Source organism: Achromobacter sp. HZ34 (assembly GCF_002209485.1).
Taxonomy (GTDB): domain Bacteria; phylum Pseudomonadota; class Gammaproteobacteria; order Burkholderiales; family Burkholderiaceae_B; genus Bordetella_C.
On sequence record NZ_NJIX01000005.1, the window covers coordinates 114,037 to 573,371 of the forward strand.

The following is a 459,335-nucleotide window of genomic DNA, read 5'->3' on the forward strand; positions in this document are numbered from 1 at the left end:
CGCAGCATCTGCATGCCCTGGTGGCGCCCTACAAGCCGCATCTGGTGCTGGTCTATGCGGGCGACAACGACCTTGCCGAAGGACGCACGCCCGAGCAGGTGTTGCAGAGCTTCCGCAAGTTCGTCGAAGGGGTGCGCGCGGACCTGCCCCGGACGCGCATCGCCTATATTTCGATCAAGCCCAGCCCGCTGCGGGAATCCCTGATCCCGCAGATCAAGGAAACCAATGCCTTGATCAAGGCCTACACCCTGACGGTCAACAACGCTGACTTCATCGATGTCTATTCGGCGATGCTCGACGACAAGGGCAACCCGCGCACGGAGCTGTTCCGCGAGGACAAGCTACACCTGAACGCGGACGGCTATGCGCTGTGGAAGCGCATCATCACCGCTCACCTCGACTGACGCCGCCCTTGCCCGCCGTGGCGCCCCCTGGGGTGGGGGCTGGGCAGGCGCGTTTCGCTTATACGGTTCCGATCACTGCGCGGGTTTCGATCACTGCGCGGGTTTCGCCTGCTGCGCGGGTTTGGCTTGCTGGCGCGTGGCCGCCGCGGCCTTGCCGGAACGCATGATCACCGCCACGCCATAGAGCACGATGACGCTGCCGATGTACAGCACGGCGTCCACCCAGGATGAGCGCGCGGGCGTCGCCACGCCGACCAGGCACAGCGCCAGCAGCACCAGGACCAAATGGGCGCAAAACACCGACAGTGACGATTGGCCCAAGGTTTCCAGGAACCGCACCCGCGGCAGATGGCGCTTGAGCCACCCGTCGTAGTGCATGGCCAGTACTACCAGGGCAAATACATTGAGCAGGCGCATCGGCGCCAGGTGCCACTTGTCCCACAGGAAGTTGATGGCTTCGCCGTCGGGGAAAGGCGCCTGCCCGGTCAGGTGGCGCCAGATGAAGAACGTGCCGGCAACCAGCGCCGCGCCCCATACCAGCACGCGCGGAAAAGGACGGCGCTGCTCGGCCGGCACGCGCGCATGGGTCGAACCCAGCCACAAGCCGAAGATCCACAACAACTGCCAGCCGAAGGTTTCGAACGCGCCGGTTTCGCTGAACGGCACCGGCAGGCCGGTGGCGTCGACCAGCCAGGAATAGAGGTACTGGGACAGGCCGAACTGCGTGGCGACCCACAGCAGCCCGCTTACCGTGAGGATGGTGCGCCAGCCATGGCGCAGGCCGATGGACAGCACCCACGGGCTTATCAGCATGAACATCACGTAGATAGGCAGGATGTCCAGCAGGGGCGGGTTGTAGATCAGCGCCAGCGCGGACAGCAGCGCGGTGGTCGGCTCCTGCAGGTAGTACCACATCAGATGCTGCACGTCGGGTTGCGGAATGGCCAGCCCCAACACCGCGATGAGGGTGAAGAGAAACAGCAGGCAGGCGGCCTGGCACGCATACACCACCAGCGCCCGGCGCAGGAAGGCCTTGTGCATGGCGGTGATGCCGTCACGCATGTAGCGTTGGGTGTAGACCAGGCCGGCCATATAGGCCGACAACAGGACGAAGCCTTCGGCCGCCGAGACGAAACCGAATGGCTGGGAAGTGGGGATGGCGAATTTGGTCGGCAGATGGGTGGACAGCATCAACACCAGCATCAGGCCACGGACCGCGTCCAGTTCCCACATACGTGGGCGGCCGGTCTTGGCCGCGGTGCGGGGGGGATGAATTGCCGGAGATATCGGATTTGCTGCCATGATCTGCTTCTGCCTTCGATAGCGTCGATCCAGATGAAGGGGCGGGGGCCTGCCACGGGGCTTGCCTGGCCGCCTCGTGAGCGGCGCTTTCCCTAAGCAAACTTCAGGCCCGGGCCAGCGGCGCTATCGTTGATTAATTGATTGATTCGGGTAGCTGCCGGGACACGGCCGCAGGCGCGCGTCCCCTTTTATTTCGTCCCGCTGCGTCGACACAGCGTCTCGGCCTGGTCACGAGATCGGGTAAACCCGAGATTACATCGGTCTGCGGGGGAATTTGTAGAACTTCGACAGCGAAAAGGTAACCAGAAAACTCTGAAGCCCGGGGCCGCGGAACCCGGCCCCGGACGCAGCCGGCCGGCGGTCATGGGCTGTCTAGCGAGCCAGGGCCTTTACCAGCGCGGACGTCACGTAATGCGGCCCGTCGAACAGGTAAGTCTGGTACCCGCCATAGGCCGCCAGCTGCGGGCGCAACTCGTCGGCCGTGGCAGGCCGGAATCCGCCCGGGACTGGCCTGAATGCCTCCACGATGATCCGGACGCGCTCCCTTCCCAGCTTCTTGCGCAAGGCATCCGCGTACTCCCGCGCGACTTTGGGCGTGCGCGCGTACACGCCCACGCCATCCTGGAAGAACACGCCGACGTCCGGCGGCAGCCAGCTCGCCACCCAGTCCGCCGTCTCCCGCGCCCCGATATTCGCGCTGTCATAGACGCTGATCCACAAGGGCCTGGGCAAGTCCTTGAGCAGCGCCGGCAACCGGCGCGCGCCCTCCCATTCCGGGCTGGCCTCCACCGGAAAGTACCAGCCGACCACGTTCAACGGCGTCGGCAGCCGCGCCAGCACGCGGGACTGCTCGGCCAGTTCAGCGATACCCGCGCGCGCCCGCTTCTCGTCGAAGCGCCCGCCCAGCCCCAGGATCACCTGACGCGCCCACGGGGCCTGGGCAATGCGCCGCCAGTCCGGCAACACCGGCGCCTGCGGCAAGCCGCTGCCCGGCACGAAGGCCAGGTCGTCGACGGCGGACCACTGGACCAGCAGCTCGTGCGCGCCCAAGCGCTGCCAATCGCCGGCGATGCCCACGCTGCGGTTATCCACCTGCCAGGCGATGCCCGTGACCGCGGGCGCCCGATAGCGCTGCAGCGCCCACCAGCCCGCGGCGATGGCCCCCACCAGCAATGCCACCACCAGGGCGCCCAACAGCACCGTGGACGCCCGCGGATACCGGCGCAGGCAAGCTCGCGATCCGCGTCTGCTCACGTCACCTCCTAGTAGGAATACGTGAAGCGGGCGAACACACCACGGGCCCGGTCATCGCCGAACACCCGTGCGCGGTACTGCAGCGACAGGTCCCAGTACGATTGCGGCGCATGGTAGCGATCTTCGCGGAACCAGTAACGCAGGCTGACGCCGGCGCCCAGGCCCGCGGCACTGTCCGGCGACCCACGATTGCTTGACTCGAAGTTCATCTGCGTATCGTAGTCATACGCCGCAACCGCATGGGGAAACACGACCAGCTTGGGACTGACGCCATCCAGCCGGTAACTGCGGCCCAGTTGCCATTCGCTGTTGACGTAGGTGCGTGACTGCCGGAAATAATGTCCCGCCTCCGCATACAGCTGCGACGTCCACCAGCTGGGCACATCCACGCGCAGGTCGGTGCCGATGCTGGAGCCATAGCCCAGGCGCGCCAGCCAGTCGGCCTGCACATTCGCTCCGCCCAAGGGAAACACCCGCTCCAGCGCCGCCACCAGGTTGACCTGGGTAAACGGCTTGACGCGCGCGCCCACATCGCCCTGCAGGGCGTCCGCCCCGGTGTCATACACCCCGCCACGGCTCCACAAGGTATCGGTGACGCCGGCGAACAACTCCAGATAGCGCGCGTCTTGATAACCCAATGGCCGCCAGTAGACCTCCGTGCTGTTTTGCACGCTGTCGTTGGGCGTACTTGGCGCGCCGCTGATGCCGCTGGACGCATTGGCGCCGCGATAAGTGGTGGTGTTGGTCAAGCCAAAACGCCGCTCCACGTCCGCCACCGCCCGGCGCGTCTGGAATTTGTCCTGTTCGGACATGGGCAGATTACCCGCCTCGTTGGCGTCGACGCTGCGCTTGAAGTATTTGACCGCGTCCCGGTCATTGCCCACCTGCATGGCGTTGTACGCGGCGTCTTGAACGATATTGGGCGGCAGCCCCTGCTTGCGGTCCAGGTCCGCGAACGCGGCATCGGCGCCGCGCCTGTCGCCAGCCTGCATCAGCGCGTACGGTACCTGCAGGGCTTCGTTCTCACGCTGCTCGCGCATGCGATCACGCAGCGTCAGCAACTGGGGCGCCTGGCCCAGGTCGCGGATGGCGGCGTCGATTTCGGTCTGCGCCAGGTCGCGAGCATTCAAGCGCTGCAGCGACTCGATCAACATCAGGCGATAGTCCAGGTTGCGCGGAGCCTGCCGCACTGCCAGGCGCGACTCGGTCACGGCCAGTTCATAGTCGCCGTCGTTGTACGCCGCCAGCGCGCGCTCGGCGGCCTGGAAGCCTGGCGGCTTGCGCGCGATGAATTCCAGCGGGTGGTCGCGGCGATACCTGTCGCGCTGGGCCAGGCCGATCAGCTTGCGCATGTCCTGGGAGTCCGGCCGCTGCCGCAAGACTTCACGCGCCCGCGCGATCGCCAGGTCGTAGTTCTTGCTGTCATAGGCGCGATAGGCCTCGGCAGCGATGCGTAGCGGCGGGCCGCTCAGTTCCAGCGGCAACAGGTGTTCGCCGCGCTTCGCCACGCCGTTCGCCCCCCCATTGTCCATACGCGTCGCGTCGCCGTTTGCTGCGCCGCTCACCGGTCCGCTTGCCGTTCCGTTTGAAGCAACGGTTTGCGCGCCGGCGGCACTGGCCTGCGCGGGGGCAACGGCCAGCGCCGCGGTGACGGCCAGCGCCACGGCGGCGGGCTCCATGAACCAGTGCTTCATACACCCGCCTCCACGCCATCGAAACGCAATTGCCGCGTCACGGCGCGTTCGATGTCCTCGCGCTTCACCACGCCCTTCTCCACCAGATAGTCGCCCAGGCGCCCGTGCTCGCCCGGCCTGTATTTCATGATGGCGTCCGTCAACGCCGTACGGCTTACCGCGCCCAGGTCGATCAGCGCGTCACCCAGCAAAGGCGCCTGCGCGCGCGGCATTTCCTGTCCATCCAGCATGCGCGCAAGGCGCAGCTGGGCATTGATGTCGCGCTCGCGCGCGATGCACTGCAGCGGCTCCACGCCCAACTCCTGCGCGACCTGCTTCAAACCCTCGTCCGGCAGCGGCTCGGTCACGGCCACCTGCGGCCGGCCATCGACTTCGTCGATGAGGGGCACCACGCGCCAGCGCGTCTTGAATTCATCATCCAGCGCGGAATCGGTGCGTACTTGCGCGGCCAGGTCATGCACCAGCGGCAAGTCGTTCTGGAAGGCAACGGCCTCCGCCAGCGTGCCGTCGTCGAGCCAGCCATGGTTGATCAGGATGCGGCCCAGGGAAAGGTCGCGTTGTTCGAGTTCGGCCAAGGCGATCTCCAGTTCTTCTTCGCTGATGGCGCGCCACGACAGCAGCACGCTTTCCAGCCGCGGCGGTGCGCCCGCGGCCCGGCCGGTGGTGGGAAAGTCGTGCATGGTCTTGTCCCATGCCAGACGCCGATTCAGCAGCTTGCTGGTCAGGTACAGCCGCCATGCGCGCGCGGCCGCCATGGCGTTGACGAAGTTGCCGACGACCATGCGCGGAATGGACAACACCCCGTGCTGCCAGCCATAGATGCGGGTGGTGAAATAGACGCGGTGGACCATGCGCCATACCAGCATGAAGGCGTTGGCCAGCAACAGTGCCCGCACCAGGCTTTCCTGCTCGAACGGGGTAGGCAGGCTGAGATTCCAGTAACCGCTATAGTGGATGACGGCCAATGCCATCACCTGCACCAGCAGCAGATAGGCCAGGATGGCGATGAAGGAAGTGACGATGCTCTTGCGGTCGCGGAACACCAGGTAGCGATTGGCGAATGAGCCCGTCCAGCCCAGCTGCTCCCACCCTTGCAGGCCGATGCCCAAGGTCCAGCGCGCTTTCTGCCGGAAAGCCGTGCGGAACGTATCGGGAAAATACTCCCGCACGCACAAGGGCATGCGTAGTACCGTCTCCCGCGAGGGGGCGAACCACGCATGCCGCGTCACACGGAACTCCACCGGAAAGCGCACGAAGCTGGCCTGCATGCCCGCCCGCGCCAGCCGCGCGCCCACGTCGTAGTCTTCCGTCAAGCTGTCCGTGTTGAACGGGTTGTTCTGCGTCTCCTCGCATAGGGCCAGCAGCGCCCGCCGGGAGAAACACGTGCCGACGCCGGCGGACGGCACCGAATCCGTCATGCTGTCGCGCACTGTGAGGTCCTTGCCGTGCCACTCGGCGAACTCGTCCATGTAGGTGCCGGCCACCCACTCGAACCAGTTGCGCTCCAGCGCCACCACGGGCAGCTGGATCATGTCCCGGTCGGGCAGCAGATAGTTGAACAGCCGCAGCTCCAGCGGATGCAGCACGTCTTCGCTGTCGTGCAGGACGGCGCCGGAGAATTGCACGCCGTTGGTCTGCTCGAACCGGAAAATCGCCTGGACGATCCAGTTCAGGCAATCGGCCTTGCACGTGGGACCGTGGTGCGGCACCTCGACGCGATGCAATTGCCGATAACGGCGCCGCATGCGCTCCACCTCATCGATGGTGCGCTGGTCGTTGACGTAGGTGCCGACGAAGATGGAGTAATTGCGGTAGCTGAGGGTCGCGACCATGCTCTCGATCATGGACGCGATCACGTTGTATTCCAGCCATGCGGGGACCATGATCGCGATGTGCTGCTCGGGCTTGGCGAGCAGCTGCGCCTGCGTCAGGTCGTCGTAGCGGTGCTCGGCACTGCCCTTGACGAACAGGCGCAGCGCCCAGTACCAGAGGTCGATCACCAGGTCGTCCAGGCTGGACACCAGGATGACCGCCCCTACCCACAACATCCCCGTTTCCAGGAAGGTGTAGTACTCCGCGATCTGGTAAGGCAACCAGTTCATATTCACTGCTGCTTACCGCCTTCGATCTGGCGCCGGCGCGCACGGCGGCTGGCGATCACCAGGAACAGCACCAGGATCACGGCGATGGGGATGGCCCACAGCCAAGACGGTTCGCGCCAGGCCTCCAGCCCGGTAGGAGCCGCGCGCGTGACCATGTCGCCGCCACGAGGATCGTCGGGGTCGAACGTGGTCACCGCGCCGGTGTCGTCCAGCATGGCGGCGTTGCCGCGGCCGAGCAACAGGCGCTGGGCCAGCACGGGTTCGTGCGCACCCAGGTTGCGGTAGGTGACGCCCCTCAGTTCGCCGCTCTCGTCCTTTCCGCCCTTTCCGTCCTTGCTGTCGGCGGCGCCGCTGGTGTGGGCCACTTGCAGGACAGCCATGCGATCCAGGGCGTGGATATCGAGCAGGGAGCGGGTTTTCTGGTCTATCTGCAAACGCCCTTGCGCATCGGCCTTGATGGCCTCGCCGCCGCCCTTCAACGGCAGGTCGAAGGCCAGGAAGGCGCGAGACGGAGCGATGGGCGCGGACGCGTCCGCGACGACGTCGAAGCGCGCCTGCGTGGCGGAGATGCCCGTGGCTTCGGAGATGCGGATGACGCGTGGCAAGGTCGTGGCCGCGTGCTCCAGGTAAGCCGGCGGCACCAGCACCTGCGCGCCGGACGCGAAGCGGGCGGCCATGCCGGCGAAGTCGTCGCGCAGTTCCGCCTTCTCCACCGCGATGTAGCTGGAAGGCAGCACGGCCGCCGGGAAACCCTGCGGCGTTTCGGCGCAGCGGTCGCTGACGGGCTGCCGCTGGAACGACACGCGCAAGACGTTGCGCGAGTTGATCGCGTAGGCTGGAATGCGCGCCTCGATGCGTTCGCGGGCGCCATTCGCGGTCAGCTGGCGGGCGCCGATGAGGTAGTCATTGAAGTACAGCGATGCGACGGGCGGCGTCGACGATACGCCGGGCGACGCCGCGACGTCGACCACGGCTTGCGTCGGCACGCGGCCGTCGTAGGCGACGCTGCCGATGGCGAAGGTGGCGGTCCAGTCAGCCTGGGTCTTCAGGTCCATGGTGCCGGGGATGCCGCCCAGGTAGTTCAGCGACACACGCCCGTCCGGATCCGCCGGCACCTCCGCGCGCGCCACCGTCAACTGCCTGCCGCGCGCAAGCTTGCGCCAGTGATTGTCGAGCAGGCCGGCGGACTTGGCCGCCGTGGCCGCGTCGAACATCAGCACGGGGCGGTTGCCCAGCAAGGTCAGGCGGATGCTGTCGCTGCCCAGCGTGCCGGCAGCCAGTTCGCTGCGATGGCTGCGCCATTGCGCATAAGCCTGGGCGGCTTCGGGATCGCGCTCCTGGATCTGCGCCTGCAAGGCGTTCAGGGCCGCCGCGATGGCGTCCAGCAACGGCTTGTCGGCGATGGCCAGGTCCGCTTGCACGGCGTCGGTCTGGCCCAGCATCAGCAAGGCGCCGATTTCCGCGGGGTCCTTGATGCGGTGCTTGTCCTTGCCGGTCAGCGCGGCGAAGGCCGGCACGGCGGCGAGCGCGGCGGGCACTTGCACGTTTTGCAGGTTCACTTCGTCGCCCGGCGCGGGGAAGGCGATAGTGCGTATCTCCTTGCCGGCCTGCTGCAGGACGAGCCCCAGGCGCCACGCGGCGTCGTAGCTGGCCGGCGCCAGGGTGCCCGGCGCCACGAGGATGGCGGGCGTGCCGGACAAAGCGTTCCATGCGGCGTCGATGCTGGTCAGCCTGCGGGCGTCGAAGCTGTAGGCCAGGTTCGACGCGGGGTCCACGCGCAGCAGGTTGCCGATATCGCCTTCGCGCTCGCACAGCGTGCGCGCGACCGACGACGACCAGCGCACGCCGAGGCGCACGACGCCCTGGGGGCGCGCGTCCTTGTCCACGCCGATCCTGACGTTGGCATCGCCGCTTTTGGCGTTGAGGGCCTGCGCCTGCACGGGGTAGCCGTCCAGTGACAGCAGCATGGTGTTGTTGCCGCCGTCGGCGTTCAGGTAGCTCGCGCGGAAATCCAGTGTGGCGTCGGTGAGCGGCACACCTACGGGCACCGGCAGATAGAGTTCGCGGCGGGCGTCGGCACCGCTGAAGACCAGCGCGTTGGCGATGTTCACATCACGCAGCGTGATCTGGCGATGCTGGATGGTGTCTTGGTCGAGGTCGGTGATGGCCTGCGTGAGGGGACTGGCCGCGAAGGCGGACACGGCCGGAAGGGAGGCGATCAGGGTCAGGAACAGGGAACGTTTGAGATATCGCTGGGCGTGAAATGGCATCGTTTATTCGGATCTGGATTTCAGGAAAGGGAGATTCGGGCGCCACTGCTCACGGCGGCTGCGTTGGCCGCATTGGCCGCATTGGCTGCGCTGGCTATGTCGTCGTCCGCGGTGAATTCGTCCACCGGACGATCCAGCAGCGCGTCCACGATGCGGGAACATGCCCGGCCATCGCCATACGGACTGACCGCGCGGGCGCTGCGGCGCCACTGCGCGTCGACGTCGAGAAGTTCGCTGACGCCGCGCACGATGGTGTCGGCGGCGGCGCCGACCAGCCGCACCGTCCCGGCCGCCACCGCCTCGGGCCGTTCCGTCAGGTCCCGCATGACGAGCACGGGCTTGCCCAACGCCGGTGCCTCTTCCTGCACGCCGCCCGAGTCGGTCAGTACGATGTGGGCGCGCTGCATCAGCCTGATGAAGGCCAGGTAGTCCAGCGGCTCGATCAGATGCACGTTCGGAAGACCGCCCAGGGCCGCTCGCACGGGCAACGCCACGGCGGGGTTGAGGTGCACGGCATAGACGATCTGCAGGTCGTCGCGCTGCGACAGGGTGCGCAGGGCCTGGCACAGTTCCATGATGCCGTCGCCCAGGTTCTCGCGACGGTGGCCGGTCACGAGCAGCAGCTTGCGGCCGGGATCGATCATGCCGAATCGTTCGTCGATGCCGCGGCACAGGGCGGTATCGGCGCACAGGCGGCGCGCGGTCATGTGCAGCGCATCGATGCCCGTATTGCCGGTGACGTAGATGTGGCCCTGCAGCCGTTCAGCCAGCAGGTTGTCGCGCGCCTGCGCCGTGGGGGCGAACAGCCACCTGGCGCCCTGGTCTATGCAGCGCCGGTTCATCTCCTCCGGCCAGGGCGTGGCGATGTCGGCGGTGCGCAGGCCGGCTTCCACGTGGCCCACCTGTATACGGCGGTGGAAGGACGCCATGGCGCCCACCAGCGCGGTGGTCGTGTCGCCGTGGACCAGCACGCAATCCGGCGTGGTTTCCTGCAGGACGGGGTCCAGGGCTGCATACAAGGCGGCAGTCAGGCCATTCAATGTCTGCCCTGGTGTCATCACTTCGAGCGAATGATCCGCCTGGATGTCGAACACCGACAACATCTGCTGCAGCATGCTCTGGTGCTGCCCTGTCACGCAGATGCGGGAATCGATTGCCGGTTCCGCGTCCATCGCCTTCAAGAGCGGCGCCATCTTGATGGCTTCCGGCCTGGTACCGAAGATGGATAGAACTTTCAAAGGGGGGTGGTGCCGGCCATGCTGCGTCGATGCCATTACTGCCGTTCTCCTTTATGGTCCGTGTCCTGATCAGCCACATGTCTAGTGCGAATACATGAGGACTTACGCAGAGCAGGTGCCCATGGATGAGTTGGCTTTCCTTGTTTTGCAAAAGATGCTTTTGGATAAATTGCGGCGGCCTTACCGTTTCATCTGACATATCCGTAAAACGCGAGCGCAAGAATTCGAGCGTTTTTGTGATGCAGGGGTAGGCAGCGCTGCGGGCAGCCTCGCCCGAGGGCCCGGGGCGGAGCCCCCGCCGCGCCCCCGCCCAACAGCGCGGCCCAGGGGCATGGCCCCTTGGTATCTCCCCGACAACGGGGTCCAGGGGCGCAGCCCCTGGCGGTCTCCCTGACATACACTCGGGAAAAAATTCCCAGCGACACGAGGCTAAACATGAACAAAGTCATGCTGATCACCGGCGCCAGCCGCGGCATCGGTGCCGCTACCGCCCTGCTGGCGGCGCGGCGCGGCTATACCGTCTGCGTCAATTACAAGAGCAATGAGCAGGCCGCCTTGGGCGTCGTCACGCGTATCCGCGCGGCCGGCGGCCAGGCCGAAGCGTTTTGCGCCGACGTTGGCGAGGAAGCCGACATCGTCAGCCTGTTCGACGCCGTGCACCAGCGCTATGGCCGCCTGGACGGCCTGGTCAACAATGCCGGCATCCTCGAACAGCAGGCCAAGGTGCGGGACATGAATGCCGCGCGCTTGCGCCGCATCCTGGACGTCAACGTGGTGGGCCCCTTCATCTGCTGCCGCGAGGCCGTGCGCCGCATGTCGATCAGCCTGGGGGGCCTGGGCGGGGTGATCGTCAACGTGTCATCGGCCGCGTCGCGGCTGGGTTCGCCCAACGAGTACGTCGACTACGCGGCTTCCAAGGGCGCCCTGGACACCCTGACCATCGGTTTGTCCAAGGAGGTCGCCGACGAGGGCATCCGCGTGAATGCGGTACGGCCAGGCATCATCGACACCGACATCCATGCCAGCGGCGGCGAACCCGGCCGCGTGGACAGGGTCAAGCACATGGTGCCCTTGCGGCGCGGCGGCACGGCCGAAGAAGTGGCCGGCGCCATCATGTGGTTTTTTTCCGAGGAAGCGACGTATTCGACGGGCGCGTTCCTGGACGTGTCCGGCGGCCGCTGAGCGGCGGTTGGTCCCCAGCGCCCGCGCCGAAGAATACCCTTGTCGCGTCGACCCACGCCCGCGCCGCGCGCGAGAGGTGGGCGCTGCGACGCCAGCAGGCCACCAGGCGCCAGCGGATTTCCGGCTGCACGATCGGGATGGACACGAAGCGCCGGCGGTCCAGGCGCTCGCCATAGTTGGCCGGTAGCAGCGCGATGCCCATGCCGCATTCCACCAGCGTCACGATCAGGTCCCACTGGCTGCTGCGGCAGGCCAGGCGCGGGGTGTAGCCCACGCTGCGGCAAGCCTGGGCGATGGTTTCGTTGAGCTGGAAGGTTTCCCCGTACAACAGGAAAGGCTCGTCCGCCAGTTCGGCCAGGCGCACGTCGGCCCGGCCTTGCCAACGGCCCTTGTGCGGCGCCAGCAGATGCAGCGGGTAATCGCAGATCTGGATACCTTCCATATCGTCAGGGACAGGCGCCAGGCAGATGCCTACATCCAGTTCCCCTTCACGCAGCGCCCGTTCCACGGCGCGGGCGCCGGATTCCAGCAGCTTCAGTTCGATGCCTGGCCACTGCTTGTGGAAGTCGGCGATGGCTGGCGCGACCAGCGATGCACCCAAGGGCGGCACGCCTATGGTCAGGCTGCCGCGCGTGAGATCGCCCAGGCCTTCCAGGTCGTCGCGCAAGGAGGTCTCGGTTGCCAGCATTTCCTGCGCGCGGGCATAGACGAGGCGGCCCGCGTCGGTGAGCGTGACGCCCCGCTTGCGGCGGCCTTCGTCGCGCGCCAGCAACGGTACGCCCAATTCTTCTTCCAGCACCTGCACCATTTTGCTGACCGTGGGTTGGGTCACGAATAGTGCATCGGCGGCGGCGGTGAAGCTGCCTTGACGCACCACTTCGGCGAAATATTTCAACGCACGCAGTTCCACGGCGGGTCTCCAAGGCGTGGGCGCGCGCACCGCTACGGTGCAGGGCGCGTTTGATTTTTTATTATGCCAAATTCGAATAATAAAAATAGAAATAATTCACTGGATACATCAGGGGGGCGTCCCTAGACTGCATGTATCGACGGGGCGGGGCGCTCTGACTGCCAAAAGGTAGTTTTTATGGGGGTACCCCCCATCGCCCCCTCTTTCGGGCTATCGCCCCTCGGGCCACGGTCGTGATCAGTCGCGGCGTTGCTTGCGGCGACGAAGGGCCGATGCAGCAGTTTTTGCTATCGCCCTGCAGGCCGTGTCCGTGAGCAATCGTGGCGTGCTTGCGGCGACGATGGGTAGATGTAGCGGGTTTGGGCTATTGCCCATCGGGCCGTGGTCGTGAGCAGTGACAAGCGAGGCGGCGGGGCGGGTGTGCCGCGTTGGCGCGGATTTTGGGCATCAAGTATTTTTCCTGGCAGCAGCAACATGAAGTCTTTCTTTCTTCCCTCGATTGCCCGCGCGCGGCCGGCCATGGCGCGGCTTGGGCAGAGTCTTTTCCTGGTCGTGGCCTTCGCCGTGGCCGCGCAGGTGACCCAGCTGCTGCATCTGCCGCTGGCGCCCGGCGTGGTGGGCTTGCTGACCGTGCTGGCGCTGCTGTTCAGCGGCATCGTCAAGGTCGATTGGATCAAGGGCGGCGCCAACTGGCTGCTCAATAACCTGGTGCTGTTCTTCATCCCCAGCGTCGTCGCGGTGGTGAAGTACTTCGACCTGTTCCGCCGCGAAGGGGTGCAGCTGGTGCTGGCGATCGCCTTGGGCACCCTGCTGGTGATGGCCGCCACCGCCCTGGCCGTCCACCTGGGCCGGCGCCTGGAAGACAGGCTGGCGCGATTCACGCAGCGCGTGCCGCGCGGCAAGACGGCCTGAGGATATCCGGGCGTCCGGGCGTCCGGGCATCCGGCATCCGGCATCTGGCGTCCAGCGTCCAAGGTAACCCCGGCCGCCGACTGCCGAATGTCGAATGCCGGATGCCTGATCGATACCATGAATACACTACTACCTCTCTTCTGCCTGGCCTGGACGCTGTTGCTGTACTTCGTCGCCAAGCCCTTGTACCTGCGCTATCGCAAGCCCTGGCTGTCGCCCGCCATCGTCGTGCCCGCGCTGACGATCCTGCTGATGTTGCTGGCGCACATCCCCTATGCCTCGTATTTCGAGGAAACCCACTGGCTGACCTGGCTGATGGGGCCCGCTACCGTGGCCTTCGCCGTTCCCATCTACGAATACCGCCAGGTGGCGCGGCGCCATGCGCTGTCCTTGGGCATGGGCGTGGCCACTGGCATGGTGGTGGCGATGGTGAGCAGCTGCCTGCTGGCGCGCATGTTCGGCTTCAGCGCCGAAGTGACGCACAGCCTGATGGCGCGTTCCATCTCCACGCCGTTTGCCGTCGCGTTGGCCGAACGCACGGGCGGGTCGGCTGAACTGGTATCGCTGTTCACCATCATCACGGGACTGGTCGGCATGATTGCGGGCGACAGCCTGCTGGCCGTGCTGCGGCTGCGCTCGAAGCTGGCGCATGGCGCATCCTATGGGGCCGGCGCGCATGGCTTCGGCGCCGCCCGCGCGCGGGAACGCGACAGCGAGGAAGGCGTGGTGGCCAGCCTGACCCTGGTCATCGCCGGCATCGGCATGGTGGTCGTCGGCCCGGCGCTCAGTGGGCTGGTCAGCGGCCTATTGGGCGGCTGAAACAACGCATCCGCGCCGCCGCCGGCGGCACGCAGCCTTGTTGCCAGCGCGTCCACAGTGCCCGCTTGCGGGACGCATCTTCGGGCCGCACGGGCGCCGCCGCGTGTCCACCGACCGGACGGGGCGTGCCGCGCGGCAGCGGGCGGGCATCAGTAATCAGTATGATCGGCCGATTCGCCATCCCCTGACTCAACGGGTGCGCGCAACCCGATACGGTTACGGCCGCCACGGGCCGTCGCCCGTGCCTGGAACCTGCCGCCATCATGAAAGCCATTGATATGAAGGACTTCGGCGACGCCGACGTCCTGCAATTGCAAGACGTCGCCGATCCCGCCCTGCGTCCGCACGATCTGCTGGTGCGCAACCGTGCCGCCGGCGTCAATCGCGCCGACCTGAACCAGCGCCGTGGCGCTTACGGCCGTGCCGACTTCGGTGATTCCACCTTGATGGGATTGGAAATCGCCGGCGAGGTGATCGCCGTGGGCGACCAGGTGCAGGGCTACCGGCCGGGCGATCGCGTGATGGGCATCGTCGGCGGCGGCGGCTATGCCGAAGTGGCACGCATCGACTACCGCATGGCCATGCCGGTGCCGTCCAGCCTGGACGACATCCAGGCCGGCGCCATTCCGGAAGTGTTCGTCACTGCCCATGAAGCCTTGTTGCACCTGGGCCGGCTCGAACCCCATGAAAAAGCCTTGATCCATGCGGGCGCCAGCGGCGTCGGCTCGGCCGCCATCCAGCTGGCCCGCGCGCTGGGCGCCACGGTGTATGCCACGGCGGACGGCGCCAAGGCGCAACGTGTGCGCGAGTTCGGCGCCGAACTGGTGATCGACTACAAGAACGAGGACTATGCCGAAGCGGTGGCGCGCGCCACCGGCGGCCGCGGCGTGGATGTGATCGTCGACTTCGTCGGCGGACCGTACCTGGAACGCAATGTCCGCAGCCTGGCCGATGGCGGGCGTCTGGTGCAGGTGGGACTGATGGGCGGCAAGTCCGCGACGCTGCCCATGGACCGGCTGCTGTTCGGCCATCTGCAGATCATGGGCACGGTGATGAAGTCGCGGCCGCCGGAGGTCAAGCAGGCCATGGTGCGGCGCTTCCGCGAGCGCTGGCTGGACGCCTTCGCCCGTGGCGACCTGCAGCCCATCGTCGACAGCGTCTTCCCCTTGGCGCAAGCCGCCGAAGCGCATCGCCGCATGGAATCGAACCAGAATATCGGGAAGATCATTCTGGCCTGTTGAGGGCAGGGCCGGAGGCGGCGTTACTCCGGCCGGATGTTGGCGTCGTGCGCGACCTTCTGCCACTTGACGATTTCAGACTGGATGAAATCGGCGAAGTATTGCGGCGGCTGGGTCACGGGGTCGATCCCCATCTGCGCCAGGGTCTGCTTGACGTCGGGCGCGGACAGGGCCTTGTTGATCTCCGCGTTCAGCTTGACGATGACGGCGGGCGGTGTCCCCGCGGGAGCCAGCACGCCGCCCCAGGTGCTGGTGTCATAGCCGGGCAGGCCGGCTTCCGCCATGGTCGGCACATCCGGATAGGACGCCGCGCGGCGCGTGGTGGTCACCGCCAGCGGCCGCACGGAATGGCCCGAGACGGGAGCATGCAGGGCGGCCAGGGTGTCGAACATCATGGACACGCGGCCGCTGGTCAGGTCCGGATGGGCCGCCGTGCTGCCTTTGTAGGGCACGTGCACCATGTCCAGTCCCGCCATGCTTTTGAACAGTTCACCGGAGAAATGCGGTGCGCCGCCGGGACCGCTGGACGCGAAGGTCAGTTCATGCGGGTGCGCCTTGCCGTAGGCGATCAGCTCCTGCACGTTTTTTACCGGCAGGCTGGGCGTGACCACCAACATCAGCGGCACCGAGTGGGTCATCGCCACTGGCGCGAAGCTTTTGACCGTGTCGTAGGGCAGCTTGAACATGGAGGGGTTGATGGCGTGGGAGCTGGCCGCCAGCACCAGGGTGTAGCCGTCGGGCGCAGCTTTGGCGACGTAGTCTTCGCCGATGGTGCCGGTGGCGCCCGGCTTGTTGGTCACGACAACCGACTGGCCCATCGAAACGCTCATTTTCTGGCCGATCAAGCGGGCCACGATGTCGATGGCGCCGCCCGGTGAGGCGGGGATGATGATGGTGATGGGGTGATCGGGGTAGGCGCCGGCCGCGAGCACCGGCGCGGTTGCCAGGCTGGCCAGCAGCACGGCCATGCCGCGCGACAGTCGCTGCAGCGGTTGGCGGAAGAAGCCGCGGAAGCGCTTGCCGGGCGTGGACGCGGAAGCCGCCTGGCCGGCGGGCGCGGTGACGATGGGCGCGGTGACGATGGGCGCGGTGGCGCTGGGCGCAGGAGCGACACGCGCGGAACGAGCGTAGGCCATGGGTTTGTCTCCTCTATGTCATTGGTATACTAAAATACTAAAATATTAGTTGGCAGACAGCAAGCCGTTCTTTCCCGCCTTCCTGTTGCTGGAGGCGGAGGCAGAAGAAGATAAATCATCAATTCATTAATGAATTAATGAATTGATGATTGAACGGTGAGGGAAAGGATGTAAGGAGGACTACCCTTCATCCTCGCCGCCCGGCATTGCGGTGCCGGATGCCATGCGGCCATGGTCCAGCCACCAGTAGCGTTCCACCGCATCGATGCCGGCAGCAGGCGCGTTGACGCCGATGGCGCGCAGCTGGCTGGCGTAGGCGGCGATTGCCAGGCGTTTGCGTTCGGGATCGCCGCGGCTGGCACATTCGACAGGCGTGGCATGGATGCGCCGGCGCGCCAGGCGTCCCAGCACACGCTGCAACACGCCTTCCCGATAGCGATAGAGCTCATCCTCATAACCCAGCCACAGCAGCCGCGGCCGTTGCGGCAGCAGCAGCAACGCCGCCTCGCGCACCCGTTCATGGTCGCAATGGTGCAGCCCCAGCGGCAACGCAACCACGTCCGGCGCGTAGTCATCGATAACTCGGGCCAGCGCCTTGGCCAGGCGCTCACGTCCCGGCAAGGGTCCGTACTGGCTGTCCAGGAACCCCAGATGGCCAGCCTCCACCCCCAACAACGCCATGGCCCGCGCATCCTCCGCCAGCCGTGCACGCATGGCGGCATCGCTATCCTCGAACCCGCAACCTTTGTCCCATTTGGTCGAGACCGGCTTGCCGGGCATGCCGGTATAGACCGTCACCACGCGCGCATTGGCCGCCGCCGTCAGCAGCAACCCGCAACCCAGTGCCCCATCATCGAGATGCGGTGAAATCACCAGCAGCCTTCCCGCATCGAACATCGCCCGCATACCGTCGACCTCAAGCCGCGGCGCCGGCGGCCGGCCCCGCCAGGCCCGCGACCGCGACATTGCCGGCACTGGCTGCCTCGGCCACGCCACCCGCTTTCGCTGGCCCGGCCAGACTGCCCATGCCGCTCACAGACGCAACAGCAGCCAGACCGACGACGAAGTCCGCGAAGCCGCCCCGCGCGCGCGCCGCCTTGCGGGCGCTGGTCACCACGCGCGGCAAGGCGCTCCACTTGATGGCGACGCCATTGGCCTGCAAGGCCTGCACCAGCGCCACGTCTTCTCCCAGTGCCAAACCGCTGAAGCCACCCGCCGCGGTGTAAGCCCGTGAACTGACGCCCAGATTCGCGCCATGCACATGCCGGTGATCGTCGTGATGCTGGTAATGCGCCAGATAGCGCAGGCGCACCACATCGGTATGTTCCGACCAATCCTCCACCGTCACGCAACCGCACACCGCATCGCATTGCAGGGACAACTGGTCGGCCAGCCAACGCTGGTCCACCACCGAATCGGCATCGGTGAACGCCAGCCAGCGCGCCCCCGCAGCCAGCAAGTGCGCGGCGCCATGGCAACGCGCGACGCCGACGTTGCGCGCCTCGATACGCAATCCGGTCACCACCCTGGCCATGACGATTTCCGCCGACCTGTCCCGGCAATCGTCCAGCACCACCACGATGCGGACTTCCTCGCCGCCCAGGTCGGGATGCGACGCCGCGCGGAGCAGCGCATCCAGGCAGGCCGCGAGAGAGGCCTCTTCATCATGCGCGGGGACGACGACGCCTATCATGATGCCAGGCCCTCCCGGCACGCCAGCGACGCGGGATCACGGCTCCACACCTGCAGCAGGAAGTCCTGCTCCGCATGATCCGCCAGGGGATGAAGCCCCGCCTGCCGCGCGATGGCGCCATGCACCACGTGCGTATGCAAACGGCGCTCGGCGAAATCGTGCAGCCAGTGGCAGGCCACGATGGCGCCGCCGGGCGCCAGGCTGGCGACCGCACGCGCGGCCAGGCGATCCCACGAGCGCGCGTCGAAGTAGTAGCCCAACTCGCTCAGCACGATGAGGTCGAAGGTGTGGTGCTTCTCCACGGGCCACTCGTCCGGCAGCACCGCCCGCGCCAGCGTGACGTTGTGCATGCCCGCGCGGGCACAGCGAGCGCGCGCCGCGTCCACGGCCGGCTGGCTGAGGTCAGTGGCCAGGACGTGATCGGCGCGCTCCGCCAGGGCTTGCGTCAGCACACCGCTGGCACAGCCCGGTTCGAACACGCGGCCCAGGCGCGCGGCGGGCAGGCTGGCCAGCAGCACCGCGCGTTTGCGCGCTTCATACCAATGCGTGGACACGCCCCAGGGGTCTTCCCGCTGCGCGTAAAGTTGCTCGAAGTACGCCGTGTCTACAGCCGCCATGCTTGCTCCGCCGCGGGAAGTTGCGTAACCCCCTGCCCCAGCTGCGCCAGATCGCGCTCGGCGTGGCTCTGGCGCAAGAACACGGGAAGATCCGCGTAGCGGCGCGCCAGCGCGGCATCGCGGCAAAAGGGCGCCGGGCCCATGGCCTTGCCGACCGCGTCGAGCACGCTCAAGGCAGCCGCTTCGGCCGCCGCGCGCACGCGCAGGGCAAGTATCCGCGCATCGCCCTGCGGATCGTCATCGATCGCCTGGGCGGCTGCGCGCAGCAAGGCCGCGGCCTGCTGCAGGATGACATCGGCCCGGCCCAGATGCGCCAGCGCATGCGGTTCAGCGCGGCGCGCCTGCGCGGCCGCCAGCGTGCGCACCAGGGGCAGCGTGGCGCCGTACCAGCAGGCCGCGATGCCGGCGCCGCCCTGCCAGAAGCCGGGGCGCGCGATATACGCGCCCACCGCGCCGACCGGCCACGCAGGTGTGCCGTCGAAACACACATCGACACTGCCGCTGCCCGCCATGCCGACCGCATGCCAGCCCTCATCGGTCACCCGCACACCAGGCGCCTGCAGGCACACCGCGGCCAGCGCCGCCTCGCCCGCTTCATTGAAATACGTCACCAGCGCGTGCGTGACCCAGGCGGCACCCGAGCACCAGGCCTTGCGTCCGCTGAGCGCAATGCCTTCGGCCCGCGCCACGCCCTCGACCCGCGCGTCCGGCGGCTGGGCCGCCCATACCGCCCAGACGGGCGTGCCGTCGACCTGCGCGCGCGCCATCCGCGCGATGCGGCCTTGCGGGTCCAGCTCCGCCAGGATGGCGACGGCATCCGTATGGCCTTCGTATAACTTGATGGCCGCGACATCCAGGGCGGCCACGTCGGCCAGCACGCGCCAGCGCTGCAGCGTCTTGCCGGCGCCGGGCAGCGGCAGGTCGCCGGTCTGGCGGATGACCGCGCGCAGGCTGGCGGCGGGATCGTCCGGCGACCAGGACGGCAAAGACAGCGCTGCGGATGATGGGGCCAATTCTGTTCTCCTCTTCGCGCCTCCCAAGGCAATCTGCGTGCCCACTTTCAGGCGTGCCCGCTTTGTTGATATGCTCGGTTACCAACAGAGCATTTCAGTAATCAAGCCTGCTCAGCCAAGCGGGGCGCGGTTTTCGGGCCATCCCATAGTCCGGGTGTAGTCCTTTTGATGCCATGACGCTGTCACACGCACTACGTATGGGGGACAGCATTGGCATAATCCGACCGCGGCCATGATGCCCGCTACCTTATTGGCCATCGTCTGATGGCCGTCATCCGAGACTCGAACCATGAGATGGTTGCTGGCGTTACTGGGATTTATTTTCGGCGCGGGTCTGGCTGATAGTCTTGGCCTGCCTGTCCTGCAGTTGGCCGTGCTGTGCACGGTCGCCGGCTTCTTCCTGCCCCAACTGGCCAGGCGCAAGAACGGCACGGGCGCCGCCCGCGCCGCGGGCTACGGGCAGCACCCGTCGAATTCGCCGCAGCCGAATGTGCCGCTACAGAATCTGCCGCTGCCGGAACGGGTGCTGCGCCTGGAGCGGGAAGTGGCGCAGCTGCGGGCCGAGATGGCGCAACTGAGGACGCATGGACCGGCGGCGGAAGGCGCCGCTGGCACGCTGCCGCCTGCCCAGGCTGCAACCGCGGCAGCAGGCACGCTGCCCACCAGCGCCGATGCGGAAGTATTCCCTGGTCCGGTGCCCACCAGCGTCGATGCCGACGTGTTCCCTGCTCCGGCAGCCGCGCCACCCCCTACGCCGATCGCCAGCGACGACGCGGCCGATCGGGACGGGTACTTCGATACACCGCCGGTGCAAACGCCGGCGGCAGCGGCGGCGCACGCCAGCGCCGGCGCAAGCGGCCATGCAAGTGCCACTGTCGGCGCGAACGTAAACGCCGGTGCGACCGCCACGGCCAGCGCAGCCAAGCCGCGCCAGCCGGACCCGTTCGAGCGTGGGGTGGCCGCTATTCGCGGCTGGCTGCTGGGCGGCAATACGGTGGTGCGGGTGGGCATGGTCGTGCTGTTCTTCGGCATCGCCTTCCTGCTCAAGTACGCCGCCGACAATGACATGTTCCCGGTCGAATTCCGCCTGGCCGGCGTGGCGGGCGCGGCCATCGTGCTGCTGGCGGCGGGCTGGCGCCTGCGTGCCCGGCGCCATGCCTACGGGCTGGTGCTGCAGGGCGGCGGCATCGGCATTCTCTACCTGACCGTCTTCGCCGCGACTCGGCTCTATGCCTTGCTGCCACCCGGCGCCGCCCTGCCCCTGATGATCGTCATCTGCGTATTCAGCGCCCTGCTGGCGGTACAGCAGAACGCGGCCGTGCTGGCCTTCATGGGCAGCGCCGGCGGTTTCCTGGCTCCCGTGCTGCTGTCCACCGGTGGCGGCAGCCACGTCACGCTGTTCAGCTATTACGCCCTGCTCAATGCCGGCATCCTGGCGGTGGCGTGGTTCAAGGCCTGGCGTTCGCTGAACCTGCTGGGTTTCGCGTTCACCTTCGGCATCGGCGCCTTGTGGGGCGCGTCGGCGTACCAGCCGGCGCTGTTCGCCAGCACCGAGCCCTTCCTGCTGCTGTTCTTCCTGATGTACGTGGGCATCGCCCTGCTCTACGCCCTGCGCCGCGACCTGGCCCTGATGCATTACGTCGACGGCACGCTGGTGTTCGGCACGCCCTTGGTCACCATCCTGCTGCAGGCCGCCCTGGTGCAAGGCAAGGAATTCGCACTGGCCTATAGCGCGCTGGCGCTGTCCGCGTTCTACCTTTTGCTGGCCGCCTGGCTGCGGCGCGGCCACGCCCGCCTGGCACTGCTGTTCGAAGCCATGCTGGCGCTGGCCGTGCTGTTTGCCACGCTGGCCGTGCCCCTGGCCTTCAGCGGTCCGACCACCAGCGCGGTGTGGGCGATCGAAGGCGCCGCCATCGTCTGGGTCAGCGTGCGCCAGCGCCGCCTGCTGGCGCTGGCCTTCGCGCTGCTGCTGCAAGTAGCCGCCGCACTGGCGTTCTTCGGCGTGGAAGCGAAAGCCCTCTTCCTGGGCGGCATGCCGCCAGTGCCGGTGCTCAATGGCAATTACATCGGCAAGGTGCTGATCGCCATCGCGGCCTTGTTCAGCGCATGGCAGTTGAATGCGCGCGGTTCGGCGGGCAAGCCCGCGGCGGCGGCCTGGCGCCCCGAGTTGTCCGGCATCGGCGTGGCGATGGCGGTGTGGGGCTTGCTGTGGTGGACTTGCGCCGGCCTGTACGAGATCTTCTACTATTTCTCGTCCGACCCTTACGGCAGCCCCGGCTGGAAGTACGCCCTGGACGCCGACGTCCTGTTCCTGGTGCTGACGGCGTGGCTGGCGCATGCCCTGCGCCGCGCCCTGGACTGGCCGCTGGCGCGCTGGCCCGGCGTCGCGCTGCCACCCGCGCTGGCCATCATCGGTGCGCTGGCCAGCCTGGCGGGCGCGCCGCTGTCCAATGTCGTGGCGCTACCGCTGGGGCTGCTGCTGTCGTGGCTGCTGCTCTATCGGGAGCGGGATGATCTCCCGCCCCGGCTGCTGGGCGCGCTGCATACCCTGTCGTTCTGGACCCTGTGCGCATTGCTGACGATGGAAGGCTACGTGCGGCTGGGCGACTGGGTACCGGAGGGTACGTGGCAGTGGAGCGCCTGGGCTTACGGCTATGGCCTGATGCTGCTGTTGCTGGCCGGCCCCGGCGCACGCCTGGCGTGGCCGGTGCGGCGGCATGCGCACGCTTACCTGGTCTGGGGCGCCACGCCCTTGGCGCTGCTGCTGTGGGGCTGGAGCCTGCTCAGCGTCTTCAGCGATGGCGACGCCGCGCCGCTGTTCTACCTGCCGCTGCTGAATCCGCTGGACGTCGCGATATTGCTGGCGGCACTGGCCGGCGTCGTGTGGGTGCGGCGCCTGGATGCCCTGGCCTTGCGTCCCGCCGGCACGGCCTGGAGCAAGGGCAGCCCGCTGCCGCGCACGCTGGCCGCGCTGACGGCATTCGTGTGGCTCAATGCCATGCTGCTACGGTCGCTGCATCATTGGACCGGCGTGGCCTACGACCTGGATGCCTTGAGCGCATCGACCCTGGTGCAGGCGGCGGTTTCCGTGTTCTGGACGGTTTGCGCGCTGGCCACCATGATTCTTGCCACGCGCCGCGGCAGCCGGCCCTTGTGGTTCACGGGCGCGGGCCTGCTGGGTATCACGGTGGTCAAGCTGTTCCTGTTCGACCTGTCCTACCTGTCGGGGATCTCGCGTATCGTCGCCTTCATCGGCATCGGGTTGCTGCTACTGCTGATCGGCTATTTTTCGCCCCTGCCGCCGCGCAAGGCCGGGGCCGCGGAGGACGCTTCATGATTTCGTCGCCTGCTGTCCGCAGCGCGGCCGCGACCGTGTTTGCCGCCATTGCTGGCGCCGGCCCCGCAATCGCTGCCAGCGCGGAAACGGCCGCGCCCGCCGCCGTGGTCGTACACCGCTACGCGCTGGAGCCGCTAGGCAGTGCGTCTTATTACCAGGTCACACTGAACGACGCCGTCTACGCGGCCAGCCGCCGTAGCGATCTCAGCGATCTGCGCATCCTGGATGGCGCCGGCGAACCGGTACCTTTCACCTTCGACAATGCCGTCGCCGCGGCCCGCCCCGCGACCTTGCGGCCCGTGCGCTGGTTTCCCCTGCCGGCCACGGGCGGCCAGGGCGCGGAAGACGGCGGCAGCGGAAACGATAACAACAGTGGCACCCTCAGCCTCACCATCGGCCCCGACGGCAGCCTGCACGCCGCACCCAGATCCGCGGCGGTCCCGGCGCGCGGTGGCGACATCATCGACCTGGGCGCGGATGGCGCGCCGCTATCCGCGCTGCTGATCCACCTGCAGGACAAGTCATGGCAAGGCCGGGTCGATGTCGCCGTCAGTGCCGACCTGCGCGCCTGGACGCCCGTGATCCAGGCGCCGCTGCTGAAGACCGGCAGCGGCGATGCGACGCTGGCGCAGGAACGGGTGGAACTGGACGGACTGCGCGCGCGCTATGTGCGGCTGCGCTGGCCGGACGGTGCGCCGACGCTGGCCGGGATCGACGCCGAATCCACGCCCATGGATGCCACGCCCCCCACTCGCGCGTGGCGCGGTGGCATCGCCACGCAGGCCGGTGCCAACGCGGGCGAGTATCGGTTCGACACTGGCGGGGCCTATCCCGTGGACCGTGTCCAATTCGATCTGCCGCAGCCCAATACCGTGGCGCGCGGCCAGCTTTACTCGCGCGCCGATGCCCAGGCGCCCTGGCGCAGGGTGGCCGAAGGGCAGTTGTTGCGGCTGCAGGCCGCGATGCCGAATGGCGCCACCGCCAATGCCGGCAGCGCCGCGGCAGGACAGGGCGAACAGCGCAATCCCCCCTGGGCCGTGCCGGTCGACGCCGACCGGTATTGGCGCCTGTCGGTGGACACGCGCGGCGGCGGCCTGGGCAGCGGCCTGCCCACGGTCTCGCTGGGCTGGCGTCCCACGATCGTCACGTTCGTGGCGCGCGGCACCGGCCCCTTCGTCCTGGCGGTGGGCAATCCCAACTGGCGAGCATCGGCGGTGACGCTGGCCGACCTGATGGCGACGGATGCCGGCGCGCCCGCGCAAGCGCGCATAGGCCGCGAACTGGCACCCATGCCGCCCGCCGTGGTCGCACGGCAAGAAGACCCAGGCGCTGGCCGGCGCTATGTGCTGTGGGGCGCCCTGGTGATTGCCGTCGCCATGTTGGCGGGCATGGCCTGGCGTCTGTCGCGCACCAAGCCGCGCCCTTGATCGCGTCTCGTTGATCGCGCCTCCTTGCCCGCGCCTCCTTGCCTGCATCTCCTTGACCGCGTCCCGTTGACCGCGCTGCGGTGGGCCCCGCAGCGCCGGGCCAGCGCCATGCCGGCCGCGCCGTCGGCAAGAATTCGAACGCCGCCTACGATTTGTCTCATTTACAGGGGCTTTGAATTCTGTTGACATAGCGGGCACCCTCAGCGGCCCATCATCCACCCCCTACCGGAAAACCCGCGTGCCTGAAAGCAAACTATTCAAGCGCAAACTTTGGGGCGCGACGCTGACGGTACTGGGTACCCTGGCGCCCATCATTCTCATCCTGCCCCTGGTCGCCACCGAAGCGCGCCACCAGGCACAGAACGAGGCCGACATCACCGCCACGGTCGTCCTGAACCAGATCGAGAACATCCTGATGCACGCCGAGGATGCCACCCGCACCCTCGCCACCACCAGCCTTGGCCGCCCCTGCAGCGAGGTCAAGAGCAATCTCACCCGCATGGGCACACTGCGGCCCTACTTCCGCTCGCTGAGCCTGGTCAAGGACAACCAGGTCTATTGCTGGTCCATCGATACCGACGTGACCACGCCCTTGTATGCGATCTCCGCGGAAGGCGAGATCGCCCCCGGGCTGGCCATCGCGCCAGTGCCCGGCACCTTGCTGGTGCCGGACCGGCCCGCCGTCCAGGTTTCCTACGGACTGAACACGGGCCAGGGCGCCGTGGCCTGGGTCGACGCCCAATACCTGTACGACCTGAAGACCGCCGCCGCCCGCGACGGACTCTACGACATCGAAATCCTGCTGGGCAAGCGCCGCGTGCCGCTGCTGGATGCCGGTGAACGGGAGCGCCCCGCGCACACCGTCGGCGGCGAGACCCAGGTGGCGGCGTCCGACAGCTATGCGGCAGAAGTGCACGTGACCGTGCTCAAGCACCAGATCGACTCGTTCCGGCGCGATATCTGGCACAAGTACTTCGCTTTCCTGGTCCTGGCCTGCCTGATTTGCGGTTACCTGACACGGCGCTATTTCGACCGCCGCGTGACCCTGGCGTCCGACATGCGCAAAGGCATGCGCAATGGCGAATTTCACCTTGTCTATCAGCCCCTGGTCGACCTGAAGACCGGCGCGTTTGCCGGCGTCGAGGCCTTGGTGCGCTGGAACCATCCGTCCGCGGGGCCGATCCGGCCCGACCTGTTCATTCCCGTGGCCGAAGAGACCGGCATGATCGTGGAACTGACCCGCCACATCTTCGCCATGGCGGCCGCCGATCTGCGTGCGCTGGCCCTGCCCGCGCATGCCCACCTGGGACTGAATGTCTGCGCCCAGCACATGGCCAGGGCCGACTTCATCGACGACGTCGAAGGGTTGCTGCGGCAGTTGCAGCGCCCCGAGCTCGGGGGACCGGTCAACCTGGTGCTGGAAGTCACCGAACGCGCGGCGTTACCGGACGCCGAAGTGGTGCGCAACAATATGCGGCGCTTGCGCGAACAAGGCGTGCAATGGGCCATCGATGATTTCGGCACGGGGCATAGTTCGCTGGCCTACATCGAAAAGCTGGAAGCCGACTATCTGAAGATAGACCGCGCCTTCGTCAACAGCGCGGGGACCGACGCGGTGTCGGCCGTGGTGCTGGAGACCATCATCGGCCTGGCCCGCAAGCTGGACCTGACGATGGTCGCCGAGGGTGTGGAGACCGTGGCGCAGTCCGACTACCTGCGGGCGCACGGGGTGCAGTTCGGCCAGGGCTACTACTATGCCCGGCCGATGCGGGCGCGCGACATCACCGCATGGCGCCAGGGCTTCGTATTGAAGCCGCTCGAGACGGCCGTGGCACCGGCACGCAGTTGAACCGCAGCCGCATGAAGCAAGCGCGATACCGCGCCTAGTTGAAGCGCAACCGCATGAAGCTGGCCACGCTGGCCAGCGCCGCGAAGGCCGCGCCCAGCCACAGCGCCAGCAATGCCCCTTGCGCGGTGGAGGCATGGAAGCAGGCCGCCACCAGCGCCGCGCCGGTGGACTGCCCCAGCAGACGCACCGTACCGACCATGCCGGAGGCGCCGCCGCTGCGGGCCGGCGGGGCCGACGTCATCAACGCGCGCACATTGGGCGACTGGAAGAAGCCGAAGCCGGCGCCGCACAGGGCCATGCGCCAGCAGATGTCGAAGACGCCCGGATTGGCCGGCAGCAGGGCCAACAACATCATGCCCGCGGCCAGCACCGCCAGGCCGACGCCCGCCAGCATGCCGGCCGAATGGCGATCCGACAGGCGCCCGGCCACCGGGCCCAGGGCCGCCACCAGCACGGGCCAGGGCGTGATCAGGAAGCCCGTCTGCACCTGGGTATAGCCCATGGCGTTCTGCAGCAGGAACGGCAGGGACACGAAGGCCAGCGATTGCGTGGCGAAGGTGCATACCGAGGTCGCGGCCGAAAGCGCGAACATCGGGCGCTTGAGCAGGTCCACCGCCAGCAGCGGCGCCGGGTGGCCGGCCTGGCGCCGCAACAGCACCAGCAGGCAGACCAGCGCGGCGATCGCGCTGAACGCGATCATGCGTGGCGGCGCCACGTGGGCGCCCTCGTTCAAGGCGAAGACCAGCAGCGCCAGGAAACCGGCGGCGAACAGCGCGGCGATGCCGTCGAAGCGATGGCCGCTGCCGACGTTGGCGGGCAGGGACTGAAAGCACAAGCGCAAGGCCACCAGGCCCACGGGCACATTGATCAGGAACAGCCAGTGCCAGCTGGCGACCGTCAGGATCAGGGAGGCCACGGTAGGCCCGGCGGCGAAGGAAAATCCCACTACCAGCGAATTCAGTCCGACACCGGCACCCAGCATGCGATCCGAATAGATGTAGCGCAGCATGGCGATATTCGCGCCCATGACGCCCGCGCCGCCCAGCCCCTGCACCACCCGCGCCGCCACCAGCCACGGCAAGGTGGGCGACAGGCCGCAGGCCAGCGATGCGATGGTGAACAGCGCCAGGCCAACCACCATCACACGGCGATAGCCGATGATTTCGCCCAGCGAGGCAAGCGGCAGCAGGGCCGCGACCATGGCCAATTGATAAGCGCTGATGACCCAGACGGAATCGGCCTCGCCCACGCCCAGGTCGCGCGCCATGGCCGGCAGCGCGGTATTGGCGATGGCCGTATCCAGGCTGGCCATGCAGACCCCCAGCATCACCGCCAGCGCGGCGCGGCGCCGGTCTTCGGGCGGCAGGCCCTGTCCTATGGGTAAGTGACTTTGCTGGGAAAACGACAGGCGCGACGCAGGCATGGAGGTGCAGCTTGATGGAATGGCGGTCGGCCCGGCCGCGTTGCACGGCCGGGCATGGAGAACACGTAATAGAAGCGGCTAACTGTGTACTCCCGCAACGCCAAGGCTGTCAAACCTGACGGACACCTTGATACGTCTACACCGCGGGCGCCTGTGGGTCGAAGCCGGTTTCCTCCAGCGGGAACAGGGGCCGCGCGCGCTTGGCATAGGGAAAGATCGAATAGTCCGAAGTGGTGACACCCGGACTGTCGATCTCCACCAGCCCGCCGGAGATGGGCACGAACACCGGCCGGCAATACATGCGCGACTTCAACAGCAGGAAACGCGCGCGGCGCGGGTCCTCGCCCAGGCTCTCGAACACGCCCAGGTCCCACGGCTCATGCGGCAGCTCGGACACGACGACCACGGCGGCCCCCATGTCCAGCACCGCGCTGCGGCCCATGCTCACGCGCATGCCGGTATAAGCCGGCCCCGTGATCACGTACTCGCCGTCGGTAATGGCACGCACGATGCCGCTGGCCTGCATGGGCCGGGCATGGATGCCGATATTGTCCAGCGGCCGCTTGTTGCCCAGGGGCAGCGTGACGCGCGCGCCGACGCCCGCCGCCGTCATGGCGGCCACCGCTTCCGCATCGCACAGCACGCCGGCCAGGATGCCGTCCAGGCCGGCCGCCAACGCGGCTTCCAGCACCGCCGTCGTGTCGCACGTCCCGCCGGAATTACAGTTGTCACCGTGATCCAGCAGCAGCACGGGCTTATCGGTGCCTTGCGCCAGCGCGCCGGCTTCGCGCAGCGAATCCGCCATCGGCGGGCTGCGGTAGACGAAACCGTCGCGATCGTTCCAGATGCCGCCGGCCAGGCGCGCCGCCGTGCGGTCGGCCAGGGCGTGATCGCCGTCCGCCACTACGATGACGCTGATGCAGGGCTTGGCGATATCGGCCAGGCCGAAACCGGCCAGCACCGAGGCCGCCACCACGCCATCGCCGGCCGCCTCGGCGGCCTTGGCGGCGGCCACCGCCGCCTGCATGGCGCCCGCGTCGGTGGCCGAGCGCAAGGTATGCGTCATCAGCGGCAGCCGGCGCCAGGCCATGACCGGGCGGAAGTCGCCGTCCATCATCCGCCACAACAGCCGGCCCGCGTGCTCGCCGGTCTCGTACATGTCGACGTGCGGATAGGTCTTGAAGCTGACGATGACGTCGGCATTGTCGATGATGGCCGGCGTCACGTTGCCGTGCAGGTCCAGCGCCACCGCCAGCGGCACACCCGGCGCCGCCTTGCGCACCCGCGCCAGCAGGTCGCCTTCGCCGTCATCGCTGTTCTGCGCGACCATGGCACCGTGCAGGTCCAGGAAAATTGCCTCGCAGCCGGGTACGGCGGCAAGGATGCGCTCGCACATGGCGTCATAGGCATCGGCGTGGACCGGCCCGCTGGGATTGGCCCAGGCCGACAGCGGCGTGACCATCTGCGCGCCGCGCGCCCGCGCCAGGTCGATGAAGGCCGACATGGCGGTGCGGCCGCCGTCGTTGTCGCGCAGCGCATCGTCGCCATACAGGGGGCCGTTGCGACCGAAGGACGCCAGCGGCGTGGGCACCGGCGAGAACGTATTGGTCTCGTGGTTCATGCGGGCGATGAGGACTTTCATGCGGCGGCCCCGTGGGCCTGGGATTGGCCTGCCGTGCTGGCCGCCGTCTGCGCCACGCCCGCCTTGCTCAGCATGGCCTGCAGCAGCACGTTGCAGCCGGCTTCCAGGTGTTCGGGCTTGGCGTCCTCGATTTCGTTGTGGCTGATGCCATCCTTGCACGGCACGAAAATCATGGCGGTGGGCGCCACGCGCGCCAGGTAGACGGCATCGTGGCCCGCGCCGCTGACCACGTCCATGGCCGACAGCCCGAGGGCGCGCGCGCCCTCGCCCAGCATGCCGATGAGCTCCGGCGCGAAAGCCTGCGGCGGGAAATAGACCACCTCGCGCAGATCCATGGCCACGCCACCGGGAACGGCCGCGATACCTGCACGCAGGGCCGCGGCCATGCGGTCCAGGGTGGCGTCGTCGGCGGCGCGCAGGTCCACCGTCATCTTCACCTGGCCGGGGATCACGTTCCGGGAGTTCGGATAGGTATCCAGGCAGCCCACCGTACCGCGCGCGTGCGGCGCATGGTCCAGTGCGATGCGATTGACCAACTTCACGACATCGGCGGCAGCCAGCAAGGCGTCATGGCGCAAGGCCATGGGCGTGGGGCCGGCATGGGCTTCCATGCCCGTGATGGTGAGGTCGTACCAGCGTTGTCCCAAGGCGCCCTGCACCAGCCCGATGACGATGTCCGCCGCTTCCAGTACGGGGCCCTGCTCGATGTGGGCTTCGAAGTAGGCAGCCACGGCCTGGCCGCCCACGGCGTCGGCGCCGGCATAGCCGATGTCCTGCAAGGCGTTGCGCACGCTGACGCCGTCGCGGTCCACCGCGTCCAGCGCGTGGTCCAGCGTGAAGGCGCCGGCATACACGCCCGAGCCCATCATCACCGGCACGAAGCGCGAGCCTTCCTCATTGGTCCATACCGCCACTTCCACCGGCGCCTCGGTGTGGATGCCGTGGTCGTGCAAGGTACGCAGGACTTCGATGCCTGCCAGCACGCCGTAGTTGCCATCGAACTTGCCACCGGTCGGCTGCGTGTCGATGTGGCTACCGGCCATGACGGGCGGCAGGTCGGCCCGGCGGCCGGCGCGGCGCATGAACATATTGCCGATGGCATCCACGCGTACGCTGCAGCCCAGCTCGCGCGCCCAGCCGGCCACCAGGTCGCGGCCCTGGCGGTCCAGGTCGGTCAGGGCCAGGCGGCGCACGCCGCCCTTGTCCGTGGCGCCGATGCGCGCCAGCGTCATCAGCGACTCCCACAAGCGCGGGCCATTCACGCGCAACGATTTGGTGTCGGGAAGAGAGATATCCATGATGTGCCTTCCAGAGTAAAAGTGAAACAAGGACGTGTTGCGCCAGGCGTACCGGGTGGCGGATACGCCGATCAACCCACGCCCACGCCCAGATAACGGTCCTTGATGCTGGCATCGGCCGCGAAGGCCGCATTATCGCCCTCGTAGACGATGGTCCCCTGTTCAATGATGTAGTGGCGGTCGGCAAGCTGCGTGCAGACCTCCAGGTTCTGCTCCACCAGCAGGATGGGGACACCTTCCTGCCTTATCAGCTTGAGCTGCGCGACGATCTCCTCCACGATGACCGGCGCCAGCCCCTCGACGGGCTCGTCCAGCATCAACAGCCGGGGATGGTTCATCAACGCGCGGCCGATGGCCAGCATCTGCTGCTCGCCGCCCGATAGCTGGGCCCCGCCGTTGCGGCGCCGTTCCTTCAAGCGCGGGAAGATGCGGTAGATGTCAGCCAACTGCCAGGGCGAACGCTTGCGCGCGCCCAGCAACAGGTTTTCCTCCACCGTCAGCAGACGGAATATCCCCCGGTTTTCCGGCACCAGGCACAGCCCGCGGGCCGCCACCTTGTGCGCCGGCAAGCCGCCCACCGCCGTCCCGTCGAACACGATGTCGCCACGCGCGGGCCGCAACGCGCCCGCGATGGTGCGTAGCGTGGTCGACTTGCCTGCGCCGTTACGTCCCAGCAAGGTGACCAGTTCGCCCTCGCCCACTCGCAGCGATACCCCCTGCAGGATATGGCTCTTGCCGTAATAGGCGTGGACGTCGCGCAATTGCAGCTTGGCGTCGGGCGTCATGCGCGGCCTCCGGTAATCATATTGCCCAGGTAGGCCGCGCGCACACGGTCATCGTCGCGGATGGCCGCCGGCGTGCCTTCCACCAGCACCCGGCCCTGCTGCATCACTGTCACCGTGTCGGAGATGTCCATGACGATGTTCATATTGTGTTCGATCAGCAGGACGGTATGGTCGGCCGCCAGGCCGCGGATCAGCGCCTTCATGCCGTCCAGGTCGTCTACGCCCATGCCGGACGTGGGCTCGTCCAGGAAGATGGCGCGCGGTCTTGCGGCCAGCGCCATGCCCACTTCCAGGCGGCGCTGCTGGCCGTGCGACAGGGCCCCGGCCGCCGTATCCGCGCGGGCGGTCAAGCCCAGGCGTTCGAGGATGGTGTCGGCCAGCTCGGCGATCTCGCGGTGCCGGCCGGGCGCGCGCCACATGTCGAAAGCACCGGCGGCGTGCGCGCCTTGCGCGGCCAGGCGCAGGTTTTCCCGGACGTCCAGGTTGGCGAACAGGCTGGTCACCTGGAACGACCGCGCGATGCCGCGGCGCACGCGCACGTTGTCCGGTTCATGCGTGACGTCGTGGCCCGCGAACTGGATGGTGCCGGCCGTGATGGGCACGGTGCCGGTCAGGGTATGGAACAAGGTGGTCTTGCCGGCACCATTCGGGCCGATGACGGAATGCACGGTGCCGGCGCGCACGCGCAGGTCGACGCCGCCCAGCGCGGTGAACTTGCCGTAGCGCTTGACCACGCCACGCGCGTCGAGCAATGGCGCGGCGTTTTGATTACCATTCATCTCTCGCCCTCCGGTGCGCCATCGGGTGCCGCCTCGGCGCGGCCACGCCGCAGCGCGGTCCCGCCCCGTTGCAGCAGTCCCCACAAGCCCTTATGCATGAACAGGCTGACACCGATCAACATCAGGCCCAGCAGCAAAAGCCAGCGCGGCCACAGCGTCGACAGCCAGTCGGACATCAGCACATAGAACGCCGCGCCCAGCACCGACGCGAACAGGTTGCCGGTGCCGCCGATAACCGTCATCACCAGGATCATCTCGCTGGTGTGATACTCGATGTTCGACAGCGGCGCGATACCCGTCATCAAGGCATGGAAGGCGCCGGCCAGGCCCGTCACCGCGCCGGACAAGGCGAAGGCGGCCAGCTTGAAGCGGCGTGTGTCGTAGCCCACCGCGCTGGCACGCGTTTCATTCTCGCGTATCGCCAGCAAGGTGCGGCCGAACACCGATGCCGTGACCCGCTGCAGCAGCCAGAACACCACCAGGAAACACAGCGCCACCAGCGTGTAGAAACGCCAGGGACTGTCCAGCGGCAAGGTCATGCCGAACAGCGACAAGGGCGGCCGCGGGATATTCAGCAGGCCGTTGTCGCCACCGGTCCAGTCCGGCAGGCTGTAGGCCAGGAAATAGAACATCTGGGCAAAGGCCAAGGTCAGCATGACAAAGTAAGTGCCGCGCTGGCGGATGGCGAACCAGCCCACGACAGCCGCCGTAAGCGCGCCGGCCACCAGCGCCAGCAGCACCGCCAGGGGCAGGCCCAGGCCCGCGCGTGTCATCAGGATGCCCAGGGTATAGCTGCCCATGCCGAAGAAGATGCCCTGGCCGAAAGACAGCAGGCCGGTATAACCCAGCAGCAGATTGCAGCCCAGCACCGCCAGCGCGTAGACCAGCACTTCGGTCGCCAGCGTGCCCGAACTCAGGGTCAAAGGCAGGATCAGGACGACGGCCAGGGAAAGCCACCAGCCCGACGAAGCGCTGAACGAAGAAACCGCGCGGCCCAGGAATCCGGTGCGTTGCCGCGTGCCGGCGGCGGGGACCGCACTGCGTTCGGATGTGCTCATCACCCTCTCCCCAGCAAGCCATGCGGGCGCAGCAGCAGCACCGCCGCCATGGCCACGTAGATCATCAGGCGTGCGCCTTCCGGCCACAGCGTGCTCATCACGCTCTGCACGATACCGATCAAGAGCCCTCCCACCAGCGCACCGGCGAAACTGCCCATGCCGCCGACCACCACGATGACAAAGGCCACGCCCAGCGCCTCCAGCCCCATGAAGGGATCGACGCCACGGATGGGGGCCGCCAGCGCGCCCGCCAATGCAGCGGTGCCGGCGCCCAGCGCGAACACCAGGCCGAACACGCGAAAGACATTGATCCCCAGCAAGGACACCATCTCCGCCGACTCGCTGCCGGCCCGCACCGCGCTGCCCAGGCGCGTGCCTTCCAGCAGCCACCACAACAGCAACGCGAACACCGCGGTGAAGGCGATGACGAACAACCGGTACTTGGGATAGATGAAGCCGCCCCACATGACCACGCCCTGCAGCGCGGCCGGCGTGGCGACGTTGTCGCCCAGCGGCCCCCAGATCAGGATCACCACCTCCTGCAGCACCAGCGCCACCCCCACCGTGATGAGGATGTGGAACTCGTGCGGCCGGTCATACACCCGGCGCAACAGCGTGCGCTCGGCCAGCCACGCCAGCACCGCCACCACCAGCGGCACCACGATCAGCGCCAGCCAGAAGTTCAGCCCCCAGGCGACCGCCTGGTAGCAGAAATAGGCGCCCAGGAGATAGAAGGCGCCATGGGCGAAGTTGACGAAGCGCAGCAGCCCGAAAATGATGGACAGGCCGACGGCCAACAGGAAATACAGCATGCCTACGCCGATCCCGTTGACCACCTGCAGCAGGTAGACGTTCACAACTTGCAGCCGGTCTGCGCCACGGGCAGGAAGGATTTGCCAAAGCTGAGAATGTCGGCGTAGTCGTCCTTGTCCTTCATCGCCGACTTGGCCTTGCCCTTCAGCAAGTAGTAATTCTTCAGCACCTGGTGGTCTTCGGGACGGATTTCCTCGTCGCCGGTCAGGCCGGTGAACTTCATGCCTTCCAGCACCGGGATGACCTTGGCGGGATCGTCGGAGCCGGCCTTGATGATGGCGTCGATGAAGATCTTGGTGCAGATGTAGGAACCCGCCAGGCTGTAATTGGGATTGAACTTGAACATCTGCTGCGTGCGCTGGACCAGGTCCTTGTTGCCGGGCGAGTCGATGCCGTGCCAGTACTGTGCGCCGAAATACACGCCTTCGCACAGATCGGCGCCCAGCGATTCGAACTGCTCCAGTCCGGAGGCCCAGGCCATCAGGATGGTGGTGTTCTGCTTCATGCCGAAGCTGACCGCCTGGCGCAGCGCGTCCGAGGACTGCGAGCCGAAGTTCAGCAACAGCAGCACGTCGGGCTTGGCCGCCATGGCGTTGGTCAGATAGCCGCTGAATTCCTTTTCGGCCAGGGAGTGATAGCTGTTGCCGACGTGCTCGATGCCTTTTTCCTTGAAGATGTTCTTCGCGGCGTTCAGCAGGCCGTCGCCGAACACGTATTGCGGCGTGATCGTGTACCAGCGCTTGGCCTTGGGCATCTGCTCGATCAGCGGACGCACCGTGCGTTCGATGGCGCCAAAGGTGGGCACGGACCAGCGAAAGGTCGACTTGTTGCAGTCCGAACCCGTGATCTCGTCGGCACCGGCGGTGGTGATGAACAAAGCGTTGTCCTTCTGCGCCTCCTTGGCCATGGCCAGGGCCTCGGACGACAGGATGCCGCCGGCGAAATAGCGGGCGTTCTTCTGCTGCACCAGTTCCTGCAGCTTGCGCACGGCGGTGGCGGGCTTGGCTTCGGTATCCAGCAGCGTATAGGCCAGCGGCTTGCCCAGCGCCTTGCCGTATTGCTCGATCGCCAGCTTCATGCCCAGGTCCGCGAACTTGCCGTTGGCGGCGAAGGCGCCCGACATCGGAACGGGACAGCCAAACTGGATGGTCTGCCCGGCGGCCTGGGCCAAGGCTGAGCGCATGGAAAGCGTGGCCGGCGCGGCGGCGGCTAAGGCGGCCATTTTCAACAGTTCACGGCGATTCAAGGTATTCCCCTAGGCTGGCGCCGGCGCGATCGGCGACGGCTGTGCTACATGGAAGGACGGGCGCGTCCGTACGTTGCGGCGCGCTCGCGGGCGAGATCCGCCAGGGCCGCGGGTGGAAGCGGCCCTACGCGGAAGGACTTTCGTACCTATCGCTATTTATCATGATAAATACGACGGAATTGATAATATAGAAGCGTCATTTTCGCCGTCAACCAGGCGCGTATCAGGTTAAACCCTGGGCTGCGTATTCCGCCGGCCAGCGCAAATAAAAGGGGAGAAGTAGAACATGGCCCGAGCCGCCCAACGCAGCGCCACCACCACGACCGTCGATGCCGGCGCCGCCGGCGTCGGGAAAGGGCCGCGCCGGACGCCGGGCCGTCCCAAACGCGCCGACCTGGTGGCCGAGGAGATCAAGCGCCTGATCACTGAGCGTGACCTGAGCCCGGGCGACAAGCTGCCGCGTGAAAGCGAATTGCAGGAGATGTTCGCCGTCAGCAAGAGCACCATGCGCGAGGCCTTGAAATCATTGGAAGTGCAGGGGCTGGTCACCATCAGCACGGGGCCCGCCGGCGGCGGACGCATCGTGGAAGTCACGCTGGACCGCACGTTCCAGCTGCTGCAGAACTACCTTTTCTTCAAGGAGGTCAGCATCGATGACATCTACACGGTGCGCAAGCTGCTGGAACCGGAACTGGCGGCGGGGGCGGTGCCGCACCTGACCGATGCGGACTTCGACGCGCTTGAACACAGCATCGAATGCTGCGATCCGGCGTCCGGCCATACCGCGGACGTCATTGCGCAGCGCAAGGAAGATCTCAACTTCCACGACATCCTGGCGCTGGCCAATCCCAATAGTTTCTTGCGTTTCACCTGCCAGCTGATCAACGAGATGCTGCGCCAGTTGACGGTGTTCGAGAACGACACCCCGCTGCGGACCCAGCGGCGCTTCGGCGATGCCAATGCGACCTTGCATCGGCGCATCACCGTGGCCGCGCGGGCGCGCGATGCCGAGACGGTACGTGCGCTGATGGCCGAGCATATGCAGGAAGCGTCCGGCTTCGTGAAGCAGCTCAACGGCAAGCTGCGCGGCCGCCTGCTGCTGGATGCCGACATGTCGCGCCGGGAGACGCCACGGCGCGTGGCGCGCAACACGGCGAAACGGCCGGCCAAGGAGCCGTAGCCGGCGCCGGCGTCATGCCGTTGCGCAGCTGCGTCTTCAGGCCAGTGCGCCGATGCGCCCATGCGCCCATGCGCCAGTGCGCCGGTGCGCCGGTGCGCCGGTGCGCCTTCATGCCTTCCGGCTTTCACGCTTTCGTGCGCAGCTTGCCCAGCTTGGTCGCATACTCGGTGTGCATGCCCTGGCGCACGCCGGCCGGTGCGCGCAGGGCGAGCGTCAAGGCGAGCAGCGCCTGTTCAGCCGCCACGTACTCCGGCTTGGCGCGCAGCCGGGCGTTGGGCTCAGCGGCGTCCGATAGCATCGCGCTGCCGGCGCCGGGCGCGGCAGGCGCCTGGGACCGGTCCGCCGCCACGACGGCATAAGCCCGCATGGCGTCGAAGAAATTCGCCTCACTGTCTTGCAAGGCCTGCGCGGTAGCGGCGTCGGCGTTTGTCAGGGCCTCAAGCACGAACGCACGCACCTGTCGGGTCGCGGCGCTATCGTCACGGCCCAGGTTGGCGAAAATCGCCGGCAGGTCGCGCTTCGTGGGTAGCGATCCCAGAAACTCCCGGGCGGCGCGGTCGCCCTGCTCTCTGCTGGCGGTTTTGCCGTAGCAGTTGTGCAGGGTCATCAACACCGACCTGCTGGCGTTACTGCCCGTGATCGTGCCCAGGGGCCGCACTTCGGCGTTCATCGCGGCATCCAGGCGGGCCAGGACGCGGACGTGCTCCAGTATGAAATCCGGCGCCGCGCTGGCGCTGTCTTGCCGCGCCGCGGCTGGGGCAGCTGCCGCAGTTGCCGCAGTTGCCGCAGTTGCCGCGGTTACCGCGGTTGCCGCGGTTGCCGGAGCGGCCGGAGCAGCCAGAGGCTTGGAGAAATTGAGGTTCAAGATCAGACGGCCTTGGACGCCAAATGCAGGCGAGATGGCAGTCATCGCGTCGCCAGCCAGGGCACCCAGCGTGCTGGCGAAGTCCGCGGGCAGGCCCGCCTGCGACAGCGAGCCGATGGCGCCGCTCAGATGCCCGCCCGCCCATTGCGTGAGGGGCTCGATGAGCTTGCCGATGCCGACACTTCCCCCCAGGCCCACGCTGACGTCCACATCGATGAAGTCGCCCCCCTTCAGCGCAATGAAGTGGTCGACGCGCGTCCCCTTGACCTTGGCGCTGACGTCGGCGCCCACGCCGAACGACGGCAGCTTGACGCCGACATCCGCGCCCAGGTCCATTTCCATACTCCAGGTCTTTATTCGCAGCGTGTCCTTGAAGCCGGTCGCCTGGCGCAGCAGGACATCGTCGTGGCGCATGGCCGGCGCGGCCAGCCGCTCGGTCAGCGCCTGGAAGCCGGCCAACGCGTGCGGCTGCGGTTGCAGTTGCGGCGCCGGTTGCAGTTGCGGCGCCGGTTGCGGTCGCGGTTGCGGTTGCGGTTGCGGTTGCGGTTGCGGTTGCGGTTGCGGTTGCGCCTGCATCTGCGTGTCGCGCGCGTGCTTGTCGATCAAGGCCGCGGTGATGGCGAGCGCGCGCAGATAGCCATAGGCGCCTTCCTTGGGCTGGATGCCCCAGGCCCGTTCGACCGAACGGGCCAGTTCGCGCGCGCGCGGATCGTCATCCGCCACCCGCGCGGCATGGCAATACAAATCCAGTTCGCTTGAGAGCGCTTGCAGCGTGCTGGTCAGGTCGGCGGCGGCCACCGGCGGCTGGCCAGGTTGCCAGCTTGCAATGGCTTGCAGCACGCGCGGAAACTCAGCACGAGACGGAGCCAGCGTTGCGGTGGGCTGCGCTGCGGGGGCCTGCGCTGCGGGGGCCTGCGTTGCGGGGGCCTCCGTTGCGTGGGCCTGCGCTGCGGGGGCCTCCGTTACGGGGGCCGGCCCAGCGTCTAGCCGCGCAGCGCCCGACTGCGTCAGCCCTCCGGGCGGGGCGTGATAACTTTGCAAGGCTCGCAGCATAGGACCAAAGGCCGCGCGCAAATCGTCCAGGCGCTTCTGCGTGACCTCCTCGCCCGCCCGGCCTGCCTCGCCGGCATCCAGCGCTTTCCACACAGGGACGTAGGTCCGCACGCCTGTGCTTGCCTTCGCGCCATCGATCGCGGCCGTACCGTGGACGCCGAGCACGCCCAGCACGCCCGTCTCGCCCGTGGCGCTAAGTGTGGCATCGCCCTGCAGCTTCACGCCGGCCGTGAGCGTCTTGAACGGCGTGCCGGCAGCGGCCATCGTCCGCTGGCTTTGCGCCAGGGGATGCGGCGCGACGTCGGCATGTGGCTGCCGCAGGACGATACCGAACAGTGCCGCCGTCTTGGCGAACTCGTCGTAGTTGGCATGGGCCTTATGGCGCAGTTCATCCAGGGTGTGCAGCGAGAAGGCCTTCGATCCTCCCCACCGCGAGCCGGATGCGGCGCGCTGCAGATCCCGCAACGCCTCTACATCGCGTTCGGCCTCGTACACGCTGCTACCTGGTGCCTGCAGCAGATGCGCCTGATCGGTGTAGCTGCGCCCCGCGGTCCGGCCCAGCCTGCCGGTCAGGCCCAGGTCCAGCTTCAGGAAGAAAGCCTTGATATGCCCCACCACGCCCAGCCGCCCCTCGACGCCACGGCTCTCGCGTACCCACGAATCATCGCTCACGTCCAGGCCGCTGGAATAGGTAGCGCCGACCTTCGGCGTGATGGCCGCGCTCAAGGGTAATTTCGGGATGCCTCGATCGGTCTTGAGGACGAAGGTGCTGGCGGTGCCCGCGTTCTTGTATTGGTTCGACTGCTTGTCCCCACGCGCTACCAGAAGTGGCCGCCCCAGACTGCCGCGCGCCCCCAGCACCTGCTGAGTCAATGCCTTCACCGCCCGCAGTTCAAGGCTGTCGCGCTTGCCCAGCATGCGTTCGGCGCGTTTCAGCTTTTCGGTAAGGCTGTGCAATTCCAGGTCGGTCAAGGTGCCGTCCGTGGGCCGGTTGCCGGCGCCGGCCGATGCAGGCTCGGCCGCTGCACCATTGCCTGCGCCAGCAGCGGGCGGTGCAGCGGCCGTGTTCGCATCGTCCAGCATTCCCAGCGGGGCCGGCAACAGTCGCTCGATGCGCTGCCAGAGTGCCGTGACGACGTCGCGGCGCAGGGAACCGTTGCTGCCGTACAGCGCATCGAAGTTGCGCGGCCCCTCGTCGGACCAGGACTTGAAGATGGCCGCCCTGGTTTCCAGCGGCTGCGATTGCGCTCGGGCCGTCGCATTGGGCCGGGCGAATGCCAATGTCCACCAGCGCGAGCTCAAAGCATCGGGCAGCCAAAGGCGCCCGGACGACGCTCCCTTGCTTGCGCGCGGCATGCCGCCAGGCGCGGCGACCGGGGCGCCGCCGCCGGCGGGGGCGGTTCGGTCAGGTGAGGCCGGAACGGGGACAAGGCCACCGGGGGGGAATTTGTCTGCAGCGTCGATCATTGCTCTCGCCTGTGATTCGCGATTCGAGAAATGAACGATATGAGTGCCCCTGATTCGCCGACATCAGAAAACCGCAGGCGGCACAGGCATGCACCAGCGGACCGGACTGGAACTCCTGCCCTGCCCTGCCTGGAAATTTCCGACTGCCGCTCAATAACCCTGGGTGCGATCCACTTGCCCGATCAGGGGCTGCCCTGCCCGCGCGCGGGCAATGTTGGCCGCCACATGCGCCGCCGCGGTGGCCGGTTGGGTCTGGCTGGCGTTGTGCGGCGTGATGACGATGTCCTCGCGCGCCCAGAACGGATGGCCGGCAGGCAAGGGTTCCTGGCGGAACACGTCCAGCACCGCGCCGCTCAACTGGCCGCGATCGAGCGCATCGAGCAGGTCGGCTTCGACCAGGTGTTCACCACGGCCCGCATGCACCAGGTAGGCACCGCGCGGCAACTGGTCGAAGGTGGCGCGGCCGAGGAAATTCTCCAGTTCGGCCGTCAAGGGCAGCAGGCACACGAGCACGTCGCTACGTGCCAGGAAGGCCGCCAGCTGCGCCTGGCCGCTAAAGGCCTGGACGCCTTCGACCTGCCTGGGGCTGCGGCTCCATCCCGCCACCTCGAAGCCGAGCGCTGCCAGTGCACGGCCGCTGGCCGCGCCCAGTTCGCCCAGGCCCAGGATGCCGACCCGCGTGCCGCCCAGTTCGGGGCGCTGCCATAGCCCGGCGCGCTGGCTGGCGCGCATGGCTTCCCAGCCGCGGCGGTATTGCAGCACCGCCATGGTCACGTATTGCACCATGCCCATGGTCAGCGAACTGTCGACCATGCGCGCGACCGGCAGCGCGGTGGGTACCGTGCCGTCCTTGAGAATATGATCCACCCCCGCGCCCAGCGAGAAGATGGCGCGCAGCTTGGGGAAGCTGGCGATCACGCCGGGATCGGCCGCCCATGTCAGGACGAATTCCACCTCGTCCACCGGACCGGTATCCGGCCATACGCGCACCTCCAGGCCGGGGCAGGCGGCGCGCAAGGCGGCGAGCCAGGCGTCAGTGGGGGCGGTTTTGCGTATCAGCACCAGACTCATGCGGAATTTCCTGTGGCAAGTGGAGCCGTCGTGAAGCGATCGACGGCGTAGGCAGTTGAATACTCGGGCGTCGGCAGGCCCTGGATCAGTTCCGCCAGCATCGCGCCGACGGCGGGCGATATCTGGAAGCCGGCGCCGGAGAAACCGAATGCATGCAGCAGGCGCGGCGCGCGCGGGCTGAAGCCGATGACCGGATTCTTGTCCTCGAAATAGCCTTCGCGGCCGGACCAGAAACGGATGATGTGCGCGTGCGCCAATGCCGGCAGGACTTGCGGCGCGTTACGCCCCAGGGCCGCGATGGCCGGCCGTCCGGGCCGTGAGCGGTCGCCCGGCAGCGGGCTGCCGAAACCGCCGCCCATGACGACATTGCCGCGGGCGACCTGGCGGCCGTAGAAGCCGCCGCCTTCGACGCCGATGGATACCGAGACCAAGGGAGGCAGGGGCTCGGTTACCGCCATGGTGGGGAACTTGACGATCAGCGGAACGTGGTCGCCGAACCAGGCGGCGATCTCCGCGCCCCATGAACCGGCGGCGTTGATGACATGGTCCGCCGTCACCTGCGTGCCGCCCTCGATGTCGATGCGCATGCGTTCGCCGACGGCGCTCACGCCCAGCACGCGCCCGCCCTCGATGAAGTGGGCGCCCGCGCGTGCGGCGGCATGGCCGAAGGCGGGCGCCACCAGGCGGGGATTGGCCTGGCCGTCTTCGGGGCACAGTGAGCCGCCGATGATGTCCGGCCCGAAAGCCGGGAAGCGGCGGCGGAATTCAGCGCCCTCGATGATCTGCAGGCCCAGGTCGAAAGCGCGGGTCTTTTCCTGGTAGGCGCGCAGCGCGTCCAGGTCGCCTGGCGTGCGCGCCACCTTGAGATGGCCGGAGCGTACGTATTCGCCATCGATGCCGATGAGCTCGCGCAGGCGCGGCCAGATGGCGTGGGCGCGCTGTGCCAGCGGCAGTTGGACCAGCCCGCGGCCCTGGCGGCGCACACCGCCGAAGTTGACACCACTGGCCTTGGCGCCGCCCACGTCGCGATCGACCAGGACCACGCGCAGGCCGGCGTGGCGCAAGGCCAGCGCCGCACTCGCGCCGATCAGGCCGGCGCCGATGATGGCGACATCAGTGCTGATGGTATTCATGCGGAACGCTCCGCGTTGCCGTCGACCAGTATCCGGCCTTGGCCTTGCCGCCGGCCCTGGCTCTGGCCCTGGCTCTGGGCTTGAGCTTGGGCTTGGGCTTGGGCGTGGGCGTGGCCCTGGCCTTTGCTCTGGCCTGGGACGCCCACATTGGCCGCGCCGCTGCACGCAGCCGACAGCGGCAGCGGCTTGATCGGCGCCTGTGCACGCAGGCGGCCTACCTGGCTGATATCGCGGCCGCAGGCATGGGCCAGGAACTCGGCCGCGCCGGCCTGGCACATGCGGCCCTGGCACAAGCCCATGCCGACGCGGGACAAGGCCTTCAGGCGGTTCATTTCCTCGATGCCGCAAACCCGTACGGTAGCGTTCGCTTCGACGGTGGAAATTTCCTCGCAGCGGCACAAAAGCACTGCGCGTTGCGCCACCAGGGCGGCCGCATCCGGCAGCGGGAAAGCGCGCTCCAAGGCCTGGCGGAAGCGGCGCGAGCGGTCGAGGCGGCGCGCCAGCCAGCGCTGCCGCGCGGCCGCCACCGGCACGCCGCGATCGGACAGCATGGCCAGGGCGGCAAGCTCGCCAGCCCATTCCGCGTGATCGGCGCCACCGATGCCGGCGCCATCGCCGGCCAGGTAGACACCGGCCACCGAGGCGCGCCCCTCGGCGTCGAGCACGGGCAGCCAGGCACGGTTGAGCGTGTCGTAGCGAAAGTCGCAATCCAGCAGATCGGCCAGTTGCGTTTCCGAACGCAGGCCGAATCCCACGGCCAGGGCGTCACAGGGTATCTCGTGCGAACGGCCGCCCACCGAGTAACGCAGGGCTGCGACTGGCGCTTCGCCCAGCGCGGCTTCCAGGCGCACGCCGTGATGCATGGGCACGCCGTGGGCGCGTAGCCAGGCGGTGTAGTAGATCCCTTTGGCCAGGATGGACGGGCGCGCCAGCATGCCGGGCAGCGCGCTAACCTGTGTGGACAAAGGCGTCGTGTCCAGCACGGCGGCCACCTTGGCGCCGGCCTTGGCATATTGGTAGGCGACCAGATACAGCAACGGCCCGGTGCCGGCGAAGACGATGCGCGGGCCGAGCAAGGTGTCCTGGTACTTCAACGCGACCTGCGCGCCACCCAGGGTGTACACGCCGGGGCGCGTCCAGCCCTCGAAGGGCAACAGGCGATCCGTCGCACCAGTGGCGATCAGCAGGCTGTCGTAGGGCAATTCAACGGCTCGGCCGCCCTGCATCAGGTCCAGGACGCCGCCCTGCGCTGGCGCGGCAGGCGCGCGGCCATTCGCTGCCTGACCATTCCACACCAGAGTCCTGGGCCGGTAATCCGCCTGCACGGCCATCGCGTCGCCGGCCTCATGCAGCGCTACCGCGCGGCGCCATTCGAAACCGTAGCGTTTGCGGGCCAGGACGTCGCGGCCCTGGGGCGGACGGCGATAAATCTGGCCGCCGGCGCGTTCGCCTTCATCGACCACGACAGGCCGCACGCCATGCCGCAACAGCGTCTGCGCGGCGCGCACGCCCGCAGGCCCCGCCCCGACGATGACGGGCTGCCAATCGCTCATGGCCGGCTCCCCGGATCCGGATCCGGGGCCCGCACCGACACCGCAACACTGGCGGCATCAGGCGCCGTCTGCACCGGACACAGCAATTCCATCCCCGCATCCACCAGCGTGCTGCATGCGCGCACGCGCTTGCCGTCGGGGCACAGCACCCAGCAGTCCTGGCAGGCGCCCATCAAGCAGAAGCCGGCGCGCGGCGCCTCGCTGAAGGGGGACAGGCGCAGCCGGTCGCCCTGCAACAGAATGGCGGTGAGCACCGTGTCGCCGCGCCGCGCCGTACAGGGCTCGCCATTCAGATGAAAGGTCAGCGTATCGCCGCTGAACGCCGTCGACGCGGCGGTGCGCGTCAGCAGCGGCCGGGAAAGAACAGTCATGCTGGCAACCAGGATTCAGTGCACGCCATAAAGATGTTCGACCAGCCGCTTGAACGCATCCAGTTCGGCATCGGTCTTCTCTTGCGACCAGCCCAGCGGTATCGCCAGGCGCGCCGCCGTCGCGGCGGCATCGTCCAGGCCCAGGTCGGCATCCCACACCCGGCCGCTACGCCGCGCGAGTTGGTCTTCCAAGGTGACGACATGCTGCGCCAATGGATCGTCGGCGTTGCGCGCGGACGTGGCCGCGGATACCGATGCAGCCAAGGATGCCGGCGCCGATGCCGCGGATGCAGCCGCAGCGGCAGATGCAGCCCCGGCGGCGGCTACCGATCCCGCTGCTGTCGCGCCACCCGCCGCGCCAACCCGCTGCGGCCGGGCCGGCCCGAGCCGATTCGCCAACGCGGCCACCAGATCCTCGCCCGTCTTGCGATGCGCGCCCAGTGAACCATTGGTCAGGGCAAACGCCCCCGGCATGCCTTCCGGCGCCATATCGTAGATACGCCGCGACCGGTGCCCCATCGGCAGGGCCGCGTCGTACGTCAAGGGCCGGATGCCCGCCCACGTCGAGACGATGTCCTTGCGGCCCAGTTGCAGCGTGGGAAACAGATGGTTGACCTCGCCCAGCAGGAAGGCGACGTCCTCGGCGTCGCAATAGACGTCATCGAGATTGCCCTCGTACAAGGTTTCGGTCGGACCGAAGAAGTGCAAGTCACGCCACGGCATGCAATAGAACGGACGGTTCTTGCTCGACATGGCGGCGAAACCCTGGCCCCGGCACGCGGCGGGCAGGCGGAACACCAGATGCGCGCCCTTGGTGCCGGTCACCTTGCGCGCCACCCCCGGTGGATTCAAGGCATTGACCTTGTCGACCCAGGCGCCGCCCAGGTTCAGCACGCTGCGCGCGCGCACCTTGGCGGCCCCGCCTTCCATCGCATCGCTCAAGCCCACGGTCCAGGCATTGTCCTCGAAGTCCAGGGACGTGGCGGGCGTATAGTTGCGCGCCGTCGCGCCCAGGCCCACGGCCTCGAACACCAGGTCGGCCACCACGCGCTCGGGCCAGTCGAACTGGTACTCGGTATAGGACGCGACACTGGCGATGCGTTCCGGCCGCGCCAGGAAGGACAGGAAAGGATTCGCGGCGCGTGCCTGCGCGGCGCTGCTGCGCTTGTAGTCCAGCGGCACCTTGCCGTCGGCCACCGCGCCCAGGATGCCGAACGCCACATCCACCATCCACGGTTTGTACGGGCCGTCGGCAAAGATCGGGTAATGCATGCGCAGCGGCTTCAACCCCGCCTTGTTCCCGCGCACCAGTTCGCTGCGCACCGCCATCGAACGCTTGATGGTCTTGACGGCATCGAGGAAGCGGCCCGGATGCTTCAACCAGGTGGTGATGGGACCACCCGGCATCAGGTAGCGCAGGCCGCAATGCAACAGCCGGCTCGACCGCGCGCTGGACCCGGCGCCATAGTCGCCCTTGTCGATGATGATGACGCGGTAGCCGCTGGCCGCGGCCGCTTGCGCGGCGGCCGCACCGTTGATGCCGGCACCGATGATGGCGATGTCGAATTCGCGTCCGTCCAGGGACGAGAGCGTGGGGCGCATGTTGCGGATCTTCCTTACTTCTTCAACGACGTCTGTTCAGTGATCAGCGGACCGTAGGACAGCGACCCCTGCAGGTCATAGCCGTAGTCCAGCGTCTTGCGGCTGGCCCAGACGATCTTCTGCTCGAACAGCGGAATCGCGCAGACGGCGGCGACGATCTTTTCCTGCGCCTTCTTCCACAATTCCTTGCGCTTGGCCAGGTCCAATTCCAGCGCGGCGGCCTTGATCTCGGCATCGGCCGCATCGCAGTGCGCGAAATTGGCGGCGGCGCCGGGTTGGCCGGGGCTGGCGCTGGACAGGTAGAACTCTTTCAGATAGTTGTCGGCGATGGGAAAGCGCGAGGACGCGTAGATCACCAGGTCGCTCAGGTCCTTGCGGATCTGCTGGTGATACGTGGCATGTTCCACCACGTCCATGTCCATGATGATGCCGGCCTTCCTCAACTGCGCCTGCATGATCTGCGCCGGACCCAGGGTGGCGGCGTTCTGCGTCTGGATGACCTTGAAGGTCAAGCCGTTGGCATAGCCCGCTTCCTTGAGCAGCGCCTTGGCTTTTTCCAGATCCGGCGGCGGCAGCTTGGCATCGAGGTCGGCGCCCAGCGTGGCCTTGGGAATGACGGTGGGCGACTCGGCCGCCACCAGCTTGCCCTTGAAAGCGACGATGCGCTCGGGATCGACGGCATAGGCCACGGCCTGGCGGGCGCGCAGGTCGTTGAACGGCTTGCGCGACGTGTTCAGGTAGGCCAGGCCCTGGTAAGCCGGCTCGATGATGTCCAGCTTGGTGTCGGCGCGGTCTTTCATGCGCTCGGCCCAGCGTTGGTCCTGGCGGCCATACACCAGGTCCAGCTCGCCCGACTCATAGGCCAGGTCGCGGCTGGCGTCGGACCGGATGTAGCGGAACACGATCTGGTCGATCTTGGGCGCGCCGCGGAAATACTGCTTGTTGGCCTTCAGCGTGACCGACTGGCTGGCTTGATAGGCTTCGAATTCGAACGGCCCGGTACCGACCGGCTGCAGGCGGAAGTTGTCGCCGCGCTGCTCCACCGCCTTCTTGCTGACGATGAAGCCGCCCTGGTAGCCGACCAGCAGGTAAGCCAGGTCGGCCGACGGCGCTTTCAGCGTGACGCGCACGGTGCGCGGATCCACCGCTTCGACCTTGTCGATATTGCTGAAGTCCGCCGCGAAGGTGGACGTCTTGGCATCACGGGCGCGGTCCAGGGAGAACACCACGTCGTCGGCGCTCATCTTGCCGAAGCCGGCCTGGAACTGGACGTCGTCGCGCAGCGTGAACGTCCACACCTTCTTGTCGGCGGAGACCTCCCACTTTTGCGCCAGGTCAGGCTCGATGTCGTCCAGCGACACCGAGCCCGGCTTGAAGCGGGTCAGGCCGTTGTAGATCCACGGCATCAGGATTTTTTCCTGCGTGGCCGAGGCGCGATAGGGATCCAGCGTTGCCAGATCGGAAGCCGCCATGCCCACGTTGAGCACCTGGGCGGCGTGTGCCTGGCCGGCCAGCGGCCCCATGGCGGACACCGCCATCAGGGCAGAGAACAAAGCGGCTTTCTTGAAACGAGACAACGACATGATTTCCCCTTCTTGCTTGATACCAAACAGAAAAAATTATGGGCTGGACGGTGCTGCCACCGTCACGGAGGACGGCGGCGCGCTCTCGGCCAGGGGCGTTGCGGCCACCACCCAGATGACCTCGGCGCGTTCGGCGCCGGGATTACGCCAGCGGTGCGGCGCCTTGCTGTGATAGCGGAAGCTGTCGCCCGGATGCAGCGTGAAACTCTTGTCTTCTATCCACAGCTCCAGCGTGCCGGTCAGCACCAGGCCGACCTGCTCGCCGCGCTCGATGGTGAACAGGTCCTCGCCGGTGGAGCCGCCAGGCTCGATGAATGCCCGGTAGACGTTGATGCCCGCCGAGGGCTGCGGCGTGATGATGACTTTCTCTATGCCCTTTTCCGGCGCCTTCAGCGACGGATGGCTGCCGGCGCGCGCCACGATGCCTTTCTCATCGACGACGGGCGAGTCGCCGAATTCCAACAGGGTCGAACTGGGGATCGCCAGCGCGTCCGAGATGACGCGCAGCATGCGCACCGAGGGCGAACTGATGCCCCGCTCCACCTGGCTCAGCAGCCCGACCGAGACCTGGCAGATTTCCGCCAGCTTGGAAATCGACAGCCCCTGCTTCTTGCGCGCCTGGCGGATCTGCTGACCCAGCCAGAGATCGGCAACGCTGCGGGCTTCGTATGTTTGGGCGGGAGACATGGTGCTCCATGAAAAATGCGACAGGACGGATTCTTCCACTCGTGATGGAATCACGCAAGTGAAAATTTCATATTGACGATTCTTTCACGCTGATGCAACATTCACTGCCATGAGGGATGCGGCTACGCGTCCACCGCCGTACATCCTCCGTCCGAGGGGATGCGGCCTTGATTCAGGGGTTTTAATGTGTTCCTGTACGCGCTGAAGCGGCTGCTGCTGGCCATTCCGACGCTGCTGGGCGTGCTGACCATCGTGTTCGTGATCGTCCGCATCGCCCCTGGCGATCCCGCCGTCGTCATCCTCGGCGAAAACGCCACCCGCCAGGCGATCGAGCAATTGCACGCCCAACTGGGGCTGGACGTACCGATCTGGCACCAGTACCTGAATTTCATGGGCCAGGTGCTGACCGGCGACCTGGGCCGGTCCATGATCACCAACCGCCCGGTGCTGGCCGAAGTCTGGCGCGTGCTGCCCTATACCCTCGAACTGACGGCCGCGTCCCTGGTCATCGGCGTGGGGCTGGGCCTGCCGCTGGGCGTGATCGCGGCCCGCTACCGCAACAAGGCCACCGACTTCATCATCCGTTGCCTGTCCTTGCTGGGGCTGTCCTTCCCCGCCTTCATTTCCGCCATCCTGCTGTTGCTGCTGTTCGCCATCCAGCTTAAGTGGCTGCCGGTCATCGGCGAAGCCAGCTACGCGGATCCGGGCAAACGGTTCGCGGCCCTGATCCTGCCGGCGCTGAACCTGGGGCTGATCATGGTGGCGTACATCACCCGCGTCACCCGTTCCAGCATGCTCAACGTGATCGGCGAGGACTTCATCCGCACCGCGCGCGCCAAGGGCGTGCCGGCGCGCTGGGTGATCTGGCGCCATACGCTGCGCAACGCGCTGATTCCCATCGTCACGGTGATCGGCCTTTACCTGGGCGTGTTGATCGGCAACTCGGTCCTCACCGAAATCGTCTTCAACCGGCCCGGCCTGGGCAAGCTGATCGTCATCGCGCTGAACTCGCGCGACTACCCGACCCTGCAAGCGATGCTGGTGATCTACGCCTTCGTCATCGTCCTGGCCAACCTGCTCACCGACCTGATGTACGGCGTCATCGATCCCAAGGTACGCAACCAATGACCGCTATCGCTCTTGCCCGCATCTCGCCGATCCGGCGGCTGGCCCGGCTGTGCTGGCGCCGCAAGGCCGCCAGCTTCGGCGCCATCGTCACCCTGCTGGTCGTGCTGGCCGCCATCTTCGCGCCTCTGCTGGCGCACCAGGATCCCAACGAACAGGACATCCTGGCGCAGTTGTCGCCGCCGTCGGCCGACCACTTCCTGGGCACCGACACGTTCGGCCGCGACGTCTGGTCGCGCATCCTGTACGGCGCCCGCGTCTCGCTGGCCATCGGCCTGGCATCGATCGCCATCGCCATGCTGATCGGCGGCCTGCTGGGCATCCTGGCCGGCTATCGGGGTGGCCGCACCGACCGCATCATCATGTCGTGCATGGACATGCTGCTGTCCTTCCCCAGCCTGGTCATGGGCCTGCTGGTGGTGGCGGTGCTGGGACCGTCGATGGGCAACCTGATCATCGCCATCGCCTTCACGGCCATCGCCCCCTTCGCCCGCATCGCCCGCGCGCCGACGCTGGCCATCAAGCAGCGCGACTTCATCGAGGCCGGCCGCGCGCTGGGCTATTCCGACCTGCGGCTGATGCTGCGCCACATCCTGCCCAACATCCTCGATGAAATCCTGGTGCTGGGTTCCCTGTGGCTGGCCACCGCCATCCGCACCGAGGCCTCGCTCAGCTTCATCGGCCTGGGCGTGCGCCCGCCCACGGCGACCTGGGGCGGCATGATCCGCGACGGCTTCGAGAACATGCTCGACGCGCCGTGGCTGGTGATCTTCCCCAGCATCGCCATCCTGGTCATCATGATTTCGCTCAACCTGCTTGGCGACGGCCTGCGTGACGCCACCGACCCGAAACTGCGCAATGAGTAACTCCACCATGACTCCCGCCGCCGCCCCTGTCCTCGCGGTCGAAAACCTCAGCACCGAGTTCCGCGTCCAGGGCCAGTGGCTGCCCGCCATCCGCGACCTCAGCTTCACGGTGGCGCGCAACGAGACGCTGGCCATCGTCGGCGAATCCGGTTGCGGCAAGAGCATCACCTCGCTGTCGGTGATGCGCCTGATTCCGCCGGCCCAGGGCCGCGTGGCGCAGGGCAGCATCCGGCTCGATGGCGAAGAACTGCTGACGCGTCCCGAAGCGGAAATGGAAAAGATCCGTGGCAACCGCATGGCCATGATCTTCCAGGAACCGATGACCTCGCTCAATCCCGTGATGACGGTGGGCAGCCAGATCGCCGAATCGCTGCGCTACCACCGCCAGGCCTCCCGCGCCGACGCCCGCAAGCGCGCGCTGGAACTGCTGGACTGGGTGCGCATTCCGGCCGCCACGAGCCGCTACGACGACTATCCGCACCAGTTCAGCGGCGGCATGCGGCAGCGGGTGATGATCGCCATGGCGCTGGCTTGTGAACCGCAACTGCTGCTGGCCGATGAGCCGACCACGGCGCTGGACGTCACCATCCAGGTGCAGATCCTGGCGCTGCTGGCCGAACTGAAGCAGACGCGCCAGATGGGCATGGTCTTCATCACCCACAACCTGGGCGTGGTGGCCTCCATCGCCGACCGCGTCGCCGTCATGTACGGCGGCCGCATCATCGAACAGGCCCCGGTCAAGTCCCTGTTCGCGCGTCCCACGCATCCCTATACCGAAGCGTTGCTGCGCTCCATGCCCCGCGTGGACCGTCCCCGTGCCGACCTGCGCCCCATCCCGGGCCAGGTGCCGCCCATCACGATAGAAACGCCGGGCTGCCGCTACGCCGACCGCTGCCCGCTGGTCGAAGCGCGCTGCCGCCAGGCCATGCCGCCGCTGGCACCGGTGGCGGGCGCGCCGGGCCATCTGGCGCGTTGCTGGGTGCGCGCGGAAACCTCCTGTCTGGAAACCTCGCAATGAACCGCCCGCTCCTCGAAGTCAAGAACCTGTCCAAGCGCTTCGTCGTGAAGCAGGGTTTCATGGGCAGCAAGAAGGCTGAACTGCATGCCGTGCACGACGTGTCCTTCAGCGTGGCCGAAGGCGAAGCGTTCGGCATCGTCGGCGAATCCGGCTGCGGCAAGTCCACCGCCGGCCGCAGCCTGCTGCGCCTGACCGAGCCCAGCGCCGGCGAGGTGCGCTACAAGGGTGAAGACATCGTCGGCTTCGATGCCGACCGCCTGCGCGCCTTGCGCCGCGAGATCCAGATCATCTTCCAGGACCCCTACGCGTCGCTGAACCCGCGCATGACGATAGGCCAGACCCTGGCCGAACCCATGCTGCTGCATGGCATCGCCACGCGCGCCAATGTGCGGGAGAAGATCGAAGCCGCGCTGCTGGAAGTCGGCCTGCCGGCGCAGGCCGCGCAGAAATACCCGCACGAGTTCTCCGGCGGCCAGCGCCAGCGCGTGGGCATCGCGCGGGCGCTTTCGCTGAATCCCAAGCTGATCGTGGCCGACGAGCCGGTGTCGGCCCTGGACGTGTCGATCCAGGCCCAGGTGCTGCTATTGATGGAAGACCTGCAGCGCAAGCGCGGCCTGAGCTTCGTCTTCATTTCCCATGACCTGGGCGTGGTGCGGCACTTCTGCGATAACGTGGCGGTGATGTACCTGGGCCGCATCGTGGAGAAAGGCAGCGTGGACACCGTGTTCGAGCAGCCCTTGCATCCCTACACCCAGGCCTTGCGGGCGGCCTCGCCGGTGCCGGATCCGGAGAACCGGATCACCGTGGCCAAGATCGAAGGCGATATCGCCTCGCCCTTGAATCCGCCCACGGGCTGTCATTTCCATCCCCGCTGTCCGAAGGCCATGGCCGTGTGCAAGCGGGAGTATCCCGCCATGCGCCAGGCCGAAGGGCGCGAAGTGGCCTGCCACCTGTACCCGGCCGTGGCGGCCTGAGAAAGACTCCCGCGCCAAGCGCCGCGGCAAACATCCAAAATTTGCTCAGATATTGGGATCCAATAAGCGTTAATCCCTACAAGCTAGAAAAAAATACCCCGGCAAGCACAATTGCCAGTGCTTAATGGCATGGAATTTCAGGCGGCCCCGCGTACTATACCGACTTGAAAACGCGTGACCGCCAGACGGTCGGGCCGGCGCACCTTAGCCGCCGGCCGCGCAACAACCATTGCCAAGAGGGGAAGCGATGCCGCAGCTGCCGCAGTTGCCATTGAGCCTGGACCACACGGGCCTGATCATCCGCGATCTGGAAAAGGCCCGGGTGGCCTTCGAAACGCTGGGTTTCCGCCTGTCGCCCCGCAGCATGCACGCTGGCAGCATCACCCCGGGCGGACCCGTGGTGCCCTGGGGCTCGGGCAATCACTGCGCCATGTTCAAGCACGGCTACTTCGAACTGCTGGGCCTGGTCGACCCCACCCTGCACAGCACGGCCAAGCACATGATCGCCCGCTACGAAGGGCTGCACATCGTGGCCCTGGACTGCGTATCGGCCGACGCGGCCTATCACGCACTGCAGGCACGGCAGATCCCCGCCGCCGCGCCTGCCCGCCTGGAACGCGACGCCACCTTCGGCCCGCAGGACGACCAGGTCCGGCGCGCCCGCTTCAGCAACGTCTACCTGGACGGCGAGCAATATCCGGAAGCGCGCTTCATCGTCATCGAACACGGCACGCGCGACGTGCTGTGGCAGCCTCACCTGCTGTCGCACCCCAACGGCGCCACCGGCCTGGCGGCCATGTATTTCTGCCCCACCGACCTGCCCGCCACGCTGGCCCGCTTCGAACGGCTGGCCGGCGCGCCGACCCGGCATGGACCGGCCTGGCGTTTCGGCCTGGGCCGGGGCGCCTTCTGGGTGCTGAGCCCCGAAGACATGCGCGCCACCTGCCCAGTCTTGAACGATCGAGGCGCCGATCCGATCCACCGCGTGGCGGCAGCCTGCATCGAGGTGGCATCGCTGGCCGCCCTGCAAGACCTGCTGGACGCGCGCGGCATCCGGACCTTCAAGGCCCGCACGCTGGACGACAGCCAGGACGCGTTGTGGGTCCACCCGGCGCAGGCCAGCCACGCGGCCTTGCAGTTCATCGAATCGAAGTGAAATTCCACGAAACCCCACGACCACGCCTTCTTCCAAGGGACAAGAACCAATGAAAGCAGCAGTCATCTATGAACATGGCGGCCCCGGCAGCATCAAGTACGAGACCAATTTCCCCGATCCCGAAGCCAAGGCCGGCGAAGTCATCGTCAAGGTCCACGCCGCCACGCTGAACTACCACGACGTCTTCACCCGCAACGGCATGCCCGGCATCACCGTGCCCATGCCCATCATCATGGGCCTGGACTTCGCGGGCGAAATCGTCGAAGTGGGCGCGGACGTCGAAGGCGGCTGGAAGGTGGGCGATCGCGTCATGATCGATCCGTCCGACCGCAAGACCTTCGGCGGTGTCATCGGCGAAGCACGCCATGGCGGCCTGGCCGAATTCTGCGCCGTGCCCGACCACCACCTGGTCAAGCTGCCCGACGATGTCAGCTACGAGACCGCGGCAGCGCTGCCCGTGGCTTACGGTACCGCCTGGCGCATGATGCTGACCATCGGCCGCATCGCCGCCGGTGAAAAAGTGCTGGTGCTGGGCGCCTCGGGCGGCGTGGGCACCTGCTGCGTGCAGTTGGCCAAGATGGCCGGCGCGGAAGTCATCGCCGCGGCCTCCACGCCGGAGAAGCTGGCGCGCCTGAAGGAACTGGGCGCCGACCACGTGCTGGACTACAAGCAGCACGACTTCATGAAGTGGGTGTTCGAACACTTCGGCAAGCCCCATCGCCGCTTTGCCGAAAAAGGCATGGATGTCGTGGTCAACTTCACCGGTGGCGATACCTGGGTGAAGTCGCTGCGCACCCTGCATCGCGGCGGCCGCATCCTTACCTGCGGCGCGACGGCCGGCTACGATCCCAAGGAAGACCTGCGCTTCATCTGGAGCTACGAGCTGCAGGTGCTGGGTTCCAACGGCTGGCAGCGCGACGAACTGCTGGCCTTGCTGGAACAGGTGCGCCTGGGCAAGCTCAAGCCGGTGATCGACAAGACCTTCGGTTTGTCCGAAGCCAACGAAGCATTCAAGCTGCTCGAAGACCGCCAGGTGTTCGGCAAGGTACTGGTGAAACCATGAGCGACAAGAACGCCGTCAAGGCTGAACCCAAAAAATTGGAACGTGCCGACATCGAGGCGATCTTCAAGCGTTCGCGCTTCATCAGCGCAATGAACCTGGAAATCCTGGAAGTCGACCACGCCGCCTCGCGCTTCTCGGTGCGCATGCCGATGAGCGACAACCTGGAACGCGGCGCCGCGGGATCAGGCCAGTTCCACGGTGGCGCCATCGCGTCGCTGATCGATGTCGTGGGGGATTTCGCCATCGGCATGCTGGTGGGCGGCGGCGTGCCGACCATGAATTTGCGCGTAGACTACCTGCGTCCCGCCATGGCGCCTTATATCGAAGGCGTCGCCGTGGTGCGCAAGGCAGGCCGCAGCGCCGCCGTGGTCGACATCGACATCCTGTCGGCCGACGGCAAGCTGGTCGCGATCGGTCGCGGCACCTACGTCCCCATCACGGGCTGACGCGGGTAAACGTCACAGGAAGGAAGAAGTATGTTGGTCAATCTGGGCAAGTTGTCGGACGCGGCGAAGTCGGCGGACGACATTGCGATCATCGACTGTATCGATGCCGCGCTGCCGCGTATATATACCCACGGCGATATCGACCGGCTGGCGGATGCCTGCGCGCGTGGCCTGCTGCGCAAGGGTCTGCCGCGTGGCGCCAGCATTGCCCTGATGAGCCTGAACCGCGCCGAGTTCATCATCGCGTATCTGGGTATCATGCGCGCCGGCATGGTAGCGGTTCCCGTCAACTACAAGGTGGCCGCCGACACGCTGGCACTGATCCTGGACGACTGCAAGGCGCAACTGGCCTTCGTCGACGCGCCGCGGGCGGCCTTGTTGCCGCCGGGCGTCGCGGCGCAGCGCCTGGACGACGAGCCGGCGTGGCAGGCATTTCTTGACGAAGGGCCGTTCGACACCGTCGTCCCCGCGCCCGACGACTGCGCGATGATCCTCTATACCTCGGGTTCGACGGGACGGCCCAAGGGCGTGCAACTGTCGCACGGCGGCCAGCTGTGGACCTTGCGTTCGCGCCTGGCCACCCGTGCTTCCTTCCTGGGCGAACGCTTCATCGTGGCGGCACCGCTGTTCCACATGAATGCGCTGGCCTCGGTCAAGTTCGCGCTGGCGGGACACGCGTCGGTCGTGCTGCTGCCGCAATTCGAAACGCTGCAGTTCATCGATGCCATCGGACGCCATGGCGTCACCTGGGTCACGTCGGTGCCGACCATGATGGCCATGGTCGTCAAGGAAAAGGAAGCCCTGTCCCGCATCGATACCAGCAAGGTCCACTACGTGCGCATGGGTTCGGCATCGGCGTCCGCCAGCCTGTACGACGCGGTCAAGCAAGCCTTTCCCAATGCCTCGCTGGCCGGCGGTTACGGCACCACCGAAGCGGGACCCATCGTGTTCGGTCCGGTGCCGGGCAAGTCGCTGCCTGGCGGCGGCGGCCTGGGCTGGCCCCTGCCCGGGGTCGAGGTGCGCCTGGTCGACAGCCAGGAACAGGATGTCGGTGCGGACGATGAAGGCGAACTGTGGATGCGCACGCCCGCCAACATGCTGGGCTACCTGAACCTGCCGGAGAAAACGGCACAGGTGCTGACGCCGGACAACTGGTACAAGTCCGGCGACGTGTTCCGGCGCGACGCCGAGGGCTGCTATTACTTCGTCGGACGCGCGGACGACATGTTCAACTGCGGCGGCGAGAACATCTATCCCGGCGAGGTGGAGCAGGTCATCTCCCGCATTCCCGAAGTCATGCAGACCTGCGTGGTGCCGGTGCGCGACGAGATGAAGGGCCAGAAGCCGGTCGCCTTCGTCGTGCGCCATGCCGGCAAGGAATTGAGCGAGCAGCAGGTGAAGGAATTCGTGCTGGCCAACGCACCGGCCTACCAGCATCCCCGCCGCGTCTACTTCGTCGACGCACTGCCGCTGGCGCCGACCAACAAGGTCGACCGCAAGGCCTTGATGAACCTGGCCGAACAGGGTTGAACAGCGCATTGCAGGTGTCAGGAGGGCAGTCCCCAGGGGCTGCCCTGTTTTTTTGCACGGTACCGGGCGACTGATTTCGGCGCGTGAAAAATTCCCAGGAAAACCCTAGGATTGGAAAAAAAATCGCCGAAGCGCACAAAAACCAGAATCAGATGCGAATTTTCCGGACGGCCGAGGACGATAGGAGCACGTAATTCCTGTCCCGCGCACGTACCATGAATCGACGTCGCCAACGTGGCCTGCGACCACGGCGGATGCGACCGCAACCATCGATTTCAAGGGGAATTCCATATGCGTACCACCACGCTATACCGCGCCGGCGCCGCCATCACGCTGGCAGCCAGCATGATGCTGGCCACGGCGGCCGCCCACGCCGAACTGACCAAGCTCCGCTACGGCAACGTCACCGAGATGACGCTTTCCCAGGCCCCCATGGTCGCGGCCAAGCGCCTGGGCTACTTCAAGGATGAAGGGCTGGACGTCGAACTCATGGGCTTCAAGGGTACCGGCATCCTGATTCCACAAATGCTGGCCAAGCGCGTGGACATCGGCTATCCGAATCCGGACACCTTGATACTGTCGCGCGCGCCAGGCGCGGAACGCCTGCCGCTCAAGTTCTTCTACAACGCCACGCGCAGTTCCGGCTGGGAATTCGCGGTGCTGGCCGACTCGCCCATCAAGACCCTGAAGGACCTGGACGGCAAGAGCATCGGCGTGGGCGCCATGACGTTCGGCAACGTACCCATCACCAAGGCGCAGTTCAAGGAAGCCGGCATCAACGCCACCATGGTGCCCGTAGGCATAGGCAGCGCCGCGTTCCTCGCGCTGACCACGCATCGGATCGATGCCCTGAACCTGTTCGATGCGCAACATGCGACCTTGGAAACGCAAGGCACCAGCATCCGCCGCATCGCCCAGATCCCCAGCTTCGCCGCCTTGTTCAGCAATAGCTTCGTCGCCCACGAAGACATGATCCGCGACAAGCCCGAAGTCCTGGCCGGCTTCGGCCGCGCGGTCGCCAAGGCCACGGTTTTCTGTGAAGCGAACCGGGCCGCGTGCGTCAGGATGTTCTGGCAGGAATATCCCAATACCAGGCCGGCCGGCGATGACGCCAAGGTGCTGGCCGACAGCGTGAAGGTCTTCTCCGCCCGCTTCGACAAGATGCTGGACTTCCCCGCGGGACCAGCGCGCCACTGGGGTGAGTTCCCGGCGCAGGCCTGGCAGGATTTCGCCAAGGCGCTGTACGAGGGCGGCCAACTGAGCAGCCCCAAGGTCGACGTCGCCGACTGCTACACGAATGCCCTCGTCGCCAAATTCTCCGACTTCGACGCGGCCAAGGTCGTGGCCGCCGCACACGCCTGGAAGGACTGATATCGTGCTCACGACAACCACGCCAGCCGGCACGGCCAAGGCCGTCTTTCGCGCCGACGACCTGGCGGTCACCTATCGTTCTTCGCGTGGCCCGGTGCCGGCCTTGAGCGGCTTCAGCACCACCTTGCATGAAGGCGAATTCCTGTCGGTGCTGGGCCCATCGGGCTGCGGCAAGTCCACCCTGCTGAAGGTGGCATCGGGGCTGCTCAAGCCCAGCGCCGGCGTGGCGGAACTGGGGGGCACGCGCATACAGGGCCCGCGCAAGGACGTCGGCATCGTGTTCCAGCACGCGACGCTGCTGCCCTGGCAAACCGTACTGGAAAACGTCATGCTGCCCATACGCACGCTGGGGATGGACCGCCAGCGCGGGCTGATACATGCGCGCGAACTGTTGCGCATGATGGGCCTGGAGCAATTCGAGAATCACTATCCGCACGAACTGTCCGGCGGCATGCAGCAACGCGTCGGCATCGCGCGCGGGCTGGTGCACGATCCGAACCTGTTGCTGATGGACGAACCCTTCGCCGCGCTGGACGCCATGACGCGCGAAAGCATGATGGTGGAACTGCAGCGTATCTGGATGGAAACGCGCAAGTCGGTGCTGTTCATCACGCACTCGATTCCGGAAGCCGTCTTTCTTTCGAGCCGCATCATCGTCTTGTCGCCGCGGCCCGCCCGCATCGTCAAGGAGATGCATGTCGACCTGCCCCTGCCCCGCAACGAACAGACGCTGGGCAGTCCGCGCTTCGGCGAACTGTGCGCGGAACTGCGCGCCTTGTTCTCGTCCATTCCCCATTGAGATCCCCGCGTCATGGAAAAACTGAAATCGGTGGTTTATCCCCTGATCCTGCTGGCCTTGCTGCTGGGCCTGTGGGTGGTCGCGGTCAAGTACTGGGCCGTGCCCAACTATGTGCTGCCGCCCTTGGACGGCGTGCTGGCCGCGCTCTACCGCGGCTACGTGCAGGGCGCCTTCTGGGGCGACTTCGGCTACACCCTGGCGTCGATGTCGATCGGCTACGTCGCGGGCTGCTCGATCGCGTTCGTCGTCGGCGTGCTGTTCGCCGAGTTCCGGTCGCTGGAGCGGCTGCTGTACCCCTTCGTGCTGGGCCTGCAATCCATGCCCAAGGTGGCGCTGGCGCCCTTGATCCTGGTGTGGTTCGGCTTCGGCCTTGAGTCCAAGGCGGTGATGGTGGCGCTGGTCTGCTTCTTTCCGATGTTCGTCAACACCGCGGTGGGATTGAAGTCCACCGATCCGGCGCTGATCGATCTGATGCGCGCTTTCTCGGCCAGCCACTGGCATATCCTCACCCGCATCAAGATCCCGTCGGCGGCGGGCCACATCTTCGCGGCGCTGCAGATTTCCATCGTGCTGGGCCTGATCGGCGCCGTGGTGGCGGAGTTCGTTTCCGCCACCAAGGGCCTGGGCTACCTGATCAACGCGGCCACCACCACGCTGGACACCAGCACCATGTTCGCCGCATTGATCAGCCTGGCCGTGCTGGGCATCGCCGGCAGCCAGCTGATCAAGCTGCTGCACCGCCGGCTGGTGTTCTGGGACCGCAGCCTGGCGACGCGGTCCTTGTCGGAGTGAGGGATCGCCGGCTGCGGGATAGCCGGCTGAAGAAATAGCCGCCGGCCCGTCTCGAACGGTCGTCGGCGACGGCCCCGCGCTCAGCCCGCCAGGCCGGCGACCGCGCGGTCGATGATGTCCTCGGACTGCGCCAGGACGCCGGCACGCCAGTCCGGCGCACTGGGATAGAACGCCTCGCGCACATCATTCAACAGGCGTTCGCGCAGGGCCTGATCGGCCGCGGGCGTGGCGGAAGAGGTGGCACCAGAGGTGGCGAACAGCCAGCGCGCCGCCATCGATGCGCGCTGCATGCGCGGGCGCGGCAGCGTACCGAACTCGACCACCACGGCCGTCGTCTCGGTGCGCGGCAACATGGCGACGAAGGCATCGACCAGCAGCCCTTGATAAGTGGCGACGGCCTTGTGGGTTACGCCTTCGCGATTGACGGCGCGTTCGCCCCACCAGGCGCGCGCCCGTTCATACGCGGGGCTGCCCGGGGGATGGAAACACAGGAAGACATGGCCGCGCTCCGGACCGATGCCGGTGTGCAGATCGATGATGGCGGCGGCGTCCGCGTGCGCCAGATGGTCCCCGATGGCGCGGCGAAACGCCGCATTGGCCCACTGCTGGCGCACACCGCCATAGAAGATGCCGTCCGCATGCGTATATTGGCCGCCGTTGAACGCATCGGAATACGCCTGCTCGCCGATGCTTTCGCGCAACGCCGACAGCCGTTCGAAGATGCCGTCCACCGCCCCATCGTCCCAATCCTGCCGCGCGATCAAGGCGTGTACGTCCGGGTACCCGGCATTGGCCGGCAGAGGCTGGTCGAAGTCGATGAAGTTACGGTTCAAATCGACGTTCTCTTCCGTGAACCGCAGCGCGTGGGCGAAGCCCCAGGGATTGTGCGCGTGCAGGAACAGCACGGCGGTGCCGGTGGGCAACGCCTGCCCGGTGCTGGCCAGGCGGCGCAACCAATGGGTCTGCGCCGCCGATCCCGAATATCCTTCGATGCCATGCGTGCCGCAGCCCACCACCAATACCTTCGCCGCGTCGGCGGCGCCCAGCAGCGCGGCATCCAGGTACAGCCGTTCACCCTGGGGGCCACGCTGCGCTTCATGTTCATAACTGGAGATGGCGGCGCCCGCCGCCGTGGCCGCCGCCAGGAATTTGGCACGCGCGTCTGCGTAGGTTTCGGAAAAAGCGCTGAGGTACGTCAAAGTCCTGCTCCCTGATATTCAGTGTCGATCAGGAATCATTCTACGAAGTCCGGCGGGAATCGAATCCTAATCTTGCTCCCCGGTGCCGCGAAACGTAGAAAAGCCTTGCTCACCAGCCGGTCCGCCAAGGTAAATAAGGCACCTTTTTTCCACATCGGCGCGCGTAGCATGAACGTATCCAGAATCAGGGGCTTCGTACATGTTGACCAGCACTACCGCGCCGACCGCGCAATCTACCCGTTCCGCCTTGGGGGACCTGGTGGCCGCGATCGCCCGCGCCATCGACACGACAACGGCGGAGCAGCTGCCGCTGGCCGTATGCGATGCCTTGCGCGACCATCTGCCCGCCGCCGGCCTGCTGAGCGCGGAGCAACGCAAGGGGCAAGCCGAGCGCTACACCCGCCACATTCTGTACGCCCATCCGCAAGGGTTGTTCACCGTCATGGCGCTGGTATGGCGGCCAGGACAGTACACGCCTGTACATGGGCATTTCACCTGGTGCTCCTACTTCATCATGGAAGGGGATATGCACGAAGAGCATTTCGCCTGGAATCCGGCGACCCAGTGCGCGACGCTGCACGGCTACGTCGACCGCCCCCAGGGTGATGCCGCCGCCAGCCATGCGGGCATGGACCAGATCCACAGGTTGCGCAATGCAAGCGACGAGACGGCGATATCCATCCACGTCTACGGCGTGGATGGCCCGCGGGTGGCCACGCACGTCAACCGCATCGCGGAGCTTGCCCCGTCTCAGTCGCAGTAGTCCACCGGCAGGGCCGTGGTGTACTTGATCTGCTCCATCGCGAACGAGGAGCTGACATCGTGCAGGTCCGCGATGCGGATCAGCTTCTTGTACACGGCGTCATACGTGCCGATGTCCGGCACCACCACACGTATCAGGTAGTCGACATCGCCGCTCATGCGGTAGAACTCGATGACCTCGGGGATGTCCTTGACGTGATTGGCGAACTTGTTCAGCCAGGTCTGCGAATGCTGGTTGGTGCGGATCGAGATGAACACGGTCACGCCTACGTTCAGCATGGCCGGATCGCACAGGGCCACCTGCTTCTTGATGACGCCCTGCTCCTTGAGCTTCTGCACCCGGCGCCAGCACGGCGTGGTGGACAGGTTGACGACGTCCGCAATGGCCTGGATAGGCGTTTCCGCGTTTTCCTGCAGGATCGAAATTATCTTCCGGTCTATGGCGTCCATGGTTTTCCTTGGCCGGCGGCCGACATCGGCACACGCGCAATACCGCGATTGTCCGCGTGTGTGCGCGCGGTGACAACCGAAAAGACGGCTGAAACAGAAATAATTAGTCTGATTTTTGCAATTAACGCTAAGTAGAAACCCTGAAACTGGCCAAAGATAGAAAAAAATTCTTAGCGTGGTATAAATGGCCCCCCGCCCGCGCGACTATATTTCCCTCAGCGCGTCGCATAATTCGTCTTGCAGACACACTACAGATTCCAAGGGGAAGATTCATGCAGTATCGCGCGCACACCGGCCTCGCGGCCTGCCTGTTGGGCGTCGCCCTGAGTACCACGACGTTCGGCGTCCTGGCGCAGGACGCGGGCAATTATCCAACCAAACCCGTGACCTTGATCGTGTCCTTCCCGCCGGGAGGCAGTTCCGACTTCTTCACCCGCCTGGTCGCCAATGGCCTGGGCAAGATGTGGAACCAGCCCGTGGTCGTGGAAAACCGTCCGGGGGCGGGCGGCAATATCGGCGCGCAGCTGGCCGCGCGCTCGGCGCCGGATGGTTATACGCTCTATATGAGCTCCATCAACACGCACGGTATCAATCCGGGTTTGTACAAGGACAAGCTGGGCTATGACCCGGTGAAGGACTTCGCGCCCATCTCGCGCATCGCCACCGTCGCCAACGTGCTGGTGGTCAATCCGCAGGTGCCCGCGAAATCCGTCAGCGAACTGCTCGCCTACTTCAAGGCGCATCCCGACAAAGCCTTCTACGCCAGCCCCGGCTCCGGCACCTCGCCGCACCTGTCCTCGGAACTGTTCAAGCGCCTGACGAATACGCCGATCACGCACGTGGCGTACAAGGGCAGCAACGCCGCCCTGACCGATGTCATGTCCGGCATGGTGCCGATGGCCATCGACAACCTGCCCGCCGCCATCGCGCTGATCAAGGCCGGCAAGCTGCGCGCCCTGGCGGTCACGTCGCCCGAACGGTCGGCCGAACTGCCTGACGTGCCCACCATGATAGAAAGCGGCGTCAAGGGCTACGACGTCACGTCCTGGTGGGGCTTGTTCACCCGCGCGGGCACGCCGGCGCCCATCGTCGCCAAGCTCAATCACGACGTGGTGACGCTGCTGCAGGATCCGAAGACCAAGGAAACCATCGCGGCGCAAGGCGCATCGTCGGCCCCCTCCAGCCAGCAGGAACTGGCGCAGTTGGTCGACTCGGAGATCAGCCGCTGGGGCAAGGTCATCGAAGACGCCCATATCACGCTGGAATGACGCAGCGGCCTGGGTGGGGCCGCAGCCACGCCCAGGCAAACAAACGCAAGAAAACGTCAGGAAAAAGTCAGGAAAAAGTCAGGAAAACCTTAGGGAAAGCCCGGAACAAGCGGCAAATCCCTACCCTTCACAGGGTTTTCCCATGGACGAGCATGCCATAAAGTCGGCGGACCGATAACAAATGGCGGTCGCGCGCGCGCGCCGGCCGCCTGCAGTCTAGAGACGCCGTCATGCGCATTAACGTACCCGTTACGCAGCGGGAGTTCCTGTTTTCCGACAATCAACGCCTGGTCTCCGCGACCGACCTGTCCGGCAACATCCGCTACTGCAATCCCGCCTTCGTGGCCGTATCCGGCTATAGCAAGGAAGAACTGATCGGCCAGCCGCACAACATCATCCGCCATCCGGATATGCCCAGTGCCGCCTTCGCCGATATGTGGCACACCATCCAGTCCGGCCGTCCCTGGACCGCCCTGGTGAAAAACCGCCGCAAGAATGGCGATCACTATTGGGTGCGCGCCAATGTCACGCCGGTGGTCGAGCACGGCGTCGAAGTGGGTTACCTGAGCGTGCGCCTGAGCCCTACCCGCGAGGAAGTCGAAGAGGCCGAAGCCTTGTACGCCTCGATGCGCGAGGAAACCTTGCGCGGCCGGCGCCTGCGCGAAGGCGCGCTGGTGCGCACGGGGCTGGCCGGTTGGGTGGGTTCCCTGCGCCGCCAGCCGGTGGGACGCCGCGTCGGCGTGGGCTATGTCGTCACCTTGCTGTTGACGCTGGCGGGCGGCTTTGCCGCATATGCAGGCCTGCCGCCGCAGCCTTTCTGGCTGGCCTGGGGCGCGGGTGTCGTCGGCAGCCTGTTGAGCGGGGCGCTGCTGGCGCGCCAGCTGTCGGCGCCGGTGGATGCCATGTCGGTCTTCGCCACGCAGATGGCGGCGGGCGACCTGACCACGGACATGGAAGTCGAACGGTATGACGACCTGGGCGGCGTGCAGCGCGCCCTCAACCAGCTGCAGGCCAATCTTTCGGCCATCGTGCTGGACGTGCGCGACCAGATCGGCGGCGTGATGGAAGCCGCCCACGAGATCTCCGCGGGCAATATCGATCTGTCGCAGCGCACGGAAGAACAGGCCACGTCGCTGGAGCAGACCGCGGCTGCCATGGACGACCTGACGCAGTCGGTGCAAGGCAATGCCGATGCCACCCAGCGGGTGCTCAGCCTGGTCGATGAAGCCCAGGCCGCGGCCGATGACGGCGGCCGCATCGCCGCGCAGGTCGAGCAGACCATGGCCGGCATCACCACTGCCGCGCAACGCATCGCCGACATCACCGGCGTGATCGACGGCATCGCTTTCCAGACCAACATCCTGGCGCTGAATGCGGCGGTCGAGGCCGCGCGTGCCGGCGAGGTGGGCAAGTCCTTCGCGGTGGTGGCGGCCGAAGTGCGCAACCTGGCGCAGCGTTGCGCCGCGTCCGCGCGTGAAATCAAGACCGTGGTCGACAGCAGCGTCCAGCAGATCGCCGCGGGCACCGAACTGGTGGGACGCACCACCAGCCAAATGCGCGCCATCGACCAGGCCGTGCATCGCGTGGCGGACGTCATACACGGGGTTGCCGATGCCAGCGGCAACCAGGCCAAGGGCATCCGCCAGGTCAACGACGCCGTGGCCCATCTGGACAGCGCCACGCAGCAGAACGCCGCGCTGGTCGAGCAGGCCGCCGCCACCGCGCAGCGCCTGGTCGAGCGCGCGGACGTCCTGGCGGACTCCATGCGCCTGTTTACCGTCGGCGGTGCGCCGCAACAAAGAAGCGCAAGCGGTGTTATCCCTGCCTGGACGGCCGCGCCAGGCATCGCCCACAATGGCGCGGACCACATTTCCGCAACGCGTCATGACCAAAATCGTCTTCTTCGGCAATAGCAGCGACATTCCCAAGCTGGTCCCGCTAGCCCGCGCCCACTACCCGGACCTGCAGGTCTACACGGAAGACGATCCGGGCGCGCTGGATGCCGAAGTCGCCGCCTGCTGGCGGCCCGCGCACGGCGCGCTGGCGCGCTATCCGCGCCTGCGCCTGATCCACGCCATCGCCGCCGGCGTCGACAACATCCTTGAGGATCCCCAACTGCCGCCCTTGCCGATCTGCCGGGTGGTGGCGCCGGATCTGGCGCAAGGCATGAGCGAGTTCGTGCTGTGGAGCGTGCTGCTGTTCCACCGCAACCTGGACCAGGTGCTGATGCGCCAACGCCAGCACCGGTGGCAACGGGTGGACCAGGAGCCGGCGGCCAGCCGCACGGTGGGCATCCTGGGGCTGGGCACCTTGGGCACGCATGTCGCGCAGACGCTTTGCCAGCATGGCTATCGGGTACAGGGTTGGTCGCGCCAGGCCAAGCAGATCGCCAATGTGCGCAGCTATGCGGGCGCGGACCAGCTGGACGATTTCCTGGCGGGCAGCGACATCCTGGTGTGCCTGTTGCCGCTGACCGATGAAACGCAAGGTATCCTCAACCGCCGCCTGCTATCCAGGCTGCCGCGTGGCGCGGCCCTCGTACACTGCGGCCGGGGCGGCCACCTGGTCTCCGACGACGTACTGGCCTTGGTACGTGAAGGCCATTTGCGCGGCGCCGTGCTGGACGTCTTCGAAGTGGAACCGCTGGCGGCCACCAGTCCGCTATGGGATGAGCCGAACATCTATGTCACTCCGCACATCGCGTCGGCCAACAGCCTGCAAAGCATCCTCGACCAGATCTCCGAAAACATCCGCCGCCTGCACGCCGGCGAACCCCTGCAGAATCTCGTCGATGCCCAGCGAGGGTATTGATCAGGCGGGCAGCTTGAGCGTGTGGATGGCCGAGGTCAGGTAGGGTACGGCGATTTCTTCCAGGCCGGACAGCGTGGGTTCGTTGTCGAGCAGGCGCCGCAGTTCCAGGTCCAGGGCGGCGCGGCGTTCGGCGCTCAAGGCGGCGACGAAGCTGATGGAATGCACGCGGTTGAAGATGACGTCTTCCGGTTTGCCGACGTGCAGATGTTCGTAGCGGCGCTCCACCAGCGGGCCGAAGCCCGCATGCGGGAACGCGCCGCGCCACGCGCCAGTGTGGAAGCGCGGCGCATCGCCTTCATAGCGGTTGATCAGCGCGGCCAGCGCGGCTACCCACGGCACCCGCGTATCGGACATGTTCCAGAGCATGGCCAGGCGCCCGCCCGGCTTCAGCACGCGATGAATCTCCGCCAGCGCGGCCGGTCCCGCGAACCAGTGGAAGGACTGGGCACACACCACCGCATCGACTTCGCCATCGGCCAGCGGAATGGCCTGGGCGGCACCGGTCAACGCTTCGACACGCGGATAGGTGGTCGACAGCTTGTCCAGCATCTGCGTGACGGGTTCGATGGCGACGACATCGGCACCGGTGGCCAGCAAACGGGGCGTCATCTTGCCGGTGCCCGCTCCCAGATCGACGACCCGCGCCCCCCGGCCCAGGCCGATTTCTTCGCGCAACCAGTCGGCCAGCTCTTGCGGATACTCCGGACGACCCCGCACGTAGGCCTCGGCTACAGTGGTGTAGCCGCTGGCGGCGTGATGGACGGTGCCGGAAGGATTTTCCACGTAAGGGCGCGCCTTCCGCTGCAGGCCGGCATCAGATTCGGAGCGCAGAGTAGCCGTAAGCATGAGGCGGATCGCGTGATGTCACAACAAATTCACGGACCTCAACTTTATCGCCATGATGTTTGCGGCCGGCTGAATAGCCGCCTACATCCAGCTTAAAGCGGTTCGTTTGTGACAGCCCCGGCGTAGCCGTAGCTGTAGCCGTAGCAGCCCACCCAAGGCCACCCGGCGTACCGCATGCGATGATGCATGCTGTCGTTGCCCGAACCGCGCTTACAGCAGAAGGAGACACTCGCTCATGTCCGGACCCAATCCCGCCTTGCCGGCCGAACCCACCCGCGCGGACGTCGACGCCCTGCGCGCGCCTACCCTGCTGGAGTTCGGCACCGACTGGTGCCCGCACTGCCAGGCCGCGCAGCCGCTGATCAAGGGCGCGTTGGCCGCTCATCCGCAGGTGGGCCACATCAAGGTCGAGGACGGCAAGGGCCGGCCGCTGGGCCGTTCCTACACCGTCAAGCTGTGGCCCACGCTGATCTTCCTGCGGGAAGGCCAGGAAGTGGCCCGTCTGGTGCGCCCGCAAAGCGAGAGCGCGATCCGCGAGGCCCTGGCCCTGCTGTGATGCGCCGGGGGCCATCGCCCCCCGCCCGCCGTCCCAGGTCGGCGAGACGGCGGCCAGAGCGCCGATTTCAGGTCCCCACGCGCAGGGGGCCGCTGAGCTTGCGCAGCACCGCCAGCACGCTCTGCGCCGTGATGCGGCCGGTCTTCGGGTTTTCCGACGGGATATTCTGGATCTCCATCGAAAACGAGGCCGAGTCGGAATCCACCACCACGCGGTGCGTGTTGCGTTCCAGCTTGGGATCGGCCCATATCTCCAGGGTCGTGCGGTCCGGCCCGATGCCGGCCAGCGACACGCTGACCGCCACATTCAGGTTGGCCGGGAACCCCACCGCCGCCTCGCGCGGCGTGCCGCGAAACACCAGCGTCGGCTCGGTCACGCCGGACAGGTCGATATTGTTCGCTTCCAGGTAGGGCGCGCCCAGCAGCCCGCGCACCGGCTTGCGCGTGATCATGGTGACCGAGTGGATGACGCCCTCGGCCGCCGCGGTCAACGCGTCCAACCCCAGGATGGCACCCGACGGCACCAGGATCTGGCCGCCGTTGGCGCGCGCCAGTTCGATCAGGTCGGGATGCGACAGCAAGGCGCCGGAACTGAGCACCACCAGTTTCTTGCCGGTACTGAGGATCGGCCGCGCGATCTGCCCGAACACCGCGGCCGGCGCGCACTCGATCACCACATCGCACAAGGGCTCCAGGCCGTCGATGGTGGTGAACAGCGGTGCCTGCCCCTGCCACGTCGCGCCCGCATGGCGCAAGGGATCGCGCACGGCGATGGCGGCCAGGGTCAGGCCCGGCACCACGCCCGCGTCCAATGACTTCGCCACCGATTGCCCGATGGCGCCAAATCCTGCAATACCGACTCGAATACGGTTCATGTACGTCCTTGAAGAAAAACGGTGAACGGTCCTCGCCGCCCTGCCGCGCACCATCCTAGACGGACGCGGCGGCCAGCGACAAACGATTATTTCTGTGCGTCAGCCAGATCGATACTCATGGGCGCGCGATGTCGCCGGTGCGACCGTTGACGCGGCGGGTGTCGACACGGCTGCCGTTGGCGCGGCCGGCGGGGCCCCGGCGAATTCCCGCGCCTGCGCCAGCACCCACGCACGGAAGGTCTGGATGGCCGGCCGCTCCAGCGCCGCGCCCTGCACCAACAGGTAATACTCGCCCGCGCTCTTGACAGGCCGCGCCGGCCGCCAGGGCACGACCAGATCACCACGGCCGGGATAGCCGTCCAGCAGCACGTCCGGGATCAGGGCGATGCCCTTATGCTCCTGCGCCGCGCGCAAAGCGATATAGAAATGCCCCACCTCCAGGTTGGCACGCCGGCGCGGCAATGCCGCCCCCTGCGCGCGCAGCCAGTCGCGCCACGCATTGGGCCGGCTGGCCGTGTGGATCAGCTCGAAGGTCGCCAAGTCGGCCACGCTGTCGATCGGCCCACCCTGCTCGTACAGGCGCCGCGACATCACCGGCACCATGACGTCATCGAACAGATAGTCCGCGCAGATGCCATCCCAGCGCTGCACCAGCGTCAGGTCTATGCCGGGCAGATCGCGCGCGTAATGGCGTCCGGCCAGCGGCCCGACCCGGATGGCCACATCGACGCCCTCGGCCTGCATGTCCAGCGGGCGGATATCGGAGACCACGCGGACCTCGATGTGCCGATGCGCATCCGTGAAGGACGCCAGCCGGGGCATCAGCCACAGCTGGCCGATGGTGGGAATGGTGCTGATGATCAACAGCTCATTGCGGTCACGGCTGCGCATCCGGCGCGTGGCGTTTTCCAGATCCGCCAGCACCCGGCGGCAGGCCTCGAAATACGCCGTGCCGTCGGCGGTCAGTTCGACCTTGCGGGGATGGCGCAGGAACAGCTTCTTGCCCAGGTACGCTTCCAGCTTGCGCACCTGCAGGCTGACCGCGCCCTGGGTCACCGCCAGCTCGTCGGCGGCCAGCGTGAAGGAACCATGCCGCGCGGCGGCCTCGAAGGAACGCACCGAGGACAAGGGCGGCAGATTACGCGTCACGGCCATGGCCGCATGGGCTCCCAGGAATTACTGCATTTCGATATGGGCGTCGCGGATGACGTCCGCCCACGTCTTGTTTTCGGCCTGCACATAGTCCGTGAACGCGGCCTGCGCCAGGGGCAAGGGATCGATGCCGCGCGAGCGGAAGTCGTTCTGCAAGGCCGGCGAGGCCTGCGCGGCCGCCAATGCCTTGGCCAGTTTGGCGACGACAGGAGCCGGCGTGCCCTTGGCCACGAACAGGCCGAACCAGGTGCTGGCATTGTAGTCGACCCCCAATTCCTTCAAGGTCGGCACGTCGGGCAACGTGGCCGAGCGGACATCGGTGGTGATGGCCAGGGGCCGCACGCGGCCGGCCTTGACGTTGCCCAGGGTGGTGGGCAAGGGATCCACCAGCAGCGCGATCTGGCCGCCGATCAGGTCGACCGTGGCGGGCGCGCCGCCCTTGTAGGGGATATGGCGGAAGTGCGTGCCGGCGCGGATATTCAGCATCTCCGCCTGCATATGATGGCTGGTGCCGAAACCGGCCGAGCCATAGTCCAGGGAACCGGGCTTGGCCTTGTCGGCGGCGACCAGGTCGGCGAATTTCTTGTACGGGGAAGTCTCCGCCACGATGATGACGCTGGGCACCGAGGCAATGCCGCCTACCGCGATCAGGTCCTTGGCCGCATAGCCCGCATTGCGGTACAGGTGCGGCGCGACGGCCATGGTGCTGGCCGCGCCGAGCAGGATGGTGTAGCCGTCGGCCGGGCTGTTGATGGCGCTGACGGTGCCTATGGTGCCGCCGGCGCCGGGCTTGTTCTCGATGACGATATTGGCCTTCATCTCGTCGCCGAGCGCCTTGAACATCTCGCGGGCGACGATGTCGTTGATGCCGCCCGCCGGGAAAGGCACTATCGCGCGGATCGGCCGCGACGGGTAATCGTCGGCTGTCTGCGCCCGTGCCGCGCCGGGCGCGAGCCCCAGCCACGTTGCACACAAAACGGCCATGAGGCCGAGTCTGGATCGTTGCACATCACGCATCTGGTGGACTCCGCAGTGTTGAGACATGCCGGCAAGGCAGCACGGCAGTGGCATAGCGCGAAGTCTAGGAGCGGCGCGAGAGGCTGCGCAAACGATTAATTGCGCGAACAGCCGCGAGTAAAACTCATGCACAGACCTGGTTCATATGCACCATGGCGACGCACGCCGGCGAATTTGCGGCGGCGCCACAATCCACGGGAGCCCGCCGGGAAGCCGGAGCGGAGCGCGGCAGGATCGGCTGGCGGAGCCGGCCCCGCCCAGTCGTTTCTCTCATCGTCGTTGCCATCGGCGATCCCGCTCAGTCGTTCCTCTCATCGTCGTTGATATAGCTGGCATTGCCCAGCCCGGTGCCTATCGTCAGCACCGCCCAGCGCGTGACGTCGCGCATCCAGGGCACTTCGGACAGCCCCTGCACCACGGCGTCATTGTGCAGATGCACATGGGGCGGAATGCCGTTGATCGAAGGCAGCACTTCCATCAGCTTGTGCGGCAGGTGAAAGTTCTCGTCTTCCCAATCGCCCGGCAGGTTCTGCGCGCCACCGGTGATCGAACCGTTGTCGTGGATATGGCCGGGACATGCCACGCCGACCAGGGGAGCCAGCCTCAGGCCTTTCTTGTCCGCCTTGTCGATCAGGCGGGTCAGCATGTCCGCGATGCCTTGCACCAGGTGTTCGCGGTGCGTCATTTCCTTGTCGGCGGCGTGGCCCCACTTGCGCACATCGGTGACGCGCGCTTCATCGGGATTGCCCGGCTTGCGGCCCGCCTTGCCGCCCGGCACACGCACGATGCCGCAACGCACGTTGGTGCCGCCGATGTCGACGGCCAGCATGGCATCGTAGTGGCGCCACACCACGGGGGGCGCCACATGCGCCCACCCTATCAAGCCGCCCTCGTCGGCGTGGTGATGCAGGGCGCGCAAGCGGATCTCCACCTTGGCCTCGCGCAGCAACTGGTCCGCGCGCCGGATGGTGCGGCGGCCCGCCAGGCTTTGCTTGAAGCCGCCGCCGATGGCCACCCGCTGCACGCCTTGCCACGAAGCATGGCGCGCGAAGCGCCGCACGACGCGGGCCAGTTGCGCGGCGTGGTCTTCCATGGCCGACAAAACGACGGCGCCGGCGGGCCCTTCTTCGCGCAGCCATTTGTCCAAGGTGCTTTTGCTGATGTCTTCCGGCGGGATGGCACCGAAGGGATCCTCGCCCAGGATGCGGGTGTACAGCTTGCGCCAGCGTTCGACGCCGGCCCGGAAGGCAGTGCGGCTGGCACGGTCGCCGACGAAACCCTTGCCCTCGCGCAATTCCAGGCTGTAGCTGGCGATGGTCGCGGTAGGCAGACGGGGACTGCCGTGCGGCAGCCGTAACGGGTTCTTCTGCATGTAAGGGGCTCCAGGCCGGCGGGCCTCATCGGCCGAAAGGGACGGTTACCGCTACCGTCCACACGCCGCCGCCGCGGCCTGCGCTGCGGATGAGCACGCCGCGTGCCCGGCGATGGCGATGGCGATGGCGATGGCGATGGCGATGGCGATGGCGATGGCGATGGCGATGGCGATGGCGATGGCGATGGCGATGGCGATGGCGATGGCGTGGCGATCGCGAGGCGATGACTTGGCGGAGCCGTGGCCGGGGACGTGGCGAGGCGGTGGCGGAGATCTGGCGGCAACGTCGCGGAGACGTGCGGGTTGCCGCCGTAGCCCCGTCAATACATTCAGGCCCTGCCCCCTTCGATCAATTCGCGCATGATGCGCACGGTGCGATGCCGTGGGGCGGGCACGTCCAGCTGCCTGGGACGCCAGGCCGAGGCGGCGTCATAGCTGGCCCATGAAACCAGCAAGGCCAGCTTGCCCGGTGTGTAGATGCTGGCGAAGACGCTGTAATCGAGCAGGTCGCCATTGTTCAGGGGCAGGCCCAAGCGTGAGGGCAATTGCTCGCGCCACGCCGCATCGACGGCCAGCGCGCTGTCGGTGAGTTCAGTGAGCGTGGCCCAGCGGCCCATGCTGGTGGCGGGCTCGGCGCGGGTCGCGCGCCCCGGTCGCAGCGCCTGCGGGGCGGCCGCGCATGAAGGGGGATGACTGTCGTAGCAGACGTTGCCGACGCGAACGTGATAGTTGGCCAGGATGGCGGCGCGGCCGCGCGCCTGTGCCGCGTGATGTTCGACCGTGGCCTGCCAGCGCGTCACGGCCTGCTCGTCACGCCAGAGCGAATGGGACAGCAGCCAGCCGGGCCGGCGCGTGTCCTCGAAACGCTCGTTGTCGATAAGCCCATCGACGCGCCGGTCGACACGGGGCTTCAGCGTACTGGCCAGGCGCAGGTAGTCGGCAAATCGATCCTGCCTGGGTTGGACCTCGAAGAGCACTGAATACATGACTGTCTCCATCGAAAGGTGGCAGCCGATGTCGGCAGATAGCGGGGTGATATGGAACCAGAATGCAAGGAAAAGAAAGAAAGGGAAATCCAACGCGAATTCCGACTATAGCGGCAAGTGTGGCGTTTGGGGTTTCTTTTTACGTTTGAGGTACAGCAGCGGCCACCGGGCTGCTGCGATAATCGACGCACCATCGGGCGGCCTCGACCCGGACGGCCGAGGCTCCAGCGCCCGGCCGCGCATGAAGGCGCGGCTGGGAAACAGGCTGAGTAACGTGCTGAGTAATGGGCTTGAAAGCAGGCCGGGAAACGGATCAGGAAACGGCGGGAATGAAAACCATCATCTGGGTGATCTTCGGCTTGCTGGCCATTATCTGGACCGGCATCGTGTCGATGACATTGAAACTGGTGCACTGGCTGCTGGGCAGCATCGGCGACGTGCGGGTGCCGGTGCCCACCGCCCCGCCCACCACGGCCCCCCTGCCCGACTGGATGCCGCCCTGGATAGACGCGAACTGGGTGCACGCCCTGCAGGCCGGCATCGCCGATACGCTGAACCATATCAACCAGGTCCTGCCCATCCTGAACGGTCTGTCCGGCTGGCTGACGGTGCTGGGCTGGTTCACCTGGGGCGTGATCATGGCCCTGTTGCTGGTGCTCGCCCTGCTGCTCCACTGGCTGGCGGGCCGCAACTGGAATCCGCAACAGCCCCCGTCCAGCGGCTCACCTCCCAACGGCCCTCCGCCGTCGCAGGGCAGCGGCGAGCCGCCCCGCCTGCCGTCCAGCTAGGCCGAACCGGCGTTTTTTCTACGCGTACTTGCCCACCAATCCACCGTCCACCACCAGTTCCGTGCCGGTGATGTAGGACGCTTCGTCCGAGGCCAGGAAGGCGACGGCGTTGGCGACTTCCCATGGACTGCCCATGCGGCCCATGGGTACCTGGCGATCGCGGGCGCGGCTGGCGGCCTGGGCGTCGGCCGGGTCGAACATGCGGCCCACCGTGTGGCGCACGCGCGGCGTGTCGATCAGGCCGGGAATGACGGTATTGGCGCGGATGCCGTCGGCGGCGTACTGCTGCGCCAGCATGCGGGCAAAATGGATCACGGCGGCCTTGGTCACGCTGTAGGCCAGATGCGGATAGCCGGTGTAGCGTATGGCGGCGATGGAAGACACCGTGACGATGGCGCCGCCGCCCTGGGACTTCATGATGGGCGCCACCAGGCTGCTGGCGATCAGCAGGCTGGTCACGTTGACGCGCTGGATGCGCTCCCACTCCTCCACGCTGATGTCGCCCGGGCCGCCCACCTTGCCTATGCCGGCATTGGTCTGCAGGATGTCGATGCGGCCGAATTCCGCCATGGCGCTGGCCACGCCCTGGCGCATCGCCGCTTCGTCGCCGACGTCGGCGCACAGAGGCAAGGCGATGCCGCCGGCACGGGCCACTTCCTGCGCGGCATCCTCCGCCGCCGCCGCGTCGCGATCCAGCGCGATGATGCGGGCGCCCTGCCGCGCCAGGGTCACGCAACTGGCCTTGCCTATGCTCCAGCCCGGCCCGCTGGCGCCCGCGCCCGCCACCAGGGCAACCTTGCCCGCCAGGCGCGCCGACGATCCGGGCAAGGGGGGCGGCGGGTCGGCAGCCACGGCCCTTCGATCAGTCGCCGTCATGCCGCCTGCCCCAGGCCGACCGTCATGCCGCCGCAGACATAGAGCACCTGCCCCGTGATGAAGCCGGCGCGAACGTCCAGCAGCGAAGCCACCGCATGCGCGACATCCTCCGGTTGCCCCATGCGCTGCACCGGGATGTTGTCGATGATGCGTTGCGTGGCCGGCGCACCGGGCGGATTGACGCGCGTGAACAGCTCGGTGGCAATCGGGCCCGGACCGATGGCATTGACCGTCACGCCATACGCTCCCGCCTCCAGCGCCCACGTGCGCGTCATCCCCAACAGCCCCGCCTTGGTCGCCGCGTAGACGCTACGCTCGGCCTTGCCCAGCGCGGCGCGGCTGGCGATATTCACCACCCGGCCGAAACGCGCCGCCCGCATACCCGGCAACAGCCCCTGCAGCAACAGCAGGGGCGCCTGCAGATTCAGGGCGCTGACCGCCGCCAGGTCTTCCGGCGTGGCGTCCTGCAAGGGCGCCGGCCGCACGATGCCGGCGTTATTCACCAGGCGCAACACCGGCGCCGCCGCCACCAGTTCCGCCACGGCCTGGCGGGTCGCCGCCGCATCGCTCAGGTCGACCGCCACATGCGTCTCGCCCGGCAGCGTTTCCGCCGGCGCGCGCATATCGAAATTGATCACCCGGGCGCCGTCCGCCAACAGGCGCCGTACCACCGCCCGGCCTATACCCTGGCTGCCGCCCGTGACCAGGACGGCGCGCGCCGCATCGCTGCCCTCCGCTTCCCTGCTTTCCGCTTGCCCGTTTTCCTTGGTCGCCATGGCGCTTCACTCCTGTGCCTGGTGTGTCTTGCCCTTGCCCACATAGGGAATGGCATGGTCGATGGTGTCCCAGATGAAGCGGCCGGACGGGCTTTCCTGCTCCTCGGCCACGTGCGCCACCAGGCCGGCGGCACGCGAGATCACGGCGAAGCCGCGCATCAGCGCGGTGGGGATGCCCAGTTCACCCAGCAAGGCCGCCACCGCGCCCGTGGCGTTGATGGTGATGTGGCGTCCCGCCACCTCGTCCACCGCGGCGGCCAGCGTGCGCAGGGCGCGCACCGAGGTGCCCGCCAGTTCCGGCTCCGCTTCCGCCAGCTCCAGCAGCTTGATCGCGCGCGGGTCGTCGGGCTTGTGCAGATGATGGCCGAAGCCCGGCATGGCGCGCTTCTCCGCGCGATGGGCACGGGCGATGCCCAGCGCTTCGGCGCGCGGATCGGCGGCATCCTTGATGCGGTCCAGCAGGCGCGAGCAGTTCTCCATGGTACCGACGAAGGAACTGCCCACGGCCATCAGGCCGGCCGCCACCGCTCCCTGCAGGTTCTCCGGCGCGCTCATATAGATCAGCCGCGTGGCGATGGCGCTGGGGGTCAGGCCATGCTCCATCAAGGTCACCAGCACCGCATCGACGATGTGCAGGTCGACCGGACGCGCCTTGCGCCCCGTGATCTGCATGAACAGCACCTCGGTGAAGGTGGTCTTGCCGATCAGGTCCTCGACCAGGTCGGCGTCGCGATAGGACATGCCGGTGAGATGATGCGCGCACAGGCGGGTGACGGGGCCTTCGCCCTTGTTGGCGCCCTTGTTGGCGCCCCTGCTGGTGCCCTTGCCGCTGTGCGTGCCATGCGTCTGATCTGCTTGATTCCTGCCGTTCGATGAGCCAGTCATGCGATCTCCTTGAGAGCGGCGTCGCGCACCGCGTTCTTGAGCACCTTGCCCACCGACGATCGGGGCAGGCTCTCGTAGATATGAATCTGCTTGGGGGTATGCACCGGTCCCAGCAGGCCGCGCACATGCAGCTTGAGCGCTTCCGTATCGATGACGGCGCCGGCACGCGGTTGCACGGCGGCATGCACGGCTTCGCCCCATTTGTCGTCGGGCACGCCGAACACCGAGCACTCGTGCACGTCGGGGTGCGAGATCAAGGCGTTCTCCACGTCGACCGGATACACGTTGAAGCCGCCGGTGATGACGACGTCGCGCAGGCGATCCTTGAGAAACAGGTAGCCGCGTTCATCCACCAGGCCGGTATCGCCGGTGCGCAGCCAGCCGTCGACCAGGGTCTCGGCGGTTTTTTCCGGCAGGCGCCAATAGCCCTTCATGACCAGGTCGCCGCGCACGGCCACCTCGCCGATCTCGCCAGGGGGGGCGGGCTGGCCATCCGGCCCCAGGATCGCCAGGTCGGACAGCCAGGTGACGCGGCCGACCGAACCCAGGTTGGCGGCGTCCTCGAAATCGGCGGGGCGCATCAGGGTGACGATCTGCGGGGCCTCGGTCTGGCCGTAGGTGGTGCCGAGCACGGGGCCGAAGAACGCACGCGCCTGCTCGAACTTGCCTACGGGCATGGGAGCGCCGCCGTAGATGAGGTTGCGCAGTTGCGGGAAATCGGCGCGCGACACGCCGTCTTGCGCCATGATCATGTAGATCAGGGTAGGCGGCATGAAGCTGAGCGTGCCGCCGCGTTCGCGGAAGGCGGCGGTGATGGTGGCGGGGCTGGCCGCATCGACCAGCAGCAAGGCGCCGCCCTGGGCCAGCAGCGGCAGCAGGTAGGTGCCCGTGCCGTGGGTGATGGGCGCGGCCACCACGTAGCGGTCCTGCGGGCCCAGGCCCCAGCCGTTGATCTGGTTGATGATGCCGGCGTTCCACGCACGCGCCGGCTGCATCACGCCCTTGGGCAGGCCGGTGGTCCCGCCGGTGAACTTGATGGCCTGCACCGCGTCGCGATCCATGGGATAGACGGCAGGAGCGGCGCCGGCATGACGGGCCAGCAGCGCGGACAGTGCGTGTTCGGTTGAGCGAGTGACCGAGACGGTGTTGCCGGTGACGCCGGCGTTGGCGTTGGCGTTGGCGTTGGCGTTGGCGTTGGCGTTGGCGTTGGCGTTGGCGGTGGCGTTGGCGTTGGCGGTGGCGGTGGCGTTGGCGTTGGCAATATTAGCGACGGCGGCCGGCGCGCTGGACGCTCCATCCAGCCGGATGCGATACGCGATGACCGAAGCGCCGACCAGGGGCGCGCCGACGGCGTCGAGCGCGATGATGGAGGGTTCCGTTGCCTCCAGGATGCGGCCGATCTCGGTGGGGGTGCTGCGATAGTTCAGGGGCACCCATATCTTGCCCGCCGCCAGCGTGGCCAGCAGCGCCAGGATATGTTCGGCCGTATTACCGGCGCAGATGGCAACGCGGGTCTGCGGTGTGGGATCGAAGGACTGCATCGCCGCGGCCAGCGCACGCACACGGTCCGCCAGGTCAGCGTACGAAAGGCTCCCGTCCGGACCATCCAGCGCCGTATTGCCGGGATAGCGCTGCGCCGCGCGAAAAAAGAAATCGATGGGGTACACCAGGAACTCCTTGAATAACAAATGGCAATGGGGGCGCCCGATCCATGCAGAGAGATTCTTTTGATGGGGGGAACCCATCGCCCCCGCACTCGGGCCAGCGCCTCGCCCACACGCCGGGCGGACCACTGGGGCGATAGCCCAAGAAAGAGGGCGATGGGGGCCCCCCCATTAATAAAATATCGCTTCGCCGGCAACCGCCCCCTACTCAGCCTTCAAACCAGCCGTCTTCACGACCTTGGCCCACTTCGTGGTCTCGGCAGCGATGAACGCGCCAAAGGCTTTGGGCGAGTTGTCCTCGGGCGGCAGCACGAACCCGCTCTTTTCGTAAACCGCCCGCAAGTCGGTATCCTTCAACGCCTTGTTCAACGCCGTATTCAGCCGCTCGATCACCGCCGGCGGCGTGCCGGCCGGCGCCATCAGCCCGAACCACGACTCCACCGAAAACCCAGGCAAGCCCGACTCCGCCAACGTCGGCACATCCGGCGCGAAAGGCACGCGCTGTTGCGAAGTCACCCCCAGCGCGCGCAGCTTGCCCGCCCGCACATGAGGCAGGGACGAAGGCATGTTGTCGAACATCGAATCGACCTGCCCGCCCAGCAGATCCGCCACCGCCGGGCCGCTGCCGCGATACGGCACGTGCAGGATGTCGGTGCCGGTCTCCATCTTGAACAGCTCGCAGGAAAGATGGATGGACGACCCGCTGCCCGACGACGCGCAGGTCAGCTTGCCCGGATGGGCCTTGGCATAAGCGATGTATTCCTTGACGGTGTTGATCGGTACCTTGGGATTGACCACCAGGATGTTGGGCACGGAAGCCATCATGCCCACCGGCGCGAAGTCCTTGTTCACGTCGTAATTGAGCTTGCTGTACAGCGTCATGTTGATCGTGTTGGCGATCGAACCCACGTACAGCATGTAGCCGTCCGGCGCGGCGCGCGTCACGGTCTCCGCGCCGATATTGCTATTGGCGCCCGTGCGGTTTTCCACCACGAAGGTCTGCCCCAGCTCCTGCGTCAGGGACTTGGCCAGCAAGCGCGCCACGATGTCGGTGGCGCCGCCGGCGGCATAGCCGACGACCATGGTGACGGGATGGCTGGGATATTTGGACGGGGTTGGCGTCTGGGCCCGGGTCAGCGTGGCAAAGCCCAGGCTCATCGCGCCACCCAGCACGACGGCCGTCAGCGCACGCGCGCAGCGTGTAAGCATCATTTTTCCTGTCTCCGTAAGTTTGTTCAAATTTTGGACAAATCTGTGTTTGCCTGGGCTTATGATGCTTGCACGCAGGGATCACGCAAAGACCGTTTGTCCAAATAATGAACAAGATAGCCACCGAGGAAACCCGGCCACGGGGCCGCCGCCTGGACGAGACCGGGAAAGCCCGCATCGCGCGGGGCGCGGCCAAGGCAGCAAGCACCGCGGCCCCCGACCGCGATGGCGGGCCGCGCACCTTGCGGCGCGGGCTGCATATCCTGGGCGCGTTGCGGCGCGCGGGCAGCACCGGCCTGCACGTGACCGAAATCGCCGCGCAGACCGGCATGCAACGCTCGACCGTATATCGCTTCCTCGACGTCCTGGTGGACGAAGGCTATGCAGTGCGCGATGGCGACAAACCGCGTTATCGCGTGCTGCAGACCGACGCCGACAGTGGCGATCCGCATGAACAGGCGATACGGCGCTGGCGCCCCGCGATGCGCCGCATCAGCGACGCCATCGGTGATTCAGCCTTCCTCATCTGCCGTGCGGGCGACGATTCACTGTGCCTGCATCGCGAGCTGGGCAATTACCCGGTGCAGGTGCTGACCGTCACCGTGGGGCATCGCCAGCCTTTGGGCGTAGGCGCCGCGGGCCTGGCGCTGCTGGCCGCGCTGCCTCCCGCCGAAGCCGCCGCCGTGATCGCTCGCAACGAAACCGCCCTGCGCGGCTACGGCGGCCTGACCGCAGCGCATATCCGTCGTTTGGTGGAGAGCACGCGCGACCGTGGCTGGTCGGTCATCGGCAACACCGCGGTACCCGGCGCGCTCGGGGTGGGCATGGCCTGGTGCGATGCGGAAGGCTATCCGCGTCTGGCCATCAGCGTATCCACCCTGATCGATCGCATGCCCGCCGCGCGCCAGCGCACCATCGCCGAAGTCCTGCGCGCCGAACTGGCGCAACGTTAGCCACGCAAGGCCCCTGAGCGACTGGGACGACTGGGACGACTGACGCCCCGTGAAGCGGCACGGGTCCCGCCGCCAAGGAAATTTCCCTGACGCTTCGCTGCAGGCGCCTACATGCTTGTCCGAGCAGACCGATTCCGCTGCCATCGGTGCGTACCTATGCTTGGCGGACTCCCAGCGCTATGTTGGCCGAGATCGCCAGGACAATCGACATGACAAATCCCATCTCTGCAAGATACCTCATCGATCTATCGCATCTCGCACCGCCAGACGCATCCGAAAGCCGCGAAGGTTCGCGCATCGTCAAGGTAAGCAAAGACGTTGCCCGACGTGCCAGTGACTTCATTGCCGCGCGCCGACGTTTGGCAAGCTGCTTCGAAGCCGCGCTCGCCGCGGAGAAAATGGGGGTGAGGACGGGCCGGGGCGACGCCGGCGGCAAGACGCTGGAGGCAACCGAACAGATGACGCGGGCCTGGAACAAGCTGGCCGAGTGTGTCGCCAAGCGTCCCGCGGGTGGCGACGTGGGGATGATGAATCTGCTTTCCTGGGAAGGCCTGAAGCCAGGCAACTGGGAACTTCAGCACCTGCTCGACAAACTCGATGAACCAGCGCACACGCCGGATCCACGCATCGCAGCGGACGTGCGCCAGCAGGTCCTGGACGAAAACCAGCAACGCATTGAGAGGATTTTCACGCCGCAGCCGGCCGCAACCCTCAGCCGTGGGCAACGTATCAGGCGTGCTGCCCGAAAAGCGCTGATCGTCGTGAAGAAAGGCCTGCGGGCATTGGGCAAGCTGCTTCCCTTCAGGACGAAAGTCCGCGTCGAACCCCTGTTCTCGCGTCCTGTCCAGGAGCCTGATACCCAGGAAGATATCCGATCGGCCTTGCGACAGAATCACCGCGTATCCCCCGGGCCGAGCAGGATGCGGGCGCGCCAGGCATCGAGCGAATCGCTCGGGTCCGAAGTGCTGTCGCACAGCTTCGAAGCGTTGTTGCACAGGCTCCAAGCGTCGCCCGTCAAGGATTCAAGTTGGTCAGCCCAGGCTGCGGTCTTGACCATCGACGCCAGCGCGCCTTCGCACATACGTGCACAGGCGCATCTGTTGATCGCGCGTGCCCGCTACGATGAAGCCCTGGCAGCGGATCGACGACGGGCTGACGAAGTCATGGCAGGCCGGGATGTCGCCGCCCTGGATCATATCGATGTCGCGAACAGGAAGACGACCCTGGCCGCGCAAGCCCTTTACCGGTTGCTGCAAGTGGACGCGACGATGAGCCTGGATGTCGGCGATCCCATCCGGCCGCTGCTCGACCTCGTCCGGGCAGCGCATGCCGACCGGCGCGTCGCGCAGTATGGCATGCACTCCGGCACGGCCTTCGAGGATACGCCGGACATCATAGGCAGCGCGGAGCGCCTGGCGGCATTGGGGCTGATACCCGCCCCGTTGCGGCAGGATGCCACCTGAGCGAGCCCTTCTTCGCATGGCATTGCCGGGAGAGATAATGCAGCGGTTGGCGCCGGCGGACCGGATCCGACCGGCCCTGGCCTGCGCCTGCGTCATCAGTCCAGCTTCGCCCCGGACTGTTCCACGATGGTCTTGTAGCGGCCGATCTCGGACTGGATGAACTGGCTGAACTGCGCCGGCGTCTGCGGCTCGGCCAGCTCCGCGCCCAGCGCGGTCAAGGTCTTGCGCACGTCGGGTTCGGCCAGGATGGCGTTGAGTTCCTTGTTGAGCCGGTCGACGATATCCGCCGGCGTGCCCGCGGGCGCCACCACGCCGTACCAGGCCGATGCATACATGCCCTTCAAGCCCGCTTCATCGAAGGTGGGAACGTCGGGCAATTCCGGCAGGCGCTTGTGCGAAGCGACGGCCAGCGCGCGCAAGGCGCCAGCCTTTACCTGCGCCAGCGAACCGGTGTCCAGCATCATGTCGACCTGCCCCGCCAGCAGGTCCGACACGGCCGGGCCGCTGCCCTTGTAGGGGATGTGGACGATGTTCACGCCGGCCGCGTGATTCAGCATCGAGCCGGCCAGATGCTGCGACGAACCGATGCCGCCCGAACCGTAGTTCAGCTTGCCCGGATTGGCCTTCGCGTAGGCCAGCATTTCCTGCACGGTGTTGAATTGCGACTTCTTCGGAACTTCCAGGATGTTCGGAATGGAAGCGACGAAAGCCACCGGCGCGAAGTCCTTCTCCGCGTCGAAGCCCAGATGGCTGTACAGATGGGGGTTGGCGGCGTTGGTCGAGCTGGTCGCCATGAGCAGCGTGTAGCCGTCGGCGGCTTCGCGCACAAAGGACGCGGTGCCGATGTTGCCGCCGGCGCCGGCCTTGTTGTCGACGATGACGGTCTGCTTCAGCCGGGTGCCCAGTTGCTGCGCCAGGATACGGCCCAGCGCGTCGGTGGCGCCGCCGGGGGGCCATGGCACCACGAGACGGATGGGACGGTCGGGATAACCGGCCGCCAGGACGGTGGGGGCATGGGTGACCAGCAAGGCAGCAGCGGCGCAGGCCGCGACGCCCGAGGCGCGCAACAGGGAAAGCAAACGCATGGAAAAGTCTCCGGTTCGATGAATTATTTTCTGAGGATCAGGCGAGGATCGCGTCGCCGCCCGCGGCGTGGGCGACTGGTCCGGCCTTGTCGGGCCGGGTGAGTCGGGCCGGCCCGCGACAGGCCGGCCCGCGTCAGGCCGGGCCGCGTCAGGCCGGGCCGCGTCAGGCCGCGTCAGGCCAGGCCGCGTCAGGTCAGGCCGCGACAGGTCAGGCCGCGACAGGCCAGGCCGTCAGGCCGGGCCGCGTCAGGCCGGACGGCGGCTGCCAACGACCTGCACGTCAACGGCCCAGGGCGGCGTCGATCCAGCTGTCGTCGTAGTTGCCGGCGGCGATGTCGGCCAGGGTGCGGGTCTCGTCCGCCAGCTTGGCGCGCGCGGCCTTTGCCACGGCGGCGGCCTGGGCGGGCGCCACGAACACCACGCCGTCTTCGTCGCCGATGACGATGTCACCGTGATTGACCACCACGCCGCCCACCGTCACGGCGCAGCGGGTTTCGCCAGGGCCGTTCTTGTAGGGACCGCGATGCGTCACGCCGGCGGCGAAGCACGGGAAGGCGTCGCGGCGGAAAGCGGACTGGTCGCGGATGGCGCCGTCGATGACGAAGCCCGCGCAGCCGCGCTTGCGCGCCACCTGCATCATGATTTCGCCGACGAGGGCGCGTTCGACCGAGCCGCCGCCGTCGACCACCAGTACGTCGCCGGGCTGCAGATGACGCAGCGCTTCGTGGATGTACAGGTTGTCGCCTTGGCGCACGCGCACGGTGTAGGCGGTACCCAGCAGGGGCGCGTCGCCGTGGCGTGCGTCCAGGCCGTGGGAGCCGGCGATGCGCTGCATGCAATCGCTGATGAGCGAGGTGGCCAGGCCTTCGAACAAGGAGGGATCGATTTGGCCAACGCTGACGGCTGTGGACATGCTTTATCTCCGATTATTGATGATTTTGGTAGGCCAGATCCTAAATCCGGCACATGGAGAAAAAAAGCGATAAATTTGCGCCGTTCTCATTAAATTTTATGAATGATGTTCAGATGGCCCTGCGCAGCGCGCAGGCCCGGAACATCCCCGCCCTATGCTGACCCTCAAACAGATCGAAGCTTTCTTCTGGGCCGCCCGGCTGTCCAGTTTCTCGCGGGCGGCGGCCAAGTTGTGCATGACGCAGTCCGCCCTGTCCAAGCGGGTCAGCGAACTGGAAGAAGAACTGAAGACGCCGCTGTTCGATCGATCCGCTTACCGCCCGGTGGTGACCGACGCTGGCCGCGCCGTGCTCGATACCGCGGAACGCATGCTCGAACTGCGGGAGCAGATGTACTCCCGTACCGGCGCCGACGCCGCGCCCGCCGGCCTGGTGTCCTTCGGCGTGACCGAGGTGGTGGCCGGCACCTGGCTGCCACGCTGGGTGGCGGACATGCGCCGCGACTACCCCCACGTGACCCTCGAACCCTACGTCGACGTATCCGCCGCGCTGGCCGCGCGCCTGCGCGTGGGCGAAATCGAAATGGCCGTCATGCCGCAACAATTGCCGGGCCCGGAATTCACCTCCATGCGCCTGGCCGAGGTGGCCTTCTCCATGATGGCGGCGCCCGAAGTCGTGCCCACCGGCTTGCTCACCCGCGAAGCGTTGGCGCGCCTGCCGGTGTTCGCGCAATCGGGCGGCTCCGGCCTGACGGAGGTGTTCGACAGCTGGGCTCGCGTCAACGGCCTGAGCATGCAGCGCGTGCTGGCCAGCAACAGCCTGGTAGCCATCAGCGAACTGGTGTTGGCGGGACTGGGCATCGCCCTGCTGCCCATGGACTATTACCGCGCCCACCTGGACAGCGGCCGCCTGCGCGCCGTGGCCGGCCCCCTGCCCTGGCCGCGCCTGCCCTATTACCTGGTCACCCGAACCGGCCCGGGCAGCGGCCCGCTACGCGCCCTGCAACAGGTGGCGCTGCGCTCAAAGCCCGCCGAACAGGTCGCGCTCGTTCAATAGCGCGTAGGAAATCTCGGGGTGGCGTTCCAGGCAGCGCCGTACCGCTGCCGGTATGGACGAACGGATCTGCCGGCATAGCCCGTCCTGCTCTTCCACCTTGATGATGAAGCCGCGCACGGTGCGCACTTCGTTGGGACCGGGATCGATACGCAGGGTGATGCCAAGCAGCTGGAACAGCTTCTGTTCCATATGGCGCAGGTCCGCCAGTGTCTGCACGGCCTCGAAGCGATCGAGCAGGCGCTTCTCTTCCTGCTTGTTCAGCATCAGCACGCGGCGATCGCGGGAGGCATCCTCCAGCAGGATCTCGCGCCGGCAATCACAGGCGCCCGGCGGGCATTCCTGTCTTAGCGGAATGGTCATCATGTCCATAAGCCGACGATCATAACGGACAGGCATCCGTCCCCGCACGCTTTGTGCGCTGTACCAAACGCGGCCGGGAACACAGATGAGCAGCCGTCTGCATGAACGCAAGCCGGGCGATCGCGGGCATCGGTACAGGTCCGTTCTCGGGCACAGGCATGACTCCGGGGGCGATCTGGCAAGGCGCCACGAAAAAGCCCCCATCATCGCAAGATGATGAGGGCCTCCGCGTATCGTCGGGCGCTAGCCAGCCGCGTTGCTACGTACTTACTTCGCAGCGGGCTTGGCAGCCGTCGGCTGCTTCACCGTTTCCAGGCCCGTCTTGCGCACCGTCGGTTGCGCGGCGCTGGAGGCCAGGTACTTCAGCAACGCAGCGGCTTCTTTCGGGTGCGGCGCATCGACCGGGATGCCAGCGGCGAAGCGCGTGACGGATTGGGCTTCGTTCGGAATGCGGCCCACGAAGGTCACGCCCTTGACCGGCAACAGCTCAGCCACCTGCTGGAAGCCGATCTGGTATTTGCCCTCGGCAACGGTCTCAGCCACGGGCGTCTTTTGCACGCGGGTGGACTTGGGCTTCATCTGGTCTTCGATGCCCATCTTCTTGTACATCTCGGTCTCGATGTACACGCCGCTGGCGCTGTCCGAATACGCCACCGATTGCGCGGCCAGCAGGGTCTTCTTGAACGCATCCATGGTGGCGATGTTCGGCTTGGGCTGGCCCTTGCGCACCACCATGCCGATGGGCGAATCGGCCAGCTCCACACGCGAACCCGGGATCACCTTGCCCTGCTTGATCAGGTCGTCCAGGGCGTAGCCCACCATGATGACGACGTCGATCTTTTCCCCGCGTGCCAGACGATTGGGAATGGCTTCGTCGGACTTGCCCATGGAGGGGCCGAGTTGCGTCTTCAGGGTATTGCCGCTGGTCTTGGCCCACTGCGGGCCCAGTGCCTTGTAGGCGGCGGTGAAGCCACCGGAGGTGACGACGCTGACTTCCGCGGCCAGGGCGGACGACGTGAATGCCGTCGCCACCAGGGACGCAGCGATGAAGCCGGTGAGCTTGGCCGGCAGCATGCGGGGATAGAGCTTCATGGGTAGGTCTCCTCTTTCAAAAAATCTTTTTATCGCTACTGGGATAGTGTTCGCTGGACTACAGCGTAGACTGCCCCGCGCTGGCGCGGAGAAGTGTCTGCTTGAGTACAGCAAACACTACTCCACACTGGCGCAAGGCAGCCGCCGCCGGGATCCAGCTTTACGTCCGGGCCGGGACCGCTTGGGAGGCCCGGGCCTGGCCGCCCTTACGATACACCGCCAGGGTCGCGCACAGGGCGCAGACGGCCGCGAAGGTCATCCAGTAGCCGGGCGCGGCGCGGTCGCCGGTGACGTGGATCAGGTACGTGGAGATTTCCGGCGTAAAGCCGCCGAACAGCGCGGTGGCCAGGCTGTAGGCCAGCGAGAAGCCCGCCACGCGCACCGATGCGGGCATGATCTCGGTCAGCGCCGGAATCATCGCGCCGTTATACATGCCGAAGATGAAGGACAGCCACAGCAGCACGCCCAGCATCTTCAGGAAGGTCGGCGCCGCGGCCAGATACGCCAGGGCGGGATACGCGGTCAGGATGGCCAGGACCGCGATGGTCGTCAACAATGCCTTGCGGCCGATCTTGTCCGACACCGCGCCGCCGATGGGCAGCCAGATGAAATTGGAAATGCCGACGAAGAACGTCACCGTCAGGCTGTCCTCCGTGCTCAGATGCAGCACGGACTTGCCGAAGGTCGGCGCGTACACGGTGATCAGGTAGAAGGTGCACGTCGTCAACGCCACCATCAAGGCGCCCGCCAGCATCAGGCCCCAGTTGCGCAGCAGCGCGGCCCACGATTCACCCAGCGAGGGGCGATGCTGCTGGTTCTTGAACGCCTCGGTTTCCTGCAGGCTGCGACGCAGCACGAAAATCACCGGGATGATCATACAGCCGACGAAGAACGGAATACGCCAGCCCCAGGCCGCGATCGTGTCCTTGGCCATCCACTGGTCCAGCCCGTAACCCAGTGCGGCGGCAACGATGATGGACACCTGTTGGCTGCCCGACTGCCAGGCCGAGAAAAAGCCCTTGCGGCCCGGCGTGGCCATTTCGGCGAGATACACCGATACCCCGCCCAACTCCGCGCCGGCGGAAAAGCCCTGCAGCAGGCGACCGATCAACACCAGGGCCGGCGCCAGCATGCCGATGCTGTTATAGCCAGGCACGAAGGCGATCAGCACGGTGCCGCTGGCCATCAGCAGCAGCGTCACGATGAGACCCTTGCGGCGTCCCACCTTGTCGATATAAGTGCCCAGGAACACGGCGCCCAGCGGTCGCATCAGGAAGCCGGCGCCGAACACGGCGAAGGTCTTCATCAACGCGGCGAAGTCGCTGGAAGACGGAAAGAACACCGCGGAAATCTGGGTGGCGTAAAAGCCGAACAGGAAAAAATCGAACTGTTCGAGAAAGTTGCCCGCGGTCACGCGCAATACGGTTCGCATGAGCGCAAGCGGGGATCCGTGCGTCGTCGGACGCGCGGACTGCGTTGAAGCAGAAGGCTGCATGATGATCGATCCCTAAGACACCATCCGGCGGCGAGACAACGCAGCAGGGCCATCATTGTTTTGTCAGGCGCAGCGCGCTGGCCGGAATATCGGGATCTACGCTAAGGGTTTTTCCTGACGGCGGCATTAATGCGCGGGTCAGAATTTTCTCGATGTCCACGGGGTATTTCGAAGTATGTAGCGTGTGCGCACGCGCGCCTGAAGAAAGCGCCGCAACGGCGCGCACTTAGCAGCGCCGCGCTATTTCGGCACCGCATCATCTCCTAACAAATGGGTTCCGTAATTTCTCCACAATTTTCCTGGTCATCCCCGCCCATGAGGCGCATCATGGCGGCGCGCAATCCCTTCCTCCAGCCGCTCGATGAACGCCAGTTCCCGCCGCAAATTCCTGCGCCATGCCACCCGCGCTGCCGGCGCGTCCGTCGCACTTGGCGCCTTCCCGCCCGCCATCCGCCGCGCCCTGGCCATACCCGCCCACAGCGCGTCCGGCACCATCCAGGACGTGCAGCATGTAGTGCTGCTGATGCTGGAAAACCGGTCCTTCGACAGTTACTTCGGCACCATGCCCGGGGTGCGCGGCTACGGCGACCGCTTCACCATTCCGCTGCCCGATGGCCTTGGCGTGTTCCAGCAAACCGACGCCAATGGCGCGCGCGTGCTGCCTTACCACCTTGACGAAACGCGCGGCAATGCCCAACGCGTCACTGGTACGCCGCACACCTGGGTCGATACGCAGAATGCGTGGGATGGCGGCCGCATGAATCAATGGCCGCGCTACAAGACCACGCGCGCCATGGGCTACTACGAACGGGCCGAAGTGCCTTTCCATCGCGCCCTGGCCGAGGCGTTCACGATCTGCGACGGCTACCATGCCGCCATGCACGCCGGCACCATCCCCAACCGGCTGTTCTTCTTCACGGGCACCAACGGCCCGACCGGCGCCGGTGTAGCGGTGGTGAACAACGCCTTCAACAGCCCCAATATGGGACCGGCAACACAGGGCTGGACCTGGACCACCTATGCCGAGCGCCTGCAAACGGCAGGCGTGTCGTGGAAGGTCTATCAGAATATGCCGGACAACTACGGCTGCAACGAGATGATGAGCTTTCGCCAGTTCCGCGCGGCCAATGAGAAGGCCCCTGCCGAGCGCCGCGTCAGCAGCCAGGTGTCGGTGGTCTCGCCTGCCTACGATGCTGCCATCGACGATCCTGGCAATCCCTTGTTCAAGGGCATCGCCAACACCATGCCGGACGGCGGACTGCTGGGCGCGTTCAAGCAGGACTGCCTGGCCGGTACGCTGCCCCAGGTGTCCTGGCTGATCGCGCCGGCGGCCTATTCGGAACACCCTGGCCCTTCCAGTCCGGTCCAGGGCGGCTGGTATATGCAGGAAGTGCTGGACGCGTTGACCGCCAATCCAGAAGTCTGGGCGAAGACCGTGCTGTTGATCAACTATGACGAGAACGACGGCTTCTTCGACCACGTCCCCTCGCCGTCCGCGCCATCGCTGAACCCCGATGGCAGCATGGCGGGGGCAACCACGCTGGCCGAAACCGACGTCGCATTCGAGCGCTACCATCACGCCCATCCCCCCGGCACCACGAAGCAGCCGCCGCAGGACGGCCGCGTCTACGGACCCGGCCTGCGCGTGCCCATGCTGGTGATATCGCCCTGGAGCCGCGGGGGCTGGGTGGCGTCGCAGGAATTCGACCATACCTCGGTGCTGCGCTTCCTGGAGGCGCGCTTCGGCGTGCGTGAACCGAACATCAGCCCGTACCGCCGCGCGGCGTTGGGCGACCTGACATCGGCCTTCAATTTCGCCAGCCCCAACGACGAGGCCCTGCCTGCGCTGGCCGGGCGGCGACGCAAGGCCGACGCCGATGCGTTGCGCGCAAGGCAGGAAATGCTGGCGCAGATACCTTTGCCCCGGCCGCAGACCTTGCCCACTCAACCGCGTGGCACGCGCAACTCGCGCGCCCTGCCCTATGTCTTGCATACGCACGCACACGCGGACGTGGGGGCCGGCGTGCTAAGGCTACGCTTCACCAACGACGGCAGCGTGGGCGCGGTTTTCCATGTCTACGACAAGCACCATCTGGACCGCCTGCCGCGGCGTTATCTGGTGGAACCCGGCAAATCATTGGAGGGGGTGTGGGCGGCGCAGGCGGACGATGCCGGCAAGTACGATCTATGGGTGTTGGGGGCGAACGGCTATCACCGCGCCTTTCGCGGCGATATGGCCGAAGCGGGTCACGCGGATGCAGCCCGCACTGGCGCGATTGCATCCACCGGCGCGGCCGCCGGTCCTGGCAACGATGCCGCGCTGCCGGAGATACAGGTCGACTACGCGCCTGCCATACGCGCGATCCGCCTTGCCCTGAGCAACGACGGCGCCACAGCCTGCACGTTCACCGTACGTGCCGCTGCCTACCGCCGCGATGGTCCCTGGCGGGTGACGGTGCCGCCCGCGAGCACGAGGGAGCTGCGCTGGAGCGTGGCCGACAGCGGCAACTGGTACGACTTCGAGGTGACGGTAAGCGGACAGCCTTCCTGGTATCGCCGTTACGCCGGCCGCATGGAGACCGGCGCGCATGGGATCAGCGACCCAGCGGTTGGCGCCTGAGGAATCGGCCGGACTGGGCATCCCGCACGGGAGCGCCCCCTCTATAGGACAGCGGCCGGCCAATTCCGCCGGGCAGCAGGCGCCAATCCTGACATGCAGCTTTAATTAGGGATATTCCCTGGAAATCGACGTATTCACGCCGAAAGACTTTATGCGGCGTCGCACAAAAGCTATCGTCACATCGAAGCGCCTTCCGCTTCCACGATATTTATACGATTCCAAGGGACCCGATGAAATCTTTGAAAACCATGGCCAGCGCGTGCGCGCTGATCCTGGGCCTGGCCGCCCACCTGGCACCGGCGCATGCCGATGCCCTTGATGACATCAAGCAGCGCGGCACACTGCGTGTCGCCGTACCGCAGGACTTTCCGCCATTCGGCTCGGTCGACGCGTCCATGCAACTGAAGGGCCTGGACATCGAAGTCTCCAAGCTGATCGCCGCCAAGCTGGGCGTGAAGGTAGAGTTGGTGCCGGTCGTCAGCGCCAATCGCATCCCCTATCTGCAGACGAACAAGGTGGATCTCGTCATCTCCACCCTGGGCAAGAGCGAAGAGCGGGAAAAAGTCATTGCCTTCTCGCAGATCTACGCGCCGTTCAACAATAGCGTGTTCGGCCGCGCCAACGAGAAAGTCGCCAAGCCCGAGGACCTGGCCGGCAAGACCATAGGCGTGGCGCGCGGCACCTTCGAGGACCTGCTGCTGACCAAGTCCGTCCCGACGTCCACCGTCATCAAGCGTTATGACGACAACAACGGCATGATCTCCGCATATCTGTCGGGCCAGGTGCCGCTGATGGGCACGGGCGACTTCGTCGCCAGCGGCATTGCCGATACCTTGCCGGCCGGATCGCCCAACAAGCCGGAGGCCAAGTACGTCATCCACGTATCGTCGTGCCGCGTCGGCCTGAACAAGGACCAGCCCAAGCTGCTGGCCGCCGTCAACGACGCGTTGACCAATGCCAAGAAAAGCGGCGAGTTGAATGGCCTGGTGGAAAAATTCCTGCACGTGCCGATCCCGCCGGACATGCTCAACGACTATAAGTAGGGCGCATCGGTCTGCATGGCGCCTGGCCGCGGGTCGCAGCCAGGCGTCGTGCCGCACCGGTCTCAGCCGCGCTTGCGGTCCAGCGTGCGGCGCACCCGCGCGGCCAGTTGCTGCGTGGTAAACGGCTTTTCCAGCAGGGCCACGCCGGGCATCAGCGCACCGTCGCTGACCAGGGCCTGCGACGCATACGCGGAAGTGAAGATGACGGGCAGGCCAGGCCGCGCCACGTGCACTCTCTCGGCTACCTCGCGGCCATTCATGCCGCCCGGCAGGCCGACGTCGGAGAACACCAGGTCGATGTCCGGATGCTCGTCGACCAGGCGCAAGGCCGTCGGACCGTCCCCCGCCTCCAGCACGCGATAGCCCAGTTCGCGCAGCACTTCGGTGGAGATGCTGCGCACTTCGGCATCGTCCTCCAGCACCAGCACGGTCTCGCCACCCGGCGACCGGTAGTCGATACCGCTGTAATCCGCCGTCGGCATGCCGCGCGCCTCGACGCTACGCGTATCGCGCGGCAACAGCAGATGCACCGCCGCGCCCTGCCCCGGCGGCGACACCAGCTTCACATGGCCGCCGCTTTGCTTGACGAAACCGTAGACCTGGCTCAAGCCCAGCCCGGTGCCGTGGCCTTCCTTCTTCGTCGTGAAGAACGGATCGAAGGCCTTCTCCAACACCTCGGGCGGCATGCCGGGACCAGAGTCCTTGACGACGACCTCGACATAATCGCCAGGCGTCTTTTCCGTGTGCAGGCGGCAATACTCTGCGTCCAGGCTGCGGTTGGACGTGGAGATGGTCAAGCGGCCACCACCCGACGACGCCATGGCGTCGCGCGCGTTGATGGCCAGGTTGATCAGGGCATTCTCCAACTGGTTGGGATCGACGTAAGCTGGCCACAAGCCGTCCGCCAGCTCGGTGTGCAACTGGACATGCGCGCCCAGCGTCTGCGTCAGCAGGCCCACCAGGCGCGTGGTAGTCTCGTTGGCATCGACTGCCTGGGGCGCCAGCGGCTGCTTGCGCGAGTAGGCCAACAGCCCCTTGGTCAACCTGGCGCCACGCTCCACGCCCTTGAGCGCGTTGTCCAGCCAGCGCCGTTCACGCTCGGACGCGTCGTCGCCCAGGGCGCGCTGCAAGGTCTGCAGATTGCCCTGCACGATCATCAGCACATTGTTGAAGTCATGCGCCACGCCCCCCGTCAACTGCCCGATGGATTCGACCTTCTGGGCCTGCCGCAGCTGTGCTTCCAGCTCCAGGCGTTGCGTGATGTCGCGGCCGGTGCCGCAAATGCGGCCGTCGTCGGTACGCACGAAGGTCCAGCTGACCATACGGCCCGCCCGGCCATCGGCGCCCAGCATTTCCAGATCGACGTCCTGCACGTAGGCCTGGCTATGCAGCACCGCCCGCGCGGCGGTCGCACGGTCCAGGCTGCCCGGCGCCACCAGCGATGCCAGGCGCCGCGAAAGCAGTTCGGAATCGGGCCACCCCAGCATTTCCTGCCAGGCCGGATTGCTGTGGTGGATATAGCCTTCGCTATCGCAGATCGCCACCAGGTCATGGGTCATGCGCCACACCAGGTCGCGTTCCTCGGTGCGCGAGCGCACCATGGCTTCCAGCTCGGCGTTCATCTCGACCAGGCTTTGCTCGGCACGCAAGCGCGCCTGGCGCGTCTCGCGTTCGGCCAGCGCGCGCTCGATGGCCGAAGGCAGGCGCTCCTGGCGATGCTTGACGACGTAGTCGGTGGCACCATGCTTGAGCGACTCGATGGCCACTTCCTCGCCCAAGGTGCCGGACACGAAGATGAAAGGCGTCTCCGGGCTCACCTCGCGCGCGATGGCCAGCGCGCTCATGCCATCGAAGCCCGGCAGCACATAGTCGGCCAGAATCACGCCATAGGACTTGGCTCGCAGCGCCGCAAGAAAATCCGCCTCCTGCCATACCCGGTCGATACGGCAATCCAGGCGCGAGCGATCGAGGCGGCGGCGCAGCAGCTCCGCATCCAGGTCATTGTCCTCGAGCAGCAGGATTTCAATCGCGGCGTCGCCAGTATTCACGCTTCAGTAACCTTCATCGGCCCCACCCGCAACTGCCCGGGCGAGGGCTCGTTCAAGATGGCCCAGAACATGCCCAGGCCACGAATGGCATCGAAGAATTCCTGGAAGTCCACCGGCTTGACGACGAAAGCATTGACGCCCAGGTCATAGCTGCGCACCAGATCGGATTCTTCACGCGACGCGGTGAGCATCACCACCGGCACGTGCTTGACGGCCGGATCGCTCTTGATCGCGGCCAGCACTTCCAGGCCATCCATCTTGGGCAGCTTCAGGTCCAGCAGCACCACTGCCGGATCGATCGCCGGCCGGTCCTTGTGGGTGCCGCGGCGCATCAACCAGTCCAGCGCTTCGATACCATCGCGCGCGGTGACGACTTCATTGGCCAGGCGGCTGCGTTCCAGCGCCACCAGCGTAAGCTCCAGGTCTTTGGGATTGTCCTCGACGAGGAGGATGTTTTTAAGCACCGACATTTTCGGCGGTCTCTCGGTTAGGGATCGAAAAATAGAACTTGGCGCCTTCATCGACGACGCCCTCGGCCCAGGCGGACCCGCCATGGCGTTCGGCGATGCGGCGGACATTGGCCAGGCCTATGCCTGTGCCTTCGAAATCTTCCATGCGATGCAGCCGTTGGAACACACCGAACAGCTTGCCTACATAAGCCATGTCGAAGCCCACGCCATTGTCTTGCACCATGAAGACGGTGGCGGCGGGCGAACGGGTGGCGGTGATTTTGATCTTAGCCACGTCGCGGCCATTTGTGTACTTGATCGCATTGCTTAGCAAATTCTGGAATACCTGCCGCAGCATGGTGGGGTCGGCACTGACGCGCCCCAGCGGGCCGACGTCGAACTCCACCTTGCGGCCACGCAATTCCGGCTGCAGCAGATGCCGGCACAGCTCCACCATACGGTCTACGTCGACGTCCTCGCGCGCCAGGCTCATGCGGCCGGCCTGGGAGAAACTCAGCAGGCCATCCACCAGTTTGCCGGCGGTATGGGCGCTTTCGATGATGGTGTCGATGTAACGCAAGGAACGGCCACCAGTGGCATTGTCGGGCGCTGCATCCCCGGTTGCCTGCAGTTCATCCTTCAGCAATTCGGCATAGCCCACGATATGGCGGAAGGGCGCACGCAAGTCGTGCGACACCGAATAGGAGAACGCTTCCAGTTCCCGATTGCTGCGCTTGAGTTCGTCGGTGATGTCGGCCAGTTCCTCGGCCTTGCGCATGACGATGCCGATGATGGCGTTGCGCAGCAAGGCCGCCGTGTCCAGTTGCGGCGCGGTCCAGGGCGCCGAGCGGTCGCGCACGGTTTCCTGCCAGCTTTCGAAGGACAGCCGCGGATGCAAGCGGCCCACGCCGGGCTGCTTGGCCTGGCGCGGATCGCCGCCCCAGCGCACGGTGCGCACCAGTTCGTGACGGAACCACAGCACGTAGCTGCGGTGTATCTGCGAAATCTGCACCGCCAGCAGACCGGCGGCGGCCTCGCCGTCGTGTTCGAAGCGGGCGCCGCCGGGCATGGCCTCGGCCAGGCTGTCCGTGCTGTAGACGTCCTGGTCGCCGTGCTGCTCGGCCAGCCACGTCACGATGCTGCCCACGCCATCTTCATCCGGCGTATCGCCCACGGTGTAACAGACGCCATTGAGCATGACGGCAGCGCCTTGCGCGTCCACCAGCGGCAGGAAATCTTCCGGATGCTTGACCAACCCCTTCACGAAATTCTCTTCCCGCGCCATATAGGCCAGCAGGCGGGCCTGCAAGGCCTGCCGCTCGACTCGCTCGGCCGCATGCGAACTGCGCGTCTGGCCCTCGATCTGCATGGCCATGATCTGCGTCAGGAAGTCGCAGGCGGCGCGTACGTGCTGCGGCACGATGCGAGGTTCCGCATGGTGCGTGGAAATCAGTCCCCATAATTGCCCGCCCACCACGATGGACACCGAGAACGACGACGGCGTGCCCATGTTGCGCATGTATTCCAGGTGCACGGGCGACACGCTGCGCAGCACGGCGAACGACAGGTCGAGCGGGCCCAGGCTGGTGCCCTCGCGTTCCAGGATGGGCACCGGCACGTAGTCCGCATCGGCGATCAGGCGCAGGCGATTCATGCGATACAGCTCGCGCGCCTGCGCCGGAATGTCGCTGGCCGGGAAACGCAGGTCGAAATAGGACGGCAGGCGCTCGTTACGGTCCTCGCCCACCACCGTGCCGTTCCACTGCTCGTCGAAGGCGTAGACCAGGGCGCGGTCGTAACCCGTCAACGCGCGGATGATGCGGGCCGCGCTTTGATAAAGCGCGGCGGGCGTGCGGTCGGCCTGCAAGGCTTCGATCGCCGCCCGCATGTCCGGGTACAGCAGGTCCAGCGAGCCGTCGAAAGCGGGATCGACGTATTCGAACTCGATCACGCGCTCGCCGCCCGACACATGCGAGATGACCAGGAACTTGCCGGCCTTGAGCTTGGCGATGCCATGCGTGCGCGGCGTCTGCGGGCTGGACTCGCGTGCCAGCACCGCCTGCAACAAGGCAGGCGTCAGCAGCGCCGTGGATTCCAACTTGCGGCCGAGCAGCGCCTGGGGATCCACATCGGCGAATTGACCGACGTTGGCGCTGATACGCAACAGTTCGGTAGTCTTTCGGTCAATCGAGAGAAGAAATCCCTGCGGCTGGATGTGTCCTGGTATGCGGATGGGTTCCTGATCGCAAGCTTGCAAGTCGGTGGTCATCGAGTCATGAGGCATTAGGTAGCATTTGATTATATATACCTGTGTTTACCAGGACGGACGCCGCGCAACTGAAACGAAAGATTGAAACTGCCACAGGAATGACGGCGGGCTGCATTGTTGCGCCTTGCGCAACATGGTGCGTCCCCGCAGCCGGCTTCCGGGGCCGGTGCAGTCCGCCTACGATGTGTAGCAAGCGACGCCCTCTGCGCCGCACCCCTCGACCACCTGAACGCCGTTATCCGAACAAGGACACCGTCATGACGCAACGCCTGAACTATCCCCAGCAAGCTCCGGAACTGTTCAAGAAATTCGCTCAATTCAGCACCTTGCTGGCCGACTCCAGCCTGGGCAAGACCTTGCACGACCTGGTGCAGATCCGCGCTTCGCAATTGAACGGCTGCGGTTTCTGCCTGGACATGCATAGCAAGGAAGCAAAGATCCACGGTGAACGCGAGCTGCGCCTGTACCATCTGCCGGTCTGGCGCGAGTCCCCCCTGTTCGACGCCCGCGAGCGCGCCGCCCTGGCCTGGACCGAGGCGCTGACCCGCCTGGACGGCCACCCCGTGTCCGACGCCCTCTATGAAGAAGCGCGCGCGCAGTTCGACGACAAGGAACTGACCGAGCTGACCTGGGTCATCGCCACCATCAACGCGTGGAATCGCCTGGGCGTCGGTTTCCAGGCCGTGCCCGGTTCGGCCGACAAGTTGTTCGGGCTGGACAAGGCTAACCTGAGTTGATTGACTGCCCCACACAATCATGACGCCGCTGCAACCCCCTCCCCTTTCGCTGCTGGACAAATACTACGGCGATGACTTCCATCCGCTCTATACCACCACGGTCACGGCCAGCGGTGGCGAGGCGGGACATGGGCGCGCGTCCGGCGTGGTGCGGTCCGCGGACGGGAACCTGGACCTGGCGCTGCGCCTGCCGCCGGAGTTGGGCGGGCCGGGTGGCGGCACCAATCCGGAACAGCTGTTCGCGGCTGGTTATGCCGCCTGTTTCCATGGCGCGTTGACGCTGCTGGCCACCCGCGCAGGCGTGTCCGTGCCCGATGCCACGGTGTCGGTGTCGGTCTCATTCGGCCGCGATCCGGTCGATGGGCTGTACTCCTTGCGCGCGGATGTCGAAATCCGCCTGCCGGGGATCGATGCCCAGACCGCGGGCGAACTGGTCCGCAGCACCGAACGCTTCTGCCCCTACGCCAAGCTGACCCGCCAGGGCATGACGAGCATCGTCGCCCTGAGAACGTAAGGATTGGGGGCCTGATGATTGAAGCAGCACCCCGACCGCCCTTATTCCGCGCCGCAGCTTTGCTGCGGCACGGAATTATGTGCGGGCGTGGGCCGGGGCGGAGCGTGGCCCTCGGCCATGGCTATTTCAAGGAAACTGCTGGCGCTGGTGGGTCAGGGCTGGAACAAGTCCTGCTGCCTGATGTGGTGGGTCATGAAGTCGATGAACACCCGCATCCGCGCCGGCAGATGCTTGCGGCTCAGATAACACAGGTAATGCCCCCGGTCGTCCGGCATATGCTGCCCCAAGACGCTCACCAGGCGCCCCGCGCGCAGGTCGTCGCAGACCTGGTAGCAAGGCATCTGCGCCAGGCCACGGCCATCGAGCACGGCTTGCCGCAACAGGTCCAGATCGTTGAAGGTGCAGGCCGCCTGCGGCGAATACTTGCGGGCATGGCCGTCCACCTTGAACTCCCAGTCGTAGACGCGGCCCGACGCCAAACGCAGATTGATGCAGCGCTGCACGTCCAGGTCATCGACGGCCCCCGGCGCGCCATGCGCCTGCAGATAGGCAGGCGTGGCGCACAGCAGCATCTGCATGGGAATCAGCTGGCGCGCGATCACCTGGCTATCTTCCATGCGCCCATCGCGGAAGGCGATGTCGACACGGTCGGTGGTGAAGTCCGTGGCGCTGTCGTCCAGGACCAGGTCGATCGTGATGGCCGGATAGGTGTCCTGGAAGGCGGCGATCAGCGGTGCCACCACCTTGCGGCCGAAACCGACGGCGGAACAAATGCGCAGATGCCCTTGCGGCGGCCCTTCCCGCAGATCCCGCATATCGTCCAGCGCCTGCATGATGCGGTCCACGCCAGGCCGGCTGTTGGCGTAGAAGCGTTCGCCCTCCGGGGTCAGGGCCGTGCTGCGCGTCGTGCGCAGGAACAGGCGGGCGTCGAGCTGGGCTTCCAGTTTCTGCACCGCCCGGCTGACCGCCGACCGGCCGATGCCCAGCCGGTCGCCCGCCTTGGCGAAACTGCCCGCGTCGGCGACGGCCAGGAAGGCCACCACGCCGGCATAGGAGGTGGCGAAACTGGCAGCCAGCGTGTCGCTATCGCTCGGCCCCGCGCCGGCAGGACCGGCAGGCGTGACGGCGCCGGGCGGCCGCGGGGGCGCCGGGGACTTGGTGGACGCAGGAGATGCAATAGAGGTAGGCATGGCGGAGACGTGTATGGTTTTTTCCATGCTTGCTAGACGGGCGAAGGCAGGCCGCTGTGACAAGACCGGCCTGAAAAACATGTTTCTTATTGAAACACTTTACCCGGCCGCCTATTGAACCGACCTTTCGAACCGACTTGCTGGCCGATCATCCGAAAACGATCTTCCGAAACGATCTTCCGACCCGACCTCCGGAACCGACTTACTCGAACGACTTGCCGGCGGCCGCCAGCGCATCGAGCAGGCGCGCCAGCTTGTCCGGATTGCGTTGCACCTGCACCGCGACGATGCGCGCGCCATCGGTTTCGTAAGACTGTGCCGACTCCAGCTGGCCTTCCATGAACCGCAACAAAGCCAGCTGGCCGTTCAATTCCACGGTTTCCACGCGCAGCCCGGCCGGCCCCGGGCCCAGCCGGCGGTATGCCGCGAAGAACAGGTGGGCGATGCGATCGCCGCCCACCATGGGTTTGGGGAAACTGGGCACCTTGCCGCCGCCGTCGCCCACCAGGCGGGCGTCCTCGGCCAGCAAGGCGGTAAGCCCGGCCAGGTCGCCCTGCTGCATGGCGTGGGCAAAAGCGCTGACCACGCGGCTATGCGTCTCGCGGGTAACCACGTAGCGGGTGCGCCCTTCGCGCACCTGTACCCGTGCGCGGGCCACCAGCTGGCGGCAGGCTTCTTCCGTCTTGTCGAGGATGCGCGCCACTTCGGCGTAGTCCGCCTCGAACACGTCATGCATCAGGAACGCCGCGCGTGCTTCAGGCGCCAGGCGCTCCAGCACGTTGAGGAAGGCCACGGAAATGTCATCGGCAAAGACGTGCATTTCCTCCGGGGTTGGCGGCGCTTCGGTGAGAAGGGGCTCGGGCAGCCAGAAGCCGAAGTACTGCTCGCGCTGCTGCCTGGCCGCACGCAGCCGGTCGATGGCCAGGCGCGTGGTCACGGTGACCAGCCAGGCCTCGGCGTTTTCCAGCGACGCCTGGTCCGCTGCGTGCCAGCGCAGCCAGGCATCCTGCACCACGTCTTCCGCCTCGGCGACGCTGCCCAGCATGCGATAGGCGATGCCGTGCAGCCGCGGGCGCGCGCGCGTGTAGATGTCGTCGTTATGGTTCATGGTCGCCGGCTCGATATGCGCTGGCGGCAGCGCTTCCCGCCCGGGCGAATGATCGCATTGCCGGCGCCTGCTTACAAGCGGCGCCGGCTCGTCCGTCAGAACTTGATGCTGGCGCTCAGGCTGAAGGTACGTGGATCGCCCGCCTTGACGTAGTCCGCCGACTGGTACAGCCAGTAGCGCTTGTTGGCCACGTTGTTGATGCCGGCACGGAAGGTGGTGTCATAGCCGGAGATGCGGGTGTCGTAGGTCGCACCGATATTGAAGATGGTGTAGTCGTCGACCTTCACGTCATTGGATGCCCCCAGCATGGCCGAGCCCGTGTACTTGGCGTCGGCGCGCAGCTTCAACCCCGGCACGCTGGGTACGGCGTAGGCGATCTGCGCGGCGGCGGTCCAACGCGGTGCGCCGGCCACCCGATTGCCGATGTAGTCCGAACCCTTGCGGTATTCCGTGTCCAGGAGCATCAGGCTGCCGCCCAGGGTCCAGTCGCGGCCCAGGCGCCGGGAACCGGCCAGCTCCACGCCCTGGTACAGCGATTCGCCGTTCTGCACCAGTTCGTTGTTGGCATTGGTGTATTCCGCCTTCTTCTCGATGCGGAACACCGCGGCCGTGGCGGCCCAGTCTTCCTGGCCGGTCTTGATGCCCACTTCATACTGCTTGCTCTTCAGGGGATCGAGCAGCGCGCCGTAGTTCGCATAGGTGATGCCGACCGATGACCCCGGCTCCAGCGCTTCCATATAGCTGGCATAGGCCATGGTGCGCGGCGAGAACTTGTACATCAGGGCAAAGGTGGGCGCGGGCACGCCGTTCTTCTTGTAGCTGGACGATTCCTCGCCCGTCGGTGTGAATCCGCGCTGGCTGTAGTCCGTATAGCGTACGCCGGCCAGCAGCGACCACGGACCGCCCAGGTCCATGGTGTCGCTGGCGAACAGCGACTTCTGCGTGATCTCCGCCGCGCGATACAGGTCCAGCCCGCCGTCGCTGTAATAGGCATTGGTGTTCTGGCGGAACAGGTTGCCGGTGCCCGCCGGGAAATAGACGCCGTCCACGCTGTAGTCGTTCTTCTGCTTGGACCACGACGCGCCCAGCACCACCTGGTGATTCACCGGCCCGGTGCGCAGGCGCCCTTCCACCATGCTTTGCCACTGGTTGTACGCATAGGCTTCGCCGTAATCCGACAGATAGTTGTCGTAGTCGCCCGCCTGGTTGCGCAGGAACAGCACCGATTCATTGCGGCGCGTGCGCGTCGAGCTGTAGCTGTAATTGCTGCTGAAGGTCCAGTCCGTATTCAAGGCGTACTTCAGGCCGGTCGAGTAGTAGCGGAACTCGTTGTCGGCGTACTGGCCCTTGGAGTTCAAGGTCTGGTCGTCATTGCGCACGGCCCGGGGCAAACGGTTGCCGCTCAGTTGTCCGGCATAGATGGTCGGTTCCTGGTTATGCACATCGCGATTCTGTACCAGGGTCTGGAAGTCCCAGGTCAGGCGGTCGGTCAGGCGCGCATCCAGCGCCAGCGACAGGGAGTTGCGGTTCAGGCGGCCATCGTTGTACGTATTGCCGTTCTCGTGGGTGGCGTTCAGGCGGTAGCCAATGGCACCGCTGTCGCCCACGCGGCCACCCAGGTCGACGTGCTGCTGCAGCAAGCCCTTGGACACATAACCGACGCTGAGACTGCGCAAGGTCTCGTCGGTGGGCTTCTTGGTGACGTAGTTGATTAGGCCGCCGGGAGAGCCGAAGCCGTACATGAAAGCCGTAGCGCCCTTGAGCAGATCGATCTGCTCGAAATGCTCATAGGGCAGCAGCGTGACGTAGCTGATGAAGGGCTTGCCATCGATGCGATACGAGTTCTGCCAGTCCAGCGGCAGCCCGCGCACGGACAGGTAGCTGGACCACGCGCCATAGGACGCGCTGTTGTCCGTCACCGAGGCGTCCAGGGCGAAGACGTCGCCCAGCTTGTTGACCTGCCGTTCGCTGAGATCCTGCGCGCTCACCACCGTGCTGGAAAACGGCGTTTCCAGCACGCTGCGCTGGCCCAGCGCGCCGCTGTTGACCGGCGCATCGACATTCACGACGCTCGTGTCGATGGCGCTGCCGGTGACGCTGACCGCGGGCAACGTGGCCTGGGTGCTGGCAGATGCTGCCGGCTGCGGCTGGCTTGAGGTCGATGACGGCTGCGCCTGGCCTGCAGCGGGGACCACGGCCTGGGCATGGGCCGCGGTGGGCGGCAGGCACGCCAGCCCGAATATGGCGGTGGCCGCCGACAGCGGACGGGACGAAAAAAAAGGCCTGTTGGCCCGGCGCTGAACGCGTGACTGGACGTGGCGTGCCACGGAAAACCTCCCGGAAAATCTCTGTTATTTGCGTTTGAGATTCAATCTCACTTGCGAATGATACTGATTTGCTTACTTAAAGGAAAATGAAAGAATCGTGGAGGCCCGCGAATACGATGGGCGGGGCACGTGGCCACAGCCGTGTTTTCTGGCGCCGCGCCGCGCGCGGTGCCAGGGCTGTCCAATGATTTGGAGGCATCCGTAGGCGTACGGCCGGCAGCGAACTTGGCCGTGGGCCGTGGATCGCGTAGCGAGCGTCAGGGACTGCGTCAGAACTTGAAATAGCTGATGAAGGGATTGCCGTCGATGCGATAGCCGTTTTGCCAGTCGACTGGCAAACCGCGCACGGTCAGGTAGCTGCCCCAGACGCCATAGGCGGCGCTGTTGTCGGTCACGGCCGCATCCAGCGCGAACACGTCGCCCAGTTTCCTGGCCTGCCGGTCGCGCAGGTCGGTGGCGGTGACCACGGTGTTTGAGAAGGGTGTGTCCAGCACGCTGCGTTGGCCCAGGGCGCCGCTGTGCAGGCGCTGCCCGCGAGGGCGGACAGCATCGTATGAATCGCGAATAGCGGCCGGCTGGCCTGGCGCTGCGCGCATGCCCGGACGTGGCGTACCACGGTACCCCCAAGTGTTCCCCCGGCTGCGGATGGTACCATCGCCCTCGCACTGGCAGGTGGCGTTACACGCCCGCGTTGCTCCCCAACCGTTGCCCGCAGACATTGCTCTTTCAACGTTGCCGCTCGACGTTGCGACCATGACGACATCGCCCGCCCCCTCCACCTCGACCGCCGCTCCCACCACGCCCGCGCAAGCCTGGCGCGCGGTGCAAGCGTATGTCGACGCCGGCAACGGCGCGGCCGCCGGCCCCATGCTGCACGCGTTCGCCGCCATCGCACCGACCGACACCGCCACCTGCAACGAGCTCGTCGCGGCCTTCAGCCGCTGCGGCCTGAGCGCGCAGTCACTGCCTTATGCCCAGCGCGCCGTCGACCTGCATCCGCGCGACAGCGTCGCTCGCAGCAATCTGTGCGAACTGCTGCGCCGCGCCGGCCACATGGACGACGCCGTGGCGCAGGGCCGCCATGCGGTGGAACTGGATCCGGCACGCGCGGCCAACCATTACCACCTGGGCATGGCCTACGCCGAAACGCTGCGGATGAACGAGGCCATTGCCCATTTGCGCCGCGCCATCGCGCTGGAGCCGCGCTTCGCCCAGGCCCACTTCGAATTGTCCGAAGCCCTGCTGCTGACCGCCCAGTTCCCGGAGGGCTGGCAGGAATACGAGTGGCGCTACGCCATGCCCCACGTCAAGCCGCTGCTGCCGCCGGGCCGCGCGCTGCCGGTCTGGGACGGCCAACCGCTGCCGGACCGCACCCTGCTGGTCATCTGCGACCAGGGCTATGGCGACGTCATGCAGTTCTGCCGCTACATAGAGCACTTGCTGGCGCACTGCCCCAAGCTGGTGATCGCCGCCAGTCCACCGGTGCTGCCGCTAGTGCGGCAGCAGTCGCCCCTGCCCCGCTATTTCTCCCATTGGCAGGACATGGGCCACGTCGATTGCCATATCCCGCTGACCAGCCTGCCACGCATTTTCGCCGCGGGCGCGGGGCCGATTCCGCTGCGCATCCCTTACATCCAGGCCGACGCCGCGCGCGCCGCCTGGTGGCGCGCGCGACTGGATCAGGCGGCACCGGCCGCGCCGCGCCGCCGCGTCGGCGTGGCATGGGCCGGCCGTCCCGAACACGACAACGATGCCCGCCGCTCGCTGACGCTGGCGCAATTGGCGCCGCTGGCGGCCTTGCCGGACACCACGCTGGTCAGCCTGCAGGTGGGCCCCGCGCGGGATCAGGTGCAGCAGTACCGCGCCCGCGCGCCCCTGCTGGACGTGGGTGGCCTGCTCACCGATTACGCCGAGACGGCCGCCGTCATGGCGGGCCTGGATCATGTGGTCTGCGTCGACACGTCGGTCGCTCATCTGGCCGGCGCCATGGGGGTGCCGGTCTCGGTGCTGCTGCCTTATGCGCCCGATTGGCGCTGGATGCTGGGACGCGCCGACAGCCCCTGGTATCCGAGCCTGCGCCTGTACCGGCAGGCGCGGCCCTGCGACTGGAGCGGCGTGGTGGAAGCAGTTGCACGGGATCTGATGCGCGGGAGTTGAACGCGCCATAGACGGAAGCCAGACCGCGGAAGGCGGACCGCGAGCGGCGGCCATGTAGGGCGGCCATGCAGGGCGGACATACCGGCGCGGCCAGCAGCGACGCGGGCCTGACGACGCCGCGCCAGTACATCAGCGGGGACGGCAGCGGGGACCGCGGCAGGGACGAGGGGCTCATCGCGCCATGCCATCCGGAACCGGATGGCATGGTTCGGCGACGAAAGGCTTCGTGGCCTCCAGGCCGCCTCTTTTACAGCGCACCAATACATGACCTGGCTGAGCCCCTATCTTCCCTCGCTGCCTTCCCTGAATTCCCTGCCATCCCTGACCTCCCTGCTCGCATCGCCACGCGCGGATGCGAAACCGGCGCCTTCCCACGCTTCGACAGGGCGGGCAGACAAGCGCCGCTTTTCGTTTTCCTTTCCCTTCCAGAATGAACTGAAGCTGCTATACACCGCCAGGCACGCGACGCGCCGGCGCAATACGGCGCCAGCCGGGTGTCCTGGCACGCGCTCATCGCCGCGGCAAATAAGCCAGCAAGTACGGCAGCAGGGGCAAGGGCAAGCGCAAGTACGACCGGCACCACCCGCCAAGGCGCAGGACCGGATGTGGCAGTGGAAGGCCGTCGACAAGGCGCTGCCCGTCGACCGTCACCCGCGCCTGCTGCTGCTGGCCTGGTACCTGGCGCTGTACGCGGATCTGCCGCGGGCATCGTTGAGCGAACACATGCGGGCCCACGAGACCACATCCTGTTGGCGACAGCGGGATCACGCTGCTACGGGTACGCAGGCGGCAAGCGGAGACATCTGCAAGGACACCCTGGACATGCTCCAAGCGCTGGCGCACAACGCCGGCCGCACAGTCGAGAAAAAGGTCTACACCCATGCGCCGTATGAAGATGTCATCGACGACATCAGGCGCCATACCGACGGCGGCGCGCCTTGCCTGGTGTTGGGGCAAGCCGGTGCCCTGCGCGGCTCGATCGAACCAGGCCGCCAACTGACAGGGCCTGGACCGGCAGCGGCATCGACGCCAGCACTACCGATGCCTCGCCTTGTCTACGGCATCCGCCAGGAGGGCGGCAGCCGGCACATAGAGACGCTGGATCTCGGCCGTGGCCGCTCGTACCTGGCGCAGGACACGCCCGCCTTCTGGTGTGCAACGAAAGGCCACGCCGCTGACGTTGACGATGATGCCGATGCCGATGCCGATGCAGCGGACCGCACCCTGTCATTACAGGTCTGCTTCTTTCCGCGACGGGGACGGACGCAACAGGCGTAAATCCTTCATACAGCCAGCCGTCAGGCAGCGGCACAGGGTTTGCTTGATGAGCACCGACCCGCTGAGCGCGGAATCATCGAGGAGAACGAAATGATCAAGAGCCTGTTCGTAGCATCGCTGATGGCGCTGGCCCTGACGGCCTGCAACAAGTCCAACGACGGCGCACCCGCCGCAGCGGCGGGCGGCGCTACGCCGCCGGCTGGGCTATCGCAGCTGGGCGGCCATACTGGCCCCAATAGCCCCAGCAAGTAAACAGTACCTGATCGAGTACCCGGACTCGGGAGAGGCGACGAAGCCGGCGCACGTGCAGAACATAACTCCACCGCGCGCGCCGCAACGCAGCACCGCCGTTCGGCGCTGGCCAGGAAGGCCGGCGCCGAACGGCAGGGCTGTCTATAGACGGTTCCTTGCAGGACAGCCCTTTGAAGCAGCGCTGTCCCTTCAAAGCAGCGCTGTCCGCGCAGGCCAAGCTGTCCCTTACAACTTCGCCAATTCCTCTGCGTAGGACTTGCGCAGCTTGTCCACGCCATCGCTGATCTTGTCACGTCTACCGGCCAGCGTGCCTATCGTGTTTTCCGAATCCGTCATCATCTGCAGATAACGGCGGCCCAATTCGCTGTCAGGCGGCACCGCGCCCAGGTTCTCGCGCAAGCGTCCCTGGTTGTCGTTTTGCGCCGCCAGCTTGCGGTCGATTTCCTCCAGCGACTGTTCGGCCTCGGCCACCTTGGCGCGCGCCTGCGCCAACTGCTTCAGCTTCGCCGCCAATGCCGGATCCGCCGGCGCATTGGACCAGGCCAGCAAGGCTTGCGCATTGGCGTCGGCCAACGCATACGTCGCCGCGCCCGGCCGCTCGTCGACCACTTCCACCTTGGCGGTCGCTCCCGCCGCCACCTGCACGCGCAGGCGCTGGTGCGTTGGCGTGGTGGAATCCAGTTGCTCCGACTTGGTGGTCCAGCCCGCCAACCGCGGGTGCTCGATGATCACCGTGCGCGGCGCATCCGGTGCGCCCTTGATGGAGTAGGTGGTGACACGGCGCGCCAGGTTTTCCGAGCGCAGCATGCCCTGGCTGACCGAGATCTTCACCGTGCGCTGCTCCGGCTTCATCTCCGACGAGATCTCCACCTTGCGGTCGGCGGCGAAGCTGGCCAGGCGCTGTTCGCTCACCGGCAGCGCGGGCAGTTGCGCATCGCCGACGAAACCGGTGTCGGCGTCATACACCGTAAGAATGCCGGTCGGCAGCGACGCACCGCTGGCGTTCTTCAGCATCACCGCCGAGACCGGATAGCGGCTGCCCGATTCAGGTTGATAGACGGCCAGGCGTTCAGCCGGCACTTCGGCATCGACGAAAGGCATGGACAAGGTCTGCCCGCGCGGCAGGCTGACCGGATGCGACAGATGGAAGCTGACGCTGACCAGGTTCTCCTGCGCCACCGGCCCCTCCGCGGCACCTGCTATCGGCGCGAATCCGCCGGCGGGTTCCGCCAGCGGCGCGGGGGCCATGGCGGCAGCGGGCGCCGGGGGCGGAGCCGGGCGCGCCATCTTGGCGCGCTCCATGGAGTACGCCCTGGGCGCCGCATCTTCCGCCGCGGCTTCATCGGTACGGGGCCGGTCGGCCGCGCCTGCCACCACGGGCAGATCGGGCCGTTCGCGCCAATAACGGTCGTACAGCTTCTGCGACAGGGTCACCGGCGCGCCGGAGGTCAGGGTCAGGTCGACGTTGTTCCAGTCTTCGCCCGTGGCGTTTTCCAGCACGGCCCAGCCTTGCAGCCTGGCCTTGCCCGCCTTGTCCAGCACCAGCCGGAACGCCGGCTTCCATACCGGCGCGGCGCTGACGTATTCCAGTCCCAGCTGGCGCGCGCCGCTGCCCTTCACGGCGATGGCGACGTTACGATAGCGTTCGGCGCCTGCCCGGCCCAGCGCCGCCACCGCGCTGGCGAAACGCTCGCGCATACCGTCGTCCAGCACTTCGACGGAAGTGTCCGCGCCCAGGCGCAGGGTATCGATGCGGCGTTCAGCCGTCAGCACCGACAGCGTGCTTTGCGGCAGGGTCGTGTCGCCCTGCTTGCCGTCCACCGTCTGGGTACCCAGGACGGCGCCCTCGATGGTGCGACCGCCCGACGTGGCGCGCACCCGCGTACCGGGCATCTGTTTCAGCAGGTCGGGCAAGGCGCCCAGCAACCCGGCATCGAAAGGCAGTTGGGCGAAGGCTTCGTCCACCGGCGCGGGGCCGTCCAGCGTGACGGACTCCAGGGCACCCTTGGGGTCGCGCACCAGCAGGCTCTTCAGCACATCATCGATCTGCGCGGCCGGGACGCTGATGCGCACCACGCCATCGCCATCCACCTGCACCTGTCGGTGCACTTGCGCCACGCCCCCGGATGACAAGGTGATCCGATCGATGGGAGCCACGGCGGTTTGCGCCAGCAAGGGCGCGGCGGGGACCAGAAACAGAGCTATAGCCAGCGGAGACAACGCTGCGGAGGGCATGGGCAAAAGTCCTAGGTAGCGAAAATGGAGCCTGACTGTAGCGGAAATCCCCTCCTGAGCGCTGGCGTCAACGGCTACAAAAGATTACCAAAGCCCTGGGGCGGCAGCGTGCCGCCATCGGCACCCGGCGCAGGCCGGCGTTGATGCGCCACGGGCCGCCCCAGCAGATAGCCCTGGAAGTGCGAGCAGCCTTCCTCGGTCAGCCTTGCCAGCTGCGTATTCGTCTCCACGCCTTCCGCCGTGGTGGGAATGTCCAGGCTGCGCCCTATCCCGTTGATGGCACGGATGATGGCCAGCGCCTCGCGATTGGTGGCGATGTCCTGTGTGAAGGACTTGTCGATCTTGATCTTGTCGAACTCGAAAGTGCGCAGATAGCCCAGCGACGAATACCCGGTACCGAAATCGTCCAGCGCCACCTTCACGCCCATCTGCTTGAGCGCGTTCAGGATGGCGATGTTGGCGGCCGAATTGGCCAGCAGCACGGACTCGGTGATCTCCACCTCCAGGCGATGCGCGGGCAAGCCCGACTCCTGCAGCGCCGACGCCACCAGGGAAACCAGCGCGCCGTTGGTGAACTGGCTGGGCGACAGATTGACGGCGACGGTCTCGTGATCCGCCCAGGAGGTGGCTTCGCGGCAGGCTTCGTGCAGGGCAAAGCTGCCCAGTTCGTGGATCAGGCCCGTTTCCTCGGCGATGTGGATGAACTCGCTGGGCATGATGACGCCCTTCTCCGGATGGGTCCAGCGCATCAGCGCCTCGCGGCCGGTGATGGTCACGTGCGTAGCGTCGGTGATCGGCTGGTAATAGAGTTCCAGCTGGCGCGTCATGATGGCCTCGCGCAAGTCCATCTCCAGCTCGCGGCGTTTGCGCGCCGCCTCTTCCATTTCGGGGCGGAAGTAGGCCAGCTGGTTGCGGCCATTGCGCTTGGCCTCGTACAGCGCCATGTCCGCGTAACGCAGCAGGTGATCGGCCGAGATGTCTTCCGCGCCGGCCACCGCGATGCCGATGCTGACGCCCACGCTGACCGTATGGCCGTCGATGACAAACGGGGGCCGCACCACTTCGATCAGGCGTTCGGCCACCACCCGCACGTCGTCATCGTGCTCGATGCCGGGCAGCACAACGGCGAACTCGTCACCGCCCAGGCGTGCCATGGTGTCCTCTTCGCGCAGCGCCTTGGGCAGGCGCTTGGCCAGCATGCGCAGCAACTCGTCGCCGATCTGGTGGCCCAGTGTATCGTTCACGCCTTTGAAGTTGTCGAGGTCCAGGCACAGGACGGCCGTCTTGCGATGCCGTCCCTGCGTCGGCAGGGCCTGCAGCAGCTGTTCGCGGAACAGGCGCCGGTTGGGCATGCCGGTCAGCGTGTCGTGATGCGCCATGTAGCGCACCTTGGCATGGGCGGCGTTCTCGTCGGTGACGTCGTTGGCGATCAGCAGCACATAGCGGGAACGGGGATCGGCACCGTGGAACACCAGGGTGTCCAGGCGCAGGATGCGGCTGCCGCGCGCGGTCTGCCATTCCTCTTCGTCGCGCTTGACGCCGTCGACACGCAAAGCCTCGTCGGTCAGGCGTTCCACGGTGGCGGCGATGGGTGCCGGCAGGCAGTCCTGGGCCGTGCGGCCGACCATCTGTGCACGCGAGTGGCCGAGCAGGGTCTCGGCCTGGCGGTTGACCAGCAGGATGTTGCGCGACAACGCATCCATGACCAGCACCGTGGACGGGATATGCGCGATCACGGCCTCCAGGAAGGTCGACAGCGATCGCATCTCGGCGCTGTAGTGTTCGGCCAGGACCTTGGCCTGCACCAGTTGCCGGTCGCGTTCGCGCCTTTCGGTGATGTCGCGCGTGATCTTGGTGTAACCCAGGAACTCGCCCTGGTCGTCATGGATGGCATCGATCACCACATTGGCCCAGAACAGGCTGCCGTCCTTGCGCACGCGCCAGCCTTCCGATTCGAACTGGCCCTGCTCCCGCGCCGTGGCCAGGCCGCGTTGGGGCAGCCCACGGTCCTGGTCGGCTTGCGTGTAGAAACAGGCGAAATTGCGCCCGACGATTTCCGCCGCGCTGTAGCCCTTGGCCCGCTGCGCCCCCGCGTTCCAGTTCACCACATTGCCCTCTGTATCGAGCATATAGATGGCGTAGTCGACCACGCCTTCGATCAGGCGGCGGTACATGATGTCGGGATTTTCAATGGACATGGACTGAGAATGCAAAAGGCGCGGGCGCTGGGGAAATTCCGTGGACGCGCGGGTGCCGAAGGATCTGGCCGCAGGCGGATTGGGGAGGGCGACGCGCCGTGGCGCGAGGGCGCCTGGCCGGGTGGCGCGATGGTGATCGCTGCAAGCCGGTGCGGGGCGTCCTTGCCCCCCGGGCGGACTATACGAGTTTTGTACCTATATGGATGCATTTAACAAGCGCACTTTTTCACCTTTTTTATGAAAAATGCGCGCATTTCACCGGGATTTCACTTTATTTCGCTTCTATTGCAGGGATTTGACCTGCGTCACGGGGCGGCGCGCCGGGCCGCGTTCGCATGGGGCGGAACGCATGGATGATTGCCCTGCCCGCGCCGGCGCTGGCCGCTTGGGCGGCCCCGGGCCGCAACCCATAAGATAGACCCTGCAACGGCCTCACAAGAATCGGCCGGGTACCCAGGAGACAGGGCCATGAATCTTTCCTTGCGGCATATGCGGGCGTTCGCCGCGCTTGCCGACCTGCGCAATTTCACCCGCGCCGCGGAGCACTGCTGCCTGACGCAGAGTGCCTTCAGCGCGCTGATCGCCAATCTGGAAAGCGATCTGGGCGTGAAGCTCTTTTCCCGCAACACGCGTAACGTCGAGCTGACCACGGAGGGTGAAGTCTTCCAGCACATCGTCACGCATCTGCTGCCGGAAACCGAACGCGCGCTGGCGGAGATGCGCGACCACGTGGAGCGGCGCAAGGGCAAGGTAGCCATGGCCGCCCTGCCCTCGATCTGCGCGGGCATCCTGCCGGCGCTGATCGCCGGCTACAGCGAACGCTACCCTGGCATATCGGTGCAGGTGCAGGACGTCGCCAGCACGGTGTGCCTGGACATGGTGCGCAACCGCCAGGTGGACTTCGCCCTGTGCGCCGCGGTATCGCCCAGCGTGGACCTGGACATCGAAGTCCTGGCGCGCGACACCTTTTACCTGATCTGCCGCGAAGACCATGCGCTGGCCACGCGGCGCAAGGTGAACCTGGGCGATGTGGTGGACTTGCCCCTGATCGGGTTCGAGAGCAACAGCAGCATACGCCAGCACCTGGATGCGGCCATCTATCCGCGCCAATGGCGGCGTGCGCACCAGGTCAACAGCCTGTCCACCGCGGCGGGGTTCATCGCCGCCGGCCTGGGCGTGACGGTGGCGCCAACCTTGGCGCTGTACCAGTTCCGCCTGGCCGGTTTGCGGGCGGTACCGCTGGACCTGCCCATCAACGAACGCGACATCTGCCTGGCCAGGCGCCGCGATGCCACCGACTCCCTGGCCGCCGGGGCTTTCATGGACCTGCTGCGGTCCCGGCTGAAGCCGGCCGTGCGGGCTTTGGCGCCGGTTCCTGTCCCGGCCTGACTCGGTCGCGACTGCTTCGGCGGCGGCTGCGGCGGCTGCGGCTGCGACTACGGCCGTTGCGGCAGGCCTGGCCTATGCCGATGCCGGGGGGCCAGCCATGGCGCCGGCTGCCACTCGTGGCGGCGCGGCGGCTATGATGGCGCGCATGATTCCTGTCGCGTTTCCTTCCGCCGGATTTCTCTTTTTGATGGCCGCCTCGTTTTGCGGCCTGGCAGGCCTGGTCTGCTGGCTGGCCATGTTGGCAGTGAGCAAGCGATGCCGGGCGGCAATGCGTGCGGCGCCCATCAAACAGGGCGTGGGCTTGCTGCTGGTGGTGCTGCTCAGTTTCCCCTCGGCGTCCTTCCTTTACGCCATGTGGAGTATCGACCAGGACAACGCCAGGGAAGCGGCAGCGCGCCGGATGACGCTGGCGCAGGCGGCACGTATCGGCCCCGTCGACATGCCGGCGGGAACGCGGCTGACGCTGAGCGTCGCAGGCAAGCCCGAGACCTTTACCCAGGCCGAGTTCGCGTATCCCGTCCTGATAGGCGGCGTCCTGGCCACGCGGGTCAAGCGGGAGATCACCGACGAATACGATCAAGAGAGCTACGACATCTCGGTGAGCTATCCGACGACGATGGCGGTGACCGGTGCAGGCGTGCAGCAGGTGGACGGCTGGCGCTGCGACGCGGCGCGCGGCGTGACGTTCGATACCGCACGCGACGGGACGCTGGTGAGGATGGCGCACTGTGTGCTGGCGCAGGGCAATACGGTAGCCATGCCTGTTCGCGGTGGGAAGGATCCCGCTGCGCGCGGCGTCGGCGCAACGGACCTTGCGTTGCCGCCCGGCCACGTTGCGGCGGATATTGCCTTGCCTGCGGGCAGCGATCTGCGCGCGAGCAGCGGGAATCGTTATGTCGATGGGTTTACCGACGCGGACCGCTGGGAAGTCGAGCCACCGCAAGGCACGGTGCTACGGATAGCCGGGCTGGCGCTGCTGGATCCCCTGATCCGTCTGGACGGCGAGCGGCGTTACTTCGAGCTGCCGAGCGGGAGACTGCCGTGCGATCTGGTGCTTGGCGAGATGCACTACACGGCCGGCACGCGCGTCCGCTCGGCACCGCGTAGCTGGCGCGACAAGCACCCTGACGCATGGGTATTTTCACCGTGGAGCGGCACACCCGCGCGGCGTGATGGCCATGCGGACATCCGTTTCGACCAGTCGGTGCTGCAAACGCCGGACGCCGCGGTCCTGGCCGTGGTCAACAGCGAATCGATAGGCGTCTTTCGCTATCCCGAGTTGATAGTCGAAGGCGAAGAGGCCAAGCCACCGGCGGTGCAATGTCCGGCGCCGGACGGCATGCGCTGACTTACTCTTTTTCCGCGGGTTCTTTGTCGGCAGGCTTGGCGCGCGTGGACTTGCGAGCGGTCTTGCGGGCGCCGCTGGCAGCCTTGGTAGCGGCGTTGGTAGCGGGTTTGGCGGCGGATTTAGCGGCGGATTTAGCGGCGGATTTGCCGGCCGCCGCCCTGGCTGCGTCACGTTGCGGCAGCGCGGGGACCACCATGGGTTCCAGCCACGACAGCACATCGACGTAAGCCAGGAAGTGCTGCAGATACCCGGGCGCCAGTTCGCGCATCAGGGCCAGCGAGCGGTGCACGAGGTGACTGGAATTCAGCGGGCCGGCATTGTCCGGCACCTGGAACTGCGACTCCTGCACGCGCATGGAGACACTCACCCGGGACCATAGCTGCTGGAATTCGTCCAGCAAGGGTAGCTCAGGATAGTGCGCGGTCCAGGGCAAGGCGGCCTTATGCTTCGCCGCGTTCTCGGCGAGTTCCTTGCTCAGCGCGGTCAGGGTCGTAGCCGGGGCCGTGGCTGCGCCCGCGGCGGCATCGGAGGAAGCGGCTGGAGCACCGAGAGCACCGGGCGCCCCGGCGGCTGTAGCGCCGGCCGCAGCGCCACCGGCCGATGTAGTGCCGCCATCGCACGCCACGGCGTTGCCTGCTTTTTCGATACGCGCCGCGTAATCCTTGATCAGCCCCGCCATGCGGGCATCCAGCCGTTGCCGCGCCTCGCCTTCCTGCAGCGCCGTCCGCCGCGCCAAGGCTTCCATGAAAATGAAGGTGACCGGATCCAGACGCTCCCACCCCTGTTCACGCCAGGCGGCGAGCTGTACGTCGGGCGTCATCTCTGCGTCACTCATCGGTGCGAGGCAGCCGCGTGCGATTTATGCGTCTTCGTCGCGGGCACATTACGGCCGGACTTATGCTTCGATGCCACCGACGAGCCGCCGGTTTTGCCGGCCGACGCGGCGGCCGCCGTGGCTGCAGCGGTTGCCGCAGTCGCTGCGGTTGCAGGCGTCGTTGCGGGGGCTGTCGCAGTTGCCGGCGTCGTTGTGGGGGCAGCTGCAGGCGCAGACGCCGTCGCAGGCGCCGTCGCAGACGCAGGCGCTGCTGCAGGCGCAGCAGCCGTAGCGGCGGGGGCGGCGGGGGCGGCGGGCGCCACTGCCACTCCAGGTGTTGCCGTAGACGCGGCGGGGCTGGGGGTGGGGCCTGCATCGCCATCCTGGGCAGGCTTGCCATCCGCCGTCTGCCGCGGAATCGGCGCGATCTCCACGCGGCGGTTCTTGGCCCGGCCTTCCTCGTCGTCGTTGGACGCCACGGGCTGCTCCGCGCCGAAAGCCGCGGCAAAGATGACCGTGCGTGGCACGCCCGCCTCGATCAGGGCGCGCGTGACCGTCAACGCCCGTTGCGCCGACAAATCCAGGTTGTCGGCAAAGCGCCGGTTGCCCTCATGAATCTGCTGATTGTCCGTGAAGCCGCTGACCATCAGGATCTCCGCATGATTCTGCAGATAACGCGTCAACGGCAGCACCAGACTCTGCAACACTTCGCGCCCTTCCGGCTGCAACTGATCGGAGTTCAGCGCGAACAGCACATTGCCGCTGATGCCGATGCGGCCATTGACCAGCGTGATGCGCCCCTGCGCCAACGGCACCGCCAGCGCTTCCTCCAAGGTCTCGCGGCGCTGCGTTTCCTCCTGCCGCTGCTTGACCTCTTCCTGCAGCTTGCTGCTCAGGTCCAGCTGCATGCCGATCACCCCCAGCAGCACCAGCACGAACGAGCCCAGCAGCACCGACATCAGGTCGCCGAAAACGGCCCAGGTCGGCGCGGCAGCTTCGACGCCGGCGTCGATGTCGTCGCTCATGCCGCCTCGGTACCGTTATCCGCCCGCGCGACCGCAAGCTGTTGCAGGTCATCGATGATCTGCTTCTGCGACATCAGGCTCAGATCGACCACCTCGCGCGCCTGCGCCACGTAGTAAGCCAACTGTTCGTCGCTGCGCGCCAGCGACTTGTCCAGCGCGGCTTCGATACGTTGCAACTGTTCCACCAAGGCGCCGTTGGCCTGCCCGAACAGCTGCACCGCGGCGCCGAAAGCCTCGCCCATGCTGCCGATCTCGGCGGCACTGCCGGTGACCTGGGCGGCAATGCCGGCCAGCTTGCCCGTCTCTGCTTCGACATGCCCAGCCAGCTTGCCGGTTTCCTGTTCGACGTAGGTCGTGAGCTTGCCCGTCTCCTGTTCCACATGCGCCGTGAGCGCATGGGTCTGGCTTTCCACGTGCGTGGTGAAGCTGACGCCGATCTCCTGCAGCAACTCGGCGGAACGCGTGACCAGGGCGTCGACCGCACCGCTCTGCTCGTTGGCCGCATGGTTGACCGCGTCCAGCAGCGTGGCCACGGTTTCCAGCAGACGGCCGCGTTCTTCCAACATCGCGTTGTCGCGTTCCATGCTGGCCGACAGGTTGTCGCGCAGTTCGGCGATCACGGTGGCCGCGGCGCGCGGCGCTTCGGCGGCGGCCTGCAACAGGCCGGCGATCTCGGCGACGGTGTCGCGCGCCTGGTCTTCGGCCTGCGCGGTCATGTCGCGCGCGGCCTGGGCCAGGGTGTCGCTGATTTCTTCCGCACGAGTCGCGGCACGGCGCTCGACCTTGTCCAGTTGCTCCTGCAGCTCGGTGGTCATGCCGGCCAGCGTTTCGCGCCAGGCTTCCAGGCGTTGCTGCTCCTGCGCCGTGGCTTCGGCGCGGGCTTGCGCCTGGTCCTGCGCCAGGGTCTGCAGCAGCGCTTCAGCGCGTTGGGCGCCGGACTGCTCCTGCTTGTCCAGGGCGCTTTGCCACGTCTGCGTGACGCCGGAGGTCACGCTTTCCAGATGCAGGGCGACATCGCCCAGCAGGCGCTCGGTGCGTTCCTCGAAGGCGGCGGCGTAGCGGTCCAGCGTGGCGCCGAGTACCTGGGCCAGTTGTTCGCTGTCCTGTTTGTGCTGTGCCAGCGCGTCGGTCCACACCTTGGCGACGTCGCCCGTGGTGGTCTGAAAATGCACGGCCAGGCCGGCCAGCTGTTCACGCACCGATTCCGTGACGGTAGCGCGCCAGGTGGCGGTTTCGTTTGCCAGGCCGTCCAGCGTGGCCCGCACGGCGGGCTGGATGGCCTCGCCGGCGATGCGGGCACTGATGCCGATGTTTTCCTGCAGGGTGTGTTGAACCGCGGCGGCCAGGTCTTCGTAGGCCGTGGCGGAGCGCTCGTGCAGGGCCTGCTGGCTGGCGGCAAGGCGTTCGGCCAGGGTCTGCTGATGTTGCTCCAGGCGTTGGTGCAAGCCTTCCTGGTCGGCGCCCAGTCGCTCGGCCAGCACCTGCTGGCCGGTGGTCAGCTGCTGCGACAAGGCTTGCTGGTCCGTGGTCAGCTGTTGCGCCAGCGCTTGCTGGCCGTCGGTGAGTGTGCCGTTCAGTGCGTCGAAGCTGGCCGCCAGCTTGTCGCTCAACGTGCCATAACCGCTTTCCAGCTTGCCAGCCAATGCGGCATGGTTGGAAACCAGCCTCTCTTCCAGCGCCGACTGATTGCCGGTGAGCTTATCGTTCAATTCGGCCTGGCCGGCGATCAAGGCCACACGCAGTGCTTCGTGGCGGCTGCCGAGTTGCGCGTTGAGCGCCTCGTGCCCAGCCGCCAACCTGCCGTGCAGCGCTTCCTGTCCTTGGCCGAGACGCGCATTCAAGCTGTCGAAGCCGTCGCCCAGCTTGCCGCCCAGGTCCGCCAGGCTGGCGCCCGTGCTGCGGCCCAATTCGTCCAGGCGTCCGCCCACGCGTTCCGTCAGGCTGTCCAGACCGCCACCGACCCGTTCGCTGAGCTTGTCGAAATTGCCCCCCAAAGTGGTGGTGAGCGTCGTGACACTGCCGCCCAGATCCGCGCTCAGTGTCGTCAGGCCGGCACCCAGGTCGCTGCTCAGCGTGGTCAAGCTGCCGCCCAGGTCGTTGCTCAACGTCGCCAGGCCTGCGCCCAGCTTGGAGCTCAGGGCCTCGAAATCGCCGGTGATGCGGGTATTGAGCGTTTCCAACCCCCCGCCCAAGCGCGTGGCCAGGGCTTCGTGGCTTGCGCCAAGACGTTGTTGCAGGGCTTCCTGGCCAGAACCCAGCCGTTCATTCAAGGCCTGGCTGTCACCGACCAGCCGTTCATTCAAAGCCTGGTGATCGCCAACCAGCCTGGCCGTCAGCGTTTCATGATTGCCCGTCAATTTGGCGCTCAGCGCCGCGTGATCCGCCGCCAGGCGTTCAGTAAGCGTCCTGCTTTGGGTCTCCACGGCTTGCGCCACCGCTTGCAGGCGGTCGACCAGCGCCGGCATCAATTCGGCCTGGCGCTGCATCAGGCGGAACACTTCCTCGCGCTGATGCTGGCGCGAATGGCCGCCCATATTCAGGGCGATGCGGGTATCCAGTTGCTGCGACACCAGGATGCGGTCGCGCCGCGCCAGCGCCGCCAGCAGCCCCAGCGCCGCCGAGGTCGCCACGCCGGCCACGGACGTGCCGAAGGCAAAACCCAGGCCCTTGATCGGCGCCGCCAACGACGCCCGTATTCCTTGCAAATCGGAAGCCGCTTCCAACGCGCCGCCGGTGCCGCGCAGCGTCGCCACCATACCCAGGAAGGTACCCAGCATGCCCAGCAGCACCAGCAGGCCCACCAGGTAAGGTGCCATCGACGGGCCGGGCAGCGCGACACGCTCGCCTTCGACACGCAGGCGCACCGCGTTGCGCAAGCTGGGATGCAGGCGGTCCAGCCACGCGCCGAAATCGGCCGTCGGGCTGGCCAGGTCGCCGATGCCGCGCGCCAGCGTGGAGGTCGCGCGCTGATAACGCTGCAATTCAAACACGCCGGCCAGGTAGAAGGCGCCGATCAGCAGAGTGACCACCAGCGCCAGCGTATTGGTACCGGCATAGCCCGCGCCAACCCAGGCGACAACGGCCAGACCGGCCAGGAACACAACGAAATTGATCAGGTATTTGGACATAGTGTCCCGTTATCAGGTACGAAAGGCGGAAAGCAGCCCATCGACCGGTTGTAGACGAAGCGCCAGTTCGGCGTGCATGACGGCGCGCAGATCCCGGCGGAAAGCATCCAGCCAGGCGCCGGCGCGCACTGGCGCTGGACGCTGGGCGGCCTCCGCTTCGGCCAGCACGCTCTCTTCTCTTTGGCGCAGGTCACGGTAGCGCGTTTCCAGCAAGCCCGGTACGCCCGCCAGCAGATTGTGCTCGCGTGCGCCCAGCACCCGTTCCATGACGGCATCCAGCACCGCCAGGCGTGCCATGTCGGCCGCGCTGGCGGCGAGCATCGTACGCAGACGGACGCGCAGGCTGCCGATGGCGTTTTCCATGGTCTGCTGCAGCGTCAGATAGCGCTGGCGGTAGATGGAAAAATCCGTCGGCTCTTCCACCTGGACACCCCGTCCCGTCGGCGACGCGCGCCGGCGGGGCGCGAAGACGCCCTCGATGGACTTTTCCAGGTAAGCGCGGACGTCAGCACAGGCGCGCGCTTCTTCGCCATCCTCACCGCGCGCGCTGGCCGGAACCGCGGGCGGGTCGCCATCCAGGGCCGCCGACAGCGCAATCGCGTCGGTCCAGGCCTGCCAGGAACCCAGCCGGTCGGTGGGCGACTGCCCCGGCGGGGTCGCTTCGATATCCGTCAAACGCGCGAGCAGGCGGATGAGCGCCGGGCCGCTGAGACCTGTGCGCCGTGGTTGTTGCACCATAGCACCAGAGCCAAAAAAGGACGCAGTTTACAGTAAAGCCCTTGGGAAACAGGACCCTGTGTACTGCGGATCACCCTGGATGGCTGCGGCCTGGCGTTTATTTGATGATACCAATGGTTACCCTGGAGCAGGAATGACCGGGCGCTAGGCTTACTTGCCGCCAACCACCTGCCACCGATCCTGCGTGCCGGCGTAGATCACCCCGTACTTCTCGATCGCCGCGGGATCGAACTTGAAGCCCAGGCCCGGCTCGCGAGGCAACAACACCTGGCCATCGCGGGCTTGCAGCTGGCGGTCGATCAGGCGGCGGAAGTTGACGATGTGGTCGTCGGGCATCCATTCGACATAGGTGCAATTGGGCGAACTGGCCACCAGGTGCGCGTGTACGTCGTGCCAGGCATGCGGCGCCACGGTGACGCCATGGCTGTCGGCCGTGGCGACGATGCGGCGAAACTCCGTGATGCCGCCGCACACGGTGGCGTCCGTCTGCAACAGGGTCGTCGCGTCGCGCGCCAGCAGGTCCTTGAAACGCCAACGGCCGGCCTCGATTTCGCCGGTCGCCACGGTGATGGGGGTGGCGCGCGCCAGGCGCACATGGTTGTCGATGTCGTCCGGCGAGAACGGCTCTTCGATCCAGAACGGCTGATAAGGCTCGAAGGCGCGCATGTATTCCAGCGCGGTGGGCAGGTCGCGCCAGGCATTGTTGGCGTCCAGCATCAAGCGTACGTCAGCGCCGATGGCCTCGCGTACCGCCGCGATGCGCTTGCGTTCGCCCGCCACGCTTTCCAGTCCGACCTTCATCTTGACGGCGCGGAAGCCGTCCTTGACGTGGCCTGCCATTTCCGCGGCCAGCTTGTCGGGCGTCTTGCCGGGCAGGTAATAGCCGCCGCTGGCGTAGGCGGGCACGCGGTCGTCCACCGTGGCGCCCAGGTATTGATAGAGCGGCAGGCCGGCACTGCGCGCGTTCAAGTCCCACAGCGCTATGTCGATGGCCGACAATGCGCGGACCACGCCCCCGGCGCGCCCTAGCAGCAGGGCTTCCTGGTACATCTCGCGCCACAAGCCTTCCACCCGCAACGATTCCTGCCCGACCAGGCGCGGCGCCAGCAGGTCGGTCACCGCCACCGATAGCAGGCGGCCGGCGCTGTTGACCGCATAGCAGTAGCCCAGGCCCTCGTGCCCATCGGTGCTGCGCACGCGCACCAGGCAGTACTCGCGCGCCGTGACCTGGCGCGTGGAAAAGGTGACTGGCTTGTCCAGCGGAACACGGGCGATGCAGACAGAAACGGATTCAATGGTGGGCATGAGGGAAGGAACTCCGATGTGGCTATGGCAGGCACGATGTGGCCGGTGCCGGCGTACGGCTTAGGAAAAACTCACTCGAACTTGATGTTGGCGTCCTGGATCACCTTGGTCCATTTGGTCTTTTCCGTATCGATCAACTGCTGGAACTGGACCGGCGACTCGTCCAGCGGCGTCAGTCCCAACTCGGTCAGGCGCTGGCGCACCCCGGGTTCCTGCAGCACGCGCGAGATTTCCCTGTGCAGGAAGGCGATGGTCTGCGGCGGCGTGCCGGCCGGCGCGATGATGCCGAACCACACATTGGCCTCGTAGCCCGGCACGCCGGACTCGGCCAGCGTGGGCACATTGGGCAACTGCGGCAGGCGTTGGGCCGACGTCACGCCCAGCGCCTTCAGCTTGTGGTCCTTGATGAAAGGCAGGCTTTGCGTGGGCGTGGCGAAAATCAGGGGAATCAGTCCGCCGATGACGTCGGTCTGCGCCGGCGCACCGCCCTTGTAGGGAATGTGGTTCATGCGGATGCCGGCCATCTGGTCGAGCAGTTCCAGCGAAATGTGCTGGGTCGACCCCTGGCCCGGCGTGCCGAAGTCGATGCCCTTCTGCTGCGTCTTGGCCAGGGCGATGAGGTCGTGCACGTTGTCGGGGCCGAACTTGGGATTGGCCACCAGCACGAACGGTGTGTCGGCGATCAGGGATACCGGCGCGAAGTCCCTCAGCGTATAGCTGAGGTTGGGATACAGCAGCGTATTGGTGACGTGGGACGAAATCACCAGCATCAGCGTGTAGCCATCCGGCGTGGCGCGCTTCAGCTCACCCGTGGCGATGGTGCTGTTGGCGCCCGGCTTGTTCTCCACGATGACCGGCTGCGGCCAGCGCTTGCTCAATTCCGCGGCGACCATGCGGGCGACCGTATCGTTGGATCCGCCCGGTGCCATGCCGACCATCAGGCGTACGGGTTTGTCCGGAAAGTCGGCGGCGGCTGACACCATTGCGGTGCCGGCCAGCAGCACACCAAGACTGAGTCCGGCCAGGACGCGGCCGACCCGCCGGCGGGCGCCGGCTTTGGGGGAATAGGACATGCGGGTCTCCTCGCAGGGTTTTTATGTCGTTGTCCCTGCATCCTAGACCCGGCATCTAAGCCGATAAATGGATAATTTGATTGATTGAATCGAGGAAATCGATGAGTTACCTCAGCGCATCCGCAGCCGGCGCGCCCGCCCCAGGCGCACCGGTAATCGGCAGATCCGCACTCAGCGCATCTGCAGGATGATTACCTCGCTGCTGGCCGGATCCGTCCGCTTGCGCAGATCCTTGACCGCGTCCTGCGTCACCGCCCCCCCCTGGTTGCCCCAGGCCGTACGCACGAAGGTCAGCACCTCGGCGATCTCCTTGTCCGACATCTGGTTGCGGAAAGGCGGCATGCGGTAAGCGTCAGGCATGCCGTTGGCCACGATGCGGCCCGAGCCATTCAAGGTGACGTTGATGCTGGACGCGTTCTCCTTGCTCATGGACGACGCCGCGCCCGCCAGCGGCGGAATCCACGGCGCCTGCCCGCGGCCTTCCGCGCCGTGACAGGCACTGCAACGCGCGGCGAAGGCCTGCGCACCGGGAATCTTCACGCGCTGGTCCAGCGCCAGCGTCTGGTTCGAGGACGTGTCGTATTTCCACGGCGGTCCGTCACGTTGCGGGTCACCAGGCAAGGACTTCAAGTAATGGGCGATGGCCTTCAGATCCTCGTCCGTCATGAACTGGGTCGAGTTGTTGATCACGTCCGTCATCGAGCCGAACACCACGGCGTGCTGGTTGCGCCCGGTCTTCAGGAATTGATAAACATCGGCTTCGCTCCAGCGGCCCAGGCCGGTGTTCGGATCGTTGCGCAAGCTGGGGGCGTACCAGCCATCCAGCAAGGCGCCAGCCATATAGTCCGGGCTGCTTTCGTCGAAGGCCTTCTCGTTGAACGCCACGCCGCGCGCCGTATGGCAGCTGCCGCAATGGCCGGCCGATTGCACCAGGTAAGCGCCCCGGTTCCACAAGGTGTTGTTGCCGTCGGCATCCTGCGCGGGCGTGGCGGCGGATGCAGCGGCGGACCCGGCCTGGGGCGCGGGCTTGGGCCGATACGTCCCGGACGGCGCGAAGGCCAGGTTCCACAAGGCCAGGGGCCAGCGCATGTTCAAGGGCCACTCGATGCCATTGGGCCGGTTTTCCTGCCGCACCGGCTGCACCGAATGCATGAAGTAGGCATACAGCGCGCGCACGTCGTCATCGCCGAGCTTCACGTACGACGGATAAGGCATGGCCGGATACAGCCGGTGCCCGTCGCGCGCCACGCCATGGCGCATCGCGCGGTCGAACTGCGCCAGGCTATAGGCGCCTATCCCCGTGGTCTTGTCGGGCGTGATGTTGGTCGTGTAGATCGAGCCGAGCGGCGTGGCCATCGCCAGGCCGCCGCTGAAAGGCGGCCGGTCCGGCACGCTATGACAGGCCACGCAGTCGCTGGCCCGGGCCACGTACTCGCCGCGCTGGATCAGCTGCGCCGAGGTGGTGTCGAGCCCGGGCTTGTCGGCGGCGCCCCCCGGATCGAAAGGCGACGAGGGCGTGTGGGTCACATAAGCGTAGCCGCCGATGACAACCACGACGACGATCGCCACCAAGGTGGCAAGAAAGCGTCCAAACCGGCTCTTCTTCATTTGCTGTCGCTATCCTGGAGGCGTGGATCAGGCTTTGAACGTGAACTTCGACAAAGGCATGCTGCGTATGCGCTGCCCCGTCAACGTGGACACCGCATTGGCCACCGCCGGCGGAATGGCCGGCAACGGCGGCTCGCCGATGCCGCCCATCTTCTCGCCACTCTCGACGATGCGCACGTGCACGCGCGCCATGCGGCCGGGCGGCAGGATGGGGTACATGTCGTAGTTGCGGGCCAGCGGCTTGCCCTGTTCGTAGACCGCTTGTTCCAGCAACACCTGCGACAGGCCCAGCGCGACCGCGCCGTTGACCTGATGTTCGACGATGGCCGGGTTCACGATGGAGCCGGGATCGATGGCCTCCCAGATATCGTGCACCACCACCTGGCCGTCCTTGTCGATCGACACTTCCGCGATGGCCGCCGCCTGCGTACCGAAAGGCGACGCCATGGCCACGCCACGCGCCCGCCGCGTGCCATCCTCGGCCGTATAGGGGCCGCGTTTCCAGCCGCCGGACAACTCGCCCACGGCCTGCAGCAGCCTGGTGAGGCGCTGATTGCCTTGCAGCAGCTTCATGCGCAGCGCATAGGGATCCTGCCCGCCTTTATCGGCCACCTCGTCCAGGAAGGCTTCGTAGAAGAAGTCGTTCATGGAATTGCCCACCGACCGCCAGTAACCCAGCATCATCGGCGTCTTCACATACAGCTGGGCGATGCGCCGGTTCGGAATGGCATAGGCCTTGCCGGCCAGCCCTTCGACCGCGGCCGGGTCGTGCTTGTCGGCCTTCTTGTTGGCGATGCCTTCCGTCGGGCCTTCCGTGGCGCTCACCGCTTCCAGGGCGACAGGCATGCCGTCGGCGTCCAGCGCGGCGCGAAAACGCACTGCCGCCATGGGCCGGCAGACATCGCGCAGGAATTCTTCCTCGCGACTCCAGATGACCTTGACCGGACGGCCCACCGCCTTCGCCAGTTCTATCGCCTGCGGGAAAGGATTGGCAGTGTTGTAGAGAAAATGGCGGCCGAAGAAACCACCCAGCATGGGCGAATGCACGGTGATCTGCTTGGGGTCCAGTCCGGTGCGCTTGACGATGTCCGCGAGGAACACATCCTGCGCCTGATTGGGCATCCACAGTTCGAGCGAGCCATCCGCATTGAAACGTGCCAGCGTCGACGACGGCTCCAGTTGCGCGTGGCGCAGATACTGGCTGTCGTAGGTGGCGCTGACCACGGTCTTGGCGTCCTGGAAGGCCTTGGCCATATCGCCTTCCGTCTCGGCGTCGACACCCGGGCCGCTCTGGCCCGCCAGGCTGTCGCGAAACGCGGCCGTCGAGAAGTCGGCCGGCATCACGCGCAGCGTTGAATCGGCGGCGGCCTCGCGCCAGTCGACCTGCACGGCTTCGACGGCGCGCTTGGCATCCCACCAGCGCTCCGCCACCACCGCCACCGCGCCGGGCAGGCGGTGCACGGAATGCACGCCGGGCATGGCCTTGACCTGGTCTTCGTTGCGTAGCGCGCCCACCGTCATGCCCAGTCGCGGCGCGTGTTGCACGGCCGCGTGCAGCATGTTGTCGACGCGCATGTCGATGGCGTACATCGCCTTGCCCGTGGACTTGTCGTGCACGTCCAGCCGCTGCACCGGTTTGCCTATCCACCGGAACTGCGCCGGGTCGCGCAGCTTCACGCTGCCGGGATCGGGTACGGGCAGGTCCATGGCGGCGCCCGCCAGCTCGCCATAGGTGAACGAGCGGCCGGACGCCGCGTGCTGGACGCGGCCAGGCTGCGTGGTCAGCTCGCTGGCCGGGATGTCCCAGCGATTGGCGGCGGCTTGCAACAGCATCGCGCGCGCCAGGGCGCCCAGGCGGCGCATGTTCGCGTAGCCGAAGCGCACGGACGAGCTACCGCCGGTGATGCGCCGGCCGCTATCCATGACGACGTAATCGCTGCCCGGTGGCGCGCTTTCCACGACGAAGGTCGCGGGGTCGGCATCCAGTTCTTCACCGACGATCTGCGCCATGGCGGTGTAGATGCCCTGGCCGCCTTCGACGAAGGCACTTTGCAGGCGGATGGTGTTGTCCGGGCGGATTTCCAGGAAGGCGGGGACCTTCGTGGCGCGGGCGGGGGCGGCTGCCGCGGCTTGCGCGCGCGCCGTGCCGACGGGCAGGCCAAAGCCCAGCACGAAGGCGCCCGCGGCGGTGCCGGCGGAAGCCAGCAGGAAGCGGCGGCGCGAGATGTTCGTGGCTTGCGCCGTCGGGAACGCATCGTCCGCGACGGTGGGGTTCGAGAGATTGTCCATTACACGCGCTCCGGGGTGCCCGTCGCGGCCACGTCGTGCACGGCGGCGTTGATGGCGTTGTACGTGCCGCAACGACAGAGGTTGATCATGGCGGCGGCAATCTCTTCGTTGGAAGGATTGGGCACTTGCTTGATCAAGGCCGTCGCGGCCATGACCTGGCCGGACTGGCAGTAACCGCATTGCGGTACCTGATGCTTGATCCAGGCGGCGACGACACGCTTGCCGACGCTATCGTCCTCGATGGCTTCGATGGTGGTGATGTGCTTGCCCGCCATGCCGTCGACGGGCGTCACACAGGAACGCATCGCCACACCATCGACCATCACCGTACAGGCGCCGCATTGCGCCAGTCCACAGCCGTATTTGGTGCCGGTCATGCCCAGCTCATCGCGGATCACCCACAACAAAGGCGTATCGGCGCTGGACTGGACCTGATGCAGCTTGCCGTTGATTTCGAGTTCCATGGGTCTTTCCTCGTGACGAAGAGGCCGGCATGCAGTCGTGGCGGCCGGCATTCCGTATTTGCTGTCTGCGGCGGCCACGGCGGAGATAAAACCAGGGGCCGAGCACCGCCAATCGCGGAAACGTTATCACGCGTAATGCTGAGTTGCTGCGGAAAATTGCGCGCTGCTACATAGCTGTGGGCGGTATGCGGGTGGATTGCTGGAGAAACAGGCAAGGGGAAATGAGGCTGGCGGCCAGCGCCAGGATCGGGCTTCATAGAGAAGGGCTATGCAGCGTTTCGCCGTTCCGATATGTATGTCGAAATACAGCGGAAAAGCGGAACAAACTTAGGCAAATTTTTGTGGCTGATTATTTTGATTTCTTGATGCCACTACCAAGGAGGAATCAGGAACCAGACCGGCAGGGTGCGGGACACACGCCTGCACGCACTCGTGCATCACTGCCTGCACTTTGGGAGTTCCCGTCATGACAACGAATATCTCGCACTGGCCGTCCACCTATCCCTGCACCGAGCCTCATATGCCGGCCCTCCCCGGCGCCGAAAGCCGCTACGAGCGCCTGGGCGGCGCATCGTTGGAGCTCGATGCGCACCTGGACGAATACAAGCCCAAACCGCGCGCGCGGCGGGATGAGGCCCGGGAACTGGCCCAGGGCCGGATCATTTTCTCCCACTACGTCAATAGCGACGAACACGAGCCGCCTGAAGAAATCCAGGAACTGCAACGGCAACGGTTCACTTCGCGGGCCGAGGCCGAGGCCGCCTTGGACAAGCTGGATGGCATCGTGTCCTTCTGGGCGTACCCTCACACGAAAGCCGTCCTGAACAGCGTCGCGGCGTTCGCCGAACACGCGGGCCAGAAAATGCGCAGCATCCGCATCACGGTAACGATGGGAATGAACTTCACGAATATCGAGGGTGTCGCGCCGGACGCGGCCGAGCAGATCGTCCTCGGCCGCTTGAAAGAAGCGACGAAGGACATACGCGGCGATATTCTGGTGGAGACGGGCGTCATTCCGCCAGAGAACACCAGGGCGGTGGTCATCAGATGGGACGCCTTCGACGGGCCGATCAGCACCAACGCCACCAGGGCGGCGATTCTTGCCCGCCACAGTGAACTCTGACCCGGCCCCGCCGTTTTCCAGCAGGTCTCTTACCGCACCAGGCAAGGCCTCTTGTTATCGAACTTCCACCCCGGCACCAGGAACTGCATGGCCGTGGCGTCGTCGCGGGCGCCCAGTGCGTACTGCAAGTACAACTGGTGCGCCTGCTCCACCGCATCCATATCCAGTTCGATACCCAGGCCGCCGCGCGTCGGCAGTTGCACGTAGCCATTCTCGATGCGCAGGGGATTGCGCGTCAGGTGCTGGCCGTCCTGCCAGATCCAGTGCGTGTCGATCGCCGTGACGCGGCCCGGCGCGGCGGCGCCGACATGCGTGAACATGGCCAGCGACACATCGAAGTGATTGTTGGAATGCGAACCCCAGGTCAGCCCGAAAGCCTGGCAGGTCTGCGCCACGCGCACCGATCCCTGCATGGTCCAGAAATGCGGATCCGCCAGGGGAATGTCGACAGACTGCAGCGACAAGGCATGCGCCATCTCGCGCCAATCCGTGGCGACCATATTGGTGGCCGTGGGCAGGCCCGTGGCACGGCGGAATTCCGCCATGACCTCGCGGCCGGAATAAACACCCTCGGCACCGCAAGGATCCTCGGCATAGGCCATCACGCCATGCAGGTCGCGGCACAGGCGCACGGCGTCGCGCAGCAACCAGCCGCCATTGGGATCCAGCGTGATACGCGCCCGCGGGAAGCGTTCGTGCAGCGCGCGGATCGCCTCGACTTCTTCCTCGCCACTCAGCACGCCGCCCTTCAGCTTGAAGTCCTCGAAGCCATAGCGCGCATACGCTGCCTCCGCCAGCTTGACGATGGCCTGCGGCGTCAGCGCTTCTTCATGGCGCAGGCGCAGCCAATCGTCCTGCGCCTTGGGCGCGGTCTGGTAGGGCAGATTGGTCTTGCGCCGATCGCCCACGTAGAACAGGTAGCCCAGCATCTGCACGGACGTACGCTGCACGCCCTCCCCCAGCAGCGCCGCCACCGGCACTTCCAGGAACTGGCCCAACAGGTCCAGCAAGGCCGACTCGGCGGCGGTCACCGCATGGATGGTCACGCGCAGATCGAACGTCTGCTGGCCACGGCCGCCGCTGTCGCGGCCGCCGAACTGGCGCCGCATGTCGTTCAAGACGGCCTGGTAATCGCCCAGCGCGCGGCCGAGCAGCAGCGGCCGTGCGTCCTCCAGCGTGGCGCGAATCTTCTCGCCACCGGGGACTTCACCCACGCCCTGGCGGCCCGAACTGTCGGTCAGGATCAGGAGATTGCGCGTGAAGAAAGGGGCGTGCGCGCCGCTCAGGTTGAGCAGCATGGAATCGTGGCCGGCCACCGGCACGACGCGCACATCGGTAATGACGGGCGCGCGGCCCGGAGGTTCGTGGGGGGAGCAAGAAGACATGATCGGATTCCAACTGCTGTGCCGGCCGCCTGCGCGGCCGACGTTCAGAAAGGAGCAACTGCCGGTTGCGGTCTGGGGGCCACGGTGTCCGGCTTGCTGCAAAACGTTTTACTGCACGGATGCCTGCTGCAAAAGGCATTTACTGCAAAGTAGTCAACCACACAGCGGTTGACGACGATCCGCTTACTGCAAAGTGATGTGTCCTGTCTCGATCACCTGCTTCCAGCGCGCGCTTTCCTTGGCCTGGAATTGGGCGAAATCATCCGGCGAGCTGGCGACCACTTCCAGGCCGACATCGGTGAAAGGCTTGCTCACGGCGGGGTCCTTGACCGCATCGATCAAGGCATTGCTGATCTGCTTCTTCAAATCGGCCGGCAAACCCTTGGGCGCGACGATGGCCTGCCATGCGTAGACTTCCAGGCCAGGCATCTTCAGCTCATCGAAGGTCGGTACGTCGGGCAGCACCGCCGCGCGCTTGTTACCCGTGATGGCGATGGCCTTCAACTTGCCGGCCTTGATATGCGCCAGTACCGCGTTGAGGTTCTGGAAGGACATGTCGACCTGGCCGCCCAGCAGATCCGAGATGGCCGGCGCGCCGCCCTTGTAAGGCACGTGCAGGCCCTTGGTGCCGGTCTTCTGCCAGAACAGTTCAGCGGTCAGGTGGTCCGAGGAACCGGCGCCCGACGTGGCGAAGCTGATCTCGCCCGGCTTGGCCTTGAGCAGGGCCAGTACGTCCTGGATCGAATTGATCCTGGGCGCCAGCTTGGGGCTGACGACCAGCACATTGGGCGTCTGCACGGCCACGCTCAGGTAGGTGAAGTCCTTGTCCGGGTTGTATGGAATGGCGGGCATCAAATGCTGGGCCACCACCAGCGGCGCCAGCGAGGACACCATCAACGTGTAGCCGTCCGGAGCCGAACGCGCCACGAAGGACGCACCGATGGTGCCGGTGGCGCCAGCCTTGTTCTCGATGACGAAGGACTGCTTGAACTTGTCGCCCAGCTTGTTGAACACGGCCCGTGCCACGGCGTCGGTGGCGCCGCCCGGCGGAAACGGAACGATGACGTTGACGGTCTTCTCAGGCCAGGCCGCGTGGGCGGCCGTGGATAGGGCGGCCGCGGCGCACAGGCCGAGCGCGAGCATGCATTTCAATGCCTTGGACTTCATGGGTGTTGTCTCCTGATGAATCTTTTAATTGGTGCCGCCGGGAAGACCGCGCCATGCGCCGGCTTACGAGCGCCCGGCGCCCCACCTGCTGCCATGGCCAGGCGCTTGCGCGCAGGGCACGTCGCGGTGGGACCGCTGGCATCCTGCCGCGGATGCCGGGCCTTCCACTAGAACGGTGTTTGCCACGATGTTAACGTTAACATGCGGGACTTGGCGTAGTATTGACCGTCTTTTTCCAAAAATACACCAGGGAATACCCTTAAATGAGCGTCCGCGTCGATCGATCCGCCCCTGCCGTCCGACTATCGGACAAGGGCGGCGTCACCCTGCGGGAGGTGGCCCGCGCCGCCGATGTGTCGATGATCACGGTCTCGCGCGCCATCAATAATCCGCAGCAGGTTTCCCCGCTCACGCTGGAGAAAGTGAATGCGGCCATCCAGGCCTTGGGCTATGTGCCCAACCTCATGGCCGGTGGCCTGCGTTCGGCGCGCAGCTATCTTGTGATGGCCCTGGTGCCCACCATCACCGGCTCCCTGTTCGGCGGCATGCTGCAGGCACTGACCGAATCGCTGGAGGCCAAGGGTTATCAACTGATGGTGGGCCAGATCGGTTACGGACAGGCGCACGGGCAGTCGCGCGAGGACGCGCTGTTGCGCGCCATCATCGGACGCCGCCCCGATGGCATCGTCCTCACCGGCATCATGCATTCGGCGCAGGGTCGCCAGTTGTTGAAGTCGTCCGGCATCCCCGTCGTGGAAACCTGGGACAGCACGCCTACCCCCATCGACATGCTGCTCAGCCTGTCGCATGACGCCATCGGCCGCGCGGTCTGCGACTACTTGCACGACGCTGGCAAGACCCGCTGTGCCATCCTCGGCGGCGACGATGAACGCGCCCAGCGCCGTGCCGAAGGCTACCGCAGCCGCGCGCGCGAGCTGGGCTTGCCGGCGCCCTTGGTGCATCTGGTGCCCGCGCCGACCACCCATGCCGACGGCCGCGCCGGGCTGGGCGCGATCCTGGCCCGGGACGCGTCGATACAAGCCGTGTTCTGCACGTCGGACATGATGGCCATCGGCGTCATCACGGAAGCGCTTGCGCGCGGCTTGTCCGTGCCCGATCGCCTGGCCGTCATGGGATTCGGCGACATGGGCATCGCCGCCTCGATGACACCCAGCCTGACCACGGTGCGCGTGGACGGCGCCGCCATCGGCGCCACGGCGGCCGAGATGATCGCCGCGCGCGCCACCGGCCAGGCCCCCGCGCAAGCGGTCGTGGACATAGGCTTTACCATCGTGCAACGGGACAGCGCCTGACCGGCGGCGCGGCATGGCATGGCATCGTCAGGCGACGCCCGTGGCGAATCAGAACGATCGAATGAACGATCGAATAAAAGATCGAATGAACAACCGAGGAGACCAGTATGAAGGCGGCGTATTACGAAACCCGAGGGCCGGCACGGACGGTCCTGCGCGTGGGCGACATTCCAGCGGATGAACCCGGTCCCGGCATGCTGCGCGTACGCATTGCGTCGTCGGGCATCAATCCGTCGGACGTGAAGACGCGCAGCGGCAACAGCCCCAGGCCGCAGCCCTGGCCGCGCGTCGTTCCCCATCATGACGGCGCCGGCACGGTCGAGGCCGTTGGTAGCGGCGTGGACCCGCAGCGGATCGGCCAGCGCGTGTGGCTGTACGAATGCCAGATCGATCGTGCCGGTGGCACCGCGGCGGAGTATGTCACGGTGCCTGAGGGCCTGGCCGTGCCCTTGCCGGACAACGTGTCCTTCGACATCGGCGCGGCGTTGGGCGTGCCGGCCTTGACCGCATGGTTCTGCGCCGACCGCGCCGGCGCGGCACCCGGCCGCAACGTTCTCGTGCATGGCGCCGTCGGCGCCGTGGGTTTCTATGCGGCGCAGATGGCGCGGCTGCGCGGGGCCCGCGTGCTGGGAACGGTGTCCAACGAGAGCCAGGCGGCCGTGGCCCAGGCCGCCGGCATCGCCACCGTACTACGCGGCGACGATCTGCCCCTTCGCGCGCGCGCGTGGCTGCAGGCCCAGGGGCCGGCCGAGGATGGCAAGCACGGCGGTGTCGCACAGCCAGACGGTCAGGCGGCCAAGGACGCGGCGGGCAACGGGGCAAGCCATGACGGCTTCGACGGCATCATCGATCTGGACTTCGCGGCCAACCTCGCCGCCAATGTGGAACTGGCGGCAGTCAACGGCCGTCTGGCGGTCTACGCGTCCGACACCAACCTGGAGCCCGCCGTACCCGTGCGGGCGCTGATGCGCCGCAATTTGCAGGTGGCCTTCCTGTTGCTCTATACCCTGCCGCTGGCCGAAAAGCACCGCGCCATCGCGGACCTGAGCGGCTGGTTGGCCATGGATGCCTTGAAGCATCCCTCGATCCATGCCTATCCCCTGGACGACATCGCCTCCGCGCACGAAGCGGTGGAAACGCGGCGGCACGTGGGCAAGGTGGTGGTCCGTCCTTGACCTGGTTTCAACGGATTTCATGATTTCCCATCCCGAAATCGATTGAAATAAACGCGTCGCGGCGAGGGCTTCCTGTGCGGTGCATTGCGCAGATAATGCAATCGCACTGTACGCATCCAGTCACGGATGCCAGTTCAAGGAAGGAGCACCGAATATGAAAACCATCGCCAAGATCGCCACATCCACGGGTATCGCGTTGATCGTCAGCCTGGGGGCCATGACGGTGCCAGCCGCCGCGCATGCTGACGTCAGCATAAGTATCGGTGTCGCGCCTCCGCCTCCGCGCGTGGAAGTGGTTCCCGCACCGCGCCCCGGTTATATCTGGGCGCCGGGCCATTGGGAATGGCGCCACAACCATCATGTGTGGATCGCGGGCAGCTGGCTGCGGGCGCGTCCTGGCTATGCCTACCATGCGCCGGAATGGCACCAGGCCAACGGCCGCTGGGTCTATGCCGCGCCGCGCTGGGATCGCGACGGCGACGGCGTGCCCAATCGCCACGACCGCCGTCCCAACGATCCCTATCGCCGTTAAGCCAGGGGGCGCCGTGCCGCCGCCGGCCAAAGCCGGCATATAGCAAAAAGCCCCGCCATATGGCGGGGCTTTTACTTTCGGGCAGACTTAACCGAAGGTGAACGCGTAGGCCGATACGCCCGGGTCCAGGAATTCGATGGCGAAGGTGTGATCGCCCACCGCACCCGGCTGGCGCAGCAGCTGGTAGAGCCGCTGCTCGGTCACCGTGCCGCTGCCATCGGCGGCGACGTCGGCACCGTGCGCAGCGCCAGGTTCCTTGCCGTCCACCGTCACGCGGAAGCGTACGGGCTTGTGGTCCGGTCCCGGTCCCAGCACCAGGTGGAGGTCGCGGGCATGGAAGCGGTAGACGATGCGGCCACCGGACTGCTCCAGGCGCGCCTGTTCATCTTCCACGATCCAGGTGCCGCCCAGGCCCCACTGATTCAGCCGCGGATGGTCCGGCGCGGTGTACGCCGCCGGATCGTCGTGCGTCACGCGGCCCGAGGCGAAGCGCTCCGCACGTGCATAGCCGACATACGTTTCCGGCGATCCCACTTCCGCCATGTCGGGCGCCAACTGCGCACCCTGGCCCTGCACATCGGCCACCTGGGTCGAAACGTCGCGCGCGCCAGCTTCACGCAGCAGCTGCTGGATGACGCGTTCGGACTGGTCGTATTCGCCTTCGCCGAAATGGTGATGGCGGATGCGGCCTTGCGCGTCGATGAAGTAATGGGCGGGCCAGTACTGGTTGTTGAAGGCGCGCCAGATCGCATAGTTGTTGTCGATGGCGATGGGATAGTCCAGGCCCAGCTTGGCGGCGGCGCGCTTGACGTTGTCGGCATCGCGCTCGAAGGCGAATTCGGGGGCATGCACGCCGATGACCACCAGGCCCTGGTCACGGTATTTTTCGGCCCAGGCTTTGACATAAGGCAGGGCGCGCAGGCAGTTGATGCAGGAGTAGGTCCAGAAGTCGACCAGCACCACCTTGCCGCGCAATTGCGCCATGGTAAGCGGCTGCGAATTGAGCCATTGCACCGCGCCGTCCAGGGCGGGAGCCGGGCCTTCGTCTGGCAGGGAGAGCGATTGCGGAGCCTTGGCTTGCATGGCGCCGCCGGTCATGGCGCCAGTCATCGCGCCACCGTTCATGGCACCACCGTTCATGGCGCCACCGTTCATCGCGCCGCCTGACGCAGCGGCATCACCGCTGGGCGCCGCGCCCGGCACCTTGTCGCCCGCCAGGCGGGTCACCAGGGACTGCTCCAGGCTGCCCGTCGATGCCGTCGACACCTGGGCCAGCACGCCCGTGTCCCAGCCCATCGCAATCGCGGCCACGCCCGCCAGCATCAACACGCCCAGGCCACGGCGCACCCACTCACCGGCGCCCAGCGAGCGCTTCATCGCGCTGAAGACACGGCCGCCCGCCAGCAGGGCCAGGCCCAGGGACGTCGCTGCGCCAGCCGCATAGGCCAGCAGCAACACCGTACTGCCCACGTTAGCCCCTTGCAGCGCGGCGCCCGTCAGCACCAGGCCCAGGATCGGGCCCGCGCAAGGCGCCCACAGCAAACCGGTGGCCACGCCCAGCAGCAATGCCGCCCAGGGTCGTCCCTGCCCGTCCTGGGCCGTCTGCGACAGGCGGTTGCCCACCGAAACCAGGGGCTGGGTCAGCCGTTCCGACACATGGGGGAGGAGCAGCGCCAGGGCAAAGCAGGCCATCAGGGCCAGGGCCAGCCAGCGGCCGTACTGGTTGGCCGTCACCACCCACCCGCCGCCGACCGCGGCCAGCGTAGCCACCACCGCGAAGGTCAGCGCCATGCCGATCAGCAGCGGCAGGCCGCTGCGGCGGAAAGGCTGGCTGGCGCTGGAGAAAACGAAGGGGAGGACCGGCAGGATGCAGGGGCTGACGATGGTCAGCGCGCCTCCCAGGTAGGCGAGGAGAATGAGCAGGAACATGGCCGTAACTCCGTGGACATTATCTTATTGATATGAAACCAGGCTTCATGCCCAGTAGATGCCCGAAGCGTAGTCCCCGGTCCCGCTTGAAGTCCTCACGCAAAGTTAAACATTCCGTGAGGAATGGCCCCCCGTACCGCGCGGAACGCGGCCAGGCTTACTTCGTGGCGGGCGCGACGGCGGCGCCTTCGATGTTGTGGCGCTGAAGCGCTTCGGCGACGAAGCCGCTGGCTTTCATCTCCTCGACGAAGGCCGTCAACACGTTGGCGGCATCGTCGCCACGGCCCTTGGGCAGGCCCATGGCCTGGCGGATCACCATGAAGCTGCCCGGCACCATGCGCAAGCCGGGGATACGCTTGAGATCGTGTTCCAGCTGCTGACGCACCCCGGCAGCGACGTCGGCCTTCTCCGCGACGAAGGTGTCCACCACGGCAGGCGACGTGGGCGCACGCAGCAGCGTAGCCTGCTTGATCTCGCGCGTCAGGTACAGATCGTAGGCACTGCCCTTGCCCACCATGACGGTCCGTCCCGCCACATCGACATCGGCGATCTCGCGCACGGGCGAATCCTCGCGCACGGCATACGCACCTTCGATCAGCACATAGGCATCCGTGAAAGCGATACCGGCGCCACGCACCGGATCGATGGCGAAGAAACCGATGTCGGCCTGCTCCGCCGTCACCGCATCCACGGACTTGCCCGCGCTGTCGAAAACCACCAGATCCAGCGGCACGCCCAGGCGCTCGGCAAACGCATGCGCCAGGTCCACCGATACCCCGGCGGCGCCCGTGGCGCCATCCCGGCGCGCCAGGATGGGGTTACCCACGTTGATGGAGGCGCGCAAGCGGCCCGTGGGGGTGAACTTGGCGACGATGGAGGAATCGATGGAAGAAGTCATGGGCTTTCCGTTTCTACGTTCAGGTGAGGCAGGAGTATGAGAGGACGCGGCGCCACCTTGGGCAGCCGCATTGCGGTAAACAGCGGGCGCCACCAAGCCCCCTGCGGCGGTGAAAAGACAGCGCTCCACGAACCTTCTACGCGATACATCGGACATTTTGCCTTCTCCTTATTTTCAGCCAGCTTAATCGGCTTTTCGGGAACTCGACTATCCGCTTGATGCCGCGTATTTTCAACTGTGGCGCCCCCCCTTCACGCGCTATATCGCGCCACTTCGCCGCCACAGCAAAGGTCGACCAGGCCGCCTTCCAGCGTTTCGCCAAACCAGGTGCGGATGGCGGCGCGCCGCTCACCCACGTACTCGGGCTGGCCGTCCGCATCGAGCAGCATGCACAGGTCGTGGCCAGGCACCAGCAGCGTGGCCGGCACGCGTTTCCAGTAATCCCAAATGACCGCCAGGCTGGCACGGCTGGCGTCCAGGTCGGCGGTGTCCGCCACCGTCATGGACAACAGTTCGGCGCGATTCTTGGCGGCATCGCCGGTGAACAGAATGGGACGCTCCGCGGCCACATAGAACACCAGGCAACCAGGCGTATGGCCGGGCGCGTCGATGGCGGTGAAGCCCGGCAGGAAAGCATCGCCATGCCGCACGCGGCGCACGCGGCTGGACGCGGCCAGTTCACGTACGTAGAGTTCGGGCAGCGGATTGAAGCCCGGTGGCTGGGCCGCGGCCCAGTTCAATTCGATGTCGCCTATCCACACCGTCGCATTGGGGAACAGCGTGAAGTTCACCGCATGATCGTAGTGCGCATGCGTCAGCACGACGTCGGTGATGTCCTGCGCCTTTACGCCTAGATCGTCCAGCTGCTTGTGCAGATAATGGCGTACGCCGAACGCGCCGACGTCGACCAGGATCTGGCGGCCCTCGCCGCGCAGCAGCGTGGTGGTGCTCCAGCCCAGCCCGCCGTGGAACAGCGCACGGCCGGGGAAGCCTTGCACCAGTACATCGATGTTGTACATGTCTCGCTCCGTTCTTATTGCGCGGTCACGCCGGCCTGCTGGATCAGCCTGCGAAAGCGTTCCAGGTCATCGCGCATGGTCTGCGTGAATGCCTCGGGCGTGCCCGCCACGATATCGTTACCGCCCTCGGTTTCCAGCTTTTGCACGACGTCCGGCATTTTCACCGCCTTGACCGCCGCATCGTGCAGGCGCGCGATGACGCGGGGATCGGTGCCTGCCGGCGCCAGCAATCCCTGGAACTGAGTGACGTTGAAATCCTTATAACCCAACTCTTCCATGGTGGGCAGGTCCGGCAGTACGCCCGCGCGCCTGGGGCCCGAGACCGCGTAGCCGCGCAGGCGTCCGGCGCGGATATGCGGCACCGAGGTGACCACCGTATCGAAGGTAAATGTCAGCTGGCCGCCGAGGACATCGGTCAGCGCCTGGGCATTGCCCTTGTAGGGGGCGTGGGTCAGCTTGGTGCCCGTCATCACGCCCAGCAGCTCGCCCGCCAGGTGGCCGCCGGAACCGATGCCCGCCGACCCATACGACACCTGGCCCGGATGCGCCTTGGCCTCGCGCACCAGATCGTCCACGCTGTGGATGGGCGACTTGGCCGGCACCACCAGCACGTATTGATAGCTGGTCAGCTGCGAGATGGGCGCCAGGTCCTTCAGGGGATCATAGGGTGTGCTTTTGTACAGCGACGGATTGACCACCAGCGGGCCGCTGGCATCCAGCAGCAGCGTGTAGCCGTCGGGCGCCGCCTTGGCCACCATGTCGGTGCCTATCATGCCATTGGCGCCCGGCTTGTTCTCCACCACCAGGGCGACGCCCAGGTCGATCGACATCTTCTGCGCCACCACGCGCGCGGTGATGTCGGCCGCGCCGCCGGCCACATAGGGCACGATCAGGCGTATGGGACGCTCGGGATAGTCGGCCCGCGCCGGCGCGCTGGCTGCCAGGACCGCCCCGGCCACCACCAGCAGCGCGGCCGCCCGCCGGTAGAGTGATGGGATTGAATACATGATGTCTCCTCGCACGCTGTGCTTTTGTTCTTTAAGACGTTCAGAGAGGAATCGAGGGGGCGGAGCCCCTTCTGGCCCCCGACAAAACTATCTATTGAGCGTCCAAGTCGGGGCCGCCGCCAATCCCGTCAATCAATCCTTTGCATTCGCGGCGTGCTGGCGCAGCAGGGCCACTACCGCGGCATCCAGCTTGATGCCCTGCTCGCGCTGGCGGCGCAGCTTGCCCAGCTCGATCTCGCCCGGCACGATCACCGGCTGTCCGGCCACCGCCGGTTCGCTGCCGTGCAGAATGGCGGCGAAGTCTTTCATCCGCTCGGTCAGCCACTGCGGCGAACCCAACTTGGTGGTGTCGATGAGAATGAAGAAATGCCCCAGGTTCTGCGCCTGCTCCGGTGCATCCGACCACGATTGCACATGCGTCAGGTACGCGGCGTTGGACAACAGGCCGGAGAACAGGTCCACCAGCAGGGCCAGGCCATAGCCCTTGTGCCCGCCGATCGGCAGCAGGAAGCCGTCCAGCGCGGCCTTGGGATCGGTCGTGGGCCTGCCCGCCGCATCCGTGGCCCAGTTGTCGGGAATCGACTGCCCCGCCTTCATCGCATTGCGGATCTTGGCGCGCGCCACCACGCTCATGGCCATGTCCAGCAGGAAGGGATCGCCGCCCGGGTTGGGCACGCCGAAACCCAGCGGGCTGTTGCCCAGCCGCGCATCGCTGCCGCCCCAGGGGGCGATGGTGGTGGTGGCGTTGCTGCCGATGATGCTGGCGAATCCGGCCTGCGCCGCGATCAGGCCATAAGGCGAGATCGGGCCGAAGTGATTGCTGCCCCGTGCAAAGGCCACGCCCACGCCCTGCGTACGCGCCGCCTCCATCGCCGCGCGCAAGGCATGCATGCCGACCAGCGGCCCCACGCCGTTGTCGCCATCGACCAGGCGCAAGGCCGGCGCCGGTGCTTCCACCTTGATGCGGGCATGCGCGTTGATGCCGCCGATCTGCAGGCGTTCGCCATAGGACTCGATGCGCGAGAAGCCATGCGTGGACAAGCCGAACAGATCGGCCAGCAACAGCACTTGCGCGACGTCGGCGGCATCTTCGCGCGACAGGCCCAGGCCCTGGAAGGCACGCGTGCCCAGCTGGGTCAGTTCGGCCTCGTTGAAATGCGGGGTATCTTGCGAAACAGCGGCAGCAGTCGTCATCGTGGTATTTCCCATACGTAAACCATCAATCCGCGTGCAGATGCGCGCGGCGCACCACCTCGCCCCAGCGCTTTTGCTCGCTGGCGATGAAGGCGGAGAACTCCTCGGGACCGGCGCCGGACGGCGTGCTGGAGTCTTGCTCCAGGCGACGCCGCACCGTGTCGGAACGCAAAGCGACCAGCGCGGCCTGGTGCAGGCGAGCGATGGCTTGCGGCGGCGTACCGGCTGGCGCCAGCAGGCCGAACCATTGCACGCTCTCGAACCCCGGATAGCCCATCTCGGCCACCGTGGGCACGTCCGGCACGGCGGCCAGGCGTTGGGCCGAGCCGACCGCCAGCAGATGGATCTTGCCGGTCCGTGCATGCGGCAACAGGCCCGGCAGTCCGGCGGCGGCCGCGTCGATATTGCCGGACAACAGATCCGTCAGCTGGGCACCGGTGCCCTTGTAAGGCACGTGCACCACATCGATATCGGCGGCCGTCTTCAACATCTCGAAGGCCAGGTGGCCGGCGCTGCCGTTGCCCGCCGAGCCGTAGTTCAGCTTGCCCGGCGCGGCCTTGGCCTTGGCCACGAAGGCCGGCAGATCCTTGACGTGCAACTTCTCGTTGACCGCGAACACCATGGGCAGCTTGGCCAGCAGGATGATGGGGGCGAAGTCCTTTCGCGGGTCGTAGGGCAGCTTGGACATCATGGCGGGATTCACCGCCAGCGTGCCGACGTGGCCCAGCAATAGCGTGTACCCGTCGGGGGCGGCGCGCGCCGCTTCCTGCGTCGCGATGGTGCCCTGGCCGCCGCCCTTGTTTTCCACGACCACCTGCTTGCCCAGGTCGCGCGACATTTCCATGGCGATGGCACGGGCGATCACGTCGGAACTGCCACCGGGGCCGTAGGGCACCAGCAGCCGCAGCGCGTGGTCGGGCTGCCAGGCAGCGGGTGCGGCAGCCTGCTGCGCCACGGCGGGGAGCGCCGCGATGGCCAGCGACGAGGCCAGCAGCAATCGCGGCAGCAGTGACCGCGCCAAAAGCGGCGTTGGCGAATGCGGGGCGAACGCGGCCAGGGCATGGCGGGGAAGCGCGACCAGCGCTCGCCGGTAACGCGAGCGCCGGGGGATGGCATTGAGCATCTGTGTCTCCTTTCCCTTTCTTATTGAAGGTATCGGCGACGGCAGCCACGAATGGCTTGCTGTCATCGTGCGGAAAAGATGATGCGGGCGCGCCCTTATCCAGTAAAGTGCAAATATTCGAACGATTAATGCATGAAACACAAGATTTGATCCAAGCCCCTTTTGGCTATGGGCCTGGGCCTGGCCGTGGCCACGACTGGGCCGGGGCCTGGGCCTGGGGCCAGTACCTATATATCAACCAACTCACCAAGCACGAGACTCATGAAATTCGATCTGGCGGATTTACGGGGATTCCTGGCGGTGGCCGACCTGGGCAGTTTCCGCGCGGCTTCGCTTTCCATGCACCTGTCCCAATCGGCCCTGTCGCGCCGCATCGACAAGCTGGAAGACGCCCTGGGCGTGGAACTGTTCAGCCGCAGCACCCGCAAGGTCGAACTCACGACCATCGGCCGCGGCTTCGTACCCCGTGCCCGCAACGTGCTGAACGAACTGGAAAGTGCGCTGGTAGGCATCCAGGATGTGGCCGAACGCATGTCGGGCCTGGTCACCGTCGCCTGCGTGCCGTCGGCCGTGGCCTACTTCCTGCCCGCCGTCATGCTCGAATACCACCAGCAATATCCCCGCATCCGCATACGCGTGATCGACGAATCGTCCTCCGTCGTGCTAACCGCCGTCGCGCGCGGCGATGCGGATTTCGGCCTGACCTACATCGGCACCCAGGACGCCGACATCGATTTCCAGCCGCTACTGGAAGAGCCCTTCGTGGCGGCGGTGCACAAGGACCACCCGCTGGCCCGGCGGCGCCAGGTCAGCTGGAAGGATCTCAGTGACTATGAATACATCAGCCTGGCGCAAGGCAGCGGCAACCGCTTCCTGATCGATCAGGCGCTGGCGCACAGTGAAATCAAGCCCCGTTGGGCTTGCGAGGTGCAGCACGTGCCCGCGCTGGTCAGCATGGTCGAAGCCGGCCTGGGCGTAGGCGTGGTGCCGCGCCTGGCCATGCCGCCGGGGCGCCATGATGCGCTGGTCAGCCTGAAGCTGAATCAACCGGTGGTCAGCCGCACGCTGGGCCTGATCCAGCGCCACGGCCGCGCGCTCAGCCCCGTGGCGCAGCTATTGTTCGACATGGTGGTGAAACGGCCCGGCGGCCTTTGAGAAAGCGCAGCTCACCCATCCCGGCGTTTCGCGTCGCTGCCAGGAAACGCCCGTGCCGCGAGCCATCGGCACCGCCGCCGTTTGCAGGGCTCAGGCCCGCCGCCGATCGTGCACGACCAGTGCCAGGAAAACCAGGCCTGCGGCCAGGCTGGTGCAGCCGCTATAGCTGACCAGGCCCAAGCCCCAGCCCTGGCGGCCGACGATGACCCACAGGGCCAGCAGCAGGCCCGTCCAGCCCAGAATCCGCAGCAGGCGCGTGACGCGGGCCGACAACGCGCGGCCGAACAGGTCTTCCTGATGCCTGTCCATCGCAAAAGCCAGCGCCGCGAAGGCAGCCACGCTGATCAACAACGTCCACAGGTGGATCACGCGCCCTCCCGTGTGACGGCGGCAGGGCGCGCCGCGCCAGTGCCAGTGCCGGCATCCTGCCCCACCCTGTCACCCGCGCGCGGACCCGCCTTGCGCGCCGGCTTCACACGCGGCTTGTGGTGTTGCGCCGTCAACGCCAGCATGACGTGCAGCAACGCCAGCGCCCACGCCATCAGGTCCACACCGGCATACACCCAATCGCCCACGGCAACGCTGCGCCAGAATGGCCGCGAGGTGGTCAAGGCATTGAGCACCGGCAACAACGCCAGCATGGCGGCCGCCAGCCACAACAACTCGATCCAGGCGCGCCGCGCAGGCCGCGCCAAGGCATACAGGAGGGTCCCCGCCCACACGCCGAAAAAGACATTCACTTCCGCGGCGCCGCGCCCGCCGAGATCCACCGGCAACAGGCGATTGCCCCACAGGTAAGCCGTCATGGCGACCGACAACCCGGCAATCGCCGCGATGTTCAGCCGCTCCACCAGTCGAAAACCGAAATAAGGCTTCATTGGATCGGGCAACTGCTGGCGACGCTTGACCGTCCACATCACCAGCCCGGTACCGACCATGGCCGTTCCGGCCAGGCTGACGATGAAATACAGCCAGCGTAACTGCAGATCGCTGAACCGGCCCAGATGCAAGGCATACATCACGCCGCGTGTCTCGGCAGCGGGGCCGACCTGGTCGTGCACCTCGATCAGCTTGCCGCTGACGCCGTCGAACAGCAAATACTGTGGACTCATGGAAACGCGCGCGCCATCGGCCGGCGTCAACGCGACACGGGCGCTGCTGTCGCCAGGATTGGCGACGGTCACCCGGCCGACCTGGTCCTTGCCCCACCGCGCCTGCGCTTGCCTCACCATTTCATCGACGGGCGCCAACGGCGCCGCCACCCCCGTCGCCTTGCCCGGCTGCAGGAACGCATTGACCTGCGTGGTCAACTCCTGCCGCTGCGCCGGCGACTTGTACGCCGCCTGGTCGCCCCAAGGCATGTAGAGAGCCATCAGCGTGACCAGCCCGGTGTAGGTGATCATTGCGTGAAACGGCAGGCCGAACACCGACAGCGCATTGTGCGCGTCGAGCCAGGACCGTTGGCCCTTGCCCCAGCGGAAGGTGAAGAAGTCGACGAAGATCTTCTTGTGCGTGATGACGCCGCTGACGATGGCCACCAGCATGAACATGGCGCAGAAGCCCGCCAGCCATCTCCCCCACAAGACAGGCATGTAGTAGAACTGGAAATGGAAGCGGTAGAAAAACTCGCCCCCCAGGGTATCGCGCGCCTTTATTTCCTCGCCGGTAGCGGGATTGAAGTTGGCGCTGCCGAACGTGCGCCGCCCGCCAGGGGCAGCTTGCGGCATGCGCCAGAACGCCGATGCCGTGTTGCTGCGCACCGTCGGCAGGGTCAGGCTCCATTGGGTGGTACCCGCGGCCACCTGTCCCAGATGATCGGCCACCCGTTGCGCCACTTCGGCCGCGTCCGTCTGCGCCTGCCGCACGACTTCCGGGCGCATCCAGTCCGACAGTTCTTCCTTGAAATAGCTGACCGTGCCGGTGAGGAACATCGCATACAGCAGCCAGCCGACCAGCAGCCCCGACCAGGTGTGCAGGTCGGACATGGTCTGGCGAATGCCGCGCGGCTTGGGCGTGGCCGTCGTGGGGTCGGCCTTCTGCGTGGAGACTCCGTTCTTCACAGTCCCGCCCCTCCCCGCGTCGCCAGGCTCGCCATCAACAACAGCGGTGCCGCGACGACCAGCAGTCCTACCCAGGCCCGCAACGCGCTACGCACGGCGAACACCCACACCACCGCCCCGGCATACAGCGCGAAGCTGGCCAATTGCCCGGTCAGCACCGCTTGCGCGCGCGTCATGGGCAAGGCCAGCACCGCCACGCTGAACAGCGCGGCCAGGCCGTAGCCGCCGACGATGGCGGCCACGATGCGGGACAGCAGAGGAAAAACAACAGGTATCTTCAAAGCCATCACAAGGTCCGCCGCGAAGCGGGCTTAAAACACGCGCCGCCGTCAAGGAGGCTTGAATACAGGACCCGCCGCGCAGCAGGCTCAAAAATCGATCTGGGCCGACAGCAGCACCGTGCGCGGCGCGGCCACGGTGGCGTAGGTACCGCTGGCCAGCCAGTAGGTCTTGTTGAACAGGTTCTCGACCGTGGCCCGCAACACGACGTCCTTGCCCAGCACGCGAGTGCGATAGCGCGCACCCAGGTCGTAACGGGTCCAGCTTGGCATCTTCATCGTGTTGGCGGCATTGAAATACAGCGACGAGGTGTAGATCATGCGGCCGTTCAGGCTCAGCCCCTGCACACCGGGCACGTCCCAGTCCAGGCCCAGATTATAGGTATGGTTGGGCACGCCGTTGGCGTCATTGCCTTCGTTGACGCCGCCGGCGGTCTTCTTCAGCGTGGCATCGTAGAAGGTGCCGCTGGCCATGAAACGCAGGCCTTCGGTGATCTCGCCGAAGCCCGACAGTTCGAAGCCGCGGTTGCGCTGCTCGCCGTCGAAGCTGTAGATATTCGTGGAAGGATCCGTGATCGAGTTGGGACGCGTGATCTGGAAGACGGAAGCCGTGGTCGTCACCGTGCCCCAGTCGACCTTCACACCCGCTTCATATTGCTTGGACTTGAAGGGCGGAAAGACTTCGCCCGCATTGGCGGCGGTGGCCGGCGCGATGCCGCCGCGGGTCAGGCCCGACGTGAAGTTGCCGTACAGCGACACGTTCTGCCAGGGCTTGACCACCAGGCCGGCCACCGGCGAGATGGCATCCTCGTTGTAATAGGAAGTGCGCGCGCCCGTGGCGGTGGAGAAGTTTGTGAGCTGCACGCGCTGCTGGCGCAGGCCGCCGGTCAGCAGGATGCGGTCGTCGAGGAAGGACAGCGTGTCGGTCAAGGCAATGCTGGACAGCACCGTGTCCGATGCCTTGCTGGGCCGTTGGCGCTCGGCGGTGATCGGCGCCAGGGGTTGCGGATCGTAGATATTGGATGCGCGCGTGCCGCCGGTCACGTAGGCGTTCGACTGCTGTTGCTGCAGGCGGGTGAAATCCAGCGACACCGTATGGCCGATCGAGCCGGTACGGAATTTCCCGCGCATGCCCACGTCGGCGGACGTGGTGTTGCTGTTCGAGTCGTAGTAGGCGTTCAGGACGTTCTGGCCGCCCATCTGGTTGGCGGCGCCCGACGGAAAGGTCTGGTTGGCCTCGCCGTAGCGATAGCCCACCGCGCCGTAGACCATCAGGTTGTCCGTGACGTCATATTCCATGCGCGTGGCGACCACGGAATCCTGCAGCTTCAGCTTGGTGCCGGGGTACCAGTTGGCATGCCCGGACGGCGGTGATGGGATATCCGTCACGGACGAGGCGAAGCCGACCTGGGGACGGAAGTTGTCGGTGTCCTCGTACTGCGTGTAGGCATCCAGCGACCAGCGCAACTTGCGGCCGGCGTAGTCCAGGCCCACCGCACCCACGGTGGTCTGCTGGTTGCCGTTGTCGATGGCCGTCGCGCCGTCACGGTACTGGCCGTTGACGCGGATGCCCCATTCGTCGTTGTCACCGAAGCGACGGCCGACGTCGACCTGGGTACCCACCTGGCCGGGGCTCTGGTAGGTGGTGGTCACGCGCGTGAGCGGTTCTTCGCCGGCGCGCTTGGTGACGATGTTGATGTTGCCGCCCACGCTGCCGCTGGGGCCCATGCCGTTCATCAAGGTGCCGGGGCCTTTCAGCACCTCCACGCGTTCCATGATGGCGGCCGGCATGCGGCTGCCCGAGGCCAGGCCGTACAGGCCATTCAGGCCCACATCGGTACTGGACACCGTAAAGCCGCGGATCTGGAAGTCTTCGCCGAAACCGGTACTGGACGTCAGCAGGCGCACCGACGACTCGTTCTGGACGACGTCGGCCAGCGTGCGCGCCTGGGCATCGTCCAAGGCCTGGCGCGTGTAGTTGGTGGTGCTGAACGGCGTATCCATCATGTCCGTCGTGCCCAGGATGCCCAGGCCGCCGCCGCGCGCCACCTGGCCGCCCGCATACGCTTCGGGCAAGGCATTGGCGATGCCGTTGACGGTGACGGTGGGCAGCGTGGTGGTGGCCGCCGCGCCGGCCGCCGGCGCCGGCCGCGTCAACAGATAACTGCCATTGACCTGGCGTTGCGCGTCGATGCCGGTGTTGGCCAGCAAGGCGTCCAGGCCGCCCTGGACCGTATAGCGGCCCTGCAGGCCATTGCTCATCCGGCCGGCGGTCACCTCGGGGCGGAACGACAGCATGATGCCGGACTCGCGGCCGAAACGGCCCAGCACATCCTCCAGCGAGCCGGCCGGGATGGCGAAGCTGCGTCCTTCCGCCTGTGCGTGCGCGGCCGGCGCTGCCAACAACACCGGCGCCGCCATGAGCGCAGCACTGACGGCGCGCTTGAGCGCGCGCGCAAGCGCGGCGTGACGGAAACCCGGATTCGACTGACGCCGCGACGCCCGGAACTGACTCATGACTGACCTTTTTCTTGCGTGGGAAATGGAAGATGAAAAACCGCGTTCTCATCTGCCATGACCCGCGAAATGGAAAAAGGGATCAGGAAGGCATCGATTATTTTGTAACAGGGGTGTCGAGGGCCGAGCGCCCGTACACCAGCCCTAGCTCTTCAGCGCCGCGCCGGATGGCGCGCCAGGCGGCGTCGGCCCCGCCACCAGCCGCACGGAGCGCGCGCCCCAGAAGCGCGTCCGCGTCTTGATGCGCACGCCCAACGTCATGCTCAAGGTATCAAGCACCCGCCCGATGTCGGCCACCGGAAAGGAACCCGACACGCGCAGGTCGGCGATGTCGGGATCACAGGACAGCGGATCCATGCTGTAGCGCGCCAGCTCGTCGATGAAATCCCCCAGGCGCATGCTGCGGGCGACGATATAGCCCTCGCTCCAGGCCACGGCCGTATCGTCGACGGGGACATCGCCCGTCACCGCGGTAGTGCTGTAACGCACGCGATGACCCGCCGGCACCACCCGCGCGTGCGCCGCCGACCGCGCCGGCTGGATGCGCACGGCGCCCAGGAGCACGCTGACATCGGTCGCGCCGTCTTCCAGCCGCACGGCGTAACGTGGGCCCATGGCCAGCGTCGTCCCTTGCGCGGTCTCGACCACGAACGGCGGCGTGCTCGACCAGGCATTGGCGGTGCGCACCAGGATCTCGCCGGCCAGCAGCCGCACCAGGCGCTGTGCATCGTCGAAGCGCACATCGACCGCGCTATCGGTATTCAGGATCAGCTCGCTGCCGTCGGCCAGCACCAGCGTGCGCCGTTCGCCCACCGCGGTGCGGTAGTCGGCCGTCCAGGCCCGCCAGGGTACGTATTCACGCGCGCTCCAGGCCACGCCGCCGGCACCGGCCAGCAACAGCACCGCCTTGAGCGCATGGCGCCGGCCCGCCCCCTCGTGCTGGCGCGACGGCGCCAGCGCCGCGCGCGCGATGGCGGCATTGTGCGGACTGGCCAGATGCGTCAGCCGGCCGTTCACCGATTCGATGCGCTGCCAGGCCAATTCATGGCGGGAATCTTCGGCGCGCCACGCGCGCCATGCGGCCACCGTCGCGGGCGTGACGTCCGGCGCCTGCAATTCCAGCAGCCATTGCACCGCGCGCTCGGCCACCTCGGGCGCAATGCCCGCGGCATCGGCGGTGGTGCTGTACCAGGGAGATGCGGACATAGCCCTTTATGCGGAGGAAGACGCCGGGGCGGACTCGCGGCTTGTGCAGGTTATGCGGGCAGTGCGAGATTCATGCCACGGAAAGATCGGCAAAGTAACACCGTTGCAGTGCCTTGACGATATACCGCTTCACCGTGGGAATGGAAATGTCCAGGGCGGCCGCTACTTCCGCATGGGTCTGGCCGTCCAGTTGGGACAGCAGGAAGGCATGGCGCACGATGGCCGGCAGGCCGTCCAGAAGGCGATCCAGCTCGACCAGCATTTCCAGCAGGATGGCGCGGTCCTCGGGCGACTGCGCATACGCTTCCGGCGCCTGCGCCAGCACGTCCAGGTAAGCCTTTTCCAGCTTCTCGCGGCGCCAGTGGTTGGACACCAGGTGCTGCGCCACAGTGGTCAGGAAGGCGCGCGGCTCCTTCAGCGCCACCGGCACCCGTTCGCTGCTGAGCAGGCGAATGAAAGTGTCATGGGCCAGGTCGGCGGCCTGCTCGGCATTGCCCAGGCGGCGCTGCAGCCAGCCCTTGAGCCAGGAATGATGGTCGCTGTAGAGCGTGGCCACGGTGGTGGGTAGGCAAATTGCCGGGGAATTCACGAGCTGCCTCTTGATCAAGCCACTACCACCTGCAACCGCGGCGACGACGGTCGGGGTTAGCCAGCTGAAAGCGAATGAATAAAAATCGTTCTTATTTAAGAACTTGCGGCCACCGCTTGTCAACCGGGGTGTTGCAGGCTTGCGTCACTGGCGGCGCCGTCTGGGCGGCGCACCTCGCCTATTGCCTGGGAACCTGAAAGAATCGCCCGACCGCTTCCACGATGGTGGCCGACACACCGGTGGCCCATGCGCGGCCTGTCGTAGGCACTTTTTCAGCGGCGGCTGCCTCATCGTCCATTTACCTGTCCTACGGAGCCCCCCGGCGTCGCCATGGAACACCTTCGCACGCACTACACGACGTTGTCCCATGCACGTGCCGATCAGCTGCTGTATTGGCGCGACCGGCTCAGCGCGCTGGTTGACCTGCCGGTCACGCGGGCGGGGATCGCCGAGGGGTTTGCCGGGACTGTCGATGCGTGGCGGGTAGGCGATCTTGCCGTCTCGCGCAGCGACGCCGATCCCATGCGGCAGGACCGCACGATCGCGCGCATCTCGACCGACCCGCTGAATTACTTCGTGTTCCATGTCCTGCTGGAAGGCGAGATGCGTGCCGAATGTGCGCTCGGTCCGCGCGGCCGCTTCGAGCAGCGGCGGCCAGGCATCGTGGCGATGGACAGCAATCAGATTTCGCGGCTGGACCGCGCCAAGTGCCGCGTATTGCTGATGTTCGTGCCGCGCTATCTGGTGCAGTCCGTGATACCGGATGGTGACGCGCTGCATGGGCGCCTGCTTGAGTTCGATGCGCCGGAGGCGGCGCTGATTCCGGCGCAGTTGCTGGCCTTGTGGCGGGCATTGCCGTCCATGGATACCGAGCAGGCCTACTCCGCCATCCGCGATTGCGCGTTGTTGATCCTGGCGGCGTTCGGCAGGACCAGCGGTTTCTGCGGCGACGTGCGGGTGGTGCAGCGCACCGCCCTGTTCGGCCATGTGCGCCGGTACATCGAGACCCATCTTCACGCGCCGCAACTTACGCCGGAGATGGTGCTCGAAGCGTCGGAGATGTCGCGGCCGACCTTGTACCGGCTGTTCGAACATGAAGGCGGGCTGGCTGCCTATATCCGGGGCAGGCGCCTGCGCATGGCGGCCGCGACGCTGTCCAGCCAGCCGGGCCGGCCCGTCAGCGAAGTGGCGTACAGCCTGGGCTTCCAGAGCGCCGCGGCTTTCAACCATGCGTTCCGGCGCGCCTTCGCGTTGTCCCCACGCGAATTCCGCGCCGCCGCCGAGGCAGAAAAAGTTGCCCGCGCCCATCGCCCCCGCCACTGGATGGCGGTCTTTTCGAACGGGTAGTGTGGACGCTTCGCACCGGCTTCAAGAAGGGATAAGCCCGCAACAAATAAATTTGTTGCGGGCCTTTTGCTGTTCCTTGCTTCGCGTCTAAGTACAAACCATGATGCATCCCAGTCCCGGTTGTCGCCTAGAATTGCGGAAACGTTTACGCAAAACAAGACTGGAGACATCGATGAGTTTTCTGCTGGGCGCGGCGCGCCAGGTCGGCTACGTCGTCAAGGACATCGAAAAGGCCATGGCGCAGTGGGCCCGGCTGGGCGTCGGCCCCTGGTTCTACAAGGAAGACGTCGGCACCACCGAGTTCCGTTACTACGGCGACACGTCGGCGCCACCCGCGCTATCGATCGCGCTGGCCAACTCGGGCGACTTGCAGCTGGAATTGATCCAGCAGCGCGACGAGGCCCCCTCCTTGTACCGCGACACCCTGCTGCAGTCCGGCGAGGTGGCCCAGCATGTCGCCTATTGGACGCTGGACCGCTATGACGAACACGTGGCCACCCTGCTCGGCCTGGGCTACGTCGAAGGCCACGGCGGCCGCATGGGCACCCGCGGCCGCTTCGGCTACTTCGTCCACCCGGGTCTGCCCAGTGCCATGATCGAGATTTCCGAACTGACCGGCGGCAAGGGCGAGCACTTCCAACGCGTGCGCGCCGCCAGCGAAGCCTGGGACGGCCGCGATGCCGTCCGCCGCCTGACCGCGACTGGCAGCCCGGCGAAATAGGCGGTCGACAACAGGCCTATGGGCCCACCGTCCAGGGCCCATGCGCCGTTGCCAAGACCGCAGCACAATACACGCACCAACGTATCGACCCAAGCACACCATGCCCCACCCTCCCAAGCCCCGCGCCACCATCCGCGACGTCGCCCGCCAGGCCGGTGTTTCCATCGGCACTGCTTCACGCGCGCTCAATCGCACCGGCCGCGTCAGCGATGAAACCATCGCCCTGGTGGCCAAGGCCGCGCGCCAGCTGGGTTACGCGCCCGACGGCGTCGCGCGCAGCATGCGCACCCGCAGCACGGGCGTGGTGGGCATCCTGGTCTCGGACCTGTCCAATCCCTTGTATGCAGCGATCATCACCGCCGCCGAAACCGCCTTCCAGGCAGCCGGCTATTCCCTGGTGGTGGCGAGCACGCACAACCGCCAGGCCAAGGAGCGCTCGCTCATAGACGTGTTCCGCGGCCGGCGCGTGGATGGCCTGATCCTGGGCGCCTGCGAAACCGAGTCGCCGGAAACGCTCAGCAAACTGGCCGGCGACATACCCATCGTGGCGCTGGATCGCGACTTCGGCCCCGACTGCGCCGGCGTCCACGTGGACCACTACCATGGTGCGCTCAAGGCCACGCAATACCTGCTGAATCTGGGCCACCGCCGTATCGCGCTGTTCACCCCCGGCGCGAACCTGCGGCCGGGCCGCGAACGTATCGCCGGATTCCGCGATGCCTACACCCAGATGGGCCTGACACCCGGTTCCGACCTGGTGCGCATGGAACGCTCGGCGATGGAGTTTGCCTTCAGCGAAGCCCTGGCGCTGCTGTCCGCCCCGACTTCGCCCACGGCCTTCGTCTGCCTGGGCACGCGCATCATGGCCGGCGTGCTGCAGGCGATACGCCATAGCGGACGCAGCATACCGGACGACGTCAGCATGGTGGGCGTGGGCGATAGCGACATCTCGCTGCTGGTCAGCCCCAACATCACCACCCTTACCTGGAACCTGGGCGCCGTCGGCACGGTGGCGGCCGAACTGCTGCTGAAGCAGCTGGACGGCGCCGCGCCCCGGCCCGCGCCCGAACGCGTGCTGATCACCACCGAACTGATGCTGCGCGATTCGTGCGCGCCGCTGAGCGCGTCCGCCAGCGCGCCTGCGCACACGCCCACGGCCAAGGCCAAGGCCGGCCGTACTTCGAAGACACGGACTTGACTCGCACGCCCACGCCTGCGCATCCATCGAAACATTCATCGAAGCGTTCATAGAAGCGCCGCTCGAAGTCCATCAGGACCCACACCCATAAACAGGAGACACGATGCCCAACCCCACTCCCACCACGCAACAGGACCGCCTGCTGTCCGTCAACATCGATGACGGTATCGCGCTGCCCGGCTCCGCCCCCGGCTCGACCATCATCCCCCTGTTCCTCGACCGCGAGAACGGCGTCTGGGTGCTGTACGGCAAATTCGAACCGGGTACGCGCCTGCCCACCCACTTCCATACCGGTGTCGTGCACTTCTACACCACCAAGGGCGAATGGCATTACCTCGAATACCCCCAGGACGTGCAAAAAGCCGGCAGCTACCTGTTCGAACCGGGCGGCTCGGTGCATACCTTCTGTGTGCCCGAAGACGCCAAGCAGGCCGCGGAAGGCTTCATGGTGGTCTTCGGCGCCAACATCAATTTCATCGACGACGAATTCGTCGGCATCCGTGACGCCGGCTTCATCGAGGATGCCATCCTGGAATCCGCGCGCAAGGCCGGCCTGCCTGTCCCCCGCTACATCCGTCCCAAGGGCGGCGCCGAATTCAGCCGCGACTGACGCGCCGACCCGCCCTTTTTTTACCCTGCTGCGTAAACGTTTCCACAACATCTGGCCATCGCCCGAACGCAGCAGTCATCGAAGTCATAGCAGTCATAACAATGAACGAGGAGACACCCCCATGCCTGGATCCCTGCGCAGATCCCTGTTGGCCGCGCTGGCGCTGAGCGCCGGCCTGGCCATCCTGCCCCTGTCCGCCCGCGCGGATGACTATCCCACCCATCCCATCACGCTGGTCCTGCCCTTCGCCGCGGGCGGCGGCGGTGACGTGCTGGGCCGCGTGCTGGCGGAATACTTCGGCAAGCAACTGGGCCAACCGCTCATCGTCGAGAACCGACCCGGCGCGGGCGGCGTCATCGGCACCCAATACGTGGCCCGCGCCAAGCCCGACGGCTACACCATCACCATCGGTGGCATGACCACGCACCTGCTGGCCCCCATCACCAACCCCAGCGTGCAATACAACCCACTGAAGGACTTCGTGCCCATCGGCGGCATCGGCAACTCGCCCATCGTGATGCTGGCCGCCAACGATTTCCCCGCCAACGACATCAAGGAACTCAAGGCCCTGCAGGCCAAGCGCAAGCAGTCGCTGCAGTACGGCAGCTGGGGCCCCGCTTCCACCGGCAATTTCTGTGGCGAGATCCTGGCGCTGAAGTCCGGCTTGCGCCTGGAGCACGTGCCCTATCGCGGCACCACCGAGGTGATCACGGGCTTGATCGGCGGCCAGATCCCGGTGGGCTTCGTCGACATGGCGACCGCCGTGCCGCAAGTCCAGGGCGGCAAGCTCAAGGCACTGGCCTTGTGTACCAAGCCTTCGCCCAGCCTGCCCAAGGTGCGCGGCTACGTCGACCAGGGCATCGATTTCGACCGTCCGCTTACCTGGGTGATGTATGGGCCCGCCGGCCTGCCGGCCCCCGTGCTGAAGAAGCTGTCCGACACGCTGGCCGCGGCGCTGCAGGAACCGTCCATCCAGCAGCGCCTGCTTTCTTTGGGGATAGAGCCCGGCTTCGTCCCCAGCGCCAAACAGCACGACATCCTGGTGCGCGACTACGCCAGCTGGAAACAGATCGCCGACGAGGCGCATATCCAGATGCAGTGATGCCAGCGCGGCGCGGCGGCCGGCACGGTACGCGCGCCGCATTTCGCAAACCGATTCAGACGCCGGCGTGGCGAGGGTTCGCCACGCCTGGCCAAAACGACAGGAAGAGGAATTTCCATGACCGTATCTTTGCAGGAAGCCCGCATCGAAGTGGTGCGGCGGCACATGGCGCTGGAATGCGTCCAGGATTGGGACGGGGTGCTCGACACCTTCGCCCACCCACGCTACGAAATGCACGGCAGCGGCGCTGTCTATGACGGCACCGACGACGTCATGGGCTATTTCGAATCGTCGCGCGCCGCGTTTCCGGACCTCATCAACGACATCATCTGCATCGCCGCCACGGGCGACTCCGTGCTGGTCGAATTCTGGTTGCAGGGTACCCATCTGGGGCCGTTGATCGCGCGCGGACAGCGCTTCGAGCCGACCGGCCGCACGTTTCGCGTGCGCATGGCCGCCAGCTTCGAGTTCGCTCCCGACAGCGACAAGATCATCTGCGAGCGGCCCTACACGTCGGTCGACGCCAAGCTGATCGCCTTGAAACTGCTTTGAAGGAGCACGCATGAAGCTGCTGCAAGACAAGGTCGCCATCATCACGGGCGCCGCGCGGCGCCGCGGCATCGGGCTGGCCACGGCCAGGATGTTTGCCGAACACGGCGCGCGCGTGGCCATCCTCGACCTGGATGCGGAGGAAACCCGCCAGGCCGCCGCCGAGCTTGGCCCTGGACATCTGGGCCTGGTCTGCGACGTCACCAACCGCGCCGACTGCCAGGCGGCCGTGGATGAAGTCGCGCGCCGCCATGGCGGCATCGACATCCTGGTCAACAACGCGGGCATCACGCAAAAGCGCGGGATCATGGAGGTCAGCGACGAGGACTACGCGCGCGTGCTGGATACCAATCTGCGCGGCGTGCTGCACATGTCGCAGGCCGTCATCCCGCATCTGAAGGCGCGTGGCGGCGGCAGCATCACGTGCATCAGTTCGCTGTCCGCCCTGCAAGGGGGCGGCGTCTTCGGCGGCAGCCATTATTGCGCGGCCAAGGCGGGCATTCTTGGCCTGGTGCGCGCCATGGCGCTGGAACTGGGGCCGGACAACATCCGCGCCAACGGCGTCGCGCCCGGCCTGATCCTCACGGACTTCTCGCGCGGCGGCACGTCCGACGACTACAAGCACGACAAGGCCAAGGGCTTCCCGCTGCGGCGGGTGGGCCAGCCCGGCGATATCGCCGGTGCCTGCCTGTACCTGGCCAGTGAACTGGCCGCCTATGTCACCGGCATCACGCTGGACGTCAACGGCGGCGCCTACCTCCGCCCCTAGAGAGCGCAATCATCTCAGCAAGGAACCTCATGAACCACCGTCTACGAGACAAGACCGCCGTGGTGATGGGCGGCGGCGCGTCCGCGCCCGAGGCCGGCATCAGCAACGGCCAGGCCGTCGCACTTACCTATGCCCGGGAGGGCGCGCGCGTCATCGTCGCGGACCAGCACCTGGAAGCCGCCGAGGCCACCGCGGCCATGATCCGCGCCGAGGGCGGCGAAGCCCACGCCCTGCAGGCCGACGTCAGCCGCCACGACGACGTCAAGCGCGTGATCGGCGCCGCCGCCCAGCGCTGGGATCGCCTGGACATCCTGCACAACAACGTCGGCATCGAGTATCTGGGCGGCCCCGTGGACACGCCCGAAGAGGCCTGGGACCGCGTGCACGACGTCAATCTGAAGAGCGTCTTCCTGGCGTGCAAGGAAGCCATCCCGCTGATGGAACGCCATGGCGGCGGCAGCATCATCAATGTCTCGTCCACCGCCAGCCTGCGCTACGCCGGCGTGCCCTACCTGGCGTACAACTCGTCGAAAGCCGCCCTCAACCACGTCTCGCGCATCATCGCCCGCCAATACGCGCCCCAGCAGATCCGCTGCAATGTGGTGGTGCCAGGCTATCTGGACACGCCGCACGTGCGTACCCTGTACCGCCACCTGACGCCGGACCGCTTCGCCGATGTCATGCGGGAACGGGACGCCAAATGCCCGATGGGGCGGCAGGGTACCTGCTGGGACGTGGCACGCGCGGCCCTGTTCCTGGCCTCGGACGATGCCGCCTATGTAACCGGAACGTTGCTGATGGTCGACGGAGGCGCCTCAATTTGACGATTTGACGGCCGCGCGACAGGGTATGATTCCAATCTGCGTTACATTGAGAAATAAACACGTAGAATTTGGAATATCATGAGTTTCGGAAGCAACGTGGGGACCGCTGCCAGTCCCGCCTTGATGTCCGCGTTGCCGCAGCAGATCCAGAACGCCTATACCCGGCTGTCGCTTGCGCCGGGGGCGGACACCGATGCGGTCGAGCGCGCGTATACGCACGCGCTCAAGCAGATCGACCAGGATAGCCAGGGCGAGGCTTTCGGCAACCTGCGCGCCGCGTATGAAGCGGCGCTGGCGTGGGCGCGCGAGCATGGACTGGGGGCCGAGGACGGCGCGGCCCAGGTGGCGGACATAGACCGCGCGGCCCTGGCGGCACAGCCACCTGTGTCGCCCGCCGCGGCGACCGACGCATCCCCGGTGGCCATTGACGCAGTGCTGGACGAGTGGCTGGATCGGCTCAAGGTCCTGCCCACGCACTTGTCCATGCAATTGCCAACCCAGCGCCCCCTGGCCGCTTCCATGAACCCCGCGGCGCCCGATTTCGACGTCGTGCTGGCGCAGGCGCTGCGTGACGAACGCCTGGCGGCGCCGGCCGCGCAGCAGGCTCTCGAAGCGCGCATCGCCAGCGTCCTGGCGCTCGATCCCTGGCAGCGCGTGGGCCTGTTCGAAGCGGCCGTTGCCTGTTTCCATTGGGACACCGACGATTGCGGCCAGTTGGCGGATCGCTGGATCGCATCATGGATCGTGCAGGCCTGCGGCGAATCGCTGCTATGGCGGGGCCAGGCCGATCAGGAACGCGCCCGGCAGCTCGCGGCCATCGATGCCGCCCTGGCGCATCCGGTGCCCACGGTGGCGCTGTTGACGCAGCACTTCTTCGCCATGGATACGCTGATGAGCCACTACGGCTACTGGCTGAGCCTGCGCATGCCCAATCACATCCTGCAGGCCTGGTCACAGGCCTATCACGCTCCCGGCTTCAAGCGCCCTGCCGCCCCCAAGGTCCGCTTGCCGCGCGCCCGCTTCAAGCTCACCGCGCGCATGATGATCATCCTGGCGCTGCTGGTCTTGTCGGTGTTGCGCCTGATCTTCTATCCCAGCGCATCGCCATCGCAGGACTGGCCGACCGGCCAGCAGCAGTCCGGGCAGGAATCGCCACACGACGCCGCCGCACGGTAACTCAACCTGCGCTATGCCAGGGACGCGTGGCACGGCTACTACATCACCGGCAAGACCATACGCAGCAAACAGCCGCGGTCCTTCGAGATCGTCCAGGAACTGCGCCTGAATTATCGCGACACGTCCCAGGATCCCTTGATCGATACCAGCGTCTTCGCGCGCGACCTGGATCATGTGTACTTCTACGGTGCGCGGCTGCGTCAGGGCCGGCGATGCAACTCATGGTGGCCGACTGCCACCTATCCCGCTCCAGCGGGCATGACAGGGGCGAAGGACGCTTATTTTCGCTTTCTTTCACAATATGCTTAAATGTAAGCGATTTTTAGCTCGCCTTTTATCCATCCTTCGTCTGCCGTTTTCATCGCTTCAGGAGCAAGCATCATCATGAATCGCCGATCGGGACTGATCGCCATCCTTGCCGTGACCACCGCAATGCTGGCCGCCTGCGCCAGGCCCAGCTACGACCAGACCGAAGACAGATACGCCACGCTGCCGCCGGGCCTGGGCCGCATCTACATCTATCAGCCCTCCAGCGCGGGCGATCCGACGACGGGCAGTCCGTATGTATTGGTCAACGGCTGGAAAACGGGTCGTACAGAGCCTGGCAACTTCTTCTTCGTGAATCGCCCGGCTGGTCTGTTCAGCATCACCATCCAGTTCAACGAGGGGCCTCCGCTAATGCTGCAACTGGCCGCCGGCGAAACGCGTTACGTCCGCGTGAACAAGGGCGGCTTGAAGCTGACCTATAACGAGGAAGGCAAGGACAAGGCCGAGGCGGAGCTGGCGACGATGAGCTATCACGGCGCGGCATCGCGCGAGCGTCGTAACATCAAGCAGACCACCGCTCCCACGCCCAGGGTGAGGTCCAAGAACTATGCGGCACCGCTGGATCCCTCCCAGGTGCCCACGGGACAGTCCACCCAGGTGCAGTCCATCCCGGTGCCCACGGTTCAATAAGAACTCTTTCTTGCAAAGAGATTGTTTGATGATGGGGCCCCCCATCCCCCCGTCCCGGCTGCGCCGCTTGGCGAAGGGACTAATGATGATGGGGAATGCCCCATCGCCCCCATGCCGGCCGCGTGGCCTGGCAAACCTATCCGGCCGATGGGGGCGTCATCGGGCCGCCAGTTGCGCGGTCAGATAGATCGACTCACGATGGAAGCGCCCCTCCATCGTTGTTCACCGGCTGTGCCGAACAGTGTCCTGGCCGCTTGTTGCGGATCCAGATCGAGGGCGCCGGCGGCTACATGGGCGATGAGCGCATCCAGTGATGCGGTCGGCTTCAGGTCGCGTCCTTCATACAGATCCCCCGCCGCCAGTCCCGGCCAATCGGCCACCACCTGCCCGCCCGCGACCGCGCCGCCCAGCACCATCGCCACCGAACCCTGCCCGTGGTCGGTACCCCCGGTCCCGTTAGCAGCGGCGGTACGGCCAAACTCGGTCGCCACCAGCACCGTCGTCGTGCGCCAGTGCGCACCCAACCCGTCACGCAGGGCCGCCAGCATCGTGTCCAGGCCCTTCAACTGATTAGCCAGCCGCGCGTTCTGCGCGGTATGGGTATCCCAACCGCCCGTTTCTATCATGGCGATGCGAGGCCCATCGTCCCGGCCCAGGAACTGCGCGGCAAGCTGCCCCACATGGGCGGGATCCTGGCGCGCACCGGCCTCACCCGCCAGCCCGCGCGTTCTCATCGCTTCGTTCCACAAAGGCCCTAATTGGGCGTCGTCCGCATAAAGCGCCGACACCCTGGTCAGCAGATCGTCCGGCGCCGGCGGCAAGGACGACGGTGCATAGGACGCCACCTGGACCGCGCCACGCAGGGCCAAGGGAATGACGGGCGCGAACGCGATGGCGTTTTCGCGCGACTTGGGCAGCATGCCGACCAGGCGGTTGAGCCAGCCGTCGCGCAATTGATTGGGCGTGGCGCCGCCGGTTTCCAGGACGTTCTGGCCGTCGAAATGCGAGCGGTCCCGATACGGCGACGCAACGGCGTGGACGAACAGGGCCTGGCGCGCGGCATACAGGGCCGCGGTGCGCGCCAACGCGGGGTGCAAGGCGAAGGTGCCGTTCAGGCGCGTCGCGGCCTGGCTATCGATCGCCAGGCTGCCGCGCAGGCCGGCATAGGCGGGATCCGCATAAGGCACGACGATGTTCAAGCCATCGGCGGCACCGCGCTGGATGACGAAAACGAAACGGCGTTCGGTCTCGACGTTGGCGAAGACGATGCGCGGCGCGGCGATGAGCGAACCCGCCAGCGTGCCGGCAAGCCCGAGAAAATGGCGGCGAGTGGCCATGGTCTTTACCTCCGTTGAAAATCGGGCGCGACGAGCAATAGCGCGACGGCCGTCTGCACGCTTTCGGCACGGCCGACCGCGGCGGCCGTGGCCGGACTCAGCGTGCCCGCCAGCAAGGTCCGGCCCAGGGCCTGGGGATCCACACGATCGCCCTGGCGCGCAGCCAGCCGCTGCGCCAACTCGACGCGCCGCACCAGTGCATCAGGGGCGGCCCAGCTGGCGGCGACGTCGTCATAGCCGGCCGGTGAACCGGGACGCCACACGGCTTGCCCCAACTGTGCCAGCGTGGGCGCGGCGCGCGGCTTGGCCACCGCCTGGTAGCCCAGGCCGCGCAGCGATGAGATCAGCCATTCCCAAGGGGTCTTGAATTTCGCCGGCGCTGGCGACCAGGCCTGCGGCAGGTCGAGCAGTGCGCGATAGACCTGCACCAGTTCGCCGTTGCCACGCAGGTAGGCCTGGGCCAGGTGCTCGACGACCGCGGGCGGGGGTGTGTCGGCGATGAAATGCCGCGCCAACTTGCCCGCCAGGTGGTGCGCCGTGGCCGGCGCCGCGGCCAGGTCGGTCAACACCGCGCGCGCCTGGGCTTCGCCCTGCTGGTCGTAGCGGCGGCCCAGTATGGTGCGCGTGCCGGGCTCGTGCACCCCCGGCCGGAATACGAAGCTGCCTGGTTCCGCGTTGCGGTCCTGTCCTGCCCGCTGCCCCTTGGGCCCGACGATGCTCCAGCCCGTCAAGGCCCGCGCGAACTCGGTGACGTCGGTTTGCGTGTAGCCGCTGCGCGCGCCCAGCGTGTGCAATTCCATGATTTCGCGCGCCAGGTTTTCATTCAGCCCGCGGCGCTGGGAGGGGTTGCGCTGCTCGGCGCGCTGCACGGCCTTGCTGTCCGGCCCGACCGAGCCGGGCTGGTCCAGGAACAGCTGCATGGCCGGGTGGCGTTCGACGGCCACCAGCATGTCTTCGAAGCGCCCCAGCACATGCGGCCTGATCGCCTCGGTCTCGAAAGCGCCCGCCAGCATGGCGACGCCGGGGCCCTTGTCGGTGGACAGGGCGAAATGGTTGGCCCAGAAGTGCACCAGGCGTTCGACGAAAGGCGTCGGAGTGACCAGGGCGCTTTGCACGCGCGCGTCGACGGCGCTCCAGTACGTATCGCGGATGGTCGCGCGCAAGGCCTTCCGCGCAGCGGATTCGTCGGCGTCCGATCGGTCCGCCTTCTCCCCTTTGGCCGCCCTGGCTGCCTGCTGCAGTTGCGTCAGGTTCGCGGCCAGTGCGGCCGAGCCGGGCTGGCCGGCCCAGGCGGCGGGGCATGGGTCGTAGCGATCGAACTGGGCCAGAAGGCTGGCCTTGGGATTGTCCGGCGGCGCCTCGTCAGGGCGCGCGCCCAGGCCGTATCGATTCAATGCGATAGCGGCGGCGGTGCGTGTATCCATCGTCGTGCCCATGGCGCGATCCTCCAACGTTTGGCCTGCCTACTTGCCTTGCGCCGCGCGGGCGGGGGCTGGCGGTTCGCGCCATTGCCCGCGTTCGCGCAGGCCGTCGGCGAAGACCTTGCGTTCCTCCGGCGTCAGCGTTGCCGCGAAACCGGCCACGCCGTTTTCGACGGCAGCGCGCAGCGCGGTGTCGACGGCACGCGTGCGCGCCAGGGCCGCATCCAGGGCCGCGCCATCGAGCTGCGGTGCGGCCAGCAATGCCAGCACCTCGCGGCGCGCCACGCGGCCTTCGCGTGCATATTCCCGGTTGTCACGCCGAGCGGTCCGCAGCGCTTCGAGGAATTGCGCCTGGCGTTGCGCCGACAAACCCTCAGTGGCGAAGCGCAAGGCCACGTGCGGCGCCGGGGCGGCCACATGCATCCGCTGCGCCGTGAACCACTGATACGCACCGCCCGCCAGACCGCCCACCAGAAATGCGTTCAACACCAGCGACCCGACCAGGGCAATTTTCCAGACGCGTCCGTTCATTCTTCACTCCAATCGGCGACCGGGGCACCGAAGCCGGTGGTCATCCAAGGTTCGTCATGGGCCGACGGCAGCGTCGTCGTCACCATGGACAAGGACACCGCGAGGGCACCCGCGTAACCGCCCGCCAGGCCGGCACCAGCCAAGACCACGCTGGACCACCAGACCCGCCCCCGCCGCCAACCCAGCGGCCGCTTGGAGCGCGGACTGGACCGGCCAGCCTGCGCGGCGGGCGTGGCCGATGCGGCTTGCGCGGCTTGCGCACCTTGCGTGGCTTGCGCACCTTGCGCGGCCTGCGTGGCCTGCGTGGCCTGCGGGGCTTGCGGGGCTTGCGGGGCTTGCGGGGCTTGCGGGGCTTGCGGGGCCTGCGCTGCGGGCGCAAGGCACGCGGCGCTGGCCAGCACGCGGTCGAACAATGCTGTGTCCGGTGCGGCCGTCACGTCCTGCGAGAGCCACGCGTCCAGCGGCGCCGCGGCGGCGAGTATCGCGTCCGCCTCGGCGGGATGGGCGGCGACCCAGGCCTGTGCAGCGTCCCGCTCCGTTGCGGGCCAACGCCGTGGCTCGGCGCCGTAAGCGTCCACGATGGTACGAAATCGATCTGGTGTCATGGCCCCGCTCTCCCGGTATCGACAGTCGCCAGTTGCTCGCGCAGACTGCGCCGGGCCCGCGCGAGCAGGCTTTCCAACGCATCCACGCTGATGTCCATGGCGGCCGCGGCCTCTATGTTCGACAGTTCCTGGTAATAGGTCAGGATCACCGCTTCACGCTGGCGCGGCGCCAGCGCGGCCAGCGCTGTCCTGACCCCTTCATCCCGATCGCGTCCCGCAAGATGGTCGGCGGGGCCCGGACGTGGATCGGCATCCTCGGGCGGTTCGGCCATGGCGTCCTCACGCCCGCCGCGCAAGCGGTCGTAGCACAGGTTCAGGGCCACGCGATGCAGCCACGTATCGAATTTCGCTTCGCCCGTACGCCAGCGTGGCGCCTGCTGCCAGATGCGTACGAACGCTTCCTGCGCGACGTCCTCGGCCTCCATCCTGTCACCCAGCATCCGGGTGGCCAGCGCCAGCAGCCGCGGCAACTTACGCTCCACCAATTCGCGCACGGCGGCCGCGTCCTGCCGGCCGACACGAGCGATCAACTCGGCATCGGGGTCGAAGGTCAAGGCGCGCGCTTCCAAGATGTATGGGCATGCATCAGGCGGCCGTACTCCTGTTCATACGCTACGGATCTGACACCGCCAGGCCCCCGCAGCGAAGGAGCCCACGTTCTCGGTTCAATATACGACGACGGCAGGCCGGACATGCACGGGCCGCGCAGGGACCACCACGCAGCCGCTCAAGGTCGCGGCGACCAGCGCCAACATCAAAATGCGTTTCATCATGAGGAAACTCCTGGTGTCTGGTGCAGGATCAAGCCCAGTGGCCCGGTATCCAATGCCAGTTGGGGCCGCGCGCCTGCCAATGCCCGGGCACCCAGCCCCGGCCGGGGCGCACTGGCCGCCAGTAACCGCCGACCCAGACATAGCGTCCGTGGTCCCAGCGCCAATGGCCGTTATCCCAGACGTACCCTGCCCGGGGCGCGGGCACGACTTCCACGCGCGGTGGGGGCGGCGCCATGGGCGCGATGATGACCTGGGCACAGGCGGACGTCGCCGCCGTGGCGACAGCGGCCGCCGCGAAGAATTTCAGCAACGTTACGGATTTCATGCTTGCCTCCCGAGTTCGCCGGCGCTACATGCGCCGTTTCTTCTTGAACGGGGGAAGGGATGGAAATCCGTCGGGGAGAAATGAAATAAAAAATTGCCGGGCACCCCGTCCGGCCGTATGCCTCAATCGGGAATTTCAGGCTCGACCAATTGGGCCAGTTGCAGCAGGGATTCCTGCCAGCCAAGGTAGCAGGCTTCCACGGGGATCACCTCGGGCAAGCCTTCTTGCACGATGTGCAATTCGGTCCCCGTGCTGACCGCCTTCAGCGTGATGGTGGCCAGGATCTCCCCCGGCAGATTGGGGTCGTCAAAACGATCCGTGTAGCAGATCTTTTCATTGGGGACCAACTCGGTGAACACCCCTCCGAAGCCGTGCACACTGCCGCTGCGGAAATTGCGGAAGGACATGCGATAGCTGCCTCCCACCTTGGCGTCCATCTGCTGGACCTCGCAGGTGAAACCATAAGGCGGCAGCCATTTCGCCATCGCCGCGGCATCGAGGAAAGCACGATAGATACGATCGGGCGGGCAGCGCAGGACACGATGGAGTCGAACAGTACCGGTAGCCATGATGATTTGCCTCTCATGTGGTGGTTGGTACTGTACGACGAACGAAGCACCTTCGTTTCGACATCCACCCGGCCACTGATTTCGCGGATGCCGTGGCCGCCACGTCCCTGGGTGGATACCTGCCGGGAGTAGTCCTTCTTCCAATCCAAAAGCCATTGTGCGGCCCGGCTCGTACCCCGTATTTTGCTACGACTCATTGCAACGATTCATCGCCACGGCCCGTCGCCAGGGCTGTACTGCGGCGCCCCTGCCCCCCGCGCCCTTCCTCCCCGTCGCATCCACAACGAGAGCCCGCATGACCAACTCCAGCACTCCCGTGCCCGCCCCCATGCCCAATGAAATCCCGGGCGTCGCCATTCCGCCCGGGCAGGTCGCCGCCGCGACAGGCAAGCTCGACGAACTGGCGCGGGCCCTGCGCGAACGTACCGGCATTCCCGGCATGGCAGTGGCCGTGGTGCTGGAAAACCAGAAGGTCTTCGCCCAGGGCTACGGCGTATGCAACAACCAGGACAAGCACAGCGCCGAGGTGAACGAAGACACCGTGTTCCAGCTGGCCTCCGTGTCGAAGTCGATCGGCGCCACCGTGGTCGCGCACGAGGTCGGCGCCCAGCGCGTGGCGTGGAACGATCGCGTCACGCAATATCTACCCTGGTTCAAATTATCCGACGCCTGGGTCTCCACCCAATTGACCCTGGCCGACCTCTACGCCCATCGCTCCGGGCTGCCCGATCACGGCGGCGACGACCTCGAAGAACTCGGCTACGACCGCGCGCAGATCCTGGAGCGCCTGCGCTACCTGCCGCTGCACCCCTTCCGCTCGACCTACCAATACACCAACTTCGGCGTGACGGCCGCCGCCGAAGCGGTCGCTACCGCCGCCGGCGTCGATTGGGCGACGTTGTCGGAGAAAGTACTGTACCGGCCGCTGCAGATGGATCGCACCAGTTCCCGCCATGCCGACTTCATGAAGCGCGGCAATCGCGCCCACGGCCACATCAGGCACGACGGCGCATACGTGCCCCGGTACCAGCGCCAGCCCGACGCGCAATCGCCCGCTGGCGGGGTCAGCTCCAGCGTCAATGACATGGCGAAATGGCTGGCCGTGCTGATCGAGAACGGCGCCCTGCGGGGCGCGCCCTTCATTCCGGCGGCGGCGCTGCTGCCGGCGATCACGCCGCGGATCGTGTCACGGGCGGCCACCAGCCCCAACGCGCGTGCCGACACCTATGGCTACGGCTTCAACGTCAATGTGCAGGCATCCGGCCGGACCGATTTCAATCATTCCGGCGCGTTCGGCCTGGGCGCGGGCACGGCCTTCGCGGTCATACCCTCGGCCCGCGTCGGCATCGTCGTGCTGACCAATGCCGCCCCGATAGGCGCCGCCGAGGCCCTGATCGCGGAATTCATGGAGCTGGTCCAGTTCGGCCGCATCAGCCGTGACTGGTTCGCCGCTTACCAGCCGCTGTTCGCACCCTATGCCGAACGGGCTGGCACGCTGGTGGACCGGCAGCCGCCCGAGAATGCCGCGCCCAGCCGCGCACCGGGCGCCTACCAGGGAGCCTACGGTAACCCCTATTTCGGCGACGCCCATGTCGTGGAGGGGCAGTCGGGGCTGGAACTGGTGCTCGGTCCCAAGGCCATGCGTTTTGCCATGCGCCACTGGGACGGAGACCGTTACGTGATCGACATGCACGGCGAGAACTACGAAGAGGGTTCCGTATCCGCCATCGACTTCAAATTCGAGGACGGGGAAACCGCGGCGGCGCTGATGGTGGAATTGCTCGACACCAATGGCCTGGGCACTTTCGTGCGGCGTTGAGGCGGCGGACGGCCCCTGCATGCCGGCGCGTCATCCGCCCCGGGCGCACGCGGGCGTCGCCATCCGCCGTGGTGCAAACGATGATGGCGCCCTCGTCCGAGGGCTCCTCCATCATTACTTCGTGGGCTTGGCGCCTACCTTCATTTCGAAGGAACCGACACCGTCCACGCCGCCGGTCACCACATCGCCCGGGCGGATGGCGCCCACGCCGGCCGGGGTACCCGTGAAGATCAGGTCGCCCGGCTGCAAGGCCATCGATTCGGAAATGTAGGAAATGACTTCAGGCACGGACCAGATCAGTTCCGACAGGTCACCCTGCTGGCGCACGTCGCCGTTCACGCTCAGCCAGATGCGGCCGGTCGAAGGATGGCCGACTTCAGAGGCCGGCTTCAGGGGCGTGGACGGGCCGGACACGTCGAAACCCTTGGCCCATTCCCACGGACGGCCCATTTTCTTGGCCGTGGCCTGCAAGTCACGGCGGGTCAGGTCGATACCGACGCTATAGCCCCACACGTGCTCCAGCGCCTGGGCGACCGGAATGTTCTTGCCGCCCTTGCCGATGGCGACGATCAATTCGATCTCATAGTGGAAATCGTCGGTCTGGGGCGGGTATTCGATGGTGCCTTCGGCCGGCACGATGGCGTCGGCAGGCTTGCTGAAGAAGAACGGCGGATCGCGGTCCGGGTCATGGCCCATTTCGCGGGCGTGCTCGGCGTAGTTACGGCCCACGCAGTAGACGCGGCGGACGGGGAAGCGCTTGTCGCTGCCGGCGACGGCCAGCGAGGCCTGCTCGGCCGGGGTGATGACGTAGGAAGACATTTGTGGCTTGCTCCAGACTCCAGGTGAGGACCCATAGTCTAAATGCCTATTCGCCCTGAAACTTGGACAGGCTTGCCGAGGATTTGGAAGATTCCATGCAAATCGAAGCCCGTGGCCCGCGTCTACCCCTGGCGCCGGAACTCCCGCGGCGACACCCCCGCCTGCTGGCGAAACCGCCGCGAAAAATACGCTTCGTCGGCAAAGCCGCAGGCATGCGCCACCTCCGCCACCCGCTTGTCGCTGGTCAGCAGCAGCGACCTGGCACGGTTCATCCGCCGTTCCAGCACCAGGTCCGTAAAAGTCCGGTCCAGCTCTTTGCGCAGCAGATGGGCCAGATAGCTGGGCGACAGATAGGCGGCCGCCGCCGCGCTGTTCAAGGACAGGTCCGCGCTGCTCAGCTGTTGCTCGATGTGCGCCCGCACCCGCGCCAGGGCATCGCGCCGCCCGCTGCGGGGCGCGTCGCGGCGCGCCTGGGCCTGCAGCGCGGCGCCATGGCGCAAGCACACCTCGCCGATCAGTTGCAGCAGGTAGCCGCGCAAAACCTCGGCGGAGCCGAACATCCGCTCCTGATCCGCCTGCCGCATGCGTTCCAGCAAGGCCACCAGGGCGTCCAGATCGCCCTCCGGCACCTGGTAGTCGAGAAATTCCTGGAAACGGAACGGCGCCAGCTCGGGCACTTCGTTCAGCGGCACGTCCTCCAGGTCCAGGGGATCGCAATCCAGCCCCGGACGCAGGAACTGCTGGGAGAAATTGACCACCATGAAGCGGCCCCCTTCAGGATGCGGTATCCGGTGCATGCGATGCGGTAGGATGAAGGCCAGCATCCCCTTGAGGAAAGGCCGGGTCACGCCGCTGATCTGCTGGACCGTATCGCCGCCCAGGTTGACCTGGATCTGGAAGTAATCATGCCGATGCATCTCTTCCAGCGGGCGCCGCACGTCCTGGGCGCGGATATAGAAATCCGCGCGATCGCTGCGTTCGCGCATCGCGTAAGTACGGACGAGACCGGCACGGGACGTTGCCCCGGAGCCGGCGGCGGGATCGACGCTCATGGAGAAGGAAAGAACTCGGCGAAAGAATCTTGGCAAGCTATTAGACCCAAAACCGGTCCCCAGGCAAAATCGGTACCATCATGGCCGGTACCATCGAGGCAGACCAGCCTACAGGAGCTTTCGTGGCGCACATCATTCCAGACGGATGGGAAAACCTCCAACGCAGCGGCCCGGCCCAGCGCGAGCTGGAAACGCTGGCCCGCTTGAAGAAGGCGCTATCGGACGACTACACCGTCTATCACGCCATCCATTGGACCAATATCGAAGGCCGCCATGCCATCCATGGCGAGATCGACTTCGTGGTGGTCAACCGGGCGGGCGACCTGCTGGTCATCGAGCAGAAGGCCGGCGCGCTGGATGAAACCGCCGAAGGCCTGGCCAAGCGCCATGCGGGCAAGGCGCAACTGCTGCCGGTGCAGATGGCGCTGACCGCCGACACCCTGCGCGCCAAGCTGGCCCGCAGCCTGAACGGCGCGGACGTGGGCCTGGACTATCTGCTGTATTGCCCGGATCACCGCGTACTGGCGCCCACCACCGCCGGCCTGTCGCCGGAACGCATCGTCGACGCCAGCCGGCGCGACATGCTGGCCGGCGTCATCCGCGACATCCTGCCGCCGGGCGAACCGTCGCCCCGCCGCGCCCAGGTCGATCATTTCCTGCGCGACATCATCCGCCTGGAAACCGACGTCAGCGCGCTGATCGGCCAGGCCCGCGCCTGGGTTACCCGCCTGGCCGGCGGGCTGGCCCATTGGGCCCGCCAGCTGGACATCACGCCCTATCGCCTGCGCGTCACCGGCACCGCGGGTTCAGGCAAGACCCAGCTGGCGCTGGCCGAGTACCGCGACGCCGTCGAGCAAGGCAAGCGTCCCCTGTACGTGTGCTTCAACCGCCCCTTGGCCGACCATTTCAACCGCATCGCGCCCGAGGGCGGCCTGGCGGTCTCCTTCCATCTGCTGTGCGACCGCCTGCTGCGGCACGTCGGCCGCAGCCCGGACTTTGCGCAGCCCAAGGCCTTCGAGCGCCTGGTCGACGATGCCGAGGCCCTGGCCGTGCCGGCCGATTTCATGTTCGACACCGTCATCGTCGACGAAGGGCAGGACTTCAACGCCCGCTGGGGCGGCATGGTGCTGCGGCTGGCCAAGCCGGACGCGCGCGTGGTCTGGCTGGAAGATCCCATGCAAAACCTCTACGGCCATCTGCCGCCGGAAATGCCGGGCTGGGTCAGGCTGCGCGCGCAGAGCAATTTTCGCAGCCCGCGCCCCGTGGTGAACCTGCTGCAGGCCATCCTGCCGGACGACGTGCGCATCGACGCGCAGGCGCCCATCACCGACAGCGATGTGGAGGTACTGTCGTATCACGACGAGGAAAGCCTGCTGCAGGCGGTCAAGCAAGGCATACGCAAATGCTATTCGGACGGTTTTCGCGCGGACGACATCGCCGTCATCAGCTACCACGGCCACCAGCGTTCCCGCGTGCTGGCGCATGACCGGCTGGGCCCGCACGGCTTGCGCCGCTTCACCGGCCAATACGACTTGCTGGGGCTGCCGGTCTACTCGAATGGCGACGTCCTGGCCGAATCGGTCTACCGCTTCAAGGGCCAGTCGATTCCCGCCGTGATCTTCACCGAGATCGACTTCGAAACGCTGGACGAGCGGGCGATCCGCAAGCTGTTCGTCGGCGCCACGCGAGCCACGCTGAAGCTGATCCTGATCGCCACGGAACCGGCCGCCGCGCTGCTGCGGCAAAAGACGGGCGTCTAGCATCGACGCCCGCGGCAGCGCGCGGGCGTTGCCGTGGGCGGCCCCGCCCTGCCGTCCGCCTCAGATCCAGGCGACGGCCTTGCCCACCTGCTCACGCGCTTCGATGCGCGCATGGCCCAGGGCGATCTCGTTGAAAGCGTAGCGATCCGTGATCTCGATGTGCAGGCTGCCTTCGAGGATCGCGCCGAAGACATCATCGGCGCGACGCTGCACCGTCGCGGCATCGGCCATGTGATCCGCCAGGCGCGGCCGCGTCAGGAACAGCGACCCGGCCTCGCCCAGTTCGTAAGGGTCCAGGTCCTTCACCGATCCCGACACATTGCCGTAGTTGATGACCAGCCCGCGCTTGCGCGTTGCCCGCATGCTGTCGCGTAACGTCGCCTTGCCCAGCGAATCGAACACCACGTCGACGCCACGTTTCGCCGTCAATGCCCGCACCCGGTCCGCGAACGCACCGTCGTCATAAGGCATGGCGACATCGGCGCCACGCGCCAATGCCACGGCGCGCTTGTCTTCCGTGCTCGCGGTGGCATAGACGGTGACGCCCATGCGCTTGGCCATCTGGATCAGAAGCTGGCCGATGCTACCCGACGCCGCATGCACCAGGCAGCTTGCGCCAGCAGCCAACGCCGCCACGTCATGCAGCAGGTAGTGCGCGGTGCAGCCCTGGAACATGGCCGACGCCGCGGTGTCGAACGCGATGGCGTCCGGCAGCACCGCGGCCAGCCTTGCGGGGATGGCGGCGTATTCGGCGAAGCTGCCCCAGGCGACGCACCAGGCCACGCGCTGGCCCACCGCCGGATGCTTGACCCCTTTGCCGGTGGCCACGACCACGCCGGCCCCTTCCATCCCCAATGTGCAGGGGATGCGCACGGGATAGGTAAGCGACTGCGCGTACTTGCCCTGCCGGGTGTGGATGTCCATGAAGTTCACGCCGGCGCAGGCCACCTGCACCAGGATTTCACCTTCACCCGCCACCGGCACGGGCGCATCGTCGCGCACCCGCACGACCTCCGGTCCGCCGTAGCTTTCTATGGTGATCGCCCGCATCGTTCGTGTCATACCTGTCCCCGGTGCTTCGCATGGAAGCGGTAGCCAACGCCAGAATCAAAATCAACACCACAACCGAAGCGGGCAGTTTACCTCCGGCCGGTGAAGCCGGCCCCCCGGACGCACGCCTGCGCGCCGCAAGGAACGCATTCGCACCCTGCTGGGACAGAAGGACAATTTCCACCCAGCAGGAGACCCCACCATGCCATCCCGCCAACTCAAGCTCGGCGCCTTCCTGATGCAGACCGGGCACCATATCGCCGGCTGGCGCCATCCCGCTGCGCAAGCCGACGCGGCCGTCAACTTTCGCCATTACGTGGCCCTTGCCCAGCGCGCCGAGGCCGCGAAATTCGATGCCATCTTCCTGGCGGACGCCGTCGGCGTGCGCAACCGCGACATACCCTCCCTGTCACGCACCGCGCGCAGCGATCATTTCGAACCGCTGACCCTGCTGTCGGCCCTGGCGGCCGTCACCGCACGCATCGGCCTCATCGGCACGGTCTCCACCACCTATAACGAGCCTTACCACGTGGCACGCAAGTTCGCGTCGCTGGACCACATCAGCGGTGGCCGCTCCGGCTGGAACCTGGTGACGTCCAACGGCCAGGGCGAGGCGCAGAACTTCAATGTGGACGAGCACATGGAGCACGCCAGTCGTTATGCCCGCGCGTCCGAGTTCCACGAGGTCGTGCTGGGCCTGTGGGACAGCTGGGAAGACGACGCCTTCGTGCGCGACCGCGCCAGCGGAATCTATTTCGAGCCGGACAAACTGCACCTGCTGCAACATCGCGGCGAACACTTCCAGGTGCGCGGGCCGTTGAACGTGGCGCGCTCGCCGCAAGGCCGGCCCGTCGTCGTGCAGGCCGGCGCCTCGCCCGCGGGCCGCGACCTGGCCGCGCGCACGGCTGAAGTCATCTTCGTGGCGCATCAGACGCTCGATGAAGCGCAGTCCTTCTACCGCGACATCAAGCAACGCGCGCGGCTACTTGGGCGCGATCCGGACAGCATCAAGATCCTGCCGGGCATCTCTCCTTTGGTGGGCCGCACCCAGGCCGAAGCCGACGCGAAATTCGCGCAACTGCAAGACCTGATCCATCCCGCCGTCGGCGTGCAGTTTCTGGCGACCTTGCTGAACGGCTTCGATCTGTCGAAGTATCCGGTGGACGGGCCTTTGCCCGAACTTCCGGAGACCAACGCCGGCAAGAGCCGCCAGCAATTGCTGGTCGACCTGGCCCGGCGCGACAAGCTCAGCATCCGCGAACTCTATCTGCGCGTGGCGGGCGCGCGCGCCCATCATCAGGTAGTGGGAACACCGCGGACCATCGCGGACCGCATGGAACAATGGTTCGAAGAGGAAGGCGCGGACGGCTTCAACATCATGGCGCCGACCCTTCCCGGCGGCCTGGACGACTTCATCGAACTGGTGCTGCCCGAACTGCGCCGGCGCGGCCTGTTCCGCAAGGAATACGAGGGAAGTACGCTGCGCGAGCATCTGGGCCTGGCGCGACCCGCACACCTTAAGCGGGGCTGAACCTAAGGGTAAACACGGCCTCGCAGCGGCTCATCCTTTCAGTACTCTCGGCGTCACCACAACAAAAGATTGAGGAGACAACCGAATGAGCCTGACCCCTACCCTTACCCGTCGCCTCGCGGCGCTGTTCGCCGTGACCGCCGCAGGCACCCTCGCTGCCGTCCCCGTCGTGCAGGCCAAGGATACGTGGCCTGACCACCCGATCACCATCGTTTCGCCCTATGCACCGGGCGGCACGACGGACATCCTGGCGCGGCTGTTGGCGCCGCGCCTGCAGGCCAAGTTCGGCCAGGCCATCGTCGTCGAAAACCGCGCCGGCGCGGGCGGCAATATCGGTACTGCCTATGTCGCCAAGGCCAAGCCGGACGGCTACACCTTCCTGCTGGCGGCCAGCGGTCCCATCGTGATTGCCGGCACCCTCTACAAGACGCTGCCCTATCGTCCCGGCAAGGACTTCACCGCTGTATCGCCCTTGGCCGACACCAACTTCGTGGTGGCGGTGAATACGAAATCCGGCTTGAACTCCATCCAGGACGTGATCGCCAAGGCCAAGACGGGCGACCTGTCCTTCGGTTCGGCCGGCTCGGGCACGCCGCAACACATCATCGGCGAGATGTTCAACGTCGCCACCAAGCAGAAGATCCAGCATATCCCCTACAAGGGCTCGGGTCCGCTGCTGAACGACCTGGTCGGCGGCCAGGTGCCCCTGGCATTCGAGAACCCCTTGCCCATCATGCAGCAGGTCAAGGCCGGCAATCTGAAAGTGCTGGCGGTGACCGGTTCCAAGCGATCGGCGGCCTTGCCCGATGTACCCACGCTGGCGGAGACCGGCGTCCAGGGCGTGGACGCCAAGCCCTGGTACGGCCTGCTCGGCCCGGCCGGCTTGCCCGCCGATATCACCACGCGCATGAACGAAGCGGTGCAGGAAATCCTGGCCTCGCCCGACGTCAAGGCGCAACTCGCCAGCCTGGGAGTCGAGCCCATGGTGATGAAGCCGAAGGAATACCAGGCCTTCATGGACAAGGACATCGTCCGCTGGGGCGCGGCCGTCAAGGCGTCCGGCGCCACGGTGGACTGATAAGCGCGCGCCATTGCAGCAGATCGGGCCTGAGCGCGGTCAGCAGCCGCCTCAGGCTTTTTCTATGCCGTGCAGGAACATGCCGACGAAGCAGTCCATGATTTCCTGCGCGGTTTTCTCGCCGTCAGGGCGATACCAGCGCGACAGCTGGTTCAACGACGACAGCAGGAACTTGGCCGCCAGGCTGACATCGGTATCCGGCTTGAACAGGCCCGCGGCAATGCCGTCACGCACGGCTGCCTTCAACAGCCCCTCGTAGGCGTCGCGCCACTTCACCACCAAGGCGCGATGCGCCTCGCTGTCGGTGGACCAGAACAACAAGGAGCCCGATACCCAGCTGTCGTGGCATTCCTCGTAATACGCGATCGACGCACGCATGAAAGCCCGCAGGCGTTGCGCGGGGTCGGCGCCTTCGTCCTGCATCGCCGTGTGCACCCGATTGAACAAGGTCTCCATGCCGGACGCCACCAGGCTGCGGTACAGCGTCTCCTTGTCCGGAAAGTGGTGGTACAGCGCCGACTTCGATATCCCCACCTCGGCCGCGATCATGTTCAACGACGTGCCCTGGTAGCCATGGCGCGCGAACAGGCGCCGCGCCTCATCGATGATCTGGTCGTAACGCCCGGGATCCCGCGCTGTCATGGTGTTCGATCCTGTCGTCCATAAAGTGGAGGGGGGATGATAAGGGAATATCCCAGGGGTGGACTTTCGTGAGAAAGGGTCTAAGATTCCATCCAACCGACCGGTCGGTCGGTTCGTGTGAATCTACTCGGACCGCCGCTGGAAAACAAGTTTTGCCGCCCCCGGTGTAAGCCAGGGCGCGGACGAGACGATAGATTGGTGGAGACAGGATGCGCAGCGAAACGCGAGTTTTGCTGGTCAGCGGCTTATGCGGCGGTTTGCTTGCCATGGCGTCTTCTTGCCTGGCGGCGGCCCCCTATCCGACCCAGCCCATACGCCTGATCGTTCCCTTCGCGCCCGGCGGCGGCGCCGATGCCAACGCCCGGCGCGTCGCCGAGCCCTGGTCCAAGGCCTTGGGGCAATCCATCGTGGTGGAAAACAAGCCGGGCGCCGGCGGCACGCTGGGCGCCAGCTTCGTAGCGCAAGCGCCGCATGACGGCTACACCTTGCTGTATGCCACGCCGGGCCAGCAGATGACCGCGCCCTATCTGTTCAAGAACCTCGCCTACGATCCGTTCAAGAGCCTGGTTCCGGTGGGCAAGCTGAGCGTGGGCGCCAATGTGCTGGTGGTCACCAAGAGCCTGCCGGTGCACAACGTCCAGGAGTTGATCGACTACGCCCGCGCCCATCCCGGCAAGCTGGGGTTCGCCAGTTCAGGCGTCGGGTCCACCAGCCATCTGGCCGGCGAATTGTTCAAGCAGAAGGCGGGCGTGGATATCTTCCACGTGCCTTATCGCGGCACGGGGCCGGCCCGCACCGACCTGATGAGCGGCCAGGTGCCCATGACCATAGACACGCTCAGCGTCTATCTACCCTTGATCCAGTCGGGCGACGTGCGCGCGCTGGGGGTTTCCACGCTGAAGCGCGATCCCGCTTTTCCCGACCTTCCGGCCATCGCGGAAACCCTGCCGGGCTTCGAGGCGGTGCCGGTCAACTACATCGCCGCGCCCGCCGGCACGCCACGCGCGGTCATCGACAAGCTCAACGCCACCTTGAACCAGGTGATCGCCGACCCGCGCGTGCGCAACAGCTTCGAGAAAGGCACTTCGCTGGAAGGCGGCTCGCCGCAGGAGATGGAACAGTTGATCACCACCGAGCAGGCCAAGTGGAAGGCCTTGATCGAACGGGCGGGCATCAAGCCGGAATAGCTTGGCAAGCCCGAGCTTGCCGCAAGCCCGCAAAAAAAGAGGCGTCCACAGCGACGCCCACGGGGGACTGAACAGCAGGAGATCAGGTATGAGCAAGTGCTTGTATGCGCGCATCGCATCGGTGGCGGTGTTCGCATGGTTGACGGCGGCAGCCGCCGTGGCAGTCGATGCAGTCCCCCCCGTCCATGCCGCCGAGGCCAGATACCCCAGCCAGCCGGTAACCATCATCGTCCCGTATGCGCCGGGCGGCGTCACCGACCTGTACGGCCGGTCCATCGCCGAATACCTGGGCCGTACCTGGAACGTCCCCGTCATCGTCAAGAACGAAGGCGGCGGCGGCACGATGATAGGCACGCAGACCGTGGCCCGCGCCGAGCCCGACGGCAACACCATCCTGTTGACCAGCTACGCCTTCACCTCGAACCCGATCGTGCGCAAGGACATGAGCTACGCACCCGATGCATTGCGGCCGGTCATGCTGCTGGGCAACAGCAGCAATATGCTGGTGGTCTCGGCCCGCTCCGACCTGCACACGCTGGATGACGTATTGGCCAAGGCACGCAAATCCCCGGGCAACCTGCGCCTGGCCTCTTCCGGCGTGGCCTCCAGCCCCCACATCGCGGCGGAACTGTGGGCCCATGCGGTGGGCGTGCAGATCACGCACGTCCCCTATCGCGGCACCGCGCCGGCCATGAATGACGTCCTGGCCGGCCAGGTGGACGGCATCTTCGATGGCCCCTCCTCCATGAGTTCGGTGAAGGCCGGCCGCCTGCGCGCCATCGCCATCGCCAGTGCGCAGCCCCATCCTGGCGCCCCTGGCGTGCCGACCTTCCGCAGCCTGGGCGAGGACCTGGTGTTCGGCAGCTGGTTCGGCTTCTTCGTGCCCAAGGGTACGCCGGACACCATCGTCTCTCGCCTGAATGCCGACCTGCGTCACGCCGTCAACGACCCCAGGACGCGCGCCGCCATCGATACGACCGCGCTGCTGGTGCAGGACGGCACGCCCCAGCAATTCGCCGACTTCCTGGCCAAGGAAAGCTTGCGCTTGAAAGCATTGGTGGAGAGCGGCGCGGACTTCACGCCGCAATGACGCCTGCGCGGTCTGCCGAATACCCCTTCCCATTTTCAGCCGGCCCCCTGCGCCGGCACGCCACAGGAGCGCAAGATGAGCTATGAATGCCTGGAAGTACAGCGCGATGGCCACGTCGCCATCGTTTACCTCAACCGTCCGCCGGTCAACGCGCAGAATGCGCAGATGCGCGCCGAGATCGTCGAGGTCTTCGACAGTTTCAACGATGACGACGACGTGCGCTGCGTCGTCCTGGCCAGCAAGGCCAAGGTGTTCTCCGCCGGCGCCGACGTCTCCGAACGGCCCGCCATCAAGCAGCGTGGCCCGGGCGCCTATTGGAAGCACAACCGGCTGGTGCGCGAATCGTCGCTCTCGATCCAGGAATGCAACAAGCCCGTCATCGCCGCCGTCAACGGCGCGGCTCTGGGCGCGGGCTTCGGCCTGATGGCGTCCTGCGACATCTGGGTGGCCTCGAAGGACGCCTACGTCGCCATGCCCGAGATCAACGTCGGCCTGGCCGGTGGTACCGCCCTGCTGCAACGGGTATTCGGCAAGTCGCGCGCGCGCCGCATGTTCTTCACCGGCATGAAGGTTTCCGCCGACGAGCTGTATCGCCTGGGTTTGATCGAAGCCAGCCTGCCGCCGGAAGAACTGATGCCCTACGTGATGGAACTGGCGCACGAGATCGCCGGCAAGGCGCCCATCGCGCTGCGCTACGCCAAGGAGGCCGCGCAGGTCACCTCGTCCATGCCGCCGCGCGAAGGCTATCGCTACGAGCAGAACATCACCGTGGCCTTGTCGAATACGGAAGACGCCCGCGAAGCGCAACAGGCTTTCCTGGAAAAGCGCGCGCCCGTCTACAAGGGTCGCTGACATGCCGGATATGCTGAACCCCGATTTCCTGTCGCTGCCGTCCAGCGGCCATCGAGAAACCGCCGAGGACGCGGCGTTCCGCGCTGAACTGCATGCCTTCGCGCGCGAGCATTGTCCGCCGGACCTCCGCGCCCTGGTCGCGGCCGGCGGCAAGATCACGCGCAAGACCTATGCGCGCTGGCAGCAGATCCTGCACACGCGCGGCTGGTCGGCGCCCAGCTGGCCGGTGGAACACGGCGGCACGGGCTGGAACCTGCGCCAGCGCACCATCTTCGAAGAAGTGATGGCGGACAACGATTGCCCGCCGCTGTATCACCATGGCCTGGGACACATCGGCCCGGTGATCATGCATTTCGGCACGGCGGAGCAGAAGTCGCACTTCCTGCCGCGCATCCTGGATACCACCGACTGGTGGTGCCAGGGCTATTCCGAACCGGGCGCCGGTTCGGACCTGGCGTCGCTGAAAACCCCGGCCGTGCGCGATGGCGACGCTTACGTCATCAATGGCCAGAAGATCTGGACATCGCATGCCCAGGAAGCCAATCGCATCTATCTGCTGGCACGCACCGCGCGCGGCGAGCGCAAGCAGGACGGCATCTCGCTGTTTCTCATCGACATGGACACCCCGGGCATCAGCGTGCGCCCGATCCGCACCATAGACGGCTGGCACCATGTCAACGAAGTGTTCCTGGACGACGTGCGCGTTCCGGCGGCGCGGCTGCTGGGCGAAGAAGGCAAGGGCTGGGCATGCGCCAAGTACCTGCTGGAACGCGAACGCCTGCCGGCCGCCAGCGTCGCCACGCTGATGCGGCAATGGCGGCAGGTGGCGCGCCTGCTGGAGACGCGCCGGGCGCAAGAGCCCCTGCGCGACTACGGCAGCCTGGACGCCGCGCTGCTGACACAGGCGGCGCGCATCAAGGGCGCTCGCGAGATGCTGGCCTCGGCAACGGAGACGATGATGCGCAAGGAGCCCCTGGACGCGCGCCCCTCGGCCTTGAAGCTCGCCTGCAGCGGCGTGGCGCAGTCGCTCAGCCGCATCGCCTTGATGGCCGTCGGCCCCACGGGCAGCCGCCGCTTCCTGCCTGAGTCCGAGGTTGACTCTGGCGCCGGTATCGACTCCGGCGCCGCGGCCGCACGGGAGTCTGGCATGGCGGTTCAGAACTATCTTTATGGACGATCCAAGACCATCGCCGGCGGCACTACCGAGGTGCAACTCAACGTCGTGGCGCGGTCCTTGTTCGGAGTTTGAAGCATGCCTTTTGAACCCAAGACAGCTTTTCCCGGCCTGTTGGCCGACAGCGCGGCGCGGGTCGCGCAAGACCTGGCCGCGGCGTACCCCAAGCCCGCCGATCCCGCCGTGATCGCGGAGATGGGCTGGAACGCCGTGCTCATCCCTGAAGCCCTGGGCGGCTTCGGCGGTGAATTCGCGGATCTGGCATCCATCGTCGAAGCGCTGGCACTGCAGGCGACCGACCTGCCCATCATCACGCGTTGCGGCGTGGTGCCCGCCATGCTGGCCGCGCTGGCTGACGGCGCACGCGCCCAAGCCTTGCTGACGAGTTGCGCGGAGGGCGCCGTGGTGCTGGAATTGGGCGGACCGTTGTCCGCCAGCGATGCCGTCGCGCCGCTGGCATTGGCGCGGGCTGACTCGGACGGGGGCGCGCATCACGTCACCGGCAAGACGGTGGAGATGCCCTGGACCGAGGACTGCACCCATGTCTTGCTGGTCTGCGCGGATGTCGATGACGGGACGCCGATGCTGGCCTGCGTGGATGCCGATCGCCTGCGCAAGCACGGCGGCGGCGCGGTCTTCCAGACCATGGATGAAGTCCGCGTGTGCGTGTGTGAGGTGCACGATCTGCCGCTTGCCGACGATGACGTCTTGGCCAGCGGCGCCGATGCCAAAGGCGCGCTCGACGCCGGCTGGCGCGTGGCGGTGGCAGCCACCGCCACGGACACGGTCTGCGCCATGAGCAGCGTGCTGGGACGCACCATCACCTATCTGCTGGAACGCCAGCAATTCGGCCAGCCATTGGCGCAATTCCAGGCCCTGCGCCACGATGTCGCGCGGCTATACGTCAGCTATGAGATCTGCCGCAGCCTGCTGCAGGCGACATTGCGGGAGATGGCTGCATCCCCAGCCGTGCAGCACAACGCCGGCGCCTTCGATCTGCTGGGCATGTACACCAGCGAAGCAGCCATCGACTACGCCGAAACCGTGATCCAGTTGCATGGCGGCATGGGCATGACGCGGGAAATGCCCGCGGCCAGGCTGGCCACGCGCCTGCTGGCCAACGCCATGCGCTTCGGCGATACGCTGTCCCATCGCCAAAGCCTGAACCGCCTGCGCACGAGGACCGCCCCATGACCGGCCATTCACATCCCCTGCAGCCCTTCTTCGACCCCGCTTCGGTGGCCATCATAGGGGCGTCATCGGATCCGGACAAACTGGGTGGACGGCCTATCCGCTATCTGCGCGATGCGGGCTACGCCGGCCATATCTATCCCATCAATCCGAAAGCAGACACGGTGCAAGGACTGCGTGCCTATGCCAGCCTGGCGGACGTGCCGGGGCCAGTGGACCAGGCGCTGATCATCGTCCCGGCGGCAGCCGCGCAGCAGGCCTTGCAGGCCTGCATCGACAAGGGCATCCGCCATGTGCAGGTGCTGAGTTCCGGCTTTGCCGAGGAAGACGACGCCGGCCGCCAGCGCCAGGACGACCTGGCCAAGCTGGCCACCGCGCATGGCGTGCGGCTGACGGGGCCCAACTGCCTGGGCATCGTCAGCGTCGCCAACCGCTTCTATGCCACCTTTTCCACCGCGTTGGAGGCCTTGGTGCCGCAAGCCGGCGGCATCAGCTTCGCCACGCAGAGCGGCGCCTTCGGCTCATGCGCCTATGCGCAGGCGATACAGCGCGGCCTGGGCATCGCGCGCATCGTCGCCACCGGCAATGAAGTGGATGTCGACGTAGCGCAATGCATCGACTTCCTGGCGTCCGATCCCCACACACAAGTGATCTGCGCCGCCATCGAGGGCTGCCGTGACGGCGATGTGTTGCGCCGTGCGCTGTTGAAGGCGGCGGCCGCCGCCAAGCCCGTCATCCTGATGAAGGTGGGCGCGTCGGCGCGCGGCCAGCAGGCGGCGGCCACGCACACCGGCGCCGTTGCCGGCAACGACCGGGTCTTCGATGCAGTGGCGCGGGAATGCGGCGCCTGGCGGGCCGGCAGCATCGAGCAGATGCTGGACATCGCCTATCTGTGCACGCATCTGCCGCGGCCCGCCAATGCACGCGCGGGCGTCGTGACGGTATCCGGCGGCATCGGCGTGCTGATGGCGGATGACGCCGAGCGCTGCGGGGTGGACATGCCCGCCCTGCCCGCGGACGTCCAGGCGCATGTGCATGAGCGCGTGCCCTTCGCCATCGGCGCGAATCCGCTGGACACCACGGCGCAGATCGGCGTGATCAAGAACGGCCTGACCGATCTGGTCGGACTGCTGTTGCGCGACACCGACTGGTCCACGCTGTTCGTTTACATGGCGCAGATCCCTTGCGATGAACGGCGTTTTCCGCCCATGCTGGAGGAACTGGCGAAGCTGCGGGAACAGCATCCCGATCGCTTGATCGTGCTGGTGGGGCCGCACAGCGAAGCCATGCGCGCGGCCATCGAAGCACAACGCATGGTGATTTTCGCGGATCCCGGGCGAGCCATGGCCGCCGTGGGCGCGGCCTGCGGGCTGCAGGCGCGCCGGCGCGACTTGCCCGGCGTTGCGACGGTTTCAGACACATCGCGCGCCGATCCGCTGGTGCCTTTGCCCGCGCCCGGCACTCGGCTCGACGAATGGCAGGCCAAGCAGGTCCTGCAGCGTTACGGCCTGCCCATGCTGCGCGAGACCTTATGCGCGGATGCCGATGATGCCGTGCGCGCGGCGCAGGCGGCCGGGTATCCGGTGGCGGCCAAGATCGTCTCGGTGGATGTTCCGCACAAGACGGAGATTGGCGGCGTGCTGTTGAACCTGCGCGACGATCATGCCGTGCGGCAGGCTTTCCATCTGCTGCGTCAACGCGGCCTGGCGCATGCATCGGCGGACCGCATCGCGGGCGTTCTCATCGCGCCCATGAGCGCGCCTGGCACGGAGACCATATTGGGCATACACATGGATCCGCTGTTCGGCCCCATGGTGATGTTCGGCCTGGGCGGCGTGGCCGTCGAACTGTTCCAGGACGTCGCCTTCGCCAGCGCCCCCTTGACGGAAGCACGGGCGGCCGCGTTGATCGAATCGGTCCGCTCGGCGCGCCTGCTGCAAGGTTGGCGCGGCCAGGCAGCCGTCGACATTGCCGCGCTCCGGCAAGCGCTGATGGCGCTATCCCGTTTCGCCCACGACTGGCGCGCAGTCCTGTCCGGCGTCGATGTGAACCCTTTCGTGCTGCGGCCCGATGGCGCGGTGTGCCTGGATGCGTTGATTACGTTGCGGGGAGCAGTCGCACAGGACGGGTCGTAGTGATTTGCGGACTGGAGGAAAACAGAAGGCGCCCGCGGTGGCGGCACCGTGCCGTGAACCGCCACCGGAAACTCCCGGCTATAGGCATGCTCGCGACATGGCGTTACCATGTCAATTAATTCGCCTACCTGTATTACTACTTCGGATCGAGCGAGGTCACCGTGGCCATCTCCCCGTTGAGCGATTTCGCCTACAAGCAAGTCCTGACCATGGTCGAGGCCATGACGCCGGAGCAGCGCTTGCCCAGCGAGGACGATCTGTCACGCCAGCTGGGCGTGTCCAGGCCGGTATTGCGCCAGGCCTTGGCGCGCCTGCGTACGGAAGGCTGGGTCTATGCCCGGCGTGGCGCGGGTAATTTCGTCGGCGAGCCGCCCGCCCTGCAAAGCGCCACCTTCGGCCCTCTGCACAGTATTCCCGACGTACGCAGCTTCCTGGAATTCCGCTGCCTGCTCGAAGCAGAAAGCGCAGCCTGCGCGGCCCGTTGCGGCGATCCCAACCTGCGCGATGAAATCACCCGGCGGCGCCGTCAGCTGGAAAGCGCGCTGGCGCATGGCGAGCTGGGCGTCGAAGAAGATATCGCCTTTCACGCGGCCATCGCGGCGGCCAGCGGCAACCGGTTCTTCAGCCTGACCATGAATGCGCTGGCGGAGCAGACCCGGGTATCGATAAGGCTGATCCGCGAACTGTCTCCTCAGCCCATGGTGCGCCGCTCGGTGGACGTGCGCAATGAACATCGTGCCATCGACGACGCCATCCAGGCGGGGGATGCGGATGCCGCGCGCGAAGCCATGCTGAGTCATCTACGCGGCGGACTGACACGGCTGTTCGGCCGCGCAGCGCCGGTCACCGAGAACGATCAGCACCACGCGCCTTCCTCGGCATCGAGGCATTGAGGGGCCGTTCCGTGGCGGCATGCTGGCTTGAATGCCTATAATGCGATTAATTACTCATATTCTTGCGACGACGTTTTCCGGCCGTTGGCCGGAGCGCGGTGCTGCTTATGGCGCATCATCATGACCACTCGTACCGGCCCCAGGATATCCACCCGCAAACAGCCCAAACAGGCCCGTTCGACCGAGCTCGTCGCGGCCATCCTGCAGGCAGCGGAGCAGGTCCTGGCGGAGGAAGGCGCGACGCGCTTCACGACGGCGCGCGTGGCGGAGAAGGCGGGCGTCAGCATCGGTTCGCTGTACCAGTATTTCCCCAACAAGGCGGCCATCCTGTTTCGGCTGCAAAGCGACGAATGGCGGCAAACCCAGGATATGCTGCGCAATATCCTGGAGGACGCGCGCCATCCGCCGCTTACCCGCCTGCGCAACCTCGTCCATGCGTTTCTCAAGAGCGAGTGCGACGAAGCCGCCATGCGCACCGCCTTGAACGACGCCGCGCCGCTGTATCGTGATGCGCCCGAGACGCGCGAAGTGAAGGCCAATGGCCAGCGCACCATCCAGGCGTTCATCGACGAGGCCCTTCCCCATGCTTCGGCCGCCCAGCGCACCCTGGCCGGCGACGTCATCAACGCCACCCTGGGCGCCGTCGGCAAGCTATACTCAGAACGCCCGCGCAAGGCCGCGGAAATCACCACCTACGCCAACGCCATCGCCGATATGCTGTGCGCCTATATCGAGAAGATTGGTGAAAAGTGAATCCCGGCCCTGTCCTGCCGCCGGCCCTTCGCCAGTCGATAGCAAACCCGTGGCCTCGCCCTGCCTGAATCCCGATCATGTCCATCCAAAAAGAAGCGTTTGAAGTGCGCCGGCTGACCCCCGCGGATGCGGCCGGCTTCCAGGCATTGCGGCTTGCCGCCCTGGAAGAATGTCCCACGGCTTTCGGCGCCAGCCTGGAGGACGAGCGTGCGCTTGAGTTGCAGGCGGTCGCCCAGCGGATTGCGCCGGCGGACCATGGCGATGCGGGCGGGGTAGGTGCATTCGATGGGCCGGACCTGGTGGGTATCGCCTGCGTCTTTCGCGCGCGCGGCCGTAAGGAAAGGCACAAGGCTTACCTGGTGTCGGTCTACGTCGCACCGGCCTGGCGGGGCAAGGGCCTGTCCGGCAAGGTCGTGGACGCTGCCATAGGCCTGGCGCGCGCCATGCCCGGTGTGCGGCGCATCAATCTCACCGTGAATGTGGCGAACCGATCCGCGCTGGCGCTGTATCGCCGGCGCGGTTTCGAGGTGTACGGCCAGGAAGCTGAGGGCTTGTGCGTCGACGGTGTCTATCAGGACGAATACCTGATGTCACTGGTGCTTCATTAGAAAAACTGCATTAGCGATAAACAAAAACTCGATATTCTTTGACGTCTGGAATCGCTAAGATGACCTCCATCCAATATGAGATGACCGGCTGCGGGTAGCGGGTCCAAGAAGAAAGATGGAAGAGACTACGCTCAGCACGGGCGCGCGCGTACGGGACGCTTTGCCGCCCGGCGCCTGCGATTCCCACTTGCACCTGTACGACACGGCGATCATCGACGCGCCGGCCGCGCCCAATCCGCTGGCCGGCTGCACCCCCATCCGCTACCGCGCCCTGCGCGACAGCCTGGGCCTGCAACGCGCGGTCGTCGTCACGCCGGCACCGCATGTCGTCGACAACCGCGTCACCCTGGCCGCCATCCAGACCCTGGGCGCGGCCGCTACGCGTGGCGTGGGCGTGGTCTTTCCCGACGTGACGGACGCCGAATTGCGGCACCTGCACGACGGCGGCATCCGTGGCATACGCTTCACTGTCGCCATCCCGCGCACGGCCGTCACCCGCATCGACATGCTTCCGGCCCTCGGGCCACGGGTGCATGAACTGGGCTGGCATGTGCAGTTGCACATGACGCCCGAGCAAATCGTCGAAAGCCAGTCCATCATCGAGCAACTGCCCTGCGGCATCGTGTTCGACCACATGGCGCGCCTGGCGGACGGGCCCTCGGATGAACGCGCCTGGGCCATCGTCCAGGATCGCCTGCAAGCCGGCAAGACCTGGGTCAAGCTGTCCGGCGAATACCTGGCGGCGGATGCCGCGACGGCGCAGGACGTGGCCAGGAAGCTGGCCGCCGCCGCACCCGAGCGCATGGTCTGGGGCACCGACTGGCCCCATCCGACCGAAATGCCCAATCCGCCTGAAACCGCCAGCACGCTGGACACCCTGGCGGCCTGGGTTCCCGATGCCAAGCACCGGCACCGCATCCTGGTGGACAACCCCGCGCAGCTCTACGGTTTCCAGCAGGACCTGTAGCCGGCGCGGCGCAAGCGCCAGCCACGGCAAACCACTCACCCAAAAACCGGCACCCATAGCCGGACAGGCACACAGCCACAACAAGTATCCGGAGACATTCATGCAAGGCTTCCAACGTATCCGCAGGGGACTGCTTCTGGCCGCCGCGTTCGCGGCCGCGCCGCTGGCCGCCCACGCCGCCTGGCCCGAGCAACCGATCCGTCTGATCGTGCCTTATGCCGCGGGCGGCGGCGCCGACAACGTCGCGCGCGTCATCGCCGGTCCGCTGGGCGAGAAGCTGGGCCAGAGCATCATCATCGAAAATCGCCCGGGCGCGGGCGCCACGATCGCGGAAGGCGTCGTCGCCCGCTCGGCGCCGGACGGCTACACGGTGCTGTACGACACCTTCACCTACGCCGTCAACGCGTCGCTGCGCAAGCTCAACTTCAACCCATCCAAGGACCTGACCCCGGTCGCCATCACGGCCACGGCGCCCCTGATCCTGGTGGTGAACCCCAAGGTGCCGGCGCACAACCTGGCTGAGTTCGTGACCCTGGCCAAGGATCCCAACAACAAGGTGACGTACGCCTCGTATGGCATCGGCAGCGCGGCGCACCTGGCGGCCGAACTGCTGGCCCGCGAGGCCAAGCTCAGCATGCTGCACATCCCCTACAAGGGCGGCGCGCCGGCCCTGGTGGACCTGGTCGGAGGCCAGGTGAACGCGTACTTCGCCAATGCATCATCCGGCTTGCCCTATGTGCGCAACGGCACGCTGCGCGCGCTGGCGGTATCATCGACCAAGCGCCTGGCTACCCTGCCTGACGTTCCCACCGTCGCGGAAAGCGGCTATCCCGGCTTCGATGTGCTGGAATGGCATGGCGTCTTCGTTCCCACCGGCACGCCTCCCGATGTCGCGAAGAAACTCGCCGACGCGCTGCAGGCGGTCATCAGCTCGCCCGACGTGGTGAAGCGGCTGAACAGCCTGGGCATCGATCCCAGCACCATTCCTCCGGCGGGCGCGAAAGCCTACATCGATGACCAGGTGCAGCGCTGGTCCACGCTGATCAAGGACCGCAATATTTCCCTGGAATAGCGCGCGCCACGAGCTGCCCTGGATGACGGCAAGGCCGGTGCGATTGCGCCGGCCTTTTTCGTATTCAACGCAGCACGCAAGGCGTCAATCCACCTTGGCCCCCGATTCCTTGACCGCCTTGGACCATTTCGCCGCGTCTTCCGTCAGCACGGCCAGGAAATCCTTGCTGCTACCCCCGATCACATCACCGCCATCGCTCTGGATGGTCTTCACGACATCGGGCGACTGCAGGGCCTCGTTGGCGACCTTGTTCAGCAGATCGACGACAGCCTGTGGGGTTTTCGCGGGAACGAAGAAGCCGTACCACGTCCCCGCATTGAATCCCGGATAGCCCGCTTCCGCGATGGTCGGCACCTCGGGCAAGGACGTGCTGCGCTTGTCGGCCGACACCGCCACGGCGCGCAACTGGCCGGCCTTGATCTGGCCGAAAGACGTGGGTATCGACGACATCATCAGGTCATCGCGGCCGGCGATGGTGTCCGTGATCGCCGAGTTGGCGCCCTTGTAGGGAATGTGCGATAGCTGGATATGCGCGGCCTGCTGGAACAGCACGCTGGTGAGATGCGAGACCGTGCCGCTGCCGGGCGTGGCCAGGTTCAGGCTCTTGCCCTGCGCATTGGCCTTGCGCGCCGCGGCCACGATGTCGGCCAGCGATTGAAACGGCGACTGCCTGGGTACCACCACCACATTGGGGGCATTGGACAGCCGTACCACCGGTGCGAAGCTCTTGAAGGTGTCGTAGGACACATTGGAATAGAGATAGGGATTGATCACCATCTGCGAGGTTTGCCCCAGCAGGATCGTGTAGCCGTCCGGCGCCGCGTTGGCGACGCGTACCGCACCGATGATGCCGTTGGCGCCCGGCACGTTCTCCACCACGAACGATGTCTTCAACAACTGCCCCATCTTCATGCTGACGACACGCGCCATCAGGTCCATGCCACCCCCCGCGCTGGTCGGCACGATGACGGTGATCGGCGCGTTGGGATAGTCGCCCGCACGGGCGTCACCGGAGAATGCGGCCGCCGCCAGGGGCAATACCGCAAACAGGACCGCGGGTGCACGCCGGGCTCGGCGCACGCCCCATCCTGTGCGCGGCTGGCCGCGTCCGAACCTCTTCCCTGCCTTGGTGGTGTTCATCATTGTCTCCGTCCGTTTGATTTGTTTTGCGGTATCGGTTCGAGCAGGACAGGCTAGCTGGACACCGCCTGCGCCGCGGCCGCCGCCTTGGCCGCCGCTGCCGCGGCCAGGCCATTCTCCGTGCCGGATTCAGGCACCGAACTGCCGTACAGCAGGCCTTCCTTGATCTTGGGTACGGTGCTGCGCGGATCCAGGATGGGCAGCCCGTGCGTGGGCGCGATGACTTTCACGTCCAGGGTGTCCAGCAGCCATTGGAGGCGATCGACATAGATATTCATGTCGGTGAATTTGGTCCAGAACAGCGCACGGTCGGCGAAGACCGCCGAGACCTCGGGAATGTTCAGCGAAATCGCCTCTTCCGCGAAGTGGCCGCAATGGCCATCCTCGTGATAATGGCTGTAGGCAAATCCGTCGCCCGGGAACAGCACGCGTTCCTGATGATCGAAGCCCCACCAGGTGGTGCGCAGATCGCGGATGACGGGTTCCACCAGTTCGAAGCGGCGTCCGCCCAGGTCCAGCTGATCGCCCCCGCGCATCTCGCGCAAGCGATGTGCGTATTGCGGGAAGGCCAGATGGTAGTCGCAGATGTCGCCGCACACGACTGCCTCGGGATAACGATGCAGTACGCGGCCCAGCCCTCCCGAATGCGGCGTTTCCTGGTGCGTCACGAACAGATGCCGCAGCGGTGCCTTGCCGGCCAGCAGCATCTCCATCTGCGCGTTGATCAGCGGAAAGTCCTTGGGATGACCGGTCTCGATCAGCATGGACGCCGTCCGCCCGATCAGCAGGAAGGCGGCGTTATACGTGTGGTAGATCTTGCCGTTGGCTTGCTGCTCCAGGCAATCGCCCAGCCAGAACACGCCGGGCGCCAGCTCGCGCGGCATCTGCTTCTTGCTTACTGTCATTACCTCACCTCATCCCGGTCTACGTATTTCGGTTGAACCATGCGCTTGTCCAGGCCGCGCAGCACGTCGTCCAGCATCTGGTACTGGCGCCGCACCAGCGCCTTGCCGCGCAGGATGCGGCCATAGCCTGGCGCGATGGTCTCGATGTCGTATTTGTCGAACACGTCCGCCAGCTTGCGCCTCAGCGCATCGGTGCTGCCGCCTTCCAGCCACCAGTAGCGTGTGTTCAGCAGGAAGCTGCGGATATGCGCGGCGCTGGTGCGGTTGTCGTCGGCCGTGGTGGTCCAGGGGCCGTCCTCGTCTTGCGACCACTCGTGGGAGAAGGTGTCCGACGTGAACAGGGTGCGGGTGGCGGCGTCGAACATCCAGCGAGTGCTGATCAGGCGGATGGGGGCCTGGAAGGCCACCAGCGGGCGGTTCTCCCCACGGCCGACGTGCAGCGTGGCGGCGCGGCCCACCAGCGTGGTCTTCAAGGCGTAGTCGTCGGAAGCGGTGGCGGCATCCGACCTGCCGCCGAAGTCCACCCACTTGGCGGCGTCCGCATTGCCCGAATAGCACTGCTCGACGTCGAAGGCGGCGGCAATCGCCTCCACGTTGCACACCGACATGTATTCGTTGATGCGCATGGGAAACACCGACAGCGCGGTGCCGGGGGGTAACAGGGAGGCGATCTGCCTGATCAGGGATTGCTGGTGCGCCGTATAGCCGCTGTCCAGCAGCAAGGCACGATCGTCGTGCTGGAGCAGGTAGCAGTTCGAGGGCGCATAGCCCCTTGCCGTCGACGGATAGGCGCTGACGCGCCCCGCCAGTTGCATGACGTTGTGCAGGGCATGGAGCTGCCGGTCGGCCAGGACGGTGATGTGGCTGGCATGGGTTTCAGCTGGACTGCCAGCGGGGGTGCCAGCGGGGGTGCCAGCGGGGCTACCAGATAAGGCGCCGGTGGAGGGTCTGGAGAGTTGAGTTTGCATTCCGGTACTCGCGATGCTGCCGGGCAGCGGGGCTGAGGGTCGGAATGATTATGGGATTGCGCTCCGCTTGCCGCCATCGCTGAGGACGTATGTGGACATGGCTCGCCAGCGATGGAGGAAACCGCCGCGGCCGCGTACTGTGCACAACTATCTGCACACTTGTCCGCACGCCTTCCTGCAGGCCGTATTTGCAAGCCGCTTTCGCAAGCTCCCACGCCCGCTCATGCCATCAATCCTTGACCCGCAACCGCGCTGCAACATCGCGCAACGCCGCCCGCAGCCATTGATGGGCCGGATCCTTGTGCATGCGGTCGTGCCAGTACATGGCGATGTCCACGTCAGGCATGGGGACGGGAGGCGGCAAGACCTGCACCCCCGCGGTGGCTTCGAAGTGGCGCGCCAGGTGCTCCGGCACGGTAGCCAGCATGTCCGACGCGGCGACCACGGCGGCGGAAGACAGGATGGACGGTTGCCAGGCGCCGATCTGCCGCGTCTCGCCGACGGCGCCCAGGGCCTCGTCCACGGTGGTCTCCAGGGTGGCGCTGCCGTCGCGGCCGCGCGTGTAATAGACGTGCGGCCAGCGGATGTACTGCCCCAGATCCACCGTGCCCCGTATGTCTGGATGGTGCCGCGCGGCAATCACCGCCAACTTCTGGCGCAGCAGCAGGGAAACATGCAGGCCCTCGGGTACCGGACGCATGAAACTGATCAACAGGTCGGCGTAGCCTTCTTCCAGCTCGTGGCTGGCCCGCGCGACGTCCGGCACGTGGGTGCGCAGGCGGATGCCGGGCGCGACGCCACGCAGGTGGGCGATCAAGGCGGGGATCAGGACGAAACCAACCGACTCCGTCGCCGCGACATCGAAGCGCTGGTCGGCGTGGGCCGCATCGAACTCGTCCTGGCGCACCAGGGCGTGGTCGATCAGCGCGACGCCCTGGCGCACGCTCTCGGCCAGGGCCAGGGCGCGCGCGGTCGGCACCATGCCTTTTTCAGTGCGCACCAGCAGCGGGTCATTGAACAACACGCGCAGCCGCGCCAGCGTGGCGCTCATCGCGGGTTGCGTCATGCCCATGCGCAATGCCGCGCGGGTGACGTGCGCCTCGCTGATCAATGCCGTGAGGCAGCGCAGCAGGAAGATATCGAGATGCCTGGGTTCCAAACGGGAGACCGGGGGGACCGGTACTGATGTTGTTTTGTCCCGATCATGCCTTAGTCAACTGGAAAGCTCAATGATGGAAACCGTGACCACCCTCCCGCTGGAAAGCATATCCCTGCAGGCCGCCCTGGAAATTGCGCAACGCACCATCGCCTATGCGCGCAGCCAGAACATGACTCCCATCGCGGTATCCGTGCTGGACGTGCGTGGCGCGCTCAAGGCCTATCTGGCGGAGGACGGCACCAGCTTGCTGCGTGCCGACATCTCGCGCGCCAAGGCCTGGGGCAGCCTGGGCATGGGCTTCGGCAGCCGCAAGCTGGCCGACCGCACGCCCCGCAACGCCTACTTCACCACAGCCTTGCAGGCCATGAGCGACGGCAAGGCCGTGCCGGCGCCCGGCGGCATACTCATACGCAACGCCGCCGGAGAGGTGGTGGGCGCCGTCGGCGTCAGTGGCGAGACCTCGGACAACGATGAGTTGTGCGCCATGCAGGGCGTGGAGGCGGTGGGGTTAAGGGGGGATCCCGTCTAGGCCGCGTGCACCAGCGACTTGAAGAAGTACCTGGGCGAGTCCTCGTAGCCCTGGCGCAGATAGAAACGGTGCGCGTCGACCCGGCGGGAATGGCAATGCAGTTCGATGCGGTCGCAGCCCCGTTCGCGGGCAACCTCGACGGCTTTGCCTTCCAGCAGCGCGCCTATACCCTCGCCGCGCGCGCGTTCGGATACGCAGAAGTAGCTGATGCGGCAGAAGTCGCCCGCCAGCGCCAGCTGCGGGATGAAGTGCAGGGAGATGATCCCCAGTACGTCGCCGTCTTTCACCGCCGCCAGCATGACCTCGTCCGGGTGGGCCAGCAGCTGGACGAGGCGTCGCTCGATGAAGGACTCTGTGCCCGGATAACCCAGGGAGGCAAGCAACTGCGCGATGGCGGCCGCGTCCGCCGCGGTGGGGGACCTGACTTCGATGGGGTGCGTCGTGCTCATGCCCGTGTTCATGCCGGTGCCCCTGCCTGTCCACGTGCTTGCAGGCAGGCTTGCAAGCACGTGTGTCCGCCGAACGCCGTGCGATGCGTCATGTTCATACCTCACCTCGCTTTTAAAGATATAGACGATTGGATGAATCATCGCATCATATCGGGAGCGCGTGACACGCAGGTTTCAGGTGGGGGCCATCTCCGCGAAGGCGTCGAACAGTTCGGCTATCAGCGGGTTATGGGCATCGCGCCGGCTGACGCCGTAGGTTTCGGAGCGCGCGTCCACGCCCGCCATCGGGCGGAATACCGCCCCGCGCAGGGCTGAATTCCGCAAGGCTTGCGGCACCAGGCCCACGCCCAGGCCCTGCGCCACCAGCGACACCACGGCCAGCCAATGGCGTACCTCGTGCCTGATCTCGGGGCGGAAGCCCGCCTCGGCGCAGATGGCCAGGATACGGTCGTAGTAGTCCGGCGACACGCTCTGCGAGAACAGCACGAAAGGCTCGCCGGTGAGATCCGCGGGCCTGACCGCCGTGCCGCGCACCAGGCGATGGCGCGCCGGCAGGCAGCAGATGAACGGTTCGGACAGCAGCAGGCGGCTGTCCAGTTCGTCGGGCATGCGGCTGGTGTGGATGAAGCCCAGGTCCAGGCGGTCGTGCATCAGGCCGGTGATCTGGTCGCCGGAGTTCAGTTCCGTCAGCGTTACCTGGACCTTTGGATAGCGTGCCTGGAAATTACGCAGGGCCTGCGGCAGGCCGCGATACAGCATGGCGCCGACGAAGCCCACCCGCAGGCGTCCGGCCAGGCCGGCGGCCACGTTGCGGGCTTCCAGCGCGGCTTCGTCTGCCTGCGCCAGGATCTTGCGCGCGGAGATACGCAGGGCCTGGCCCGCGGCGGTGAGGCGGACTTCCTTGTTGTTGCGCTCGAACAGGCGGGCGCCGACGCTTTCTTCCAACTGCCGGATGGCTACCGACAGCGGCGGCTGCGAAATAGACAACCGCGCCGCCGCCCGGCTGAAATGCAATTCCTCGGCCAGGACAGAGAAATAACGCAGATGCCGCAATTCCATGGTCGATGTTCCTGCTTCAAGGAAGTTAATGCCACACCCCCAATGGGTGTGCCCTGGGGCCCCGGCCCGCGTCGCACCGAGCCGGGCCGCGCCGGCACGGATGGGGCAGCAGCTGCAGGTGCGGCTTTCATTACTATATTCAATTCGAATCGTACGAAACAAAATCAATATTGGATAGCTATCGTATGTCTCCCTAGAATCCTTGGTAAAAATCCAGCCGAGGAGACGCGGCATGCCGCAAGCCGATCGACACCCCATCCCCGACCGCCGGGGCGAGAACTTCTACGCCACCGACCCCGAACTGCAGGCCCTGCTGCCGCTATACCTGCCCGGCGACCTGCTGCGCCACATGGCGCCCCACTTCGCCCGCATGGGTGAACTGGCCGGCGGCAAGGTGGATGACCTGGCCGGCATCGCCGACCATCACCCCCCTACCCTGGAATACCGCTCGCGCACCGGCCTGGACCAGCAACGGGTGCTCAAGCACCCCGCCTACGTCGAACTGGAACGCATCGCGCTCAGCGAATTCGGCCTCGGCGCCATGTCCCACCGCGACGAGACGCTGGGCTGGCGCGGCCCCATGCCCGCCACCGTCAAGTACGTGCTGACCTATCTCTTCGTGCAGTCCGAATTCGGCCTGTGCTGCCCCGTGTCGATGACCGATTCGCTGACCCGCACGCTGCGCAAGTTCGGCAGTGCGGAATTGATCGAACGCTACCTGCCGCGCCTGACCACGCTGGACTTCGATGCGCTGGCCCAGGGCGCCATGTTCATGACCGAACAGGCGGCGGGATCGGACATCGCTGCCACCGAAACCCGCGCTGAACCCGCGGGCGACGGCACCTGGTTGCTGCACGGCGACAAGTGGTTCTGCTCCAACCCGGATGCCGACCTGGCCATGGTGCTGGCACGTCCCGACGGCGCACCGGCCGGCCTGAAGGGGATTTCGCTGTTCCTGCTGCCGCGCCTGCTGCAAGACGGCAGCGCCAACCATTACCGCATCGTGCGCCTGAAGGACAAGCTGGGCACCCGTTCCATGGCCAGCGGCGAGATCCGCCTGGAAGGCGCGGTGGCCTACCTGGTGGGCGAAGCGGGGCGCGGCTTCGTGCAGATCGCCGACATGGTGAACAACTCGCGCCTGTCCAACGGTGTGCGCGCGGCGGGCCTGATGCGGCGCGCGGTGGCGGAAGCCGAGTTCATCGCGCGCGAACGCCGCGCCTTCGGCCGCAGCCTGCGCGACATGCCCTTGATGCGGCGCCAACTCGACAAGCTGCGCGTGCCCGCCGAGCAGGCCCGCACGATGATGTTCCAGACGGCGGCGGCGCTGGCGCGCTCCGATGCGGGCGAAGCCGGCGCCTATGCGCTGTTGCGCATCCTCACCCCGCTGATCAAGTTCCGCGCCTGCCGCGACGCGCGCAAAGTGACGGGCGATGCGATGGAGGTCCGCGGCGGTTGCGGCTACATCGAGGAATGGACCGACCCACGCTTGGTGCGCGACGCCCATCTCGGATCGATCTGGGAAGGCACCAGCAATATCGTCGCCCTGGATGTGATCCGCGCGATCAAGCGCGATGACGCCCTGGCGGCCCTGCGCGCGCATGTGCAAGGCCTGCTTGGCCGCGCGGCTTCCAGGCTGGCCCCGGCCTTCGCCGACGCCCTGCGCGGCGCGCTGGAGGGTGCCTGCGCCTTGGCGACCAGCGCCACGCAGGATGGCGGCGACGTACTGGCCCGCCAGGCCGCCTCGGCCCTGTATCACTGCACCAGCGCGACGGCGATGGCGTGGGAAGCCGTCGAAGGCGGCTCGGCCGATCGCCTGCGCTGGGCCCAGCTGGCCTTGCAACAACGCGTGCTGCCGCGCGACCCTCTGTCGCCGGATGCCTTGCCGGCGGGATGGAACGCCGCTGCCACGGCCCTTCGATAGCACGCTCGCTGCAAGAATCTTCGCATTTCAACGGCAATCCCGCGGCAGCTATTTTTACTTCTTCAACGACGATCCCAACGCAGAAGTCTTACGCAGTCCATAAATAACCCGCCACCGCTGCCACCGGCTAGCAATGGAGCGCGGGAACATAACGGAGACAACCCACCATGTACAAACGCAGCTTTATCGCCGCGACCGCGGCCCTGGCGGCCCAAGCCTTTCTGGCGGCCCTGCCCCTGCAGGCCGCATACGCCGCCGAAACCTTCCCCAACAAACCCATCACCCTGATCATTCCCTATCCGCCCGGCGGCCCCACCGACGCCATGGCGCGCACCCTGGCCACCGAGCTGTCGACGCACCTGCCGCAACCCATGATCGTGGAGAACCGCGCCGGCGCCAACGGCAATATCGGCGCCGAGTACGTGGCGCGTGCCGCGCCGGACGGCTACACGCTGATGTTCGGTACGTCGGGGCCGCTGGCCATCAATGCCAGTCTTTACCATGGACTCGGCTATGACCCCGTGAAGAGCTTCGCGCCGGTGATCCACGTCGGCTATCTGCCTAACGTCCTGGTGGTGAACCCCAACATCCCGGCCAAGACGGTGCCGGAACTGGTGGCATGGTCCAAGACCCATCCTGGCGCGCTGTCGTTCGCCTCATCGGGCAGCGGCGCGTCCTCGCATCTGGCGGGTGTCATGTTCAACAGCGTCGCCGGCACGGACTTCCTGCATGTGCCGTACAAGGGCACGGGGCCCGCGCTCAACGACCTGCTGGGCGGCCATGTCGCCATGAGCTTCACCGACGTCCTCACCGCCAAGCCTTTCGTCGAGACCGACAAGCTGCGCGCCCTGGGCGTGACCACGGCCAGGCCGTCGCGCGCCTTGCCAGGTGTACCCACCATCGCCGAACAAGGCTATGCCGGCTATGACGTCAGCGTCTTCTTCGGCGTCGTCGCGCCCGCCGGCACGCCGGTGGACCGCATCGACACGCTCAATCGCGCCTTCGTGCAGGCACTGGCGTCCGAGAAGGTCAAGGCGCTGTTCGACTCGCAGGGCCTGGAGCCCGCGCCTGACAGCAGCCCGCGCGCCCTGGGTGCCTTCATTGCCCAGGAGAAGGCGAAATGGGCCGACGTGGTGAAGCAATCCGGCGCGCAGATCAACTGAGGAGAGCCCCGCTGATGGCCCAAGTTATCCACAATGCCCGCGCGCCGCGCTGCGCAGGCGTAACGCGACCAAGGACAGCATCATGACGACAGCGGCTTCCGACGCCACGCCAGGCAGCCTGGCCGGCATCCGTGTCCTGGATCTTTCCCGCATCCTGGGCGGCCCGTACTGCGGACAGATCCTGGGGGACCACGGCGCCGACGTGCTCAAGATCGAGCCGCCGCAAGGCGACGATACGCGCAGCTGGGGCCCCCCCTTCCGTGACGGCGTGGCATCGTATTACTTCGGCCTGAACCGCAACAAGCGCATCCAGCATCTGGACTTCTCCACCGACGCCGGCCGGGAACGGCTGCTGGAATTGATCGCGCAGGCTGACATCCTGGTGGAGAACTTCAAGATCGGCACCATGGAGCGCTGGGGCCTGGGCTTCGAGGCCCTGTCCCGGCGTTTCCCTCGCCTGATCTGGTGCCGCGTCTCCGGCTTCGGCGCCGACGGCCCCCTGGGCGCGCTGCCAGGCTACGACGCGGCCATCCAGGCCATGAGCGGCATCATGAGCGTCAATGGCGAGGCAGGTGGCGACGCGCTGCGCGTGGGCCTGCCGGTGGTGGACATGGTGACAGGCCTGAATGCGGTGATCGGCGTGCTGCTGGCCCTGCAGGAACGCCAGCGCAGCGGCCGCGGCCAGTTCGTCGAGGCCGCGCTGTACGACAGCGGCATTTCCCTGCTGCATCCGCATGCGGCCAACTGGTTCATGGACGGCCGCGTGCCGGGCCGTACCGGCAATGCGCATCCGAACATCTATCCCTACGATACTTTCCGCACGCGCACCGATCCGCTGTTCCTGGCGGTAGGCAACGACCGCCAGTTCGGCGTACTGTGCGCCGTCATCGGCTGCCCGGCGCTGGCCAGCGATCCACGCTATGCCAGTTCCGGCAACCGGTCGACCAATCGCGCCGAACTCAAGCCCGCGTTGGAAGCGGCGCTGGCGCACTTCGACGCCGAAGACCTTCTGCAACGCCTGCTGGCCGCCAGCGTCCCCGCCGCGCCGGTCCTGAACGTGGACGCCGCGCTGGAACACCCTCACACCGCGCATCGCGGCATGGTGGTGGACATGGAAGGCGGCTATCGCGGCCTGGGCGCCCCCGTGAAGCTAAGCCGTACGCCAGCCACCTATCGCCATGCTCCCCTGGCCACGGGAACGGATTTCGCTCCGCTGCCGGATGAGCCGGACCGGATCATGGAGAACGCCAAGAACGGGGCGGAGAACTGAGCGAGGCACTGAGCGAAGCACTGATCGAAGCACTGCACAGAACACGGCGCGAAGCACTGCGCGAAAAACCTGATACCCACCTCGATATCAGCCCGCTGATATCCCTGCGCCGAGTATTGCCGCGCCCCGGCGGCGTCCCTATCCTGCTTGCATGAAAACCGCCACGTCGTGCCACACGGCCGTGCCGGCAAAGCAACGAGAAGGAAGAGACAATGCTTACGCGGGATCTGGGCGCGCGCATCGCGCATGCCGTCGGAACCGGCACCTCCACCGCGGCGCGGCAAGCCGCGCTCCCCGGGGTGGTGGACACCATCGCCACGATGATGGCGGGTTCGGGCGAAGCCCCACCGCGGATACTGTGCGCCGGCCTCGCCCCCCTGCCGCCAGGGCAGGCCTGGGAATGTGTCGGCGCAAGGCACGTCGACACCGCCAGCGCGGCCCTGATCAATGGCATGGCGGCACACGTCCTCGACTATGACGACGTGGCGCTGCGAGGCCACCCCAGCGCGGTCATGGTGCCGGCGATCCTCGCCCTGGGCCAGGATCTGCAAAAAAGCGGTCGCGACGCACTGGACGCCTACGTGATCGGCTACGAAACCTGGGGCGACCTGGTCGAGCGCGAACGGGACATGCATCCCATCAAGGGCTGGCATACGACCAGCGTGTTCGGCGCGGTCGGCGCCGCCGCGGCCTGCGCGTATCTGCTGGGCCTGGATGAAGACCGCGCCGCGCATGCCATTGCCCTGGGAGCAACCCAGGCCGCCGGCCTGATGTCCAACTTCGGCACCATGGCCAAGTCCTATCAGACGGGCCGCGCGGCGCAAGCAGGCGTCATTGCCGCGCGGTTGGCGGCAGCCGGTATGACCGCCGCTGCCGACGTGTTCGAGAATCCCCAGGGATTTCTGCAAGCCCATTCTCCCCGGGGCCAGGTAGATACCACCGCTCCTGTGCGCGCCACCGGCGCCGGCTGGCTGGTCGAACAGAGGCCCGTCAGCGTGAAGCGCTATCCCACCTGCTATTACACGCACCGGTCGCTGGACGCCGTCCTGGCGCTATTGACGCACACGCCGATCGCGGTCGAAGAGATAGCGACCGTGCGCGTGCGCATCAGCAAGGAACACGCAACCATCCTGCGTAATCACGCGCCGCGTACCGGACTGGAAGCGAAGTTCAGCATGGAGTTCGCCCTGGCCTGCGCGCTGTTGCACGGCAAGGTAGGTCTCAGCGAACTGACCGATGCCTGTGTCGCCGCGCCGGACCTGCGCGACCTGATGGGCCGCGTGCGCGTGGAAACCGTCCCGGCCGACTCGGCGGAATGGAATGGCGCGGCCGCCTTCGACGAAGTCATCATCGAACGTCACGGCGCGCGTCCCTTGCACGGCGATCCAGTCGCGCATCCCGCCGGCCATGCCAGCCGGCCGCTGACGCCCGCGCAACGGGAAGACAAGTTCCGCGACTGCCTGGATCACAGCCCCTATCGCGCCGCCACCGACACCCTGCTGCGCACTTTGCAAACGCTGGACGACACCCCGCTGGCGCAGCTTCTTTCCTTCACATCCTCATTCACTTCCGGACCCCATCCATGACGCAAACACCGCATGCCGCCGACGCGCCCCTCTCCATGGAGCTGGGCGTGGACTATCCCGATATTCGCCACTCGGTACAGCGCGTCTGCGCCGACTTTCCCGCCGAGTACTGGTCCAGCCTGGACGAACGCGAAGACTATCCGACCGAATTCATCAAGGCGCTGACGGATGCCGGCTTCCTGGCGGCACTGATCCCGGAAGAGTATGGGGGCACCGGCCTGCCCCTGCGGGCAGCGGCGGTAATCATGGAGGAAATCTGTGCCGCCGGCTGCCACGCCGCCGCCGGCCATGCGCAGATGTACATCATGGGCACCGTGTTGCGCCATGGCAGCGAGGAACAGAAGCGCAAGTACCTGCCCCGCATCGCCTCCGGCGAATTGCGCCTGCAGGCTTTCGGCGTCACCGAACCCACCACCGGCTCGGACACCACCCAGATCAAGACCCGCGCGACCAAAACCGCCAACGGCTATGTGCTGAACGGCCAGAAGGTATGGACCTCGCGCGCCGAGCATTCCGACCTGATGCTGGTGCTGGCCCGCACCACGCCCGCCAACGAAGTGGCCAAACGTATCGACGGCATCTCCACCTTCCTGATCGACATCCGCAGCAGCCTGGGCCGGGGTCTGGAAATCCGTCCCATCAAGGCGATGGTCAACCACCACGCCACGGAAGTGTTCTTCGAGAACCTGGAAATTCCCGCCGATGCGCTGGTGGGCGAGGAAGGCCGGGGCTTTCGCTACATCCTGGACGGCATGAATGCCGAACGCATGATTACCGCGGCCGAGGCCCTGGGATCGACGCGCTGGTTCCTGCGCACCGCCACCCAATATGCGCGCGACCGCGTGGTGTTCGGCCGTCCGATCGGCGCCAACCAGGGCATCCAGTTTCCGCTGGCGCAGGCCTACATCCAGGCCGAGGCCGCCGACATGCTGATACGCCGTGCGACCGCCATGTTCGAAGCCGGCCTGCCTTGCGGCGAGCAGGCCAACATCGCCCGCTATGTGGCGGCCGAAGGCTTGTGGAATGCCGCCGAGGCCTGCATGCAGACGCACGGCGGCTTCGGCTTCGCCCGCGAATATCACGTGGAGCGCAAGTGGCGCGAGGCCCGTTTGGCGCGCATCGCCCCGGTGTCGACCAACCTGATTCTGGCCAACATCGCGCAGCACACCCTGGACCTGCCCCGCTCCTACTGAACGGAATCGCCATGCCCCTAGAATTTTCATCCCCTTGCGCGCAAGACTATTCCGACTGGATAGGCAAGACGGAAAGCCGTGACGACGAGATCGGCCTGACGCTGGTGCGCCGCGCGGCCGTGCTCAGCGACCTCGACCCGCAGGCTTACCGGCGCGGCGTGGCGCTGCCGCCGCACTGGTACTCGATGTTCTTCACGCCCAATGTCGAAGCGGCGCGCATCGGCCACGACGGCCACCCGATGAAGGGCGACTTCCTGCCGCCGATCGCCCTGCCCCGCCGCATGTTCGTCGGACGCGAGGTGACCTTCCTGCGGCCCCTGCGCGTTGGCGCGGAAGCGGTGAAGACTTCGCGCATCACCGCGATCACGCCCAAGACCGGCCGGTCCGGACCGCTGGTGTTCGTGCAGGTCACGCACACCATCAGCGTCGCTGGGCAGGATGCGGTCATCGAAAAGCAGAATGTGGTTTATCGGCAGTCGCCCTCGGCGGATTCATCAGGATCTGCAGGATCCGCAGGGTCGGCGGGGCCGGGTGCCGGCGCCGCCGACACCGATGCGAAGACCGGCCTGCCAAGCACCGCATGGCGGGAAGAAAGGCTGATCGATCCCGTCCTGCTGTTCCGCTATAGCGCTTTGACGTGGAACAGTCATCGCATCCACTACGACGCCGACTATGCCCGCGACGAGGAAGGCTACCGCGGTTGCGTCATGAATGGCGCGTTGACACTGCACCTGCTGATCGACGCGGCGCTGCGGCGCATGGACGGCAGGCCGTTGGCGCGGCTGGAGGCCCGCTTGTCCAGTCCGCTGTTTCTCGGCGACACGATGGTGCTGGAAGGCGCCGAGCCGGCGCATGACGAGGCCAGCGGCCAGGACACCGTGCAGGCCTGGGTGCTGAATCCGCAAGGCCAGGTCAGCGCGCAAGTCACGCTGGGCTTCGGTCCCGTCGAAGATACCGCCGATGTAGCGGACAGCAGCCACGTGGCAGGCGCCAGGGGGACAGTCCATGCCGCACGCTGAACTGCCGTTCTGGCGCTCGTTGCTGTTTTGCCCCGCCAATGCACCGCGCTTCGTCGCCAAGGCCCATCAACGTGGCGCCGACGCCATCATCCTGGACCTCGAAGACGCCGTGGCGATGGCGGAAAAAACCAGTGCACGCCAGGGCGTCGCGCAGGCTGCCGCCCAGGCCGGCAGCAATGGCGCCGACGTATTGGTGCGCATCAACCGCGAACTGGATCTGGCCGTGGCCGACATCCACGCCGCCGTCGGCCCCGCGGTCGATGGCCTGGTCGTCCCCAAGGTACTCGGCCCCGAACACCTGCAGTTGATCGCCGAGGTCATCGACGCCAGGGAAGCCGAACTGGGATTGCCGCTCGGCCATACCCGAATGGTCGCACTGGTCGAGAGCGCGGCGGGTGTCACCCGGCTGGACGCCATCGCCCGCGCGCATCCGCGGCTGGTCGGCATGGCCGTGGGCGGCGAAGACCTGGCCACCGACCTGGACGCCGAGCCGTCGGCCGACACCTTGTATGTCGCCAAGATGCTGGGCGTGCATGCCGCGCGTGCGGCCGGCATCCTGCCGCTGGGCGTGCTGGCCAGCGTGGCGGGCACGCACGACGACGATGCCTATCGGCAGATGGTCTTACGGTCGCGCCGCCTGGGTTTCGCCGGCGCCACCTGCGTGCATCCGCGCCAGGTAGCGGTATTGAACGACGTGTTCAGCCCGGGCACGGCGCAGGTCGAACGTGCCCGCAACGTGGTCGCGGCCTATGAGGCCGCCGTGGCGCGCGGGGCTGGCGCCGTGGCCTATGAGGGCAACATGATAGACCGGCCCGTGGCCCTGCGCGCCATGCGCCTGCTCGAACGCGCGGCCACCGCCCGCAACAACCAGGAAGCCTGATATGTCCAGTGCACATCCCTTGAAGGGATACGTCGTCGTCGAACTGGGGCACAGTGTGGCGGCCCCCTATACCGGCTTGATCCTCGCCGAGATGGGCGCGGAAGTCATCAAGGTGGAAAACCCCGACGGTGGCGACGCGGCGCGCGGGTGGGGCCCGCCTTTCGTCAATGGCGCCGGCCCTCACTTCAGCGCATTCAACCGCAACAAGGCCAGTCTTGCCGTGAATCTCGCCGACGCCGCGCAACGCGACGCGCTGGTCGGCTTGATCCTGGCGCGCGCCGATGCGGTGGTCTGCAATCTGCGCGCCGGTGCCGCCGCCAAGCTGGGCGTGGACGCGGAGCGCCTGCGCGCGCTCAAGCCGGCCCTGGTGTACTGCGACCTGGGTGCTTTCGGCAGCGGCGGTCCGCTGTCGCACAAGCCGGGTTACGACCCGTTGATGCAGGCCTATTGCGGCGTCATGAGCGTCACCGGCGAAAGCACCGAGCGGCCGCCGGTGCGCGTGGGCGTTTCCATGGTGGACATGGGCGCGGGCATGTGGTCGGCCATCGGCATCCTGGCCGCCCTGCTGGAACGCAAGGACACCGGCGTCGGCGGCCATGTGGAAACGTCCTTGTTCGAGACCGCCCTGGCCTGGGTGGCCACGCCGATGGCACGCCACGCCATGGGGGGCGGCCCGCAGAAGCCGCAGGGTTCGGGTGCCGCCGGCATCGTGCCCTACCAGGCCTTCCGCACGCGCACGGGCTGGCTGGTCATCGGCGCCGGCAACGACCGCCTGTTCGCGCAGCTATGCCGCGTCATGGACCGGCCCGACCTGGCTGAAGATCCGCGCTACCTGCGTAACGGCGACCGGGTCATCAACCAGAAGTCCCTGCTGCCGCACATCGAAGCCTATGCCGGGCAATACGACAGCGATGCCTTGTCAGCCATACTGGACCAGGCCGGCATCCCCAATGCGCCTGTCCAGACCATCGCGCAACTGGCTGACGACGAGCATGCCCGCCAGTTGGGTATGATCCAGGAAAAAGACAGTCAGCAAACCGTCGGACTGCCGATACGTTTCGACGGTCAGCGGCCGCCGCTACGCACGGCGTCACCGCTGCTCGGCGAGGCCAATCTACGGCTTCTTGGAGAGAACTACGATGCTCGGTGCGGATGACCCGCCAGCCACTGCCTACATACCCAACGACCCCTACGGCAAGTCCGTGGGGGCCGTCCACCGTGGCCTGGAAATCCTGGAACTGTTCGCGGTCGAGCAGACGCCGCTGACCGTCAACGACATCTCCCGCAAGCTGGGTTATCCACAATCGAGCACGTCCGTGCTGCTGCACGGCCTGCACAACCTGGGCTATCTGCTGCACGACCGCCGTGCCCGCACGTTCTATCCCAGTGTGCGCGTTGCCTTCCTGGGCCTGTGGATGCATCACCGCCTGTTCAACGAAGGCAGCCTGCTGCAGTTGATGGAAAGCCTGGCCCAGGCCACCGGCCATGTGGTGTTGCTGGCGATCCAGAACGGCCTGTATGCCCAATACATGCACATCGTGTCCGCCCGCCCCTCGCGCGTCGGCCTGAAGCCCGGGCTGATGCGTCCGATCTGCCGCGCCGCGGTAGGCAAGGTACTGCTAAGCATGCGCGACGACGACGAGATCCTGCGCATCGCCCGCAATGCCAATGCCATCGATAGCGAGATCGCCGCGCCCCTGGATCTGGACGCGCTGATGGAAGAAGTTCGCGCCTGCCGTATGAGCGGCTTCGCTTACAGCCGCGAGGCAGTCACCGCCGGATCGGCCGTCGTCGCCACGCGCCTGCCGATCGACGTCGCGGACTCTCCCCTTGCCATCGGCATTGCCGTGCATGCGCATGAATTCGAGGCCTGCCGCGAACGGATCGAGACGATCTTACGCGACGGCATAGGCCAGCATTTCAGCGCAGGGGCCGCCGCTGCGCAAGGCCGCTTGGCGGGGGCGGCGGTGGCCCCTGGGCGTTATGCCGTCGGGAAAGCTGGCTGACAGGCGGCACCTGTCTGCTGGCCCCGCCGCCTTCAACGGCGGCAATGGCTGCAGCCGCTGCGCCTGTCGCCCTTATTGCAGTTTCAATCCGGCAGCGCTCACCAGTTGTCCCCATTTCGCGTTCTCATCCTTGATGATCTGCGTGAATTCTTCCGGCGTGCGCTGCTTCGGTTCCAGCCCCTGGTTGACGAAGTATTGCTTCAAGTCATCCGACACGAGGGCCTGATTGATCTGGTAGTTCAGCTTTTTCACGACCGCCGGATCCGTACCCTTGGGCGCCAGGATGCCGTTCCAGCCTACCGCCACGCAGCCCGGCACGGTTTCCACCATCGTCGGCACTTCCGGCAGCGATGACAGGCGGTCCTGGTTGAAGATGCCCAGGGCGCGCAACTCGCCCCCCTTGATCATGGCCAGCGCCGATTCCAGGCTGACGATGGCTACGTCCACGTGATGGCCCATCAGGTCGTTCAAGGCAGGCATGCTGCCCTTGTACGGCACGTGCAGCATCTTCACGTTGGCCTTGGACTCGAACAGGACGCCGCCGAGGTGCGCCGCGCTGCCCAGGCCGTACGAGGCGAAGGATATCTGCCCCGGCTTGGCCTTGGCCTTGTCGACGACGTCCTGTACCCGTTTGAATGGCGAGTCCTTGGTGGTCACCATCACCAGCGGAATCTCCGACAGCAAGGCCACGGGCGCGAAGCTGGTCGCCGGGTCGTAGCTGACCTTGTACAGATGCGGATTGATGGTGAAGGAGCTGGATGCGTACAGCAGGGTCGCGCCGTCCGGCTTCTGCGTCGACACGTAGTCGGTCGCCAGGATGGTATTGGCGCCGGGCTTGTTTTCCACCACGATATTGCGGTCGCTGCGTTTGTTCACGCTGGTGGTCACCAGGCGACCCAGCGTATCCGCGCCGCCACCCGGCGTATACGGCATGAACATGCGTATGGTGCCGGCTTCCTGCGCCAGCACCGGCGCGCACCAGGGGCCGACCAGGACGCCCACCAACAGATTCGCCACCAACACTCTTCTAGCCATTTCCACGGTTGTCTCCTTTTTATTGGAATGGCGTAAGTATTGGAATCGGCTCCTCCTGGGTCAATATGGGACGCGACGATATCAGCGGCCTGATATCTGTGTTCCGTGGGCACTGCATTTCGCTTTGCCGTCGTTCAACGGCCTGTAATCGAACTCAGCAGCAAAACTCCCGCGCCAGCTTGCGGGCTGCATTGGCGAACAGCAGGACGTCCACACCCGTGGCCACGAAGGTGCAGCCCAGGTCCAGATAGCGCCGCGCCAGGTCGGCATTCGAGGTCAGCGTGCCAGCTGCCTTGCCGGACGCCACGATAGTGCGCATGGCCTGTTCGATCGCCGCCTGTACTTCCGGATGCCCGGGATTGCCGCGATATCCCATCGAAGCCGCCAGGTCGGCGGGACCGACGAAGACGCCGTCCACGCCGTCGGTATCGCACAATGCCTGCAGGTTATCCAAGGCGGTGACGGTTTCTGCCTGCACCAGCAAACATATCTCATCGTCGGCCACATCCAGATAGTCCGTACGCTCGCTCCACTGGGACGCCCGTCCCACGGCGCTGCCGACGCCTCGTATGCCGAGCGGCGGATAGCGCGTAGCCTGCACCAATGCGCGTGCCTGCGCCGCCGTGTCCACCATGGGAATCAGCAGGGTGCGTGCGCCGATATCGAGCAGGCGCTTGATTCCCGCGGTATCGCCGTTGACGGCGCGCACCACGGGCTGCGACGAATAGGGCGCGATCGCCTGCAGGGCCTGCAGAGTACCGCGCAGGTCGTTGGGCGCGTGTTCGCCGTCGATCAGCAGCCAGTGAAAGCCCGCCGTTGCCGCCACCTCGGCAAGATAAGGATCGGCCATGGACAGCCACAGCCCTATGCGCGGGGATTTGGACGCCAGTGCGGATTTGAAGGGATTGAGAGCAGGCATTGCAAGGTCTCGATAGAGGGTTGGAAGAAGCAGACCGTGGCGGGGCCGCGCTCAGCTGACGATGCCCAGATGCCAGGGCACGAACTCATGATCGCCCAGGCCCAGGCTCTCGCTTTTGGTGGGCTGGCCCGATGCCGCGCGCAGGATGGCATCGAAAATGACCTGTCCCATTTGCGCGACGGACAGCTCGCCGTCCAGTATGCGTCCGCAATTGACATCCATGTCCTCCTCCAGGCGGAGATACATGGGCGTATTGCTGGCCAGCTTCAAGGTCGGCGCGGGCTTGGATCCGAACATCGAGCCGCGCCCGGTGGTGAAGCAGATCAGGTTGGCGCCGCTGGCTATCTGGCCGGTGACGGCGACAGGGTCGTAGCCGGGCGAATCCATGAAAACCAGGCCGGTCTTCGCGATCGGCTCGGCATATTCGTACACGGCCTGCAATGGCGTGCTGCCGCCCTTCATCGCCGAGCCCAGGGATTTCTCGAAGATGTTGGCAAGACCGCCCTGCTGGTTGCCGTGCCCCACCTTGCCGTTGAATTGGGCATTCTGCCCGGCGGCATAGCGCTCCCACCACGCCAGCCGCGCGAGCAGTTTTTCGCCGACCTCACGCGTGGCGGCACGCCGCGTCAGCAGGTATTCCACGCCGTGGATCTCCGGCGTCTCCGACAGGATGGCCGTGCCGCCGTGCCGCACCAGGATATCCATGGCAACGCCCAGCGCCGGGTTGGCAGTGATGCCCGAGAAGCCATCCGAGCCCCCGCATTCCAGGCCTATCTTCAAATGGCGCGCGGAAACGGAGCTGCGCCGGCAGGCATCCGCGCAAGGCAGCAACTCGTGCACCGCCGCGATGCCGGCGGCGATGGTCGCGCGGGTGCCGCCCACATCCTGCATCACCAGCGTGCGCACGCGCGGATCGTCCATCAAGCCCTGGGAGTCGACCAAGGCGCCGACCTGGTTGCGTTCGCAACCCAGGCCGACGATCAATACGCCCGCCAGATTGGGATGGCGGGCGTAACCGGCCAGCGTACGCCTGAGCAGGTCGAAATGCTCGCTGGGCGAGGACATGCCGCAACCGCTCGTCTGGGCGAAGGCCACGACGCCATCGACATTGGGATAGGCCGCAAGGCGTTCGGCGGTGAAATGCGCGGCGATGTTCTTGATCACCGTGGCCGAACAATTCACGGACGACAGGATGCCGATAAAATTGCGTGTCCCCACGCGTCCATCGGGCCGCACGTAGCCTAGAAACCGCGCTTGCTGTTCCTGCGGCAGGTACGCCACCGGCACGGCATCCTGGCAGAAGCCGGGATCGCGCTGCAACTCGGCCAGTTCGACGTTATGCGTGTGGACATGCTCGCCGGCCTCGATGTCACGGCTGGCCACGCCGATGACGACGTCATACTTGCGCACGGCCTCGCCTCGCGCGATACGCCGCGCCGCGATCTTGTGCCCCGCGGGGATCTGCGCGCGCACGCGCAGGTCATGTTCCGCCAGCGTCTGGCCCAGCATCAGGCCATCGCGGGCGATCAATACATTGTCTTCGGGGTGCAGCCTGATAAGCGGGGAAAACTTCACGGATTCAGCCTTGTTGCAACAGCGCCTTGAGTCCCAGGCGGGCGATCAATTGCGTCTCCTGGTCGTAGACCTCGGACACGTAGCGCTGGTAGTCGGGACCATCCAGATACATGATGGGGGCATCGATGGTGTCGGTGATCTTCTTGAAATCATCGCTGGCGACCGCCTGGCGGAAGGCATCGCGCAGCACTTTGTCGACGGCCGGACTCAGGCCTTTGGGCGCGCCCACGCCATTTGGCGCGTCGACCACCACGTCGTAGCCCAGGTCCTTCAGCGTGGGACTGGCGCGGAACCGGGGCGGACGTTGCGCGCCCCATGTCGCCAGCAGGCGCAGGCTGCCAGCCTCCACCTGCGGCGCCCACGAACTGGAGTCGGCCAGCAGGTCGATCTGCCCGCCCAGCAAGTCCTGCAACGCCGGCGCGCCGCCCTTGTAGGCGATGGCATTGAGCTTGATGCCGGCGGCAATGGCGAACTGCTCCATGCCGACATGCGTCGCGCCTCCCACGCCGGCATGCCCATAGGACACCACGCCCGGGTTCTGCTTGGCGTAAGTCACCATGTCCGCCAGGCTCTTGAAGCGGGAGTTCGCCTTCACCACGATGCCGAAGGTCTGGCCGGAGGTACGCGCGATATAGGTGAAGTCGGTGCGCGGGTCCGCCGCCAGCATGTTCAGTTGCGCGAAGCGGGTGACCGAGATGGGAATCTGCCCGATCGTATAGCCATCCGGCTTGGCTGTAGCGATGGCCTTGGCGCCTATCATCCCCGACGCTCCCGCGCGATTCTCGACCACGATGGTCTGGTTCAAGACCTTGCCCGCGGCCTGGCACAGCACCCGCATGGATTGGTCGGCGGTGCCCCCCACCGCCCAGGGACAGATGAAGGTAATCGGATGATTGGGAAAATCCGCCGCGCGGGCAGCACGCGGCAACAGGGCCGACGCGGCCATGGCCGAGCCTCCGAGTAACAAGGCCCTGCGTGAGGGCAGCATCGCGGTATGTCTTTTCATGGTCTCCTCCGCTGTTTTTTTCATCGCCTGGCCGTCGTCGGCGCTGCACGACTGAGCGTCGCGGGCGGTGCTTGCAGCCCGGATCTGGCGTCCAGGCGTGTCCGCATTGTGGCGATGCTCTCCATAACATTCCATTCGAATATGGACATTGCTACATAACATGGACGTTAAGTACACTCCCTGCCATGGCCCATCTCGATCGTATGCTGCGCAGCAATATCAAACTGCGCCATCTGCAATTGCTGGTGGCGCTGGACCAGTTCCGTCACCTGGGCCGCACATCGGAATTCCTGTCCGTCAGCCAGCCCGCCGTGTCGCGCATGCTGACGGAAATCGAGGCGATGCTGGGCCAGACACTATTCGTGCGATCCACGCGCGGCACCGCACCCACGGCAGCGGGGATCGTGATGGTGCGTTTCGCCCGGTCGGTGCTCGCGCAGTACGACCGCACGCGCGACGAGATCGGCGCGCAGGAGAGCGGCGCGGCGGGCCGGGTGCGTATCGGCGCCATGAGCGTCGCACTGTCTCCGCTGCTGGCTGATGCGGTCGATATCTTGAAGGCTGAATCCGCACGCGCTACCGTGCTGATCGAGACCGGCGATCTGACGGGGTTGCTGCCCAAGCTGCGCCTGGGCGAGACCGACCTCTTCGTCGGACGCCTGGAGCCAGGTTATGCCGCGCCGGACCTCACCACCGAAGCCCTTTATGCGGATCCCATGGTCGCGGTGATCGCGCCCGGCCATGCCCTGGCACGAAAGCGCAAGCTGCGTTGGGACGATATCGCCGAACTGCCCTGCGTCTTGCCGCCACCGTGGGCATCGCTAAGGGTGAAGCTGGAGCAGCAATTCCACCGGCACGGCGTGCAACCGCCGGGTGATGTGATCGAATCGTCGTCCTACCAGGCGACGGTACTGTTCGTGCAGCGCCGTGGCGCTGTCGCCTTCCTGGCGGCCGGCACGGCCAGGGATCTGGAGCGGGCGGGCGCCCTGCGGGTGCTGCCTCTCAGCGTCGATGTGGACCTGCCAAGCGTCGGCATCATCGCCCTTCGAGAGACCGTACCCACGGCAGTGACGGCACGCATGATGGACGCCCTGCGCAGCGCCGCGCGGGCCATGCAGCGGCGGCATGCAACGGCACATCGCCGTCATGCCGAGGGATCCTGCGATGCCAAGTGAGCTCTGTTCTTTCCCAAGGAAGGAATAAAGTCAGAAACAAGGGCTTGCCGACCGGTTTCAATGCGCCGAGGACGCGTCTGCCCCGCCGCCGCCCTTGGCGGGCCGCGTGATCCAGATCAGCGGGATGATCATCAGGAAGATGATGGCCGAGACGAAGAAGATGTCGTTCAGGCCCATCATGGCCGCCTGGGCGTTGACGGTGGAATCGAACAGATTATTCGCAGCATTGGTGTCCAGGTGCAGCAGCGACCGGATCGTATCGATCTGGTGCGCGAACAGCGGATTGTCCGCATTGGCCGCTTCGGTCAGGCGCTCGTGATGCAGGATGGTGCGATTGTTCCACACGGTGCCGGCGATGGACGTGCCCACCGCGCCGCAGAATACCCGCACGAAATTCGACAACCCCGCCGCGGCCGGCAGCTTGTGCGGGGGCTGTCCGGACAGGATGATGGCTGTCAACGGAATGAAGAACAGGGCCATCGGAATGCCTTGCAGCAGCGTCGGCACGATCAGGTGCCAGGTGTCGATTTCCAGCACGTAGTCGGAGCGCATGTAGAAGACTCCGGCGAAAATCAGGAACGCGACGGTGGCAAGGATGCGCGCATCCGACTTGGGCAAGAGCTTGCCCACCACCGGCGACAGCAGCAACGCGAAGATGCCCAGCGGCGCCAACATCATGCCGGCATCCACCGACCGGTAGTTCAAGTACTCCTGCATCCATTGCGGCAACAACACCAGGTTGCCGAAAAAGACACCGTACGCCACCGAGATGGCGACCGTCCCGCCCAGGAAATTGCGCTGTCCGAACAGGCGCAGGTCCACGATGGGATGTTCCTCCGTCAGCTCCCAGATCACGAAGAACACGAAGCTGACGGCGGCCGTGACACCCAGCCCGACGATGAGGCCGGAGTCGAACCAATCCAGGTCGCGCCCCTTGTCCAGCATGATCTGCAGAGCGCCCACCCAAGTGATCAGCAGCAGCAGGCCGACCAGATCGATAGGTAGCTTGCGCGTGACCGACTCGCGCTTGTTATAGATCTTCCAGCTGACCAGCGCCGCGAAAATCCCGACCGGAATATTGATGTAGAAGATCCACGACCAGCTGTAGCGGTCCGTGATCCAGCCGCCCAGCGAAGGCCCCGCGATGGGGCCCACCGTCGCCGTCATGGCCCATAGCGCCAGCGCCATTGAACTCTTCTCCTTGGGATAGGAGCCCAGCAATATGGCCTGCGACATCGGGATCAGCGGTCCTGCAACCACGCCTTGCAGCACACGGGCGAACAGCAGGATAGGCAGGGTAGGGGCGATGCCGCACAGGAACGACGCCAGCGTGAACAGTGCCACCGCGCCGACGAACAGCTTGATCTGCCCCAGTCTTTGCGTAAGCCAGCCCGTCAGGGGAATGGACACGGCATTGGCCGCGGCGAACACGGTGATCACCCACGTGCCTTCGTCCACGGAAACACCGAGGTTGCCCGAGATCGTCGGAATCGCCACATTGGCGATCGACGTATCCAGCACATTCATGAAAGTCGCCAACGCCACTGCGACAGTGGCGAGCACGAGTTCTCCGCCTTGCAGCGGCGGATAGGAGACGGGTTGTTGGGTGGCCATGGCTTCTGATAAATGCGCTGGACCGCATTGCGGCGCAGCAATCGACAGGCATAGCGTCGCATGAATGGCTGAATATGGCCTGAAGCCCCGCGCCGTGCCGCCGCAACGGCAGAGTATTCTTGCCCTACCTGAGGAGCGCGACAGCATGCCCGCATTGCCCCTGCTTCCCATGCTGGCCCGTACCGGCGTCAGCGCACTGGCTGCGCTGGCGCGCGAACTGCGCGCCTGGCGCCCGTCGCGCGAGCGCGCGCTGTTCGGCATCGAGGCCCTGCTCTCGGTGGCGCTGGCCGTGGCCGTGGCGCACGCCCTGCATCTGACGCATACCTGGTGGGCCGCGCTCAGCGGCTTCGCGGTCATGCAGACCGCGTTCGCCGCATCCTTGCAACGGGCCGCCTATCGCATCGTGGGGACCATCGCGGGGGCCTTGCTGGGCACCCTGGCGGGGCCATGGACGGGCACCGTGCCCTGGCTGTTCGTGCCGGCCATGGCCGCCATCGGCGCGGTGACGGTCTACAACGTCAATGCCTCGCGCTGGGCCTATGCCTGGATGCTGGGAGGCATCACGGCGCTGCTGGTGCTGTGCGAGGCGCGCACCGCGCTGGCCATCCGGCCCACCGCCGAGTTCGCGATACTGCGAGTGGCCGAAGTGATCATCGGCACCCTGGCTTGCGTGGTGGTGGCGACGCTATTCCATTGGGGAGAAAAGAAGTACGAAAAGAGACGGCCATTGCCCGCCGAAGCGATTGGGCCGATGGCCGCCACGGCGCAGGCAACGGCAGCCGAAACCGCTGTCCCAGCCGCCGATCCGCCCCTGCAGCCCGCCGCCGCAACGGCCGCGACGGCCGCGACGGCCGCGACGGCCGCGATGGCGCCTGCGGCTACGGCTACAGCCGCCCCCGCCACACCCGCAACTTCCCCCGCCATCCGGCGCCTGCTCGCCGTGCAAGCCGCGCTGGCCGTGGCGCTCATCGCCGCCTGCGTGCAGTTCCTGCGGCTGCCCGGCTACGAACAGGCCATGGTCACCGCCATCGCCGTCCTGATGCTGCCCGCGGGCCTGCAGCCCGACACCGTCCACAAGCCCATGGTGGAGAAGATGGCCCAGCGCGCCATCGGCTGCCTGCTGGCCGGCGCCGTCGCGGTGGCCATGCTGCCGCTGATGGGGGACCAACCGGTCCTCTGCCTCGTCACGCTGGCCCTGGGGATCTGGATCGGCTGCCACGTGCAGACCGGCAAGGAAGGCGCCAGCTATATCGGCCGCCAGTTCACCATCGCCTTCCTGATGGTCTTCGTGCAGGACCATCACTGGTCCGCCGACGCCCTGCCCGCCCTGCTGCGCCTGGCCGGCATCTTCGCGGGCATGACGGCCCTGCTGGCCGCCGTCTTCGCCACCGCCGGCACACGGCTGTCCCGGGCGTTTTCGAGTGCGCCATAGCTGGTGGGATGGACGTGTATCGCCCCCCAAGCCTAGAATGGCTCGCGCCTTCCCCCGGGGCGTATGACAAGAATGACAAGAACGACAAGAACCATTATCTGGAGACTGAAATGCCCACAGAAGCGACGAGCAATCGCGCCGCGGATCGGCGCGTCCGCGCCGTTCAAACCGCAACCCGCCTGGCAGCCGCCCCCTTGGCTGCCACCATCCTGACCGCCACCTTCTTCACCCTGGCCTGGCGTCCCGCCGTGGCGCAGGACTGGCCCACCCATGCCATCACCATGGTCACGCCCCTGGCGGCCGGCAGCGCTGCCGACGTCGCCATCCGCGCGGTTACCGACAAGCTGGCCGAACGGCTGGGCCAGGCCATCGTGGTGGACAACCCGACCGGCGCGTCCGGCACCATAGGCGCCGACCGCGTCGCGCGTTCGCCCGCCGACGGCTACACCCTGTGCGGCTGCAACAACACCATCCTGGGCGTGCTGCCGAACCTGCGCAAAGTGCCGTACGACCCGGTCAAGAGCTTCCGCCCCATAGGCATGGTCGCCGTGCTGCCCACGCTGCTGCTGGTCAATCCCGCCCTGCCCATACACAACACGCAGGAACTGCTCGCGTACGTGAAGGCCCACCCCGGCCAGTTGAAGTATTCGTCCGGGGGCGTGGGCAGTCCGCAGGACATCGCCATGACCATGTTCGAGTCGGGCGCCGGCGTGCAGATGCAGCATATTCCCTACAAGGGCGCCAGCCAGGCCGCCGTCGGGCTGGCAGCCGGCGAGGTGGACACCATGTTCTGCGCCATCGGCACGGTGCTGCCCCTGGTCAAGTCCGGCAAGCTGCGCGCCATCGCGGTGGCGGGCGCCCAGCGCACGCCGCTGATGCCCGACCTGCCCACGGTCGCCGAGTCCGGCGTCCCTGGCTACGACTACGCGTCGTGGATAGGCATCGTGGCGCCGAAAGGCGTCTCGGACACGGTCGTGGGCAAGGTCAGCACGGCGCTGCAGGCGCTGCTGCATGACCCCGCCACGCTCAAGCGCTTTGCCGACCAGGGCATAGACCCGATGTACATGGGCCCTGCCGACATGGGCCGCTACATGGCGCAGGACTATGAACGCATGGCCAAGGTGATCAAGGACTCGCACATGGCCGCGCAATAGCGACGGCCGCGCCTACCCCGTGCGCCGTGCCAGCCCGGCAGGCTGCGCGGGGCCCGTCATCACCGGCCGGGACGGCGCAGCGCCGTTCCCTTCGGCGCGCACGCAGCGCGATACGAAGCAACGCGGCATCGAAGCCGCGGCGCCCCTTTTTCAGGGATCCGGCCCTCCGGGTCCAGGCTCCGGCGTCCGGACATCCGGGGCCCGGCCATCAAGTGCTACTCCGCCGCGACGTCCAGCGACTGCGTCAGCGACAAGGCCTGCCGTTCGAACAGGTTGCGGTAGACGCCGCCGGGCCGCTGTATCAGCACATCGTGCGTACCTTCCTCGATGACGTGGCCCTTTTCCAGCACGATCAGGCGATCGAGCGCGCGCACCGTCGACAGCCGATGCGCGATGACCAGGGTCGTGCGGCCGACCATCAGCCTTTCCATCGCCTGCTGGATCAGCATCTCGCTCTCGCTGTCCAGGCTGGACGTGGCCTCGTCCAGGATCAGGATGGGCGCATTCGCCAGGAAAGCCCGCGCGATGGCGACGCGCTGGCGCTCGCCGCCCGACAGCTTGACGCCCCGCTCGCCCACCAGCGTTTCATAGCCGCGCGGCAACTGCTCGATGAACTCGTGCGCATTGGCCAGCCGCGCGGCCGCTTCGATTTCCTCTTGCGAGGCGTCGGGCCGCGCATAGGCAATATTCTCTGCCAGCGAACGGTGGAACAGCACCGGGTCCTGCATCACGATCGCAATCTGCGCCCGCAGCGACGACTGCTGCACCTGCGCGATGTCCTGTCCGTCGATGCTGATGCTGCCCTTGTTCACATCATGCATGCGCTGGATCAGCTTGATCAGCGTGGTCTTGCCGGACCCCGAGTGTCCCACCAGGCCGATGCGCTCACCCGGCGCGATATGCAGGGAAAAGTCCTTGTACAAGGGCGTCAGGTGGCCGCCGTACTGGAAGGTCACGCCATCGAAACGGATGTCGCCCTTGGTGATGGCGATGGGCCGTGCGCCGGGACGGTCCTCGATACCCAGCGGCTGCCGTTCCAGCCCCACCAGTTCCTCCATGTCGTTGACCGAACGCTGCAGATTGCGCACATGCATGCCGACTTCGCGCATATAACCGTGCAGGATGAAGTACATGGTCAAGGCAAAGGTGATGTCGCCCGCGCTGGCGCGCTGATCGGCCCACAGCAGCAGGGCCGCCCCCACGATAGCCGTGCGCATCAGGACCAGCAGCGCTCCTTGCAGGCCGCCATTGATGGTGCCCCGTATCCATCCCCGGTAAGTGCGGTCGCGCCATTTCGTCAGGACACGCCCCAGCCGCCGTTCTTCGCGCGACTCGGCGCCGAAGGCCTTGACCACGGCGTTGCAGCTGACCGCGTCGGCCAGCGCGCCGCCCATGCGCGTGTCCCAGGAATTGGCCAGCCGCGCGGCCGGCGCCACATACAGCAGGGACAGGGAAACGATGACGACCAGGTAGATCAAGGCGCCCCCACCCACCAGCAAGCCCATCACGGGCCAGTGCCAGCCAAGCAGCAGGGCCGCTCCGATCAGCATGGTCAGCGATGGCAGCAGCGCAACCAGCAGGGTGTCATTGAGCAGGTCCAGCGCCCAGATGCCGCGCGTGATCTTGCGCACCGTCGAACCGGCGAAGGTGTTCGCATGCCAGTCGCTGGAAAAGCGTTGCACCCGATGAAAGGCCTTCGCACAGATATGGTTCATCATGCGCACGGTGAGCGCGGAGATCACGCCATAGGACAGCTGGCGCAGCACGGTGCCGATCACACCCGCGACGATCAGCATGACGAAGGCCGCCACCGCCGCCTGCCAGATGCCGGCATTGGCCGCCGGGCCCGACGTCACCGCGTCGATCAGGCGGCCGGCGAACAGCGGCGTGACCACGTCCGCCAGCGCGCCGCCCAGCACCAGGAAAATGATGAGGGCGATGCGGCGCGGCTGCTGGCGCCAATGGCGGAAGGTGTAGTTGAGGACATCCTTGAAGACCTGTCCTCGCATGTCGATGCGCTTGCGTTTCAATGCCATGGGATAAATAGGTAGATCAGAAGCCCAGGTCGCTCGGTCCTGGGGAAACTCTGCGCGATGGCAGAGGGGGTCGGGGCGGAAATTCTTTGAGTTTAGCGATCTCAGGCAACGTCGATTCGACCTGTTCGCATGTCGAATCGATGCGTTCGCTCGTCACTTTATCCGAAACGGCAAACAAACGTTGACCTGTGCTCACTGCCGCCCTACTTTCTGTATACACAAAAGAACGCAACACGGAAACATCCCTCTTCACGGCAAGGTAACCCTATGAGCATCGCCATCATTGAAGCCCTGCGCGGCATCGATACGCCCACCGTCTGCAACGCCATGATCGTCATGGACCCGACGCTGCGGGGCAAGAACTACACCCTGGATACGGTCATCGCCGCCAATCCCGGCCTGCCGCCCTTTACCGGCTACGCCTTGACCGCGAAGATCATTTCCTCGCAGCCTTGCACCGACAGCCACGAAGTGATGATGCAGCGTCGCTTCGCCTATTACAAATATCTGGCCGCCGCTGGACGCCCCACCGTGATGGTCATGCAGGACTGCGGCAGCCGGCGTGGCGTCGGCTCGATCTGGGGCGAGATCAATGCTTCGCTGCACAAGGCCATGGGCGTGGCCGGCGTGGTGACCGATGGCGCGATACGCGATCTGGATACCTTGCCGGAGGGCTACCAGCTGCTGGGCGGCAACGTCACGCCGGGTTCCGGCTTCGCCCACCTGATCGACTTCGATACGCCGGTCAGCGTGTTCGGGCTGCCGGTGCGGCCGGGCGACCTGGTCCATGCCGACCGGCACGGCTGCGTGGTCATCCGCGCCGACCTCATCGATCGGCTGCCCGCCGCCATCGCGCGCGTGCAGCAGCGCGAAACGACCCTGCTGGGTGTGCTCAACGGGCCGGACTTCGACTATGACAAGCTGGTGCAGGCCTGGCATCAGTTCGAGGTGAAATAGGCTTCGATCGCGGCGCGGACGGGCGCCCGCCGCCTGCATGACAGCAATGGCCAGACGCTTCATTTCGGAAGTGCCTGGCCATTGTTGCGTCCAGGACAACACCGCGAGCCCTTCCCAATGGCTTCCTGCAGTGCCGGTGGACACCTACGATGCGTTCGTTGCACATCGCTCTCGCGGCGTGCACCCACCATCCCAGGTCAGGCCGGTCGTCGGCCACCTCGACCCGTAAGGAGCCTCACATGAAAATCCTCGTCATCGGCGGTACCGGCCTGATCGGCTCGAAACTCGTTGCCATCCTCAACGCGCGCGGCCATCAAGCCATCGCCGCTTCGCCCAATACGGGCGTCAACACGATTACAGGCGCGGGCCTGGCCGAAGCGCTGGAAGGTGTGCAGGTGGTGGTGGACGTCGCCAATTCCCCGTCCTTCGCGGACGACGCCGTGCTGGAATTCTTCCAGACCTCCGGCCGCAACCTGATCGCGGCGGAGAAGGCCGCGGACGTACGCCACCACGTCGCGCTGTCGGTGGTCGGTACGGATCGCCTGGCGCAAAGCGGCTACTTCCGCGGCAAGATCGCTCAGGAAAAGTTGATCCGTGAAGGCGGCATCCCCTACACCATCGTCCACTCGACCCAGTTCTTCGAGTTCCTGGGCGGCATCGTGCAATCCGGCACCGAAGGCGATGTGGTACGCCTGCCGGCCGCCAACGTGCAGGCCATCGCGTCCGATGACGTGGCGCAGGCCGTGGCCGACGCTACGCTGGCCGCGCCTGTCAACGGCATCGTCGAGATCGCTGGTCCCGGCAAGGAACCCATGGCGGCGCTGGTGCAGCGCTATCTGAAGGCCACCGGCGACACGCGCAAAGTGGTCGCCGACAAACAGACCCGCTACTTCGGCGCCGTGCTGGACGACGACACGCTGACGCCGGGCGCCAACGCGCACCTGGGGAAGATCGCCTTCGAGGAATGGTTCCGGCAGTCCGGACAGCGTCCGTAAATCCGTTGCCAAAGACAGGAAGCCAATCATGAAAAACCGCACTTTCCTTTCGGCCGCCGCCGTCGCCGGCGCGCTGTTGGGCACGGGCCAGCTACCGGCCCATGCCGCCCCGCCGGCGCCTCACGCTGGCCACGGTGCCCCGACGGCACCGACGTCCGCGCCTGAACCCATCGTCACGCCGCTGATGTCCAAGGACTTGCCCGACATCCCGGGCAAGGAAGGCCTGGCCCTGCTGGTGCAATATCCGCCGGGCGGCGCGGATCCCGTGCATCGCCATGACGCCGACGCGTTCGTCTACGTGCTCGAAGGCAGCATCGTCATGCAGGTACGGGGCGGCCCGGAAGTTACCTTGAAGCCGGGCGAGATGTTCTACGAAGGTCCCAACGACATCCATACCGTGGGCCGCAACGCCAGCCAGACCGAACCCGCCAAGTTCATGGTCGTCCTGGTAAAAACCAAAGGCGTTCCCCCGGTGCTGCCGCCGAAGTGATCATCGTCATGCAACCATCGGCGCGCGCGCATAGCGCTTGCGGATAGCGGCATTGAGCGAATCCAGGCAGACGCGCCCGACGGCGGCAGACAGCCTTCCCGACAAAAGCAGCAAGGGCCCGCTGAACAGATCGGCCAGCGTCGTGTCCTGCAGGGAGTAGGCAATATTGAAGTGATGCATCATCACCAACAGGATGGCGACGCCACGCAGCGTATCGATGCTGGGGTTGCGGACCCACGTCTTCACTGATGGCCCGTGCCGCTGCCCGCGGCGATCAGGCCGGGAAGGTCCGCTGCCAGGCTGGCGCGCGCACGCACGCCGGGGGTGGTGGACTGCTTTTCCTGATCCTGGATCAGGCGGGCGAAAGCCACCTTGCGGCCGTCCTTTTCCATCCAGCCGACGAACCAACCGTAGGCACGGCTGGCATCGTAATGGCCGTCATTGCCCGGCGAGCCGGTGCCCGTCTTGCCATAAAGATGCCAGCCGTCGGCGATAGCGCCCAGATCCAGGATGTGGCTGGTCATGTCATAGGCGTGCGCGCTGACCGGCAGTCGGCGATTGACGATCTTCCGCAGGAACTCGACCTGCTCGCGCGGCGAGATCCGCAAGGAAGAATTTATCCATGCCCCTTCCGTGCCGTTGTGCTTGCCCGGCTCTCCGGACACATCCTCATTGCCGAAGTGGAATTTCGAAGCGTATTCCTGGAAGCGCGCCTGCCCCAGCCTTTTGGCGACCTGCTGTGAATACCAGACGATCGAATACTTGATCCAGCGCGCCGGCGTGGCGGGCTTGCGCCACTCCTCGCCCCCCCATTCGGGATAACCGGGCTGGAAATTCCACACCGGCGTGTTCTCGTCCTGCAGGATGCCGGCGTCGAAGCCCATCAGGCTGATGGCAATCTTGAATGTGGAGGCGGGCGTGTAGCGATCGGCGCAAGCGCCCTGTTCCACCAGGACGCGGCCGGACGCGGCATCCGCCGCGATGGTGCAGATCGTCCGTGCCGGTATCGGTGTTGGTGTTGGTGCCGGTGCCGCAGGCGTGGCGCCGGCGGCCGAGGCGGCGAATGCAGCGGCCAGGAAGAGGGGCGCGGCGCCACGGCGCAGCGTAATGGATCGGCTCATGATGGAAGGCAAGGTAAGGGTTGAGGGAACCGGGTACTGCCGCGCGCGCCGTGCTGCCATGCGGGATCGGGCGCTCGCCGTGCGAGTGGAGTTGCTATGCAGGCTGACGCCGTGCGTTCAGCAGCACCAGCGTCAGGTCATGGCCCTGGCTATGTATGCGCATCACCAGGCAGCGCCCCGCCCGTTCGGACGAGGCCGTCTTCGACAGGCGAATATCCCAGCCTTGCCGCCCGACCAGCGCATTGGTATTGGCATAGCGCAGCACGGCGCCCTGCACGTCCACGTCCTCGCCCGGTTCGACGGTGTCATGCACGATGATGGGATAGCTGGCGGCCGCTCGCACGATGCGTTCGATATCGGTGGCGGTCGACTGGTTGGCGGCCGAGATACCGGTGGGTTCCTGCAGCGTCGTCTGCGCCAATCCCAGCGCAGCCATCTTGCGATGCACGGCCAGCTCGAACGCCGGCAGGCCGCCTGGATAGCTGCGTGCAAGCGCGTAGGCCGCCCGGTTGTCCGACGCCATCAGGCTCAATTTCAAAAGGGTGGCGCGCGTCGCCACCGCGCCCACAGGCAGGCGCGACATGCCTTCCTGTGTCGCGGCGGCGTCTTCTTGCTCGATGCGCACGCGCTGCGCCATGTCCATGGATGCATCCATGACCACCATGGCGGTCATCAGTTTCGTCAGCGACGCGATGGGGACGACGTCGTTTTCCGCCCGCGCGGCCAGCCTGTCGCCGGACCGGTTGTCCACCACCAGGACGTGGGCCGCACCGCTTGCCTGGATCAAGGCCTGGACGGCGGGGAAGTCAGCCAGCACGACGCCGTTGGCATCCTGGACCACGCCAGCCTGCGCCGGCCCCCGGTCGGCGGCCGACCACATGCTCACGCCGGCCACAGCCAACGTGGCGGCCAGCACAGGCATGGCCAGCGCACGGCGCGGCGTAACGTCGGGACGCAACAGCAGCCGTATCCGATCGAGCAACCGGCCGTCCATCGCGCCTTGCACGAGCCGCGCCGCGGCTTGTCCGTCGGCGTCGTTGCCCGGCTTGTCCCCGGCGGGCGTCCCATGGTGGCTCAAGGCCTGCAGCGCGCGAGCCAGGCGCCGCGGATCGCCGATCAAGCCGGCAGCCATGGCGTCCGCGATACGCTCGCGTTCCATTCGGATATGGCGCGACAGCCACCACACCGAGGGATGGAAGAACAGCATGGCCTCGGCCAGGTGCTGCAGCAGGTTCACCAGGAAATCCAGGCGCCGCACGTGCGCGAGTTCATGGGCCAGCAAGGCTTCCAGCAAATCGGCGGGCATGCCGGTGACGATATGTGCGGGCACGAGGATCACGGGCTTGAGCCAACCCGCCGTCACGGGCGTGGACAGCCCCTTCACGACGCGCAGGCCGACCGCGCGGGGCAGCCGCAGTCCGCTGGCCATCGCGGCGACACGGGTCTGCCATGCGGCATCGGTCCAGGGTTCGCTCGCTTGCAGCAGGCGGCGCAGCCACGCGACGCCCAGGCCGACTCTCAGCGCCACCAGCAGGGCGCCCGCCAGCCATCCCGCGGCCAGCCACATCGGCCAGAAGGCACGAGCGGGAAGCCGCGCGGCGGCGACGGCATCCGCCGTTGCGGACAACTGCCCCAGCGCAACAGACGCCAACTGGTCGCGGTAGGCGCCCGCCACGTCCCAGGCGAACACCAGGCCGCAGGCCAGGAGCCCCGCGCACAGCACGGCGTAGCGCGGGCGAGTGGCGCTGGCGGGCATGGGCAGCCGCAACGCCACCACGACGGCGTGGATGCAGAGCCCCTTCCACAGAAAGACCGGCAGGGTCTTGCCCAGCGCCCACGCCAACAGCAACAGGGACTGCATCACTGTTTATCCTCACCGCGCAGCAGGGCCTCTATTTCGGCGCGATCGCGCTTGCTCACATGGCCATCGCGCAACGCCGCCAGCACCAGGGCCTTGCCGGAACCGGCGAAGGCCTTGCGGATCAGATCCTTCACCAGGCCGCCCTGCGTTGCCGTCTGGCTCTGCGCCGCTCCATACACATGGGAACGCTCGCGCTCGTCCCGTTCGAGCAAGCCCTTGCCGTGCATGATCTGCATCAGCCGCAACACGTTCGCGTACGTCAGGTCCGGCCGTGCCGGCGCCATGTGCGCGTGTACTTGCTTGACGGTGGACGCCCCGATTTCCCAGATGGCCTGCAGCACATCCAGTTCGGCGCTGGTCGGTTTGACGGTCGGGGGCGTTGATTTGCGGTTCATGCGGGACGAGTCGAGTCAAGGGAGCGTCGTCGATGGACGACGGCAGGCCCGGCCAGGATATCGGCTCTAGAAAACTTTGTCTAGAAATTATTGTCTAGAACATCTCTTCCGGATCAGCCAGGCGCTCATGAACCATGCGTGTCGATGCCGAAAAAAAAGGCGCCAAATGAACTGGCGCCCTTTATCCCGCAGATGACCGTCCCGTCGCGTATCAGAAATAGACGTCGACGTAGTCGGTCAGGCCGCCGCAGAATTCCATCTGCTGCAGGCGCCAGTACTTGCGCTTGCCGCTGATGCGGAAATCGAAGTCGCCGGTGCGTTCGCAGTTGCGGCCCTTGTCGGGCGCGTCCACGATGAGAATGGTGCCGCGGAAACGGAAGCGGTCGGTCGAGATCGCCACCACTTCGCCCTTCATCTTCAATGTGCCTTCGTAATTGGACTGCGTGCCTTCCAGCCTGACCACGTCGTTGGTGTCGGTCGCCTGCAAATGGCCGCGGTTGGCGTGCCACAGCCATTGCACCGTGATGCCGCTGTTGTTCATCAAGCGTTCGTACGCGGCCTGGTTCTGGATGATGGTCTTCTGCACCGGCGCCAGCGTGGGGCGCGGGGCATAGGGATTCATCGGGCCGGTAGTGACCGGCGCGGCGAAGGGATCGCCGCCCGCGCCACCGGCCTGCGCGGCGGGTTGCCTGGCCCCGCCGGATTGCGCGGGCGCCTGCGTGGAAGCCGGCGGCGCGCCATGCGCGGAGGTTGTGCCCATGGCAGACTGGGCGGCGGCGGGCACGCTGGCCGCCAGGGACATGGCGACGGCGGCAGCGACGCCGGCGCCGCGCAGCCATTTCATGGAAACAGAGCCCGTGCTCAAGTCACGATCGAAGTCTTTATGCATCTTCTTTAGCCGTCGAGTGAGAGAAACTTTTCGCGAGGCAAGAAGATATTCGGTTTAGGCTGAAAGATGGGGAGCAAGTAGCAAACTGTTTCAACGCGCGGCGGCTACCCACGCCCTCCGCGCGTTCCCGAAGACCGCGCCTCTACTCGAACTCATGCCGGATCGGCGCTTCGCTATCTTCCGGCAGCAGCATCTGCGGCACTTGCGTCAAGGCCCACTCATCGTCGGCGCGGGCCAGCAACCAGATCATGTCGAAGCGGCTGAGCGGCCAAACCCTCGGCACCGCACGCGCGCCGATCGCACGGGCCAGTTCCGGCAGGGAGTCCTGCCGCCAGCAAACCAGCACCGGCCCCTGCTGCGCCGCGCTGTGCAGCGTGTCGGCCACTTTGTCGAAGGGGGGATCGGAACTGAAGTCCTCCCGCACTTCCAGACCCAAGGCCGCCGCCAGCGGCTTGACCGTATCCACCGGCCGCGTACTGCGATGCTGCGCATTCGTCGCCGCCCCGAAAACGGATTGCGGCTTGCACAGGCCGCGTTCGCGCAGCATGTCATCGGAAGCAGTGAAATACGCCGCCAGCAGTTGCGCCCGCCGCTCGCCACGAGTGCTCAAGCCGTGCCGGCCGTGCGCGCCGTGGATGTCATCCGCATAACGCGGGTCGCGGGTGGGCTTTTCCGCGTGGCGGATGAGCATGATGGGATGAGAGTTTTTCATGATGAGCCGCTCCGGTTCGATTCCAGGGGGATCGCCGCGCGCGCGCAATCGTCGCGCCCGTGTTCCGCCATCATGGCCAACTTTCAGTCGAAGCGATAGGCCGGAACGCACGTATCTTCCCGCGCGACCAGCCTTCACGGCAGGCCTCGTGCCGCGGGATTTACTTCAGTGCTTCCAGGAACGCGGGATCGCCGAACAGGTTGTTCATCAAATCCTGGACGATGTTCGGATAGCGATACCGGGCCATCTCCACGGCTACGATCCCCGAGAACGGCGCCGCGCCCCAGGTCCGGGATCCTGATTTGACCTGGTCATAAACCGTCTGCTCGGCCCGGGTCACGACAAAGCGCGCCTTGATATGGCCATTGCCGCGGGAGAATTGATTGGCGTTGATCTCGTTTTCCAGCAATGTCCCGGTCACCACCGTCGTCGATCCAAGACCGAATTTGCCAGCCTGCATCAGTTCCTCGCGCAGCGCCGTCGTCAGGTAGCTGGCAAACGAACCATCCACAGGCGATGCCATCTTCAGCGATCCGGGCAGGCGTTCGTCGCTGGACGGATTGGCGGCGGTGAACGCCTTCACGGCGGCAGGACCGATATCCGCCTTGATCATCACCGCCGCGTTATCCGGATTCGGCGAATAAGGTTCCGCGGTCACATAGGCGCAGCCGTTCAAAGCGCCAGCCAGAACCAGGGCCAAGGCACCAATCCGCCAAAACTTCTCCATTTTTTGCTCATCCTTTAAACATTGTGCATTATTTCTACATATAACGACATTATTTAAAGAAACCTTAGCGAGGGTTTTCCCTAGGATGAGTGAGGATGGGCGGCCTTGAGGCCAAGCGCCCTGTCACTAACCGACAATGCGCCGGAAGGAAATGAGACCTATCGAGCGAATCGTCAAAAATGTTAGCCTACGAGGCTGCGTACGCGTATCCCACCGGCAGGCCAGGGGCGGCAAGCGCATCGCAAGATCAAAAACGACATCGTGACCCGAACTCTTTCCTAAAGGTATGGAGCATCCATGAGCAGTTATCCCGACACTCTCCTCCTGATCGATAACGAATGGCGCGAAGCGCGCGGTAACAAGCGCATCGACGTCGTCAACCCCGCGACCGGCAACAAGATTGGCCAAGTCGCCAACGCCAGCCGCGAAGATCTGGACCTGGCCCTGGCCGCCGCCCAGCGCGGTTTCGAAACCTGGCGCGACATGTCGGCCCACGAGCGCTGCAGCCTGATGCGCAAGGCCGCCCAACTGCTGCGCGAACGCGTCGACCCCATCGCCCGCCTGCTCACCCAGGAACAAGGCAAGCCGCTGGCCGAAGCCCGCGTCGAAGTCGCCGCCGGTGCCGAAATCATCGACTGGTTCGCCAACGAAGCCCTGCGCGTGTATGGCCGTATCGTCCCGGCGCGCAACCCTGCCGCCCAGCAGATGGTCCTGAAGGAACCGGTTGGCCCCGTGGCGGCCTTCACGCCCTGGAACTTCCCCGTCAACCAAGTGGTGCGCAAGCTGGGCGCGGCCCTGGCCACCGGCTGCTCCTTCCTGGTGAAGGCGCCCGAGGAAACGCCGGCTTCGCCCGCCGCGCTGCTGAACTGCTTCGTCGACGCCGGCCTGCCCAAGGGCGTGGTCGGCCTGGTGTTCGGCTCGCCCGCTGAAATCTCCAGCTACCTGATTCCGCACCCGATCATCCGCAAGGTCACCTTCACCGGCTCCACCCCGGTCGGCAAGCAGTTGGCCGCGCTGGCTGGCCAGCACATGAAGCGCGTGACCATGGAACTGGGCGGCCATGCCCCCGTGATCGTGGCGCAGGACGCCGACGTCGAACTGGCCGTCAAGGCTTCCGGCGCCGCCAAGTTCCGCAACGCCGGTCAGGTCTGCATCTCGCCGACCCGCTTCCTGGTCCACAAGGACGTCAAGTCGGCCTTCGAGCAAGCGCTGATCAAGCACGCCGAAAGCCTGAAGCTGGGCGACGGCCTGACCGACGGCACCACGCTGGGCCCCCTGGCCAATGACCGCCGCCTGGCGGCGATGGACAAGATCGTCAAGAATGCCAGCGCCAAGGGCGCCAAGGTCGCCACCGGCGGCGAGCGCATCGGCTCGGCGGGCAACTTCTTCGCCCCCACCGTCCTGACCGACGTGCCGCTGGATGCCGACGTGTTCAACGAAGAACCCTTCGGCCCCATCGCCGCGGTGCGCAGCTTCGAGAACCTGGAAGATGCCATCAAGGAAGCCAACCGCCTGCCCTTCGGCCTGGCCGCCTACGCGTTCACCAAGTCCTTCAAGAGCGTTACCGAACTGTCGCGTCGCCTGGAAGTCGGCATGGTCTGGATCAACCAGCCCGCCACGCCCTCGGCCGAACTGCCGTTCGGCGGCGTGAAGGATTCCGGCTACGGCTCGGAAGGCGGTCCGGAGGCGCTGGAAGCGTATCTGGTGACGAAGGCCGTGTCGGTCGTCGGCGTCTGATCGCACAGTAAAGAAGCATGACGGGGCGCGCGTTCAAGAACGCGCGCCCCGTTTTTTTTGCACGCACGCAACGCCCTGCGCTACGGGGACAGCAAGCAGGCAATAAGGAGCGATAATCACGCCCGCTTCGGCGCGCACGCGTCTCATCTTCTTTACCGCCATACCGTATACCCACGTATGTTTGGGCAGCTCTTCACTACCATCCTGGCCCCCATCCTCGGTCTTTTCGTCGTCGCGACGGGCAATGGCTTCATCTCCTCCCTCACCACGCTGCGCCTGGACGCCGCCGGCGCCTCCCCGCTGGCACTGGGCCTGATCTCCTCGGCGTATTTCATCGGCCTGACGATAGGCGGATTCTTCAACGACCGCCTGATCGCGCGGGTCGGCCATATCCGCGCCTACAGCAGCTTCGTCTCGGTGATCAGCGTCTCCGTCCTGCTGCAGGGCCTGTTCTTCGACCCGACGTTCTGGTTCGTGCTGCGGCTGATCAACGGCTGGGCCACGCTGGGCGTCTTCCTCGTGGTCGAAAGCTGGCTGCTGCTGGCCGGCACACCGAAGCAGCGCGGCCGTTTGCTGGCGCTGTACATGATCGCGCTGTACGGCTCCACCATGCTGGGCCAGCTGATCCTGGGCGACATCGACGCGGCGGGCCCTACCGTCGCCTTCATCCTGGCCGGCATCCTGGCCTCGCTGTCGGTGCTGCCCATGGTGATCATCCCGCGCATCTCGCCGGTGATGGAGCGCGTGCAGCCGCTGCGCTTCGGCGATCTGCTGCGCATGAGCTCCACTGGCGTGATGGGATGCTTCGGCTCAGGCGTCGCCATCGCGGCCGTCTACACGCTGCTGCCGCTGTATCTGCAACACGTCGGCATGAGCGTCGACCAGGTCGGCAATCTGCTGTCGGTCACCATCCTGGGCGCGATGCTGCTGCAGTATCCGGTCGGACGCTGGTCGGACCACAAGGACCGCCAGACGGTGCTGATCGCCCTGGGTTTCCTGTGCCTGCTGGACTCCCTGCTGATCCTGCTGTTGCCCGCCACGCCGGCCTTCCTGGGCCTGCCGCTGTTCCTGCTGGGCGGCGGCATCTTCGCCATCTACCCGGTCGCCGTCAGCCACTCCGCCGACAAGGCAGGCCCGGAGGCACTGGTCCGCATGATCCAGGGACTGCTGTTGGTCAACTCGATCGGGTCGGCCATCAGCCCCCTGCTCATTTCCCTGCTGATGGGCCGCGTGGGCCCGGCCGGCTTCTTCTGGGCCATGGCCGCACTGAACCTGGCCATGGCGCTGTTCTTCCTGTGGCGCCGCCAGGAATCGCCGGTCGTCAGTCCCACGTCGCCGTTCGAACCGGCGGCACAGATGTCGCCCGTGGGGGTGGAGATACGCGTGACCGAAGACTTGATGCGCAACGCGCTCGACCAGGCAGCGGCGGAGTGATGTCCGCCAGGGGCGCCCGGAAGCGGTCCCGCGACGGGTGGCGCGGATCGCGCCGGGAATCTCGCCACGTGCCGTGCCACGGGCCACGCTGCGGACCATGCGGCGGACCGCGCCCGGGATCGTCCGCAATGGTTAATACCCGTTAATAATAGAAGCCCGCGGCGGCACGCTATATTGAGAACTGTTATCGTTGCCGCAGATAAAAGGACGACATCATGATGTATCGAGCGACGGCCTTGCTGTTGGCCGCCTGCCTGGTCGGCTCCCAGGCGGCAACTGCCCAGCCCCAATCACGGCCGCAGGCCCAGGCTCCGGCCCCGGCGGCGCAGCGCGTGGTATCCCTGGGCGGCACCGTCACGGAAATCGTCTATGCGCTGGGCCAGGGCAATCGCCTGGTGGGCGACGACCTGTCCAGCCTGTATCCGGACGCGGCCACGAAATTGCCGCGCGTGGGCTATTACCGGGCCACGCCCGTGGAAGGCGTGCTGGCGCTGAAGCCGGACCTGGTGCTGGCCTCGGAACAGGCCGGCCCGCCCAGCACCATCAAGCAACTGGCCAGCGTGGGCGTGCGCGTGGAGACCGTTTCCGACCAGCCCTCGGTGCAGTCGTTGCACAAACGCATAAGCCAGATCGCGCAGGTGCTGGGCACGGAGGCCGCGGGCAAGCAATTGATCGAGTCCGTCGACCGCGACCTGCAGGCGGCGCAGGCGCTGCCTGCCACCCATGCACGCGCGCTATTGATCATGAATCGCACCGGCACGCCGCAAGGCGCGGGCGGCGGCACCGCTGCCGGCCTGGTCCTGCGCCTGGCCGGTCTGCACAATGTGCTGCAGGACCAGCAAGGCTACAAGTCCTTGTCGGCCGAAGCCTTTTCCGCGCTGGCGCCACGGGTACTGGTGGTCACCAGCACGTCGGTGGAGGCGTCCGGCGGCCTGGACAAATTGCGCGCCATGCCCGGCATCGCCGGCACCCCGGCCGCGGAATGCATCGTGGTCATGGACGACTTGCTGGCACTGGGCACCGGCCCGCGCCTGGGGCAAGCGGTACGCCAGTTGAAGGAAACCGACTGTGTCGCTCGCCAAGGCTCGCAGCGCACGCCCGCCTGAGATGCGCACGCGTGCTGCGCTCAAGGGCGATGCGGCGCTGCTGGTCCTGGCCGTGGCCGTCGTGGCCGTGGGCCTGTTGGCCGCGGCCAGCGGTGCGGTACACATTCCCGCCGCCGACGCGCTAAGGCTGCTGTGGTCGGACACCCTGCACAAGCCCGACGATGAATTGTGGCGCAATGTCCTGATCAATATCCGCCTGCCCCGCGTGGTGTTCGCCGCGGTGGCCGGCGCGGGCCTGGCCGTGAGCGGCGCTGCGCTGCAGGCCCTGTTCCGCAACCCCTTGGCCGAACCGGGCCTGGTCGGCATCTCCGCCGGCGGCGCGCTGGGCGCCGTGGCCGCCATCGTGCTGACCAGCGGCGGCTATGCGGTAATCGCCCCCGCCGCCTTTGCCGGCAGCCTGGCCGCCACCGCCTGCGCCTATGCCATCGGGCGGCGCGCGCCGGGCGTGGCCGGACTGCTGCTGGCCGGGGTGGCCATCAACACCGTGGCCGGCAGCCTGATCGGCCTGTTGACGTATCTGGCGTCGGACAACCAGTTGCGCGACCTGACTTTCTGGAACATGGGCAGCCTGGCCGGCGCCAACTGGCGTCTGCTGGCCTTCCTGGCGCCGTGGACCCTGCTGTGTGCGGCGTGGCTGGTCAGCCAATGGCGCGTCATGAATGCCTTGCTGCTGGGCGAACGCGAAGCGGGCCACCTGGGCTATGCGCTGACGTCGGTGCGGCGGCGCCTGATCATCGCCACCGCGCTGATCGTCGGTCCGCTGGTGGCCGCCACCGGTGGTATCGGTTTTGTCGGACTGGTGGTGCCGCATCTGGTGCGCATGACGCTGGGCGCCGATCATCGCCGCCTGATGCCGGCATCCGTATTGGCGGGCGCGCTGGCGCTGCTGCTGGCCGACTGGCTGGCGCGCGTGGCGGTGATCCCGGCCGAACTGCCCATCGGCCTGGTCACCAGCCTGGTGGGTGGTCCCTTCTTCCTGTGGCTGCTGGCGCGAGGACGCCGATTCTGATGGCGCGATTCCGATGACGCTACAAGCCGACAATATCGATGTGGCACGCGGCGCAGGCGGCAGCCGCCAGGACCCCGTGCTGACCCAGGTATCGCTGTCGGTACAACCGGGCAGTGTGCTGGGTTTGCTGGGCGCCAACGGCGCCGGCAAGTCCACCCTGCTCGCTGCATTGGCGGGTGAATTGCGTCCCGGCGCCGGCCGCGTCCTGCTGGACGGCGTCGACCTGCACGAAGTGCCCGCGCGCAAACAGGCACGGCGCCGCGCCGTGCTACCGCAGAAGCCGTCGCTGACCTTCGACCTGGGCGTGCGCGATGTGGTCTCGATGGGCGCCTATCCCTTTCCGGAATTGAATCCGGACGAGGTCGACGCGCTGGTCGATGGCGCACTGGCGCAAGCCGGCGTGGCCTTCCTGGCTGAACGCCGCTATCCCGAACTATCCGGCGGCGAGCAACAGCGCGTGCAATTCGCGCGCGTGCTGACGCAGTGCCGCGCGGCCGCGCGTAACGGCGCGCCACCGTATCTGCTGCTGGACGAACCCATCTCCAGCCTCGACCCCAAACACCAGATCGAGTTGCTGCGCACCGTCTGGACCCTGGCGCATGAAGACGGCCTGGGGGTGCTGGTCATCGTGCACGACATCAACCTGGCGGCGTACTGGTGTGACCGTTTGATCATGCTGGCCGACCGCGGCATCGCCGCTGAAGGTGACCCGCCCGCGGTGCTCACACCAACGATGTTGCGCAAGGTATACGACATCGATGCCGACGTGATGCCGCATCCGCGCCAGGCGGACAAGCTGCTGGTGCTGGCCCGTGACTAGGCCTTGCGCGTGATGCTGTCCTGCGATGCGTCCCACTGACGTCGACACGAGTATTTATGCGATGAAAGATCGCAACGCTTGCTGATATTCAAGCACACCGCGGCGTAATCAAATTCCAAAAAATCGCCGCGGAACGTTCCCCGAGCAGTGCCCCACCTACACCTCTGCGTACGCGCCTCGTCACGCGTGCGGGCACTCATCAAACTCTGGGAACTCGACAATCATGAAACGTCATTCGATCGCAATCGCCATCGCCATCGCCGCGTGCAGTGCAACCATGCCGGCAAACTCGGCAAGTGAAGTCACGCTGTTCGGCGCCATCGACGTCGGCTATCAGTATCTTCGCGTCAAGGGCCATGGCACTTCCAATGGCTTGATCAGCGGCGGGCAAGGCGCGTCGCGCTTCGGCCTGCGTGGTTCGGAAGACCTGGGCGACGGCCTCAAAGCCAACTTCATGCTGGACGGCGGCTTCAACGCCATGAACGGCACGGGCAGCATCCCAAGCCGCGGCGTGTTCAATCGCAGTACGTGGCTGGGCCTCAGCGGCAATTTCGGTGAGTTCCGCATGGGCCGCCAGACCCTGGCCGCGCCGGACATGACCGATATTTTCGGCCCCTTCGGATCGAGCTACAAGCTGGGAGGCCTGGGCAGCGCCATCAACGCCAACACCACGCCGCGCGGCGACAACACGATCAAGTTCATCACGCCCAACCTGGGCGGCTTCCAGGCCACGGCCAGCTACTCCTTCGATGCGCATCTGGCGCAGAACAAGGACGGCCTGCTGCGCAACGATGCGCTCTCCAAGGATGTGAAAGACCGGGTATTCAGCAGCGCGATCGGCTATGGCGTCGACTGGTGGAAGGTGGTGGCCTACTATCAGCAGGCTTCACTGGAATCCGGCACCAGCACCAATGGGGTGCACCACGACGTTTCCCCGCGCGAATACGGCCTGGGTGGCAAGATGTCCTTCGGACCGACCACCATCCATGCAGGCTGGGCGCAGCACCGGGACGCCTACATCAACGGCGTGCATCCCAACAATGCGGGCCAGGAGGCCGTCTTCCGTGGCGGCGTGGTGAATGGATATACGTTGGGCGCATCCTACGAACTGGGTGCAGGCAAGCTGCTGGGACAGGTGCAACTCAACGCACCCAACCACAACGTCCGCTACGGCGGTGAGCGTGCCAGCAAGCAGAAGGTATACAGCCTGGGCTACAGCCATGAAATCAGCAAGCGCACGAATGTGTACTCGTACGTTGCTTATCTGGATGGCGCCTGGTGCGACAAGGACGCCAACGCCACGCAGTTCATCGTAGGCATGCAGCACCGCTTCTGATCCTGGAAAAAGGCCCGCCGCTCCCGGGCCTTGATCTGGCGATGAGTTGCCTTTCTGTGTGCCATTCAGTGCGATGAACAGGCCGCAACCGCGACGCGGTTGCGGCCTTCATTCACCTGCCTTTGCTGAACAAGGCATTCAGTTCCGCGCCGGACGCCGCAGCGGCGAAGCCGTCGAAGCGCCCCTGCGCCAGCGCCTGCGCCGCATGCATGGCACCAGCCCAGGCGGCCCGCGCAAGCGCCCCGCCCACGCTGACGCGGCGCACGCCCATGGCGGCCAGATCCTGCAGCGTGAATTCGGACGGTGCGCTCACCAGTACATTCACCGGCTTGGGCGCCACCGCCTTGACCACCGCTTCGATATGCTCGCGGGTCTTGATGCCGGGGGCGTACAGACAATCCGCGCCCGCTTCCGCGTAAGCCCGCAGGCGCAGCAGCACATCATCGATATCCGGTTTGCCGGTGAAGAAATTTTCCGCGCGGCCGACCAGCAGCGTGTCGCCGCCGTTCTCGTCGATGGCCCGGCGCGCGGCCTCGATACGCGCCACGGCCACGTCCAGGGGGAACAGGGAGCCGTCGGCAGCGCCGGTGGAGTCTTCGATCGACAGCCCGGCCACGCCGGTCGCCACCGCCAGCCGCACGCTCTCGCCCACCGCTGCCGCATCCGCGCCAAAGCCGTTCTCGAAATCCGCGTTCACCGGCAGATCCGTGGCCGCGACCAGTTCATGCAAGTGTGTCAGCACAGCGTCCCGCGCGACATGGTTGTCCGCCTGCGCCTTGGACCAGGCATACCCCGAACTGGTCGTGGCGACCGCCTTGAATCCGAGGCTGGCCAGATAGACGGCGCTGCCGGCATCCCAGGGATTGGGCAGCATGAAGCAGCCGCTGGTGTGTAAAGCATGGAAGGCAGCGCGCTTTTCCGCGACGGTTCTTGGCATGCCTATCTCCTATAGACAGAATTTATGTATGTATAAACACCACATGTCATTGCAGCGCAGGCAATTCTATTAAATTCGGACGATATATCGCTACATAACAAACGCACAAGGGAGAAAGGCATGGCGCCTTCCATGCTTTGCACCGAAAAACATAGCGTCAATATCATCAAGGGCCTGCGGGTGCGCATGCGCGACGGCGTCGAGCTGAACGTCCGCATCACGCGTCCCGCGACGGAAGGCCGCTATCCCGCCGTCCTCGAATACAACCCCTACCGGCGCCTGGACCACGCGCAGGCCAGCTTTCCGCCGGCCGTACCCTATCTGGCCGAACACGGCTACGTCGTGGTGCAGTTCGACGTGCGCGGCACGGGCAGCTCGACCGGGTCCTCGACGGACGCCTACTCGGACGACGAGCAGCAGGACGGCTACGACATGGTCGAATGGGCCGCGCAGCAGCCCTGGTGCACGGGCGCCGTCGGCATGATAGGCAAGTCCTACGGCGCCACGGTGCAATGGCAGGTTGCCGGCAGGAAGCCGCCGCATCTGAAAGCCATCATCGTGCGCTCCGGCAGCAATGACATGTACGAGGACACCGCCTATCCCGGCGGCTGCCGCCGGCCATGGCGTTTCGAGTTCTTCGCGCCGAACATGAACGCGTACAACTTCGCGCCGCCGGATCCCATGCTGACCGGCGCGGACTGGTCGCGCGTCTGGCAGCAAAGGCTGGAGGGCAGCCAGCCCTGGAGCCTGAACATCTTTCGCAACGATACCGACAGCGAATACTGGCGCGGCAAAAGCATCAAGGGAAATTTCCAGGACGTCGACTGTGCCGTTTACCTGATCGAAGGCTGGGCCGACTGGTATGCGAATGCCGAACTGGAGGCGTTCCGGCAGTTGAAGAGTCCCAAGAAGGTCGTCATCGGCCCTTGGGGCCATTACTACCCCGAAGAGAAATTCGCCCTGCCCGGCCCTCGTATCGATACCCGCATCGAATACTTGCGCTGGTTCGACCATTGGCTCAAGGGCATCGCCAACGGCGTCATGGACGAGCCGCCGGTGACGGTGTTCGTGCGCCAATGGCAGCAGCCCTCGCTGCTGACCTTGAACGAACCGGGGCATTGGCACGCCGACACCCACTGGCCGCCCGCCGCGTCCGCCGTGCAGACTTTCTATCTGGACGCGGCATCCGCAGGCCTGGCCACCGCGGCGCCGAACGCCGGGGCGCCGGCTGCCAATTCCCCGGGCGCTGACGCGGTCAGCTACGACTACCGCCCCACCGTGGGCCTGGCGAGCGGACGGGTCGGCCTGGGCAGCACATCGCCGTGGGGCATGCCCGGCGACCAGCGCATCGACGATGCGTACTCGGCCTGCTTCACCACGCCGCCGCTGGACCGCAAGATGGCACTCCTGGGGCAGCCGCTCGCCGTGCTCCATGTCTCGTCCACTGCCGAGGTGGCCTGGTTCAACGTCAGGGTCTGCGATGTCGCCCCGGACGGCACATCCCGCCTGCTGAGCCACGGCGGCCGGCTTGCCACGCACCTGGAAAGCCATGACCGGCCCAGCCCGCTGGTACCCGGCAAGATCTACGAACTGCGCTTGCCGCTGCGCGACCTGGCCTATGAGATCGCGCCTGGCCATCGCCTGCGCATCGCGGTCTCCAGCGCGGATTTCCAGAATGCCTGGCCGACCGGGATGGCCGCGCGCAACACCGTCCATTGCAGCGCCAGCCATCCCTCGCGCATCGAGCTACCGGTGCTGCCCGCGGGCGCGCAAGGACAGGAGCCGCCCGCCTTCCAGCCCTCGCCTCACCCTTTGCCCTCCGCCGTGGAGGTGCCCAAGGCCACCTATACCCTCAGCCACGACCTCGCCGCCGACACCGTCACCTGCACGCTGGGCGCCACGGGCGACGGCACGGTCCGCCGTTCCGACTACACCGTGTCCAACCAGGATCCGGCGCGGGCGTCGATCATTGCCGAGGTTCGTTATCGCGCACCGCATCCAGGCCTGGCCATCGACGTCGAATCGAACTGCCAGACCACCAGCACCAGCACCGAATTCACGCACGCCGCCCAAGTGACCATACGCATCGAAGGCAAGGTGCATTTCCAGAAAAGTTGGGCTGACAGCGTGCCACGCAACTACGCATGACAAGGGGAAGCACTATGCGTTTGAAACGACGTGATTTTCTGTTGGGAACGGCCGGCACGCTGGCTGCGCTGGCGGGGCCGCGGACCCTGCGCGCCCAGACGAAGAAAGATACGCTGGTCATCGGCACACGCTCCGCGGCCACGTCGGCGGACCCGCACTACGCCAATACGCAGCCCAATATCGACTACGCCTCGCACATCTTCGAGAAGCTGGTCGAGCGTGACGAACACTCCAAGCCCACCACCGGCGGCCTGGCCGAGTCGTGGACGCTGGTCTCCGACACGGTGTGGGAATTCAAGCTGCGGCCCAATGTGCTTTGGCATGACGGCAAGCCCTTCACGGCGGAGGACGTCGAGTTCACGCTCAAGCGCGTGCCGGCCCTGACCGGCACGCCGGGCGGCTTCGCCAGCTATATCAACGCCATCTCGAAAATCGAGATCGTCGATCCCCTGACCATACGGCTGCATACGTCGGCGCCGTACGCCAACCTGCCGCGCGGCGTGGGCACGATCTACATCGTTTCCAAGCATGCCGGCGCCGACGCCAAGCCGGAGGACTACAACAGCGGCCGCGCCGCCATCGGCACCGGCCCCTATCGCTACGAATCCTTCAAGCAGAACGAGGAAGCGGGCTTCGTGCGCAACGACAGCTACTGGGGCCGGAAAGCGCCCTGGCAAGCCGTGCGCCTGCGCACCCTGGCCAATGACAGCACGCGCATCGCGGCCTTGCTGGCGGGCGATATCGACATGGCGGACCAGATCCCGACCTCCGACATCGCGCATCTGAAAACCGCGCCCAACGTGGCGGTCGACCAGACCGACGGCATGCGCTCGATTTTCCTGTTCCCCAATGTGTCGCGTGATACCGACCTGCAGTTCATCAAGGCGATGGACGGCTCGCCGCTACCGCACAATCCCTTGCGGGACTTGCGCGTCCGGCAAGCGCTGTCGCTGGCCATCGACCGCAAGCTGCTGGTCGATCGCCTGATGAACGGTGGCGCGGCCGCGAATGGCCAGTGGATACCGGCTGGTGCGTATTCCTACAATCCGGCCATCCCGGTGCCGGTGGTCAACGTGCAGGAGGCGAAGCGCCTGCTGGCCGAGGCAGGCTATCCCAAGGGCTTTCGCATCACCTTGCACAGCCCCAACGACCGTTATCCCAACGATGCGCGCGTGGCCCAGGCCATCGGGCAGATGTGGACCCGCGCCGGCCTGGCGGTCGACGTCGCCGTCATGCCTTATGCCGTTTTCGCGCAACGCGCGCGCAAGCAGGAGTTCGCCATCCACCTGATCGGCTGGGGAAATTCGGCGGGCGATGCATCGACAGGCCTGATGAACGTGGTCGGCTCGTACAACACGGAGACGGGCTGGGGCGTGGCGAACGAAGGGCGCTACAGCAATCCCAAGCTGGACGCCATGACCGCCAAGGCGTTGGCGACGATGGATGAGAAGTCGCGCGAGCAGCAATTCAAGGACGCGGTCAAGGTAGCCGTCGACGATCTGGCCATCCTGCCGCTGTATCAGGTCAACCCCGTCTGGGCCGTGCGCAAGGGCCTGCACCACAATCCCCGCGCGGACGAACGCACTTCCGCGATAGACATGTCGGCCTGACCGGTCGGGCACTGCCTCCGATGATTCGCTGGAGAGGGCGGCGTATGAGCACGCTCGTCAGTCAGATACTCGATCATCGAACGTCCAGAGCAAACGCCCGAGCGATGCGCGACGCGACCTCGTCAGCGCTGATATCCCCCAACCGCAGGTCCTTTGGTGAAATCGTCGCATCGCTTCTCACATGATCCAGGAAGCGCAGAAGGTCGTTTCCGATCTTGGGGGGCAAGGAAAACCTGGTCTCTGGACTCAGCAGTTGAGAAAGACGGAGCACGTCATTGAGATGCTTGCGAATATCCTTGCCGTCAATACTGGCACCTTGCACCCTCCGTTCGCTCAAGTCGAGCCACGCTATGGCCTTCAATGGAATCAGACATTCTTCGGTAGCCCATGACAATCCGTCCACATCCCGGCGAGCCGAGTGGACGAACTCGTAGTAGGCATCATCAAGCAAGATTGCTGACAGGCTGGAAACTGCGTCACCCATCGGAATGGGCGTCAGCTGCGCACCCGGGGCCAAGGCCAGTCCATCGGGTGCCCGGGCGAAAAGTTCAACCATGCTCGGAAATTCCGTGTTGGCAGGCTTGTGAAATCGGTAAAAAACAGGCTTTCCCGTATCGCTTGCTTGGCGGATTGCATAGTCACCCGCCTCGACAAACCTCCAGAATGCCTCACCGAAGGCCGGGGTGAGGGCCTCGATGTGCAGAACGATGTCGAGGTCCTTGGTGGAGCGAAAGGGGAGGCCGGCGCTTTCCATCGTCAGGCTAGCCGCCGTGCCACCAATCAAGACGTACTGGCCGGAATATTGCGAAAACCATTCCCGGAAGTGATTCAGACCTTTGACCATGGAAGTTGTTTCCCTATTTGCTCCAAGGCAATCAGGACGCGGTCGTCCTCATCGTCTTGCAGGCTCAGGATCAGCGATAGCGGATCTACCGTATCCTGCTGGGGAACAAGAGCGGGGCTGTAGTTCCATAGCTGCCATTCATGAGCGCCGTCCATGGGTGCCGGTAACTCCCGGACTCCCGCGTCGGCCGCTGCCTTCCATTCCGCAAGGGTGACTGCACACACCGGCCACGCTGGCTCTGCCAGCATCGAGTGACGGCTCAAAGCGCTGAATCCAGCAAGCCTGGGGGAATCGATGGCCTCGCCAGGATTCATTACCCATACCCTCCGCCGGAAAGGCGTTCGCATCATGGGTCTGGCACGCTCCCAGGTCTCTTGCGCTGTGAACTCCATTCGCAGCCAGCGCGTGCGTCCGACCGAAAATGGCGTGCTCAAGCCGACTGCAGTCAGTTCCTTGGCAACGCGAGACGACGTCATCGTCGTATAGCCCAACGCGCTACCCATGGCGGCGGGCTGCCATTCGCCTTGCCATGGCCGTTGCAACAATGCAGTGATCAAAAGAGCCTGCGCGGAAGGACTCAACCAGGTCCCGATAATGGGGGAGCGTTGCCGGAAGTATTCTCGAAAATCGAAGCCCAGGTCGGGGACGTAAAGCTGATTACCTGGAACGATGAACGGCACTTTGTACTCGATCAGGCGTCGGCGTTCGTGGGACGCCAGCGCTTCAACCACGTAAACAACCGGCTGCTCCGTGTACGTTTGGACTGCCTCCAACCACTTTCGTATATCACTTAATGAATGCCTCTCCTCCCCGGTCCCCACAGCCAAAACGACTGACTTGCCATTTATCGCCAACCGACTGTAATGAAACGCGTGCTGCAGGTAGTAAGGGAGCTTTGTTGCGTCGGACCACCCACGAGCGAGCCGCGTCGGAAGCCCAAGAACTTCGTCCAGATATCGTCGCACTGCGCTTACCGGCGTCATCGCACACCTCTCAATAACATCATTTTTGCACGATAACATTGCTCATGTTATCGTGCGAATGTAATGTTATCAAGCGACGCGAGGCGCTGCATTTTTGCGATCCTGGGAGAATGCGCCCACCGAGCATCTCCTCCCGACCTGTCGAATTATGTCGATGCGGTCAGGTTCCCACCCGCAACGGCCGCCTCGGGATTAACATCGCAAATCCGTAGCAAACCAGGAAATCAGCAATGCTCCCAGCCATTCAACCGGGTCCGGTCTTCAAGGACAATCTGCAGAAGCTGCCGTCCATCGACGGCGTGCAGCGTATCGATCTCATCGACGGCAAGGGCGCCGTGGTGGGGGACATTCCGCATCAGCCCGGCAAGCTGGGCTCGCTGGCCATTTACCAGTACCTGGCTCAGGCCTTCGGCAAGCTCGACGCCAATGCCGCCGAGCATGGCCTGGCCGTGTTCGCCGAATTGGCGGAAGACGCGCGCCAGCACCCGGGCTCCCATCCCAATATCGATCGTCTCACGGCCATCGCCGCCGGCGGTGAAGCGCTGCGCATCGAAATCATCAAGGGCGCCTGATCACTGCCTGGCGAGCCCCGCCAACCGATTGCCGGCGGCGGACAGCCCTGCTGCCGATGCGGGGAACGCCCTGGGCACAATGGTCGAATCAAACGGCCGCGGCGACTACACGCGCCTTCAGCCTGGGCGCGGCGAAATCCAGGAAGACGCGCACTTTCAAGGGCAACACGCCTTCGCGCGCGTGCAGCAGATTGATGGGCCAGGGCGGCGGCTCGTACGATGCCAGCACGATCTTCAGGGCACCCGACTGCAGCGCGCTCAGCATCTGATAGGAAACGACGCGCGTCACGCCCACACCCGCCACGGCGGCATCGACCGCGGCCTCGGCGGTACTGACGGCCAGCCGTGAGTGGACGGGAACCGCGATCGGCGCTGCGCCCGCTGCACTCCCGGCAAATGTCCAGACTTGCCGCGAGGCCATCTGCTCGAACGTGATGCACGCGTGCGTGCCGAGTTCACGCGGATCGGTGGGCGTCCCCCTCTCGGCCAGGTAGGACGGACTTGCGCACACCACCCGCCGGACCAGGCCGATAGGCGTCGCCCGCAAACTGCTATCGGGCAGCTCCGCAATGCGCAAGGCAATGTCGATATGTTCTTCCACCAGATGTACCGTGCGGTCCGTCAGCATCAGCCGCACGTCGATCTCCGGATAGCTTTTCAAGAATTCCGCCACGACGGGCAGAAGGTGCAGGCGGCCGAACACCAGTGGCGCCGTGATGGCCAACTCTCCCCTGGGCACCGCATACTCGCCTGTCGCCGCCCGCTCCGCCTCGCCGACCTGTTCCAGGATCTGCCGGCACGCCGCCACATAGGACAGCCCCGTATCGGTCAAGGTAAGGCGGCGGGTGGACCGCTGCAGCAGCCGCGTCTGCAGATGTGTTTCCAGCTCGCCGACTTTGCGGCTTACGGTGGCCAGGGGCATCTTCAATTGCCGCGCTGCCGCCGAAAAGCTGCCCGCCTCGACGACGGCCACAAGAATGCCCATGGATTCGAAGCGGTCAGGCATATTTCCAATAATTGAGAATTTGGTTCTCGATATTAGTGGATTATCCCCTCAGGCTGGAAAGCCTAAGATGGCGCTCCGTTGCCCCGAAGATGGCGCCCGCGCACGGAAAACTTCTGCCACGGCGCGCCTCAGGGGCCGGATTCCCGGAGAAACCCGTGCCCAGCCTGTCCTTGCCCACCCAGCCAGCCGAGCCACGCCCGCCTGCCACGCGCAGACCGGCCTCGGTCAAGCATCTCCCAGTCAACCTGTTCGCCTCGGTGATGGGATTGGCCGGGCTTTCCATCGCGTGGCGCCAGGCCAGCAGGGACTTCGAACTCAGCCCGGTGATGGCCGACATCGCGGGACATCTTGCCCTGGTGGTATTCGCGCTGTTGGCGGTGAGCTACCTGATCAAGGCGATCAGGCATCCCGGCGCTGTGCTGGCCGAGTACCGCCACCCCGTGGCGGGCAATTTCTTCGGCACGATCACCATCGCCATGCTGTTGCTGTCGACCGTCCTGACAGCCATGAACCAGATGCTCGCCATTCTCTTCTGGACCGTCGGCGCGATCTTCACCATCGCCTTGTGCTTCGCCATCACCGGTCGCCTGATGCGCGGCAAGATCGACATCGCGCATGCCGTGCCGGCCTGGTTCATACCCGGCGTCGCCACCCTGGACATCGTGGTGGCGGGCGGCGCGATGCCGATGGCATGGGCGCATGAAATCAATATGTTCGCCCTGGCCATCGGCACCGCCATCGCGCTACTGTTCTTCACCATGATCATGTCGCGCATGATCCACCATGAACCCCTGCCCGCCAGCATGATCCCGTCGCTGTTGATCCTGATGGCGCCCTTCGAGGTCGGCTTCCTGGCGTACACCAACTTCACTCAGCACATCGATACGTTCGCGGGGCTGTTGTTCTACGTCGGCCTGTTCATTTTCCTGGCCGTGGCGCCCAAGGTGTTCCGCCGCGGCGTTCCCTTCGCTTCGGGATGGTGGGCAATCAGCTTTCCCATGGCCGCGCTGGCCCTGGCATCGCTGAAATACGCAGCCTACACACAAGCCTGGCCCATGCGGGTGATCGCGGCAGGCTTGCTTGGCCTGCTCAGCCTGGCGATCGTGGTGCTGTTCGCCAAGACGATACGTATCCTTCTCAACGGCCAGCTGCTGGCCGGTTGAAGGCAGCTTGCGATGACAGCGCCCCAGCCTCTGCCCGATCTGCTGTCGCAGAACCTGTCCGTCGTGTTCTGCGGCATCAATCCGGGCATGCGCGCCGCGCGCAACGGGCATCACTTCGACGGCAACGGCAATCGCTTCTGGCGCACCCTGCACCTGGCCGGCTTCACACCCGCGCAGCTGCGCCCCGAAGAAGATCGCCGCCTGCTGGAATACGGCTGCGGCTCGACCGCGGTCGTCGCCCGGCCAACCGCCAGCGCCGGCGAACTGAGTTCACACGAGTTTCGCGCCGCCGCCGCGGACCTCGCGCGCAAGATCGAGCACTTTCGTCCTGCGTATATTGCGTTCCTGGGCAAGACCGCCTACGCCGCGATGAACGGGCGGCGGCAGCTTGACTGGGGCGAGCAGCCGGCGACCTTCGGCGGCGCGAAGGTGTGGCTGCTGCCCAATCCCAGCGGCTTGAACCGCGCGTTCAACCAGGACGCCTTGGTCGAAGCCTATCGCGCCCTGGCAGTGGCGGCCTTGCCTGAGGGCCGTGTTACCTGACGCTCACGCTGACGTCAGGCGTGCCTGCCGTCACGGTCGCGGTCACGACCTGCGCCACCACGTTGGTTCCCGCAGGCGCGGTGGCACCATCGGACAGCAGCTTGTTGACCTTCTTGATGTCGCAGGTCAGGCTGGCCGGCGTCATCGTGACGACCGCATAGCCCTGGGCGTCAGTGTCGGCGTACTTGATCCATGACCCCGAGTTCTTCACCGTCGTCGACAGCACATCGCCAACATAGTTCGTGACGTCGGACACCACCAGGCCGGCCAAGGCGTCGAAAGCGTGGTCGGCGGCCTTGAGCGCGCCGATATAGAAGCCCAGCAAGGACGTGCTGGATACGCTGGGGGTCATCAGGTCGACCATCACGGGCGTGGGCGTCGCCGCATCGTAGTCGTCCATGACCTGGCCGGCGAAAATCGCGTGCAGGTCGCCCGTCAAGGCCACCACGTTCTGGATGCCGTTGGTCTTCAGATAGGCCATCAGGTCCTTGCGCTCCGCATCGTAGCCGTCCCACTGGTCGCAGTCGAACAGGTAAGTGGCGAAATACTGGAAGAAGGATGCGTACCCGGTATTCAGCGTGGTCACCAGGCTGTCCGCCACGCCCGCGGCGGCCACATTACCCGCCAACGGCGTGATCAAAGCCTGGGTCAGCACCAGATCGCCGGCGGCGATGGCCAGCGTCGTGCCCTGCGCTTTCGCCAGCAGGTATTTCTTGCCGAAGCTGGTCAGGTCGCCGGCAATGGCGGCGGCCAATTGGGTCTGCACCGGCGCCAGCGTCGGCACCGCCGTGACAACACCGGCAGCCAGTTGCGGCCCCAGCTGCAAGGCGGCAACCAGGTCCACCTGCATGCGCATCAGCGACACTTCATTGCCCCACAGCTTCCACGTCGTCTTGCCATTGGCGGCGCTCATCTGGTCCTTCCACCATTGGCGCTGGACGTCCCCAAGAATGGACACCGATGCGTTCACGCCCCCGCCCGCCAGCTTCTGGGTCTCGACGGCCTGCAACAAGGGCCGCGGCACCAGGTAGCGGCTGCCGATCTCGCTGCCGCCCGTGAGGCTTTCGGAGATCAGGTGGTCGGCGCGGTAAAGGCGCTCGTCGGTCATCACCAGCGTAGCCAGCTTGCCGAAGCTGAAGGAACGATAGATCTGGATGTCCAGGTACTGATCGCCCGTCATGCTGTCGTCGAACGTCACGTCGGCCAGCATATATTCATACCAGGCCTGGTTGGCGCCGCGGCGGCGCGACGGCTGGGCCACGCCGGTGCTGGTATCGCCAGCATCGTTATAGGTACTGTCGTCACCCCAGCAATCGTCCGAGAACTCGTGGTCGTCCCAGATGGCGATGAAGGGGAAGCGCGCGTGCAGAGCCTGCAGGCGCGGGTCGGAACGGTAGGTCTTGTACAGCGCGCGATAGTCGTCGATGGTGGTGGCGTACACGTCGTCGCCCACCTTGGTGCCGCCCGCCAGCTTGTCCACCAGCGGGGGATGGACGTCTTCGACGGCCACCTGGCGCGTGGCCGACGCGCGCTCGTAGATATAGTCGCCGACGTGGACGATGAACTTGATGTCCGGGTCCTCGGCGTTGACCAGCGCGTCGAAGGCGCCCCAGTGATTGGCGTTCCAGTCCTGGCAGGTGATGAAGGCGAACTTGAGGCTGGCGACGTCGGCGCCGGCGGCGGGTGCCGTCCAGGTGCGGCCGGCGGTGCTGGTCGCGGTGCCCGTCAGGAAGCGGTAGTAGTAGTTGGTGTCGGGCGCCAGGCCGGTCACCTTGTGGCGAATCGTGTAGTCCCATTGCGGCAGGGCGTTGACCTCGGTATCGACGACCAAGGCCTTGAACTCCGCATCGGTGGCCACCTGGACCCGCGCCGACAACGTGCTGCCCGCGCCACCGTCCAGGCGCGTCCACAGGATGATGCTGTCCGGCTTCGGATCGCCCGAGGCCACGCCCAGCGAGAAGCCGGTGCCGGTTGGGGTGGTGACGGGCGGGTTGCCGCCGTTGTCGCCCGTGCCGGTATCCGAGTCGTCATCGTCGTGATCGCCGCCACAAGCCGTCAGCAGGACAGGGCTGGCGACGGAGACGCTGATGAAACCACTCCATTTGAGGAACCGACGACGATCCATGGCTATCCCTTTTTGTTCGCTTCATGCCGCGAAGCGTGTGTGAAATCGAGGCGCCCGGCAGCGCTGCCGGGAAAGCCGCATTTACACACAGGGAAGTGTCAGTGAAGTGACAGACAGGGCGTTGCCGCCCTGCCCCGCGCCAAGGCTACATCCGCCAGGACAAGGTCAGCATGGCGTTGCGCGGATCGCCGTAGTAGTTGCTGATGCCCGTGGCGTCCACCTTCTTGTAGTAGACCTTGTCGAAGATGTTGTTGACGTTCAGCTGCAGGCGCACGTTCTTGTTGATGTCATACGCCGCCATGGCGTTGTAGATGGCGTAGCCGCCCTGCTTGGCCGTGACGCCGCCGCCAGTGGCGTAGATGCTGCTTTGCGCCTGCACGCCCGCGCCCACGGTCAGGCCATGCAAGGCGCCCGGAAGCCGGTACGTGGTGAAGATGCGCACCAGATGGCGCGGATCCAGCGAACGGATCGGCAGCCCTTCGTTGCTGGCCGAGGAGTCCTTCAGATACTTGGTCAGCGTATTGGTATAGCCCGCCATGATCTGCCAGTCCGGCGTCAGTTCACCGGAGGCCTCGAGTTCCCAACCGCGGCTGCGCGTCTTGCCGCCGTCCACCTTGCAATAGCCCGTGGGATAGTTGGGCAGGCAAGGATTCGGGCTGCTGGCGTCGTCCATCGCCTTGCCCTTGTTGGTGATCTGGAACAGCGACAACGACGTATTCAGGCGGCCGCCGAAGAATTCGCCCTTGATGCCCGCTTCGTAGTCGTCGCCACGGATGGGGTCCAGCAGATTGCCGCCGCTGTCGTAGGCCTGCTGCGGCTGGAAGATCTGGCTGTAGCTGCCGTACAGGCTGAAGGTGTCGTTGAGGTCGTAGACCACGCCGCCATAAGGCGTGATCTCGTTGTTCACGCGATATTTGGCCGTACCCTGCAGGACTTCGTAGTCGTACCACGTCGCGCGCGCGCCCAGCATCACGGTCAGCGGATCGGCCAGCGAGAAGCGGCCCAGCGCATACAGCGCCTGCTGCTTGACGACGTTGTTGCTGGCTTCGTAGTAACTGCCGCCCGCATAGCTGGTGGGCTCGGGATACGTGCTGTAGGAATCCCAATCACGGATATCGATGTTTTTCACGGTGCCGTAGCTGGCCATGCCGCTGGACGCCGTGGTGCGCACATAGGTGCTTTCCGCGCCGACGGTCAGGTGGTGCTTGCGGCCGAAGGCTTCGAAGGGACCATTGGCCGTCAGGGCGAAGGCATTCTGGTCGCTGGCACTGTTCGGATAGTCGGAGGTGGCGACGTTGAAGAGGTAGGGATTGGTCTTGCTGGCACGCGTGATATAGGTCTGCGTGAAGCCGCCGTCGAAGTAGCGGAAGCGCGTGTTCATGGCCGTGGCCTTGAGCTGCCATTCATTGTCGAAACGGGTTTCGACGCTGAGCATGGCCTGCTCGTTCCAGCGGTTCCACTGGTTCCAGTCGCTGCCCAGATAGGTGCTGCGGCCCAGGTCCAGCGCCGAGCCGTCGAAGTCGCGCGGCAGGCCGCCCCAGGCGCCGGTGGCCTTCAGCTGGCTGTGCTCGAAAGACGCGGTCACCGTGGTGTGGTCGGTGATGTCGGCCTGCAGCACGCCGTAGAAGACGCGGCGATGCTCGTCGCGCGCATCCTGGAAGAAGTCCTTGTCGTCGGTCACCGCCACGATGCGGCCACGCAAGGTCTGGCTGTCATTGAACGAGCCGGAGATGTCCGCGGTGGCGCGGCGCCGGTCCCAGGAACCCAGCGTGCCGGTGACGCTGGCCTGGAAGTCGCGAGTGGGAAGTTTGCGCACCAGGTTGACCGTGGCCGAGGGATTGCCCGAACCACGCAGGATGCCCGACGACCCGCGCAGGATTTCGATACGGTCCAGCACGGCGGTGTCGGGTTGGACGAAGGCCGAGCCGCTCTGGTACATGTTGATGCCATCGACCTGCAGCGAGTCGATCTGGTAGCCACGCGAGAAATAGGTCACGCGTTCGCTGTCGGTGTAGTCCACCGTCACGCCGGGTACGTTCTGCAGCACGTCGTGCATGTCGGGCAGCATGCGGTCGTCCAGCAGCTGGCGCGAGACGATGGTCACGGGTTGCGGCGTCTCGCGCACCGATTGCGCGCCCTTGAAGATGGTCGAGCTGGAACCGCCGTAGGTACCCGACCCTTCGGTGGTTGCGGGATCCTGCCGGGCCGTCACGCTTACGGCGGCCATCGTCACGCCCTGCCCTGCGTCGGCGGCCGTGGCGGGGGCCGGCGCGGGCTCCAGAACATAGGCGCCGTTGTTCATGCGGCGAGGCTGCCAGCGGCTACCTGCCAGGGCCTGGCGCAATCCGTCATCCACGGTGTAGCTGCCTTGCACGCCAGGCGACCTCGCGCCCTGCAGCGCATCCGCGTCGAAGGTCAGCGCGATGCCGGCCTGGCTGGCGAACTGGTTGATGACATCGGCCAAGGGGCCAGCGGCGATGCGGTATTGCTGCGAGGTAGCGGCAGCGGCGGCGGGCGCCGCTTGGGCCACGGACTGGGCCAGGCCCGGCGCGCATTGCAGCGACCAGGCCGCGCCGAGGATGAACGCCAGGTGCTTGGGAATGAAGGAAGAACGACGGGAAGCTTTGCGGGTAGGGGAAACTGCGCGTTGAGGCATATCGAGTCCGAACAGATGTAATGGCTTTCGGACGTAAGCCGAACGAGCGGCAGGAAATCGGCAGATTAATTTGTAACCTGGATGAAGAAAGGCAGAAGCCCTTGCCGTCAACGACCTTGGCATGGAAGTCGAGGGGCCCAGCCTCCTCGACACGCCTCGTGCAAGGGGGGCGAGGGCCCAGGCTTCTTCAAGCCGCGCGCGCCTCGATCCAGGTCACATACGGCGTCAGGCGCCGGATGCGCACGGGATAGCTGTTCTCCAGCGCATCCAGCGCAAGATCGGTCCGCGCCAGGGGAAAGGTCCCCGACACAGGCAGCGCGGCCAGGACATCGTCCACGAACAGGAGCCCAGGGCGATAAGCCCGCAGCTTCTTGACGAAGTCGGCCAGCGGCAGGTTCACTACCATCATCGACCCTGTATGCCAGGCGGCGAACACTTTCGACGGCCGGCGCTGCAAGGGTCCGACCTCGATATCGGAGAAGTCCGCGCACTCCCCCGCCTGCACGAATTGCGCCGTCGCCCCGGGCCCACAAGGCACCACCCGCACGGCAGCCTGGTTGACCCGCACCCTGCTGCGGTCCCCCTCGATTCCGACGGTGAATTCAGCGCCCTCGGCGTAGACCAGCCCTTGCTCGGTCTGCACGCTGAGTGGGCGGCGCGACGACGCCTCCGCCCCTTGCGCCACCTGCGGCCCTCGCGTCTGGACGTAGACCCGCCCACTGCGCAGTACGATGCGGTCTTCATCCGGCGTGGACACCACATCCGCCGCGCTGTGCGTATCCAGCACGGCAAGCACACCGCCCGCCAAGGGCACACGGGATATCTGCCCCACGGCGGTCCTGAATTGCGCGTTCCAGGCGCGCCATTCCGCCGGCACTTCCGACAGCAGCATCCCCAGGGGCACGGCCGACGCTCCCAACAAGGCCAGCCGCAATACCCGGCGCCGCTGCGCATTCATACGCTGGAACGTGGGCGCGGCAATCTCCCGCGGGACGTCCGTGAAGCAGCGCTGCACGGCCTCCACCCTGCGCCAGGCCCACTGATTTTCCGGACTGCGGGCGAACCACTGCCGCCACGCATCATGCACCGCGCCCTGCCCGGGCGCCTGCGCATCGGCGGCCATCAGGCGCGAGAACCAGCGCGCGGCTTCCTGCGCCGCCTCGCGCTGCCGCGCGGACAGGGATCCCTGGACCTCCATGCCGCCCCTCAATCCAGCAGCAGGCAGCAACGCGCCATGGCCTTCGCCATGTAGTCACCGACCGTGCGCACCGATACACCCAGGCGTTGCGCGATGACGGCATAGCCTGCGCCATCCAGCATCGCCATCAGGAAAGCCTGCTTGACCTTGCTGCCGAGGCCATCCAGCATGCGGTCCAGCTTGATCAGGCGTTCCTTGACCAGCGCCTGTGCCTCCAGGGAAGGCTGATGTTCCTGGGGCAAGGTTTCCAGCACCTGCAGATAGGCCTGCTCCAGCGCCCGGCGCCGCCACAGATCGATGACCAGGCCACGCGCGACGGTAGCCAGATAGGTCCGCGGCTCCCGCAGGCTTGCCGCCACGCTGGACTGCAGCACGCGGATGAAGGTGTCCTGCGCCAGGTCGGCCGCATCGTTCTGGCAGCCCACGCGGGACCGCAACCATCCGGTCAACCAGGCGTGATGACTGCGATAAAGCGCGGTAAAGCTCTGATGGGCGACGGGGTTCGAAACTTCCCCAGCGGCGAACGGCGGCATCATGGTACGGTGGGCAAGATTTACTAATGAGAAACGATCTTATTCTTATTTGTATCGAAACATCAAATTTTGGAGGCTGACGCGTCGCTTAAGTGTTGTTATGCGGCACAGGCCGCCGGCGCGCTACCATCCTCCAGGATCATCGTCTCCATGCAATCAGCCAAGGACACCGCATGCAAAACTCAATGCCTGAATCCGCGTACGACCAGTTGGTCGCCGCCATCGACCGTGCCTGCCTGGCGAAGAAGGACACCGCCGTGGTCGATGCCGCCGAAGCCCTGGGCATGAAGGAAGTCGCCAGCACATGGAAAAACGCCTACTGGCAATATGAACTGAGGACCGAGACGGAAGGCACCGTCACCGTCATCCACGGCTGGCACGATCCTGCCGGCCCCAACCCAGGTTCCCCCGAGGCCGAACTGTTCGAGCTGACCCGCGCCACGCCGCCCGCCACGTACCGAAACCAGTACGAGTAGTCAGCGCGCCGCCGTCTCCAGCGTGCGCGCCACGTCCAGCAGGGAATGCAGCGCCGGGTTGGCATCGTTGCGGCGCCAGGCGATGGCCACTTCCTGGTCCAGATACGGCGTGCGGTTCGAGATAGGCACATAAACCACCTTGGGGTGGATCAGCGAGGTCAGGTTGCCTGACACCAGCGCCACCGACAAGCCTGCCGCGACCAGGCAGATCACGCTGGCCACCTGCGAACACTCCTGCTCGATGTTCGGATAGAAACCCGCCGCGCCGCATACGGAAATCAGCTGCGCGTGCGCCGCGGGCACCTTCTCCTTCGAGAAGGCCACGAAGGACTCCCCCGCCAACTGCCGCAAATCGATGCGCTTGCGGCCCGCCAGCGGATGGCTGCGCGGCAAGGCCACCACCAGCGCGTCGCGCTTATAGAAACGCGTCTGGATATGCGGCGCGCCCGTCGGCAGCGGCGTGCGCAACATGCCGACATCCAGCGCGCGCCCCTGGATCTGATCCAGCTGGTCCTTGGTCGTCATCTCGACCACGCGCAAACGCACCTGGGGAAATTGCTGCCTGAAACGGTTGATCAGCTCGGGCATGAAGCCGTAGCCCACACTACCGATGAAGCCGATGGCCAACTGCCCGGTTTCGCCACCACTGGCCCCCAACGTACGCTGGATCGCCACCTCTTCGTAGCGCAGCCATTGATAGGCCTCTTCCAGGAACACGGTGCCCGCCGGCGTCAGCGCCACCGAGCGCTTGTTGCGCACGAACAGCGGCGTGCCGATCAGCGCCTCCAATCTCTGGATGGCCTGGCTCAACGGCGATTGCGCGATACCGGCGCGCGCGGCGGCACGGCCGTAATGGAGTTCCTCGGCGACCGCGATGAACTGGCGCAGCAGGCGGCTATTGATCATAAAGATACGTTATGTCTCACAGACCAATGAATTATATGTTGGACGCGGTTTTTCCTGCTTACTAGACTGCCCGTTTCAAGCGCGTGCGCTTCCGCATGCGCTGAACCTGGAGCCCCTGTATGCCTGCCTCGCCTACCCTGTCCGACCGCGCCTGCCAAGCCGTCGAGGATCTGCTCGGTGCGCAGCTGCCCTGGGATGGCGCGCCCGCTGAACGGCTGCGCTTCCATGGCGCCGCCCCGGCCTTCGATACGCCGCATGCGCTGGCGCTGTCGGCCGGCGCGGCGATTGGCGCCTACGCACTGACGGTGGAGAAATGGTGGCACCTGGCCACCGGCCAGCACCAGACCGTCGCCATCGACTGGATGCAGGCCGCGGCATCGCTCAATCCCGGCCACTTCCAGACCCAGAACGGCTACAACCTGCCGGCGCTGTCCCTGCTGACCGAACTGAAGGCCGACTTCTACCGCACCGCCGACCAGCGCTGGTTCTTTCCCATCGGCTCGTATCCCCATCTGCGCGACGGCGTGCTGGAACTGCTGGATTGCGCCAACACGCCCACGGCGCTAAGCCGCGCCATCGGCCGCTGGACCGGCGACGACCTGGAAACCGCCTTCGCGGAAAAGCGCCTGCCGGGCATCTACGCGCGTAGCACCGAAGAATGGCGGCGCCATCCGCAAGGCGTGCTGCTGGGGCAGTTGCCCGTCATCGAAGTCACCAGGATCGGTGACAGCGAGCCCGAACCGCCGCGTCCCGGCGCGCGGCCGCTGGCTGGGCTGCGCGTGCTGGACCTGGGCCATGTGATCGCCGGCCCGGTCGTGGCGCGTTCGTTGGCTGAACACGGCGCCGAAGTGTTGCGCATCACGCCGCCGATGAACCAGGATCCCTTCCGCCAGACCATAGACACCAACATCGGCAAGCAGTCCGCTTTCCTGGACCTGACGGACGACATGGATATCCAGCGGGCCCGCGAACTGATCAGCGGTGCCGACGTGGTGGTGCAATCGTGGCGCCCCGCCAGCCTGGCGCGCCGGGGCCTGGGCGCCGAAGACGCTGCCGCCTTGCGGCCAGGCGTCATCTACGTCAGCGTCAGCGCCTACGGCGACAGCGGTCCCTGGGCCGAACGCGGCGGCTTCGAGCAATTGGGCCAGACCGTATCCGGCATCGCCATCGATGAAGGGGTGGCCGGCGGCAAGCCGCGGGTCGTGCCGACGTACCTGCTGAATGACTACCTGACGGGCTACCTGGGCGCGGCAGGCGTCATGCAGGCCCTGCTGCGCCGCGCCCGGGACGGCGGCAGTTATCACGTCAAGGTGTCGCTGACGCGCACCTCGATGTGGGTGCAGAGCCTGGGCCGGGAACCTGGCTTCACGCCGCGCGCGGACCGGCGGCATTTTTCCGAAGGACTGACGCCGCTGCTGGAAACCCGTACGTCGGCCTATGGCGTACTGCGGCAGTTGCCTCCGGTGGCGCAGTTCTCGCGGACCCGGGCCCATTGGGCTCTGCCGCCCGCCCCCAATGGCGCACACCCGGCCGCGTGGCTGGAGGACGCTACAGGATGATTCGACACCGACCGTTCCGCCCCTGACGCAGCAACGCTTACCAAGATACCTATAAAAGGAGACAAGCATGCTACCCCCCATCACCTTCAAGCGCGTTAATCGCCCACTCGCCTCGGCACTGGCTTGCCTGGGACTGGCCGCCGCCCTGCCCGCGCACGCCGCCGATGCTTATCCCGGCAAGCCCATCACCCTGTTGATCGGCTTTGCGCCCGGCGGCCCCACCGATGCCATCGGCCGCGTGCTGTTCAAGCGGGTATCGGAAATTCTCAACGTGCCCATCATCATCGAGAACCGGCCCGGGGCAGGCGGCAATATCGGCACGCAGGAACTGGTGCGCGCCAAGCCGGACGGCTACACCCTGATGTACGGCACGTCGTCGGTGACCACCGCGCCCGCCCTGTTCAACCGTGCCGACCTCGATCCCACCAAGGCTTTCGACGTCGCCGGTTGTTCCGTATCCGTGCCCCTGATCCTGCTGGTGCCCAAGAGCGACACCTCGGCCAACGCCGAGGACTTCTACAAGGCGGTCAAAGCCGATCCCGCCAAGTACTTCCAGGGCTCATCCGGCAATGGGTCGATCGACCACCTGGTGTCCATGGACATCGCGGGGCGCCTGGACCTGAAGTTTCAGCACGTGCCTTACAAAGGCAATGGCCCCGCGCTGACGGACCTTGCCAGCGGCAACGTCAACTTCATGTATTCCGGATCGTTCAACAGCGCCCTGCCCTTCATCAAGGACGGCCGGGTCAAGGCCCTGGCGGTGACCTCCGGCCACCGGTCGCCGGCGCTGCCCGACGTGCCGTCGCTGAGCGAAAGCGTGGCGGGGCTGCGCGGCTTCGATGCAGGCACGTGGCAGTTGCTGGCGGCGCCCAAAGGCACACCGCCTGCCGTGCTGGCGAAATTGAACGAGGCGGTGCAAGCCGCCATGAAGGATGCGAAGGTCAAGGAGAGCCTGGACTTCCAGGGCGCCGAACCGATGAACATGGACCAGAAGCAGTGCAGCGCCTACATCGGGCAGGAATACACGCGCTGGTCGAACACGATCAAGCGGCTGGGCCTGAAGTCGGAATAAATCGGAGACCGATATGTACAAGCCATTCATGAAGAGGCTGCTGGCCGGCGCCGGCCGGGGCCCAGGCCTTGTCTTTGCCCTTGCCGCGGTCCTGTCCTGGCTGCCCACCGCCGCACACGCAGCCCAGGCTTACCCCGACAAACCCATCCACCTGATCGTGCCCTTCCCGCCCGGCGGCGGTACGGACACCCTGGCCCGGGTGCTGGCCGAACGCATCGGCGCGCAATTGAAGACCAGCGTGATCGTCGAGAACCGACCCGGGGCGGGCACCGTGGTCGGTAGCGACTACGTGGCGCGCAGCGAACCCAACGGCTACACCATCCTGCTGAACACATCGGCCCACGCCATCAACGACACGCTGGTACCCAAGCTTCCCTACGCAACGGAGAAGGCCTTCGCGCCCATCGCCATCGTGGGCCGCGCACCGAACGTGGTGGTGGTGCGCCCGGACAGTCCCTTCAAGACCATGAAGGATATCGCCGACTATGCCAAGGCCCACCCGGGCAAGCTGACCTTCGGGTCCTCGGGCAACGGCACCGCGGTGCACCTGGCCGCCGAACTGTTCAAGGAGATGGCGGGCGTTTCGCTGACGCACGTCCCCTACAAAGGCGCCAGCCCGGCGATGACGGACCTGATTGGCGGCCAGATCGACATGTTCTTCGGTACCGCCGGCGCCGTCACGCCGCTGGTGAAAGCGGGCAAGCTGCGCGCCGTCGCCATCACCAGCACCGCGCGTTCGCCCTACTGGCCCGGCATCCCGACCATCGCGGAAACCTGCCCCGGCTATGCCGCCGACGTGTGGTACGCCCTGTTCGCCGCCGCCGGCACGCCGCCCGCCATCATTGCCACGTTGAATCACGCGGCCATCGAGGCCACGCAATCCGACCTGTTCAAGCAGCGCATGGGGAGCGAAGGCATCACCAACGTTCCCAACTCGCCGGCGGATCTGGCGCGCTACGTGCACGAGGAAATCGCGCGTTGGCGCAAAGTGATCCAGGACGGCCACGTTTCCATGGGATGACGACGAGAACCCATCCGTAATTACAAAGGCAGAGGAAGCATCATGAACGACCAAGGAAGGCTGGCGGGCAAGATCGCCATCATCGTCGGCGGCGGCCAGCAGCCGGGCGGGACGATAGGTAACGGACGCGCCGTGGCGGAACGCTTCGCCGCGGAAGGCGCCACGCTGCTGATCGTGGACATCAACCCCGAATGGGCAGACGATACGCTGCAGGCCGTTACCGCGCTGGGTGCCCAGGCGTCGACCCTGCAGGCCGACATCACCTGTGAAGACCAATGCCGTGCCATCGCGCAGACCTGCGTCGAGCGCTACGGCCGCGTGGATATCCTGCACAACAACGTGGGCCGCTCCACCGGCGACCGCCGCACCACGGAGCTTGACGTCTCGGCCTGGGACGCCATCATGGACATGAACCTCAAAGGCATGTTCATGACCTGCAAGCACGTCCTGCCCTTGATGATCGCGCGGAAGTCGGGGTGCATCATCAATGTTTCCTCCACGTCTTCACTGGCGGCGCGCCCCACGCTGACCTACAAGACCAGCAAGGGCGCGGTGAATGCGCTGACGCAGCACCTGGCCATGGAGAACGCGGCGCACGGCATTCGCGCCAACGCCTTGCTGCCGGGCCTGATAGACACGCCCATGGCCATCGAGCGCCGTGCGCGTGAACGGGGCGTGCCCCAGGAACAGGTACGGGCGGAACGCGACGCTCTGGTACCCATGGGGCATATGGGTACCGCCTGGGACGTCGCGAACGCCGCGTTGTTCCTGGCCTCGGACGAGGCCAGATACATCACCGGCGTACTGCTGCCCGTCGACGGCGGGCTGTTGGTCAAGCGCGGCTGAGCAAAGTGCTGCCTGCGGTGCGTACCGGCGCGGCGTTGCGGTCCGGGGGCCTGCTACAGCCCCGCCAGCGCGGGCGGTCGCGGAGCGCCGGGCCGGCCGTGGCGGCCTGTCCGGACCGTTCGATCCGCCTGATCGTGACGTTCGTGCCCGGCGGCGGCATCGAGCCGGCGGGCGGCACCGCGGCCGCTTTCAATCAAGCCATCGTCACCGGCATCACGAAATGGGCGGCCATCGTCAAGGACCCGGGCATCAAGCCGGAATGAAGCTGAACGGCATTCAAGGAGCCATGAACATGCAAGGAAGACTGGAAGGCAAGGTAGCGATCGTCACCGGCGCGGGTTGCGTCGGCCCGGGCTGGGGTAATGGCCGGGCGGTGGCGGTGCGCTTCGCGCAGGAAGGCGCCAAGGTACTGGCCGTCGACATCAATCCCGACTCCATGAAGGAAACGGTGGCCCTGGCCCAAGGCGCCGCGGGCGAAGTGCGCACGTGGACAGCCGATGCCACCCGTGACGCCGATGTGCGCGCCATGGTGCAGGCCTGCCTGGACCAGTTCGGCCGCATCGACATCCTCGTCAACAACGTGGGCGGGTCGCGCAAGGGTGGACCCGTGGACCTGTCCGAGGAAGACTGGGACGCGCAACTGGACTTCAATCTGAAGAGCGTATTCCTGGCCTGCAAACACGTCATTCCCGTCATGCAGCAGCAAGGCGGCGGCGCCATCGTCAACACGGCATCGACCTCCGGCACCCGCTGGACCGGCGCCGCCCAGGTCGGCTATGCGTCCTCGAAAGCGGGCGTGATCCAGTTCTCGCGCGTCGTGGCGGTCGAATACGCCAAGCAACGAATCCGCGTCAACACCGTGATTCCCGGACAGATGCACACGCCCATGGTGGAGGCGCGCCTGGCCAAGCAGCGCGCGGGTGGCGATATCGAGGCCTTGTTGCAGCAGCGCCAGGCGCGCATCCCGCTGGGCTTCATGGGCGACGGCACCGACATCGCCAACGCCGCGCTGTTCCTGGCGTCCGACGAGGCTCGCTTCATCACCGGCACCGAGATCGTCGTGGACGGCGGCATGAGCGTGCGCTGCGATTGAACGGACCAGGATGCACGCCATGGCGGGACACGACGACATCTGGGATTGCCACACGCATATCTTCGGCCCGTGGGCGGACTTCCCCCTGCCCGACGATCCCACCTACCAGCCGCAGGAAGCGCCCTTTGCCACCCTGCGCGCCCTGCATGCCGACCTCGCCGATGTGCTGGAGACGGTGCCGGCCCTGACGCCGCATGGCGTGCCGCTGGTCATCGATCACATGGGACGCCTGCCGGTCATGCAAGGCCGGGATCCGGCGCCCCTGCTGCGCCTGCTGCGCCAGGCCTGCGCCGACGCACCAGCGCACTTGAACGCCATCCTTGGCACCAACCCTGCCCGCCTTTACGGCTGATCCCCTCACGCCAGTGCGATATCGGCCATTCCTTCCGGAGACCAACCATGTGGGAACCCGCGCAACGCTACCCTGACCCCGCCATACGCTCGCTGGATCACCGCTTCGAGAAATACCACCTGCTCTCCACCGCCGTGGAGCGCCTGGCGACGGGCTGCCGCTGGACGGAAGGCCCGGTGTGGTTCGGCGATGGCCGCTACCTGCTGTGGAGCGACATCCCGAATAACCGCATCCTGCGCTGGGACGAGATCGGCAACAGCGTGCAGGTTTATCGCGCGCCCTCCAATCACGCCAACGGCAATACCCGCGATCGGCAAGGGCGCTTGATCAGCTGTGAGCATGGCGGCCGCCGCGTCACCCGCACGGAACATGATGGCCGCATCGCGGTGCTGGCCGACAGCTTCGACGGCAAGCGCCTGAACTCGCCCAATGACGTCGTCGTCAAATCGGACGGCTCCATCTGGTTCACCGATCCGCCCTTCGGCATCGTCGGCCACTACCAGGGCGAACCGGCGCCGCAGGAACTGCCCGCCAACGTCTATCGCATCGACGGCGTGAGCGGTGCGCTGACGGTGGTGGCCGAAGGCATCAACGGGCCCAATGGCCTGGCTTTTTCACCCGACGAGAAGCTGCTGTACGTCGTCGAATCGCGCGCGCGTCCGCGCAACATCGTTGCCTTGCGCGTGCTTGACGACGGCCGCGGCCTGTCGCAACCCGAAGTGCTGATCGACGCGGGCGCCGGCACGCCCGACGGCTTCCGTGTCGACGTGGACGGCAATCTCTGGTGCGGCTGGGGCATGGGCACCGAAGAACTGGACGGCGTGCGGGTGTTCACGCCCGACGGCGAGGCGATCGGCCATATCGCCTTGCCGGAACGCTGCGCCAATCTGTGTTTCGGCGGCCTGCACCGCAACCGGCTGTTCATGGCCTCGTGCACGTCCATCTATTCGTTGTATGTGAATACCCAGGGTGTCGCCGGCGGTTGACCGGCACACCAGCCAAGAGGAGACATAGACATGAAGAAGAATATCCGCGGCATCATGTACACCGGCGCGCTGCTGGCCGGCCTGTCCCTGGGCGGCGCCAGCCATGCCGCGCAGCCCGTAAGGCTGGTGGTGGCTTTCCCGCCGGGTGGTCCGGCCGACACCCTGGCCCGCGTACTGGCCAAGGAGCTGGCCGACGAACTGAAGGATTCGGTGATCGTCGAGAACAAGCCGGGGGCCAACGGCGCCATCGCCATCACTTATGTGATGCGCGGCCCCGCCGACGGCAGTGTCCTGTTCCTCAGTTCGGCGGGTGCCATCGCCATCAATCCCGCGCTGTATCCAAGCCTGCCGTACAAGCCGCAGGAGGACCTGACGCCGATTTCCCTGGTGGTGCATACGTAGGCCTGCCGCGGCATGGCAAGACAAGACGATGAGGCGAGAACGGGGAGGCCCCGGCTCGCCCCTGCGAAGGCATCGTCCTGCTCAAGCCGCGCTTTCGTACAGCTTCATCGCCATCATGCCGTGCGCCGCGCCACCGCCGGCGCGCAACGCGGCGGTGATGTACACGGTCTCTGCCAACTCGGCCTCCGTCACGCCCAGCTTCTTTGCCTTGGCGGTATGGGTTTCCAGGCAATACACGCATTGCGTGGTCAACGCCACCGCCACCGCCAGCACCTCGCGCCACTTGGTCGGAATTGCCCCATCCTCGCGCCCGGCCGCCGTGTCGGCGAAATTGCGATACGCCGCGAACTCCGTGGGCGCTGCCTCGCGCAGCTTCTTCGCGAACGACCGGTCGGTCGACTCATGGTAAGTGGGCGCGCCCGCGTTCTCCTTGCCCGCGTGCTCGTACAGCTTCATGGCCATCATGCCATGCGCGGCTGCCGCGCCGGCGCGCAGCGCGGCCGTCACGTAAACCGCTTCCGCCAGTTCGGCCTCGGTCACGCCCAGCTGGCGCGCCTTGGCGGTATGGGTTTCCAGGCAATACACGCATTGCGTGACCAGGCCGACCGCCACCGCGATCAGCTCACGGTACTTGGGCGGAATGGCGCCGTCCTGGCGTCCTACGGCCGTATCGGAAAAATTCCGATAGGCCTTGAATTCCTCGGGCGCCGCCTCGCGCAGCTTCTTCGCAAACGAGCGGTCGGTCGACTCGTGATAATGCACTACGGACATGTGGATTCTCCTGTGAGCTTGGGGGGGATTCAATCGCGCAGTATGTCGGCCAGAAACTTGCGCGCGCGCGGACTCGTCGGGTTGCCGAAGAAAGCCTCCGGCGGCGCGGTCTCGATGATCTGTCCGCAGTCCATGAAAATCACGCGGTCGGCCGAGGCCCGCGCGAAGCCCATCTCGTGCGTCACGACCACCATGGTCATGCCATCGGCCGCCAGCTGCTGCATGATCTCCAGCACGCCGCGCACCATCTCCGGATCCAGGGCGCTGGTGGCCTCGTCGAACAACATCAGCTTCGGCTCCATGATCAGCGCCCGTGCGATGGCGACGCGCTGCTGCTGTCCTCCAGAAAGCTGCGACGGAAATTTGTGGGCCTGGTCCGCGACGCCGAAGCGGGCCAACAAATCCATGGCCTTGGCCCGCACCGTCGCGGCTGGCAGGCCACGTACCTTGACCGGCGCGAAGCTGACGTTTTCCAGCACGGTCTTGTTGGGGAACAGGTTGAACTGCTGGAACACCATCCCGACCTCGGACCGCAGCCTGGCCAAGGGCCGGCCTTCTTCGGGCAGCGGTTGGCCATCGATCTCGATGGCGCCGCCGTCGATGCGCTCCAGGCCGTTCATGGTGCGGCACAACGTGGACTTGCCCGAACCCGACGGCCCCACTACCACGATGACCTCACCGCGGGCGATTTCCAGTTCAATGTCGCGCAACACATGATGGCTGCCGAAATGCTTGTTGACACGCTGCATGCGCACCAGGACCGGCGCGCCCGCGCCAAGCCGGTCTTGCATGCGCGCGGCGGCGGTCTGCTCGCGGATGGCGGTATCCATTACGTTTCCCCTTTCGAAAATGCGGCGCCGCGCAAGGCGAGCCGCCGTTCCACCCAGCTCGACACCCCGGACATGGCCAGGTTCAGCACCAGGTAGATGGCCGTCACCACCAGGACGCTCTGCAGAATGAAGTTGGTGTACTCGCCTATCATCTTGGCGCTGTACAGCAGCTCCTCGTAGCTGATGACATAACCCAGCACCGTGCCCTTCAGCAGATAGATGATCTGCGACACCAGCGCCGGCATGGCCGCCCGGAACGCCTGCGGCAGGACGATGTACCAACAGGCGCGCGGCCGTGTCAGCCCCAGGGACAGGGATGCTTCCATCTGCCCTTTGGGAATGCTTAGCAGACTGGCACGCAGCACCTCCGCGATCATCGCGGCATTGGTGATGGTCAGGGCCAGCACCAGTTGCCAGTAGACCGCCAGACGTATGCCGTAGTACGGCAGGATCAGGATGGTGAAATAGAGCACCAGCAGCGTCGGCAGCGACCGCGTCACTTCCACATAGGCGGCTGCGCCGCCGCGCACCCAACGCCGCCGCGACAGCCGCAGCAGGGCCAGCGCGGTGCCCAGCACCAATGCCAGCACGCCGGCCGCTGCGGCCGCGCTGACCGTGGCGTACAAAGCCGACGCCAGCAGCTTCAGCACGCCGGCGGACTCGAAGATCTGCCATTTCTTCCATTCCAGCCCGCCCGCCTGAGCGAAGCGATGCAGGACCAGCCAGACCGCGCCCGCCAGCAACGGCACGGCCGCGAGCGAGGCCAGCCTGATATTGCGACGCCCGCGAGGTCCGGGCGCATCGAACATGCGATCGAGGGGAGACGCCGTCATCGGGTAAACCTCACTTTGCGATCGATAAAGCCACCCATCAGGCCACCCAGCAACGCGATGGTGACGTAGGCCAATCCAACCCCGAAGAACAGCATGGGTTCGGCCTCCCGGATGTTGACCCGTTGCGCCACGCCGGTCAGGTCCGCCAGGCCGACGATGGCAATCATCGAACTGTTGATGACCGTCTTGATGAAGACGTTGGTGAGTGGCTGCACCACACTGCGCACCGCCTGGGGCAGCACGATGTGGAACAGGGTCTCGCGGTTGGTCAGGCCCAACGCCCGCGCTGCCTCGGCCGAACCGATGTCGACGCAGTTGATGCCGGCGCGGAGTACCTCGCACGCGAAAGCGCCTTCGTATATCGCCAGTACCACCACCACCGACGTCACCAGCGGCAAGGTCAGTCCGATCTGCGGCAAGCCGAAGACCACGATGAAAACCAGCGCCAACGAGGGGATATTGCGGATCACTTCGACATAGACCGTCCCGGCCCAGCGCAGCGGCACGATGCGGCTGGTACGCAGGATCACGCCCAGCGTGCCCAGGACGAGCGCGCCGACGTACGCCATGATCGAAACCTTCAATGTCAGCAGCAGTCCCGAGGCGAACATGCCCCAATACGGCCAATCAGAAATATGCATGACAGACGGCCGCTCAATCCAGATTGAGCTTGGGCAGCAAGTCCTTGCCGGGTGTCGGCAGGGTTGACGTCGCGCCTTCGACCTGTCCCAGCGTATGGTTGAAGGCTTCCTGCCAGATGCCGTCCTTGATCAACAGCTTGAGCCAGTTGTTGACGAACTCGACCGACTCCGGTGAGTTCAAAGCCAGGCCGATGCCATAAGGCTCGTAGGTGAAGGGCTCGCCCACCACTTTCAGGCCGCCGGCCTGCGACTGGCCCAGCAGCACCGGACGGTCCTGGACCTCGGCGTCGACGCGGCCCTGGCGCAGCGTGGCCTCGCACTCACTGCTCGACTCCAGCGTGATCAGTTCCGCGCTGGGCACGCGTTTGGTCATCGTCAGGTAGGCTGTTCCGCCCTTGGTGACACAGACTTTACGCTTGGCCAGGTCCTTGAGCTTGTGAATGTCCGTGTTGTCGGCACGGACGGCGATAGACTGGCCGCTGATCAGGTACGGCCCGGCGAAATCCACTTTTTTCTGGCGCTCCGGGGTGATGGAATAGGTGTAGAACACCGCCTGCACCGTCTTGTTGTTGATCAGCGCCTCTCGCGTTTCAGACGTGACGATTTTCTCATCGACCTCGGACTTGCCCGTCAGGTACTTGGCCAGCAGCAAGGCCATGGTGGCATCGAAACCTTCCAGTTCACCCGTGATCGGGTTCTTCACCGAGAACAATTTCTGCGTCTTGCTGCCGCCATAGGTCAGCTTGCCTTCTACATGGGCATCCCAAAGCGGGGAATTCTTCGGAATATCCTTGGGATCCGCAACCGGCGCTTGCTCCAGCAAGGCCTTGCGCCACTCGTTCGAACCCATCAGCGGAGCAGCCGCCATGGCGGCAGGCATGTGTATCGACGTTGCGCCGGCGACCACGGCGCATGCCGCCAGCAGAGTCGTCCGCAAGATCTTCCGATATGGCTTGCGGGTAGGGGCGGCCTGCGTTTTTATTCGATTCCGGCGCATGTCTGTTCTCCTTGTTGCAGGCGACTATGGACTAATAGAAACCCCGCAACAATTTAAATCTGCGCATGGAAACTTAAGCGTTTCTTATAGGTCCTCTATGAAGCATGCCTGCGGACGAACCCGCTTTTTCAGGGAAATCCCTAGGCGTCTTGCGTCACGCAGGCACAGGACAGCCAGCGATCATCCGAGCACGCCAGGATTGTCGCGCCAGACCCGATAACACAACGCGGTGGCGAAGCTGACCCAGGCCAGGTAAGGCACGAGCAGCAGGCCCGCCAGCGCGCGCACACGCCAGAAGCCGATCAGCGTCGCCAGGATAAGCAGCCACAGCACGCAGATATCGGCGAACGCCCACGCACCCAGGTGCCAGGCGAAGAACAGCCAGCTCCATAGCGCATTCACGGCGAGCTGTACCAGGAACAGGCGCAACACGGGTCCGCGGGAATGCCACCCGCCAGCCCGCCATACCAGCCATGCCGCGACGCTCATCAAGACATACAGTACGGTCCATGCCGGCCCGAAGACGCTCGCGGGCGGCGCCCACGCCGGCTGGACGAGCGTGCCGTAGAACTCGGCGGCCTGCACCGACGCAATGGCACCGATGGCACCGGTGACTAAGCCGGCTGCAAGCCAGCCGAGCAATCCGAGTAACTGCCGCGTGTTTGAGATGGTCATGCGCTGCTCCTCGTCCCGGTGGGGACGTTCAACTGCGTGGAGCTTACCCTAGCCCGCGCCATCGACGGCAGTCCTGATCGCGCTGCTCCATCAGTTCGTCGTGATATGCCCCACTTCGATCACGCGCTTCCAGCGGTCGTATTCTTCCGCCTGGAACCTGGTGAATTCGGCCGGGGTATTGCCCACGATCTCGAAGCCCAGTTCAAGCAGCTTGGGCTTGATCGACGGGTCGTTCAGGCTTTCGACGATGGCGCCGCGCAACTTGTCACGGATGGCCACCGGCAGGCCCTTGGGAGCGGCGAAGGCTTGCCAGGATGTGACGGTCACGCCTTTGAAGCCAAGCTCTTCCATCGTCGGCACGTCAGGCAGCAGCGGCGAACGCTTGGCACTGGTGACGGCCAGGGCGCGCAGCTTGCCGGCCTGGATGTGGGTCAGGCAGGTGTTGATGTTGGAGAACGAGGCATCCACCTGACCACCCAGCAAGTCGACGATGGCGGGCGCGCCGCCCTTGTACGGCACGTGCGTGCCTTCGGTATGGGTTTCCTGCCAGAACAGGGCCGCGGTCAGGTGGTCCGACGTGCCATTGCCGGCCGATGCGAACGTCATCTTGCCCGGATTGGCCTTCAGGTAGTCCATCACGTCTTTCAAGGAATGAAAGTTCGACTTCGCGTTGACGACCAGGACGTTGGGCGCCTGCACGGCAACGGTGATGTAGTCGAAATCCTTGCGGGCGTCGTAGCCGGGATTCGACACCAGATGCGGTGAGATGACGAAGGGACCCAGCGAAGACACCAGGATGGTGCTGCCGTCAGGCGCGGCACGCTTGGCATAGGCGGCGCCCGTGGTGCCGCCGGCGCCCGGCTTGTTTTCCGTCAGGAACGTGCCGCCCAACTTCTCTCCCACTTTCTGCGCGACGGCGCGGGCGATGAAGTCCGTCGATCCGCCCGGCGGGAAAGGCACCAGGAAGGTGACGGGTTTGTTGGGCCATGCGGCCGCGGTGTCCGCGGCCGCAGCGATGGTGGGCGCCCCCAGGGCGACGCCGACAGCGACCAGGGCGGTCAATAAGCGTTTCATCAGTCTGTCTCCTCAGCTTGGGCGTCGAGCGCCCGTTATGTAATGAATTTTCCGTGCTGCCCTCAAGCCCGTTTGCCGACCTCCACCTGCTCACGGGTCCACGCACGCGCCTGGTCCGTCAGGCTCAGCCCCAGGCCCGGGCGGTTGGGCACCAGCATGCGCCCGTCACGCGTCTCCAGGCGCTCATGGAACAGCGGTTCCAGCCAGTCGAAATGCTCGACCCATGGCTCGGTCGGATAGATCGCCGCCAGATGCACGTGCAATTCCATCGCGAAGTGCGGGGCCAGCATCAGGCCTGCGTGGTCGGCCTGCGACAGGATCTTGAGGAAAGGCGTGATGCCCCCGACGCGCGGCGCATCGGGCTGGATGTAGTCGGCGGCGCGGTGGCGAATCAGGTCGCCATGTTCGGCGGCGCTCGTCAGCATCTCGCCGGTGGCGATGGGCGTGTCGAAGGCGGCGGCCAGCGCGGCGTGGCCTTCATGGTCGTAGGCATCCAGGGGCTCCTCGATCCACACCAGGTCGAACTGTTCGAAGATGCGGCACATGCGCTGGGCGGTCGGGCGATCCCATTGCTGGTTGGCATCCACCATCAGGGGCACGTTGTCACCCAGGTGCTTGCGCACCGCTTCCACGCGGCGGATGTCCAGCTGGCGGTCCGGTTGGCCCACCTTCAGCTTGATACCGCCTATGCCCTTTTCGCGCGACGCCGACGCATTCACCAGCAACTGATCGGTCGGCGTGTGCAGAAAACCGCCCGAGGTGTTGTAGCACTGGACGGAATCCCGATAAGCCCCCAGCAGCTTGGCCAGCGGCAGGCCGGCGCGGCGCGCCTTGAGGTCATACATGGCCACGTCGAAGGCGGCGATGGCCTGGGTAGACAGCCCGCTGCGGCCGACCGAGGCGCCGGCCCAGGCCAGCTTGACCCACAGGCGGCCGATGTCGCTGGGATCCTCACCCAGCAGCACGGGGGCGATTTCCTTGGCATGCGCGAACTGGCCGGGACCGCCCGCGCGCTTGGAGTAGCTGATGCCCAAACCTTCGTGGCCGTCCTTGGTCTGCATCTCGACGAACAGCAGCGCCACTTCCGTCATGGGTTTCTGGCGGCCCGTCAGCACCTTGGCGTCGCTGATGGGGGTGGCCAGCGGCAGATAGCACGAGGAAATGCGCATCCAGCTGATGCTGTCGGGGGAGAAGGTCTGGGTCATGGATGTCTCCGTATGTCTGCAATGCCAACGTCGTGGGTGTTGGATGGACAACGTTGTCATTTTTAGGAAAAAAATGGGCACCGAGCCACGCTTCCGGAATGAAAGGGCATCAAGCCTGCCTCCGCAACGCGTTTGTTCGGTGCTTCACTGCGAAAAATGATAACGTTGTCCACTCGCTCTCACAACCCTGTGTTGCATCGGGGAATACCCTGATCTTCGAATCCATGTCGTCCATCAAGCAGAAGTCGATCACCCTGCACGACGTCGCCCGCGAGGCCGGCGTTTCGCTGATTACCGCATCGCGCGCGCTGGGCAATCCTGGCCGGGTATCCGCGGCGACGGTAGCCCGCGTGCAGGCCGCGGCCGAGACCATCGGCTACATCCCCAATCTGCTTGCGGGAGGCTTGAAGTCGCGCCGCAGCCGCATGATCGCGGCCCTGGTGCCCATCATTTCCGTGCAGCAGTTCCTGCCCACCATCGAGGCCTTGACCGCGCATCTGGACCGCGAGGGCTATCAACTTTTGTTGGGACAGACCGGGTATGACCGGGCCCGCGAAGCGGACCTGCTCAATTCCATGGTCGGCCGCCGGGTCGACGGCATCGTCATGGCTGGCCTGCTCAGCGACACGCCCGCCACCGCCCGCGTGCGCGCGGCGGGCATTCCGCTGGTGGAAACGTGGGACATCACCGAGCAGCCTTTCGACATGCTGGTCGGTTTCTCGCATCTGGATGTGGGCCGCGCCGTGGCGGATTACTTCATGTCCAAAGGCTGGCATCGGGTGGGCGCGGCCACGGGCGACGACAAGCGCGCGTTGATACGCCGCCAGGGATTCGCCGAGCGCATGGGGCAGGACGTTCCCACGGCCATCGTGGCGGCCCCCAGCAGTGTCGGTTCCGGCCGCCAGGCTGGCGCCGAACTGCTGCGCAAGAACCCTGCGCTGCAAGCGATTTTCTGCAGCTCCGACACGCTCGCGGAAGGCGTGCTGACCGAGGCGCGTGTCCAGGGCCTGCGCGTGCCGCAGGATCTGGCCGTGTGCGGTTTCGGCGGCACGCCTTTTTCCGCGCACATCGCGCCGGCACTGACCACCGTGCACGTGGACGGCGCCCGCATCGGCGCGGAAGCTGGCCGGATACTGCTGGAGCGATGTAGGGGCGAGACGCCGGCGCAATCTTTCATCGATGTGGGTTTCCGCATCATCGAAAGAGAATCGACCAAGGCGTGACAGCGCGTAGCGCCCCTGTGTTCCGGTCCTATGTCCGGAGCATAACCATTGCCATATACTGGTCAGCGCGTGGGGGCGCACAAAATGAATACACAAATCCGTGCTCTGGTTGGAACAGGTGCCGCCAAGGCCCTGCTTGTCGTCGGAACCGTGCTCGGCGCCGTGGGCGCCTGGGCACTATGGTCGGTGCTGGCCGACAATCATCCGCAAATGGCCAATGCGTGGCTATGGGGCTTGATCGCCGCCGGCGCGACCGCCGCGGGAACCCTGCCGGTGCTCTCATCCCAACGTTTGTCCGAGCGGGTGCAGGACACCATGTTCGGCTTCGGCGCCGGCGTGATGCTCGCGGCCTGCGCTTTCTCGCTGGTGGCGCCAGGCATCGCGGCCGCGCGCGACATGGGCGCCGGCCCCTGGGGCGCCGGGCTGACGGTGGGCTGCGCCATCCTGCTGGGCGCCGCGGCCTTGCTCTGGCTGGAACATTCCATTCCGCACGAGCATTTCATCAAGGGTAAGGAGGGCCGCGATGGCCGCATGCTCAAGCGCACGTGGCTGTTCGTTTTCGCGGTGATGCTGCATAACCTGCCCGAGGGCCTGGCCATTGGCGTCGGCTTCGGTGGCACGGACCCGCTGCGCGCGGGTGCGCTTGCCACCGGCATCGCGATCCAGGATGTGCCGGAGGGCCTGGTGGTGGCGGTGGCCCTGCTGGCGGCCGGCTATAGCCGGGTGTTTTCCGTGACCCTGGGGATGGTGTCCGGCTTGATCGAGCCGGTAGGCGCGCTGGCTGGCGCCGCCGTGATGGTGTGGTCCACGGTACTGTTGCCCTGGGGACTGGGCTTCGCGGCGGGCGCCATGCTGTTCGTCATCAGCCACGAAATCATTCCGGAGTCGCATCGCAAGGGCCATGAGAACTATGCGACGGGCGGATTGATGCTGGGCTTCGTGCTCATGATGCTGCTGGACACCGCGCTGGCCTGAGCGCGCCTTGCGCCGGGCTTGCCATGCCGCCGCTCAACTGGCGGGCGCGGTCCGGCGTGCTTTCAGCCTGCTTTGACCCAGCAGGACGCCGCCGATGGTAAGCCCGCCACCGATCAGATGATACGCATGCAGGGCCTCGTCCAGAAAGGCCGCCGCCGCGACGGCGGTGATGATGGGAATCAGGTTCATGAACATCGTGGTGCGGCCCGATCCCAGATGCTTGATCGCCATCATCCACACGGCCGGCGCAACGATGGAAGCCGGAATGCCCGCATAGCCGATCATGCTCACCGTGGCCCACGTTAGATGGGGCGTCGCGGACCACAGGTACACGGGCAGCAGGAACACCAGCGCGCAGGCCATCTGCGCATACAGCGAAGTGAAGACGGGCAATGACGGTGGCGCGTTGCGCAACAGGACGCTGTACGCCGCATAGGCCAGAACCACCACGAACATCATCGCGTCGCCGCGGCCTACGCCTTGGGCCAGCAGCACGAGGGGATCGCCATGGCCCAGCACGACGAAGATGCCCAGCAGGGACAGCAGGCCGCCGGCAATGGCAATCGCGGACGGCACTTCCTTGTGGAACAACGCGGCCAGCAGCAGCGTGAGCAGCGGCGCGAGCGACAGCAACAGCGCCATATTGGTGGCCGAGGTATAGCTGGCCGCGTAATAGCCCACGCCCTGGCACAAGGCCATGCCAAGCAGCCCCAGCAGCGCCAGCTTGGGCAGATCGGCGCGGATGGCCGCACGACGTTGCCAAGCGTCCCTGGCCACGAAGGGTGTCAACGTGGCGAAGGCGAGCAACCATCTGAGAAACGCGATGGATCCGGGCGGCAGCGCCCCCGCGGCCAGCTTGTTGACGATGGTGTTGCCGGCCCAGATGGTGACGGCGAGTAGCGCAAAGGAAAGGTACCGGACGGGCATTTCGTGAGGGATCAGTAGGGAATGGAGCCAGTCTATGGTCTGTTTTATTTTCGGTATATAGTGAATTTCGGACAACACCCGAATCCCACCTCACCGGTTCCATCCGTATGGCAACTCGCACCCGTCCCCTCCAATTCCCCGAATCCGTATCGCTGCGGTTCACGAGCTATGAGCAGGGCGTGGGCTTCGGTCCCAAGCGCCAGCCGTGGTGCAAGGTTGGCTACACGGTGACGGGTGTGATCGAGGCCGAGGTGGAAGGCCAGCGCTTTCTCTGCCCGCCGCACTACGCGACCTGGATCCCCGCCGATGCCTTGCATTCCTGCCGGACCCCGCGAGGTGTGAAGTTCGTCTCCATCTACGTCCGCCAGGAACTGTGCGCGGGCATGCCGGAGATGGCCTGCACGCTGGCGCTAAGCCCGTTGATCAAGGCGATCCTGGCGGACTTCGAGGCGCGCGATGTTTCCTTGCCGGCGACGGAAGAAGACGCGCGGTTGGCGTTCGTGCTGGTTGACCAGTTGAGGAAGGCACCCCGCCGGCAGAGCTATCTACCCATCTGTGACGACGCCATGGTGGTGCCGATCACCGATGCCCTGCGAGAGGACCCACGCAGCCGCCGTTCACTGGCTGAATGGGCGCGCCGGCTCGATACCACGGAACGCACGCTGTCGCGCCGATTCCAGAGTTGCCTTGGCATGCCGTTCAACGAGTGGCGGCAGAGAATGAAACTGGTCGCAGCCTTGTCGATGATCGAGCAAGGCCGCGCCATTCATGAGATCGCGCGCGACCTGGGCTATCGCAGCCCGTCCGCTTTCATCGCCATGTTCCGGCGGCAGACGGGAACCAGCCCCACGCATCTGGCGCAGTCGCACGGGCAGTCCGCCGCTGGCCACTGATCGACCCTAGTCCACGGACGCGTGCGACTCTTCCACGATGGTGCGCCAGCGGGCGATTTCTTCGGCCAGGTACTTCTTGAAGAATGCCGGCGATTCCGCCATCGGGGCCATGCCCAGGTCGACGAAGCGTTGCCGCAGCTCCGGTTCCTCCATGGCCTTGTTGATGGCCTTGTTCAACTTCTCGATGATGGGCTGGGGCGTGCCGGCCGGCGCGACGATGGAGTACCAGGTGCCCACTTCCATGCCTTTGACGCCCTGTTCGGCCATGGTGGGAATGTCGGGCACGGCGGGAAAGCGCTTCGATGCGGTGATCGCCAACGCGCGGATCTGGCCGCTTTCGATCAGCTGCTTGGAACTGGGAATGTTGATGAAGCTGAAGTCAGCTTCACCGCTGATGACAGCGGTCAAGGCCGGGGCGGAACCCTTGTAGGGGACATGGGTGGCTTCGATGCCCGTCAGCTTCTTGAACAGTTCACCGGACAGGTGTTGCGTGCTGCCGCTACCGGCCGACGAGAAGTTCAGTTTGCCGGGGTGCTTCTTGGCATAGGCGATGAACTCGGACACGGATTTGACCGGCAGCTTGGGATTGATCAGCAGCAGGTTGGGGGCTTCCGCGAAAATGGCGACGGGATCGAAATCCTTGACGGCGTCGTAGTCGAGTTTCTTGTACAGCGTCTTGTTGACCGCCAGCGCCGTCGAGGACAGCGAGAGGGTGTAGCCGTCGGGCGCGGAACGGGCCACGTAAGCCGCGCCGATATTGGTGCCGGCGCCCGGCCGGTTCTCGACGACGATGTTGCCGTGCAATATGCTCGAAAGCTCCTTCGCCAGCAGGCGGGCCGCGACGTCGTTGCCGCCGCCCGGCGTGTAGCCGACGACGATCTTGATGGGGTGATCGGGATATTTGTCCGCGGCTGAGGTCTGCGCACAGGCGGCGCCGGACAGCAGGGAAAGGCCAAAGACTGCAGACGCAACGATTGCGCGTATCGATTTCACAGGCTTGTCTCCGTATTTTTTGTTTAGGTGGCACTGCTGAGATCGAGTCTGCGCCCTTCGCGGCTACTCGGCATTCACTATTCGCCAACCCCTATTCAGAAAAACTGAATGGTTCCGACGTTCTGGTTCTTGTGTGGTCAGGCCCCTGGTGGGCGTCGCGGCATCGCGCCGGATGTTCGAAGGCGGGTCGCTTTTTCGGCGACCTCGCTTTTGCGGAGGCTGCTTTTAAATGATGGGGTACCCAACGCCCCTTCCTGGGCGATCGGCGATGACGGCTACGGTCATCGTGACGTGGCCATGACCGCGACCTACGAAGCGCGTTTTGATTCGGGCGGTTCGGCCAGGCCGAGCAATATCTCGACCCAGGCGTCCAGGCGGCCCTGTGCCAGCGTTGAACCGGCAGCGGGCATGCTGTCGTCTTGCCCAGTTTCCAGCAGGGCGCGAACAGCCTCCGCGACCTGGACGCTGAAGGACGCCGGGTCGGCGCCGCGCCATACCACGACGCGATGGCGCAGACCGAGTTGCGTGGCGCGCGCGGCGTTGGCGGCTTGCTCCGGCTGGTCGGTCAGCACCAGCACGATGGGCTTGCCATAGACCAGCGCGATCGACAGGGCGGCCATGCCGGGGGCCGAGACGATGACATCGCTGCGCGCGGCGTGATCGACCCAGCGTTCGTCGCGGCCGGTCCAGCCCGGCCTGCCCTCGTAGCCTTCGCCCACGCAATGGGCGGTGACATGCGCAGCAGCCAAGCCGGCCTGGAGCGCGTCGGCCAGGGCTGGATCGCGGAAATGGGGATTCAGATAGACGGCCACGCCGGCGGCATGATGGCGCACCGCGCTCGGCGTGGCTTGCGCGCCCACGGGATCTTGCTCCTGCGCCCCTGTCGCCACTGCCGCGTCTCCCGCGACCGCGACGGGCGTTGGCAGGCGGTAGGTCGCGCGTGAAGGCGTTTCGCTGGCGACGTAAGCGAAGTCATGCTCGATACGGGCGCGCGCGGAAGCGATCTGCAGGGCGATCACCCGGCTGAACAGCGTGGCCATCCAGCCCACCACCCGGCCCTGGAAATTGCCTTCCAGGGCCGCCCGCAGGCTGGCCCCATAGACATGCACGATCTTGCGGCGCCAACCAGGCAGCATACCCATGGTCAACAGCGCGGGATGGAAAGAATCGTTCACCACCACATCGGCGTCGCGCATCGAAGAACGCAGGCGCGCGATGTCCCGCAGCATCCGCTTGGGATAGAACACGTAGCGGGCCACGTTCTGGTCCGTTTCGCGGCGCAACATGTTCTGCACCGCGTCGAACTGCACCGCGTAGTGATGCGACAGCACGGGGGCATCGATGCCGAAGCCTGCCAGGAAGCGGCGCCCTTCAGCAGACGTCGTGATGACCTGTACGCTTGCGCCGGCCGCTGTCAGCGCATGTGCCAGCAGTTGCGCGCGCATCAAGTGACCGCGCGCATCGGCCGTCGCCAGATAAAGAATGCGCGGCGCCATCAGTGCCGGTCGCGTCCCGCTGGCGGCATGGCGTCCGACATGACGTCCGCGGGCGCCGATGGCTTGGAGGGGCTCACCGGCTGTGCTGTAACGCGCGGTCGAGATTTCCATGCGCAGGCCCAGCCAGCCAGATACATGCCTATCGATCCGCTGATGCCGAAGCCGCGCTCGATGCGGCGTATTTCCTGCAAGAGCGCTTCCAGCCTGGGCAATTCCTCCTGCGTGACGATGCGCTTGAGCGTGTGCATGCACAGCCGCACGTGCCGCGACTCGTCATCCAGGACGCCGGCAAGCAGGCGATGGAGCGGATGCTCCGCGCCTATGGTGTCGCAATGGCGGCGCAGCACACGCACCCCCATCTGCTCCGCGCAGAGTCCTATGGCATAGGCCGGCACCAGCACGCCGTGGGAGAAATGCGGCGCGTGGCGCTGCCCCAGGCGCTTCCAGCGCGCGATCTTGCGGCGACTCAGCCAATCGGGTTCGCTTTCGGTGACCGAGTCCGCCGCCGTACTCCCGGTCGTGCCTCCGCGCTGCGCAATCGCGTCCGCGAAGGCCAGCACGTGCTGGCGTTCCTCCGCCAGATGCTGGGCGGACTGCCGTGACAGCCATTGCGGCGCGTCCGTGGGCATCCAGTCGTCCTGCAAGGCCTGTTCGGTGGACTCTTCGCCGATGAGGTACATCCGCAGCAGCAGGATCTCGCCCGCCGTGCTGGCGTGCAGGCGCCGCAAGGCCGCGCGTTTGATGCGGTCCACCAGCATGGCCTGCACGCGTGCCCACCCGCGCGGCGGCATCGCCTGCAGACAGGCGTAGGCGTCTTGCATCACTTTTCCCGTGCCGGACTTGCCGGCGCCGTTTGCACACCACGCTGTTGCGTCAATATCAGGCCCAGGAAGCTGTCTTCCATGAACAGGCGCGCTACCCGATCCGCTTGCGGAAAGGGCTGTTGCACGCCGTTGTAGCGCAGGTAGCCCTGGCCATCCCTGGCGCCTACCGTCAACGCGTCGTGCTTGGCGAAACCTTTCTCGCGCAGCGGCTGCAGCAAGGTTTCGTTCTCCAGGCCGAACAGGAACAGATCGCCCTGCACCGCACGGCGCGGGATCTGGCCGCTCAAGGCCTCCATGTCCAGCGACCAGTTACCCTGGGCAATCTGCTGCGCAATACTGGCGCTGCCGCCCAACTGGCTTTGGAAGCGGACCCGCGCCATGCGCTTGGCAACCTTGCCCACGCCCAGGGCAACGATGACGTCCGGCGCATCGGGCTCACCCGTGGCGCGCACCTGCACCAGGCCCTGCGCGATGCGGGCGGTGAGCGAGGGCTTGGCCAGGACAGCGATGGCCTGTTCCGCCGTCAGCACGGTTTGCGCGCCCTTGGCACCATTCACCGTGACGCGGTAGGGATCGATCTTGATGCCGGTGAAATCGCCTCGGACAGGCGCATGCGCATGCATGCTTACCGACCACTTGGCGCCATCGCGGGCGAGCTTCAGGTGCAGGCTCAGCGGCACGCGCTTGCCCTGTGCGTCCACGCCGCTGCCTTGCAGCAGGACGTCGCCCACAGGCGTGTCCGCCGCGTAATGGCGCGTGTTGTCGAACTGGATGGTGTGGGCGTCGGTATCCACCGTGGCGCGGGTATCCGCGTCATTCAGGGCGAGGCGGTCGCAAGACTGGCCGCCCGCGGTCGCATCGCCCAACGGGCAGCCGCTGGCGGACACGAAGTTGAAGATGCCGCGGCCGGTGTAGGTCGCGCCCGCCGTCGCACCGATGTTTGCGCCACCCGGCGTAGTGGCTGCCGGGGGGGCCGCCGTGGCAGCCGTTGTTGCAGCCGCTGCCGCAGCCGCATTCACTTGGGTGCCCGCACACATGAACAGTGCTGCGGCGATCGTGCGATAGGTCAAGCGGAGTGCCATCCTGGGTTTCCAATGAAAAGGCGGGCCGGCGCATTCCGATGAAGCAGCGGGAAACGCGATGGCCGGCGAAACGGATCAATGACGATGGTAGGAAAGCGCCTGGGCATCAGCGCCGCGGCGGGTGGTATCGATGCCCAGGCCGCGCGCCAGCGCGCCCAGCGCGTCCACCGCGGAGAAGCCCAGGATCATGCCGATGGCGGCCAGCCGGCGCAGCCCTCGCAGCGGCGCCAGGTCCTGCCGGTTCAGCGCGCGCAGGCTATGGCGCAGGCGGATCGCCAGCACGCACAGCGGACCGATGGGGCCGCTGCGCGCCAACCATTGCATGCGGGCGGACGCGTAGGTGCGAACCAGGAAAGGCGTCAGCCCGACGCTGTCCTGGCCGCGCATCCAGCGCAATTGCAAGGCTTCCAGGCGGCTGTCGGGCAGGCGATGTTCGGTATGCGCGCGCGCGGCGTAGTGCAGGGGGATGCCGGCGACGACCAGACGCAGGCCCAGCACCTGGCAGTGCGCGCGGTACACCCCTTCCAGAGGCTGGTAGCGGTACTGCGCGAACACGGCCCGTTCGAAGGCCACATTATTGGCGTAGAAATTGGCCGTGGCGCCGGCACCGAACCGGCTGGGGAAGTACATGAAATCTATCGTCGTCAGCGCGGTGCCGGCGATGGTCTGGGCGTAGCTGGTGCGGCCGGCCACTACCCTGGGCGCGTCGGCCAGGGCAAAGGGCGCCAGCAACTGCTCCAGCCAGTGCGCGGCGGGCACGCAATCGGCATCGCCAAACACGACGTAATCGCAGCGCGCGGGATCGGTGCGGTCGAAGCCCAGGTTCTTGGCATCGTAGTAGCCGGTGTCCGCCTGGATGCGGACGAAGTCGACCGGGCATGCAGCCAGGCTTTCAATCTCGCTGCATACTGCCGACGGCAGGCCGTCATGCGTGATGACGACTTGCGCCAGGCTGGCCAATGGCATCGATTGCCGGCCCAAGGCCGCAACGAGCCGTTTCAGGCTGCTAGCAACTCTTTGCAGGTCGGCTCCGCCGCGCAAGTTGTTCGTTTCGAGCACCAAGGCGGTTCTTGCAGCGATTCGTTCTGTGGGCATCACGCTCTCGTTCTTCGGCGTTGCGGCAATTCTAAACCCAATGGGGACAGATTAGCGCCAGCATGCCGGGAAGATGCGGAAACATTCTCTGAGCTATCGAGATTCGGCGCGCCCGGGTCGCGTGATAGCCTGCCCGGCAAACTCATGAACGCCTCATTCAGCAAGCCCCATCGAGGAGGACATCCCAATCTCCGACCGTAATCCCTCGCACAACCACCCCCAGGCAGCGCCTGGCCAACGCGCTTCTCATCTGCCGTCGCTGACGCCCCTGCGCGGCATCGCCGCTATCTGGGTGGTCCTGTATCACTACGGCGTGCTTTATTTCCCCAGCATGCAGCCGGACAAACATACCGCGCTATTGAACAAGGGCTATCTGGCGGTGGACCTTTTCTTCCTGCTCAGCGGTTTCGTGATGGCGCATGTCTACTGCGAAGTGTTCGAGCGGCGCGTCGACTCGCGCAGCTATTGGTCTTTTCTGTCGGCACGTATCGCGCGGCTGTATCCACTGCACCTGGCGGTGCTGGGCTTGTTCGTGGCCCTGGCGCTGATCGTCAGCATCACGGAGTATGCGGCGGGCGGCCCCCTGGCAGGCATCCCCGTCACCGGCGTGCGTTCCATGCTGGCGCTGCTCGCCAATCTGTTCATGCTGCAGGGGCTGCATGCCAGCACCTTGAGCTGGAACTACGCGGCGTGGTCCATCAGCCTGGAGTTCATGGCCTACCTGGCGTTTCCCTTCGTGCTGGTGCATGTGTGGCGCGCCGGACCGCGCGCGCGGGGGCTGCTGGCCTTGTTCCTGTGCGCCGTGCTGGCGGGGCTGGCATGGTGGACGGGCGATGACTTCAACCAATGGGACGGGCCGACCACCCTGCTGCGCTGCCTGCCGGAATTCCTGCTGGGTACGCTGCTGTATCGCGTGTATGTCTCGCAGCCGCGCGCGGGCCTGCTGTCCGGGGATGCCATCGCGGCGGTGCTGCTGGCACTGGTGCTGTTGACCCTGCACCTCAAGGGGCCGGACCTGTTGGTGGTCGTGCTATTCGCGGCGCTGCTGATGGCGGTGGTGTCGAACCGCAGCCGCATCGGCGCATGGTTGAACTGCAGCCCGCTGATCTGGCTGGGCGAGGTGTCCTATGCCCTGTACCTGATCCACGGCCTGGTGGAGCACACGACCAGCGAAATCCTGGCGAAGGCGCTGCATATCCAGGACCGCCATGCCTTGTCCACGGGATCCTCGTTCGGCATGATGATGCTGATGGTTGGCGTCAGCCTGTTGCTGGCCGCGGCCTGCTATCGCTGGATCGAGAAGCCGGCGCAGCGGTATCTGCGCGGCGCCCTGGCCTTGCGTAGCGATGCGGCCGGCATGGCCGTCAACCAGGCAAGGAAGCCGTCACGGGCGTGATGGTCGGCCGCTGCGCCGTGATGGCGCTGCCCATGGAAGCGGCCATGATCAGCGCGATGGCCACCCATTGCGTCGCGCTCAGGTGTTCGTCGAGCAGCAGCAAGGCCAACAGCGCCGCCGCCGCGGGCTCCATGCTGAGCATGATGCCGAAGGCCTGCTTGGGCAGGCGCTTGAGCGCCACCATTTCCAGCGACATCGGAATGGCGCTCGACAGCGCCGCCACGCCCAGGCCCACCAGGATCACCGTGGGCGACAACAGGGCCGAGCCGGCTTGTATCGCGCCTATCGGCACGACCACCACCGCCGCCACGGTCAGCCCCAGCGATACGGAATGACCGGCATGCATGTGTTCCACACGCTTGCCGCTGATGATGTACGTGGCCCAGAGCGCTGCCGCCACCAGGGCGTACATGACGCCGGTGGGATCCAGGGTGCTGACGTTGTTGACCAGGGGCAGCAGCAGAAGCAGTCCCACGATGGCGAACACCACCCAGATGAAGTCCATGGGACGGCGCGATCCGAGCAGGGCCACCAGCAGCGGGCCGGAGAACTCGATGGCCACGGCGACGCCGAAGGGGATGGTGCGCAGCGCCATGTAGAAGCAGAGATTCATGGCGCCCAGCGCCGCGCCGTAATAGGCGACCATGCGCGCGTCGCGGCCCTTGAGCGGCCAGCGCCAGGGCCGCCACAAGATCAGCAAAAGCAGCGCGGAGAACCCCACCCGCACGGCAGTCGTGCCCTGTGCCCCCACCAGCGGGAAAAGCGTGTGCTTGGCCCACGATGTCCCCAACGCAAGAAATGTCACTGAACCGAGGACGGACAACAGCGGTAACAACGAGGCGCGGCGCATGGGTGAGGCAGAAGATCGGTGAGGCGGAGCATGGGTGGAAGGCGTGATTTTGCCGGATTTCCATGCGGATTGCTGCCGCCTTCTTTTGCCCCCGGGGCGTATCGCTCAATGCGATGCCACGGCGGGGGTGTTGCGCATCGTCAGGTAGCTGGCCAGCGCCAGCACCCAGGCGGCGATGCCGCCGTACAGCATGATCCAGCCGAAGCCATGTGCCAGTGCGGCCCGTGCCAGGGAGTCGAACATGGCCGATGGCATGGCCCCGGGCACGGCCGCGGACAGTGTCGCCGCCGCTTCTTGCAGATTGCCCGAGGCGATGCGGTTGGCCAGTGCGCGACTGGCGTCACCGGCTGCCAGCGCCGGCAAGGCGCTGCGCAGATAGTGCGCGACACCGGCGACCAGCAGGAATCCCATCATCGCGATGTTCATCGCCAGGGAGATCATGCGGGCGCTCATGTCTATGCCCGATGCCATGCCGGCGCGCGCGCTCGATACGGATCCGGTGCTGGTATTGGTGACTGGGGTATTGGTCAATCCCAGGCCGGCGCCGGCGACCAGGCAACCGGGCAGGACGGTCAACCATTGCATTTCGCTGCCGATGCGCATCAGGATGAAGCCCAGGCCGATCACGAACATGCCGGTCGGGATGGCGACGCCTGGCCGGTAACGCAGCGCAAGGCGTTCACCCAGCGGCGGAAAGACCAGGGTGGGCAAGGTGTAGGCCAGCAGCGCCGCGCCCGCGTGGGCCGCGTCCTGGCCCAGCGCGCTCTGGAAGTAGATGGGCAGGTAGATGACCATGGGCCAGAAGCTGAAGTTCATCCCTGCCGAACCCAGCAGCGCTCCGGAAAAATTGCGCACGCGGAACACCGAGAAGTCGAACATGGGATGGGCGGCACGGGCTTCGGCGAGGATGAATGCGCCGAAGGAGATCCCGCTTACCGCCAAGGCGGCGAGGGCGGACGCGCTGCCGAATCCCCCGTCCGCACCTTGCGTGACGAAATACGCCAGCCCGAGCACTGCCAGCGATAGCGTCACGGTACCCGCCACGTCCAGCTTGCCGGCATGCGGATCGCGCGATTCCTGCACGCTGGCGGCAGCCAGCAGCCATGTCGCCACGGCGATCACGGCATGGACCCAGAACACCCAGCGCCAATTGGACAGGGTGACGATGACGCCCCCCACCAGGGGGCCGAAGCCAAGCCCGATGCCGAAGATGATGCCCCATGCGCTGAACGCCTTCGCCCGCATGCCGGGATGGCTGAACTGGCGCGATAGCACGGCCACCAGGCAGATCAGCATCGCGCCGCCGCTGGCGCCTTGCAGCACGCGGGCGGCGATCAGCAAGGGCGTGGTCCAGGCCAGCCCGCATAGCAGCGACGACACGCCGAACAGCACGATCGAATAGAGGAACACGCGCTTGCGGCCATAGCGGTCGGCTAGTGCGCCGGTGGCCATCAGCACCGCCGTGCAGGCGATGGTGTAGCCGTTCATGATCCACTGCATCCCGGTGAAACTGCCTTGCAGCGTATGTTCCAGGATAGGCAGGATGACGGGCACGCTGGAAATCTCCAGGCCGAACATCAGGGCGGCCAGGCACACGGCCAGTACGGCAAGGCGGTCACGCGATGAGAAAACGGCGGGTGCCGTCGCAGCGGGACCGGTGGGTGGATAAGCGTCCTGGGGGGCCGAGGTGGGGCCAGTGGCAGGGGCCAACTTGGCGGCCAGGTTTTCGCGCGCCTGCATGGTGCGGTTACTCCGTAAGGGTGGGCGTCCGGCGGCAGGTCTCGATTGCCCGCGGACACGACGAACGGAGTTTATGGGAATAAAATTCCCATATTGGTTAGTTCTATTCCTATAATATGATCCTCAAATGATCCAATTCCAGGTCTTAGCCTGGGGTAGAACGCCTCACGGAAGGCTTCGGGGGCGAGCCCCACAGGCGCACGCCTGGACGAGACTCTCATGATCGACAAACTGGATGGCGTCACCACCTTCGTGCAGGTCGTGGAAACCGGCGGATTCGCCGCCGCCGCCGAACGGCTGGAGCTGACCCGATCGGCGGTCGGCAAGGCCATCGCCCGGCTGGAAGCGCGCCTGGGCGTGCGGCTGATCCAGCGCAACACGCGCAACCAGGCGCTGACCACGGAGGGCCAGGCCTACTACGAGCGCTGCGTGCGCGCGCTGGCCGAACTGGATGCCGGCGAAGCCGACCTGGACAGCGGCCGCATGGCGCCCAGCGGACGGCTGCGCGTAAGCGTGCCGGAGGCTTTTGGACAACTCTGCGTGGCGCCCGCGCTGCTGGCACTGACGCAGCAGCATCCCAAGCTGCACGTCGACCTGTCGTTCTCCGATCGCTACGTGGATCTCATCGAGGAAGGTTTCGACCTGGCGATACGCATCGGCGTGCTGGAAGACAGCAGCACCCTGGCGGCGCGTCGCCTGGGCACGCAGCACACGGGCATAGGCGCGTCACCGGCATATCTGGCGCGCCACGGCACGCCGCGCGACGTCGGCGATCTGGATGGCCATGTGCGCATCGCGTATTCGCATGGCGGGGCCACCGCGGCCTGGACGCTGCGCGATGGTGCCGGCCGCACGCGGCGCGTGGACGTGCCGGCGCAGATCAGCATGGACGACGTGCAAGCCATTGCGAATGCGGCCGCCGCAGGCCTGGGTTTGGCATGGTTGCCGCATTGGCTGCTGATGCGTTACGTGCAGCGGGGGGAGTTGGTGCAGGTGCTGGAGGACACCAGCATCGAGCCGCAAGAGGTCTATGCCGTGTGGCCCCAGGCGCGCCACCTGCGCTGCAAGACCCGCGCCGCCATCGACGTGCTGGTGGAGCGTATTCCTGGGCTGATGCTCGCGCGCCAATCCTGAGCTCGCCTCGCCGGGCAGGACGGCCCGCTGCTCGGCCCCCGCATCCCCTACCGCCCCTTGAACACCGGCGCGCGCTTCTCCAGGAAAGCCTGGCGCGCCTCCTTCGCGTCGTCGGTTTTTGCGACCTGCGCGGTCATGTCCTGTTCGTAGCGGTAGCCATCGCGCAGGCTCATGTCCTCGATGGCGTTGGCCGTCTGGATCATCAGTTGCACGGATACGGGGCTCTTGGAAGCGATCTGGCGCGCGATGGCGCCCGCCTCCTCCATCAGGCGATCGTTGGGCACGCAGGCTTCGACGATGCCCAGGCGATACAGCTCCGCGCCTGTTACGCGCATGCCCGTCAACATCATGCGACGCAGACGCGAATGGCCGAACAGGCGCTGCGCATGTTTCACCCCGCCCAGCAGGCCTACGTCCACTTCGGGCAGCGCCAGGCTGGCGCTTTCCGCCGCCACCAGGATGTCGCAGGACGCCGCGATGCCCAGGCCCGCGCCCAGCGCCGGACCATTGAGCGCGGCGATGACCGGCTTGGGACACTCGCGAATGGCGTGGAACAGTTCACGCGTCCGGCGCGAATGCTGCGGCAGGCCGCCAGGCTGGTCCAGCATCTGGCCGCGGTTCTTCAAGTCCGCGCCAGCGCAGAACACCTTGCCCTGGCCGGTGAGCACGACGCAGCGCACCTCCGGATCGTCGCCGAACTGATCCAGCGCCAAGGTCAGATCCTGCAGCAGCTGCGTGTTGACGGCGTTCACCGGCGGATGATCCAGCCACACGGTGGCAACGTGATCCTGCAACGCCACGCGCAGGGTATCGAAACGGTATTCGGGCATTTTCACTAGTCTCCTGGGTCGATTCAATCAGATGGCCTGTTCCGCGCGCAGCCCTTCGATCTCCGCGCCGCTCAAACCCAGTTCGCTCAGCACTTCGTCGGTATGCTGCCCCAGCGTCGGCGGACCGTCGCCCAGGCGCAGTGCGGTATTGCGAAAACGGAAGGGGCTGCGCACTTGCGGCATCGCCATGCCATCGGGATGCGGTACCGAGAAGCGCATTTCCCGATGCACGACCTGCGGGTCCTCGAACACATCGCCTATCGTGTTGATCGGCGCGGACGGCACGCCTTCGCTTTCCAGCGCCGCCAGCAAGGTGCCCTTGTCATGCTGGATCAATTGTTCATCCAGCCAGGGATCCAGCAGCTCCAGATTGACCACCCGGCCGGCGTTGGTACGGAAGCGCTCGTCCTGCGCCATTTCCGGATGGCCCAGCACCTTGCACAGCTTGGCGTACTGCGCGTCCGAGCCGATGGCCATGATGATGTAGCCGTCGCGGCATTGATACACCCGCTGCGGCTGGATATTGGGATGGCGATTGCCCCGCCGCGGCGGCACCTTGTCGGTCAGCATATAGTTCATCGCCTGGTTGGCCAGCAGCGTCACCCCCACGTCCAGCATGGACATGTCGATATGCTCGCCCTCGCCGCTCACTTCCCGTCGCGCCAGCGCCGCCAATATGCCCGTGGCGGCATACAGGCCGGTAATCAGGTCGACCATGGGCACGCCTATCTTCATCGGTCCACCACCGGGACGGTCATCCGATTCGCCCGTGATGCTCATCAGGCCGCTCATCGCCTGGATCATGAAGTCGTAGGCCGGCTGCTTCGCCCGCGGCCCGGTTTGCCCGAAGCCGGTGATGGAGCAATACACCAGGCGTGGATTCTCCTTGCGCAATTGCTCGTAGCCCAGGCCCAGGCCGTCCAGCACGCCAACCTTGAAATTCTCCAGGACGACGTCAGCGTCGCGCGCCATGCGGCGAATCAGCGCCTGCCCGCGAGGCGACTTCAGGTTGACCGTCACCGACCGCTTGCCACGGTTGCAGATCAGGTAGTAACCGGACTCATTGGACTTGCCACCATCCGGCTTTTGCAGGAAAGGCGGCCCCCATACCCGCGTGTCGTCGCCGACACCGGGCTGTTCGATCTTGGTGACCGTGGCGCCCAGATCGGCCAGGGTCTGGCTGGCCCAGGGGCCGGCCAGCACGCGGCTGAGATCGAGCACGCGGATATGGGACAAAGGATGGGACGGCTGCTGTGACATGTCGCGGGGAACTCCAATCATTGCTTCGGGATGTGCGCTTTCTCTATCACTTCACGCCAGCGCGTCTGCTCCTTGCGCAGCAGCTCCGCCATCTGTTCAGGCGTATTGGCGATGGCCAGGATGCCCTGGTCCAGCATGCGCTGCTTCACGTCCGGCTCGGCGATGGTGGCCTGCAGGGCCGCGGACAGCTTCTGCACGATGGCCTCCGGCGTGGCCTTGGGCACCGTGATGTAGTTGATGGGCGAAGCGTCATAGCCCGGCAGCGTTTTCGACATCGGCGGCACGCCCGGCAGCAGCGGCAGTTCCTCGGCAGTCGTCACGCCCAGCGGAATCAGGCGGCCGTCCTTGATGAAGGATGTGTAGATGCCAACCGTGTCGATCGCGATGTCGCCGTTGCCGCCGACCAGGTCCTTCACCGCATCGCCGGTGCCCTTGTAGGGAATGTGCTGCAAGCGTATGCCAGCCAGGATCTGCAAGAGCTCGCCGTTCAGATGGCTCGATGCACCGATACCCGCGCTGACGAAATTCAGCTCACCCGGGCTTTTCCTGGCCAACTCGATCAGCTGCTGCAGGCTGTTCACGCCCAGCTTCTTGTTGACCACCAGTACACTGGGCGCCAATGAAACCTGCGACACCGGCCGCAGATCTGCGGGGTCATATGGCATGGTCTTCATCAGATAGGGCAAGGTCATCTGCTGCCCCGGCGTGGTGTACAGCAAGGTGTAGCCGTCCGCCTCGGCGCGGGCCACGGCGGCGGCGCCTATCATGCCGCCGGCACCGGCCTTGTTCTCCACGATGACCGGCTGGCCCAGCTTCTTGCCCAGGGTATCGGCCACCACGCGGGCCGTGACATCGGCGCCGCCGCCCGGCGCGAAGGGCACGATCATGCGTATGGGATGGTCCGGGTAAGCGGCGTGCGCCGTGCCGGCCACCAGGGCCAGCGCGCAGACGCGCGTCAGAAATCGCAGCATGGGTCAGTCTCCTTGTTGTTCGCCCGCGTATGCGGACGTGTCGTTGTATTCAGCGTCATGCCATGGATCGCGCATCACGCAAGATCCGGCGGCAGCGCATCCAGGCTGGCCAGCGAGGCGCTGACCACCTCGCGCAGCAAGTCGGTCACCACCTTCACGGCCTGGGTCGGGCGGTCCGTCAACATCAGCGTCACCATGCGCAGCACCTTGGGCTGGACGATTTCCGCCGCCTGCAGATGGCCGCGCTCGACCTCGGCGCTGACCGTATGCCAGGGCAGCACCGTATAGCCGGCGCGCTTGACCACCATCTGCTTCTGGATGAGGCCTGAGTCCGCCTCGATCGACACGCGGATGTCTATGTCATGGCGCCGTCCCATCTCGTCCAGCATCATGCGTACGGACGAGGGCTTGCGCGACAGCACCAGCGGCAGCCCGTCCAGCTTGGCGAACGGCACTTGCGGCCCCGCCGTCACCTGGTCTCCCGGCGGCCCGATCAGATAGGAAGGCAGCCGCAGCAGCACTTCTTCACCGGACGCCAGCGCGTCGTGGCTGCGGTAAGGCAGGCCGATATCGAGCTCGCGCCGCTGCAGCCAGGTTTCGATCTGCCCCGCGCCGCATTCGATGATCTGCATATGGATGCCGGGATATTCTTTCTGCACGCGCAGCAGCAAAGGTACGATCAGTGCCTCGCTCAGCGACGGCAAGGTGCCGATGCGCACGGTGCCGGTGACGCGCCCATGGGCCGCCGCCACTACGTCGTTCAGGGCGTCGGCGCCGGTCAGTACCTGCTCTGCCACCGGCAGGACGAGTTGCCCCAGCTCGGTCAAGCCTACGCCACGGCCGTTGCGGGTAAACAGATAGCCGCCACACTGCTTTTCCAGCATGGACAGGTAGCGGCTGACGGCCGGCTGGCTCACGCCCAGGTCGATCGCCACCTTGGTGATGCTGCCGCTGCGCGCGACCAGGGAAAAAATCCGCAGCGCGCGCAGGTCCCAGCCCTGCGCTTCACTATGCTTGGCCATGGGTGTCGCTTATTCGATGGACAGGTGTTCGGCGGCGATGATGGCGTTCCAGCGCTTGATCTCGCTATCGAAGAAGGCCTGGAAAGCCGGCTGGTCGCGGTAGATCGCCACCGCGCCCATCTCACGCGCCCGCTGCTTCACCACCGGGCTCTCCACCGCCTGGCGTAGCCGCGTCTGCAATTCGCCGATCACCGGCGCGGGCGTCCCGGCCGGTACGAAGATGCCCCACCAGCTGGACGCATAGACATCGTGCACGCCCAACTCGTCCAGGGTCGGCAGGTCGGGCGCGTCGGCCAGGCGCTCGGGTGCCGCCACCGCCAGGGCCCGGATGCGGCCGGTCTTCACATGCGACATGGCCTGCAAGGTGTCGAAGTAGGCATCCACCTGGCCACCCAGGAAATCGTTGATGGCCGCCGACGTGCCGCGATAGCTGACGTGTGTCACCTGCGCGCCGATCTGGCGCGCGAACAGGGCGGCAGCCAGGTTGGGACTGGACCCCACGCCCGAATTGGCGAAGGTCAGGCGCCCGGGCGTCTGCTTGGCGTAGTCCACCAGTTGGTGGACGTCCTGCGCAAGGTCGGCGCGCACGTACAGGATGAGTGGACTGATGGCGACCTGGGCGATCGGCACGATGTCATGCGGATCGTAAGGCAGCGCCTTGATCATCGCGGGATTGGTGGCGGTGCCCACGCTGCCCAGGAGCAGCGTGCGGCCATCCGGTTTGCTCTTGGCGACAAAGGCAGTGCCGATGGCGCCGCCGCCCCCCGGCCGGTTATCGGCCAGGATGGTGAGCTTCTGCCCCGCCTGAAGCTGCTCGGCCAGCAGGCGGCCATACAGATCTGTGATGCCGCCCACCGCATAGGGAATGACGATGCGTTCAACCTGCGTGGCCGCGGGCGGCGCCGCCCGCGCCGCCAGGGGAAAGCCGACGAGTAAGCCGCAAGCAGCGGCGGCCAGCCATGTCTTCACAACGGTCATCTTTGTCTCCGTGCCTGGCATGTTCCCCGCTGCGGGGCGCCCTGCTGTCTTGTTTTGATCCAGGGCCATTCTAAGGACGTTGGCCGTGCGGCATCACAGTGGATTTGTAATAGCTGCCATCAGCGGTCCGTTATGAAACGACGCCCCACCCCTGCCTAGAATTCCGCCACATGGCCAAGGCCAACCGATTCCAGAAAGGACCACAATGACGGCGCTCGACTCCCACACCCTGTTCGGCCCCCTGAACCAGCACGCCGAGTTCATGGACGCGGCGGCGGATCTGCTGGCCCAGGCCTCGCCCCTGACGCGCCTGCGCGCGTTGCGCGGCACGGCACCGGGCTGGGAGCGGCCGCTCTGGCGCCAACTGGCCGATGCCGGCTGGATCGCCGCCGTGGTTCCCGAAGACCGCGGCGGGCTGGGCCTGGACCTGGAAGCGCTGGGCGCGATCGCCACCGCCGTCGGTGAATCCCCCCTGCCCGAACCCTATCTGGGCGCCGGCGCCATGACAGCGCTGATCCTGCCCGCCTTTGCCGACCATCCGCCGGTGGCCGATCTGCTGCATGGGGTGCTGGCTGGTGATGCCGTGCTGGGCCTGGCCTGGCAGGAGAACGCGGGCGAACTGGTGCCGACCTCCGTGTCGACCTCGGTCAATCGCGACAATGGCCGCCTGCATGTGGTCGGCACCAAGCGCTGGGTGGCGCCGGCCGGTGCCGATGGCTGGCTGGTGCATGCACGCCTGGGTGAATTGCCTACCCTGGTGCTGGTGCGGCCGGACGATGCCGGCGTCACCGTCGAGACGGAGTTGCGCGCCGACGGCAGCTCGCTGTGTTCTCTGCATATCGATGCCTACCTGCCGGCTTCGTGCCTGCTGGCGCAGGGCCCGCAGGTGGATCACGTGTGCCAGCAGGCCCTGGAATCGGTACGCCTGCTGCAATGCAGCGAACTGTATGGCATGGCTCGCCGGGTCTACACCCTGACGCTGGACTACCTGAAGACGCGGGTGCAGTTCGGCAAGCCCATCGGCACCAACCAGGCCTTGCAGCATCGCATGGTGGATGCCTACATCAGCGTGACCGTCTGCGGCGCCCTGCTGGCCGAGGCGTGGCGCGACAGCGCCGCGCAACCGACCGCGCAACCCGCGGCGCTGGCCCGGACCGCGACCTTGGCCAAGGCCCGCATCGCCGAACGTGTCGTGGCGCTGTGCCGCGAAGCGGTGCAACTGCACGGTGCCATCGGCTACACGGATGAATACGACGTCGGCCTGTACCTGAAGCGCGCGCTGCAGGTTTCCAGCTGGTTGGGCAGCCCGCGCACGTTGCACGGCCGCTACCTGGCCCTGCGCCAGCCGCAAGGCGATTCCGCGCAGGCCCTGGCGCCAGCCGCCAGCGGCACGGATTATGAAGCCATGAGCGACGACGGCTTTCGTGTGATGATCCGCGACTTCCTGCGCGAGCACTACCCGCAGGCGCAGCGCCATGTGCCGCGCCGATTGCGCCTGCGTGAAGCGCGCGACTGGTACATGACGCTGTCGCGCCAAGGCTGGCTGGCGCCCGCGTGGCCGCGCCAGCATGGCGGCATGGCCTTGTCCCCCGCCAAGCTGCTGGTGTATTTCGAGGAAATGGAGGGCTGGGGCGCCGCGCGCTTGCCGGACCAGGGCATCATCAACCTGGGCCCCGTATTGATCAAGCACGGCACGCCGGCCCAGCAAGCCCATTATCTGCCGCGCATCCTCGCGGGCGAGGACATCTGGTGCCAGGGCTATTCCGAACCCAACGCCGGTTCCGACCTGGCCTCCCTGCGCACCGAGGCCGTGCCTGACGGCGATGACTTCATCGTCAACGGCCAGAAGATCTGGACCACCCTGGCGCACGATGCCACCCACATCTTCGCGCTGGTGCGCACCGACAAGACGGTGAAGCCGCAGGCCGGCATCAGCTTCCTGTTGATCGACCTGGCCACGCCAGGCGTGACCATACGCCCCATCACCAACATCATCGGCGAGCAGGAGTTTTGCGAAGTCTTCTTCGAAAACGTGCGGGTGCCGCAAGGCAACCTGGTGGGCGCGTTGAACCAGGGCTGGGGCATCGCCAAGGACCTGCTCGGCTACGAGCGCATCTTCGCTGGCAGCCCGCAGCAATCGCGCCAGGCCTTGCACCATCTGGAGCAATTGGCGGAAAGCCAGTCGCTGTACGACCTGCCGGAGTTCTGCCAGGTCTACGCGCGCCTGCTGGGCGATGTGCGCGAACTGGAGGCGCTGTACGGCCGCTTTGCCGACATCGTGCGGCGTGGTGAACTGTTGCCGCCGTCGGTGTCGGCGCTGAAGATACTGGCCACCGAAACCTATGTCCGCATCGCCCGCCAGATCGTCTATTGGGCCGACGACGCCGGCGCGTCATGGGAAGGCATGCCCATGCCCAACGGCACCGCGTTGACGCCATGCGCGCCCTTCCTGCAGTCGCTGGTGACGACCATCTACGGCGGATCGAGCGAGATCCAGCGCAACATCGTCGCCAAGGCGGTGCTGGGCTTACCCAATCACTGAGCTGCCATGCTGGCGCCGGCCGGCCTGGGCGAGGATGCCCAGGCACGGACCGCGGTGACGAGCAGTGCGGGCCTGCCGGGCCAAGCAGCCCGTCAACGGATGGCCTGCAAAAGCGTCATCAGGTCATCGGCGGGCATGACGTCCGCATACTTGCTCGCCATGTCGAACAGATTGACCGCATGCGACACCTGTGAACGGTCATAGACGGCGTCCTGCGGCACGACCACCTTGTAGTTCAACGCGCAGGCGTCGACCACGGTGGCTCTTACGCAGCCGCTGGTGGTGCAGCCCGTGACGACCACCGTATCGACACCCAAGCCGACCAGGTAGCTGGCCAACGCGGTGCCATGGAATGCGCTGGCCTGGTGCTTGGGAATCTGGATGTCGCCCTGTTGCGGCCGCACTTCCTTGACGAACTCGTAGTCCGGCGCCGACACGTCCATCACGCCAGGCACCTTGGCTTCGAACTGCCCGCGGTCATGCGACCGCTTGGGTGCGACGTGCGGATACAGCACGGGAGCGCCCATCGCACGAAAGGTCGCCAACAGCCTGGCGATGTGCGGCACCGCCCGCCAGCCATATTCGCCGCAGCTCGTCGGCATCGCGGCGATGGCTTGCTCGATGGGCATGGGCTCATAGCCCATCGACCGGTACTGCACGTCGATCACCAGCAGGGCCGGGCGTTGGCCGATTCCAGTCGGCGCGCCCCAGCCCGCGCGTCGGTAGATGTCCAGTTCCCGATCGGGAATGATGCCATCCCAGGGGCGCACCTGCTTTTCCACAACCTCAGTCATGATGTCAGATCTCCACCGCGGTTGCGTCATATTGGAGCAACCAGTCATAGCGCTCGCGTACCGCCTGCGCGGACCAGTTCTTGTCGATGTAGGGCCACGCCGTCTCGGTTTCGGCCAGGTCCGGGCTGTGGAATATGCCGAACATATGCAGGGACTCCGCCTTCGTGCGGTTGGCGCGGTCGATGCGGGCCCGCTCGTAGTGCTGGAGCGCTTGCGGGATATCGTCGGCGCCCTGCTGCAGGCAGCGCGCCAGCACGAATGCATCCTCCATCGTCATATTGACGCCCATGCCCAGGTACGGCGTCATGGAATGGCAGGCGTCGCCGACCAGCGTCACCTGGCCCTTGGACCACGCGTCCAGCGGATCGCGCACGAACAGCCCCCAGCGGAAAAGATTCTCCGACCCGACGAACAGGTCGATGATGTCCTGGTGCCAGCCTTCGAAATCTTTCAGCGCATCGGCCAGATCGCCTTTCTCGGACCAGGATTCGGTGTGCCACGTATCGCTGTCCACCTGCGCGGAAAAACTGACGAACATCTCGCCGTTCTTCTGCACGGGATAGGTGGTGACGTGCGCCGTCGGCCCCACCCACGTCGAGGCCAGGGCCTCGGCATGCTGCGGTTTCAGTTTGCTCATGGGCGCAAGGCCGCGCCATGCCAGCGCGCCCGTGTAACGTGCCGGCGCGGGGCCGAACATGGACTGCCGTATGCGTGAGTGCGCGCCATCGCAGCCCACCACAACGTCGCCATCGATGTGACCGCCGTCGTCGAGCAACAGGCGCGCGCGCCCGTCGACCGTATCCGCGCCTACCGAACGGACACCGAAATGAACCGCATCGGGCTTGATCGCCACCACGGCTTCATACAGCACGCGTTGCAATTCCGAGCGCAACACCTGGATCAGCGTGTGATCCACTTTCGACGCCTTGGCGTCGCGGTTGTAGACAGACTTCCCTTCGCCGGTTTTCCAGAAACGGATCAACCTGTCCTGCGGCGGCAGATTGATCTTCTCCAGCGTTTCCTTCAAGCCCAGCGCCGCCATGACTTTCGCGCCATTGGCCGATATCCACAGGCCGGCGCCGACTTCACGCAGCTCCGGGGATTGTTCGTAGATATCCACATCGAAGCCCTTCTTCAGCAAAGCGAGTGCCAGGGTCAGGCCGCCCATCCCCGCACCCGCGATGATCACGTGTGTTGGAGGATGGGTATTGTTGGAGTCAGACATGGCGTCTCCTATTGGTAATCGGATGGGTTATGAATGAGGTCCATGATGGCCTCAAGAATCTTTACGTAGCCCGTGCACCTGCAGATATTGCCGCGCAGGTAGTGCCGGACCGTTTCCTCGGACGGCTGTTGGTGACGCGCCAGCATCGCCTTGACCGCCAGGATCATGCCGGGCGTACAAAAGCCGCATTGCAGGGCACCATGCGCGATGAACGCGCGCTGGATGGGGTCCAGCCGCTTGCCTTGCGCCAGGCCCTCGATGGTGGTTACCTCACGGTCCTGCGCGTCGGCGCACAGTGTCGTGCAGCTGGACGTCGGATTGCCGTCCACCAGCACCGTGCAGGCGCCGCAGACCTGCACATCGCAGGACCGCTTGGTGCCCTTGAGCTGGAGCCGCTCGCGCAACACGTCGATCAACATGTCACAAGGCTCGATGTCCAGGGATGTCGCTGCGCCGTTGAGCTTGAAATCCACGCGCATCATGGGAAATTCGTGTTCGGTCTGACTCATGGCAGGCACGCTTTGAGAGCCCGTTCAGCAAGAACGGAAACCAGATGGCGCTTGTAGTCGGCGCCTCCGTGGAGATCGTCGTGAGCATTGATGTCCAGCGCGTCCGCCACGACGGCGGGCCGCAGACGGCGCCACACTTCTTCGGCGGACAGATCGGCCGGCGGCTGGTCGAAAAACGTCGCCGCCGCTTCCTCGGCGCGCCCCAGGCGCGTGGGACGATCGGTTATCGCGCCGGCCCACAGGCTCAAGCGCTGCGGGTTGTCCGTCGACCAGACCGCGGCCACCCCGACCGCGGGCCGTTCGGTATGTCCGAAAGCGCGGTAGGCTGAACGCGTGCCCGCGGACTGCGGCGCGATCTCGATCGACGCCAGCAGCTCATCGTCCCCGCGCGCCGTGGAGAACTCCCCCAGGTGGAAGTCGCGGGATGGCAGGTCGCGCGTCCCGGCCGGGCCGGCCAGCACGACCCAGGCATCCAGCGCACAGAGCATGGTGGGCGCATCGGCATGGGGCTCGGCAAAACACAGCACGCCACCCAGCGTGCCCGCGATCCGCACCCGGATATTGGCGACATGCTCGCTCAGTTCCGCATAGCCTGGCAAGCTTGCGCGGATGACAGGGTCGTTGGCGATGCTGTCGTGCGTCGTCAGCGCGCCTATCGATATCGTGCCGTCCTCTCTTACCTTTACGCCTTTGAGGCCAGGGATCTGCTTGATGTCGATCACATGTTCATAACGCAAGACATGGGCCTTCAGGGCGACCAGCAATTCGGTTCCACCCGCGTGGAATGTCGCGGCGTCGCCGTGCTCCACCTTGAGCGCAATGGCTTCGGCGAGATCGCGCGGCCGGTGCAGGGAGAATTTCTTGGCGCGCATCAGCCAGCTCGCTTACCCAGGCTCGCCGCAACGCCCAGCAAGGGAGCGGCCAGCCACCACCAGGGTGATTGCCCCAAGGCCACCGCGCCATGGGCCACGGCCAGGGCCGCGACCACGTTGATGCCCAGTCTCGGCCACTGGAAGACCAGTTCCGTCGGTCCTTCGCAGCGCGAAGAAATGGCCGGCGCCGAGACGGGCGCGTGCGCGGCCTGGGTGGTTGCACGGGGGCGCGGCGCATCGGCTCGCACCGGCGTGGTGGCCGGCGCAGTGCCTGCTGCGGCCCGTTCTGCTGCCGCAACCGCGGTTGCGCCTGTTTCTCTGGCGTCAACCGCGGTCGCCCCCTCCTCCAAGGCTGCCAGCGCCGGCTCGGCTTGCGACGCGGCGGCCCCGCCCCCGTCCAGCTGGGCCAGCTCCGCACGCAGCCGCTCTTCGAACTCGGCGAACAGCTGTTCCGACCGCTTGCGCACGATCGGATAACCGAGGGAAGCGAGCCGCCCGGCCACCTGCATGCTGGCGCTGACGTCGAGCTTGCACAGCACGTCATCGCCATCACGCTGTTCTTCCAGGTTGACCACCATTCCCACGTCTATCGTGGTGCCGGTGGCCTTGTCGCGACCGGCCGCCTTCAGCGACACCTGCCGCTCGATCTCGTAGGACTCGATGTCGATACGGGTGGGCACGTCCAGCTTGAAAGGCCCGATCTTCTGCCGCATGACAGCGGAGAACTCCTTGAGCTTTTCCACCTCCTCGACATTGTCGCAACCTGGAATGAGCGTAGCGACCCGCTTTACATCGAAGAAGATTTCCCATAGCTGCGTGGCGGTCGCCGGCAGCAGTGCATCGATTCTGAAGTCCATGGCGTCGTTCTTATTTGTCGGTTGGAGTTTTCTGTTGCAGTGCCCGCCACACGCGTTCCGGCGTCAGCGGAAGCTCCTTGATCCTGATTCCCCAGCCCTGGAACAGGGCGTTGGCAACCGCGGGAGCCACCGGCAGGATCGCGCCTTCGCCACCACCTCGGGCGCCAAAGGGACCGGGGCCGTCGCCGCTTTCGATCAAGGCGGTGCCGACGTACTCCGGCACCTCCTCCATCGTGGGCACCTTGTAGTCAAACAGCGTGCCGTTGACGACCTGGCCGTCAGCGTAGATGTACTCTTCGGACAAGGTATGCCCCAGTCCCATGACCATGGCGCCTTCGTCCTGGCCTTCCGCGGCCTTGGGATTCATCACGTGGCCCAGGTCGGCCGCACCGCCGGCGCGCAGGATGCGGATGGCGCCCGTGCCCTCGTCGAGCGCGATTTCGAACGCCCCAGCCCCCGTTTCCCAGAACAAGGGTTGCAGCTTGAACATGCCATCCCTGGTGTTGGGATTGACACGCCCCACCCCCAGGAACTCGCCCGCGGCCATGCCGTTGAACCGACGCAGAAGTTCTATCAGTGCCAGCGAACCCGCCGGCCCTTCGACGGCCCCTTCGACCAGCTTGTAATCCGCCGCAGCGCCGCCCAGCACTTCAGCGGCCATATCGCCTACCTGCCGCACGATGTCCTCGCAGGCCAGTTGCACCGCCAGGCCGATGATCACGGTCGAGCGGCTGGCACCCGTGCCCCAGTCATACGGCGCCTGCAAGGTATCGGGCTGCGCCACCGCGATCATCTTCAAGGGCTGGTTCAGCGACCTGGCCGCGACGATGCGCAGCACACCCCGGCTGCCCTGCCCGATCTCGACAGTATTCGCGGAGACACTGACCGACCCATCCGCGCGCAGGCGCACGATGGCGCCGCCGATGGGCATGATGCCCGGATCCGTCGCACCGACGGCCACGCCAAGCCCGCGCTTGCCCTTGTGTCTGGGCTCGGGCAGATTTTTCAGCGTGTCCAATGCCGCGCGCAGCGAGCGCCGCATGTCGATATCCAGCGGCCGCAAGTCATGCTTCAGCGTCTGGCCCTTGTGCGCCATGTTCAGCATGCGGAATTCGACGGGATCACGGGCCAGGGCGTGGGCCATGATGTCCATCTGCGATTCGGTGGCCCATACCGCCTGCGGACCGCCTATGGAACGGAAGGCGGCGCCCGGCACCGTGTTCGTATAGACACCGATGGCTTCGAGCCGGAGATTGGGAATGTGATACGGCCCGATGGCGCGGATCGCGGCCTTGACGGCGATGGCCGGTCCGGTGTCGGCGTAGGCGCCGCCATTCACCACCGCGCGGACCGTCTTGGCGACTATCCTGCCTTCCGCGTCCACCGCCGTCTTCAGCGTCACTTCCGCATCCAGGCGGCGGCAGGTGAGCATGGACTCGGATATGGTCAGGCAGACCCGTACCGGCGCCCGCGCCTTCCAGGACAAGGCGGCCACCAGCGGATCGATCTTCACCGACGCCTTGCCGCCAAAGCCGCCACCCACGTAAGGCGAATGCACGCGCACGCATGCCAGCGGGATTCCCAGGATTTCCGAACAGACCCGCTGGATGGCGGTGGGCGTCTGGCCGCCGCTCCACAGTTCCAGGGAATGCCGCTGCCAGTGCGCGATGCAGACGTGCGGCTCCATGGCGTAATGGAACACCATGGGGAAGGTGAAGGTGTCCTCGAACACGCGTGCGCCGCCCTGGAAGACGGCATCCACGTCGCCACTCTCATAGGCCCACTGCTGGAACTGGTTGGTGCCCGCGACCGGCGTGCAATGCCCTTTGAAGTAATAGTCGCGCAGGACTTCCATATCTTCGTGGACCAAGGCAGCGTCCGGCGCCAGCGCTTCCTGCGCGGTCGTCGCGTGGGGCAACGCCTCGTAGGTGACGACGATAGTGTCGACGGCCGCTTCCGCCGTCGCTTCATCGATCGCGGCCACGGCGGCCACGGGATCGCCGACGTAACGCACCTTTCCCACTGCGATGACCGGTCGGTCGCGCAGCGACAGTCCCCACCGGGTCTCCGTGCCGGGCAAATCCTTCAGGTCGTCGCCCGTCAGGACGGCGACAACACCGGGCAGCGCCAGCGCGGCGCTCACGTCCAGCTCGGCGATGCGGGCGTGCGGCACGGTGCTGCGCAGGATCTTCCCGTGCAGCATGCCGGGAACGGTGACGTCGCTGGCATAGACCGCGGTGCCGGTGACCTTTTCCAGGTAGTCGGCACGCGGCTCCTTACTGAGAGAGAACTGAGGCTTCGAATGCATGGGGGAGCCCGGTGCTTAGATCGGGGGCCAGGTCCTGCTATCCAGGACCCGGGGAATGCAAGGCTTATTCTTCGAGCGAGATCTTCGACCGCGCGATCACGTCTTTCCACATGGCGGTCTCGGCGGCCTGCCGCTGCACGACCTCCTGCGGCGTGCTCGACGCCGCCTCGACGCCCACAGCGCCCAGGCGCTCCTTGACCTCCTTGGAGGACATGGTCTTGGCGACTTGCGGCACGACCTTGTCGATGACGCTCTTCGGCACACCCTTGGGCGCGTACAGGGCGAACCAGGTGACGGCCTCGAAATTGGGCAGGACGGTCTCGGCCAGGGTCGGCACGTTGGGCAAGGCTTCCGAACGCTTGGCGGTGGTGACCGCCAGCGCCTTCAACTTACCGGCCTTGATGTAGGACAGCACCGCGGGCCCCTGCTCAATGGCCATGACGACCCGCTCCGCGATCAAGTCCACCACCATCGGTGAACTGCCCTTGTATTGCACGGGAAACAGATCGACACCGGCGCGCTGCTTGAACAGTTCCATGAACACGTGTTGCGACGTGCCGGCGCCAGCGGAACCGTAGCCGTACTTGCCGGGGTGCTGCTTGAGAAAGGCGACGAGTTCCTGGATGGTACTGACCGGCAGCGTTGCGGGCACCACCACATACGAGGGATTGAAGCCGAGGATGGAGATGGGTTCTATCTTCTGGTAGACGCTGTCCATGCGCTTGCTCAGCAGCGGCAGCACCGAGAACATCGACGACGCACCGATCAGCATGGTGTAGCCGTCGGGTGCCGCGCGCGACACATAGTCCGCGCCGATGATGCCGGACGCGCCGGCACGGTTGTCCACGATCACGGACTGGCCCAGTTCGCCCAGGCCGGCCGCAACGGAACGCGCATACAGGTCGGTCGCGCCGCCGGGTGGATACGGCGCCACCAGGTTGATGGGCTTGTCCGGATAGGTCTGCGCTTGGCTGGTGCCCAGCAAACCCAGGCCACAGACCAGGCTGGCGAAAAGCTTTTTCCAACTGACGTTAAGCATGGTGATCAACCCCTTGAGAAGTTAGATGCCTTCGTTACGAGACTACTCGCTCGTTCTGTCTAGAAGAACTTCATTCTGCCAAACGGTACGCTACAATGTCAACTAGGACATGCACTAAATAGAGTCAATTAATGGCGGATGAACCAGAAAGCGACGCGAAGGCAGGCGGCGTTGCCGCGGTGGAACGGGCGATTGCCATACTCAATGCTTTCCAGGCAGGCGACGGTTCGCTATCGCTGAATGAGATCGCGCGTCGCACGAAGATGTACAAGAGCACCATCCTGCGGCTCCTGTCGACCTTGGTGCAGGAGCACTGCATCGTGCGCCTGGACGACGGCAACTATCAGTTGGGTTCGATGCTGTTGCACTGGGGCGGGCTATATCAGTCCGCCTTGCGCCTGGACGACCACGTGCCGCCGATGCTGCGCCGGCTGGTACAGGAGACCGAAGAGGGAGCGTCGTTCTTCACCCGGGAAGGCAACCACCGGGTCTGCCTGTTCCGGGTCGATTCGCCCCGGTCGATCCGCGACCATATCCGGACGGGAGACCTGGTGCCGCTGGACAAGGGTGCCGCGGGCCGGGTGCTGACCGCCTTCGATCCGTCGATCACACCCGCGTCGAGAGCGCCGGAGCAGCCCTACATCATTACTGTCGGGGAACGCGAACCGGATATCGCCGCCATCGCGGCGCCGGTATTCGGCCCGCATAAGAACTTGCGGGGAGCACTGGCCCTGTCCGGACCGGCGGCGCGATTCTCCGCGGAACTGCTGCCGTCGATGTCGACCCGCCTGCTGGCGGCGGCCGCCGACCTGACACGGCGACTGGGCGGCGACACCGCCGCCTTCGACAACTGGCAGGAAAAGAGGGTGTCGGCTGCGTAAGGTCGCGGCACAGGTGCCACGACCAGTACGCAAGCAGGTGCCGCAGCCGGCGCGGGCCAGCCGGCCGGGTTGCCAGACAGGCTTTCAAGCATGCCGATCGACCCGCATCTCGTGATGAATCACTTCGCCATCCTGCAGGATCTGCGTGTCATCCAGCCACAGGCTGCAGCGACGCATGGGCAGGTCCAGATGGCAGGCCGTATCGTTGTCTCCACCCACCTCCAGATTGGGACCGAGGGAGAACAGCACATTGCCGTAGAACGACAGCGCATTCATCACGTGCTCGCTCGACAGTTGGCGCGAGACTGAAAACTGGTACCAGCGCGCTTTCTCGTTGAGGCCCCAGCCTATATGGGAAATGGCATAGGCGCGATCGTCATTGAAGCTCTTGATATAGTCGTCTATGAGTTGAGCATCCATGCCTGCGCCGGAGATATCGATGACCCTGCCATCGGCGATCTTCAAGGTGACCGGCGATTCGACATAGCGCTTGAAAGCGCACAGGATATCCCCCGGCTGCAGGACGACGGTACCATTGACGCCGCCATCATTACCCTGGGTGAAAGAGAAGCCGGAAGGGAAATGGTCCCAGCGCCCGCGCTCATAGGTATAGCCGTATTCTGAAATCACAGGATATTGGCCAAGCCGGTACGTTACGTCGGTACCCGCGGAGGACGTGAACCTCAGTTGCCTGGCGCCTTCGAGCAAGCCCTTGGCGACCTCCACGCGGCGGCGCAGGTCTTCCGTGGGGAACATCTGCTTCAGCACATGGAAGGGCTCCATGACCCGCAGGATGCGTACACCAGCGGCCTGGATCTCCGCCTGTTCGCGCGAGAACAGCAGGCCCACCATATCGATGACCATGTCGGCCGACTTGAGCGTGCGCATGGCCAGCTCATTGCCGACCAGCGGATGCCTCCCCTGCACGCCCACGGCATTCTGCTGCCCGCGCCGCACGTTCAGATTGAAGGTCGTGGCGCCCAGGTCTTGAATCGCCGCCATGAAGGCATGGGCGTTGTCCTGCCATTCATCGCCGGCCGTCAGCACGACGACCGTCTCGCCTGGCTTGACGCCGCATAGCGTCATCTCTTTGGTGAACAGCTCAAGCACTTCCGCATCGACTTTCAATTGCGGTTCCTTTCCAGTGTCTGCACATGTCGGGCAAGGATTGCGCCCAACGCCGGTTTGAATGCTTCGAAATCCTCAGCCTGCATCTGATGGCCCACGCCGGGCAGGCGCGTCACGGCCAGGTCCTTGCGCAACTGCCGCATCTCCGCCACGTCATCGTCCGACACCACACCGCCCGCGCCGGCGCACAGCAAGGAGAGCGGTGCCTGTATCCGCGCGATGTCCGCGAAGATGTCTTCAGCGTGAAAGTCATCGTAGGTGACGTGCACCGCCCGTTCGTCGCACGTCGACAACCATTCGGCGCGCAGGGCTTGTAGCGCCTGCGGCCATGGCGTGGCGCCGCTGCTGCGCATCGCTTCCAGCGCCTCGCCACGATGAGCGGCGCGCAGCAGTCCCACGGTTCTTGCCTTGGGAACAGGATAGGCCCTGCGGCCGGGACCGCTGGTCGGCGGGTCGATCAACACCAGGCCCCCGGCAAAGCTTTGGGGTGCCATGGCTGCCGCGCGCAAGGCGATTCTTGCTCCCATGGAGTGGCCCAGCACGATGGGGGCGTGCAGGCCAGCGGCCTGGATGAAAGCGGCCACGTCCCGGGCACACGCATTCACGCCGTAGTCCAGATGCGGACCAGACTCGGAAAGCCCCCGCCCCCTGACATCCAGGATGTAGCAGTCGTAATCCGCGGCCAGGTACTCGCCTGCGTGGCGCCAAAGGATCGCCGGACTGACGATGCCCGGGACGATCAGCACGGCTGGCCCGGGGCCGGCCAGATGCAGATAGTGCTGCCGGATATCGTTGGCGCGCAGATGCGCGCCCTTGCATGACTCGCTCACGTCGTCTCCTTCACCGCAATCTTGATGGGGGGGTGCGCTGAACAGAACGATATTCTATCAAACAGAACTTTCACGTCAACCCTGGGACTTCCTGGCTGCCGTCGCCGGTGCTCGCCGGCATCGATCGCCCACCATTGCCTGCCTGCCTTTGCAACGTGCGTCCCTGTCTGCCCTTATCCGGCTACCGCCGCGCAGGCTACTATTGGCGGCGTCTGCAGCTCCGCTGTGACAACCCCGGGAAATCAGCCATCATCGGCGGCTTGGGCTCGTATTCGTTGAAGGAGCAGTGCCATGCATTCTTCCATCCATCGTCACGTCCGGCCCACCGTGGCCTTGCTGTGTTCCGCGCTGAGCGCCGTCTGCGTGGCGCAGGCGCCGGCCGGCCAGCCGCCCCAGCCCGCGAGCCCGCGCAACGTGGCGGCGCCTGCCGCCGATGGGCAGACCGAGCAGGCAGCGCTGGAGGCCGCCGATCATGCCTTGCAGTGGCCCCGCACCTTGAATGCAAGCGACGGCATGCAGGTGCAGTTGTACCAGCCGCAGATCGATAGCTGGAACGGCGACCAGATCGGTGGACGCATGGCGGTGGCAGTCGGCAAGGCTGACGCCAATCCCACCTATGGCGTGGTGCAGTTCTCCGCGCGGGCCGACGTCAACAAACCGGCGGGGCTGGTGAACGTCGACCGTATCCGCATCCAGAAGATCGACTTGCCGACGGCGCCGCAGAATGCCGCCCAGGTGCGCAGCCTGCTCGAATCCCATATCCCGCCCGAGCTCACCGCGCGGCTGGAAAACCTGCAGACCAGCTATGCCGTGTCGCAGAAGCTGGCATCCATGCCCTCGGTTCCGGTGAAGAACGCGCCGCCACGCATCATCTTCCGCTCCGTGCCGACCCTGCTGGTGCTGATCGACGGCAAGCCCTCGCTCTACGACGTCGAGGGCGCCAGCGGCTGGCGCCGGGTCGCCAACACGCGCGCCCTGATGCTGGCGGACACGTCCGGCTATTTCTACTTGAACGTGACGGGGCATTGGTTCCAGGCGTCATCGCCCACCGGCCCTTGGCAAGTGCTCAATAGCGCCTCGCAACCCCTGCTGGCCGCGGCTGCGGCCGCCGCGCGCACGGAGCAGCCAGATCCCATGCTGCCCCGCGACGGCAAGCCGTCCAGCATCACGCCGCAGGTGCAGGTCGAGACCAGTCCCGCCGAGCTGGTGGTCACCAGCGGCGCGCCGGAATTCGCCCCGGTACAAGGCACGGGCCTGCTGGCGATGACGAATGCCGATCACGCGGTGTTCATGAATCCGGCCAGCAATCGCTACTACATCCTGGTCTCCGGCCGGTGGTTCAGTGCCGCGCAATTGAACGGCACCTGGACCCACGTGGCGGGCAAGGACCTGCCACGCGATTTCGCCCGTATCGATCCGCGCGATCCCTCAGCGGGCGTGCTGGCCTCCGTGCCCGGAACACCGCAGGCCAAAGAGGCCGTCATCGCCGCCACCATTCCCCAGACCGCCACCGTCACGCGCGCCAAGGCAACGCTGAAGGTGGACTACCTGGCCGGGCCGCCGAACTTCGTGACTATCCCGGGCACACCGGTACAGTTCGCCGCCAATAGCCAGACGCCGGTCTTCCGTGTCGAGGGCGGCTATTACGCCTTGTCCAACGGCATCTGGTTCACCGCGGCGGCGCCCGACGGCCCCTGGCGCGTGGCGGACGCCGTACCCGCGGCGATCTATACCATCCCGGTGTCCTCGCCCTACCACTACGTGACCTATGTGCGGGTCTACAACGCCACGCCCACGACGGTGGTGTTCGGCTACACGCCCGGATATATGGGCGTGATGGTGTCGCCCGACGGCACGGTGGTGTACGGCACCGGCTATGTCTACCCGGCCTATGTCGCGGGGCCGGTCTATGTCGGCTATCCGCCCACCTACGGCTACAACGCCGCTTTCGACACCGCCGTCGGATTCGCCTTCGGCTTCGCGGCGGGTTCGATCTGGGGCGCGCCGGCGCCTTACTGGGGCCCTTATTGGGGCGCGCCATATTGGCGTGGCGTCAACGTCAACACCGTGGACGTATACGGCCACTGGGGCGCCAGCGGCACGGTCACCCACGCGGCCGGCTGGAACGGCTGGACCGGTACGCAATGGCAAGGCGCGCACGCCGAGGGCTACAACCCCGCCACCGGCGCCAGTTTCGCCGGGACACGGGGATCGGCGTATAACTGGCAGACGGGCAATTCGGCCGCCGGTTACCGCCAGGCGTACAACAATCCCACCACGGGCCGCTCCGGCGCCTCGCGCGGCGGCGCGGTCAGCAACGCCGATGGCGATTGGGCGGCCGGGCAGCAGAACATCCGCAACAATGCCAACACCGGCCGCACGACCGCCAGCTCGCGCAGCGCCACCGGCCAGGCCGGCAATGGCGTCGACTCATACAACAGCAAGGGCGTCACGCACAGCAGCAAGACCGGCAATACCGTGGGCTGGAACGACGGCAATGTCTACGGCGACCACAATGGCAACGTGTACCGCCACACCGAGGAAAACGGCTGGCAGGAGCACACGTCATCGGGCTGGCAACAAGCCACGCCCAATAACACCAACGCCGCCAACCGCAACTACCTGAGCCAGCAGCAGCAGGCGCGCAGCACATCGAACAACTACACCGGCGGCCGCTTCAACCAGGAATCCATGCAGGATCGCGGTTGGGGCAATCGCAGCTTCAACGGCGGTGGGCGCTTCGAGGGAGGTGGTGGCGGCCGGTTCCGGCGGTAAGCCTGGGTGCGTTGCCACCTCGGCGGCGGCCGCAGATACCCTGCCGTTACACCGCGGCAGGCTCGGCCGCCAGCGATTCCTCCAGAATCGCTATCGCCACCGCGGCCGCATTGCGTACGTGCAGGCTGCCAGCGGCACGCGCCGCCTTGCCATTGCGGTCTTCCAAAGCCTGCAGCAATACGGACAGCTCCGCCACGCTCTGCTTGCCCCGCCCCGGCGCCTGCATGGAGGTCGATCGCAACAGCATCACACGCGAATTCAGCAGGCGCAAGGTGGTCATCAGCGCCTCGTTGCCCGCGCCCTCCAGCAGCCGCTGATAAAACGTATTCTTGCTGGCGATCTGCTCAAGCGCGGTGCCGCGCGTCAAGGCTCGCTTGAGCGTCTGGAATGCGTCGCGCAAGTTCGCCAGTTGCACCTCCGACGCATGTTGCGCGAACAGCTGGCAGGCCAGGCCTTCCAGTTCCTCACGCACCTGGTAGATGCCGCGCGCCTGCTCCGGCGTTACCCGGGCGACGACCGGCCCCCGATGCGGGATGACGAGGATCAGCCCTTCGGATTCCAGCTGCCGCAACGCCTCGCGCACCAGCGTGCGGCTGACGCCGGTCATCTCGCAAAGTTCGCGTTCCGGCAGCCGTTCACCCGGGCGGAAACGGCCAACGAGAATCGCATTACGAATACTGTCGGTGACGCGATGGCGCAGTACCGAAGCAACGCGCTCGACCTTGAAATCGTCTTGTGTCTCTGCGTGAGAAGTCATGCATTTCTGAAGCATAGAAGGTCGCGTGCGCCTTGAGCGCCGCAAGACCACTGTGGGACATCCTGGAAGCGGGATAGTTTAGCCGCTTCCACATTGCGGGCCTGCAGTGGCGGCGGGGTCCTGACGCGAACCACGCCCCACGACCGCCACCGCGCGCCGCCTTCTGCTGCCTCAACGCCGCTTCGACTTCAACGCCGCCTGGACCTCAACGCAGTGGCGAATAATCCGTCGGCGCGAGGAAGAAATTCTCGATCCGCTCGACGATGGACTTCTCCGCCTCGCTGGCGGCGCGCTTGGCGATCCACTCCGGATCCGCCTGGAAGGCATTCCATTTCCGCTCCCGCTCTTCCATGTTCTCCCACTGCAACATGTATGTCAGCGCGTGGTTGCTCGGACCGACCAGCGTGGTCCAGAAACCCAGCGGCTTGATTCCATACTTCTCGAAAAAGCCCAGCGTCGTCTTCGTGAAGCGTTCGTTCAGCGCCGGCAAACGTCCAGGCAGGCAGTGGTAGATACGGGTTTCGATGATCATGGCATCTCCTTGGAGGGACTGAGAGTTTACCGTCCCGCCTGCAGATACTCGGCCTGGGGCAATTCCTCCTGCCAATCGGCCGCGCCCAGCGAGATGGCCAGGTGTGCCATCAGGGTATCGGCGGCGGCGCCGTGCCAGTGGCGCTCATGGGGCCCTATCCACACCACGTCGCCCTGGCGGATCTCCTGGGGCGGGGAGCCGTCAAGGCAGATCCAGCCTCGCCCCGCCGTCACATGCAGCACCTGGCCGTACTCGTGGGCGTGCCAGAAGGTGCGCGAGCCCGGTGGAAAGAAGACGTGGTTGATGCCGACATTGTCTTGCGGCGGCATGACCGGATCGGCATAGACGACACCACTGAATGTCGGGCCGCGCTGTTCCGAAGGCTTGCCCTGGTCGCGACCGTGAAATACTTGCATGACACTACTCCTTGGGTTGAACGCTATTCAAACGGACGCCGCCCGACACATCGCCGATGGCATCCACCACACGATTGCTGATCTGGTCGCCATAGCCGAGTGCGGTGGCCAGGCCGAAGCAGGCCGCGGGACCGGCGGCGTTAAGCGACGCCACGCCCAGCTCGCGCACCAGATCCACGTATAACACCACATCCTTGGTCATGAGCTTGTTGGTCAAGCCCCCTTCCAGGTAGTCGCCGTCCACGATAAACGGAAAGCGCTTGAGCGATGCGAAATTCACTCCGCTGCTGCTGTTGATGACCTCAAGCAGGCGGTGCAGGTCCAGGCCCGCCTTCTTGCCCGCCACCATGACTTCGGCGGTGGCCGCCAGGCTGACCGCGTTAAGGAAGTTATTGAGCAGTTTGGTGACGTGCCCGGCACCGCTGCCGCCCATCGTCACGACCTTGGCGCTGATGGGCGCGAACACCCAGCCCAGGGCTTCGACCGTGGCGGGGTCGCCGCCGACCATCAGGGTCAATGCCCCTTTTTCCGCGGCGGCTGCCCCGCCGGAGATGCCGGCGTCGACATACTGCACGCCCGCCTTGGCGAAGCGGGTATTCAGGCGCACGGTGGAACTGGCGGCCGCCGTGCTCAGGTCGACGACCACCTGGCCGGGGCGGCAGTTTTCGAGTATGCCGCCGACACCCTCCGCCACGGCCTCCACCACCTTGCTGTCGGGCAGCGACAGCAGTACGACATCGGCGCCCGCCATGACTTCCCGTATCGTGGGTAGCGCCTGCGCGCCAGCCGCTGCCGCACGGGTCGGGTCCGTGTCATGGCCCAGCACCGCGATGCCGGCATCGACCAGCCGGCGCGCCATGCGGCCGCCCATATTGCCCAGGCCGATGAAGCCGATTCGGTCCTTGTTCATTGCCCAGCCCCTTTGGCCTTGGAGGCCTTCGATGCCTTCGATGCCTTCGATGCCTTCGATGCCTTTGATGGTTTGGACGCCTTGGATCCCGCTGTTGCGGTGGTAGCCTCGGATGTCTTGTTCACCTTGGTTGCCGAACCTGCCGCCTCGGCTTCATACGCCCGGATGGCCTCCGATGCGACCCGGAACGCCGCCAGTGCCAGCGGCACGCCACAGTAGATGGCAGCCTGCAGCAGCACGGCGCGTATCTCCTCCTTGGAGACGCCATTACGCAAGGCCCCTCGTACATGCACGCCCAGTTCGTGATGCTGGCTGGTGGCAGTGAGCATCGCCAGGTTGATGATGCTGCGAGTCTTGAAGGGCAAGGTATCGTCGCCCCACACTTCGCCCCAGCAGTACTCCGTCACCAGCCGCTGCATGGGCCGGTTGAACTCGTCGGCGGCCGCCCACGAGCGCTCGACATGATCGGCGCCGAGCACCGTCTTGCGGTTCTCGAAGCCCGTGGAAAACCGATCGGATTCAGCCATTACATAACCTCCTGCGTCATCGATACGCCGCTGCGTGCCGCAACGGCGGGAAAGCGGTGTTCTGGTTTGCCCAGCGTTTTGCCAGCGCGTGCCTGCTTGCTGCCCAGGCTGCTGGCCAGGCTGCTATTTCCCCGGCCAGATAGGCTGGGCAACCGCCTGCGCCTCCGGGAATACCGTGACAGGCACACCGTTCTGCCACTGGATCACCGTCAGCGTCGCGCCGACCCGATGGCCGGCCTCGTCAAACTTCAGCACGCCGCCGGGAAAATAGGGGCTGGGGCCTTCGTCCAGCGTATGCATCGCCTGGCCGACCGCCTCGCGGTCGGCTTTCTTCCCGCCCTCCGTTGCGGCACGCTCCAGAGCGGCTTTCATGATCCACATATCGCCGTACGTCGAGATGGCGTTCTGCGTCATCCAAGGCTCGTTGTATTCCGTCTTCATGCGCATGATCAACGCCTCCTGACCCTTGGCGCCCCAGTTGCCCACCGCCGACATGACGCCATTGAGCAGCGTCGGGCTGACCGTCTTCATCACTTCGGGCTCGGCGATGGCGATACCGAAGGAGATCACCGGCACCTTCACATTGGTCTCATTCATCTTCTCCAGGATGAGCTTGGCGTCGGAGATCACGGTGGGCAGGAAGAACAGCAGATCGGGACGGCGCGAACGTACCCGCTGGATCAAGGACGACGCATCGGCCAGCGGCGGCGTGAAGGTTTCATCGACCACCAGCTCCAGACCGTTCTTCGCCAGCAGGCCATCCTTCAAGGCTTTGACCGTGGACAGCGAGGCCGCTGTGTTGTCCGTGACGATGGCCACGGTCCTGGGACGCTTGCCCGACGCCTTCTGCGCCAGCTCCAGGATACTGGGCAACGCGATCTCGGCCTGCCGGCCGGCCGGCGCCGACGTCTGGAATACATACTTGAAGCCGCGCGCGGTGATCAGGTCGGAATACGACAGCGTCAGGACAGGCAGCTTGGCCCGCTCGGTCACCTCCGTCACGGCCAGGGTAAAAGAACTCAGGTAGGCGCCGGTGGCGGCGACCAGGTCGGGATAGTCGGCCACCATGCGCTCGGCCGCGCTCTTGGCCTTCTCGGTGGAATCGCCGGAATCGACCACCACCAGCTTGAGCTTGGCGCCGCCCAGCGCCTTGATGCCGCCCTGGTCGTTGATATCCTTGACGCCCATCGTGGCGCCCATGCGCATCACCTGGCCATAGCGCGCATAGATGCCAGACATGGGGGCGATGAGCCCCACGCTGACGTCGGGCGCCTGCGCCATGGCGTTGCCGCCGCCCAGCAGGCTGGCGCCCAGGGCCAAGCCGATGAGACTGAAAACCGCTGATCTTCCGTTCATGTCGATCTCCTCGCCTTTTCCGCCTCGGTCCGGGCGGACTATGAGCTACATCCCAAGATATGCGCGGCGGACACGGTCGTCCGCCTGCAGCGTCTGATGCGTGCCCTCCAGCACTACGCGCCCGGTTTCCAGCACGTAGCCCCGGTCGGCGTACTGCAGCGCCTCCGCCACCCGCTGCTCCACCAGCAGGATGGTCAGCCTCGCCTCCCGACGAATGTCGATCAGGCGTTCGAAGATGAAGTCCGCCACGGCGGGAGCCAGCCCCATCGAGGGCTCGTCGAGCATCAGCAGGCGCGGCGATGACGCCAACCCCCGGCCGATCGCCAGCATTTGCTGCTCGCCGCCCGACAGCGTGCCTGCCAGTTGCCGGCCGCGCTGCTTGAGCACGGGAAACCAGCTATGGATGCGCTCCAGATTGCGCGTCCAGTCGCGCCGCCCGGCATCGGTATAAGCGCCCATCTCCAGATTTTCGAGCACGGTCATCGAGGCGAACACCTGCCGGCCTTCGGGCACATGGGCAATGCCCAGGTGCGGCCGCCGGTCTGCCGGAACGGCCAGCAGATCGCGGCCGTCGAAGCGGATGCTGCCGGCGCGGGCGCCGACGCTGCCTGAAATGGTCTTGAACAAAGTGCTCTTGCCCGCGCCGTTGGGGCCGACCACCGAGATGAACTGGCCTTCGCCGACGACCACCGACACCCCCTTGAGCACCGGCACCGCGGAATAGCCGGCCTCCAGCCGATCGATTTCAAGCAGCATGTTGGGCGCTCCACTTCTTGCCCAGATAGGCCTGGACCACCTGCGGATCCTGGGTGATCGACTGCGGATCGCCGCGGGTCAGCACCTGGCCGTGGTCCAGCACCAGGAACTCGTCGACCAGGCGCACCATGGTCTGCATGGTGTGTTCGATGATGACGACAGTGATGCCTTCAGCGGACAACGCGCGGATGGCGTCGACGATGCCGTCGACCTCGCCGTGCCCCAGGCCTGCCAGGGTTTCGTCCAGCAGCAGCAGTTCGGGTTGACCCGCCACCGCGCGCGCCAGCTCCATCAGGCGCAGTTCGCGTGTGGTGAGCAGCGCGGCGACCTTGTCGGTGCAGTCGGACAAGCCCACCCGCGCAATCGCCTGAGCCGTCAACGCGTCGGCGCTCGCCTCGTCCCTGGCACGCACGTAGGCGCCGACCTTGACGTTCTGCGCCACCGTCAGCCGCATGAAGGGGCGCATCACCTGGAACGTGCGGCCCACCCCCGCGGCGCACAGCACGTGCGGCTTGCGGCCCGCCATGTCGACCCCGTTCAAGAGCACCCTGCCCGTGTCCGGCCGCAGGAAACCGTTGAGCAGGTTGAACAACGTGGTCTTGCCGGCACCGTTGGGACCGATGATGCCCAGGATCATGCCGCGCCGCACCGAAAAGCTGACGTCCTGCACGGCCTTGAGCCCGCCGAAGCTGCGCGAGACGCCCTGGACGTCGAGGATGATGCCGCCGGCGGCAGAGGGCGCGGCGGGTCGAAGCATTGGGGTCACGCCGGCCGGCGCGGCCGGAATCGCCGCGACGGCGGCCGTCTTACGCCGTTGCCAGCCATCCCGCAACTTCCAGAACACGCCCTCGGGCGCGATCAGGATCACGGCGATGATGGCCACACCCAGGATCACCCCCTGGATGCCCGGATAGGTGCCACCCAGCTCCGCATGCAGGATTTCGCCCAGCGGCACCAGGATGGCCGCACCGATGATGGGCCCCCACACCGACCCCACGCCGCCGAACATCGACACCGTCAGCGCCTGGGCCGACACCAGCATGCCGAACACCGACACCGGTGTCACCACCAGCAGCACGACTGCGTAGAACGCTCCGGTGACGCCGGCAATGGCACCGCTCAGCGCGATGGCACACAGCTTCCAGCGCAGCGTGTCAATGCCGGCGGCCTCCGCGGCCGCTTCGTTCTGCTTGATGGCGATCAACGCCATCCCGAAACGCGTACGCTCCACATGCAAGGTGATCTGCACGAAGACCAGCAACATTACCAGTCCGACCGCGGTGTAGTAATGGCGATCGGCGAACTGCATGTACAGGCCCGGATTCTCGCGCTGCATCGGGAAGGTCATTTCCTGCAGGCCCAGCCACTCGAACACATACAGCAGGGCCAGCGGATACGCCAGCATCGCCAGCGCGAAATAGTGTCCCCGCAATCTGAACGTCGGCACGCCCACCAGCACCCCGGCCACGGCGCCGATCACGCCGGCCAGCGGCAGCATCACCCACGGTGACAGGCCCAGGTACACCTGTCCCAGCACCGCGGAATAGGCGCCCAGGCCGAAGAACGCGGCATGGCCGAAGGACACCAGGCCCGTGTAGCCGCTCAGCATGTTCCAGGACAGGCCGAAGCAGGCCCAAACAAGCACCAGCGTGAAGATAAGTTGGTGATAGGCATTGTTCACCAGCAACGCGGCGGCCAGGTAAAGCACCGCGACCAGCAACATGGTCAGGGAAGTGGGCAGTCGTTTCATCAGGTCCGCTCCGAAACACGGCCGAACAGCCCTTGCGGCCGCAACATCACGATCAACAGGAAGATCACGAAGATCGCCGCATTCTGCAATTGCATGGGCAGCACCAGCGCCGACAGCTGCTGCACCAGGCCGATCAGCATGCCGCCCCAGAACGCGCCAAGGATGCTGCCTATGCCGCCCAGCACCACGCCGGCATACATGATGATCACGTACTCAAGGCCGACGAAGGGATGGAAAGGAAAGTTGGTCGCCAGCAGGCCGCCCGCCAGCGCCGTCACCGACGTGCCCAGGGCGAAGGCGATGCGGTAGGCGCGATTGACGTCGATGCCCATGTAGGAAGCGGCCACCGGATTGTCGGCCGCGGCACGTAAGGCCTTGCCCAACCGGCTGCGCGAGATCAGCGCCCCCAGCAGCAAGATGGCGGCCACGGAAATCAGCGCGGCCACGGCACGGCCCTTGTTGGCGAAGACGCTGACGTAGTCACCCCACAACGGCCCGATCTCCCAGGCGCTGCTCGACAAGGGCGTGCGCAGCGACACCAGTTGCGGCCCGAACACCATCATGCCGCCGTTCTGCAGGATCAAGGCAATGCCCAGCGTCAGCACCAGTTGCGCATAGTGGCCTTCACCATCCAACGCCGCGCTGCGCCGGCCCGTTACCCGCGAAATCAGAAAGCGATGCGCCAGATAGCCCACCGCGAACATCACCGGCACGGCCAGCAGCACCGACGCGTAAGGGGCCAGTACGCCTGCCGCCACCCAATGCCCGCCCAGCAGAATGAAGAAGTAGTACGTCACGTACATGCCGAGCATCATGAAGTCGCCCTGGGCGAAATTGATGACGCGCATGATGCCGAAGATCATGGCCAGGCCCACACACATCAGGCCGTACAGGCCGCCCACCAGCACGCCGGCGGTAAGCGCCTGCAGGAACGCTTCAAGCTGGATCTGCAGTCCGGTCATATCCATCGTGTCAGGCCTCTTTCTTCGTCCGAAGTCCGGACAGCCGCGCGGCCGCGTCAGTAGCCAAGGACGGTCATCGCGCCATCCACTTTCAGCGTGACGCCCGCGACCATCGCGCTGGCCGGCGAGGCCAGGAACAGCGCCACTTCGGCGATGTCACCGCCGACGGCCAGCCGGTTCAATGGCGTGCGGCGGCGGCGCATATCCCAGCCCTCTTCCGAGATCACGGAGCTCGCCCCTGGCGTGACCACCGGCCCCGGCGCCAGCGCGTTGACGCGGACGCCGTAAGCGCCCAGCTCCGTCGCCTGTTGCCGGGTCAGGGTATCCAGTGCGCCTTTTATCGCGCTGTAGACCGCCGCGTTCTTGATCGACACCGACACAGCCACCGACGACAGGTTGATGACCGCCCCGCCACCGCGCGCGATCAGGTGGGGCGTGGCGGCCTGCAGGGACCACAAGGCGCCCTTCAAACCCACGTCTATCATCCTGTCGACCTTGTCTTCCGGCATGTCCGCCAGCGGCGCGTAGTAGAAATACGCGGCGTTGTTCACCAGGATGTCCAGGCCGCCTGCCTGCGCGGCATAAGCGTCGATGACCTGCCGCACTTGCGCCCGATCGGCGACGTCGCAGGCCAGCGTCGTGGCGCCAGGTAATTTGCGCGCGGCCTCGGCAAGCCGCGTTGCATCGATATCCAGCAGCCCTACCTGGGCGCCCTCGCGCAGATAGGCTCGCGCGATGTCCAGGCCGATGCCGCCGGCGCCGCCGGTGATGATCGCGACTTTTTCTTCCAGCACTCCCATACCGTCTCCTTGGCTTGCGCCCCGCCCGGCGTTGAAGATGTCCCGGACGATGCCCGGCGCTGCCCCACAATTTTCGATGATTTGTATGATGGACTGATTGTATGATTGAATTATGATTCAGGCAGTGATGTGAATGTCGTATTCGATCTAGGACTTACCCTGCCCCAGCCTGGATTGCCGGCCCGCTTTCCGGCCCGCGTTGCCGCAGCGGGCCTCGGACGCCGAACCACCAGGACGAAGAACCATGGCGCCGCTTCAGTGCGAGCAGCCACAGCCACCGGAGACAACCGTGAGCCACACACCCCCAAGCGCCCTTGCCCCCTTCCAGGTCTACGCCATCCGCTACGCGCATCACGCCAATCGGCGGGCCTCCGACAACTACCTGGGCAGCGTCGATTTCCACGACGCCGATTCCGACCTTGACTATTTTGTGTGGGTGCTGCGCCGCGGCAGCGAGGTCTATCTGGTCGATACCGGCTTCGGCGAAGAAGCCGCCACCCAGCGTGGCCGCGACCTGCTGCTGCGCCCGGCCCAGGGACTCACGCTGCTGGGTATCGACGCAGCCTCTATCCGCGACATCATCATCACCCATCTGCACTACGACCACGCCGGCACGCTGGGCGACTTCCCGGCGGCCACCCTGCACGTGCAGGACGCCGAGGTCTCCTATGCGACCGGCCGCTGCATGTGCCATGGCGTCATGCGCCATCCCTACGACATCGAGGACGTCGTCACCTTCGTCCGCAAGGTGTACGCCGAACGCGTCAAATTCCACCGCGGCAGCGCCGAACTGGCGCCCGGCCTGTCTGTGCACCTGGTGGGCGGCCATAGCGCGGGCCTGCAGGTCGTGCGAGTGTGGACGCAGCGCGGCTGGGTAGTGCTGGCATCCGACGCCTCGCATCTGTACGGCAACATCGGGCGCAATGCGCCCTTCCCGCTGGTGCACAACGTGGCCGACATGATGGAGGGCTATAGCATCGTGCGCGCCATGGCCGACTCCGAAGCCCACATCGTGCCGGGGCACGATCCCCTGGTGATGCAGCGCTACCCTGCCGCCAGCCCGGAACTCGAAGGCAAGGTGGTGCGCCTGGACGTGGCGCCCTCCGCATGAAGGCTGCCGCGCCCCTGGCCAGCCAGGGCGCGACCCGGTTTGCGGCTCGGGACCGCTGGGATCACCCTGCCGGCTCCGCTCATTGCTTCGCACGGACTTTCACTCCGGCCCAGTCCTCCACCACGCGGGCCACGTCGGAATAGTCCGCATTCGGGCCGCAGATGGCGGTGGTCATCACCAGCATCTCGCGCACGGACGAGCCCACCACCATGGGCACGCCACGCGCTTCGGCCTCTTCGAGGCACAGGCGGACATCCTTGTGCGCCAACCGCGCGGCGAAGCCCACGTTGAACGTACCGGTCAGCACGGCCTTGGGAAACTTGTCCACGGTGGCGGAGTTGCGTCCCGAGCCGGCATTGATGACATCGATCATGACGCTGGGGTCGAGCCCGGCCTTCACGCCCAGCGCCATGGCTTCCGCGGTGATAGCTACGGCCGTGGCGGACAACAGGTTATTCGCCAGCTTCATCACCTGGGCCTGGCCCGCTTCCGTGCCCAGATGAAACGGCTTGCCGAAATTGCTTAGTACCGGCGTCAGCGATTCATAACGAGCCAGCGGGCAGGCCGCCATGATCGCCAGCGTGCCCCGTTCAGCGCCGCCTACACCACCGCTGATGGGTGCGTCGACATATTCGATACCTTGCTCCGCCAGGATCTCGAAGCCGCGCCGCGCCGCCGCCGGCCCGATGGTCGACAGGTCCACCACGCATTTGGCCCGGCTTGCGCGCGCCAGGCCGGTATCGCCGCCCAACACCTTCTCCACCACCTTGCCGTCCGGCAGGCTCAGGAACACCACATCGGCGGCATCGCCCACGCCCTTGGCGCTATCGTGGGCCACGGCGCCGCGCGCCGCCAGCTTTTGCACCACCGCCGGGTTGCTGTCGGTCACGTGCAGTACGCAGCCGGCGTCGAGCAGGCGTCCCGCCATGGGACCACCCATATTGCCCAGTCCGATGAATCCGTAAATCGTCTCGCTCATTTTTTGTCCTCACTCAGGAAAAGCCGCGCGCGGGGCACGGCAGGGTTCAGCGTGCTTCCAGCCCGATCTTCTTGGCCAGCTCGGCGAATTGCGTCTGGTCGCGCTGCAAGGTACTCGTGAAACTTGTGGGGCTGCGTTCCTGCGCCGAAGGAATCCGTGACGCCAGCGTGTCGATGCGCGTACGGAATTCAGGCGTCTGCACCGCCTTCGACACCGCCTCGGCCAGCTTGTCCACGACATCCTTGGGCATGCCTTTCGGTCCAACCAGGCCATTCCATATCTGCAGGTCGAACTGCGGCACGCCGCCCTCCGCGAAGGTAGGCACATCCGGCATCTGCGGCAGGCGTGCCTTGGACGCCACCGCGATAGCCTTGATCTGCTTGCCGTTGTGCAGGGGCAGCATGGTCACCGTCTGGTCGAGTACCGCCTGGATGGTGCCGCCGATCAAGTCGGTGATGGCCGGACCTGAACCACGGTACTGGATCAGCTCGGCCTTCACGTCGGCCATCTGCAGGAACAGGGCCTCGGCCAGGTGAGCGGTGGTGCCAGGGCCGCCTGAACCGAAGTACAGCTTCAACTCGCCGCTGCGCATGCCCTTCAGCATGGACGGCAGGTCCTTGATGCCGCTCTGGTTGCTCACGCTCAGCACCATGGGAACGTTGGCGACCGTACCGATCGCCGTCGTGTCCTTCACGATGTCCAGGCCCGCCTTGGGATAGAGCAAGGGAATCAGCACCATGGATTGATTGCTGAACATCAGCGTGTAGCCATCCGGTGCGGAGCGCGCCAGCCTTTGGAAACCCAGCAGTCCGCCCGCGCCGGTGACGTTTTCCACCACGAAGGTATTGTTGGTCACCTTGCCCAGTTCGGTAGCCACCAGGCGGGCCAGTGCGTCCAGGCTGCCGCCGGGCGCCACACCCACGATGATGGTGACAGGCTTGGACGGGAAGCTGTCGTTGGCAAAGGACGTACCGACCAGAGCCAGACTCAAACCCAGGCTCAGGCCAAAGCGCAGCCCAAAGCGCAGCCCAAGGCTTCGACCCTGGCCCAGGCCCAAGGCGATGCCGGCAAGTGCGGATGCGATGCGTGGCTTCATTTTTGTCTCCTCTCCGTGGGGGTGGCCTTTGCGGCCTTGTCATTCAGGTTTGGATAAGAAAGCGGGTCAACGTCTGCTTAGCAAGCGCACCAGCAAACCGAGGGAATCGGCTCGCTCCAGATGCACGACGGCATCCAGGCACGCTTCGGTGGTGGCCGGCGCCAACCCGGCCTGCGGGAACAGGTGCAGGAATTTGTCTTCGACGTCGCGCCAGGCAATGCCGCGCGCGCCGGATCCCCGGGGCATGATGCAAGTGCCGCGATGCACGGCGCCATCCTTCATGTGCAGGGTGACAGTGCCGCCATGCCTGTGCGGGAAGCGGTCCGGCAAGGGCGGCGGGGCGGGATCGAACTCCACCTTGTCCTGCAGCGCGGCAACCACCGGGTCCGCCATCCTGGCCTCGTCCATGTGCTGCCAGGAAAAGCCGCCGTCGACGATGGCGGCGGCGACGAAGTAATGCAGGCTGTGGGCGGCGTCGACCAGGTTGCGCGGATGCGGGTCGCCCTTGAAATTGGTCCACTGCACCGCGGCCGACACAACGACGCGGGCTATGTCGCCGGGATTGATCCGGGCTGCGCCACCTGTGCCAGCCGTGCCATTCGTGCCATTCGTGCCGCTCTCGCCGTTCGTGTCACTCCCACAATCACCCCCCCCTGCGCGAGCCGCATTCGCCGCGGCCTCGGCGGTGGCGTGGAAAGGATGCGCGCCCGGCATGAGCTTGATCGCCAGGTCGGTGACGATGTCCCAGGACTCACCCCAGTCGCGCACGATATCCTCGCGGGCTTGCCCACCCAGGGCATCGAGAAAGCCGCGTGGCCGCTCCAGCACCGCCAGTTCGCTTTCGAAACCGCACTGGGCCGCCAACGCGGCGCGGATGCCCGTGCTCGCCGCCAGGCCGGCGTGATATTCGCGCGCCCAACTCGTGTCCGCCGCGATGGCCATGCCGCCTATCGACGTGGCCGACAACGCGATCGCCTGCGCCAGTTGCCGCGCATCCAGCCGCAGCAGCACGCCAGCGGCGATGCAGGCGCCAAACACGGTGGCGTACGAGCCATGGAAGCCGCGCTGCATGCGCACCGGCGTCAGCGATTCGTCGATGCGTCCGGCCACCTCGTAGCCCAGCACCATGGCAGTCAGCACATCGCGGCCGCCCGCGCCTTCGCGCTCGCCGACCGCCAGCGCCACACTGGAGATGATGGTGCCGATGTGCGCGATGCTGCGCATGTCGCTGTCGTCCGACGCCGCCGCGTCGCTGGCTACCGCGTTGACTCGCGCGGCACTGGCCAAGGGCAGGCGACCGCCGTCGAACCATAGCGCCGCCGCTGCCGTGCCCCCATCGGCCACATCCAGCTCGCGCACGATGCGGGCCGATTCGATGCCGTAGCCGACCGCGGCACTGGCAAGGGTACTGGCCAGGCTCATCTTGGCGTGTTCGAGGCTCAGCGCCGGCAGGTCGCCATGGCGCGTCGACAGGACGAGTTCGGCCAGTTGACGCGCCAGGGGCGGCGTCAATGAAGGAGATTGCACAATCGGATTCCTTCCGAAGGTTTTAAAGACGCATCACTGCGGCATCACTGCGGCATCACGGTGGCATCACTGCGTCGCCGTGCCCAGTTCCTTGAGGACCGGCACCCATTTGGCCAGGTCCTGGCGCACCAAGTCCCGGAAGGCCGCGGGTTTGGGTATGGGGGTATCGGGCAAGGTGAAGCCCTGGCCGATCAGCTTGTCGCGCATGGCCGGATTGCTCATGACCTTGTCCAGCGCGCCATACAGGCGCGCGGAAACGTCGGTCGGCAGGCCGGCCGGTCCGACCAGGCCCCACCAGAGCGTGACCGAGTAGCCCTTGAGGCCGCTCTCGTCCAGGGTGGGTACGTCCGGCAACAGGGCCGAGCGCCTGGGCCCGGTCACCGCCAGCGGCCGCAGCTTGCCGCCCTTTACCAGGCCGATGGCGGCGGGCAGGTTGTAGAAGCCCATGTCGACGTCGCCGCTGAGAATGGCGGCGAGACCTTGCGGCGCGCCCGTATAGGGCACGTGCATGAGCGGCTTGGCCAGATACTTCGCCACCGTGGCGCCGGCGATATGGTGGCTGGTCCCCACCCCGCTGGACGAATAGCGGAAGGTCTCCGGCGGCTTGGCCTCGATGGCATCGAGCAGGGCGCGCGCCGTCTGGTAAGGCGACTTCTCCGACACGACCAGCAAATTCTGCACGTCGGCGATCTCGCTGATGAAGCTGAAGTCCTTGATAGAGTCGTAACCCGGGGCGCTGTATAGCACCTGGTTGTTGACGAAGGTCCCCTGCGCGGCGATGCCCAGGGTGTAGCCGTCGGGCCTGGCGCGGGCGATGTCCGTCGTGCCGATGGTGCCGCCCGCCCCGCCCTTGTTATCCACAACCAGGGGCTGGCCCAGTTGTTCGGCCAGCGCCGACGCCACCGCGCGCGACAGCGTGTCCGCAGCGCTACCGGCGGCGAAGGGCACGATGAGCTTGATGGGATGGTCGGGATAGGCGGCCTGGGCGGGTGCGCTCGACATGGCGCTCAACGCCACGCCGCACAGGAAACTCCCCCGGATCGCGCGGACTGTTGCAGGCCGATTCGCAAGCGGACTCCGAATTCGGCTCAAGAACCGACCCAGAAGCCGCGGGAAGGATGATGCCTTACGTCTAAAACGCTTGGTCACGTTGTCTCCTCCTGGCCGGATCTTTTGCCGCCCTGCAACATGGCGATCCTTCGTCCGGCACTTGATTTAGTTTTGTGCAGCAAGGCAGACTGTAGGCCGCTTCCTCTTGAGTGTCTGTGGAAACTTATTCCTGGATCATTTAATCCATCTCAACAATGCACAAGCTGAGAAACCGTCTCGCCCCGCTGCGGGTGCTGGATGCCGTGTACCGCGGTGGCGGCGTCGGCCGTGCCGCCGAACTGCTGCACATCACGCCCGGCGCGGTCAGCCATCAGTTGCGCCGGCTGGAGACCGAACTTGGCGTGCCGCTGGTGCGCAAGGAGGGACGCGATATCGGGTTCACCGCGGCCGGCGCCGAGTTGGCCGTGCAGGCCGCCCAGCTCTTCGATCAATTGGAATCCGTGCTGGCCAAGGCCGCCGAGACCGGCGCCAACCGCCGCATCCGGGTCAAGGTCATCCCCAGCCTCGCCATCAAATGGCTGATGCCCCGGCTCGGTTCACTGTACGCGCGGCATAGCAACATCGACATCGAAGTCGCCACGGTGGCCCGCGCGGATGACACGGACCTGCACAATGCCGACTTCGTCGTGCGCTGCGGCAATGGGCACTGGCCTGGCTTGAGCGCCCACCTGCTGTTCCCGGACGAACTGGTGCTGGCATGTGCGCCGGCGATGGCCGAACGCCTGCGCGCGCCTGCGGACGTGTTGGGCGAGACGCTATTGAAGTCCATGATCGCGCCAGAGTGCTGGAATCGCTGGCTGCACTCCACCGGCCTGGCGCCCAGAAGCGACACGCGCTTCCTGCCGCTCGCCAATGCAGTGCTGTGCCTGCAGGCGGCGGCCGAAGGCCTGGGTATCGCCGTGACGCAGCGCGCCTATATCACCCAGGACTTCGCCACCGGCCAACTGGTGCAGCCGCTGGCGCACAGCGCGCTCAGCGGCCATGGCTACTATCTCGTCAGCGACCCGGCGCGGGCAGCGGTGCAGCCCTTCAGCACTTTCGCCGACTCGATACTCAGCGTCAGATAATGGCGACTGCATCTTCCCGCAGCAGCACATCTTCATAGAACGCACCGATCGGCAGGTGCAGATCCCGCACCTGGATTTCCAGCACCCAGATGCCGTCGCTGGGAACGAAGTCGGCGGCAGCCAGTTGGTGCTTGCCGTACAGCGCGTGAGGGAAATCGGCGACGCGATGCCCCGGAATTTCGCGGACCACGGTGCAGCCGTATTCCCGGGCATAGCCGTCGGCCGCGTCGTAGAGCCCCGCGCCCGTCAGGCCCTGCAGCCAGGCCAGCCGCGTGCGCTGGAATACCAGCCGGGCCGCTTCGGCGCAGCGCGCGTGGTCTGCGCTGGGGCCCGTGGCGAAGGTGTCGCCGTAATCGCCTTCGTAATTGTCCCAGACAGGGCCGATGTCGACCACGAAGATGTCGTCTTCTCCCAGGACGCGCTGGCGGTCGGTGGGATGGATCGCCGGCGATTGGGAATCTGCGCCGAAACGAATGTAGGTGGGATGCCAGTTGTGCGACGCACCCATGCCGCGCAGGTGCTGGTCCGCCAGCGCGATGGCCGCTGCCGTCGTCATGCCTGGACGTATCAAGGCGGCGATTTCATGCACGGCGGCGATGGAGCGGCGGCGCGCCTGCAGGATGCCCTCCATCGTGAAGCGGGCGCCGACTTGCTCCCAGGGGTGCTTGGGGGGCAACCGCGTTGGGGACGCGGAACTTGCCACGGTGGGCGCGGCATCGTCAGACGGCACGAACGCTTCGGATTGGAAACGTTGCTCAGGCAGGCCCTGTTGTTGCAAGCGCTGACGCGCGGCGCGGACCATCCCCGGGTTGCCACAGGCGTAGACCATGCTGTGTTGCCAGTCGTGGCCGGCGTCCGCGGCGACGTCCTGCACGTAGCGGGAACTGCTGTTGCTCACAACCGGCTGCCAGCGGAAGATCGTGTCCTTGCCTTGCAACGCATTCAGCAGCCCGGCCGCATAACAATCGTCCGGCTCCCGCCCGCCCCAGTACAGCGTGACGGATCGCAGCCGCCGGCTTTCGATGGCGGCCATCAGGATGGGGAATACACCCGCGAAACCGGTACCCGTTGCCAGCAGGACCAGGTGCTCGATGCCATCCGCCAGCTCGCCCGGCCAGACGCAGGCGCCCTGCGGGCCTTCCAGGGCCAACGTGTCGCCTGGCATCAGTGCCGGCAGGACACCATCGGTGAACACGCCACCGGGCATGCGCCGGATATGGAATTGCAGGCGGCACCGATCGCCCGTCGCCTGCGGCACGCTGGCGATCGAGAAAGGCCGCCGGCGGCCGTCTTCCAGCAGCAGAAGGACATGTTGCCCGGGACGGTAATCGAAGGGCTCGTCACCCTGAACCTCGACGATGAGTTCCGTCACGTTGGCCGTCAAAGGGCGGCGCGTCACCACCCTGGCGTCGCGGCGTGCCGGCGGCCGGTCGGGCGCCTGCCAATGGGGGAAGCGCAAAGCCAGGTCGCTGGTGGCCCGGCATTGGCACATCAGCAGTTCATCGCTGGCAGGCACATAGGAACGCTCAGTGGGCGCAACGAGAGGCTCGAATTCCCCGTCCAGCACCTGGGCGCGGCAAGAGCCGCACTCGCCGCGTCGACAGGAAAAGGGAACCGGCACGCCGCTGGCCAGCGCGGCATCCAGGATGGACACCTGGTCATGGGTGGAGAACGAGCCCGATTCGAGCGTGATGGTGTAGGGTCGAACGGCAGGTGTAGTCATCGACGGTTCCAGGCTTGTCGGTCAAATGCGCTTTGAGGGTCAGGCTGCGGCTGGCTTACGGCTTGCCGGCTTGCTGCGGTGGATGGGTGGATGGTGCCTAAGTTATCGATAAAATGGCTTCTTCAATAGGGCCATATCGATAAATATGAGCAAGCCACTTTCGGTTCGGTACAAGGCCGAATCCAGCCTGGACCTGCCGGCGTCGCCTTTGCGGACAGGCGAATCCAAGCAGGCCTGGGTATATCGGCAAATCCAGGAAGGCATCCTGCAAGGCGCCCTGGCGTCGGGCACCCGGCTGCCGTCCACGCGCTCGCTGGCACAGCGGTGGGAAGTGTCGCGCTCCACGGTCGAGGCGGCGTATGACCAGTTGCGCGGCGAAGGCTATACGACCGGGACCGTGGGATCCGGAACCTATGTGTCGGCCGTGATCCCGGATCGGTTCTTTCGGCATGGTCTGCCGGCCCAGGGCAAGGATCATGGCAAAGGCGGCAGCCCCGGCAAAAGCCACAATGGCGGGCTGGACCAGGGCGCAACCGGGCGCCGTGGCGAAGCCGCATCGTTCCAGCGCATCGACGTCGACGCCGACAACGTGTCCGCGCGCCGGGCGAGCGATTTAACGCCCCTGTTCGCCGCCCGCACCGCGGATGCTTCGATATTTCCCATGGCAGCCTGGCGCCGAGCCCTGATGGCCAGCGCGAAAGCCGTGACGCCCGATCAACTGGCGCAAGAAGCGCCGCAGGGCTGGCGCCCCTTGCGTGAGCAGATCGCCCGTTACCTGGGCGCCGCGCGCGGCATTTCCTGCGATGCCGACCAGGTCGTCATACTCACCGGCATCCGCGATGGCCTGGACCTGAGCGCCCGCGTCCTGCTGACGCCGCAAGACCAGGTATTGGTCGAAGATCCGGGCTATCTGACGGCCCTGCCCCTGTTCAGCCAATTCACGTCGAAAGTCGTACCCATCGCCATCGACGAACAGGGTTTTTCAGTGGAGCGCGCCAGGCGGCACCGCGGCGTGAAGCTGGCGCACGTCACACCCGCGCATCAATCGCCCGTCGGAGTCACCATGCCGGTGTCACGCCGCCTGGATCTGCTGGCCTGGGCCGCGCAGGAAAACTGCTGGATCGTCGAAGACGACTACGACAGCGAGTTCAATTACGACAGCGCGCCCCTGGCAGCGCTGAAAAGCCTGGACACGGCGGACCGGGTGATCCATCTGGGCAGCTTCAACAAGACGATGTTCAACGCTCTGCGCATCGGCTATGCCGTGCTGCCAAAACGATGGGTCGCAGCCTTCACGCGTGCGCGCCAGACAACGGGCCGATCCAACGGCATGATCGAGCAGATCGCATTGGCAGGCTTCCTGGAAGACGGCAGCTTCGCGCGCCATGTGCGCAAAGCCCGCGCGGTGTATGCGCAGCGGCGCGACTTGGTGATACAGGTGCTGGCCGACGCGGTCGGACATGCGGTGGGACGCGAACACCTCCGCATCGGCGGCGCGCATGCGGGATTCCACCTCGTCTGGTGGCTGCCGCAAGGAATCGACCCCGCGGCACTACACGCGCGCGCCCAGGACCAGGGCCTCACCCTGCAATCCATCGCCCAATTCTGCCACCGGACCACCCTGCCGCCTGGCATCGTCATCGGCTACAGCGGTCTATCCCCGGCCGAGATCGAGCGGCAGGGGGCACTGCTGCGTGGACTAGTGTGACGCGCTGAAGCGCAACCCTCTATTTTCGTCGGCACATCCCACCCGTCACGCAAAATCTGACGTAGAGTTGAACGATCATCCTTTTCACCGGGCGGCGCGACCCGCAAGGCGATCGCAAATGCTCACTAGCGAGAGTGCCCATGTCTGATACCGGTTCGGCGACAGCCACCAAGAAATCCGCCGAAGAACTCTCCGAGGCGCTACCCTCGAAGGCGGCAGCGGTCCACGAGATCATTCGCAGGGAGGGCGAAAAAGAGCTGCGTCGCGATTTCTTCGCCTTGTTCTGGTCCGCCATCGCAGGCGGGCTGATCATGAGTACCTCCATGCTGGGCCGCGGCGTGCTGCAAGCCTATTTGCCGGAAGCTCCCTGGGTCATTCTGGTGGAGGCGATGGGCTACACGCTGGGCTTCATTTTCGTCATTACCGCTGGGCAGCAGCTCTTCACGGAGAACACGGTGACGCCAGTGCTCCCATTCATGGCGCGACCGACCTGGGCCAAGCTTCTGCAGGTATTCCGATTGTGGGCGACTGTGCTGCTGGGCAACTTCCTCGGCGGCCTGATTGCCGCGGCGGTGTTTGCCTACCTGCCCATGTTTTCACCCGAGGTCGACGAGGCCTTCGTTAGCTTGGGCAAGCATTTGTTGGAGGCGCCCAAAGGGCAGTCCTTTGCCACCGCTGTCCTGGCCGGCTGGCTGATCGCCCTCCTGGTGTGGATGATCCACGCAGTAGAGACTGGACGCGTCATGTTGATCTTTCTGGTCACCTATCTCATGGGTATCGCCGATGTGGCCCACGTCGTAGTCGGGATGATAGAGGTCACTTACCTGGTGCTGCTCGACGATGCCACGGCCATCGATGCCCTGACGACCTTTGTATTGCCAACCTTGCTAGGCAACATCGTCGGCGGTACGTTCATCTTCGCGCTTATCAGCCACGCGCAGGTGCGCGCCGATGTGGACGTAAACGTGGATGTGGAACAATCTCGGCGGGAATAAGAAGCTGGGTTCGGCGCACTGCCTGACTCTCGCACGCTACAGGCTACTTCACTCGGACGACGATGGAAAAGAAGGTAAGCAGGGTTCTGGTCATTGGCGGGTACGGAAACTTCGGCGGGTATATCGCCCGCAATCTTGCCGGAGATGCATCCATCCAGTTGCTCATCGCGGGCCGGTCGCTACGCAAGGCCAGCGATTTCGTGGCGACGCTGGCAGCGGCGAATCGCGCCGAGGCGCATGCCTTGGACATCGACGTCGATCTTCCCGCCGCGCTGCAAGCCCTGGCGCCCGACATCGTCATCCATACCAGCGGTCCTTTCCAATCCCAGGACTATCACGTTGCCCGCGCCTGCATCGCACAGGGCTGCCATTACGCCGACCTGGCCGATGCCCGCGATTTCGTTGCGAACATCGTCACGCTGGACGCCCAGGCCCGGGCCGCCAATGTCCTGGTGGTGGGCGGCGCCAGTTCAGTGCCCTGCCTGACCGCGGCGGTCATCGACGCCGAACTTCCCGCGTTCGCGCGGCTGGACAGTGTCGACTACGGCATCACCACCGCGCAACAAACCGATCGGGGAGTGGCCACCACCGCCGCGGTGCTCAGTTATGTCGGCAAGCCGATCAGCACCCTGCGCGACGGTGCCATGAAGACCGTCTACGGCTGGGAAGACACGCACGCCGAACGCTATCCGGAACTGGGCGTCCGCCTGTTCGGCAACTGCGACATTCCGGACCTGGCGTTGTTTCCGCGGCGTTATCCGTCCTTGAAGTCCATGCGCTTTGCCGCGGGACATGAACTGAGGGTGTTGCACTATGGCACGCGGCTGGGCGGCGCGCTGGTACGCCTGGGCCTGCTTTCCTCGCTAGCCAGATACGCTGACAGTCTCTTGCGCATTGCGTTCCTGTTCAACCGGTTCGGTTCGGGACGCAGCGGCTTTCACATGATCCTCGATGGCATCGGCCATGACGGCGCACCCTTGCGGCGCCGTTTCATGATCGTTGCAAGATCCGGGCATGGCGCCTACATCCCCTGCATCCCCGCCATACTGTTGGCGCGCCGCCTGGCCCACAACGAAATCCCGCAGCGCGGCGCCACGCCTTGCGTCGATCTCATCGATCTTGAAAGCTATCTCGGCGCCCTGGCCGGGCTGGATATCCAGGTCATTCGCGAGGCCTTCCATGCCTGAAGTGTCGATCCACCCTTACAGCTATCGCCAGGATCCGGCGGTGCCCGATTACGACGATACAAAACCTTTATTCGTCTTCGACGGCGTTTGCGTCCTGTGTTCGGGCGGTGCAAGCTGGCTGATGAAATACGACAAGCAAGCCCGCGTGAATTTCGCGCCCGCGCAGGAAGCACTGGGCCAGGCGTTATACGCGCACTACGGCGTAATCATGGATGAAAGCTATCTGCTCATCGCCAATGGCCGGGCTTATACCGCGACGCGAGGTTACCTGGAGCTATGCAAGCTGTTGGGCGGCGCGTGGCATCTCTTCCGCGCAGTTACCATCCTTCCCGAAAGCCTGCGTGACCGCGCCTACGCCCTGATCGCACGCAACCGCTACCGCTGGTTCGGCAAAACCGAATACTGCACCCTGCTGACCGCCGACCAACGCTCGCGCCTGCTCTAGGCGCGGCGATCAAATGGAACCACCCAGCAGCGCTTGATGAAGGCGTTCGGTGTCTTCGTCGACGGGCATCATGCACGCCAAGCGAAGTTCCTGCCCGGCCACGGTTTGCGGTGTTCCAACGGTCGTAACCAGAGTGACGTTCTACCCTGCAAGCTCAAATACAGCATCCGACGGAGAAACAATCAATGCGCGTGCTATGAAACAGGGATTACTTGATTTCATCGGGCCGGCACACCAGGGGACACATAAACCTAATCGGGTAGGTTGCCTTCTGGCGCCTTCATATCTTCTGCCGAGTCGGTTCGCTCAGCCTCCTCTTTTCCCGCTGTGGATCGCGCGGCGGCTTCCCGAAATTCGTTCAGCATGCGAGGCCAACGAATTTTCTGGAATGTATCGCTCTTAACTTGACCATTGGGGATAGCAGACACAAACGAGATCACGAATTCTCGCGCAGCCAAACGGGGACGAACACTTGGCCAACCAAGGCAGTGATCTCGCGACGAGTCGGGAGTCGCGGACTGCCGCTTGTAGCAGCATCAATCGAAGTCAAGTCATCGCGGGTGCCCAGGAAGTCCGCATCCTCGCTTATGCCGCCGATTGGGTTTTGATTCAGGGCATCAATCTGGTAGTACTCGACCCACATAGCGAGCGCCTGCCCACCCACAAGACGTCCGCGCTAATCGGGACTTCTTTCATGTATCGAGTTCAGTCCACGAGAATTCTTCTGCGTGACGCACTTTGAAGGTCCGGACGACCTCAGGCGGCAGGATGAACATCGACTCCTGCGTACGCTCCCCGCGTCGCACCGCGTCATACGAGCGCTCCTGACGCTCACGCTTCTCGGCCCAAAGTTGTTCTTCAGTCAGAGCACTGTTCTCGTGTTGGTCCATTGCGTCACCCAAAAGTCTTTGTATCCGATAACTGGACGAACGATGCCGGGCCGCGAAACCATTCGGCGCATTCACCCCGACAGAGAGGAGCAGCGAACTATCGGGCTCTTACCTAAACCGAACTAACCAGAGCCACCCAATCTCATTTCGTCGGGCACTTTGTATTTCTGCTCTTAGCTATGACCCGCTATCCGTAGACGACCGCTTCCGACCCAAAGCAGCCGGTCGAGCCGGCTGAGCTTCATGATCAAGAGTTACAGTGGCCGACCATTTGACCTCTATCCTGAGGCAGCGAGCCATGCTTCCAAGCTTCGTATGCCCGAGCAGCAGTTGTACCGCCCGAATTCAGATGCCCATCGCCATGGCCCAGCCTGCCAAGCCGGCCAGCAGCACCACCAGCGCCGGCGGCGCGCGCCCCACTGTGAGCAATCCGAACGAGAGCAACGCCAGCCCAAAGTCCGCCTTGCCATGGATGGCACTTGTCCAAACGGGGTCGTATAGAGCCGACACCAGGATGCCAACCACACCGGCATTGATGCCCGCCATGGTTGTCTGAATACCCGCGCGGTGGCAAAGCGCCGCCCAGAAGGGCAGAGCGCCGACCAGCATAAGTAAGGCCGGGAGGAATATGGTGCCCAGCAGAGCAAGACCACCGATCCAGCCATGCAGCGGGCCGTGGGCTACCGCGCCAAGATAGGCCGAAAAAGTGAACAGTGGTCCTGGCACGGCCTGCGCTGCGCCATAGCCAGCCAGGAAGTCGGCGTTGTTGACGATGCCGCTGGGCACCACGGTGGCTTGCAGCAGCGGCAGCACTACGTGCCCGCCGCCGAAGACCAGCGCACCGGACCGATACACCCCCTCCAACAGCGCTATCGTGGACGATCCCGTGGATACAGCCCATAGAGGTAGCACGACAAGCGGTGTGGGAAACAGCAGCAGCGCAGCAACGCCCAGTTTGCGCGACACCGGGTAACTGTGGGCTTGGCCCCCGCCAGGATGTGAAATTTTCAGCGTCCACCAGCCTAGCAGTCCCGCCAAAGTGATCGCGGCAATCTGTCCCGCTGCTGAGGGCAGGATCATGGTCAGGAGTGCCGCCAAAATGGCTAGGGCTGCGCGTGGTCGGTCGGGGCATAACGACTTGGCCATACCCCACACAGCCTGCGCTACGATGGCCACGGCGACTACCTTGAGACCATGAACCCACCCGGACTGGGCCAGCCCTTGGTATTCGGCGATGCCGAAGGCAAACAGGATGAGCGCGACGGCCGATGGCAAGGTAAACCCTGCCCAAGCCGCCAGCAACCCCAACCAGCCGGCGCGGCCCAGCCCAATCGCCATTCCCACTTGGCTGCTGGCCGGACCTGGTAGAAACTGGCACAAGGCGACCAGATCGGAATAGCTTCGGTCATCCAGCCAACGGCGGCGCTCTACAAACTCCGAACGGAAATAGCCGAGATGCGCGATTGGACCGCCGAAGGAGGTCAATCCCAGTTTTAGGAAGGCGCTGAAGACTTCAACGGGTGAGCTGCGCCCAGCTACAGCTTCGTGTTGTACGGTGTTGGCGGGGCCTGTCATTTGTGCATTGCCTCCCCGGTGAACTCCCAGATGCGTTCCTTGGCCAGCGCCAAGCCTTCCTTGCCCTTGGGCGTAATCGTGTAGAGCTTTCGCACGGTGCGTCCTTCGCGCTCCTGGCGCGAAACGAGGTAGCCGTCGCGCTCCATCTTGTGAATCATCGGGTATAGCGTTCCGGGAGAAAGTCGATAGCCGTGGTGGGCCAGCTCGTCAATCATCCACTGCCCATAGATCTTCTGCTCGGCTGCGTGATGCAGCACGTGCAGGCGGACCAGCCCCGACAGCAGATCGTGGCGCTCCATAGCGCGAGGTGTTGAGGTCACGTTCATATCGATATTCGATAACGAAATTCGATAATAACAACGACATGACAGTTCTAAGCTGGTCCCGTGATTCCTCCTTGAAGGGCAGCTATTGGCCGGAAGCAGTCATAACGACCACCCGCTGCAACCCGACCCAGAGCGTATTTCCAAAGGCAGGCAGTTACTTAATCCGCTCCGTCCCGGCGGCGATTCGCAAAGGGAAGCACATAAAGCCCCTGCCCTCGATCCTCGGCCTACCTATACCCTCGCGCCTGCAGATCAAACAAGTGCGCGTAACGGCCCTCGAGTGCCATCAAGGCCTGGTGGTCGCCACGCTCCAGGATCTCGCCGCGGTCCAGCACCAGGATTTCATCGGCATTTCTTACGCTGGAAAAGCGATGCGAAATCAGCAAGGTCATGCGGCCCTGCGCGTGCTTGCGGAAATGCTCGAACACCTCGGCTTCGGCCGCTGCATCCAGCGCGGCGGTCGGTTCGTCCAGTACCAGGATGTCAGCCTCGCGGCGCATGTACGCGCGCGACAACGCTATCTTCTGCCACTGGCCGCCCGAGAGCTCCTGTCCGCCCGCGAACCAGCGGCCCAGCTGCGTCGCGTAGCCGTGCTCCAGCCGTTCGATGAATTCCGCCGCGGCGCCCTGGCCAGCGGCCTCGCGCCAGCGCTCTTCCTGGTCGAAAGCCTGCACATCACCTACGCCCAGGTTCTCGCTGACCGGTAATTGATAACGGATGAAGTCCTGGAAAATGACGCCGATACGCCGGCGCAAAGCGTCTTCCTCCCAATCGTTGAGGTCGCTGCCATCGAGCAGGATGCGCCCCTGGTCGGGACGATACAGGCGCGTCAGGAGCTTGATCATGGTGGTCTTGCCGGAGCCGTTTTCGCCGACCAGCGCCAGGCTGCGCCCAGGCGCCAGATGCAGGTCGATGTTGCGCAGCGCCGGCGCGCTGGACCCGGGATACGTGAAGCCGACGTTCTCGCAACGCAAGCCATCGCCCGGCCGCACGCCCTGCCGCAGCACCCCCGTCTGCGGTGCGACGGGATGCGCCAGATATTCGTGCAGGTTCGACAGGTACAGCCCGTCTTCGTACAGCCCGCTGATGGCCGTCAGCCCCGAACTGATGGCGGACTGGCCCTGGCGGAACAACGCCAGGTACATGGTCATCTGGCCCAGCGTCGTCAGGCCTTGCATGGTGTCGAAAGCCACCCAGGCGTAGGCGCCATAGAACGCCGCCGTACCGAACAAACCCAGCAGGAAACCCCAGCCATCGCGGCGCAAGGTCAGGCGCCGGTCTTCCGCATACAGGCGCGCATAGGTGTCGCGGTAGCGCTGCAACAGCAACGGCGCGAAACCGAAAATCTTCACTTCCTTGATGTTGCTCTCGTGCGAGAGCAGGCTCTCTATGTAGTTCTGCTGACGGCTCTCCGGCGCGCGCCGGCTGAACAGGCGGAACGCGTTGCCCGAAAAATGCGCTTCGGATGCAAACACCGGCAACGCACCGGCAACCAGCAGCAGCAATACCCACGGCGAAAAATGCACCAGTAGCACCGCGAAGCTGCTCAGCAGGATCAGGTTCTGCACGAGACCCAGCGATTTCATGATCAAGGAGAGCGGCCGGGTGGAGGCATCGCGGCGGATGCGTACCAGGCGGTCATAGAACTCGGAATCCTCGAACTGGACCAGGGAAAGCTGCTGCGCCTTCTCCAGTATGAGCAGGTTCACCTTCTGCCCCAACTGCACACGCAACAGCGACTGCTGTACGGAAAGCGCGCGTTGCATCGCGGCCAGCAGGATGAGTATCCCGGCTTCGAGCAGGACATAGCGCAGCACCGGCCATAGCGGCGCACTGCCCGTCTGCGCGCGCACCTGTATGGACGCAACCACGGCGTCGACGATGTGCTGGCCCACCCAGGCGGCCCACGCGGGCAAGGCGCCAGCGGCGATGGTGGCGACGATCAGGCCCAGGAACAGGCCCCGGGAGGTATTCCAGACCAGGCCTACCGCCTGCAGCGCCTGGCTGTAAAAGAAGGCGACACGTTTCATAGCGTTATCGATTGACCATCTATATCGTAAGACATATCATACGACATATCTAAAGACATATCTTGCGATATATACAGGACCGCCATGGGACACCATCACCACAAGCATTGCGCCGGCTGGCACTCACCCCGGCACGACGAGCACGGACGCGGCGGCCACGGTGGGCACCGCCGCCACGGCGATTTCAGTGGCCGCGGCGAACTGATGCGCGGACGCCGCTTTTCCTCGGAAGACCTGCAGCTGATGCTGCTGGGCTTGCTGGCCGACGGCGACAGCCACGGCTACGAATTGATCAAGGCGCTGGAAACCCGCAGCGAAGGCGCCTATGTGCCCAGCCCCGGCGTGGTCTACCCGGCATTGACCTATGTGCACGAACTGGGCCTGGTCGATGCCGACGTCATCGGCAACAAGAAGTCCTACCGGCTGTCGGAAGACGGCAAGCGCTTCGTGCAGGAGCGCCGCCAGCGCCTGGACGAGATGTTCCTGGGGCTGGCGGACCTGGCGCGCAAGATGAAGTATCTGCGCGGGGCCATGGCTGAAAACAGTGAAAACCCCGGCGGCGGCTTCTGGTTGCCGGAATTCGTCGAGGCGCGCCAGAGCCTGAAACGGGCTCTGCTGCTGAAAAGCGACGCGCCGCAGGAAGAACAGCGGCGCGTGGCCGCCATCCTGCTGCGCGCGGCCGCGGAGATCGGCGGCGCATAAGAGGGGTATGACAGGCAGGCGCGGGGGGGGGGACGCGGAGGGTGACGCGCAGCCCCTGCAACTTCTCCGCGAGGCAAGGCGCCGGACGACATACGCATGGTGTAGTAGCCTAAGGGCTGTACTTGACCGAACGCGCGTCAGCAGACTGCCCCTGCAAGGGCATCAACCTGAGCCTACTGCCACTACGTGACCAAGTCCGCATCCTCTTCCCGTACCCCTTCCATCGGCCTGGGCAGCGCTGCCCGCGAACTCTACGCCGCCCTCTGGCGCCACGCCCAAGGCGCACGACCCCAGCTACTCGGCGCCGCCGGCCTGCTATCAGCGGCGCAGCTGCTAAGGCTGACCATGCCCTGGCTGGCCTCGCATGCCATCAACGCCTTGCAACAGGGCGACATGGGCACGGCGGGACGCTGGATCATCTACCTGGTGCTCATCTACCTGTTCTCGTGGTTCCTGCACGGCCCAGGGCGCATCCTGGAGCGCAACGTCGGCGTGCGTGTGCGTACCCGGCTGGCCGACCAGCTCTATGCGCGCATTGCCTCGGCGCCGCTGGCCTGGCGTGACGGCCGCCATTCAGGCGAGTTGCAGCACCGCGTGGTGCAGTCCAGCCGTGCGCTGTCCGACTTCGCGCAGAACCAGTTCGGCTATCTGCAAAGCATTTTCAACTTCGTCGGCCCGCTGGTCGCGCTGGCGCTGCTGTCCTTCACCAGCGGCGCCATCGCGATAAGCGGCTACGTCATCATCGCCATCATCATCCTGCGCTTCGACCGCACGTTGATGCAATTGGCGCGCGCGGAGAACGATGAAGAGCGCCGCTATGCGGCCGCCCTGCTCGACTTCGTCAGCAATGCCGGCACGGTCATCGGCCTGCGCCTGCAGGCGGCGTCACGCAAGCTGCTGGGACGCCGCATGGATGCCATCATGGTGCCGCTGCGCCGCTCGGTCACCGTCACCGAAGGAAAATGGTTCGCCGTCGACATCCTGGGCATGGGCCTGACGTGGATCCTGGTGGTGGAATACGTGCTGCAGAATCGCCAGCCGGGCCAGGCCGTGTTGCTGGGTACCGTCTTCATGATCTACCAATACGCGCAGCAGGCCGCCCAGGTGGTGGGCGCCATGGCCGCGAATTTCCAGAGCTTCGCGCGCATGCACACCGACTACGGCAGCGCCGAACCGATCTGGCAGGCGCCCAGCGATCCCGACGCGATCGTCCCCGCCGTGATACCCGACGCCCCCTGGCAGACCCTGGAACTGCGCGGCGCCTTCTGGCGCTACGCCGACGATGCCCGTGGCGGCCTGCATGGCGTGGACCTACGGCTTCGCCGTGGCGCGCGCGTGGCGCTCATCGGCCCCAGCGGCGGCGGCAAGAGCACATTGCTGCGGACCCTGGCCGGCCTGTACCCGCCCCAGCAGGGCGAGTTGCTGCGCGACGGCCAGGCAGTGGATTGGGCCCAGCTGCGCACACTGGCCACGCTCATCCCGCAGGAAGCCGAAGTCTTCGAAGCCAGTGTCGAGGAGAATCTGACCTTTGGCGAACCGGCCGACGCGGCAGTATTGGAGTCTGCGGTACATACAGGCGTGTTCGACGAAGTGCTGCAACGCATGCCTGAAGGATTGGCCAGCGCACTGAACGAACGCGGCGGCAATCTTTCCGGTGGGCAGCGGCAACGCCTGGCCTTGTCCCGCGGCGTATTGGCGGCGCATGGCAGTTCGCTGCTGCTGCTCGACGAACCCACCAGTGCGCTGGATCCAACAGCCGAGGGCCGGGTGTTCGACCGCATGGACGCCGCGTTCCCTTCCGCCTGCATCATTGCTTCGGTGCACCGCCCCAGCCTGCTCGCCCGCTTCGACACGGTGGTCGTGCTGGAGGCAGGTCGGGTGGTCGACGCGGGGCCGCGCGATGAGGTGCTGGCCAGACGCGCGGCATGAGCAGCGCCCTGAACGCGTGGCTTGGGCGCGTGGCCTGATCGCCGTTTCAGGAATTAGCAGGGTTGGGGCGTGTACGCTGCACGCGGATTTTTCTTCCGCCGCGAAAAATGAAGCTGCCGCCCATCGCCGATCGAATTTCTCCCCCCACGCCGGAAGAAGTGCGCAACGCACGGCTCAGCGCTGGACTGACCCAGACCCAGGCCGCGCAACTGGTCTGCGGCGATGGTGCGCACGTGTACCGCGTATGGAACCAGTACGAGGTGCCCGTGGAACAGGTGGTGCATCGGCCGATTCCCCTGGCCATGTGGGAACTGTTTCTTCTGTCGATAGGCCATCACCCCCGTCTCAAGCTGACGCGCAAGCAGCTGACCAGCTTCCGGGACAAGGACAAGAGAGCGTTCGCCACCCCCGTGCATGCGCCCATCGCCAGGCCGCCCGTCCCCAGCGGCGAGCGCGGCAAGGAATGCGTCCTGGCGAAGTATCCCCGTGCCTTCTGTGTCCGTGAAGAAGGCAACTTCGGGGTGGGCAAGGACAGAGTGCGCTACGCCGTCATGGCATCGCCCGAATCCAGCCAGATACTGGGCTACGGGAAGAGGGAAGCCTGGGCCTGGACCCAGGCGAACCGGAATTTGTCGAAAGAGAAATAAGGCCCGATGACGCGGGTAGCATTCGCGGCCGGCGCAGAGGATTTTTTTATTGTGTGAAGTTTCCGTGACAGTACTAATCCCCGCTGTTTGCGTCCCTCTCCTACCTTCACTGACCAGACGCTGACTTACGCCGGAAACGACGCGATGCCTCTCTCAGCAAGACCGGAGCGCACGCACCGTCTTCCCATAAGACAGCTTGCAGTTAGCTATTTTTCAGTGTGGAGTCGGCGTTCGTTCAAGAAGGCGCCAGGAAACCCCAACGTTCGTGTCAAGTTGCGCCTTCAGTATCCCCGCTGCTTTTCGAACCGACGATTGCCATCGATACAAAGCATCGTCTTTTCTCTTTCTTTTGGGGATATCCGTGCACATGCCGAACAAATCCATGCTGACCATGTCGCTGACAGCCATCGCTGCGGCGCTGCTGGTGGCCGGTTGCGGTGGGGACAAGAATGACGACTCGAGTTCCGACTCGACTGGCCCGACCACGGGCTCGACAGGGTCGACAGGGTCGACCGATCCTGTTGCCACCACCTATGCTGGCGTCGTGGTGGCGACCAGCGCCAAGAACAATGTGTCGGGTAACCCGACGCTGAAGGCCGGCTACTACACCGGCGCCACGGTGTTCCTCGACACCAACGGCAACGGCGTGCTCGACAGCGGCGAAACCTCCGCGACCACCGACGCCAGCGGCAAATTCACGTTGACCACGACCGCGTCCGGTCCCCTGGTCGCCGACATCCCCACCACGGCCACCAACACGGCCGCGGGCGCCCTGGTCCCCAGCCACCTGGTCCTGCGTGCCTCGAAGGACCAGATCGCCGACCAAGGCGCGGGCAGCGTCGTGATCAGCCCCATGTCCAGCGAAGTGCAGCGCCTGGTCGAAGCCAACAACAGCGCGTACGCGACGGAAAAAGCCAACTTGGCCGCACGCCTGACCGGCCCGGCGTTCAACCTCGGCACGGCAACCGTAAGCGGCGCCGACGCGGTCAGCGACGTCAACGGTGTCAGCAACGCCGCCGAGAAGTACGAACTGATGTACGAAGCCAACGCCTTGGCCAGCCGCTACACCTACGCCACCGCCAAGCTGGACCGCGGCGACATGTACCCGGACAATCTGGCCGTGACCGGCGGCGACCCCCGCCTGGCAGGCCTGACCGGCATCACCGCGGCGACGAACGTGAAGCCCACGCAGACCCAGGCCAAGATCACCTTCGCCCAGGCGCAGCAGGCCGCGTTCAATATCGAAGGCATCCCGGCCTACGACAATATCTTCATCATCATGGAAGAGAACAAGTCGACGGACGCGATCCTGCATAACACCCGTGCGCCGTACATGAACCAGATCCTCAGCACCTACAACCAGCTGAGCACCTACTACTCCACCGGCAATCCCTCCGAGCCCAACTACACGGCCCTGGGTGGCGGCGACGACAACGGCATCACCGATGACAACTGGTTCGGCTGTGGCGCAACCGGTACGTATGCGCTGAAGGATGTGGCTTTCGTCGGCGGCGTCGCCTCGGACGGTCAGGTGCTGGCACCCGCCGGCACGCTGCCGCCTCTCGACAGCAGCCACTTGGCCGGCTACGTCGCAGGCAGCGCCACCTGCGGTTTGACCCCCACCGGCGGCACGGCCCACAACATCCCTGGCGACAACCTGTTCACCCTGATCTCCAAGGCCGGCCTGACCGCGCGCACCTACAGTGAGTCGATGAACCCCGGCCAGGATCCCCGCTCCGACAGCATCGCCGACGCTGCGGTGAATGGCCAATTCAGCGGCACCGCGATCGACGGACAGACCGTCACGGACGTGTCTTCCTACACGGTTCCCGGCGGTCTCTACAAGGTCAAGCACGGCCCGTCGATGGCCTTTCAGGCCGCACGCAGCCTGCCGGAGTTCTACGCGGATAACCGCACCATCTTCGGCTCGCAATACACCGAAGCGGCGTGGAAGGGTGCGACGGCCTACCCTGGCTATGACGTTTCGACCTGGATCTATGACCAGTTCAGCAAGGACCTGGCCAATGGTGACGTCGGCAACATCAACTTTGTCGTACCCGACCAATGCGATGACATGCACGGCGTGGGTCCCGACGGCGAGTCCTGCAACGGCGGCGCCGACAGCAACGACGGCCAGAACCCGAGTGTGACGCGTGCCGATATCTACCTGAACCGCGTCGTCACGCAAATCCAGAACTCGGCGCTGTGGAAGAATCCGCAGAAGCGTGTGGCCATCGTCGTCATGTTCGACGAAGGCGAAGGCTCCAGCACGTCGTGCTGCGGCTGGAACGCGGGCGGCGTCGGCTCCGGCGGCTCGCCCTTGTCCATCGATGCCGATGGCAAGGTGACCAAGACGACGGCTCCCCCCAACTACACCGCCGGCAACAATGGCCACGGCAACTCGATCTTCGGCATCATCACCAACCATCAGGACGCAGGCGTGGCGCCCAAGGGCATCGTCGACAGCGACGCCTACAGCCACTTCGCGATGGTGCGTACGCTGCAAGACATGTTCCAGCTGGCCGACCCCACGGTCGATGGTTCGTACCTGAACCGCGCGAAGTACACGGAAGCGTTCATCGCGCAGAACATCATCAACCTGCCGGAGTTCGCGAGCAGCGCCGATACCCACTTCGACGCGGTGCGGCCGATCAACCACGCCTACATCGTCCCCGCGGGCTATACGCAAAAGCTCAACCCGGCGGACATCACCGGCGTGAAGAACGGCAGCGGCGTGGTGGTCTCGACCGACGGCGTAGTGACGCCGCAAGTGGGCCCGGACCGTACCCAGAAAAATGTCTGGTCGCTGAACTGATTGCCGACCTGCCGATCCGGTGATCCGGTGATCCGGTGATCCGGTGATCGGCAGCGTGGCGCAGTAAATGAAGTCCGGGCGGGAGGTGGCTGAGGCCGCTTCCCGCTCCTCGTATTGAAATGCTCAAGGAAATAGCGATGCGCAAGATCCATGCGGGCCTGCTGTCCGCAGTCTTGTTGATCCTGGCGGGTTGCGGGGACGACAGTTCGAACCCATCCGCCGCGGCCAAGCCGAAAAGCGTGGTGACAAGCGTGGTCGCCAGCGTGGCCGCGCCAAACGCGGGCGCCACGAATGCGCCAGCCCCGGCGTCCGCCAGCGCACTGAGCCTGGCCGCCCAGGTCGGCCAGAAAGTGTTCTTCGACAAGAACCTTTCCGGCAACCACAATATGTCGTGCGCGACTTGCCACGACCCCGCCTACGCCTACGGACCGCCCAACAGCCTGTCCGTGCAACTGGGATCCGACCCGTCGGTGTCCGGCATGCGCGCCATTCCGTCGCTGCGCTACAAGGACGGCACGCCCCCCTATAACGACGTTGCCGCGAACCCGGATAACGTGACGCTGGGCGCCCCCGGCGGCGGCTTCATGTGGGACGGCCGCGCCGGCACACTGGCTGACCAATCCGCCTTCCCGCTGCTTAACCCGGTTGAAATGGGCAACAAGTCCAAGACCGCCGTGGTCGAAGCGGTAAGAGGCGCGGCGTACGCCCCCTTGTTCAAACAAGCCTTCGGCGCCGATGCGCTGACCGACCCCGATGCGGCATTCGCCAATCTGGGCAAGGCCATCGAAGCCTTCGAGCGCGAAGACGTCAGTTTCCACCCATACTCCAGCAAGTACGACCTCTACGTGCACAACAAACTGGGCGGCACGTTGACGGCTGCGGAACGGCGCGGCCTGATGATCTTCAACAGTCCCACCATCGGCAACTGCGCGGCCTGCCATTACGCCGGCGCCAACTTCAATGGCGGCCAGGGCCTGATGACCGATTACACCTATCAGGCCATCGGCGTGCCCCGCAACGACATGTCCATCCCGAACAATCCGTCGCCCATCCCGGCCAATCGCGATGCCGGCTACTACGACATGGGTTTGTGCGGGCCGGAACGCACGGACCACGCGCCCGGCGCCAAGGGCATCCCCACGCCCGACCCCTATTGCGGCGTCTTCAAGGTCCCCACGCTGCGCAATGTGGCCACCCGCAATGCCTTCTTCCACAACGGCGTGATGCACTCGCTGAACCAGGTCGTGCACTTCTACAACACGCGCGACACCAATCCCGAGTACTGGTATCCGCAGACGGGCGGCAACGGCGCCCCGGTCGGGAATCCCGACTACGCCCTGTTCTCGCAATCCGTACCCGGCGCCAAGGTGCAGAAGTTCAACGATCTGCCGGTGGCCTTCCAGGGCAACATCGACGAAGAGATTCCCCTGGGCACCGGCGAAGGCGGCGACAACACCTTGGGCAGCGGCACGGCGCCCAGGAAGCCAGGCAGCACGCCCGTCATGAACGAGCATGACATACAGGACCTGATCTGCTTCATGAACATCCTGTCCGACGGCTACAAGCCGCCGGCGACGCCGCCCACGAGCGGTAAATGCGTGGACTGATTTCTGCCTGGATCTTGAGCTGACCCCAATGAACCGACTTTCGAATACCGTGCGCGGCCTGGCCGGCGCAATTCCGCTGGCCCTCTCGCTTCTGCTTGTCACCTGCAACAGCCATGCGTCCGAGCCCGACGCGGAAAGCCTTACCAAGACGATTACCGACTACCTGGCCGACCGGGGCCATCTGTGCCTGGCTGAATACGAGTGGCCCCGCTACGTAGCCGACGACAAATCGGGGAACTCGCGCGATGCCCTGCAGATGCCGGTCCTGGAAAAACTCGGCCTGGTCAGCAGCACCCAGATGTCCGTCGAGCGCACCGGCGACGATGGCGCGAAGATCACCGCGCCCGGTCGGCGTTACGACCTGACGGCGGCGGGACAGAAGTTCTATCTGCACAAGCCGGTCGTCGTCGCCACCGCCAACCAGCACGTCACCCACGACGCCGACTTCTGCGTGGCGACGCTGACGCTGGACAAGGTGATCGGTTGGGAAACGCCAGTCAAGGAGCAGGACGGCTCCAGCCGGACGTCAGTGCTGTACACGTACCACATCGATCCCGCGCCCTTCACCCGCGATCCCGATTTCCAACGCGTGTTCCCCATGGTGAAACGCGTCGTCGAAGGTGCCGGCACCATGCAGCTGCGCGAGGGCGTGCGGCTGACCAAGGACGGCTGGGTGGCCGAAGAGTTCTTCCAACGCTAGGTGCAGGCGCGATGATCGTGGACTTCGCCAACGGCCTGCGCGACTGGATCGCGCAGAACCTGATACGCGGATGCCAGCCGCAGGCCGTGTTGCGGGAACTGGTCGGAACCGGGCTGGAAGAACCGCTGGCGCTGGCCATGGTCCAGGCGGTATCCAACGCGCTGCTGTATGGCGAAGCGATGCCGCAAGGCAAGCTCGACCTGGCGGCGCCGCCTGCGCGATATGTGCCCGATCCTGGCCGCCTGGGCCAGGCATCCATGCTCAAAGCGGGCAACCGCGATGTGCCGGTGCTGGCGCGCTTGCAAAGACCCAGCGCGGCCCTGCTCGGCAGCGTGATCGACGCCGACGAATGCAGGCAGCTGATCGCCCAGGCCCGGCCGCGCCTGGAAGCTTCGACCGTCGTCGATCCCATTACGGGCCTGGACAAGGTTGCCGACCATCGCAGCAGTGGCGGCATGTTCTTCAAGCTGATGGAGACACCGCTGGTGGCGCGCATCGAGCGCCGCATCGCCGCGCTCACCGGCTTGCCCATCGAGCATGGGGAGGGTTTGCAAATCCTCCACTACCCCACTGGCGCCGAGAGCACCGCGCACTACGACTACCTGATGCCGGCCAATGAGGCCAATACGTCCTCCATCGCACGCAGCGGCCAGCGCATCGCCACCTTCATCATGTATTTGAACGACGTCGACGCGGGCGGCGAGACCACCTTCCCTCACGCAGGATGGTCGGTGCTGCCGCGGCGCGGCCAGGCGCTGTTCTTCGAGTACGGCAATGCGCAGGGACGTACCGATCCGATGTCCTTGCACGCCGGCAACAAAGTATTGGCCGGTGAGAAATGGATAGCCACCAAGTGGATACGGGAACGCGAGTTCATACCCGCCCCGGTCCCGTCCAGAAGCGTGCCATCGGCATAGCGCGCCCCGCGCCACCCCAATTTGTTCCACCGCCACGGTGGCTCCTCGGCAAGAGGGGCGCAGCCGGGCGTATCTGACTGCCTCTTGTACCAACTCAAAGGAAGTTCATGAAAGTCGATAAGTTCAAGATGACCGGCGTGTGCGCCGCCGTCATCGCTCTCTTCACCCTGGCTGCTTGCGGTGGCGGCGACGACGACGGCGATAGCCCGCCCGCCAGCACGTCGACCTCGACCGGCGCGTCATCCGGCGCGACATCCGGCTCGACGCCGCCCGCGGATTCGTCCGGCACCGCGCCGGCCGGCCCGACCCTGGGCACACTGACCCAATACGTCAATCCGCTGATCGGCACCGCGCCGGGCAGCTCGTCCAACCCCACCGCCCATGGCGCCGGCGGCAATACGCTGCCCGCGGCCGGCCTGCCCGCCGGCATGGTCCAGTGGGGTCCGGATACGAACACCACCCCGGCCGCCAGCACGACGCTGGAGCCAGGTTCTCCGTCCGGCTACTACTACGACCTGAATACCATCGCCGGCTTCAGCCTGACGCATATGAGCGGCACGGGTGGCCAGGGTAACAACGGCGAAATCCCCATCCTGCCGACGGTGGGCCCGTCCGTCGTCGCGTCGTCCTTCTCGCACGCGAACGAACACGCGGCACCCGGCTATTACGGCGTCACGCTGGACAACCAGGTCAAGGTGGAATTGACCGCCACCTTGCGCACCGGCTTCGGCCGTTTCACCTATCCGGCCGACAAGCCCGCGCTGCTGCTGATCGATACCACCCGGACCAACACGCTCACCGGCGTAGCGGGCTCCATCACGCAGCTCGATGATCACACGATCCAGGGCAGCACCGTCGGCGGCGGCTTCGAAGGCCGCGCCAACCGGATTCCGGTGTACTTCTACGCGCAGTTCGACCAGCCGGTCTTGAGCTCGGCGATCAACAACGGCGTCGCGACCATTTCCTTCAATCCGGGCGCCACGGTGCAGATGAAGGTCGGCATCTCCTATGTCAGCGTTACCAACGCCAAGCAGAACCTGGCCGCGGAAAACACTGGCTGGGACTTCGACACCGTGCGGTATGCCGCCGATGCCGAATGGCAGAAGCGCCTGGCCACCGTGCAAGTGACCGGCGGCAGCAAGGACGATCTGACCAAGTTCTACACCGCCTTCTACCACGTCCTGTGGGCGCCCAGCGTCTTCAATGACAACAATGGGCAGTACATGGGCATGGACAACACCGTCCACAAGCTGGAAGCGGGCCAGACCGCGCAGTACTCCGGCATTTCGGGCTGGGACATCTACCGCTCTCTGATACCGCTGAAGGCCTTCCTGTTCCCCGCCGAAACCAGCGACCTTGCGCAATCGCTGGTCAACGACGCCAAGCAGTGCGGCGCCATTCCCCATTGGGTCAATGACAACTACGAAGCCGGTGTGATGCCGGGTGATGCGGGTTCGCTGATGGTCGCCGGCGCCTATGCCTTCGGCGCGACCAACTTCGACACGGCCACCGCGTTGAACTACATGGTCAAGCAAGCCAACGTCACGGGCACGAACTGCGGCGGCGTCGCCACCAACGGCGGACGGCTCGGCTACCTGAAGTACGGCTACATCACGGACAGCGAGACCGGCATCGCATCGTCGACGCTGGAGTACAGCAGCAGCGACTTCGCCATCTCCCAGTTCGCCGGCGCATTGGGCAAAACGACCCTGCAGAAGACCATCGGCATCCGCTCGGCCTACTGGCTCAACGTCCTGAATTCGGGCCTGACGCCGCCGCTGATCGTGGGCCGCCAGTCAGGCGGCGGCTACGATACGGAGACCCAGACCAGTACCGACAACTATGACCAGGGCGATGCGGAGCAGTACACGTGGATGGTGCCGTACAACATCGGCGGCCTGATGACGCAGCTGGGCGGCAATAGCGCCGTCAATCCGCGCCTGGATGCGTTCTTCACGCAGACCAATGCGGGCACCAGCGCGCCGTACCTGTATGTCGGCAACGAACCGGGCTTCGCCACGCCGTGGTACTACAACTGGTCCGGCCAGCCCGCCAATACGCAGGCCCTGATCCAGCGCATCGTGCAGAACGAGTTCACGACGGCGCCGAGCGGCCTGCCGGGCAACGACGACATGGGCGCCACGTCCAGCTGGTATATGTGGGCGGCGATGGGCATGTATCCCACCATCCCGGCCGTGGGCGGATTCACGCTGAGCACCCCGCAGTTCGAGTCGGTCAAGGTGCAGCTGCAGAACGGCAAGACGATGCAGATCAACGCCGCGGGCGCGCCGGCGTCTGCCTATGTGCAGGCGCTGTCGGTCAACGGTACCGCGCAGACCAGCACCTGGCTGCCCCTGTCAGCGGTACAGAACGGCGGTACGCTGGACTATTCGTTGACGACGTCGCCGTCTGCGTGGGGCACCGGCACCAGTGATGCGCCGCCGTCCTACGGCATCGCCACCGCGTCGACCATGGCCGATGCCTTCAATGGCAATTCGGCGGGCGTCGATGGCGTAGCGAACCCCGATGGCACCGGCGCGGACTTCGACGGCCAGCGCAACACCTATTCGGCCACATCCATGCCTGCAGTCGGTTCGCCGGTCACCTATCTCGGCGCCACCTTCACGTGGGGCAATGCGAGCAACGGGCTGGACAATACCTTGGCCCAAGGCCAGACCATCATGATGCCGTCGGCGCCTGTCGGCGGCAGCCTGGTGGTCCTGGGGGCGGCCAACAATGGTCCCAGCACCGGCACGTTCATCCTGACGTACACCGATGGCAGCACGCAACAACTGCCTGTCAGCGTCAGCGACTGGACCAGCGGCACGGTATTCGGCACGTCGGTCATCACCAGCCCGCATCGCAACAACTCGTCTGGCGCGGCGGACACCACGGCAGCCCACATCTATGCGCAATCCTTCGCGCTGACGGCGGGCAAGACCCTGGCCAGTGTCACCCTGCCCACGCACGTCTCCGCGGGCAAGATGCATATCTTCGGGCTGAGCGTGGCGCCGTAAGCGCAGGGATCGGGCCTGGCCTGGGTCTTTACACCGGCTCAGGCAAGGCCAGCCGCTGCCGGATCGTCGACCCATCGTACTCGGTGGGTACGGCGCCAGCGGCTTGCAGCAGGGGAATGACGCTGCGGTTGAATTCAGCAATCCCGTCGGGCAGCACAGGGATGTGAATGTTGAAGCCGTCCGCGGCGCCGCTGCGCCACCAGTCGATGATAGTGTCCGCGACTTCGCGTGGCGTGCCCACCGCCAGCCGGTGGCCGCCGTCCACGCGCCTCACCAACTGCCGTGGCGTCAGGCTCTCCGCCGTCGTCAGTTCGGCGAACGAACGTGAAAACCCCACCGGTCGGGTCTGGTCCTGCGTGTAGCTGAACACCGCCGGGTCGATGGGCTGGTCCGGATCCAGGCCAGTAATATCCGTAAGCGCGGCACGTTTGAAGAAGTCCTTCACCAGGCTCTCTTCGCCTCCCTCTCCATGCAGTGCTTCGTGCTTGCGATAGGCCTCCTCGCGGGTCTCGCCCAGCACGACCACCAGGCCCGGCATCAGCCGGATGCTGCCCGGGTCGCGGCCGTGCGCCTCGGCGCGTTCCCGCAACTGCGCTTTATAGTCGAAGGCCGCCTGCTTGTTGAACAGCGACGCGTAGACGATGTCCGCATGCTTGGCGGCCAGGTCGATACCGGCATCCGACGCACCGGCTTGCGAGATGACCGGATGCTTCTGTGGACCGACCGGCACGTTCAAGGGGCCGGTGACGTCGAAGAACTCACCATGATGATCGATCTTGCGCGCCGTCGTCGCATCCCAGACCTGGCCGCGCGGCGTGTCTCCCGCCGGCGCATCCCAGCTCAGCCATAGCTTCTTCACCACTTCCACGAATTCGTCGGCGCGGCGGTAGCGTTCTTCACGGGGCGGCAACGCTGCCGCGCTGAAGTTGGCGGCGATGTCCGGATTGAAGCTGGAAACGATGTTCCAGATCACCCTGCCATCGGAAATATTGTCCAGGGTGGCCAGCCGCCGCGCCAGGTTGTAGGGCGAGTTATACGAAGAAGACGCCGTCAACAGGAAGCCGATGTCGGGTACACGGGCAGCGATGGCGCTGAACAGCACCGTCGGATCGAAGCTGTGCAAGGGCCGGCTGGTGTTGTCGCGCTGCAGCGCCGGGTGGTCGGAGACGAAGACGATATCGAAGCGCCCCTCGTGCGCGAGTTGCGCCGAACGCAGGTAGTGGTCGAAGCGGTTGAAGCGCGTCCAATCCGTGCCCGGCCAAGCCCAGGACTTGCCGGCCGAGCCGGTGCTATTGATGGCGACGCTGAGAAACAGGCGTCTGCCCGGGTTCTTTGCAAGGTTGCCTGCGGGGTTGTCTACCGAATCGGTCACGCATATCTCCGGTGTTTAGTGGGCTTCCAGCGCGACCGCGCGCATGCCGCGGCCCGGTTCACGCAAGCGCTGTCCTGGTGTGGCATCGAGCAGTGCCCGGGTGTAGGCATTGCGCGGATGCTCGAATACGAGCGCGGTCGGACCGCTTTCGACCAGGCGTCCCTGGCGCAGGACGGCAACGAAGTCAGATAACGAACGCACCACTTCCAGGTCATGCGAGATGAACAGGTAAGTCAGGTTCAGCTCGCGCTGCAGGCGATCGAGCAAGTCGATGATTCTTGCCTGCGTAACGACGTCCAAGGCCGACAGCGCTTCGTCCAGCACCACGATGCGAGGCCGCGGCGCCAGCGCGCGGGCTATGGCGACCCGCTGCTGCTGTCCGCCGGACAGCGCTCTCGGCCGGCGCTGGGCAACGCTGCGGGGCAGCCCGACCTGGTCCAGCAACTCAGCGACACGCTGGAACCGCTGGGCACGCTCGCCGATGCCGAACGCATGCAGTGGCTCGGCGATGATCTGTTCGACAGAAAGACGGGGATCCAGCGCAACCTGGGGATTCTGCTGGACCAGCTGGACGTGCCGCCACACCTCGCGCTGGGCGTCGCCGGCAAGATTGGTGGCGTCATGGCCATCCACGCGTACCGTTCCTGCGCTGGCCTGGGCCAGGCCCAGGATCAACCGCGCGACCGTCGACTTGCCCGAGCCCGACTCTCCCACCAGGGCAAACGTGCTGCCGGTCGGCACGGCAAAGGACACGCCATCGACCGCCTTGAATCGCTGTCCCGAACCATGGGCGAACACCTTGCTCAGGCCGGCAACTTCGATGGCCCGCGTGGCCGCATCCGCTTCAGGCCGCCCACCACGGTCATTGATGGCACGGACCTTGAATGCGGAGGCAGCAAGATCCCGCGTGTACGGCTGCGTCGGCCTGAAGACCAGATCCTCCACCGGACCGCTTTCCACGACCTCGCCATTGCGCATCACGATCGCCCGCTGTGCGTGGTCGCAGGCCACGGCCAGGTTGTGCGTCACGAACAGGACGGCCACGCCGGTCTGCCGCGCCAGCCGGTCGAAGACCTCCAGCACCTGCTTCTGCACGGTGACGTCCAGCGCGCTGGTCGGCTCGTCGGCGATCAGCAGCTTGGGCCGCAAGCCGAAGGCCATGGCGATCAGGACGCGCTGCCGCATGCCGCCGGACAGTTCGTGTGGATATTGGGACAGCCGCTGAGCCGGATGGTCAATTCCCACCAGTTCCAGCAGTGCCGCGGCCTCCTCGCGCAGCTGGCGCCGATCGCGCGGCCGTCCGGCTTCATGCAGACGGAATATCTCGGTGACCTGGGCGCCTATGGTGTGCACCGGATTGAGCGATGTGGCCGGGTCTTGCGGGACCAGGCCGATAAGGCGCCCACGCCGTTTCACCCATTCCCGTTCGGACAGCGCCGTGAGCTCCTGGCCGTCGACGCGGATGCTGCCGCCCGCGATGCTGGCGGTCTTCGGCAACAGGCCGATGACCGCCTTGCTCAGGGTGGACTTGCCCGAGCCGGATTCGCCGATGATCGCCACGATCTCCCCGCTGGCGACGGACACGCTGGCGTGATTGACGGCCGGATGTTCATTGCCCCGGTAATGGACAGTCAGGTTCTCGATCTTCAACATGGGGCACCTTAGATCCTGAATCGCCGCTGCAGCAGCCGGCTTACGCGGGAAACCGCCAGCACCGTGCAGAGCACGACGATGCCAGGCAGGGAGGTCAGCCACCACGCCCTGGCGATATAGTCACGCCCCTCGGACAGCAGGGTGCCCCATTCCGGCTGCGGCGGCGGCGCGCCATAGCCCAGAAATCCCAGTCCGGCGATGGCCAGGATCATCGCGCCCAGCTCGGTAGGAACCAGGGCCACGATAGGCCCTGCTGAATTCATGAGCACATGGCGAAACAGCACCGCCGCGGGCCGGGCGCCAGAGACGCGCGCGGCAGCCACGAAATCGAGTTGCGCCACGCGCAGCGCCTCGCTGCGCGCGACCCTTGCGAATGGCGCTACCGCACCGATGCCGACGCCGATGGCGATCTTTGCCGTTCCAGGACCGAACGCGGACACCAGGCACAGGGCGATCAGGAAGCCCGGGAACGCCAGCAGCACGTCGACCAGACGCATCAGCACGGCATCCACGGTGCCCCGCGCGACACCGGCAATGACGCCGATGGCCGTGCCGACAGTCAGCCCGATGGCCGTGCCGATGACGGCGCCATAGACGGTGGTATGAGTTCCGTGCACCACGCGCGCGAAGGTGTCGCGGCCCGCGCGGTCGGTGCCGAACCAATGCAGGAAGCTGGGCGGCAGGAATTTGTCGGCGCCACTGCCGACCAGGGGGTCCGCAGCCGTAAACCAGGCAGGTGCGAGTGTCCATAGGACAACGATGCCCAGCACGATCAGCGCCAACGCGCTGAGTACGTCCAGGCTGGCCAGCGACGGAATGTTCAAGCGTCGGAGCGCGAAGTTGCGAGTATTCATGCCTGACCTTGGACCTTAGCCGCGTGACGCGCCGCGTGTGAGCAGGATGCGCGGATCGAGAACCGGATACAGCAGATCGATGAGCAGGTTCAGGACGACGTAGACCGCCGCGATGATGAGGATGAAGCCCTGCACCAGCGATGAGTCCTGCGTGGTCACGGCGGCCTGCAGCGCGCGGCCCACGCCGGCACGGGCGAAGACGGTTTCCGTCACCACGGTGCCACCCACCAGCGTACCCAGGATATGTCCGGCGACGGTCAGCCCCGGCGCGGCGGCATTGCGGACCACGTGACGAAAGAAGACCCAATTTGGTCCGGCCCCCTTCGCGCGAACGACATCGATGAACTCGCTGGCGTAGACGGTTTCCACGCTCTTGAGCAGCACCTGGGCAAACGCCGCGGACAGGGGCAAGGCCAGCACGACCGAAGGCACCAGGATGGACAGGAAAGTACCGTCCGGGAAGATGGAGATGAGGTGTAGTTTGAACGAAAGAATGGTCAGGGCCACGATGCCCACCCAGAACACGGGTGCCGCGGCGAACAGGGACGGCAGGATCTGGACGAACTCGCGCAACCAGCGCCAGCGCGCCAGGTTGGCGGTAATGACGATCAGCGTCGTGATCAGCAGCGCCGCGGAGAACGCCAGCGCGGCCAGGCGCAGCGTAGGCGGCGCGGCTTCGCTGATGGCCTGCGCCACGGTCTGCCCGGTACTGATCGAGTAGCCCAGGCGCCCCTGGGCGACATTGCCAAGCTCGATGAAGTAGCGTTCGACGGCATTGCGGTCGTAACCGTAATACTGCTTCATCTGCTCGACGGTCTTGGCATCGATGATGCCGCTTTCGCTGGCCGACAACTGCACGATGGGATTGACCGGCAATAGAGAGATGGCGACGAAGATCAGCGTATACGCCAGCCACAGCACGCCGACGGCCTGCACCACACGCGACAGCGCGTAACGGAGCAGCCGCCTTGTACGATGGGCGTCCGCGCCCGTCGCCACCGTGAAGCTGTCGGTGTTCTTGTCGGGGACCGTGGCGACAAGGGTCAGGTCCTTGCGATCCAGGCTTTCGGCCAGGCGGTATGAGTTCATGCTTTCTTCCACGCGTTGTAGAAGTCCGGATAGGTCTGCGCCTGGAACGTCAGGTGCACGTTGGGCGCTGCGCCGAAGGTCTGCGCTTCCTCGAAGTAGGCAATCACGTAAGCCCCTTTGTGCAGCGCCTTCTGCTGCTCGATCTGGACCTGCCTGAACGCGGCATCGTCTTCGGCTTCCAACTCGCGCTGGTAGAGGGCGACGAGTTCTGGCGGCGACGCCAGCAGCGTCGTGTTGCCGGTATCGGCGAAGAATTGCCCGAGCGAGATGATGGAGGTGCGGTTGACGATGATGGGGATGTTCACATCCTGATTGGCCTTGGCCGCGAAGGACGGATCGTTGCGCACGTCCAGGACGATGCCCAATTCCTTGCGCCACTGCTGCGCGATGTATTCCCAGGCGGGGCCCAGGGCCACCTGCTGCGAGCTCTGCGGAACAGACAGGTGCAGACGCTTGCCGTCCTTGCCGCGCACGCCATCGGCGCCGCGCGTCCAACCTGCCTGTTCGAGCAGATCCCGCGCCTTCTCGGGGTTGTAGGCGAACTCGTGGGACAGGTCGATCGCGTTGGGATTGTCGGCATTGAGAATGGACAGCGGCGGCGGATAGCGCGGCGTCAGCGCGTCGCGCGACAGGCCTGCTCTATCGATGCCCAGCGTCAGCGCCTGGCGCACCCGCAGGTCCTTGGTGAATTCGTTGTTGACCCGCAGGGCGGCGAAATTGGATGTCCCCAGTGGCGGCCGATAGGCCAGCAACTGGAATCCCTGTTCGATGATGGCCGCCTCGTCGGCCGGCTGTATGCCACGGGCCACATCGACCTGGCCCGATATCAACGCCCCGGTGCGCAAGCCGATCTCCGGCAGTACCTGCCAGACGATCTTGTCGAGGTAAGCCTCGCCTTGGTTGGGCGAGCCGCCCGGCGCCCAGTTGTAGCCCGTGCGTCGCACCAGCGTGGCGCCCTGCCCCGGCACGTACGACTCCAGGACGAACGGCCCGGCGCCGACGTGGTTCTGCGGCAGCCCGGCTTCCTCCAGCGTCAGTGCGAGCTTCTTCTCGCCGACGATGGCTGAATTGGAGCGGGTCACGTCGCGCAGGAATTGCTGGTTCGGCTTGTTCAGGATGACGGTGACGACGTCGCCGTCCACCTCGACGCGGTCGTACCCGCGGGCGATTTGCGGATGCACGGGGATGCGCAGCTTTTCATTGCCGCGGCCGAACTGCTCGATATTCTTCGCCACCACCTGCGGCGTCAATGCCGTGCCGTCACTGAAGGTGATGCCTTTGCGGATCTTGAACCAGAATCGTGTGTTCTCGGGGTTCTTGCCCCATTGCTCCGCGACCCAGGGTTGGAAGATCTTTCGATAGGGATCGAAGTACAGCAGCAGCACATTGGTCGGTGCCGTCAGGTTGCCGGAACTATAGGTACCCAGTCGCTGGTTCTGCCAGCTGGATACGGTGTCGGTGTCGGAGAACACCAATGTGCCGCCACGGACAGGTTGGCCGGAGGGGCCTGAAGAGCCGGTGCTCCCTGCTGCATTCGGCCTGTCCTGCGTACTGGCCGCGGCGCGCGATCCCGTCGCATACGCCAGCAGCGAACCGCTGAATGCAGCGGCGCCCGCACGAAGAAAACCGCGCCGATCGAAATTGCCCGACATCGCTCTCACCTTGATCCGCAACACGTTACGCGTGACACCGGAGCAAGGCTCGGCGCCACGATCAAGGGCTTATCCTAAGGGCAATCTTTTTTAGGCTATAGGAAATAGATGCTATTTGATTATGTGTTCCGTCGCCTGGATCGATATAGCGTGATGCTATAAGTCGTGCCGTTGCGCGAGCCACTGCCCTTTGACAGTGTTCGTCGGACTAGTCTGATTTTTTACCTGTTTGACGCCTGATGAATCGAACCGCAACTATCATCGTCGCCACTGGAAGACCATGCGGGATTTTCCACTTGAGGGGAGTGGTATCGATCATGGCTACACACATACTCGGCGGAAGTTTTGGTCCAGGAAAGGCAATCCGGCCCAACGCACGCGTTAATCGGCGCACCAGTGACAATCGTGGACTGGAAGCGCGCGTCGCCAAGCTGGAGGCGACCACGGAGCACATCCAAAGCGACATCAGAATACGTACGCTCTCGAAACAACCGCACCGGCAGACGCCGTTGCGATCACGAAAGGAACGCCCGCCCGCCCAAGTCGCGACGCGCTGCACAGCTGGTCCAATGCGAAGCGTTCGATTTGAAGGAAGATCAACGCGAACTCAGTTCGGAGATGAGAGCCGGGCCTGCTCCTGCCTGACGGCCGACCGAGACTCCCACGCGATCGCCGAGGTTCTAGAGAAGAATCCGCTTACTTCTTGAAGTATTTTGCTCATCCATATGATTCCAGATGCAAGGTATAAGCGATAGCGGCCGAATTGGGAGGGCCGCGTTTCATACCTATCACCAGGAGTCTGGCACCGTGCGGTTCAAAGAAAAGAATGCATCCAAAATCGGTTCGGGCATGGCGGGCTCCCGCAAAGCCCTGCGCGCGACCGTGGCAGTAGCGTCAACATTGGCGTCCCTGCTGGTATCGACCTCGGCCCTGGCCGCAGGGCCGGACACCGGCCTGAAATGGTCCGAAGACCCCACCACCCACTGCAAATTCGTCGCGCCCGAGTCCCTGGGCGATGGGCCGAAATACTGGACCGGTTCGTGCTCCACCATCACCAGCATCGCCACGGGCGTCGGCATGATCCTCGCCCGCAACGGCAATCAAGCCGGCCCTGCGTTCTACGGCGAAGTGCGCGCCGGCATACCGATCATCGGCGTCGTGGATGAAGGCAATGGCTACCGCGCCGGCCTTTTCGACGGCAAGGAAGTCGGCTTGAAGGATTCCGAACGAGTGGATATCGACGACAGCTTCGAGGTAGCCGTGGTCGCGGCCAAGCGCGTCAGCGAAGACTACAAGCGCCAGGGCAATACGGCTTCGGCCAAGCACTACCTTGCCGTGGCGAAGACGCTGGACAAGCAGCTGGACCGCGACTAGTCGACCCATTGTCCACCAGGGCAAACAGGAACAGAATGTACTCGCCCTGAATCCCGGTGGTTCACGGCCGGCCCATGAATGAATAGCCGTAATGTGCGACCTGTCTCTTGTGGGCTGCGTATAGGGGGTACTTCATGGAAACGATCGAGGATTGTTGCATGGCGAGCCATCCTCTGGACTCGGGCCGACGCAACTGGCTGAGAGCAGGCGTTGGCGCGGGCTCGGCCGCGCTGATGGCGGCAACCGTATCACTGGTACCACGGGAAGCCGAAGCGGCCTCCCTCTCGCAGGCGCAGCGCGACGCAATGACCCCGGATCAGGTCATCGACATGATGAAACAGGGGAACGAACGCTTTCGGGCCGGAAAATCGCAGGAACACGACTACCTTGCCCAGAAGCGCTCCAGCGCGGCGGGGCAGTTTCCCGCCGCGGTCATCCTCAGCTGCATTGATTCCCGTGCGCCCGCCGAAATCATCCTGGACGCGGGTATCGGCGACACCTTCAACGGACGGATCGCCGGCAACATCTCCAATCGGCCTGGAGAAGGCAGGAAAAATCAAGATCGTCGGCTCGATGTACGACCTCAATAATGGCATGGTCACCTTCCTGGACTAGCCACCGCTTGATTTTGATCTCGCGCAAGGAAATCACGCCGATTCAAGCGCAGCATTGAACCGCCAAGGCGCAGTGCGGCCCCGGATTACGCTTTCAGTAGCAATCCGCTTTCGGCGTGCCTTTTACATGCGCAAGTTCACTTGACCCATTCCACGGACCACGGGAGCGAAACATGAGCAAGACGATGAAAGCGGCTGTCTTCGTCGAACCTGGACGAATCGACATCCGGGAGAAAGCCATCCCCGACGTCGGACCGAACGACGCGTTGCTGAAGATCACCACCACCACGATCTGCGGCACCGATGTACACATCCTGAAGGGCGAATACCCCGTGGCACCTGGCCTCACCGTAGGCCATGAGCCGGTCGGGATCATAGAGAAGCTGGGCAGCGCGGTGTCAGGCTACCAACTGGGACAGCGGGTGATCGCCGGTGCCATCTGCCCGAACTTCAACTCCTACGCAGCCCAGGACGGCTATCCTTCGCAGGACGGCAGCTACCTGATGCACCAGGGTGGCTGCGGCTGCCACGGCTACGTGGCGACGGCGGGCTGGCGCTTCGGCAACAAGATCGATGGCGCGCAAGCCGAGTACCTTCTGGTTCCCGACGCCCAGGCCAACCTGGCCCCGGTTCCGGACGGCCTCAGCGACGAGCAGGTACTGATGTGCCCCGACATCATGTCCACGGGCTTCAAGGGCGCCGAGAACGCGAATATCCGCATCGGCGATACGGTTGCCGTGTTCGCCCAAGGGCCCATCGGCCTGTGCGCCACCGCCGGCGCGCGCCTGTTGGGCGCGACCACCATCATCGCCGTGGATGGCAACCCGCATCGCCTGGACATGGCGCGCCAGTGGGGAGCCGACGCCACTCTCAATTTCAACGATTGCGATGTCGTCAGCGAGATCCTGCGGCTGACGGGTGGCAAGGGCGTCGATTCGTCCATCGAGGCATTGGGTCAGCAAAGTACTTTCGAAGCCGCCCTGCGCGTACTCAAGCCAGGCGGAACGCTGTCCAGCCTGGGCGTGTACTCCAGCGACCTGAAGATTCCACTCGGCGCATTCGCCGCCGGGCTGGGAGACCACAGGATCAACACGGCTTTGTGCCCCGGCGGCAAGGAACGCATGCGGCGTCTGATGAACGTCATTGAATCCGGCCGGCTGGACCTGACGGATATGGTGACCCACAAGTTCAAGCTCGATGACATCGGCGCGGCATACGACCTGTTCTCGCATCAGCGCGACAACGTGCTGAAGGTGGCCATCAAGCCGTTCTGACGGACGGCAGCGGTGGCAGATCCAGGCGCGCGGCGATGCCCCCCAAATCGGGCGCGGCTCGGGGATAGCGGTCGAGTACCAGCGGATCGTGGCCGGGGATCACGTGCGCCGGGGACTCGGCCAAGGCGGCCAGCCGCCGATAGCCCTGCAGCACATCGCCGACGTTGAAGACCAGCGGGAAACAGCGGTCGTTTTCGAAGTGCTCGTAATAATGGCTGGCGTCGGATGCCAGCACCACCCAACCGCGCGCGGTACTTACACGGACGGCCTGCAGGCCGTCCGTGTGACCGCCGATACGGTGCACGCTGATGCCGGGAAAAAGATCGTCGTCGCCGTCATGGAATACCACCCTGTCGCCATACACCAGGCGCAGCATGCGGATGACGTCATCGGGTTCATAAGCCCGGCTGATCATGCCGCAGCACATGTGGCGCCCCGTGGCGAACGCCATCTCGGTGTCTTGCAGATGAAAGCGCGCCTTGGGGAAATCGGCCAGCGTGCCGGCATGGTCGTTATGCAGATGGGTAATGACGACATCGGTGATACGCGAGGCATCGATACCGACCAGCCGTAACGCATCCGCCGGCTTGCGCAGCAAAGTGCGATGGCGCTTGATGGCCTGTGCCGCTTCGAACCCCGTGTCGACCAGGACGATCCGGTCGGCGTTCCGGATCACCCAGACGTAATAGTCCATGGGCATGGGCGCGTCGTGGGGATCGCCACCCAGGAAGTTGGCCGCGCGTTGCGCATCGCGGGTGGCATACTTCAGCGCGATGACTTCGTATTCGGGTTTTATTGTCATCGGGGCAGTCTACGTCCGGGCTCACACGCCGATCAATCAGCCGAAATTAAAAACACTGCTGAATCAGAATCAACAATGGACAGCCTGCGGCAGGCTCGAACATCGGCACCAGGATGTGGCCTATTTTTGCGCACCTGGGAGCACACCGACCTGGGCCGGAACTGTGATTGTCGCCACGTGAAGATCATGCGGATCTTCCCATTGCGGGAGCGGTATCGATCGTGGCAACACTCACACTCAGCAGAAAATTCGGTCCAGGCAAGACAGCCCGGGCCGGCAAGCGCATCCGGCGCGGCGGCGGCGAAGCTTATGGAATCGAACCGCGCGTCGCCAAGCTGGAAGCGACCACCGAGCATATCCAGCGCGACGTCACAGAATTGAAAACAGAGCTGAAAACGGAGATCCGCGGGCTGCGCTCCGAGGCCCGCGCGAATTTTCGCCTGCTGCTCGGAGCAAACGTGTCGGTAGCCGTGGGCTTGGGCGGCTTGATGGCGAAAGGCTTCGGCTGGTATTGACCAGCACAAGACGTGCAGATCAGATGCGAGAAATCCAGTTGCCGTGCAGTCCTTGCGGCACCCGTTGAGGCATTTCAATTACCGCGACGGGGTGACGCCGAGGTCATGCCGCGGATACCTACCCGTCTCCGTGTCGAGCTTGAGCAAGGCGTTGAATACCTCCGACGGCGGGTTCTTCTCATCGAGCGAGGACGTCAAGGTGGGCATATAGACGAAACGAGTCGGCAAGGCTTCGCGCAACTGGTTCACGCGCGGAAACTCGGTGATCTCGTTAGAGAAGCCGGCGATTTCGAAGCTGCGACGCGACGGATCGATGGTCACTGGCCCGGGCCAGCGGCCACAGGGCATGGCCGGATTGTATGGGCCGCCAGCCGCGGTTCGCGGCGCCTCATCCGGTCAGAGCAATCTTCTACGGCATCAGGGCCTGCCCCGCTGATACAGTGTGGACCTGCTTTGCATAGGCTCCTGCTTCAAGCGGACGGACGGCCCGGACTACCCAGGCAGCGCATGCGTTTCGCTTTCCCGCCAGACATCGGATGTCGTGAGGGCTTCCCGTCGCATCTGCTCCAGCACGATTTCTTCCGCGCCAGGTATCGCTCGGCTCGTGCGGCGGATGATCCCGATCTGGCGATGCGGCCGGGGATCGCCGATGGATCGATGCGCCATATGGTCGGCCTTCAGCCAGGGCAAGGACAGTTTCGGCAGGATGGTCACGCCCAGGCCGGCCGCGGCCATGTTGATGGCGGTCACCATACTGACCACCTCGTGTCCCGTCTTGCGCGGCAGCCCCGTCAACAGCAACGACGCCTCGGCCAATCGCCTCACACTGGATTTCTGCGGAAGCAGGATCAGCGGATGCTCGGCCAGCTCGCTCCACTCCACCACGGGTCGGCGCGCCAGAGGATGATCCGCCCTCAGCACCGCTACCAGCTCGTCCACGAAGAGCGGCTCGAAGGACAGCTCGCTCACGGCATGGGTAAACATGCCCACGCCAAAGTCGACCTCGCGATTGACGATGCGTTCGATCAGCACATCGTTCTGGTCCTCGATCATCTGGACGGCAACGCTGGGATGCGACTGATGCAGCGCCGCCAGCGTGCGCGTGCCTATGCCAAACGCCAGTGAGTGAAGGATGGAAAAGGCAATGCGCCCACGGCTGCCATCGACCAGCGCACGCATGTCGGCGCTTGCATGATCCAGATCCTGCAGGGGTCGGCGGACACTGAGCAACAACTGCTCACCGGCGGCTGTCAGATGCAGGCGTCGCGTCGTCCTGTCGAACAGCGCCACGCCAAGATTGGACTCCAATTCCTTGATCAGCTGGGAAAACGCAGGCGGCGTCATCGAAGTGTGCGCCGCCGCCAATGCAAAAGATCCCAGCTCTGCCGCGGCCACGAAGCCCTGCAGCTGCCGCAACTTGAAATTATTAGGCATTGCTTAAGAATAGCCAAAAAACTTCAAATTGTCATTGCCCAGCTACCCGGAGAAGATACACATGCAATGCGGGCCTCGACTCGCGCCAAACCGCACAGGGCGAAATAGATCATGGGAAATTTTTGGATCGGTATCGATACCGGGGGCACCTTCACCGATTTGGTCCTGCGCGATGCGCAGAGCGACCGCTGTGTCTATCACAAGGTACCGACGCAAACCAAGGATCCCGCCAAGGGGATCCTGGACGGGGTGCGCGAGCTGCTGGAGATCTCCGCTGTCGATGCCAAGAGCGTGGATTTCGTCGTGCTGGGCACGACCCTGGCGACGAATGCCGTCCTGGAAGGCAAGTGGGCCCGTACAGGGGTAATCACCAGCGCGGGTTTCGGAGACCTCCTCGATATCGCGCGTCAACGCCGGCCCCACTATTTCGACCTGGACGTCCCCAAGCCGATTCCCCCTTCACTGCGAGACGATCGGATCGAAGTCGCCGAGCGCGTTCAATACGACGGTGCCCCGATCACGGGCCTGGACGAGAAGGCGGTCCGTGATGCCGTGGCCACGCTGCGCGAGCGCGGGGTCGGCGCGATCGCCGTCTGCTTCCTGCATTCCTACGCCAACCCCGGGCACGAGCGCAAGGCCCTGGAAATCGTGCGCGAGACCTGGCCGGACGCCTATGTCTGCACGTCCGAAGACGTGCTGCCGGAAATGCGTGAATACGAGCGCTTCGTCACCGCCACGGTCAATGCAAGCCTGATGCCGGTCATGGACCGCTACCTTGAGCAGTTCGAGCATGGTGTCCGTGATATCGGCGTCAAGCGCCCGGCCCGCGTGATGCAGTCCAATGGGGGCGCCGTCACCGCGGCGACCGTGCGCAGGCTGCCCATCAACACCTTCTTCTCCGGTCCTGCCGGCGGGGTGATGGCCACGGTAGCCGTTGGCAAGGATGTCGGCAAGAAAGGCCTCGTCGCATTCGACATGGGCGGCACCAGCACCGACGTCTGCCTGGTGAAAGACCTCGATCCGGCCATGAAGAGCGAACGTCCGATGGGCGGCCTGCCCGTCAGGGCGCCCACCTTCGACATACACACGATAGGCGCGGGCGGCGGCAGCCTGGCCTGGATCGATGCAGGCGGGATGCTCAAAGTGGGGCCCCAGAGTGCGAGCGCCTATCCCGGCCCGGCCGCCTATGGCCGCGGCGGCGACAAGCCGACTGTTACCGACGCCAACGTGCTGCTGGGCCGCCTGAGTCCCGTTTCGCTGCTGGACGGGCGCATGAAGGTATATCCGGAGAACGCCGTCGAGGCGATACGGACGACACTGTGCGACACCCTGGACATGAGTGTCGAAGAGGCGGCAATCGGCATCCTGAAGATTGCCACCGTCCACATGACGGGCGCGGTGCGCGTCATCTCCGTTGAGCAGGGCGAGGATCCCCGTGACTACGCCCTGGTCGCATTTGGCGGCGCGGGCCCCCTGCATGCGGTGGAAGTCGCGCTGGCCGCCGGCATGAAAGAGGTGATCGTGCCACCGCGTCCGGGCCTGCTTTCCGCACAGGGCCTGCTGCAGTCCGATCAACGCGGCGATTTCAGCATGACCTGCCTGGTTCCGGCACAGCCTGAATACATCGATCGCGTCAATGCGGCCTTTCGCGCGCTCGATGAACGCATCGACGCCTGGGTGAAGGACGAGAGCAGCGACATCGCGGTAAGCGTCAAGCAGGCCTGGAAAATCGACCTGCGGTACCTGGGCCAAAGCTCCGAGCTGATGCTGGAGATCGAAGCGGCCCACATCGATGCAGACATACTGAGCGACCTGCGCGCCGCCTTTCACCGCAAGCACGAAGAGCTATTGGGCTACCAGCTGCCCACGCATGACGTCCAGGTGGTGAATGTAAAGGCGTCGGTATTCATGGAAACGACCAAGCCTTCGACCATCAGGATACAAGAGGGCGGCAACCTGGCCGCCGCGAAGGACGGTGAACGTCGCGTGTGGTTCGCCAGCACGGGCTTCGTCGACACCCCCATCTTCAAGCGCGGCGCCCTGTCCGCGGGCACGCGCTTCGACGGCCCCGCCGTGATCGAACAGATGGACACCACGACCGTCGTTCCGCCAGGCGCGCATGTGCTGGTGGATGAGTATGGGTACCTGCACATCGATCTGGCCGACATTCTGGAAGCGCAAGGAGTTCAAGCATGAAGAAACCCATTGACCCGATTCGCGCAGAGGTAGTGGCACGCTATCTTCTGGGAGTAACCGAGGAGATGGGCGCCGCGCTCACGCGCGCGGCATTCTCTCCGAACATCAAGGAGCGGCACGATTGCTCCACGGCCGTCTTCGACAGCGAAGGCAATGTCATCGCGCTGCCCCAACGCGTTCCCATCCACCTGGGATCCATGGTGGGCGTGGTGGGCGCGATCTGCGAGAAGTTCCCGCGCGATCAGATCAAACAGGGGGATATGTTCATTGCGAACGACCCCTATAACGGCGGCGGCTCCCACCTTCCCGACGTCAATATGATCGCCCCCGTTTTCTTCGATGGCCAGATCGTGGCCTTTGTCGCGAATATTGCCCACCACGCGGACGTCGGCGGCATGGTGCCGGGATCCGAGGCCGCCATCTGCACGTCGATTTTCCAGGAAGGCATCCGCATCCCGCCCGTGCGCCTGATTTCCGGCGGGGTGCTGAACACCGACATTCTCGATATTTTCCTGCTGAACTCGCGTACGCCCGAAGAGCGTTCCGGCGACATTCGCGCCCAGATCGCCGCGAATACCGTCGGCCTGCGCGCGATGGAAGCCCTCTTCACGCGCTATGGCGTGGCATCGCTGCAAGAAACGATCGCCGGCTATCTGGACTTCACCGAACGCCGCTTCCTGCGCGCCATCGAGAAATTGCCGCAGGGCGTTTATCGATCCAGCGACTATCTGGACGGCAATGAAGAAGGTGAAACCGCCGAGATCCGCTTGCGGCTGCTGGTCGAAAAAGGCAAGCTGGTCCTGGACTTCGACGGCTCCGCGCCGCAACTGGAGTCCGCGCGCAACATTCCCTATCGCGCGCTGATCGCCACCGTCTACACCGTGGTCAAGAGCATGCTGGATCCCGGCATCGCGGCGAACGCGGGTTATTTCCGCACCATCGAGGTCCGCATCCCGCGCGGCACCGTGGTCGGGCCGGTGGCCCCCGCGGCCATAGGCGCGCGCGCCATTTCTTGCGCCGTCCTTGGCGACGTCATTGCCACCGCGATTTCCAAGGCAATGCCGGGCAAAGGCCTGGCACGCAGCGGCCCTCACCAGCTTATCGTGCTGGCCGGCGATGATCCCCGCACGGGAAAGTATTTCGTGAACTATGAAACGCTGGCCGGGGGCATGGGCGCCAGGTCCTACCGGCATGGCATGGACGCGGTACGCGTACACGCTTCGGGCTCGTCGAACCTGCCGGTCGAGGCGCTGGAGCATTCCTATCCCTTCATCATCGAGCGCTATGAAATCAACCGGAAGAGTGGCGGCACGGGTCACTTCAAGGGCGGCGCGGGCATTCTGAGGGATTACCGGGTCACCGGCAAGAATGTGGTGCTCAGCCTGTCCTCGGAGCGCCAGAATGTCGCCGCCGGTGGCACGGACGGCGGCGGCGACGGCGGCCTGGGCCAGTTCGTGCTAGACCCGGACACGGCCAACGAGCGTAAGCTTCCCGCGGCCGCCGCGGAAATCAAGTTACGTGCGGGGCAAGTCTTGCGTGTCTGCACCCCTGGGGGGGGCGGCTACGGCAAGGCGGATTGACATCACCACCCCCGCAAAGGGGGGGTTTAATCAAGGGGAATACCATGTTCTGTCTGTACCAGCGTTATCGCCGTAGCGGTCTAGCAGTGCTGGCCGCGCTGCTACTCAGCGTGTCGACGCTTGCCGAGGCCGCCTGGCCGGATCATCCGATCAAGCTCGTCGTGCCTTTTTCGCCGGGAGGCGGCGTCGACCAGACGGCCCGCGAACTGGCGCAACGGCTGGGGCAAAGCCTGGGCCAACCCATCGTGGTCGAGAACAAGCCAGGGGCGGGTGGCGCGCTGGGGGTGCGCTATCTGATCTCGTCGCCACCCGATGGCTACACATTCGTATTGGCGACCGCGGGCGAGGTCGCCATTACGCCTTCATTGAACCCGCAGATAGGCTACGACCCGCTCAAGGATCTGACGCCCGTCGCGCTGGTCGTGCGCGCGCCGAATGTCCTGGTGGTGCATCCCGACGTGCCGGTCAAAAGCCTGGCCGAGCTGATCGCCTATGCCAAAAAGAATCCCAACACGCTGTCGTACTCGACCAGCGGTATTGGCACGGCCCAACATCTGTCCGGCGAATTGCTGGACAAGCTGGCCGGCGTCCAGATCCAGCACATCCCCTACAAGGGCTCGTCCCAGCAGACGCTCGACGTCATTGCCAAGCGCGTGACGATGACATACGCCAGCCCGGCCGCCGTGAAGCCGTTCATGGATAAGGGGCAGCTCAGGGCGTTGGGCGTCACCACCGCGAAAAGGATATCCACATTTCCGGACGTGCCGGCCATTGGGGAAGTCGTGCCCGGCTACCAGTTGGAAAGCTGGTTCGCGCTATTCGCGCCGGCGCATACGGATCCCAAGATCGTCAGCCGGGTCAATGAGGAAGTCGTCAAGATGCTTCATGATCCCGCCCTGGCCGCGACGCTACGCGCAACGGTGGGCGAGCCGAGCTACGAGAGTCCGGAAGAATTCTCGAAGTTCCTCAGCGCGGACGTCCAGAAGTTCTCCAAGCTGATTTCCGACGCCCACATCACCTTGCAGCCCTGACGCCGCGCCAACGTATAGTGCCCAGGCCGGCGCCGCCGATCACGCGATCTGTTCCAGCTTGAAACGATGGACCAGGTCGGCCCACATCGCGTGTTCCTGCAGCACGTACTTCTGGAAATCTTCCGTGGTCCCGCCCACCGGTACGGCGTGGACCGTGTCCAGCCACTTGCGCACCTTCTCGTCCTTGAGCGCCAGGTTGAAAGCCGCGTTCAGCTTGGCCACCGCTTCCTTGGGTACACCGGCCGGTGCGAAGATGCCCTGCCAGGAATTGAGCGGCTGGGGCGAGGCGCCCGCTTCGACGATGGTCACCGCGTCGGGAAGTACCGGCGATCGTTGCTCGGAGGTCACCAGCAAGGCCCGCGCGCGGCCCGCCTCGACCAGGGGCATGGCGTCGGCGATGTTGAGCACCGCGACCTGGATCAGGCCGCCCATCAGGTCCTGCATGGCGGGCGTGACGCCGCGGTAGGGAACGTGGGTCAGCCCCAGCTTGAACGCCGCGGACACGAGTTCGCCGGTGATCTGGTTCGACGTCGCCACCCCTGGCGTGGCATACGCGGTCCCCGGCTTCTGGCGGGCCCATGCGACGAATTCGTTCAAGTTCTTCGCCGGCACCGATTCGTGCACCACCAACACATTGGGCTGATCGGTGAGGTGGATGATGGGTGTCAGGTCCTTCAGCGCCTGATAAGGCATCTTGTCGCCCATCACGGCCGGCTGCACAGCCAGGGTACCGACGTGCGCCATGCAGAAGGTATAGCCGTCGCCGCGTGAGTGTGCCACGCTGGCTACCCCTATCATGCCGCCCGCGCCGTCCTTGTTCTCGACGACCACCGACTGGCCCAGGGACTGCGCCAGCGGCTCCGCCATGAGGCGCGCGAATGCATTGATCGACGCGCCCGGCGGAAACACGATGACGAAGCGTAGCGGCTGCGTCGGCCACGCGCCTTGCGCCGCGCGCCCATCGGGCAGGCCCGAGGCCATCAGCGTCACACCACCCAGGCCGGCCAGGAACCGGCGTCGGCCGCCCCCGAGCGCGTCTTTCTGCTCAAACATGGTATTCCCCTTGAGATTTTTTATCGCGCTTGGCGCGCGGTCCTGCCCTGCTCAATATGCGGACAGTGCGACATCCGATGGCTTGTCCGGGCTGGCGTAGTTCTGATTTCGATACCAGGCCATGTACTCGGTGTACGTGATGGGTTCGTACTTCGGCGGGTGAGCTTCGTCCTCGCAGGTGGGCAGGCACACCATCTGCCAGTCCAGCTTGCAATCCATGAAGAAGGGGATGGCGTAGCGTTCCCTGCCGGATCGGTTGATGACCCGGTGCGGAGTGGCCAGGAATCGGTCATTGGTCCAGCGCCGCAGCATGTCCCCGCCGTTGACCAGGAAGCTGCCCGGCAGCGCGGGCGCATCGATCCAATTGCCATTGGGCAGGCGGATGGACAGCCCTTGGACCTTGTTCTGCACCAACAGTGTCATGAAACTGGTATCGGAGTGCGGCGCGAGCCCGAACTGGTTTTCCTCTTGCGGCGGCTGTTCTGGATAGTGCGAGAGCCGCAACGTGTACATCGGTTCGCTGAAGGCCGTGTCGAAAGCGTCAGCGGGCAGGTCCAGCGCCAGCGCGTAGAGCGGCAACAGGGACTTGCCCAGCGCTTCCAGCGCATCCGCGTAAGCCACCACGGTTTCACGGAAGGCCGGCAAGTCGCGCGGCCATGGATTGGCGGGACGAAAGCGCACGCCATTCACGACATCGGGGTGATCCTTGGGCAGGTCGCGCTTGATGAAGAACGATTCGACCAGGTTGGGCCGATTGTTCTGGTTTAACTGCGAATGGCGCGTGGTCGATCCCTTCAGCGGCACGTAGCCCACGTTGTGCTCGCTGAACGGATACTGCAACTTCGCATCCAGCGGCTGGTTGTGGAAAAGAACCGCCGCGTCGAAAGTGTCGTCGATCAGCTTCTGGGGCACCCCGTGATTGACGATGAAGTAGAAGCCTATATTTTCGAGCGCATGCCGCAGTTGCGCTGCCAGTGCCTCGCGCGCGCCCGGCGTACCCGCCAGATAGGGACCGACATCCAGCACCGGGATCTCTTCCTCCGCGTCCGGTCGAATCTGGGCGAGGCTGGGGGCAAACTGAGTCATGGCACGCTCCGGTAAGGGAAGCAAACAGATTGCCATGGGTCCCTGCGCCGGTATCCGTCGGGAATCCCCTTATGCAGTTTGCCCGAACGAGGTTGAAGGAAGTTTCTTAAGCCTCTGATATCGCATGGAAAAAGCCCAGCAGGCCACTACCGCTACGGTACGGGCCATAATGCGCATGCATGGGTACCATCCAAAAAGCTATAGGGGCAGTGCGCTTCGGATCAGGATGGATATGACTGAGTACCGTCGCCGGACTTGTCGCCATTGTCGCCGACGTTGGAAAAACCGTTGCCCTCGAAGCCGTAGGCATGCATCAGCTGCTTGAAATGCTGGAGGTCGTGGATCGCCACGGGGCCCAGTTTCTGGGCGAGGCGGACGATCAGGATCTCGATGATGACCAGATGCGCGATATGGGTCTCGGTTCCCACCGGGCGTAGCGGATCCTGCGGGCCCGCCACGGCGAGCACCAGGTCGGCGACTTCCGCCAAGGGCGTGCCCGGATGCGTCATGGCGACTACCGTCGCGCCATGGGCGCGCGCATAACGCGCGGCATCCAGGGTGTAGGGCATGCGGCCGACATGCGACACGATGAATGCAATACCCCGCGGCCCGAGCGTGCTGGCGGAAACCAGCTGCTGGTGCGCGTCGAAGATGGCATTGGAAGGCACGCGCAAACGAAACAACCGGCTTTGCAGTTCGTTGGCGATGAAGGTCGATGACGAGCCGACCGAATAACAATCGATGCGTTCCGCCTTTGCCATGCGGTCAGTGATTTCGTCTATCACCTTGGCATCGAGGCTCTGCCCCAATTCGCGCAGCGACGCCATCGCACCGTGAATGACTTTGCTGGAAACGTCGGCCGTGCTGTCTGTGGCAAGGACGCTGCGATGCAGATGCGAACCATACGTGGCATAACTCTGCGCCAGCGCCACCATGAAGTCACGTACCGACGCATAACCGAAGCTTCGGCAGGTCCGCACGATGGTGGGCATCGAAACGCCGGCTCGTTTCGCCAGTTCCTCGACGGTGTTGACCGCCGCCGCCTGCGGGTCGGCCAGAATGACCCGCGCAACCAGCCCCTGGGAAGGAGACAGGCTGGGCAAGCGCTCCTGTAGCTCTTGCAGTAGGTTGCTCGCGGTGATGGGCATGGGCCGTAAATATAGCAGGAGCGCCACGACCCGCTCGCGGCGATAAGCCTGGCGCCGCGCATTACTCCAGTTTCTGGATATTGGCCGACTCGATGAGATCGCGATACTTGATCTGTTCGCTGCCGATAAGCTTGCGGAAATCCGCCGGTGAGCCCGTCACGGTCACCGCGCCCAGCTTGGCCATGGCCTCGCGCACGGCATTCGTGCGCAATGCCTTGTTCATCTCCGCATTGATCTTGTCGATGATGTCCCGCGGCGTCCCCCTGGGCACCACGATGCCGCCCCAGGACACGCTCTCATAGCCCTTGATGCCAGACTCGTCGAACGTGGGCAGGTCAGGATAAAGAGGAACCCGTTTCAGGGAGGTGATAGCCAGCGCCTTCAGCTTGCCGCTGTCCACCAAGGGCATGACCACGGATGAATTGTTGATGCTGTATTCAATCCGGTTGCCAATCAAGTCCTGCAAGGTCTGGGGGTCGCCCTGATATGGAACGAACTGGACGTCCAGTTTTGCCATGCTGCGCAGCAGCTCACCGGCGATGTGGCCACTGGTGCCGATGCCCGATGCACCATACGAGAACTTCGCTGGATGCTGTTTGATGCGCTCGAACAGTTCCGCCGCCGTCTTGGCGGGATTGTCGGGGTTGACGGCCAATACGTTGTACAGGTTGAACATCTGGCCGACGGGTTCGAAATCCTTATCGGGATCGTATGCCAGGCGCTTGAACAGCGAGGGATTCACACTCAGCGTATTGACGTTCGCATAGCCCAGCGTATAGCCGTCGGGCTGCTGGCGCTTGATCAAGCCCATGGCGATGGCGCCCCCGGCACCGGGCCGGTTCTCGATCACGAACGATGCGTTCAGCGCTTTCGCCATTTCATTGAACACAATCCGGGTGAGCACATCCGCGGATCCCCCTGCTGCCGAATTCACGACTACCGTGACGGGTTTGTCGGGCCACGAGGCTGCCGAGCCGGCCGCAAAAGCGGGCGTGGCAAACAATCCGGCAACTGAGAGCAGGGACAGCAAGGATTTGTTCATCGTCTTTTGAGTAATAAAATTACAAATAAGCCTGCACCGAATCCAAACTTCTTTATTTTCATTGCGCATTCGAGCCTTGACTGCCCGCGCCCTGCCATCGCGCTGTAATATTATTACCAACACGGCCGGCTTTTTCATGCAGGGACATACCCTAGGCCCCGCCCTTTTCCTACGTCGAACACCACGCCATGACCACTGTTTTCCCGCCGTCCCGCAATGCGAACGCGCTCGCGCCCTACGACTGTCCGCCCGCCGACGTCCCGACCCCGTGCCTCGTCGTCTACGAAGAAGCGCTGCTCCATAACCTGCGGATGACGGCGGAGCGTTGTGGCGGTATCGAACGTCTGATGCCCCACATCAAGACCCATCGGGCCAGCTGGGTCGTGGCGCGCTTGATCGAGGCCGGCGTGCGGGCGTTCAAGGTGGCTACCGTCACTGAAGCGCGGATGGTCCTGGATGCCGGCGCCCCACGGGTGTTGTGGGCCTATCCGACGGTCAATGGGCATCACCTTGCCAGCTTTCTCTCGTTGGCCCGCCAGCATCCGCAGGCCGTGCTTGGCGCCCTCATCGACTCCGCGCAAGGCCTGGACGCCTGGCGCCAGGCAATGGGCGCCACAACCTGGCCATCCAACCTGAGCCTGCATGTGGACCTGGACCCGGGGATGGGCCGCACAGGCGCGCCCATCGGCCCGGAGGCGCTGAGCTTGGCGCGTGGCGCGGCGGCGCTGGGGACCTTGGGGACATTCGGCGGGTGGCACGTCTATGACGGCCACATCCACGATCGGGACATCGAACTGCGCCGCGGTCGGGTAGCTGAAGTCGCCGCCCGGCTGCGCGCCATCGTGACGAAGGGCCGCGCTGGCCACGGACTTTCCGCCGAGGTGATCGCGGGCGCCAGCTACAGCTTCGATCTCTGGCCCACCGACCTGGCCACCTATGTAGCGCCGGGCAGTTGGGCGTACTCGAGCGACCAGCACGACATCGAACTGGCGCATCTGCAGTGGCAGCCCGCGGCTTTCGTGCTGGCCACCGTGATTTCGCGGCATGGCGAGCGGGTCACGCTCGACGCGGGCGCGAAGGCCATTTCTCCGGACAAGCTCATGGCCGACCGCTTCCGCTGGGACAGCCCCATCGTGATGATGAACGAGGAACACGTGGTGGTGGATGGTGGCAGCCTGGCGGTGGGCGACCGCGTGATGCTGCTGCCGCGGCATGCCTGCACGACGGCCTATCTGTACGACCAGGCCCTGGTGAGAACCGAGAGCGGGCGTTGGGAAATCCGCGCGCAATTGGGCAGCAAGCGTTGACGCGGGAATCGCAAATGTACGATCTGATCTTCAAGGGCGGAACCCTCATCGACGGCACCGGCACGCCCCGCCGCGACGCGGACATCGGCATCGTGGACCGGCACATCGCGGCCGTCGGTGATCTGGCGGGAAAACAGGCTCGCCAAGTGGTCGACGCCACCGGCCTGATCGTCGCTCCCGGCTTCATCGATGCGCATGCGCACGACGACTGCCTGCTGCTGTCCAGTCCGGACATGACACCCAAGCTCTCGCAAGGCGTGACCACGGTGGTGGCCGGCAACTGCGGCATGTCGCTGGCGCCCATGCCGCGGCCGGTTCCGCAACCGGTGACACCGCCCCTGGATCTGCTGGACCGAAGTGGCGACGCATTCCGCTACCCTACCTTCGCGGCATATGTCGACGCATTGCAACGACAGGCGCCCGCCACCAACTTCGCGGTGCTCGTCGGGCACACCACGCTGCGCGTGGCCACCATGGATGATCTGGGGGTGGCGGCGTCGGATGCCGAGATCGCGCAAATGCGGACGCTGGCGGCGGAAGCATTGGCTGCCGGCGCCATCGGCATCTCTACGGGACTGGCATACATCACGGCGATGCCGGCCCCGACGGAAGAAGTCGTCCGCGTCTGCGCGGACCTGCACGCATTCGGCGGTATCTATTGCACGCACATGCGCGACGAATCGGCCGGCATCATGGATTCGTTGGCCGAAACGTTCGAGATTGGCCGCCGGCTGGACGTGCCGGTGGTGATCTCGCATCACAAGCTGAGCGGGGCCGCCAACTTCGGCCGCTCGCGCGAGACGCTGCCTTATATTGAAAGTGCCGGGAGCCAGCAGCCTGTTTGCCTGGATTGCTACCCTTACGATGCAGGATCGACGGTGCTGGAGGTATGGCGGGTACGCCGCTGCGACCGTGTCATCGTCACGTGGTCCACGCCTCATCGGGAACTCGCGGGCCGCGAACTCAACGACATTGCGGCACTGTTCGGCGTCGATCGCGAGGAAGCCGCGCAACGCCTGATGCCTGGCGGCGCCATCTACTTTTCCATGGATGCGCAGGACGTGGACCGCATCCTGGCCTTCCCTCCCACGATGATAGGCTCGGATGGCTTGCCGCACGACAGTCAGCCCCACCCTCGGCTGTGGGGCGCGTTTCCCCGGGTTCTTGGCCATTACGCGCGCAACCGGGCCCTCTTCTCGCTGGAAACCGCGGTACACAAGATGACCGGTTTGCCGGCCGCCAATTTCGGCTTCAAGGATCGCGGTGTGATCATGCCTGGTGCATGCGCCGACATCACTGTCTTCGACGCGCTCACCGTCGATGCCGGCTTCGGGTATGGCGAACGTGTTCAACCGGCACGCGGCATCGTCCACGTCATGGTCAACGGCAAGCTTGCGTGGACCAACGGCGCCGCAACCGGCACCCGTGAGGGCCGACTGGTAAGACGCCGCGCCGCATGACAAGGCGCCATCAGTTCGCTGGCTTATTGGGATTCCAGAGCTTGACCTTGGAATGCTTTTCATACCCCTTGCCCTTGGGATAGCTGACCAGTTCCATTTCAGAGCCCCAGGGCGAACGGAAGTGAACCCAGGTTTCGCCTTCCGTGTCGCCGGACGGCATGGTGATGGGCTCGCCGAGAACCGTGATGCCCTGGGACTTCAGATACGCCACCGCGCCCTTGATGTCGGCCGTGTAGAAGGCGATGTGCGATGCGCCGATGTCCTCCGCCTTGGGCATGTCCAAGCTGCCCTTCGAATTCCGGTATTCGAACAATTCGACGTTGGAACCGGTGCCGCAACGAAGCATGGCCAGGGACACGCTGTCCGCCCGAGGCGCGAACTTCGCGTTTCCTTCCGTGCCGCCCGCATCCAGCTTGAAAGGTCCGATATGGGTGACCGGCATACAACCGAAAGTCCTGGAAAAGAAAGCTTCGGCCTGCTTCAGGTCAGGCACGTTGATGCCGACGTGATCAATGCCGACTGCCTGTACACCGGCGGCGTGAGAAGGCGGGGCGGCGATGACGGCCAGTGCCGCGGCCAGGGTCGCGATGAATTTCATGGTGCAGTCCTTCTTACTTCTTGTCGATGAATACGCGGGCGCTGGCAAGCTTGCCGTTCTCGATGGTGAAGATGTCTTCACCGCGAACCAGGTCGGGATTGTCTTGCGGGCCATAGCCCCAGGTCACCCGGCCAACGCCGTGATTCAACGTAATGGGATCCGGCGTAAATGTGAAACCGGCGTGTTCGCCCTGGACCCGCTTCAGCAACTTCGCCACCTCGTCATAGCCGACGGCCATGCCGGCGTAATCGGCAACAAAGAAGTCCGCGTTGTAAACCTGCGGGAACCTGGCCGCCCAGTGCTCGGGGTTGGGATCATTCCAGATCTCGAAATGCAGGTCGATCAGGTGCTGTGCGGCAGCGACGTCTTGGGTGGTGGTTTTCATTTCAGTCAATCCTTGTGAGTAGGCAACGGGCAGCGCAGTCAGCGCGGCCAGGAAAAGGGTTCTTTGGATCAGCCGTTTCATCTGTGGTCCGGGTTCACTTGTTTGGCATGGGTGAACTTTAGAAGTTCTTCATCTGTGAATAAATACCGAAAAATATGAATCACTATCCATGGATATGGATAATCTCGAGCACCTTCCTTATTTTTTGTCGACAGGCACGCATCAACGCCCGCCTTCTTCCCTGCCCCCTGTGAAAACCGTAGAATCACGCTGGATTCCGCGACGTCGACTCACGGAACGAAGCAACCAGGCATCCCGGAGAACCGCTTGAACGCCTACGCTGTCGAAGAATCGGGACTCCCGGAAAACGTGCTTCGCATAGAGCGCCACAGCCGTGCCTGGAATGGTGTGACAGTCGAAGACATTCACGAATACGCAAACGGGCGCGTGCTGCATTCGTTGCTTTACGAGAGCGAAACCCGGCTTACCGTGAACCTCGACGAGGTCGGCGGCCAGACCGAACCTCGGCTCAAGCAGAACAAAGCCTGCGGTCTCGACCACAAGCCGAACCACATGGCGATCATCCCCAAAGGCATGCACCTGTGGGGCTATGCCAGCGACCTGCGCTACTGCAGGTACGGCATCCTGTTGTTCGACCTGGAAGCGCTGCGGGAAAGACTGGGGGAAGATATCGATACCCGCCCTTTCGACACGCCCCGCCTGCGGTTTACCGACGCACGGGTACTTGCCCTGGTCCGGATGCTGATCGCGATTCCCCACGGCGATGCGTCGTCCAGTCTGCTTGGCGACAGCCTGACGGCGGCCGTGTTCGCATTGCTTTCGTCCGAACAGCGGATAACGCCGCGTGCGGGCCAGCTTGCGCCCTGGCAATTGCGCCGGGTCCAGGAATACATGCGCGCGCACCTTCCCCGCCAGATGGCCCTGGGCGAACTCGCGGCCATGGCCGGCCAATCGCAATGGCATTTCTGCCGTGCATTCAAGGCGTCCACCGGCATGTCGCCCTACCAGTGGCAACTGCACGAAAGACTCAATCTGGTGCGCGCGCACCTGCTCCATTCCGACGCAAAACTGGAGACCATCGCCGAAGCGACCGGCTTCGCGGATGCCGCACACCTTAGCCGGGCCTTCAAACGTCATGCAGGCCAGAGCCCGTCCACCTGGCGCGGCGCGCGTAAGTGAGCGGACTCCGCTGAAGCATCAAACCTGGGCTTGGCCGCCGTCCGCGAACAACTCGGCGCCATTGACGAAACTGGCGTCGTCGGATGCCAGGAAAAGAACGGCCTTGGCGATTTCCTCCGCCTCGCCAACCCGGCCCAGCGGAATCCGTGAGGCCAGGTAGTCCAGCAGGCCCTGCTGCTGTGCCTTGTCGTCTCCAGCCAGTTCCACCAGACCGGGCGTGCGGGTCGCGCCAGGGGAAACCACGTTGACACGGATGCCGGTCTCTTTGAGGTCCAGCGCCCAGGAACGTGCCAGGTTGCGAACAGCCGCCTTCGACGCCGAATAGACGGAGAACGCTGCCGTGCCTTCCGTACCGGCGGTCGAGCCGGTCAACACCACGGAAGAACCCTTGCCGAGCAGGGGAAGGGCTTTCTGCACGGTAAAGATGGTGGCCTTGACGTTGCGGCCGAAGGTGTCGTCTATCTGTTCTTCGGTGATCTGTCCCAGCGGCAGCATGGTGCCACCGCCAGCATTGACGAACAAGACGTCCAGTCGACCGGCATCCGCCTTCACGCGCGCAAAGAGCCGATCGAGATCGTCGTTACTGGCGGAGTCGGCCTGCACGCCAACGGCGCCGTTACCTATTTCGGCGACCGCCTTGTCCAGCGCTTCCTTGCGTCGCCCCGTTAGGTAAACACGCGCGCCTTCAGCGGCAAATAGTTTCGCAGTGGCAAGGCCAATGCCGCTCGTGGCGCCCGTAACAAGGGCGATTTTTCCTGCGAGTCTGCTGGTCATTCGAGTTTCCTGTGATTGATGGTACGGCGTACTGCTCACCTGCTTCGAGGCGCCGCCGTCGCGCAAACTTTATATACAGAACCCCTCTCGCAGGACGGGCACCGCCAAATTCCTGAGCAAGAACGTACAAGCGCCGCAGGAATGTTCATGCGGGCGCAGCGCCGCGCCGTCTAGGATCGCTACCGCCCCACAAGGGCGTAATCATCGAAAGGAAACGCGGACGCTCATGACGATCGAAGATCTGGACTTGTCCATTACAAGACGCAACGTACTAATGTCGGGCACCGCCCTGGCCGCCACCCTCACCCTATCGGCGGCCTCCAGCTTTGCCGCATCGAAGTCGCCCTCCTCCCTTCACAAAGGAAACATCGAAATGACTGAAAGCTTCGTCAAGACCCGGGACGGCGTCGATATCTTCTTCAAGGATTGGGGCCCCAAGACGGCCCAACCCATCGTCTTCCACCACGGGTGGCCACTTTCGTCGGACGACTGGGACGCCCAGATGCTGTTTTTCGTGCAGCATGGCTACCGTGTCGTCGCGCACGACCGCCGCGGCCATGGCCGCTCCCAACAGGTGAGCGAAGGCCACGACATGGATCACTACGCTGCCGACGCCGCCGCGGTGGTGGAGCACCTGAATCTGAAAAATGCCGTCCACATCGGCCATTCCACCGGCGGTGGCGAAGTCGCGCGCTACGTGGCCCAATACGGCCAGCCCCACGGCCGTGTCGCCAAGGCAGTCCTGGTCAGCGCCGTGCCACCGCTGATGCTGAAGACCGCCACCAACCCCGGCGGCCTGCCAATCGAAGTCTTCGACGGATTCCGCTCCGCATTGGCAGCGAACCGTGCACAGTTCTTCCTCGACGTTCCCACCGGCCCGTTCTACGGTTTCAATCGCAGCGGCGCCAAGGTCTATCCCGGTGTCATCCAGAATTGGTGGCGCCAGGGCATGATGGGCAGTGCCAAGGCCCACTACGAGGGCATCAAGGCATTTTCCGAGACCGACCAGACGGAAGACTTGAAAAGAATCACGGTGCCCACCCTGGTCCTGCACGGCGACGATGACCAGATCGTTCCCATCGCCGATTCTGCCGAGCTTTCCATCAAGCTGCTCAAGAACGGCATCCTGAAGGTGTATAAGGGCTACCCGCATGGAATGCTGACCACCAATGCAGACGTCATCAACGCCGACCTGCTGGCTTTCGTCAAGGCTTGACATCACGACTCCAAAGAACTGGTCGACGATGAGTCAAATTGGCAGTATCGGCCCCGCAACATCGATACCGCAGACGGGTCTGGCCGAAGCGCGTCCCGCGGACCAGGCATGGCTCGACGCTGGCCTGGTCTGGCTTGGGTTTGGCTTGGGCCAGGATCTGAGCCTGGCTTGGCTTGGCGCCGGCCTTGCGCCAGCCTAACGCCTGGCAGCGGGCAGGACGCCAGCTGCCGTCGTCGCCATCGCCGCGTAGCCGGCGTCGCTTGGATGCACGTGGTCGCCGCTGTCGAACGAAGGCCTCAACTGGTTCGGATGGCCGGGGTCGCGCAACGCTTTGTCGAAGTCCACGACGCCATCGAAGGCGCGACCGTCACGTATCCATTCATTGATTTTCAAGCGGATGCCTTCACGCTCGGGCGGCAGGGTCGCGGGCGTGATCGTCCCGCCAAGAACGAGAAGACCCTGGCGATGCGCGATGGCGATGATGCGGCGGTAACCGGCGATCATATCGTCCGCGCTGACCACCCGGTGGGGACTGTCGCAGTCCAGGCCGCGCCTGACGGGCATCGACGAAAAATTGAGGTCGTTGATGCCGATCAGGACCACCACCGTATGCGCGCCGGGCACGCTCGCGGCGTCATGCTCGAAGCGTGACTCCAGGCTGTCGCCATAACAAGCCGAGCCGGACAATAAGCGATTGCCGCTGATCCCTGCATTCAGGACAGCGATGGGTTTGGGGCCAGCGGCGTTGGCGTCCGCGTGATTGGCTCCCAGGGGTTTGGCGATTGCAGGTTTGGCGCCCGCCGCGGCAAGCTGCCTGGATAGCACACTGGGCCAACTGCGGTCGGCACCGAAGGTCGATCGCAGGCCGTCGGTGATGGAATCGCCGATGGCCACCAGCGCGCCTGCATGCTCGTGCTCACTGCTTACGGCCAGGCGCGTAATCCAGGCGTATTGCGTGAAACGGACCGTGAACGCCGCTGCCGACGTATCTTCAGCATGCCGGCCCACGGTCGATACATAACTCACGCGGCCGGCAATCCGGTGCCAGGCCTGCATGACGTCATCGCTGCCGGCTTCCAGGCTGACCGCGATCGGCGCGCCGCGGGTGACCTTGAAAGGAATGGCATCGCTGTCCATCTCCATGCCAGGGCTCAGTACCACTTCGCGTTTGCCCCCGAAGGTCACGACGCTGGCGCTGCCCGGCACGATGGCGGCGCCGGCAGCACTGTGCGCCAGGGTCACCCCCATGATCGCCAAAGGCCGTGTGCCATGACGGTTGCTGATACGAAGCTGGGCCGTGGTCCCGCTGAGCGTAGGCACGATGATCTGCCGCACGGTGCGCCCCGCTACGGCTGGTGCCTGGTAAAGCGCAGGCAACTCCGCCAACCGCGGAATCTCCTGCAGCGCCGTGTTCCACGAGGTGGTCCACGACGGTGGCGAAACCCGCGGCGCCTGCGCATGAGCGTGCGCCGCAAGCGCGACAGCCAGTGTCCCCGCCACCCCGGCCACGAGGCGGCGCCACACGGGAAAAAATCTGATCAAGCGTTGCATAGCCCTGAGTCGTCTTATCCAGACGGGCAGCTTAACGCTTTATGCGGACAGGCAGCTTAAGCCAGGCCGCAGCCAAGCAGGGCGGACAGTGCCAGCCCGAATCGCGACAGCGTGTTGTATGCGCATGGCGCCCGCAGCGCCGGCGCGGTGCCGTCGCCTGCGGTTGCCTGGCGCTGATGCCTGGCGCTGTTGCTGGCACGCAAAATCAAAGATTCGCACAACATTTGGTCGATAACCTTCCCCGATCGGTTGAGGCATCTGAATGGCGCCTTAAAGAATGTCCACATCTTCAAGGGGAAGGCCCGTGCAGCGTACCGGTCGTCAGTATGTCAAAGGCAAGGCGCGAGGGTGCCGCAGCGGGGTTTCCACCAGCACGGCTGACGCTGACACTGGCCGTCGCCCTGCCATGGTGGGGAAGTAACGCCATGGCGGCATGTACGCCAGCCAACCCAACTACTGGCCGTATCGCATTAGAGAGTTTCGATACGACAGGGATCGGCCACACCTTCGCCAACGCAGGCACCGGCCAGACGCTCGATGTGTGGAATGGCAACGGCTTGGCCAGCCCAAGCTCGATGGGCGGCGGGACCGGCACCTGGACCGTGGACGGCAATACCTGGACCAACACGAACGGGCAGTCGACCGGCCCGATGTCACCGCAGCCCGGTTTCGCCATCTTTGGCGGTGCCTCCGGAACGGTCACCGTGGACAACACCAACGGCGCCGTCACCGCCACCGGCATGCAGTTCATGAGCGATGGCTATCGCGTGACGGGCGACATCCTCACACTGGTGGGCGCGAGTGGCGCGGCGCGCTGTCGATGTCATCCGACGCCAATCTAGGCTCGGCTACCAACGCCTTGGACTTCGAAGGCGGCATATTGCGGATAACGGGTACGGCTTACCGCCCGCCAGCCTGGCCGGGTCGGTGCTGGATCTGGGACAGGACGGCAGCTACGCGGCGTCGCCGCGCTACGGCATCATCAGCGCCGCCGGCGGGATCGCCGGCAGCTTCCAGGCTGTCAGCAGCAACCTGGCCTACCTGACGCCATCGCTGGTTTATGGAAGCAATACCGTCGATCTGCAGATGGACCTGAAGCAGGTCTGGCGCCACGGTTCTGAAGACCGTGACGAAGGGCCATGAAACCAAAGGCCATGACACCGAGGTGCATAAAGTAAGATACCTGGCTGCCCCCTCCGCCATAAGCCAGGACTTATGCACCTCAGTCTCCGCCAGCTGGAAGTCTTCCGGCTCTTCTCCAAGACGCGCAACGTTACCGAAACAGCCAATCTGCTGCGCGTGACCCAGCCCTCGGTCAGCCAGACGCTGAAGGAGATGGAGAACCAGGTTGGCTTTACCCTCTTCATCAGGGTCGGCGGCCGGATGCACCTGACGCCGGAGGCGACGGCGCTGCTGACCGAAGTGGAGCGCGTGCTGGCCCAGTTCTCCACGTTGCGCGGCCGCGCCAGCGAACTGCGCGACGGACGCTCGGGCAAATTGGCCATCGCCAGTGTCAGCACCCTCTATACCGACATCCTGCCGTCGGCCATGGCCAGTTTTCGCAAGGACCACGACAAGGTCCATCTTCGCGCCGACACCTACACGGCCAGCGAGGTGGTCCAGCAGGTCCGGCAAGACAATGCGGACGTCGGCTTCGCCTTCCTGCCAGTCGATGAAATGGGCGTGGCCGTGCAGCCGCTGCTGCGCATGCAGGTCCTGTGCGCCGTTCCCGAAGGCCATGAGCTGGCCCGGCAAAAATCCGTGTCCACGCGCGACCTGAACCAGCAGGAAGTCATCATCCAGAACGCTGATACGCCGCCCGGCATGGTCCTGCATGAATCGCTCGACCGCGACGGCGGCTTCACGGCGCGGGTATTGGATACGAATCACTCCATCCCCGCGCTGCACATGGTCAGGCATGGCCTGGGCGTGGCGCTGGTGCACCCCTTGACGCTATCGCTCGCCGTCCTCGAAGACTACGCCATCACGGCCCTGCCGCTGGACCCACCCATCTACCAGACGCTGGGGATGGTCTATTCACGGCATCGGCCGGTACCCAGATCGGTGGTCCGCTTCGAAAAATACCTGCGCCGCAGCCTCCAGCACTTTTGCGAGCAGATGAACGGCCGTGGCTACCACTGCGAGATGCTGATCTAGCGGGCGCACGGCGCAACCGCGCCGCGCCAGCAGACCCGCCTCGCATCGTTGCCGATTGGAGACAGCGGGTGCCTGCACAGGCCCGCGCGCGTCGGGGCAAATCCTTGCGGCCGGCATCTTCCACGCGCGCAATCCCGGAAAAACGCACCTGATCGGGGGCCGGCCGCCCCGTCGCGGCGCATTGCGCACCAAGCCAGCGCGTGTTCAGCCCACCATAATCCAGGGCTTATGGTGGGATTATCAAAAGTGATTTCTGGCTTATATGCTGCAGTGCCACAATCGGCACAGACGTTCGGTGGGAACGTCATGCAGAGATTGGGAAATGAACGGCAATTCGATGTACCGCGGCATGTTGTGGGTGTGCGCGGCAGCTTTTTTCATGCAGGCCCTCGACACCACTATCGTGACCACCGCGTTGGCGCCCATGGCCGACAGCCTGGGGGAAAATCCGCTCGCCATGCGTGCCGCCATCATCGCCTACACCCTGGTGATGGCGATGCTTATCCCCGCATCCGGCTGGCTGGCCGACAAATTCGGTACTCGTAACGTCTACATCTGGGCCATCGCCGTCTTCGGAGTCGGCTCGCTGCTCTGCGCCCTGTCACGCAACCTGGACCAATTGACGGCGGCGCGGGTCATTCAGGGCGCCGGCGGCGCCATGCTCCTGCCCATTGCCCGTCTGGCGGCATTGCGCGCCATGCGTGGCGAAGCCTATATCGCGGCACTGACGCTCATCGGCTCGGCCGGTGAGGCGGGCAAGCTGGTGGGCCCCCTGCTGGGCGGTTGGCTGTCCCAGGTCTTGAGCTGGCACTGGATATTCCTGATCAACATTCCCATCTGCCTGGCGGGCCTGTGGGCGGCACGCACCTATATGCCGGTCGGCAAGACGGAAAACACGCCGCCCTTCGACTTCGTTGGTTTCGTCCTGCTCTCCACGTGCATGGTGGCGCTGTCGATCGCGCTGGACATGCCGCAAGTCTCTCATCGCCTCGCCTGGAGCGGCGTGCTGTTCGGACTTAGCGTCCTCACCGTGGCGCTCTACATGATGCATGCCCGCCGCAAGGCGAAACCCTTGTTTCGGCTGGGCATTTTCCGCGAGTCGAATTTCAGCGTCGGCCTGCTCGGCAACCTCGTTTGCCGTATCGGCTGCAGCGCCGTGCCGTTTCTCCTTCCCCTGCTGTTGCAACTGCAAATGGGCTATTCACCGGTGCAATCCGGCTTGATGATGCTGCCGGCAGCGCTCGCGGGCATGTGGTTGACACGCGCGGTCGGCCCCCTGGTCAAGCGCTACGGCTACGAAACCTTCCTGCTGGTGAACACGCTGCTTGTGGGCGCCAGCATCATTGCCTTCGCCGGCGTCGCGCCGGGATGGCCCATCGGCGTGCAGATCATTCAGCTCGCCATATTCGGCGCGGCGAATGCGATGCAGTTTGCCGCCATGAATACCGTAACGCTCAAAGGCCTCAGGACCGAAGACGCGGGTAGCGGCAACGGGCTCTTCTCGATGATACAGATGCTGGCGGTCAGCCTTGGCGTGACCCTGGGCGGCGGCATGGTTGGCATGTTCTCCCACGGCGAGGAAACGACGGCCAGTGCCTTCCGTCTCACCTTCATCATCGTCGGGGTCATCACGCTGCTCTCGGCTTTCATCTTCCGTGGCCTGGATGCGAACCACGCCAACGGCAAACTCGTCCCGCAGCCCGCCAACCAATGACTTCGATCGAGCAACCATGACACAGCCATATCGTTTGGGTGTCCGCGAATTGGGGCTGCGCATGCGCGCCGGCAGCTTGAGCGCGGTCGAACTGCTCGACCACTACCTGGGCCGGATAGAGACGCTGAATCCCCGCTTGAACGCCTTTATCGACCTCGATGAAACGGGCGCCAGGCAGGCGGCGCGCGACGCCGACGACCGCGCGAAACGTGGCGCATCGCTGGGCCCGCTGGATGGCATCCCCATCGCGATCAAGGACAACATCCTCGTCAAGAGCCAGCGCGCCGTCTGGGGCACCCGCCTGTTCGAGCAACATGTGCCCGATCACGATGAGGTGCCGGTCGACCTGCTGCGCCGCGCCGGCGCGGTATTGGTCGGCAAGACCAACGTGCCTGAGTTCACGATGCGAGGCTATACCGACAACGTCGTGTTCGGCCCCACCGGCAACGCGTGGGATCCCGCGTTGACGCCGGGCGGATCTAGCGGCGGATCGGTCACGGCCGTAGCCGCGGGACTGGTGCCGCTGGCACTGGGCACCGATGGCGGCGGCTCCATACGGCGTCCGGCCGGCTACACGGGGCTGGTCGGCCTGAAGCCTACTGTCTCGCGCATCCCCCGCGCCAACGGTTTCCCGCAGATCCTGTACGACTGCGAAATCGTGGGACCGCTAGGCCGGTCGGTGGACGACGTGCGCCTGATGATGTCGGTCATGGCTCGTCCTGACCGACGGGACCAGCGCTCGCGGGGCTTTGCGCCAATCGACCAGGACGCCCGCCCCGTGCGACCGCTCAGGATCGTGTACGTGGCGCGCATGAACGGCGCGCCGGTGGATCCCGAGATCGACGCGGCCTGCAGGCGCGCGGCCGAGGCGCTACGCGCACTGGGACACGAGGTGACCGATGGCTCCCTGCCTTTCCAGACTCAGCACATCCTTGGATCGTGGTCGAAGATCGGCGACACGGGCCTGGCCATGCTGGCCGAACAGCATCCTTCCTTCTTCGACCGGGTCACGCCGGGCTTTGCCGAACAGGCCCGCACGGGCGCAGGCATCGCAGGCGCCGAATTCATGCGGGTCATCGAGACGCTGTATGCCTTCCGGACGGAAGTGGGCAGCGCCTTCGAGCATGTCGATCTGATCATGACGCCAACGTCCGCGGCCCACCCCTGGCCCAAGGAACAGGCCTATCCGCCCGTCATCGACGGCCAGGAGGTCGGTCCGCGCGGCCATGCCGTCTTCACCAACTGGGTCAACGCCTGCGGCCATCCCGCCATTGCCTTGCCGGCGGCCCCGTCGGCGCAGGGCCTGCCGATCGGCTTCCAGCTGGTCGGCGACTTCGGCGCGGACGACCTGCTGCTCGACATCGCCACCCAGTTCGAACAAGCCCAGCCCTGGGCCGCCCGTTGGCCGCAAATCGCCAGCTCATAGCACTCGCCCCCTCAATCGCCTACAAGGACTGCATCTCATGACTCAGAAGGATGGTTCGGACCCGCTCTCGTTGGACCGGCGCGCGTTTATCGTCACCAGTGCCATGGCGGCCGTCGGGGCGGCGTTGCCCGCGGTGACCAAGGCAGCCGACACGCCCAAGCGCGGCGGCAACATGGTCATGATCGTGCATCCGGAGCCCGCCACGCTGGCTTCGTATGCCAACTCGGCGGGCAATGTGCCGATGATCACGACGCAGGTCTACGAGGGGCTGGTGGGCTACGACTGGGACATCAATCCGGTGCCCAGCCTGGCAAAGTCCTGGGAGATCAGCCCCGACGGCCTGACCATCACGTTCCATCTGCAGGAAGGCGTGACCTTCCACAATGGCGAGCCCTTCACCAGCGCGGACGTGCAGTACACGTTCATGGAGGTGGCCAAGAAGTACAACCCCAACGGGCCCATCATCCTGGCCGAACTGACCGCGATCGACACGCCGGATCCCTTGACCGCGATCTTCCGGCTGGCCCATCCCGCCCCGTACCTGATGAAATCGCTGTCCTCCAAGGACATGCCCGTCTTGTGCAAATCGGTGTTCGTCAATACCGATCCCTTGACCAACCCCACCGGCAACAAGCCGATCGGCACGGGACCGTTCAAGTTCGTCCAATGGGAGCGCGGCCGCTATGTGCGCCTGGACCGCAATGAAAAATACTGGAAGCCGGGCCTGCCTTACCTGAACCGCATCGTGGCGCGTTTCATCCCCGACGCCGCCACCCGGTCCGCCGCCCTGGAGGCCGGCGAGGCACACTACGCCGGCTACAGCGCGGTCAATCCGGCGGACATCAAGCGCCTGCAGGCCAACCCCATCCTCGGCAGCACCGAGAAAGGCTACGGCATGACCGCGGCGATGAGCAACCTGGAATTCAATATGCGCCGCGAACCGCTGAACAAGAAGGAGGTTCGCCACGCCATCGCCTATGCCATCGACCGCAAGCTGATCGTCGATCGCATCATGTACGGCTTCGGCAAGCCGGCCACCGGCCCGCTTTGCTCGTCGTTCAAGAACCTGTACTCGAACGACGTGCTCCACTTCGACGTGCCAGACCGCCTGGCCATCGCCAACAAGCTGCTGGACGACGCCGGCCTGAAGCGCGGCGCCGATGGGTCGCGCTTCGGCCTTACGCTCGAAATCAATCCCTTCGGCGAGCAGTGGCAACGCCAGGGTGAATATCTCAAGCAGGCGCTCAACGATATCGGTATCAAGCTGACGTTACGCAGCGAAGATACGGCAACCTGGCTGCGCCGCTGCTATACGGATTACGACTTCGACATCAACGAGCCGTTCTACTCCGCCGGCGCCGACCCCGTCGTGGGCGTGCACCGCTACTTCCTGTCGTCCGCCATCCGCAAGGGCACGACCTTCGTCAACAACAAGGACTACCGCAGCCCGGTCGTCGACAAGCTGCTGGCCGATGCCACCCGCGAAATCGATCCCGCCAAGCGCGCGGCCCTGTACGCGCAGGCGCAGAAAGTGATCGTCGAGGACAGCCCTGGGGCCTGGCTGGCCGAGGTCACCTACGTCACCATCTTCAACAAGAAACTGCACGATCACACCGTGGGACCGCTGGGCACCTACAGCGCCTTCGAACGTGCCTGGATGGAGACCTGACCCATGCAACGGTGGCGCCGCTTCGCGTACTTGCTGCTGCTGGCGATTCCCGTCGTCTTCGGCATCCTGGTGCTCAACTTCTTCCTGATCCACCTGGCGCCCGGCGACCCCGCCTCGGTGCTGGCGGGTGAAGGCGGCGCGGCCACGCCCGAATACATGGCGGCGCTGCGCATCAAGTTCGGCCTTGACCGGTCGCTCATGGAGCAGTTCCTGACCTATATCGGCAATGCCGTGCACCTGGACCTGGGTTATTCCTTCCGTAACGACGCACCGGTTTCGCAGTTGATATTCGATCGGCTCGGGCCCACCCTGTTGCTGATGGGAACCGCCTTCGTCGTCGCGCTGACAGGCGGCATCACCTTGGGCATGCTTGCCGCCGCCGCGCGTAACAAGCTGCGCGATGCCGTGATTTCCTTCCTCAGCCTGCTTTGCTACGCCACGCCGGGCTTCTGGCTGGGATTGATGCTGATCGTGGTGTTCGCCATCAACCTGGGCTGGCTGCCCACCAGCGGCCTGGAGGATATCGGTGCATTCAATGAAGGCTGGGACCGGGTGTGGGACATCGGACGGCATCTCATCCTGCCCGCTGCAACGCTCGCGGTGTTCTACCTGGCACTCTATGCCAGGCTGATGCGGGCCTCCATGCTGGAACAGACGGGGATGGACTACGTGGTGACCGCCCGTGCCAAGGGCCTGTCCGAACGCGGCATCGTCTACGGCCACATCATGCGCAATGCCATGCTGCCGGTCGTGACCATGGCGGGCCTGCAGGCGGGCAACCTGATAGGCGGCTCCGTGGTGGTGGAAACCGTGTTCGGTTGGCCGGGCATCGGCACGTTGGCGTTCAACGCGCTGCAGTCGCGCGACCTCAATCTGCTGCTGGGCATCTTCTTCGTATCCGCCTGCCTGGTGGTGGTCATCAATCTGCTGACCGATCTCATGTACATCACGCTGGACCCCAGGATACAGATCCGATGAGAGCGAAACTGAAGCTGTTTGCCAGGAACCGGATGGCCGTCTTCGGCGCCATCGTTTTTCTCTTCATGCTGTTCCTGACCATCGCGTCGGCGCTGCTCTATCCCAAGGGCGCATTCGGCCTGTCCGGGCCGCCGCTGCAGCCGCCGGGCGATGCCTTCCTGCTGGGCACCGACAGCCTTGGCCGCGACGTCGCCGCCGGCGTCGCCTACGGCGCGCGGGCCTCCCTGATGATAGGCGTGCTGGCGGCGCTATCCGCGGTGGTGATCGGTGCGCTGGTCGGCGCGTTCGCTGGCTACTGCCGCGGCAATGTCGATGTGGCGCTGATGCGCGTCACGGAATTCTTCCAGACCATCCCGGCTTTCCTGCTGGCGATGCTGCTGGTGGTGATCCTGTCGCCGTCCGTCTTCAGCGTCATCGTGGCGATCGCGGCGGTCTCATGGCCCGGCATCGCCCGGCTTGTACGGGGCGAATTCGTCGCGCTGGGCGGACGTGAGTTCGTGTTGGCGAGTACCAGCCTGGGCGCCAGCGCCAGCCGCATCATCTTTCGCCATCTGCTGCCGAACTGCCTGTCGCCCATCATCGCCGTCGGCTCACTCCTGGTCGCGAACGCCATCCTGCTCGAATCCGGCCTTTCGTTCCTGGGCCTGGGCGATCCCAACGTGATGAGCTGGGGCCTGTTGATCAGCGCGGGCCGGACGTCGCTGCGCACTGCCTGGTGGGTTTGTACCTTCCCCGGCATCGCGCTGCTGCTGACGGTGCTGGCCATCAACCTGGTGGGCGACGGCCTGAACGAAGCATTCAACCCGAGGTTGCGCGATCGATGAGCAATGTTCTCGTATCCATCGAGGGACTGACCATCGGCCTGCCCAAGGGCGCCGATCGGGCCAGTGCCGTGCAGGACGTCAACCTGACGCTGCATGCCGGCCAGGTCACCTGCCTGGTCGGCGAGTCCGGCTCCGGCAAATCCATGGTCGCGCGTGCGATCATGGGCCTGCTGCCCGCGCCGCGGGTAGCGGTGACCGCGGGCAGCATCGCCTTCGACGGCAAGGACCTGACCAAGCTGTCGTCCAAGGCGTTCGCCAGGGTCCGCGGCGCCAGTATCGGCATGATCTTCCAGGAGCCGATGACGGCGCTGAATCCGCTGCATACGATAGGCCGCCAGATTGCCGAGGTCTTGAAGCTGCATACGGACATGTCGCGCGGCCAGCGCAAGGCACGCGTGGTGGAACTGCTGGCGGACGTGCACATGCCCGATCCGCCACGGATAGCCGCTTCCTACCCGCATGAACTGTCCGGCGGGCAGCGCCAGCGCGCCATGATCGCGATGGCCCTGGCGCTGCGTCCTCAATTGCTGATCGCGGACGAGCCGACCACCGCGCTGGACGTCACCACGCAGGCGCAGATACTGAAGCTGATCCACGATCTGCAGCGGGAACGCGGAACCGCGGTACTGTTCATCACGCACGACTTCGGCGTGGTGGCCGACATCGCGGACCACGTCGCCGTCCTGCAGAAAGGTACGCTGGTGGAAACCGGCCCGCGCGACCAGGTCCTCAACGATCCGCGCCATCCCTACACCAAGGCGCTCCTGAGCGCGGTGCCGCGCCTGGCCGTACCGGATCGGCCGGCGACGCCACCAGGACGGCTCATACTCGAAGCCAACGCCGCCTACAAGGCCTATGCCGCAAGGGGCGTCTTCGGTCGCGGCCGCCCCACCGTCGCCCTGAACGAGGTCAATTTCCAGCTACGCCATGGCGAGACCCTGGGACTGGTCGGCGAGTCGGGCTCGGGCAAATCGACGCTGGCGCGCGCCGTCACCCGGCTGCTCACCCTGGATCGGGGCGACATCATCCTCGACGGCGAAGGCATCACGCAGCTGACGCGCAAGGAGCTGCAGCCCTACCGCAAGCGTATCCAGATGATCTTCCAGGATCCCTACGCGTCGCTCAATCCGCAGTTGCGCATCGCCGATATCGTGGCGGAGGGGCCGATCATCCATGGCATGCCGGCCGTGCAGGCCGACCGCAAGGCCCGCGAACTGCTCGAACTGGTGGGCCTGGGCGCCAAGGCGGGCGACCGTTATCCCCATGAGTTCTCCGGCGGCCAACGCCAGCGCGTCGGCATCGCCCGCGCACTGGCGCTGGATCCGCAGATCCTGGTGGCGGACGAGCCGGTGTCCGCGCTGGATGTGTCGGTACAGGAACAGGTGCTGGCGCTGCTGGCCCGGATCAAGGCACAGCTGGGCCTCAGCATGCTGTTCGTGACGCACGATCTGCGCGTGGCGCTGCAGATCTGCGACCGGATCGCCGTCATGCGACAAGGCAGCATCGTCGAGATCGGCGACACCGCGGACATCTTCGCGGCGCCCGCGCATGAATACACCCGTGCGTTGTTCGACGCGGTTCCCGGCGCCCAGTGGAGCCGCGACACGGCTGCCCGGGCCGCACTGTCCACGCAACACCAACCGCTTCCAATCAACGAACGGCTGCAGGCAAACGCCGGCTAAGCGCCTCCATACGGATGAATCATGTACCCAAGCAATGACGGCTTCCTGCCAGGGCCCCGCGTCCAAATCGCAGGGACGCCCGCGCGCCCGCTCTCGGACCTGACCTTCGCGGTAAAGGACCTGATCGATATCGCCGGCGTGCCGACCGGCTGCGGCAATCCTGACTGGGAACGCACGCATGCCGTGCCCACCTCGCATGCGTGGGGCGTCGCCAGGCTGCTTGAAGCGGGCGCCTCGGTGGCCGGGAAGACCATCACCTGCGAGATCTCACTGGGCATCCTGGGTTTCAATGCCTTCTTCGGCACGCCGGTCAATCCGCGCGCGCCAGGCTGCCTGCCGGGAGGATCGTCCAGCGGGTCCGCCAGTGCAGTAGCTGCCGGGCTGTGCGACGTCGCCCTGGGCACGGACTCGGGCGGTTCCGTGCGTGTCCCGTCCAGCCTGTGCGGGCTGTACGGCATGCGGCCCACGCACGGCAGGCTGCCGTTCGACGGCATCTGCCAACAGGCGCCGACCTTCGATACGCTAGGCTGGTTCGCCCGTGATGCCCATACCTTCTCCCGCGTGGCCGAAGTGCTGCTCGGTGAGCCGATTGTCGCGCCGGAGCACGCGCCCGTGCTGGTTGCCACCGACGCTTTTGCATTGGCGGATCCCGGCGTCCGTGCCGCGCTGGATCCCGCTATCGCCGCGCTGCGCGCCCTGCTCCATAGCGACGTCCCCGACATGGCCTTGGGCGCGCCGGGGGAAATGGAAGTCTGGGGCCAGCAGCGGGCACTGCTGCAACGCGCCGAAAGCTGGAAGACATTTTCGGGTTGGGTCAACACCCACAACCCCAGTTTCGCCTTCAACGTCGCACGCAATATGGCCACCGGCGCCAGCATCACGCCCGCCCAGGTGGCCTTGGGCAATTCGGTACGCCAGCGGGTCATCGAACGTGCGCGCACGTTGCTGGAGAACGGGGCCCTCCTGTGCATTCCGACCACGCCCTTTCCGGCGCCTTCCACCGACAGTACCCTGGCGCAGCTGGACGAGTATTCCGCGCGCATAGGCTTGCTGTGCTCCTTTGCCGGCATGGCGGGCCTGCCGCAGATGAACCTGCCGCTGGGATCGGTGGACGGCAAGCCGGTGGGGCTGTCCATCATTGCCTGGCGTGGGGCGGACGCGAAGCTCGCGGGCATTGCCCGCGCGCTGGCGCAAGCGGGTTCGTGACGCCGCCGCGTCGTTGCCGTTTTCCTTTTCCCTTGATGCTCCTTCCTGTGAGGCCAGTATGACCAGCGGTCCCGAAATCAACATCCCCTCCGTCGTTGCCGAGGTCCGGGCGGCTTTCGATCGTTATGAGCGAGGCCTGGAAGACAACGAGGTGGCCGTGCTCGACGACACCTTCTGGAACCATGCGTTGACGCAGCGTTTCGGCGTGGCGGAGAACCTGTACGGCCATGCGGAAATCGCCGCGTTCCGCGCATCGCGCACGCCGGCGCTGAAAGACGCACGGGCCCGGCGCCTGGAGCGCACCATCGTCACCACCTTCGGCACGGACTTTGCCGTGGCGAATACCGAATACGTGCTGCTGCGCAACGGCAAGCGCGGCCGCCAGAGCCAGGCCTGGGCCAGGTTCCCGGAAGGCTGGAAGGTCGTCGCCGCGCATGTGAGCATCATGCCCGACGCGGCACCGGCGACGGCCTGAACGCGCGCAAGCGCCCCTTGAGCCGCGCGGGCGGCCCTTCCTGGCCGCGGTCAGCCAGATCGCATCGCGGTCAGCTTACGGACGCGCCCGAGATGCGCACGGCCTCGCCCCAGCGGCTGATCTCGCGATTCAGCCTGTCGGCGGCCTCTTGCGGGCTGCCGCCCATCATGACCAGGCCTTGATTGGCGAAGGTTTCCCGAAACCGCGGGTCATGGACGATTTCGTTCATGACCTTGTTCAGTTGGGCGACGATGGGTTTGGGCGTCGCGGCCGGCGCCATGACGGCGAACCAGGTGTTGGCCTCATATCCCTTGATGCCCAATTCCTGCAGGGTGGGGATGTTCGGCACCAGCGGCAGGCGGGTCGCCCCCGTCTGCGCCAGCGCCACCAGATTGCCGGCATTGATCTGCGGCAGCGTCGACAGCGGCGTGTCGACCACGACGTCCACCTGTCCCCCCAGCAGCGCGGTGACGGCCGGCGCCGAGCCCTGGAAGGGGATATGGGTCATCTTGGCCCCGACCGCGTTCTCGAACATCACTGTCGCTAGATGCGGCGTGCCGCCGACGCCCGAACTGCCGTAGGTCAGCGTCTTCTGCTTGGCCCGCGCCACCAGCTCGGCCAGGGTCTTGATATTGGCGCTCTTGTTGACGGTGACCAGCATGGGCGAACTGGCGATGTCGCACACGCTCACCAGCGAAGTCTTGGTGTCATACGGCAGGCTCTTCATCAGCGTGGCGTTGATGGCATAAGGCGGCGCAATCCACAGCAAGGTATAGCCATCCGGTGGACTGTTCGCGACGAAGCCCGACGCGATGACGGTGCCGCCGCCCGGCTTGTTCACGATGACGATGGACTGCCCCAGGCGCTTGCCCATCTCACTTGCCAGGCCGCGCGCCAGGTTGTCCGACGCGCCGCCCGGCGGGAACGGCACGATCATGCGGATGGGCTTGTCGGGGTAGGCTTCGGCCGCGCTGCTGCTCGCGAACGGCAGCAGCACGGAGAAAAGCAAGGCGCAGGTTTGCGCCAGCAGGCGCGGGAAGGTCTTCATGAGAGGTCTCCTCGGTGGGTGTAATGTCGACGCCTCGTTGTCAGGGCATCGATCCTTTCTTCGGTGCGATGGCATCGCGGGGGCATATTGCGTGCACCGTGCTACGTGCTACGTTGTATTCGTGGCGCGCGGCGCACTGCGCGAGCCGCGCGGCCTCGGCATCATTTGCCCGTATAACGAGGCTTGCGCTTCTCCAGGAACGCGGCCACGCCCTCCTTCTTGTCCGCGCTCATATCGATGGCGCGCAGGGCATGGGCGGTGCGGGCGGCTTGCTCGGCAGGGCTCAACGTGACGATTTCATGGTTCACGAAGCGCTTGAGCGTGGCCAGTACCATGGGCGCGAACCCGGCCAATTCCTCGGCCATGGCGATGGCGGCCTCCAGATGCTTGCCGGCGGGAACCACATCGTTGACCAGGCCCACGTCATAGGCCCGCTGCGCGCTGAGCGGCCGGCCCAGCAACATCACTTCCATCGCCACCTTGTGCGGGATGCGCGCCGCCAGGCCCGCGATCATCCCGCCGGTCAGGCCCAGCTTGGCTTCCGGATAGAGAAACTGGGTGGTCTCGGATGCCACCGCCAGGTCCGCCAGCATGGAGATGACCATCGCACCGCCCACGCACCAACCGGACAGGGCGACGATGATGGGCTTGTCGGTCTGGATGCCTACATTGGGCACCACGCGCCAGAACTCGGGCATGTCGCTGACATCGGCGCCGCCGCAAAAGGCCGCGTCGCCGCGTCCGGTCAGCACCACGACACGTTGCTCCGACTGGTCGAAGCGCTCGAAGGCGTCCTGCAATTCGACGGCCATGGCGGCGTTGATGGCGTTTCTTTTCTCCGGCCGGTCCAGCGTGATGACGGTCACGCCTGATGCGCGGTTCTCGACTTGAATGTGCGGCATAGCTCCTCCTGGTCTCGGGGATGATGCGTTGCTGGTGATGGATACTCCAGGCCGCGGCGACCACGCCTAGGCCATTCGGGGTGGCTGCTGCCCCGCGTGCAAGGTCAGGGGTCAGGCAACGCGCAAGCGTCCGTCCACGGCCCAGCAACCGGTCCGCCCGACGATGAGCGGATTCATATCGCATTCGAATTCGCGCGCGCCCAGGTCATGCGCCAGCCAGCTCACACGCACGATGGTGTCGACAACCGCATCCACCGCCAGCGACGTCCCGCGATAGCCTTCCAGGACAGGCCAGATGGCCAGCCCTCGCAGCAGGTTGCGGATGTGGTCGGGATGCGCCGGTGCACGCGCAATCGCCATGTCCCGCAGCAGTTCGACCAGGACACCGCCAGCGCCGAACACCACCATGGGCCCGAACTGGGCGTCGCGCCGGGCGCCGACGATCAGCTCCAGTTCTCCGCGCACCATGGCCTGCACCGACACGCCCAGAATGCGTGCGCCCGCGACGACCTGGCCGGCGCGCGCGACCAGGGTCTCGTATTTCTCGCGCACCGCGGCGGCGTCGGGCACGTTCACCGCCACGCCACCCGCCTCCGTCTTGTGGACGATGTCGGGCGATATCACCTTCATCACCACCGGATAGCCGATGCGGTCGGCAATCTCGACCGCATGGCGGGCATCCGTCGCGGTCTCTGCCTGATTGACGGGGATGCCATACGCCGCGAAGCAGGCCTTGCTGTGCGCCTCGTCATGTTCCCCAGGCGCAAGATCGGCCATCGGTCCGGCCCCCTGCGGCCGGGCGCCGCCGTCAGGCACCGCACGCCGTAGCGACAGTTCGCGCCACGTCTCCCATACAAGGACGGCTTCGCTGATGTGGTCGGTGTAGGCCAAGCCGCGCTGCGCCAGCAGGTCGCGCAGACCATCGCTGGCGCGCCCGGCCTCCAGCGTGAAGAGGACAGGTTTGCCTTGTTTTTCGGCGCGATCCGGTTGGGCCAGCGCGAATTCCCGCAACCATGCCGGCGGCGCCATCGCCACCGGGATCATCACCCCATCGGTCTGGCCATCCTGCTCGAAGGCATCGAAGCTGGCCCGTATCGCGGTCGCGGCGTCAGCCGTGTTGCGCGAGCCGAAATCGACGGGATTGTTGGCCTGGCCCTCCGGATAGTGGGCGAGCAGGCGCTTGCGCGTTTCAGCAGAGAACTCGGCCAGCTTCACGCCACGCTCGGCCAGGGCGTCGGAGGCCAGGGCGCCACCGCCACCGGACGGCGTCAGTATCGCCAGCCTGTCCACCCGGCGTTCGCCGTAGCGCGCCAGCATCGTGGCCAGCGTCACCATGGCCGCGACGTCGCTCATCAAGGTGATGCCCACTTCCTTGCACACCGCGGCAAACGCGGCATAGTCGCCGGCGATGCTGGCCGTATGCGAGAACGCCGCCCGGCTGCCCGCATCGGTACGGCCCGCCTTCACAGCCAGCCAGGGCTTGCCGGACGCGCGCACCGTGTGCGCCGCCCGCAACAGCTTGGCCGCGTCCTTGATGCCCTCGATATAGGTGCATATGACCTGCGTGTCCGGGTCATGCGCCAGGAACTCGACGAAATCGCAAAGGTCCAGGTCGGCCTGGTTGCCCACGGACACCCCGTGGCTGAAGCCCGTCCCGTGGGCCCAGGCCCGGTCGAAGAAGGTCGTCATCAAGGCCCCGCTCTGGCTGATGAAGCCGATCGGCTGGCGCGGCAACGCTTCGATCTCCAGCACCGGCGAGGAACACAGAGCAAGACGGTTGACCGCGCTGATGATGCCCAGGCAGTTGGGTCCGATGAGCCGCATCCCATGCGCGCGGGCGACCTCGACGATTTCATCTTCGAGTTGCCTGCCTGCGTCGCCCGCATCGGAGAAGCCCGCGGTGATGATGACGCCGCAGCCCACGCCCATCCGCGCGGCCGTCTCCACCTGCGCCTTGATGGCGGATTGCGGAATGGTCATCACGACCATGTCGGGAGTGCGGGGCAAGGCGGCAAGTTCAGGCCACGTCCGCAGGCCGAAGAGCCGATCGCGGCCTGGATTCACGGGAAGGATCTCGCCAGCATAGCGATGCCGCATCAGCATGCGCAGCAATCGTCCACCGAACTTGCCCTGGTCCTCTGAAGCGCCGACCACCGCTACGGACGATGGCCGTAGCAACTCCGCCAGCGGACGTGCGCCCGCCACTGCGTGACTGTCGTTCACCTTGTCTCCTCCTGCGGGCTTTGCCCTTGTGTGGCCCCTGACTGCAGGCCTGTCTCATCGATTTATTGTTGTTCTATATATTGGAACGATAGATTAGGATATGAGACAGACTATCCAAGCGTACCGGGTGTGTCAATAGTACGTATTGACACCCCGCTCGCCTTGCCCCTATCCTGGAATCCAATATTCATACATGCGTTCCATTATTTGGAACTAAAAAATCCCACGACCGTTGCAGCCATATCCGCAACCGCACCCACCACCACATGCACATCGCCACCGACATGGATTCCGCGCCCCAGACAGACCTGTCATCCACCGACATGACACGCCGGCTCGCCCGTCAGGCCCTCGCCTTCGACGACCGCGCGGTTCCCGCGGATGTGGAGGAAATCGCCCGTCACTGCCTGCTCGATTGGTTCAGCGTTTCCCTGGCCGCTTGGGACAGCCCCCAACTGCGGGCGCTGCAGGCCTGGGTCGGGCTGGAGCCCGCGCCGGGCGTGGCGACCTTGCTCGGGTCGGGGCAGCGCGTGGCGGCATCGCAAGCCGCGCTCATCAACGGCACCGCCTCGCATCTGCTCGATTTCGACGATGCGCACCTGCCCTCGCGCGTGCATCCCTCCGCGCCGCTGTGGCCGGCCATCCTGGCCATGGCCCAGACCCACGGCGGCTCGGGCGCACAGGCACTGGCTGCGTTCGCCGCCGGTGTCCAGGTGCAGAGCCGGCTGGGGGCCGTGATGGGCAACAGCCACTATCGGGACGGCTGGCACAACACCGCGACGCTAGGTACTTTCGGGGCCACCGCCGCCGCCGGGCGCCTGCTGGGGCTGGATGAAGATGCGCTTTGCCGCGCCTTCGGATTCGCGGCGACGTTGTCAGCCGGAATGCGCAGTGTCTTCGGCTCGCCGGCCAAACCCTTGCACGCCGGCCGCGCCGCGGCCACCGGCATGATGGCCGCGGGTCTGGTGCATCGTGGCATGGAGACTTTCGGCGACATCCTGGAACGGCCGGAAGGCTACGTCCAGACTTACGCCAGCACTTTCGACCCTGCGCGGATCGACGCGCCGGCAGATCTGTGGGAGGTCCGTCGTATCGTCTTCAAGTACCACGCCTCCTGCTACGGCACCCAGGCGCCCATCGAGGCGGCCCTGGCGCTACGGGGGCGTATGGACCGCGCGGGCTGCGAGCGCATCGACGTCCATGTGGAGCCGCAGTACATGGACGTCTGCAATATCGCCCGGCCGACCACGACCTCGGAGGCGAAGTTCAGCGTTGCCCACATGGTCGCCTTGGCACTGGCCGGCCGCGACACCAGCAACGAAGAGAATCTGTCCGGCAGCGCGCTGACCGACGGCGACGTCATCGCCTGGCGTGACCTGATCCATGTGCATGGCGATCCGCAAGTCGCGCGGGCAAATGCCCGCGTCACCATCGCGGGCAGCAACGGCCGGCTGGAAAATACGCACGACGCCAGCCTGCCCCAGAGCGATCTACGGATCCAGCGGCGCCGCCTGCTGGAGAAGTCATCCCTGCTATTGAACCCGCGCTATGGTGAAAGCAGGGTTACCGAGGCGCAGGCGGGATTGCTGGCCATCGGCAGCCAGGATGCCTTGGGCGACTGGCTGCAGGATATCGTCCTGCGGATGGTTGACGACAAGTGAGGCGACCGATGGCAACGGCGATGCCAATGTCTATCGCTGTGGCCGCGGCTGTGAACGGCGGGATGCACTACGCCGGCGCCTTGCACACGCTCATTGCGGGCCGGTGTAGCCCAGCAGGCGCGAAATCTCTTCCGCCACCTTGGCCACCGGCGGCCCCCATTCCTTCATCTGGCGGGCCTTGAGCCGCTCGGTCGGGCCCGACAGGCCGACGGCGGCGACCACTTCACCCGAGGCGTCCCGTATGGCGGCCGCCACGCCGCACACCTGTTCGCGCCACTCTCCCCTATTGGTGGCATAGCCTTGGGTACGGATACGCTCCAGTTCCGTATCCAGGTCCGCGCCGCGCGTGATGCTCTTCGACGAATACGCCCGCAAGGCGGCCTTCGTCTGCGCGATACGCGTCGCGTCCGCCCAGGCCAGCTGAGCCTTGCCGGTGGCGACGCATTGGGCCGGCGCGCGGCCGCCAACGGTGGTGTAGGCGCGCACGGGCTGCGGACTGTCGATCTTAGCCAGATACAGCACGTCGATACCGTCCAGCACGGACAGATGGACCGTCTCCGAACTGTCGGCCGCCAGCCTCTCCATGAAAGGCTGCGCCACCTGGCGGATGTCCAGGCGGGAACGGACGTGCGACCCCAGTTCCCACAGCTTCATGGTCAGTTCATAACGGCCGCTGTCGCCGTTCTTGCGCGCGAAGCCCTGATGGACCAATCCCTGCAGCAGCCGGTGCACATTGCTTTTGTTGAGTTGCAGCGTCTCGGCCAACTCCGTAACGCCGCAGGCCCGGTCGCTGCGCGCCAGGGTTTCGAGCAAGGTCAGGCCTTTCAGGAATGTCTTGTCCATATATCGTGCAGCCCGCCACAGGGATGTCCAGCTTTTTTGGAAGCGGCCATTATAGGAAAAGCATTTGCCCTGGGTTGCGCCGACGGCCCGCGCTCCGCCCTTGCCTGCCGCGGCCGTTGCGGACCGTCGTTGCAGACCGCGGCCGCGAATCCTACTGGATCGCGATCTTCGCCGAATGGATGACGCCGGCCCAGCGCGCGATATCCGTCGCCAGGAACTGGGCGAACATGTCGGAAGAACCGGTGACAGGCTCGGCGCCCATGGATATCAGCTTTTCCTTGAAGGCAGGATCCGCCACGGCATGGGTTATCACTGCGTTTAGCTTGCGCACCACCTCCTTCGGCATGCCGGCCGGTCCCAGGATGCCATACCAGGCCTGTACATCCATATCCGCCACCCCCGCTTCCGCCATCGTGGGCACGTCCGGCAACAAGGCGGAGCGCCTGGCGCTGGTCACCGCCAGGGCCTTCAGTTGTTTCGACTCGATCAGCCCCTTGGCGCTGGGCACATTGATGAAGGTGTAGTCGACCTCGCCGCTCATGACCGCCGACACCGACGGTGCCGTGCCCTTGTAGGGGATATGCATGACCTTGAGGCCCGTGCGCAGATTGAACAGCTCACCGCACAGGTGTTGCGTGCTGCCCGGTCCGGAAGACGAAAAGTTGCCCGCGGTCTTGCGGCCCTTCTCCCAGGCGATCAGTTCGGCCACGGAATTGACCTTCAATCCCTCCCGCACCACCAGCACATTGGGGCTTTGCGCGAACAGCGCCACCGGCGTGAAGTCCTTGACGGGGTCGTAGTCCAGTTTGGGAAACAGGCTGATGTTCACCGCCAATGCCGATGACGACGCAAACAAGGTATAGCCGTCGGCGGGCGACCGAGCCACGAACTGCGCACCGATGTTCTGGCTGGCACCCGGCCGGTTCTCCACCACGACCGTCTGCCCCAGCCCCTGCGCCATGGGCTGCTGTACCAGCCGGGCCATGATGTCGACACCGCCACCCGGCGTATAGCCGACGATCAGCTTCAAGGGATGTTCCGGAAAGCCGGACTCCCCCGCTGCCGCCGCGCCGGCGTGCGCCGTCATCATTGCCATCGATGCCGCCGCGGCGGCGCATAGGAATTTCATGGACATTGCTGGTCTCCTCCGTCCTTCATGGCTGCTCGTGGTGTGCCTCTGGCGCCAGTTGGTTTCTGACATCGAATCGCCGTAGGGCGGGCACATTATCTGTCGTTCTACTTTGTGGAACGATCACCTATATTTTGGAATACGATAAGACAGGACGCTCCAAGCGTCAATGCAGGCCGTCCCTGCTTGACACCCTGTTCCGCCGGAACATAAGATGTCTTCACCTATATTTTCAATACTATGTTTCAAATAATAGAACGCTTACTTTCATGCCACGGCATGCAATCGACTTGAAGCAAGGAGGCAGAATGTCGACCGGGAGATTGAAGGATTTCGTGCAACAGGCCACCCACGTCATGGACACGGTGACTGGGGACGAGGCGCGTATGCAGGCCGTGCAGCCCATTTTGGGAAAGCTGATCGCCCAGGACGACTGGCTGCCCGATGCCTTTGCCCAGCCGCATCCCGAGTACTACCAGCAATACCTGCTCTACTGCGATCCCCACGAACGCTTCTGTATCGTGAGCTTCGTGTGGGGCCCCGGCCAGAAGACGCCGGTACACGATCACACGGTCTGGGGCCTGGTCGGCATGCTGCGCGGCTCGGAAACGTCACAGCGCTTCGAGCAGCGCGACGGCGCCTTGCACGCAGGCGAGACTGCCACGCTGCGGCCGGGCGAAATCGAACGCCTGCTGCCCGCGGACGGGGACATACACCAGGTGCGCAACCTGTACGACGACAAGGTCTCCATCAGCGTCCACGTCTACGGCGCCAACATCGGCAAGGTGCGCCGGCACGTGCTGGATCCCGCGACCGGAAAAAGCAAGGAGTTCATCTCCGGCTTTTCGTCCGCGGTGCTGCCGAATATCTGGAATTGATCGAAGAATCCAGACGAACAATCCAAAGGAAATGGAACAGGGAGACAGGCATGAGCTCATACGTCATCGATAGCGAACTATTCCGCGATCAATTCAGTACGCAGACGATGCGCGACATATTCAGCGACAGCAACACCGTGCAGCGCTGGCTGGACGTCGAAGCCGCGCTGGCCAAGGTGCAGGCACGGCTGTCCATCATCCCCCAGGCCGCCGCCGATGAGATCCAGCGCAAGGCCAAGGTCGAACTCATCGACCTGCCGGAGCTGAAGGCAGAGATGGATCGCACGGCGCATCCCATCGTCCCCCTGCTGCGCGCAATGAAGAAGATCTGCGACGGCGACGCCGGCGAATACATCCATTGGGGCGCCACCACCCAGGACATCATGGACACCGGCACCATCCTGCAGCTGAAGGACGCGCTGCGGGAGATAGAGACGGCCTTGCAGTCCACGCTGGACAATGCGATGAAGCTGGCAGCGCAGTATCGCGACGTCACGATGGTGGCGCGCAGCCACGGACAACAGGCCTTGCCCATCACCTTCGGCTTCAAGGCCGCGGTGTGGGCCGCGGAGATCCGGCGCAACCTTGCCCGCCTGGCGCAGATGCGCGAGCGCTTGCTGATGGGGCAGTTCTCCGGCGCGGTCGGCACGCTGGCGGCTTTGGGCGACCAGGGCATCGAAGTACAGGAAGCGTTGTTCGAGGCGTTGGGCCTGGGCACGCCGGAGATCACCTGGCACGTGTCGCGCGACAGCATGGCCGAGATGGCCTGCGTGCTGGGCATCTGCGCCAGCACCCTGGGCAAGATCGCCCACGAGATCTACAGCCTGCAAAAGACCGAGACCGCCGAACTGGAGGAGCCCTTCTCTCCCGGCAAGGTCGGCAGCAGCACCATGCCCCACAAGCGCAACCCGCCTACTTGCGAAACGGTAGTGGCGATCTCGCGCATCGTGCGCAGCACCGTACCTCTGGCCATGGAAGCCATGATGGCGGAACATGAGCGCGACAAGATCGTGCTGCAGACCGAGCGTGAGTTCATCTCACGCGTCTGCTGCATGACGCACGCCGCTGCCAGGAAGATGGCTTTCGTCCTGGAAAAGCTCAGCGTCCGTACGCAGAACATGGAAAAGAATCTGCACATACAGAATGGCCTGCTGCTGTCCGAAGCGGTCATGATGCATCTGAGCGATGCGCTGGGGCGCCAGGAAGCCCACGAGATCGTCTACCGCGTCTGCATGGACGTCTTCGAACGAGGCGGCAATCTGAAGGACGCCTTGCTGGACGATACGCAACTCAAGGGTCGTCTGAGTGCTGGCGATCTGGACCGCGTGCTGGATCCGCACGCCTATACCGGCCTGGCCGGCGTCTTTGTCGACCGGGTACTGGGCCGTAAGACAGCACAGCCGGAAGCTGCACGAGGCTGATCCTCCTCTGGGCATCCCTTCCGCGCTTCAACTTCGAGCCTCGATTCCCAGGCTCGATCCAGCGCCGGCCGGCTTGCAACGGCCGGCGCTGCAACGCGTCTATTTCTGTTCGAACTGCCCGAACGCTTCCAGCGCCCTGGCGGAATACACGTAGGCGGCGCCCGCATTCAACGCCACGGCGGTTCCCAGGGCCTCGCTGACCTCTTCGATGGTGGCGCCGGCCTTCTGCGCGGCCGCGGCGTGTGAAGAGATGCAGCCGTCGCAACGCGTGGTCACGGCTACGGCCAGCGCGATCAGCTCGCGCGTCTTGGCATCCAGGTGCTTGCCCTCGCCCAGGGCCTGGTTCAGGCCGCCGTAGGCCTTGACCACGGCCGGATTGGTTTCCGCGAAAGTCTTGGCGCCAGCGCGCAGGTTCGAGAGTTGGTCGACCCAGTTGTTCATCATGCTCGAATCTCCTTGGTGTTCGGGGTCGCCCGCGGCATTTTGGGACGACCTGGATAGATCCCATATTTGAGATTTCTAATCTCAATTTTTAGGATCCACAAATCCTACGCCTTTCAAGGATGATTGAAAACCCCGCGTTTCCTGCGGTCAGGCGCGGGGTATCGACATGCTGGCGCCGTGAAGCTACCCCGCCCCGGGCAGCGATTCGAGCGCCAGGGACTGGCTCAGGTCCGCCGCCGCCAGATCGGCGGCATCGAGCATTTCCTCGATGACGGCGTCCGTGTGGGCGAAGGAGATATACAAGCGGCCGTAGCAGGAAGGCATGACCAGCAAACCGTGCGAACGCAACGCCAGATGCAGCGCCGTGGAAAAGGTCGAATTGACGCGCCGGGCCGCATCGTTATAGTCCCGCGGCACGGCAGCGCTGGGCCACATGCTGAAGACCGTTCCGTATCCCGACGTCTCGACGGGGATGCCGTGCCGTGCGAACGTCGTCCTCAGCGCATCGCGCAAGCGATTGCCGCGCTTCTGCAGCGCCGCGTAATCCTGTCGATCCAGCGCCTCCAACGTCGACAACAGGGCCGCGCACGCAAGAGGATTACCGCTGTAGGTACCGCCACGCGCGACTTTTCCCTCGGCAAACGGCGCGAGTATGTCCGGACGCCCAACCACAGCGGCCACCGGCACGCCCGTGCCGATCGCTTTACCCACGGTCGCCATGTCCGGAGCCAAGCCCCATAGATGGCTGGTCAGCCCGGGATGAAGACGAAAGCCCATCAACACTTCATCGCAGATCAACAGCACGCCATGCCGGCGCGCCGTTGCTTGCAGCTTCTCAAGATAGCCCGGTGCCGGCAACACGCAACCCGCGTTCGCCAGCATCGGCTCGAACAGGATGGCGGCAATGTCTTGACGCGTGGAGAACAGCCGCTCCAGGTCATACCCATCGTTGAAGCGCAACAGCGTCGTGCGCCCCGTCATCGGCCTGTTGCTGTCGGGGAACAGCGCATCCTCGGTACCGACGTTACCCAGCGTGATCTCGTCGAACCAGCCATCGAAACCGCCCGCCATCTTGGCGATGACCGGCTTGCCGGTGTACGCCCGCGCCGCCCGGCATGCGAGATGAACCGCCTCGCTGCCAGAGTTGGTGAACATCACCCGACTGAGATCGCGCGTATGTGCCGCCAACGCCGAAGCCGCGGGATGCTCCCGCGTGTGCGCGAAGGAGGGTGCCGCGCCCGAGCGCAGCGCACCGCTGACCGCGGTGATGACGGGTGGTGGGCTGTGCCCCAGCAGAATCGCACCGAACCCAAGGGCGGTATCGATATAGCGTTGGCCGGCCGTGTCCCAGACATAGGGCCCCTCCGCCCGCTCGATGAACAGCTTTTGCCCATTCAGGTCCGGGAGAATTCTTGCGCTGCTCGAAACATCGCCTATGAGATTGTCCATCGTGGCCCTTACTGGCGAATGCCGTTCACCGCACGGGTGGGCTGATAGCCAATCTTGTCGACCGGATAAAACGGCCGGGCTACCGTGAAAGGCTGGTCCTGGGGGCAGTAGGCCGTCATCCCCGGGGTGTCGGCGGTGATGCATTCACCGAGCGAGGCGAAGTTCAAGGAGAAGTGATAGCCGGATCGTGCGACCAGCACATCCATTTCCTTGGCGGCAATCCCGATGTCGTTGTAGAAATTCGGATCCTGGTAGGAGAACGGCTTCACGTTCAGCACCACGTAAACGTCCTTGACCCGTACGACCACATACGGCCCCGTTGCAATCTTCAGGCCGCCGCTGGACGGCCCCTTCAACGTGACCTGCGCGTTGTCTCCCATGGCGAAGACAGTGCCGTTCAGCGCCACCGGCGGGGTTTCTTTCGAATACGTACCACCGACGGTAACGGTTACCGCATCGCCGACGCGGGCGCGTCCCAGCCGCTCCACCGCGGGTTTGTCCCGTATGGGAATCGCCACCTTCAGATCCGGATAGTCGGCCAGCACCTTGGTCAGGATGAACGTGCTGTCGCCAGGACCGCCGGCAGAGACTCGGTCACCCTGGTCACCGATGATGACGGGTGTTTTTCGATCCGGCTCCGAGGCTTTCCGCAGGCAGGATTCCAGCGATGGGTAGGTACCGATCAACTCGTCGCGCTTGTCCCACAGCATCTGGCCGAACTCATCGGCAACACCGCGAGCCAGGTCCACATCGCCGTTGGTGTACGCGACAACCGTCTGGCCCATATCCTTGATGTTCAGGAACTGCTGTACGTTGAAAATGCTGATGTCGAATAGCGCATCGTGACGCTCGCATTGCGCCACGGCGTAAGCATGCATTCCCTGCAAGGGTTCTTCGTCGGTCCGGTCGTTTCCCAAAGTCAGCATCGGAAAATGCACGCTGGCGCCGATCGGCTTGAAGCCTTCCTCGACCATGGCGCGAGCCGCTTCAAATGCCCGGCGCCCAGTGGCGGCCATGTCGGCGTGAGGATTGGTCTTGTAGGCGGTAAGAAAATCGCAAGACGCGATCGTGTGCGGCGTCACATGGGCGTGCAGGTCCAGGCCCGCCGTCATCGGCATGTCGGCGCCGACGATCTTCCGCAACCGGTGCATGAGATCTCCCTCGGGGTCATCGGTGCCAGTCGTGACCATGCCGCCATGCAAGGACATCACGATGGCGTCGTAACCGCCCTTCCTGGCGGCTTCGATGATGGGCTCACAGGCCTCCAGATAGACCTCATGGTCCACCACGCCCGACGACGACGCGCGGTAGGACACCGGCAGGATGACTTCCACGCCCAGGGCCTCGGCGGCGTCTATGATGCCACCCGTCGTCGAATTGGTGCCGCGGCATCCTGCCAGCGCGTCATCGCCGAAATCGATGCGAAATGCGTCGCGCCTGGTGATGAGCGGATTGAAGCTGTGAGATTCCTGGTGAATGCTGCCTACCAATATCTTCTTTAGTTTCATATGAGTCTCGGCTAGGGGGCTGATGTTGAGCTGATAGTGAGCGGGTGCTGGATGGAGGCGCGATGGCATCGATGCCTACCGCACCGCGGTCCTGGCGAAGGGATAGTCGCGGCCAGGTGCCGCGGCGAGCAGGCTTTGCGTGTACGCATGCCGCGGCGCGAAGAAGACATTCGATACGCTGCCCTCTTCGACGATTTCACCTTGCCTCATGACGACCACGTGGTCACAGATGCGGCTGGCGACACGAAGGTCATGGGTGATGAACAGAATGCCGATGGCCAGTCGGGATTGGATCTCGTCGAGCAATGCCAGGATTTGCGCCTGTACCGACACGTCCAATGCGGAAACCGCCTCGTCCGCGATGATGACCTTGGGCTCGCACGCCAGTGCGCGCGCGATGGCGATGCGTTGCCGCTGGCCGCCGGAGAAATCGCTGGGATAACGGTGCAGTGCATCCGGGCTCAATCGCACCAGATGCATCAGCGATTCCGCGTGGGCCCACGCATCGGCGTAGGGAACGCCGAAGTTCAATGGCCCTTCGATAATGGACGCACCGACCGTCTGGCGTGGATTGAGTGAACGGTAGGGATCCTGGAAGACCACCTGGACCTTTCGGCGAAAGCCCGATAGCGCCTTGCCACGACGGCTGGCAACGGACTGGCCGTCCGCCATGACCTCGCCGGATGTCGCCTCTATCAGCTGTGCGACACAGCGCGCCAATGTGGACTTGCCGGAACCGGACTCACCCACGATGCCGACCGTCTCTCCGGAGCGAATGGCGATCGATACGTCCTTCACGGCTGCAACGAGGCGCGGTCTGGCGGGCCATCGTCCAATGGAATACGTCTTGGATATTCGTTTGGCTTCCAGCAAGGGCGGGCCGTTCGCGACGACGCCACGCGACGATTGCGCCAAGTCCGGAATGGCGTCTATCAGCATCCGCGTGTAGGGCGCTTCAGGCGCCTGCAGGATCTTGTCCCTGGGGCCCGCCTCGATCAACGCACCAAGCTGCAACACGACCACATCGTCAGCAATGTCGGCAACCACGCCGAAATCGTGCGTAATGAACAGAACGGAGGTGCCGTTCTCCGTCTGCAGCTCCAGGATCAACTTCAGGATCTCGGCCTGCGTGGTCACGTCAAGCGCGGTAGTCGGTTCATCGCATATCAGCAAGGCTGGCTTCAGGATCAGGGCCATCGCAATGACGATGCGCTGCCGTTGTCCTCCGGAAAGCTGATGCGGATATGAGCGGTAGACCCGTTCCGGATCCGGCAGGCGCACTTTTTCGAATATCTCCAGGATCGCGGCGCGCCTGTTCGAGGGCGACATGCGCTTGTGCTCGCGCAGCATCTCGTCGACTTGTTCACCGCAGGTCATCACGGGATTCAGCGCCGTCATCGGCTCCTGGAAGACCATTGCAACGGTCGGGCCGCGCAGCTGCCGTAGCCGGGCCGTGCCGGCGCCGACGATATCCTCGCCCAGCAACGTTATCGAGCCGCTGGAAACATGCAAACCCTTGGGCAACAGGCCCATGACCGCGCTTGCGATCACCGACTTCCCGGAACCGGACTCCCCTATCAGGCAGACCACTTTCCCGCGGGGCACGCGGAAATCGATGTGCGCAACCGCGTTCGCGCGATCGCCCCCCGAGGGTAAAGCGACGGTCAGGTTCCTGACGTCGAGGACGGACTGGTTTTCCGCTTGATCTTGTCGCGTACTCACCTCAGCTTCCCCGCTTCTTGAATTTAGGATCCAGGGTGTCGCGCAGGCCATCGCCCACGATATTCACGGAAAGTACGGTGAGCCCGAGGAAAACCGCCGGCAGCAATACCGCCGACGGGAATTGGTTGAACTGGGCACGCCCCGTGGCCAGGACATTCCCCCACGTCGGGATTTCCGCGGGCAGTCCCACGCCCAGGAACGACAGGATGGCCTCGACGAGTATCGCGGCCGCGCACACATAGGTTGCCTGGACGATGAGCGGGGCCATCGCGTTCGGCAGGATATGCCTGAGCAGGATCTTCCAGGGGGGCGTATCGAGGGCGATGGCGGCCTCGACGTAGGCCTCCTCCCTGATGGTAAGGACAGCCGACCGGACGATGCGCGCGACCCGCGGAATTTCCGGGATGGCGATGGCGACGATCACTGTCGATAGCGAACCGCCGAACGTCGCCACCAGGCTGATGGCAAAAAGGATGGAAGGGATGGCCATGAGACCGTCCATGACGCGCATCAGTACGCCGTCGATCGCGCGGACATAGCCGCCGATCAAGCCTATGGACATCCCGATCACGACGGCGATCAGCGCGGCGCAGGCGCCCACGGCCAGCGAGATGCGCGCGCCGTAAAGCGTCCGGCTCCAAATGTCGCGGCCGAAGCCGTCCGACCCGAAAATGAAGAAGTGCTCGAAGCTGCTCCCGTCCAGGCTGTTGAATTCAGCGAAGGTGAACGGTGGTAGATTCAGGTTGGTCGGGTCTACGCCTTGTGGGTCTATCGTATTGAGCCATGGCGCGCAGATGGCCATGGCGATCAGCAGCAGGAGTATGGTCCCGCCGATTCTTACCGACCAGTTTGCAAGCACCTGCGCCAACGCACCGCGGCGTCGCGCCGCGGGCTTTCTGACGATGGGCAGCGTGGAGGATTCGGTCAACTGAGTCGCTCTCATAGACGTAATGATCAATAACGGACACGAGGATCGAACAGCGTGTAGCTCAGATCGACGAGAAGGTTCACGAAGACATAGGTGATGGAGAACAGCAAGGTCACCCCCTGGATAACGGGGTAATCGCGCGAGACGACGGCATCGACCGTAAGCTGTCCCATGCCCGGAATCGCGAACACGGTTTCCGTGACGACAACGCCGCCGATGAGCAGGGCAATGCCATTACCGATGACCGTCACGATGGGAATCGCGGAATTGGTCAAGGCGTGCCGCGCGAGCACGCGGTATTCCGAGATGCCTTTGGCCCGCGCGGTGCGTATGAAGTCCTCGGTCAGGACTTCCGCGACGGCGGCGCGGGTGACGCGCGCGATAAGCGCGGTGTACACCACGGACAATGCCACGGCGGGCATGACGAGATGGCTGAGCCATTCCCAGAGGCCCTTGTCGATGGAGGTATAGCCTTGCACCGGAAACCAGCGCAGATGCAGCGCGAACAACCAGATCAACAGGTAGCCGATCACGAATCCAGGCACCGAGAACCCAAGGACCGACGTCCCCATGAGAAAGCGATCCAGCCAACCGCCGTGGCGCCAGGCCGCCAGGACACCCAGCGGCACGGCGATGATGACCGTCAGGATCAAAGTGACGACTGCCAGGCTGATCGTCGGTCCTACCCGCTGCGAAACCAGGGTGGTGACGGGTGCCTTCATGTAATAGGAAACGCCCAGATCGCCGACCGCTACGTGCTTCGCCCATCTGGCGAATTGCGCAGGCAGTGAGTCGTTGAGGCCAAGCTGTTGCCGCACCGCCGCGATATTTTCGGGCGTGGCGTTATCGCCCAGCACTGCTGCGGCGGGATCGCCGGGCGAGAGCCTGAGCACCAGGAATACGAATACGCCTACCACCACGAGCACCGGCACGACGGCGGCTACTCGTCTCATCAGGAAAGTGAGCATTTAGTTCTTCTTCAGGTTCCACCAGACGGTGACGGGGCTCTTTACATCGCCACTGACCACGCCCTTGCGATACGCGACCACCGTTTTCGAAGCGCCCAGCGGGATGAACAATCCCGTCTCGAAGACACGTTTCTGGATGTCCGTGGCCAGCTGCTTCTGGCGCCCCTCGTCGGTCGCCTCCAGGAATTGCAGCTTCAGCTTTTCCAGTTCCGGGTCGGTGGCCCAGCCTATCCAGCCTTTCTCACCGTTGCCGGACAATGCCGGGAAGAACAGCGGATTGGAGTTTTCCAGACCGGCCCAGGCTGTGATGAACATATTCCAGCCACCCTCGGCAACGGGAACCCGCTTGGCCCTGCGCGCCTGCAGGGTCGGCCAGTCCATTGCCTGCAAGTCGACGTTGAATCCCGCGTTCTTGAGTAGCTGGGCCATGATCGGAGGATATTTGTTCAAGCTGGCGATGTCCGTCTGGTACATCAGGACAATCGGCTTGCCGTCATACCCGGCGTCCTTCAGCAGCTTTTTTGCTTCCGCGAACTGGGGCTTCCCGGTGAAGTACAGCGTTTCGTTCGATGCCCACTTGGAGTCGCAGGGATAGATGGTTGTGCAGGTCTGATAGAGGTCCTTGTTCTGGACCTGCCCCCGCATCATGGCCTCCTGGTTGACCGCCAGGACAGCCGCCTTGGCGATGCGCGGGTCATTGAAGGGCGGGATGAAGTGGTTCATCTGGACCGTCGCGGTCTGCGTGGCATGAATGCCGGTCGCCAGCGTGATCTGGGGATTGGCGGCCAGTGCGGAGTATTGCTCGGCAGGCACCAGCTCCAGCATGTCCACTTCGCCGTTGGCCAGCGCATTTGCCTGGGTCTGCGCGTCCTTGAGAACCACCCACTCCAGGCGGTCGACGTACACATGCTTGCCGCCCGCCGTTCCGGACGGCGGCTCGTCGCGTGGAACGTAGTAGGGATTCTTCACGAATACGATCTTGTCGCCGGGCCGGTATTCGTCTTTCTTCAGCATGTAGGGACCGGACGCCGTTGTGTCGCTGATCTGCGTGTCGGCGGGGGTATTCGCCACGCGCTCCGGCATGATGAACGGGGGCAGCGATGACGGCTTGCTCAAGGCATAGAGCATGACGCCGAAAGGCTTCTTGAGCTTTATGGTGAACGTCTCGCTGTCGTTGGCCGTCATGCTGTCCATGAGCGAGTACATGAGCTGGCCCAGCGTGTCACGCTGCGCCCAGCGATTCAGCGACGCGATGACGTCCGCCGTCGTGATCGGCGTGCCGTCCGAGAATTTCAGGTTTTTGCGCAGCGTGAAGGTCCAGGTAAGTTCGTCCGCGCTTTTCGAGTACTTGTCGACCATTTCCGGTTGCGGCGTACCCCCTTCATCAACGCCGAACAGCATGTCGTACACGCAATAGCCATAGTTGCGGGTGATGGATGTCGTCGTCCAGATCGGATCGAGGATTTTCAAGTCCGATTGCGGGACGGCGCGCAGCACCTTAGGGGCGTCCGCGGCATGGGAGTAGAGCCCTGCGAGACATGCGGATGTGGCAAACAGGACTGCGGCAAGGTGCTTCACTTTCATCTCAATCCCCTTGGTGTAGTAGTGCCGCGGCATCCTCGACTGTTGAAGGGATGCTCGATAGCTACTGGACGCTGTTGCCCAGCGTCCGCCGAGGGAAATTCTGAGGGATTTACGGCGGTGAGAACCGGCACGTCTTCAGGGGTGACATAAAAATAGACAGGCCCGCTCGGCAAGGCTTTGCGCGCCACGCGCCTGGTCCGTCCATTTCCCTCGGGAATTCCCTTAGCGCTGTTGAAGCAAGACTGGGGATATCCCTAGGACTTGAATAGCAATGCGACCGTTCCAGCTGCATTCGCGGGCCGATGGCGCGGATATCCGGAGCGAGCCGGTGAGCGCTTGGCAGGAATTTGTCTATTATTCTTTCCAACTACTCTCGGAGAGCACATGCCCCAACTCGGATCGCAATTGAAACGCCTCAGGCATCGGCGCCAACTCACCGTGCGGGCGGTAGCGGCCCGCTCCGGCGTTTCGCACGCGACTATCTCCTTGATCGAACGGGACAAGACCAGCCCAAGTGTCGATACCTTGTCCGCGATGCTGGATGCGCTGGGTACGACGCTCGTCAGCTTCTTCAACGATCTGCAGGTGCTGGAACCAGGATCGCCGTTCTACAAGGACGAGGATCTGGTCGAGATTGGCGATGAGGAAAGCATTTCCTATCGGATGCTGGGGATGAACCACCCGAACCGGCACATCCTGATGATGCGGGAAACCTATCGGGTGGGAGCGGATACGGGCGGCGCGTTTTCACACAACGCCCAGGAAGCCGGCTTTGTATTGAAGGGCCAGGTAGAGATAACGATAGGCGCGGACGTCAGCGTGCTGGGCCCGGGCGATGGCTATTACTTCGACAGCCAAAGCCCCCATCGATTTCGCAACGTTGGTAGCGAAGAGGCCGAAATCATCAGCGCGGTTTCACCACCGACGTATTGATCGGCAGCGCGCTCCTGCTCAGTGCCATTCACCACAGCGGGCTCGCTGGTCACCCTGACGGCCTTGCTGGTCTACTTGCGCTAGGGCGCGCTCGAGCTCCCAAAATCTGGCATCCGTTAGCCGCGCACGCCAGCACGTCAGTCTGCATCACGCGCGTCGGCCGAAGAACGGTTCGATGATCGCGCCAACTTTGCTAGAATCGCCACATTTCAAGGCTCATCCATGCCCAGGGAAAGTAGCGGGCGCCATGCCTTCCTGGTGGCGGCAGGCATTCTTTGCAGCCGTCTGGTAGGACTCGTCCGGCAGCGGGTCTTCTCCCATTACTTCGGCCTGTCCGACATCGCGGACGCATTCAGCTCCGCGCTGCGTGTGCCCAATTTCCTGCAGAACCTGTTCGGCGAGGGCGTGCTGTCCGCGTCCTTCATTCCCGTCTATGCGCGGCTAATGGCGCAAGGCAAGCAGCAGGAAGCGGATCGCGTGGCGGGTGCCATCGCCGCCATGCTGGCGCTGGGGATCTCCCTCATCGTGCTCGTCGGCATCCTGGCCACGCCGTGGCTTATCTGGGCGATCGCACCGGGCTATACCGGCGAAAAGCGGGAACTCACCATCCTGCTCGTCCGCATCCTTTTCCCCGGCATAGGCTTGCTGGTAGGGTCCGCGTGGTGCCTGGGCATCCTGAACAGCCACGGCAAGTTCTTCCTCTCATATTCGGCGCCGGTCATATGGAATGTGTCCATGATCGCGGCCATGGTGGCGTTCAGGAACGCCGGCCTGCCCTCGCTGGCAGTCTGGCTGGCCTGGGGCACCACACTGGGATGCCTGCTGCAGTTCGCGATCCAGGTACCGCCGGTGCTCAGACTTACAGGGCAACTGCCGCTGCGGCTGGAGGGCGGCAACACCAACGTTCGCGAGGTCTTCCGCAATTTCGGCGCGGTGGCCGTGAGCCGGGGAGTGGGACAGATCAGTTCGTACGTGGACCAGGCCATATCGACCTTGCTGGGCCCGGGGGCGATGGCGGCGATGACCACGGCAGCCTCCATCAACATGCTTCCCGTCAGCCTGTTCGGCATGGCGATCTCGGCCTCCGAATTGCCGGCGATGGCGCGCTCGCTGGGCGGCAGCGACACCGCCGATGCCCTGCCCGCCTTGCGCCAGCGCCTCGACCGCGGCATGCGCCGCATCGCTTTCTTCGTGGTGCCGTCGGCCATGGCGTTCTTCGCGCTGGGCGACGTCATTACCGCGGCCTTGTTCCAGTCGGGCCGCTTCACGCACGGCGATGCCTTGTTCGTGTGGGGCATCCTGGCCGGCTCGGGCATAGGCTTGCTGGCATCCACCCTGGGCCGCCTGTACTCGTCCACCTACTATGCACTGCTCGACCCGCGCACACCCTTGCGCTACGCGATGGTGCGCCTGCTGCTGACGACGGTGCTGGGATTGTTCTGCGCACTCGTGCTGCCTTCCCTGCTAGGTGTCGCGCCGCAATGGGGCACGATAGGCCTCACCGCATCGGCGGGCCTCGCAGGGTGGATCGAACTGTTTTTGCTCCGCCGCGGCATGAACAGGCGCATCGGCGTCACGGGCCTGCCTCGTTCGTTGCTGCTGACGCTATGGACAGCCGCGGCAGTCGCCGCCGCCGCGGCTTACGCCCTCAAGATCGCCCTTGGCTTGCAGCACCCGGTCCTGCTGGGCGCAGCCGTGCTGGGCGTCTACGGTTGCCTGTATTTCGCCATTACGTATATGGCGGGGATCCCGGAATGCCGGACCCTCGTGCAGGGGTTTGCGCGGCGATTGAAACGCTGAACCGCGCGGGCGCAATCTCTCCATGCGGTCCGCGCCAGCATATACGCGGAGCCTGACAATCCCCCGCCTATGGCATAACGCCGGGACTGTCGTCCTGGCGTCGTTCGGCTTCTTCCTGGGCCTCCACGTCCTCAAGCTGGACCTTGCTGGTGCTGCCATGCTGGGTGGCGCAGGCGCCGGGATTGCCGCCCCCCTTGACGCACTCGGCGAACGCCAGCGCGGCGTCCATCGTGGCGAAGTGATAGGCATACCCATCCGCGAACGCAACTTTTCCTTCGACCGAACAATCCATGATGTCTCCTCTTGATAGAAGACACATCCTAGCGCGGGAAGCGGCCGGCGTCAGCCCTTCTCGTCATTGCCTCAAAGACCGCCGTGCGCGGCGATATTCCGATATTGGCCTTTGAAATACAGCAAGGGCTGCGTGGCAGCCACTTGCTGCACGTCCAGCGCTTTCACTTCACCGATCACGATCAGATGATCACCCGCGGCGTGTTCAGCGTAGATTTCGCAATCGAGCCAATGCAGACTGCCAATGATGAGCGGATTTCCCAGCGGCGAATCCTGCCGCCCTATCCCCCGCCACTTGTCCGAGCCTCGCTGAGCGAACTGGTTGGAAATACCAACCTGCTCCTCCGACAGGATATTCACCGCGAACCGGCCCGCCTGGCGAATCTTGGGATAGCTACCCGAAGTGGACTTGACGCTGAAGGACACCAGCGGCGGGCTCATCGACACGCTATAGAACGACTGGCAAGTGAAGCCGATCGGCTCGCCGTCGACGAGCGACGTAATCACCGTGATGCCGGAAGCGTAGTGCCCGAGTGCTTCGCGAAAATGCGATGGCTCGATGGCAGTACTGGAAAGTGACATGGCAGGAACTGAATGCGGGTGCAACTGGAGAGACCAGGATATTCCGGGCGTCTGGCCGTCGCGAGCAGTTCGCAACGGCCATTTCCCGCACTGAATTATTTGGCGAGTTCCTGGCGGACGATTTCCGCACCGGCGCTCAAGGCAGCGAGCTTGCCTCGTGCAACGTGCCGGGGCAAGGGAGCCATGCCGCAGTTGGTGCACGGATAGAGCTTGTCGGCATCGACGAACTGCAGTGCCTTGCGCAGCGTACCGGCGACTTCCTCGGGCGTTTCAACCGTGTGGTTTGCCACATCGATGGCCCCGACCATCACCTTCTTGCCGCGGATCAGCTCGATCAGGTCCATCGGAACGTGCGAGTTGTGGCATTCCAGCGAGACCATGCTGATGCTGGATTTCTGCAGCTTGGGGAACGCTTCCTCATACTGCCGCCATTCGGATCCCAGCGTCTTCTTCCAATCGGTATTGGCCTTGATGCCGTAGCCATAGCAGATATGCACGGCCGTTTCGCACTTGAGCCCTTCGATGGCCCTTTCCAGGGTGGCAACACCCCACTCATTCACCTCGTCGAAGAAGACGTTGAATGCGGGCTCGTCGAACTGGATGATATCCACACCCGCGGCCTCCAGTTCCCTGGCTTCCTGGTTGAGGATCTTGGCGAATTCCCAAGCCAGCTTTTCGCGGCTCTTGTAGTGGGCGTCATACAGCGTGTCGATCATCGTCATGGGACCCGGTAGCGCCCACTTGATGGGTTGCTTGGTCTGCTCACGCAGGAACTTGGCATCTTCGACGAAAACGGGTTTCTGGCGAGAGACAGCACCGACGACCGTGGGGACGCTTGCATCGTAGCGATCCCGAATCCTGACGGTCTCGCGCTTCTCGAAATCAACGCCGTCAAGATGCTCGATGAACGTCGTGACGAAATGCTGACGCGTCTGTTCGCCATCGCTGACGATATCGATCCCGGCGTGCTGTTGTTCCTGCAAGGACAAACGCAAGGCATCGCGTTTGCCATCGGTCAATTCCTCACCCTGCAATTTCCAGGGGGACCAAAGCTTCTCGGGTTCCGCCAGCCAGGAGGGCTTGGGCAGGCTTCCGGCGGTTGAAGTGGGCAACAATTTTTTCACGTTCGATAACCTTTTATTTGATGCGTCAAAGCGCGTACTGAGCGGACCACTGGTCGAGAATCGTCTGGTATGGCTTGATGAAGTTCTCTTCGACAAACCGTCCCTGCTCGACAGCCAACCGGCTCCGTTCTTCCCGGTCGTAAACAATCCGGGTTAATGAATAATCCTGGTGCTTCAGGCTGGGCTGATAGGACTTCCCTGCCGAGGAATTCGCGTTGTAGATCTCCGGCCGATAGATCTTCTGGAACGTATCCATCGTGCTGATGGTGCTGATCAGCTCCAGGTTGGTGTAATCGCTCAGCAGATCGCCGGAGAAGTAGAAGGCCAGCGGCGCGGCGCTGTCGCGCGGCATGAAATAGCGGACCTTCAAGCCCATCTTCTTGAAGTATTCATCGGTCAGGGAATAGTCGTCCTGCAGGTATTCCACGCCCAGGACCGGATGCTGGTTTTCCGTCCGATGATAGGTCCTGCTGCTCGACACGCTTAGACAGATGACGGGCGGCTTGCTGAAATGTTCTTTGTAGGTACTTGAATTCACGAAAGCCTTGAACAGCTTCCCATGAAGATCGCCAAAATTGTCCGGCGCGCTGAATACGGGTTGGTTCTTCGTGTGTTCCAGCAGGAGCACGCTGAAGTCGTAGTCGCGCACGTAGGACGAGAAGTTGTTACCGACGATGCCCTCGATACGTTCGTCGGTCTTCCGGTCGACTATGGTCGTCTTCAATATCTCGATCAAGGGCAGGGCATTGCCGGTGCGCTCGCCATCCACGCTCATCTCGACGGACACGATTTCCAACTGGACCGTATAGCGATCGCCTTTGGGATTATCCCAATGCGCCAAGGCGTTGAAACGGTTGTCTATCATCCTGAGGGTGTTGCGCAGGTTTTCCTGACGGCTTTCCCCTCTGGCCAGATTGGCGAAATTGGTGGTGATACGCGTGGTGTCCGAGGGACGATAGTCCTCATCGAAGGAAATGCTCTTGATGGCAAATGTGAACGCTTTGCTCATGGTGATCCCGTGCCCTGATTTCTGAGATCAAGCCTGCGTCTACTTGAGCTTTCGAGCTTCTTTATTTTTTATGCAGCAGTCTTGACATTGATAATGTAGGCACGAATTCTATGCGGAGTCGTCCACCGATATAGCGAATTTATCTCAATGGAATCATTAGTCCTGTTCATGCTGGGAACAGCCCGGGGAGGCCGTGGTTTCGCTGAGTCTGCGGTCCAGGAGAGAACGCCACCCCGGCGCCCCGCCTATTTATTCAGGCACATCGACACGACGCGCCGGAAGACCGCATCGTCGTCGGGCCAGCGGAACTGCACTGTCAGCGGCGCGCCCTTATCGGCGGCAGGCACCGTGACGTTCAGCATTTTCCCCACGGCATGGGGCGCGAGCCAGCGACGGACAGCGGAGTCCAGCGCGGCGCCGCGGTTGACGCCGAAGATGAACGGTATGCCGGTGTCGAAAGGACCGCCGTCGCCGAACCAGCCGGCCACCTCGAAAGCCACGGCGGGATCGCCATCGTTGGCAAAGGTGACCGGACCGGAGAACGTCGCGTCCGGCCCTTCATAATCGTCCGTCTTGAAACCGAAGCGGGTCGGCTCGACGGCAAGCTCCATGGTGACTCCTGGCGCATCGGTTCGGCAGCTGAATGCCAGCGTGGCGTGGCCCGGGGAGTTCTTCAGATAGTGGGCCACCCCTGCCATCCGTGCGCTATAGAGCTTGGGCGCCTCGGCGTCATGCTCGAGCAGCCAGCCGGAGACTTCGACCGCAGGCCCTACCTCGGCGTGAGCCGTCAGCGGGATTAGTTGAGCTACCAGGAGACCGGCAGCCAGGTATCTTCCTATCATTCGCTTTCGCATCGTAAGTCTCTGTGCGCGGACCATCAGCGCTCGTACGCGGGGGCAGGCAAGGCGATGGGCGCGGGATTCAATGCCACCCATTGCACCGCCAGTTCGCACAGGCGCCGGGTATCGCCGTTCTTGCGCTTCACTTCGCCAACCAGCGTGGCGGCTTCCTGGAGCGCCGGGGCCGGCAAGGGCTGGCCGACGCCCAGGTGCGACAAACAATGCGTCGGCCATCTGCTTGAACTGGGTGTCCCAATTGATGCCGCCATTGCCATCCAGTTCTCCTGCAATACGCCCCGAGATGCGTATCGCCTCGCCCTGCATGGTACTGGCCGCGCCGCTATATCCGCGCCGTTCTCGACGAGCCATGCGGCCACGTCATCGGGCAGCTCGTTCAACGCCAGCGCCGTCTGCTTCCAGACGCCGCCCCGCGCGTTCACATCGCAACCCTCGAACACCGCCTTGATCGCACCGGCGTCGCCGGCCTTCGACAATTCATCGAAATCCTTGGGCAAGGTCTTTTTATTGGCTTTCGGCATCCTGCGTACGCTCCCGTCACGCCGTCGGTAGAAACAGGGTGACGACTGCCAGACGGCCGTCACGGTATTCCTTCCCCAGGCTCGCTTGGCAAGCTTCGGGACTGCCAACTATACCGGCTCATCCGCCAGTGGGCCGAGGCCTCAAATGCGGAGGGCCGCCGGCGCCGCTCAGACTTTTCACCACAGGGTTTTCACTGAGTTCCAGTTTTGGTGCGCTTGCGCATAAAATGCCCGTGTTCCGTTTTCCAAGACACGGTTCCATTTTACGGAACTCACCGATGAGCATCCTGGATAGCGCCACCGACGTCCTCAAACTGCTCGCGCGCAGCGGCCGCGACCTCACCGTCACCGATGTGGTGAACGAACTCGACGTCCCCAAGAGCACGGCGTCGCGTGTGCTCAAGCACATGACGGCCTGCGGCCTGCTGGAGCGCGACACGCGCACGCTGGCCTATCGCCCGTCCTTGCTCATCCTCGAACTCTCGCATCAGGTGCGCGCGTCTTCCTCGATCCTGGACCGGATGGAAGACGCCCTGCAGGCGCTCGTGCAGGAAACCGGCCATACCGGCTACATCTCCGTACTGGACGAAACCTGCCGCCATGTCGTCGTGCTGCGCGTACGCCACGGCACGCAACCGCTGCGGGTCGTGACGTGGCCCGGCCACCGCTCGCCCGCGGTCGCCGTGTCCACCGGCCGCACCCTGCTCGCCCGCCTGTCCGACAGCGCCCTGGCGGATCTTTATGCGGACAACTATCCGGTGGTGCCCGCACGCGCCCCGCGCGACCTCAAGGCGCTGCGAGCGCGCCTGGACGAGGTGCGGCGCGACGGCTGGTCGATTGCGATGGATGAAGCGCTGCCAGGCGTCGGCTCGATCAGCTGCTCGGTGGCCGATCCGGAAAGCGGTGAAACGCTGGCCTTCTGCCTGAGCTTCCCCGTGCCGCAGGACGATCCCGCGTTCGTGCAATCCCTGACCCAGCGCCTGGTCGGCCACGCACGCGCCATCGGCCGGGCCGCACGGGACGAATTCTGGACCGCGCGGCCTTGAGGCGATTTAAGGCAATTCAAGGCATCGCGCCATAAAAACGACGTTCAAGGGAAATCATGCAAACCTCCACTCACCCCCGCGCCCTGACCGGCAGCACCTTGGTGCTGCTGGCCTTATTAAGCGTTTTCGGCGCCATCATCGGCATACAGTTGCTGACGTCACTGGGCGTCACGCCCAACACGTCCATCATCGGCGCGCTGATCGCCATGCTGATCGCGCGCATACCGCTAGGCTTCTTGCGCCGTTTCCGCTCGGTACACGAACAGAACCTGGCGCAGTCCGCCATCTCCTCGGCCACCTTCGGCGCGGCCAACAGCCTTCTCCTGCCCATCGCGGTGCCTTTCCTGATGGGGCGCAACGACCTGGTCATGCCGATGTTCATCGGCGTATCGCTGGCCATGCTGCTGGACGGCTATCTGCTCTATCGCATGTTCGACACACGCATCTTTCCTGCGTCCGGCGCATGGCCTCCCGGCACGGCGGCCGCCGAAGCCATCAAGGCGGGTGACGAAGGAGGCAAGCAGGCTGGCGTGCTGGGCCTGGGTATCGGCGTGGGGCTGGTCGGCACGTGGCTGGGTGTGCCGATGTCGGCGTTCGGCACGGCCTTCCTGGGCAACATCTGGGCGCTGTCCATGTTCGGCGTCGGCCTGCTGATACGCGCCTATGCCCAACCGGTGGCCGGCGTGGACATCAACGCCATCTACCTGCCGCATGGCCTGATGATAGGCGCCGGCCTGGTGGCGCTGCTGCAAGTCATCGGACAGATTCGCCAACGGCGCGGCGGCCGTGCCGACGCGGCCGCCGCGGCCGCACCCGCAGCGACCCCGCCCGTGTCGGGGGCCGCGGTGGCCGGCGCGCCGGCGCTGAAGTCGCAGGGCGCGGCCGGCGCCACTGATGACGCCGGCCACATTTCCTACAACCTCGGCAAGACACTGCGCCTGGGCGCGATCGCGTATATCGTGCTGGCCGCGTTGATCGCGCTGGGCAGCGGGCTGTACAGCGAGATGTCGCTGCCCATGCTCGTGCTATTCGTGTTCTACGCTGCCTTCGCGGCATTCGTGCACGAGATGATCGTCGGCATCGCGGCCATGCACTCGGGTTGGTTTCCGGCCTTTGCCGTCGCCTTGATTACGCTGCTGATCGGCATGCTGCTGGGCTTTCCGCCCATCGCGCTGGTGATGCTGTGCGGCTTTTCCGCGGCTACGGGCCCGGCCTTCGCCGACATGGGATATGACCTGAAAGCGGGCTACATGCTGCGCGGCCACGGCGCGGATCCGCGTTTCGAACTGGAAGGCCGCCGCCAGCAATTGGCCGCCGGCATGCTGGCCTTCGTCATCGCCATCCCCATGGTGTATTTCTCCTTCGGCACCTACTTCGCGCAGAACCTGATCCCGCCGGTGGCCAAGGTCTATGTCGCCACCATCAAGGCCGGCATCGCGCCGGATGTCGCGGGCAAGCTGCTGATGTGGGCCATACCCGGCGCCATCATCCAGTTCGTGGGGGGGCCGCGCCGCCAACTGGGCGTGCTGCTCTCCACCGGCCTGCTGATCCTCAACGCCAGCGCCGGCTGGGCCGTGCTGGTCGGTATCGCCTTGCGCCTGGTGATCCAGCAGCGCTGGGGCGACTCGGCTCGCAGCAAGGCCGAGGTCTTCGCGGCAGGCTGCATCGCCGGCGACGCGCTCTACAGCTTCTTCAATTCCATGGCGCGCGCCCACGTGAAAACCAAGTAGGCGACGCACACGCCCGTCTTGGCCCTGCCGCGCCTCCCAACACAAGGAACCCTCATGAGCCTTACCCAGACCCTCAAAGCCTACGAAGCCCTCGACAGCGCGCACTGCAACGGCCAGACGGTCGTCGACCTGCTCGCGCCCTACGCCCAATACGCCAAGGTCACGGTGAAGACCATCACAGGTCCCAAGGGCAAGACCGACCTCGTCCGCGTGGAAATAGCAGGCACCGAAGGCAAGCATGCCGGCGGCGGCGCCCCCACGCTGGGCATCGTGGGCCGCCTGGGCGGCGTGGGCGCACGGCCCAGCCGCATCGGCCTGGTGTCGGATGGAGACGGCGCGGTGGCGGCGGTGGCCGCTGCGCTGAAGCTGGCCCACATGCGCCAGCAAGGCGACCCGCTGCCTGGCGATGTGGTGCTCAGCACGCACATCTGCCCCGATGCGCCGACCCGTCCGCATGAACCGGTCGACTTCATGGACTCGCCCATGGACACCGAGACCTTGAACGAGAACGAGATCACGCCGGACATGGACGCCGTGCTGTCCATCGACACCACCAAGGGCAATCGCATTCTCAATCACAAGGGCTATGCCATTTCGCCCACCGTGAAGGAAGGCTACATCCTGCGCGTTTCCGAAGACCTGGTGCGCATCATGGAAATGACCAGCGGCCGGCCGGCCGTGACGTTCCCTATCACCACGCAAGACATCACGCCCTACGGCAATGGCGTCTACCACCTGAACAGCATCCTGCAGCCCTCCACTGCCACCACCGTACCGACGGTGGGCGTGGCCATCTGCGCGCAAAGCGTGGTGCCAGGCTGCGGCACGGGCGCCAGCGACGAATACGACATCGCGTCAACGGTGCGCTTCGCCGTCGAAGTCGCCAAGGAATTCACGCGCGGCACCTGCCATTTCCATGATGAAGCCGAGTACCAGCAATTGCTGAAGCTGTACGGTTCGCTGGCCCATCTGCAAAAGCGCGCCTGAACCGGCCGCTGCGAGGAAACGAGATGACCGACCATGCCCACACGACGTCCGGCCGCAAGCGCCTGGGCACCCTGACCATCGGCCAGGCACCGCGTGCCGATATCACGCCCATCCTGCGTGCAGCCTTGCCCGAAGGCGTGGAATGCGTCCACCTGGGCGTACTCGACGGCCTGTCGCGCGAGGAAATCGCCGCGCGCTACGCGCCACGCGAAGGCGAACCCTTGCTGGTGACCCGCCTGCTCGATGGCAGCTCGGTCACGCTGGACAAGGCCGCCGTGCGCCGCGACCTGGACGGCAAACTGGCCGAACTGCAAGCCAGCGGCTGCCAGGTCGTCCTGATTCTATGCACAGGCGAATTCCATGGCCTGGATCTGGACCCCGCCTGGCTGGTCGAACCCGACCGCATCGTGCCGCCGGCCGCCGCCGCCATCGCCGGCGACCGGCAGGTCGGCATCGTCGTGCCGCTGCCGCAGCAGGCGGCCAGCGAGGCCGGCAAGTTTGCCGCACTGGCCAAGCCGCCGATCTGCGAAGCCGCTTCGCCGTATTCCGACAACGTGCAGCAGCTCGAACGCGCCGCCGTGGCGCTGCGCGATCGCGGCGCGCAAGTGCTGCTGCTGGACTGCATGGGCTTTACCGAAGCGCATCGCCACGCAGCGTCGCGCGCCAGCGGCCTGCCGGTTATCCTGTCGAACGCGCTCATCGCCAAGCTCACCGCCGAACTGCTCGCCTGAATGGCCTGGATGTACCATGAATCTTCTTCTACTCAGCAACTCACGCTCGCCTGACGGCAGTTACCTCACCCACGCGACCGATCTGGTGCGCGAACTGGCCGGTACGCGCACCAAGGCGCTGTTCCTGCCGTTCGCCGGCGTCACCACTACGTTCGATGAATACACCGACAAGGTGCAGCAGGCGCTGGCGCCGGCCGGCCTTGTGCTGACTGGCGCACACACGGTCAAGGCGACCGACATCGGACGGTTCGAACTCGTCATCGTGGGCGGCGGCAATACCTTCCAACTGCTGCGCGAGTCGCGCCAGCGCGGCTGGCTGCGCGCCATCCGTAACGCGGTCGCCGCGGGCACGCCCTACATGGGCTGGAGCGCGGGTGCCAACCTTGCCTGCCCGACGATCTGCACCACCAACGACATGCCCATCACCGATCCCGGCGGCTTCGAAGCCCTGGGCTTGATCGACCTGCAACTCAATCCGCACTACAACAATGCCTTGCCGCCAGGGCATCAAGGCGAAACGCGCGACCAGCGCATCGCGGAATTCCTGGTTGCCAATCCGGACACCACGGTCTTCGGCCTGCCCGAAGGCGACTGGCTGCGCGTACGCGGCCAGCAGATACGCTTCGAAGGCCCCTTCCCCGGCCGCCTGTTCACGGCCGGCCAGCCTTCGACCGACATCGCCGCGCCCGCCACGCTGGCTGGATAAAGGAAACACCATGCCACTGGGCATCATCCGGGTACTGACCACGAGCGACCAGTCGGTATTGCTGGAACACGGACGGATCCTGGAAGCGGAATTCGGCCTGAAGTCCGTCACGCGATGCATCGAAGACCAGCCGGACGGCATCTACGACCTGGCAAGCGAAACATTGGCCGTGCCCAAGATCGTCCGCCTGGGCCAGCGCCTGCAGGATGAGGGATGCACGGCGCTGTTCCTGAGCTGTGCGGCCGATCCTGGCCTGGCGCAACTGCGTGCCGCCGTGACCGTACCCGTGGTCTCGGCCGGGAGCGCCGCCGCGCGCGTGGCCGCGTACCTGAACCTGCCCGCCGCGGTCATAGGGATAGGCGATGCGGCCCCGGCGCCCTTTCGCCGGTTGCTGGGCGAGGACGTGACGTATGCCCGTCCCGATGGCGTTACCAAGACCGTGGACCTGCTGACACCCGCAGGCCGCGCCGCCGCGCTGGATTGTGCGCGCCGCCTGCATGACGCCGGCGCCAAGGTCATCGTGTTCTCGTGCACGGGGCTTACCACCATCGGCCTCGCGCCCCGCATCCGCGCCGAGATCGGCTGCGCCGCCGTCGATGCGGTCACCGCCGCAGGCATGTTCGCGGCGGAATGGACGGGGTGATGTGTAGCGGGGTGATGTGCGGCAGGGCAAGGTATCCCTGCTGGCTCGATGGCCGAGGCTGACACCGGTACGAACCGATCACACGCGGGCGTCGGTCACGCCCCTTCCCACAAAGCCGCGGTCACGCCCACCAGCAGGACCAGCGCCGACGCAATAAACCACCGTACGGTTTTCCGGTATTCATCCTCGGCTTCGTCCTCCAGGCGCAGGGCCCGGTAGAGCGTGAGGATCTGCAGCAGGGTGCCAAGAAACAAAGCCGCCCCCGGCAGCACCGACAGCGCACTCCATTCGCCCGGCGCGTCCAGGCCCCAGTAACGCAGGAAACCCAGCGAAAAGCCCAGCAACACCGTGATGGCCGTGATCAGTCCGGCCCGATAACCCTGGGGCAATTCCCGCGGCCTGGGGCTGTGTGCGGGCACTGATGCGTCGCGAGGCGTTTCCGGTGTCGTCATCGAAATGGTCCGCACTGATTACGCTAAGGGCCGCCCGCTACCGGTTTTTGTGAATCCAAGCGGAAGCGAAGACGGAAAGCCTGCCGGCAACCAGCGGCCGGGTGAATCGATTATGGCCGATAGCGCGACGCGGTGACAGATTGGCCAAATGGATGGGCAGACAAGAGGTTCACCGGGTTCAAGCTGCTGCTTTTGGCAGCGGAAAGGGATACGGCGCCACGTACACAAACACTCATCTTGCCGCAGGACGGGGTCCAATAACGGAAGCCAGGGTGCGCCGAGTGACGGTTTTGGGCGCAGCGCCTCGCTTCAGGGTCCAGCATTCTTGTTGCGGCAGCGCGTAGTACGTTTCCTTCCAAGGTGCGGCACCCATGCGGCCGAGCAGATCCACCATGAGCGATTCGTTGAGCCGATCTGCCTTTTTTCGAGCGCTATAGCGTTCGACGTCCTCTTCAGGCAAAGGAGTGCCTCTGTGTCAAACCATCACGGACCAGCGACGCTGCGGCGACGCGTTTTCGATGTCCATGAACCTCGGTTGTTTAATCAGCACGGGCATTCTCGCGGTCATCTTCCCGGTAGCAGTGACCGCGCAGGTCAGGGCCCATCGCTTCCACCCGTTTCTATATTGGTTCACGATCATCGCCACCACACCGGTCGGCACCACGCTCGCGGACAATCACGGTGGCGCGGATCCTAGCCGCGGTCGACGTACCCCGGGCTGCCCGGAACCACCCCGTCGGGCAGCGACTCGATGAAGCGGCATATTTCACCACCGCGCGCCAGCCAGACGTGATCGCGGTGCCGCAAGATGTGCTCGATGACGTGGCGGAACTGACGCAAGCGGTGCGGTTGTCCGAGGATGAAGCTGTGCAGGACTATGCTCATGACCAGTGGCCGGCGCTGCGATTCTTCGAGCATTTCGTCGAACTGGTCGATCAGGTTTTCGCAATACAGCTGCGAGGGCGTGCGGCGCGTCACGCTTCCAGCGAATCGTTCAGGTCGTGCGAATACGGTATCGCCAGGATGCGGCCGTGCTTCGTTTCGAACCACACCGGCTGGTCGTCCAACGGCCAGTCCATCATGTAGCGGTAGCCGGCCTCCTTGAGCAGATCCAGTGAATCATGAGTCTGCGAAATATACGGCGCCAGCCAGCCCATGGGCTTGGCACCCTCGTGCCGTTCGATGGCGGCGGTGGCCTCCTGGATGGCGGCGCGTTCCTGCTCCAGGGTCATGTCGCCCTGGCGCTCGCCATTGGTGCGTCCGTGGCCGACGATCTCGTCGCCACGCGCGCTGAAGGCGGCGACCATCTGCGGGCAGTAGTCGTACAGCTCGGTGTTGATCAGCAGTTCCAACGGCAGCGCATAGTTGTCGGCGAACTCCAGCAGGCGCCAGGCGCCGACGCGGTTGCCGTAGTCGCGCCACGCGAAGCTGCGTGTATTGGGCTGCGCCTGCGGTGCACCGTAGTCATTGCCCAGTCCCTCGCCGAACGCAAAGTGTTCCACGTTCAATGACAGATGCACGGCGAGCCGCCTGCCGTCAGGGAAGCTGTAGTCGGGTCGTTTCGAAATCGCGGAGTAGCCATAACGGCCGTGGGTTCTCAGCATGGCGGGTTCCGTTGCATGGATCGATTACAGGGTGTAGCCCTTCGAAAATTCACGCATGTCACTGATGGCTTCGATTCGCATGCACGCATCGAAGAGGCGACTCGTTACGGACTCGCCCCAGATGGGGTTGCCCAGGGACATGAATTTTTCCTGCAGCTCCTGCTGGGTGTGCGGGCGCGAGTGCTCGCCCTTGGTCATTTCGCAATGGCCGACCAGCGGCGGCCTGCCGTCCTTGAATCGGATGGTCACGTCGCAACGCTGCAGGCCCGGATATACAGCGGTATAGGCGGCATCTTCTTCCACGTAGACCCGCTGCACCAGTGCCTGCACATCGGTGTTGGCGACCGCGGCATCCTCGAAGGGAAGCAGGCCGGAATGGCCGTGGTGCAGGATGGTGGCCAGCGCGAACGGAATCGAAAAGCGTCCGCCGAAACTCGTGGTGATGGCTTTGCCGTTCAGCATGGCGGCCAGCCGATAGCCCTTGACGTCGATCCGTTCCACGGACCCGGCGTCGAGGCGGCCGCCCACTTGCGCCAGCGCATCCTCCAGCGCATCGATGGCGGTGTGCACATAGCGGCCGGTGGGGTGGAGCTTGAAGTAGCCCATGGTGATCAGCCATTCCTGGCCCAGGGCATGCATGACGCTCGCGGCGTCGTAGCTGTCGGATACGACGCCTTTGCCATAGACCGACTCCACGCCATCGCGCTCGCCCTTGAAGCCGGCCTGCGCCATCCGCGCCGCGATCTGGCCCATATACGCCGAGTGGCCGGTGTAGATGTTGCGTACGGTCGAGCCTTCCAGCAGCGTATTGCGGCTCGTCGACATACCCATGGTAGCGGACATGCTGATCAGGTCGCGCATTCGCGTCGCATCCAGCCCGCGCAGTTTGCCCACCGCGATGGCGGCGCCAATCACGCCATAAGTGCCATGCGGATGGATGCTCAGGCGCATATTGCCCGCGCGATTGATACGCGACGACACTTCGTAGCCCAGGATGGTGGCAAGCAGCAGATCGGCACCCGATGCACCGGTCTCCTGCGCCACGGCCAGCGCGGCCGGCACCACCTGGATGCCGGGATGTCCCTTGGCGAACTGGTTGCCCTCGTCCAGTTCCAGCCAGCAGCCCGCGCTGCCATTGAGCAGGCCGGCGTCCAGCGGCGCCGCACGCTGCCCCGTTCCAAGTACCCACGCATGACCGGCGGCGGCCTGTGCAAGATGGTTGCTGGCGAATGTTTTCATCTCGGGCACTTGCATGCCCGCGGCGACTACCGGTATGGAATCGGCGATGACCCAGCGGCCGTGCCGCAGCGTGGCTTCATCCAGATCCGTCAACCGTGCATCGCAGATGAACCGCGCCAGCGTGTCCAGGTAATGCTGTTCCATGCCCTACTCCACCTTGATTCCGTTCTTGCGCACCACGTCGCCCCACTTGGTGGCGTCGTTCTGGATATAGGCCGCGAAGGCCTGGGGCGTGCTGACATGTGGCAACAGGCCCGCATCGACCAGTTGCTTGCGCACCTCCGGGTCCTTCAGCACTGCCGCGGTTTCTTTATTGATGCGATCGACCACGTCCGCCGGCGTGCCGCGCGGGGCAAAAAGGCCGTACCAGGCCACCGAGTCGTAGCCGGCCACGCCGGCCTGCGCGATGGTCGGTACATCAGGCAGGGCCTCCAGCCGCTCGCTCGACGTCACGCCCAGGGCGCGCAGGTGGCCGGCCTGAATCTGACCGATGGCCGGCGCGACGGCCGAGAACATGAAATCCGTGTGGCCAGCGATCAGATCGACCATGGCCGGGCCGCCCCCCTTGTACGGAATGTTCAGCATCTTGGTGCCGGTCATGACCATGAAAAGCTCGGTGGCCATGTCATCGGAGGCGCCTACGCCGGACGACCCGAAATTGAGCTTTCCCGGTTGCGCCTTGGCCAGCTCGGTGAACTTCTGCACGGAAGTGGCCGGACTGTCGGGCCGCACCACCAGCACGTTCACGCCATCGACCACCGGCGTGACCGGCGCCAAGTCCTTGATGGGATCGAACGGCATGTTCTTGTACAGATAAGGCCCGATGGAAACGATGCCGGCGCTGGCCAGCACGACGGTATAGCCGTCGGGCGGAGACTTGACCACGTATTCGGTGCCGGGAATGCCGGCGGCGCCCGCCCGGTTCTCCACGATGACGGCCTGGCCCAGGCGCGGCCCCAAGCCCTTGGCCAGGATGCGCGCCGTTACGTCCACTGACCCTCCGGCCGCGAACGGTACGACCATCTTGATTGCCCGGCTGGGCCATTGCTGCGCCCACGCCGCGGTCGAGGAAACCAGCAGGACGGCGACGGCCGTCACCCCGGTAAGGAAAAAGCGTTTCATGGCGTACCCCTTGAGAACGGCCCGTGATTGTTATTGCGCGGCATACGCCGCACTGCGGACTCGTCTTCACTCTAATCACGTCGTCGCCCCTTGCACAGTCTGGACAACGCATGGGGCCATCACTAAAACTGATTTATCAAACGGGCGTCAGGCCATCTGCCATCCTGGACCAGGGTGCGCATGCAATGCGTCAGGACCAACCTCGTGCATAGAGCCGCCGGCGACATTTCGTCATCCGCGAGGCTGCAAAGCACATTCACGTGCTGGCTCTGCAAGTCGTCGATTTCGCTCAGTACGAAGCGTTCGCTGGCGTCGTGGTAGCGCAATACCGCCGCGCTGGGCTGGACGGTAGCGCCCAAGCCTGCGTCGACGGCATCCATCAGCATGACCAGGGAATCGATTTCCGCGACGACGTCGGGCTTGATGCCGGCACGGCCGAAAGCGCTGTCTATCCTGCTGCGCAGGCCATGCGTGCCGGTCGGAAGAATCAAGGGGATGTCTTTCAACGCATCGATCGACACCGCGGATTCGACGCGCTGCGCACCGGAGCGCTGCGCTGACTGGATCAGGAACAGCTTTTCTTCCATCAGCGGGATGACGTTCCAGCTTGAACTGGCCTGCACGTTGAACAGGATGGCGAAGTCCAGCTTGCGGGCTTCCAGCAAACCCTCCAGTTGCCCGGAAAGGCATTCGACTATGTGCAGGCGGACGTCAGGGTAGCGGTCGCGCATGGCGCGCATGAACGGCAAGGCCAACACCGAGGCCGTGGTGGGCGCCAGGCCAACGCTGGCGGTGCCGGTAAGGCGAGATTGTTGCGCGGCCCGCCGCGCCTGTTCGGCATGGCGCAAGATAAGCTGGGCTTCGCGCAGGAAGGCCAGCCCTGCCTGCGTGGGAGTAATGCCGCGCCGCGTGCGCGTCATCAGCCGCACGCTCAGTTCCCCTTCCAGCCGGCTGATCTGCTGGCTGAGCGCCGATTGCACCACCCCCAGTTCCGCGGCAGCGCGACTCATGCTGCCAACTTCGAGCACCCGGACGAAATAGCGAATCTGGCGCAATTCCATGGTTGCATGGTTTCTGGACGGGGCCGGGGCCGGGATCTCGATCCTAGCAGAGCCGGCCCGGCAGGGCAGTTGGTGGCAGCCCTAGGCTGCGGTGTGCTCCGGCGTCCTGGAACAATTCAGCGGCGTGCCGCAGGCGATCTCGCCCAACCGGCTCACTTGGTCATGGGACCAGCCCAGCCAGTTGGGGCATGACCTCAAGCATGGACAGGAGCCTTTGAGCTGGCCTGATGGCTGACGGGTAGCCAGACTTCAGCGCCGCGACTGCCGACTCGACACCCCAGGCTCATACCGAGTCAGCATGGCCACGAGGACGGCCGCCTGATCCGGAATTGCGACTTTCCGGGCTCTTTATATGACGTCGAAGGGGTCGCCAGGATGAAAGGCAGGCACCTCCACGACTTTCAGGCCTGTCTGGGCCAGCAGCTCCGCGAAGCCTGGTGTCGGTGCATCGGACCCAAGGGCGGCACCTCGTGCAACGTCGACGTTGAAGGACTGGTAGAGGCCCGCGGCAATACCCAGGGTATTGAGCAGAACCCCATACGCATGCGAGCCGACCAGAGTCATACCTCGGCGGAATAATCCAGCGTTGTGCAAAGCTGCGACGACGCTGTAGGTCTTGGGGTCAGCTACCTGATACCTCAACTTGGCCAGACCTCGGACCTGCGCGATCAACCCCTTGGTGACCTCGATTCGCTCAGCCAGAGCCTGACCGGCGGATTGGTCCAGACTGTCTGGTAGGCGAGGTCGATGCGCTCGTAGCGTATGGGCATGAGGATCTTCCTCGGTCGGGATTTTCAGTAATTTTATAAAAACTACTGAAGAAATCTCTCCGGGGGAGTGTCGAAATTCACCAACGGTGGAATCGCCATCCTATAAAAATCAATGATTTACCGACAGATCGGTCATCCGGGATGGAACTGGTCGTTCATCTAATTTGGAATTTTTCCGGAAATAGTTCATGTAACGTGGAATTTTCCGTTTCGCTGAGTCCTCAAGCTGCGGCATCGCAGTAATCTGCGATGCGTCCCGGACTCTGGAAACGTCCGCTTCCGGTTGTGCATTCAACCGGTCAGTGCAGTTCTTGGTTGACCGCTATAAGCTGTCTGCAGTCGATCGGAGCTCAGAACCAAAGGCCATCGAACAAGGCATTCTGCCGCTCACGACTACTTACGTGGAATGCCGGCGCACCTGGCGCCGGCATTTCTCTTTGCAAGCTACTCGCCCATCAGAAGCGATACGTCGCGCCCAGGCGGAAGGTTTGGGCTGACGTGTTGCCAGTATGGAACAAGGTGTCGTAGCTCACCGCCACGTCGAACTGCTTCGCCACTTGCATCGACAGGCTCAGGCCCGCAGTGAGCATGCCGCGGGATTGCGTCGCGCCCGGGACGGAGAAGCCGGTGCCGTCGCCCGACGTCACTGATACCGAACGGCTGCTGTCCATTGTTTCGTAGGCATAGCCGACCCTGCCCTGCAGCAGCGCGGGCTTGGCGCCAAGCCCGTTGAAGCTGTAGTCGGCGGTCACCCCGACATACGGCTGCAGGCTGTGCAAATCCTGGCCCTTCACCGACAGAGATTCGCTATCCAGACCTTCCTCGGAGAAGGAATTGCCGTGGAAATACTGATAGCGCAGACCCACGCGCGGAGTGATGACAGTAGGGCCCGCCTGCAAGGGCATGCTCGCCTGCAGCCCGGCCTGGGCTTCCTGCCCGTCGGACGTGTTGCGCGTCGTGCCCAGCGAGCCAAAGCTGCGGCGCGTGGAGATGAAGTCGTATGCACCGCCCACCATCCCGGCGACATTGATGGCGCCGACCTGGCGGCTGCCGTAAGCGGCCAGGCGCAAGGTGTCGATGCGGCCCGTGGCGTCCCCCTCCTTCACGTCGCCATGGCTGTAGCCGCCGGCCAGGCCTACCGTCCACGGTCCCATATTGTGGTCAGCGCCCACAAGGAAGCCGTAACGCTGGTCAGTGTTGCCGGGCGCATTATTGTTGCCGCCCTGGTGCGTGGTGTCGGAAGTGGCGCGGACCCAGGCTTGATTCGTCGGCCGCTCGCAACCGGCGGCGCTGTCCGTGGGGCACGGCCGGGCCAGACGGCCAAGCAGCGTGTCAGCCGTGCGTTGGCCATCGCGCAAAGCCGACGATCCCACCGCGCCGAAGATGGATGCGTTGGTCGGCGCGACGGTGGTCGTGACGTCGCCAGATCCGGTGCCACCGGAATCGTCAGAATCGCCTGTATCGCCTGCAACGTCGGTTCTTGCCGCCAATTTCAGGTCCACTGCGTTGGCCGACGTGGCGACCGCCTGCGAATAGCCGGCCGGAGCATTGCCCGTCACTTTGGAGAAAGCGCCCTCCACTGCTCCCGCATCGACCAGGCGATAGGTGGTGGCGTGATACGTACCCGGGCCGTACAGCAGCGACAGGGTGCCGCCCAACTGCGCGGTGCCGGTGACCTTCAACTGCGAAGCGGAATCGGGACTAATGTCCACCATCAGCGTGCCGTTGGACGACTGCATGAAATCGCCGTTCACGGTCAGGGTGCCGATGGAGCCGCCCGGCCACACGATACCTTCGTTGACGACGTTGCCGACGACCGTGCCGTGACCGCGTAGCGTACCGCCGCTATCGACACGCGTGAAACCCTGGATGCTGGCGCCCGAGTGATCGGCGTCGCCGACCTCCAGCGTGCCGGCGCCGATCTGGGTGCCGCCGCTGTAGGTGTTGGCGCCATTGAGCACCAGCATGCCGGCGCCCGTCTTCAGCAGATGCCCAACACCAGAGACGTCGCCCGACAAGGTCAAGGTGCGGCCATCGGCCGCGCTGATTTCGCTATTGGCCGACAGGGTAGTCGGCGCGCCTATCGTGGAATCCACATTGGCCGTCAGGACGCCCCCGGCGAGGTCCAGCGTGCCGGTGCTGAACTGGCCGCCATTCAAGATCAGCGTTCCGTTCGGCAGGATGCGGGTGGCGCCTACGGTTTGCGTGCCGGCGTCCAGCGAGACCTGCGTAACGGTGGCGGCGAGGTCGCCGATGTTCAAGGTGTCGATGTTGGCCAGGTTCGCCGTGACCTTGCCGATGCCGATGAGGTTCAGCGTGTCGTTGCCGGTCAAACCATCCTGATCCGCGCTGACGTCGCCATTGAGCGTCACGTTGTTATCGCCGACCGTCCAGACGGCGGCACTCGCCAGCGTCAGGATGACCCGATTCAAGGCGGTGTCGTAGGTGAGCGTCGGCACCAGGGATGCGTCGCTTTCCAGGACGGAGCTGAACGTGCCCGTCAGCCCGGTGCCGGCAGTCAGGACGATGTAGTTCGTCACCGGCGCATACGCGCCCGCCAGTGAATTGACGGAGAGGACGCCGCCCAATGTGGCCGCGCCCGTGACGGCCAGCTCGGAGGCCGACGTCGGCGTGGTCGTGATCAATAGCGTGGAACCGGCTTGCTGGGTATAGGTGCCGACCGTCAGGATGCCGGGCGCGGTTGCGCTACCGGGCATTACCGTTGCTCCATTCTGGGCCGTTACCGTTGACATCGTACCGGTGCCGGCTAGCGTCGCGCCGGCGTCAACGACCGTGTTGCTGGTGTAGATGCCGTTCACGTGCAGCGTACCCGTCTGCACTTCGGTATTGGTGACCAAAGTCTGGCCCGACAAGGTCCAATCGGTGCCAGCCATGGTCAGTGTGCGGATGCCGGCAATCGTGCTGCTCATGGTGTTCGAGCCGTGCAGCACAACCTGTGTATTTCCCCCGGCCGCGTTGATGCCGCCCGTCAATACCGATCCGGTCTCCAGATTCAGTCGGCCACCTGATGGCGAAAATTGCACCGCCGCCAGGCCAGCCAGGGATTCGATCGTCCCGGAATTCGTAATGGTGGCATTCGCTCCGACCAACACGCCGGTGCCGGTGGTGCTGCTTATGGTGCCCCGGTTGTCCACCGTGCCGGCCCCGTTCATCGTAAAGCCATCGCCGCCGGTGGCGGAAATCAGGCCATAGTTGGTGATTGTGCCGCCCGCAATGGTGGCCGCTTGCCCGCCCTGGCTGGCGATGGTCCCGTAATTGGTCAGCGTCAGGGCGGTGGGGCTATTGAGGGCCGTACCGGCCGACGACAGAATCAGCGCCGTATTGTCCGCGCTCGAACCGTTCACGAGCGTGCCGCCGGCGATATACACGCCAACGTCGTGACCCGTAATGGTTCCATTGTTCTGGAGGTAGTCGCCGCCGGTCAATCCCACGGCCGTGCCTTTGTCTGCGTTGATCAGGCCGTTGTTGGTGACCGAGCCCGAGACCGTAAGCAGGATACCGAAGGGCGTTGCAGACGTTTGGGACAAGCCGCCCGATATCGTGCCGTTGTTGATGATGGCGATGTCCTGGAGTACGAAGGGGCCGTCCCCAAGCGCGACATCGTTGTCAGATATCGTGACGCCAGACGCGATGGTCAGCGTGTCAGTGCCCGGGTTGATTTCGTAGTGCGTCGCCTGGCTGCTACTGACCGTAACGCTTTGCGCTTGCGCCGTGACTCCGGTGAGCAGGCTGAATCCCAGGCTTGCGGGAATCAGCAATCTGCGTGTCGTCAGGCCCTGCAAGGATCTGGGATGGGGGCGAAGATTGCGGGAAGACTTGCTCATTTGCTACGACCTATTCAGCTTGTGGGTATTTGCGGGCCACAAGCCGGCGCTGCATCCGTCCGAAAACTGAGATGCAGGGGGGCGCAGGTGTGGTCCGCGGCGATACTGCAGCGTCGGGACACCCAGGCGCATGCTTAAGAACTCATGACCTAAATGCTACAACCGAAACAAATAGAAACCGCTAAAAACAAGCCCGATAAGTCACCGGATTAAGGGGATCATCGGACGGTTTATTCACGTTTCAATGAGGCGCAATGGCTGAATAAACGTGGCTAATGCCTGGAACCTGAACATGGCAGCTACCGTCATGCAATATTCATGCACCAGGTTGCCCGAAAATTCCACGGTAGATGATCTAAATCCGGAGTAATTCCACCTTAAATGACCGATGCGACCTGAACCTTCCCGCTCCGACTCACCGTATGTGAGCAGTCACTTTTTGCCATTTCTCGGATTTTTCTATTTGTGCGCAATAAGTTAGCTGGATTCAGCCAGTTCCAATTAGGCGAACGAATTTCCACATGGGATGAACTTTGACAATAGCTCCTTCGCGAGTAAAGCTGCGAACGAGTGGCAGCACTGTCAGCGCCTGTATGCTGGTGCAGACAGCGCAATCGGCGCCGGATTCAATTCCACCCACTCCACCGCCAGCTCGCACAGGCGCCCGGTATCGCCGTTCTTCCGCTTGACCTCGCCGACCAGGGTGGCGGCTTCCCGCAGTGCCGGCGCCGGCAAGGGCTGGCCGGCGCCCAGATGCGTCAGCAAAGCATCGGCCATCTGTTTGAATTCGGCATCCCAATTGATGCCGCCATTGCCATCGAGCTCTCTGGCGATGCGGCCGGATATCCGTATCGTCTCCCCTTGCATGGTACTGGCCGCGCCGCTGGATGGCACCAACAACTCCCACAATTCCTGATGGCGTTCCCACCAGGTAGCGGCCTTGGCCGCGATGGGCGACTTGCCGTCATAGGCGACCCGCCGCGGGACCGGAGGCACCTCGAACAAGGTATAGAGCCGGTCGAGCGCGGCGCTGGTCTCTTCCCGGCTTTCCGGGTTGAAATTGTCCCGGTGGAATTCGAAATCCGTACCTATGCGCTGCACGCAGGCGCGCATTGCTTCAGTGACGACCGGCCCGCCGCGCGTCTCACCGCCGAACAGGCGCGTGGCCAGCCCCTGCAACCCCGAGTGTTCAGGCGCGTGTGTCCGCGCATTCAGCAGCAGTAGGGCCACGTCAGCGACCTGCACGACCTTGGCATTGCTGCATCGTTGCAGCGCGTAGCCCAGCGGCGTCGTCCCTTGGTTGTTGGCGGCATCGAGTCGCGCGCCGTGGTCCAACAACGTCTGCGCCGTGCGGATATTGCCGACCGCGGCAGCCTTGTGCAAAGGCGTGTTGCCCTTGGAATCGACCGCGTTCGGGTCCGCGCCCAAGGTCAGGAGGGTGTCTATCCTGCCCTGCCAATGGCCGGCGCGGGCGTGCAATGGCGTTTCCCCATACTGGTCCGCGGCGGCGATGTCCGCGCCATTCTCGACAAGCCATACAGCCACTTCGTCGGGCAGGTCGTTGAACGCGAGCGCGGTCTGCTTCCAGACGCCACCCCGCGCATTCACGTCGCAACCGTCGAACACCGCCCTGATCGCACCGGCGTTGCCGGCCTTCAACATTTCATCGAAATCTTTGGGTAAGGTCTTCCTCTTGGCTTTCGGCATCCTGCACACGCTCCTGTTCCGGGATAAGGCAAACTGCGGAGAGGCCCCATGGTATACGCACCCGGCAGCGCCATAGGATGCGATCTGCTACGGCGCTTTTCATGGCCCTACCAGAGTCCCCTCCCGTCGCCGGCCGATAAAAAGAGGTTCACACTAGCGCCTGCAAAACTCACTGTCCACGCTGCGAACCATGAAGCTTTTTAAAGACCTGCGGAAATTGATCCCGGAACTTGCCACCCTGCCGGACACCGATCGCGTAGCCCTGCCTGAAAACCTGGTTTTACCCGATGGCGACGGCGGCTATGCCGTATTGCTGGGGCCGGCTGGGCGCTTTCTTGTGCAGGCTGACGGCGCGCCCACTCGCATCGGGTATCGCCCCTGGCTAACGGTACGCGAGTTACGGCGGATTTTCTCCAGCGCCGGGTCCGACGACGACAATCTGCTTGCCGCCCTGTCCTTCCATCTGGATCGCATCGTCCACGGCGCCAGCACGGATGATGTCGTCCCGCATCTCGAATGGCCGATGCACGCTACGGACGATGAGTGCCTGGCGTGGTGGCTGGCCTGCGCGCGGGCATATGCAGGCTTGTGGGAAGGCCATGCCAGCCAGGCCGGGCTGGCGCCTTCCAGTCGCGCCGAGTTGGACGCGCTGGAACAGCGCCTGGGCTGCCCCCTGCCCCCATTGCTGCGCGCGTATCACGCGCGGATTGGTGCATTGAACCTGTGCGAAAACTTGTGCAGCGTGACACAAGCTGACCTCGCCAGTATCGAACCGCTGCGAGCGGCCTATCCTGGTATCGCCGACATCCTGGAAGACGCGCAGGACGCCGACGAGCAATGGCAGCTGGTCGACCAACTGGTGGCCTTCGGCGATTATCTAGGCAACGGCAACGTGTGGTGTTTCCACCGGGAAACCGGAGAGGTCTGGTATTTCGACCACGATTCGGCACCCATGCTCACGCGCATGTTTTCGGACGTCGGCGGCTATCTCGACGCGTTGATGTACAAATGCCTGCTGGAGGTCCACGAGCAGGAAGACGACGAAGATACGCTGCGCCGCCACCTGGGCGACGCCATTGTCGACAAGTGGATGTATTGAAGGGTCTTGACGACGCAATGTACTACTGGAACAGAGACAATTTCGAAGGGTTGCTCCAAATCGCGCAACAGCTGGAAGCTGACAAGCATCTCAACCCGCTCGGCGCCTATTGCCGCTTTCGCGAGCTGGGATTATGGCGCGATGCATTCCAGGCGCTGGAACGCTATCTTGAAGAAACGCGTTCGTTCGATAGCTCGACGGCGAGGCTCGCAACGACACAGATTCTTGAGATCAACGCTCGGGCTCATGGCGTGCATCATTTTCTGGCCCAGCCGCTCGTCAAACGTTTCCTGCTGCCGACCTGGAAGCGTGGATGCGGGAAGATGCAAACGCGCGTGAACCCGTGCGATGGCTCGGTATTCTCAATCGCGACCGAGAACTGCTTGCGCGCGCCTTATCGATGTGCCCGGACGACGTTCCTGTACGAACGCTATTGATCGATTTCGCGCTCGGAGATGTCGATCATGCAACTCATCATTTCGATGAGTCGTTCTTGATTGGCTCGATTGATTACGCGGTGGCGGCGCTGGAGCTTGCCAGAACCCTCATAGCGGACGCACCGGCCGCGGAGACGGTTGTGCAGCGTTCTCCCGAACTGCGGTACTTCAATTGCCTCATCGAAGATTGGCGGGCGTATTCCAGGAATCCTGTGGGCTCGTTTCCCGAATGGTGTACCTTGCGGGGCCGGAACTACAACTACCTTGTCAAGGTGTACTACGGGAACCGCGACCTGGCCAGAAACAGCCTTTCGAGAACTCGAGGTCAATCTCTTCACAGCCAGCATGGCGGTCATCTAAACTACCCAGCGCGGACATGGCGAAAAATGGAATCTTGGCCGTTATGTCGATACTGAATTTTGCGTTTGTCGGTGCGGTTGCCGTGGTCTGCCTCGGCTGGTGGGTGCGTCAAATTGAGAAGCTTGAGTGGGTACGAACCGACAGTCTGTATATCTACGAGGGCAATCCTAAGAAAGATAAAAAAATTGCCTTTACGGCCATCAAAGAAATCTCCATCGCGCCACTTTTTGACGTCGCTCCGTTCGACAACTTCTGGTTGCTAGAAGGTAAAGATGGCGAGCGGATAGGATTTCTCGGCCGATCCAATGGCGCTGCCGCCGCGCTAGTTCGTCTAGAAAGCTATTTATCGGAATTTAACGTTGCTACGTCAATTGCGCACGCGCACGAGCATTCGATGTTCGAAGAAGCTGTTGTCGTGTGGCGTGACGACGCTATAACTGTTTCGGGTCAAGAGTGACCCTACGCGCTCTGTCTCCAAACTTGACGAGAATCGTACATAACCACCATGGAAAAATCTGCGCTTGAGAAAGCTGCTGCACTCATTGCCCAGCACAATCTGACTCCTCAGGTCGCGGGCGTTCGCGTAGGCTGGGACGAAGTTACGGCCAAGCTCGTGGTTCAATACTTCGTTGATGGGGAAGTGGCCGATGACGAACGCGAGCTCTGTGAATTGACATTAACTGAGCTGTTGGCTGAGTTTCCCGATGTGCGTACGGCTGATACACAATGTATTGCAAATCCTTGTGGCGGAGTGTTCTTGCTCGACGGGATTGTTTTTCCAGCGGCGGTAGTGCTCAACACTGTGAGCGGTTGGCAGTTGTCGGCCATATGCGGACATCCTGAAGGAGTTTAAGTTGAGCGAAGTCGCAACTCAGATCGATGAGATCGTGGGACTGGCCCTTGCCGGTCTTCTCAAGAAAAACGGGTTCAGGAAGTCCGGACGGACTTGGCACAAATCCGTGAGCGACGACTGGCAAATAGTCAACGCGCAGGCCAGCGCCGCCAATTCACGCGAACAAGGAAAGTTCGTTGTGAATCTTGGCGTTTACTGTGCCCAGGTCGCCGACCTCGCTGGCCAAAAGAGGCCTGAGAGGTTTCCCAAGGAATTTGAAACGACTGTGCGTGAACGTCTTGGCTCTCTTGCTTATAAGTACGACCATTGGTGGACTGTCGAGCCAAACTCGAATCTGAATGAAATCGCAAGCGACGTCGAGGCGAAAATGCAAGCGTCAGGCTTACAGTGGTTAGACGCGCATCTCGATGTGGCAAGAATCGCCACACACCTGCAGGGGAGTCCCAATCTGCACGCTTTGTCCGCGGCGTGGCTTGCATGGGGCAAGAGAGAAGCAGTTCGGCAATATGAAGCAGCCATCGCCGCGCGCCCCGCTGCGAAGAACCATTACGTGGCGTGGGCGGTCAAGAGTGGCTTGGTAGGTTAAGTGCGCTGACGCCGAGCAACACCGTTTCGGCAATACGGCTCGAACTCCCGCTTTCCATAGTCAGCAACCGCCGTTGCCACTTCACAACGATGAGGACAAGTCGGATACTTGCCGACTTGAAGAACTGTCATCCTTCTTCCCTTGGACGCTGTCATGCCCTTGTTGGAAACTCAGCTCGCCCGATACTTCATGCAGGTAGCACACGCAAAAAGTCTCTCGAAGGCGGCGATCAAGTTGTCGACGACTCAGTCGAACGTTACCGCGCGCATCAAGCAGCTGGAAGAACAACTCGGTGCACAGCTGTTTTCCCGGCACAGCCGCGGCGTCGCTTTGACCGCGGCAGGCGAGGTGCTACTCCCCCCATTTGCGAGCAAATCGTGAAGATCGCCGAGGCAGTCCAGCGCCAGGCTGCAAACACCGGATTTTCGCGGCCATCCCTGCGAGTGGGCGTCTACCATACGGCGGCAGCTCACCTGATGCCTGATTTGATCGCCGGCTTCCTTTCAGCCAATCGCGGCGTACATCTCACCGTCAAGATGGGCAGCACCGAGGAGTTGCGTGCATTACTGCGGGATGAGCAGCTCGACTGCGCCGTCATCGCCGCCGTCGCCGTCGATTCCGCATTGCATGTCCATTCCCGCTTCATGGACGAAATGGGATGGGTATTCAAGGTCGGCCTGCTGTCTCGATCCAATGCCGGGGTCATGGCCCAATTGGCCGGCCTGCCTATCTATGCCACGCAGAAAGGCGCACTGTATGAGGCATCCGTTCGCCAACTTTTCCAGGATGAGGGGCTGACCGCTGAGATGCCGGTTTTTCAGGAACTGGGCTCCACGGAAATTCTCAAGGCGGTGTTGCGCCTGGGGCACGGATTCACATTCATTTCGAAAGCGGTGTTCCTGTGTCAGCAATGGCGAGCCTGTCTTTGGCTTGGCGTCGAACGGACTGCTCGCCATTCCTAAAGAACTTCGTCGATTGCGCGATAAGCTAATCGCGACGATATCTGGGCAGCGGTTAAAGAGCTATACGAAGAAGACTTGCCGGGAATGACACAAGGCGACTACGACGAGCACGGTGATGGGGCGCTGATGTGGCTATGACGAAGGGCCAATGTACGAGATTCAGATTACGCGTAGTGGCGTTGCACGCCTGAGCGAGTGGGCCGACCAGGACTATGAGACGGAATTGTGCCCGATGAGAGAGGTGGAAGCGCTTCCTCAGGAGAAAGCAGCGAGTTGCAAGCGCCAGTCGGAGCTTGTTGGACCGTAGTGCGAGCTGTTGCGCTTGTACGTACACTCTCAAGAACTGGTGCTTACCGCCGCAAATTTTTCGACAAGAAGATCGATCAGTAATCTGACTTTGCGGGGGATGTGCTGGCTTGGCGGGCGCACGACGAAGATGCCGACGTCCGGCATTCTGAAACGCGTCATGATGGGCACAAGCCTGCCTGTCTCGACATAAGGTCCCGCGATCATCTCGCCCATCGCAACGACTCCCAGATCGGACGCTGCTGCCTCCGCGAGGACATAGGCGTTGTCCGCCTTGAACCGGCCTTGTGGATGCACCGTGAAGTTCTGATCCCCATCGCTGAACACCCAGCTGTTGGTGCCGGCCGTGATCGCCGAGTGCTTTAGGATATCGGCCGGATACTGCGGCGCCCCATTCTCCTTGATGTAGCCCGGGCTGGCGTACAGTTGCATCGGAAGTGAGCCGATTTTGCGCGCAATCAAGCTGGAGTCCGGCATGTAGCCCACGCGAATCGCACAGTCGAAACCTTCCGCTGCGAGATCGACGTACTGATCCGAAAATCGCGTATGCACCTGCAGTGCCGGGTGTCGCCTGGCAAAGTCTGCAAGCGCCGGCGCGAACAGCGTCCCGACGGATGCGGGTCCCGCGATTCTCATCAGGCCCCTGATATGGCCGTTGGGCGACAGCTCTTCCCGAACTGCGTCTATCCTGGCGCAGATGTCCGCTGCCTGATCTCGAAACGATACCCCCGCCTCCGTCAAAACCGCGCCGCGGGTCGTTCGTGCGAGGAGCTCGGCGCCAAGTTCCTGCTCTAGCCGAAGCAGCCGACGGCTGACAATGGATTTGGGAAGTACTGGCGTAGCAGGCCATTCGTATTTTCGTTGGTGCCTCGCTGCCAGGGGCTGCCCGGATCGCAGAAGCAAACGACCATATTGGTAGCAATATCAAAGTGCCTGTGCGCTGACAACTCCGCCCCGGGGTCCCAGGTCAGGATTTTCCTTAGTCGAGCAGGAAGCTGGCCCATCTGCTCAACAAGGGCTCGAGTAACGATTTCGGCCCGCTTGTCCTCGATCCTGCAGAGCACGGTGAACCGAGATGCTGAGCGGCCCAACTGGCGACCAATAGCTCGATAACTTGCGCCACTGGCCAACCCTCGATAGATCGCCCCCCGCTCTTCTGCTCACCACACTGACCAGTGCACACCTCTATCCATCGGGCTTTCAATAGGGTGTTGCACTGACCGTTTGAAACCACAATATCGCTTTTGCGGGGTATTACCGCCAGGGACGCTGCTGATGTAAGTACTTGCTTTTCAGCGGTTCTTCGACTTTTCGTTGTGACGCCAAGCACTTGGGATGGTTAGGGGGCCACGCTAGATGAGTAAAGTTCCATCGGGCGTGAACTTCGACACCAAAGTTGTAACAGCACCCCTCTCCCCCCTTGAAGCATTAATTACGATCCCTATAATTAGCACTCGCCTCCGGTGAGTGCTAACAAGCCTTCTCGCCTTTCCGGCCGCCGGGGCAAGCGAGACAACCCCCTTACCGTTTTTAGAAAACAGGAGTTCCTCATGGCCCTGCGTCCTCTGAATGATCGTGTGATCATCAAGCGTCTGGACAACGAGCGCAAAACCGCCTCGGGCATCGTCATCCCTGACAGCGCCGCTGAAAAGCCCGACCAAGGCGAAGTCATCGCCGTCGGTCCCGGCAAGCGTACGGAAGACGGCAAGGTTCTGCCGGTCGACCTGAAGGCGGGCGACAAGGTTCTGTTCGGCAAGTACGCCGGCCAGTCCGTGAAGGTCGATGGCGAGGAACTGCTCGTCATCCGCGAGGAAGAAATCCTCGCCGTGATCCAGTAATACCTCCTCCCCAAGAATTCCCCAGTAAGGAAAGAATATGGCTTCCAAGCAAGTTCTGTTTGGCGACGACGCCCGTGTGCGTATCGTCCGCGGCGTGAACATCCTGGCTAACGCTGTCAAGACCACCCTGGGCCCCAAGGGTCGCAACGTCGTGCTGGAGCGCTCGTTCGGCGCCCCGACGGTGACCAAGGACGGCGTGTCCGTCGCCAAGGAAATCGAACTGAAGGACAAGTTCGAAAACATCGGCGCCCAACTGGTCAAGGACGTCGCTTCCAAGACTTCCGACAACGCCGGTGACGGCACCACCACCGCCACCGTGCTGGCTCAAGCCATCGTCATGGAAGGCCTGAAGTACGTTGCCGCCGGTTTCAACCCGATCGACCTGAAGCGCGGCATCGACAAGGCTGTCGCCGCCGCCGTCGCCGAACTGAAGAAGCAATCCAAGCCGGTCACCACCAGCAAGGAAATCGCTCAAGTCGGCTCGATCTCGGCCAACAGCGACTTCTCCATCGGCCAGATCATCGCTGACGCGATGGACAAGGTCGGCAAGGAAGGCGTCATTACCGTCGAAGACGGCAAGTCGCTGGAAAACGAGCTGGACGTCGTCGAAGGTATGCAATTCGACCGCGGCTACCTGTCGCCCTACTTCATCAACAACCCGGAAAAGCAAGTTGCCGCGCTGGACGATCCTTTCGTCCTGATCTACGACAAGAAGATCAGCAACATCCGTGACCTGCTGCCCGTGCTGGAACAAGTCGCCAAGTCGAGCCGCCCGCTGCTGATCATCGCCGAAGACGTCGAGGGCGAAGCCCTGGCGACCCTGGTGGTCAACAACATCCGTGGCATCCTGAAGACCACCGCCGTCAAGGCGCCTGGCTTCGGTGACCGCCGCAAGGCCATGCTGGAAGACATCGCCATCCTGACCGGCGGCGTCGTGATCTCCGAAGAAACCGGCATGTCGCTGGAAAAGGCCTCGCTGCAAGAGCTGGGCCAAGCCAAGCGCATCGAAGTGGGCAAGGAAAACACCACGATCATCGACGGCGCTGGCGACAGCACCTCGATCGAAGCCCGCGTCAAGCAAATCCGCGTGCAGATCGAAGAAGCGACCTCGGACTACGACCGTGAAAAGCTGCAAGAACGCGTGGCCAAGCTGGCCGGCGGTGTTGCCGTGATTCGCGTCGGTGCTGCCACCGAAGTCGAAATGAAGGAAAAGAAGGCCCGCGTCGAAGACGCCCTGCACGCTACCCGTGCCGCGGTGGAAGAAGGCGTTGTGGCTGGTGGCGGCGTGGCCCTGCTGCGTGCCAAGCAAGCTATCGTCGACCTGAAGGGCGATACGCCTGACCAGAACGCCGGTATCAAGCTGATCCTGCGTGCCGTCGAAGAACCCCTGCGCACCATCGTCACCAACGCCGGCGAAGAAGCCAGCGTGGTGGTCAACACCGTGCTGGGTGGTTCGGGCAACTACGGCTACAACGCTGCCACCGGTGAGTACACCGACCTGGTTGCGCAAGGCGTGCTGGATCCCACCAAGGTTACCCGCACCGCTCTGCAAAACGCCGCCTCCGTCGCCAGCCTGCTGCTGACCGCCGAAGCCGCCGTGGTCGAACTGGCCGAAGACAAGCCCGCTGCCCCGGCAATGCCCGGCGGCATGGGTGGCATGGGCGGCATGGACTTCTAAGAAGTCCTTGCCTGAAAGGTGGCCGGTGACGGCTGCCTTCCCAAGCAAAAACCCCCGGGGCGACCCGGGGGTTTTTTATTTGTGCGCGGGGATTGCTGCGCCGAAGCCGGCGTCAGCGCGACGACGCTGACGCCCGCAAGGCAACAGCACTTTCTCTACGGCGTCGTGTACACGGAAAACCGGCGCAACTGCGCTTCACTCTGCCGCACTTCGCGCACACTGGCCGCGCCGCCATGCGCCACCAACAGCGCCGCCAGCGTCTGCGCTACGGACAAGGCCGGCACCACCGACGGAAACAGCGACTTGGTCGAGTTCTCCACGACGATCAAGGCGGCCGCTTTGGCGGCAACGGGCGAGACGGCGCTGTCGGTTACGCTGACGATACGCATACCTCTGTCGCGCGCGTAGTCCACCGCGGCCACCGTATCGCGGGCATAAGGTTCGTAGCTGAAGACGACCAGCGCATCTTCCTTGCCGGCCCCCCGCAACTCGTCGGCAAAGATGCCGCCCATGCCCCCCAGCAAGGTCGTGTTGTGGCGAAACATGCCGCAGGCGTAATTCAGGTAGAACGCCGCCGGAAACAGGCTGCGCAAGCCGACGATGTAGATATGCCCGGCCTTGGCCAGCACGTCACGCGCCGCCAGCAGTGCGCGCATGACGTCGGGGTCGTTCATCCGGTCCAGGTTGCGCGTATCGGCCTGCAGCAATTCGCCGATCAGCGCGGCATCGTTGCCGCCAGCGCCCTGTTGCAGCGCCGACGCACGATCGGCGAACGTCGCATGCCCCTCGGCCAGCCAGGCGCGATAGACATCCCGCATGGCGTCGTAGCCATCGAATCCCAACTGGCGGGCCAGGCGATGCATGGCGCTGGCCTGCACGCCGGCACTGCCTGCCACCGCCCGCATCGAGTTCAGGGCGATCTCCCTGGGATTGTCGATGGCGTAGCGGGCGGCCCGCTGCAGCATGGGCGGCAGGCTGGTGAAATGTTGTTCGATCAACTGGTCGACGCCGCGTTTGTCCATCCGATTCCTGTGACTTGATGGCGATGGGCCAATCGCCATGACTTGATGGCCATGACTGAACCACCCGGGCCGATTGCCCTGCCGCCGCCCCTGTGCCCGTAGCGCGCGCTATTGTAGAGCGCGCACCTCGGCAATAGCCGCGTCTATGCTCAGCGCCAGGATCTCCACGGCGGCCTGCAATTCCGCTTCCGTCGTGATGTAGGGTGGAGCGAGCAACACATGGTCCCCCCGCACGCCATCAATGGTGCCGCCGCCGGGATAGCAAAGCAGGCCGTTGGCCAAGGCCGTTCGCTTGATGCGGGCATGCAGCTGCAAGGCAGGATCGAAGGCCTGCCGGCCATCGCGGTCCTCGGCCAGTTCGACCGCCTGGAACAGGCCACGCCCACGCACGTCGGCCACATGCGGATGATCGCCCAGGCGTTGCCGCAGGCTGTCCTGCAGATAGCGGCCCAACGTGGCCGACCGTTGCACCAGGCCGTCGCGCTCAATGATGTTCTGCACCGCCAGCGCGCCCGCGCACGCCACCGGATGGCCGACATAGGTGTGGCCGTGCTGGAAGGCACCGCTGCCCGTGGTGATGGCATCGACGATGCGGTCGCTTGCCATCACCGCCGCGATCGGCTGATAACCGCCGCCCAGGCCCTTGGCCAGGCACAGCAGGTCCGGCACCACGCCCTCCTGCTCGAACGCGTAATACGAGCCCGTGCGTCCCAGGCCGCTCATCACTTCATCCAGGATGAAGACCACGCCATGGCGATCGCACACCTCGCGCAATTTGCGGAAATAGCCGGGGACGGCGCAGACGGCGCCCGCCGTGGCACCGACGACGGTCTCGGCAATGAAGGCGGACACGGTTTCGGCTCCTGCTTCCAGGATGGTCGCCTCCAATTCCCGCGCCAGGCGGGTGCCATACGCATCGTCAGACTCTTCCGGCCAGCGGTAGTGCAGCGGAAAGCAGGCCGAGACATGGCAGACCTCCGCCAGCAAGGGTTGGTAGAGCCGGCGCCGCCCTTGATGTCCGCCGACGGCAAGTGCGCCCAGCGTGTTGCCGTGATAACTCTGCAGCCGCGCAATGGTGCGCCAGCGCTGTGGCTCGCCCCGCTCCACGTGGTATTGCCGCGCCAGCTTCAGCGCCGTCTCCACGGTCTCCGACCCGCTGGACAGAAAGTACACGTGCGCCAGGCTCGCCGGCGACCGACGTACCAGTGTGTCGGCAAGCTGCTCCGCCGGCTCCGACGTGAAGAAGCTGGTATGCGCGTACTCAAGCGTGCGGATCTGCGCGACAACCGCGTCGGCCACCTCCGGATGCCCATGCCCCAGGCAGGACACGGCGGCGCCGCCGGACCCGTCGTAGTAACGGCGGCCGTCACGGTCGACCAGATAGCTGCCGACACCCCTGACGGCGGTAGCCAGGGGCGTGCGGGGATTGCGGTGAATGATGTGAGTCATGGTTCGAGGCGGAAGGGAATCGGGGGGATCAAGAGGACGAATGGCCAAAGGGCCAAAGGGACCAGGTGGACTGGATGGGTCGGATGTCTTGACCAGTGCCATTTATAGATCATATGATCCATAAATACAAACAAATGAATCAAATGATCAAGGGGTAATCCTCTTCATGGCCATCCAGCATTCCGACTCCCCCACCGCGCCGTCTCGCCTCCCGGCGCGGCGCTTTCTGGCGCTCTGCGCCCTGGCGGTCGCCGCCGTCGCCGGTCCCGCCCACGCAGCGGACCCCTGGCCATCCCGGCCGATCCAGCTGATCGTTCCCTTCGCCCCGGGCGGCACCACCGACGTGCTGGCGCGCCTGGTCGCCGAGGGACTGACCAAGCGCCTGAATCAGAGCGTCATCGTCGAGAACAAACCCGGCGCCGGCGCGAATATCGGCGCCGCCATGGTGGCGCACGCGGCACCGGACGGCTATACCCTGCTGCTGGCAACGCCCGGACCGCTGGCCATCAATGCCAACATCTACAAGCGCCTGAACTTCGATCCGGAGAAGGATTTCGCGCCGGTGGCCTATGTGGCCGATGTGCCCAATGTGATCCTGGCCTATCCCGGCACGGGACTGAAGAACATGCGCGACCTGATCGACTATGCCAAGGCCCATCCCGGCAAGCTCAACTGGGCGTCACCCGGCGTCGGCAGCACCGCGCATATCGAGCTGGAGGTGCTCAAGCAGATGACAGGCGTCGACATCGTCCACGTGCCCTTCAAGGGCGCGTCCCAGGTGTCGGCGGATCTCATCGCCGGCCATGTCGAGCTGGCGGGAGACAACCTGCCCACCGCGCTGGGCTACATCAAGTCGGGCAAGGAAGTGGCATTGGGCGTGACCAGCGAGAAAGCGCAGGACGTGTTGCCCGGCGTCCAGCCGGTGGGGGCCACCGTGCCCGGCTATGCCGTACTTTCCTGGTTCGCTGTCGTCGCACCGGCAGGAACACCCACCGCCGTGGTGCAGAAGCTGAACACCGAGGTAAACGCCATCATCGGCGAGCCAGCCATGCGCGATAAATTCCAATCCCTCGGTGCGATCCCCGTAGGAGGGCCGCCCGACAAGCTGGCGCGGCAGATCGGCGCGGAACAGGAACGCTACCGCAAGCTGCTGCCCAATTCGAAGGAGCAGGACTGATGGGGCAACGCAAACGCCTGGCGGTCGCTCGGCTGTGGTTCGAAGGCAATGCCTTCTGCCCCGTGCCGGCGACCATGGCTCAATTCGAGCAGTACGAATGGCAGTCCGGCCCCCAGGTCCTGGAGACCATGGACGGCACGGCAACCGAGCTGGGCGCGGTGGCGCGCTTCGCGGCGGCGCATCCGGATTGGGAGGTGGTGGTGTTGCGCTGCGCCTCGGCCTTGCCAGCGGGACCCATCGCCGACGATGTCATCACGCGCCTGACGCAGGAGCTGCACGAAGGTTTGAACGGGGGGGCGGATCCGGGCTCGGACCGGGCACCGCAATCACCGCCCCGCTGGGACGCGGTCTACCTGTCCCTGCACGGTGCCGCCATCACGCCCACGCGGGAAACGCCGGAACTGGACATCGCTCGCATGGTGCGCGCGCTGCTGCCCGATGTTCCGCTGGGCGCGAGCTTCGACCTGCACGGCAATATGCCGCCCGCCTGGGCCGACGTGCTGGATGTCGCGGCGGTCTATCGCACCCATCCGCACGTCGACATGGACCAGGCCGCCGATCGGGTCTTGCGTGGCCTGTTGCGTTGCGTCGACGAGGGTCTGAAAACCCACCGGGTGCTGGTCAACGAAGGCGTCGTGCTACCCAGCATCAATATGCGCACGGCCGCGGGTCCCATGCATGAACTGGAACAGGCGGCGCTCGCGCAGATCACGGGTGCGGTGCTGGACGTACTGGTCTTCGGCGGCTTTCCGTATTCGGACACGGCAGCCACTGGCGCCTCGATCTTCGCCATCAGCGACGCCGCGCAAGATCCGCAGGGCGCGCAGGCCAAGGCAGCCGCGCGCGCGGTGCACGATCGCGTCCGCGCATGCTTTCCCCAGTTCATCATGACGTTGCCCTCGCCCCAGGCGGCGTTGGCCGAGGCCTTGGCCATCGAGGCGCCGGGCCTGATCGCCGTCACCGACTCCGGTGACAACCCCATGTCGGGCGGTGGCGGCGACACGCCCGGCCTGTTCGCCGCGCTATGCGCGGCGCGGCCTTCGGTATCGGCGTTGTTCGCCAGCTTCGCGGATGCGGGCGTGGTGGCCCTCGCGCGGCAAGCCGGCGTGGGCGGCACCGTGGATGTCGCATTGGGCGGCCGTCATGGCAAGCAGTTCGGCGAGCCCGTGCCGGTGCGCGTCATCGTCGAACGGATCACCGACGGACGCTACCGCAACACGGGTCCCATGCAGACTGGCGTCGAGCGCAGTTGCGGCAACAGCGCCGTGCTGGCGCTGCGGGATCTGCCCAGGCTGAGCATCATCGTCACCGAACGGGTGGTGGCGGCCGACGATCCGGCCTTCTACGCCTTGCACGGCATCGATCTGGACACCCTGCGCCTGCTATGCGTGAAGGCCAAGAATCACTTCCGTGCCGCCTTTGCCCAACGCTGCGTGCGCATCATCGACTGCGATGCGCCCGGACCGGCCTGCCTGGACTTGTCGCAGTTGCCGTTCCGCAATGCGCATGTCAGCGCGGGTTACCCCGCGCTGGTGGCAGGCCCCGTCGATCAGCCCTTGAAGTAAGGCCGTTCCTGCGCGAACAGCAGCGTGTTCGCGCCACGGCGCCAGGCCGGCGGGGTGTCCTTGCCCAGCAGCACCGTGGCCATGGCATAGGCCTGGCCACGCAGCGCCGGCGGCACGCCGTCCAGGTTCTGTTCCGCCACGGCGGCCGGACGCTTCTGCTGCAAGGCTTCCAGGAAGCCGGTCATCGCCGGCTTGTAGCGTTGCAGATCGTCCGGCATACGCAGCATCAGGTGTGAATAGTCGCGCCTGGCACGCGCGGCCAGGGCGATGCTGGTCCAGAAAGTGTCCTCGTCCAACCCCTGGTCCGATGGTAACCCCAGCGCGCGGTCGACCGCCTCTTGCGATGCGCCGTCGGACGCCCCGACCAGGCGCAGCACGTGCGCTTCGGTCGCGGGCTTCTGATGCGCCAGATACACGGCGGTGTCCAGGTGGCCCTGCGCCAGGGCCGAGAACGCCTGCAGATCGGGCCGTTGCTGCAGGCCCTGGCCGCTCTCCAACGTGCGCATGACGGACAACTGGCGCGAATGGCTGGCAAACTGCTCCATCTTGAAGGGGTCCGGCCGGCCCGCGGCGCGCATGACGCGAGCCAGGTCCAGCGCGACACCGGACTGCAGCATCGGCAGGCGCTCATAGCCCGCCAGCATGCGCGGTTGCGCCGTCGCCCAATCGCCCTTCATGGCGGCGATATAGCCTGACGCATAGGCGAACCATGCGTTCTGCGGCCAACGCTTGTTGCCGTCGACGAAGGCCTGATCCTTGGCTGGAGATTCCGGCAGGCAGCGCGCCGCCAGGTATTGCGCGTCGGCGTCCGACGGATTGTCCTGGGCCTGCCTCGTCATAGTCATGCACACACTTTCGTGCTTGGCCCCGGTCGTCGAATCCTGCAGCAGGCGGTTCAGCAGCACGTCCTTGGGCGCGGCGCGCAAACGCTGCGTCAACAAGACGTCGAAGCCCTCCAGCCCGGAGGCGGCCATCAGCCACTGCGCGGCATTCGGATTGTCCAGCGGCTCCCAGCGGGCATGCGCCAAAATCATTGCGTCGCGCTCTTCCTTGGAGTCCACCGGGCGCAAGAGATCGTCAGGGCCGCCGTCACCACCGCCTTCAAGCGCGGTGCGCGTGGCACCACCGCCCTTGGTCTTGACCGAATCGGGCGGCTCGCGGAACAGGTAATCGACGTTGATGGTGCTCCAGCGCGGCGCGCCATGGTGCACCGGCGGCCGCTGGGTGGCATTGCCATACGTGGCGGTCCACTCGACCAGCGGGCTGGCGCCGGCCACGTTGTAGACGACGTGGGCGAAGCGATTGTTGGCATCGCCGTTGAAGGACTCGATCACTTCGCCCTTCAGCGTACGGGTCTCCACCGTATAAGTAGCGCCGGAAGCCAGATCGTGGCTGGCGTAACCATGCGCTGCTACCTGCAGGCTGAATTTGTTGGCCACGTTGACCACCACCGGCTGGCCCAGGCCGTTATAGACGGTCAAGGTGGCATTGCCGATGAAGCTGCTGATACCCAGCACCGCCGCGACGATGGAAGCGGCCACCGCCAGCCGCAGCAGCGACGGGAACATACCGTCGGCAACGAGGAAGCGGCTCCACCAATTCAACTTGGTCTGGCGCTGGCGCTCCTGGCCCGGCAACAGGGCCGTGTAGGACAGCGGCACGCGCGGCGGCGTTTCCGCCGCATCGAGCGGAGTTTGCTGCAGGGCGTGCGCGGCGACGCCCGCCTCCGTGCGCAGGAGTTCGTCCAGGGCCCGGCTGCGCAAAGCGCCCAGCATGCCGGTGGCCGTATTGACCCAACCGTCGATCACATCGATCCAGCTGCCCAGGTTTTTGGTGGTGGGCTGGGTCAGTTCGAACTTGCCCAGTTCCTTGGGAAAGTCTTCGATGCCGGTGGCCGCGGCCAGGCGCGGATTCAGTTGTACCTCGGCGGCCTTGGCGTAGGTCTGCTCCAGGGTCGCGAACAGGTCCTGGGCCGCGGCGAGAACGCGCTTCCGGCCACCGCTGCTGACGCGGCGGGCAGCAGTCTCCACCGAAATCCAGCTTTGGAACGCGCCGTTGGCGTCACGCAGATTGGCTTCGGCATGATCGGCGAAATGCAGGGCCCGCAGCACGCCTTCCAGATACGTGGCCCACTCCGGACCGGCGCCGCGCGCCGCGGCCAGGTGCCAGCTGCGGCAGGCAAAGTCATGGTCACGCAGGCGGCCGCGCACGGCCTCCAGCGCCCGTTGCGTGGCCGTCAGCAGCGACGGCAGCTCCGACATCGAGGCTTCGCCGCCGCGATGGCGGATCTTGTTGCCGTCGACCTTGAGGTCGCCTTCGCTGAGGCCGCGCAACTGATCCACGTCCAGTTCCAGCGCGCGCAGTTCTTCCATATCCTGCGTCAGGCTGGCCGGATAAAAGGTGGCGTGCAGGGCGGGATCGGCGGACGCCGCGGGGTTGAACAGCCCGCCGGCTTCGGCCGTGTGACGCACGGGCGAACGGCCGAAGTAGACGCCGCGATAACGGCTGTCCAAATACTCGCGGTTGAATTGTTCGTCCACGCGCTGCAGGGTGACGTCCAGGGCTTCCGGCTCGCCCGCGTCCTTCTCCTTGGGCCCCAGCGTCACTTCCGTCAGCCGCAGGCGCAGGGTGTCGACGTCGCGGAACAAGTCCCACGCACTGCCCTCTTCCACCGGCGACGGCACATAGTTGGCCTTGGCGTTGGCTTCACGCTCGTGGTTCAGCGGGTGCGTCAGCCACATGCGCGGCGGCTGCGCCAGGCCCGCCTTGAATACCCGGTACGCGGCCGGGTTGTCGGCGGGCACGGGCGCGACGATGCCATACGTTGGATCGTTGAGGATGCGGCGCATGTGGCCGAGGATGCGGGTCTGCACGGCGAAGATGTCGGCCGGCGCATGGCCATCGCCTTTCTCGTTGAAGGCGAAGCGCAGGGCGCGGTCCCAGGAGTCGTCGGCGGCCTGCAGGCGATGCAGGGCATGTACCAGGGCATCGCTGCCGGTCAGATGCACCGCGACCAGGTCGGCGTTCAATTCCATTTCGCGCGACAGGGCGCGCTGCATGATCACCACGACGCGAAACGCGGAATCGACCAGCGCACGAATGGCCCAGACGATCAGGCTGATCAGCCAGCCTACCCACGCGATGCGGAAGTCCGAGCGGGAAATGGATTGCAGGAAGCGATCGAAACGGTCGCGCCGCGCCACCAGGTGGCCGGCGATCTGCTGCGCCACGTAGACCCAGCGACCCACTGCCATCGAACGCTGGGCGAAGTGGCCGAATTCGTGCGCCAGCACGGCGCGCAGTTCGGCCAGGCTGAGCACGTTGACCAGGCCCAGGCCGATCTCCAGGTTCTTGCGCGAGGGCAGCAACAGATTCAGGATGGACAGGTCGTAGGACACCGACGCGTTCACGCGCGATGACAGGAACACCCGGTGCGGCCGCGGCGCGCCGGCGGCATCGGCCATCGCGTGCAGGAAGGTGAACAGTTCCGGCTGCGTATCGGCCTTGATTTCATATTCATCGTCGTCGCTGCCGCGCTTGACGAAGAACAGGCCCTTCAGCATGAAGGCGGCCAGGAACGCCGCGGCGGTGCCGATCGCAAAGCCCAGGAAAGCGGTGTCGCCGGTCGAAGTGACAGCGCCCGCGATCATGCGATAGGCGGTGTAGACCAGCCAGCCGGCCAGTCCCAGGTAGAGCGCCATGAACACCAGCAGGCCGCCAACGGCGACCCAGGCACGGTTGCGATAGGCGCTGGTCGCGCGCGGGGGCGCTGAGGTCGCGGGGAAGCCAGGCGGCAGCGAGTCGGGTAGGGTAGACACGAGCAAGTTCCGTCATATAGGGCCGTTTCCGGGGGGAAGCAGCCTTGTGCCGGCTTGGAGAGCCGGCGCGGGTTTTGTGGGTTGGATCCCGCGGCGGTGACTTGCTGGCCGCAACGCGGGGCGCCCGAATCGTAGGCGCAGGCGACGGGCGGTTTGCGACAATCTGAAACATTCTATGTAAGAGTTGGAATCACATTCCTTGCACTCGTACAGAGGTCGGGGAAACCCTTTATTTTTTGGCGCCAATTTGGTTTAGAATTTTTTCCAGCCTTTTTGCACGTAACGGGTCGCCTTCGACGCATCGCGGCAGACCTGCTTTCACTTCTCTTTCCCTTACTTTCAACTCTGTCGCGCAGGCGCAGGACGGCTCGATGACCTCTCCGCAGCAATTTCCTTTTGTTTCCGTTTCCGGCAAACCGCAAGTGCGGGGCAAGCAACACGGACAGATCGCCGCTGACCGCGTGCGCAAGAGCGTGGCCATGTACGGCCAGACCCTGGTGAGCCTGGGTTACGACGGTCCGGCCCGTTCCCGCCTGATCAACGCCTTCGCCAAGGAAATCGAGGATTTCGCCCCGCACTACCTTGAAGAGATGCGCGGCATCGCCGAGGGCGCCGGCGTGACGCTGGAAGACATCATCATGATCAACGCGCGCACCGAGGTGGTGGCCAAGGCGCGCGCCGAAAAGAACAAGGCGGCCGAACTGGAGCCTGGCGACGGCTGCACCGGCGCCCTGATCCTGCCGACCCGGTCGGCCACGGGCAACCTGATTCACGGCCAGAACTGGGACTGGCGCGCGGAATGCGCGGAAACCGCCATCGTGCTGCGCATCCGCCAGGACGACGGGCCCGACATGCTGACGTTCGTCGAAGCGGGCGGCCTGGCGCGCAGCGGCCTGAACAGCGCGGGCGTATCGATCACCGCCAACTACCTGGAGTCGGACCGCGACTTCAAGCAACTGGGCGTACCGCTGGCGCTGATCCGCCGCAAGGTACTGGAGCAGCAGCACTTCGCCCTGGCGCTCAAGGCCGTCGCGGCCACGCCCAAGTCCTGCTCCAACAACATCATGCTGGGCATGGCCGAAGGCTTCGGCATTGATTTCGAATGCACCACCGACGAAGCCTTTCCCATCTACCCCGGTAGCGACGACCTGATCGTGCATGCCAATCATTGGGTCAGCGAAGTAGCCCTGGTGAAGCTGCGCGACACCGGCCGCGCCAGCACACCGGAAAGCCAGTACCGAGACTGGCGTGTGCGGCGCCGCCTGAATGCCAGCGACAAGCTGACGCGCGACGACATGCGCGACGCCTTCTTCGACGATTTCGGTTCGCCGTATTCGGTATGCCGGCCGCCGCGTCCCGGCAGCCACGACAACCTGTCCGCCAGCGTCGCCATGGTCATCATGGAGCCCGCCGTGGGTGAGATGGAAGTCGCGCCCCTGCCCGCCTTGAACCGCACGTTCACGCGCTACAGCCTGGATGCCGAGCCGGAAGTCTTCACCTACGAAAAATGAAAACGCGGGCAAACCTGGCGCCATGGCCAGGAACAGCCAGACAGTAGAACGAATGCAAAACGAACAAGGGGCGTACTCCATGAAGTTACGGCAATCATCCTATTCGCGCCGCGTAGTGGCGGGCGGCTTCCTTCTGGCAGGAGCCCTGGCGGGCAGCCTGGCAGCCACCGCCGCCCAGGCCGCGACGCCCTTGCGCATCGCCATGACCGCCGACATCCGCTCGACCGAGCCGGGGGTCAACCGCGATGCCAACAGCGACATCGTCACGTCCCACATGGTCGAAGGGCTGGTGGCCTTTGGCGAGCACGCCGAGGTGAAACCCCTGCTGGCCGAATCGGTGGACATCAGCCCGGACGGCAAGACCTACACCTTCAAGCTGCGCGAGGGCGTCAAGTTCCACAACGGCGCGCCCCTGACCGCACAGGATGTGCTGTGGAGCTGGAACTTCTACATGAATCCCAAGACAGGCTGGCGCTGCCTGGGCGAGTACGACGGCCGTGGCGTGGCCAAGGTGCTGTCGGTGGAAGCGCCCGACGCGCGGACCGTGGTGTATCACCTGGACAAACCCAACGGCTTGTTCCTGGCTTCACTGGCACGCACCGATTGCGGTGATACGGGCGTCATCCACAAGGACTCGCTGAAGGCCGACGGCAGCTGGGACAAGCCCATAGGCACCGGGCCTTTCAAGTTGGGGGAATGGAAGCGCGGCGAATACATCAGCCTGCTGAAGAATCCCGACTACGCCAATCGCGGCGGCGGCATCGACGGCTTCACCGGTTCCAAACGGCCGCTGGTGGACGAAGCCCGCTTCGTCATCGTGCCGGACGATTCGACCGCGAAGGCGGCGCTGCAAAGCGGCAGCATCGACATCATCCAGGACCTGTCCTATTCGGACGTCAAGCCCATGCAGTCGACGCCGCACATCAAGGTGGCGTACGCGCCCGTGATGAGCCTGACGGCCTTGCTGATCCAGACGGAAGATCCGCTGCTGTCCAACCCGAAGCTGCGCCAGGCCATCGCCCACGCCATCGATTACGGCCAGCTGTCGGAGGCGGTCAGCGAAGGTCTGATGAAGGCGCCCAATAACTCCGTCGTCCCCGCCGTGTCGCCCTTCTATGGCGCCGCCGAAAAGCAGGGTTGGAACTACGATCCGGCGCTGGCGCAGAAGCTGTTGAAGGAATCCGGCTACAAGGGCCAGGAACTGGTCATGATGACCAACAAGCGTTATCCGCAGACCTATAGCGCCGCGGTCATCATGCAGGCCATGTTGCAGGCGGTGGGCATCAACGTGCGCCTGGACGTCATGGAATGGGCGTCGCAACTGGACCGCTACAACGCGGGCAAGTACCAGATGATGTCGTTCCCCTACTCCGCGCGCCTGGACCCCAGCCTGAATTTCGAGATGCTGACCGGCGACAAGAAAACCCAGCCGCGCAAGGTGTGGGACAACGCCAAGGCGCAGGAGCTGTTGGCCAGCGTCATGGTGGAAACCGACCAGGCCAGGCGCCAGCAGACCTTCGACACGCTGCACAAAATGTTCATCGCCGACGTGCCGTCGATACCGCTCTACAACAGCATGGACATCGGTGCCTTCCGCGACAACGTCAAGGGGTATACGCCCTGGGCGGTGAAGCAGGCGCGCGTGTGGGAAGTCAGCAAGACCGAATAGGCCGGCACACGCTGCCTGCGTGCATCGGCATCGATATGACAACAGGGCTCGGTTCATGGAACCGAGCCCTGTTTATATCCGATGGACCGATCGCGCTATTTCTCCATCACCTTCGTGCCCCATGCCTGCGGCTTGCCTTCCCATACGCCGAAGCCTTGCAGGCGCTTGCTCACGCCCCAGGGCTGGTTGCCGTTGGACAGCAGTATCACGGGCACCTGCTCCAGCAGCCTGGTGTGCAGCTGGTCGAACAAGGCCTGGCGCTTGGCGTCGTCCAGTTCGGAGAAGCTGGCGTCGATCAGCTTCAAGGCCTCCGGATCCTCCCACACCTTGCGCGGCTGCTTGTCCTTGTCGCCGGAGAATTGCTCATAGCTCAAGGCCGGATCCAGGCGCGAGGAATAGCTGAAGGAACTCATCTGGTAGTTGCCGGTGTTGTAGCGGTCCAGCTGCGTGGCCCACTCCAGCACTTCGATCTGCGCGTTGATGCCCACCGCCTGCATCATGGCCTGCGCCATCACCGCCACCTGATAGCTGGGCACATGCGCGCGCTTGTTGGCGTAGATGACGATTTTCTCGCCCTTGTAGCCGGATTCCTTCAACAGCTTCTGCGCCAGCGCCGGATCGTATTTCCAGCCCTTCTTCTGGGTATCATCGTAGAAAGCCGAGCCGGCCGACACGGCGGAGTTGTTCACCACGCCCAGGTTCTCGGTGGCCGCCTGCACGATCTGCGGAATGTCCAGCGACGCCACGATGGCCTGGCGCAGCTTGACGTTCTTCAGCACGGGATCGCGCGTCTGGAACAGCAAGGTATGCTTGGCCGCGTCGCGCGCCACCAGCACCGACACGCGCGCATTGTTCTTCAGGTCCGCCACGTCGGTATACGGCACCTGGCCCGCGTCGATGGCCCCCGACAGCAGGCCGGTCTTCACGGTGGAAGCATCCGGCACCACCAGGAACTTGACCTCGTCGGCCAGCGGCTGCTTCTTGCCGACATAGCCGTCTTCCTTGTCGCCGGGCGGCGAGACGTAATCCTTGAAAGCCTTGAGCAATACGTATTCGCCCCGCTTCCATTCACCGAACATGAAGGGGCCCGTGCCTACGGGCTTGTCCCAGCTGCCGTCGGCCTTGACCGAGTCCTTGTTCAGGATGCCCGTCATGCCGCAATCGGTGCGGGCCAGCGTGTCCAGGAACACGGCCGATTTGTGATTCAGCTTGAAGACGACGGTCTGCGCGTCGGGCGCGCTGACGTCCTCGACTTTCAGGCCGTTGCGGCCGTCGAACTCGCTGCGGCAGCGCCAGTCGGTCTTAGGATCCATGTAGCGCTGCCAGCTCCACAAGACATCCGCCGAGGTCAGCGCCGCGCCGTTATGGAACTTGACGCCCTGGCGCAGCTTGAAGGTATAGGTCATGCCATCCGCCGACACGTCCACCGACTGCGCCAGCAACGGTGCCACGCTGCCGTTGTCGCGATAGCCCACCAGGCCTTCGACCATGTTCAGCACCACGCCGTCGGTGGTGTCGTCACGATTCACGCCCGGGTTGGTGGAGCGGATGTCGGCGGGCTCGGAAATGACGTAGGACGACGCCTGCGCGACAGCACTGGCCAGCAGGGCCGCGCAGAACAGCGCGGCGTGGGCGGGCGGACGGATTTTCATGGACGGAACTCCTGGATGCCGGTGACGGCGCCGCGCAATCCCGCGGCGAGAGCTGGATCGATAGCTGCAAACTGACCGCTGCAAATATTGGCGCCAATTTTCCATTATGAGTAGCCGGACCGGGGCCGTCACCCCGGGCTTTCCCTGAAGGTGGCGCCGGCGTCCCGCGCGCAAGGTAGGGGGCGCCGCGGCCGCTTCAGGACATGACCTGGTGCACGTGCTCGCCGATGATGCGCTGCAGGCGCGCCACGTCGCGTGCTTCCAGCGCCGCGACGATCTCGAAATGCTCGCCGACGGACTTCTCGATGCGCGCGCGCGTCATCCATTGCGTGGCGGGCGCCGCCACCGCGCGGCCGCGCATGTCGTGGATCAGGGACACCAGCTCGCGGTTGCTGCACATGTCGTAGAGCGTGGCGTGGAATTCCAGGTTGACCTCGTACTGCTCCAGCAGCGTGCCGTTCAACAGCAGGCTGGCGAACCGTTCCGCCAGGGCACGCATGCGCGCCACCCGGGCATCGGTGACGTTGGGCATCAGGTCGGCGGCGGCACCCACTTCCAGCAGCACGCGGATGTCGCGGATGTGGTTCTGCTGGTCGACGTCGACCGCGTACACGTGATAGCCCCGGTTGGGCACGTGCTGGATGACACGCCGCTGCGTCAGATGGTCGAGCGCGCGCCGCACCTCCAGGCGCTTGGCGTCATAGCGCTCCTGCAGGTCGATCTGCTTGAGCCAGGCGCCGGTGCCGAAGACGCCGGACTGAATATCCCGGGCCAGTCGGTCGGCCAGGGATATTTCGACACCGGTGTTCGATTTACGCATGGTTGAATGGACGATGATTGACGAATGGCGGTGATTTTATCGCTGCGGCAGTCACGCCCGGCCTGCCATTCCAGCCATAAGCTCGTGCCTCTCTTTTTACGCTGGCGCGATGACAGGCGCGGACGCGAAGGCGGACGTTGCCGCGGCCGGTTCATCGAAGCGCCACTTCAAGCGCACGCCGCCGTTCGTGGTCGATTCCAGGGCGGGAATGGCCGATAGCAGCTTGCGGGTGTAGGGGTCGGCGGGTGCATCGAAGATCTGGTCGCGCGTGCCTTCCTCGACGATGGCGCCGTCCTGCATCACGATGACACGGTCCGCGACCTGCTCCACCACGCCCAGGTCATGGCTGATGAACAGGCAGCAGAAACCATGGCGGCGCTGCAGGTCCGCGAACAGTTCCAGCACCTGCGCCCGCACCGTCACGTCCAGGGCCGAGACCGGCTCATCCGCGATGACGAAGGTGGGCCGGCGCACGATGGCGCGCGCAATGGCCACGCGCTGGCGCTGCCCGCCCGACAGTTCATGCGGATAACGGCCCGCGTACTCGTCGCCCAGGCCCACTTCGGCCAGCACTTCGGCCACCCGCCGCCGCTTGTCCGCGGTGCCCATGTCGCGCACCAGGCGCAGTCCTTCGCCCACCAACTGGCCCACGGTCATGCGCGGGTCCAGGGATGAATAAGGATCCTGGAACACCATCTGGCAGTTCAGGCGATAGTCGTACCAGCCGGGATCGTGCCGGCCGACAGGCTGGCCGCGGAACAGGATCTGCCCCGCCGTCGGCCGCAGCAGTCCCGCGATGGCGCGGCCCAGCGTGGTCTTGCCCGAGCCGGACCCGCCCACCACCGCCACCACCTCGCGCGGCAGCACTTCCAGGTTCAGACCGTGCAGGGCGCGCTTGGCCTCGGTGCGCGCGAACAGGCGGCGATGGCCCGGATAATCGATGACCAGGTCGTTGACGCGCACCACGGGCGTTTCGCGTGCCACCGGCCGCGCGGGCAGGCGGCGCGGCATCGCTTCCAGCAGCTTGCGGGTATAGGGGTGTTGCGGCCGCGCGAGCAGTTCGGCGGTGGCGCCACGTTCGACCACTTCGCCCTGGCGCATGACCACGACACGTTCCGTGTAGCGTGCCACCATGGGCAGATCGTGGCTGATCATCAGCACAGCGGTGCCGTGTTCGCGCGTCAGGCCCACCATCAGCTCCAGCACGTCGCGCTGCACCACGGCGTCCAGCGCGGTGGTGGGCTCATCGGCGATCAGCAGCGCCGGCGCCAGCAGCATCACCGACGCCAGCATCATGCGCTGGCGCATGCCGCCGGAGAACTCGTGCGGCCACGCATCCAGCGCCGCGCGCGGATCGCGCAAGCCCACGCGCGCCAGCATGTCCAGGATGCGCTCGCGACGCGCGGACGCGTTCATGTCGCGCCGGTGCAAGGCCAGGCCTTCATCCAGCTGCCGGCCTATGGTCATGGACGGGTTCAGCGACGTCATGGGTTCCTGGAACACCATGCCCACGCGCGCGCCGCGCAGCTTGCGCAATGCGGCCGGCTTCAGGCTGGCGATGTCCTGCCCTTCGAATTCGATGCGGCCGGCGGCGCGTACCAGCGGCGGCGGCGTCAAGCCCATGACGGCACGCGCGGCCTGTGTCTTGCCGCTGCCCGATTCCCCGACGATGCCGACCATCTCGCCAGGCGCGATGTCGAAAGACACGTCGCGCACGATTTCGCGGCCGCCCTGTCCGATGGTCAAGGTAAGCCCGGTCACGTTCAACAAGCGGGCGGAAATCACGGTATGGCTGTCTGTCATGCGGCGGCTCGCATCCGGGGATCCAGGCGGTCGCGCACGGCGTCGCCCAACAGGTTGATGCCCAGCAGCGTCAGCGCGATGCACAGTCCGGGCAGGATGGACAGCCACGTGGCCTGCGACATGAAGGGCCGCGCGGCCGCCAGCATATTGCCCCAGGTCGGCGCCGGTGGCGGCACGCCCAGGCCCAGGAAGGACAAGGCGCTTTCCGCCAGGATCACCCAGCCGAACATGGAGGTCGCCAGCACCGTCAGCGGCGCCACGCAATTGGGCAGCACGTGGCGGCACATGGTGTAGAGCTCCGAATTGCCCAGCACCCGCGAGGATTCGATGAATTCCTTTTCCCGCAAGGACAGCACGGTGCCCCGCACGATGCGCGTGACCGACGGCGTGTACGCCAGGCCCAGGGCCAGCACGATGCCGTATTTGTTGGCGCCCACGACCGCCAGCAGCCCCAGGGCCAGCAGCAGCCCGGGGAAGGCCAGCAGCGCATTGTTGAAGGCCATGATGATGCGATCGGTCCAGCCGCGCACGAACCCCGTCAGCAGTCCGACGGCGGTGCCGGCGAACAGCGCGAAACACACCGTCAGCAGGCTGATCCACACGCTGGCCGACGCGCCGGCCATCAGGCGCGACAGTTCGTCGCGGCCGAATTCGTCGGTGCCCAGCAGAAAGGCGCCGCCGGGCGCTTTCAGGCGCGAGATGAAATTGATCTTCAAGGGATCGTGCGGGGTCCAGACGGCGCCCAGCACGGCCATGATCACCACCAGGCCTACGATCAGGCCCCCCAGCAGGGCATTGCCCGCGATACGTCTTCTCTTTTTCGGAGCGCTCATTCCGCCGCCACCCTGGGATCGAAGAAGGGATAACACAGGTCGATGATCAGGTTGACCACCACGTACACCACCGCCACGAACAGCAGGCAGCCCTGGATCACCGGGTAATCGCGGCCGAAGATGGCGTCCACCAGCAGGCGCCCCAGGCCGGGGATGGTGAACACGGTTTCCACCACCGCGATGCCGCCCAGCAGATTGCCCAGCACCAGGCCGATCAGGGTCCAGGTGGGACCGAAGGCATTCTTGAACGCATGGCGCATCAACACCGCGCGCTCGGACAAGCCCTTGGCCCGCGCATGCGTGATGTAGTCCAGCCGCAGCACCTCCAGCGTGCTGGCCCGCGCCATGCGCATCAGCACGCCGATCTCGTGCAGGAACAGGGTGAGGATGGGCATGACCAGGTACAGGATGCCCGCCTGCCAGTCCGAACTCACCGAAACATAGCCCACCACCGGCAACCACTGCAGCTTCAGGCCGAAGAACAGCAACAGCAGCAGGCCGCCCCAGAAGGTGGGAATGGACACCAGCAGCGTGGCGGTGCCCACCAGCAGCAGGTCGGGCAGGCCGTTCTGCTTCCAGGCGGCGATCATGCCGGCGGGCACGGCCACCAGGCTGGCGAACACCACGGCGGCCAGCACCACTTGCGCGCTGACCAGGAAGCGGTCCCACACCAGCGCCAGCACCGGCTGGCCGGTGGTGATGGACTTGCCCAGGTCGCCATGCAGCATGTTGTCGAACCAGATGCCGAACTGCACGGTCCAGCTCTGGTCCAGGCCCAGGCGGGCGCGCAGGTCCGCCAGGCTGGCCGGCGTGGCCAGGTCGCCCAGCATCAATTGCGCCGGATCGCCGGGTATCAGGCGTATCAGCACGAACACGGCCACGGCCACGATCAGCAGGGTGGGGATCGCCATTGCAATGCGAGCCAGGGCAAAACGCAGCATGCGCGCTCCTCAGTAATCTCGACGCTCAGTGGTCCGGGGCATGGTCCAGCGCAGCATCAGGTTGCGTTGCGCTTGGCTTCAAGCGTGCGGGCCAGCCAGTCCTGCACCACGCCCACGCATTTCTGGCCATCGTGCGGCACGTTGTCGACCAGGTCGAATTCGACGTTCACGCCCGCGGCTTCAAAGGAATGCTGCAGGGTCTTCAGGCGCTCCGGACGCGTGCGGCCGGCGTCGTTGCAACCCGGCATGTAGTACTTGCCGCCTTCGCGATGGGTGATCTCCCAGGTTTCCAGATCGGCCTTGCCCACCACCATATGCACGGCCATGCGGCGCAGCGCGTCCAGGTCCAGCGCCTTGCCATAGCGTTCCTGCATGCCGCGCGTACCCACCCACCAGTCCTTGTCCGCATCGAGCAGCGTCACCGAGCCCGGTGCGCCGATGGATACGCCCCACAGGCGTTCCGGATGCAGCAAGGCGAAGCGATTGACGAACTGGCCGCCGCCCGAGTAGCCGAACAGCGCGAAGCGGCTGAAGTCGCAGCCGAATTTTTCTTCCAGCTCGGCGACCATGTCCAGCAGCACGTGGTCATAGCGGATCTCGCCTTCCTGCAGGTGCTTGAAGGCATCGCGATCGCCGTCGCCCCGCACACCCACCGGGAACAAGGGGCACAGGATGATGCAGTCGTTCCAGCGCGCGAACTCGGCAAAGGCATCGCGGTATTCGACGAAGGCGCGGCCGGTGCCGTGCATCACCACCACCAGTTCCATCGGCCGCCTGGCTTCCGAGATGTGGGGCGGCACGTAGGTGCAGTAGCTGAAGCGCGGATCGCTGCGGGCGGCGAAGATGGTGCCATGGCCCAGATCGTAGATGGCGCGGGCGTGCGCGGCGGCGGTATCGGTGGGGGACGTGGTCGGCATTTTTTGTGGTCTGGCGTTGAGGCGAGGGGAGGAGAAACCGAAGGCAAATCAAGAACCAGAGAAATTGGCGCCAATATTATCTGCATGATTTCGAAGCCGACAGCGGGGAAATCCCTAGCCCGGTCAGCACGGCGAGCAGGCATGCCAATTGCAGCCGCGCACAATCAGTACTATTAAGCCCCGGCCATCGCAGCCTTTTCCTGCAGCCTTCCACGCTCCGCATCCGCCATGTCTTATCTGTCCCGCCTGCGCGACCGCCCTTCCACCCTGCTCCGCCTGTTGATGGCGTCGGCACGCCAATGGTCCGAGCACCGCGCGTCCAGCAAAGGCGCGGCGCTGGCGCTGTACATGGTGTTTTCACTGGCGCCCATGCTGATACTGGTGATCGCGGTCGCCGGCATGTTCTTCGGCGAGAACGCCGTGCGATCCGAACTGGTAGACCAGTTACGCGACTTGATGGGCGACCGGGGCGCGGAGGTGATCCAGATCGTGCTGGCCAGCGCGCACGAATCCGGCAGCGGCGTCATTGCCACGGTCATCTCCCTGGGCGTGCTGATATTCAGCGCCACCACGGCCTTTTCGGAATTGAAGGAAAGCCTGGACGAATTGTGGGAAGTGCGCGGCAAAAAGAAGTCAGGCGTGCCCGGCCTGGTGCGCAGCCGCCTGCTGTCCTTCGGCCTGGTGCTGGTGCTGGCTTTGTTCCTGCTGATCTCCCTGACCGTGAACGCGGCCCTGGCGGCGGCGCATTCCTATTACGGCGCCTTGTGGGCCAACTCAGCCTTCGCCACGGTCGCCGAGGTGCTGTCCACCGTGTTCTCCTTCGCCGTGGTCAGCGCCCTGTTCGCGGTGATCTACAAACTGCTGCCGGCGGTCACCATTCCCTGGCGCGACGTCTGGCCGGGCGCCATCGTGACGGCGGCGCTGTTCGTCCTGGGCAAGTGGGCGATTGGCCTGTACCTGGGCAGCGGCAAGGTGGCGTCGGCCTACGGCGCGGCCGGTTCAGTGGTTGCGCTGTTGCTGTGGATCTATTACTCCGCGCAGATATTCTTTTTCGGCGCGGTGTTCACCCGGCAATATGCGCGCCACCTGGGATCGAAGTCGGAAGAAACGGCGCAAGTGCCGACCGGCCCCGCGGCGTGATATCAGCGCATCTCCGTCAGCACCGATTCCTTGAAACGGAAGCCCCAGCCCGGACCCTCGCGCGGAAAGGCGTTGCCGTTCTCCATATGCATGGGCGTGTCGATCAGGTCATCGATCCAGTCATAGCTTTCGGCCGCCAGCCCGCTGGGCGTACCGCATAGCAAGGGCACGTCATAGTCGCGGTAGTAGTGCGGCATGATCTGCACATGATGGGCCGCGGCGTAGGCGGCCGAAGCGCGCCAGTTCTCCACGCCGCCCAGGCGGATCAGGTCGGGTTGCCAGATGTCGATGCCGTTGCAGGCAATCAGCCGCTTCAAGCCTTCGATATTCGATTCCGCCTCGCCCATGGCCAGCGGCAAGCCGGTCTGGCGGCGCAGCGCGGCATAACCATCGTGATCACGGTGATCGATGGGCTGCTGGAACCATACCAGCCCCAGGTTCTCGCCCTCGCGCGCCAGCACCAGGGCATCCGGACGATGCAGTCCCTGGCTGGCATCCATGATGATGCGCACGCTGGGGCCGATCGCCTGGCGTACCTTACGCAGGCGCGCCATGTCGCGCGAAATATCCGAGGATCCCACCTTGACCTTGACCGCGCGATAGCCACGGCGGGCGTAGTCGGTGACATGCTCCACCAGTTCCTGGTCGGAGTACGACAGCCAGCCGCCCGAGCCATAGACCAGGATGCTGTTGCAGTGCGTGCCGAACAGGCGATGCATGGACACGTCCAGCGTGCGGGCCCATGAATCCCAGAGCGCCACGTTGACCACACCCAGGGCCCAATGCAGCAGCCCTTCATTGCCGAAATAAGCGTTCTCGCGCGTGCAGCGCGTGCGCAGCAGGCCGGGCGCGGCGCAATCCATGCCCACCGCCAACTGCTCGATGTCGCGCAGCGCGCCACGGATGGCGTGGTGGGAGTGGTGATAGGCCAGCAGATACCCCTGCCCTGTCTTGCCGTTGTAAAGCTCGATCTCCGCCACCAGGAAGCCGATGGCCGGGATGGAGTGGGCGGCGTCGGTCAACGGCTTGTCCAGCGCGACACGGGTCTCGTAGAAGCGCAGTGCGCGGACGGCGGTAGGCGCTTTGCTCATGGAATGTGCTCCTGTCCTGTGCTGCGCCGGATCACCAAGACCCGGCGCGATAAGCATTGAAGCGATGCAAGCAGAATGCCCACCCATGACGCGAGAACCCCGGGAGGAAAACGCGCAAACGACGTCGCTCAGCCGTCGATCAGCGCGGGATCCCAGGCATGGACCTGCTGGCGTTGTTCGCCCAGCCCTGCCACCCCCAGGCGCATCTCGTCGCCCGGCTTCAGATAGCGTGGCGGCTTGGCACCCATGCCCACGCCCGGCGGCGTACCGGTGCTGATGAGATCGCCCGGGTAAAGCGTCATGAAGCGGCTGACATAGCTGACCAGCTGAGCCACGCCGAAGATCATGGTGCGCGTATTCCCGGTCTGCGCGCGTTCGCCGTTGACGTCCAGCCACATGTCCAGCGCCTGCGGATCCGCGACTTCGTCGGCGGTCACCAGCCACGGGCCCACGGGACCGAAGGTGTCGCAGCCCTTGCCTTTGTCCCAGGTACCGCCGCGCTCGATCTGGTATTCCCGTTCGGACACGTCATTGACCACGCAATAGCCGGCCACGTGCTTGAGCGCGTCCGCTTCGGACACATAGCGCGCGCGGGCGCCGATGACCACGCCCAGCTCCACTTCCCAATCGCCCTTGACCGAATCCCGCGGCAACACCACCGCGTCGTTGCAGCCCACCGCCGCGCTGATGGGCTTCATGAAAATGATGGGTTCGGCCGGCAGGGCCAAACCCGCCTCGGCGGCGTGGTCCGCGTAATTCAGGCCGATGCAGACGAACTTGCCCATGCCGGCCCAGGGCAGCGCGATGCGGCCGGGTTGCGCCACCAGCGGCAACGCGGCGGGATCGACCTTGGCCAGCGGCGCCAGGCCCTGCGGCGTCAGCAGGTCCGCGGTAATGTCCGTCACCACGCCGGACAAATCGCGCACGCGGCCTTCGCTATCCACCAGACCGGGTTTTTCAGCGCCCTTGGCGCCGTAACGCATCAACTTCATGGTTCATGCCTTCCGCAAAGAGAAAAAAATGGACGGCACGCTGGCGGGTAGCCAGGACAAGCCGTGGGTAGAAACGTAAAAGCTGAAGCAGACTCTACCGCACTGCTGCCACCCGCGGCAGTTATGATGCGGGTCCGGCTGCAATCCAGGGCCGCCCGACTCGACAAGCGCGGGGTCCCCCGCGTACTCACGACGTATCCGCCATGACGCCTACGCCCACTCCCCAGCACTCGCCGTTCAAAAGCACCGGCGGCGTGCGCCGCATCCTCAATGCCCTGCGCTATTCCCTGCAGGGCCTGAAGGCCGCGCTGCGCTACGAAGCCGCTTTTCGCCAGGAACTGGCGCTGGCCATCCTCATGATTCCGGCGGCCTTCTGGCTGGGCCGTTCCGTGGCGGAAGTCTTCCTGCTGGTCTTCTCCATCGTCATGGTGCTGGTCACCGAACTGCTCAATTCGGCGGTGGAGGCCCTGGCCGACGCGCTGTCGGTGGAAATGCACCCATTGCTCGGCCGCGCCAAGGATCTGGGCAGCGCCGCCGTAATGTTGTTGCTGATATTTACGGTAGTTCTCTGGGTCGCGGTCGCGGTCGGGCGCTTCGTGCTTTAGCAGCGTGCCGCGGCGGCATGAAATCCGTCGAAATCACCGCTAATTGAAATTTTTCCTTACGAGTAGCCAACCTCAAAGTCTATACTCGCTTCATGCCGCCGAACACCTATTCCCAGCCGCCCCACCGTGTTGTCATCGTCGGAGGTGGCGCGGGCGGCCTGGAACTGGCGGCGCAACTGGGCCGCATCCATGGGCCGGATTACATCACCCTGGTCGACGTCCGGCCCTTCCATATCTGGAAGCCGTCGCTGCATGAAGTCGCCGCCGGCACCCTGGATATTCATCAGGAAGGCCTGTCCTATCTGGTCATCGCCCATATGTGCGGCTTCCGCTTCGTGCTGGGCAGCCTGGACAGCGTCGACCGCGCGCAGCAGACCATCACCATCGGCACGGTAACGGACGCGCACGGCGTGCCCGTCATTCCGCAGCGCGCCCTGCCCTACGACACCCTGGTATTGGCGCTGGGCAGCCAGTCGAATTTCTTCAATACGCCAGGCGCCGCGCAGCATGCGGTGACGCTGGACTCGACGGAAAACGCCGAGCAGTTCCGCGTCACCATGCTCAAGGCCATGATCCAGGTGGATCAGGCCAAGGTGCACGACTCCACCGCGCGGCTGAACCTGGTCATCGTGGGCGGCGGCGCCACCGGCGTGGAACTGGCCGTGGAACTGCATGAGGCCGGAAGGGTGGTGAGCGCCTACGGCCTGCCCAGTTTCGATCCGGACCGCGACCTGACGATCACCCTGATCGAAGGCGCCGACCGCATCCTGGCGGCCTTGCCCGAAAAGCTGTCGGCGGCGGCCCACCGCCGCCTTACCGAACTGAGCATCAAGATCGAGACCGGCCGGCGCGTGGCCGAGGTCACCGGCAATCGCGTGAAGACGGCCGACGGCGGCACGTTTCCCGCGCTGCTTTGCATCTGGGCCGCGGGCATCCAGGGCCCGGCCGTGCTGCAGACGCTGGACCTGCCGCTGAACCGCATCCGCCAGCTGGAAGTGAGCGATCGGCTGGAAACCTCGGATCCGCGCGTGCTGGCGATGGGCGATTGCGCCGCGGCGCCGTGGCCCGGCCATGGCAACGTGCCCGCGCGGGCCCAGGCGGCGCATCAGCAGGCCACCTATCTGGCGCGCAAGATCAGCTGTCGCATCCGCCACCAGCCGGAGCCGGCCAACGCCTTCCATTATCACGATCGCGGGTCGCTGGTCTCCCTGGGCCAGGGCGCGGGCATCGGCAGCCTCATGGGCAAGTTGGCCGGACGCGGCCTGTTCGTAAGCGGTACACTGGCACGCCTGATGTATATGAGCCTGCACCTGATGCACCACCGTGCGGTGCTGGGTATCTGGCGCACCCTGTGCCTGGCGCTGGCCCGCATGCTGATGCGGCGCACGCGGGCGCGGGTCAAGCTGCACTGAATTCGTCCCGGGAGCCACTGCTCGGCCCCCTATCTCCCTATCGGCCTGGGTCCGCGTCAGCAGCGGGAGCCGCGCGGCCTAGCCAGTGATTCCGCCGTTTTATCGTATCCCCATGAACTTCAAGCAAAAACTCGACCAGGCCTGGACCACCACCAACTCGCTGCTGACGGTGGGATTGGATCCGGATCCGGGCCGCCTGCCGGCCGAGCTGGCCGGCAAGCCGGACGCCATCTTCCAGTTTTGCCGCGGCATCGTCGACGCCACCGCGCCGTACGCGTGCAGCTTCAAGCCACAGATCGCCTACTTCGCCGCCCATCGCGCCGAGGACCAGCTGGAAGCGCTGTGCCAGCACATCCGTGCCCAGCATCCGCACCTGCCCATCATCCTCGACGCCAAGCGCGGCGATATCGGCTCGACGGCCGAACAGTACGCACGCGAAGCCTTCGAGCGCTACCAGGCCGATTCCGTGACGGTCAGTCCCTATATGGGCCTGGATTCGGTGGAGCCGTATCTGGGCTGGAGCGATCGCGGCGTATTCGTCCTGTGCCGCACGTCCAATCCGGGCGGCTCAGACCTGCAGTTCCTGAAAACCGAGGACGGCCAGCCGCTGTATCTGCACGTTGCCGGCCTGGTCGCCGACATCTGGAATCGCCAGGGCCAGTGCGGTCTGGTGGTCGGCGCCACCTTCCCCAATGAACTGGCCCTGGTGCGCGAGCGCATCGGTGCGGACGTGCCCCTGCTGATTCCCGGTATCGGCGCCCAGGGCGGCGACATCACCGCCACCGTCAACAACGCGCGCAACCCGGCCGGCACCGGCATGCTGATCAACTCCTCGCGCGCGATCCTGTACGCGTCGGGGGGCGAGGACTGGCGCGAAGCGGCCGCCGAGTCGGCGCGCAATTTCCGCGACCAGATCAACGCGGTCCGCTAGCTTTACCGAATTGCCATGAACGGCACGACCCGATGGGGTCGCTGCCGTCTTTTTGCGCCTGTCCCGCGTCGCTTGCCTTGGTTGTGATCCGCAACTATATTAATTGCGTAACGCAACCTTATCGATGCGCGTGGAGACAAGACATGGATATCACCGATTCCCCTGGACCTGCACGGGACGCGACGATACTTGAACTGCGGGAATTCTCGCGCAAGCTGGTGCGCGAACTGGGTTTCATGCGCGCGACGCTGGCGGATAGCGACTTGGCGCCTTCAGCCGTGCATGCGGTGATCGAGATAGGCGCGGCGCCCGGCATCAGCGCGAAGGCCCTGGCGGACATTCTGCGCCTGGACAAGTCGAATACGAGCCGGCAGGTGGCACGCCTGGAAGCCGCCGGACTGCTCGAGCGGACGCCCGCCGCCAATGGCGATGCGCGCTCGTCAGCGCTGCACTTGACCGACGAGGGCCAGAAGCTGCGCCGCAAGATCGATCGCTATGCCACCGACCAGGTTTCGCATGCACTACGCCGCATGGTGCCCGCCGACCAGCGGGCACTGGTGCGATCCCTGGCCTTGTACGCCAATGCGCTGGCGCACGACAATCGGACGGCGGATAGCGCGGCCTCCACCAAGGCAGCTCGGAACACCCCGGCCAGCCCGGCGGGCAGCATCGTCGAGGGCTACCGACCCGGCTGCATCGGCGACATCGCCAGCCTGCATGGCCGCTATTACGCGCGGCATTGGGGCTTCGGCGCCTACTTCGAACAGAAAGTCGCCACCGGGCTGGCGGCCTTCGCCGGCGCCCTGCCCGTCGAGGGCAAGGCGCTGTGGCTATATGTCGAGAATGAGCGCACGCTGGCATCCCTGGCGATCGATGGCGACCTGCGCAAGCGTAGCGCCCACTTGCGCTGGTTCATCGTGGACGACAGCTTGCGCGGTACGGGCATGGGCCGGCAACTGATGGCCCTGGCCATGCGATTCGTCGACACGCGCTTCGACGAGACCTGGCTGGACACGTTCAAAGGTCTGGACGCCGCCCGCCATCTGTATGAGTCATTCGGCTTCGGCCTGGCGGAAGAGGCGGCGGGCACCCAGTGGGGGACACCCGTCACGGAACAGCGCTTCAAACGCGGCGCTTCAACCGCGGCATCCTAGGCGCAGCGTCCAGGCCGTAGCACGCCAGCCGATCCAGCGCGCGGCAAGCGCGGTTGCCAGTGAATTCGCGCGGGTTTCAGGCGACGTCCAGTTCCGCCTCGCGCACGCCCATCATTTCCAGCAGGCCACGCAGGGCGAACAGCACGGCAGCATTGCGTATCTGGGCCCGGTCGCCCTGGAATACATGCGTCGCCGCCAACGTCGTGATGCCCTCGCCCGCACGCATGGCGAAACCGAAACAGACCAGTCCCACCGGCTTGCCCGGCGTGCCCCCTTCCGGTCCGGCAATGCCCGTGGTCGACACCGCGAGGTGCGCACCGAGCGACGCCAGCAACACGCCGTTGGCCATTTCCAGGGCCACCGGTTCGCTGACCGCGCCGAAGGTATCTATGGTTTCCAACGGCACCTGCAGATCCACCACCTTGGCTTCATTGCTGTAAGTCACATAGCCGCGGTCGAACCAGCGGCTGGACCCGGGCACCGACGTCATGGCGCCCGCCAGCAGACCGCCGGTGCACGACTCCGCCGTACCCAGCATCCAGCCGCGGCGCGTCAATTCCTTGCCCAGCCGCGTGACCAGTTCGATCACATCCCCGCTTTCATCGCGATTCATCATTGCAAGACTCCCAATCGAACCAATATGGCCATGCATAGCAAGGCATAGACCGCAGCCAGCAAGTCGTCCCACATCACGCCGATGCCGCCTTTCAGATGCGCATCGAACCACTTGATGGGGGGCGGCTTCACGATATCGAAGAGACGGAATAAAAGGAATGCAGCCAGTTGCGCCATCCATGTGGCCGGGCTCAGCCACAGCACCAACCAGAAGGCGACCACCTCGTCCCACACCATCCCGACATGGTCCGGCTCGCCAAGTTCCTTGCCCACCCGATGGCAAACCCAGCAGCCGTACAAAAACGCAAAGGCAAGAAACAGGCCCACGGCCAGCGTGGACGCCGCCGGCGGCATGGCGACCCGCCACAACAGCCATGCCATCAAGGTGCCCCACGTGCCGGACGCCGGCCTGATCAGGCCGCTGCCGAAGCCGAAGGCGATGAAGCGGCCGGGCGCGCGGCAGATCCAGCCCAGCGAGGGATAAGGCACGCGGGAACGTTCGCGCATGGACGGCGAGACAGGCGGTGACGCGGGCGTTGACCCCGGCGTTGAACCGGGAGATGGCCCGCGCGGCGGCCCGGAATCGGGATTTGTCATCGTGTGGAGAAGTGATCGAAGCCGCGTGGCAGGTCGAGGTCCGGCTGGCCATCGGGGCCCAGCACGGCCAGGCCCGCCGCGGAGGTTATCTGCCCGATGGGCGTGACAGCCACCCCTGCGGCGGCCGCGGCGGCACGGACCGCATCGGCGCGTTCAGGAGGGGCAATGAAACAGAGTTCGTAGACGTCACCGCCACCCAGCAAGGCATGGCGCAAACGGGCGGGATCGATGCCGGCCAGGGCGGGCGCCACGGGCAGGTCGGCGTAGTGCAATTGCGCGCCCACGCCGCTGGCCTTGAGAATATGGCCCAGGTCCTGCAGCAGTCCGTCGGAGATATCGATGGCGGCGCTGGCCACGCCGCCCAAAGCCTGGCCCAGGGCATGGCGCGGTTGCGGCCATTCGAGGGCGCCGCGGGTCGCCGCCAGCAGGCTTGCGTCGGCGGGCATCTGGCCACTGAGCAAGCGATACGCGATGTCGGCCGCGCCCAGCGTACCGGAGACCCACACCTGGTCGCCCGGCCGCGCGCCGTCACGGCGCAAGGCCTGGGTGGGCGCGACGGCGCCGAACACGGTCACGCTGATGGCCACGCCCAAGGCGCTGCCGGTGGTATCGCCGCCTATCAAGGGACAGCCGCTGGCCGTGGCCAGGCCATGGAAGCCTTCCGCGAAAGCCGCCAACCACGCGGCGTCGATGGCGGGCAGCGCCAGGCCCAGCAGGCAGCCGATCGGCCGCGCGCCCATTGCACCCAGGTCGGAGACATTCACGGCCAGCGCCTTGTGCCCCAAGGCGCGCGGATCGACATCGGGAAAGAAATGCCGGCCTTCGATCAACAGATCGGTGCTGGTGGCCACCTGCATGCCGGGCGGCACGCCGAACAACGCGCAGTCGTCGCCCACGCCCAGCATGCCAGCCGGCGCGGGGCGCTTGAAGTAGCGATCGATCAGATCGAATTCGGACGCCACCTGGCCTCCCTGCGTCCGACGCGGGCCGCGACCGTCAGCGGCGCGCCGCGGCGGCGCGTACTTCCTGTTCGCGCACGACGGCGGCCAGCTTGTCCAGAACGCCGTTGACGAACTTGAAGCCGTCGGTGCCGCCGAAGGACTTGGCCAGCTCGACCGCCTCGTTGATGGCGACCTTGTAGGGCACTTCGACGTGGTGCACCAGCTCATAGCTGCCGATCAACAGGATGCCGTGCTCGACCGGCGACAGCTCGGCCAGCGGACGGTCCACGAAAGGCATGAAGCGTTCACGCAGCGTGGGCGCTTCGCGCAGTACGCCATGCAGCAAGGTCTTGAACCACTGCGCGTCGGCTTCGGAGAAATCTTCCGCGTCACGCAGGTGCGCATCGATCTCGCCGGCGTCCTGGGTTCCCTGGTCACCACGCACCAGCCACGCGTACACGCCCTGCAGCGCGAATTCGCGGGCGCGGCGGCGGGCGCTGCGCGCGTTGGCGCGCGCCTGCGCGGCGTTATCAGCGGCGGTTGTCATCGTCTTCTTCGTCGTCAAAATCTTCGTCTTCATCTTCCTCGTCGTCGTCTTCCTCGGGTTGGAGGGCGGCGACCAGGTTGGCCATTTCCACCGCGACCTGGGCGCAATCGCGACCCTTGACGGCGGCGCGTGCCTGGGCTTGCTCGTCGGTGTCGACCGTGAGCACGCCGTTGGCGATGGGAATCCCGGTTTCCACGGAAATGCGCGTGATGGCGGCAGCCATTTCATTGCTGACCACTTCGAAGTGGTAGGTCTCGCCGCGGATCACCGCGCCCAGCGCCACCAGCGCATCGAATTCGAACGTCTCGGCCATCTTGGCCAGCGTCACGCCCAGTTCCAGCGCGCCAGGCACCGTCACCAGCATCACGTCGCGCTCGTCGACGCCCAGCTTTTCCAGTTCTTCGAGGCAGGCATCCTGTTCGGCCTGGCCGATTTCCTCGTTGAAACGGGCGCGGACGACGCCGATGTGCAGCCCCTCGCCGTTCATATCAGGGGATAGGGTATATGGATTCATGGATGAGCTGCCTTATTGCTGGGTGGAAATCGGAGGATCGCAATCGTAACCGGTAATCGTCAGGGCAAAACCGGCCATGCTGGGCATCTTGCGCGGACGCGCCAGCAACTTCATTTGTCCCACATTGAGGTCACGCAGGATCTGGGCACCGATGCCATAGGTACGCAGCCCCATGCGGTCGCCGCCGGCCGCGGGATTCTTCGAATCCGTCGGCGCCCAGTTGGCGATCTGGCCGAACAGTTCGTCGGCGGCGGCCTGCAGGTTCATCAGCACCACCACGCCCGCGGGCGCCTGGGCTATGGTCTGCAAGGCCTGCGACACGCCCCAGCTGTGTTCGCTGGCGCCCGTATCCAGGATGTCCAGCACCGAGGCCGGCTCATGCACGCGCACCAGGGTTTCGCGTTGCGGATCGATGGCGCCGTTGACCAGCGCCAGATGGGCCGAGCCGGTGGCGGTGTCGCGATAGGCGACGGCGCGGAAGCTGCCCCACGCGGTCTGCATGGTGCGCTCGCCGATGCGCTGGACGATGGACTCGTGCTCGCTGCGGTACTGGATGAGATCGGCGATGGTGCCGATCTTCAGGCCATGTTCACGCGCGAACGTCACCAGGTCGGGCAGACGCGCCATGGTGCCGTCGGGCTTGAGGATTTCGCAGATGACCGCGGCCGGCGTCAGGCCGGCCATGGCGGTCAGGTCGCAACCGGCTTCGGTATGGCCCGCGCGCATCAGCACGCCGCCGGGCACCGCGCGCACCGGGAAGATGTGGCCGGGCTGGACCAGGTCCGCCGGGCGGGCGTCGCGCGCCACCGCGACACGGATGGTGCGGGCGCGGTCCGCGGCCGAGATGCCGGTCTCGACGCCCTCGGCGGCTTCGATGGAAACCGTGAAGTTGGTGCCGAAGCGGGTGCCGTTGCGGCTGGCCATCAAGGGCAGGTCCAGCTGGCGGCAGCGCTCTTCCGTCAGGGTCAGGCAAACCAGGCCACGGCCATGGGTGACCATGAAATTGATGGCTTCGGGGGTGACGAATTCGGCGGCCATGACGAGGTCGCCTTCGTTTTCCCGGTCTTCTTCATCAACCAGAATGACGATGCGGCCGGCGCGGAGCTCGGCAATGATTTCGGTGACCGGCGCGATGCCGAACGAACCAGGTTCGGCGGGGACGGCACTCAGGTGTGCGGACATGGCAGGGGCGCGTAGGCGCTAAAGGGGCTGCAAAGGGAGGGATTTTACCGCTCCCGTGGCCCTCTGCCCCGATGGCCGGCGAAGAATCCCGGCGATACACTTAAACGGCAGAACGTTTCGATAAAGGGGACGCAGCAAGGCTTCGGCTACAACTTCGTGACAGGATTATGAATTGTCATCAAATCCTGTCTTTGCGTAGGTAAGATCCCAACTCTTTTTGCCGTCTCCCGGAGCGTCATGTCGGAACAGGAATTGAAGCTGCACGTGCCCGCCGCCGCGCGCAAGGCCTTGGAACAGGAAATCAAGCAGCGTGATGCAAGCCGCGTGCGCTTGCATGCGATGTATTTCGACACCCCGGAGCGCGAACTGGCGCGCGCCCGCGTGGCGATCCGCCTGCGCCGTGAAGGCAATGTCTGGGTACAGACGCTGAAGACCCCCGGCAACAATGCCATTACCCGGATCGAACTGAATCACCCCCGCCCCGGCC

The 459,335-nt window shown here is 65.3% G+C and carries 405 protein-coding genes and 6 pseudogenes (2 of these 411 only partly in view); 179 read left to right on the forward strand and 232 right to left on the reverse strand.

Going from position 1 to position 459,335, the window contains the following annotated elements:
• Positions 1-404: the 3' portion of an SGNH/GDSL hydrolase family protein gene (locus CEY05_RS20250; RefSeq protein WP_233161616.1), read on the forward strand. Its footprint begins 376 nt before the window's first position; 404 of the gene's 780 nt are visible here — the last part of the coding sequence; its start codon lies off the left edge, out of view; it ends in the stop codon at positions 402-404.
• A gap of 90 nt (positions 405-494) precedes the next feature.
• On the opposite strand, the gene opgC is transcribed toward CEY05_RS20250, so the two are convergent.
• From opgC to wecB, 6 genes are all read right to left on the reverse strand, one after another.
• Positions 495-1,706: an OpgC domain-containing protein gene (gene opgC / locus CEY05_RS20255; RefSeq protein ID WP_088597520.1), complete on the reverse strand. Its 1,212-nt coding sequence runs from the start codon at positions 1,704-1,706 to the stop codon at positions 495-497.
• Between the two features lie 372 nt (positions 1,707-2,078).
• Entirely contained in the window at positions 2,079-2,960 is an 882-nt protein-coding gene (locus CEY05_RS20260; protein ID WP_233161617.1) for a hypothetical protein, read from the reverse strand.
• Between the two features lie 8 nt (positions 2,961-2,968).
• Entirely contained in the window at positions 2,969-4,654 is a 1,686-nt protein-coding gene (locus tag CEY05_RS20265; RefSeq protein WP_198952843.1) for a bacteriophage N4 adsorption protein A, read from the reverse strand.
• Positions 4,651-6,756, reverse strand: a complete 2,106-nt coding sequence (locus CEY05_RS20270) for a glycosyl transferase family protein (RefSeq protein ID WP_088597519.1) — start codon at positions 6,754-6,756, stop codon at positions 4,651-4,653. The genes CEY05_RS20265 and CEY05_RS20270 overlap by 4 nt, the downstream gene beginning before the upstream one ends.
• Positions 6,757-6,758: 2 nt before the next feature.
• Positions 6,759-9,026, reverse strand: coding sequence for a cellulose biosynthesis cyclic di-GMP-binding regulatory protein BcsB (locus CEY05_RS20275; protein ID WP_088597518.1), 2,268 nt, complete (start codon positions 9,024-9,026; stop codon positions 6,759-6,761).
• 20 nt (positions 9,027-9,046) lie between these two features.
• Positions 9,047-10,300, reverse strand: a complete 1,254-nt coding sequence (gene wecB, locus CEY05_RS20280) for a non-hydrolyzing UDP-N-acetylglucosamine 2-epimerase (RefSeq protein WP_088597517.1) — start codon at positions 10,298-10,300, stop codon at positions 9,047-9,049.
• 399 nt (positions 10,301-10,699) lie between these two features.
• Here wecB and CEY05_RS20285 point away from each other — a divergent pair, with 399 nt between their 5' ends.
• Positions 10,700-11,446, forward strand: a complete 747-nt coding sequence (locus CEY05_RS20285; protein WP_088597516.1) for an SDR family oxidoreductase — start codon at positions 10,700-10,702, stop codon at positions 11,444-11,446.
• On the opposite strand, the gene CEY05_RS20290 is transcribed toward CEY05_RS20285, so the two are convergent.
• Complete coding sequence (locus CEY05_RS20290) at positions 11,376-12,356, reverse strand: LysR family transcriptional regulator (protein ID WP_143220528.1); 981 nt, start codon at positions 12,354-12,356, stop codon at positions 11,376-11,378. The genes CEY05_RS20285 and CEY05_RS20290 overlap by 71 nt on opposite strands.
• Before the next feature lie 474 nt (positions 12,357-12,830).
• Between CEY05_RS20290 and CEY05_RS20295 the strand changes: the two genes are divergently transcribed.
• The 3 genes from CEY05_RS20295 (at position 12,831) to CEY05_RS20305 (ending at position 15,328) form a co-directional block, all read left to right on the forward strand.
• Positions 12,831-13,268, forward strand: coding sequence for a CidA/LrgA family protein (locus CEY05_RS20295; protein ID WP_233161618.1), 438 nt, complete (start codon positions 12,831-12,833; stop codon positions 13,266-13,268).
• A 117-nt stretch (positions 13,269-13,385) separates the two neighbouring features.
• A complete protein-coding gene (locus tag CEY05_RS20300; protein WP_088597733.1) occupies positions 13,386-14,087 on the forward strand; it encodes an LrgB family protein in 702 nt (233 codons plus the stop codon).
• A 263-nt stretch (positions 14,088-14,350) separates the two neighbouring features.
• Complete coding sequence (locus CEY05_RS20305; RefSeq protein WP_088597514.1) at positions 14,351-15,328, forward strand: NAD(P)H-quinone oxidoreductase; 978 nt, start codon at positions 14,351-14,353, stop codon at positions 15,326-15,328.
• Between the two features lie 20 nt (positions 15,329-15,348).
• On the opposite strand, the gene CEY05_RS20310 is transcribed toward CEY05_RS20305, so the two are convergent.
• The 5 genes from CEY05_RS20310 to CEY05_RS20330 form a co-directional block, all read right to left on the reverse strand.
• Positions 15,349-16,461 carry a tripartite tricarboxylate transporter substrate binding protein gene (locus CEY05_RS20310; protein WP_233161619.1) on the reverse strand — a complete coding sequence of 371 codons (1,113 nt, stop codon included), beginning with the start codon at positions 16,459-16,461 and terminating at the stop codon, positions 15,349-15,351.
• Positions 16,462-16,641: 180 nt separating this feature from the next.
• On the reverse strand, positions 16,642-17,367 hold the full coding sequence (locus CEY05_RS20315) for a PIG-L deacetylase family protein (RefSeq protein WP_088597731.1): 726 nt from the start codon (positions 17,365-17,367) through the stop codon (positions 16,642-16,644).
• A 10-nt stretch (positions 17,368-17,377) separates the two neighbouring features.
• A complete protein-coding gene (locus CEY05_RS20320; protein WP_088597513.1) occupies positions 17,378-18,154 on the reverse strand; it encodes a glycosyltransferase family 2 protein in 777 nt (258 codons plus the stop codon).
• Positions 18,151-18,771: a class I SAM-dependent methyltransferase gene (locus CEY05_RS20325; RefSeq protein ID WP_088597512.1), complete on the reverse strand. Its 621-nt coding sequence runs from the start codon at positions 18,769-18,771 to the stop codon at positions 18,151-18,153. Before CEY05_RS20325 ends, CEY05_RS20320 begins: the two co-directional genes overlap by 4 nt.
• Complete coding sequence (locus tag CEY05_RS20330; protein WP_143220530.1) at positions 18,759-19,784, reverse strand: acyl-CoA dehydrogenase; 1,026 nt, start codon at positions 19,782-19,784, stop codon at positions 18,759-18,761. The genes CEY05_RS20325 and CEY05_RS20330 overlap by 13 nt, the downstream gene beginning before the upstream one ends.
• Positions 19,785-20,073: 289 nt before the next feature.
• Between CEY05_RS20330 and CEY05_RS20335 the strand changes: the two genes are divergently transcribed.
• The 3 genes from CEY05_RS20335 (at position 20,074) to CEY05_RS20345 (ending at position 26,397) form a co-directional block, all read left to right on the forward strand.
• Positions 20,074-23,121 carry a DUF2339 domain-containing protein gene (locus tag CEY05_RS20335; RefSeq protein ID WP_088597510.1) on the forward strand — a complete coding sequence of 1,016 codons (3,048 nt, stop codon included), beginning with the start codon at positions 20,074-20,076 and terminating at the stop codon, positions 23,119-23,121.
• The gene (locus CEY05_RS20340) at positions 23,118-24,548 is read left to right on the forward strand and encodes a DUF3999 domain-containing protein (RefSeq protein ID WP_088597509.1); all 1,431 of its coding nucleotides are present in this window, start codon (positions 23,118-23,120) and stop codon (positions 24,546-24,548) included. The genes CEY05_RS20335 and CEY05_RS20340 overlap by 4 nt, the downstream gene beginning before the upstream one ends.
• Before the next feature lie 238 nt (positions 24,549-24,786).
• On the forward strand, positions 24,787-26,397 hold the full coding sequence (locus CEY05_RS20345) for an EAL domain-containing protein (RefSeq protein WP_158219364.1): 1,611 nt from the start codon (positions 24,787-24,789) through the stop codon (positions 26,395-26,397).
• A 34-nt stretch (positions 26,398-26,431) separates the two neighbouring features.
• Here the strand turns inward: CEY05_RS20345 and CEY05_RS20350 are convergent, their stop codons facing one another.
• The 8 genes from CEY05_RS20350 to CEY05_RS20385 all read right to left on the reverse strand — a co-directional run bounded on the left by CEY05_RS20350 (position 26,432) and on the right by CEY05_RS20385 (position 35,441).
• The gene (locus tag CEY05_RS20350; protein WP_088597507.1) at positions 26,432-27,820 is read right to left on the reverse strand and encodes an MFS transporter; all 1,389 of its coding nucleotides are present in this window, start codon (positions 27,818-27,820) and stop codon (positions 26,432-26,434) included.
• 136 nt (positions 27,821-27,956) lie between these two features.
• A complete protein-coding gene (locus CEY05_RS20355; protein ID WP_088597506.1) occupies positions 27,957-29,462 on the reverse strand; it encodes a M81 family metallopeptidase in 1,506 nt (501 codons plus the stop codon).
• Positions 29,459-30,760, reverse strand: a complete 1,302-nt coding sequence (locus CEY05_RS20360; protein ID WP_088597505.1) for a Zn-dependent hydrolase — start codon at positions 30,758-30,760, stop codon at positions 29,459-29,461. Before CEY05_RS20360 ends, CEY05_RS20355 begins: the two co-directional genes overlap by 4 nt.
• Positions 30,761-30,831: 71 nt before the next feature.
• Positions 30,832-31,545 (reverse strand): ABC transporter ATP-binding protein, encoded by a 714-nt coding sequence (locus tag CEY05_RS20365; RefSeq protein WP_088597504.1) that lies wholly within the window; start codon positions 31,543-31,545, stop codon positions 30,832-30,834.
• Positions 31,542-32,324 (reverse strand): ABC transporter ATP-binding protein, encoded by a 783-nt coding sequence (locus CEY05_RS20370; RefSeq protein WP_088597503.1) that lies wholly within the window; start codon positions 32,322-32,324, stop codon positions 31,542-31,544. The genes CEY05_RS20365 and CEY05_RS20370 overlap by 4 nt, the downstream gene beginning before the upstream one ends.
• Positions 32,321-33,382, reverse strand: coding sequence for a branched-chain amino acid ABC transporter permease (locus tag CEY05_RS20375; protein ID WP_088597502.1), 1,062 nt, complete (start codon positions 33,380-33,382; stop codon positions 32,321-32,323). The genes CEY05_RS20370 and CEY05_RS20375 overlap by 4 nt, the downstream gene beginning before the upstream one ends.
• Entirely contained in the window at positions 33,382-34,239 is an 858-nt protein-coding gene (locus CEY05_RS20380) for a branched-chain amino acid ABC transporter permease (RefSeq protein WP_088597501.1), read from the reverse strand. Before CEY05_RS20380 ends, CEY05_RS20375 begins: the two co-directional genes overlap by 1 nt.
• Positions 34,236-35,441, reverse strand: coding sequence for an ABC transporter substrate-binding protein (locus CEY05_RS20385; RefSeq protein WP_088597500.1), 1,206 nt, complete (start codon positions 35,439-35,441; stop codon positions 34,236-34,238). The genes CEY05_RS20380 and CEY05_RS20385 overlap by 4 nt, the downstream gene beginning before the upstream one ends.
• A 286-nt stretch (positions 35,442-35,727) precedes the next feature.
• Between CEY05_RS20385 and CEY05_RS20390 the strand changes: the two genes are divergently transcribed.
• Positions 35,728-36,621 (forward strand): FadR/GntR family transcriptional regulator, encoded by an 894-nt coding sequence (locus CEY05_RS20390; RefSeq protein ID WP_088597499.1) that lies wholly within the window; start codon positions 35,728-35,730, stop codon positions 36,619-36,621.
• 124 nt (positions 36,622-36,745) lie between these two features.
• Here the strand turns inward: CEY05_RS20390 and CEY05_RS20395 are convergent, their stop codons facing one another.
• The 8 genes from CEY05_RS20395 to CEY05_RS20430 form a co-directional block, all read right to left on the reverse strand.
• Complete coding sequence (locus CEY05_RS20395) at positions 36,746-40,006, reverse strand: hypothetical protein (protein ID WP_143220532.1); 3,261 nt, start codon at positions 40,004-40,006, stop codon at positions 36,746-36,748.
• A 150-nt stretch (positions 40,007-40,156) separates the two neighbouring features.
• Positions 40,157-41,077, reverse strand: a complete 921-nt coding sequence (locus CEY05_RS20400; protein ID WP_088597497.1) for a glyoxylate/hydroxypyruvate reductase A — start codon at positions 41,075-41,077, stop codon at positions 40,157-40,159.
• On the reverse strand, positions 41,074-42,210 hold the full coding sequence (locus CEY05_RS20405; protein WP_088597496.1) for an FAD-binding oxidoreductase: 1,137 nt from the start codon (positions 42,208-42,210) through the stop codon (positions 41,074-41,076). The genes CEY05_RS20400 and CEY05_RS20405 overlap by 4 nt, the downstream gene beginning before the upstream one ends.
• Positions 42,207-43,763, reverse strand: a complete 1,557-nt coding sequence (locus CEY05_RS20410) for an FAD/NAD(P)-binding oxidoreductase (RefSeq protein ID WP_088597495.1) — start codon at positions 43,761-43,763, stop codon at positions 42,207-42,209. Before CEY05_RS20410 ends, CEY05_RS20405 begins: the two co-directional genes overlap by 4 nt.
• Positions 43,760-44,134 carry a (2Fe-2S)-binding protein gene (locus CEY05_RS20415; RefSeq protein WP_088597494.1) on the reverse strand — a complete coding sequence of 125 codons (375 nt, stop codon included), beginning with the start codon at positions 44,132-44,134 and terminating at the stop codon, positions 43,760-43,762. The genes CEY05_RS20410 and CEY05_RS20415 overlap by 4 nt, the downstream gene beginning before the upstream one ends.
• Before the next feature lie 15 nt (positions 44,135-44,149).
• Positions 44,150-45,736, reverse strand: a complete 1,587-nt coding sequence (locus tag CEY05_RS20420; protein WP_088597493.1) for an FAD-dependent oxidoreductase — start codon at positions 45,734-45,736, stop codon at positions 44,150-44,152.
• Positions 45,737-45,750: 14 nt separating this feature from the next.
• Complete coding sequence (locus tag CEY05_RS20425) at positions 45,751-47,319, reverse strand: ABC transporter substrate-binding protein (RefSeq protein WP_088597492.1); 1,569 nt, start codon at positions 47,317-47,319, stop codon at positions 45,751-45,753.
• Between the two features lie 36 nt (positions 47,320-47,355).
• Positions 47,356-48,006, reverse strand: coding sequence for a helix-turn-helix domain-containing protein (locus CEY05_RS20430; RefSeq protein WP_143220534.1), 651 nt, complete (start codon positions 48,004-48,006; stop codon positions 47,356-47,358).
• Positions 48,007-48,192: 186 nt separating this feature from the next.
• Here CEY05_RS20430 and CEY05_RS20435 point away from each other — a divergent pair, with 186 nt between their 5' ends.
• The 11 genes from CEY05_RS20435 to CEY05_RS20485 all read left to right on the forward strand — a co-directional run bounded on the left by CEY05_RS20435 (position 48,193) and on the right by CEY05_RS20485 (position 59,146).
• Entirely contained in the window at positions 48,193-49,134 is a 942-nt protein-coding gene (locus CEY05_RS20435) for an ABC transporter permease (protein WP_088597490.1), read from the forward strand.
• Positions 49,131-49,997, forward strand: coding sequence for an ABC transporter permease (locus tag CEY05_RS20440; protein ID WP_088597489.1), 867 nt, complete (start codon positions 49,131-49,133; stop codon positions 49,995-49,997). Before CEY05_RS20435 ends, CEY05_RS20440 begins: the two co-directional genes overlap by 4 nt.
• The gene (locus tag CEY05_RS20445) at positions 49,990-51,015 is read left to right on the forward strand and encodes an ABC transporter ATP-binding protein (RefSeq protein WP_233161620.1); all 1,026 of its coding nucleotides are present in this window, start codon (positions 49,990-49,992) and stop codon (positions 51,013-51,015) included. The genes CEY05_RS20440 and CEY05_RS20445 overlap by 8 nt, the downstream gene beginning before the upstream one ends.
• Positions 51,012-51,989 (forward strand): ABC transporter ATP-binding protein, encoded by a 978-nt coding sequence (locus CEY05_RS20450; protein ID WP_088597487.1) that lies wholly within the window; start codon positions 51,012-51,014, stop codon positions 51,987-51,989. The genes CEY05_RS20445 and CEY05_RS20450 overlap by 4 nt, the downstream gene beginning before the upstream one ends.
• A gap of 247 nt (positions 51,990-52,236) precedes the next feature.
• Complete coding sequence (locus CEY05_RS20455; protein ID WP_088597486.1) at positions 52,237-53,145, forward strand: VOC family protein; 909 nt, start codon at positions 52,237-52,239, stop codon at positions 53,143-53,145.
• Positions 53,146-53,194: 49 nt separating this feature from the next.
• Positions 53,195-54,208, forward strand: a complete 1,014-nt coding sequence (locus CEY05_RS20460) for a zinc-binding dehydrogenase (RefSeq protein ID WP_088597485.1) — start codon at positions 53,195-53,197, stop codon at positions 54,206-54,208.
• Positions 54,205-54,654 (forward strand): PaaI family thioesterase, encoded by a 450-nt coding sequence (locus CEY05_RS20465; RefSeq protein WP_088597484.1) that lies wholly within the window; start codon positions 54,205-54,207, stop codon positions 54,652-54,654. The genes CEY05_RS20460 and CEY05_RS20465 overlap by 4 nt, the downstream gene beginning before the upstream one ends.
• A gap of 30 nt (positions 54,655-54,684) precedes the next feature.
• Positions 54,685-56,184 carry a class I adenylate-forming enzyme family protein gene (locus tag CEY05_RS20470; RefSeq protein ID WP_088597483.1) on the forward strand — a complete coding sequence of 500 codons (1,500 nt, stop codon included), beginning with the start codon at positions 54,685-54,687 and terminating at the stop codon, positions 56,182-56,184.
• Between the two features lie 291 nt (positions 56,185-56,475).
• Positions 56,476-57,555: an ABC transporter substrate-binding protein gene (locus CEY05_RS20475; protein WP_233161621.1), complete on the forward strand. Its 1,080-nt coding sequence runs from the start codon at positions 56,476-56,478 to the stop codon at positions 57,553-57,555.
• A 4-nt stretch (positions 57,556-57,559) separates the two neighbouring features.
• Entirely contained in the window at positions 57,560-58,354 is a 795-nt protein-coding gene (locus tag CEY05_RS20480) for an ABC transporter ATP-binding protein (protein ID WP_233161622.1), read from the forward strand.
• Positions 58,355-58,366: 12 nt separating this feature from the next.
• Positions 58,367-59,146, forward strand: a complete 780-nt coding sequence (locus CEY05_RS20485) for an ABC transporter permease (protein ID WP_088597481.1) — start codon at positions 58,367-58,369, stop codon at positions 59,144-59,146.
• Between the two features lie 80 nt (positions 59,147-59,226).
• Here the strand turns inward: CEY05_RS20485 and CEY05_RS20490 are convergent, their stop codons facing one another.
• Positions 59,227-60,345, reverse strand: coding sequence for a DUF2817 domain-containing protein (locus CEY05_RS20490; protein WP_088597480.1), 1,119 nt, complete (start codon positions 60,343-60,345; stop codon positions 59,227-59,229).
• A gap of 199 nt (positions 60,346-60,544) precedes the next feature.
• Between CEY05_RS20490 and CEY05_RS20495 the strand changes: the two genes are divergently transcribed.
• Positions 60,545-61,108, forward strand: a complete 564-nt coding sequence (locus tag CEY05_RS20495) for a cysteine dioxygenase family protein (protein WP_088597479.1) — start codon at positions 60,545-60,547, stop codon at positions 61,106-61,108.
• On the opposite strand, the gene CEY05_RS20500 is transcribed toward CEY05_RS20495, so the two are convergent.
• Complete coding sequence (locus tag CEY05_RS20500; protein WP_088597478.1) at positions 61,096-61,557, reverse strand: Lrp/AsnC family transcriptional regulator; 462 nt, start codon at positions 61,555-61,557, stop codon at positions 61,096-61,098. The genes CEY05_RS20495 and CEY05_RS20500 overlap by 13 nt on opposite strands.
• Positions 61,558-61,829: 272 nt before the next feature.
• Here CEY05_RS20500 and CEY05_RS20505 point away from each other — a divergent pair, with 272 nt between their 5' ends.
• The 3 genes from CEY05_RS20505 to CEY05_RS20515 all read left to right on the forward strand — a co-directional run bounded on the left by CEY05_RS20505 (position 61,830) and on the right by CEY05_RS20515 (position 65,636).
• Positions 61,830-62,825, forward strand: a complete 996-nt coding sequence (locus CEY05_RS20505) for a tripartite tricarboxylate transporter substrate binding protein (protein WP_088597477.1) — start codon at positions 61,830-61,832, stop codon at positions 62,823-62,825.
• 230 nt (positions 62,826-63,055) lie between these two features.
• Positions 63,056-64,738 (forward strand): PAS domain-containing methyl-accepting chemotaxis protein, encoded by a 1,683-nt coding sequence (locus CEY05_RS20510; RefSeq protein WP_088597476.1) that lies wholly within the window; start codon positions 63,056-63,058, stop codon positions 64,736-64,738.
• Complete coding sequence (locus CEY05_RS20515; RefSeq protein ID WP_088597475.1) at positions 64,710-65,636, forward strand: glyoxylate/hydroxypyruvate reductase A; 927 nt, start codon at positions 64,710-64,712, stop codon at positions 65,634-65,636. The genes CEY05_RS20510 and CEY05_RS20515 overlap by 29 nt, the downstream gene beginning before the upstream one ends.
• On the opposite strand, the gene CEY05_RS20520 is transcribed toward CEY05_RS20515, so the two are convergent.
• Complete coding sequence (locus tag CEY05_RS20520; protein WP_233161623.1) at positions 65,637-66,419, reverse strand: class I SAM-dependent methyltransferase; 783 nt, start codon at positions 66,417-66,419, stop codon at positions 65,637-65,639. It lies immediately after the preceding gene.
• Between the two features lie 298 nt (positions 66,420-66,717).
• On the opposite strand from CEY05_RS20520, the gene CEY05_RS20525 reads away from it, so the two are divergent.
• Complete coding sequence (locus CEY05_RS20525) at positions 66,718-67,038, forward strand: thioredoxin family protein (RefSeq protein ID WP_088597473.1); 321 nt, start codon at positions 66,718-66,720, stop codon at positions 67,036-67,038.
• Positions 67,039-67,105: 67 nt separating this feature from the next.
• Here CEY05_RS20525 and CEY05_RS20530 read toward each other — a convergent pair whose 3' ends face one another.
• From CEY05_RS20530 to CEY05_RS20550, 6 genes are all read right to left on the reverse strand, one after another.
• Positions 67,106-67,912 (reverse strand): aspartate dehydrogenase, encoded by an 807-nt coding sequence (locus CEY05_RS20530; RefSeq protein WP_088597472.1) that lies wholly within the window; start codon positions 67,910-67,912, stop codon positions 67,106-67,108.
• A 99-nt stretch (positions 67,913-68,011) separates the two neighbouring features.
• Positions 68,012-69,067 (reverse strand): LysR substrate-binding domain-containing protein, encoded by a 1,056-nt coding sequence (locus CEY05_RS20535; protein WP_088597471.1) that lies wholly within the window; start codon positions 69,065-69,067, stop codon positions 68,012-68,014.
• A gap of 21 nt (positions 69,068-69,088) precedes the next feature.
• Positions 69,089-70,048, reverse strand: a complete 960-nt coding sequence (locus CEY05_RS20540) for a tripartite tricarboxylate transporter substrate binding protein (RefSeq protein WP_158219365.1) — start codon at positions 70,046-70,048, stop codon at positions 69,089-69,091.
• A gap of 331 nt (positions 70,049-70,379) precedes the next feature.
• Positions 70,380-71,453, reverse strand: a complete 1,074-nt coding sequence (locus CEY05_RS20545) for an ROK family protein (protein ID WP_088597469.1) — start codon at positions 71,451-71,453, stop codon at positions 70,380-70,382.
• Positions 71,454-71,504: 51 nt separating this feature from the next.
• Positions 71,505-71,777: a hypothetical protein gene (locus CEY05_RS31465; RefSeq protein WP_198952844.1), complete on the reverse strand. Its 273-nt coding sequence runs from the start codon at positions 71,775-71,777 to the stop codon at positions 71,505-71,507.
• Between the two features lie 5 nt (positions 71,778-71,782).
• On the reverse strand, positions 71,783-72,439 hold the full coding sequence (locus tag CEY05_RS20550; protein WP_158219366.1) for an antibiotic biosynthesis monooxygenase: 657 nt from the start codon (positions 72,437-72,439) through the stop codon (positions 71,783-71,785).
• 329 nt (positions 72,440-72,768) lie between these two features.
• Here CEY05_RS20550 and CEY05_RS20555 point away from each other — a divergent pair, with 329 nt between their 5' ends.
• Positions 72,769-73,227 (forward strand): hypothetical protein, encoded by a 459-nt coding sequence (locus CEY05_RS20555; RefSeq protein ID WP_088597467.1) that lies wholly within the window; start codon positions 72,769-72,771, stop codon positions 73,225-73,227.
• A gap of 18 nt (positions 73,228-73,245) precedes the next feature.
• Here the strand turns inward: CEY05_RS20555 and CEY05_RS20560 are convergent, their stop codons facing one another.
• The 5 genes from CEY05_RS20560 to CEY05_RS20580 all read right to left on the reverse strand — a co-directional run bounded on the left by CEY05_RS20560 (position 73,246) and on the right by CEY05_RS20580 (position 78,586).
• Entirely contained in the window at positions 73,246-74,103 is an 858-nt protein-coding gene (locus CEY05_RS20560) for an SDR family NAD(P)-dependent oxidoreductase (RefSeq protein WP_088597466.1), read from the reverse strand.
• Entirely contained in the window at positions 74,100-74,879 is a 780-nt protein-coding gene (locus CEY05_RS20565; protein WP_088597465.1) for an SDR family oxidoreductase, read from the reverse strand. The genes CEY05_RS20560 and CEY05_RS20565 overlap by 4 nt, the downstream gene beginning before the upstream one ends.
• Positions 74,880-74,885: 6 nt before the next feature.
• On the reverse strand, positions 74,886-75,764 hold the full coding sequence (locus CEY05_RS20570) for a citryl-CoA lyase (RefSeq protein ID WP_088597464.1): 879 nt from the start codon (positions 75,762-75,764) through the stop codon (positions 74,886-74,888).
• Positions 75,761-77,431 carry a class I adenylate-forming enzyme family protein gene (locus tag CEY05_RS20575; protein ID WP_158219367.1) on the reverse strand — a complete coding sequence of 557 codons (1,671 nt, stop codon included), beginning with the start codon at positions 77,429-77,431 and terminating at the stop codon, positions 75,761-75,763. Before CEY05_RS20575 ends, CEY05_RS20570 begins: the two co-directional genes overlap by 4 nt.
• A 201-nt stretch (positions 77,432-77,632) precedes the next feature.
• Positions 77,633-78,586 carry a tripartite tricarboxylate transporter substrate binding protein gene (locus tag CEY05_RS20580; protein ID WP_088597729.1) on the reverse strand — a complete coding sequence of 318 codons (954 nt, stop codon included), beginning with the start codon at positions 78,584-78,586 and terminating at the stop codon, positions 77,633-77,635.
• A gap of 158 nt (positions 78,587-78,744) precedes the next feature.
• Here CEY05_RS20580 and CEY05_RS20585 point away from each other — a divergent pair, with 158 nt between their 5' ends.
• Positions 78,745-79,590, forward strand: a complete 846-nt coding sequence (locus CEY05_RS20585; protein WP_088597462.1) for an IclR family transcriptional regulator — start codon at positions 78,745-78,747, stop codon at positions 79,588-79,590.
• Between the two features lie 179 nt (positions 79,591-79,769).
• Positions 79,770-81,053, forward strand: coding sequence for a hypothetical protein (locus tag CEY05_RS20590; RefSeq protein ID WP_143220538.1), 1,284 nt, complete (start codon positions 79,770-79,772; stop codon positions 81,051-81,053).
• A 95-nt stretch (positions 81,054-81,148) separates the two neighbouring features.
• Here CEY05_RS20590 and CEY05_RS20595 read toward each other — a convergent pair whose 3' ends face one another.
• Together CEY05_RS20595 and CEY05_RS20600 are read right to left on the reverse strand one after the other, a co-directional pair.
• Positions 81,149-82,138: a tripartite tricarboxylate transporter substrate binding protein gene (locus CEY05_RS20595; protein WP_088597460.1), complete on the reverse strand. Its 990-nt coding sequence runs from the start codon at positions 82,136-82,138 to the stop codon at positions 81,149-81,151.
• Positions 82,139-82,418: 280 nt separating this feature from the next.
• The gene (locus tag CEY05_RS20600) at positions 82,419-83,051 is read right to left on the reverse strand and encodes a methyltransferase (protein ID WP_088597459.1); all 633 of its coding nucleotides are present in this window, start codon (positions 83,049-83,051) and stop codon (positions 82,419-82,421) included.
• Between the two features lie 154 nt (positions 83,052-83,205).
• Between CEY05_RS20600 and CEY05_RS20605 the strand changes: the two genes are divergently transcribed.
• A complete protein-coding gene (locus tag CEY05_RS20605) occupies positions 83,206-84,105 on the forward strand; it encodes a LysR family transcriptional regulator (protein ID WP_088597458.1) in 900 nt (299 codons plus the stop codon).
• Here CEY05_RS20605 and CEY05_RS20610 read toward each other — a convergent pair.
• The 3 genes from CEY05_RS20610 to CEY05_RS20620 form a co-directional block, all read right to left on the reverse strand.
• Positions 84,070-84,468, reverse strand: a complete 399-nt coding sequence (locus tag CEY05_RS20610) for a hypothetical protein (RefSeq protein ID WP_088597728.1) — start codon at positions 84,466-84,468, stop codon at positions 84,070-84,072. The genes CEY05_RS20605 and CEY05_RS20610 overlap by 36 nt on opposite strands.
• A 264-nt stretch (positions 84,469-84,732) precedes the next feature.
• Entirely contained in the window at positions 84,733-85,557 is an 825-nt protein-coding gene (locus CEY05_RS20615; RefSeq protein WP_233161624.1) for a substrate-binding domain-containing protein, read from the reverse strand.
• Between the two features lie 160 nt (positions 85,558-85,717).
• Positions 85,718-87,052, reverse strand: coding sequence for an MFS transporter (locus CEY05_RS20620; RefSeq protein WP_198952845.1), 1,335 nt, complete (start codon positions 87,050-87,052; stop codon positions 85,718-85,720).
• Between the two features lie 361 nt (positions 87,053-87,413).
• On the opposite strand from CEY05_RS20620, the gene CEY05_RS20625 reads away from it, so the two are divergent.
• Positions 87,414-89,672 (forward strand): phosphocholine-specific phospholipase C, encoded by a 2,259-nt coding sequence (locus CEY05_RS20625; protein ID WP_088597456.1) that lies wholly within the window; start codon positions 87,414-87,416, stop codon positions 89,670-89,672.
• A 230-nt stretch (positions 89,673-89,902) separates the two neighbouring features.
• The gene (locus tag CEY05_RS20630) at positions 89,903-90,715 is read left to right on the forward strand and encodes a transporter substrate-binding domain-containing protein (protein ID WP_088597455.1); all 813 of its coding nucleotides are present in this window, start codon (positions 89,903-89,905) and stop codon (positions 90,713-90,715) included.
• A 62-nt stretch (positions 90,716-90,777) separates the two neighbouring features.
• Here CEY05_RS20630 and CEY05_RS20635 read toward each other — a convergent pair whose 3' ends face one another.
• Genes CEY05_RS20635 through CEY05_RS20645 form a run of 3 tightly spaced genes read right to left on the reverse strand, consistent with a single transcriptional unit; the run spans position 90,778 to position 95,496 of the window.
• Positions 90,778-92,763, reverse strand: a complete 1,986-nt coding sequence (locus tag CEY05_RS20635) for a response regulator (RefSeq protein ID WP_088597454.1) — start codon at positions 92,761-92,763, stop codon at positions 90,778-90,780.
• Positions 92,760-93,227 (reverse strand): response regulator, encoded by a 468-nt coding sequence (locus tag CEY05_RS20640; protein ID WP_198952865.1) that lies wholly within the window; start codon positions 93,225-93,227, stop codon positions 92,760-92,762. Before CEY05_RS20640 ends, CEY05_RS20635 begins: the two co-directional genes overlap by 4 nt.
• Positions 93,220-95,496 carry an ATP-binding protein gene (locus CEY05_RS20645; protein ID WP_198952846.1) on the reverse strand — a complete coding sequence of 759 codons (2,277 nt, stop codon included), beginning with the start codon at positions 95,494-95,496 and terminating at the stop codon, positions 93,220-93,222. Before CEY05_RS20645 ends, CEY05_RS20640 begins: the two co-directional genes overlap by 8 nt.
• A gap of 242 nt (positions 95,497-95,738) precedes the next feature.
• Here CEY05_RS20645 and CEY05_RS20650 point away from each other — a divergent pair, with 242 nt between their 5' ends.
• Positions 95,739-96,218, forward strand: a complete 480-nt coding sequence (locus tag CEY05_RS20650) for a carboxymuconolactone decarboxylase family protein (protein WP_088597451.1) — start codon at positions 95,739-95,741, stop codon at positions 96,216-96,218.
• Between the two features lie 19 nt (positions 96,219-96,237).
• Entirely contained in the window at positions 96,238-96,732 is a 495-nt protein-coding gene (locus CEY05_RS20655; protein WP_088597450.1) for an Ohr family peroxiredoxin, read from the forward strand.
• 152 nt (positions 96,733-96,884) lie between these two features.
• Here CEY05_RS20655 and CEY05_RS20660 read toward each other — a convergent pair whose 3' ends face one another.
• The 4 genes and pseudogenes from CEY05_RS20660 to CEY05_RS31775 all read right to left on the reverse strand — a co-directional run.
• Entirely contained in the window at positions 96,885-97,922 is a 1,038-nt protein-coding gene (locus CEY05_RS20660) for a LysR family transcriptional regulator (protein ID WP_088597449.1), read from the reverse strand.
• Positions 97,923-98,124: 202 nt separating this feature from the next.
• The gene (locus tag CEY05_RS20665; RefSeq protein WP_088597448.1) at positions 98,125-99,030 is read right to left on the reverse strand and encodes an RNA polymerase sigma-70 factor; all 906 of its coding nucleotides are present in this window, start codon (positions 99,028-99,030) and stop codon (positions 98,125-98,127) included.
• A 95-nt stretch (positions 99,031-99,125) separates the two neighbouring features.
• Entirely contained in the window at positions 99,126-101,255 is a 2,130-nt protein-coding gene (locus CEY05_RS20670; RefSeq protein WP_369825978.1) for a TonB-dependent siderophore receptor, read from the reverse strand.
• Positions 101,256-101,638: 383 nt separating this feature from the next.
• Positions 101,639-101,875, reverse strand: a pseudogene (locus CEY05_RS31775) (TonB-dependent receptor plug domain-containing protein); the annotation flags it as partial.
• A 235-nt stretch (positions 101,876-102,110) separates the two neighbouring features.
• Between CEY05_RS31775 and CEY05_RS20680 the strand changes: the two are divergent.
• From CEY05_RS20680 to CEY05_RS31275, 3 genes are all read left to right on the forward strand, one after another.
• A complete protein-coding gene (locus CEY05_RS20680; RefSeq protein WP_158219368.1) occupies positions 102,111-103,514 on the forward strand; it encodes a glycosyltransferase family 9 protein in 1,404 nt (467 codons plus the stop codon).
• Between the two features lie 603 nt (positions 103,515-104,117).
• Positions 104,118-104,792, forward strand: a complete 675-nt coding sequence (locus tag CEY05_RS20685; RefSeq protein WP_088597445.1) for a hypothetical protein — start codon at positions 104,118-104,120, stop codon at positions 104,790-104,792.
• Positions 104,793-104,882: 90 nt separating this feature from the next.
• Positions 104,883-105,044 (forward strand): hypothetical protein, encoded by a 162-nt coding sequence (locus CEY05_RS31275; protein ID WP_158219369.1) that lies wholly within the window; start codon positions 104,883-104,885, stop codon positions 105,042-105,044.
• Positions 105,045-105,269: 225 nt separating this feature from the next.
• Here the strand turns inward: CEY05_RS31275 and CEY05_RS20690 are convergent, their stop codons facing one another.
• Positions 105,270-107,279, reverse strand: a complete 2,010-nt coding sequence (locus tag CEY05_RS20690) for a DUF4139 domain-containing protein (RefSeq protein WP_088597444.1) — start codon at positions 107,277-107,279, stop codon at positions 105,270-105,272.
• Positions 107,280-107,353: 74 nt separating this feature from the next.
• Positions 107,354-109,477, reverse strand: coding sequence for a bifunctional diguanylate cyclase/phosphodiesterase (locus CEY05_RS20695; protein ID WP_088597443.1), 2,124 nt, complete (start codon positions 109,475-109,477; stop codon positions 107,354-107,356).
• A gap of 468 nt (positions 109,478-109,945) precedes the next feature.
• On the opposite strand from CEY05_RS20695, the gene CEY05_RS20700 reads away from it, so the two are divergent.
• A complete protein-coding gene (locus tag CEY05_RS20700) occupies positions 109,946-110,866 on the forward strand; it encodes a LysR family transcriptional regulator (protein ID WP_088597442.1) in 921 nt (306 codons plus the stop codon).
• A 187-nt stretch (positions 110,867-111,053) separates the two neighbouring features.
• Entirely contained in the window at positions 111,054-112,214 is a 1,161-nt protein-coding gene (locus CEY05_RS20705; protein ID WP_143220544.1) for a hypothetical protein, read from the forward strand.
• Between the two features lies 1 nt (position 112,215).
• Here CEY05_RS20705 and CEY05_RS20710 read toward each other — a convergent pair whose 3' ends face one another.
• From CEY05_RS20710 to CEY05_RS20750, 9 genes and pseudogenes are all read right to left on the reverse strand, one after another.
• Positions 112,216-113,034 carry a DUF2894 domain-containing protein gene (locus CEY05_RS20710; protein ID WP_369825971.1) on the reverse strand — a complete coding sequence of 273 codons (819 nt, stop codon included), beginning with the start codon at positions 113,032-113,034 and terminating at the stop codon, positions 112,216-112,218.
• 380 nt (positions 113,035-113,414) lie between these two features.
• Positions 113,415-114,053, reverse strand: a pseudogene (locus CEY05_RS31780) (OmpA family protein); the annotation flags it as partial.
• Positions 114,050-117,181, reverse strand: a complete 3,132-nt coding sequence (locus tag CEY05_RS20720; protein ID WP_088597438.1) for a DUF802 domain-containing protein — start codon at positions 117,179-117,181, stop codon at positions 114,050-114,052. The gene CEY05_RS20720 and the pseudogene CEY05_RS31780, both read right to left, overlap by 4 nt.
• A 12-nt stretch (positions 117,182-117,193) precedes the next feature.
• Complete coding sequence (locus CEY05_RS20725; RefSeq protein WP_088597437.1) at positions 117,194-117,919, reverse strand: DUF3348 domain-containing protein; 726 nt, start codon at positions 117,917-117,919, stop codon at positions 117,194-117,196.
• A 150-nt stretch (positions 117,920-118,069) separates the two neighbouring features.
• Positions 118,070-119,224, reverse strand: coding sequence for a mandelate racemase/muconate lactonizing enzyme family protein (locus CEY05_RS20730; RefSeq protein ID WP_088597436.1), 1,155 nt, complete (start codon positions 119,222-119,224; stop codon positions 118,070-118,072).
• Positions 119,225-119,295: 71 nt separating this feature from the next.
• The gene (locus tag CEY05_RS20735) at positions 119,296-120,297 is read right to left on the reverse strand and encodes a tripartite tricarboxylate transporter substrate binding protein (protein WP_088597435.1); all 1,002 of its coding nucleotides are present in this window, start codon (positions 120,295-120,297) and stop codon (positions 119,296-119,298) included.
• Between the two features lie 171 nt (positions 120,298-120,468).
• Positions 120,469-121,905 (reverse strand): cytochrome c, encoded by a 1,437-nt coding sequence (locus CEY05_RS20740; protein WP_088597434.1) that lies wholly within the window; start codon positions 121,903-121,905, stop codon positions 120,469-120,471.
• Between the two features lie 27 nt (positions 121,906-121,932).
• On the reverse strand, positions 121,933-124,194 hold the full coding sequence (locus CEY05_RS20745; protein ID WP_088597433.1) for a xanthine dehydrogenase family protein molybdopterin-binding subunit: 2,262 nt from the start codon (positions 124,192-124,194) through the stop codon (positions 121,933-121,935).
• A complete protein-coding gene (locus CEY05_RS20750) occupies positions 124,194-124,658 on the reverse strand; it encodes a (2Fe-2S)-binding protein (RefSeq protein ID WP_088597432.1) in 465 nt (154 codons plus the stop codon). Before CEY05_RS20750 ends, CEY05_RS20745 begins: the two co-directional genes overlap by 1 nt.
• Positions 124,659-125,124: 466 nt before the next feature.
• On the opposite strand from CEY05_RS20750, the gene CEY05_RS20755 reads away from it, so the two are divergent.
• Entirely contained in the window at positions 125,125-125,781 is a 657-nt protein-coding gene (locus tag CEY05_RS20755; RefSeq protein ID WP_088597431.1) for a hypothetical protein, read from the forward strand.
• 29 nt (positions 125,782-125,810) lie between these two features.
• Here the strand turns inward: CEY05_RS20755 and gudD are convergent, their stop codons facing one another.
• Together gudD and CEY05_RS20765 are read right to left on the reverse strand one after the other, a co-directional pair.
• Positions 125,811-127,166, reverse strand: a complete 1,356-nt coding sequence (gene gudD, locus CEY05_RS20760) for a glucarate dehydratase (RefSeq protein ID WP_088597430.1) — start codon at positions 127,164-127,166, stop codon at positions 125,811-125,813.
• A 183-nt stretch (positions 127,167-127,349) separates the two neighbouring features.
• Complete coding sequence (locus CEY05_RS20765; RefSeq protein WP_088597429.1) at positions 127,350-128,333, reverse strand: tripartite tricarboxylate transporter substrate binding protein; 984 nt, start codon at positions 128,331-128,333, stop codon at positions 127,350-127,352.
• Positions 128,334-128,596: 263 nt separating this feature from the next.
• On the opposite strand from CEY05_RS20765, the gene CEY05_RS20770 reads away from it, so the two are divergent.
• The 3 genes from CEY05_RS20770 (at position 128,597) to CEY05_RS20780 (ending at position 131,353) form a co-directional block, all read left to right on the forward strand.
• Entirely contained in the window at positions 128,597-129,646 is a 1,050-nt protein-coding gene (locus tag CEY05_RS20770; RefSeq protein ID WP_088597428.1) for a LacI family DNA-binding transcriptional regulator, read from the forward strand.
• 107 nt (positions 129,647-129,753) lie between these two features.
• On the forward strand, positions 129,754-130,821 hold the full coding sequence (locus CEY05_RS20775) for an NADPH:quinone reductase (RefSeq protein ID WP_088597427.1): 1,068 nt from the start codon (positions 129,754-129,756) through the stop codon (positions 130,819-130,821).
• Positions 130,822-130,975: 154 nt separating this feature from the next.
• Positions 130,976-131,353, forward strand: a complete 378-nt coding sequence (locus tag CEY05_RS20780; protein ID WP_088597426.1) for a YXWGXW repeat-containing protein — start codon at positions 130,976-130,978, stop codon at positions 131,351-131,353.
• An 87-nt stretch (positions 131,354-131,440) separates the two neighbouring features.
• Here CEY05_RS20780 and CEY05_RS20785 read toward each other — a convergent pair whose 3' ends face one another.
• The 6 genes from CEY05_RS20785 to CEY05_RS20810 form a co-directional block, all read right to left on the reverse strand.
• Positions 131,441-133,282, reverse strand: a complete 1,842-nt coding sequence (locus CEY05_RS20785; protein ID WP_088597425.1) for a redoxin family protein — start codon at positions 133,280-133,282, stop codon at positions 131,441-131,443.
• 157 nt (positions 133,283-133,439) lie between these two features.
• Positions 133,440-134,180, reverse strand: coding sequence for an ABC transporter substrate-binding protein (locus CEY05_RS20790; protein WP_088597424.1), 741 nt, complete (start codon positions 134,178-134,180; stop codon positions 133,440-133,442).
• 251 nt (positions 134,181-134,431) lie between these two features.
• Positions 134,432-135,199 (reverse strand): MBL fold metallo-hydrolase, encoded by a 768-nt coding sequence (locus CEY05_RS20795; protein ID WP_088597423.1) that lies wholly within the window; start codon positions 135,197-135,199, stop codon positions 134,432-134,434.
• 14 nt (positions 135,200-135,213) lie between these two features.
• Positions 135,214-136,206 carry a tripartite tricarboxylate transporter substrate binding protein gene (locus CEY05_RS20800; RefSeq protein ID WP_088597422.1) on the reverse strand — a complete coding sequence of 331 codons (993 nt, stop codon included), beginning with the start codon at positions 136,204-136,206 and terminating at the stop codon, positions 135,214-135,216.
• A gap of 132 nt (positions 136,207-136,338) precedes the next feature.
• Complete coding sequence (locus CEY05_RS20805) at positions 136,339-137,400, reverse strand: Ldh family oxidoreductase (protein ID WP_088597421.1); 1,062 nt, start codon at positions 137,398-137,400, stop codon at positions 136,339-136,341.
• Between the two features lie 25 nt (positions 137,401-137,425).
• Complete coding sequence (locus CEY05_RS20810; RefSeq protein WP_088597420.1) at positions 137,426-138,523, reverse strand: tripartite tricarboxylate transporter substrate binding protein; 1,098 nt, start codon at positions 138,521-138,523, stop codon at positions 137,426-137,428.
• A 261-nt stretch (positions 138,524-138,784) separates the two neighbouring features.
• Between CEY05_RS20810 and CEY05_RS20815 the strand changes: the two genes are divergently transcribed.
• A complete protein-coding gene (locus CEY05_RS20815; RefSeq protein ID WP_088597419.1) occupies positions 138,785-139,678 on the forward strand; it encodes a LysR family transcriptional regulator in 894 nt (297 codons plus the stop codon).
• A 90-nt stretch (positions 139,679-139,768) separates the two neighbouring features.
• Here the strand turns inward: CEY05_RS20815 and CEY05_RS20820 are convergent, their stop codons facing one another.
• The 6 genes from CEY05_RS20820 to CEY05_RS20845 all read right to left on the reverse strand — a co-directional run bounded on the left by CEY05_RS20820 (position 139,769) and on the right by CEY05_RS20845 (position 146,328).
• Positions 139,769-140,047, reverse strand: a complete 279-nt coding sequence (locus CEY05_RS20820) for a DUF3325 domain-containing protein (RefSeq protein WP_088597418.1) — start codon at positions 140,045-140,047, stop codon at positions 139,769-139,771.
• On the reverse strand, positions 140,044-141,663 hold the full coding sequence (locus CEY05_RS20825) for a PepSY domain-containing protein (protein ID WP_088597725.1): 1,620 nt from the start codon (positions 141,661-141,663) through the stop codon (positions 140,044-140,046). The genes CEY05_RS20820 and CEY05_RS20825 overlap by 4 nt, the downstream gene beginning before the upstream one ends.
• Positions 141,664-141,734: 71 nt before the next feature.
• Complete coding sequence (locus tag CEY05_RS20830) at positions 141,735-142,025, reverse strand: DUF3649 domain-containing protein (RefSeq protein ID WP_088597417.1); 291 nt, start codon at positions 142,023-142,025, stop codon at positions 141,735-141,737.
• 81 nt (positions 142,026-142,106) lie between these two features.
• A complete protein-coding gene (locus tag CEY05_RS20835; RefSeq protein WP_198952847.1) occupies positions 142,107-144,533 on the reverse strand; it encodes a TonB-dependent receptor in 2,427 nt (808 codons plus the stop codon).
• A 144-nt stretch (positions 144,534-144,677) separates the two neighbouring features.
• Positions 144,678-145,739: a FecR domain-containing protein gene (locus CEY05_RS20840; protein WP_088597416.1), complete on the reverse strand. Its 1,062-nt coding sequence runs from the start codon at positions 145,737-145,739 to the stop codon at positions 144,678-144,680.
• Between the two features lie 70 nt (positions 145,740-145,809).
• Positions 145,810-146,328, reverse strand: a complete 519-nt coding sequence (locus CEY05_RS20845) for a sigma-70 family RNA polymerase sigma factor (RefSeq protein ID WP_088597723.1) — start codon at positions 146,326-146,328, stop codon at positions 145,810-145,812.
• A gap of 330 nt (positions 146,329-146,658) precedes the next feature.
• Between CEY05_RS20845 and CEY05_RS20850 the strand changes: the two genes are divergently transcribed.
• From CEY05_RS20850 to CEY05_RS20895, 10 genes are all read left to right on the forward strand, one after another.
• Positions 146,659-147,675 (forward strand): helix-turn-helix domain-containing protein, encoded by a 1,017-nt coding sequence (locus CEY05_RS20850; RefSeq protein WP_088597415.1) that lies wholly within the window; start codon positions 146,659-146,661, stop codon positions 147,673-147,675.
• A gap of 172 nt (positions 147,676-147,847) precedes the next feature.
• A complete protein-coding gene (locus tag CEY05_RS20855; protein ID WP_088597414.1) occupies positions 147,848-148,396 on the forward strand; it encodes a VOC family protein in 549 nt (182 codons plus the stop codon).
• Between the two features lie 100 nt (positions 148,397-148,496).
• Positions 148,497-149,594, forward strand: a complete 1,098-nt coding sequence (locus CEY05_RS20860; RefSeq protein WP_088597413.1) for a substrate-binding domain-containing protein — start codon at positions 148,497-148,499, stop codon at positions 149,592-149,594.
• A gap of 103 nt (positions 149,595-149,697) precedes the next feature.
• The gene (locus CEY05_RS20865; protein WP_088597412.1) at positions 149,698-150,204 is read left to right on the forward strand and encodes a 2,4'-dihydroxyacetophenone dioxygenase family protein; all 507 of its coding nucleotides are present in this window, start codon (positions 149,698-149,700) and stop codon (positions 150,202-150,204) included.
• A gap of 121 nt (positions 150,205-150,325) precedes the next feature.
• Complete coding sequence (locus CEY05_RS20870; RefSeq protein ID WP_088597411.1) at positions 150,326-151,306, forward strand: tripartite tricarboxylate transporter substrate binding protein; 981 nt, start codon at positions 150,326-150,328, stop codon at positions 151,304-151,306.
• 117 nt (positions 151,307-151,423) lie between these two features.
• Complete coding sequence (locus CEY05_RS20875) at positions 151,424-151,858, forward strand: ester cyclase (protein ID WP_088597410.1); 435 nt, start codon at positions 151,424-151,426, stop codon at positions 151,856-151,858.
• Positions 151,859-151,868: 10 nt separating this feature from the next.
• Positions 151,869-152,624, forward strand: coding sequence for an SDR family NAD(P)-dependent oxidoreductase (locus tag CEY05_RS20880; protein WP_088597409.1), 756 nt, complete (start codon positions 151,869-151,871; stop codon positions 152,622-152,624).
• A gap of 29 nt (positions 152,625-152,653) precedes the next feature.
• Positions 152,654-153,448, forward strand: a complete 795-nt coding sequence (locus CEY05_RS20885) for an SDR family NAD(P)-dependent oxidoreductase (RefSeq protein WP_088597408.1) — start codon at positions 152,654-152,656, stop codon at positions 153,446-153,448.
• A 78-nt stretch (positions 153,449-153,526) separates the two neighbouring features.
• Positions 153,527-154,624, forward strand: a complete 1,098-nt coding sequence (locus tag CEY05_RS20890) for a hypothetical protein (RefSeq protein ID WP_088597407.1) — start codon at positions 153,527-153,529, stop codon at positions 154,622-154,624.
• Positions 154,625-155,008: 384 nt separating this feature from the next.
• The gene (locus CEY05_RS20895; RefSeq protein ID WP_088597406.1) at positions 155,009-155,581 is read left to right on the forward strand and encodes a DUF2846 domain-containing protein; all 573 of its coding nucleotides are present in this window, start codon (positions 155,009-155,011) and stop codon (positions 155,579-155,581) included.
• A gap of 179 nt (positions 155,582-155,760) precedes the next feature.
• Here the strand turns inward: CEY05_RS20895 and CEY05_RS20900 are convergent, their stop codons facing one another.
• From CEY05_RS20900 to CEY05_RS20930, 8 genes are all read right to left on the reverse strand, one after another.
• The gene (locus tag CEY05_RS20900) at positions 155,761-156,918 is read right to left on the reverse strand and encodes a DUF1501 domain-containing protein (protein ID WP_088597405.1); all 1,158 of its coding nucleotides are present in this window, start codon (positions 156,916-156,918) and stop codon (positions 155,761-155,763) included.
• Positions 156,919-156,923: 5 nt separating this feature from the next.
• A complete protein-coding gene (locus CEY05_RS20905) occupies positions 156,924-158,354 on the reverse strand; it encodes a DUF1800 family protein (protein WP_233161625.1) in 1,431 nt (476 codons plus the stop codon).
• A gap of 27 nt (positions 158,355-158,381) precedes the next feature.
• Positions 158,382-158,870 (reverse strand): periplasmic heavy metal sensor, encoded by a 489-nt coding sequence (locus CEY05_RS20910; RefSeq protein WP_088597404.1) that lies wholly within the window; start codon positions 158,868-158,870, stop codon positions 158,382-158,384.
• Entirely contained in the window at positions 158,867-159,475 is a 609-nt protein-coding gene (locus tag CEY05_RS20915; RefSeq protein ID WP_088597403.1) for a hypothetical protein, read from the reverse strand. Before CEY05_RS20915 ends, CEY05_RS20910 begins: the two co-directional genes overlap by 4 nt.
• Positions 159,472-160,047 (reverse strand): RNA polymerase sigma factor, encoded by a 576-nt coding sequence (locus CEY05_RS20920; protein WP_233161656.1) that lies wholly within the window; start codon positions 160,045-160,047, stop codon positions 159,472-159,474. Before CEY05_RS20920 ends, CEY05_RS20915 begins: the two co-directional genes overlap by 4 nt.
• A gap of 93 nt (positions 160,048-160,140) precedes the next feature.
• Positions 160,141-160,245: a lipoprotein gene (locus CEY05_RS31280; RefSeq protein WP_158219387.1), complete on the reverse strand. Its 105-nt coding sequence runs from the start codon at positions 160,243-160,245 to the stop codon at positions 160,141-160,143.
• A gap of 31 nt (positions 160,246-160,276) precedes the next feature.
• On the reverse strand, positions 160,277-160,573 hold the full coding sequence (locus CEY05_RS20925; protein WP_088597402.1) for a YXWGXW repeat-containing protein: 297 nt from the start codon (positions 160,571-160,573) through the stop codon (positions 160,277-160,279).
• Positions 160,574-160,695: 122 nt separating this feature from the next.
• Entirely contained in the window at positions 160,696-161,142 is a 447-nt protein-coding gene (locus CEY05_RS20930) for an SRPBCC family protein (protein ID WP_088597401.1), read from the reverse strand.
• Positions 161,143-161,437: 295 nt separating this feature from the next.
• On the opposite strand from CEY05_RS20930, the gene CEY05_RS20935 reads away from it, so the two are divergent.
• Positions 161,438-162,961 carry a serine hydrolase gene (locus tag CEY05_RS20935; protein ID WP_233161626.1) on the forward strand — a complete coding sequence of 508 codons (1,524 nt, stop codon included), beginning with the start codon at positions 161,438-161,440 and terminating at the stop codon, positions 162,959-162,961.
• A gap of 114 nt (positions 162,962-163,075) precedes the next feature.
• Here CEY05_RS20935 and CEY05_RS20940 read toward each other — a convergent pair whose 3' ends face one another.
• On the reverse strand, positions 163,076-163,780 hold the full coding sequence (locus CEY05_RS20940) for a fumarylacetoacetate hydrolase family protein (protein ID WP_088597400.1): 705 nt from the start codon (positions 163,778-163,780) through the stop codon (positions 163,076-163,078).
• 122 nt (positions 163,781-163,902) lie between these two features.
• Positions 163,903-164,832: a helix-turn-helix transcriptional regulator gene (locus CEY05_RS20945; RefSeq protein WP_088597399.1), complete on the reverse strand. Its 930-nt coding sequence runs from the start codon at positions 164,830-164,832 to the stop codon at positions 163,903-163,905.
• 80 nt (positions 164,833-164,912) lie between these two features.
• Here CEY05_RS20945 and CEY05_RS20950 point away from each other — a divergent pair, with 80 nt between their 5' ends.
• Positions 164,913-166,592, forward strand: coding sequence for a nuclease-related domain-containing DEAD/DEAH box helicase (locus tag CEY05_RS20950; RefSeq protein ID WP_233161627.1), 1,680 nt, complete (start codon positions 164,913-164,915; stop codon positions 166,590-166,592).
• A gap of 60 nt (positions 166,593-166,652) precedes the next feature.
• Here the strand turns inward: CEY05_RS20950 and CEY05_RS20955 are convergent, their stop codons facing one another.
• A complete protein-coding gene (locus CEY05_RS20955) occupies positions 166,653-167,642 on the reverse strand; it encodes a quinone oxidoreductase (protein WP_088597398.1) in 990 nt (329 codons plus the stop codon).
• 202 nt (positions 167,643-167,844) lie between these two features.
• Here CEY05_RS20955 and CEY05_RS20960 point away from each other — a divergent pair, with 202 nt between their 5' ends.
• Together CEY05_RS20960 and CEY05_RS20965 are read left to right on the forward strand one after the other, a co-directional pair.
• Positions 167,845-169,173: an LLM class flavin-dependent oxidoreductase gene (locus tag CEY05_RS20960; protein ID WP_088597397.1), complete on the forward strand. Its 1,329-nt coding sequence runs from the start codon at positions 167,845-167,847 to the stop codon at positions 169,171-169,173.
• An 85-nt stretch (positions 169,174-169,258) separates the two neighbouring features.
• A complete protein-coding gene (locus tag CEY05_RS20965) occupies positions 169,259-170,251 on the forward strand; it encodes a tripartite tricarboxylate transporter substrate binding protein (RefSeq protein WP_088597396.1) in 993 nt (330 codons plus the stop codon).
• Positions 170,252-170,302: 51 nt separating this feature from the next.
• On the opposite strand, the gene CEY05_RS20970 is transcribed toward CEY05_RS20965, so the two are convergent.
• On the reverse strand, positions 170,303-170,893 hold the full coding sequence (locus CEY05_RS20970) for a TetR/AcrR family transcriptional regulator (RefSeq protein ID WP_088597395.1): 591 nt from the start codon (positions 170,891-170,893) through the stop codon (positions 170,303-170,305).
• Positions 170,894-171,102: 209 nt separating this feature from the next.
• Between CEY05_RS20970 and CEY05_RS20975 the strand changes: the two genes are divergently transcribed.
• The 11 genes from CEY05_RS20975 (at position 171,103) to CEY05_RS21025 (ending at position 182,815) form a co-directional block, all read left to right on the forward strand.
• Positions 171,103-172,080 (forward strand): tripartite tricarboxylate transporter substrate binding protein, encoded by a 978-nt coding sequence (locus CEY05_RS20975; protein ID WP_088597394.1) that lies wholly within the window; start codon positions 171,103-171,105, stop codon positions 172,078-172,080.
• Positions 172,081-172,168: 88 nt separating this feature from the next.
• The gene (locus CEY05_RS20980; protein ID WP_088597393.1) at positions 172,169-173,170 is read left to right on the forward strand and encodes a tripartite tricarboxylate transporter substrate binding protein; all 1,002 of its coding nucleotides are present in this window, start codon (positions 172,169-172,171) and stop codon (positions 173,168-173,170) included.
• Between the two features lie 75 nt (positions 173,171-173,245).
• Positions 173,246-174,022, forward strand: coding sequence for an enoyl-CoA hydratase/isomerase family protein (locus CEY05_RS20985; protein WP_088597392.1), 777 nt, complete (start codon positions 173,246-173,248; stop codon positions 174,020-174,022).
• A 1-nt stretch (position 174,023) separates the two neighbouring features.
• A complete protein-coding gene (locus tag CEY05_RS20990; RefSeq protein WP_233161628.1) occupies positions 174,024-175,271 on the forward strand; it encodes an acyl-CoA dehydrogenase family protein in 1,248 nt (415 codons plus the stop codon).
• Positions 175,272-175,274: 3 nt separating this feature from the next.
• The gene (locus CEY05_RS20995) at positions 175,275-176,390 is read left to right on the forward strand and encodes an acyl-CoA dehydrogenase family protein (protein ID WP_088597391.1); all 1,116 of its coding nucleotides are present in this window, start codon (positions 175,275-175,277) and stop codon (positions 176,388-176,390) included.
• Positions 176,387-178,522: an acetate--CoA ligase family protein gene (locus tag CEY05_RS21000; RefSeq protein WP_088597390.1), complete on the forward strand. Its 2,136-nt coding sequence runs from the start codon at positions 176,387-176,389 to the stop codon at positions 178,520-178,522. The genes CEY05_RS20995 and CEY05_RS21000 overlap by 4 nt, the downstream gene beginning before the upstream one ends.
• Positions 178,523-178,683: 161 nt before the next feature.
• Entirely contained in the window at positions 178,684-179,415 is a 732-nt protein-coding gene (locus CEY05_RS21005) for a FadR/GntR family transcriptional regulator (protein ID WP_143220546.1), read from the forward strand.
• Between the two features lie 120 nt (positions 179,416-179,535).
• Positions 179,536-180,168 (forward strand): TetR family transcriptional regulator, encoded by a 633-nt coding sequence (locus CEY05_RS21010; RefSeq protein ID WP_088597388.1) that lies wholly within the window; start codon positions 179,536-179,538, stop codon positions 180,166-180,168.
• Positions 180,169-180,245: 77 nt separating this feature from the next.
• Positions 180,246-180,776, forward strand: coding sequence for a GNAT family N-acetyltransferase (locus tag CEY05_RS21015; protein WP_088597387.1), 531 nt, complete (start codon positions 180,246-180,248; stop codon positions 180,774-180,776).
• Between the two features lie 115 nt (positions 180,777-180,891).
• A complete protein-coding gene (locus tag CEY05_RS21020; RefSeq protein ID WP_088597386.1) occupies positions 180,892-181,743 on the forward strand; it encodes an amidohydrolase in 852 nt (283 codons plus the stop codon).
• A 100-nt stretch (positions 181,744-181,843) separates the two neighbouring features.
• The gene (locus tag CEY05_RS21025; RefSeq protein ID WP_088597385.1) at positions 181,844-182,815 is read left to right on the forward strand and encodes a tripartite tricarboxylate transporter substrate binding protein; all 972 of its coding nucleotides are present in this window, start codon (positions 181,844-181,846) and stop codon (positions 182,813-182,815) included.
• Between the two features lie 84 nt (positions 182,816-182,899).
• Here CEY05_RS21025 and CEY05_RS21030 read toward each other — a convergent pair whose 3' ends face one another.
• From CEY05_RS21030 to CEY05_RS21045, 4 genes are all read right to left on the reverse strand, one after another.
• Positions 182,900-183,955 (reverse strand): tripartite tricarboxylate transporter substrate binding protein, encoded by a 1,056-nt coding sequence (locus tag CEY05_RS21030; protein ID WP_158219370.1) that lies wholly within the window; start codon positions 183,953-183,955, stop codon positions 182,900-182,902.
• A gap of 53 nt (positions 183,956-184,008) precedes the next feature.
• The gene (locus CEY05_RS21035) at positions 184,009-184,860 is read right to left on the reverse strand and encodes a hypothetical protein (RefSeq protein ID WP_088597383.1); all 852 of its coding nucleotides are present in this window, start codon (positions 184,858-184,860) and stop codon (positions 184,009-184,011) included.
• Positions 184,860-185,828, reverse strand: a complete 969-nt coding sequence (locus tag CEY05_RS21040; protein WP_143220548.1) for a hypothetical protein — start codon at positions 185,826-185,828, stop codon at positions 184,860-184,862. The genes CEY05_RS21035 and CEY05_RS21040 overlap by 1 nt, the downstream gene beginning before the upstream one ends.
• Before the next feature lie 229 nt (positions 185,829-186,057).
• Positions 186,058-186,987 (reverse strand): LysR family transcriptional regulator, encoded by a 930-nt coding sequence (locus CEY05_RS21045; RefSeq protein ID WP_088597381.1) that lies wholly within the window; start codon positions 186,985-186,987, stop codon positions 186,058-186,060.
• A gap of 70 nt (positions 186,988-187,057) precedes the next feature.
• On the opposite strand from CEY05_RS21045, the gene CEY05_RS21050 reads away from it, so the two are divergent.
• Positions 187,058-187,516: a heme-binding protein gene (locus CEY05_RS21050; RefSeq protein WP_198952848.1), complete on the forward strand. Its 459-nt coding sequence runs from the start codon at positions 187,058-187,060 to the stop codon at positions 187,514-187,516.
• Here CEY05_RS21050 and CEY05_RS21055 read toward each other — a convergent pair.
• Both CEY05_RS21055 and CEY05_RS21060 read right to left on the reverse strand, forming a co-directional pair.
• Complete coding sequence (locus CEY05_RS21055; RefSeq protein WP_088597380.1) at positions 187,513-187,965, reverse strand: GNAT family N-acetyltransferase; 453 nt, start codon at positions 187,963-187,965, stop codon at positions 187,513-187,515. The two genes, CEY05_RS21050 and CEY05_RS21055, sit on opposite strands and share 4 nt — an antisense overlap.
• Positions 187,966-188,139: 174 nt before the next feature.
• A complete protein-coding gene (locus tag CEY05_RS21060; RefSeq protein WP_088597379.1) occupies positions 188,140-189,024 on the reverse strand; it encodes a LysR family transcriptional regulator in 885 nt (294 codons plus the stop codon).
• A gap of 232 nt (positions 189,025-189,256) precedes the next feature.
• On the opposite strand from CEY05_RS21060, the gene CEY05_RS21065 reads away from it, so the two are divergent.
• From CEY05_RS21065 to CEY05_RS21105, 9 genes are all read left to right on the forward strand, one after another.
• The gene (locus CEY05_RS21065; RefSeq protein WP_088597378.1) at positions 189,257-190,945 is read left to right on the forward strand and encodes an acyl-CoA dehydrogenase family protein; all 1,689 of its coding nucleotides are present in this window, start codon (positions 189,257-189,259) and stop codon (positions 190,943-190,945) included.
• A 167-nt stretch (positions 190,946-191,112) separates the two neighbouring features.
• The gene (locus tag CEY05_RS21070; protein WP_088597377.1) at positions 191,113-192,108 is read left to right on the forward strand and encodes a tripartite tricarboxylate transporter substrate binding protein; all 996 of its coding nucleotides are present in this window, start codon (positions 191,113-191,115) and stop codon (positions 192,106-192,108) included.
• Between the two features lie 82 nt (positions 192,109-192,190).
• Complete coding sequence (locus CEY05_RS21075; protein ID WP_088597376.1) at positions 192,191-193,378, forward strand: CaiB/BaiF CoA-transferase family protein; 1,188 nt, start codon at positions 192,191-192,193, stop codon at positions 193,376-193,378.
• A 212-nt stretch (positions 193,379-193,590) separates the two neighbouring features.
• Positions 193,591-194,964 carry an MmgE/PrpD family protein gene (locus CEY05_RS21080; RefSeq protein ID WP_088597375.1) on the forward strand — a complete coding sequence of 458 codons (1,374 nt, stop codon included), beginning with the start codon at positions 193,591-193,593 and terminating at the stop codon, positions 194,962-194,964.
• Positions 194,961-196,157 (forward strand): acyl-CoA dehydrogenase family protein, encoded by a 1,197-nt coding sequence (locus CEY05_RS21085; RefSeq protein ID WP_088597374.1) that lies wholly within the window; start codon positions 194,961-194,963, stop codon positions 196,155-196,157. The genes CEY05_RS21080 and CEY05_RS21085 overlap by 4 nt, the downstream gene beginning before the upstream one ends.
• Before the next feature lie 11 nt (positions 196,158-196,168).
• Entirely contained in the window at positions 196,169-197,176 is a 1,008-nt protein-coding gene (locus CEY05_RS21090; protein ID WP_088597373.1) for a MaoC family dehydratase N-terminal domain-containing protein, read from the forward strand.
• Complete coding sequence (locus CEY05_RS21095; RefSeq protein WP_088597372.1) at positions 197,163-198,056, forward strand: CoA ester lyase; 894 nt, start codon at positions 197,163-197,165, stop codon at positions 198,054-198,056. The genes CEY05_RS21090 and CEY05_RS21095 overlap by 14 nt, the downstream gene beginning before the upstream one ends.
• Before the next feature lies 1 nt (position 198,057).
• A complete protein-coding gene (locus CEY05_RS21100; RefSeq protein ID WP_088597371.1) occupies positions 198,058-199,212 on the forward strand; it encodes a CaiB/BaiF CoA-transferase family protein in 1,155 nt (384 codons plus the stop codon).
• Positions 199,196-200,062, forward strand: a complete 867-nt coding sequence (locus CEY05_RS21105; protein WP_088597370.1) for an IclR family transcriptional regulator — start codon at positions 199,196-199,198, stop codon at positions 200,060-200,062. The genes CEY05_RS21100 and CEY05_RS21105 overlap by 17 nt, the downstream gene beginning before the upstream one ends.
• A 72-nt stretch (positions 200,063-200,134) precedes the next feature.
• Here CEY05_RS21105 and CEY05_RS21110 read toward each other — a convergent pair whose 3' ends face one another.
• The 4 genes from CEY05_RS21110 to CEY05_RS21125 all read right to left on the reverse strand — a co-directional run bounded on the left by CEY05_RS21110 (position 200,135) and on the right by CEY05_RS21125 (position 204,597).
• A complete protein-coding gene (locus CEY05_RS21110) occupies positions 200,135-201,097 on the reverse strand; it encodes a tripartite tricarboxylate transporter substrate binding protein (protein ID WP_088597369.1) in 963 nt (320 codons plus the stop codon).
• A 154-nt stretch (positions 201,098-201,251) separates the two neighbouring features.
• A complete protein-coding gene (hpaI, locus tag CEY05_RS21115) occupies positions 201,252-202,016 on the reverse strand; it encodes a 4-hydroxy-2-oxoheptanedioate aldolase (RefSeq protein ID WP_088597368.1) in 765 nt (254 codons plus the stop codon).
• 51 nt (positions 202,017-202,067) lie between these two features.
• Positions 202,068-203,591, reverse strand: coding sequence for a UxaA family hydrolase (locus tag CEY05_RS21120; RefSeq protein ID WP_088597367.1), 1,524 nt, complete (start codon positions 203,589-203,591; stop codon positions 202,068-202,070).
• A gap of 4 nt (positions 203,592-203,595) precedes the next feature.
• On the reverse strand, positions 203,596-204,597 hold the full coding sequence (locus CEY05_RS21125; RefSeq protein WP_088597366.1) for a tripartite tricarboxylate transporter substrate binding protein: 1,002 nt from the start codon (positions 204,595-204,597) through the stop codon (positions 203,596-203,598).
• A gap of 185 nt (positions 204,598-204,782) precedes the next feature.
• Between CEY05_RS21125 and CEY05_RS21130 the strand changes: the two genes are divergently transcribed.
• On the forward strand, positions 204,783-205,772 hold the full coding sequence (locus CEY05_RS21130; protein WP_088597365.1) for a LysR substrate-binding domain-containing protein: 990 nt from the start codon (positions 204,783-204,785) through the stop codon (positions 205,770-205,772).
• A 57-nt stretch (positions 205,773-205,829) separates the two neighbouring features.
• Here the strand turns inward: CEY05_RS21130 and CEY05_RS21135 are convergent, their stop codons facing one another.
• Complete coding sequence (locus tag CEY05_RS21135; RefSeq protein WP_088597364.1) at positions 205,830-207,386, reverse strand: DHA2 family efflux MFS transporter permease subunit; 1,557 nt, start codon at positions 207,384-207,386, stop codon at positions 205,830-205,832.
• A gap of 145 nt (positions 207,387-207,531) precedes the next feature.
• Between CEY05_RS21135 and CEY05_RS21140 the strand changes: the two genes are divergently transcribed.
• Together CEY05_RS21140 and CEY05_RS21145 are read left to right on the forward strand one after the other, a co-directional pair.
• On the forward strand, positions 207,532-208,818 hold the full coding sequence (locus CEY05_RS21140) for an FUSC family protein (RefSeq protein ID WP_233161629.1): 1,287 nt from the start codon (positions 207,532-207,534) through the stop codon (positions 208,816-208,818).
• A 110-nt stretch (positions 208,819-208,928) separates the two neighbouring features.
• Positions 208,929-209,972, forward strand: a complete 1,044-nt coding sequence (locus tag CEY05_RS21145; RefSeq protein WP_158219371.1) for a tripartite tricarboxylate transporter substrate binding protein — start codon at positions 208,929-208,931, stop codon at positions 209,970-209,972.
• 215 nt (positions 209,973-210,187) lie between these two features.
• On the opposite strand, the gene CEY05_RS21150 is transcribed toward CEY05_RS21145, so the two are convergent.
• Positions 210,188-212,008, reverse strand: coding sequence for an ABC transporter ATP-binding protein (locus tag CEY05_RS21150; RefSeq protein ID WP_369825973.1), 1,821 nt, complete (start codon positions 212,006-212,008; stop codon positions 210,188-210,190).
• A gap of 267 nt (positions 212,009-212,275) precedes the next feature.
• Here CEY05_RS21150 and CEY05_RS21155 point away from each other — a divergent pair, with 267 nt between their 5' ends.
• From CEY05_RS21155 to CEY05_RS21165, 3 genes are all read left to right on the forward strand, one after another.
• Positions 212,276-212,965, forward strand: coding sequence for an RraA family protein (locus tag CEY05_RS21155; protein WP_158219372.1), 690 nt, complete (start codon positions 212,276-212,278; stop codon positions 212,963-212,965).
• Positions 212,966-213,204: 239 nt separating this feature from the next.
• Positions 213,205-213,960: an SDR family oxidoreductase gene (locus CEY05_RS21160; RefSeq protein ID WP_088597361.1), complete on the forward strand. Its 756-nt coding sequence runs from the start codon at positions 213,205-213,207 to the stop codon at positions 213,958-213,960.
• Between the two features lie 28 nt (positions 213,961-213,988).
• Positions 213,989-214,450: a cupin domain-containing protein gene (locus tag CEY05_RS21165; protein WP_088597360.1), complete on the forward strand. Its 462-nt coding sequence runs from the start codon at positions 213,989-213,991 to the stop codon at positions 214,448-214,450.
• A 132-nt stretch (positions 214,451-214,582) separates the two neighbouring features.
• On the opposite strand, the pseudogene CEY05_RS31010 reads toward CEY05_RS21165, so the two are convergent.
• The 7 genes and pseudogenes from CEY05_RS31010 to CEY05_RS21200 all read right to left on the reverse strand — a co-directional run.
• Positions 214,583-214,696, reverse strand: a pseudogene (locus tag CEY05_RS31010) (acyltransferase); the annotation flags it as partial.
• Entirely contained in the window at positions 214,693-215,559 is an 867-nt protein-coding gene (blaOXA, locus tag CEY05_RS21175) for a class D beta-lactamase (protein WP_369825979.1), read from the reverse strand. The gene blaOXA and the pseudogene CEY05_RS31010, both read right to left, overlap by 4 nt.
• A 106-nt stretch (positions 215,560-215,665) precedes the next feature.
• On the reverse strand, positions 215,666-217,432 hold the full coding sequence (locus tag CEY05_RS21180; RefSeq protein WP_088597358.1) for a M56 family metallopeptidase: 1,767 nt from the start codon (positions 217,430-217,432) through the stop codon (positions 215,666-215,668).
• Positions 217,432-217,827: a BlaI/MecI/CopY family transcriptional regulator gene (locus CEY05_RS21185; protein ID WP_088597357.1), complete on the reverse strand. Its 396-nt coding sequence runs from the start codon at positions 217,825-217,827 to the stop codon at positions 217,432-217,434. Before CEY05_RS21185 ends, CEY05_RS21180 begins: the two co-directional genes overlap by 1 nt.
• Before the next feature lie 211 nt (positions 217,828-218,038).
• Complete coding sequence (locus CEY05_RS31785) at positions 218,039-218,716, reverse strand: hypothetical protein (protein ID WP_233161630.1); 678 nt, start codon at positions 218,714-218,716, stop codon at positions 218,039-218,041.
• A 142-nt stretch (positions 218,717-218,858) separates the two neighbouring features.
• Positions 218,859-219,428 carry a hypothetical protein gene (locus CEY05_RS21195; RefSeq protein WP_143220550.1) on the reverse strand — a complete coding sequence of 190 codons (570 nt, stop codon included), beginning with the start codon at positions 219,426-219,428 and terminating at the stop codon, positions 218,859-218,861.
• Between the two features lie 160 nt (positions 219,429-219,588).
• Positions 219,589-220,155: a hypothetical protein gene (locus CEY05_RS21200; protein ID WP_088597355.1), complete on the reverse strand. Its 567-nt coding sequence runs from the start codon at positions 220,153-220,155 to the stop codon at positions 219,589-219,591.
• 297 nt (positions 220,156-220,452) lie between these two features.
• Here CEY05_RS21200 and CEY05_RS21205 point away from each other — a divergent pair, with 297 nt between their 5' ends.
• The 6 genes from CEY05_RS21205 (at position 220,453) to CEY05_RS21230 (ending at position 227,597) form a co-directional block, all read left to right on the forward strand.
• The gene (locus CEY05_RS21205) at positions 220,453-221,892 is read left to right on the forward strand and encodes an NAD-dependent succinate-semialdehyde dehydrogenase (protein WP_088597354.1); all 1,440 of its coding nucleotides are present in this window, start codon (positions 220,453-220,455) and stop codon (positions 221,890-221,892) included.
• A gap of 177 nt (positions 221,893-222,069) precedes the next feature.
• Positions 222,070-223,326: an MFS transporter gene (locus CEY05_RS21210; protein ID WP_088597353.1), complete on the forward strand. Its 1,257-nt coding sequence runs from the start codon at positions 222,070-222,072 to the stop codon at positions 223,324-223,326.
• 215 nt (positions 223,327-223,541) lie between these two features.
• A complete protein-coding gene (locus tag CEY05_RS21215; RefSeq protein WP_233161631.1) occupies positions 223,542-224,432 on the forward strand; it encodes a hemin ABC transporter substrate-binding protein in 891 nt (296 codons plus the stop codon).
• 1 nt (position 224,433) lies between these two features.
• A complete protein-coding gene (locus CEY05_RS21220; protein ID WP_088597712.1) occupies positions 224,434-225,441 on the forward strand; it encodes an iron ABC transporter permease in 1,008 nt (335 codons plus the stop codon).
• Between the two features lie 13 nt (positions 225,442-225,454).
• Positions 225,455-226,261: a heme ABC transporter ATP-binding protein gene (locus tag CEY05_RS21225; protein ID WP_088597352.1), complete on the forward strand. Its 807-nt coding sequence runs from the start codon at positions 225,455-225,457 to the stop codon at positions 226,259-226,261.
• 223 nt (positions 226,262-226,484) lie between these two features.
• On the forward strand, positions 226,485-227,597 hold the full coding sequence (locus CEY05_RS21230; protein WP_088597351.1) for a porin: 1,113 nt from the start codon (positions 226,485-226,487) through the stop codon (positions 227,595-227,597).
• A 112-nt stretch (positions 227,598-227,709) separates the two neighbouring features.
• Here CEY05_RS21230 and CEY05_RS21235 read toward each other — a convergent pair whose 3' ends face one another.
• Positions 227,710-228,534 (reverse strand): oxaloacetate decarboxylase, encoded by an 825-nt coding sequence (locus tag CEY05_RS21235; protein ID WP_088597350.1) that lies wholly within the window; start codon positions 228,532-228,534, stop codon positions 227,710-227,712.
• Between the two features lie 120 nt (positions 228,535-228,654).
• Here CEY05_RS21235 and CEY05_RS21240 point away from each other — a divergent pair, with 120 nt between their 5' ends.
• Positions 228,655-230,682, forward strand: a complete 2,028-nt coding sequence (locus CEY05_RS21240; RefSeq protein ID WP_088597349.1) for a CocE/NonD family hydrolase — start codon at positions 228,655-228,657, stop codon at positions 230,680-230,682.
• 14 nt (positions 230,683-230,696) lie between these two features.
• The gene (locus tag CEY05_RS21245; protein ID WP_088597348.1) at positions 230,697-232,292 is read left to right on the forward strand and encodes an ABC transporter substrate-binding protein; all 1,596 of its coding nucleotides are present in this window, start codon (positions 230,697-230,699) and stop codon (positions 232,290-232,292) included.
• A gap of 73 nt (positions 232,293-232,365) precedes the next feature.
• Here the strand turns inward: CEY05_RS21245 and CEY05_RS21250 are convergent, their stop codons facing one another.
• Both CEY05_RS21250 and CEY05_RS21255 read right to left on the reverse strand, forming a co-directional pair.
• The gene (locus tag CEY05_RS21250) at positions 232,366-233,136 is read right to left on the reverse strand and encodes a hypothetical protein (RefSeq protein ID WP_233161632.1); all 771 of its coding nucleotides are present in this window, start codon (positions 233,134-233,136) and stop codon (positions 232,366-232,368) included.
• A complete protein-coding gene (locus CEY05_RS21255; RefSeq protein ID WP_233161633.1) occupies positions 233,121-233,867 on the reverse strand; it encodes a hypothetical protein in 747 nt (248 codons plus the stop codon). Before CEY05_RS21255 ends, CEY05_RS21250 begins: the two co-directional genes overlap by 16 nt.
• A gap of 482 nt (positions 233,868-234,349) precedes the next feature.
• Here CEY05_RS21255 and CEY05_RS21260 point away from each other — a divergent pair, with 482 nt between their 5' ends.
• Positions 234,350-234,691 carry a DUF2322 family protein gene (locus CEY05_RS21260; RefSeq protein ID WP_088597346.1) on the forward strand — a complete coding sequence of 114 codons (342 nt, stop codon included), beginning with the start codon at positions 234,350-234,352 and terminating at the stop codon, positions 234,689-234,691.
• Between the two features lie 88 nt (positions 234,692-234,779).
• Here CEY05_RS21260 and CEY05_RS21265 read toward each other — a convergent pair whose 3' ends face one another.
• Positions 234,780-235,697 (reverse strand): LysR family transcriptional regulator, encoded by a 918-nt coding sequence (locus CEY05_RS21265; RefSeq protein WP_088597345.1) that lies wholly within the window; start codon positions 235,695-235,697, stop codon positions 234,780-234,782.
• Between the two features lie 155 nt (positions 235,698-235,852).
• On the opposite strand from CEY05_RS21265, the gene CEY05_RS21270 reads away from it, so the two are divergent.
• Together CEY05_RS21270 and mug are read left to right on the forward strand one after the other, a co-directional pair.
• On the forward strand, positions 235,853-236,860 hold the full coding sequence (locus tag CEY05_RS21270; protein ID WP_255407778.1) for an SLAC1 anion channel family protein: 1,008 nt from the start codon (positions 235,853-235,855) through the stop codon (positions 236,858-236,860).
• Positions 236,861-236,872: 12 nt separating this feature from the next.
• Complete coding sequence (mug, locus tag CEY05_RS21275; RefSeq protein ID WP_088597343.1) at positions 236,873-237,403, forward strand: G/U mismatch-specific DNA glycosylase; 531 nt, start codon at positions 236,873-236,875, stop codon at positions 237,401-237,403.
• Here the strand turns inward: mug and CEY05_RS21280 are convergent.
• The 4 genes from CEY05_RS21280 to CEY05_RS21295 form a co-directional block, all read right to left on the reverse strand.
• On the reverse strand, positions 237,396-239,528 hold the full coding sequence (locus tag CEY05_RS21280; RefSeq protein WP_088597342.1) for an alkaline phosphatase: 2,133 nt from the start codon (positions 239,526-239,528) through the stop codon (positions 237,396-237,398). The genes mug and CEY05_RS21280 overlap by 8 nt on opposite strands.
• A 145-nt stretch (positions 239,529-239,673) precedes the next feature.
• Positions 239,674-242,184 carry a TonB-dependent receptor gene (locus CEY05_RS21285; protein ID WP_088597341.1) on the reverse strand — a complete coding sequence of 837 codons (2,511 nt, stop codon included), beginning with the start codon at positions 242,182-242,184 and terminating at the stop codon, positions 239,674-239,676.
• Between the two features lie 187 nt (positions 242,185-242,371).
• Positions 242,372-243,382, reverse strand: coding sequence for a FecR domain-containing protein (locus CEY05_RS21290; protein ID WP_088597340.1), 1,011 nt, complete (start codon positions 243,380-243,382; stop codon positions 242,372-242,374).
• 8 nt (positions 243,383-243,390) lie between these two features.
• The gene (locus tag CEY05_RS21295; RefSeq protein ID WP_088597710.1) at positions 243,391-243,915 is read right to left on the reverse strand and encodes a sigma-70 family RNA polymerase sigma factor; all 525 of its coding nucleotides are present in this window, start codon (positions 243,913-243,915) and stop codon (positions 243,391-243,393) included.
• 185 nt (positions 243,916-244,100) lie between these two features.
• Here CEY05_RS21295 and CEY05_RS21300 point away from each other — a divergent pair, with 185 nt between their 5' ends.
• Positions 244,101-244,391 (forward strand): hypothetical protein, encoded by a 291-nt coding sequence (locus CEY05_RS21300; protein ID WP_088597339.1) that lies wholly within the window; start codon positions 244,101-244,103, stop codon positions 244,389-244,391.
• Here CEY05_RS21300 and CEY05_RS21305 read toward each other — a convergent pair whose 3' ends face one another.
• The gene (locus CEY05_RS21305; protein WP_088597338.1) at positions 244,392-245,297 is read right to left on the reverse strand and encodes a LysR family transcriptional regulator; all 906 of its coding nucleotides are present in this window, start codon (positions 245,295-245,297) and stop codon (positions 244,392-244,394) included.
• Positions 245,298-245,416: 119 nt separating this feature from the next.
• Here CEY05_RS21305 and CEY05_RS21310 point away from each other — a divergent pair, with 119 nt between their 5' ends.
• The 9 genes from CEY05_RS21310 (at position 245,417) to CEY05_RS21350 (ending at position 252,628) form a co-directional block, all read left to right on the forward strand.
• Positions 245,417-246,856 carry a CoA transferase gene (locus tag CEY05_RS21310; RefSeq protein ID WP_088597337.1) on the forward strand — a complete coding sequence of 480 codons (1,440 nt, stop codon included), beginning with the start codon at positions 245,417-245,419 and terminating at the stop codon, positions 246,854-246,856.
• Between the two features lie 67 nt (positions 246,857-246,923).
• On the forward strand, positions 246,924-247,928 hold the full coding sequence (locus CEY05_RS21315) for a tripartite tricarboxylate transporter substrate binding protein (protein WP_088597336.1): 1,005 nt from the start codon (positions 246,924-246,926) through the stop codon (positions 247,926-247,928).
• A 13-nt stretch (positions 247,929-247,941) separates the two neighbouring features.
• Entirely contained in the window at positions 247,942-248,949 is a 1,008-nt protein-coding gene (locus tag CEY05_RS21320) for a tripartite tricarboxylate transporter substrate binding protein (RefSeq protein WP_233161634.1), read from the forward strand.
• A 42-nt stretch (positions 248,950-248,991) separates the two neighbouring features.
• Entirely contained in the window at positions 248,992-249,795 is an 804-nt protein-coding gene (locus tag CEY05_RS21325; protein ID WP_088597335.1) for an SDR family NAD(P)-dependent oxidoreductase, read from the forward strand.
• Between the two features lie 98 nt (positions 249,796-249,893).
• Positions 249,894-250,058, forward strand: a complete 165-nt coding sequence (locus CEY05_RS31285; protein WP_158219373.1) for a hypothetical protein — start codon at positions 249,894-249,896, stop codon at positions 250,056-250,058.
• Between the two features lie 29 nt (positions 250,059-250,087).
• The gene (locus tag CEY05_RS21335) at positions 250,088-250,888 is read left to right on the forward strand and encodes an SDR family NAD(P)-dependent oxidoreductase (protein ID WP_088597708.1); all 801 of its coding nucleotides are present in this window, start codon (positions 250,088-250,090) and stop codon (positions 250,886-250,888) included.
• Positions 250,889-250,907: 19 nt separating this feature from the next.
• A complete protein-coding gene (locus CEY05_RS31470; RefSeq protein WP_198952849.1) occupies positions 250,908-251,240 on the forward strand; it encodes a hypothetical protein in 333 nt (110 codons plus the stop codon).
• Between the two features lie 47 nt (positions 251,241-251,287).
• The gene (locus CEY05_RS21345) at positions 251,288-252,226 is read left to right on the forward strand and encodes an SMP-30/gluconolactonase/LRE family protein (protein ID WP_088597332.1); all 939 of its coding nucleotides are present in this window, start codon (positions 251,288-251,290) and stop codon (positions 252,224-252,226) included.
• Between the two features lie 30 nt (positions 252,227-252,256).
• The gene (locus tag CEY05_RS21350; protein WP_369825974.1) at positions 252,257-252,628 is read left to right on the forward strand and encodes a Bug family tripartite tricarboxylate transporter substrate binding protein; all 372 of its coding nucleotides are present in this window, start codon (positions 252,257-252,259) and stop codon (positions 252,626-252,628) included.
• An 81-nt stretch (positions 252,629-252,709) separates the two neighbouring features.
• Here CEY05_RS21350 and CEY05_RS31790 read toward each other — a convergent pair whose 3' ends face one another.
• The 8 genes from CEY05_RS31790 to CEY05_RS21390 all read right to left on the reverse strand — a co-directional run bounded on the left by CEY05_RS31790 (position 252,710) and on the right by CEY05_RS21390 (position 259,654).
• Positions 252,710-253,399 carry a carboxymuconolactone decarboxylase family protein gene (locus tag CEY05_RS31790; protein ID WP_088597331.1) on the reverse strand — a complete coding sequence of 230 codons (690 nt, stop codon included), beginning with the start codon at positions 253,397-253,399 and terminating at the stop codon, positions 252,710-252,712.
• Between the two features lie 29 nt (positions 253,400-253,428).
• Positions 253,429-254,157, reverse strand: a complete 729-nt coding sequence (locus CEY05_RS21360) for an amino acid ABC transporter ATP-binding protein (protein ID WP_198952871.1) — start codon at positions 254,155-254,157, stop codon at positions 253,429-253,431.
• A 71-nt stretch (positions 254,158-254,228) separates the two neighbouring features.
• Positions 254,229-255,062: an amino acid ABC transporter permease gene (locus CEY05_RS21365; protein ID WP_088597330.1), complete on the reverse strand. Its 834-nt coding sequence runs from the start codon at positions 255,060-255,062 to the stop codon at positions 254,229-254,231.
• Positions 255,059-255,703, reverse strand: coding sequence for an amino acid ABC transporter permease (locus CEY05_RS21370; RefSeq protein ID WP_088597329.1), 645 nt, complete (start codon positions 255,701-255,703; stop codon positions 255,059-255,061). The genes CEY05_RS21365 and CEY05_RS21370 overlap by 4 nt, the downstream gene beginning before the upstream one ends.
• 13 nt (positions 255,704-255,716) lie before the next feature.
• Positions 255,717-256,640, reverse strand: a complete 924-nt coding sequence (locus CEY05_RS21375) for a glutamate ABC transporter substrate-binding protein (RefSeq protein WP_158219374.1) — start codon at positions 256,638-256,640, stop codon at positions 255,717-255,719.
• Between the two features lie 240 nt (positions 256,641-256,880).
• Positions 256,881-257,375 (reverse strand): TspO/MBR family protein, encoded by a 495-nt coding sequence (locus CEY05_RS21380; RefSeq protein ID WP_088597327.1) that lies wholly within the window; start codon positions 257,373-257,375, stop codon positions 256,881-256,883.
• 90 nt (positions 257,376-257,465) lie between these two features.
• Positions 257,466-258,449: a tripartite tricarboxylate transporter substrate binding protein gene (locus tag CEY05_RS21385; RefSeq protein ID WP_088597326.1), complete on the reverse strand. Its 984-nt coding sequence runs from the start codon at positions 258,447-258,449 to the stop codon at positions 257,466-257,468.
• A gap of 62 nt (positions 258,450-258,511) precedes the next feature.
• Positions 258,512-259,654 (reverse strand): mandelate racemase/muconate lactonizing enzyme family protein, encoded by a 1,143-nt coding sequence (locus CEY05_RS21390; RefSeq protein WP_088597325.1) that lies wholly within the window; start codon positions 259,652-259,654, stop codon positions 258,512-258,514.
• Positions 259,655-259,878: 224 nt separating this feature from the next.
• Between CEY05_RS21390 and CEY05_RS21395 the strand changes: the two genes are divergently transcribed.
• Both CEY05_RS21395 and CEY05_RS21400 read left to right on the forward strand, forming a co-directional pair.
• A complete protein-coding gene (locus CEY05_RS21395) occupies positions 259,879-260,877 on the forward strand; it encodes a LacI family DNA-binding transcriptional regulator (protein WP_088597324.1) in 999 nt (332 codons plus the stop codon).
• Between the two features lie 84 nt (positions 260,878-260,961).
• A complete protein-coding gene (locus tag CEY05_RS21400) occupies positions 260,962-261,852 on the forward strand; it encodes a ZIP family metal transporter (RefSeq protein ID WP_088597323.1) in 891 nt (296 codons plus the stop codon).
• Positions 261,853-261,885: 33 nt separating this feature from the next.
• On the opposite strand, the gene CEY05_RS21405 is transcribed toward CEY05_RS21400, so the two are convergent.
• Positions 261,886-262,779 carry a DMT family transporter gene (locus tag CEY05_RS21405; RefSeq protein WP_088597322.1) on the reverse strand — a complete coding sequence of 298 codons (894 nt, stop codon included), beginning with the start codon at positions 262,777-262,779 and terminating at the stop codon, positions 261,886-261,888.
• Between the two features lie 107 nt (positions 262,780-262,886).
• Here CEY05_RS21405 and CEY05_RS21410 point away from each other — a divergent pair, with 107 nt between their 5' ends.
• Positions 262,887-263,672, forward strand: a complete 786-nt coding sequence (locus CEY05_RS21410) for a helix-turn-helix domain-containing protein (protein WP_088597321.1) — start codon at positions 262,887-262,889, stop codon at positions 263,670-263,672.
• Between the two features lie 6 nt (positions 263,673-263,678).
• Here CEY05_RS21410 and CEY05_RS21415 read toward each other — a convergent pair whose 3' ends face one another.
• The 5 genes from CEY05_RS21415 to CEY05_RS21435 form a co-directional block, all read right to left on the reverse strand.
• Positions 263,679-264,665: a tripartite tricarboxylate transporter substrate binding protein gene (locus CEY05_RS21415; protein ID WP_088597320.1), complete on the reverse strand. Its 987-nt coding sequence runs from the start codon at positions 264,663-264,665 to the stop codon at positions 263,679-263,681.
• A gap of 308 nt (positions 264,666-264,973) precedes the next feature.
• On the reverse strand, positions 264,974-266,161 hold the full coding sequence (locus tag CEY05_RS21420; protein ID WP_088597319.1) for a hypothetical protein: 1,188 nt from the start codon (positions 266,159-266,161) through the stop codon (positions 264,974-264,976).
• Entirely contained in the window at positions 266,161-266,982 is an 822-nt protein-coding gene (locus CEY05_RS21425; protein ID WP_233161635.1) for a hypothetical protein, read from the reverse strand. Before CEY05_RS21425 ends, CEY05_RS21420 begins: the two co-directional genes overlap by 1 nt.
• Positions 266,982-268,067 (reverse strand): hypothetical protein, encoded by a 1,086-nt coding sequence (locus tag CEY05_RS21430; protein WP_233161636.1) that lies wholly within the window; start codon positions 268,065-268,067, stop codon positions 266,982-266,984. Before CEY05_RS21430 ends, CEY05_RS21425 begins: the two co-directional genes overlap by 1 nt.
• Positions 268,068-268,142: 75 nt before the next feature.
• Positions 268,143-269,162, reverse strand: coding sequence for a glycosyltransferase family 2 protein (locus tag CEY05_RS21435; RefSeq protein ID WP_088597318.1), 1,020 nt, complete (start codon positions 269,160-269,162; stop codon positions 268,143-268,145).
• A gap of 277 nt (positions 269,163-269,439) precedes the next feature.
• Here CEY05_RS21435 and CEY05_RS21440 point away from each other — a divergent pair, with 277 nt between their 5' ends.
• Positions 269,440-270,558 carry an acyltransferase family protein gene (locus CEY05_RS21440; RefSeq protein ID WP_369825980.1) on the forward strand — a complete coding sequence of 373 codons (1,119 nt, stop codon included), beginning with the start codon at positions 269,440-269,442 and terminating at the stop codon, positions 270,556-270,558.
• On the opposite strand, the gene CEY05_RS21445 is transcribed toward CEY05_RS21440, so the two are convergent.
• Both CEY05_RS21445 and CEY05_RS21450 read right to left on the reverse strand, forming a co-directional pair.
• Entirely contained in the window at positions 270,527-271,408 is an 882-nt protein-coding gene (locus tag CEY05_RS21445; protein WP_088597316.1) for a DMT family transporter, read from the reverse strand. The two genes, CEY05_RS21440 and CEY05_RS21445, sit on opposite strands and share 32 nt — an antisense overlap.
• Positions 271,409-271,513: 105 nt before the next feature.
• Positions 271,514-273,148, reverse strand: coding sequence for an MFS transporter (locus CEY05_RS21450; protein ID WP_088597315.1), 1,635 nt, complete (start codon positions 273,146-273,148; stop codon positions 271,514-271,516).
• Positions 273,149-273,367: 219 nt separating this feature from the next.
• On the opposite strand from CEY05_RS21450, the gene CEY05_RS21455 reads away from it, so the two are divergent.
• On the forward strand, positions 273,368-274,282 hold the full coding sequence (locus CEY05_RS21455; RefSeq protein ID WP_088597314.1) for a LysR family transcriptional regulator: 915 nt from the start codon (positions 273,368-273,370) through the stop codon (positions 274,280-274,282).
• A 47-nt stretch (positions 274,283-274,329) separates the two neighbouring features.
• Here the strand turns inward: CEY05_RS21455 and CEY05_RS21460 are convergent, their stop codons facing one another.
• The 5 genes from CEY05_RS21460 to CEY05_RS21480 all read right to left on the reverse strand — a co-directional run bounded on the left by CEY05_RS21460 (position 274,330) and on the right by CEY05_RS21480 (position 279,343).
• A complete protein-coding gene (locus CEY05_RS21460) occupies positions 274,330-275,112 on the reverse strand; it encodes an enoyl-CoA hydratase/isomerase family protein (RefSeq protein WP_088597313.1) in 783 nt (260 codons plus the stop codon).
• A 27-nt stretch (positions 275,113-275,139) separates the two neighbouring features.
• On the reverse strand, positions 275,140-276,372 hold the full coding sequence (locus CEY05_RS21465; RefSeq protein ID WP_088597312.1) for a CaiB/BaiF CoA-transferase family protein: 1,233 nt from the start codon (positions 276,370-276,372) through the stop codon (positions 275,140-275,142).
• A 17-nt stretch (positions 276,373-276,389) separates the two neighbouring features.
• Positions 276,390-277,343 (reverse strand): tripartite tricarboxylate transporter substrate binding protein, encoded by a 954-nt coding sequence (locus CEY05_RS21470; RefSeq protein ID WP_088597311.1) that lies wholly within the window; start codon positions 277,341-277,343, stop codon positions 276,390-276,392.
• Positions 277,344-277,417: 74 nt separating this feature from the next.
• Positions 277,418-278,365 (reverse strand): LysR family transcriptional regulator, encoded by a 948-nt coding sequence (locus tag CEY05_RS21475; RefSeq protein WP_088597310.1) that lies wholly within the window; start codon positions 278,363-278,365, stop codon positions 277,418-277,420.
• Positions 278,366-278,374: 9 nt separating this feature from the next.
• Complete coding sequence (locus CEY05_RS21480; protein ID WP_088597309.1) at positions 278,375-279,343, reverse strand: tripartite tricarboxylate transporter substrate binding protein; 969 nt, start codon at positions 279,341-279,343, stop codon at positions 278,375-278,377.
• 205 nt (positions 279,344-279,548) lie between these two features.
• Between CEY05_RS21480 and CEY05_RS21485 the strand changes: the two genes are divergently transcribed.
• The gene (locus tag CEY05_RS21485; RefSeq protein ID WP_088597308.1) at positions 279,549-281,885 is read left to right on the forward strand and encodes an acyl-CoA dehydrogenase; all 2,337 of its coding nucleotides are present in this window, start codon (positions 279,549-279,551) and stop codon (positions 281,883-281,885) included.
• Here CEY05_RS21485 and CEY05_RS32005 read toward each other — a convergent pair.
• The 8 genes and pseudogenes from CEY05_RS32005 to CEY05_RS21525 all read right to left on the reverse strand — a co-directional run.
• Positions 281,879-281,953: pseudogene (locus CEY05_RS32005) on the reverse strand (hypothetical protein); the annotation flags it as partial. The gene CEY05_RS21485 and the pseudogene CEY05_RS32005 sit on opposite strands and share 7 nt — an antisense overlap.
• Positions 281,954-281,977: 24 nt before the next feature.
• Positions 281,978-282,679, reverse strand: a complete 702-nt coding sequence (locus CEY05_RS21495; protein ID WP_088597307.1) for an isochorismatase family protein — start codon at positions 282,677-282,679, stop codon at positions 281,978-281,980.
• A 4-nt stretch (positions 282,680-282,683) separates the two neighbouring features.
• The gene (locus CEY05_RS21500) at positions 282,684-283,904 is read right to left on the reverse strand and encodes an NAD(P)/FAD-dependent oxidoreductase (RefSeq protein ID WP_088597306.1); all 1,221 of its coding nucleotides are present in this window, start codon (positions 283,902-283,904) and stop codon (positions 282,684-282,686) included.
• Between the two features lie 8 nt (positions 283,905-283,912).
• Positions 283,913-284,413 (reverse strand): (2Fe-2S)-binding protein, encoded by a 501-nt coding sequence (locus tag CEY05_RS21505; RefSeq protein ID WP_233161637.1) that lies wholly within the window; start codon positions 284,411-284,413, stop codon positions 283,913-283,915.
• Positions 284,410-285,285 carry a xanthine dehydrogenase family protein subunit M gene (locus CEY05_RS21510; protein WP_088597305.1) on the reverse strand — a complete coding sequence of 292 codons (876 nt, stop codon included), beginning with the start codon at positions 285,283-285,285 and terminating at the stop codon, positions 284,410-284,412. Before CEY05_RS21510 ends, CEY05_RS21505 begins: the two co-directional genes overlap by 4 nt.
• Entirely contained in the window at positions 285,285-286,142 is an 858-nt protein-coding gene (locus CEY05_RS21515) for a CoxG family protein (protein ID WP_088597304.1), read from the reverse strand. Before CEY05_RS21515 ends, CEY05_RS21510 begins: the two co-directional genes overlap by 1 nt.
• Positions 286,143-286,152: 10 nt before the next feature.
• The gene (locus CEY05_RS21520) at positions 286,153-288,450 is read right to left on the reverse strand and encodes a xanthine dehydrogenase family protein molybdopterin-binding subunit (protein ID WP_088597303.1); all 2,298 of its coding nucleotides are present in this window, start codon (positions 288,448-288,450) and stop codon (positions 286,153-286,155) included.
• Between the two features lie 64 nt (positions 288,451-288,514).
• Positions 288,515-289,489 (reverse strand): tripartite tricarboxylate transporter substrate binding protein, encoded by a 975-nt coding sequence (locus tag CEY05_RS21525; RefSeq protein ID WP_143220552.1) that lies wholly within the window; start codon positions 289,487-289,489, stop codon positions 288,515-288,517.
• A gap of 131 nt (positions 289,490-289,620) precedes the next feature.
• Between CEY05_RS21525 and CEY05_RS21530 the strand changes: the two genes are divergently transcribed.
• Positions 289,621-290,370, forward strand: coding sequence for an IclR family transcriptional regulator (locus tag CEY05_RS21530; RefSeq protein ID WP_088597301.1), 750 nt, complete (start codon positions 289,621-289,623; stop codon positions 290,368-290,370).
• Positions 290,371-290,454: 84 nt separating this feature from the next.
• Here CEY05_RS21530 and CEY05_RS21535 read toward each other — a convergent pair whose 3' ends face one another.
• On the reverse strand, positions 290,455-291,498 hold the full coding sequence (locus CEY05_RS21535; protein ID WP_198952850.1) for a 2,5-dihydroxypyridine 5,6-dioxygenase: 1,044 nt from the start codon (positions 291,496-291,498) through the stop codon (positions 290,455-290,457).
• Positions 291,495-292,328, reverse strand: a complete 834-nt coding sequence (locus tag CEY05_RS21540) for an alpha/beta fold hydrolase (protein ID WP_088597300.1) — start codon at positions 292,326-292,328, stop codon at positions 291,495-291,497. Before CEY05_RS21540 ends, CEY05_RS21535 begins: the two co-directional genes overlap by 4 nt.
• Before the next feature lie 291 nt (positions 292,329-292,619).
• On the opposite strand from CEY05_RS21540, the gene CEY05_RS21545 reads away from it, so the two are divergent.
• Positions 292,620-295,103 (forward strand): carbohydrate-binding family V/XII, encoded by a 2,484-nt coding sequence (locus CEY05_RS21545; RefSeq protein WP_088597299.1) that lies wholly within the window; start codon positions 292,620-292,622, stop codon positions 295,101-295,103.
• A gap of 46 nt (positions 295,104-295,149) precedes the next feature.
• On the opposite strand, the gene CEY05_RS21550 is transcribed toward CEY05_RS21545, so the two are convergent.
• The 10 genes and pseudogenes from CEY05_RS21550 to CEY05_RS21595 form a co-directional block, all read right to left on the reverse strand.
• Positions 295,150-295,860: a GntR family transcriptional regulator gene (locus tag CEY05_RS21550; protein ID WP_233161638.1), complete on the reverse strand. Its 711-nt coding sequence runs from the start codon at positions 295,858-295,860 to the stop codon at positions 295,150-295,152.
• A gap of 205 nt (positions 295,861-296,065) precedes the next feature.
• A complete protein-coding gene (locus tag CEY05_RS21555; protein ID WP_088597297.1) occupies positions 296,066-296,392 on the reverse strand; it encodes an NIPSNAP family protein in 327 nt (108 codons plus the stop codon).
• Positions 296,393-296,418: 26 nt separating this feature from the next.
• The gene (locus tag CEY05_RS21560) at positions 296,419-296,808 is read right to left on the reverse strand and encodes a cupin domain-containing protein (RefSeq protein ID WP_088597296.1); all 390 of its coding nucleotides are present in this window, start codon (positions 296,806-296,808) and stop codon (positions 296,419-296,421) included.
• Positions 296,809-296,812: 4 nt separating this feature from the next.
• On the reverse strand, positions 296,813-297,718 hold the full coding sequence (locus tag CEY05_RS21565) for an NAD(P)-dependent oxidoreductase (RefSeq protein ID WP_088597295.1): 906 nt from the start codon (positions 297,716-297,718) through the stop codon (positions 296,813-296,815).
• 134 nt (positions 297,719-297,852) lie between these two features.
• Positions 297,853-298,245 (reverse strand): annotated as a pseudogene (locus CEY05_RS21570) (carboxymuconolactone decarboxylase family protein); the annotation flags it as partial.
• Between the two features lie 123 nt (positions 298,246-298,368).
• Positions 298,369-299,601, reverse strand: coding sequence for an ABC transporter substrate-binding protein (locus CEY05_RS21575; protein ID WP_088597293.1), 1,233 nt, complete (start codon positions 299,599-299,601; stop codon positions 298,369-298,371).
• Between the two features lie 45 nt (positions 299,602-299,646).
• Entirely contained in the window at positions 299,647-300,354 is a 708-nt protein-coding gene (locus CEY05_RS21580; protein WP_198952872.1) for an ABC transporter ATP-binding protein, read from the reverse strand.
• Entirely contained in the window at positions 300,347-302,107 is a 1,761-nt protein-coding gene (locus CEY05_RS21585; RefSeq protein ID WP_088597291.1) for an ATP-binding cassette domain-containing protein, read from the reverse strand. Before CEY05_RS21585 ends, CEY05_RS21580 begins: the two co-directional genes overlap by 8 nt.
• On the reverse strand, positions 302,107-303,075 hold the full coding sequence (locus tag CEY05_RS21590) for a branched-chain amino acid ABC transporter permease (protein ID WP_233161639.1): 969 nt from the start codon (positions 303,073-303,075) through the stop codon (positions 302,107-302,109). The genes CEY05_RS21585 and CEY05_RS21590 overlap by 1 nt, the downstream gene beginning before the upstream one ends.
• Before the next feature lie 50 nt (positions 303,076-303,125).
• The gene (locus CEY05_RS21595; RefSeq protein WP_088597290.1) at positions 303,126-303,869 is read right to left on the reverse strand and encodes an SDR family NAD(P)-dependent oxidoreductase; all 744 of its coding nucleotides are present in this window, start codon (positions 303,867-303,869) and stop codon (positions 303,126-303,128) included.
• Positions 303,870-304,158: 289 nt separating this feature from the next.
• Between CEY05_RS21595 and CEY05_RS21600 the strand changes: the two genes are divergently transcribed.
• On the forward strand, positions 304,159-304,980 hold the full coding sequence (locus CEY05_RS21600; protein WP_233161640.1) for an N-acyl homoserine lactonase family protein: 822 nt from the start codon (positions 304,159-304,161) through the stop codon (positions 304,978-304,980).
• 79 nt (positions 304,981-305,059) lie between these two features.
• Here CEY05_RS21600 and CEY05_RS21605 read toward each other — a convergent pair whose 3' ends face one another.
• The 4 genes from CEY05_RS21605 to CEY05_RS21620 form a co-directional block, all read right to left on the reverse strand.
• A complete protein-coding gene (locus CEY05_RS21605) occupies positions 305,060-305,959 on the reverse strand; it encodes an NAD(P)-dependent oxidoreductase (RefSeq protein ID WP_088597288.1) in 900 nt (299 codons plus the stop codon).
• Between the two features lie 46 nt (positions 305,960-306,005).
• The gene (locus tag CEY05_RS21610) at positions 306,006-307,055 is read right to left on the reverse strand and encodes a tripartite tricarboxylate transporter substrate binding protein (RefSeq protein ID WP_088597287.1); all 1,050 of its coding nucleotides are present in this window, start codon (positions 307,053-307,055) and stop codon (positions 306,006-306,008) included.
• 66 nt (positions 307,056-307,121) lie between these two features.
• On the reverse strand, positions 307,122-308,582 hold the full coding sequence (locus CEY05_RS21615) for an MmgE/PrpD family protein (protein ID WP_158219376.1): 1,461 nt from the start codon (positions 308,580-308,582) through the stop codon (positions 307,122-307,124).
• A 66-nt stretch (positions 308,583-308,648) separates the two neighbouring features.
• On the reverse strand, positions 308,649-309,584 hold the full coding sequence (locus tag CEY05_RS21620; RefSeq protein WP_088597285.1) for a tripartite tricarboxylate transporter substrate binding protein: 936 nt from the start codon (positions 309,582-309,584) through the stop codon (positions 308,649-308,651).
• A gap of 302 nt (positions 309,585-309,886) precedes the next feature.
• Here CEY05_RS21620 and CEY05_RS21625 point away from each other — a divergent pair, with 302 nt between their 5' ends.
• Positions 309,887-310,759: a LysR substrate-binding domain-containing protein gene (locus CEY05_RS21625; protein ID WP_088597284.1), complete on the forward strand. Its 873-nt coding sequence runs from the start codon at positions 309,887-309,889 to the stop codon at positions 310,757-310,759.
• Here the strand turns inward: CEY05_RS21625 and CEY05_RS21630 are convergent.
• Complete coding sequence (locus tag CEY05_RS21630) at positions 310,752-312,482, reverse strand: NAD(P)H dependent flavin oxidoreductase family protein (protein WP_088597283.1); 1,731 nt, start codon at positions 312,480-312,482, stop codon at positions 310,752-310,754. The genes CEY05_RS21625 and CEY05_RS21630 overlap by 8 nt on opposite strands.
• A gap of 145 nt (positions 312,483-312,627) precedes the next feature.
• Here CEY05_RS21630 and CEY05_RS21635 point away from each other — a divergent pair, with 145 nt between their 5' ends.
• The 4 genes from CEY05_RS21635 to CEY05_RS21650 all read left to right on the forward strand — a co-directional run bounded on the left by CEY05_RS21635 (position 312,628) and on the right by CEY05_RS21650 (position 316,817).
• A complete protein-coding gene (locus CEY05_RS21635) occupies positions 312,628-314,190 on the forward strand; it encodes a PLP-dependent aminotransferase family protein (protein WP_088597282.1) in 1,563 nt (520 codons plus the stop codon).
• Between the two features lie 140 nt (positions 314,191-314,330).
• Positions 314,331-315,185: a formate/nitrite transporter family protein gene (locus tag CEY05_RS21640; protein WP_088597281.1), complete on the forward strand. Its 855-nt coding sequence runs from the start codon at positions 314,331-314,333 to the stop codon at positions 315,183-315,185.
• A gap of 62 nt (positions 315,186-315,247) precedes the next feature.
• A complete protein-coding gene (locus tag CEY05_RS21645) occupies positions 315,248-316,372 on the forward strand; it encodes a saccharopine dehydrogenase family protein (RefSeq protein ID WP_088597280.1) in 1,125 nt (374 codons plus the stop codon).
• On the forward strand, positions 316,365-316,817 hold the full coding sequence (locus CEY05_RS21650; protein ID WP_088597279.1) for a thiol-disulfide oxidoreductase DCC family protein: 453 nt from the start codon (positions 316,365-316,367) through the stop codon (positions 316,815-316,817). Before CEY05_RS21645 ends, CEY05_RS21650 begins: the two co-directional genes overlap by 8 nt.
• 436 nt (positions 316,818-317,253) lie before the next feature.
• Here CEY05_RS21650 and CEY05_RS21655 read toward each other — a convergent pair whose 3' ends face one another.
• The 4 genes from CEY05_RS21655 to CEY05_RS21675 form a co-directional block, all read right to left on the reverse strand.
• Positions 317,254-317,460, reverse strand: a complete 207-nt coding sequence (locus tag CEY05_RS21655) for a hypothetical protein (protein WP_143220554.1) — start codon at positions 317,458-317,460, stop codon at positions 317,254-317,256.
• A 592-nt stretch (positions 317,461-318,052) separates the two neighbouring features.
• Positions 318,053-319,282, reverse strand: a complete 1,230-nt coding sequence (gene chrA, locus CEY05_RS21665; protein ID WP_088597276.1) for a chromate efflux transporter — start codon at positions 319,280-319,282, stop codon at positions 318,053-318,055.
• Positions 319,279-319,581 (reverse strand): PadR family transcriptional regulator, encoded by a 303-nt coding sequence (locus CEY05_RS21670; protein WP_088597275.1) that lies wholly within the window; start codon positions 319,579-319,581, stop codon positions 319,279-319,281. Before CEY05_RS21670 ends, chrA begins: the two co-directional genes overlap by 4 nt.
• A gap of 254 nt (positions 319,582-319,835) precedes the next feature.
• Positions 319,836-321,638, reverse strand: coding sequence for an ABC transporter ATP-binding protein (locus tag CEY05_RS21675; RefSeq protein ID WP_088597274.1), 1,803 nt, complete (start codon positions 321,636-321,638; stop codon positions 319,836-319,838).
• 84 nt (positions 321,639-321,722) lie between these two features.
• On the opposite strand from CEY05_RS21675, the gene CEY05_RS21680 reads away from it, so the two are divergent.
• The 8 genes from CEY05_RS21680 (at position 321,723) to CEY05_RS21715 (ending at position 333,972) form a co-directional block, all read left to right on the forward strand.
• On the forward strand, positions 321,723-322,340 hold the full coding sequence (locus CEY05_RS21680; RefSeq protein ID WP_088597273.1) for a PadR family transcriptional regulator: 618 nt from the start codon (positions 321,723-321,725) through the stop codon (positions 322,338-322,340).
• A gap of 186 nt (positions 322,341-322,526) precedes the next feature.
• Entirely contained in the window at positions 322,527-324,269 is a 1,743-nt protein-coding gene (locus CEY05_RS21685) for an ABC transporter ATP-binding protein (RefSeq protein WP_088597272.1), read from the forward strand.
• 107 nt (positions 324,270-324,376) lie between these two features.
• Complete coding sequence (locus CEY05_RS31485; protein WP_198952851.1) at positions 324,377-324,916, forward strand: hypothetical protein; 540 nt, start codon at positions 324,377-324,379, stop codon at positions 324,914-324,916.
• A gap of 367 nt (positions 324,917-325,283) precedes the next feature.
• Entirely contained in the window at positions 325,284-327,731 is a 2,448-nt protein-coding gene (locus tag CEY05_RS21695) for an alkaline phosphatase family protein (protein WP_233161642.1), read from the forward strand.
• Between the two features lie 137 nt (positions 327,732-327,868).
• Positions 327,869-329,338, forward strand: coding sequence for a cytochrome-c peroxidase (locus CEY05_RS21700; RefSeq protein ID WP_088597270.1), 1,470 nt, complete (start codon positions 327,869-327,871; stop codon positions 329,336-329,338).
• Between the two features lie 28 nt (positions 329,339-329,366).
• Positions 329,367-330,038 (forward strand): hypothetical protein, encoded by a 672-nt coding sequence (locus CEY05_RS21705; RefSeq protein ID WP_088597269.1) that lies wholly within the window; start codon positions 329,367-329,369, stop codon positions 330,036-330,038.
• Positions 330,039-330,049: 11 nt separating this feature from the next.
• The gene (locus CEY05_RS21710) at positions 330,050-330,955 is read left to right on the forward strand and encodes a 2OG-Fe(II) oxygenase (protein ID WP_088597268.1); all 906 of its coding nucleotides are present in this window, start codon (positions 330,050-330,052) and stop codon (positions 330,953-330,955) included.
• A 107-nt stretch (positions 330,956-331,062) separates the two neighbouring features.
• Positions 331,063-333,972 carry a GH92 family glycosyl hydrolase gene (locus tag CEY05_RS21715; RefSeq protein ID WP_233161643.1) on the forward strand — a complete coding sequence of 970 codons (2,910 nt, stop codon included), beginning with the start codon at positions 331,063-331,065 and terminating at the stop codon, positions 333,970-333,972.
• A 28-nt stretch (positions 333,973-334,000) separates the two neighbouring features.
• On the opposite strand, the gene CEY05_RS21720 is transcribed toward CEY05_RS21715, so the two are convergent.
• The 5 genes from CEY05_RS21720 to CEY05_RS21740 are packed head-to-tail and all read right to left on the reverse strand — an operon-like array spanning position 334,001 to position 340,592.
• The gene (locus tag CEY05_RS21720) at positions 334,001-335,344 is read right to left on the reverse strand and encodes an NtaA/DmoA family FMN-dependent monooxygenase (RefSeq protein WP_198952852.1); all 1,344 of its coding nucleotides are present in this window, start codon (positions 335,342-335,344) and stop codon (positions 334,001-334,003) included.
• Positions 335,345-335,359: 15 nt separating this feature from the next.
• Entirely contained in the window at positions 335,360-336,997 is a 1,638-nt protein-coding gene (locus tag CEY05_RS21725) for an ABC transporter ATP-binding protein (RefSeq protein ID WP_088597267.1), read from the reverse strand.
• A gap of 8 nt (positions 336,998-337,005) precedes the next feature.
• Positions 337,006-337,851: an ABC transporter permease gene (locus tag CEY05_RS21730; RefSeq protein WP_088597266.1), complete on the reverse strand. Its 846-nt coding sequence runs from the start codon at positions 337,849-337,851 to the stop codon at positions 337,006-337,008.
• 15 nt (positions 337,852-337,866) lie between these two features.
• A complete protein-coding gene (locus tag CEY05_RS21735) occupies positions 337,867-338,940 on the reverse strand; it encodes an ABC transporter permease (protein WP_088597265.1) in 1,074 nt (357 codons plus the stop codon).
• A complete protein-coding gene (locus tag CEY05_RS21740; RefSeq protein ID WP_088597264.1) occupies positions 338,937-340,592 on the reverse strand; it encodes an ABC transporter substrate-binding protein in 1,656 nt (551 codons plus the stop codon). The genes CEY05_RS21735 and CEY05_RS21740 overlap by 4 nt, the downstream gene beginning before the upstream one ends.
• Positions 340,593-341,399: 807 nt before the next feature.
• On the opposite strand from CEY05_RS21740, the gene CEY05_RS21745 reads away from it, so the two are divergent.
• The 3 genes from CEY05_RS21745 to CEY05_RS21755 all read left to right on the forward strand — a co-directional run bounded on the left by CEY05_RS21745 (position 341,400) and on the right by CEY05_RS21755 (position 343,854).
• Positions 341,400-341,966, forward strand: a complete 567-nt coding sequence (locus CEY05_RS21745) for a hypothetical protein (protein ID WP_088597263.1) — start codon at positions 341,400-341,402, stop codon at positions 341,964-341,966.
• Between the two features lie 134 nt (positions 341,967-342,100).
• Positions 342,101-342,556 carry a carbonic anhydrase gene (locus CEY05_RS31800; RefSeq protein WP_369825975.1) on the forward strand — a complete coding sequence of 152 codons (456 nt, stop codon included), beginning with the start codon at positions 342,101-342,103 and terminating at the stop codon, positions 342,554-342,556.
• Positions 342,557-342,753: 197 nt separating this feature from the next.
• Positions 342,754-343,854 carry an NAD(P)-dependent alcohol dehydrogenase gene (locus CEY05_RS21755; RefSeq protein WP_088597262.1) on the forward strand — a complete coding sequence of 367 codons (1,101 nt, stop codon included), beginning with the start codon at positions 342,754-342,756 and terminating at the stop codon, positions 343,852-343,854.
• Here the strand turns inward: CEY05_RS21755 and CEY05_RS21760 are convergent.
• Positions 343,841-344,656, reverse strand: a complete 816-nt coding sequence (locus CEY05_RS21760) for an N-acyl homoserine lactonase family protein (RefSeq protein WP_088597261.1) — start codon at positions 344,654-344,656, stop codon at positions 343,841-343,843. The genes CEY05_RS21755 and CEY05_RS21760 overlap by 14 nt on opposite strands.
• A 167-nt stretch (positions 344,657-344,823) precedes the next feature.
• Between CEY05_RS21760 and CEY05_RS31805 the strand changes: the two genes are divergently transcribed.
• Positions 344,824-345,171: a hypothetical protein gene (locus CEY05_RS31805; RefSeq protein ID WP_233161644.1), complete on the forward strand. Its 348-nt coding sequence runs from the start codon at positions 344,824-344,826 to the stop codon at positions 345,169-345,171.
• Between the two features lie 78 nt (positions 345,172-345,249).
• Here CEY05_RS31805 and CEY05_RS21770 read toward each other — a convergent pair whose 3' ends face one another.
• Both CEY05_RS21770 and CEY05_RS21775 read right to left on the reverse strand, forming a co-directional pair.
• Complete coding sequence (locus CEY05_RS21770) at positions 345,250-345,492, reverse strand: carotenoid oxygenase family protein (RefSeq protein ID WP_158219377.1); 243 nt, start codon at positions 345,490-345,492, stop codon at positions 345,250-345,252.
• Positions 345,493-345,663: 171 nt separating this feature from the next.
• The gene (locus CEY05_RS21775; RefSeq protein ID WP_088597259.1) at positions 345,664-346,605 is read right to left on the reverse strand and encodes a LysR family transcriptional regulator; all 942 of its coding nucleotides are present in this window, start codon (positions 346,603-346,605) and stop codon (positions 345,664-345,666) included.
• 111 nt (positions 346,606-346,716) lie between these two features.
• Here CEY05_RS21775 and CEY05_RS21780 point away from each other — a divergent pair, with 111 nt between their 5' ends.
• From CEY05_RS21780 to CEY05_RS21790, 3 genes are read left to right on the forward strand one after another with little or no spacing between them, the layout of a single operon-like run.
• Entirely contained in the window at positions 346,717-348,801 is a 2,085-nt protein-coding gene (locus tag CEY05_RS21780; RefSeq protein WP_088597258.1) for a hydantoinase/oxoprolinase family protein, read from the forward strand.
• Entirely contained in the window at positions 348,798-350,381 is a 1,584-nt protein-coding gene (locus tag CEY05_RS21785) for a hydantoinase B/oxoprolinase family protein (RefSeq protein WP_088597257.1), read from the forward strand. Before CEY05_RS21780 ends, CEY05_RS21785 begins: the two co-directional genes overlap by 4 nt.
• A 44-nt stretch (positions 350,382-350,425) precedes the next feature.
• Positions 350,426-351,412: a tripartite tricarboxylate transporter substrate binding protein gene (locus CEY05_RS21790; protein WP_088597256.1), complete on the forward strand. Its 987-nt coding sequence runs from the start codon at positions 350,426-350,428 to the stop codon at positions 351,410-351,412.
• Positions 351,413-351,451: 39 nt separating this feature from the next.
• Here CEY05_RS21790 and CEY05_RS21795 read toward each other — a convergent pair whose 3' ends face one another.
• From CEY05_RS21795 to CEY05_RS21810, 4 genes are all read right to left on the reverse strand, one after another.
• A complete protein-coding gene (locus tag CEY05_RS21795) occupies positions 351,452-352,465 on the reverse strand; it encodes a tripartite tricarboxylate transporter substrate binding protein (RefSeq protein ID WP_088597255.1) in 1,014 nt (337 codons plus the stop codon).
• Between the two features lie 51 nt (positions 352,466-352,516).
• Positions 352,517-353,551: an isopenicillin N synthase family oxygenase gene (locus CEY05_RS21800; RefSeq protein WP_158219378.1), complete on the reverse strand. Its 1,035-nt coding sequence runs from the start codon at positions 353,549-353,551 to the stop codon at positions 352,517-352,519.
• 221 nt (positions 353,552-353,772) lie between these two features.
• The gene (locus tag CEY05_RS21805) at positions 353,773-354,699 is read right to left on the reverse strand and encodes a MurR/RpiR family transcriptional regulator (protein WP_088597253.1); all 927 of its coding nucleotides are present in this window, start codon (positions 354,697-354,699) and stop codon (positions 353,773-353,775) included.
• A gap of 61 nt (positions 354,700-354,760) precedes the next feature.
• The gene (locus CEY05_RS21810; protein ID WP_233161646.1) at positions 354,761-355,879 is read right to left on the reverse strand and encodes a tripartite tricarboxylate transporter substrate binding protein; all 1,119 of its coding nucleotides are present in this window, start codon (positions 355,877-355,879) and stop codon (positions 354,761-354,763) included.
• Between the two features lie 50 nt (positions 355,880-355,929).
• Here CEY05_RS21810 and CEY05_RS21815 point away from each other — a divergent pair, with 50 nt between their 5' ends.
• Both CEY05_RS21815 and CEY05_RS21820 read left to right on the forward strand, forming a co-directional pair.
• A complete protein-coding gene (locus CEY05_RS21815; RefSeq protein WP_088597251.1) occupies positions 355,930-357,048 on the forward strand; it encodes an alanine racemase in 1,119 nt (372 codons plus the stop codon).
• 14 nt (positions 357,049-357,062) lie between these two features.
• Positions 357,063-358,508: an amidohydrolase family protein gene (locus CEY05_RS21820; protein ID WP_088597250.1), complete on the forward strand. Its 1,446-nt coding sequence runs from the start codon at positions 357,063-357,065 to the stop codon at positions 358,506-358,508.
• A gap of 10 nt (positions 358,509-358,518) precedes the next feature.
• Here CEY05_RS21820 and CEY05_RS21825 read toward each other — a convergent pair whose 3' ends face one another.
• Positions 358,519-359,106 (reverse strand): VOC family protein, encoded by a 588-nt coding sequence (locus CEY05_RS21825; RefSeq protein ID WP_088597249.1) that lies wholly within the window; start codon positions 359,104-359,106, stop codon positions 358,519-358,521.
• Between the two features lie 13 nt (positions 359,107-359,119).
• Positions 359,120-359,572: a nuclear transport factor 2 family protein gene (locus tag CEY05_RS21830; RefSeq protein ID WP_233161647.1), complete on the reverse strand. Its 453-nt coding sequence runs from the start codon at positions 359,570-359,572 to the stop codon at positions 359,120-359,122.
• Between the two features lie 246 nt (positions 359,573-359,818).
• Between CEY05_RS21830 and CEY05_RS21835 the strand changes: the two genes are divergently transcribed.
• Positions 359,819-360,691, forward strand: a complete 873-nt coding sequence (locus CEY05_RS21835) for a helix-turn-helix domain-containing protein (protein WP_198952853.1) — start codon at positions 359,819-359,821, stop codon at positions 360,689-360,691.
• A gap of 18 nt (positions 360,692-360,709) precedes the next feature.
• On the opposite strand, the gene CEY05_RS21840 is transcribed toward CEY05_RS21835, so the two are convergent.
• The gene (locus CEY05_RS21840; protein ID WP_088597247.1) at positions 360,710-361,465 is read right to left on the reverse strand and encodes an SDR family NAD(P)-dependent oxidoreductase; all 756 of its coding nucleotides are present in this window, start codon (positions 361,463-361,465) and stop codon (positions 360,710-360,712) included.
• 373 nt (positions 361,466-361,838) lie between these two features.
• Here CEY05_RS21840 and CEY05_RS21845 point away from each other — a divergent pair, with 373 nt between their 5' ends.
• Positions 361,839-362,681 carry an alpha/beta fold hydrolase gene (locus CEY05_RS21845; RefSeq protein WP_233161648.1) on the forward strand — a complete coding sequence of 281 codons (843 nt, stop codon included), beginning with the start codon at positions 361,839-361,841 and terminating at the stop codon, positions 362,679-362,681.
• A gap of 195 nt (positions 362,682-362,876) precedes the next feature.
• Here CEY05_RS21845 and CEY05_RS21850 read toward each other — a convergent pair whose 3' ends face one another.
• On the reverse strand, positions 362,877-364,232 hold the full coding sequence (locus tag CEY05_RS21850; RefSeq protein WP_088597245.1) for an SGNH/GDSL hydrolase family protein: 1,356 nt from the start codon (positions 364,230-364,232) through the stop codon (positions 362,877-362,879).
• Between the two features lie 326 nt (positions 364,233-364,558).
• Between CEY05_RS21850 and CEY05_RS31030 the strand changes: the two genes are divergently transcribed.
• The 11 genes from CEY05_RS31030 to hpxZ all read left to right on the forward strand — a co-directional run bounded on the left by CEY05_RS31030 (position 364,559) and on the right by hpxZ (position 376,363).
• The gene (locus tag CEY05_RS31030) at positions 364,559-365,074 is read left to right on the forward strand and encodes a hypothetical protein (protein WP_143220556.1); all 516 of its coding nucleotides are present in this window, start codon (positions 364,559-364,561) and stop codon (positions 365,072-365,074) included.
• Positions 365,075-365,159: 85 nt separating this feature from the next.
• Positions 365,160-365,375: a hypothetical protein gene (locus tag CEY05_RS21860; RefSeq protein WP_088597243.1), complete on the forward strand. Its 216-nt coding sequence runs from the start codon at positions 365,160-365,162 to the stop codon at positions 365,373-365,375.
• 72 nt (positions 365,376-365,447) lie between these two features.
• The gene (locus tag CEY05_RS21865; protein ID WP_088597242.1) at positions 365,448-366,389 is read left to right on the forward strand and encodes a LysR family transcriptional regulator; all 942 of its coding nucleotides are present in this window, start codon (positions 365,448-365,450) and stop codon (positions 366,387-366,389) included.
• A gap of 322 nt (positions 366,390-366,711) precedes the next feature.
• Positions 366,712-368,103 (forward strand): MFS transporter, encoded by a 1,392-nt coding sequence (locus CEY05_RS21870; protein ID WP_088597241.1) that lies wholly within the window; start codon positions 366,712-366,714, stop codon positions 368,101-368,103.
• A 16-nt stretch (positions 368,104-368,119) separates the two neighbouring features.
• Positions 368,120-369,529, forward strand: a complete 1,410-nt coding sequence (locus tag CEY05_RS21875) for an amidase (protein ID WP_158219379.1) — start codon at positions 368,120-368,122, stop codon at positions 369,527-369,529.
• A gap of 37 nt (positions 369,530-369,566) precedes the next feature.
• Positions 369,567-371,198 carry an ABC transporter substrate-binding protein gene (locus CEY05_RS21880; protein WP_088597239.1) on the forward strand — a complete coding sequence of 544 codons (1,632 nt, stop codon included), beginning with the start codon at positions 369,567-369,569 and terminating at the stop codon, positions 371,196-371,198.
• A 3-nt stretch (positions 371,199-371,201) separates the two neighbouring features.
• On the forward strand, positions 371,202-372,176 hold the full coding sequence (locus CEY05_RS21885; protein ID WP_088597238.1) for an ABC transporter permease: 975 nt from the start codon (positions 371,202-371,204) through the stop codon (positions 372,174-372,176).
• Positions 372,173-373,000: an ABC transporter permease gene (locus tag CEY05_RS21890; protein ID WP_088597237.1), complete on the forward strand. Its 828-nt coding sequence runs from the start codon at positions 372,173-372,175 to the stop codon at positions 372,998-373,000. Before CEY05_RS21885 ends, CEY05_RS21890 begins: the two co-directional genes overlap by 4 nt.
• The gene (locus CEY05_RS21895; RefSeq protein WP_088597236.1) at positions 372,997-374,682 is read left to right on the forward strand and encodes an ABC transporter ATP-binding protein; all 1,686 of its coding nucleotides are present in this window, start codon (positions 372,997-372,999) and stop codon (positions 374,680-374,682) included. Before CEY05_RS21890 ends, CEY05_RS21895 begins: the two co-directional genes overlap by 4 nt.
• A 21-nt stretch (positions 374,683-374,703) precedes the next feature.
• On the forward strand, positions 374,704-375,888 hold the full coding sequence (locus CEY05_RS21900; RefSeq protein WP_088597235.1) for an amidase: 1,185 nt from the start codon (positions 374,704-374,706) through the stop codon (positions 375,886-375,888).
• Positions 375,889-375,946: 58 nt separating this feature from the next.
• Positions 375,947-376,363, forward strand: a complete 417-nt coding sequence (gene hpxZ, locus CEY05_RS21905) for an oxalurate catabolism protein HpxZ (protein WP_088597234.1) — start codon at positions 375,947-375,949, stop codon at positions 376,361-376,363.
• Between the two features lie 70 nt (positions 376,364-376,433).
• Here the strand turns inward: hpxZ and CEY05_RS21910 are convergent, their stop codons facing one another.
• The 3 genes from CEY05_RS21910 to CEY05_RS21920 form a co-directional block, all read right to left on the reverse strand.
• On the reverse strand, positions 376,434-377,411 hold the full coding sequence (locus CEY05_RS21910) for a tripartite tricarboxylate transporter substrate binding protein (protein ID WP_158219380.1): 978 nt from the start codon (positions 377,409-377,411) through the stop codon (positions 376,434-376,436).
• Positions 377,412-377,572: 161 nt separating this feature from the next.
• Positions 377,573-378,313: an enoyl-CoA hydratase/isomerase family protein gene (locus tag CEY05_RS21915; RefSeq protein WP_088597232.1), complete on the reverse strand. Its 741-nt coding sequence runs from the start codon at positions 378,311-378,313 to the stop codon at positions 377,573-377,575.
• A gap of 111 nt (positions 378,314-378,424) precedes the next feature.
• On the reverse strand, positions 378,425-380,536 hold the full coding sequence (locus CEY05_RS21920) for an acetate--CoA ligase family protein (protein WP_088597231.1): 2,112 nt from the start codon (positions 380,534-380,536) through the stop codon (positions 378,425-378,427).
• 266 nt (positions 380,537-380,802) lie between these two features.
• On the opposite strand from CEY05_RS21920, the gene CEY05_RS21925 reads away from it, so the two are divergent.
• On the forward strand, positions 380,803-382,197 hold the full coding sequence (locus CEY05_RS21925) for an MmgE/PrpD family protein (protein WP_088597230.1): 1,395 nt from the start codon (positions 380,803-380,805) through the stop codon (positions 382,195-382,197).
• A gap of 90 nt (positions 382,198-382,287) precedes the next feature.
• Here CEY05_RS21925 and CEY05_RS21930 read toward each other — a convergent pair whose 3' ends face one another.
• Both CEY05_RS21930 and CEY05_RS21935 read right to left on the reverse strand, forming a co-directional pair.
• Positions 382,288-383,040, reverse strand: a complete 753-nt coding sequence (locus CEY05_RS21930) for an IclR family transcriptional regulator (protein WP_088597229.1) — start codon at positions 383,038-383,040, stop codon at positions 382,288-382,290.
• A gap of 151 nt (positions 383,041-383,191) precedes the next feature.
• Positions 383,192-384,175 carry a tripartite tricarboxylate transporter substrate binding protein gene (locus tag CEY05_RS21935; RefSeq protein WP_158219381.1) on the reverse strand — a complete coding sequence of 328 codons (984 nt, stop codon included), beginning with the start codon at positions 384,173-384,175 and terminating at the stop codon, positions 383,192-383,194.
• A gap of 302 nt (positions 384,176-384,477) precedes the next feature.
• Between CEY05_RS21935 and CEY05_RS21940 the strand changes: the two genes are divergently transcribed.
• Both CEY05_RS21940 and purB read left to right on the forward strand, forming a co-directional pair.
• Entirely contained in the window at positions 384,478-385,047 is a 570-nt protein-coding gene (locus tag CEY05_RS21940) for a cysteine dioxygenase (protein ID WP_088597227.1), read from the forward strand.
• A gap of 50 nt (positions 385,048-385,097) precedes the next feature.
• Positions 385,098-386,468, forward strand: a complete 1,371-nt coding sequence (gene purB / locus CEY05_RS21945; protein WP_088597226.1) for an adenylosuccinate lyase — start codon at positions 385,098-385,100, stop codon at positions 386,466-386,468.
• Between the two features lie 99 nt (positions 386,469-386,567).
• Here the strand turns inward: purB and CEY05_RS21950 are convergent, their stop codons facing one another.
• The 7 genes from CEY05_RS21950 to CEY05_RS21980 form a co-directional block, all read right to left on the reverse strand.
• Positions 386,568-386,912: a carboxymuconolactone decarboxylase family protein gene (locus CEY05_RS21950; protein WP_088597225.1), complete on the reverse strand. Its 345-nt coding sequence runs from the start codon at positions 386,910-386,912 to the stop codon at positions 386,568-386,570.
• 183 nt (positions 386,913-387,095) lie between these two features.
• Positions 387,096-388,361, reverse strand: a complete 1,266-nt coding sequence (locus CEY05_RS21955; protein WP_088597224.1) for an aspartate aminotransferase family protein — start codon at positions 388,359-388,361, stop codon at positions 387,096-387,098.
• Between the two features lie 8 nt (positions 388,362-388,369).
• Positions 388,370-389,869, reverse strand: coding sequence for a M81 family metallopeptidase (locus CEY05_RS21960; protein WP_088597223.1), 1,500 nt, complete (start codon positions 389,867-389,869; stop codon positions 388,370-388,372).
• A 75-nt stretch (positions 389,870-389,944) separates the two neighbouring features.
• Complete coding sequence (locus CEY05_RS21965; protein ID WP_233161649.1) at positions 389,945-391,591, reverse strand: ABC transporter ATP-binding protein; 1,647 nt, start codon at positions 391,589-391,591, stop codon at positions 389,945-389,947.
• A 1-nt stretch (position 391,592) separates the two neighbouring features.
• Complete coding sequence (locus CEY05_RS21970; RefSeq protein ID WP_088597696.1) at positions 391,593-392,534, reverse strand: ABC transporter permease; 942 nt, start codon at positions 392,532-392,534, stop codon at positions 391,593-391,595.
• Positions 392,535-392,545: 11 nt separating this feature from the next.
• Positions 392,546-393,487, reverse strand: coding sequence for an ABC transporter permease (locus tag CEY05_RS21975; protein ID WP_088597221.1), 942 nt, complete (start codon positions 393,485-393,487; stop codon positions 392,546-392,548).
• A complete protein-coding gene (locus CEY05_RS21980) occupies positions 393,488-394,957 on the reverse strand; it encodes an ABC transporter substrate-binding protein (protein WP_233161650.1) in 1,470 nt (489 codons plus the stop codon).
• A 498-nt stretch (positions 394,958-395,455) separates the two neighbouring features.
• On the opposite strand from CEY05_RS21980, the gene CEY05_RS21985 reads away from it, so the two are divergent.
• On the forward strand, positions 395,456-396,004 hold the full coding sequence (locus tag CEY05_RS21985) for a cupin domain-containing protein (protein WP_088597220.1): 549 nt from the start codon (positions 395,456-395,458) through the stop codon (positions 396,002-396,004).
• 222 nt (positions 396,005-396,226) lie between these two features.
• Positions 396,227-397,804 carry a murein biosynthesis integral membrane protein MurJ gene (gene murJ, locus CEY05_RS21990; RefSeq protein WP_198952854.1) on the forward strand — a complete coding sequence of 526 codons (1,578 nt, stop codon included), beginning with the start codon at positions 396,227-396,229 and terminating at the stop codon, positions 397,802-397,804.
• Positions 397,805-397,871: 67 nt separating this feature from the next.
• Here the strand turns inward: murJ and CEY05_RS21995 are convergent, their stop codons facing one another.
• From CEY05_RS21995 to CEY05_RS22020, 6 genes are all read right to left on the reverse strand, one after another.
• Complete coding sequence (locus tag CEY05_RS21995) at positions 397,872-398,096, reverse strand: hypothetical protein (protein WP_088597219.1); 225 nt, start codon at positions 398,094-398,096, stop codon at positions 397,872-397,874.
• A gap of 71 nt (positions 398,097-398,167) precedes the next feature.
• Entirely contained in the window at positions 398,168-398,677 is a 510-nt protein-coding gene (locus CEY05_RS22000; RefSeq protein WP_088597218.1) for a flavin reductase family protein, read from the reverse strand.
• Positions 398,678-398,772: 95 nt separating this feature from the next.
• The gene (locus CEY05_RS22005; RefSeq protein ID WP_088597217.1) at positions 398,773-399,801 is read right to left on the reverse strand and encodes a methionine synthase; all 1,029 of its coding nucleotides are present in this window, start codon (positions 399,799-399,801) and stop codon (positions 398,773-398,775) included.
• Between the two features lie 25 nt (positions 399,802-399,826).
• Positions 399,827-400,810 (reverse strand): DUF1852 domain-containing protein, encoded by a 984-nt coding sequence (locus CEY05_RS22010; protein ID WP_088597216.1) that lies wholly within the window; start codon positions 400,808-400,810, stop codon positions 399,827-399,829.
• A gap of 245 nt (positions 400,811-401,055) precedes the next feature.
• Positions 401,056-401,652, reverse strand: coding sequence for a hypothetical protein (locus tag CEY05_RS31035; protein WP_143220558.1), 597 nt, complete (start codon positions 401,650-401,652; stop codon positions 401,056-401,058).
• Positions 401,653-401,687: 35 nt separating this feature from the next.
• Positions 401,688-402,251, reverse strand: a complete 564-nt coding sequence (locus tag CEY05_RS22020; RefSeq protein ID WP_198952855.1) for a hypothetical protein — start codon at positions 402,249-402,251, stop codon at positions 401,688-401,690.
• 215 nt (positions 402,252-402,466) lie between these two features.
• Here CEY05_RS22020 and CEY05_RS22025 point away from each other — a divergent pair, with 215 nt between their 5' ends.
• Genes CEY05_RS22025 through CEY05_RS22050 form a run of 6 tightly spaced genes read left to right on the forward strand, consistent with a single transcriptional unit; the run spans position 402,467 to position 408,031 of the window.
• Positions 402,467-403,234 carry an IclR family transcriptional regulator gene (locus tag CEY05_RS22025; RefSeq protein ID WP_158219382.1) on the forward strand — a complete coding sequence of 256 codons (768 nt, stop codon included), beginning with the start codon at positions 402,467-402,469 and terminating at the stop codon, positions 403,232-403,234.
• A 56-nt stretch (positions 403,235-403,290) separates the two neighbouring features.
• Positions 403,291-404,964, forward strand: a complete 1,674-nt coding sequence (locus CEY05_RS22030) for an OPT/YSL family transporter (protein ID WP_088597213.1) — start codon at positions 403,291-403,293, stop codon at positions 404,962-404,964.
• A gap of 54 nt (positions 404,965-405,018) precedes the next feature.
• A complete protein-coding gene (locus CEY05_RS22035) occupies positions 405,019-405,951 on the forward strand; it encodes a DUF1177 domain-containing protein (protein ID WP_088597212.1) in 933 nt (310 codons plus the stop codon).
• Positions 405,952-405,974: 23 nt separating this feature from the next.
• Entirely contained in the window at positions 405,975-406,682 is a 708-nt protein-coding gene (locus CEY05_RS22040) for an AroM family protein (RefSeq protein ID WP_088597211.1), read from the forward strand.
• 16 nt (positions 406,683-406,698) lie between these two features.
• Complete coding sequence (gene pepE, locus CEY05_RS22045) at positions 406,699-407,388, forward strand: dipeptidase PepE (protein WP_088597210.1); 690 nt, start codon at positions 406,699-406,701, stop codon at positions 407,386-407,388.
• A 10-nt stretch (positions 407,389-407,398) separates the two neighbouring features.
• Positions 407,399-408,031 carry an aspartate/glutamate racemase family protein gene (locus CEY05_RS22050; protein ID WP_088597209.1) on the forward strand — a complete coding sequence of 211 codons (633 nt, stop codon included), beginning with the start codon at positions 407,399-407,401 and terminating at the stop codon, positions 408,029-408,031.
• Between the two features lie 95 nt (positions 408,032-408,126).
• On the opposite strand, the gene CEY05_RS22055 is transcribed toward CEY05_RS22050, so the two are convergent.
• The 9 genes from CEY05_RS22055 to CEY05_RS22095 all read right to left on the reverse strand — a co-directional run bounded on the left by CEY05_RS22055 (position 408,127) and on the right by CEY05_RS22095 (position 419,831).
• The gene (locus tag CEY05_RS22055) at positions 408,127-408,483 is read right to left on the reverse strand and encodes a hypothetical protein (RefSeq protein ID WP_088597208.1); all 357 of its coding nucleotides are present in this window, start codon (positions 408,481-408,483) and stop codon (positions 408,127-408,129) included.
• Positions 408,484-409,176: 693 nt separating this feature from the next.
• Complete coding sequence (locus tag CEY05_RS31495; RefSeq protein WP_198952856.1) at positions 409,177-409,461, reverse strand: hypothetical protein; 285 nt, start codon at positions 409,459-409,461, stop codon at positions 409,177-409,179.
• On the reverse strand, positions 409,458-410,087 hold the full coding sequence (locus CEY05_RS22065; protein ID WP_198952857.1) for a polysaccharide deacetylase family protein: 630 nt from the start codon (positions 410,085-410,087) through the stop codon (positions 409,458-409,460). Before CEY05_RS22065 ends, CEY05_RS31495 begins: the two co-directional genes overlap by 4 nt.
• Before the next feature lie 24 nt (positions 410,088-410,111).
• Positions 410,112-411,470 carry an MmgE/PrpD family protein gene (locus tag CEY05_RS22070; protein ID WP_088597207.1) on the reverse strand — a complete coding sequence of 453 codons (1,359 nt, stop codon included), beginning with the start codon at positions 411,468-411,470 and terminating at the stop codon, positions 410,112-410,114.
• A gap of 3 nt (positions 411,471-411,473) precedes the next feature.
• Positions 411,474-412,448: a tripartite tricarboxylate transporter substrate binding protein gene (locus CEY05_RS22075; RefSeq protein ID WP_088597206.1), complete on the reverse strand. Its 975-nt coding sequence runs from the start codon at positions 412,446-412,448 to the stop codon at positions 411,474-411,476.
• A 122-nt stretch (positions 412,449-412,570) separates the two neighbouring features.
• Entirely contained in the window at positions 412,571-413,509 is a 939-nt protein-coding gene (locus CEY05_RS22080; protein WP_088597205.1) for a LysR substrate-binding domain-containing protein, read from the reverse strand.
• 348 nt (positions 413,510-413,857) lie between these two features.
• Positions 413,858-414,181: a GSU2403 family nucleotidyltransferase fold protein gene (locus CEY05_RS31290; protein WP_088597204.1), complete on the reverse strand. Its 324-nt coding sequence runs from the start codon at positions 414,179-414,181 to the stop codon at positions 413,858-413,860.
• Between the two features lie 553 nt (positions 414,182-414,734).
• Positions 414,735-418,124 carry an autotransporter domain-containing protein gene (locus CEY05_RS22090; RefSeq protein WP_088597203.1) on the reverse strand — a complete coding sequence of 1,130 codons (3,390 nt, stop codon included), beginning with the start codon at positions 418,122-418,124 and terminating at the stop codon, positions 414,735-414,737.
• 582 nt (positions 418,125-418,706) lie between these two features.
• Positions 418,707-419,831: an ankyrin repeat domain-containing protein gene (locus CEY05_RS22095; RefSeq protein ID WP_088597202.1), complete on the reverse strand. Its 1,125-nt coding sequence runs from the start codon at positions 419,829-419,831 to the stop codon at positions 418,707-418,709.
• A gap of 190 nt (positions 419,832-420,021) precedes the next feature.
• On the opposite strand from CEY05_RS22095, the gene CEY05_RS31810 reads away from it, so the two are divergent.
• The 7 genes from CEY05_RS31810 (at position 420,022) to CEY05_RS22125 (ending at position 424,128) form a co-directional block, all read left to right on the forward strand.
• Positions 420,022-420,930, forward strand: a complete 909-nt coding sequence (locus tag CEY05_RS31810) for an SMI1/KNR4 family protein (protein WP_233161652.1) — start codon at positions 420,022-420,024, stop codon at positions 420,928-420,930.
• A gap of 17 nt (positions 420,931-420,947) precedes the next feature.
• Positions 420,948-421,367, forward strand: coding sequence for a hypothetical protein (locus CEY05_RS31500; protein WP_198952858.1), 420 nt, complete (start codon positions 420,948-420,950; stop codon positions 421,365-421,367).
• A gap of 403 nt (positions 421,368-421,770) precedes the next feature.
• Entirely contained in the window at positions 421,771-422,184 is a 414-nt protein-coding gene (locus CEY05_RS22110; RefSeq protein ID WP_088597201.1) for a hypothetical protein, read from the forward strand.
• A gap of 48 nt (positions 422,185-422,232) precedes the next feature.
• On the forward strand, positions 422,233-422,580 hold the full coding sequence (locus CEY05_RS31045; RefSeq protein WP_143220564.1) for a hypothetical protein: 348 nt from the start codon (positions 422,233-422,235) through the stop codon (positions 422,578-422,580).
• A gap of 1 nt (position 422,581) precedes the next feature.
• A complete protein-coding gene (locus CEY05_RS22115; protein ID WP_158219384.1) occupies positions 422,582-423,166 on the forward strand; it encodes a DUF4304 domain-containing protein in 585 nt (194 codons plus the stop codon).
• A 153-nt stretch (positions 423,167-423,319) separates the two neighbouring features.
• Complete coding sequence (locus tag CEY05_RS31295; RefSeq protein ID WP_198952859.1) at positions 423,320-423,547, forward strand: LysR family transcriptional regulator; 228 nt, start codon at positions 423,320-423,322, stop codon at positions 423,545-423,547.
• The gene (locus CEY05_RS22125) at positions 423,544-424,128 is read left to right on the forward strand and encodes a LysR family transcriptional regulator substrate-binding protein (protein WP_158219385.1); all 585 of its coding nucleotides are present in this window, start codon (positions 423,544-423,546) and stop codon (positions 424,126-424,128) included. The genes CEY05_RS31295 and CEY05_RS22125 overlap by 4 nt, the downstream gene beginning before the upstream one ends.
• Before the next feature lie 336 nt (positions 424,129-424,464).
• Here CEY05_RS22125 and CEY05_RS22130 read toward each other — a convergent pair whose 3' ends face one another.
• The 3 genes and pseudogenes from CEY05_RS22130 to CEY05_RS32010 all read right to left on the reverse strand — a co-directional run.
• Entirely contained in the window at positions 424,465-425,337 is an 873-nt protein-coding gene (locus tag CEY05_RS22130; protein ID WP_088597199.1) for a LysR family transcriptional regulator, read from the reverse strand.
• Positions 425,226-425,525: an IS30 family transposase gene (locus CEY05_RS22135; protein ID WP_369825981.1), complete on the reverse strand. Its 300-nt coding sequence runs from the start codon at positions 425,523-425,525 to the stop codon at positions 425,226-425,228. The genes CEY05_RS22130 and CEY05_RS22135 overlap by 112 nt, the downstream gene beginning before the upstream one ends.
• Positions 425,520-425,579, reverse strand: a pseudogene (locus CEY05_RS32010) (hypothetical protein); the annotation flags it as partial. The gene CEY05_RS22135 and the pseudogene CEY05_RS32010, both read right to left, overlap by 6 nt.
• Before the next feature lie 405 nt (positions 425,580-425,984).
• Between CEY05_RS32010 and groES the strand changes: the two are divergent.
• Positions 425,985-426,272 carry a co-chaperone GroES gene (gene groES, locus CEY05_RS22140; RefSeq protein ID WP_088597198.1) on the forward strand — a complete coding sequence of 96 codons (288 nt, stop codon included), beginning with the start codon at positions 425,985-425,987 and terminating at the stop codon, positions 426,270-426,272.
• Between the two features lie 37 nt (positions 426,273-426,309).
• The gene (groL, locus tag CEY05_RS22145) at positions 426,310-427,950 is read left to right on the forward strand and encodes a chaperonin GroEL (protein WP_088597197.1); all 1,641 of its coding nucleotides are present in this window, start codon (positions 426,310-426,312) and stop codon (positions 427,948-427,950) included.
• A 155-nt stretch (positions 427,951-428,105) separates the two neighbouring features.
• Here groL and CEY05_RS22150 read toward each other — a convergent pair whose 3' ends face one another.
• A complete protein-coding gene (locus CEY05_RS22150) occupies positions 428,106-428,972 on the reverse strand; it encodes a MurR/RpiR family transcriptional regulator (RefSeq protein WP_088597196.1) in 867 nt (288 codons plus the stop codon).
• A 108-nt stretch (positions 428,973-429,080) separates the two neighbouring features.
• Positions 429,081-430,421 carry an aspartate aminotransferase family protein gene (locus CEY05_RS22155; RefSeq protein ID WP_088597195.1) on the reverse strand — a complete coding sequence of 447 codons (1,341 nt, stop codon included), beginning with the start codon at positions 430,419-430,421 and terminating at the stop codon, positions 429,081-429,083.
• A gap of 166 nt (positions 430,422-430,587) precedes the next feature.
• Between CEY05_RS22155 and CEY05_RS22160 the strand changes: the two genes are divergently transcribed.
• Both CEY05_RS22160 and CEY05_RS22165 read left to right on the forward strand, forming a co-directional pair.
• Complete coding sequence (locus tag CEY05_RS22160; protein WP_088597194.1) at positions 430,588-431,598, forward strand: tripartite tricarboxylate transporter substrate binding protein; 1,011 nt, start codon at positions 430,588-430,590, stop codon at positions 431,596-431,598.
• Complete coding sequence (locus tag CEY05_RS22165; protein WP_088597193.1) at positions 431,598-433,163, forward strand: M81 family metallopeptidase; 1,566 nt, start codon at positions 431,598-431,600, stop codon at positions 433,161-433,163. Before CEY05_RS22160 ends, CEY05_RS22165 begins: the two co-directional genes overlap by 1 nt.
• Here the strand turns inward: CEY05_RS22165 and CEY05_RS22170 are convergent.
• Positions 433,148-436,981, reverse strand: a complete 3,834-nt coding sequence (locus tag CEY05_RS22170; RefSeq protein ID WP_143220568.1) for a M48 family metallopeptidase — start codon at positions 436,979-436,981, stop codon at positions 433,148-433,150. The genes CEY05_RS22165 and CEY05_RS22170 overlap by 16 nt on opposite strands.
• 371 nt (positions 436,982-437,352) lie before the next feature.
• On the opposite strand from CEY05_RS22170, the gene CEY05_RS22175 reads away from it, so the two are divergent.
• Both CEY05_RS22175 and CEY05_RS22180 read left to right on the forward strand, forming a co-directional pair.
• Entirely contained in the window at positions 437,353-438,492 is a 1,140-nt protein-coding gene (locus CEY05_RS22175) for a C45 family peptidase (RefSeq protein ID WP_088597191.1), read from the forward strand.
• Between the two features lie 79 nt (positions 438,493-438,571).
• Complete coding sequence (locus tag CEY05_RS22180) at positions 438,572-440,161, forward strand: ABC transporter substrate-binding protein (protein ID WP_088597690.1); 1,590 nt, start codon at positions 438,572-438,574, stop codon at positions 440,159-440,161.
• A gap of 95 nt (positions 440,162-440,256) precedes the next feature.
• Here CEY05_RS22180 and CEY05_RS22185 read toward each other — a convergent pair whose 3' ends face one another.
• From CEY05_RS22185 to CEY05_RS22210, 6 genes are all read right to left on the reverse strand, one after another.
• A complete protein-coding gene (locus CEY05_RS22185; protein WP_088597190.1) occupies positions 440,257-441,813 on the reverse strand; it encodes an ABC transporter substrate-binding protein in 1,557 nt (518 codons plus the stop codon).
• A gap of 196 nt (positions 441,814-442,009) precedes the next feature.
• Positions 442,010-442,633, reverse strand: coding sequence for a GntR family transcriptional regulator (locus CEY05_RS22190; protein ID WP_088597189.1), 624 nt, complete (start codon positions 442,631-442,633; stop codon positions 442,010-442,012).
• 96 nt (positions 442,634-442,729) lie between these two features.
• Positions 442,730-444,436 (reverse strand): ABC transporter ATP-binding protein, encoded by a 1,707-nt coding sequence (locus CEY05_RS22195; RefSeq protein WP_088597188.1) that lies wholly within the window; start codon positions 444,434-444,436, stop codon positions 442,730-442,732.
• Positions 444,433-445,269, reverse strand: coding sequence for an ABC transporter permease (locus CEY05_RS22200; RefSeq protein WP_088597187.1), 837 nt, complete (start codon positions 445,267-445,269; stop codon positions 444,433-444,435). Before CEY05_RS22200 ends, CEY05_RS22195 begins: the two co-directional genes overlap by 4 nt.
• The gene (locus tag CEY05_RS22205; protein WP_088597186.1) at positions 445,266-446,210 is read right to left on the reverse strand and encodes an ABC transporter permease; all 945 of its coding nucleotides are present in this window, start codon (positions 446,208-446,210) and stop codon (positions 445,266-445,268) included. Before CEY05_RS22205 ends, CEY05_RS22200 begins: the two co-directional genes overlap by 4 nt.
• A 56-nt stretch (positions 446,211-446,266) precedes the next feature.
• Positions 446,267-447,127, reverse strand: coding sequence for a hydrolase (locus tag CEY05_RS22210; protein ID WP_088597185.1), 861 nt, complete (start codon positions 447,125-447,127; stop codon positions 446,267-446,269).
• Between the two features lie 228 nt (positions 447,128-447,355).
• Here CEY05_RS22210 and CEY05_RS22215 point away from each other — a divergent pair, with 228 nt between their 5' ends.
• Positions 447,356-448,267, forward strand: coding sequence for a YihY/virulence factor BrkB family protein (locus CEY05_RS22215; protein WP_088597184.1), 912 nt, complete (start codon positions 447,356-447,358; stop codon positions 448,265-448,267).
• 2 nt (positions 448,268-448,269) lie between these two features.
• Here the strand turns inward: CEY05_RS22215 and CEY05_RS22220 are convergent, their stop codons facing one another.
• Together CEY05_RS22220 and CEY05_RS22225 are read right to left on the reverse strand one after the other, a co-directional pair.
• Entirely contained in the window at positions 448,270-449,358 is a 1,089-nt protein-coding gene (locus CEY05_RS22220) for a mandelate racemase/muconate lactonizing enzyme family protein (RefSeq protein ID WP_088597183.1), read from the reverse strand.
• Positions 449,359-449,486: 128 nt separating this feature from the next.
• Positions 449,487-450,350, reverse strand: a complete 864-nt coding sequence (locus CEY05_RS22225; protein ID WP_088597182.1) for a fumarylacetoacetate hydrolase family protein — start codon at positions 450,348-450,350, stop codon at positions 449,487-449,489.
• 203 nt (positions 450,351-450,553) lie between these two features.
• Here CEY05_RS22225 and CEY05_RS22230 point away from each other — a divergent pair, with 203 nt between their 5' ends.
• The 4 genes from CEY05_RS22230 (at position 450,554) to CEY05_RS22245 (ending at position 454,452) form a co-directional block, all read left to right on the forward strand.
• Positions 450,554-450,955 (forward strand): diacylglycerol kinase, encoded by a 402-nt coding sequence (locus tag CEY05_RS22230; protein ID WP_088597181.1) that lies wholly within the window; start codon positions 450,554-450,556, stop codon positions 450,953-450,955.
• Between the two features lie 92 nt (positions 450,956-451,047).
• On the forward strand, positions 451,048-452,367 hold the full coding sequence (locus CEY05_RS22235; RefSeq protein WP_088597180.1) for an NAD(P)/FAD-dependent oxidoreductase: 1,320 nt from the start codon (positions 451,048-451,050) through the stop codon (positions 452,365-452,367).
• Positions 452,368-452,479: 112 nt separating this feature from the next.
• Positions 452,480-453,298, forward strand: a complete 819-nt coding sequence (pyrF, locus tag CEY05_RS22240; protein ID WP_088597179.1) for an orotidine-5'-phosphate decarboxylase — start codon at positions 452,480-452,482, stop codon at positions 453,296-453,298.
• Positions 453,299-453,441: 143 nt separating this feature from the next.
• Complete coding sequence (locus CEY05_RS22245) at positions 453,442-454,452, forward strand: bifunctional helix-turn-helix transcriptional regulator/GNAT family N-acetyltransferase (protein ID WP_088597178.1); 1,011 nt, start codon at positions 453,442-453,444, stop codon at positions 454,450-454,452.
• A gap of 76 nt (positions 454,453-454,528) precedes the next feature.
• Here CEY05_RS22245 and CEY05_RS22250 read toward each other — a convergent pair whose 3' ends face one another.
• From CEY05_RS22250 to ribBA, 6 genes are all read right to left on the reverse strand, one after another.
• Positions 454,529-455,068 (reverse strand): CinA family protein, encoded by a 540-nt coding sequence (locus CEY05_RS22250; RefSeq protein WP_233161654.1) that lies wholly within the window; start codon positions 455,066-455,068, stop codon positions 454,529-454,531.
• Positions 455,065-455,574 (reverse strand): phosphatidylglycerophosphatase A, encoded by a 510-nt coding sequence (locus tag CEY05_RS22255; RefSeq protein ID WP_088597176.1) that lies wholly within the window; start codon positions 455,572-455,574, stop codon positions 455,065-455,067. The genes CEY05_RS22250 and CEY05_RS22255 overlap by 4 nt, the downstream gene beginning before the upstream one ends.
• An 86-nt stretch (positions 455,575-455,660) precedes the next feature.
• Positions 455,661-456,626, reverse strand: coding sequence for a thiamine-phosphate kinase (gene thiL, locus CEY05_RS22260; RefSeq protein WP_088597175.1), 966 nt, complete (start codon positions 456,624-456,626; stop codon positions 455,661-455,663).
• Between the two features lie 34 nt (positions 456,627-456,660).
• Complete coding sequence (nusB, locus tag CEY05_RS22265; RefSeq protein WP_088597174.1) at positions 456,661-457,152, reverse strand: transcription antitermination factor NusB; 492 nt, start codon at positions 457,150-457,152, stop codon at positions 456,661-456,663.
• Entirely contained in the window at positions 457,136-457,666 is a 531-nt protein-coding gene (gene ribH / locus CEY05_RS22270; protein WP_088597173.1) for a 6,7-dimethyl-8-ribityllumazine synthase, read from the reverse strand. Before ribH ends, nusB begins: the two co-directional genes overlap by 17 nt.
• Positions 457,667-457,678: 12 nt before the next feature.
• Entirely contained in the window at positions 457,679-458,848 is a 1,170-nt protein-coding gene (gene ribBA / locus CEY05_RS22275) for a bifunctional 3,4-dihydroxy-2-butanone-4-phosphate synthase/GTP cyclohydrolase II (RefSeq protein ID WP_088597172.1), read from the reverse strand.
• Between the two features lie 237 nt (positions 458,849-459,085).
• Here ribBA and CEY05_RS22280 point away from each other — a divergent pair, with 237 nt between their 5' ends.
• Positions 459,086-459,335 carry the 5' end (the start) of a CYTH and CHAD domain-containing protein gene (locus CEY05_RS22280; RefSeq protein ID WP_088597171.1) on the forward strand. Its footprint extends 1,565 nt past the window's final position, so the window shows 250 of its 1,815 coding nt (coding positions 1-250); its start codon is at positions 459,086-459,088; the stop codon falls past the right edge of the window.

Coding starts and splice junctions, on each gene's coding strand:
- opgC (WP_088597520.1), bottom strand. CDS start 1,706: ATGGCAGCAAATCCGATATCTCCGGCAATTCATCCCCCCCGCACCGCG.
- CEY05_RS20265 (WP_198952843.1), bottom strand. CDS start 4,654: ATGAAGCACTGGTTCATGGAGCCCGCCGCCGTGGCGCTGGCCGTCACC.
- CEY05_RS20270 (WP_088597519.1), bottom strand. CDS start 6,756: ATGAACTGGTTGCCTTACCAGATCGCGGAGTACTACACCTTCCTGGAA.
- CEY05_RS20275 (WP_088597518.1), bottom strand. CDS start 9,026: ATGCCATTTCACGCCCAGCGATATCTCAAACGTTCCCTGTTCCTGACC.
- wecB (WP_088597517.1), bottom strand. CDS start 10,300: ATGGCATCGACGCAGCATGGCCGGCACCACCCCCCTTTGAAAGTTCTA.
- CEY05_RS20285 (WP_088597516.1), top strand. CDS start 10,700: ATGAACAAAGTCATGCTGATCACCGGCGCCAGCCGCGGCATCGGTGCC.
- CEY05_RS20295 (WP_233161618.1), top strand. CDS start 12,831: ATGAAGTCTTTCTTTCTTCCCTCGATTGCCCGCGCGCGGCCGGCCATG.
- CEY05_RS20300 (WP_088597733.1), top strand. CDS start 13,386: ATGAATACACTACTACCTCTCTTCTGCCTGGCCTGGACGCTGTTGCTG.
- CEY05_RS20305 (WP_088597514.1), top strand. CDS start 14,351: ATGAAAGCCATTGATATGAAGGACTTCGGCGACGCCGACGTCCTGCAA.
- CEY05_RS20310 (WP_233161619.1), bottom strand. CDS start 16,461: ATGGCCTACGCTCGTTCCGCGCGTGTCGCTCCTGCGCCCAGCGCCACC.
- CEY05_RS20315 (WP_088597731.1), bottom strand. CDS start 17,367: ATGCGGGCGATGTTCGATGCGGGAAGGCTGCTGGTGATTTCACCGCAT.
- CEY05_RS20320 (WP_088597513.1), bottom strand. CDS start 18,154: ATGATAGGCGTCGTCGTCCCCGCGCATGATGAAGAGGCCTCTCTCGCG.
- CEY05_RS20325 (WP_088597512.1), bottom strand. CDS start 18,771: ATGGCGGCTGTAGACACGGCGTACTTCGAGCAACTTTACGCGCAGCGG.
- CEY05_RS20335 (WP_088597510.1), top strand. CDS start 20,074: ATGAGATGGTTGCTGGCGTTACTGGGATTTATTTTCGGCGCGGGTCTG.
- CEY05_RS20340 (WP_088597509.1), top strand. CDS start 23,118: ATGATTTCGTCGCCTGCTGTCCGCAGCGCGGCCGCGACCGTGTTTGCC.
- CEY05_RS20350 (WP_088597507.1), bottom strand. CDS start 27,820: ATGCCTGCGTCGCGCCTGTCGTTTTCCCAGCAAAGTCACTTACCCATA.
- CEY05_RS20355 (WP_088597506.1), bottom strand. CDS start 29,462: ATGAAAGTCCTCATCGCCCGCATGAACCACGAGACCAATACGTTCTCG.
- CEY05_RS20360 (WP_088597505.1), bottom strand. CDS start 30,760: ATGGATATCTCTCTTCCCGACACCAAATCGTTGCGCGTGAATGGCCCG.
- CEY05_RS20365 (WP_088597504.1), bottom strand. CDS start 31,545: ATGACGCCCGACGCCAAGCTGCAATTGCGCGACGTCCACGCCTATTAC.
- CEY05_RS20370 (WP_088597503.1), bottom strand. CDS start 32,324: ATGAATGGTAATCAAAACGCCGCGCCATTGCTCGACGCGCGTGGCGTG.
- CEY05_RS20375 (WP_088597502.1), bottom strand. CDS start 33,382: ATGAGCACATCCGAACGCAGTGCGGTCCCCGCCGCCGGCACGCGGCAA.
- CEY05_RS20390 (WP_088597499.1), top strand. CDS start 35,728: ATGGCCCGAGCCGCCCAACGCAGCGCCACCACCACGACCGTCGATGCC.
- CEY05_RS20395 (WP_143220532.1), bottom strand. CDS start 40,006: ATGATCGACGCTGCAGACAAATTCCCCCCCGGTGGCCTTGTCCCCGTT.
- CEY05_RS20400 (WP_088597497.1), bottom strand. CDS start 41,077: ATGAGTCTGGTGCTGATACGCAAAACCGCCCCCACTGACGCCTGGCTC.
- CEY05_RS20405 (WP_088597496.1), bottom strand. CDS start 42,210: ATGAATACCATCAGCACTGATGTCGCCATCATCGGCGCCGGCCTGATC.
- CEY05_RS20410 (WP_088597495.1), bottom strand. CDS start 43,763: ATGAGCGATTGGCAGCCCGTCATCGTCGGGGCGGGGCCTGCGGGCGTG.
- CEY05_RS20415 (WP_088597494.1), bottom strand. CDS start 44,134: ATGACTGTTCTTTCCCGGCCGCTGCTGACGCGCACCGCCGCGTCGACG.
- CEY05_RS20420 (WP_088597493.1), bottom strand. CDS start 45,736: ATGCGCCCCACGCTCTCGTCCCTGGACGGACGCGAATTCGACATCGCC.
- CEY05_RS20425 (WP_088597492.1), bottom strand. CDS start 47,319: ATGTCGTTGTCTCGTTTCAAGAAAGCCGCTTTGTTCTCTGCCCTGATG.
- CEY05_RS20430 (WP_143220534.1), bottom strand. CDS start 48,006: ATGTCTCCCGCCCAAACATACGAAGCCCGCAGCGTTGCCGATCTCTGG.
- CEY05_RS20440 (WP_088597489.1), top strand. CDS start 49,131: ATGACCGCTATCGCTCTTGCCCGCATCTCGCCGATCCGGCGGCTGGCC.
- CEY05_RS20445 (WP_233161620.1), top strand. CDS start 49,990: ATGAGTAACTCCACCATGACTCCCGCCGCCGCCCCTGTCCTCGCGGTC.
- CEY05_RS20450 (WP_088597487.1), top strand. CDS start 51,012: ATGAACCGCCCGCTCCTCGAAGTCAAGAACCTGTCCAAGCGCTTCGTC.
- CEY05_RS20455 (WP_088597486.1), top strand. CDS start 52,237: ATGCCGCAGCTGCCGCAGTTGCCATTGAGCCTGGACCACACGGGCCTG.
- CEY05_RS20460 (WP_088597485.1), top strand. CDS start 53,195: ATGAAAGCAGCAGTCATCTATGAACATGGCGGCCCCGGCAGCATCAAG.
- CEY05_RS20465 (WP_088597484.1), top strand. CDS start 54,205: ATGAGCGACAAGAACGCCGTCAAGGCTGAACCCAAAAAATTGGAACGT.
- CEY05_RS20470 (WP_088597483.1), top strand. CDS start 54,685: ATGTTGGTCAATCTGGGCAAGTTGTCGGACGCGGCGAAGTCGGCGGAC.
- CEY05_RS20475 (WP_233161621.1), top strand. CDS start 56,476: ATGCGTACCACCACGCTATACCGCGCCGGCGCCGCCATCACGCTGGCA.
- CEY05_RS20485 (WP_088597481.1), top strand. CDS start 58,367: ATGGAAAAACTGAAATCGGTGGTTTATCCCCTGATCCTGCTGGCCTTG.
- CEY05_RS20495 (WP_088597479.1), top strand. CDS start 60,545: ATGTTGACCAGCACTACCGCGCCGACCGCGCAATCTACCCGTTCCGCC.
- CEY05_RS20500 (WP_088597478.1), bottom strand. CDS start 61,557: ATGGACGCCATAGACCGGAAGATAATTTCGATCCTGCAGGAAAACGCG.
- CEY05_RS20505 (WP_088597477.1), top strand. CDS start 61,830: ATGCAGTATCGCGCGCACACCGGCCTCGCGGCCTGCCTGTTGGGCGTC.
- CEY05_RS20510 (WP_088597476.1), top strand. CDS start 63,056: ATGCGCATTAACGTACCCGTTACGCAGCGGGAGTTCCTGTTTTCCGAC.
- CEY05_RS20515 (WP_088597475.1), top strand. CDS start 64,710: ATGACCAAAATCGTCTTCTTCGGCAATAGCAGCGACATTCCCAAGCTG.
- CEY05_RS20525 (WP_088597473.1), top strand. CDS start 66,718: ATGTCCGGACCCAATCCCGCCTTGCCGGCCGAACCCACCCGCGCGGAC.
- CEY05_RS20530 (WP_088597472.1), bottom strand. CDS start 67,912: ATGAACCGTATTCGAGTCGGTATTGCAGGATTTGGCGCCATCGGGCAA.
- CEY05_RS20535 (WP_088597471.1), bottom strand. CDS start 69,067: ATGGCCGTGACGCGTAATCTGCCGCCCTTGTCCTCGGTGCGTTCCTTC.
- CEY05_RS20540 (WP_158219365.1), bottom strand. CDS start 70,048: ATGGCCGTTTTGTGTGCAACGTGGCTGGGGCTCGCGCCCGGCGCGGCA.
- CEY05_RS20545 (WP_088597469.1), bottom strand. CDS start 71,453: ATGCAGAAGAACCCGTTACGGCTGCCGCACGGCAGTCCCCGTCTGCCT.
- CEY05_RS20550 (WP_158219366.1), bottom strand. CDS start 72,439: ATGTATTCAGTGCTCTTCGAGGTCCAACCCAGGCAGGATCGATTTGCC.
- CEY05_RS20555 (WP_088597467.1), top strand. CDS start 72,769: ATGAAAACCATCATCTGGGTGATCTTCGGCTTGCTGGCCATTATCTGG.
- CEY05_RS20560 (WP_088597466.1), bottom strand. CDS start 74,103: ATGACGGCGACTGATCGAAGGGCCGTGGCTGCCGACCCGCCGCCCCCC.
- CEY05_RS20565 (WP_088597465.1), bottom strand. CDS start 74,879: ATGGCGACCAAGGAAAACGGGCAAGCGGAAAGCAGGGAAGCGGAGGGC.
- CEY05_RS20570 (WP_088597464.1), bottom strand. CDS start 75,764: ATGACTGGCTCATCGAACGGCAGGAATCAAGCAGATCAGACGCATGGC.
- CEY05_RS20580 (WP_088597729.1), bottom strand. CDS start 78,586: ATGAGCCTGGGCTTTGCCACGCTGACCCGGGCCCAGACGCCAACCCCG.
- CEY05_RS20585 (WP_088597462.1), top strand. CDS start 78,745: ATGAACAAGATAGCCACCGAGGAAACCCGGCCACGGGGCCGCCGCCTG.
- CEY05_RS20590 (WP_143220538.1), top strand. CDS start 79,770: ATGTTGGCCGAGATCGCCAGGACAATCGACATGACAAATCCCATCTCT.
- CEY05_RS20595 (WP_088597460.1), bottom strand. CDS start 82,138: ATGCGTTTGCTTTCCCTGTTGCGCGCCTCGGGCGTCGCGGCCTGCGCC.
- CEY05_RS20600 (WP_088597459.1), bottom strand. CDS start 83,051: ATGTCCACAGCCGTCAGCGTTGGCCAAATCGATCCCTCCTTGTTCGAA.
- CEY05_RS20605 (WP_088597458.1), top strand. CDS start 83,206: ATGCTGACCCTCAAACAGATCGAAGCTTTCTTCTGGGCCGCCCGGCTG.
- CEY05_RS20610 (WP_088597728.1), bottom strand. CDS start 84,468: ATGATGACCATTCCGCTAAGACAGGAATGCCCGCCGGGCGCCTGTGAT.
- CEY05_RS20615 (WP_233161624.1), bottom strand. CDS start 85,557: ATGAAGCTCTATCCCCGCATGCTGCCGGCCAAGCTCACCGGCTTCATC.
- CEY05_RS20620 (WP_198952845.1), bottom strand. CDS start 87,052: ATGCAGCCTTCTGCTTCAACGCAGTCCGCGCGTCCGACGACGCACGGA.
- CEY05_RS20625 (WP_088597456.1), top strand. CDS start 87,414: ATGAACGCCAGTTCCCGCCGCAAATTCCTGCGCCATGCCACCCGCGCT.
- CEY05_RS20630 (WP_088597455.1), top strand. CDS start 89,903: ATGAAATCTTTGAAAACCATGGCCAGCGCGTGCGCGCTGATCCTGGGC.
- CEY05_RS20645 (WP_198952846.1), bottom strand. CDS start 95,496: ATGCCTCATGACTCGATGACCACCGACTTGCAAGCTTGCGATCAGGAA.
- CEY05_RS20650 (WP_088597451.1), top strand. CDS start 95,739: ATGACGCAACGCCTGAACTATCCCCAGCAAGCTCCGGAACTGTTCAAG.
- CEY05_RS20655 (WP_088597450.1), top strand. CDS start 96,238: ATGACGCCGCTGCAACCCCCTCCCCTTTCGCTGCTGGACAAATACTAC.
- CEY05_RS20660 (WP_088597449.1), bottom strand. CDS start 97,922: ATGCCTACCTCTATTGCATCTCCTGCGTCCACCAAGTCCCCGGCGCCC.
- CEY05_RS20665 (WP_088597448.1), bottom strand. CDS start 99,030: ATGAACCATAACGACGACATCTACACGCGCGCGCGCCCGCGGCTGCAC.
- CEY05_RS20680 (WP_158219368.1), top strand. CDS start 102,111: ATGACGACATCGCCCGCCCCCTCCACCTCGACCGCCGCTCCCACCACG.
- CEY05_RS20685 (WP_088597445.1), top strand. CDS start 104,118: ATGTGGCAGTGGAAGGCCGTCGACAAGGCGCTGCCCGTCGACCGTCAC.
- CEY05_RS31275 (WP_158219369.1), top strand. CDS start 104,883: ATGATCAAGAGCCTGTTCGTAGCATCGCTGATGGCGCTGGCCCTGACG.
- CEY05_RS20690 (WP_088597444.1), bottom strand. CDS start 107,279: ATGCCCTCCGCAGCGTTGTCTCCGCTGGCTATAGCTCTGTTTCTGGTC.
- CEY05_RS20695 (WP_088597443.1), bottom strand. CDS start 109,477: ATGTCCATTGAAAATCCCGACATCATGTACCGCCGCCTGATCGAAGGC.
- CEY05_RS20700 (WP_088597442.1), top strand. CDS start 109,946: ATGAATCTTTCCTTGCGGCATATGCGGGCGTTCGCCGCGCTTGCCGAC.
- CEY05_RS20705 (WP_143220544.1), top strand. CDS start 111,054: ATGGCCGCCTCGTTTTGCGGCCTGGCAGGCCTGGTCTGCTGGCTGGCC.
- CEY05_RS20710 (WP_369825971.1), bottom strand. CDS start 113,034: ATGACGCCCGACGTACAGCTCGCCGCCTGGCGTGAACAGGGGTGGGAG.
- CEY05_RS20720 (WP_088597438.1), bottom strand. CDS start 117,181: ATGTCCAAATACCTGATCAATTTCGTTGTGTTCCTGGCCGGTCTGGCC.
- CEY05_RS20725 (WP_088597437.1), bottom strand. CDS start 117,919: ATGGTGCAACAACCACGGCGCACAGGTCTCAGCGGCCCGGCGCTCATC.
- CEY05_RS20730 (WP_088597436.1), bottom strand. CDS start 119,224: ATGCCCACCATTGAATCCGTTTCTGTCTGCATCGCCCGTGTTCCGCTG.
- CEY05_RS20735 (WP_088597435.1), bottom strand. CDS start 120,297: ATGTCCTATTCCCCCAAAGCCGGCGCCCGCCGGCGGGTCGGCCGCGTC.
- CEY05_RS20740 (WP_088597434.1), bottom strand. CDS start 121,905: ATGAAGAAGAGCCGGTTTGGACGCTTTCTTGCCACCTTGGTGGCGATC.
- CEY05_RS20745 (WP_088597433.1), bottom strand. CDS start 124,194: ATGGACAATCTCTCGAACCCCACCGTCGCGGACGATGCGTTCCCGACG.
- CEY05_RS20750 (WP_088597432.1), bottom strand. CDS start 124,658: ATGGAACTCGAAATCAACGGCAAGCTGCATCAGGTCCAGTCCAGCGCC.
- CEY05_RS20755 (WP_088597431.1), top strand. CDS start 125,125: ATGACAACGAATATCTCGCACTGGCCGTCCACCTATCCCTGCACCGAG.
- gudD (WP_088597430.1), bottom strand. CDS start 127,166: ATGTCTTCTTGCTCCCCCCACGAACCTCCGGGCCGCGCGCCCGTCATT.
- CEY05_RS20765 (WP_088597429.1), bottom strand. CDS start 128,333: ATGAAGTCCAAGGCATTGAAATGCATGCTCGCGCTCGGCCTGTGCGCC.
- CEY05_RS20770 (WP_088597428.1), top strand. CDS start 128,597: ATGAGCGTCCGCGTCGATCGATCCGCCCCTGCCGTCCGACTATCGGAC.
- CEY05_RS20775 (WP_088597427.1), top strand. CDS start 129,754: ATGAAGGCGGCGTATTACGAAACCCGAGGGCCGGCACGGACGGTCCTG.
- CEY05_RS20780 (WP_088597426.1), top strand. CDS start 130,976: ATGAAAACCATCGCCAAGATCGCCACATCCACGGGTATCGCGTTGATC.
- CEY05_RS20785 (WP_088597425.1), bottom strand. CDS start 133,282: ATGTTCCTGCTCATTCTCCTCGCCTACCTGGGAGGCGCGCTGACCATC.
- CEY05_RS20790 (WP_088597424.1), bottom strand. CDS start 134,180: ATGACTTCTTCCATCGATTCCTCCATCGTCGCCAAGTTCACCCCCACG.
- CEY05_RS20795 (WP_088597423.1), bottom strand. CDS start 135,199: ATGTACAACATCGATGTACTGGTGCAAGGCTTCCCCGGCCGTGCGCTG.
- CEY05_RS20800 (WP_088597422.1), bottom strand. CDS start 136,206: ATGTATTCAATCCCATCACTCTACCGGCGGGCGGCCGCGCTGCTGGTG.
- CEY05_RS20805 (WP_088597421.1), bottom strand. CDS start 137,400: ATGACGACTGCTGCCGCTGTTTCGCAAGATACCCCGCATTTCAACGAG.
- CEY05_RS20810 (WP_088597420.1), bottom strand. CDS start 138,523: ATGCTCAATGCCATCCCCCGGCGCTCGCGTTACCGGCGAGCGCTGGTC.
- CEY05_RS20815 (WP_088597419.1), top strand. CDS start 138,785: ATGAAATTCGATCTGGCGGATTTACGGGGATTCCTGGCGGTGGCCGAC.
- CEY05_RS20825 (WP_088597725.1), bottom strand. CDS start 141,663: ATGTCCGACCTGCACACCTGGTCGGGGCTGCTGGTCGGCTGGCTGCTG.
- CEY05_RS20830 (WP_088597417.1), bottom strand. CDS start 142,025: ATGGCTTTGAAGATACCTGTTGTTTTTCCTCTGCTGTCCCGCATCGTG.
- CEY05_RS20835 (WP_198952847.1), bottom strand. CDS start 144,533: ATGAGTCAGTTCCGGGCGTCGCGGCGTCAGTCGAATCCGGGTTTCCGT.
- CEY05_RS20840 (WP_088597416.1), bottom strand. CDS start 145,739: ATGTCCGCATCTCCCTGGTACAGCACCACCGCCGATGCCGCGGGCATT.
- CEY05_RS20850 (WP_088597415.1), top strand. CDS start 146,659: ATGGAACACCTTCGCACGCACTACACGACGTTGTCCCATGCACGTGCC.
- CEY05_RS20855 (WP_088597414.1), top strand. CDS start 147,848: ATGAGTTTTCTGCTGGGCGCGGCGCGCCAGGTCGGCTACGTCGTCAAG.
- CEY05_RS20860 (WP_088597413.1), top strand. CDS start 148,497: ATGCCCCACCCTCCCAAGCCCCGCGCCACCATCCGCGACGTCGCCCGC.
- CEY05_RS20865 (WP_088597412.1), top strand. CDS start 149,698: ATGCCCAACCCCACTCCCACCACGCAACAGGACCGCCTGCTGTCCGTC.
- CEY05_RS20870 (WP_088597411.1), top strand. CDS start 150,326: ATGCCTGGATCCCTGCGCAGATCCCTGTTGGCCGCGCTGGCGCTGAGC.
- CEY05_RS20875 (WP_088597410.1), top strand. CDS start 151,424: ATGACCGTATCTTTGCAGGAAGCCCGCATCGAAGTGGTGCGGCGGCAC.
- CEY05_RS20880 (WP_088597409.1), top strand. CDS start 151,869: ATGAAGCTGCTGCAAGACAAGGTCGCCATCATCACGGGCGCCGCGCGG.
- CEY05_RS20885 (WP_088597408.1), top strand. CDS start 152,654: ATGAACCACCGTCTACGAGACAAGACCGCCGTGGTGATGGGCGGCGGC.
- CEY05_RS20890 (WP_088597407.1), top strand. CDS start 153,527: ATGAGTTTCGGAAGCAACGTGGGGACCGCTGCCAGTCCCGCCTTGATG.
- CEY05_RS20895 (WP_088597406.1), top strand. CDS start 155,009: ATGAATCGCCGATCGGGACTGATCGCCATCCTTGCCGTGACCACCGCA.
- CEY05_RS20900 (WP_088597405.1), bottom strand. CDS start 156,918: ATGGCCACTCGCCGCCATTTTCTCGGGCTTGCCGGCACGCTGGCGGGT.
- CEY05_RS20905 (WP_233161625.1), bottom strand. CDS start 158,354: ATGGGCACGACGATGGATACACGCACCGCCGCCGCTATCGCATTGAAT.
- CEY05_RS20910 (WP_088597404.1), bottom strand. CDS start 158,870: ATGAACGGACGCGTCTGGAAAATTGCCCTGGTCGGGTCGCTGGTGTTG.
- CEY05_RS20915 (WP_088597403.1), bottom strand. CDS start 159,475: ATGACACCAGATCGATTTCGTACCATCGTGGACGCTTACGGCGCCGAG.
- CEY05_RS31280 (WP_158219387.1), bottom strand. CDS start 160,245: ATGAAACGCATTTTGATGTTGGCGCTGGTCGCCGCGACCTTGAGCGGC.
- CEY05_RS20925 (WP_088597402.1), bottom strand. CDS start 160,573: ATGAAATCCGTAACGTTGCTGAAATTCTTCGCGGCGGCCGCTGTCGCC.
- CEY05_RS20930 (WP_088597401.1), bottom strand. CDS start 161,142: ATGGCTACCGGTACTGTTCGACTCCATCGTGTCCTGCGCTGCCCGCCC.
- CEY05_RS20935 (WP_233161626.1), top strand. CDS start 161,438: ATGACCAACTCCAGCACTCCCGTGCCCGCCCCCATGCCCAATGAAATC.
- CEY05_RS20940 (WP_088597400.1), bottom strand. CDS start 163,780: ATGTCTTCCTACGTCATCACCCCGGCCGAGCAGGCCTCGCTGGCCGTC.
- CEY05_RS20945 (WP_088597399.1), bottom strand. CDS start 164,832: ATGAGCGTCGATCCCGCCGCCGGCTCCGGGGCAACGTCCCGTGCCGGT.
- CEY05_RS20950 (WP_233161627.1), top strand. CDS start 164,913: ATGGCCGGTACCATCGAGGCAGACCAGCCTACAGGAGCTTTCGTGGCG.
- CEY05_RS20955 (WP_088597398.1), bottom strand. CDS start 167,642: ATGCGGGCGATCACCATAGAAAGCTACGGCGGACCGGAGGTCGTGCGG.
- CEY05_RS20960 (WP_088597397.1), top strand. CDS start 167,845: ATGCCATCCCGCCAACTCAAGCTCGGCGCCTTCCTGATGCAGACCGGG.
- CEY05_RS20965 (WP_088597396.1), top strand. CDS start 169,259: ATGAGCCTGACCCCTACCCTTACCCGTCGCCTCGCGGCGCTGTTCGCC.
- CEY05_RS20970 (WP_088597395.1), bottom strand. CDS start 170,893: ATGACAGCGCGGGATCCCGGGCGTTACGACCAGATCATCGATGAGGCG.
- CEY05_RS20975 (WP_088597394.1), top strand. CDS start 171,103: ATGCGCAGCGAAACGCGAGTTTTGCTGGTCAGCGGCTTATGCGGCGGT.
- CEY05_RS20980 (WP_088597393.1), top strand. CDS start 172,169: ATGAGCAAGTGCTTGTATGCGCGCATCGCATCGGTGGCGGTGTTCGCA.
- CEY05_RS20985 (WP_088597392.1), top strand. CDS start 173,246: ATGAGCTATGAATGCCTGGAAGTACAGCGCGATGGCCACGTCGCCATC.
- CEY05_RS20990 (WP_233161628.1), top strand. CDS start 174,024: ATGCCGGATATGCTGAACCCCGATTTCCTGTCGCTGCCGTCCAGCGGC.
- CEY05_RS20995 (WP_088597391.1), top strand. CDS start 175,275: ATGCCTTTTGAACCCAAGACAGCTTTTCCCGGCCTGTTGGCCGACAGC.
- CEY05_RS21000 (WP_088597390.1), top strand. CDS start 176,387: ATGACCGGCCATTCACATCCCCTGCAGCCCTTCTTCGACCCCGCTTCG.
- CEY05_RS21010 (WP_088597388.1), top strand. CDS start 179,536: ATGACCACTCGTACCGGCCCCAGGATATCCACCCGCAAACAGCCCAAA.
- CEY05_RS21015 (WP_088597387.1), top strand. CDS start 180,246: ATGTCCATCCAAAAAGAAGCGTTTGAAGTGCGCCGGCTGACCCCCGCG.
- CEY05_RS21020 (WP_088597386.1), top strand. CDS start 180,892: ATGGAAGAGACTACGCTCAGCACGGGCGCGCGCGTACGGGACGCTTTG.
- CEY05_RS21025 (WP_088597385.1), top strand. CDS start 181,844: ATGCAAGGCTTCCAACGTATCCGCAGGGGACTGCTTCTGGCCGCCGCG.
- CEY05_RS21030 (WP_158219370.1), bottom strand. CDS start 183,955: ATGAACACCACCAAGGCAGGGAAGAGGTTCGGACGCGGCCAGCCGCGC.
- CEY05_RS21035 (WP_088597383.1), bottom strand. CDS start 184,860: ATGACAGTAAGCAAGAAGCAGATGCCGCGCGAGCTGGCGCCCGGCGTG.
- CEY05_RS21040 (WP_143220548.1), bottom strand. CDS start 185,828: ATGCAAACTCAACTCTCCAGACCCTCCACCGGCGCCTTATCTGGTAGC.
- CEY05_RS21050 (WP_198952848.1), top strand. CDS start 187,058: ATGATGGAAACCGTGACCACCCTCCCGCTGGAAAGCATATCCCTGCAG.
- CEY05_RS21055 (WP_088597380.1), bottom strand. CDS start 187,965: ATGAGCACGACGCACCCCATCGAAGTCAGGTCCCCCACCGCGGCGGAC.
- CEY05_RS21060 (WP_088597379.1), bottom strand. CDS start 189,024: ATGGAATTGCGGCATCTGCGTTATTTCTCTGTCCTGGCCGAGGAATTG.
- CEY05_RS21065 (WP_088597378.1), top strand. CDS start 189,257: ATGCCGCAAGCCGATCGACACCCCATCCCCGACCGCCGGGGCGAGAAC.
- CEY05_RS21070 (WP_088597377.1), top strand. CDS start 191,113: ATGTACAAACGCAGCTTTATCGCCGCGACCGCGGCCCTGGCGGCCCAA.
- CEY05_RS21075 (WP_088597376.1), top strand. CDS start 192,191: ATGACGACAGCGGCTTCCGACGCCACGCCAGGCAGCCTGGCCGGCATC.
- CEY05_RS21080 (WP_088597375.1), top strand. CDS start 193,591: ATGCTTACGCGGGATCTGGGCGCGCGCATCGCGCATGCCGTCGGAACC.
- CEY05_RS21085 (WP_088597374.1), top strand. CDS start 194,961: ATGACGCAAACACCGCATGCCGCCGACGCGCCCCTCTCCATGGAGCTG.
- CEY05_RS21090 (WP_088597373.1), top strand. CDS start 196,169: ATGCCCCTAGAATTTTCATCCCCTTGCGCGCAAGACTATTCCGACTGG.
- CEY05_RS21095 (WP_088597372.1), top strand. CDS start 197,163: ATGCCGCACGCTGAACTGCCGTTCTGGCGCTCGTTGCTGTTTTGCCCC.
- CEY05_RS21100 (WP_088597371.1), top strand. CDS start 198,058: ATGTCCAGTGCACATCCCTTGAAGGGATACGTCGTCGTCGAACTGGGG.
- CEY05_RS21105 (WP_088597370.1), top strand. CDS start 199,196: ATGCTCGGTGCGGATGACCCGCCAGCCACTGCCTACATACCCAACGAC.
- CEY05_RS21110 (WP_088597369.1), bottom strand. CDS start 201,097: ATGGCTAGAAGAGTGTTGGTGGCGAATCTGTTGGTGGGCGTCCTGGTC.
- hpaI (WP_088597368.1), bottom strand. CDS start 202,016: ATGCCTGCTCTCAATCCCTTCAAATCCGCACTGGCGTCCAAATCCCCG.
- CEY05_RS21125 (WP_088597366.1), bottom strand. CDS start 204,597: ATGAAAAGACATACCGCGATGCTGCCCTCACGCAGGGCCTTGTTACTC.
- CEY05_RS21130 (WP_088597365.1), top strand. CDS start 204,783: ATGGCCCATCTCGATCGTATGCTGCGCAGCAATATCAAACTGCGCCAT.
- CEY05_RS21135 (WP_088597364.1), bottom strand. CDS start 207,386: ATGGCCACCCAACAACCCGTCTCCTATCCGCCGCTGCAAGGCGGAGAA.
- CEY05_RS21140 (WP_233161629.1), top strand. CDS start 207,532: ATGCCCGCATTGCCCCTGCTTCCCATGCTGGCCCGTACCGGCGTCAGC.
- CEY05_RS21145 (WP_158219371.1), top strand. CDS start 208,929: ATGCCCACAGAAGCGACGAGCAATCGCGCCGCGGATCGGCGCGTCCGC.
- CEY05_RS21150 (WP_369825973.1), bottom strand. CDS start 212,008: ATGGCATTGAAACGCAAGCGCATCGACATGCGAGGACAGGTCTTCAAG.
- CEY05_RS21155 (WP_158219372.1), top strand. CDS start 212,276: ATGAGCATCGCCATCATTGAAGCCCTGCGCGGCATCGATACGCCCACC.
- CEY05_RS21160 (WP_088597361.1), top strand. CDS start 213,205: ATGAAAATCCTCGTCATCGGCGGTACCGGCCTGATCGGCTCGAAACTC.
- CEY05_RS21165 (WP_088597360.1), top strand. CDS start 213,989: ATGAAAAACCGCACTTTCCTTTCGGCCGCCGCCGTCGCCGGCGCGCTG.
- CEY05_RS21180 (WP_088597358.1), bottom strand. CDS start 217,432: ATGCAGTCCCTGTTGCTGTTGGCGTGGGCGCTGGGCAAGACCCTGCCG.
- CEY05_RS21185 (WP_088597357.1), bottom strand. CDS start 217,827: ATGAACCGCAAATCAACGCCCCCGACCGTCAAACCGACCAGCGCCGAA.
- CEY05_RS31785 (WP_233161630.1), bottom strand. CDS start 218,716: ATGCATAAAGACTTCGATCGTGACTTGAGCACGGGCTCTGTTTCCATG.
- CEY05_RS21195 (WP_143220550.1), bottom strand. CDS start 219,428: ATGAAAAACTCTCATCCCATCATGCTCATCCGCCACGCGGAAAAGCCC.
- CEY05_RS21200 (WP_088597355.1), bottom strand. CDS start 220,155: ATGGAGAAGTTTTGGCGGATTGGTGCCTTGGCCCTGGTTCTGGCTGGC.
- CEY05_RS21205 (WP_088597354.1), top strand. CDS start 220,453: ATGAGCAGTTATCCCGACACTCTCCTCCTGATCGATAACGAATGGCGC.
- CEY05_RS21210 (WP_088597353.1), top strand. CDS start 222,070: ATGTTTGGGCAGCTCTTCACTACCATCCTGGCCCCCATCCTCGGTCTT.
- CEY05_RS21215 (WP_233161631.1), top strand. CDS start 223,542: ATGATGTATCGAGCGACGGCCTTGCTGTTGGCCGCCTGCCTGGTCGGC.
- CEY05_RS21220 (WP_088597712.1), top strand. CDS start 224,434: ATGCGCACGCGTGCTGCGCTCAAGGGCGATGCGGCGCTGCTGGTCCTG.
- CEY05_RS21225 (WP_088597352.1), top strand. CDS start 225,455: ATGACGCTACAAGCCGACAATATCGATGTGGCACGCGGCGCAGGCGGC.
- CEY05_RS21230 (WP_088597351.1), top strand. CDS start 226,485: ATGAAACGTCATTCGATCGCAATCGCCATCGCCATCGCCGCGTGCAGT.
- CEY05_RS21235 (WP_088597350.1), bottom strand. CDS start 228,534: ATGCCAAGAACCGTCGCGGAAAAGCGCGCTGCCTTCCATGCTTTACAC.
- CEY05_RS21240 (WP_088597349.1), top strand. CDS start 228,655: ATGGCGCCTTCCATGCTTTGCACCGAAAAACATAGCGTCAATATCATC.
- CEY05_RS21245 (WP_088597348.1), top strand. CDS start 230,697: ATGCGTTTGAAACGACGTGATTTTCTGTTGGGAACGGCCGGCACGCTG.
- CEY05_RS21250 (WP_233161632.1), bottom strand. CDS start 233,136: ATGGTCAAAGGTCTGAATCACTTCCGGGAATGGTTTTCGCAATATTCC.
- CEY05_RS21260 (WP_088597346.1), top strand. CDS start 234,350: ATGCTCCCAGCCATTCAACCGGGTCCGGTCTTCAAGGACAATCTGCAG.
- CEY05_RS21265 (WP_088597345.1), bottom strand. CDS start 235,697: ATGCCTGACCGCTTCGAATCCATGGGCATTCTTGTGGCCGTCGTCGAG.
- mug (WP_088597343.1), top strand. CDS start 236,873: ATGACAGCGCCCCAGCCTCTGCCCGATCTGCTGTCGCAGAACCTGTCC.
- CEY05_RS21280 (WP_088597342.1), bottom strand. CDS start 239,528: ATGGATCGTCGTCGGTTCCTCAAATGGAGTGGTTTCATCAGCGTCTCC.
- CEY05_RS21285 (WP_088597341.1), bottom strand. CDS start 242,184: ATGCCTCAACGCGCAGTTTCCCCTACCCGCAAAGCTTCCCGTCGTTCT.
- CEY05_RS21290 (WP_088597340.1), bottom strand. CDS start 243,382: ATGGAGGTCCAGGGATCCCTGTCCGCGCGGCAGCGCGAGGCGGCGCAG.
- CEY05_RS21295 (WP_088597710.1), bottom strand. CDS start 243,915: ATGCCGCCGTTCGCCGCTGGGGAAGTTTCGAACCCCGTCGCCCATCAG.
- CEY05_RS21300 (WP_088597339.1), top strand. CDS start 244,101: ATGCCTGAATCCGCGTACGACCAGTTGGTCGCCGCCATCGACCGTGCC.
- CEY05_RS21305 (WP_088597338.1), bottom strand. CDS start 245,297: ATGATCAATAGCCGCCTGCTGCGCCAGTTCATCGCGGTCGCCGAGGAA.
- CEY05_RS21310 (WP_088597337.1), top strand. CDS start 245,417: ATGCCTGCCTCGCCTACCCTGTCCGACCGCGCCTGCCAAGCCGTCGAG.
- CEY05_RS21315 (WP_088597336.1), top strand. CDS start 246,924: ATGCTACCCCCCATCACCTTCAAGCGCGTTAATCGCCCACTCGCCTCG.
- CEY05_RS21320 (WP_233161634.1), top strand. CDS start 247,942: ATGTACAAGCCATTCATGAAGAGGCTGCTGGCCGGCGCCGGCCGGGGC.
- CEY05_RS21325 (WP_088597335.1), top strand. CDS start 248,992: ATGAACGACCAAGGAAGGCTGGCGGGCAAGATCGCCATCATCGTCGGC.
- CEY05_RS21335 (WP_088597708.1), top strand. CDS start 250,088: ATGCAAGGAAGACTGGAAGGCAAGGTAGCGATCGTCACCGGCGCGGGT.
- CEY05_RS31470 (WP_198952849.1), top strand. CDS start 250,908: ATGGCGGGACACGACGACATCTGGGATTGCCACACGCATATCTTCGGC.
- CEY05_RS21345 (WP_088597332.1), top strand. CDS start 251,288: ATGTGGGAACCCGCGCAACGCTACCCTGACCCCGCCATACGCTCGCTG.
- CEY05_RS21350 (WP_369825974.1), top strand. CDS start 252,257: ATGAAGAAGAATATCCGCGGCATCATGTACACCGGCGCGCTGCTGGCC.
- CEY05_RS31790 (WP_088597331.1), bottom strand. CDS start 253,399: ATGTCCGTAGTGCATTATCACGAGTCGACCGACCGCTCGTTTGCGAAG.
- CEY05_RS21365 (WP_088597330.1), bottom strand. CDS start 255,062: ATGACGGCGTCTCCCCTCGATCGCATGTTCGATGCGCCCGGACCTCGC.
- CEY05_RS21370 (WP_088597329.1), bottom strand. CDS start 255,703: ATGCATATTTCTGATTGGCCGTATTGGGGCATGTTCGCCTCGGGACTG.
- CEY05_RS21380 (WP_088597327.1), bottom strand. CDS start 257,375: ATGACCATCTCAAACACGCGGCAGTTACTCGGATTGCTCGGCTGGCTT.
- CEY05_RS21385 (WP_088597326.1), bottom strand. CDS start 258,449: ATGAAACGCTTATTGACCGCCCTGGTCGCTGTCGGCGTCGCCCTGGGG.
- CEY05_RS21390 (WP_088597325.1), bottom strand. CDS start 259,654: ATGACCCAGACCTTCTCCCCCGACAGCATCAGCTGGATGCGCATTTCC.
- CEY05_RS21395 (WP_088597324.1), top strand. CDS start 259,879: ATGTCGTCCATCAAGCAGAAGTCGATCACCCTGCACGACGTCGCCCGC.
- CEY05_RS21400 (WP_088597323.1), top strand. CDS start 260,962: ATGAATACACAAATCCGTGCTCTGGTTGGAACAGGTGCCGCCAAGGCC.
- CEY05_RS21405 (WP_088597322.1), bottom strand. CDS start 262,779: ATGCCCGTCCGGTACCTTTCCTTTGCGCTACTCGCCGTCACCATCTGG.
- CEY05_RS21410 (WP_088597321.1), top strand. CDS start 262,887: ATGGCAACTCGCACCCGTCCCCTCCAATTCCCCGAATCCGTATCGCTG.
- CEY05_RS21420 (WP_088597319.1), bottom strand. CDS start 266,161: ATGGCGCCGCGCATTCTTTATCTGGCGACGGCCGATGCGCGCGGTCAC.
- CEY05_RS21425 (WP_233161635.1), bottom strand. CDS start 266,982: ATGCAAGACGCCTACGCCTGTCTGCAGGCGATGCCGCCGCGCGGGTGG.
- CEY05_RS21430 (WP_233161636.1), bottom strand. CDS start 268,067: ATGGCACTCCGCTTGACCTATCGCACGATCGCCGCAGCACTGTTCATG.
- CEY05_RS21435 (WP_088597318.1), bottom strand. CDS start 269,162: ATGCCCACAGAACGAATCGCTGCAAGAACCGCCTTGGTGCTCGAAACG.
- CEY05_RS21445 (WP_088597316.1), bottom strand. CDS start 271,408: ATGCGCCGCGCCTCGTTGTTACCGCTGTTGTCCGTCCTCGGTTCAGTG.
- CEY05_RS21450 (WP_088597315.1), bottom strand. CDS start 273,148: ATGCAGGCGCGCGAAAACCTGGCCGCCAAGTTGGCCCCTGCCACTGGC.
- CEY05_RS21455 (WP_088597314.1), top strand. CDS start 273,368: ATGATCGACAAACTGGATGGCGTCACCACCTTCGTGCAGGTCGTGGAA.
- CEY05_RS21460 (WP_088597313.1), bottom strand. CDS start 275,112: ATGCCCGAATACCGTTTCGATACCCTGCGCGTGGCGTTGCAGGATCAC.
- CEY05_RS21465 (WP_088597312.1), bottom strand. CDS start 276,372: ATGTCACAGCAGCCGTCCCATCCTTTGTCCCATATCCGCGTGCTCGAT.
- CEY05_RS21470 (WP_088597311.1), bottom strand. CDS start 277,343: ATGCTGCGATTTCTGACGCGCGTCTGCGCGCTGGCCCTGGTGGCCGGC.
- CEY05_RS21475 (WP_088597310.1), bottom strand. CDS start 278,365: ATGGCCAAGCATAGTGAAGCGCAGGGCTGGGACCTGCGCGCGCTGCGG.
- CEY05_RS21480 (WP_088597309.1), bottom strand. CDS start 279,343: ATGACCGTTGTGAAGACATGGCTGGCCGCCGCTGCTTGCGGCTTACTC.
- CEY05_RS21485 (WP_088597308.1), top strand. CDS start 279,549: ATGACGGCGCTCGACTCCCACACCCTGTTCGGCCCCCTGAACCAGCAC.
- CEY05_RS21495 (WP_088597307.1), bottom strand. CDS start 282,679: ATGACTGAGGTTGTGGAAAAGCAGGTGCGCCCCTGGGATGGCATCATT.
- CEY05_RS21500 (WP_088597306.1), bottom strand. CDS start 283,904: ATGTCTGACTCCAACAATACCCATCCTCCAACACACGTGATCATCGCG.
- CEY05_RS21505 (WP_233161637.1), bottom strand. CDS start 284,413: ATGAGTCAGACCGAACACGAATTTCCCATGATGCGCGTGGATTTCAAG.
- CEY05_RS21510 (WP_088597305.1), bottom strand. CDS start 285,285: ATGCGCGCCAAGAAATTCTCCCTGCACCGGCCGCGCGATCTCGCCGAA.
- CEY05_RS21515 (WP_088597304.1), bottom strand. CDS start 286,142: ATGGACTTCAGAATCGATGCACTGCTGCCGGCGACCGCCACGCAGCTA.
- CEY05_RS21520 (WP_088597303.1), bottom strand. CDS start 288,450: ATGCATTCGAAGCCTCAGTTCTCTCTCAGTAAGGAGCCGCGTGCCGAC.
- CEY05_RS21525 (WP_143220552.1), bottom strand. CDS start 289,489: ATGCTTAACGTCAGTTGGAAAAAGCTTTTCGCCAGCCTGGTCTGTGGC.
- CEY05_RS21530 (WP_088597301.1), top strand. CDS start 289,621: ATGGCGGATGAACCAGAAAGCGACGCGAAGGCAGGCGGCGTTGCCGCG.
- CEY05_RS21545 (WP_088597299.1), top strand. CDS start 292,620: ATGCATTCTTCCATCCATCGTCACGTCCGGCCCACCGTGGCCTTGCTG.
- CEY05_RS21550 (WP_233161638.1), bottom strand. CDS start 295,860: ATGACTTCTCACGCAGAGACACAAGACGATTTCAAGGTCGAGCGCGTT.
- CEY05_RS21555 (WP_088597297.1), bottom strand. CDS start 296,392: ATGATCATCGAAACCCGTATCTACCACTGCCTGCCTGGACGTTTGCCG.
- CEY05_RS21560 (WP_088597296.1), bottom strand. CDS start 296,808: ATGCAAGTATTTCACGGTCGCGACCAGGGCAAGCCTTCGGAACAGCGC.
- CEY05_RS21565 (WP_088597295.1), bottom strand. CDS start 297,718: ATGAACAAGGACCGAATCGGCTTCATCGGCCTGGGCAATATGGGCGGC.
- CEY05_RS21575 (WP_088597293.1), bottom strand. CDS start 299,601: ATGAACGGAAGATCAGCGGTTTTCAGTCTCATCGGCTTGGCCCTGGGC.
- CEY05_RS21585 (WP_088597291.1), bottom strand. CDS start 302,107: ATGAAACGACTGCCCACTTCCCTGACCATGTTGCTGGTCGCGGTGCTT.
- CEY05_RS21590 (WP_233161639.1), bottom strand. CDS start 303,075: ATGGATATGACCGGACTGCAGATCCAGCTTGAAGCGTTCCTGCAGGCG.
- CEY05_RS21595 (WP_088597290.1), bottom strand. CDS start 303,869: ATGGGAGTGCTGGAAGAAAAAGTCGCGATCATCACCGGCGGCGCCGGC.
- CEY05_RS21605 (WP_088597288.1), bottom strand. CDS start 305,959: ATGAGCGAGACGATTTACGGATTCATCGGACTGGGCAATATGGGTGGT.
- CEY05_RS21610 (WP_088597287.1), bottom strand. CDS start 307,055: ATGAAGCCACGCATCGCATCCGCACTTGCCGGCATCGCCTTGGGCCTG.
- CEY05_RS21620 (WP_088597285.1), bottom strand. CDS start 309,584: ATGTCGAGCGCACCCGCCCAGGCCGCCTATCCCGACCATCCCATCAAG.
- CEY05_RS21625 (WP_088597284.1), top strand. CDS start 309,887: ATGCACAAGCTGAGAAACCGTCTCGCCCCGCTGCGGGTGCTGGATGCC.
- CEY05_RS21630 (WP_088597283.1), bottom strand. CDS start 312,482: ATGACTACACCTGCCGTTCGACCCTACACCATCACGCTCGAATCGGGC.
- CEY05_RS21635 (WP_088597282.1), top strand. CDS start 312,628: ATGAGCAAGCCACTTTCGGTTCGGTACAAGGCCGAATCCAGCCTGGAC.
- CEY05_RS21640 (WP_088597281.1), top strand. CDS start 314,331: ATGTCTGATACCGGTTCGGCGACAGCCACCAAGAAATCCGCCGAAGAA.
- CEY05_RS21645 (WP_088597280.1), top strand. CDS start 315,248: ATGGAAAAGAAGGTAAGCAGGGTTCTGGTCATTGGCGGGTACGGAAAC.
- CEY05_RS21650 (WP_088597279.1), top strand. CDS start 316,365: ATGCCTGAAGTGTCGATCCACCCTTACAGCTATCGCCAGGATCCGGCG.
- CEY05_RS21655 (WP_143220554.1), bottom strand. CDS start 317,460: ATGTGGGTCGAGTACTACCAGATTGATGCCCTGAATCAAAACCCAATC.
- chrA (WP_088597276.1), bottom strand. CDS start 319,282: ATGACAGGCCCCGCCAACACCGTACAACACGAAGCTGTAGCTGGGCGC.
- CEY05_RS21670 (WP_088597275.1), bottom strand. CDS start 319,581: ATGGAGCGCCACGATCTGCTGTCGGGGCTGGTCCGCCTGCACGTGCTG.
- CEY05_RS21675 (WP_088597274.1), bottom strand. CDS start 321,638: ATGAAACGTGTCGCCTTCTTTTACAGCCAGGCGCTGCAGGCGGTAGGC.
- CEY05_RS21680 (WP_088597273.1), top strand. CDS start 321,723: ATGGGACACCATCACCACAAGCATTGCGCCGGCTGGCACTCACCCCGG.
- CEY05_RS31485 (WP_198952851.1), top strand. CDS start 324,377: ATGAAGCTGCCGCCCATCGCCGATCGAATTTCTCCCCCCACGCCGGAA.
- CEY05_RS21695 (WP_233161642.1), top strand. CDS start 325,284: ATGCCGAACAAATCCATGCTGACCATGTCGCTGACAGCCATCGCTGCG.
- CEY05_RS21700 (WP_088597270.1), top strand. CDS start 327,869: ATGCGCAAGATCCATGCGGGCCTGCTGTCCGCAGTCTTGTTGATCCTG.
- CEY05_RS21705 (WP_088597269.1), top strand. CDS start 329,367: ATGAACCGACTTTCGAATACCGTGCGCGGCCTGGCCGGCGCAATTCCG.
- CEY05_RS21710 (WP_088597268.1), top strand. CDS start 330,050: ATGATCGTGGACTTCGCCAACGGCCTGCGCGACTGGATCGCGCAGAAC.
- CEY05_RS21715 (WP_233161643.1), top strand. CDS start 331,063: ATGAAAGTCGATAAGTTCAAGATGACCGGCGTGTGCGCCGCCGTCATC.
- CEY05_RS21725 (WP_088597267.1), bottom strand. CDS start 336,997: ATGTTGAAGATCGAGAACCTGACTGTCCATTACCGGGGCAATGAACAT.
- CEY05_RS21730 (WP_088597266.1), bottom strand. CDS start 337,851: ATGAATACTCGCAACTTCGCGCTCCGACGCTTGAACATTCCGTCGCTG.
- CEY05_RS21735 (WP_088597265.1), bottom strand. CDS start 338,940: ATGAACTCATACCGCCTGGCCGAAAGCCTGGATCGCAAGGACCTGACC.
- CEY05_RS21740 (WP_088597264.1), bottom strand. CDS start 340,592: ATGTCGGGCAATTTCGATCGGCGCGGTTTTCTTCGTGCGGGCGCCGCT.
- CEY05_RS31800 (WP_369825975.1), top strand. CDS start 342,101: ATGGAAACGATCGAGGATTGTTGCATGGCGAGCCATCCTCTGGACTCG.
- CEY05_RS21755 (WP_088597262.1), top strand. CDS start 342,754: ATGAGCAAGACGATGAAAGCGGCTGTCTTCGTCGAACCTGGACGAATC.
- CEY05_RS21760 (WP_088597261.1), bottom strand. CDS start 344,656: ATGACAATAAAACCCGAATACGAAGTCATCGCGCTGAAGTATGCCACC.
- CEY05_RS21775 (WP_088597259.1), bottom strand. CDS start 346,605: ATGCCTAATAATTTCAAGTTGCGGCAGCTGCAGGGCTTCGTGGCCGCG.
- CEY05_RS21780 (WP_088597258.1), top strand. CDS start 346,717: ATGGGAAATTTTTGGATCGGTATCGATACCGGGGGCACCTTCACCGAT.
- CEY05_RS21785 (WP_088597257.1), top strand. CDS start 348,798: ATGAAGAAACCCATTGACCCGATTCGCGCAGAGGTAGTGGCACGCTAT.
- CEY05_RS21790 (WP_088597256.1), top strand. CDS start 350,426: ATGTTCTGTCTGTACCAGCGTTATCGCCGTAGCGGTCTAGCAGTGCTG.
- CEY05_RS21795 (WP_088597255.1), bottom strand. CDS start 352,465: ATGTTTGAGCAGAAAGACGCGCTCGGGGGCGGCCGACGCCGGTTCCTG.
- CEY05_RS21800 (WP_158219378.1), bottom strand. CDS start 353,551: ATGACTCAGTTTGCCCCCAGCCTCGCCCAGATTCGACCGGACGCGGAG.
- CEY05_RS21805 (WP_088597253.1), bottom strand. CDS start 354,699: ATGCCCATCACCGCGAGCAACCTACTGCAAGAGCTACAGGAGCGCTTG.
- CEY05_RS21810 (WP_233161646.1), bottom strand. CDS start 355,879: ATGAAAAAGCCGGCCGTGTTGGTAATAATATTACAGCGCGATGGCAGG.
- CEY05_RS21815 (WP_088597251.1), top strand. CDS start 355,930: ATGACCACTGTTTTCCCGCCGTCCCGCAATGCGAACGCGCTCGCGCCC.
- CEY05_RS21820 (WP_088597250.1), top strand. CDS start 357,063: ATGTACGATCTGATCTTCAAGGGCGGAACCCTCATCGACGGCACCGGC.
- CEY05_RS21825 (WP_088597249.1), bottom strand. CDS start 359,106: ATGAAATTCATCGCGACCCTGGCCGCGGCACTGGCCGTCATCGCCGCC.
- CEY05_RS21830 (WP_233161647.1), bottom strand. CDS start 359,572: ATGAAACGGCTGATCCAAAGAACCCTTTTCCTGGCCGCGCTGACTGCG.
- CEY05_RS21840 (WP_088597247.1), bottom strand. CDS start 361,465: ATGACCAGCAGACTCGCAGGAAAAATCGCCCTTGTTACGGGCGCCACG.
- CEY05_RS21845 (WP_233161648.1), top strand. CDS start 361,839: ATGACTGAAAGCTTCGTCAAGACCCGGGACGGCGTCGATATCTTCTTC.
- CEY05_RS21850 (WP_088597245.1), bottom strand. CDS start 364,232: ATGCAACGCTTGATCAGATTTTTTCCCGTGTGGCGCCGCCTCGTGGCC.
- CEY05_RS31030 (WP_143220556.1), top strand. CDS start 364,559: ATGTCAAAGGCAAGGCGCGAGGGTGCCGCAGCGGGGTTTCCACCAGCA.
- CEY05_RS21865 (WP_088597242.1), top strand. CDS start 365,448: ATGCACCTCAGTCTCCGCCAGCTGGAAGTCTTCCGGCTCTTCTCCAAG.
- CEY05_RS21870 (WP_088597241.1), top strand. CDS start 366,712: ATGAACGGCAATTCGATGTACCGCGGCATGTTGTGGGTGTGCGCGGCA.
- CEY05_RS21875 (WP_158219379.1), top strand. CDS start 368,120: ATGACACAGCCATATCGTTTGGGTGTCCGCGAATTGGGGCTGCGCATG.
- CEY05_RS21880 (WP_088597239.1), top strand. CDS start 369,567: ATGACTCAGAAGGATGGTTCGGACCCGCTCTCGTTGGACCGGCGCGCG.
- CEY05_RS21885 (WP_088597238.1), top strand. CDS start 371,202: ATGCAACGGTGGCGCCGCTTCGCGTACTTGCTGCTGCTGGCGATTCCC.
- CEY05_RS21890 (WP_088597237.1), top strand. CDS start 372,173: ATGAGAGCGAAACTGAAGCTGTTTGCCAGGAACCGGATGGCCGTCTTC.
- CEY05_RS21895 (WP_088597236.1), top strand. CDS start 372,997: ATGAGCAATGTTCTCGTATCCATCGAGGGACTGACCATCGGCCTGCCC.
- CEY05_RS21900 (WP_088597235.1), top strand. CDS start 374,704: ATGTACCCAAGCAATGACGGCTTCCTGCCAGGGCCCCGCGTCCAAATC.
- hpxZ (WP_088597234.1), top strand. CDS start 375,947: ATGACCAGCGGTCCCGAAATCAACATCCCCTCCGTCGTTGCCGAGGTC.
- CEY05_RS21910 (WP_158219380.1), bottom strand. CDS start 377,411: ATGAAGACCTTCCCGCGCCTGCTGGCGCAAACCTGCGCCTTGCTTTTC.
- CEY05_RS21915 (WP_088597232.1), bottom strand. CDS start 378,313: ATGCCGCACATTCAAGTCGAGAACCGCGCATCAGGCGTGACCGTCATC.
- CEY05_RS21925 (WP_088597230.1), top strand. CDS start 380,803: ATGCACATCGCCACCGACATGGATTCCGCGCCCCAGACAGACCTGTCA.
- CEY05_RS21930 (WP_088597229.1), bottom strand. CDS start 383,040: ATGGACAAGACATTCCTGAAAGGCCTGACCTTGCTCGAAACCCTGGCG.
- CEY05_RS21935 (WP_158219381.1), bottom strand. CDS start 384,175: ATGTCCATGAAATTCCTATGCGCCGCCGCGGCGGCATCGATGGCAATG.
- CEY05_RS21940 (WP_088597227.1), top strand. CDS start 384,478: ATGTCGACCGGGAGATTGAAGGATTTCGTGCAACAGGCCACCCACGTC.
- purB (WP_088597226.1), top strand. CDS start 385,098: ATGAGCTCATACGTCATCGATAGCGAACTATTCCGCGATCAATTCAGT.
- CEY05_RS21950 (WP_088597225.1), bottom strand. CDS start 386,912: ATGATGAACAACTGGGTCGACCAACTCTCGAACCTGCGCGCTGGCGCC.
- CEY05_RS21955 (WP_088597224.1), bottom strand. CDS start 388,361: ATGGACAATCTCATAGGCGATGTTTCGAGCAGCGCAAGAATTCTCCCG.
- CEY05_RS21960 (WP_088597223.1), bottom strand. CDS start 389,869: ATGAAACTAAAGAAGATATTGGTAGGCAGCATTCACCAGGAATCTCAC.
- CEY05_RS21970 (WP_088597696.1), bottom strand. CDS start 392,534: ATGAGAGCGACTCAGTTGACCGAATCCTCCACGCTGCCCATCGTCAGA.
- CEY05_RS21975 (WP_088597221.1), bottom strand. CDS start 393,487: ATGCTCACTTTCCTGATGAGACGAGTAGCCGCCGTCGTGCCGGTGCTC.
- CEY05_RS21985 (WP_088597220.1), top strand. CDS start 395,456: ATGCCCCAACTCGGATCGCAATTGAAACGCCTCAGGCATCGGCGCCAA.
- murJ (WP_198952854.1), top strand. CDS start 396,227: ATGCCCAGGGAAAGTAGCGGGCGCCATGCCTTCCTGGTGGCGGCAGGC.
- CEY05_RS21995 (WP_088597219.1), bottom strand. CDS start 398,096: ATGGATTGTTCGGTCGAAGGAAAAGTTGCGTTCGCGGATGGGTATGCC.
- CEY05_RS22000 (WP_088597218.1), bottom strand. CDS start 398,677: ATGTCACTTTCCAGTACTGCCATCGAGCCATCGCATTTTCGCGAAGCA.
- CEY05_RS22010 (WP_088597216.1), bottom strand. CDS start 400,810: ATGAGCAAAGCGTTCACATTTGCCATCAAGAGCATTTCCTTCGATGAG.
- CEY05_RS31035 (WP_143220558.1), bottom strand. CDS start 401,652: ATGATAGGAAGATACCTGGCTGCCGGTCTCCTGGTAGCTCAACTAATC.
- CEY05_RS22025 (WP_158219382.1), top strand. CDS start 402,467: ATGAGCATCCTGGATAGCGCCACCGACGTCCTCAAACTGCTCGCGCGC.
- CEY05_RS22030 (WP_088597213.1), top strand. CDS start 403,291: ATGCAAACCTCCACTCACCCCCGCGCCCTGACCGGCAGCACCTTGGTG.
- CEY05_RS22035 (WP_088597212.1), top strand. CDS start 405,019: ATGAGCCTTACCCAGACCCTCAAAGCCTACGAAGCCCTCGACAGCGCG.
- CEY05_RS22040 (WP_088597211.1), top strand. CDS start 405,975: ATGACCGACCATGCCCACACGACGTCCGGCCGCAAGCGCCTGGGCACC.
- pepE (WP_088597210.1), top strand. CDS start 406,699: ATGAATCTTCTTCTACTCAGCAACTCACGCTCGCCTGACGGCAGTTAC.
- CEY05_RS22050 (WP_088597209.1), top strand. CDS start 407,399: ATGCCACTGGGCATCATCCGGGTACTGACCACGAGCGACCAGTCGGTA.
- CEY05_RS22055 (WP_088597208.1), bottom strand. CDS start 408,483: ATGACGACACCGGAAACGCCTCGCGACGCATCAGTGCCCGCACACAGC.
- CEY05_RS22065 (WP_198952857.1), bottom strand. CDS start 410,087: ATGCTGAGAACCCACGGCCGTTATGGCTACTCCGCGATTTCGAAACGA.
- CEY05_RS22070 (WP_088597207.1), bottom strand. CDS start 411,470: ATGGAACAGCATTACCTGGACACGCTGGCGCGGTTCATCTGCGATGCA.
- CEY05_RS22075 (WP_088597206.1), bottom strand. CDS start 412,448: ATGAAACGCTTTTTCCTTACCGGGGTGACGGCCGTCGCCGTCCTGCTG.
- CEY05_RS22080 (WP_088597205.1), bottom strand. CDS start 413,509: ATGGAATTGCGCCAGATTCGCTATTTCGTCCGGGTGCTCGAAGTTGGC.
- CEY05_RS22090 (WP_088597203.1), bottom strand. CDS start 418,124: ATGAGCAAGTCTTCCCGCAATCTTCGCCCCCATCCCAGATCCTTGCAG.
- CEY05_RS22095 (WP_088597202.1), bottom strand. CDS start 419,831: ATGCCGAAAGCCAAGAGGAAGACCTTACCCAAAGATTTCGATGAAATG.
- CEY05_RS31810 (WP_233161652.1), top strand. CDS start 420,022: ATGAAGCTTTTTAAAGACCTGCGGAAATTGATCCCGGAACTTGCCACC.
- CEY05_RS31500 (WP_198952858.1), top strand. CDS start 420,948: ATGTACTACTGGAACAGAGACAATTTCGAAGGGTTGCTCCAAATCGCG.
- CEY05_RS22110 (WP_088597201.1), top strand. CDS start 421,771: ATGTCGATACTGAATTTTGCGTTTGTCGGTGCGGTTGCCGTGGTCTGC.
- CEY05_RS31045 (WP_143220564.1), top strand. CDS start 422,233: ATGGAAAAATCTGCGCTTGAGAAAGCTGCTGCACTCATTGCCCAGCAC.
- CEY05_RS31295 (WP_198952859.1), top strand. CDS start 423,320: ATGCCCTTGTTGGAAACTCAGCTCGCCCGATACTTCATGCAGGTAGCA.
- groES (WP_088597198.1), top strand. CDS start 425,985: ATGGCCCTGCGTCCTCTGAATGATCGTGTGATCATCAAGCGTCTGGAC.
- groL (WP_088597197.1), top strand. CDS start 426,310: ATGGCTTCCAAGCAAGTTCTGTTTGGCGACGACGCCCGTGTGCGTATC.
- CEY05_RS22150 (WP_088597196.1), bottom strand. CDS start 428,972: ATGGACAAACGCGGCGTCGACCAGTTGATCGAACAACATTTCACCAGC.
- CEY05_RS22155 (WP_088597195.1), bottom strand. CDS start 430,421: ATGACTCACATCATTCACCGCAATCCCCGCACGCCCCTGGCTACCGCC.
- CEY05_RS22160 (WP_088597194.1), top strand. CDS start 430,588: ATGGCCATCCAGCATTCCGACTCCCCCACCGCGCCGTCTCGCCTCCCG.
- CEY05_RS22165 (WP_088597193.1), top strand. CDS start 431,598: ATGGGGCAACGCAAACGCCTGGCGGTCGCTCGGCTGTGGTTCGAAGGC.
- CEY05_RS22175 (WP_088597191.1), top strand. CDS start 437,353: ATGACCTCTCCGCAGCAATTTCCTTTTGTTTCCGTTTCCGGCAAACCG.
- CEY05_RS22180 (WP_088597690.1), top strand. CDS start 438,572: ATGAAGTTACGGCAATCATCCTATTCGCGCCGCGTAGTGGCGGGCGGC.
- CEY05_RS22185 (WP_088597190.1), bottom strand. CDS start 441,813: ATGAAAATCCGTCCGCCCGCCCACGCCGCGCTGTTCTGCGCGGCCCTG.
- CEY05_RS22190 (WP_088597189.1), bottom strand. CDS start 442,633: ATGCGTAAATCGAACACCGGTGTCGAAATATCCCTGGCCGACCGACTG.
- CEY05_RS22195 (WP_088597188.1), bottom strand. CDS start 444,436: ATGACAGACAGCCATACCGTGATTTCCGCCCGCTTGTTGAACGTGACC.
- CEY05_RS22200 (WP_088597187.1), bottom strand. CDS start 445,269: ATGAGCGCTCCGAAAAAGAGAAGACGTATCGCGGGCAATGCCCTGCTG.
- CEY05_RS22205 (WP_088597186.1), bottom strand. CDS start 446,210: ATGCTGCGTTTTGCCCTGGCTCGCATTGCAATGGCGATCCCCACCCTG.
- CEY05_RS22210 (WP_088597185.1), bottom strand. CDS start 447,127: ATGCCGACCACGTCCCCCACCGATACCGCCGCCGCGCACGCCCGCGCC.
- CEY05_RS22215 (WP_088597184.1), top strand. CDS start 447,356: ATGTCTTATCTGTCCCGCCTGCGCGACCGCCCTTCCACCCTGCTCCGC.
- CEY05_RS22220 (WP_088597183.1), bottom strand. CDS start 449,358: ATGAGCAAAGCGCCTACCGCCGTCCGCGCACTGCGCTTCTACGAGACC.
- CEY05_RS22225 (WP_088597182.1), bottom strand. CDS start 450,350: ATGAAGTTGATGCGTTACGGCGCCAAGGGCGCTGAAAAACCCGGTCTG.
- CEY05_RS22230 (WP_088597181.1), top strand. CDS start 450,554: ATGACGCCTACGCCCACTCCCCAGCACTCGCCGTTCAAAAGCACCGGC.
- CEY05_RS22235 (WP_088597180.1), top strand. CDS start 451,048: ATGCCGCCGAACACCTATTCCCAGCCGCCCCACCGTGTTGTCATCGTC.
- pyrF (WP_088597179.1), top strand. CDS start 452,480: ATGAACTTCAAGCAAAAACTCGACCAGGCCTGGACCACCACCAACTCG.
- CEY05_RS22245 (WP_088597178.1), top strand. CDS start 453,442: ATGGATATCACCGATTCCCCTGGACCTGCACGGGACGCGACGATACTT.
- CEY05_RS22250 (WP_233161654.1), bottom strand. CDS start 455,068: ATGATGAATCGCGATGAAAGCGGGGATGTGATCGAACTGGTCACGCGG.
- CEY05_RS22255 (WP_088597176.1), bottom strand. CDS start 455,574: ATGCGCGAACGTTCCCGCGTGCCTTATCCCTCGCTGGGCTGGATCTGC.
- nusB (WP_088597174.1), bottom strand. CDS start 457,152: ATGACAACCGCCGCTGATAACGCCGCGCAGGCGCGCGCCAACGCGCGC.
- ribH (WP_088597173.1), bottom strand. CDS start 457,666: ATGAATCCATATACCCTATCCCCTGATATGAACGGCGAGGGGCTGCAC.
- ribBA (WP_088597172.1), bottom strand. CDS start 458,848: ATGTCCGCACACCTGAGTGCCGTCCCCGCCGAACCTGGTTCGTTCGGC.